We start from the raw sequence: 351,029 nt of genomic DNA, 5'->3' as shown, positions 1-351,029 counted from the left end.
TAACCTATTACTATTATGAGCGATTACCCAATGCTCATTTCCAATAAATTACACTCTTTTCGTAACTTCTCACCGCAAAAATACGATTTAAATTTGGATTATTCCCTATTTAACAAACAAAAAGGGTATCCGTTGTGCGGATACCCCTTCCATTATTTATCGGGCTATTGCCTCAATAAAGTTGTATTATTCCAGAATCACAACGCGGTTCAAGAAGTTCTTGCCAAACATGTTGGCAGTTCCACCGAAGCCTACCAGTTCAAGCTGATCCTTACTTACACCTTCTTTAATAAGTGCATCATAAACAGCCTGTGCACGAGCTTCAGACAACTTCTGGTTCCACTTGGCGCTACCGGTAGCTTTATCTGCATAACCTGCCACCTTATATTTCTTATCCGGATTAGCCTTCAGGATCTTAGCTGCCAACTGAATATTAACCATACCATAGTCGTCAATCTTAGATTTGCCAATCTGGAAGAAGATAGCGCGAGGTCCGGCTACTTCAACCTCCTTCACAACTTCTTTTGTTACAGGTTTCACGTTAGCCAACGCGTTCTTGGCATCAGCCAAGTCAGACTGAGCCTTAGCCAGTTCGCTTCTGTAACGATTCAGTTCTTCATTGATAGCATTCTGGTCTACCTGAGAACCACAAGATACGAATCTCTTGCCACCAAATGTATAAGTTACACCTGCAGTCAGAGAAACAGCGCCGTCGGTATGGGCAGAGCTAATATTACCGAACGGAGAAGGAGAAACCTCGCCTCTTGCTTCAATGTTGATATCTAAATACTTATTGATATTGAACTGTCCAGCCAAACCAACAGAACCGTTGATCAGTGCATTTACTTTATCCTGATTACCATAAGCTTTAGCAAAAGTCAAACCGGGACCAGCAAATACAGAAACTGTGAACAAACGGTCCGGATTGTAACCGCCAATAGCATTCGACAAGTTAAACATACCGTCCGCACGCAGAGTGAAGTAATGTTTATTCTTGCTCTTAATATAAGTATCGGCAGGTTGTCCGTAGTTAGAATACAAGGTAGTCCATGCGCCAGCCACCTGACCACGGATACCCCAAACCGGATTGAACAGTTTACCAACTGACACATTGATCAGCGGAGTTATGGCTTTACCAAAGCCATAATCAAAGTTGTCCGGGTTTACACAACCCTGAGCGCCAACACCTACACTCACAAAGATATTGTCCTTAAAGCTTTCGCTATAGAACGTCTCTTTAGTCTGAGCAGTAGCTGCAGTAGCACCGGCCAACAATAAAGATAATATTACTAATTTACTTTTCATTGTTTTTTGTTTTTAAATATTTCAACTCTTTTAGTTTCTTATTTGCTCCGACCATTCTGCTTACTTCAAATAAATCTTATATGTAAGCCCGCCGGTAAAATATTTCATTCTTTGCAATTCTACCTGCGCATGCAAATGGTTGAAAAGCAAATAGGTAGCACCAAACGCGAAGTCCTTTGCATCATATTCTGCGATTACTGTCAGATCAGGAGCAAAAGATGGAGCATAAGTGAGCCCTCCGGCTAATCCATTCAAGTGGTAATCCACTCTTCGGTTGTACAGATATGACAGATGTACACCTATCTTCTCCTTTCCAACCGGGATATGCTTGGTGGCTGCGACATAAAAACGGCAAAAATAGCCATTACCATCGGCAGAACCTACTTGCCCATCGCCTGACTCAGTATAAGGATCAGAAGTTCCCACTACAACAGCCGGCATGTGCTTCCACAATTGTCCTTCTTTCAAAACTCGCAAACGGGCAGAAAAGTATCTGTCCTGATTCGTAAACTTCTTCTTTCCAACTTTCCAGTCAATCCCTATAGTCTGCGACTGAAACAGCGTACATGTATAGGCTATTTCGAGCCAGGGAAAGATAGTCACGTTCAAAAAGTAATTATACGTATGGTAGTCCCATGTAGGAGGAGTTATCTCCTTATTTAGAAAATTTCCACCGATCATCACTGTCTTATCCCGTTGCATTTCTGCTGACGGAGCATGGAGCAAACCGGTAGTTCCGTACGTCAACTGAGCCGAAAGTGCCAAATGACAGCAAAGGAACAAGCCCATAAGAAGTATCTTTTTCATCATTACCTGCAATTTCTATACTTTCGGTTCAACTCGTACTTTTTAATTCTCAACAATTACTTTTACCTCTGATTAGTCGTTAGATCCACCACCGGCGTTCGGGTTGAAGCCGTGAGAGTCATGAGAATCGTGAGAATCGTGGCTGTAATAGTTAGGATAGATCATTACGCTGTTCTGGTAAGAAACGATACCCTCATAATATTTGCCAGAGATCAGGAATGTCAGCTTCTTAGAAATCAATTGTCCTTTAACTCTATAGCCAATAATACCATAACCGCTCAATACGCTGATCTTAGCATAACCAACCTTCTGTACGAAACCGGCATTCTTATTCAAAGCTTTAGCAGCATTTGCAAGGAAAGCAGCCTGAATATCAGTAGAAACAGCGCCTTCTGCTCTTGTTGCAGGAGCAGCCACTTCTTTTACATCACCTGTAAGTTCACAACCTTCATTGTAGAAGTAAGGAACCAAGATAGCGGCATCTTTAACAGAGTTTGCAAATTCAAACGGAGTAGTAACCAAGATCGATCCATCAGCCTGAGCCTCAGCAACAGTAGTTCCAGTAGTTACGTCACCGGTCAACTCTTTTGTAGTTTCCAGACCAGCCTTTTCCTCAGCTGTAGCTGTTGCACCATCCCACATATTCTTAACTGTTTCAGCAGAAGGTTTAGCTTCTTCAGCTGCTTTAGTTACCAATGCTCCGGCTTCAGATTCAGTAACATCAGTCTTAGGGTCAGTCGGAGAAACTACCGGAGGAATAGTTGCTGCTTCAACAGAAACCAAAGCAACGTCTACAGTAGCAACACTTGTCTGACCGTCACTAACCTGGTTCAGGTATACTTGTCTTGTTACAGAATAATAACCGGTTGCAGAAACTTCCAAGCTATATCCTTCTGCTTTATAAGTAACTTCTTTGTTGAATGTAGCTCCAACTGATTCGCCACCCAATGTAACTTTAGCAGTAGTCAAAACCTGACCTGTAGTTGCGTCAGTAATAGTACCGGCAATATAATACTTTGCAGGGGCTGGTTTTGTTGCTTCATCAACTTCTGCTTTCTCGTAGCAGCTTGTAAACAGTGTACCGCAAACTGCCAAAACGGCTAACGCTAACTTAGCGCCATTACCGAAAAATTTACTTTTCATTTTCATCTCAATAAAATTAAAAATTTAATAATTCTGATTTTACAAAATATGGATTAAAACTATTATCATTCATTACATTATCACTTGCCTGAGAGTTATACCCTTTACCATATATACGTTCATTACCCGCATTATATTGGAATCCGAAATTATTAGGCATTACTCTTGGGATATACCCCTTTCTCTTATATTTGTATGGAGGCAAAGCTATCTGAAACAAGAAGCCTCCATTCAGTCCTTTATTACCTGCATGTTGCACTTTCATTCCATAAAAGCCAATAGAGGCATAGCGAAAATGGCGAACCATATCAAAACGGACTCCATATTCTTCCTCCAAATATCGCTCTCCTTTTAAACTAAACTGTGTATTGTATTTCGGCCAATAGAAATTAGCTCCGATAGAACCGGTCAGAGTCCATTTGGTACCATGATAAAAGACCCAATCTTCAAAATACCCTCTTCCGGTATACCCGATACGCGCATCTACTGAAAAGCGCTCATCTTTAAAGAAGTGTTTTGCTTTTAAATCACCTCCCCAGCGAAACTTATTAAAAAATCCGACTGAGGCGGTCAGAAATGTGCGTTGAGGCAAACGCACTGTCTGTGACAAAGTCACAAATCCGGGACGGATCTGCTTATACCTTTGACCATAATCATTATAGATAGGGAAAATCACTTGTCCGGTCAGTTTCATTCCCTTCCACAAAGAAACTTCTATAGCAGGAGAGACATTAACCACAATTTCATAGACCTTAGACAAAATATAGTTTCTGAACAATAATTCCGGATATACCACTATATCTACTTTAAACAAAGAACTGTTTTGCTTCTTAATACGCCTTGCCTGCTTCCATCCTTCTCCTAAGTCATAACTCACATTCCAGTCAGCCCGACTGGCTTCAGCAACACTATCTCCCTTCATTGGTTGATAATAGAGAGATATCTGAGGTATATTATTGTCCAAAACTATTAACCTACATGGCTTATTTTCGGGTAAACCCATCTTTTGAATCAAATCAACAGCTTTACCTATTCCGACTCCTTCAAGACGATAGGCTGAATTCTGTATCACAAAAACCCGTTCCTCATTATCTTCTGTCCACCCTACATTCTCAAATCCCATTTTCACCAGTGCGTCAACAGTAGCCTCTCCTGTTTGACATACACCTTTTAAGGGGAGTAAACAGAATGATATGAGTAAAATTCTGAGCAAAGTAGCGTCAATTGTTATGTTTTTCCTCATGTAAGGGCTTTTGTGATTCATTTGTTTGCTTTAAAACTTATGTATCCTAAAAATTATAGATACAAAATATGGTGCAAAAATAGACACAATTTTAATAATACCAAAGAGTTTTACATGTTTTTTCGCAGAGTTGTATCAGTTTTTTTTCATTCAAAATCCTGCTTACTTAAAAATAGACCAGAAAAACCATTTATAATCTTAAATAATATCCATCATATATTTTAGAATCACTAATAGAGCAAGTTATATAAATAAAGAAATGATAAAATAAAATAGAAATATATATTAATACTAAATTTCCAATAGGATACCTCTATATTACAAATTTACTAAATCCGGGTAAAATCAAGTAGTAGCTAATCTAACCAAATGCACAATTATTAACAACTAAAACAAAAATGCATCGGCAAGACCAGTATACATATAATAATGTATTCATATATTAATATAAACCTACTATATAAAGCAGTTGAATTAACAATGTTAGCTACAAAAGCAGCCAATTATATTCTTAGATTTACGAAGTTAACCTTATGTATTTACGAAGTAAATATCTTGCGTTTACGAAGTTAACTTTAACACAGTGTTAAAGTTAACTTCGTAAACGCAAGATATTAGTATTTAATGTCACTGTTTGTCAACATCTTACGTTTCATTGGCTTTTTATCGTTACTCCGCAACATTCAGGCATAAGATTGAGGTTCACATTTTGCAACTACATACCCGAACCATTTATCACCCTCTCAAGTTATATCCGGAATCAGATCAATAGCTTTCTCTTTACTTTCATCTACTATCTTGGCATATATTTGAGTTGTTTGAATGTTAGTGTGCCCCAGGAGTTTGGACACGGTATAAAGATCAGCACCAAGAGTAATCATCATCGTGGCATGAGTATGGCGTGCCGAATGAAACGTGATATGTTTTTGAATGCCGGCTTTAGCAGCCCATCTTGGCAATATCTCATTAGTCCTTCCTAAACTGATCAGTCCTTTGAATACTTTCTCTGTATCCTGAGCCTTCCCACGGACTGGGAGTTGTTTTAAAGCTTCATTACTCAAAGGAAGCGAAAGGATTTCCTGAGTTTTCTGTTGTGTCATATGCAATTCTATTTTCCCTATCTTATTTTTTTTCAGATTTCCCCATGTAAGTGCCACTATATCACTATGTCTCAACCCACAAAAACAACTAAACAGAAAAGCCCTCTTCAAAGTCTTATTATGAAAATCTGTTTGCGATAATGTTTTAACTTCATCAATAGTTAAAAAGGCCCTTTCGGTTCTTTTACGTTTAGGCTTTTCTTCTTTTTTTATCTTATCCATCGGGTTTGAGATTATAATTTCATCAATTATGGCACTATTAAGGCAATAATGAAAAACTTTATAATAATATACCTGAGTATTGGCATTTATATGCTTTATACTTTTGCAATGCTTCTGAGTTGCAGTTTTCAAGTACTCAATAAAGCCGAGTATATACTTTTTATCTATCTGCCTAAGCTTAATACCTAATTTATCATAACGCTGGAGATGATATATCAAAGTATACATAGACACTTTTCTTGAAGTTTTTTCTATATCCCTGTCTGCCAAATACTTTATATAGTCTATCAGTGTTATATCCTTTTTCTCCTTTTGATGGTTAAAGCCATATATTCCATTCTGCAATTCTACAATTCTTTGAGCTTTCACCGCATTAGCAAGCTTCATAGTACTCTGATTTAAATCTTTGTCTTCCCGCGTATGCTCAGGTATTATATATAACTTTAAAAACTCATATTGTCTCTTTCCATCTATATATATATCTAAATATATAGACTCACAACCATTCGACAGACACTTGGTTCTAATTCTAACCGGTTCTTTAATCCTTACTTCTTTTTTCATATTATTTGTTTGCATGTTATTAGTTATAAATATAGACATTATTTCGTTACAAGTAACAAACAGGTAACAAAAGTCTCAGAAAAAAGATTTCTAAAGAAAAATGATTAAACGATATCTGCCTACGAAACTCAAATAAATCTCTGTTTTCTAATTACTTATCAATTTCACAAAGATTCTTTATGAGTCTTAATTAAAGTGCCAGCTCGGTAACATATATACTTCATGAAAGTAAAGATCAATCAAAATCATAATAAACCAGGCAAAAGCGACATTTACATAAAACACTATATATCAATGACAGACAATCAAACAGCAAGCAAAACCATATTATGCAAACCCATATATCGATTTCCCGAAAGAAAGCCATGTCGAATTATCGTTTTGAATAACAACGTTCCTCAGATTTCTCTTTATTATCAGCCATCTACAAAAGACAGTACCATAGATATTAGCAAACAAGACTGGGAAGTCAGCTATAATCTTGGAAATAGCTGGAACAAAGTAAAAAGGAATAAAAAAAAGAATAGCTCTTTGTATAAAGTAGATATCACAATATATCCGGAATTATCACTAAAAAATCTGGTAATAACGCAAATCTATCAAGTACTTTTCAATTTATCACCCGCCATAGAAGTCTCTTTATGGAGAGGGATGAAATTCACCGCTCAAATGGTGATTCCGGTATACAATGACGGATATGCCAGCAGATACGATAAAGTGCATCCGGGTTTCCTTGAACTATCACAAACGGTTCGTTTACCTTATAACTTATGGGCAACACTGTCTGTAGGTAATTTTAATAATAGCCGATATGGCATTGATTTCAATCTGATTCATCATTTCAACGATGAACGTTTCAGCGTAGAAGGACGTATAGGATATACCGGAACCGGATATTGGGAAGGTTTTACCATGCACTACGGCACAAAGATGCGTACAACATGGTCATTGGGAGGAAGTTTCTATTGGCCCCGCTATAATGTAGAACTAAATGCAAGAGTGGAACAATATCTACTGCAAGAAAAGGCGGTCAGAGTAGAAGCAATCCGGCATTTTCGTTATGCCTCTATCGGCTTTTATGCCATGAAAGCCAAGAATGTAAAAGCCAATGGAGGTTTCCGTTTCCAGATAGCCTTACCTCCTTACCGATATAAACGTAAAGGATATATCCCCCGGATCACACCCTCCAACAATATGGGAATGTCCTATAATGCAGGAAATGAACAATATTACTATAAAATTTATCGGCCGGCACCCGATGACAACATAATGAAGAATAATAGTTTTAATCCATATTTTGTAAAATCTGAGTTATTAAATTTTTAATTTTATTGAGATGAAAATGAAAAGTAAATTTTTCGGTAGTAGCGCTAAATTAGCGTTAACCCTGTTAGCAATGTGCGGTATGTTCGCAAGTTGCTACGAAAAAGATGAGATTGATGTACCTAAAGTGACCGAGCCTACAGCAACAACATATCAAGTTGCAGGTATTGTTGCAGATGCTGAAAGCAATGCTGTGATGGATGGTGTAACGGTAACCAATGTTACAAACTCAAAGTCAATGACCACCGCCGCAGACGGTAAGTATGCTTTGGAAGCCAAAGTAGGAGAAACCAACGTAGTGACTTTTGCAAAGAGCGGCTACAAAACAGTGACAAGCTCTGTATTTGTTACCAAACAGGAAAATGGTTCTATCGTTGCCTATACGATTGATGCCAGAATGGAAAAAGGCAAAGAAACAAAACCGACAATGGATGTAGAATATCAGATTGAAGGTTCCGTATTTGATGCAGAAAGCGGTGAAGCCGTAGCTATTAAAGCTGCAACCATTCCGGGGGTACTGACAGCAACCATCCAGAACGGTAACAAATTCACAATGTCTAACGTAAGTCTGGGTCAGCATACAATCTATATTACTGCTGACGGATACAAACCGACTACTGCCAATGTTGCCATCAGTGAAGTAACAGGTCCGGAAGGCGAAGGTATTTTCATTGCAAAAACTCCGGTAACCGTTTCTATGCAGAAAAACGAAGTAGAGATTGCTCCTAAATATTATCTGTCAGGAAACATCTATAATCAAGATGGTGGTATGGTAACCAAGGCTGAAGTTACACTAAACCTTTCAGGATATGAAACTGTCGCAACTGCTTCCAACGGTTTTTATAAGTTCGAAATTCCAGCCGACAAGATAAAAGGGCTGACTAAAGCAACTGTAACAATCCGTCACAATAGCTATAAAATTTATGTATATACCGCATTTATTGCACCGGAAGGTAATGGTCAGGTATCTAACACCGTAGTCAACGTTACACTGATTCTGAAACCTGACACAGAAAAACCTGCTGATGACGATAATGTATTTATCGGCGGTAATGTAGAAATTGAAATTCCAACAGAAAATGCTGTAGAAGCTGCTCCGGAAAAAGCAGAAGGTGAAAAAGTACCGAGCAAGTCTGCAGTAGAAGAATCAATCAACAAGGTATTGGAAGCTGCAGGATCGGATATCAAGATCACTCCGGCACAAGCAGAGCAAGTGGTTAACACCATGGAGAAATACATCGCTAACGGAACTTTGACAGAAATCGATAAAGTAGCAGTTCTTCCGATCGAAAAAGAAACTACTTTCAAACTGGAATCTAAAGTGATCGATACCAATAACGACAAAGAAGAAACAGTTACTGACGAAATTGTTCTTCCGGCCAACACAGTGGTTATCTTCACAAGCGGCGTAGCAAGTACTCTGAACATCAGCCGCACCGACGAAGGTAAGGAAGGTGCTTCTATCCGTGAATATGACGGTACTCCTACCGGTACTATCTTCGTTACTCCGATGGAAGTGAAGTTCACACCTGCAGTTGTTGTTGCTCAGGGAGAAACTCCTGAAGTTGCACTGGCTACTCTCTACTTCAACGAAAAGACCAGCACTTGGGAAGCCGAAGAAAACTACGCAACTTATCAGAATGGTGTATTTGTAGGCAATGTTCACCACTTCTCTAAGTTTAAATTCGGTTTCGAAGAAGCTGACAGCCAAGCTGATGCAGAAGCTGCATTAGACACTATGAATTTTGATAAGGCATGCTACACTGAAGGTGAAACAGCTAAAGTAAAAATGGAAATCAACTGGAAAGGTGGCATCAAGTGCGAAAACGGTGCTTCTGTAGAAGAAATCGTTAAGAAAGCTCATTCTTCTTTGACCTCAACCACCATCAAGATGGTTGCTGCTGCTTTGGAAGAAGCTATTAAAGATGACAACGCTAATGTTACTCCGGGAGCAGCCTTTACAGATAAAAAATTCACATACGAACTGGAAGTGCCTGCTTACACACAGTTGACCGGTTTCAAGGTAACAAGAAACGTTATCAAAACGACTTATACATTACCGTTTGCCGTTTACAACAAAGCGACTAAAGCTATTGAAAAGAAAACAGCTACAGTTACAATCAGCAAGGTTTCTTCAGTAGTAGTGGAAACTATAGAAGCAATCGGTCACGGACATGGTCACGGACACGGTGATGATCTGAATGCCGGTGGTGGTATCATCATCTCTGAATAATCGAGAAAATAAATGTAGTAATTGAAATCATTGAACCGAAAGCGTAGAGAATGTATACAATAAATTTAAAACGAATCTTCATCGTATCGCTATTTATAGCTATACCCTTTATGCTTTCGGCTCAATTGACCTACGGTACTACGGGATTACTGCATGCCCCTTCGGCAGAGATGCAAAAGGATAAAACAGTGATGCTGGGTGCTAACTTTATGAATAAGGAGATAACTCCTCCGACGTGGTATTATCATACGTACAATTACTACCTGAATGTAACCATTCTACCTTGGATGGAAGTGGCATATACTTGTACTTTGTTCAAGGCAGAAGCTCTTGGATTAAAGCCTTATGGTTACTCAGGGTTCACCAATCAGGACCGGTATTTTTCTCTCAGATTACGAGCATTGAAAGAGGGACAGTTCTGGAAATACATGCCCGCTGTGGTAATAGGAACCTCCGATCCTTTTACCTCGTCCGGTGACGGAGTTGTTGCCCCGACCGAAGGTAACGGATATTTCAGCCGTTTCTATGTCGCAGCCACCAAACATATCCGATTGGGATCAGAGACAATAGGAGTACACCTCTCCTACCTTTATAACAAACGGATAGAATACAAACTGAATGGGATCGCGGCAGGTATCAGCTACAATCCGTCTTTCCATCCGCAATTGAGATTGATTGCCGAATATGATTCGAAAGATTTTGCGTTAGGTGCCACCTATTTGCTTTTCAACCATCTACACGCACAAGTGGAATTACAAAAGATGAAGTACGTTACGGGAGGATTGACACTCCAGTTCCGCTTGTCCGGGAAAAATGGAATAAAAAAGCAAAAACGAAACAAAGAGTTAAAATAAAAAATGAAATAACATGAAAAGTAGAATAGCAATATTGTCTTTACTGTTGACAGGCGCAGCCATCTCCGCCTCAGCCCAGACCAAAGAGCATTATTATAGCGAGAAAGCTAAAGATAATATCTTTATCAGTGTGGGTGTGGGAGCACAGGGATGTGTAAACCCTGACAACTTTGATTATGGCTTCGGACATGCCATAACTCCGCTGATCCATGCATCAGTCGGTAAACTGTTCAACCCTATCTGGGGTATCCGCGGTCAGGTAGCCGGATGCTGGAGCACATTATACTCCGAATACGGCATGCCGGAAGGAGAATATAACAAAATGAAGAATAAAAAGTACTTCACTTTGCGTGCCGACGGATTGTTCAATTTGTCAAATGCCATCGGAGGCTACAACCCCGACCGTTTGTTCACCGTATCAGTGTTTGCCGGTCCGGGACTTACGTTTGCCAAGGCTTATGGCAACCAGGATAAACTGGATGCACTGATTAATGGTTCTGTTGGTCTGATGGGACAATTCAACATCAACAAATACCTGGACATTAATGTAGAGGCAAGAGGAGAAGTTTCCCCTTCCGTATTCGGACGCTATAGCTCAGCTCATACGGATGGCGCTGTTTCTCTGACAGCAGGTGTTACTTACACATTCGGAGGTAAGAGATTCGTATCTTGTGGTGCCCAGGTAGACCAAAGTGCTATTAACGAAGAGTTGAATCGTTACAGAAGTGAATTGTCAAAAGCTCAGTCTGACTTGGCTGATGCTAAGAACGCACTGGCTAACGTGAAACCTGTAACAAAAGAAGTTGTAAAAGAAGTTGAAGTAGCCGGTCCCCGTGCTGTTTTCTTCCAGATTGGCAAATCTAAAATCGATGACTACGGCATGGTTAACATCCAGTTGGCAGCTAAGATCCTGAAGGCTAATCCGGATAAGAAATACAAAGTGGCAGGCTATGCAGATGAAGCTACCGGTAGTGCAAAGTGGAACCAGAAACTATCTGAAGCACGTGCCCAAGCTGTATATGACGCTCTTATCAAAGAAGGCGTAAGCAAAGATCAACTGGAACTCATCGGTTTCGGTGGAACTGCCAACATGTTTGGCAAGAACTTCCTGAACCGTGTTGTAATTTTAGAATAATAGGGTTTCGATTTCCTAATAGAGCGGGAAACAAATTGCTCTATACTTTGAAAAGGTACGTCGCTGAGACGTACCTTTTTTCTTGCCTTGTCAAGTCATGACTCCCCGCTCCGGAATATTTTCTTCCAATGTAAACTAACAAAAAAGATGTGTCCATTATTCATGAACACATCTTCGCTTATCCTTTTCGTCTGACAGAGTCCTAATATACTAACTTCACATTGTCAATATAGAGCGAGTTTCCAGGCGATCCGATATATGCACCACCATGACTGGACGTAAACTGGAGTACCATATGTGTCGGTACATCGTCAGCTTCTCCCCATGCCACTTCATGGATTGGAACACTCTCCCCCTTACTGTTCACCGTAAAATACTCAGAAGCCTGAAGACGCATCATATGAGCCTTATATGCCGGATCATTAGTTATATCGCCATACATAATATTGTAAGTGGCACCATTTTTCCAATCAGTCGAATGATAATAATAGTTCACCATTGTCCCGATACGTTTGGCATATACATTCCCTTTGGCATCTTCCCAACGTTTCTGCAACAACAAAATAACAGCAGGGAAATCCTTGCCCGGCACGTCTGTTATCTTACTGAATCCCGTCGCCCGTATGCGGTTTTCACGATCGGACATTTTCACTTTATAGTCAAACTGGATAGCTGACGGACGTTCGGTAAACGGCACTCCCATCTGTAACATTTTATTAGGATTCTTAGTGCTTTTAATCGGTTCATGTACTGTCCCGAGAAACATAGATCCTGCCGCCAGAACTGTGATATCTACAATTCCGAGCACTTTCACACTCTCCATACGGGTATCCAGACGTGCACAAAAACCATCTCCTCTTGCTTCAGGAAACACCGAAGTATTGGTCTTCGTAATCCCTGACACACGTGCCATAACGTTAGAAGTAGCCCATGGAGACCCTCCTTTATTCGTATAAGGTTTCGCACCTACAATGGTTTCCGTAGGTCCAATGGCATATACTTTTTTGGTATTTCCGCCAATAATACCCGATTCTTTTATCTCACGTGTCACCCACTGATCCATATTCCCAAAAGAGAACATCTCCACCTTCTGCTGTGCCACAGCAGGAGCAGAACACAAAGTTACCAGACCTGCCACCCATAAGCGATATGTCTTCTGAATCATCTTTCCTCCTTTCTTTTATAAACTATAATCCCATTGCTTCAGTGCAAAATCCCAATGATCCTGCACCAGCTGAACAGTACGGTCATCATACTTATATTTGTTTTTCTTATATCCTTTTTTACCTCCCACATACTTTTCTATTGCACCACGTGCTTCGGAGAATCCGGGAATATCCAAAGCATGGTAAATATTCTCAGTCATTCCCATAGCGTCTGCCTCAAAATCCTCAAATTTCACTTCCATCAGGTTTCCCTTGGGAATGAACTGCTTATCAGCTTCATATTTATGGTACAATTTAGCATAAATGGAAAGAATATTGTCCTCCAACTCGGCGGGAGTAATATCCTGTAATTTCAATGGCTGAATCGTATTGGTAAAGAAACTCCGTGTAGATTCAAATACTGTATACGGATTGCGCATCAGATAAACAAACTTCGCATTGGGGAACATTTTTACCAGCTCCTTCACCCGTCCTGTATGAGGGGGATTCTTACTGAGAAACTGGGTACCTTGCGTATTCCATAAAGAAATCTTGATCAACTTGGTAAATGTCTCCTCAAAAACCTTCAGTTCAGCTTCGCTGATATCATCAAAAAGCAAATATTTATCAGCATATTCTTGCTGGTATTTGGGTAGGAACCAGAAATTATAGTAGGTATAAGGCATCATATTGGCAAGTGCGAACTCTTCTTCCTGCGGTAAATCGACGGCCAGTTCCATATTATCCGTCGGACGCTTATCCGGCATAAGCCAACTCATATTTTTCTTGAAGAACGGCTGGCCCCACATCATTAAATGTGGAAATACGGTTTGATAAGTCGTGTTATAGCCGAAATGTGTATCGCATGAAAAAACATTGTGCACAAAAGTAGTTCCACTACGCCAGTGACCAAGAATAAAAACCGGATCATGCTCCAATGGTTTATCTGCCAGTATCTTCTCATAACGCTTATCCTGAAGAGGAGCCAAAGTAGACAGTAAACGGCAAACAGCCTTTGTCAGACGATATTTACCTTTATAGGGCGCATCGACCTCCCTTCCTCCCGTAATAGCTTTAAATGTTTGCCAGTCTGCACCCACCAGAGTATTTATAGGAAGTTTATTAAATTCAAGTAATCCCATAATAATGTGTTAGTTGTTAATGTGTCAACAGGCCGTAACCAGCCCGTCGGCACATCGAATCATTATTTACTTTTCTATTCTGACTTCGAAACCTTGTTCACTCAACGATTTCACAGCCTTTTCAATCGCTTCATAATGCTCAGTCGTTATGCCCAGTTTTGGCAGGTTCAGAACCGGAAGATCATCAGAAGCATTCATGTCTTTCCTTTCAACCCGATCGATAATCATCCCCACAGCACTGGTATTATTGGTAATCGGATCAATCAGAATGAACGAGCCACACGATTTATTCTTCTGATACGGATCAAAGAACAACTCTTTGGCTGTAGTAAACACCACACGTGCTATTTCGTTCAAAGAAAGGAAAGGGACAGATGAATGTTCCATCGTATTGACATCCACTTTATACTTAATGCTATCAATACGGGTACGGCTAACGTTCGTTGTCTGTTTGATAAAGAACGATTTGTTGACATCCATCGGTTCTTCATCCATCCACACCAGCATCGCTTCAAAATTACGGTCTACAATAGGCAGGTTGTCCGGATGAACCAACATTTCTCCTCTCGATACATCTATTTCATCTTCAAGTGTCAGTGTAACCGACTGTGGAGGAAAAGCATACTCCTGTTCACCATCAAAAGTAACAATACTCTTAACATGAGATACCTTACCGGAAGGCAAAGCCATCACTTTATCCCCTTTACGTATGACACCGGATGCCACCTTACCGCAAAATCCGCGGAAGTCAAGATTCGGACGAAGTACATATTGTACGGGAAAGCGGAAATCATCAAAATTATTATCACTGTCGATATGCACCGTTTCCAGAAAATCGAGTAAGGAGAGTCCTTCGTACCACGGAGTTCTTTCCGACCTATCCACCACATTATCTCCATCGAGTGCCGAAAGAGGAATGCAGGTTACGTCAGGAATCCCCAGAGGAGCTACAAACTTTTTATACTCTGTTACTATTTCGTTGAAACGCTCTTCCGAAAAATCGACCAAGTCCATCTTATTGACTGCCAACACCACATGCTTGATTCCCAACAAAGAAACCAGGAAGGTATGACGTCTTGTCTGAGTGATCACTCCCATGCGGGCATCTACCAGAATAATAGCCAGATTGGCCGTAGAACCACCGGTTATCATATTACGGGTATACTGTTCGTGCCCCGGAGTGTCAGCAATGATAAATTTGCGGTTATTGGTAGAGAAGTAACGATAGGCCACATCAATCGTAATGCCTTGTTCGCGTTCGGCCTTCAGCCCATCCAGCAACAGAGCATAATCAATGTGTTCTCCTGCATTACCCAACCGTTTACTATCGCGTTCCAGCGCATCGAGCTGGTCTTCATACAATTTCTTGCTATCGAACAGCAGACGCCCGATCAATGTAGACTTTCCATCGTCTACCGAACCTGCCGTCAACAGACGCAGCAAATCTTTCTGTTCGTCTTTATCCAGAAATGCTTTTATATCTAATTTATCTGCCATAGTTGTAATATTTAAAAATATCCTTCGCGCTTCTTCTGTTCCATGCTACCTTCCTGGTCGAAATCAATAACGCGGGTTGTACGTTCGCTCTTGGTAGTAGTCATCATCTCTTCCACAATCTTCTCAATGGTGTCGGCTTCGCTCTCGACAGCACCTGTCAACGGCCAGCACCCCAACGTACGGAAACGTACCATTTTCATCTCAATCTGATCACGATATTTCTCCGGCAGACGCTCATCATCAGCCATAATCAGATTTCCGTCCATCTGCACCACAGGACGCTCCTTGGCATAATACAATGGTACAATCGGAATATTCTCCAAGCGAATGTATTGCCAGATATCCAGCTCGGTCCAGTTGCTCAACGGAAACACACGTATGCTTTCACCTTTATGTACGCGGGCATTGTAAATATCCCACAGTTCCGGACGCTGGTTTTTAGGATCCCATTGATGAAACTTATCACGAAAAGAGAATATGCGCTCTTTGGCACGTGATTTTTCTTCATCACGGCGGGCACCGCCAAATGCGGCATCAAATTTATATTTATCGAGTGCACGCAGCAAAGCTTGTGTTTTCATCAGGTCGGTATGTACCTTACTTCCATGTGTAAACGGTCCTACTCCCGCATGAAAAGCTTCCATATTGCTTTCCACAATCAGATTCCAACCATACTTTTTAGCATATTCATCACGGAACTGAATCATTTCCTTAAATTTCCATTTAGAATCGATGTGCATTAAAGGAAACGGCACCTTGCCCGGATAGAAAGCTTTCTCGGCGAGGCGTACCATGACCGAAGAATCCTTTCCGATGCTATACAGCATAACCGGATTCTCAAACTCCGCCGCCACTTCGCGGATAATGTGAATGGACTCGGCTTCGAGTTCCTTTAAGTGGCTTAATTTATATTCCTCTTTCATTGTTATGATTATTTCTTCATCTATATTCTATTCATGTCTGCTCACACGGGGCAATACAATGTCCAACAGACGCTTGACTGACTCTTCAAGTGAAAGTGTTGAAGTATCAAGTGACAAGGCCGGATGCTCCGGAGCCTCAAATGGAGCGGATATCCCGGTAAAGTTTTTTATTTCTCCTCTGCGGGCCTTGGCATACAACCCCTTCACATCGCGTTTCTCACATTCGGCAAGCGGAGTGCTGACAAATACTTCTAAAAAATCATCTTGCCCGATAATGCGGGCTGCCATCTCGCGGATATCATTATTAGGACTGATAAAAGCAGCAATCGTAATAATACCGGTATCAATAAAAAGTTTGGAAACCTCAGCTATACGACGAATATTTTCCACCCTGTCGGCTTCAGAAAAGCCTAAATTATTGTTTATCCCCGTACGGATGTTATCTCCGTCCAGGATACGGCACAACAATCCACGTTTATGCAATTCGCGTTCCAAAGCAATTGCAATCGTACTTTTGCCCGATCCGCTCAGACCGGTAAACCAAATCATCACGCCATGCTGCCTCAGGAGTCCTTCTTTATCCTGCCGGGTCAGCATCCGGTCGAATATTGGATATATGTTATTATTTTCTTCCATTATAATATGTTAGATGTTGTTTCAGTCATTAAAACGGCCAGATTAAAGGAATCAGGAAAATAGAAATCAGGAATGTTATAAGATTTAAAGGTAATCCGATACGGACAAAATCCATAAACTTATAGTTACCGATACCTTGTACGATCAGGTTAGTCTGATAACCAATCGGTGTAGAGAAACTGGCCGATGCAGCCATACAAATGACCACAAAGAACGGCATCGGATCGACTCCCAACTGGGTTGAAAGCGACAAAGCCAACGGAAAAGCCAACGCAGCGGCCGCATTGTTTGTAATCAGTTCCGTAAACAGATTGGTAATAATAAATAAAACTGCCAGCAATACATGGGGACCGTAATCATCGCTCATGCCGATTATGAACTCTGCCACCTTATCGGCCACTCCCGAATTCACCATTGCTTTACTGATGGCAAAAGCACAAGCGATCGTTATCAAAATATCCCACGAAATATATTTAGTGTACTTGCGTGCCGGGAAGATTTTAGTCCAGGCCATGATAATAGTAGTAACGGAAACAAAGAAAAACATATCCAGTTTCATGTCCGGAAACATTTCCTTCACTATTGGAAGTTCTCCGACAGTAGCACCTGCTATCATCAGAATCAACAGAATCAATGCAAACCAGCGTTTCCCTTTTCCCGGTACAGGTTCGTTATCATTGCCGTTGGCTAACAACACAAACACGGAAGATTCTCCCCAAGTAGGAATAAATGTATCATCTGCCATCACTACCAATGTATCACCTTCACGCAAAACAACCTCTTCCAGGTTATTGACGAACCTCTGTCCGTTGCGTTTCTTGATTTCTTTGACCTCAGCACCATAATGACGCTTGAAATTAAACTCACCCAACGTTTTATTAATACCCGGAAAACGGGCACCAAGCACAGCTTCCACCCGGTGGAGTTTATCTCCTTCTTCTATTTCCTCATCAGGTACGGCCGTATCGGGACGTGCATCAGGGAGCAACTTTTTAGAAAAAGCAAACAGATAAATGATGCCGGCAATTGCAATAAAGATCCCCACTTTACCCAATTCAAACATCGTAAATCCTTCATGTCCGGATTCCAGTATCATTCCGTGCACAACCAAGTTGGTAGACGTACCGATCAAAGTACAAATACCTCCCAATATAGTCACATACGAAAGAGGTATTAAGAATTTGGTAGCAGGTAAGTGGACGGTACGCGCCCATCGTTTAATGATTGGAGCAAAAATAACAACAACCGGGGTATTATTCAAAAAAGCCGAAATAAAGGCAACGGAAGGTAATAAACGCAATTGTGCCCTGAATACCGTCGTTCGCTTCTGAGGAAGCAACTTTTTAATGACCTGCCCCAACGCTCCCGACTGGCGGATACCCTCACTTACCAAAAAAAGCAGGGCTACGGTTATCATCCCTTTATTACTGAATCCCTCGAGCATCTCCTTCGGAGTCAAAATACCTGCACAGAGAAACAACACCACTACTGAAAAAAGTATCATGCCGGGACGCATCTTGTCCAGAATCAAAGCAATAACCATCCCCAATAAGGATAATAACACAAACGCAATTTCAAATGTCATAAACGCAAACAATTAATGGTTTATCTTCTCTTCTCAACAATAAACCAAGGATTCAGCAAATTTTCTTTATTATACTGCAAGGGAACATCTTTTTTATCCGCCTGATAAACCTCCATTCCCGCAGCACGTGCTATGGCATGTCCAGCAGCAGTATCCCACTCCATAGTAGGAGCAAAACGAGGATAAACATCCGCTTTACCTTCAGCAACCAAACATATTTTAATAGAACTGCCACTGGATATCAACTCCACATCGCCGTGTTTCTGCTTCAACGCTTCAATGTATGCCTCTGTCTCCGGAGTCAGATGTGAACGGGAAGCAACAACCACAAATTGATTTTGCCGACCGCCCTGCGGTAGCCGTACGGAAGCAGCAATCAATTTATCAAGTGTGGCATTATCCTCTAAAGCTGTAATATCCGATAATTTATAAGCACCGATCTCTTCACCGGCAAAATAGAGTTCTTTTTTCACCGGCAGATAAATAACTCCAATAATAGGAACCCCCGCTTTCACCAAAGCTATGTTCACTGTAAATTCACCGTTTCGCTTGATAAATTCTTTCGTACCATCCAAAGGATCGACAATCCACAACATTTCCCACTTACGACGGGTATCATAATCCAAATGTCTCCCCTCTTCGCTCAGAACAGGAAAAGGAGTTTCATTCAAAATAGTGGAAATTATTATATGTGCTTTCCGGTCAGCAATGGTCAAAGGAGAATTGTCAGCTTTCCGCTCTATTTCGAAGTCCGAAGCCGGATCGGTATAAATAGACAATATCTCCTCTCCTGCTTTCAGGGCTGCATCAACAGCAATAAATAAGTATTTATGTTCCATTTTATTACGCAATTAAAACCTTGTTTCCGACAAGGCGTAAAATCCCCAGGTAAATAGAGACACAAAAGTAAAAACTTTATCTCTTTAAAAAGTTTTTAAATAGCTAATTATAACTTCTTTTAGTAGAAACCGGCAAAACCCTAAAAAACCTTTCATATCAAAAAAACTATTCAGCTATACCTCCAATTTTTTATATGACACAGACAGTGCTAAAAAGAAGCTTCAAAGATAAAACATACGCTCCAAACAACTTCTCTGACGGAGCGTACAAATTAACATTGTTAATTCCTCTTTTGTATCATTTGCTTTCCATACACAAACATCAAACCTTTTGCATTAAAAAGACTTGATATTTACCCACAAAAGACTTGGTTTAACACAATGTTAAACCAAGTCTTTTCCAAGCTTAGAACAAGCACTGCCATATCACTGGTTATAAGCAAAATAGTACAATACAGCCTTCTTTATCTAAAGAATCTTTATCTTATAGTTTCGGAAAAGATAATTGCTATTTAAGCAAGTAGCAACTCTCCCATCTGAATATATGAAAATAACGAACGGTAATTATACAGCTTAAAAGATGATTTATATAAAGAGTTTGTAAGCCTCTTGCGAGTATTAGACTTTTTTAATAACTTCACGCCGTACTCCTCGAGGATTATGAAACCAACCTATTAAGATTTAAAATCAAAAAAGAAAACACCAATAACTGATTATCAAAACCTACCACAATGAAGAAAAGTATTATTCTGCTATTTATTAGCCTACTTTTATCTCCGCTATGCATTAAAGCGCATCAGCCAGAATTCTCCACCGCCGGATTTTTCCGACTGGCTGATTCCGGTCGGGAGGTCTATTCCATGAATCCTGCATGGCGCTTTTATAAAGGAAATTGCGTTGGCGCCGAAGCTGTTAATTTCAACGATCGATCATGGGAGGTAGTTTCCTTGCCCCATGGCATCGAATACTTGCCTACTGAAGCCAGCGGCTGTATTAATTACCAAGGTGAAGTATGGTATCGCAAACATTTTACACCGGATGCAACCTTGAAAGGCAAGAAATTATTTCTGCACTTTGAAGCCATCATGGGTAAAAGTAAAATATATGTAAACGGTAAACTACTATCCGAACACTTTGGAGGTTATCTACCTGCAGTTGTCGATGTAACAGATGCCCTGGAATTTGGCAAAGACAATCTGATTGCCGTATGGGCCGACAATAGCAATGACCCTAATTATCCCCCCGGAAAACAACAGGAAGTGCTGGACTTCACTTATTTCGGAGGAATATACCGGGACTGCTGGCTGGTGGCACATAATCAGATATTCATTACCGATCCGAATTATGAAAACGAAGAAGCAGGCGGAGGATTATTTGTCGCTTATGACAATGTATCGGACCTCTCGGCCGAAGTATTGCTCAAAATACAGATTCGGAACTCCGGAAAAAAAACTTTTAAAGGAGTCGTCGAATACGAGCTTCAACAACCGGACGGACAACAAATAGCTTTTCTGAATTCCGTCATTCGTGTCAAATCCGGTAAGGCAGTCAGTTCATCTGATAAGCTGACGGTAAAAAATCCAATGTTGTGGAGCCCGGAGACACCTACACTATACAATCTGATTGTCCGCGTTCGTGACGAACAGGGCAACGTAATAGACGGGTACCGCCGCCGAATCGGGATCCGCAGCATCGAATTCAAGGGAGAAGCCGGATTCTGGCTGAACGGAAGGCCTTATGAAACACCATTGATAGGAGCTAACCGCCATCAGGACTTCGCGATAGTGGGCAATGCAGTGCCAAACAGCATTCACTGGCGCGATGCCAAAAAGCTGAGAGATGCAGGGATGAAAGTAATTCGTAATGCACATTGCCCGCAAGACCCGGCTTTCATGGACGCTTGCGATGAACTTGGACTGTTTGTAATTGTCAATACACCGGGCTGGCAATTCTGGAACGATGCCTCTGTCTTTGCGCAACGGGTATACAGCGACATCCGGAATATGGTTCGACGGGACCGTAACCATCCCTGCGTATGGATGTGGGAACCAATCCTGAACGAAACCTGGTATCCGGCCGACTTTGCCCAGAATGCACATGATATAGTAAAAGCAGAGTATCCGTATCCATATTGTTACAGCGGATGTGATAGTGAAGCCAAAGGAAAAGAGCATTTCCAGATACTTTTCACCCATCCGCTCAATGGAGACGGAGGAGCCTACTCAACCAACCATATAAAGAAACAGATCACTTACTTCACACGTGAATGGGGTGATAATGTGGATGACTGGAATTCTCACAACTCTCCCAGCCGGGTGGCACGCAACTGGGGTGAACAAGCCATGCTTATACAAGCGCAACATTATGCTTGCCCACTTTACAAATACACCAGTTATGATGCTTTATACCGTACCCCCCGGCAACATATAGGAGGCTGTTTATGGCATTCGTTCGACCATCAACGCGGTTATCACCCCGATCCGTTCTACGGAGGTGTGATGGATGTATTCCGACAACCCAAGTATTCTTACTATATGTTTATGTCCCAACGATCTCCCCGGAAAGAGAAGCGTCTTTTCAAGACAGGTCCGATGGTTTATATCGCCCATGAAATGACCCCGTTCTCCGGTAAAGATGTCACAGTCTATTCTAACTGCGACGAAGTGAGACTTACTTATCTCAAAGGTGGAAAAACACAAACCTATGTCCGCACCCCGGAGAAAGAAGGGATGCCTTACCCCATCATTACTTTCAAAGACGCATACGACTTTATGCAAGACAAAGCATTGTCACGCCAGGGCAAACAGGCCGACGTATACTTATTGGCAGAAGGGCTGATAGACGGCAAAGTAATAGCTACGCATAAAGTTTATCCGGCACGACGACCGGAAAAACTACTCTTATGGATAGATAATGAAGGAGTAGATCTGAAGGCAGATGGTTCTGACTTTGTCACTGTTATAGCTGCCGTTGCCGACAAGAATGGTAATATCAAACGTTTGAATAACTATACCATCAAATTCCAGGTAGAAGGTGAAGGACGTATCTTAGGCGGCGCAAATAACTTGGCTAACCCGGCATCTGTTCGTTGGGGAACGGCTCCGGTACTGATTCAATCTACTTTAAAACCCGGCAAAATCAAAATCACGGCCAGTGTTTTATTCGAAGGGTCACAAATGCCAAGTAGTGCCGTATTAGAATTAGAAAGTAAACCGGAAACCTTCCCTCAAATTTACAGTCAGGAAGAATCTGCATTTATTCCGGCCTTTACCGGACAAGTAACAAACAGTCTAACTCTAAAGTCAGAAACACAACTGGAAAAAGAGAGATTGCAGAAAGCTAAGAATGCCGAGAAACTGAAAGAAGTAGAACAGCAACAGGAGGAGTTCGGCGAAAAGAAATAATCACATCACTATTTGAAAAAGGCAGTAACTTCACAGTTACTGCCTTTATCCGGGAGCAAACATCTGTTGCTCCCGAAATTACCAAAAAGAATTTCTTTATTAATAGATTCTATATAACAACCAAGCACCCTGGAAGTCTTTTCTATTAGGATATTTAGCCTTGAAAGCATCACGTGCCTGTGCAGCAGAAGCTCTATCGGCAAATGTATTTACAATCACACGATACATGGCTGTTTCAGCATTAAAAGCAATAGTTGCATTATAACCTTCTTTATCCAAAAAATCTTTCAGACCTTCTGCATTTGCTTTCAAACCAAAACTACCGCATACTACGCTATAATCTTTCAATCCATCGGCACCTGAAACCACTGTTACCTTTTCCTGACGAACGCCTGCAGCATTATCAACAGCTTTTTTAGTTTCTACCGGAGCAGTAACCACCGGAGTGACCTCTACGGGAGCTTCTACCTGCGGTTCAGCCAATTCCTGTTGTTTAGCTTTCTCGTATGCCTTTTTATAAGCACTTTCGCTGGATTTACATGAAGCAAATGCCAAGGCAACGCATACGCCCATCCCTAATACTACTAATTTTTTCATAATCTATACACATTTAGTTAATAATTTCGTATCCACTGTTTGAAGGGGACAAAATAATAGAATTTTTATCACCCCACAAAACAATCTTCCTAAAAAACACCTTTTCAGAAATCTCAGCAATCCTTTTTCTTATAAGAAATCGTACCGGTGGCCTGATAAGTGGGCATCACCAATACCTCGGCTATCTGTATATGCTCGGGGGCAGAAGCAGCATAATAAACGGTTTCAGCAATGTCATCTCCGGTCAGCGGACGAATGCCCTTATAAAAAGCATCGGCAGCATCTTTATCTCCACGATAACGGACGACCGTAAAATTAGTTTCCACCATTCCCGGTTTTATATTCGTAACCCGCAGGGGAGTATCTACCAAATCGATCCGCAGACCGTCCGAAAGTGCTTTGACGGCAGCCTTAGTAGCGCAATACACACTTCCACCGGGATAGGCTGCATCACCGGCTATCGAACCGATATTAATAATATGTCCGCGGCTACGCTCCACCATTCCGGGAACCACCATACGCGTGATAGCCAACAATGCCTTAATATTGGTATCAATCATAATATCCCATTCGTCCAAATTTCCTTCAAACTCTTTGTCCACTCCAATCACAAGACCGGCGTTATTCACCAACACATCGATATTTTTCCACTCTTCCGGTAAAGAGGCCAATGCTGCGGAAGCCGCTTTGCGGTCACGTACATCAAACGGCAACAAACAGACACGCACCCCATATTTAGTTTCCAGTTCCTTTTTCAGTTCTTCCAGCTTTGCCACATTACGGGCATTCAAGATCAAGTCCGAACCCTGTGAAGCAAACTTACGTGCACAGCCTTCACCAATACCGCTGCTTGCTCCTGTTATAAAAACGATTTTACCTTTCATTTCTCATATATTAATTTAGATTTCCCATATAATGAGACACAAAAGTACGCTTAAACCTCCGATGATATGCCCTACACCTTAGTTAAATAAGATTAAAGCATTACAGAAAAAAGGATTTACGTCTTACTATTGACCTATCTTTGTGCTATATAACATAACAGAGCCGAGAGGCTCATTCAATTATTGTACATGACATTTGAAAATTTGAATTTGATAGAGCCTATTTTAAAGGCTTTAAGACAAGAGGGTTACACCTCTCCCACCCCGATACAAGAACAGTCAATCCCCATTTTACTTCAAGGAAAAGATCTATTAGGTTGCGCTCAGACGGGCACCGGTAAAACGGCGGCTTTTTCTATCCCTATCTTGCAAAAATTGTATAAAACGGACCATCGCAAAGGGATCAAAGCATTAGTGCTGACACCAACCCGGGAACTTGCGATACAGATTGGTGAAAGTTTTGAAGCATATGGCCGTTACACTGGTCTGAAACATGCCGTTATTTTCGGCGGAGTAGGACAGAAACCACAGACCGACGCTTTACGGGGGGGGATACAGATATTGGTTGCAACTCCGGGCAGATTATTGGATTTGATATCACAAGGATTCGTTTCCTTGAATTCACTTGACTTTTTTGTTTTGGACGAAGCAGACCGAATGCTTGACATGGGATTTATCCACGATATCAAACGTATCCTGAAACTGCTTCCGACGAAAAGACAGACTCTGTTCTTCTCGGCTACCATGCCACCGGAAATAGAGACACTGGCAAACTCAATGTTGACAAAACCGGAAAAAGTGGAGGTAACCCCGGCTTCTTCGACTGTGGATATCATCTCTCAACAAGTTTATTTTGTCGAGAAAAAAGAAAAAAAAGACCTGCTGATTCACTTGCTGAAAGACGCCTCTATCGAGTCGGTACTTATTTTCACACGCACCAAATACGGAGCTGATAAACTGGCACGTATATTGAACAAAGCCGGCATCGGCGCAGAAGCGATTCACGGCAACAAAACCCAGAATGCCCGCCAACGGGCCTTGACCAACTTCAAGAATCACACCCTACGCGCCTTGATAGCAACCGATATCGCCGCACGAGGCATCGACGTAGATCAGCTATCGCACGTGATCAATTATGAGTTACCCAATGTACCGGAAACTTATGTGCATCGCATCGGACGGACAGGACGTGCCGGACATGAAGGTGTAGCCATCTCTTTCTGCGAATCAGAAGAACTTCCCTACCTGAAAGACATTCAAAAACTGATAGGGAAAAACATTCCTGTAGTGAAAGAACATCCGTTTGTCACTGCCGAAGGCGCCAAAGCTCAGGAAGAAAAACAAGAAGAGATTAAGGTCAAAGCAAAAGCCAACAAAGTATACCGTGGAAGTCGGGCGAACGGTGACTTCTGGAGACGGAAAAAACAAAAGCCTAACCAGCCTTCTTCTAATAAGCAAGAAAAAAGGAAATAATCCGTTGGAAATAGGGCAGATGTGATTCTCCTTCACATCAAAATATATAAATCAAGCCAATGGTGAATAGAACCCAAAAGCGCCATATACACAGCCCCATGGTATGAGAAAAATCTTGGAGATTTATAACTCCAAGAAAACACTCCATATAAAAGTATAAAGAAGGTGCGTCATAACTCTTTTCACCACGGAGTTGTGGTGAGTTTCGACACACACTCTTTATTGATTAAATATATCTCCCATACGAATATTCCCACAAAGAAGCGAATCTCCCGCTTTAGGGGCTTCAGATTTTAAACAGAGTATTATTTTCTAAAAAAATTAGGGCAAATAGAACAAGTTTTCAATAAAAATGTTAGCTTTGTAATATGATCATTTAAAAACAAAAGATTATGAAAGGACTTAATGTATTAGCAGCTTTTCTGGGTGGTGCAGCCGTAGGCGCAGCCCTGGGTATTTTATTTGCTCCTGAAAAAGGAGAAGATACTCGTCACAAAATCGCAGAGATTCTTCGCAAAAAAGGTATCAAGTTGAATCGTAACGAAATGGAAAATCTCGTTGACGAAATTGCAGCCGAAATCAAAGGTGAAGTAATTGACTAAATGAACAAGACCAAAACAGAGCTATCATGTTTACAGACGATAAAAGCATTGAAAATATCCAGCAACTGTTTGCTGAGTTCAAGAAGTTTCTTGTGCTCCAAAAAGAGTATACCAAACTGGAATTGACGGAAAAATTAACGATACTCCTATCCACGTTAATTATGATTTTAGTGCTTACTATCTTAGGTATGGTAGCCCTGTTTTATCTGCTTTTTGCCTTGGCTTACATTCTTGAACCATTAGTAGGTGGATTGATGGTAAGTTTCGGCATCATAGCAGGCATCAATATCATATTGATCGCCATCATTTATTTTTTTCGCAGGCAACTTATCATTTCACCAATGGTAAATTTCCTTGCAAACCTGTTTCTCAACGATCCCGATAAAAAATGAAGCAATGAACAACAGCACACCTACTCCCCAAAAAATTACGCTGGAAGACATTGCTCAGCGTAAACAAGAAATATTGCAGGATATCCGCAACCAGAAACAAGCTATGGCAGATACTACCCGCCGGATTTTCGCCCCCCTTGCACCTGCAGCTTCAGGTGGTAGCTCACTGATGCGTTCTTTCAATACCGGCATGGCTATTTTTGACGGCGTCATGCTGGGCATGAAAATGATCCGCAAAGTTCGCGGACTTTTCCGGAAAAGATATTAAAAAAACACCCGGACATACATCATTGTATATCCGGGCGTCTACTATTATCATGTGATATCAAGGAAGTCTTTACACGTACGTTTCCAATAATTTCACATTGCCACCTTGTGGAACAATCGTCACATCCTGAGTGGTGGCAGGAAGCAAAATCGTTTCTCCCGCACCAAGCGTCACCTCGTTGCCTTCATTATCGGTCATCAGACAAGAACCTTCTATACAAATGAAGATAACAAATGAATCCAGCTCTGAATAATCACAACTGATCTGCTCACTCATGTCATAAACCGACGTGGTAAAGTAAGGACAAGCCACCAACTCAACCGGTTCATCTTTCAGAGGTTCATATTTGGTACGATAGTCATCAAGCACTTCATAGTTGATTGCATCGAGTGCCTGGCTGGTATGCAACTCACGTGTTTTTCCATTCGCATCTTTACGATTGAAATCATAAATACGATAAGTAATATCCGAGGTCTGCTGGATTTCAGCGATGAATGCCCCCGCACCAATGCTATGGATACGTCCCGCAGGCAAAAAGAAAACATCGCCCGGATGGATTTCGTATTCCTGAAGCACATCTGTGATTGTATTATTGTACACGCGCTCTTTATATTCTTTCGGAGTAATCTGCTCAGAAAATCCCGAACGCAGTTTAGCCCCTTTATCGGCACCTACTACATACCACATCTCAGTTTTACCTTTTGAGTTGTGGCGCTTCTTAGCCAGTTCATCAGTTGGATGCACCTGTATAGACAGATCTTGCTTCGCATCGATAAACTTTATCAGCAAAGGAAACTCATTGCCAAAACGGGCATAGTTTGCTTCGCCTACCAGTTCCTCACGGTATTTTTTCACCATATCGGTCAGCGTAAGGCCTTTGTCCGGACCATTAGCTACGACAGACTCGTTATTTTCTACGCCGGAAATTTCCCAGCTTTCCCCCACTCCCTTCAAATCATCTTTCAGATGCTTGAACGGGATAATTTTGTCGCCCCCCCAAAGCGTCTGCTTCAGAATGGGTTCGAATTTTAACGGATACATTTTTGTTTTTCTTGTTATAAACTTAGATTAAAAACTCATGATTTTAACAATCAAGGGACAAACATACGAAAAATATCAAATAATACACAAAATCCTGCCTTTTAATTAAAAGTTACATGAAAATTTTATCTTCACATTACAATTTTGGATGCTTTTTCGGGAAACGCTAAACTTTCCTAAATCGCCGAACAGATTTACAAGGAATAATTTGGGAGAACGAAAGAATTTCCCTTTATTTGCAAGAAATTTTAATAATACCAGACATGATTAACACATTCCCAACTGAAGGAAATCTGTCAGGGCTCAGCCGGAAAGATTTTCAAAAGGATATAAACGATAAGAAAACCGATTTGTTTATCCTCAAAAACAAGAAAGGAATGGAAGTTGCCGTAACAAACTACGGATGCGCCATTCTATCTATCATGGTTCCGGACAAAGACGGAAAATATGCCAACGTCGTACTCAGCTACGGCACACTGGATGCACTGATGCACGGACCAGAACCTTTCCTAAGCACCACTATCGGACGTTATGGCAACCGTATCGCCAAAGGTAAATTTACCTTGTATGGTGAAGAGCACAATCTCACAATCAACAATGGCCCTAATTCACTTCATGGTGGCCCCACAGGATTTCATGCCAGAGTTTGGGATGCCGAACAGATAGAGGAAGGCATGATCCGGTTTAACTATACTTCGGCAGACGGAGAAGAGGACTTCCCCGGTAATCTGGAAGTGGAAATGATTTATCGCCTTGAAGAAGAAGAGAATGCAATTGTCATCGAATACCGTGCTACTACCGACAAAGCGACTGTCGTAAACCTGACCAACCACGGATTCTTTAATCTGGCAGGTACTGCCAATCCCACCCCAACAGTAGAAAACAACATCGTCACAATCAACGCAGATTTCTATACTCCGATAGATGAGGTATCCATTCCAACAGGAGAAATAGCCAAAGTAGAAGGCACTCCAATGGACTTCCGTACCCCGCACACCGTCGGTGAACGAATTAATGATAAATTCCAGCAATTGATACATGGTGCAGGTTATGACCATTGCTATGTACTAAACAAAATAGAAGCGGGTTCTCTGGACCTGGCAGCTACCTGCAAAGAGCCTAACAGCGGACGTACTATGGAAGTATACACCACAGAAGCAGGCGTACAACTATATACAGGTAACTGGCTGGGAGGTTTCGAAGGAACAAACGGAGCAACCTTCCCAGCACGAAGTGCAATCTGTTTCGAAGCGCAATGCTTCCCCGATACACCGAACAAAGCACATTTCCCGTCAGCTACGTTACTGCCGGGTGATGAATACCAGCAGGTAACTATCTATAAATTCGGAGTTGAAAAATAAATAAGGAAATAACTAACCTCATTTTTATAACTAACAACTTTTTAAAAACCATGACACAACAAAAAAAGAATTATGTGTTGCCTATTGCAATGATGTTTGCGCTTTTCGCAATGATTTCATTTGTAACAGGACTTACTAATCCGCTCGGACTTATTGTAAAAGAGCAATTCCAGGCTGCCAACTGGATGACGCAGCTGGGTAATGCAGCCAACTTCATAGCTTATGCCTTTATGGGACTGCCGGCAGGCATGATGCTCAAAAGAATCGGTTACAAAAAGACTGCCCTTACTGCCGTAGCCGTAGGATTTATCGGAGTAGGCATTCAAGTGCTATCGGGACAGATGGACTATCAGCCGGGCGAACTGACTGTATTCTGGGTTTATCTGACCGGTGCTTTTGTTTCAGGTTTCTCAATGTGTATGTTGAATGCGGTAGTAAACCCGCTGTTGAATACACTTGCAGGTGGTGGTAAAAAGGGTAATCAATTGATCCAGTTCGGTGGTTCTCTGAATTCTATTTCTGCTACGATCGTCCCGGTATTGGGTGGTTATCTGATCGGTACCATCAGCCAGGATACACGTATCAGTGATGCTAACCCTGCATTGTTCATCGCTATGGGTATCTTCGCTGTCGTATTCATCGTATTGGCCATCATGGACATTCCCGAGCCTCACAAAGAAAGTGCAAGCGATCATAAAGTAAAAGACACTCACAGCCCGCTTTCATTCCGCCACTTCGTTCTCGGAACAGTTGCTATCTTTGTATATGTAGGTGTGGAAGTAGGTATTCCTAACTTTATCAACCTGTTCCTGACCACTTCACCGGATGCGGCAGGTGCCAAAGGATTCGGTATGGATACAGCTATGGCAGGTTCAATCGTAGGCACCTATTGGTTCCTAATGATGATCGGCCGTCTGTGTGGAGGTGCTTTGGGAGCTAAGTTCTCAAGTAAAACTCAGTTGACAGTAGTTTCTTCACTGGCTCTGATCTTCTTGCTGATCGGTATGTTTGCCCCCAGTGCAACAACAGTAGCTATGCCTGTATTTAAAGGAGGTGCCAGCATCGGCTTCGGTATGGAAACAGTACCTGTAGGAATCATGTTCTTCGCACTTTGCGGACTCTGTACTTCTATCATGTGGGGTGGTATCTTCAATCTGGCAGTAGAAGGATTGGGTAAATACACAGCAATGGCTTCCGGTATCTTCATGGTAATGGTTTGCGGTGGTGGTATCCTCCCGCTGATCCAGGGCGCTGTAGCCGATGTAACCAGCAGTTATATTGCAAGCTACTGGGTAATCTTCGCAGCTGTAGCATACATGCTGTATTATGCACTTGTAGGTTGCAAGAATGTAAATAAGGATATTCCTGTTGAATAAAAAACATAAATAATAACTTTTAATACCAAAACGATCATGGATATAGAACACGTAAGAAGTCGCTTCATCAAACATTTTGATGGAACTACAGGATTTGTATATGCCTCTCCGGGCCGTATCAATCTTATTGGCGAACATACCGACTACAATGGCGGATTTGTTTTCCCGGGAGCTATCGATAAAGGAATGATTGCCGAAATCAAGCCAAATGGTACAGACAAAGTAAATGCTTATTCTATCGACCTGAAAGATTATGTTACTTTCGGATTGAACGAAGAAGATGCTCCGCGCGCCAGTTGGGCAAGATATATATTCGGCGTATGCCGTGAAATGATCAAACGTGGTGTTGATGTGAAAGGATTCAATACAGCTTTTTCCGGAGATGTGCCTCTGGGTGCAGGTATGTCCTCTTCAGCAGCTTTGGAAAGTACTTATGCTTTCGCACTGAATGATCTGTTCGGTGAGAATAAAATAGACAAGTTTGAATTAGCCAAAATAGGACAGGCTACAGAACACAACTATTGTGGTGTAAACTGTGGTATTATGGACCAGTTTGCTTCTGTATTCGGAAAAGAAGGCAGCCTGATCCGCTTGGACTGCCGTTCTCTGGAATACCAGTACTTCCCGTTCAAACCGGAAGGTTATCGTCTGGTATTGCTTGATTCGGTTGTAAAACATGAACTGGCTTCATCAGCATACAACAAACGCCGTCAGAGCTGTGAAGCTGCCGTAGCTGCTATCCAGAAAAAACATCCTCATGTAGAATTCCTGCGTGACTGTACAATGGATATGCTGGCAGAAGCAAAAGCTGATATCAGCGCAGAAGATTATATGCGTGCCGAATATGTAATCGAAGAAATCCAACGCGTACTCGATGTATGTGATGCTCTGGAAAAAGGAGATTACGAAACCGTAGGCAAGAAAATGTATGAAACTCACCATGGCATGAGCAAACTTTACGAGGTAAGCTGCGAAGAGCTTGACTTCTTGAACGACTGCGCTAAAGAATGTGGCGTAACCGGCTCACGTGTAATGGGTGGCGGTTTCGGTGGTTGCACCATTAACTTGGTAAAAGACGAATTATATGACAACTTCATCGAAAAAGCCAAAGAATCATTTAAAGCTAAATTCGGCAGAAGCCCGAAAGTGTATGATGTAGTTATCAGTGACGGTTCAAGAAAACTGGCATAAAGATTTAAAAACTAATATTCAGAAGGCAAGGCACATCCTAAACAGATGTGCCTTTCTTTTTGTTATGTAAAAAAGCTATCTTTTTATGGTAGATAAATCCCACTAAAAGGTTATCTTTGCGAAAAATCTGAAAAAACTAAATTAATCAATAGATATGAACGATAGTAAACTTATGAATCGTGCGGCTGATAATATCCGCATATTAGCTGCGTCGATGGTAGAAAAAGCCAATTCGGGACACCCGGGAGGCGCCATGGGCGGTGCTGATTTTGTGAACGTACTCTTCTCTGAGTTTTTGGTATACGATCCGCAAAACCCACGTTGGAAAGGTCGCGACCGCTTTTTCCTCGACCCGGGACACATGTCACCGATGCTTTATTCCGTATTGGCTTTCACCGGAAAATATACATTGGATGAATTAAAGCAATTCCGTCAGTGGGGCAGCCCTACTCCGGGACACCCTGAAGTGAATGTAGACCGTGGCGTTGAAAACACTTCCGGCCCGCTGGGACAGGGACACACTTATGCAGTAGGTGCAGCCATTGCGGCAAAATTCCTGAAAGCCCGCTTCGGCGAAATAATGAACCAGACTATCTACGCATACATATCTGACGGAGGTATCCAGGAAGAAATTTCCCAAGGTGCAGGCCGTATAGCCGGTACACTCGGACTGGACAACCTTATCATGTTCTACGATTCAAACGACGTACAGCTTTCTACCAACACAGAAGATGTGACAACCGAAAACGTAGCCATGAAATATGAAGCATGGGACTGGAAAGTAATCACAATCAACGGCAATGACCCGGACGAAATACGTAAAGCTTTGATTGAAGCCAAAGCTGAGAAGAGCCGTCCGACCCTGATCATCGGTAAAACCACCATGGGTAAAGGAGCACGCCGGGCAGATGGAACCAGTTATGAAGCCGATTGTGCAACACACGGTGCACCGTTAGGCGGTGATGCATATGTAAATACAATCAAGAATCTGGGTGGAAATCCGGAAGCTCCATTCACTATATTCCCCGAAGTGGCCGAACTGTACGCAAAACGCGCGGAAGAGCTGAAGAAAATTGTTGCCGGAAAATATGCAGCCAAAGCAGAATGGGCAAAGGCGAATCCCGAACTGGCCGCTAAATTGACAGAGTTCTTCTCAGGAAAAGCCCCGAAAGTAAATTGGGATGCCATAGAACAGAAAGCAGGCGGAGCAACCCGTGCCGGATCTGCAACCGTATTAGGTGCATTGGCCACTCAGGTAGAAAATATGATCGTGTCTTCGGCTGACTTGTCTAATTCAGACAAAACAGACGGTTTCCTGAAAAAGACCCATGCATTCAAAAAAGGCGACTTCAGCGGTGCCTTCCTGCAAGCAGGAGTTTCTGAGTTGAGTATGGCTTGCATCTGCATCGGTATGTCTCTGCACGGAGGTATTATTGCTGCATGCGGTACATTTTTTGTCTTCTCGGACTACATGAAACCGGCTCTTCGCATGGCTGCCCTGATGGAGCAACCGGTGAAGTTTATCTGGACTCACGATGCATTCCGTGTCGGAGAAGACGGACCTACTCACGAACCGGTAGAGCAAGAAGCACAAGTACGTCTGCTTGAAAAGCTGAAAAACCATAAAGGACACAACTCGATGTTGGTACTCCGTCCGGCAGATGTAGAAGAAACAACAATTGCGTGGAAGCTCGCCATGGAAAATATGTCGACTCCTACAGCACTGATCCTTTCACGCCAGAACATCGTTAACCTGCCCGCAGGAACCGATTATTCACAGGCTGCCAAAGGTGCTTACATCATTGCAGGTGCTGATGAAAATCCAGATGTAATCCTGGTAGCTTCGGGATCGGAAGTTTCCACACTGGTTGCCGGTGCCGAACTTCTGCGCAAAGAAGGTGTAAAAGTCCGCATCGTTTCTGCTCCGTCCGAAGGATTGTTCCGCAATCAAAGTAAAGAATATCAGGAATCGATACTCCCTGCAGGTGCCAAAGTATTTGGTCTGACAGCCGGACTACCGGTGAATCTTGAAGGTCTGGTAGGTTCCAACGGTAAAGTATTCGGTCTTGAGTCCTTCGGTTTCTCCGCACCATACAAAGTACTGGATGAAAAGCTTGGATTCACAGCAGAAAACGTATACAATCAGGTAAAATCAATGCTCTGATCAATCATTCAATGTGCTAATGTGCCAGTTCTTCCGAACTGGGGCATTAGCACATTCACTATATTAGCACATTAAAGAAAAATGAAGAAAATTGGAATTTGTTGCGACCATGCCGGTTTTGAATTAAAAGAATATGTAAGAGGTTGGCTGGAAGCAAAAGGCTGGGAATACAAAGACTTTGGAACATACTCGACAGACAGCTGTGACTATCCCGACTTTGCCCACCCGCTGGCTCTGGCTGTAGAAGCCGGTGAATGCTATCCGGGAATTGCCATTTGTGGCAGTGGAAACGGTATCAGTATGACACTTAACAAACATCAAGGTATACGTGCGGCACTTTGCTGGTCAGCAGAAATTGCACACATGGCACGCCTGCACAACGATGCAAACGTACTGGTCATGCCCGGCCGCTATATCAGTACCGAAGAAGCGGACATGATTATGACGGAGTTCTTCTCGACTGAATTTGAGGGCGGACGCCATCAAAAACGTATTGATAAGATCCCGGTAAAGTAAAACCATATGGTTTCATATCAGTAGAAGGCCAATTCTTATAATAATACGAGGGTGTGTCGAAACTCTTTTCAGCACGGAGTAACACAGAGTAGCACAGAGTCTTTTTTTGCTAATAATCAACAACTTAAAATCATCTCTGTGTTACTCTGTGTCCTCGATGGTGAGTTTCGACACACCCTCTTCTATTTACAGGCAATCCGGCATACTTCTCTATCAGTGCTTCTCCTTACGTTCAAACTCACCTTCTTCAATATAATATTTCCACGTACCTTTAGGTTGATTATTTGCATACTTCCCACGGAATTTCAGTTTACCATTTTCGTAATATTCACGGTAACGACCATGACGTTTTCCTTCTTTAATCTCCGCTTCGCTTTTCAAAGCACCTTCCGGATAAAACTCCCGTAATATATTTCCCGAAAAAAGAAGTTCATTGATTACTAAGTGATAAGAATACCTTAAATTAAGCACATTAAGATATAAAAAACATAATTCTGCAAAAGTCTGATATAATCAAAGAATTGTAAACGGTAGGAGCTACAAATACCTACAAACACATCAAAAGAATATCAGATTGACAAAGAGGTATACTATACTCAGATCTCTATTTTTTTCGGTTTTCCTATTTTTCACAATAGAGATGAACAGGTTAAAAGATAAAAAGCTATCTTTGTGACTCAATAATCCGGAAAATCAAAAGATATGGATCAACTGAAAACCATCAAAGAGCTTATCAACCAAGGAGATATAGAAAAGGCGCTTCAGGCACTTGAGGAATTTCTCCGGACTGAACCAGTCGGAAAAGATGAAGCTTACTATCTGATGGGAAATGCTTACCGCAAATTGGGAGACTGGCAAAAAGCTCTCAACAATTATCAATCCGCTATCGAACTCAATCCCGACAGCCCGGCTCTCCAAGCACGCAAGATGGTGATGGATATTTTAAATTTCTACAATAAAGATATGTATAATCAATAAACGTAATAAAGACAGATTATGGCAAAAATCAAAGGAGCAATCGTAGTCGACACGGAGCGTTGCAAGGGGTGCAACCTGTGTGTGGTAGCTTGTCCGCTCAACGTAATATCCCTCGCCAAAGAGGTGAATGTAAAAGGGTATAATTATGCCCAGCAGATTCTTGAAGATACCTGTAACGGATGCAGTTCATGCGCAACTGTATGCCCGGACGGATGTATCTCTGTTTATAAAGTTAAAGTAGAATAAAAGAAAAGAATATGGCAGAAGAAGTTGTATTAATGAAAGGAAACGAAGCCATCGCCCATGCGGCTATCCGCTGTGGTGCCGACGGATACTTCGGATATCCTATTACTCCGCAATCGGAGGTGTTGGAAACTCTTGCCGAACTGAGACCCTGGGAAACTACCGGTATGGTAGTTCTTCAGGCAGAAAGTGAAGTGGCAGCTATCAATATGGTTTATGGCGGTGCCGGCAGCGGCAAAATGGTGATGACTTCATCATCAAGCCCCGGTGTCAGCCTGAAACAGGAAGGTATCTCTTATCTGGCAGGTGCCGAACTTCCATGTCTGATCGTGAATGTGATGCGCGGTGGTCCCGGATTGGGTACCATCCAACCCAGCCAGGCAGACTATTTTCAAACAGTGAAAGGAGGAGGGCATGGCGACTATAAACTTATCGCACTGGCTCCGGCATCTGTTCAGGAAATGGCAGATTTTGTCGGACTCGCTTTCGAGCTTGCGTTTAAATATCGCAATCCGGCAATCATCCTTGCAGATGGTGTCATCGGGCAGATGATGGAAAAAGTCGTTCTTCCTCCCGCCAAAGCCCGTCGTACGGAAGCAGAAGTCATAGCGCAATGTCCTTGGGCTTCTACCGGAAAGACGAAAGACCGCAAGCCCAACATCATTACTTCACTGGAGTTGCGTCCGGAAGAGATGGAAAAGAACAACCTGCGCTTCCAGGCGAAGTACAGAGTAATTGAAGAAAACGAAGTACGTTTCGAAGAAATAGACTGCGAAGATGCAGAATATCTGATCATAGCTTTTGGCTCAATGGCACGTATCGGTCAGAAAGCCATGGAGCTGGCACGTGAAGAAGGCATTAAAGTCGGTATGCTTCGTCCCATCACTTTATGGCCGTTCCCGACAAAAGCAATTGCCGAGTATGCCAATAAGGTAAAAGGTATGCTGGTAACCGAGCTGAACGCCGGACAGATGGTAGAAGACGTCCGCTTAGCGGTAAACGGAAAAGTGAAAGTAGAACATTTCGGCCGCCTGGGAGGCATTGTTCCCGACCCGGACGAAATAGTAACTGCATTGAAAGAACAATTAATCAAATAACTACAGTACGATGAATCCCGATAAAATAAGAAACGTATTGAACATACTGTTTATGATATTGGCCCTGGCGGCTATTATCACCTACTTCGTAGCGAAGGATGACTTTAAGGTGTTTATCTACGTATGCGGCGCGGCAATCTTTGTCAAGCTGATGGAGTTTTTTATACGGTTCACCAACAGATAAGTTTCTGAGTTTTTGTGTTTTCAAGTCCGTGAGACTTCAAACCTCCGAACTTAAAACCATAAGTTCAGTGACTTAAAGATTAAAAAAAGAAGTTATGACGAAAGAAGAAATAATCAAGCCCGAGAATCTGGTTTATAAAAAACCGACTCTGATGAATGACAATGGCATGCACTATTGCCCAGGTTGCAGCCACGGCGTGGTACATAAACTGATTGCCGAAGTAATTGAGGAGATGGGATTGGAAGACAAAGCAGTCGGTATCTCACCTGTAGGTTGCGCTGTATTCATATATAATTACCTTGACATCGACTGGCAAGAGGCTGCCCATGGACGTGCACCCGCGCTTGCTACAGCCATCAAGCGCCTCTGGCCTGACCGCCTGGTATTTACTTACCAGGGAGACGGCGACCTTGCCTGCATCGGTACGGCAGAAACCATCCATGCACTGAATCGTGGTGAAAATATTACGATTGTCTTCATCAACAACGCCATCTACGGTATGACCGGAGGACAAATGGCTCCTACAACCCTGATGGGAATGAAAACGGCTACCTGCCCTTACGGACGTGATCCGGAACTCCACGGCTATCCGCTGAAGATTACTGAAATCGCTGCTCAACTGGAAGGTACAGCTTACGTAACCCGCCAATCGGTACAAACAGTTCCCGCCATCCGAAAAGCTAAAAAAGCGATTCGTAAAGCATTCGAGAACTCAATGAACGGAAAAGGTTCCAACTTGGTAGAAATCGTTTCAACCTGTAGTTCCGGATGGAAAATGACTCCGGAGAAAGCCAACAAATGGATGGAAGAACACATGTTCCCGTTCTATCCTTTGGGCGACCTGAAAGATAAATAATAATTTAATATTATTAAGATGAAAGAAGAAATAATTATAGCAGGATTCGGTGGACAGGGTGTACTGTCTATGGGAAAGATTTTAGCTTACTCCGGACTGATGGAAGGCAAAGAAGTGACCTGGATGCCGGCTTATGGTCCTGAACAACGTGGCGGCACAGCCAACGTTACAGTCATTGTAAGCGACGACAAAATATCCTCACCGATTTTGAGTAAATATGACACAGCCATCATTCTGAATCAGCCTTCACTTGAAAAATTCGAAAGCCGTGTGAAGCCGGGAGGTATCCTGATTTATGACGGATACGGAATCATTAACCCTCCTACCCGCAAAGACATCAAAGTATACCGCATCGACGCAATGGACGCGGCCAACGAGATGAACAATGCCAAGGCATTCAACATGATTGTACTGGGAGGATTACTGAAGCTTCGCCCCATCGTTACATTAGAGAATGTAGTGAAAGGCCTGAAGAAAACATTACCCGAACGTCACCATCACTTGATTCCGATGAATGAAGAAGCCATCAAAAAAGGTATGGAACTGATCAGAGAGGTTTAAGCCGACCGAGAATTGAGAATCGAAATTTAAAAATTATTAGCTATGCCACAGCCCGGGAAACCGGATAATTTTTAAAATTCAATTCTCAATTCTCATTTTAATAAGTATCTTTGCGGCTAATTATGAGACGAATCCTACTTACATATATACTCCTTGCCGTAGGTTTACTGACCGCACAGGCACAGTTCAATCCTACACAACAAGTCGATCCCCGTACCGGTAGAGATGCCAACGGTAACCAGATAGACCCGGCCATGCGGGTGCATGAGGACAGTACAGACGTTGAAATACAAGGACTTCCCCCAAAACTCTATATGTGGCATGTCAGCGAAAACCTGGGAACAATCCAGAAAATACCCGCTGATACGGCAACCCACATGTTTCAAAACACCAATTTAGTGGAAGGCCTGAGAGGGCATTATAATTATCTGGGTAACTTAGGTTCTCCCCGCCTGTCACGTCTCTTTTTCGAACGCCGTGACGCAGAACCGACCATTTTTATGGAGCCATTTTCCAGTTTTTTTGTCCGTCCTGACGAATTCAACTTTACTAACAGTAACGTGCCTTTCACCAATCTTAGCTATTATAAAGCCGGTAATAAAGTGAACGGAGAGGAGCGATTTAAGTCCTATTTCTCAGTAAATGTAAACAAACAACTGGCATTTGGTTTCAACTTCGATTATCTGTACGGACGGGGTTATTACAACAATCAAAACACTTCTTTCTTTAATGCCGCACTCTTCGGAAGTTATATAGGCGACCGCTACGAAGCGACATTGCTTTATAGCAACAACTATCTAAAGATGAATGAAAACGGCGGTATCACCGATGACCGTTATATCACCCGTCCGGAAGAAATGGCAGAGGGAAAAAAGGAATATGAATCACAGAACATTCCCACCCTGTTAAGCAAAAGTGCCAATCGTAACAAGGACTTTTACATATTCCTCACCCAACGTTACAAACTGGGATTCACTCGTGAAGTGGCCAAAGCCAAAGACGATACCACCAGTACGGAAAAGCCGGAATTTGTTCCGGTTACCAGCTTCATCCATACAATGAAAGTGGAACGTGCCCGCCACCAGTTCACTTCGGAGGACGAATTGTACAAAATCTACCCGGAAGCGTATATCCAGCCGGGCAATAAGCTGGTGAATGACTCTACCAGCTATATTGGAGTAAAAAATACATTGGGAATCGCTCTGCTTGAAGGTTTTAATAAATATGCCAAAGCCGGATTGACTGCCTTTATCTCACATAAGCTAAGCAATTACCGGCTAATGGACAGAGACTCCGTGAGTGTAGATAAATACAGTGAACACGAAGTTTTTGTCGGGGGTGAATTGGCCAAACGTCAGGGAAAAACGCTCCATTACCGTGCCATGGGCGAAGTAGGTATTCTGGATAAAGCGATTGGGCAGTTCCGTGTCAATGCCGATCTCGACCTGAACTTCCGCTTATGGAAAGATACGGTCAGCTTTATTGCCCGCGGATCAATCAGTAATACCCTTCCGGCATTTTATATGCGTCATTATCATTCTAAATACTTCTACTGGGATAATGACAATATGGACAAAGAGTTCCGCACACGCCTGGAAGGCGAGCTGAACATCGAGCATTGGCAGACCTACCTGAAAGCCGGAGTAGAAAATATTAAAAACTATACGTACTTCAATCAAAAGGCACTCCCTCAGCAGAATGACGGTAATATTCAGGTGCTTTCCGCCACTCTGTCGCAAAATTTCCGACTGGGTATTTTCCATCTGGACAATGAAGTGACCTGGCAAAAGTCGAGCAACACTACCGTATTGCCCTTACCGGAGCTTTCACTTTACCATAATTTCTACATTCAGACAACCTTGGCGAAAAAAGTGCTTCATGTGCAGTTGGGAGCCGATGTACGCTATTTTACCAAGTATTATGCCCCGGCATATACCCCGGCCATCCAGCAGTTTCATCTGCAACCGGAAGACGATCAGGTAAAGATTGGCGGTTACCCCATCATCAATGTATATGCCAACCTGCAACTGAAACGCACGCGTCTTTTCGCAATGATGTATCACGTCAATCAGGGAATGGGTAACTCGAATTACTTCCTGTCGCCCCACTATCCCATCAATCCGCGCCTATTTAAAATCGGTGTTTCCTGGAACTTCTACGATTAATCGCTACCATGAATCTATTGAAGCCTAAATATCTGAGATATGTAGTATTAGGACTGATATCAGCCCTCGTTGTCACATTCTGGCCTTGTAAAGAGAAGCCGCAAGGACATCCGCGCGACTACGCAGAGATCGAAGAAAGCGGCATCCTCCATGCCGCCACGGAATATAACTCCATCAGTTTTTATGTGGATGGAGATACCGTTTCGGGATTTCATTATGAACTGATAGAGGCATTTGCCCGTGACAAGGGCTTGCAAGTACAGGTCTCCCCGGTGATGAGCTTCAACCAACGGCTGGAAGGATTGGCCAATGGCACCTATGACGTAGTAGCTTATAGTATACCGACAACAAGTGAACTGAAAGACTCCCTGCTCCTCACCTCACCCATTATCTTGAGCAAACAAGTCCTGGTGCAACGCAAAGCCGAAGAAAACGACTCGCTTGCCATCAGAAGCCAACTCGACCTGGCCGGCAAAACCCTGAACGTCGTAAAAGGTTCTCCATCCATTCTTCGGATACACAACCTCAGCAATGAAATAGGTGATACAATCTACGTAAACGAAGTAGCAAAATATGGTTCCGAACAACTGATCGCAATGGTTGCGCATGGAGATATCGATTTTGCCGTATGCGACGAGAGTATAGCCCGGATGGCCGTAGATTCATTGCCTCAACTCGATATTAATACCGCCATCAGTTTCACCCAATTTTACTCGTGGGGAGTCAGTAAGCAGTCCCCTGCTCTGCTCGACAGCCTGAATACATGGCTGTCCGGCTTCCGAAAGAAAGGTGAATATCAGGCCATCTATCGTAAATACTACGGAAAGCAGTAACAACTCCCTCCCCTTCTTTCCAATTCATTTAAAGACTACGATTACCAGTTGCGCAACTGGTAGCATACGGAGTTGTGCAACCAGAGAATGTGAACTAAGAAACGGGCACAAAGAGTCTCTATTATGATAACTGTAAATCATTCGTCGCTTTCAGCAGAATTGAGTATATTTGCGGATGGATAAATAAAAAAGATATGAGCGATAAGATTATAAAATGGGGATTCATTGGTTGCGGAGAAGTAACCAAATACAAAAGCGGACCTGCCTTTCAGAAAGTAGAAGGTTCCAAAGTCATAGCAGTCATGAGTCGTGACGGCAATAAGGCCAAAGCTTATGCCAAAGAACGGAACATTCCGAAGTGGTATGACGATGCACAGGAGCTGATTGACGACCCGGATGTAAATGCCGTATACATAGCCACTCCTCCCTCTTCACACGCCACTTATGCCATCATGTCCATGAAAGCCGGAAAACCGGTATATATCGAAAAGCCAATGGCGCAAACTTACGAAGAATGCGCCCGTATCAACCGTATTTCTCAAGAGACAGGAGTGCCTTGCTTTGTAGCTTACTACCGACGTTATCTGCCTTACTTTATGAAAGTCAAGGAACTGGTAGACAAAGGAATTATCGGAAATGTGATTAACGTGCAGATCCGTTTCGCTCAACCCCCACGCGACCTGGATTACAACAGAGAGAACCTGCCTTGGCGTGTACAGGCAGACATTGCCGGAGGAGGATATTTTTATGACCTTGCCCCCCACCAGATCGATCTTCTACAGGAAATGTTCGGTTGTATTCTTGAAGCCAGCGGATATAAGAGTAACCGTGGGGGACTTTATCCAGCAGAAGATACATTGAGTGCTTGTTTCCAGTTCGACAACGGTCTGGTAGGAAGCGGTTCATGGTGCTTCGTTGCCCATGATTCGGCTCGCGAAGACCGCATTGAGATTATCGGTGATAATGGCATGATCTGTTTCTCCGTATTCACCTATGACCCGATTGCCCTTCACACCGAAAGAGGACGTGAAGAAATAGTTGTAGAAAACCCCGAACACGTGCAGCAACCTTTGATTCAAGCCGTGGTAGACCATCTTCTTGGAAAATCGACTTGTTCCTGTGACGGCGAAAGTGCCACAACGACCAATTGGGTCATGGATAAAATACTTGGAAAGATCTAAACAATAAACGTTTTGAACGATGAATGAATCATCCACGCTGAACGATCAACGGTGAACAATGGCTGATGAACAATAGAGATTGTTTTTTCCTTATGCCTTCGGCCTATTAAAGCATCATTCATCATTGATCGTTCAGCGTGGATAATTAGTTCATCGTTTTTTTATCTTTTCCATGTCACGTTTTCCTTCCTCTTCCGTCTTGCTTATGTAAATGGAACTAAAACAATTCAAAATAGCCGTTCTTCCACTCCGCGACAAATTACTTAATTATGCGCGGAAGTTGACCGATGACCATTCGGATGCTGAAGATGCCGTGCAAGAAGTAATGCTGAAACTATGGAACCTCCGCCTGAAACTGGACGAGTACCACAGCATTGAAGCACTTGCCATGACTATGACGCACCATACCTGTATGGACATCTGGCGGGGAAAACATACGGACAACTTATCGCTCGACAGCGTACAAGCTGCCAGTCCGTCTGCCACCCCCGAACGCTTACTGGAAGAGAAAGACGAATTCCGCCTGATGCGCGAAATAATCGGCACGCTACCACCTCTGCAACAAACCATCCTGAGGATGAAAGATGTTGAAGAGTATGAAAACGAGGAAATCGCCGAGATAACAGGATGCGGTGCCGAAGCCATCCGCAGCAACCTAAGCAGGGCACGGAAAAAAGTGAGAGACATTTACCTACAAACCATACAACAAAGAAAAAGGAGAAACGAAGCATGAATATAGAAGAATTATTAAACAAGTATTTTGAAGGGGAAACCAACTGTGAGGAAGAACATGAGCTCCGCCGTTTTTTCACTCAGGGCATCGTACCGGAACATCTGCAGATGTATGGCCCGATGTTTGCTTTCTTCAGCGAAGAGAACCGGCAAAGCAAGATTGCCGGCTCCGGAGTTCCGAAAACTTTCGTTCCTCTGCGCCGCCGTCTGCCATACATATTCAGCGGAATGGCTGCCGGAATGTTGATTGTGCTGGGTATCGCCGGCCTCAACCGACATTTCAGCACCTCTACCGGAAATTATGTAATCATCGACGGAAAATGCTATACCGACACCCGACTGGTGCGCGAACAGGCCATGGTAGCATTCCGTGATGTCAGTATCAGCGAAGAGGAAGTGTTTGCCACGCTATTCTCCGAATAAAAAAAGAAAACAATAAAAGAAATGATGTATGAATAAAGTCATTCGCACCACATGGATTGTCCTACTGCTCACCGTTGCCTCGGGCATGGTAAGAGCACAACAGGGACTGCAAATAGCTTCCGTATTCCAGAAATACGGCAAACAGAAAGGAGTGACTATGGTAGAGTTATCCAATGAAATGCTGGAAACCTATCAGATGACTCTCTATAAAAGCCTTGTTTTTAAAGACGTCGAAGAAGCTTTGCCCGATATTCTCAACTGCCTGGAAGCCGACAAGAGAAAGGCCAGGAAAGTAAAGGAAGTAGTAGCAGGCGGACAAATACAGTCCGGCTATTATCAGTTACCCCAACTAAAAGAAGATGTCAACCGGTTCATCCTCTTCAAAACCGGCAAGAAAGGCTCGGCTACCTTGATTTACATCGAAGGCGAGTTGGATGCAGATGATTTGGTAACCATGTTATTTATGAAGAAAAACTAAACATTATAAGAGTATGAAACACATTTATTTATTACTGTTTATGCTGATCCCGATGGCGGGAATGGCTCAAGAAAGCATTTCGCAAGACACGACTCTTTACGTAAACGGACGCAAAATCCTGATTAAAGAAAAAGAGGGGAAAATAAAGGTAAAACTTTACGAACAGTCTTCGCGCGGTGATACGATAGAGAACGATCAGATATTCGAAGGAATCTATACGGACGGACAAACAACCGAACGCCGCACAGCATTCACCATGCCTTTTGTCAAGAGAAAGAACTATTATCGGTTTGAACCGCATATTGCCGGGATCTATATGGGATACACACGGCTCTCTGACGGTATCAATTTCAACACTCCGAACGGATTGGACGTCAATGCAAATAAGTCTTGGGAAATTGGTTTTAACCTGTTTCAAGGTTCCCTGACGCTCTCACGTGATCGCCAATGGGGCATAACGACAGGCTTAGGCTGGGGATATCGCTCCTTCCGTCTGGGTGGCAACTACGCTTTCAGACAAACCGATGGAATCACAAACATTGTTCCAGGGATTCCAGATGAAGAAGTTTACAGCAAAAGCCGGTTACGCTATTTCTATTTCCGTATTCCGGTAACATTGGAATGGCAAAAAAAATTTAGCCACAGTAACGGACACGGTCCTTTATTCTTCTCAGCTGGACTTGAGGCAGAAATCCGCCACGGGGTTAAGTCAAAGGCGAAAGTAAACGGACATAAAGAAAATTTAAGCAATAACCTGAATGTTCATCCGATAGGTATCAACCTTTTGGCACAGGCAGGTTATGGCGATATCGGAGTTTATTTGCGCTATTCTACCTACAGCCTCTTCGAACACAAGAAAGGACCCGAACTTTATCCTTATTCTTTCGGCCTCTGCTGGTATTGGTAACAATAGCCCCCAGCGGTCAGCCGCCGCATCCCGGCAGATGAAAGTAACCTGTCAATCCGTAAAGAATAGGCCGATTTCTTAACTTGAAGGAACAATCTATCGTTCTAATTGTTTATATTTGCAAAAAACATATAACAATATCAACGATAGATTTTTTTATATCACATGACCAAAAAAGAACTAATGCGGAAAGCGATTGAGCTTTCCAAAGAAAATGTAGCAAACGGAGGAGGCCCTTTCGGAGCCGTTATCGCAAAAGATGGAGAAATAGTAGCCACAGGTGTTAACCGCGTAACAGCTTCGTGCGATCCCACCGCTCATGCAGAAGTAAGCGCTATCCGTGCTGCCGCCTCAAAACTGGGAACTTTTAACCTGAGCGGTTACGAGATTTACACCTCTTGCGAACCATGTCCCATGTGCCTGGGTGCTATCTATTGGGCACGATTAGACAAGATGTACTATGGCAATAACAAGACAGATGCCAAAAACATCGGGTTCGACGACTCGTTTATCTACGATGAATTGGAACTGAAACCTGAGGACAGGAAGTTGCCATCCGAGATATTACTTCACGACGAAGCAATCAAGGCTTTTGAGGAGTGGATGAAGAAAGAAGATAAGATAGAGTACTAATAAAACAAGAATCCCCGAAGAACACTGCATCGTCCTTCGGGGATTTCTATACACACAAAAGTTATAATTTAATTGCTTGGGAATCTGTTTAGAAACGCAGACCTAAAGTAAACAATACCTGGCTACGGGTATTTGTTACTTTGGTTGTTTCCGGTGTCAGTACCGTAGTTGCGTTGTTCTCCTCATACTTATTTACGAACGGATAGAAATCTTCTTTATATGCAGAGAATTTATAAGCCAAATCTGCATAGAACATAGATCCACGATATCCAATACCCAAAGTATAATTGCTCAAAGCTTTCGTATTTGCCCAATCAGTATCTGTCTGGATAGAATAAAAAGGCATATCTTTGAAAGCATCTCCATGGAAAATTGCCGAAGAGTAATTATAACCAGCACGCAAAGCAAACTGGGGAATCACTTTATATTCAAGGCCAAGACGGAGGGTATTTACACCTTTCATCATAGGTCTCGTACTATTTTCAAACGTAAACTCTGAACTTGAACCGGTCGGTCCTCGGAACTTCATCGTTGAATAATCCTGATATTCATATTCAGCACCTAATGCCAGACTGGTACCCACAGTATATCCTAAACTTACATTGTAAGTCCACGGAGTCTGAAGCCGGAATTCACGTACCATATCTCCATTTCCGGGTAACTTATCCCTCGTATCTATAGACCACTGATCTATCTTCCCTGTCTCAACATTCAGCACATCCGATTCCAAATAAGCACTGGTCTTATAATCCAGATTATAGAATGTAGGAGTATGGATAGCAAGACCGATACGGAACGGAGAATCTTCGAACGGACGAAGAATCGTACCTAATTTTACATCAAAGCCCGAACCTCTTACTTTATTCCAACTTCTTAAGTTGTAATTCTGTGGTGCATGTGCTCCTGTATATGCTTCAGAATAATAAGTGTACTTACTATAATCAACAGCATATGCTCCAATAGTCAATCCCAGATAAAACCGATCATTAAAATTGAAAGCAATATTAAAATCATACTGATCGATTCCTCCACGTTCCTGTGAGCTAAAGTTGGCAACACCATCATCATACATACCATAATAATTGCCCGGTGTTGTATACAGTGGTTTACCATTGACGTCATATCTTTGATTCCCATCTTTATCCACATACGGAGAATTAGGCTTGCCGGCTGCATTCATTTTATCAGTTGTAATATCACTAATCAACCAACCGTCATATCCCAATATGGAAAGCCATCCTATCTCCGGATCATCGTAAGGATGATCTCCCCATTTTGATATACCGCTTGCCTGTTCGGCCATCTGATAGGTCTGCGAACTGTTACCAAGTCCTCCTGTCATCTTCATATTCTTATAAAAAGACTTAGCCTTGTGATAGTTAAATCCAAAATTCACATAACGCAATGAAGTTGCATTACCTATTTTTGTAGCAAACACAAAACCCAGGTTATCAAAAGAGCCTTGGATTTTATCCGAGCTTAATTTATTCCCCAAATACTTACTTTCGGTCCCATACGAAGAGAAACCAAAAGAAGTCATAAAATCATTGCTACGATAAATACCGATACCCGCAGGGTTAGTTCCAATTGTAGAGATATCACCTCCCAAAGCCCCCATAGCACCGCCCATTCCTACAAAACGGGCTGTTCCATTCAGATCTTTTCCTGTTATCTTGGCAGCATCGTACACAGTTTGTGCACTTATTGGGGCTGCTGCTACCAGCAGCCCTAAAGTTGCTAAAGTTATTATTTTTTTCATCGTCAAATACCTTTTAAAGTTAATATCTCCATTATTATCTTCTACCTCTTGAAGAGCCGCCACCTCCACCGGAAGAACGGGAAGAACCACCGCCGCCACCAGTAGAATAACTACGTGAACTGCTACCGGATGGTGAAGAATAACTGCGTGTAGACGAGCTACTGCGAGAAGGAGTACTGTTGTACGAACGACGGGTGGTACCTTCATTAGAATAACTGCGTGAAGGAGTTGCCGAACTGCCACGGGTGTAAGTAGAACTACTTCTAGTACTTGCCCTTCTGCCTCCCTCAGAGTAAGAAGGAGAACCGGTAGTAGCACCACCGCGAGTACCCTCGTAAGAAGAACTACTGCGTGTACTACTTGGACGCGTATAAGTGCTTCGGCGTGAAGAAGAAGCATCTGTACGGGTAGTAGATCCCGGACGTTCTCCCACTACACGTGTACCAATCACACGTCTAGCAGAATTTTGTCCTCTGCTATAAGAGGAGGTTCCGGACGAACGAACAGCAGAACCGCTATTGGAACGAACCGCATCTGAACCATACCGACGAACAGTTGAAGGACTTCCATAGCTACTTCTTACAGCAGACGAACCACGGCGGGTATAAGTATCGTATCTTCCTGCCCAACTGCCTCCACCACCCCATCCGGGATGATAATGATGGTGATGTCCCCAGTAGCCGCCGCCATACCAGCCGCCCCAGTAACCACCCCAGTAGCCACCCCAATAACCGGGATAATAGCCTCCCCAGGCGTAATAAGGTGAAGACCAGCCCCATCCCCAGCCCCATCCGGGACCATAAGAATTATAACGCCAATCCCACCACAAGCGGTTGGTAAACGTTGGGAACGCATAAGCATAGAAGCCATCTGTATAAACGTTCCAATCCCAAGAGTTAGCTCCATAAACAATGTCCCAGTAAAGCGGACTGCTGATGCTCACCGCAAAACGAGGATTACGGAAACGAATGATACGTTCTGCATACTCGTAGTCATCCTGCGAGCCATTGAAACCATTCACCCATTCACCATCCGGATCAGAGACAGCTTTTTCTTTTACATATAATGTATCGTCCTCCATTGCGAACTCATTATCTTTAGCATCGTAACGGCGGTTATACTCATCCACATCACGCATATCGCGTTTGTTTCCTTTACGGTCCTGAACCACTACCGTAGTACCCGGAGCCGTATAAATATTCGTGGTGACTGTCCTTTTTTCCGGCACCTTCTTTACAGGAGTCTTTTCTGCTTCCTGTTTTTTCTCCTTAGAAGGCACGAAATAAAGGTCGTCATTATTGCTTTGTGCCATCACAGCCAGTGGAAGGCACAGGGCAAACAGCGATAATAAAACAATCTTTTTCATATTTCCGTGGTTTATTGGTTACTTTATCTTTTTATTCACGTTACAAAGATAAGCAAGGTATTCACGCTACCGGATAGATTTTCCCCAAACAATAATAGGGATTTCCCTATTTTGCCGTTCTTTAACTTAACAAATCTCAACCCGATAAAAACAATGTTTACTTTGTTTCTATCTCTTTAAATCGTACTTTTGCAAATAAAAAAAACACTTATGAAGTACTTTGAGTTCACTTTTGATACCCATCCTTGCACCGAAACGGTGAATGATGTACTGGCTGCCGTGTTGGGTGAGGCCGGATTTGAAAGTTTTGTCGAACGGGAAGGCGGACTGACTGCTTATATTCAACAATCACTCTACAATGAAGAGATACTGAAAACTGAACTGGCAAACTTCCCGATACCGGATACGGAAATTACTTATGTATTTACCGAAGCTGAAGATAAAAACTGGAACGAAGAGTGGGAAAAGAATTTCTTTCAGCCCATTGTGATCGGAAACCGTTGTGTGATTCATAGTACATTCCATCAAGACGTGCCCAAAGCGGAATATGACATCGTGATCAATCCGCAGATGGCTTTCGGGACGGGTCACCATGAAACAACCAGCCTGATTATCGGTGAACTGTTAGATAGTGAGCTAACCGGTAAGTCCTTGCTGGATATGGGATGCGGAACTTCAATCCTGGCCATCCTTGCACGGATGCGGGGAGCTCAACCTTGTACAGCCATCGATATTGACGAATGGTGTGTACGTAATTCGATAGAGAACATCGAACTGAACGGAGTGACAGATATTGCCGTTTCTCAGGGAGATGCTTCGGCTTTGGCAGGAAAAGGACCATTCGATGTAGTAATAGCCAATATCAACCGGAATATCTTACTGAATGACATGAAACAGTATGCAGCATGCATGCACCCGGGATCGGAGCTATATATGAGCGGATTTTATGTAGATGATATTCCGGTCATCCGACAGGAAGCGGAAAAGAACGGACTTACATTTGTGCACCATCAGGAAAAGAATCGGTGGGCAGCAGTAAAATTTGTACTTTAATTAAAGTTCCTTTGAACATTCATCCTGTGCTCAATCATCTAAAAGAGCAGGAAACATAACAATAAATGCAAATCCCACTAATTTCTTTGATGGGTACAAAATTAGAATATTTGTGGGATTTGCGTAGCTTACCTCCGAATAAGGTCTTTGTTACTCTTGAAAGATCCTTATTGGCTCTCAAATTCTTTTTTTACCTGTTTGCACCAGTCTTTTATTCGTTTATCAGTCATTTCCGACTGATTTTCAATATCAATAACCAGTCCACACCACTTTTCATCCCGCAAAGACCGTGAGCGTTCGAAACTATATCCGTCAATAGAGGTGAAACCAACAAGTGTGGCTCCGTCATTCTCAAATACTTCGGCAAGAATACCAATACCATCGGCAAAGTTTTCAGGATATTTCACTTGGTCGCCAAGTCCGAAGATGGCAACTTTCTTCCCTTTCAACTGAAGAGTACGGAGTTCGGGAAGTAGTTCGTCCCAATAAGTGGGCAACTCACCATCGAACCACGTGGAAGCTCCGACAATAAAGTTGTCATAAGCCTCAAAATCGTTTTGCCAGGCATTTTCGATAGCCACAGACTCGGCGGAAGCACCGAATTCCTTTTGTATCTTTTCAGCTACCCAAGAGGTTTTATCAGCTTTGGCAGCATAAAATATTCCTATCTTTTTCATGATTGCTTGCTTTTAATTAAAATTCCAGCAACTCTTTGGCTGCTTTATATATCTTTTCATCATTCGGCAGGATGGCACGCTCCAATATCGGATTGAAACCCACCGGAGTAAAGGTGGAGCCAATACGCTGTACCGGAGCATCCAGATAACGGAACATCTCTTCGGCAATCTGCGCGGCAATCTCAGCACCGAAACCGGAGAAGACTTTATCTTCATGTACAACCAATACTTTACCGGTTTTCCGCACAGAGGCAAAAATAGCCTCTTTATCCAATGGGATCAACGAACGGAGATCGATGACTTCGACACAGCCCAACCCCTCCTGAGCAAGACGTTCGGCTACGTTCAGGCAGAAATGAGTCGTATTCCCGTAAGTAACTACAGTCAGGTCGGTTCCTTCACGACGGATACGGGCTTTACCAAAAGGAACTTCAAACTCTTCGGGCACAACAGCAGCAGCCTCTACTGAGTTGTAAAGTGCTTTCGGCTCCAGATAAAGAGTGAAACCTTTGGAACGCATACTGGTACGGAGTAATCCGGCAGCATCGTCGGCAAACGACGGACAAACGATGCGGGCACCGGGTAAAGTCGTAAGAGCCCCTTCGAGATTCTGCGAATGATACAATCCACCGCCAATGTAACCACCGGAAGCCAGACGAAGTGTTATATTAGGAGTAAACTTACCGTTACTACGCCAATACTCGTGCGTACACTCCACGTACTGTTCTACGGCTGGCCAAAAATAGTCGGCAAACTCAGCTCCTTCGATAACAACATGTATTTTAGGGTCGAAGCGACACATACCGTTAGCGGTTCCCACAATATAGTCTTCAGCAATCGGGGCACTGAATACACGTGCATCACCAAACTCTTGCTGCATACCTTTGGTTACATTGAATACACCTCCTTTATCCTTATTGGCTACGTCCTGTCCCCAAATAAATGTATCGGGGTTACGACGGAACTCTTCTTTGAGAGTTTCGTTGATGGCATTCACCATAAAACTCTTCTCTCCTTCAACAGGTCCCGGAAGCCCGTCTCTATACTTTTGAGGGATATAAGGTTCGGGAAGTACAAAATCATAAATACTTTCCGGTTTCGGATCGGGAGCAGCCAAGGCCTTACGATTGGCTGCGGCAAGTTCCTTTTTAGCGGCAGCCTCTATTTGCTGGAGATCTTCCTCTGTCAGGCGTTTATAGCGCAATAGCATGCGGCGGAATTTCATCAACGGATCGGCCTCTTTCACATAAGCCAACTCGTTTTCGTCACGATAAAGCGTATGCTTATCCGAATTGGAGTGCGAACCGATACGGACACAATTAGCATGGACAATGACCGGAGTACGATTGGCAATAGCAAACTCACGAGCTTCGGTCATGGCATTCATCGAGTCGAACACATCTTTCCCATTGCAATGGATGATACGGAGATTCTTAAAACCGGAGAAATTATCGGCCACTTTACGGTTGGCTGTCTGATCCTTTTTGGGAACAGAAATGCCGTAACCGTTGTCCTGAAACACAAAGATCACCGGAAGACGTTCGTTACTGGCACCGTTGATGGCTTCATAGACAAAGCCTTCGGAAGTGGCGGACTCTCCGTGTGAAGTGATCGCTACACCTTTATGTCCATAATATACCATGGCGCGTCCCACGCCTGCCGCATGAAGATCATGTGTGCCGGTAGCAGAAGAGATATTCTCGATGTGCCATTCCGGTTTGGCAAAGTGATTGGACATATGACGTCCGGCACTGCCCGGATCGGTAGCTTTCGAAATTCCGTTCAAAATCAGTTCCTCCGGTGTCATTCCGGCAGAAAGAACCGTAAGCATATCCCGGTAGTAAGGGAAAAGATAGTCTTCACCAAGGGTAAAGACCTGCCCTATAGCGAGTTGGATACCGTCATGTCCGGCATAAGGAGCATGATAAGACCAGCCAAGGGATTGCAGCAGATAGGCGGGTGCTTTCTCATCGAGAGCGCGACCCAGGGTCATCAAATGATACCACTTGCGGAGGGTCTGTTCGTCAGTGGTTTTTATATCATATTTCTTCATTTTCAATCTTTTTAGTTAGTTTCACACAGCAGTCACTCTTTCCAGTTCTCCAGATAATCGGCAATGAAATGCAGGAAGTTACCTCCCAGCGAACCATCCACCACCCGATGATCGTAAGAGAGCGACAAGTACATCTTATGACGAATGGCAATCACATCGCCTTCGGGAGTCTCCACTACGGCCGGCTTTTTTTCGATAACTCCCACGCCAAGTATTGCTACCTGCGGCTGGTTAATGATCGGCGTACCGAACAACATCTTAAAAGTGCCGAAATTGGTAATTGTAAACGTACCTCCGTCAATATCATCGGGCATCAGCTTATTCACCCGGGCCTTTTTCGCCAACGAATCGATAGCTACGGCAAGTCCGTTAAGATTCAAGCGATCAGCGTCGTGAATCACAGGGACAATCAGGTTTCCGTCATCCTGAGAAACCGCAATGCCGACATTAATATGTTTCTTATACAGAATGTTATATCCATCCACAGACACATTCACTTGCGGATAGGCAGCCAATGCCTGCGCCGTAGCCTCAGCAATGGCAGGCATATAAGTCAGTTTCACCCCTTCACGACGGAAGAAGGCATCCTTATTCTTTTCACGCCAGCGAACCAACCGGGTGACATCGACTTCAACCACGTTGGTCACATGCGGAGAAACTTTCTTCGACATCACCATATGGTCGGCGATAATGCGACGAACACGATCCATCTCTTTCACCTCTACCGATGCGTCCGAAACAGAGGGGCTGAGGGACTGAGAAGCCACAGCTACAGGTTTCTTTGGCATTTCAGCAGCAACCGGAGTCGCAGGTGAAGAAGCAGGAGTGTTTACCTTAACCGCTGAAGACACCGCAACAGGGGTATCGGCAACCGAAGCACCTTTTTTCATTTCAATATAATGACGGATATCTTTTTTACTTAACCGTCCTTCATAACCTGTCCCGGGGATCGCATCCAGTTCTTCCTGGGGAATCTTTGCCTCCCGTGCCAGTTGGAGCACCGCCGGTGAGTACCAACGTTCTACTTTCGAGACAGTAGTTTCCGCTTTCACATTCGGAGCAGATGCGGCACTTGAAACTTCCGCCGCTTCGGAGACAGATGTACCTTCCGCGGAACCTTCAGTTTCCGATGTTTCTACGGAGTCTTCTCCATCCATATCTACAATAGCAACTACAGTGCCCACGGGCACAGTATCACCTTCTTTAAACAATATCTCCACCACCTTTCCGGAAACGGGAGAAGGGATCTCCGCACTCACCTTAGCGGTGTTTACTTCAAAAAGCACATCATCTTCATTGATCCTGTCACCCACTTGTACCGACCATGACAGAATGGTTCCTTCGGTAATACTTTCGCCCAGTTTGGGCATTTTTATTTCGAATCTTGCCATACATACAATTATTTATTCTTTCACTTGTTTAAGTAGAACAAGATTTTGAAAAAGAATGTTTTAAGTTAGTGTTTTTTTTAAGTAATAGCTTGAAAAAAGAAGATTAATAAGCATCTGAGAAAACTGTTTATAATTCAATCCGGAATCAAAGTACTCCCATTACCACCTTAATAGTACATACATTCAACGCATATATCGGGAGACCGGTAAGCTAAAAACTTTATATTTTGATTAACGAGGTCTGGTAAATCGCCTGTATGCCTCTTCATCAAGTGCATTGTATTTGTCCCTACGCAACTCTTTAATGACTGTTTGTTCTGCCTTGCTGAATCCCTCGGAGACCGATGTCTCTGCAAAATAACTGAAAATCCAATTCCGAAACCTATCTGTAGGCATAGCCGGATAAAAATACTCTTTCAGATTCGTCACCTCACTACGGACCGAACGTACAGAAGGATGTAATCTGATATTTTCCTCTGATGGGGCTACGGCAAGCAGTGTATTCAGCAGTTTCAAATCCGTATCATACAGCAATGTGCAATGATACATCGCGCGATTGCGATGTACACATTGCGCACTGCCCGAAACCTTTCGCCCACCGACATAAATACCCAACCGTTCATCACCTGTCGCTGCCACTCCGGCAGCACTCAGCATTATAATCGTTTTCTCCAGATAAGTCTCAAAACGTGCCAGGCGGGTAGTCTCAATAAATGTAAGATTGATATTACCCAGATCGTGATATACTGCGCCACCACCGGAAAAACGGCGGAATACAGGGATCTGTTTTTCACCTGCTACCGTTAAATTTACTTCCGCTTCCATCCGTTGATGCTTACCGATAATTATGGAAGGAGCACTTTGCCAAAGCATGAATACATCTTCCGTACCCTGTTTCAGCAAATACTCCTCAGCAGCCAAGTTAAAACCGGCATCCGTTGAAAAACTGTTGATGAAACGCATCAGGCAAACAGTGTTTCGTGATAAATCTCACCGGCTGTCGGGTGTGGGAAAACACTCTTTCTGAATTCATCGACCGTATAGCCCCGTTGAATAGCAATGCCCGCCACGACAATAATTTCCGAAGCCGGATTACCCAGCATGTGACAACCGATAATTCGATCATTATGATCGATAATCAGTTTGCAGAGTCCGTTACCTAATTCATTCTCGGCAACAAAACGTCCCGAATAAGCCATTGGGAGCTTCTGTACCCGATAGTAAATACCCTTAGCCATCAATTCTTCCTCTGTTTTACCAACGCCGGCAAGTTCAGGATTAGTATAAACCACACCGGGAACACAATTATAATTCATTGAATCATCTATACCCAAAATATGGTTAACAGCCACCTCTGCCTCACGGATAGCGGTATGTGCCAACAGTGAATAACCGGTAATATCACCACAAGCATATACACGTGGATGAGAGGTCAACATATGTTCATCCACTACTACACCGTTCCGGTGTAATTCGATATTCAGTTTATCCAATCCTACCTGAGTGATATTAGCTTTCCGACCTACACTTACCAATATCCGGTCGGCTTCAATAAACGAGTTCTTTCCATCCTTCTCCACTGTCACCCCTTTATCACTCACTTCTGTTACTTTTGTATTCAAATAGAAGTTTATACCTTTCTTTGTATAGTCTCCACGCAACATGGCACTGGTTTCTTTATCCATTGCCCCGAGAATTTCCGGCATCATCTCGATAACCCGTACCCTGACGCCCATACTGTTAAAGAATGAGGCAAATTCCATTCCGATTACTCCTCCACCGATAATGGCAAGTGAAGAGGGAAGAACGGTACTATCCAATGCTTCACGCGAAGTCCAGTAATCTATATCCGAAAGCCCCTTTATAGGAGGAATCACTGTATCCGATCCTGTACAAACCATCAGATAGGTCGCCTCATAAACATCTCCGTCACAATGGATGCGGAAACCATTTTCACCCTCACCTTCTATCACCGCTTCTTTATCTATAATGGTCACTCCGTAAGAGTTCACCGTCATTCTTACCCCACCCGTCAGTTTCTGTACCGTCTTATTTTTCCGGTTAATCATTTTTTCCATATCAAATGTGGGAGCACTATCTACAGAGACACCATATTTCGGGGCACTCTTGATGCTATCAAGTATCTTGGCAGAATAGAGTAATGCCTTCGTAGGAATACATCCCTCATTGAGACACACGCCACCCATTGCTTTTTTCTCAAACAAAACGGCACGTAATCCGTTTGCTCCTGCCCGCTCGGCAGCGGTATATCCAGCGGGTCCCCCGCCAATGATAGCTATATCATATTTCATAATCGTATAATTTTTAAGTTATTCCTACTATTAACAACAAAAAAGGATAGAGCTTAGTTTTAAGTTGATCCTGTATCTTTCATATGAAGAAAGAGAACAAAAGTAACAAGTCGCTTTTTTACCATAAACATAAGAAGGAAATATGTACTTTTGCAGCATCCATTAAAAATGGTCATAACATTATCATTAATAAAAAGAAGAAATGACACTGTTGATGTTAATCATAATCCTTTTAGTATTATTACTGGGGCTCTATGCTTACTTGGGCGGATTCTCCGAGATTAAAGTAAGTACCCAAAAGTCCGGTGGAGAAACTATTGTCTACCAAGAAGTAACAGGCGACTATAAACAGACTAAAGCAATAACCAACAAGATCTATTATTACTTGTTGCACAAACTTAAAATAGAAGCCAACAGAGGCATAGGTATCTTTTATGATAATCCGAAAGAAATAGCCAAGGATAAGCTACGTTCGGAAATCGGTTGCATCATTGAGTCTAAAGACACTAACCGTTTGTCTGTCAACGAATGCATGTACAAAACAAAAGTTCTACTGTCAGAAGACTATGCAACAGCTGAACTTCCACTCAAAAACGGGCTTTCCATATTTATTGGTTTTATCAAAGTATATCCTGCGCTGGATAAATATATATCAGAACAGGGTAAAAAGAAGGGTTCGGTCACCGAGATTTATGATATTCCAAATAGAAAAATTATTTATAGGCAAGCCCTGTTGAAATGCGATCAATAAGTAATGGCAGACCACAGAAAAATCTTTGGCAGACCACCAAAGAATAGGAATATCTCTTCTCAAAATAATTAGATAGAAGTAGTTTTACTAAATCTGCTATTCATATTTGCAGAGAGCTGAGATTTAAAGAGCTTGTAGAATGTCATCCGATTTATAGGCATACAAATGAAAACAATTATAAAATAACATTTTATCAAAGAATCCATTTTTAGTAATATGAAGAAATTACTCTGTCCCCAGTGCAAAATCGCTGGTATGTACGTAAAAAACAGCCAAGGAGAGCGGTTATTAGTATACATCACCCAAGATGGAACAGTAGTCCCCAAATATCCGGAAGCCTCAACTGAGGGATTCGACTTTACAGAAGTATATTGCTTGGGGTGTTCCTGGCATGGCTCACCCAAGCAATTAACAAAGATTTAAAAAAGCAACATTTACAGACAATGTCGCCACCTCCTTTCCGGGGAGATGGCGACCGACTGAAACACTTCACTTCTCATCTGAATAAGGCATATAAGGGCTACACATATCCGTATTGTAACAGAGATTTCGCATAACTTTTTCCGTATTAATTAGATGTTTCAATTGTCCCACTGCCTGAAATCAATCCAAACCATCTTCGACATTTTGAGATCCGTTTTAGCCGAATCGTGTCCATAGCGAATACCACAGTTATAATGCACATAAGTCTTTTGCAAATTGATAGCATCGGTAATGGCAACAGAAACAACTCCGGGTTGCGCATCAGCTTCCAGAGAATAAATACACTGCTGCCGATGGAGCTTCATACTATTGTTGATGTGAGCCAGATAATTCTGGCGAAGAGTCCAGCCCCCCCATGTTACATAATTGGGAGTCATTGCCTGCGCAGCATCAATCCACCGCAACCCCTCGCTCGTTTCGTAAACAAAGGCTTCTGCTCTATCATAAAACTCTCCGGGAATAAACTGCCAGAGTTTACTGTATAGCCCATTGCCATATTGTCCTTTACAAGAGTAATCCATCGACAATGTTTTATAAGATATTTCAGTAGACGATTCCTTGCCAAACGATACTTTGAAAGCCTTCCAAGGTTTTTCTTCCAGTTCAGCAGGTGATACGGATACAGATACTTTCCAAAAAGAATTCTCTGTATAATTGGTTCCATGATTCACCGTTTGCGGCTGATAACTGATTTCCCGGAAAATCCCCCCATCCGAATGGACAGTGATCTCACTGGAGGCTTCCCGCATCAGGTTCCAGATGTAAGCATAGACATTGGCTCCTTTGGGCGTTGTATAGTCTTTGATATTTGCAGTGAAACCATTTCCTGCATCGTTCGTTATACTCAATATACAATTGTTGTTCTTACTGTATATCTGGAAGTTATAGGCATCTATCGCCCAGGAGTTATCTATAATCACATCGGGTGCTGCCCCCTCTTTCATCTTATAAGGAACCGCCTGCATGGAATAGTTCATATCCCCCTGAGCATAACCGTAGATACGGTTATAAATTTCTATCCGCTTCAAAGCCTCCTTATCTGCCATTTGTGCATTATATGCAGGATCCGGATCGGTACCTTTGGGCAAAATATCCGCAGAACGGGTCAACAGTTGCTGGTTGAAAGAGGCCGCTCCCTTACCAATCATATTGTTTTTGGCATATGGATCGGCAGAAGGAAAGATTCGGTAATGCTGCACATTATCATAATTAATGGCATAATAACCCGGCTCCATATAAACTCCTATTAATGAAAGCATTTCGTTCTTTTGTTCCGGAGTATCCTGAGTGGCAATAACATAGAAATCTCTCTTATAGAACTTCAGCATGCGGAACAGAGAGACCGGATATTTACCGGAAACAACATCTTTGATGTTCAGGATAACCGTCACATAGATATCCGGATTCTTGATATCGGCATCGAGTTCTATCTCAGGATTTGTCATCTTATCATAGTCCACAATTGTCTTTTTCCCTATTTCCCAGGAAGTGGGAATGTTGTTGAACAAACGGGAAGTAATATCTTTCACTTCCGCATCATCAGTTCCCATGCGTACTAAGACTACATCTTTCTTATCGATCTCATTATCTTCATCAGGCACCGGAACATCATCGATAATATCCCTAACACATGCCCCTAAAAGAATGCTCGAGAACAGAAGTAGCATATATATCATTTTTGTTTTCATAATAATCTTTTTTTAATGGTTCGTTTTACCAGTTATTATAGTCAATCCACACCGTAGTTGTTTTATGCACATCTACTGTGGCATCATAAGCAGTGCCGGCACTACTTGGCAAAGGATGAATCACTGCGGCTCCCCAACTCGTGAACCAGGCTCCTCCGCGCTGTAACACCATTCCGTCAGTTATTTCAATGGCTACAACACCTGCCGACGCGCCGGTTGTACGAGCAGTAATAGCACACTCCTGATTGTAATTGAGCAAATTCTGGTTAAACTGCAAGTCATTGTTATAATCGCAAAAAACATTATCCGTACCCGGGGTTCCCGCCACATGGTTGTAGAGAATATCATACCATGCGGGCGAAATCATGGCAACCCCATCGATCATACCATCTGCTTTCATTGCTTTATTCCCCTTGAAAAGGATTTCAGGATACCATTTCCAGCAATAATCCATCTCAGCATCGGTAATCGTACGGGTCACTTCACGGGTCATTTCCGCCAGCTGATAGATGATAGACTTTCCCCAACGATACTCACCCTTTAAAACAGGACTTGCTCCCAAATCAAACCCTACACTCTTTTCATACGCATGTTCAATGGTACTCTCGGTTTGCGGCAGTCCTGGTGCAAAATCAACCAATTTGAGATCTAATTGAGACTGTTCGTCGTCACGGATATTAATCTTTGTATAAGCATTATTCCGTAATCCCCATATCAGTGCCCAGAGTTCATACATGGGTGGATTATTCAAAGATACCAATGAATTATCGAGCCTGTTGGAAAATCCGTTGCCACCCGAACTGTAAACAGCAAGCATATTATCTCCATTGGTTGGCGCATAAATGCGTAAATTATAAGCATCAATAGTCCATTCTCTGTCAACCATCCCATCATACCTTTTATCTTCCCTTGGAGCATAATTCCTTGTTTCAGCAGTATAAGGTAACAGCGTTTCATATCCAGTCATATGATACTTGTAATCACTGGTATAAACATAGAACCGGTTACTGATATAAATTTTCTTCATAGCATGCAAAGCCCGTTCGGTAACTTCAGGGGCAGAAGGATCATCCGTTGGGCCGGGAGAAGAAAGCATACTACGGGTATGGGGGTTAAGACCATTCGTGCCACAGAGTTTCTTCAAAGCGTCCGGATCATTTGTGTCATAATAAGCATAACGCTGCTCACGCGGGAAGCTAACTTTATAATACCCTTTATCTACATAAAGTCCGAAAAGTTTCAGCATCTGTTCCTTCAAATCTTCCTCCTTACCATCTTTGGCAATTAAAATCACTCCCTGACGATTGTGACGGATATCCTGTATCATTTCAAAATTATAAGTACCTGCTAAAAAGTCAGCGACATTGCCTACAATTGTCAGGTCGTTCAATGTATCTTTTGCCATAGATTCCAACGTTGCCAGCTTATCTGTACCGGGTAGATCATTAAAAGATATCATCTTGTCGTAGTGGTTCACGGTTTGCAGTCGAACTGCAACTTTCTTTGTTTCCGCACTCGTTCCATTGAGCCAGATTAAGTAGTTTCCCGGACGGGAAGCTACATCGACATCATCCATATTCGTAACGGTTGCAGCCGATAAATCCTCTGCACTGATCGGTTCGTCCGTATCGCAGGAGTAGAATGCAAGCAAAACAAATAGAAAAATGAATAAAGTTTTCATATCCATATGTGTTTAATAGTGAGACAATATGCCACATTTACCGGCTGAAATGTGACGGGTTCAATTACTTCGTCTATAAAAAGAGAACGTACAGCAAAAAGAATAGGTTCAAATCAACAGCAATTAAGGTTAATATACAGTCTATCAAAAAGAAGTAATCTATGCATGAAAGTACTGTAAATAGTACAATGTGGAAAGTTATTAGAACTTTCTAATTAGGTCATTTTAATTATTCCGGACAAGAAAAATATTCTATTTTAATAATGACAAGACATAAAACAGCATATAGAGTAATCAAAATCATCAGACAGAAGGGCACTCCATATTTAGTAAAGTTTTTTAGAATACAGACGCAGTATTTCTCGGTTAACGAAGTTTATCATCCCGGTAAGTAAACCAATACCTTCCCTCACGGGTTATACCACCAGTATTCACCCATTAACGATGTATCATGGATAAAAGTATTTTAATCAATAACGTTCAAATATTCGATGGCAGCCACGAGCAGACTATCCGGGGAAATGTACTGATAGAAAACAGCCGGATTAAAGCCATTTCAGAAAATCCGATCCCTACAGACGGAATTAGTAATCCCACTATCATAGACGGAAAGAGAAAATTCCTGATGCCCGGACTAATCGATGCACACTGGCATGCTTATATGTCATGCAATACAATGATGGATCTGCTGACTGCTGACACCGCTTATACACAATTCAAAGCCGGACAGGAAGCAGAGGCCACGCTACTACGCGGATTTACGACCATCAGGGATGCCGGTGGTCCGGTCTTCGGACTAAAACGGGCCATTGATGAAGGGATTCTTTCCGGACCACGTATCTATCCAAGTGGTTCCCTTATCTCTCAGACAGGAGGACATGGAGATTTCAGAGCGGTGTATGACGAACCGCGTCCATTCGATTGTTGCGGATTAACGCATACGGAAGAGATAGGTGCTGCCATTATTGCCGATGGAGTGGATGCCGTAACTGTTGCCGCACGCAACAATCTCCGCTTGGGAGCCAGCCAGATCAAGTTGATGACAGGCGGCGGAGTTGCTTCCCTATACGATCGGTTGGAAGACACACAGTTTTTTGAAGAAGAAATTCATGCTGCTGTCAAAGCGGCAGAAGATGCGGGAACCTATGTAATGGTGCATGTCTATGTGCCCAGAGCTATTCAACGAGCTATCCATGCGGGAGTAAAAAGTATTGAGCACGGACATCTGATTGATGAGACGACTATGGAACTGATTGCGGAGAAAGAGATATGGCTCAGTATGCAGCCTTTCACTTTGGGAGATAATCAGTTCCCTACGAAAGAACAGCAGGAGAAACATGCTTTAGTAGTTCAGGGTACAGACCAGACATATCAACTGGCAAAGAAATATAAGGTCAAGTTGGCATGGGGAACAGATTTACTATTCAATCCGGCCAATACGAAAAATCAGAATCAAGGTATCCTCAAATTACAGAAATGGTTCAGCAATTTTGAAATTCTTAAAATGGTGACACATGATAATGCGGAGTTACTGGCCTTATCCGGTGCAAGAAACCCCTATCCAGGAAAGTTAGGCAGTATAGAAGAAGGAGCCTGGGCCGATTTAATCCTGGTGGATGGAGATGTACTGAAAGACATTACACTACTGGGCGATCCGGAAAGAAATTTCGCAATGATTATGAAGGGAGGAACAATATACAAGAATAAAATTTAATCTCACGTAGAAAAGCCCGACTCCCCTCCAAATAAAATTCCGGTTAACGCAGAATCAGCGATAACCGGAATTATATCCATTTAAACGGAAAGAATTAAGAATCCGCATATTACACAGATCGTTTTTCTCCCGTTACTGTAATTGAGTAAATCCCGACATTTCCGGATTTATACTTTCGGATCGTGTCTTCATCCAGATGTTCATATAACACTTCATCAGGAATAAGAACCGTTTTAGTCCTCGCAATACGAATATCCACAAAGTCGGCCTTTTCTATCTCCTGCAAATAATCTTCCTTTTGAATAGCACTTGCGATGCACCCTGCATACATCGCCGCATTATCAGTAAACTTTTTGGGGAATGTTCCATTAAGTACAACATCGGATATACAGAAATGCCCGCCAGGCCTCAGCACACGATAAATCTCTTTGAAAATAATATTCTTTTCAGGAAGCAGATTAAGTACACAGTTGCTCACAACGACGTCTGCCGTATTATCCTGTAAAGGCATATTCTCTATATCACCTTCCAAGAACTCCACATTGGCATATCCCCGTTTAAGTGCGTTGTTACGTGCTTTTGTTATCATTTGAGGGGAAAAGTCAATACCAATGACCTTACCGCTTTCACCTACTTCCGCACGGGCAATAAAGCAATCATTCCCTGCTCCCGAACCTAAATCAACCACTGTATCACCTTCACTGATATTGGCATATTGTGTAGGTAATCCGCAGCCGACCCCTAAATCCGCACCAGGTTCATAACCTTTCAGATTTGTATAGTCCTCACTCATTATGGTAAATACTTTTTTTGAAGCAGCCAAAGGGTTTCTACCGCAACAGCAACCTTTCAGCTCTTCTGCATTCAGAGCGAGCTCACTATAACGTTGTTTCACTAACTCCTTTAAATCTTGATTATTTTTTATCTGATTCTTTTCCATCTTGTTCTTATTTTTAATCATACTATAATCTTCCGTATCCAATATTCTTCATTAAAGCCCTATTGCAAGAATATCTGTTCGTAAATACACGAACATCTTTCGTAAAAAAATCCCTTTATCCACAACATGATGTCCCGGTACAGGTGCAATCGTTTAAAAACTCTACGAATAACAACCGGGCAAACTCCCAGTTCTCACGGTTGATGCAATACCGAACTTTAGGTGCTTCTATTTCTCCCTGAATTAATCCTGCATCTTTCAGTTCTTTTAAATGCTGTGAGACGGTTGCCTTGGCAATAGGCAACTCTTCATGGATATCCCCGAAATAACAACTATCCTGTTTCGCTAAAAAACTAAGGATAGCAATCCTCGCCGGATGTCCCATAGCCTTGGCAAAACGGGCAAGCTGCTCCTGCTTTTCTGTGTACTGCTTTGTTTTCACTTTATCATTCTCCCATTGTTTATTGTTCGCAAAACTACGAACAGATTCTGAATTGACAAAACGAAGCAGGTTCTTTTTAGGAATGATTAAGAATATCTTATACCGGTCTCCAAAAGCCAACTATATCTATTTCAATGAAAGATAACAATACACGTAAAAAGAGCTCTGAAATAAAAACTTCCAGAGCCCCTACCTCTTAAATACCTGTTTGTTACTCAACCACCATGATGCGGTCATTTAATCCCACTTTCGTATTTTCTTCCACAAAAATCTCTTTCACCACCCCATCGGCCACCGAACGAATTTCATTCTCCATCTTCATGGCGACCAACACACATAGCGGATCGCCCTTCTTCACTTCGTCTCCTTTCTTCACATAAGTTTTCAGGATAACACCCGGCATAGGAGCCACAACCACCTGACGTCCTACGACATCTGCTCCGTTACGGGCATTATGAATCTTTTCCAACTCCCCTTTCAGTTCAATCTGATAAAGTTCCCCCTTATTCATAATGGTATAGGAGGAATGGGAAGTCGGAGATATCTGTACTCCGTGCGAATGATGATTGATGATGATGGAATAGATAGAATCACCTCCTACATTATAGTCCACATCATATACTTTTCCGTTGACCGCCACTTTCTTCACAGGCCCGTCTTCCAGTATCTCCACTTTATATTCACTGTCGGGCACATCCTGTATCTTGGCATAATAGGTTGCTAATATTGTTGTCATAATCATTCTGAGTTTAATAGTTATTGGCAGTCATCTGCAACTTGCCGTAATATTTCCAAAGCGAATCTCCTACTACCGGAAGCGTAGTGGCGCGTGAAGCAGCCTCTTTTTCTTCTTCATAGTGCTTCAGCGCAGCAGCAATCACCGCTACAGTCGGATCGGTATTCTGCCTGCGCTTCAGGTCTTCCTTGTCGAAACGGGTGTCGATGAAAGTAGTATCGTATTCTCCTTTCAGGAAAGCCGCATTCTTCAACACACGCTGGTGGAAAGGAATCGTAGTCTTGATACCTAAAATCTTGTATTCTCGCAGTGCACGGGCCATATTCGAAATGGCAGAATCACGGTTACGCCCCCAACAACAAAGTTTGGCAATCATCGGGTCGTAATGTAGAGAAACCTCAAAGCCGGCGTAGGCAGCACTGTCCAAACGAACATTACGCCCTTCGGGAGCCTCACGGACAGTAATCACCCCGGGTGAAGGCATAAAGTTATTCTCAGGATCTTCGGCATAGATGCGGCATTCGATGGCAGCACCCCGAAATTCGACATCTTCCTGCCGGTAAGGGAGGCGATTGCCGGCAGCCACCAGAATCATGTCTCGCACTAAATCCACTCCCGTACACTCTTCCGTCACCGGATGCTCTACCTGCAGACGGGTGTTCATCTCCAGAAAATAAAAGTTCTGGTCTTTGTCCATCATAAACTCCAGCGTTCCGGCACTGTAATAGTTGATTCGTTTGCAGGCTTCCACTGCCACCTTCAGCATTTTGGCTCGTGTTTCGGGCTTCACAAAAGGAGAAGGCGACTCTTCGATCACTTTCTGGTTACGACGTTGAATGGAACATTCACGTTCGTACAGATGAATCACATTGCCATATTTATCGCCCAGTATCTGCACCTCAATATGATGCGGATTCTCGATATATTTTTCAATATAAACGGCATCGTTGCCAAATGAAGTTCCGGCTTCGGATTGCGAAAGGCGAAGTGCGGTTTCCATCTCCTCTTCACTGCGTACCAGACGCATACCTTTCCCACCACCTCCGGCAAGTGCTTTCAGCATGATGGGATAGCCTACTTCGGCAGCCACCTTTTTGGCTTCGGCAATGCCTTTCACCGGATCTTCCGTGCCCGGTACGATCGGTAAACCAGCTTCACGCATAATCCGGCGGGCCTCAGTCTTAATACCCATTCGGGCAATAATATCGGCACTCGGACCAATAAAGATAACCCCTTCTTCCTCACAACGACGGGCGAAGTCCGCATTCTCAGACAGAAAGCCATATCCCGGATGAATGGCAGCTCCCGTCTTTTTAGCAATCTGCAGAATCTTCTCCGGCTTCAGATAAGAGGTATCTTCCGGCGAATCGGAGATACAATAAGCCTCTTCGGCATAACGTACATGCAAGGCACCACGGTCTACGCGGGTATAAATAGCCACCGTAGCAATATTCATCACCCGACAGGTACGGAAAATACGCATGGCAATCTCGCCACGGTTCGCAACTAATATCTTTTTTATCATACGATGTTCTCCTCTGCTTTAAAGTGGAAGGTTTGAATGTTTCTTCGGTGGATTGGACTGCCGCTTATTAGCGAGCATCTCAAAACTGCGTATCAGGCGCATACGTGTAATGGCAGGGTCGATAACCTCGTCTACATAGCCCAATTCGGCAGCCCGGTACGGATTGGCAAATTTACTGCGATAATCATCCTGTAGCTCTTTTCTTTTCGCCTCGGCATCTGCGGCTTTGTCAATCTCTTTGCGGAACAGAATATTCACCGCACCGTCCGGCCCCATTACGGCAATCTCGGCAGTAGGGTATGCCAGATTCACATCTCCCCTGATATGCTTGGAACTCATTACGTCATAAGCACCGCCATAAGCTTTACGGGTAATGACAGTCACTTTAGGTACAGTGGCTTCGCAATAAGCATAAAGCAGTTTAGCACCGTTACGGATAATGCCGCCATACTCCTGATCCACACCCGGAAGAAACCCCGGCACATCGACCAGCGTGAGCAACGGAATATTGAACGCATCGCAGAAACGCACAAAACGTGCCGCTTTGATAGAAGCATTGATATCAAGTGTTCCGGCCAATGCCAACGGCTGATTGGCCACCACTCCTATCGTTTTCCCGTTCAGGCGGATATAGCCGATAACGATGTTACGAGCAAATTCTTCCTGTAATTCAAAGAAGCTATTATCATCCGCCACGGCACGGATCATCTCTTTTATATCGTATGGCTGATTGGGGTTGGTAGGCACGAGTTCCGATAGTTCGGGCGTAAGCCGCGTCGGAGAATCGGTGGTAGCCACAAACGGAGGTTCCTCCATATTATTGCCGGGCAGATAAGAAATCAGTTCACGGATGTAATTGATACATTCAATATCATTTTCGGCAGAAAGATGCGCCACCCCCGACTTCATAGTATGGACATCTGCCCCTCCCAGATCTTCTTTGCTGACCTCCTCCTGCGTAACACTTTTTACCACATCGGGACCGGTAATAAACATATAACCGGAGTTTTTGACCATCAGGATAAAATCGGTCAATGCAGGCGAATAGACTGCCCCGCCCGCACACGGGCCCATGATGGCACTGATCTGCGGAATGACACCCGAGGCTAAAGAATTGCGTAGGAATATCTCCGCATAACCGGCCAACGAACGGACTCCTTCCTGAATGCGGGCTCCTCCGGAATCGTTCAGTCCGATGATGGGTGCCCCCATCTGCATAGCCATATCCATCACTTTACAAATCTTCTTGGCATACGTTTCGGACAGTGCACCGCCAAAAACGGTAAAGTCCTGGGCAAAAACATAGACAAGCCGTTTGCCGATCATTCCATATCCGGTCACAACCCCGTCACCGGAAATCTTCTGTTTCTCCATACCGAAATCGGTACAACGGTGGGTTACCAGTTTATCGAGTTCAATAAATGACCCTTTCTCCAGAAGCAGGTCGATGCGTTCACGTGCCGTCAGTTTTCCGACAGAATGCTGTTTCTCGATGCGGGCGTCTCCGCCACCTTTTTCAGCTTGCCTGTTCAGTTCTTCCAGGCGATTGATAAGCTCTTTCATAGGCTATTATTTTAAAGTATATGTAAAGTTAGCATGTAAAAAAGAGAATAGATGTAATCCAAATTACAATTGCTTGTTTATTTTCATCCTCTTTCCCGGAGAAAATGAAAAGTTTGGAATCCCGACTTTATTAGGATAACAATTATTTGCTTAAAAATGTTAGCGTGCATGTCCTATAACATTATTTTGAGTATGAGTCAACAAACTTCCCCTCTCAGACGTTTAATCTCGCAAATAGTTTATGTAAAAACCTAGACCAAAATGAAAATGAGAACAATCAAACTTTTTTTAGCAGCATGCTTCCTGCTTGTGTTTGCCACAGGCATACATGCACAAGAGCAGGGAACAAAAACTTATCTGCCCAAGTTTGCCATCAAAACCAACGCCCTCTACTGGGCTACCAGTACTCCGAACCTGGGATTTGAAGTGGCTTTGGCGAAAAAACTTACTCTTGACGTATCGGGCAACTACAACCCCTGGAAATTCTCCAAAAACAGACAAATCAAGCACTGGCTGGTACAACCCGAACTCCGTTACTGGCTTTGCGAACGTTTCAACGGTAGCTTTTTCGGCCTGCACGGCCATTACGCCGATGTCAACATGAGCAATCTCGACATCTTCGGATTGGGCAACTACCGCTATGACGGTAAGATATACGGTGCAGGTATCTCTTACGGTTACCACTGGATACTCAAGAATCGCTGGAGCATGGAAGCTACCATCGGTGCAGGATATGCCCGCCTGAACTACGATAAATATGCGTGTGGCAAATGTGGTGAAAAGCTGGGACATAACAACAAGAACTATTTCGGCCCGACGAAAATAGGACTCAGCATTATTTATACTATCAAGTAAATCCCCACACACATTCTCCGGAACCAATTATAAAAAACTAAATCAATAGTAACAATGAAAAGAAAAATCATATATTTCCTCTTGGCCCTCGCAGTTGTTATGCCGGCCAGTGCCCAGAAATTCTTTAAAGATGCCATCAGTCTATCCGATGTTTCGCTGTGGCAACAAGGCAATTCGCTTTATGTAGACATGCAGATCGATATGAAGAATCTAACGGTCAGTCCCGAACGTATGCTCACACTTACTCCGCTCCTGACAGACGGACAGCACAACGTAGCGCTGGAAGAGATCATCATTAACGGTAAACGCCGTCAGAAAGCTTACTTACGCGGATTAGCCATCAGCCGCGAACTGCCTGCCGGTATCGTGGTACCTTATAATAAAAGAGAAGTACTCAATTATACCCAAGTGATCCCTTATGAACCCTGGATGGCAAATGCCTCACTGAATCTGGTTGAAAACCTCTGCGGATGCGGCAATAACGAAGAGATGCTCGCACAGGAACTGATCACCAACGATGTCTCTACCGAAGCCAAACGCCTGAGCGCCATGGTACCGGTGGTTGCTTATATTCAGCCTACCGTAGAAGTTGTGAAAAACCGTAGCGAGCAGTATGAGGCCCACCTCGATTTCCCTGTAAGCAAAGCTGTTATCCAACCGGAATTCATGAATAACCACAAAGAGCTGATGAACATTCATGCTATGTTCGACAAGATTCAGAATGACAAGAACCTGACAGTAACAGGAATCAGTATCGAAGGATTTGCTTCACCGGAGGGTCCGTTGAAATTCAACGAACAACTGTCGCAGAAACGTGCCGAAGCTCTGAAGAATTATCTGACTACCAACGAAAAAGTTCCCGGCAAACTTTACAAAGTAACTTTTGGTGGTGAAAACTGGGACGGATTGGTACAAGCATTGGAAAAATCGTCAATGAAGGATAAAGATAAATTTATCGGTATCATCAAGAATACGACTGACGATGCACGCCGCAAACAGGAAATCATGCGCGTGGACGGAGGCGTACCCTACCGTACGATGTTGAAAGAGATTTATCCCGGACTCCGCAAAGTGAACTGCAAGATAGACTACACCGTAGCCAACTTCGATGTAGAGCAAGGACGGGTGGTGATAAAAGTCAACCCGAAATACCTGAGTCTGAATGAGATGTATCAGGTAGCCAACAGCTATCCAAAAGGAAGCAACGACTTCGTGAATGTATTCGACATCGCTGTACGTATGTATCCGAACGATGAAGTAGCCAACCTGAATGCCGCCGCCGTATCACTGACCAAGAAAGATCTGGAAAACGCAATCAAGTATATGGATAAAGCCAACCATCAAACAGCAGAATTCATCAACAACGTAGGTGTATACAACTTCCTCAATGGAGATGTACAACGTGCTGTCGCTGCCTTCAACCAAGCTGCCCAGATGGGTAACGAGGCCGCTAAAGCCAACCTGCAGCAGCTGCAACAGATCTTGAATATGAAGAAAAAATAAATCCCCGCCATTGGGGTGTAGCCATCCGATGAAAAGGGTGTAGCTATCCGGACCAAAGGGTGTAGCCTTTCCATGCGGAGGGCTACACCTTTTTATTTAACGTGAGTTCGATATAACTTAAAACATAGAAAACTACCTGTCTTTGAAAAAATTAACATCAACTGCAGACTTCTTTTTAAAGAAACAGTAAGCCGCAATGGCAGAGTGAATTAGCAATAAAGTTATTATCACCCCATGGAACATTTTCCACGTTCGGCATGCCCTCTAAAAGTTTCATGAATCAGTATGCGTTGATTACAACACACACGAAGTGGGGTGGAATCCACGAAACGGCTGCAAGATATACGGTTTTGGAAAAAATGTACCAGATGTTTGCAAACATATTCCTTGTAATAATGCCTAAAACAACGGAAACCTCCCGAGTGGAATAAGATAAGGATGACCATGATTTCATCATCATTCATACGATTAGGTTTATTCCGGTTCATAAGTACCGGAATAAACCTAATCATATATTTTTCTTGCTATAATGCAAATTTATGGAGGAAATCGCCAACCAAACAATATATTTATGTAACTTTAGCCTCTGAAAATATAGCAGTAATTGTTTTTAATGTTATAATTTAGCACTATAAATTTAATACTTTTATCGCCACGTTACTATTATTCAGAGAAATAATTTAATACTTATATCGAACTCACGTCAAACTTAGGATAATGAAAAACACTTTGCTTGTATTATTATATCTTACATTGAGTTTAAATAATGTTTTTTCAAAAGAGATTCAACTCAAAGGTCAAACCGTAGATAGCTTAACGCTTGCTCCTGTTACGATGACGCTTGTAAGCGTTATCGACAACAACAATAAGATGCTGTTTACCGGTATGGTTGAATCGGAAGATGCCTCTTTTGCATTCGATAAGATCAAAATAGACAAAGGCGGTTGTCAGGTTGTAATAAGCAATAACGGATATTTTACTAAAAATATTGTTCTTGATGAACAAGCGATTGAACGGGAAATTGATTTGGGCGTCATCCCTCTGAAAGCGATAGAGCTCAGCATGGAGATGGATCAAGTAACCGTATTGGGTAATTACAGAACCCGGGTATCTGTAGACAAAACTTCCTATATTATCGACAGCCTCAGGTTAAAGAATGTATATACATCTACTGATCTTATGCGTAAGATACCGGAAATTGCTGTAGATGAACTAAGCCGGAAAATAAGAATTATGGGTAAAGAGAATACCCTTGTATTGCTTAATGGCGTGAATACCGGAACTTCGGTAGATATGCGCTCAATCAACTTCAGGGATGTGGAAAAAGTAGAGGTGATTACTTCGCCGTCAAGTGGCACGGAAGTGGAGTATGACGGTATTATTAATATCATACTCAAACCTAAGGCTCAAAAAGGCATTTCGGTTGATGTTGAAGAAACGCTGAAATTAGATTTACGCTCTAACGACACTTATGTGGGAGTAACGTGGGGATCGGACAAAGTGAGACTAAAAATGTCTTATGATAACTATTACCGTGCCAATCCATTCGATATCCAACAACAACGTACCGACCAATTAACGGACGAACTATATGGAAAAATTGGATATTCGGCTAAACCTTTTGAAATGACACATGACATCGGTCTTAATCTCGACTACCAAATAACCCCACGTGACTTTTTCAATATCACCACCAGCACTAAGCAGGTTCGTACTCGTAAAGAGATTGATTATTCAGCCTTCAATATCATTGACGGGAAGCAGTACGATCTTTCGCCGTTTAACACTCGTTTTGCCAATAGGTACTGGATGGGTAACTATACGTTATATTATCGCCATTCGATGAAAAATAAGGCGAAGGATTACTTTTCTATTAATGCCAATTTCGGCTTTATGGATGCGATTGAAGATGTTGATACTAAATATCAGGATGGAACTCAGCCTTTTATGAATCGTGAATTGGGAAATAAATTTTCGACTATGTTACGAGTAGAGTACAATAACGTTTTAAGTGACGTTTTTCATCTCAACACAGGCGTGCAAGGCTATTTTCAGGATTTTAAAGGTTCGCTCAACAATGAGCCGAACGAAAATAACCTGAAGAACTATCGTTGTAACCTATTTGCCGATCTAAACGCCTCTGTTGGCAAGTTTCAATTTAGAGTCGGTGCAAAAGGCGAAGTAAATGTAAACGAGTTTAAGGACAAAGCTTATGGCTCCAGTTCACAGTTTACACTTATGCCAACGGCTGCTGCTATAATGAAAATAAATAATGAAAACACTCTGAAAGCTGAATTCAAATACCTTACAAACTATCCATCAGCATGGATGATGGCACCGTATGAAATAAAAGATGACGAAAAGACCATATCACGAGGCAACCCCAATCTCAAACTCCAACAATACAAAGTGTTTGAACTAACATACACTTATAGAACGGATGCCATAACCATCAACACTATACCATACTATCATAAAAGTAATAATCTGATAGTAAACCAAATTTTACACGACAATGAGCTAAACACAATAAGCACATTTACAAACGGAGGTAAGCTTGAGAGAGCGGGTCTGAGAATCAATGGTTCACTCAACTTCCTTGGTGGAGCGATTAGCATTGACCCTGAGCTTAGTGCGGCTTATGAGACTATGGGCTACAATGGCGTTAAGCGAAGTAATTTTCTGTATAAACTCGGCGGAACTGTCATGCTTGCTTTTCCAATGGGATTCGGTTGCGGCACTTACGGATCATATAATAGTAAGACTCTTACTACTACAGGATATATAGCTCCACTTCGTTCAATTAACGCCATCTTCATAATGAAGCATTTTGACAAATTGAATCTCAACGTTTTTGCAGGCTATCAATCCATAGTGGAATCAGCAGAGGTGGTGCATACTATTAGTGATACTTATTCACAAAGAGACTATTTTAAGCTTAATTCAAAAGGTTTCATGCTCCGGATCAATTACTATTTCACGGCAGGTAAATCAAAACGGATGGAGAAGGTAAACACTTATTTCGATAATGATCGTAAATGAGTAAATGTAAAAAGTTTAAGTTTTATTCTCAATATAATGCGATGGATTGTGGCACAGCCTGCCTGGCTATGATCTCGTATTATTATGGCCATAATCTGACACGCGATAAAATTGCCGAATTATGGAATGGCGTATCTATGCTATCGCGCAATCTTTAATATAGTCGCAAGTCGACAATCCAAGAACTCACAGAAATTCAATTACTCCTTGCATTCTTCATTCAAATAAAAATCACTTTGTAATTCTTCAAAAATCACACAAAACGAAACAATAGATCTGAGTATATATTTCACATAGCTGCCATTGCGGCTTACTGTTTCTTTGAAAAGAAGCCTGCCATTGATGTTAATATTATCAAGGACAGGCAGCTTGCCATGTTTTAGATTATATCGAACTCACGTTATTTACCGCTATACAGCAAAAAAATAATTATTTCATCCGTCAAAACAGGTTCCGGTTTTGTTATATCAATATCTTAACTTAAACATCAACTATTAAAAACAGACAATTATGACACTGATCCTTGCTATCGTTCCGGTATTGCTCTTGATTGTATTAATGGCATTTTTTAAAATGCCGGGTGACAAAAGTAGCGTCATCTCCCTCATAGTAACTATGCTGATAGCTCTTTTCGGATTCCATTATGCGGTAGACAACTTGGTATTTTCATTCGTATACGGTGCACTGAAAGCGGTTTCTCCTATCCTGATTATCATCCTGATGGCTATCTTCAGCTACAATGTATTGCTGAAAACAGAGAAGATGGAGATTATCAAACAACAATTCTCTTCCATCTCTACCGATAAAAGTATCCAAGTACTGCTCCTTACCTGGGGTTTCGGAGGGTTACTTGAAGCTATGGCAGGTTTTGGTACAGCTGTCGCCATCCCCGCCGCTATCCTGATCAGTCTTGGATTCAAACCCATTTTCTCAGCTACCGTCAGCCTGATTGCCAATAGTGTGGCTACGGCTTTCGGTGCCATAGGTACACCGGTACTGGTACTTGCCAAAGAAACCAATCTGGATGTACAGGTGCTGAGTACGAACGTCGTACTGCAACTTTCCGTATTAATGTTCCTGATACCGTTGGTACTGCTCTTCCTGACCGACCCGAAAATAAAATCATTACCCAAAAACCTATTTCTGGCACTGCTGGTAGGCGCTGTATCTTTAGGCAGCCAGTACGTTGCGGCCCGATATATGGGGGCCGAATCACCGGCTATCATCGGCAGCATCTTGTCTATCGTCGTTATCGTTATTTATGGCAAACTGACCTCTCCCAAAAAAGAGAAAGAACAGAAAAGCATGTTGAAAGGTAAAGATATCCTAAACGCTTGGAGCATTTATCTGCTGATTTTGTTACTGATCATACTGACCAGTCCGCTTTTCCCAGGACTCCGAAGTACGCTTGAAAATAACTGGGTGACACGCATCAGCCTCCCCATCAATGACTCCAGCGTGAACTATACCATCGCCTGGCTGACACATGCCGGAGTTCTGCTTTTCGTAGGCACGTTTGTAGGCGGTCTGATACAGGGAGCCAAAGTGAAAGAACTGTTTGTCGTTTTATGGAACACGGTGAAACAATTAAAGAAAACGTTCGTCACCGTTATCTGCCTGGTGGGGTTATCTACCATTATGGATACGGCAGGCATGATTTCCGTGATTGCCACTGCACTCGCCACAGCCACCGGAAGTCTCTACCCTCTCTTTGCTCCGGTTATCGGCTGTCTGGGTACCTTCATCACCGGAAGTGATACATCCTCAAATATCCTTTTCGGAAAGCTGCAAGCCAGCGTAGCAGGGCATATCAATGTCAGTCCGGACTGGTTATCGGCCGCCAATACGGTAGGTGCGACAGGAGGTAAAATCATCTCTCCTCAAAGTATCGCCATCGCTACATCGGCAGGAAACCAACAAGGAAAAGAAGGAGAAATCCTGAAAGCAGCCATCCCGTATGCATTGGTTTATGTAATCATTACGGGAATCATTGTGTATATATTCAGTTAACCGTTTCCTAACAACATCGCCAAAAGCCTCCGGAATTCCCTTTTCAGATTGGAATTCCGGAGGCTTTTAGCGTAAAAGTACGATCTTTGTTTGCGAAACGAAGTACCCTTTACTCCAATATCGGGAATTTCCGAATAAGATGTCATGTAAAGAAAGGCCTCAACAAAAGCAGACAAAAAAGATCACTATTCAAGAAATACATTGTACTTTAGCGCCGAAATAACAAAAGAAACACTATGAATTGTATGAATCACCCTACGGAAGCAGCCGTAGCCCAGTGTACAGATTGCGGAAAAGGATTATGTATCCAATGTGCAAGCCAATTTAAACCTATTTTATGCGATGCTTGCGCTCAAAAGCGTAAAAAAGCACCATCCGCCACTATGTAGTCCCCTTGATTGCTTACACTGTTTTATTTATAATCGGCTACAGACTGAATTTTATGGCCACCAAAAGTTTCCCCGACACCCAGATATTAAGCGGATATATTCTGATGTCCCTTCTTTCAGGCTATCAGCTTGTGAACGTAATCTTTCCTTTCCATTTGACATCCGGAAGCACGGGCACTTGGTTGATCTACTATGTCTTCAAGTTAGCTCTTTATGCCATAGCCGGCTTCTTTACTGCGCCGTTTACCATCACATGGAATATCTACAAACTGGTTCGTACAACACGGCTAAAAATTTGACAAAGATCAGCCTAACAATTAAGAATCAATATGATCCATCAAAAAGTTCACCTCACTGTATCATAATCAGTCACACAGACTATCATTGATATGCGATACAGAGAGGTGATTCTTCGGATTATTTCTTATTCTTCTCCTCTACCCTCTCCTGATGTGAGCCACCCCGTATTGAAACAGCGAACCGGATTTGGCGGTAATCTGTCCCGAAATCTATTTCGCATAAACAGGCATTACAATAAATACCGGAACATTAAAGAATAAAAAAGAATTAAGACAGGACATTAAAAACCGGAATAAGAAGGGAAATCTTAAACAACAGACTCACACAGAACACCATATTTTTGAATATATGGTATCTGTGTGAGTCTCTTTAACTTGTGATAAATCTTTATTTCAGATTCGGATTCGCATTCGTTTCTTTTTCAGGAATAGCATACAGATAATATATACTATTGGGTACAAATTTAGTTCCATCGGGGAAAGAAGTAAACCAATGTCCTTCCGGATGATACTTCTTGAAAGTGCCGTTCTGCTGCCAGCAATCGTACTCTTTAGCAGCTTCCACATCAGTCAGTGCCACACGTACCACAGGACGTTGCGTACGGAGAACGTCAGTGATACCAAACCCTTCGCCCCACAATTCGCGACGACGCTCCATCAGAATTTCGTCAATCACCTGTTCCTGTGTTTTTCCGGTAAGATCATAGTCAGTCAGTCCGCGGGCATTCCTTAAAGTGTTAAGCGGTTTTACCGCTTCGCCCAATTGACCTTTACGTGCCAAAGCTTCGGCAGCTATCAGATACATCTCGGCAGAACGCATAATGACAATATCTCCCGTCTGATCAGAGCGGATACGGAACTTGCGGTATCCCAGATAACCTTCACGCATCCACTGGAACAATTCCAGACGGATATCACCTTCGGTAAAAGTATCCTTGAAATGCGGATCGGCCATAAAACTATTATATGAATCGGGTTCCACCACATCCAGATAATAGAAGTTATAGCTGGCATCGGACTGGCTGACAGATTGCGGATGTCCCCAGATCCACTCGGTATTCGATATATCGTTGAAACCCATATAGTTTTTGGCGTCCGTCATCAAAGTATAGCCTTTGGCTGCTTCAAGCGCGGCTTTAGCAGCTTCGTCCCACTGTCCGGTGAGCAGATAAGTACGGGCCAGGAGTCCGTTTACCACATCAGTGTTAGGTTTATATTTCGACTTGTCGTTCGGACGTACATAGCCGTCAAGAAGCCCTTTGGCACGGTTAAGGTCATTAATGATCTGTGTATAAATCTCTTCAAGAGTCGCCTTCCCCTTGGGTTTGGTATTCGGATTGGTGGGTTCGGTATATAATGGCACACAAAGAGCATTCTTATCTTTCAGATAGGTGAACTGATAATGCTGTGCCAAATGAAGATAACAGAAAGCACGTACGGCGAGTGCCTGTCCCTGGGCATGCCGGAATTCCGGTGTATCATCATCCCCGGTAGCTTGGATAGAAATGGCCGTATTACAGTTATCAATAGTCTTATACATCAGATACCAGGCAAAAGTGGTACGTCCGTCGGAGGGCATCACCACGTCGTTGAACTGATAAGAAGAATTAAACCCGTACATGGGACGCGAAACTACGTCGTCAGCCATCATGTCGTCCTGGCACATCAAAGCACGATAGCCGATGTTGGCATAAGTGGTACCATATTCGAACAGATTGTACCACGCACCGTTAAAGATGCGTTCGGCATTCGAAGGCACGGGTACGAGACCGGAATCTACGGCATCTGTCGGCTTATTGTCTAAGAAGTCACTGCTGCAACTCCCCAGAAACAAAAGAAAGAAGAGAAGGAGAAAGGGAACCTTACCTTTAAGGATCTTATCTCCGGAGGCATTACTCACGGAAGTCTCTCTCCTACCCTCTTTCCGAAGAAAAAGAGAAGAGGAGATACGTCTGTTATTGTTAAATCGTATTGTTCTCATATCATCTATTATTTTATACTTTACTATATATGATTTATTCATGATTAAATCGAGCTGAAGCATACTATTGCAACAGTACCTTTTCTGAGGATTAAAACCTTAGAACGAAACATTGATTCCTCCTGAAATGGAACGCATAGCCGGATAACGGTAATATGTCAACCCACTGATATCCTGTTCGGGATCGAGTCCCTGATTCTTCGAAACGGTAAGCAGATTATCGGCCTGCACAAACAATTGCAGGCTGTTCAGGCTGATCTTCTTTATCATCGGTTGCGGGAAGTTATACGATAGTGTGATATTCTTCATCCGCAGGAACGAGTTATTAAACAGGTTACGCGTCGAATTTGCATTCCAACTGTTCGATACGGTTTTCAGTGCCGGTACATCAGTATATCGATTCTCCGGTGTCCAACGGTTCAGAATTTCTGTCGACCAGGCACGTCCAGTAGAACTTCCGTTATGCCATAGCATAGTTACGTCACGGTCCACGATATAATTTCCGATACTATAGGCAAAAATTGTCGATAGTTCAAAACCCTTATACGAGAAAGCGGTATTAAATCCCCCGTACACTTTGGGTAAGGATGATTTGCCGGTATAGTAATAATCCGCCTGGGCATAGTCATTGGTAGTCGTACGCCCGGTGATCTTGTTATTGGCATCCTTCACATTTTTGTACCACAACGGATCACCGTTTTCCGGATCAACTCCCGCCCATTTTTTCATGTAGAAATCATAAACAGAACGTCCCACAGCCAGTTTATGAACTCCGCTCACAGGCATATCTTTCAATGGAAGGTCAGTCACGACATTCTTATAATGTGTCAGGTTAAGCCCCAATCGCCACATAAAGTCCCGGGTATGGATTAAGGTACCTTTCAGATCAATTTCCACACCGGTATTCTTCAATTCGCCTACATTCTCGTCCACTGAATTATAACCGAGTGAAGGGGCCAACGGACGGGAATAGAGCAAATCTTTCGAACGCCGTTGGAAGAAATCGAACGAACCGGAGAATCGATTGTTGAACAATGAGAAGTCAATGCCGGCATTGAAATTCAGGTTGGTTTCCCACTTCAGTTTTGGTGTAGCCAGACGATCGGATACCAATGCATTCTCTCCGTTATTACTCACCACCGAATAAAGTCCGCTGCTGGCATAATACGTTCCCAAATTATCGTTACCCTGCGCACCATAACTAACCTTCAATGTTAGGGCAGAAAGCCAGTCGCTCGTAGCCACCATGAAGTCTTCACGATCGATACGCCAGGAAGCACCGACGGACCAGAAATTACCCCAACGGGTCTCTGGAGCAAAACGGGAAGATCCGTCCCGCCGATAAGAACCTGAAAAGAAATATTTGCTTTGATAGTCATATTGGGCATTTAAGAAGTACCCTACCAACGAGTAATTAACGCGGTATCCTGTCCCTCCGGTTACCAGCGAACCGACAGCCAGTTCGGGAAAATCAGGCAATGCCATATTCGAACGGGATGCCCGCAACACATCGTAACGGTAAGAATAAGCCTCTTGTCCGGCCAACAGGTTGAAATGATGCTCTCCGAGGGTTTTGTCATAAGTCAGGATATTATTCCAGGTCCACGAAAAAGTACGGTCGTTTTCACGACTCGATGAACCTCCGGTATTAACAGCCGGGCCTATTTTAGGGTTGGTATAGTCGAGTGAATTATAATTGATCAGGTCGAAGTTGAAGCTGGTTTTAAACTTCAATCCTTCGATAAAGGTAACTTCAAGGAAAGTACGTCCCGAAAATTCATCTTTCATACGCTCCGACTTATCATTGGGTAATGTAGCCGGAAGGTTCCAGTTAGCCATCGAACCGGACGGACGGTAAGAACCGAAATCGTATATCCGCTGTCCCTCGGAATCCAGTTTATAGGTTCCGTCTTCGTTCATCTGATAGATGGGATAGAACCCGTTCATCAGACGGCCGGCATTGATGACGTTACTTGTTTTCGTATCCGATGATACAGGATAATTCTGCAAAGAGTGGGCAAAGCTCATGTTCACTCCTCCCCGAAGCCATTTGGTCATCTGGCTTGTCACGTTCGAACGGAGATTAAAGCGTTCATAGCCGGACTCCAAGGCAATACCTTTATCATTCAGATATCCGGCAGAAAAGTAATATTGATTGGTTTTGCCCCCTCCTGAGACATTCAATCCCAATTCCGTGCGAAGTGCCTGCTGCTCCATGGCATCCTGCCAGTCGAAATTCCAGAGTGGAACGGCCCCGTCCACCAATTTTCCATCCGTGCCTACCGGCTGAGGGTATTTAGCGCCATAAGGATTGGGGCCACTCCCCATCAGTTTTCCTACCAAGTCTTTAGAAGCTTTGATAGCCGCTGTCTGAGGAGTATAATTCTTTGTATCCAGTGCATATTGGTTACGTAAAGCCTCCCAATAAAGTTCGAAGTACTGATCGGTGCCGATCCGGTCGTAATCGCGTACCGCGCGATTGGAGCCACCGAAACTGGCTTTCACATTCACCGTAGTCTTCGAATCGCTTTGTCCCTGCTTAGTGGTGATAATAATTACACCATTGGCACCACGCGAACCGTACAAAGCAGCCGAGGCCGCATCTTTCAGAACCGTCATCGATGCAATATCTTCGGGGTTGATAGAGTTCACACTGCCGTCATAAGGCACACCATCCACTACATAAAGAGGTGCACTGGACGCATTGATGGATCCGATACCACGGATACGTATGGTCGCATCGGTACCCGGCTGACCGCTTGCGGCACTTGCCTGCAGACCGGCTACGGTTCCTTCAAGGGCACGTGAGACACTCGAGGTTTGTAACTTTGCTATCTCGTCACCTTTAACGGTAGAGGCGGCACCGGTGAAACTATATTTCTTGGCAGTGGCATAGGCTACTACCATCACTTCTTCCAATTGTTTGCTGTCGGGCACCAGTTCGACATTGATCACTGAGCGTCCACCCACTTTATGTTCCACAGATTTCAGTCCGATAAAACTGAATACCAGCGTACCATCGGACGGTACATTAATGGAATACTTACCGTCGATACCCGTAATGGTACCGACACTGGTTCCTTTCACTAATACCGATACACCGGGCAACGGGTCTCCTTCGGACACAACAGTGCCCGAAACACGTATGTCATTCATTGTCCCGGCATGTAATGCTGCAACCGAAACCACAAAGAGCAACGTAAATAATAGACGTAAATTGGTCTTCATACCTTAAGTTTAGTTATGTTTAAATTAGAATCTTTTGTTTAACACACAATCCGGCAGATTGTTGTTAAAAGCTTTGAAATTGTTGTTTTATTCTTGAAGGTGTGTCAAAAGCCACCTACATTTTTTAATTAATTTTCACGGATCATTCCATGCTGCAAAAGTAGAGTATAGGGGTTGTTCCCGAAATCCCTTTTATAGGGGATTCTTGTACCGCATTTGTGGTAGAAGTGACACTTCTGTTTACAAACCGATGCTATTCCCTTGGTCATTCCGTAGATTCTTTGTAGCTTTGCCCCCGTCCGATAACAAGATATCCCCCATATAGCTTATGAAAAAAGAAAGGTATATATCGCATTCGTTCATCCGCTTCCGCCAGTGGAGCCGGAAAGCCTATGCCATATTCGCCACTTTGGGATTGTGTGTCACCATCGGACAATTGAGAAAGAATGTCACGGAATGTGCGTTGTGCAAGCAACAGACTCCACATACGGAAGGAATTGATCCGCAAGGTGAAACAGAAGATTCTGTCCCGGAAGAAGATTGGGAGAGTACCGTACTGTCTCCCACACCCTTACTCTTTCTTTTCATTCCATTTCAATCTTTGAAATATTCTTATTCAGGTGCCGCGCAGTCAACTGTTGCGACATCCGTTTTATACATTTCATATAAAGAGGTTGCCTCCCATCCAAATGGGACCGGCAACCTCTTTTTTAATTCCCCATCCTATGACCATTGAAGAAATCAAAAACCAAGTATTACAGGGAACGGCCATCAGCCGTGAGCAGGCCGAATGGCTGGCTCAATTTCCCCGAAAAGAAGAGTTGTACGATGCAGCGCACGAAATCACCCGTTTCTGCGCTTCACAGGAGTTCGACATGTGTTCCATCATCAATGCCCGTTCGGGACGCTGCCCCGAAAACTGCAAATGGTGTGCACAGTCATCCCACTACAAGACGAAGGCAGATGTATACGATCTGGTGAGTGCGGAAGAGTGTCTGCGTCAAGCCAAATACAACGAGGCGCAAGGAATCAATCGTTTTTCACTGGTGACCAGCGGTCGGAAACCTTCGCCTAAAAACATGAAGGAACTTTGTGTAGCCGCACGACGGATGCGACGTCACTCGTCAATCCGGCTATGCGCCTCACTGGGACTATTGGACGAAGAAGAATTACAGGCACTGTACAATGCCGGAGTCACCCGGTATCACTGTAACCTTGAGACTGCTCCTTCACATTTCGACTCACTCTGCACCACACATACACAGGAGCAGAAACTGAAGACCCTGCATGCCGCACGACGGGTAGGAATGGACCTTTGTTGCGGCGGTATCATCGGTATGGGCGAAACCGTGGAACAACGGATCGAGTTTGCCTTCACGCTCCGCGAGCTCGACATCCAATCCATCCCGATCAACTTGCTGCAACCCATACCGGGCACTCCGCTCGAACATCAGTCACCGCTCAGCGAAGAAGAGGTACTGACAACAGTCGCCCTTTTCCGTTTCATAAATCCTACAGCCTACCTGCGCTTTGCCGGGGGACGTTCGCAGTTAACGCCCGAAGCTGTCCGGAAATCGCTCTATATCGGCATTAACTCCGCCATTGTGGGAGATTTGCTGACTACTCTTGGCTCTAAAGTATCGGATGACAAAGAGATGATTCTCTCGGAAGGCTACCATTTTGCCGACTCACAGTTCGACCGCGAACACTTATGGCACCCGTATACTTCGACTTCCAATCCACTTCCGGTCTATAAAGTGAAACGGGCTGACGGTGTCACCATCACACTGGAAAGCGGGCAGACACTGATCGAAGGTATGTCATCGTGGTGGTGTGCAGTCCACGGATACAATCATCCGGCATTGAACCGGGCAGTACAAGAGCAACTCAGCAAGATGTCTCACGTCATGTTCGGCGGACTTACACACGATCCGGCTATCGAACTCGGCAAACTGTTGCTGCCACTGGTTCCACCTTCCATGCAAAAGATATTCTATGCCGATTCAGGTTCGGTAGCAGTTGAAGTAGCAATGAAAATGGCCGTACAGTATTGGTATGCAGCCGGGCAACCGGAAAAAAGTAATTTCGTCACCATCCGCAACGGTTACCACGGAGACACTTGGAATGCCATGTCGGTATGCGATCCGGTAACGGGAATGCATAGCATCTTCGGTTCGGCACTCCCTATCCGCCATTTCCTCCCCGCCCCTACTTCACGGTTTGGAGACGAATGGGATCCGGAAGACATCCGTCCGCTGGAACAACTGCTGGAAAAGCAGTCCGGAAAACTGGCAGCTTTCATTCTCGAGCCAATTGTACAAGGTGCGGGAGGCATGCGGTTCTATCATCCGGAATACCTGCGGCAAGCTGCAAGCCTCTGCCGACAGCATGGGGTATTGTTGATCTTTGACGAAATAGCGACCGGATTCGGGCGTACCGGAAAATTCTTCGCCTGGGAACATGCCGGAGTAGAGCCGGACATCATGTGCATCGGAAAAGCCCTGACAGGAGGATACATGACCCTGTCGGCAGTACTGACCACCAATGAAGTAGCAGACTGCATCTCCAACCATTTCCCGGGTGCCTTCATGCACGGGCCTACGTTTATGGGAAATCCTCTGGCATGTGCCGTGGCGTGTGCATCGATACGGCTGCTTCTGGAATCCGGCTGGCAAGAAAATGTAAAACGGATCGAAGCACAACTAAACCGTGAACTGGCTCCGGCGCGTAAGCTTCCTCAAGTGGCGGACGTACGGGTATTGGGTGCCATCGGAGTGATCGAAATGAAAGAACCGGTGGACATGGCACATCTGCAACGCCGTTTTGTAGAAGAAGGGATCTGGCTGCGTCCGTTTGGTAAACTGGTATATGTAATGCCCCCGTTTATCATTACATCCGAACAGTTGACGAAACTGACGGAAGGAATGATAAAATGTATAACCGACGGCTCCACCTGTCTCTAAACTGATCAGAAATGAATATAACTCACCACAGATTACACAGATTCTCACAGATTAATAATTTATTTTACTGCGAGTTAAATTAAAATATCTGTGTTAATCTGTGTAATCTGTGGTGAACTCAAAAACATTACAATCATGAACTATAATCAAGAAACGGAAGGCTATGAATCCGTCCGTTTCTTTGAGGAGTTGAAACTTCTCAAAGAACAGAATAATTTCCGTATCCTCCCTACCCTGATTCATCAAGGCAAAGAGGTCATCATTAACGGGCAACGGATGCTAAACCTATCGTCCAACGATTACTTGGGACTGGCCAATGATACTGTCTTACTAAATGCTTTCTGGCAGACAGTAAAACCGGAAGAAGTCAAATTCTCTTCCTCTTCCTCCCGTCTGCTTACCGGTAATTTTGCCGCATACGGTGAACTGGAAGATCTCTTGTCCTCACTTTTCGGAACAGAAGCAGCATTGGTATTCAACTGCGGATATCATGCCAATACAGGTATTCTGCCAGCCATATGCAACACAAAGACACTGATTCTCGCGGACAAACTGGTACATGCCAGCCTGATAGACGGTATCCGGTTATCGGAGGCCAAATATATCCGTTATCGGCACAATGAATACAGCCAGTTAGAAAAATTAGTTGAAACCCATCACAAACAATACGAACAGGTGATTATCGTTACCGAAAGCATCTTCAGTATGGATGGAGACGAAGCAGACCTGCCCCGGCTGATCAAGCTCAAACAAAAGTATCCGAACATACTGCTCTACGTGGACGAAGCCCATGCGGTAGGTGTCCGGGGAGCAGGCGGACTGGGATGTGCCGAAGCTTACGGATGCATAGCGGATATCGACTTTCTGGTAGGTACTTTCGGAAAAGCGCTGGCTTCTGCCGGAGCCTACGTAGTATGCAGACAAGTAATACGGGATTATCTGATTAATAAGATGCGTCCTTTCATCTTCACCACCGGCCTTCCGCCCGTCACCCTGCAATGGACTTCATTCGTACTCCGCCATTTGGCGGAATATCAAGAAAAGAGAGAACATCTGGCAGCCATCAGTAAGCGTTTGCGAGTTGCGCTCCGGGAGAAAGGTTATTCTTCCACTTCAGTCAGTCAGATCGTGCCTATGGTAGCAGGTGAAAGTGTAACCGCCATACAAATAGCGAAAGAGTTACAACGCAAAGGATTCTACGCATTACCTGTCCGTCCGCCTACAGTACCGGAAGGTACTTCCCGCATCCGCTTTTCACTGACCGCAGACGTGACAGACGAGGAAGTGGAAAAACTCATATCAACAGTAAATGATAATCGATGAACTGTAAACGATGAATGATAAACTGTGAACGATAAACAATAAAGCTATGATACTTAAAAGACTATATCAAACAAAATATTCTCAGAACTCTCCTCTCCCCGGGAGAGAGACCGGGAGTGAAGTCATTCTCTTCTTTACCGGATGGGGAATGGACGAAACTCCCTTCATACATTATCTCCCACAACATAGAGACTTGATTATCTGCTATGATTACCGTTCCCTTGACTTTGACAAGACGTTGCTCTCCACATATACCCAAATACAGGTTGTAGCCTGGTCAATGGGAGTATGGGCTGCTTCACAAGTGCTGCAAGGCAGTAACCTTCCCATAACGCAAAGCATTGCCATCAACGGTACTCCTTTCCCCATCGATGACGCAAGAGGAATCCCTCCCGTCATTTTTGAGGGCACACTCAACAACCTCAGCGAAGCAACGCTACAGAAGTTTCGCAGACGGATGTGCGGTTCGGGAAGTGACTTTAAGGCTTTCTGCGAGATAGCTCCCCAAAGAACGGTTGAGGAGTTGAAAGAGGAACTGACCGCCATCCGCAAGCAATGCAACGAACTGCCCCCATCCGCCTTTGTCTGGAATAAAGCGATCATCGGAGAATCAGACCATATCTTTCCGTCCCGGAATCAGGAACAGGCGTGGGAAGGACATTGCACTGAAATACAACGATATGAAGGAGCACATTATGACGATAAGATATTGAAAGAGAACCTCTCTCCCATTATTCCCTTTTCCAAACAACTGATCGCCCAACGCTTCTCGAAAGCAATCGATACCTATCCTCACGAAGCCCGCGTGCAACAGCAGATTGCCCGGAAAATGTGTACCCTGTTACAGCAGCACCTCCCCCGGCAATCTTTCCGCCGCATCGTAGAGTTCGGTTGTGGCACGGGTACTTACTCGCGTTTGTTGCTCCGTTCGTTTCGTCCGGAACGCTTACTGCTGAATGATCTCTGTGAAGAGATGCGCCACAGTTGCGAAGATATCCTGAACGAACAGGTTTCTTTCCTTCCCGGAGATGCCGAAGCACTTGCTTTTCCCCACGGAACAGAACTGATCACCTCATGTTCCGTCCTGCAATGGTTTGAGCATCCTGACGCTTTTTTCCGCAAATGCGAAAACATCTTGAATGCAAAGGGATACATCGCCTTCAGTACATTCGGGAAAGAAAACATGAAAGAGATCCGTCAACTGACCGGACAGGGACTCACCTACCGTTCGAGAGAAGAACTGACTGCTTCGCTCTCGGCACTATACGACATCGTGCATACGGAAGAAGAAGTCATCTCACTGAATTTCAGCAATCCGATGGAAGTACTTTATCACCTGAAACAAACCGGAGTGACGGGTACCTGTAACAGAGCCTGGACCCGGAGCAGACTGAGCCTCTTCTGTCAGGAATATGAGCGTCTGTTCAGCCCTGGTAAAGGCTCTGTTTCACTGACCTATCATCCCATTTATATCATTGCAAAGAAAAGATAATAACGACCTGCGGGTCTCAAACATAAGAAGTATGAAAAAGAATGTGTATTTTATCAGCGGCATCGATACAGATGCAGGAAAGAGTTATGCCACAGGTTATCTGGCACGGGAATTGAACCAGAAAGGTCAACGTACCATTACCCAAAAGTTTATCCAGACCGGAAATTCGGGTCATTCGGAAGATATCGACCTGCACCGCCGCATCATGGACATCGCCCTTACCGAAGACGACCGGGAGGGATTGACCATGCCCGAAATCTTTTCTTATCCCTGTTCTCCACATCTCGCCTCACGTATCGACGGACGGCCCATCGATTTCGACAAGATAGAACGTGCCACAGAAGAGTTGAGCCACCGTTACGACATCGTCCTGCTCGAAGGTGCCGGCGGACTGATGGTTCCACTCACCGAAGAGTTCCTGACCATCGACTATGTAGCGCAAAAGGGTTATCCGTTACTTTTTGTCACTTCGGGCAAGCTGGGCAGCATCAACCATACTCTCCTCAGCCTGGAAGCTATCAAAAGCCGGGGCATCGAACTGGATACGGTATTATACAACCTCTATCCCACAGTCGAAGACCGAACCATACAAGAGGATACACAGCAATTTATCCAACGGTATCTGCAGAAGCATTTCCCGGAAACTAAATTCAGGACAGTACCGGAATTATAAACGCCACGGTACACGATTGCAAAATCTCTTTCACCACAGATTAACGGATTACACAAACAGGCAATTCACGGATAAGCAACTCCGGCTGTTATATCTTTGTGTAATCTCTTAATCTGTGATGATAACAAGTATTTTAATTGCTGTTTACGGAAACTTTATACCGATGATAAATGTTTATTTCATGACATTAGTTTTTAGACACATCAGGTTAAATAGAAGTTTTCAGTATGAGTTTCAACATTGTAAAAAACGACAAGAAGCGTGTCATCATCGTAGGTGGTGGCTTCGGTGGTCTCAAGTTGGCCAACAAGCTAAAGAAATCTGGCTTTCAGGTTGTTTTAGTAGACAAGAACAATTATCATCAGTTTCCTCCCCTGATTTATCAGGTCGCATCCGCCGGACTTGAACCCAGCTCTATCTCCTTCCCTTTCCGGAAGATTTTTCAGAAGCGAAAAGACTTTTACTTCCGCATGGCAGAGGTACGGGCCATTTTCCCCGAGAAAAAGATGATCCAGACTTCCATCGGTAAAGCAGAATATGATTACCTGGTATTGGCAGCCGGCACTACTTCGAACTTCTTCGGCAACGAACATATCGAAGAAGAAGCCATGCCTATGAAAACCGTTTCGGAAGCCATGGGATTGAGAAATGCTCTGCTGGCAAACTTTGAACGGTCAATCACCTGCGCCACAGAACGTGAGCGACAGGAGTTGCTTAATGTTGTCGTAGTGGGCGGAGGAGCCACCGGAGTGGAGATAGCCGGAGTACTTTCGGAAATGAAAAAGTTCGTACTCCCCAATGATTATCCGGATATGCCCAGCAGCCTGATGCACGTTTATCTGATTGAAGCAGGAGACAGACTATTGGCCGGAATGTCCGAAGATTCATCGCGTCATGCCGAACAGTTCCTACGCGAAATGGGAGTCAACATCCTGCTGAACAAGCGGGTGACGGACTACAAAGATCATAAAGTGGTGTTGGAAGACGGGACAGAGATAGCCACACGCACCTTCATCTGGGTGAGTGGTGTGGCAGCTATCACCTTTGGCAATATCGGCGGAGAGTTACTGGGACGGGGAAGAAGAATCAAGGTAGACGAATTTAACCGTGTACAGGGAACTGAGCATATTTTCGCAATCGGCGACCAGTGTATCCAGACCACGGACAAGAACTATCCCAACGGACACCCTCAACTGGCACAAGTAGCCATCCAACAAGGAGAGCTGCTTGCCAAAAACCTGCAAAGACTGGAAAAAGGAAAACCGATGCAACCGTTCCATTACCGCAACCTGGGATCGATGGCAACCGTAGGACGCAACCGTGCCGTAGCAGAGTTCAGCAGTTTCAAAACCGCCGGATGGCTGGCCTGGGTGATGTGGCTGGTTGTTCACTTACGTTCCATCCTGGGAGTGCGAAACAAAGCAAACGTATTGCTCAACTGGGTATGGAATTACTTCACTTACGACCAGTCTCTGCGAATGATTGTTTATGCAAAGAAAGCAAAAGAGGTGCGTGACCGTGAAGAACTAGAAGCAAAAACGCATTGGGGTGAAGAGAACCATACACAGCAATAAAGGAATTATCGCTCCGCTCAGGAATCAGAGAAATTAAACCAACTGATTTTGCAATGACTTTTAATCCACTACAGAGTACACAGAGAGCACAGAGTTTTTAATCTCTGTATACTCCGTGTACTCTGTGGTGAATTGTATTCGTATCTATTCCGTCAGGTTACTCATATCGTAATGACCGTGCCGGTTTTCCCACTATGATCTTCACTGTCTGGCAGGCTACTGTCACAAACGAAATCAGCAGCATCAACACTACCGGAATTATAAAGAACCATGCTTTCAAGTCCGTGCGGAAAGCATAATGACTCAACCAGGCATTCATGCTGAACCAGGCGACGGGCAGCGCAATGACTACTGCTATCAGGATCAATTGGAAGAAGCCTTTACCCAGTTGATAGAACAGATTCCAACGGGTAGCCCCCAATACTTTCCGGATCCCCATCTCCTTGGTACGCGTCGAGCACGAAAACATTACCAGTACCCACAATCCCAGACAAGAGATGAAAATAGCCAGACCTGTAAAACAGCCGATCATGACACCGAACACCTCGTCCTGCCGATACTGATGATCGAAGAACTGGTCGAGGAAGAAGAAGTCGTAACTGGAATCTTCGAAATAGCGATGCCAGATCTCCTCAACCTGTGACACCAGCTCCTTCGGGTCGCCGGACTTCATCACAACAGAGATATACCGCTGCGGCAACCAGTCGATTTTATCTTTATGAATCAACATAATCGGCGTATAGTTTTTATTGAGTGCCTGCTGGTGATAATCCTTCACCACGCCGATGATCTGCATCGGAGCATCGGTACATTCCACCTCTATCTCTTCGCCGAGAGCCTCTTCGTTAGAAGCAAGTCCTAAGTTACGGACAGCAGACTCGTTGACCACCAACTTATTCACGTCGTCTCCATAATCCTCGGAGAACCCGCGTCCAGCCACAAGCTGAAGTCCGTAAGCATCGATGTAGTCCGGGTCACACACCAGCATTTCATAGAGCCGGTTTTGCTTCAAAGCGTCGCTTTTCCGGCGATTGGATAAGAAGGTAGCCACCTCTTCACCCGGAACCGCACCGGAAAAAGTGACTTTATCCACCAAAGGCAGACGGGCAATAGCTTTCTTCATGGCTTCGAGTTTGGTATTCATCCCTTCGGTCCGTCCGGGAAATTTCACCACCAGGGTCTGGTCCGTCTTCACTCCCAACGACTGACTACGCATGAAGTTCAACTGCGCAAACACAATCAATGTACCGCACAACAGAATCATGGAAGCTGTATACTGAACAACCACGAGCACTTTGCGAGTGCCTTCTCCCGACTTACTGTTGAGGAACTTTCCCTTCAGCAACGTAATCGGTTTACGATTCAGCAGTGCCAGCGCAGGATAGTAACCAGAAAGGAAAATACCGCCAACTAACACGAACAACAGTAACAGCCACCAATATCCGGTCAACCAGACAGAGAAGGTAACCGTACGGCTTACCAACTGATTGAAATATGGAAGAACCAGTTCAATCAGCCCCACAGCCAGCACAAAAGCAACCAAGTTCATCACCAAAGCCTCAAATAAGAACTGTGAAATAAGCTGTTTGCGGAAAGCTCCTATCACCCGGCGTACCCCTACTTCCTTGGCACGTTCCATCGAACGGGCTACGGTCAGGTTGATATAATTGATCCAGGCAATTGCCAGAATGGCTATGGCAGCAAAGATCAGGGCAATCATCGCCGTGTGGTTTCCCTTGATCTCGGCCTCGTATCCCACTTGGGGTTTGAGATGGATATCGGCCAATGGAGTCAGTGAAACGCCCCAAATTTTGTTCTTCAAAGCCTCGTCCGTCTTATATTTCTCCACCATTGCCGGAAACGCTTCTTCTATTTCTGCCTTCCTTTCGGGAGAATCGAGTAATACGTAAGTATAGACCTCGTGCTTATACCAATAATCATGCAAATACTGTCCGAGCGATTTATAGGAAATCAGAAAATTGTAATGGACATGTGAATTGGAAGGCATCTCTTTCATAACACCGGTCACTTCGCAAACCACCTTGTCATAAGGTCCCGTAAAGATAAGTATCTTACCGATGGGATCTTCATCCTGAAAATATTTACGGGCAATCCGTTCGGTGATGACCACCTGCCGGGGCATGGAGAGGCAAGTGACCTTATCTCCCTTCACCAACTCAAAGTCGAACAAACGGAAGAAGCCGGGATCGGCATAAGCAATCTGGTTTTCACGTAAAGTAAGTTCACCATACTTCACAATCTGTTCCGGCTGATACAAGGAGACCACCCGCGTATAGTCTTCAATTCCGGCCAGATTCTCTTTCATGGCCGAACCATAACCAAACGAACTGCTGGCCCAATAGTCGGTCTGTACTTCGCCTTCATAGAAAGTGCTTTCCACACGGAAAATGCGTTCGTACTTCTCGTGCATCTTGTCGAAACTGAACTCAAAAGTGACATAAGTCAATATCAGCAAGGCAGATGCCATGCCGACTGCCAATCCGAAAACATTGATGAAACTGAATCCCTTCCGTTTCATCAGGTTACGATAGGCACTATTCCAATAATTCCCTATCATACGCTCTCTGTATTAGTCCCGGAAGTTTCGACCAACGGACGGTTGATATTCTCGGCTACGATCTTCCCATCGAGCAGGCGGATAATCCGGTGGGCATAAGTCGCATCACGCTGCGAGTGAGTAACGATGATGATGGTAGTCCCCTGACGGTTCAGTTCCCGTAGTAGCTCCATCACTTCCACACCGTTTACCGAGTCGAGGTTTCCGGTCGGTTCATCGGCAAGCAACAATTTACAGTCCGTCACCACGGCACGGGCTATGGCGACGCGCTGTTGTTGTCCACCGGAAAGTTGTTGCGGAAAATGATTGGCACGGTGCAACAAGTTTACCTTCTCAAGTACCTGTTTCACCTTTTCTTTCCGTACGGCAGGTTTCATGCCCAGATATACCAGAGGAAGCTCCACATTCTCGTATACGGTCAGTTCGTCAATCAGGTTGAAACTCTGGAAAATAAATCCCAGATTTCCCTTACGCAGGGCCGTCAGTTGGTTCTCGTTCATCTTGTCCACCTGTTTGCCTTCGAAGAAGTAAGAACCGGAAGTGGGTGAATCGAGTGTACCCAGGATATTCAGCAGAGTAGACTTGCCACACCCGGAAGGACCCATGATAGCTACAAATTCTCCCCGCTCCACTTGCATGGTCACTTCATTCAACGCTTTGGTCTGCACCTCCTCGGTGGTGAAGAGCATAGACAGTTTTTCTGTTTTAATCATAATCGTTATATATTATATTAGTTATTCATATTTTAAAATGCGCATAGGTTTCTGGCGGATGGTACGCCATACCTGTTGGAACACAGTGAGAAAGGCTATCAGCATCAGCAGTACAAAAGTGGCTGCATATATCCACCAGGACAGCGAAATGTGGAAAGCGTACGTTTCCAGCCAAGCATTCATCAGCACTGCCGATACAGGAATACCGATTGCAGATGCCAATACGGTAAGCAACAACAGTTCTTTGGTCAGGACAAAGAACAGGCTGGTTTTATTTGCGCCGAGCACTTTGCGGATACCCACCTCCTTCAAACGTGACAAAGTGGAAAACAGTGTTACAATCCACAATCCAAGGCAAGCAACAAATACAGCAAGCAATGAGGCACTGGCAAATATCCAGCCAAAATTACGATCGGATTTGTATAGGAATTCATTAAAATCATTCAAAAAGAAATAAGAAAATAAAGAAGTCGGGAAGTATTCACGATACATCTGTTCAATTCCCGTCAAGACGCCGGCATCCCCCTTTCCTTTCAGACAGACAGAAATATAAGGCGTTGCAATAAAAGGAACACGCTCTTTCAAAAAGAAAATGATAGGCTTGTAAGCCACGGCAAGCGATTGCTGGTGGTAGTTCTCCACCACTCCTATTATCTCAAGCGGGTCACTAACCACTTCCATTTTAAGTTGTTGCCCCAACGCCGCTTCTGCCGATTCGTAGCCCAACAGCCTGACAGCTTCTTCGTTAAGCACCACCCGGTTAAGATCGCCACCATAATCTTCGGAAAAACTTCGTCCGCAAACCATACGGGGCATATAAGCAGACAAATAGTCGTAATCGACAGAAAACATCTGTATCAATTTTACTTGTGAGGGATCGCTTCCATACGGCCGATTGGTAAAATAGTTGGCAACTTCCACACCGGGAACAGCTCCCGAAACTGTCACGTGACTTACATCCGCCCGTTGCTTCAAACGTTTGGTGAAGCTCTCCATGCGCAGCGACAGTCCCTCAGTGAACGAAGGATATTTAATGACCAGAATGCGGGTATTCAGATCCGATTCGGCCTCACGCTGCATGTAACGGACCTGTTGAAACACAGTAAACGTGCCTGCAATCAGAACAAAAGAAGCCAGGAACTGAACAACAATCAACGCCTTTCTGATCCGGTTGCCTCTCTTTCCGTGCAACAGTTTACCGCGCATAATCTCCGACGGACGGATAGTGACCATCAGCCAGGAAGGATAAAGCCCTACAACCAACGTACCGATGATAACCACTCCGGCTACAATCCCCCAGAAAGCGGGTTGCATAAGTATGTCTGTCCCGAAGCTTTGCCCTGCCCAGCGATAGACAAGAGGCAAGAGGAGTTCCAACCAGCCGAAAGCTATCAACGTAGCCAGCAAGTTCATGAAACCGGACTCAAGAAGTCCCTGGATAATAATCTGACGGCGCGAAGCACCAAAAGCTTTACGGAGCCCGAACTCTCGTCCACGCTCCAAAAAGCGGGCTACGGTCAGGTTCAAGGCATTTGCCCAACCTATCAGCAGCAGAATGGCGGACATTACGAACAAAATAAGAACTGCCGTCCGGCTTCCTTTCACCTCTTTCTCGTATGCTTTTTGAGGAGTAAGGTGAATGTCTTTCAACGGGATCAGTTCTACAGCCCAGGTTTTATGTTTCAGTGCATCAGTCTTGTACTTGTCGGATATGCCACGGAAAGCCTGTTCAATTTCTCCCGGAGTCTTTCCGGGCATCAGGCGGACGTAAGTATATACACCGTGAATGTACCAGATGTCCTGCCGTTCCTTGGGAATCGTATTGTAGGAAAGCAGGAAATCGTAGCGCAGGTGCGAACGGACAGGCATATCGGCAATAATGCCCGTTACTTCAAAGTTTTGCTGTGATGAAGAGGTACTGAAGGTCAGTATCTTGCCTATCGGGTCTTCTTCACCAAAATAGTGGCTTGCAGCGCTTTCAGTCAGTACCACCGTATTAGGGCGTACCAGTTGCCCGGCCTTTTCTCCTTTAACTATGGGGAAGTTGAATATTTCGAAAAAGGCAGGCTCGGTATAGCAGTAATGTTCCTCGGCAAATCTCCTGTCGAAGTAATTCACTACCTGCTCGCGATCCTGAGCCGTAACACGGACGTACTTCTCAATTCCCGCTATTTCCCTGTTCATGGCAGGAGCATGCCCATAAGCCGTAGTCGCCCAATTATCCGTCAGCATCTCGCCTTCATACAGTCTGCTTTCAACACGATACACACGGTCGGTATCATGAAATGAATCATAACTTAACTCCGACCAGACATAAAGCATAATAAGAAGTGCCGCCGCAATGCAGACCGACAACCCTGTTATGTTTATCAGCGTCAGAGACTTTTTAACCCGCTGGCTTCGTATCACTTGCGAAATGTAGTTCATAGTATTCGGTTCTTATTTCAATATAAGTTTCTCGTTATCCCCAAACAATTCATATCCGGATACAATCACCCGGTCGCCCGGTTTCAATCCCTCGGTCACTTCATAATATTGCGGGTTCTGCCGTCCGATCCGGATGGGACGGCGCGTGGCAAATTTACCACTTTCGTCAACAACATACATCCAGCGGCCCCCGGTTATTTGAAAGAATCCGCCACGAGGAACAAGAATGGCCTGGGCAGGATCTCCCAACTGAAGATTGATGTGATAAGTTTGTCCGGCACGGATGTTCTCGGGACGTCCGGAAGTAAATTGAAGGTCGGTGCGGAACTGGCCCTCCTTTACCTCGGGATAGAGTTTGGTCACCTCGAGTTTATAGTTTCCTCCGTCACGGGTAAAATCAGCCGGAAGTCCGGGAACCACCCGTTCCACATAATGCTCATCGATCTGTGCCTGCACTTTCAAATCGGGTGTAATGATCTGTCCGATATGCTCGCCGGCAGCAATGGACTGGCCGATCTGAGCATCGAGGTTCCCCACCTGTCCGTCTATGGGAGCTTTTACTTTCAGGTTTTCCACCCGTTCACGTACCAAGGCAAGACTACGCTTCATATTACGGATGTTTTCATCGAGACTATGAACCTGACTCTCCCTGAAAATATTGTCCTGACGGATACGTTCGTCCACAACATCCAGTTGTGCCCGTGCCGCCTCATACTCTTCACGTGCCAGCCGGAAGTCTTCCTGTGCTATCAGTTGCTCTTTGATAAGACGGCTGTACTGGTCGTAACGACGCTTCTTCACAGCCAGTTCCTTACTCAGCCCGATGCGCTCCTGCTTCAGCCGCAGGCGCTCCTGTTCCATACTGATGCGGGTGTTGCGCAACTCGTTTTCCTGATAGGCGAGATCGGCTTCGCTCTGCATGATCCCGATGTTCAGGAGCGGATTGCTGAGACGGAGAATGACGTCGCCTGCTTTGACGATGGCCCCCTCTTCTTTCAGGCGCTCCTCGACACGGCCTCCCTCTACCGCATCCATATAGATGATGCGGTTGGGCATCACTTGTCCGATGACCCGGATGTAATCACTGAACTCTCCGCGGGTAACAGTAGCAATGGTCAGCCGGTCTTTTTCTACACTCATAGAAGAGGAAGTGTCCCTGAAAATAAAATAAAAGATAAGTCCCACCAGTGCCACGGCTCCGGCAATAGCATAATAATGTTTTCGCTTCATTCCGGGCTTCCGTTCGATCATTGTATCCATAGATAGTTATTGTTTTATGTATGATTCACGTTTGTTTATAAGGTTATACCGTCAGGTCGTAAAGGAACGATGTACCGGTCACATACCCCGTATATCACTTCTCACCGGGCAACGTACAAAAACTTCCCGTCCGATAATAAGTTTCCATCTTCCGGGTCATATCCACCTGTAAGCGCACCCGGGTCAACTCGGCCTTGGCAGAGATAAAGCGATTGCGGGCTTCCATCAGCTGGAATACGGAGATAAGCCCCTCTTCCCATTTTCGTTCGGATTCTTTCAGTACCAGTTCTTCGGCCCTAAACTGCTGCAATACCTGCCGGAATTCATCATATCCGGAACGGAGAGAAAGAACCGTTTCCTCCACCTCTGTATAGAGTTGTTGTTTTTGAAGTTCTTCCTCATTCCGGAGACGGAATATATTCAACTTGTGTTTGCGCAGGGTGGTCAGTCGTTCCAACCCGCTCAATAAAGGGATGGAAATGCCGACACCGATATACTTTCCTAAATTGTCGTTCAGCTGTTTGGTAGAAAAACCGTCGAGATAACGGGAGGCCATTGAGAAACGGGCAAAAACCGTCGGCGAGAACTTACCGCCCGCCATGGCATACTCTTTACGGGCAGCCCGCTGTCTGAGTTCCATCATCCGCATCGAAGGCATTGCTACCAGAGATTGCATATAGAGCTCATCTGTCTGGGGCAGCGAACAAGGCGGAAGAGATTCGTAGTTGATTGTATCCTGAAGTACCAACGTATCCCCGGCATGCAGGTTCAACAATTGTTTCAGTTGGAGCAATGCCAGGCGGCAACCGTTCTCACGCACCTGGTAACGGTAAATATCACCCTCGCGACGGGCTTTGACTTCCTGTAAGTCGGAAACCGACTTCAAACCCAGTTCTACAAAAGCTTCGGTTTGTTTGAGATAACGTTCGCTTAGCCGGCTCTGCTCAAAAGCCAGATCGAGCATCCGCTCTTCAAGCAGGAGTTTATAATAGGCATCCGTCACCCGGCAGGCAAGTTCGTTGCGCCGTTCCTTCAAAGCCCATTCACTCCGGCTGCGGTTCATCTTCTCAAAACGTACCCGGTTGATGCGGGTGAAACCTTCGAAAAGGGAAAGCGTCATGTCCAGCCCCACGGTTCCTTCATCAAACGTATTATTGGTGTATCCGTTGGTGCTCGGATCGATGGAATGTCCGAAGTTTCGTCCGGCTTCGGCCGATACACTGACGCGGGGAAGGAAACTCCCCATGGCAGAGATATAGTTCATCCGGTTTTCCTTGATATCTATCTCGCTATTCCGCAAAGACGGATTCTGTTTCCATGCGATACGAATACATTCGTCGAGCGATCTCTCTGTCTGTGCAGACAAAAGAGCGGAAAAAAGAAATAAGGTGCAAAGTGATATAAGATGTTTCATATAAACCATCTGGGCAAAGAGTGTGCCAAAAAGAATAAACAACTAAAATTCAACCACATAGACTTATCAATAAAAAGACACCGTCCAATATTTGGACGCTACTGCGTACAGATATTGGACGGTTGACGTCAACATTCCCCGGATTTGTCCCCACATCCCCTTCCCATATAAATTCTCAATTCGAAAACGTCTAATTATTGGACACTCTCTTGCAGGGAGTTACAAAAACAAATATCTTTACCACGAACTTAAAAACAGGAAGCGAATCAAAAGGAGATATCATGAACACGGGAACTATTCTGATTGTAGACGATAACAAAGGGGTGTTGGCTTCACTCGAACTTTTGCTTGAAAACTACTTCTGCAAGATACTGACGGCTTCGAACCCGAATCAGATCACTGCCCTGCTGACGACCCACCGCATCGATGTGGTCATCCTGGATATGAACTTCTCGGCAGGCATCAATAATGGCAACGAAGGGCTGTATTGGCTGGGACATATCCGGAAGATGGCTCCTACCCTGCCCGTAGTGATGCTGACTGCTTACGGAGACGTGGAACTTGCCGTAAAAGCACTCAAAAACGGAGCCGCCGACTTCCTCCTGAAACCATGGGATAATCAGACCCTGATCGATAAAGTGACGGAAGCCTACCGCAACAACAGGAAACCTTCGGAACGGCAGACAAAGGAAAACAAAAAAGAAGGGTTCGAAATGCTGGTTGGACATTCGCCTGCCATGCTGCAACTGATGAAAGTAGTATCTAAAGTGGCACGGACAGATGCCAACATCCTGATAACAGGAGAAAACGGAACCGGTAAAGAGATATTGGCACGGGAGATTCACCGCCTTTCACCTCGCGGTGCACGCCCGATGCTGAACGTAGACATGGGAGCGATCAGCGAATCACTGTTCGAGAGTGAACTGTTCGGGCACGAACGGGGGGCTTTCACCGATGCTTACGAAAGCCGCCGGGGAAAGTTTGAGGCCGCCGACGGAAGTTCACTGTTTATGGACGAAATAGGCAACCTGCCCCTGTCGCTCCAGGCCAAGTTGCTCACGGTACTCCAAAGCCGCAATGTGATGCGGTTGGGAAGCAACAAAGTGATCCCGGTAGATATCCGCCTGATTTCGGCAACAAACAAGGACATACCCGCAATGGTAAAAGAGGGGATGTTTCGTGAAGACTTGTTCTACCGCATCAACACCATCCACCTGGAACTGCCTCCCTTGCGTGAGCGGGGAGACGACATTTTGCTCTTTATCGACGGTTTCTTACGTAAATTCGCTTCCAAATATCAACGTCAGGAAATACGGATGCACGAACAGACTGTTGAAAAATTGCGCGGGTATCACTGGCCAGGCAATATCCGGGAGTTGCAGCATGCCATCGAGAAAGCGGTCATCTTGTGTGAGGGCAGCGTGATCCGCCCTAAAGATATCTTGGTGAAACAGACCTGGCAGCCACAGGCAGCAGTCACCGTACCCAATCTGGAAGAGGTGGAACGGCAAGCCATCGAAACTGCCATCCTGCAAAACAACGGTAACCTGACTGCCGCTGCCGAGCAACTGGGCGTGAGCCGGCAAACGTTGTATAACAAGCTCAAACGATTCAAACTCTGACCCCGATGATATTCAGCCGACGCATCTATTTCATTATACTGCTCCACATCGTACTGATACTCGCTACGGCAGGTGCCGGACTATGGCTGATCTTATCCGGCACCGGATACATCATCGGCAGTATATTATTGCTATGTTCTCTTTTTCAGATCGGTGCACTGACCCGGCGGCTAAATACATTCAACCGAAAAATCAAATTGTTCTTCGATGCAGTGCAGGATAAAGACAATATGCTCTACTTTCCGGAAGTGAATGTCAGCAAAGAACAGGAACAACTGAACCGTTCGCTCAACCGGCTCAATGACCTGCTTGCCCGTACCAAAGGCGAAAACCAGAAACAGGAGCACTTCTACCGGTCGTTACTTGAAGAAGTGCCCAGCGGCGTGCTTGCCTGGGATGCTTCGGGCCGAATCATCACTGCCAACAGTGCTGCCTTCTCTCTGCTGAAGTGCAACCGTCTTTACACCGAAATGCAACTGGCACAACTGCTGAATGCAACCGGCATTCGCGACAGCCTCAGCATATCCCGAAAAGAGATGATCCTGGAAGGTGAAACCATAACCATCTTATCCATCAAAGATATCGGTGACGAGCTGAGTGATAAGGAGAGTGAATCGTGGAGCAAACTGACACATGTGCTGACCCATGAAATCATGAACACGATTGCACCGATCATTTCACTCTCACAAACCTTATCCGCATATCCGGATATCAACGAAAAGTCAGCCCGCGGGCTACGGATTATCCAAACGCAAAGCGAACGGCTGATGGAATTCACGGAATCATTCCGGCATCTGTCCTACCTCCCTCACCCGGAAAAGAAACGTTTCTCACTGACCGATATGTTGCGCAACCTGGAAGAACTGTTGCAAAGTGATTTCCGCGAACGTGGCATTCACTTCGTGTTACAATCCACACCGGATTCGATAGAAACCGACGGCGACGCAAACCAGCTGTCACAAGTATTCCTCAACTTACTGAAGAATGCGATGCAGGCTCTCGAAGGACAGACGGAAGGCAGAATCATCCTCCGCCTGCAACAGGCAGACCGTCTGCTGATAGAAATAGAAGACAATGGTCCCGGCATCCCGGAAGAGATACGTGAGCAGATCTTCATTCCTTTCTTTACCACAAAAGCGGAAGGAAGCGGAATAGGACTCAGTCTCTGCAAGCAGATCATCCGACAACATGACGGACACTTATCGATCCGTAAGAGTCGTCCGGGACAAACAATTTTCAGTATCGACCTGCCTCAGGACTGAAACATTTTAGTAGGTGTAATGTTATAAATAGAGAGGAATCTCTACTCTCCTTTTTATTTATTATGAAAGAAAAATATTGGAAATATTCTTTGATTATCATCATCATCGGGCTGGGCATCATCTTGTTCCGGCAAATTACCCCTTTTCTCGGCGGATTATTGGGAGCACTCACCATCTATATCCTGGTCCGGAGACAAATGATGTATCTCGGTGCACGAATGAAACGAAGTTTCGCAGCCCTGCTGATTACAGGTGAAGCCATCCTATGCTTCCTGGTACCTATTTCTCTGATTGTATGGATGCTGGTCAACAAGTTGCAGGACATCAATCTGGACCCACAGGCCATTATTGCCCCTGTTGAAGAATTGGCAGGGATCATCAAAGCGAAAACAGGATATGATGTGCTGGGCAGTGACACACTTTCGTTCATCGTTTCTCTGCTCCCCAAAATAGGACAGGCAGTCATGGGAGGTATCAGCAGCTTTGCAATCAACCTGTTTGTTTTGGTCTTTGTACTTTATTTCATGCTGATAGGAGGAACCAAAATGGAGTCCTACATTGACGACATCCTACCTTTCAATGAGAAAAACACCCGGGAGGTAACACACAATATCAACATGATTGTCCGCTCCAATGCCATCGGCATTCCCTTACTTGCCGTTATTCAGGGAGGAGTCGCACTAATCGGCTACTTTATCTTCGGAGCACCGAATGCCTGGTTAGTGGGTGTTCTGACTTGTTTTGCTACAATCATCCCGATGGTGGGGACTGCTCTCGTCTGGTTTCCGGTGGCTGCCTACCTTGCACTGACCGGTGAATGGGCAAACGCCATCGGGCTGGCAGCTTACGGAGGAATTGTCGTTTCGCAATGTGACAACCTGATACGCTTTATCTTACAGAAGAAAATGGCAGACACCCATCCGCTTATTACAATCTTCGGTGTAGTCATCGGATTACCGTTGTTCGGATTCATGGGAGTCATCTTCGGACCGCTTATGTTATCGCTGTTCTTGTTATTTGTCGATATGTTCAAAAAGGAATATCTGGACAATAAGAAATAAGAAAGAAACAAATCACCTAATCTCTGAAAAATTATGTACTTTTGTGACGTAAACATCTTGTAAGATTCAATGGAAACATTCACATTCAATACGGCCGAACTGATACTGCTATCAGCCGCAGGCGTTCTTTTGATCGTTCAACTTATCTACTATCTCGGACTGTATAACCGGATACACACCCACAACCTTGCTGTTGGAAAAGATGAAGTACACTTCGGACGGGAACTTCCCCCGCTGTCTGTAGTCATCTGTGCACGCAACGAATCGGAAAACCTGCGCCGAAACCTGCCCGCTATCCTGAAACAGGATTATCCGAACTTTGAAGTAATCGTCATCAACGATGGTTCTACGGACGAAAGCGAAGATCTCCTGTCAGAGCTGGAAGAAGAATACCCGAACCTGTATCACAGTTTCACACCGGACAGCGCGCGGTACATCAGCCGGAAGAAACTGGCACTGACGCTGGGCATTAAAGCCAGTAAATATGACTGGCTGGTATTCACCGAGGCCGACTGCACTCCGGTCAGTGACAAGTGGCTTCGACGGATAGCACGCAATTTCACGCCGAGTACAGACATCGTACTGGGATATAGCGGTTACGAACGGGGAAAAGGATGGCTGCACAAACGGGTATCTTTCGACTCGCTTTTCACCTCGCTTCGTTATCTGGGTTTTGCCCTGGCGGGTAAACCGTACATGGGCATCGGGCGCAACCTGGCCTACCGCAAGGAATTGTTCTTCAAAGTCAAAGGATTTTCTACCCACTTGAACATGCAGCGGGGAGAAGATGACCTGTTTATCAACCAAATTGCCAATGAAAACAATACCCGGGTGGAAACCTCACCGGATTCAGTGATACGGATGCAACCTGTGGAACGCTATAAGGACTGGAAAGAAGAAAAGGTAAGCTATATGGCAACCGCACGCTTCTATAAAGGTTCACAACGCTGGTTACTGGGGTTGGAAACCGCCACAAGGCTATTGTTTTATGTCGCCTGCATGTCGGGAATCGTATTCGGTATCCTCTCTTTTCACTGGCTGGCTACGGGACTGGCTCTATTGTTATGGATCGTACGTTATTCGGCGCAAGCCTACGTCATCAACAAAACAGCCAATGAGATGGGAGACAACCGCTCTTACTACTTTACACTACCGGTTTTCGACATCATCCGTCCGCTACAATCCCTGAAGTTCAGACTCTACCGTCTCTATCGCAGAAAGGGTGATTTTATGCGAAGATAACTTGACTACTCGTACCGCATAGAACTGGCCGGATTGATCTTGGTAATCAAATAAGAGGGACCGACCAACATTAATACAGAAGCCAATAAGGTGCCGGCATTGATCAGAAGGAAAAGCCAGATGTTCATGGAAACCGGCACCATACTTACATAGTAAGTTTCGGGATCGAGTTTAAAAAGTCCCAACTGTGACTGCAAAACACAGAAAGTAATGCCAATTGCATTTCCCCACAACATCCCTTTCCCAATCAGAAAGACAGAGAACCACAGAAATACTTTACGGATAGTGAAATCATTGGCTCCCAAAGCCTTCAGGATGCCAATCATCTGTGTGCGTTCAAGGATGATAATCAATAATCCGGAAATCATCGTGAAGCCGGCTACCCCAATCATCAGGATAAGAATGACCCATACATTCAGGTCGAGCAGATCGAGCCAGGCAAATATCTGAGGATTCATTTGTTCGATGCTCTGTACGTAATAAGTCCCCCCGTAAACATCTTGCTTATTGTCCGTATCAACGGCTATACCATAGGTTATATCTTCCAGTTTGTCATAGTCACGTACCTGCAACTCTGCTCCGCTCACTTGTCCGGGGGCCCAGTTATTCAAACGGTTCACCAAATACAAGTCAGTCAGCAGAAAGAGATTATCATATTCAGAAAAGTTCGTTTGGTAAATACCTTTCACCGTCAATCGGCGGGCACGCACATCTTTCTGGATAAAATAGGCATATATTTTATCTCCCAGTTTCAGTTTCAGCCGGTCAGCTATCGCTTTCGATATGACCACCTGATTGGTGGAAGCCGTATCACTGAAAACCGGTATCTCTCCTTCTACCAGATGGTCGCGGAAAAAGGCAGAATCAAACTCCGGACCGACACCTTTGAGCACCATGCCCTGAAAAGCGTCATCTGTCTTTATCATCCCCGGTTTGGTGGAATATCGCTGCACATGTTTCACTTCCGGACGGGCGGAAAGAGCGATCATCATACTATCATCCACCACAACCGGATGAGTTTCGTAGGACCCTACCGCATCAAAATTACTGATCTGGATATGGGAGCCGAAGCCGATCACTTTATTACGTACCTCACTCTTAAAACCAATCACTACAGATACGGCAATGATCATCACCGCCAGGCCGATAGCAATGCCAATCATGGCAATCAGGACAGCAGGACGGGAAACTTGTTTCCCCCCGTCCGTATCACGATAAATCCGACGGGCAAGAAAATAGGAAAGCCTCACCTTGCCCTTCTCTTTGGAAAAGGGAACGGAGTTGCTTTGACTATGTGAATGAATGGATGACATCAGGTCTTATTCTGTTCTTCCCGGATAAGCCTCCAATGCTTTTTGCAGAACAAAGAGCGCACGGGTTAAATCTTCCTTTTTCAATACGTAAGCAATACGGACTTCATTCTTTCCGGAGCCCGGAGTAGTATAGAAACCGGAAGCCGGAGCCATAAACACTGTCTGTCCTTCATACTCAAACTCAGACAGACACCAGGCACAGAATTTATCCGAATCATCGACCGGTAACTTGGCTACTGTATAGAAAGCTCCCATCGGAATGGGGGAATAAACACCCGGTATACGGTTCAGACCGTCAATCAGACATTTACGGCGCTCAACGTATTCGTCATAAGTTTCGCGTGAGTACTCTTCGGGAGCATCCAGTGAGGCTTCGGCAGCAATCTGTCCGATCAGCGGAGGACTCAAACGTGCCTGACAGAACTTCATCACTGCATCACGCACTTCTTTATTCTTGGTTATCAAGGCACCGATGCGGATACCACATTCCGAATAACGCTTGGAAACAGAGTCAATCAGTACCACGTTATTCTCAATTCCTTCCAGATGGCAAGCCGAAATATAAGGGGAACCGGTATAGATAAACTCACGGTACACTTCATCGGAGAAAAGGAAAAGATCATACTTCTTCACCAAGTCACGGATCTGGTTCATCTCACGTCGGGTATACAGATAGCCGGTCGGATTATTCGGATTACAGATCAAGATACCCTTGGTACGTTCGTTGATCAACTCTTCAAATTTCTCTACTTTCGGAAGAGAGAACCCCTCCTCAATTGTCGTAGCAATGGTGCGTATTTTAGCTCCGGCCGAAATGGCAAAAGCCATATAGTTGGCGTAAGCAGGTTCGGGAACAATGATCTCGTCTCCCGGATTAAGGCACGACATGAATGAGAAAAGTACAGCTTCGGAACCTCCGGTAGTAATGATTATATCATCTGCTGTCAGGTTGATATTGAATTTCTCGTAATATCCTACTAATTTCTCGCGATAGCTACGATAACCGGCACTGGGACTATATTCAAGCACCTTGCGGTCGATGTTGCGTATCGCGTCAATCGCGGCCTGAGGAGTGGGCAGGTCCGGCTGTCCGATGTTCAGGTGAAATACATGGATTCCCCGCTGTTTGGCAGCATCTGCCAGGGGAGCCAGCTTTCTGATAGGAGATGCAGGCATCTCTGTTCCGCGAATCGATATGGTTGGCATAATCTTGAATTATAAATGATCAATTAATAAATATGAGCGGCAAATGTACACAATAAATCGGACACAAAGACATAAAAACTTTAAAAACCTTATCAAGGGTAAAAACGTTGTGGTAATATCAACGGAAAACGATACATTTGTATAACTACAAACCTAAAACGATAACATAATGACCATAAACCTGATCACATTTGCATCGATTCTGCATAAGCAAGCCACTGTACGTAGTTCGCACGAAGCGATTCTCAGTGAACTGGAAAAATATTTCACCGTAAATTTTATTGATTACCGGGACATCAGCCAGTTGCCAAAAGATGAATTCAGCATCATTTTCATTGCTACCGGAGGGGTAGAAAGACTGGTAATGCAATGCTTCGAATCGCTCCCCCGCCCTGCCATTATACTGGCCGACGGAATGCAAAACTCCCTGGCTGCGGCACTGGAAATTTCCTCTTGGTTACGTGGGCGGGGTATGAAAAGTGAAATCCTCCATGGAGACTTTATGAGTATCGTTCAACGAATCCAGGTACTTTATACCAATTTCAAGGCACAACGTTCATTAGTAGGGCTTCGCATCGGAGTGATCGGCACCCCTTCTTCATGGCTGATTGCAAGTAATGTGGATTATCTGCTCGCAAAGCGGCGTTGGGGAATTGAGTATCTGGACATTCCGTTGGAACGGATTTATGACGTATACGACCGTATTACAGACAACGAAGTCGGTGCTTCATGCGCCGCGGTTGCTTCGCAAGCTTTGGCATGCCGTGAAGGGACTCCCGAAGATATGATTAAGGCAATGCGCCTTTACCGGGCCGTCAAGCGAATCTGTAAAGAAGAAAAACTAAGCGCCGTCACCCTGAGTTGTTTCAAACTGATAGAGCGCACCGGTACTACCGGTTGCCTGGCTCTTGCCATGCTGAACGACGAAGGGATCATTGCCGGATGTGAAGGGGATCTGCAATCTGTATTTACATTACTCGCCGCCAAAGCACTGACCGGGAAAGTAGGTTTCATGGCAAATCCTTCAATGATTAACGCCCGGAGCAACGAAATAATACTGGCACATTGCACAATCGGAATGAAGCAAACCGAACGTTACATCATCCGCAGCCATTTTGAAACGGAAAGCGGTATCGGTATTCAGGGACTGCTGCCGACCGGAGATGTCACTATCGTGAAATGTGGTGGAGAATGTCTGGACGAATATTACCTTTCTACCGGAACTCTGACCGAAAACACCAATTACATCAATATGTGCCGTACACAAGTACGTATAAAAATGAATGCACCGGCTGATTATTTCCTGAAGAATCCACTCGGGAACCATCACATTTTGTTACAAGGTAATTATGAAGATGCACTGAACGAATTCTTACAGGCAAACTCCTGTAAACGTACGGAGTAAATGCACTCAGGGCTTAACGGAGGTAAAGTCAAAACTCACCACAGAGAATACAGAGTGACACGGAGAGAATTTCAGATCATTGGTTACCAACACAGATAATCTGTGTTACCCTGTATTCTCCGTAGTGGAAAGAGTATTGACACATTCCTCCCGTCAAGGCCTAATTTAAGACATGCAATGAAAGACACACGATATATGAAAAGAATCTTCCTATCAGTACTGTTTATCTGTACTTTCCTTTCTCATCTTACTGCACAAACAGGCAAAGAAAGCGAACTTATCAAGCAGAATTATATCCAATCGGTTATCGGACAGGACGAGAGCAAACAAGCTTTCTTACAACTATTATCTAAAATTCCTCCCGAAAAAGAGGTATCCGACCAGAACGTTATCGAACTTCAACAACTTTACCCTATCCGCCGGGAAGAGATACACCGACTGATCAGTACGATACGGGGAGACGGTTCATGGCCGGACATCAATTATGCCGATACCAAACGTTCGGGATGGGAACCGAAACAACACACAGAGCGGATACTGAAACTAACCAAATATTATGCCCGCGAAAAAGAGAATGCTTCCGCACAAGAGATTTCAGCCGTAACCAGCATTATTCACCAAGCCATGAATTACTGGTTCACCGAAAAACTGGTCTGCAAAAACTGGTGGTACAATCAAATAGGTATTCCCCGCACCTTGGGACCGGCTTTCCTCCTTTTCGAAGCAGAAATGACGGAAAAAGAAAAGCAAGAAGCCGTGCGGATGATGGAACAATCCCATTTTGGCATGACAGGACAGAACAAAGTATGGCTGGCAGGCAACGTACTGATCCGGGGCTTGCTCTTGAATGACTCCCAACTGGTAAAAGAGGCACGGGAAAACATTGGCTCGGAAATCGTACTGGGACAGAAAGAGGGTATTCAGCCGGACTGGAGCTTCCATCAGCATGGTCCCCAACAACAGTTCGGCAATTACGGACTTTCTTTCCTCTGCAACATGAGTTTTTATTCCGAACTGTTTGCCGACACCCCTCTTGCATTCAGCCAGGAGCAACAGGATATCCTTGTATCCCTTCTTCTGAAAGGGTATCAATGGATTGTATGGAAAGGCCATTGGGACGTAAACGGATTGAACCGGCAACTCTTCCACAGCGCCGATCTTCACAAATCATTCAACCTACTCTTCGCAGCCTGCTCACTGATGAAGGGAAGCAATAAACAGCAGACACAGGAAATAGAGGCATTTATAGCCCGCAACTTTCTACATCCGGACACAGAAAACGATTTCACAGGAAATAAGTTCTTCAAAGATTCCGACCTGACCATTCACCGTACCTCTGTCTGGATGGCATCTTTACGCATGGCATCCAGCCGGGTGATCGGTACGGAACTGGTAAATGAGGATAACCTGAAGGGATATTACATGGCAGACGGAGCTGTCTATACGTATATTCGGGGAGATGAATACCACAATATTTTCCCTTTCTGGAACTGGTGTCGGATACCCGGTATCACAACCTATGAAAGCAATGCTCCCATCCCGACAGATAACGGACCGAATTCACGCAACAAAACCAATTTCACAGGTGGAGCAACAAACGGAAAACAGGGAATCACCGCCATGCACTTGAACCGTAACGGGCTATCCGCGAACAAAGTATGGATATTCACCAATGAATTTATCCTGTGCCTGGGAAGCGATATCCATGCAGACAGCATTGCCACACTTATCACCTCCATCGATCAACGGTTCAAAAATGGTGAAATATGGACGGAAGGAAACCGCCGTTATTTCCACGACAACACCGGATATATCCTTCTGCAGGACGAACTTTGCCTGGCACTGGCAGAAAAGAAGAAAGGACAGTGGCACGACTTCATGGGAATGTACGCTCCCCGGATGTTGGAAGATGAAATTTTCTCTATTTACATCAAACATCCGTCAGGTGTCCCTGCCACTTACCGGTATTTGGTGCTCCCGGCTTCCACTCAGGAGAAGACGGCTGCATTCGATATTTCAAAAGTACAGGTATTGCAAAATGACGAAAAGGCACAGGTGGCATTTATCGACAAAATGTACTACGTCGCTGTTTGGCAGGCAACGACTCTCAAGCTGTATAACGGAAAAAAGATACTTATAAAAAAACCGGGAGCCTATCTGTATCGTGCAGACGGTACCCCGATTTCCCAAGCTATTTTTCCCAAAGGAGAGATCTAAGAATCTACCTTCCGGCTATCTCATATTTTCAGGCAATTCGTAATATCTCACCCAGTCGACCTCCATCTGTACGGGAAGCTCCGCGTCGTCTATCTCTCCGGCCCATCCTCCAAGTATCTGGTTGAGCAGCAGGAAGAACGGAACATCGAAAGGCCACTGCACAGAACCCTCCTCTTTGATGCGGGGATAACTGAAAGTGAGCGAATCATTGATGAACATATCAATCTTATCCGGTGTCCATTCCATCCCAAACACATTAAATTCATGCGGATTGTAGGATGCAGTGGTATAATAGTCCGGATCTGTTTTATGTCCTAACACTTTGATATATTCGGTATGCATGGTATGATAGACAAATGTATCTTTGTTCAATTGTTCCATTATATCGATCTCTCCACATTTGGGCCACGCACCATACGTTGTAGAATCGGTCGGTTTGAGCCAGATAGCAGGCCAGGAACCTTTAGCACTGCCCAGTTTGGCACACACTTCAAAGCGTCCGTACAAGAAATCTTTTTTACCCAAAGTCTCAACACAACCGGCCATGTAGCGGATCGTATCATTCGGATCGCTATTGGGCAAAGCACGCAAAATCAACTTACCGTCTTTTACGAATGTAACAAAGTTATTGTCCCGACAAAAGGGATGCCAAGGAGAGAACACCCACTTTTCCGGATCGGGTGTACCGTCTTTCTCGAACTCATCTTGCCAAGTGAGCTTCCAGTCTATATCACTTTCATAAAGCTTACGGACAGGAGTATCTTTGCAGGATGACAATGATATGCCGGCAAATGTCCAAAAGACAAACGGCAAGGTTAACAATAAGTTTTTGTGTTTCATGATATATTGGTTTAAAGTGAGACCTCCACCCATTTTCCACCATGCCATTCGGTCACTGTCTCAAACCCGGCCTTCCGTAAAGCCTCCAATGCTTCGGGACGTCCGCTGTTGATACGTTCGGGATAATGCGAATCACTGTTCACCTGTACACGGACACCCAACTCTTTCAACAACGGGAAATAGCGTTCGTTCGGGAAGAAGGTACCCAAGTGATGCAAAGCCTTGGTATTGATCTCTACGATATACCCTTTGGCCGCAACAGCAGAGAAATAATCGTGCATCAAGTTATCATACCAAGGTTCGTCCAACAGGCCGGGACGGTAACAGGCTGCATTGTGATGCATCTTGTCGGCATGTCCTAAGATATCAAACCCTCCCAATTCCACCATCCGCAACAGACGTTCGTAATACAGACGTACCACACGATCGAGATCACCACCGAAATGCTGATCGACAATATCCCTGAATACTTCCGCACACACATCGATATCAACCACTTCTTCCCGATCGTTATAGAGCAAATGTACCGAGCCGATACGATAATCGAGCGGCAATTCGCGGAAACGCGGCACAGCCGGATTGCTGTCTTCATTCAGGTAGTCTATCTCCAGGCCGATAGCCAGTTCAATCTCCGAAGCATACTTCTCCTTCATCCGGGCAAACTCAGTCAGATAGTCGTCCATACGATCCCACTCCATCGTCCAATGGGTAGGGAACGGTAGCGGAGCATGCGAAGAAATACCATAGGATGTAAATCCCTGGCTGATGGCAAAACGGATAAAATCCTCCATGCCGGCCCGACCGTCACAATAGAGGGTATGGCTATGATAATTGGTCAGATTCATGATTCTATTTCACTAAGTTCAAGCCAGCGCATGGTTTTCTCGTCTATCAAATCGTTTACCTCCGGCAGCCGCTTTGATTTATCGGTCAGTTCATCCACCGAAAGTGTACCGCTGCAAAGCAGTTCCTCTATCTGTGCTTTCTCGGCTTCCAGCCCGGCTATTTCTTTCTCCAGTTGTTCGAACTCCCGTTTCTCTTTGAAACTCATCTTACGCTTATCGTTCAGACGGACACGGGCTGTCTTTTCCTCCTGCGGTTTCTCAGCTTCCTTCTCCTTTTGGGACTTCGCTTCTTTCCAGTCCCGGTAATCGCTATAGTTACCGGGAAAGTCACGGATATCTCCCTGTCCATTGAATACCAGCAAGTGATCGACCACCTTATCCATAAAATAGCGGTCATGGGAAACGACAATCACGCATCCCTTGAAGTTCTGCAAATACTCTTCCAGCACATTCAGGGTAATGATGTCGAGATCGTTTGTCGGTTCATCAAGTACCAGAAAGTTCGGATTACGCATCAGCACGGTACAGAGATAAAGACGACGGCGCTCTCCACCGCTCAGCTTATAAACATAGCTGTGTTGAGTTTCGGGAGTAAACAGGAAATGTTGCAGGAACTGAGAGGCTGTCAGCTTCTTGCCGTTACCCAGCTCAATCACTTCGGCGATATCCTGCACGACGTCAATCACCTTCATTTGCTCGTCAAACCGCAATCCGTCCTGCGAGTAATATCCGAAACGTACGGTCTCTCCGATATCCAGCGTACCGCTATCGGGCTGCACCTGTCCCATCAATATCTTTATAAAAGTAGACTTACCCGTACCGTTGTTCCCAACAATCCCCATCTTTTCGTAACGGGCAAAGATGTAAGAGAAATCTTCCAATATCTTCAGGTCACCGAAACTCTTATAGAGATGATCGGCTTCAAATATCTTACTGCCAATGTAGGAAGCCTTCACCTCCAGTTTCACATTGTCGTTGTTAAACCGTTGTTTGGCTACTTTCTCCAGTTCGTAGAAAGCATCTTCACGATACCGGGCTTTATGTCCGCGGGCTTGCGGCATACGGCGCATCCAATCCAGCTCGGTACGATATAAATTATTGGCACGCTCTATCTCTACCGTCTTCGCCTCAATGCGTTCCTGGCGTTTCTCCAGATAATAGCTGTAATTCCCTTTATACTGATAAACCTGACGGTTGTCTATCTCAATGATTTCAGAACAGACCCGGTCGAGGAAGTAACGGTCATGCGTTACCATCAACAGACTAAGGTTCGTACGACGAAGGTACTCTTCCAGCCATTCGGTCATATCAAGATCGAGGTGGTTGGTGGGCTCATCCAGAATCAGCAAGTCCGGTTCGGTAATCAGGGCATTGGCTAAAGCCACCCGTTTGAGTTGGCCTCCGGAAAGATGTTTCACCTGTTGCTCAAAATTCCGTATCTTGAGTTGAGAAAGAATCTGTTTGGCTTTCTGTTCGTACTCCCAGGCTTTTTCATGGTCCATACGCACCAACAGGTCATCCAGTCCCGGATGTCCTTCGGTTTCCATACAGCGTTCGTATTCCTTAATAAGCTCCACCGTACTGTTGCCATGATGAAAACAGGCTTCCAATACAGTCAGTTCTTCGGGATATTGCGGATCCTGTTCCAGATAGTCTACACGAAGGTCACGGCGGAACACAATATTTCCGCTGTCATATCCTTCCTTACCGGAAAGTATATTCAGCAAGGTGGTTTTACCTGTACCGTTTTTAGCTATCAAGCCGATACGCTGGCCTTCGGCAATACCGAAGGAAATATTTTCGAAAAGTACCAGATCCCCAAAGGATTTGGTAAGGTTATCTACTTGCAAATAAGGGGTCATAATAATCGTATATGATAAAATGTGGTTAGTGTGCCAGTGCTTTCTTATATGCCTCTGCCACCTCGCATCTTTCTCCGGCTTTCACCCGGCTCCACAACAGTTTCATCGGATCAATCAGATGTTCCGCATCTTTATACCGAAGCACCGGTACTTCCCGGTTACCGTCAACCAGCGTCATCCATTCCATGCCTTCCACTTCATTAGCCAGAATCGTGCAGATGGCAATACCGAATGCCAGCCAGGGCTCTTTCTTTTTGGGCGAAAGGACACCGCTGTCAATCACCTCCTGTATCTTTTCGAGGTCTTCCTCCACACCCTGAAAGTCCTTCTTCAGCTGTGTCTTCACTGTATCTGTCACCCACTCATAAGCCTCGTTCACCTGATAGATTTCAGAAAGGCGAATGGGAATTACTTCTGCGGGATACTTCTGTCCGTCTTTACGAATTTCAAGGCTGGATATGATCTTTTCCGCCTCCTCCACACGCTCTCCTTTCGGTACGGTGAACGAACATTCAAAGGCCACATTGTCAATGCCTGTCACCCAAAGATGGCTGGTGTAATAGGTACCTTCTTCCTCAAACATCTCTTTACTATAGGCACACTCCAGTTGCCCCACCTTCACCAAGGAGGCCGAAGGATTTTCCTTGAGTTCTTGACGGATGGAGTCCTTTCCATAATTCATGCCACCTTGAGCAGCAGCATCCGCTTTATAGGCCGAGATACGGAAATTACCCGTCCAAAGTTCGGGATTATAAAAGAGGAAGGAGCCTTCGCCGTCTTCAAATTCGCTCCAATCTGACGGATATATCATTGAGAACCATGTTCCCGGAGAGATAAATTTCTTACCTTGTATCATATTGCTTACTGAATGTTGATAACCTCACAAAAGTAACAATCCCAACGCTGATATGCAAAAAATAGAATAAAAAAACAGCCGATTCTCACGAACCGGCTGTTCCAATCATCATCTATGAATGAAGACAGCTTTTAGCGTCCTCAATATTTTCTTAACTCCAGACGGGCATAGTCCGACCGGAGAATCAATTTGTTACTGTTCAGTTTCTCTACGGCAAAATCCTGTACCCGGGCATCCATGCCGAAAGTTTTCATCTGTTCCGCCGTAGCGTCAAGTATCTGTATATGCATAGAATCGTTCTCGTAGGTATATGTCCCATAGAACTCACCATACCCCAACTTCTTCAGATTGATAATGTCCATCTGGAAACTGAAATAAGTGTCCAGCGGAGTTTCCGCATTACCATCTTTATATTCTATACGCTGCATCTGCCACATCCCATCCAGATAGCGATGCCCGAACTTCTCTCCACAAGACGTAAAAGTCATCAGGGCGACGAACAATAATAGGATTCCTTTTTTCATTTCTTCTTACCAATTAAACCTGTTTTACGAATGGTGAGCATACCGCCCCAGCTCTCTCCCAACATATTACCTCCATCCACCGCACCGGCCAGTGTGAAGCTCCATCCCGGAATCTGTTCGGGTTTATAAGTCACCTCCAACAATCCGTTCTGGTTTCTCCTGATAGTCCGGTAAGGACTTCCGTAAGTTCCCCAATGCTTGGCTACACTTACCAGAATCCGGTAATCTATCTCCGGAGTCGGACTGCCGTTCAGCCCGATATGGAATCCTTTAACACGGTTACTTTCAAAAGCCAGATTTCCATCCTTATTATATATAGGCGAGGTAACCAGCGGATTGCCGATCCCCTGTCCCCAATGTTCCCAACCGGCATACTGCGAGTTATTGTAATAATTATCAGCCCCGGTAAATGAATGATCAATAGCCGGAGTAGCAAAATAATGGAAAGCGCCTGACTGGTGCTTCGTATACAAAAACTCTCCGACAACCGTCTTCACAAAAGGATTCTCCGGTAAGGTCACCTCCAATCCGGTCAGACAATCACGCCACATACCGTAAGTCAGCGTCATCCCCGAACGGTCTTCGAAAAAGTGCTCCCAATATGCTTTTACTTTCCAGGTCGGGAAATGATACCCCACAGCAGCACTGTAACTGCCTACATGGTTTCCCAGAATATTGATCTGGTCACTCTCCGATGCGCCACTGTCTCCATTACTCGGAAAGAAAATACGGAAAAAGTCCTTCCAACTGTCCGGTGTGCGCAACACCGTTCCGTCCGGATAATAGCAATCGCCTCCGAACTGGGCCGCCATTTCAATACCCAACTCCACCGAAACCGGTGATTTCTCCAGGTTCTCGACTTTCAGGAAAGCCGCTTTCGAGTGAAACAACGTCTCTTTCGTATATTTAGAACGTCCGTCCGTGAAACGCTCCTGAAACTTTTCATCCGTAAACATTCCATAAGCCACATGTCCCTTTATATGCAACCAATGTTTGGTCCATGGAAAAGGTATATATTCGGGAATTGAAATCCGAACCTGCGGGATGGGACGGGCATTGGTAGAAAAAGTCATGCTACCGGAACTCAACTGGTCATTTTTCATTTCGTTGCCACGCTCCTTACTGCCGACACTGATTTCCATCCCTCGATAACGCAAGTCTACATAGGCCTGTTGAATGAAGAACTTAGACGTGAAGCGACTCGCACCGACCATTTCCAATCCAAAAGCATAAGAGAACTTTTTATCCTTCTCCAAATCCCGAAAGATTCCTGCATCCAAGTAAGCATTGTTTTTACGAATAGACGACAGCCCATGCTTATTTGCCACGAGCCAGAAAGGCGTATTGTGTCCACCACTTACAGTTGCACTGGTTTCAATCTTATAGTTTAGGCCTTTGTCAAACTGCGCCTGCACAGTGGCAGGGGCTATCAGCATCAAGCAGCTGATAATGAAATAGTTTCTTCGTTTCATTCTAACGTGTGTTTGGAATATATCCAAATATTGAACGGCAAAAATACAACAAAGAGGCGAAACTCATCGATATATCAGAGTTTTATTAGGATTATTTAGCTACGAACCAGACAACGGGAATAGTGATTCACTTCCCTATCGGCTGTATTCTCCTGCGTACATCTTTCGATATTTCAAGGAACATATAGTTCAGTTTACCGGAATGGATACCCTTTTCATTCTCTTTATACTTCTTATTGGCATATTGCTTCGACTTCTCGAAAGTGAGCAGGGACATCTGATTCTGTGATTTGCCTACCATGGTGGAGTCTAACTGCTCGTCCGGGAAGAAGTCGTCCAAATCAACATCGCCTATCATGGTTGTTTCCAGGAAATTCATATCCTTATGCGAATTGTCGGTATAATATCCCACGAACATATGGCCGGGAGTACGCACCAGAATCGGTTCGATATTAATGGCACGGAGCAAAGAGGCAAACAAGACACTGCCATCCACACAGTTGATCTGTGACGACTCCAGTGCATCATCAAATGTACGCACACGCTGCGAATAGACCACATTGCTGGAAAGGCTGGTGTTCGACACCGAACTATAGCGGAATTTACGTTTCTGCAAAACGTTCCATAACGCATATACCTGCTTATCCACAGCTCCGGGAGCCGGATTCTGATAGCCCAGAAAGCGGTTGACGATACGGGTATTCAATGCTTCGCGCAGCAGCTGGTCGATCATCGGATTTTCTTCGTTGACATAAGCAGCAAAGAAAATACCCGTATCATGGAATTTCGTACCATTCGTCACATACCCCAGCAGGCACTCGTTGACACTGCGTACAGAGAAGGTACGCACTCGCTGTCCCAGATCTTCCCCATTCATCTCTACCGTAACGGCTACGCTGATGGGTTCTGCCTGGTTGTTATTCTTTAGCGCTTCATAGTTCCAGATGATATCGGGATAAATCGTATACTCGGTACGGGGCTTGTTGAGCACAAACTCCGACACGGAACGGGAAAAGAAAGGGGTTTCGGCTACGTCAATCCGCACACGGCTATAGGCGGAACGGGACTTTACCTTGATGGCAATGCATGATTTGGGATTGCCCAAGTATACGGAGTCACCCGGCTGAATGACCTGGGCATCAGTCGTTGCCACCGAAAGGATGGCCGAAGGAAAAATGTTCCCTCCCAGTTCATCGGTTATCTCAAAACCGGAAGTAGCAGAAGAGAACTTAAACACGGACACGCCTATTGCTATAAAGAACAAAGCGACAACCGTCCAAAGCACTTCACGTTTGCGTTGCCTGAAATCTATCTTAATCATTGTGGCATTTCAATTTATTGACATAACAAAGATACGACTTTTTTGTTGATAAAGTATCTCCGAACCTGCGGATTGTTGGTTTAAAACCAAGATGTCGTTAGTTTAAAACCAAGAGAACTTTGGTTTAAAAGGTAGGCACTGTCGGGTTTAAAACCAACCGCATCAGCCTATAGAGGCTCTCAGAGGGGATAAAATGTAATCAAATCGTAATACGTGTTTCACCCCCTCGTAACAAAAAGCCTCCATCTTTGCAAAAGAAAAAGGAATAAAGTTTAACTTTGTAGCATTACATTAACAAAGAATACAATGAACGATTACCGTATTTTAGTGGTCGACGACGAAGAAGACCTCTGTGAGATTCTGAAGTTCAATCTTGAGAACGAAGGGTATGAAGTAGATACAGCCAATTCTGCCGAAGAAGCTCTGAAAATGAATATCAGCAGTTATCACCTGCTGCTATTGGACGTGATGATGGGAGAAATCTCCGGATTCAAGATGGCCAATATCCTGAAGAAAGATAAAAAGACAGCTCAGGTTCCCATCATATTCATTACTGCCAAAGATACGGAAAACGATACCGTCACCGGATTCAATCTGGGGGCAGACGACTATATATCGAAACCTTTCTCACTGCGTGAGGTCATTGCCCGCGTGAAAGCCGTGTTACGTCGTACCGCCACTTCGGATATGGAAAAGGTACCGGAACAGCTCAGTTATCAGTCACTGGTAATCGATATCACTAAAAAGAAAGTAAGCATCGATGGTGAAGAAGTGCCGCTGACCAAAAAGGAATTCGAAATCCTCTTCCTGCTGCTACAGAACAAAGGACGTGTTTTCTCTCGCGAAGACATCCTGAGCCGTATCTGGAGCGACGAAGTCTACGTACTGGACCGCACCATCGACGTCAACATCACCCGACTGAGAAAAAAGATCGGCATTTATGGTAAACGTATCGTCACCCGGTTGGGATACGGTTATTGTTTCGAAACGGAATAGAAATGAATACGATTCACCACAGAGTACACGGAGGACACAGAGTTTTAATCTCTTGTTTATTAAGATGTTTAAGAGAAAGATATTCTCTGTGTCCTCTGTGTCCTCCGTGGTGAATTAAACTCAAAAACAAATGAATAAAGAATCATCTGTTCTTTTGTTCTTATGTCTAAAAAAAACTCCGTGTCCTCTGTGTTACTCTGTGGTGAATCCAACTTAAAAACCAAATTTGTATGAACCTACCTGTCACCCAAAAGCATTTTCTCTCTTTCAGCCGGAAGTTATTTCTTTCGGTCATCTCCCTGTTTCTGGTCTTCGCGGCTTGCTTCATGGCCTATCAGTATCAGCGGGAGAAAGAGTATAAAGTAGAGTTACTGAACATACAATTGCAGGACTGCAACAACCTGCTGTACGAAAAGCTATACGACCACCCTCAGGATATGACTCCAATAATCACCGATTACCTACGTCATAACGTACTGAAAGACTTACGCATCACCGTAGTCAATCTTGAAGGAAAAGTTCTTTTCGATAGCCAGGAGCAGAACACGGGACAGTTAGGCAACCACATCGGACGCGAAGAGATACAGAAAGCCCTGCATAACGGCATCGGTTTCGATGTTCGCCGTACCTCCGAAACCACCGGAGTCCCCTATTTCTACTCCGCTACCTTATATAAAGATTATATCATCCGCTCGGCTCTGCCCTACAGCGTCAGCCTGATCAATAACCTGAAGGCAGACCCACACTACATCTGGTTCACCGCTATCGTCACTCTGTTGCTAATGGTCATCTTCTATAAGTTCACCAACAAACTGGGTACTTCCATCAATCAACTCCGGGAGTTCGCCATGCGCGCCGACCGTAACGAGCCTATCGAAATGGCGATGCAGTCCGCCTTCCCCCACAACGAACTGGGAGAGATCTCGCAACATATCATCCAGATATACAAACGCCTCCACGAAACGAAGGAAGCACTCTACATAGAAAGAGAGAAGCTGATCACACACCTCCAGATTTCGCACGAGGGACTGGGGGTATTCAGCAAAGACAAGAAAGAGATTCTGGTAAACAACCTGTTTACACAATACAGCAACCTGATATCGGACTCAAACCTTGAAACGGCAGAAGAGGTATTCAACATCAGCGAACTGAAAGAGATAACGGACTTCATCAACAAAGCTCCCAAACGCCCCGTCGGCAAAGAAGAGAAACGGATGTCCATCACGATCAACAAGAACGGAAAGACCTTCATTGTGGAGTGCATCATCTTCCAGGATATGAGTTTTGAAATCAGTATCAACGATGTCACTCAGGAAGAGGAGCAAATCCGTCTGAAACGGCAACTGACACAAAACATTGCCCACGAGCTGAAGACCCCGGTCAGCAGCATCCAGGGTTATCTGGAAACCATCGTCAACAACGAAAATATCCCAAGAGAAAAGATCAACGTCTTCCTTGAACGCTGCTATGCACAAAGCAACCGCCTGAGCCGGTTGCTGCGCGACATCTCCGTGCTGACCCGCATGGACGAAGCCGCCAACATGATCGACATGGAAAAGGTGGACATCAGCGTACTGGTGACCAACATCGTGAACGAAGTGTCATTGGAGCTGGAAGAGAAGCATATCACGGTTGTCAACTCACTGAAAAAGGAGATTCAGATGCGGGGCAACTACTCATTGCTCTACTCCATCTTCCGCAACCTGATGGACAATGCCATCGCTTATGCCGGAAACAATATCCACATCCACATCAATTGTTTCCGCGAAGACGAGAACTTCTACTACTTCAGCTTTGCCGACACAGGCATAGGCGTATCGCCCGAACATCTGAACCGTCTTTTCGAACGCTTCTACCGGGTGGACAAAGGACGCTCACGCAAGTTGGGAGGTACAGGGCTTGGCCTGGCCATTGTCAAGAATGCGGTCATCATCCACGGTGGAAGCATTTCGGCCAAAAACAGCCAAGGCGGCGGACTGGAGTTTGTATTTACTTTGGCTAAAGAAAAGTAAATCCTGTCACCACACTCTGTCTTTAAACCATTTAGTGTCCAGATTCTCCAATCCGGAGTTTCCGGACAAGTTGTCTATAGCTACCTGCACAGCCTCTTTTTCGGTGGAATGGCGTCCGGACAGAGAATCACTGCTTATCCAGAAAGCCTTGAGGAAGCGGAGCCGTTCGGTCACCTCCTTCTTCCGGGCTTTTCCCGTAAACGGGGCAAGCGGATAGGCACGCACCCAATCTTTGTTCCGGTTATCCATCACCAAGCCTTCCAATTGCTCTACCGTATACTTCCCGACAAGCGCATCGGTGTATTTCCGAAGTCTGCTATATACCCCGGCCGAATCCGTAATGGCCTTGGATGCCGCAAAAACCTTTTCGTAACGTTCGCGCCCCAGCGTATTGTATACCGACCAGAACCATGCCGTATCCAGCACACCCATAGAAATCTCCAAGGCCGAAAGGGTGGTGTAAGGCGTAAATCTCGACTCTTCCATATCCCGATGGTACTCCCTGGTATAAGCATAGAAGAAGTCGGCCGCAGCGGTCAGCCCTTCCCAACCGATAGCCTCTTCCGTCATCCTGAGCCAACGGGGGGAATATACAGCCATCTCGACCATGCGCTTCGGAGTAATGCCGGCACGTTCGGCAAGCATCTTCAACCATTCCGGTGTGTCCGTAGGCAGAGGGGCACAATGAAGCATCAGGTTGCAGAACATGCCGATACGGCTTTCGCTGGTATCATAGTACCACTTGTCCAGTCGTATGAACTTCTCCTTCCCCATCAGGCTCAGCAGGCGGATCATCACTTCGGCACCGAACACCCCGTCCAGTTTCTGGGCCAGCGAAGTAACATCGGTACGGGCTTTCCCCCGTTCCAGTTCGATGTCCAGAATGCGTACGGTCACCTTTTCCAGCACTTTCTTAAATCCGCTGAAATCATAATCCCGGCAGTCGGTATATATCCGTCCGTCCTTTCCCTTTTTCTGATAAAAAAAGCCCGCGGCCTCCTCTATCAGCGTAGGCGAAAGCGGGCGATCCATCAGTTCGGTGATCAAGGCATCTTCGGACAGAAGTCCCATCTGGTAGGCCCTGCCGAAATCGACGGCACGAATGGGAAACTCAACCGGATAAGGCTCTACCTTATAAGAAAGGAAATTACACAAGCGGTACAACTCGTAGCGGATCTTGAAATCGGTTATAAACTCATTATCCGTCAGTAAACGTTTCGGATGTTTCAGCCAGCAATCTATCCAATAGCAATGAACCAGTACGACACGATAATCGTGGGAGGAACCATACCATTCGCGGACGCTGTACAGAAAGGTGATATTCCTGGGAGTAAGCATCGGAAGCAAATGAAGCAGGACGTAGTGTGAATACTTCAGATACACCTCCTGGTCGCGGTAATCCCACTCCAATGCCCAGAGAATCTCACTCAGTGCATAGGGATGTTCAAGGCGCTCCAATGCCTGTTCGTATGGCGCCAGAGGGATTTCTCCGTATAATTTATCAAGTAACGTACCGAAACCTTTGCGCCAGACACAAGTCCGCGAATGTGACGCCATAAGGCACATTTCCAACAGAAGTGAGTAATCACGCACTTCTTCTTCATAAAACCGTATCCATACATCGGCAAACGGATAGCACCCTATCGCTGTTGGTGAATCCGAATCATGCTTCGCACTTTCAAACTGTTCTTTGAACAAATGCACCTCCCCCCAGGGATCGCTATAGGTCAATTCACCATGAATTACGATCTGATATTGCAGTTTGTCAAAAAGATCAAATACTTCTCCTGACTGTATTCCTTTAAAGATTGCCTCTGTAGTTGGTTGTCCTTTTTTATTCTTCATGTCTGACTTGTTTGTTGTGTGTATAACGTTTTCATCACTGAGTACAAATATAGAATAAAAATACTATCTTTGTCCCATATCAAAACAAAAGATTATGATAAGCAATGTAAAATACCTTTCATTTATACTGTTATTGGTGCTTACTGCCTGTAAAAGCGGCCCCGCGGCCAGCCAGGAGCAGAACGGAAAGCAAGATACGGTTAAAGTTTTCAATTTACCCGACATACCCGTAGTGCTGAACACGGTGTCGCAACGGGCAGATTATATGGTAAAGCACTATTGGGATCGCTTTGACTTTACAGACACCACCTACGTCAGTCAGATCGACGTTGCCGAACAGGCTTGGGTGGATTATTGCGATTTGTTGGAACATGTGCCCTTGTCCGATGCGCAAACTGCCATAAAAGAGACGATCGGCCGGGCCGGGAAAAACAAAAAGATGCTGGACTTCTTTGCGGAACTGGCCGATAAATACCTCTACGACCCTAACTCGCCTATGCGTAACGAGGAGCTTTACATCCCCGTGCTGGAAGTTCTGACAGCCTCTCCCATGCTGAATGAAACGGAAAAGATACGTCCGCAGGCGCGGCTGGAACTGGCACAAAAGAACCGGTTGGGCACAAAAGCCCTCAACTTCACCTATACACTGGATTCGGGTGCAAAGGGTACGCTTTATCAGTTCCCGGCGGAATACACGTTACTGTTTATCAACAATCCCGGCTGCCACGCCTGCTCTGAGATGATAGAAGGGCTAAAGAGTTCTCCGGTCATCAACGGGTTCATAGCCGACAAGAAGCTGAAGGTGCTGTCTCTCTATCCGGATGAAGAACTGGATGAATGGAAAAAGCACCGGAGCGATTTCGCGAAAGAATGGACCAACGGATACGATAAGGAGCTGGTCATCAAAAACAAAAACCTGTATGACCTGAGGGCTATTCCCACCCTCTACTTACTGGATAAGAACAAAACCGTATTGTTGAAAGACGCCACCCTGCAAAAGGTAGAGCAATATCTGGCAGAGCGCGGTTAAGAAAAACATACCGGAACGGAGCATTTGCCCCAAAGATGCGGAGAAGGTCGGATTATCATTTTGACAGAATGATAATCCGGCCTCTCTATTTTCCATTCTTTCGGCCCGACGCACGATACGCCTCTCAAAAACGTCTCCAATTCGATTTACCGGTTATCTCTTTGCCCGTAATTTCCCACTTTTGTTTACCGAAAGAAAGAGACCGGAAAGTGTTCCGTCCATAAAGCAGGTTTTAACCTTGAAACCATCTCTTTCCGACACTTCCGGAACGATCATATCGGGTGAGCAACCGGAGCAAAATCCGGAGCTATAAGCCCCGGTTTTCATAACAACATATGTAATGGAGCATAACATATAGAGATATTTGAAAAAGAAGTAAGCATTTTCGGAAAATGCTTACTTCTTTCGGGGCAAATGTAACCGTCTTTTGGAGTGAATGCATACTGCTTTTCCGCAAAACCCCGACTCTAATCCACCCAAAGCCCGGCTTTCGGAACAGAAAAGGCCGGCTTTCCCCTTGTTTTCCCTCCGGTTCATCCGTTTTAAAGAAAGAGTGTGTCAGTCAAAAGGCTGATTAACCATCATTCTGCCATCATAACCCTCCGGAATCAAGATAAATGGCATCGCCTATCTAAGTCATTCCAATGTGCTGCCTGACACTATCCGGACGACCTGTCCGATGTTGCTCCGTCCGTTCCGCAATGCATAACGAATAATCACAAATTATTATGCTATTTCTAATATTCTTTTTATCTTTGCAGTGCATTGGTTTGTATTCTCCGTGTACCGGGGATGCAATTAAAAGGGAATCAGGTGCAAATCCTGAACAGTCCCGCTGCTGTAAGTTTCACATCAAATTGTTGTAAGCAACCACCACTTGCCACTGGGAAACGTTTTCCTGGGAAGGCGCTTATCAACAGAAACGAGTCAGAAGACCTGCCTGTGCATCTATTTCATTGCTTTCGAGGAAAAAGCGTTGAGTCTAATGAGCCGGAATTATTCCATCCGTCATTTCATTCATCACTCTGATTCAGAGAAAGTAAGTTATGATAATAAACTCTGCCAAGTTTATTTAGTATGTCCGGCCGAAGTGACTTCGTCCGGACATTTTAACAGTAAAAAAACGAAGATGAATATATTTAGATTGCCTAAGCTACTACACGTCTGTGTTGCTTTCTGTTGCTGCCAGGGGCTTACCGTTTCACTTTTCGCCCAACAGCAGAAAGCAGATACCGCCCGTACTTATTCAATCCCCGAAGTAACCGTTGCCGAAGCTTACCACACCCGCGAAGTAAGAGCGATGGCTCCCACCCAAGTGTTCTCTAAAGAAGAACTCAAAAGCCTCAACGTATTGCAAGTATCGGATGCCGTGAAGCACTTTGCCGGAGTTACGGTGAAAGACTACGGCGGCATTGGCGGACTGAAAACCGTTTCATTGCGAAGCCTCGGAGCCGAGCATACCGCCGTGGGATATGACGGAATAACGATCAGCGACTGCCAGACGGGGCAGATCGACATCGGACGCTTCTCACTGGACAATGTAGACCGCCTCTCGCTCAGCAACGGACAGAGTGATAATATCTTTCAGCCCGCAAGGTTTTTCGCTTCCGCCGGGATACTGAACATACAGACGCTGACACCGCAATTCAAAGACAACCGGCGTACCAACCTGAGCGCCTCGTTCAAAACGGGTTCGTGGGGACTGGTCAATCCGTCTCTCCTGATCGAACAGAAACTGAGCCGGAAATGGGTGCTCTCCGCCAACGGCGAGTGGATGTCGGCTGACGGGCACTACCCTTTCACATTGCATTATGGCGAAAACAATGACCTGAGCTCGCGCGAGAAACGGAAAAACACGGAAGTGAAAAACCTCCGTGCCGAAGCGGGATTATTCGGCAACTTTTCGGATACGGAACAATGGCGGCTGAAAGCCTACTATTATCAGTCGTCCCGCGGACTGCCCAATGCCACCACTTATTATTACGACTACTCTTCACAGCACCTCTGGGACAAGAATGTCTTCGTGCAAAGCCAATATAAGAAGGAGTTCAACCGCCAATGGGTTTTCCAGACTTCGGCTAAGTGGAACTGGAGCTATCAACGTTACCTCGATCCTGATTATAAAGGTTCGGAAGGCAAAACGGAAAACAGTTATTATCAACAAGAGTATTACCTCTCGGCTTCGGCTCTCTACCGGATGCTCAGCAACCTCTCATTTTCACTCTCGACGGATGGGAGCATCAACCGGCTGAACGCGAACCTGAAAGATTTCGCATATCCTACCCGCTATTCGTGGTTGACGGCCTTTGCCGGAAAATACGTCAACGACTGGTTGACCGCTTCGGCCTCGGTACTGGCAACGGTCATCAACGAGGAGGTGCGCCAAGGCAGCGCCGCAGCCAACCGACGGAAACTCTCTCCGTACGTCAGCGCGTCGTTCAAGCCCTTTGCCGGCGAAGAGTTCCGCATCCGCCTGTTCTATAAAGACATCTTCCGGTTGCCCAGCTTCAACGACCTGTACTACGGACAGGTGGGCAACACGAACCTGAAACCGGAAAGCACGACGCAATACAACTTAGGACTGACATACAGCCGGTCGATCAATGAACTGATCCCCTATGTATCCGTCACGGCAGATGCTTACTATAATAAGGTGAAAGATAAAATCATAGCCATACCCACCAAGAACCTCTTTATATGGAGCATGGTGAACCTCGGCAAAGTGGACATCAAAGGAATCGACGTTGCCGGAAACATCAGTCTGCAACCCTGGGAGAAACTACGGGTGAACCTTTCGGGGAACTACACTTACCAGCACGCATTGGATATGACCGAACCGGGAGGAAAAACCTACAAGCAACAAATCGCTTATACACCCCGCGTATCCGGATCGGGACAAGCCGGTATCGAGACTCCGTGGGTGAACCTCTCCTACTCGTTCCTCTTTTCGGGCAAGCGCTATATGCTGGGGCAGAACCTCCGCGAAAACCGGCTGGACAGTTACAGCGACCATAGTGTATCCGTCAGCCGCGATCAGCGCATCCGTAATGTAAACACATCCCTGACAGTGGAAGTGCTGAACCTACTGGACAAGAATTACGAGATAGTAAAAAACTTCCCCATGCCGGGACGCTCAGTGAGAGTGACGATGAAAGTAAGATACTAAAGATACTTCAGACATTGAATCAGTAATTATCAAAAGAAACAGCAATATGAAAATGAACCCATTTAATAACAGCAGAAGCAATTCTTCTCCTCGTTTCCGGAGAGGAGTTGGAGGCGGGAGCTTCCTTTTCCTCCTCTTCCTGCTTCTCTTCGCCTCGTGTGACGACCTGGAAGATACGGATACTCCTTCGGGCGGTGGCGACGGTATGCCTGTCGAAACCGGAACAGCCGAACTCTACATTCTCAGCGAAGGGCTCTTCAACCTGAACAACAGTTCGCTCGCTTTGTATTCCTTCAAGAACAATCAGCTGAATACCGACTACTTCCGCAGCATCAACCGACGCGGCCTGGGAGATACCGCCAACGATATGGCCATCTATGGCAGCAAACTCTATATCGTAGTCAATGTATCGAGCCAGATAGAAGTAGTCGACTTGCAAAGCGGAAAGTCTGTCAAACAGATACCGATGTTATCGGAGAACGGCAGTTCGCGGCAACCCCGTAACATCGCCTTCGAGGGAGGAAAAGCATACGTATGCTCCTTTGACGGAACCGTTGCGCGGATAGATACCGCTTCCCTCTCTATCGATGCACTGACCCGGGCAGGCAGGAATCCCGACGGCATTTGTGTGCAGAACGGGAAGTTGTATGTCTCCAACTCCGGAGGCCTGGACTGGGAAGGCATCGGGGTAGACCGTACGGTCTCTGTGATCGACATCCCTTCTTTTACCGAAATCAAGAAGATAGAAGTAGGTCCTAATCCGGGAAAGATACAGGCCGGACCGGACGGAAACATCTATGTAGCCACGCACGGCGAGAATATCGAAGCGGGGGACTATCACTTCGTGCAAATAGACGGTCATACCGATCAAGTGGTACGGACCTTCGACGAAAAGGTGTTGAGTTTCACCATCCACGACAACATGGCCTATTTATACAATTATGATTACCGGACTCAGGACTCGCAAATAAAAGTGTTCAACCTGAAAACCGGAAAGACGGAACGGGAAAACTTCATCACGGACGGCACCACGATACGTACTCCTTACAGCATCAGTGTCAACCCTTACAGCGGAAACATCTACATCACCGACGCTTACGACTACAAGGTGAAAGGTGATGTGCTCTGCTTCAGCCCGCAGGGACAACTTATATTTAAGCTGCCCAATGTGGGAATCAACTCCAATACCGTCCTGTTCCGGAACAAAGCCTCGCAAGGCAATCCCGACGAAAATCCCGCAGACCCGGAAGCAGGTGCCTTCGCCAATAAAGTATTGGAGTATAATCCGGCGCCATCACAATATATGAATACCTCTTATACAGCTTACGAAGAGGGATTCACCGACGTTCAGGTATTGGCACGCGCCACCGAACTGCTGCAGGACCGCACCACCTGCCTCTTCACTCTCGGAGGATTCGGGGGCAACATTACCGTGGGATTCGACCACACCATCCCCAACGTCCCCGGTGAATATGACTTCAAGATATACGGCAACGCCTATTATGATATGTATGGCACGCTGCTGGATAAACCCGGAGGAAACTCCGAACCGGGAATCGTACTCGTATCCAAAGACACGAATGGCAACGGACAGCCGGATGATGAGTGGTACGAATTGGCTGGAAGCGAATATAACTCGCCTGCCACCATCCGCAACTACGAAATTACTTACTACCGTCCCACTCCGGCAGACGGGGATGTGAAGTGGAAAGACAATCAAGGCAAAGAGGGATATATCTACCGGAACACGTATCACACCCAGGGTTCTTATTATCCGGCATGGATGCCGGACCAAATCACATTCCGGGGAAGTCGCCTGGCGGACAACTCCATCAACGAGCCGCGTCCGGGCATGCCCGAGCACTGGGTAGGCTACTGTTATGCCTGGGGATATGCCGACAACCATCCGAACAATACGGAGTATTCTCAATTCAAGATAGACTGGGCGGTAGATAAAGACGGCAAGCCGGTTCATCTGGACGGTATCGACTTCGTGAAGATTTATACAGCCGTCAACCAGAACTGCGGCTGGCTGGGTGAAGCCTCTACGGAGATACAGGCGGTGGAAGATTTACACTACAAGAAATAAAACCAAGTGGAAAAGAGATAAGAAATGAACATTTACCAATTACTTAATTTAATGACTCAAAAAATGAAAATGAAAAAGTATCTATTGCTATTTGTGACAGCATTAGCGTTAGGATTTGCTTCTTGCTCGGATGACGAAACCATCCCTAATCTGACGGGTATCGCCATCGAAAGTGAAGGCGGAGTGACCGAAGTTATCCAAGGTGGAACACTCGCACTGACCGCCAACTATACAAGCAACGTGAACCCCGAAGTAAGATGGGAAGTCAACGGAGAGGTGAAGTCAACTGATAAGGAGTTCAGCTTTACTGAAGCCGAACCGGGAAAATACTATGTAACTCTGGTGGTATCTACGGAAGTAGGAGAGAAAAGAGTAAACCTTCCGGTCACCGTATACGGCAAATACAAATATGGAACCTTTGTTCTGAATGAAGGCAACTTCGGCAATCCTCCCAGCTCTCTCATCTTCATTTCTCCGGAAAATGAAATGACGGAAGAAGCATACTTCGAAGCAAACGGTACACACTTGGGAGTTGTATCACAAGACCTGTTCATTGCAAACAATAAGATGTATATCATTTCTCAGAATGGCGGCGAAGACGGTATGCTTGTAATTGCCAATGCCGAAACATTGAAAAAAGAGAAAGGATTCAGCAAGGATCAACTGGCCGACCTCAATTGGCCTACCCACGTAGCCGCTCTGGATGATTCACACGTATACATCCGCGACAATAACGGCGTGCACTTGTTCGATCCGACAACAACCTCCCTGAGTTTAATAGAGGGAACAGACGGAGCGATAAAAAACAGAATGGCGGTAACAGCCCAGAAAGTATTTGCAGGAGCCAACAACAGTCTGCTGGTGATTAAAGATAACAAAGTGATAAAAACCATCGCTTTGGAAGGCACACCGACAGGAGTTGTAAAAGCTTCGGACGGTAATGTATGGGTTTCTGTCAACAGCACTCCGGCAAAGATTATGAAGGTATCATCTAAGGACTACTCAATCTTGAAAACGAATGAATTAGGAAGTTTCCAGGTATCAGCCGGCTGGGGAGCTACTCCGGCAATCAGCGCCAAAGGTGACAGCATTTATTTTGGTAACAACAGCACTACTATCTATCTCCATGATTTCGCGAAGAATCAGACCAAAGAGCTGGCTAAAATCGGTGATTACATACAAAATGCCACAATGACTTACAATAACCTTGCAGTAAATCCGAAAAACAGTGATGTATACGTCACTACAATCAAAGGTTACGGTAACGATTACCTGACCAACAGCATCGGCGTATTTAACTTCACAAGCGGTACTACTAAATTGGTGCAGGATTACAAAAATGCGACTCGCTTCCCCGCGGGAGTATTCTTCACTTACGACTTTGAATAAAAGTAAAAAGGTGTAGTCCCCGGCATACCAGGATATAACCATATTAAAAAGGGGATGTGTCATCATTCACCACAGAGTAACACAGAGTTCCATAGAGCGAACTTAATCTATTGATTTATCTGTGTAGTCTGTGGTGAATACAAATTTCGACACACCCCCTTTTTATTTTTTAATACTGCACCGGTGGTGTACTCCAGCTACCGGACAGCGTCAGGTTATCGGTTCCAAGCAAAGGAAGATTCACCGGAACGGTAACCGTTATATTGCCAATCAATAATTTAACGGTTCCATTCAACACAGGACCGAGTAAGGGGATTCCTCCCAATATACCATCCAGGTTAGCAATATTCTTCAACTGTACAGAGAGTGTCAGCGAATGGTTTCCGTCGTTCTGTTGTGCATACGATTTCAGCCCCAGGCTGACAAACGAATAGTTCGAACGATACCTGTAATTCGTATTGACTGTTGCCTGTATCGGATCTGTGATATTCACAAATACTCCATTCAGCAACAACGGACCGTCAATCACATCGTCCACCAACAATCCGGAGATCAGTCCGGGTTTGGCAACATGAATCTCCCGTACGTCATAAAGACCATGAAAACCTCTGATCAGAATATCCTTCTCACTATTCGTCGTACCGGGTGTAGGTGTAAATCCATACCGGAAACGATGATTACCCGTATAGAAATCCTTCACATTCAGGTCTAAGTCCACAGTCTTAGGGAAATTGTTTATGGTCACTAAAGCATAAGCAGCATCACTGCCCCTCCAGGGATTCAGTAAATCGCCCAATGCTCCCAATGCACCATTCTGCGTAGCATTACCGGAGAGAGTCAGCCCTATCTGATTGACCAACCCTTGCAAAAGTTGTGCATACAGTACATCCACGACCGGTTCGACCAATGCCGCCACCACCAGATTGACTGCGGCATCGAGTCCGCCAACAACATTATAGACAGCATTACCAACCACTCCCAAGTCCATTGCCGTTTTCAGTAACCCTGGCAAAACGCCTTGTACCGTCGTCCGGATTATATTCCTATATCCTATTTGCGTCACAATATTGTTGGTCAGAGAATTCAAAGCGGTTTGTGCATCCACAAACACTCTTCGCAAATTCAGCATACTGATAATGCGCTGCAACAGTACATAAGGTTGGGCAGAGGTATCCGAGAAAGATACATTGGCCAGATAAAATTCCGAAGTGTCGGTAAACTCCGCACCGGGTAACACGATCCGGGCATTCGCACGTGTTGTCTGGTAATTCGTCAACACATCCGCATAGTTGGTTCCACCGCCCGAAACGGGAATCGGGAACTGTGTTTTCTCTACATTGGCCAGAAATACAGCTGTATATTGTCCTTTCGGAAGCGTATCTTTCAAGGCCGCCATCGGCCAGGAAGGAGCAGCATCCGTAGTCTTCAGCACCACCTTTTCTTTCACAAACTCACCTGTCGACTTATAAATGACGTAACGCAGGTGGCGAACCCGTGAATCAGTCCCTGTGACGGGTGTACGGGTATCTCCTCCTCCGTATCCGGCTGAGAAGGTTACTTCAAAATATCCGTCGGGCAAGTCCGAAGGCTTACCTTCCGGAGGAAGTTGCCCGGGAGCTTCACCGGGCACTTCGACCAGCTCTTTCTCACATCCCGTCAGGAAGAGAGAAAGAAAAAGGCTTATCATTATTATCACTTTCGTTTTCATCTCCGGTTCTTTTTGCTTTCAGTTTCTATTGAAGGCCATCCCAGGCATTGTCATCCAAGTTGATGTTTCCTGCCAAAGTGAAACCTATATTGATATTCGCATAACTTCCGGTCACTTTCACCCAATGATTAGGAGTAAAGATAATCCGGTTTCCCGAAACCACACCGGGAGTATCTGGCAGTTTCACCGTATAACGTTCGGTGAAGATTCCATAAGACACATCCAGATAAAACAAGGTCTTTCTACTATCCGGAATAGCCAGTAGAAACTGGTTGAAACTGACTTTCCCCGAGACCGGTGCCTGAGTAGCCAACGTCTTCGTACCGCTGTCACCGGCTGTTTGCCATGTCAGTGCCGTCCCATCCGTTGCACGGGTAGCCGTCACAAGTTGCTCGGCTATCAATGTCATAGAGTTGACATATGCGGGAATATTGGTCACTTCGAGCGTTAAACCACTAACCAGCCTTTTCAGTGTACCTGTCACATAATTGATTTGCGAAGGTTTAAAAACAGGGCCAACCAACGTTGTACCCTGGTAACCGTTTCCGAAACACGAAAAGAACTCCGGAACTACCGTCGGATTGACCGGTTGCAAATACAAATTAGCCAACGTAGCCGGATTACCAGTCGAACCGATATTAAACCGCTTCATTGCACCTCCGCCACTGGCAAAATCATAATCACTCCGATTATATCCGATCACCAATAACTGATAGGTAGAGGCTGCTGAAAGATTAAGCATCGTGACTACTGCCGGAAACGAATTGACATCCAATTGTCGGGCTGCGCTATATTCCGGAACGAAATTAGCTGCATCGTTTGGCAATGCTTCATCCGTTTTCCGAAACGGCAGAATCAGTATCCTGTTGACAGAGAGAGCTGCATCTCCCGGCGCACGACTCATGACCCCGTCCCGCTTTATTTCAAAACGGACCGGAACCCCTTCTTCCAAGGGGAGTTCGGCAACATCATCTGTTGAGCAGCTGCCCAACAAGAGCGTTGCCAGAAATCCCGTCAGAAGGATAGTTATATAGCCTGCCTTTCTCATAGCCATACCATGATTCTGTTTTTGAGTTACTTTTACTGAATTACCAGGTTATGTATCAATTCCCATGCCGGACTGATAGTGATCACAATATTCTGATCGGTCAGCAAATCTACCGGAGCATCATCGTCACCTGGGTTACCCGGTGTTCCGCCATCCACACTACCCGTAGCACCTTTCACACCTAATGCATAAAAATGATTTGCCATCAGATTAAACTGTGTTGCTCCCGAACTATTAGTGTCGCTCACGGTCCACTCTTTTATAGCGGTACCACTCGCATCATAAAGTCCTAAAGTCATGCTCACGCCACTAACCGGCATATAGAACGAACCTCCCAATTGTGAATTAGGCACTTTCACCACTCCCTGTCCGGACAAATCGTTGCCCACATACACGCCGTTGGAAACAGCCTGGCCGGAAAGATCCATATCTATTATATTATAAGGAGTAGCGGCAGTATTGATACCTACACCATTAGTCAGATTCACCTGCTGATTGGAGTTGCTGACTTTCAGACGCAAATACTTCACAGTGGTTCCGTTAAGCACTTGAGGAACATTCTTGAAGTATCCCAGTACACCGGCCACCTTACGGGTCATCTCAATGCTGACACGAGTTCCGCCCTGAGCCATTACTTCCGCATCGGCCGAACCAGCAAAGATTTCCGATTCATCGCCCGAATTCACGATAGTAGCAAGCATATCCGTATAATTGGTATTACCGGAAGTCGGCGTAGTCACAGAGAAGCGGTCACTTGCGTCACGCCCTACAGCCAAAAACTTATATACCCCTGCAGGAAGCTTGTCAGCATCGGGAACGGCAAAACGTTTAAAAGTAGTACCATCGGTCCAGCCGGTGATATCATAGGTCTTTTGATGCAGATAAGTCGAACCGTTCTGCATAAAAGCATAAACACTGACACGAGTGACATGCTGTGTAGCCTCCTGGCTATACACCGGCATTCGGGTCCCAATCCCATCTGTCAGACCATTAACCGCGGACAGTTCAAATGTAATCCCACTATTTTCAGGATTCACTTCAGACGAAGGATCATCTTCGTTGGAACAAGCAGCAAATACAAAGAGGCTTGCTGCCACCAGAAACATTAATTTTTTCATAATAGCAAAGTTTAGTTTAAATAAATAGATAAGGAAAAAGAGATCAGTAGATATCCAGGCGATGTATCGTGAGCCATTCCCCACGGATAAACATCTTGATTTCCCAGATTCCTTCTGATGTATTGTAGTCTATAGAGACAGCAGTTATTTCATTGCGCCGCATGTCCACTTCCATTTCGGGCAATTTCAAATAAGGAGATTCAGAAGCTCTCGTATCGGTGGCATAGAAAGTTAAAGCTAACTTTGAATGTCCATCTACCGAAGAGGGTGCAAGCAATGTCTCCAACATATTGGTAAATGGCACACTTTTGTCAACCTGCGTGCTTCCGCTATAATTAAGATCGGCATCCACCGACTGATAAACGTGGTTTACATGTTGTTCTATCCGACTTATTTCAGCCGGGAAATTGGAACAGAGTAACAACAGCTTTCCCTTGGTACGTTCCAATGTCAATTCTTCTGTCTGATATTCGGGAGAGAAATGCAAGACACGGGTTGCCACATAAATATCCGTATGCTCCTTCCCGTCCTGATGCAAAATGCCGGCGGGGTAATCAGTAGTCAGGTTCCCCCAAACAGCCAATTTATAATCACCATCGGGTATTCCGGCGAAAGAAATAGTATACTCCTTATCTTCACCATTGATTTGAACAATCTCCGACTCTCTTTTCAATGCTCCGGTAGAAGCATCGTACAGAGCATAATAAATAGTTCCCGTATAGGTGCGGAAAGGCTGGTTCTCGTCTACGCTGCCCAGCTGCGGAAACTGCGATATATTCAAATAGTTCTTGTCCTTAACAGATACCCGAACCGAGTAAGGCTGTTCTACCGGACATTCGTCTCCGCAAGAGGAAGCAAGTACTATGCCAACTACCATGCAGAAGATCTGTATTACTCTTCCATTCATAATCTCTAAAGTTTAAATATAAAACAATTCGTTCATTCACTCAGAAATCAGTATCCCAAATCAAGATACTCCCATATGGTAGTTTTGCAGGCGGAGCACTGTTGCCCCGCATTTGTCCAATATTAACAGAAAGATTATATATTTGTTTTGCCATGAATCATTATTATCTGTTAAAATTATGACCGGTATACAATTGTTTAAACGATTCATAAACAGGCAATCGGAGGAAACAAAATATCTCCTTCAAATGTTGTAGAATCAAACAATTTTTAAAAGAAAAATGATTATGGCTGAAAATTATAAACTGATAGACAATGAAGAAAAACATCAATATGAATTCCATATTGAAAGTTATACTCCCCGAATAGAATACATCAAATCCTCGAATGGTGAAATCTACCTCACGCACACCGAAGTCCCTGCCGCTTTAGGGGGTCACGGAATAGGTTCTCAGCTCGCAGAAAAAGTCCTTACTGACATTGAACGGCAAGGTCTGCGCTTGGTTCCTCTTTGTCCGTTCGTTGCGGGATACATACATAAGCATCCGGAATGGAAACGCATTGTACTTCGTGGTGTTCACATTCAATAATATAAAAACAGTTATGGGAAAACAAATAGAATACAGCAATGGCGAACTGACCATTGTATGGCAACCGGAACTCTGCCGGCATACCGGAATCTGCGTAAAGACACTGCCTAACGTATATCACCCGAAAGAACGTCCGTGGATAAAGATGGAAAATGCTACTACCGAAGAACTGATTGCTCAAATCAAGAAGTGTCCATCGGGGGCTCTAAGTTATAAACTAAAGAAATAAAAGAATCTCCGGGAGCCTTGTTTAAAAGATGTTCCCGGAGATTCTTTTGTTTTTATCCGTAGTCACAGATGATTTACAAAACTTAATTAGCTTTTCTAATCACTCCGAATTCGCATTTATCACTCCCTAAAAGACCTGTTCCATCCACTCCCTCCGCCATGCCAATGAAGCCGGTATTGATATCCGAACAATAAAACGAAACGGTGGCTTCTCCTTTCTCATCCGTCACAACCATAGGCGACCAAAACAATGTATTGCGGGCATCCGGTACAGGCAACTGCATGTCCACTTCATCCGGTTGATAGAATTCGCGAAGCGCATAATACCCTTTCGTACGCCAAAGATTATTCATGCGGAGCAGTTCTTTTTCAGAATATATGGGACCGTGATATGTCACAGTCTGCCGGTCTATAACACTGAAGGCATTGCCTCCCAAATGCTTGAACTTCACAATTTCATACTGTTTTCCTTCCACCGGTTTAGTCCTTTTATCAGACGGTTCACCACAAGGTTTCCACCAGGGATGGGCATCATATCCGGGTTTATAATTTTGCAGATAGCCACATCCGCAAACATAAACATTTTCCATGCTCATCTGTGTCATGCTGTCTAACCGCCCCATAAACTTATCTCTAAATGGTCTGCGTGCCTTACGGCTGACTACGACTTCATCCAGCAGGATTATACTGTCACTGCTTACAACCGGCATATCAACGAACTCTTCTTTCACCGCCTGTGTCCGGACTGTAACCGAATGACCGGGATATTTCTTTCTTCTCACACTGTCAATCACCGGAAAGTAATCTACGATCTCCAGTTCAGGCTTAAACTCTTTCGACAACATTGGTTTCAGATAAATATATCCACCGCGAAGCTCTTTCATCCGATCCGTATCAATCGTGAAGTATCCTACCGAGTCTGTCCACAAGAACGCAGAATTACTTTCAGCACCCGTAACCTGAACAAGTTGCTTATCCCCCTGTTTTTCTCGGCTCTTTTTCCTGCCTCCTGTAACCTGAACTCCTGATATATCATCGCTTAAAAACGCTTCTCCCTGATAAACCGGGCCATTAAACTCCCAGATATATCGTCTCCACCCCTGTGTCAATAGCAACAGATCCATTGCCTGCACACGGTCTTTGTTCTTTTCATCAAAATAATAAGACGGACGATGAACTACACCGCGTATCTGCGACGACAGATAGCAATGGGTCAGAATATTCACAGGATCAACCGGATTACTATATGCTTTATCAAAAACGCTAATTCCCAGATTGACTTTTACAGGCCGGTTCTTATCATCCGTTACCTTAATATGTAAGGCCGCTTTTTCACGAAGAGCGTAGCTTTCCTTCTCCGGTACGATACGAATATGCAGTTTCTTTTCGGGATGTACATACACCAGCCTCTCGGCAACCGGCTTCATTGCATTGTCAAAGAGGGTAAACTCGACTATCCCCTGATAAGGAAACTCGGCCAGAGGCATCTTTATCTTCAAACGGTCTTTAAGCATTCCCTTTGCAACACAACACACTATCCCCCGCATCTGACCCACCAAACAGACTTCCTGATCAGGCAAATCTTGTGTTTGAGAGATGATAAACTCCAATTGTTCCTGATCCTGTTTCAATAATCGCAGTGCTACTCCTTGTTTATACACTTCAGGCAAAAGGTAACTATGTCCATCCTTCAGCTCTATCCGGTATTCTTTATCGGCAAACGGAGTAAAAAGTAACTTTCCCATTCCGTCATGGCTGCTTTTGAATGGCATAAGAGGAAGTCTGCCTTCACACAGCACCCCTTCCACATCGACCGGATACCCTTTCGTGTCAGTAACTTTGAACGCCAGGCAAAACGGCAAACCCGAAACCAGATTTCCGCCTTCGGGGAAGAGTTCGAATCTTAAATCACCTGTCTCCTCTCCCTCTTTTGCCGGAGTATTATAGCTGATATTCTTTAATACTTTGATTTTACGTACCGGAGATATTCCGACCGTATCTTTATAATAGGAATGACGGGTATAGGCTTCCAACCGATAACTCCCTTCCGGCAGTTTCGTATCCACATATATGTGACCGTCTGCAATACCGTTTTCTGTGGGATACTTCTCTTGCCAGACTACACTGTCTTTATCACTCAACATTTGCAGATAAAGTGTCTTGCTCCGGGTTGACAAACCGAATGATTTCGCATCAAGCTGATATGCTTTAAACCAAAGATCTTCTCCCGTTTCATAAATCTCCTTACTGGTCTGTAAATACACCAGTTCAGAAGGATAACCCGAAAAGCGTTGGCTAACAGATGTAAATAAGGAATCGATACGATTCTGAGCAGCAACTCTCATACTGTAGCCAATGACAAGCACCAGCAATAAGATACGATTTATCATTTTGTTTACTTCATTGAAAATCAATCATTTTTTCCAAACGAAGACCCCACCTGCCAGGTCATCACAAAATCCGGATGCAGCAAATATCGGATATGGAATTTCATCCGGCGTTCCGTACGATATTCCTCGGCAAAAAATTCTCCGCGTTCACATACCTGAAACGGTACTATACGGAGATGCTCCCGGAAATCGACCTCATCCGCATCCATACACTTAAACATCACTTCTTTGGCGGACCAATGTAAAAGCAGCGACCAGGTATCGTCTCCCTGATAAACGGACGTCGTTTCATCCTCACGCATATATTTATGTGCAACCTTGTGTACCCGTTGTCCATATTGCTCAATGTCAATACCGACTTCGGATACGGCGCTTAAGATAACCGCTACATATCCGCGGGTATGGGAAATACTAATAAAAAAAGAGGAATCCGCCAAACGGGGTTTACCACTGGGAGCATATTCTATTGACTTTTCTTCCCCCAGCAACCGATAAAGCAATACACGCACAGAAAGCCACTCCAACCGGCGGTGGGGTGAAGAGAAACGCTTTAGCTGCTGTTCGTATTTCTCAGGACCAGGGAGCAAAGCCAAAAGTTCTTCGAGAGATTCATCTGTTTTCCAGATACCCCAACGATAACAGTCCGCCTTATGTTCCGACAACAATGCCATAATGAAATCAGGAAGCAACTTCCGTTGTGGAAGGCTCGTTTATGGTAAACTTCACTTTCAGGATGCGGCGGCTGTCCATCGCCAGAACTTCAAATTCATAATGATGATAAAGTACTTTCTCATGCAGCGCGGGAAACTCCCCTTTGATCTCAAGCAACAGTCCGGCCAGCGTATCGGCATCACCGTCCACCTTCTCAAAATCGTCCTCATTTACCTTAGTAATTTTGTAGAAGTCTGTCAGCTGGGTCTTTGCTTCAAAAACCCAGGTATGATCGTTGATCACTGTATAGGTACGCTCTTCATCATCATACTCATCATGGATTTCTCCAACAATTTCTTCTATAATGTCTTCCATTGTCACTATCCCCGATGTACCTCCGAATTCATCAACGACAATGGCAATATGAATTTTATTTGCCTGGAAGTCACGCAGAAGATCGTCAATCATTTTAGTCTCAGGCACAAAATAGGCGGGACGAATCAATGATTGCCAACGAAAATTATCCCCCTTATTCAGATGGGGCAGCAAGTCCTTGATATAAAGCACTCCTTTGATATTATCGCGTGTACCGGAATAAATAGGAATGCGGGAGTAGGCATTATCAATTATGCACTGAAGCACGTCTTTAAACGAAGTACGTATATCAAGATCCACTACATCCAAACGGGAAGTCATAACCTCTTTGGCCGTCTCCCCGCCAAAACGGATAATTCCTTCAAGAATATTGTTTTCTTCCGAAAGTTCGGTTTTATCTGTCAGTTCGAGGGCATGGGAAAGTTCATCAACAGATATATTATGATTTTTCTTGGCGAAGTGTTTATTTAAAAAAGCGGTAGAATGTACCAGTACGGCAGATATCGGTGCAAATACCTTGCGCAGGACGTAGATGACCGGAGCGGAAAAGCGGCAGAAAGCCAACGTCTTTTGTGCCGAATAGATCTTAGGCATTATCTCTCCGAAAAGCAACAACAGAAAAGTGAGGATGACTGTCAGTATCAAAAACTCTGCGAGAACCGAATGAAAAACAAAAACATTCATAAAAAAGAAGTTACAGAGCATGATGATGGTCACATTCACAAAATTGTTTGTGATAAGAATGGTTGCCAACAAACGTTCGGAATCTGCAAGCAGATTGCTGATCTTTCCATCAGAAGGGTGATTACCCTCCTCTATATCATTCAGATCAGAAGGTGAGAGTGAGAAGAAAGCAATTTCGGATGCCGAAGCAAAGCCCGAAGCGAGCAGGAGCAAACCGGCCAGTACGATGGCTATTATTGCTGATAATGATGGTGTGTGTACGGATATTCCGTTAAAAATTTCTGCCAACTGGCATAAATAAGCGTCTGGGTCCAAAATATTGGTTTTAAGTTAATAATAAGCAGCCGCGAGTTAAACTCTGGCTACAAGTTGTTAGTCAAGAGTTATGAACTACAAGTTAAGGCAACAGCCGGATGACAACTATCATCCTTAACTTGTAGTCCGCAACCATTAAAACGGCAGATCGTCTGCCGGATTATCTTGTGAAGATGCCGATTGCTGCGGTTGTTGCGGTTGAGGCCGTACGGGAGCAGCAGCCTGCTGCTGTGACGGAGCATACGATCCGGCACCGGCACCTTTCGGAGTCAGCATTTCCATATTATCTACAAATATCTCGGTAACATAGCGTTTTGCCCCACTCTGGTCATCATAAGAACGAGTTCTTATCTTACCTTCCACATAGAGTTTATCACCTTTATGTACATATTTCTCGGCAGTTTCTGCCAGTCCTCTCCAAAGTACAAGATTGTGCCATTCAGTCCGCTCAGGCACTTGTGTACCATTAGACAAAGTATATGCACGGTCGGTTGTAGCCAAAGGAAAACTGGCCACAGCAATACCCGTATCCAAATATCTCACTTCAGGGTCTTTACCGACATTTCCTATCAATATCACTTTATTTACTGACATATTCTCAGAGTTTTATGTTTCTAAATACCGATTTTTGTTGCCAAAATTAAGTAGAATAACAATAGAATGCAAGAATTGTTACAACTTTTATAAAGCTCTATAAGTTTTATTGCGCACTTTCCTTAAAATCGTTTGCAGTTCAAAGAGCTTTGCCGGGTTCTTCTCTGCAAGATTCTCTTGTTCATAGACTTTAGTCATATCATACAATTGAGGGATACTCGAATTACCGGTTTCGATTTTCGGTCCCCACGTAATCATTTTCGGTCCGTCGTTGGGTTCAATGTATTTCCAGTCCTTGGTACGTACCGACAACGTATGGTTAGAAGCCTGTTCAATCACCCAGGGACGGTCAGTAGAATCTGTTCCGATCCAGTTGCCCAAGCGGTTGAAGCTATCTGGAGCAGCCCCTTTAGGCAGACGCGCATTTACGAGAGAAGCCAGAGAAGCCAACCAGTCGATTTGTGAAACCAATACATCCGACACCTGCGGCTGTCCGATTTGTTTAGGCCAGCGAACAATTGCCGGTATCCGGGTTCCTCCTTCGAAAGCGCTATATTTATTACCACGAAGCGGGCCAGCAGGACTATGACCGTTTAGCAGCTCTTCGGCACGATCCTGATACCCATCGTCCACAACAGGACCATTGTCACTGGAAAGAATAATCAACGTATTCTCAGAAAGACCGAGTTTGTCAAGTGTTTCCAGGATTTGTCCGACACTCCAGTCAAACTGAACAATGGCGTCCCCCCGGAGTCCCATAGGATTCTTACCACGGAAACGTTCGTGAGGGAAACGGGGAACATGTACATCATTGGTAGCAAAATACATAAAGAAAGGCTCATCTTTATGATCACGAATAAAATCGATAGCATGGCTGGTGATGGAGTCAGCTATGTTTTCATCTTTCCACAGAGCTTTACCTCCCCCTTTCATATAGCCAATACGGCCAATACCATTGACGATAGCCATATCGTGACCATGACTGTGCTTCTGGTTATACAACAATTCGGGATGATCTTTTCCCAGAGGTTCACCTTCGAAAGGTTTCCGGTAACTAACCTCGATAGGGGCACTCGGATCGTAATTCGCAACCTTTCCGTTCTCGATAAAGACACAAGGTACACGGTCGGCAGTAGCAGCCATGATATAAGAATAATCAAATCCCAGATCGCCCAATGCAGCCGGAAGAGGGGCATTCCAATCCTGTTCGCCGGCTTTGTCTCCCAATCCCAGATGCCATTTTCCAATGGCAGCGGTAGCATATCCGGCATTCTTAAACATATCCGCCATGGTATAATCTTCCGGACGAATAATCATTCCGGCATTTCCCGCGGCAACATCAGTACCGGGACGACGCCAGGCATATTCGCCTGTGAGCATAGAGTAACGTGAGGGAGTACTGGTAGCGGCTGTAGCATGTGCATTGGTGAAGCGGATACCTTCGGAAGCCAAGCGGTTCACATTGGGGGTCTGTACATTTTTGGCACCATAGCATTCAAGGTCGCCATAGCCCAAATCGTCGGCATAAATAAACACAACATTGGGCAATTGCCGTTCGTTTACCTTTTGTTTGCTCTTGCCTCCTTTTTGTCCGTTTGCAGCCATTATACAGGCTACCGGAGAAAGACAGGCCAATAATAAATAGGATCGTCTCATAATTTTAGATATTTAATTAGTTTAACACAGTGATAATTTTCAATTAGTTAATGTATTTCTCGATAAAGGCATGTACCAACCTCGACACCGCATACTGCTCCAATTCATCGGCTTTTATTTTCTGATAAGAAGTAAAAGACTGACTGTTCTCCGGAAGATCAACCATATAGAAATTGGCATAAATCACCCGGTGTGAAAGTACATGTTTCACATCCCTGCAAACCAAACGGACTATAGGGGTCTCTCCCTCCGCAAACATGGCTCTGAATTCAGGCAGCGCCGGAAATTCCTCTTCCGAGACAGCTTCGGGAGTTTCAATCAGAGGAAACTCAAACAGATTTTTCCAGATGTCATTGCCCGTTCTTTTATTAATCAAAGTATACGCACCCATACGTACATATATATAATTGAAGTAGCGATTGGTCGTTTTCGTTTTGTGCTGTTTTACCGGAAGTTGTGCCACCATTCCCCCGGCTAATGCCGAGCAGCCGCTTGCCAACGGACAAAACATGCAGTTAGGAGACTGAGGCGAACATTGGATAGCTCCAAAATCCATGATAGCCTGATTATAAAGGGCAGGATTCTTTTTATCCAGCAGTTCATCGGCTACGGCAGCAAAGAGCTTTTTCCCTTCAGTAGAATCTATCGGAGTATCGATGCCCAGATAGCGGGAAAGTACCCGGTACACATTCCCATCGACTACCGCATAAGGCATGTTATAGGCAAAAGAACAGATGGCAGCGGCAGTATAGTCACCTACCCCCTTCAAAGCCCTCACTTTCGGATAGGTTTTAGGAAACACCCCGTTCATACTTTTAGCGGCTGCATGCAAATTGCGTGCACGGGAGTAATAGCCCAGCCCCTGCCAATACTTCATCACTTCGTCTTCATCCGCTTGGGCCAATGTGGCAACATCCGGAAACCGTTTCATAAACCGCATGAAATAGTCATACCCCTGCACGACACGGGTCTGTTGCAGAATGATCTCCGAAATCCATATCACATAAGGATCCGCGGACTCCCTCCATGGAAGTTCCCTTTTATATTCCTGATACCACTTTTCTATTGTATTGCTGAAGTTAGGATTCATATATTTAGCCAGATTCTACTTTTTGTTAACTTTATCCTTGCACAAAAGTAGTTCTTTTCATCTAATTACGAACTAAGAAAGCTTAATGAAGCGACTTTTTTAGAAAATTGTTCGGGATATATTTTTTTGGGAGACTAAAAAGCTATATATTTGCAGTCCAAAAAATTAGAAAGAACATAGTAATAATATTTTTTTTAAGGAAAAATGACTAAAGCAGATATTGTAAACGAAATTGCAAAGAACACCGGTGTTGACAAAGTAACAGTACTTACAACAGTTGAGGCATTTATGGATGCAGTGAAAGATTCTTTGTCTAAGGACGAGAATGTTTACCTCCGTGGATTTGGTAGCTTCGTCGTAAAGAAAAGAGCTCAAAAAACCGCTCGTAATATTTCTAAGAATACGACCATCATCATTCCGGAACACAACATTCCGGCGTTCAAACCAGCTAAGACATTCACCCTTTCGGTAAAGAAATAATAAACAAGAGTATTAACCCATAAAATTTTGAAGCTATGCCAAGCGGAAAGAAGAAAAAAAGACATAAAATGTCTACGCACAAGCGTAAAAAAAGACTAAGAAAGAACAGACATAAAAGCAAAAAGTAATTTTTAGTCTGAATCTGGACAGAAATAAAGAACAAACTTGTGAAGCAAATGTCTTTCGAGTTTGTTCTTTGTTTAAATGCCCGACTGAATGAACAAACGCATAAAGTTATTCGTTCATTTTTTTATAAAATTAAATAATTAGGAAACAGACGTGACAAGCGAATTAGTAGTAGACGTACAGCCCAAAGAAGTCTCCATCGCCTTACTTGAGGACAAGAGTTTGGTGGAACTTCAAAGCGAAGGAAGAAATATCTCCTTTTCGGTGGGCAATATGTATTTGGGCCGCGTCAAGAAATTGATGCCCGGACTGAATGCTTGCTTCGTGGATGTCGGTTACGAGAAAGATGCTTTCCTTCATTATTTAGACCTGGGTCCTCAATTTAACTCACTCGAAAAGTACGTAAAGCAGACTTTAAGCGACAAAAAAAAGCTTAATCCCATTTCGAAAGCAACCCTGCTTCCCGACCTGGACAAGGATGGCACAGTAGCCAATACATTAAAGGTAGGACAAGAAGTAGTGGTGCAAATTGTAAAAGAGCCTATCTCAACCAAGGGACCGCGCCTGACTTCCGAAATCTCGTTTGCAGGAAGATATCTGGTGCTGATTCCTTTCAACGACAAGGTCTCTGTCTCTCAAAAAATTAAATCGAGCGAAGAACGTGCACGCCTGAAACAACTGCTGATGAGCATCAAGCCGAAAAACTTCGGAGTGATTGTACGCACAGTGGCAGAAGGCAAACGTGTTGCCGAACTCGATGGAGAGCTTAAAGTATTGCTGAAGCACTGGGAAGAAAGTATCACCAAAGTACAAAAGGCCACAAAGTTTCCGACACTTATCTACGAGGAAACAAGCCGTGCCGTAGCTTTGCTGCGTGATCTCTTCAATCCTTCTTTCGAGAACATCCATGTGAACAACGAAGCGGTGTTCAACGAAATCAAGGATTATGTGACGCTGATTGCTCCCGAACGGGCAGGCATCGTCAAGTTGTATAAAGGTCAACTTCCCATTTATGACAATTTCGGTATCACCAAACAGATTAAATCGTCTTTTGGTAAAACAGTATCCTACAAGAGTGGTGCCTACTTGATTATTGAGCACACTGAGGCGCTTCACGTAGTAGACGTGAACAGCGGAAACCGCACCAAGAATGCCAACGGGCAGGAAGGTAACGCACTCGAAGTAAACCTGGGGGCTGCCGACGAACTGGCACGCCAACTGAGGCTAAGGGATATGGGTGGTATCATTGTGGTAGATTTCATTGACATGAATGAAGCCGAAAACCGTCAGAAGCTTTACGAACGTATGTGTGCCAACATGCAAAAAGACAGGGCGCGTCACAACATTCTGCCCTTAAGCAAATTCGGACTGATGCAAATTACGCGTCAACGGGTTCGCCCGGCCATGGACGTGAACACTACAGAAACCTGTCCGACTTGCTTTGGTAAAGGCACCATCAAATCGTCCATCCTCTTTACGGACACACTGGAGAGTAAAATTGATTATCTGGTCAATAAACTGAAGATAAAGAAATTCTCGCTACACATCCACCCGTATGTGGCTGCTTATTTGAATCAGGGACTTATGTCGCTGAAACGCAAATGGCAGATGAAATACGGATTTGGTATTAAAATTATTCCGAGTCAGAAACTCGCTTTTCTTGAATACGTATTCTACGATTCACATGGAGAAGAGATCGATATGAAGGAAGAATTTGAGATTAAATAAAAAGAAAGGCGGCTTGAGAAAAAGTCGCCTTTCTTTTTATTTCCCACCATCGACTAATTCAGAACTGGTGCAGATGAAAGAATTTCTTCATGAATAACAGATATAATATACTCAACAGCAATATGCTTCCTGCCAAATATACATATCCGTACTCCCGCAATACCAGGTATCCCGCCCCAACTACAGCTTGTACCAACATATAAGTCAGTGAGACCGCGACATGAGGTATCTTCAGCTCATTAGCCATTATCTGATACAAATGCTTCCGGTGGGGCAGACCAATATTTTCATGCAACATCAATCGATGGACAATAGTCAGCACACTGTCTGCTCCATACACTGCCAGAAGCACAATCCAACTAAAATCTTTCGTATTGATTATCAGCCTACCGATTAAAAACAGAATAATAAAAGCAATACTGACCGACCCTACATCACCGGCAAAGCATTTTGCCCTCTTACGGAAATTAAAGAAATTAAAGACCAGCACCGCACACAGCATGGTATAAATCAAACCCGGTTCAACGAACGAAACAACCCAATGATTGATAAACGCCAAAGCTCCAAGTACAACCAGCGAATATCCCCCCGTGATTCCATTAATTCCATCCATAAAATTATAGGCATTGATAATCCCTGTACATACGATCAAAGCCACAACTACAGTCCACCAGGGAAGAGCAAACAACTCCCACTGATAGAACATCAAGCCCATCGCCGTAAAATGAAAAACAAGACGAAGTCCTTGTGACATGGAGCGGATATCATCTACAAAACTGATCACCGTCACCAGAGTGAGAGCCAACATAAACCAAGGATACTCAAACTGATTTGTCAGAAAATAAGCCAATGCACCAAAGTAGAAAATAATTCCTCCACCTCTCAGCGTGATCCGGGTATGCGAACTCCGTTCGTTCGGTTTGTCGATAATATTATATTTATCGGCAATATGGAAATAAAAAAGTTCTACTAAGAATAGCAGAACTAAGATTAGCAGATAATACATAAGTTATTCGTTCTTTTTAATGAAATAAAACAAGAATTGAAGTCCTAAAAAGGCAAAAAAAATCCCTATTAGGATTCCTATAATCCAAAGAAAAATTTCCATTTAAAGCACCTCCTTATTCTATCCGAAAATTTTTCAGAACATTCATAGGCTTCCATCTAAGCTCCCGCATTGCCTTGTCATTACTAAAAGTCAAAGAGTGCGTGATCTTACGAAGTTTTAAACTGTTTATTGGAGCCTTTTCCCCGAGACAATCACCAAAAACGGCTATACTTTTAGCAAACCAATAAGGAATAGACAAAGGTAACTTCTTATTCAATTGTTTGCATATCACCATCTCCAGTTCACGAAAACTCGGCTGGTAACTGTCACAAACATTATATATCCCTCCCTTTTCAATCAATAGAGGAACAAGGTTAGCTATATCCTGAACCATCAGAACACTTTTCCGGGCCTTTCCTCCGGCAATACTCAAATACTTACCACTCTTAATCCCATGGATCATTGCTCCTAAATTTCCCGGAGGGTTAGGACCGGCAATTAAAGAAGGACGAAGTATACTCAATTTCACATTATACATGGCACACCATCCTTCCAAATATTTCTCCGCCTCAATCTTACTCAGAGCATAAGGAGTTGTTCCATTCAAAGGATATTCTTCCGTGATATTCTCACCCGAATCACAACCATAAACAGCAACAGTACTAATAAAAATGAATGACTTCGGAATGCCACTTTGTTCCAAAGCAGTACACAAATTCTTAGTACCTTGAAAGTTCACATCAAAAAAAAGTCGTTTCTCTGCTTCTGTCTTAGACAAAGAGTGTGCTTTTCCTGCAACATGCAATATAACATCATATTTTCCGGTCAACTTAGGAATCTCTGCTGCTAAATTCACTATATAATCATCCTGAGAAGTTAGTCCTATAGTTTCTACTGAATACTTTTTCTTCAATAATGGAAGTACATTATGCCCCAAAAAGCCAGAAGCACCTGTAAAAAGAAGATTCATTCTATCTATCATTGCTTTCTAATATATTGTTGCTTCACTGTTATATTTATTATACTTCTTTCTTTATCAAAGAACCAGCCCCATTTGTTTAAATAATAAATGGCAGCTTTTACATGTATCCACAATAAACGTAAACTTTTATGAGATCCTTTCTCAAAATGATGAGTTATAGTTATTTGAGGATAATACATCGTTTTGTATTTCCGATAAATACGCCTATTCAAATCTGTATCTTCTCCATACATAAAAATACCTTCATCAAACACGCCAATTTCTTCTATCACAGACTTCCGAAGAAACATAAAACAGCCTGATAAATAAGGAATATTCATTTCTCTATCATAATCCGCAAACTTCATTTCAAAATTATAGTCAATTCTGTTTTTGATGCTTTTAATAGGAAGAAACATACGAACTATCCAATCTTTTGGCGTAGGAAGAAGTTTACATAAATATTGCAATTCCCCATTAGGATAAATAATCTTAGGCATTACATTTCCCACATCCGGCTTACTCTCCATGTAATCATATAACTTCTCCAAAGTCCCTTCCTCAAATGATATATCCGGGTTTAGTATTAAATGATATTTTCCCATCTTTTCAGGATCTCTCAATATAACATTGTGTCCGGCTCCAAAGCCATTATTCGAATTCATAAAAATATACTCTACCCGAGGATCATGAGAAATATCCTTTAAATAATTTGTGGGAGAGTTATCAATAATATATAACCGTACTTCTATCTTTGTATTCAAAAAGCTATTGATAGCTTTCAATAAAATAGAATCAGGATTCTTATATGTAACAATAGTAGCTGTAATCTTATCTAGCATATCAATAAAACACTAAGAATTGAGTGAGTGAATATAAAGTTCCAAATATTTATCAGTCATTGAATTAACTGTCAGATTTTTTATATAATAATCATAAATACGATTTGCTAATTCTTCTCTATTTCGGGTAGCAACATGAATAGCAGACACTAATGAATCGATGTTATCTAATTTATAAAAAAGAACTTCCCGTTCAGTCATAATCGATTTAAAAATTGAAATATCAGATAAAATAGATGGAACTCCATATCCAGCAGCTTCAATTAGGGCCAACGGAAAACCCTCAGAGCGAGAACACATCACAAACAAATCAAACAAAGATTGATAAGATGTTGCATCTTCACGATACCCTACCCAATAGCAGCGTTCTGAAACAGATAGTTCTTTCGCCAATATTTTAATGTTTTCAAGTTCACTGCCATCTCCAACCACAACAAATGCATAATTCGGTAACAAAACTAACGCACGTATCATCTGCTCGATCCCTTTCCGTTTTATTATTCGAGATACAGTTCCCACAATAATATACTTTTGCTTCAGTTTCCTTATTTCTTCCAAATCCTTTTCATTAGAGACAGCACTAGGAATTATATCTCTTCCATTATGAATTATATGTAAATGTTCTTTGGAAACTTTAGATAACTGTTGATATGTATCTTCATTCAAAACTACCAATTCATTAAAAGCCCTCAGTGCAAACTTCCATAAAAAAGAACCAATTAGAGAATGGACAAGAGGATAGTCTATTTTTAATGCTCGATATGAAATCGGATTATGCAAAGTCGATATGAAACGAGTTCGATGTTTTTTCCTGGAAAATAACGTATGAAGCCTAATATATAAATCTGGACGAAACATGTGACTATGTATAATATCCCAATTAGAAAAATCAAATCTTTTCATATTTGTAATTCTCTCTATAGAACAAGGCATATCCAATTCAACAATATCATCAAAATAAAAAACTTGGCAAACATGTCCCTTACGAACTAATCCGGTACATAAATCTTTTGCTACAATATTGGGTCCCGTATTCGATAAATTCGGGAGAAACATGGCTATTTTCATTAAAAATAAAATTGATATGGTGATATTTTATCAGGACTAATATTCAACGACAACATGGTATATGTCACAACTATAAGTATTGAAACAAAAAACCATTTCGTTCTTTTAGAAAGTAGTATGGTCAGATAAGAGACTAAAACCGGTTCAACGCAAAGTAACACTCCAGACATACGCCCGCCTATAATAGCAAAATCATTAAAAAGCATCAACCAGCAGACTCCAAGTATATAAGCATACAATAAAGGGGAAAAATAGGGACTAATATTTTTCATTTTATCATGGAAATATAAAAGTATTATACCAACTATTAAGCTTTTAATAGCATTTATATTAGTGAAAATACCTAAAGCGGCAGCATACTCACTATCCCCATAAGCTATATATGCACCAAGACGCGCATCAACACCTACAGCCAATAATTTTATAAATTGTCCTAATGGACAAATAAGACCCACTGCAAAGCATATAAACAAAGTCCGTTTTAATGTTTTCAACGATGGTTGATACTTATACACAAGCCCAACAAGCGCCCAAACAATCACAGAAAAATGTATGGAAAGAGCTAACAACCAAAATAACCAAAAAGACTTATACTTTCGATTAAATAAAAAGCGAATGCTATACAAACAAATTGCACTTGCCAAACCTCCTCTTATCTGTATCATCTCTTTAAGAACATACAGATGAACAAAATAGTAGAGCACACAAATTAAAAAAAATGGCGAATATTTTTTAAAGGAGTTCAGGTTAAATGCGACAGACGTACCTGCTACTACTACGAACATCAATATAGGGCTTTTACTAAAAATGGAAAGAAAAAGACAAATTAAATTAAAGCCAATATCAGCAGAACCTTCTCCGGAACCATTTGCAATATTTTTATAAAAATCAAAATAGGAATTCCAATCCGCATTATTATATCTCAATCCTGCAAATAATGTCAAAAGCAGCCATACACCTGATAATAACAAGCTCCTCTGTTTACGCTTTACAGATTGTGATTCGACCAATGACAAAAAAGCCAAAAAAGTAAATATAGCATAATATGGCAGCATCCAGCTAATATTTTCTATAAATCTTATTATACATTTTGTAAACAAAAGGAACTTTTGCTATCAGCAAGTAAACATAGCGTTTCAATCGAGATGTATTACTCATCCAACTTCCTGCATAATGATGTATAGAATATGTATTGGATGTTATCTTAAGCTTCCCGGTTTCTAACGATTTAGGCGAAAAGAAATCAATTGGATATACTATAAAATCATGGATATTTTGCAATTCACCATTCAGGACTAATCCTTCTGAAACCAATTCTTCTGTCATATAACTGACTACAGTTTTTTCATTTAACAACCCATTTTGATTAATGAAATGACGTTCATGATAACTATTCATCAATTTTTTCATCAAAGAGCATCCTTTTTTCGCTCCCAAAATAAGCCCCGGAGCAACCCTATCCTTTGATTCAAAACCTGAAAAAGAATGATGTTTTAAAAAAGGATTCAATGATTTCAATATTTCTACATCTGTGTCAAGGTAAATTCCTCCATTATGATATAATATATAGAACCGAGCATAATCGCTAACAAATGCCCATTTTCCCTTATCAGCTGCTTCCTTTGTATATGGAATAGAGTTTACTGGAAAATTAGATTCATTCCATTCTATTATTTCATAATCCGGAAGATATTTATTCCATGATTCTAAACATTTAATAGCAAGTGGTGGCAAAGGTTTACCACCAAACCAACAATAATGAATTGTTTTAGGTATCATAAAGAAATGAAAAAGACTATTTTCTTATAAATCGAACAATAACAATAAATACGTATTGAAAAAAATAAGGAATAAAAGAAATTAACCAATACAAAAAAATTTCTATTCTTTTTCTTGGCATTTTAAATATTTGACCTATGCTTACAGGATATGACATAAACTGGCGAACAGCAATACGCGAAGAGTTATTTTTATATCTCATGTAGAACTTTGAAAACATGTTCATATTTTCTCCGGAAACATTTAAACAACTCACCTCATAAGCATATCTAAAACTTTCACGCATCGTTACGCATAACAATGAAGGATAAGACTTGTCAAAAGTATATTGATTAAGTAAATTCTTTTTTAACAAATCAATTTCAATATATTGCGAAGTTATTCTTTGTTTTTTCTCTTCTGTATAAGAACGAAAATCGGTAATAGAACTCTCTGTTTTATAATAATAATATGTAATTTCAGGTATTAAAATGCATTTTCGTGTCACTAACATTAGTTGAAAGAAAAACCAAGCATCCTCATTCAAATGATTAGAAACACATTTAATCTTATTTTCTCTCAAAAAATCTAATTCATATAGTTTATTCCATGTAGCTATTGATACAAAATGTCCCTTCAATATATGCTCCACTAAACAATACTTTCCTCGAAGCTGTCTATTTTCACCTATAGAATTGATTATTTTATTTGTAGAAAACGTTATTTCTGAATAAGCACCCATCACCCAGTCTAAATCCGTATTACGTATTTTATCATATAATAGCGCAATACAATTCGGAATAATCTCATCATCACTATCCATAAAATATAGATATTTTCCCTTTGCCTCTTTTATGGCAGTATTTTTAGTGGCTCCAGTACCTCTGTTTTCTCCATGATCTATTATACGCACATATTTTCCACGAGGATGCTTTGTTACAATCCGTCGAACGATATTCATACTTTCATCATGCCCTTTATCATCTATTACCAGATACTCAATACTCTCAAAAGTCTGATTTAGTGCTGATAACAAAGCCCTCTCAATATACTTTTCAACATTGTAAACAGGCATAGCCAATGTTACTTTACATGGAAAATTCATTCGCCAATCAATCTAATTATTCTATTTTTTATTCTATAGCCTAAATCTGATGTGAAACAAGAAATAGGATTAATCTCTATATCTTCTTTTAATGTATAATTCTGTCTATCACACTGCTTGATATATTGCAATATCACAAAAAAGATATTATATTTATCAAGCACCATTCGTTTTGCTTCTTTTAATATCGGTTTAACTCGATTATACCGATCATTCATTATTGCCTCTTTTATTGCCTTAACAGCATATTCAAGATTATCAAAAGATAGTTCCTCTAAACTACTATCTGGAAAGTATGTTTTTATATTAGGGCATCCAATATAAAAAGGAAAACAATTACTTAAATAACAGTCCGCAATTTTTTCTGTCCAATAATCTGGATAATTTGAATTTTCTATTATTAAAGCATATTTATATTTTGAATAAATCTCATATTTATCTTTTATTGGGATAAAGCCAGTTCCATAAATATCCACTAAATCGGAAAGAAGCTCTTTCAGCTTATATATAAAATCAAGTCTTCTTTGATGTCCTTTTGTAGTTACTTTATTCGATGTAACAACAGCTAATTTATTAATACTATTATTTCCCGTTTCCAGACAGAAATAATTATAATCCAAATAGTTATTTTCATCCCAGACCCAAGGGTTACGACTTAACATTTGAGCTCCTACAAACCACGGAGACGCTGGTATTGATTTTAATGTTTTTTTCTTTTTCAACAATGACTGTTGACAAGTAAGTACACATCCAAACTGTTTTAGATATTTGGAAGGATACCTAAAAACTGACTCTGGTTCACCCGTTACCAGCACTACATTTTCAGAAGGACATTTAGCAAGTTCTGGCCTTTCCACTCCATGGAGCACAAAGAAGAAGTCACAATCCCGTTCGTTTGTATTTATTAAAAACTCACAATTACCCAATATGGTACTTTTATCTGGTAATTGACGAAGTAAAGGAGGCATATCATGTAAACATGATATTTTCACTTTTATCTTTCTATCGTTCATTGTTCTATTTTACTTAGGACATACATAGCTGTTGCCTTTTCACTCATTACATTCTCATACCACCGTAAAGATTCTTCCGACTTTTTCATTAATAGAGATTCATCTTGTAACAAGTCATTAACTATTTTTCTTATTCCATTCCAATTATCTAATTGAATGATAGGTGAATTATTATACAAATAAGAATCTGAAAGTTTTTCTGAAATAACAATGCAACCTTGTTTAAGAGCTTCATAATGTCTGAAACATTCTGTAGAGTGAAATCCTTTGGGACATAAAACTATTTTAGATTGTGATAACATCCAAAGGTATTCTGATATAGGAAATCCTCCCTTAAATCCTTTTGTAAAACGAATCTTGGAGTTTCTAAAACAATCATCCTTATTCGTAAAATAACTTGTCGGCAGTTTCAGTAATCCTTTTTTATATAGCCAATAAAAAAGATACTTATTAGTAATCCACCCTCTCGCATTAGTTATATTACGATAAAAATTTACGCGATTCAAATTAAAATTTCCTGAAAAGAAGACATTATAGCATCGGTCTTTAATTGGTATATATTCAAGTGAAACATCGTTATTTACATACTCTAAAGGAAATGGGTATATATTATCATAATCTTTTCTGATATATGGTTTAAAAATGCATTTATATCTCTGCTTCAAATGCAAAGGCAACTCTCCCGTTTCATCACTCAAAAAAAGAAGAATATCTTTTCCCGTATTGGGTAAATCAAAACTATTGGGAGGCAAAGTGGGATTTTGGGTTGAATAAATATAAAAGTTGTAACTATTAAAGTTGGTACATTTCAAACGCAATTCTTTAAAAAAGTTAATTAAGAATTGGCATTCATTCAAATCTTCAAAATTCGAGTCTGAATTACGCTCATAATAAATATTATCTACTTCTCTTATATCTAAAAAATACCGCATATCATAGTTTTTTTTTAAAATTTAATCCAAGAATCAGGTATGCTCTGAGGATTTAAAAAACAATCAGAAGCTACTACTATTTTATTTTTATTAGTAGCTAACCATGCTCCCCACCAATAGAAAGAACTATTTGAAACAATATGATGTTTACACAAACTGATTAAGTACATATCATTTAAAGCTGAATAATTTCCTTCTTTCGGACTAATCATTATAAAATTAGACTTTTGTCCCAAGTTATTTTTCACCCATTCCTGATCTTCAGAAAATATAAAAAAAGTAGGGTTATCCACCTTCGATTCAATATAATTAATCGCCTTCTGATAAAAGTCCAAATCTGTAACTTTTGTGTTTTGATGAGAATTTAGTTCTTGATATCTTCTTACCCCAATTGCCACAGGAGTTATACTTTTTTTTATAATTTCAGCTTCACTCAATGTTTGCAAATCATTAACCTGACAAAATTGAAAATCTTTCTTTATAATAGAAGCATAGTCTTTAAAATAAGCTTCATTTTGCCAATACCCATCCAAGTATACAGATAGAATATGTTTTTTTAGTAATCCATCGACAAAATCATAAGAAGTGTTTTCGGAAATATATTTCATAAAGGGTATTACAGAAAAATGGATTTTTCTACCAAGAGATTTTACTTTCTCTCCTAAATAGTAATCATATTTCTGAAAACAATTTGCTTTCCGATAAGAGATACAAAAAGAATCAAGTAAAAAATTTCGTTTAAAAAGATCATTTTTATATCCACTCTGAGTATCAAGTATTAAATCAGCATCAATTCTTAAAGCTAAAGCTCTTGCTGTGGCATAAATAAACATTTGATTACCTAACCCACCAATAATTCTTGCTACAACTTGCATATACTATTATTTATAGACACATAACTATTTTTTAGAACTCCAATAGCACACAGTAGCTTTCTTACTATTCTCTTAAAAAAAATAGAGATATTAAAATCATGATTTATCCCCAGCATTCTTGCGTACTGCAAATAATCTTTTTTAAACGGATGATCTACAACTGTATACTTCCACGGTTTATCAGGGCCCGTGTAATGTACAACTGCAGGATCTGAGATGGCAGAATTATATTCTTCAGTATATATTTTAGGAAAATCTTGTCCTTCAACATATTGCTTACATAGAAAAATTGTTGTCAGATTATATTTTAAATCCAAACGCTTCCACAATCTCCCGTACAGTATTCCATTCAAAGCATCTTGATCCCAAGATTTTATTCTCTCAGGAAAACGTTTCATATAATCTATTGCTTTCTCTGCAACACTATTTTTACGCCAAAAAGATAAATTTATCAACATAAAACCAGAGTTAAAATACCCTAATGTAACATCATAATTATGTCGTATACAATTTGCTTTTATTGTCTCATCTACTGCAGCCACTGCGTAATTTTCAATATCCATTTTCCATAATTCTTCTAAGGATTTACGAACAACAATATCTCCATCAATATAAAGAACCTTTGAACAATTACAAGGTAATACTTGAGTGGAGAAAAGTCTCAAATAAGCAGCTAAAGAGACATAATCAGTCTCCTTTCTCACAAATCCTGACAACATTGCTTCATTCACTTGATACAAATAAAAATTAGAATGATATTTATTTACTACTTCTCTTAAATAAGCCACATTACCATCATTTAATTGCATAGTTATCACATAAATATTATGATGTTCAAAATCGTTATTTATAAAAAACGAAGTTAACATAACACTGGTGTGCTGAACATAATTATCATCTAAACAACAAAGGATATTCATCTTACTATTTTTTACTTATTATATTTGTAATAGAGCGTAATTCTGGAATATTAAATAGGATCGAAATCAATACATAAAAGACAATTCCACTTAAAATCCCAATAACTAATTGTAACAATGAAGAAGAAAACAATGATGCCACCAAGTAAACCCCTCCTCCCATTAATAAAGCAGCTACAAATGTTGGCAAAATTGAAGTAGCTTGAGTAGTATAACCTACTGAAATAACACGCCTAACAAAATAAATTACTATTATAATATCTATAATACTATATAAAACCAATCCCCAACACATAATTTTTAATCCCCATGGCATGGTAGAAAACAAAATAATAAAAGCAACTGTTTTTTTTATTATTTCTGATTTCAAAGACAAGTCACTTCTTCCTTTTACATTTAATATTTGCCAATTAATATTCATCACAGGGTACCACATATAAGACAGACACAAAATTGACAGTAAAGGAGCTGCACTTTTCCATGTTTCGGTCAAAATAAGATTAATAAAAGGCGTAGATAATACCGAAAGTCCTATCATCAAAGGAAAAATAATATATGACATCATTCGTAAATACTGGAGAAAAGCTATACGTAATTTGTCACTATCATCCTGGATTTCACACATTAAAGGATAAATGGGGCGACTAGAAATATCTGTAATATTTATAGCTGGAAAAGTGGAAAAGGTTTGCGCGCGATTAAAAAGTCCAACCTCAGCAGATGTGAACTTTCTTCCTATAACCATTGTATACAAATTTGTATATATAACATGTAATAATCCTCCTATAAGCAATTTTGATCCAAACGAAAAAAGAATTTTAAACGAAGAAAAAGAAAAGCTCCAAGAAGGATGCCAACGTACAAAAAAAAATAAAAATACTGTATTGAAAGTTGCATTCATGAAAGATTGGACTGCTAATGCCCACACGCCATAACCTTTTATAGCCATAAATATTCCTATTGCTCCACTTATTACTACAGATGTAAGAGAGACTCGGGCTAAAAGTTTAAAATTAAGAGATATACTAATTTTAGTCCGTTGAATGATAGAAATATTAGAAATAATTAGCCCCAACCCAATGAATCTAAGCAACTTTACTAATAATGGTTCATGATAAAATAAGGCTATAAAAGGAGCTAAAAGATATAATAACCCATATACTATTATTGAAATGACAGAACTAAAATAGAATACTGTATTAAAATCAATATCTGTTCTATCATTCTTCTGAATCAATGCATTTGAAAAACCTGAGTCTATGAATATCTGTGCTATAGCAAGAAAAATTCCAAGCATAGCTATCAATCCATATTCGGAAGGAGCAACTAAGCGAGCAATAATAATACTTAATACAAACTGTATACCTTGCACAGAGAAACGCTCTACAGCACTCCATACAACACCTTTTATAGCTTGATGTTTTAAAGATTCAACCACGAATAATTTTATTGGATATTAGAAACTACTGCAAATATTATTTAATCTCAAACGTCTTTAATGCGAAACAAATTTTCGCATTAAAATTAAGGAACAAGAATAATCTTGCTCGCAAATAATCCCCAAAAGTACATGTTAGATAAATAAGAATAAATTAAATATACTCCAAATATATAAGGAGTTAACCGGACAATAAACCGATACAATATGTTATTTTTAAAGAAATAATGCTTTGCTCATAGAAATAACAAAATGGAAGAGAAAAACGTATATCCATTATAAGCAGGAGAACTTCGATAAGAGATATTCATACAAGAAATAACAGATCAACAAAATGAAGCAGAATACTAAATAATATTTTCCATATTTAATCTTCCATTGTGCAAATGGATTAAACAGTCGTATGTATGCAGCAATATAAAATAGAAATATAAACTATGATATATTAACAGGAGAAGAATAAATATCTCCATAAGAAAATCCAAAATTCAAACTTACATTTATAATAAACAGAACCAATAGTAACAACTGATTTTTTTAGTTAGAGATAATGCTAATTTTGATAAAAACGGGCTTAAAAATAATAGGGCTGTATACTGTATGACAAACCAATAAGTATTGTTTCTTATTATTAACATAGACAGGACAAAGCCTTTTATATCAAGAATTAATAATTCCTACACAAGTGAGAATGACATAAATTCCAATTGAATAAAAAAGCTTTTGAAACCATATCTTCACCACTTTATGCAATTTAAATTCAGACTTTACTAAAAAATAACCGCTTATTAAAACGTAACAATTAACTCCAACAGCAGTAAGATAAATGATATATTCAATAATTATCCAGTTAGTAATAGATTGAAGTAAATTCATTTAACAAATTAAAAAATCTCGGAAGTTAATACATGCATAATACCATGTATTATAAAATGCCAAGATACAATAAAAAACATAGCCGGCACTCTTAGCATCTCAAAATTAGATTCCCTCTTCATATCATTCAAAACTTTTTCAAACAATACTAGCGAAATATTCAATTGTTTTCTTCAGTCCTTCTTCAAGCTTTATTCGCGGTTCCCACCCTGCCAGCTTTTCTTTTGCCAGACCTATATCCGGTTTGCGCTGTTTAGGATCATCACTTGGCAACGGACAAAAAACAATTTTAGATTTTGAATTAGTTAAATCTATTACTTTTTGAGCTAATTCAAGCATCGTAAATTCACCTGGATTACCTGTATTGACCGGACCGATAAAACTATCATCCGTAGCCATCATCCGGGTCATTGCTTCAATCAAATCATCCACATATTGAAAACTACGGGTCTGACTACCATTACCGTAAATTGTTATATCCTGATTCCTTAAAGCCTGAACAATAAAGTTAGACACCACACGCCCGTCATTCGGGTTCATTCGAGGACCATAGGTATTAAAAATACGAATAATCTTTATACGTACCCCATTCTGACGATGATAATCCATGAATAAGGTTTCCGAAGCACGTTTACCTTCATCATAGCAAGAGCGGATACCGATAGGATTCACATTTCCCCAATAAGCCTCAACCTGAGGATGAATGGAAGGATCGCCATAAACTTCACTTGTAGAAGCTTGAAGAATCTTAGCCCTCGTACGTTTAGCCAATCCTAACATATTCATGGCACCATAAATAGAAGTCTTCATGGTCTTAATCGGGTTATATTGATAGTGGGGAGGAGAAGCCGGACAAGCCAAATTATAAATTTCATCCACTTCCGCATAATAAGGAGTAGTCACGTCATGGCGGACTAACTCAAAATTATGATTATCCAGAAGATGACGAATATTGTCTTTACTCCCTGTAAAATAATTATCTAAACAGATAACATCATTACCCTCATTGAGCAAACGCTCACAAAGATGGGAACCTATGAATCCGGCACCACCCGTTACTAAAATTCGTTTCATCAAAGTTTTTTATTTTTGTCCGATACGAGAATATGTAAAACCTAACTCTTTCAACTCTTCACCATCATAAATGTTACGACCATCCACTACAACAAAATTCTTCATCGCTTTACGGATGATTGCCCAACTTGGCATGCGGAACTGTTTCCACTCCGTCATCAAGGCAATGGCATCAGCATCTATCACAGCCTCATACATGTCTTTGCAATAAATTACCTGCTTGCCGATACGGCGTTCCGTTTCTTCCATTGCAACCGGATCAAAAACTTTCACGATAGCACCAGCCTGCAACAGTTTTTCAATAACAACTAACGCTGGGGCCTCACGCATATCATCAGTTTCAGGCTTAAACGACAATCCCCACATAGCAACAGTTTTGTCCTGCAGGTTTCCTCCAAAAGCATTCAGCAATTTATCAAAGACAATGCTTTTTTGCTTTTCATTCACTGCCTCAACCGCTTCAATCACCTGCATATGGTAACCATTCTGAATACCAGTATGAACCAATGCTTTTACGTCTTTCGGAAAGCAAGATCCCCCATAGCCGCATCCGGCATAGAGGAAACGACTTCCAATACGGGAATCCGCCCCCATGCCCTTGCGAACATTGTCAACATTAGCGCCAACACGTTCACAAAGGTTAGCTATATCATTCATGAAACTGATACGTGTGGCAAGCATAGCATTGGCAGCATATTTTGTCATTTCAGCAGAAGCAACATCCATCATCAGGATAGGATAACCGTTCAAGGTAAACGGACGGTAAAGTCTCTCCATTATTTTTTTTGCCTTTGCACTTTCAACACCGACTACTACCCGATCGGGCGCCATAAAATCTTTAATGGCAGCTCCTTCTTTCAAAAATTCGGGATTGGATGCCACGTCAAATTCGATGTTCACACCCCGCCTGTCAAGCTCCTCCTGAATAACCCCACGAACTTTCTTTGCCGTACCTACAGGAACAGTACTCTTTGTAACCAAAACAACATGTTTTGTTATATTGCGCCCTACTGTACGGGCCACTTCCAAAACATACTTCAAATCGGCACTGCCATCTTCATCCGGCGGAGTACCTACCGCACTGAAAATAATTTCCACTTCATCCAGGCAAGTAGTTAAATCGGTGGTAAAATGGAGCCGTCCGGCTTTGACATTGCGCTCCACCAATTCATCCAACCCCGGTTCATAGATAGGCATAACACCATCCTGAAGTTTCTGGATTTTTTTTTCATCTACATCCACGCAAGTAACATTGATACCCATTTCGGAAAAGCAAGTTCCTGATACAAGCCCAACATAGCCTGTACCTACTATTGCAATATTCATAAGCTATAATAAATAATGATTATTCGGTTATTTTAAAAAGTTTGCGAAGGCTGTATTGTAATGCTTCATTCACCAAATAAACAGCTTCACATTTCATATTGGTTGCACCTTCATCTGAAACAACAGCCGTATACATAGGATAAGAATTACCTTTACTCTGATTGTTCTGCCAATGAAAAGCACGAATATTTAACGGATTATCCCACAGTTCCTCCGGTACATTCTGCAACTTTAGACGCGAAACAGGATAAATATGATCCAATTCCCATCCAAAGAGGCTATTGCGATTATTAAAATCAGCATAGGCAATCCAAGCTCCACAGGCATCTTTACGAATGCGAGCAGGATTATACTCTTCCACAATCTGAGCAGACTGCCAAGCTATGTCTTTTAACTCATTTAAAAACATATTAATTGTCAATGTCCGCCTTAGAGCATATCTTGTTTATCATAATAATCAAATAACCAGGCGGCATCTTTTAAGGCTGAATGACAAGAATCCTTCTCTGACAAAATGACTTCCTCCATTGGTATTTTCCAATCAATACCTAAATCAGGATCGTTCCAAGCAATAGCGCCTTCACACTGAGGAGCATAAAAATTATCGCATTTATATTGAAAAACCACTTCTTCACTTAAAACAGAAAAGCCATGAGCAAAGCCACGGGGAATAAAAAACTGACGATGATTATCCTCTGTCAATTCAACCGAAATATGTTTTCCAAATGTGGGAGAGCCTTTGCGGATATCGACAGCTACATCAAGAACAGCGCCTTTCACAACCCGGACCAACTTACTTTGTGCAAAAGGTGGTTTCTGAAAATGCAGACCACGAATCACTCCATAACTTGACTGAGACTCATTATCCTGAACAAACATCGTTTTACAAACTTTCTCTATAAACACATTTTGATTAAAAGATTCAAAGAAATAACCGCGTTCATCACGAAACAAACGAGGTTCAATAATCACAACACCCTTTATATCAGTTTCTATTATATTCATTATTGGTCTGCAGCTAATTCATCAATTACTTTCAAAAGGTACTGCCCATATTGGTTTTTCAACATAGGCTGAGCCAATTTCTTCATTTTATCAGAATTAATCCACCCCTGACGAAGTGCAATGCCTTCCAGACATGCTATTTTCAACCCTTGGCGCTTTTCAATCACTTCAATAAAGGTACTTGCTTCACTCAGAGAGTCGTGCGTACCTGTATCCAGCCAAGCAAAACCACGTCCTAAAATCTGCACTTTCAATTGTTCTTTTTTCAGAAAATACTGATTCACAGTTGTAATTTCCAACTCACCACGGGCAGAAGGTTTTATGTTCTTAGCAACTTCCACAACCTTATTAGGATAAAAATAAAGTCCAACAACGGCATAATTGCTTTTAGGCACTTTCGGCTTTTCTTCAATGGAAAGACAATTACCTCTTTTATCAAACTCCGCAACACCATAACGTTCCGGATCATTCACCCAATAACCAAACACCGTTGCCTCTTGCTTTTCATCAGCAATCCGGACCGCTTCTTTTAACATAGCCGAAAAGCCATTGCCATGAAAAATATTATCACCCAAAATCAGGCATACTGAATCATCACCGATAAATTTCTCACCAATAATAAAAGCTTGTGCTAAACCATCAGGAGAAGGTTGCTCGGCGTACTCAAAACGTACTCCAAAGTCAGAACCGTCACCCAGCAAACGTTGAAAGCCGGGTAAATCGTATGGAGTGGAGATAATCAATATTTCACGAATCCCTGCCAACATGAGTACAGAGATAGGATAATAGATCATCGGTTTATCAAATATCGGAAGCAACTGCTTACTGACCCCTTTGGTGATCGGATATAAGCGAGTGCCCGAACCACCGGCCAAGACAATACCTTTCATCAATATACTTATTAAAATTAAATTACTATACCGAAATCATTCCACCTCACTCCAAGGATACGGATTCTCTTGCACATCCTTCAGGCGTTCCATCACCTCACGCTCCTCTTCCGACAACTCCCTGTCTTGCCATGTATCGATGATAGCCTGAGCTTCCCGGGCCAACTCCTCGTCGAAAACCTCTCCGTAACAATAAACTAACAGTTGGACTTTCAACAGGGAGGCAGGCAGATGCTCCAATACATCCCAGCAACGATCCAGAATATGCTGAATACGTTCCTCCTTGTCACCGTTATTATAGAGAGTCGCATTATATCCCATCAGGAGCGACAGGCACAACCGGGCCTCTTCTTCATGACTATTGCCACGCTTGTCGTACAAGGCATTAGCCTGAGAAAAAACATCACGATTCAGACGGGTGAATTGATCACTGTAGATCGGCCGACCGTCCATGCCTAAGTAGCAAAGTTCATGGGCAGAAGCATAAAGGGCGGAGATTTCGGATTCTAAATAGTTCATATCTTTTTATGTTATTTTTCGATGACAGGTTCGACCAATGAAGGATGGACAAAAGTGGTGGCGACAGCCATGACTCCTTCAATGGTGACTACGACACGACGGTCATTGCGGACACGGACAAACTCGCCCTCCACCCCCTCGAAAAGCCCCCCGGTGATACGCACACGGGTACCCTTGCGGATGTTCAACTCGGAAGGTTCGAAATAAAGCAGGGATTCATCATAATTCGCAGAGACCGCCATGAAATTACGCATTTGAGAATCAGGAACGATGATGGGACGATGGTATTCACGGTCCATAATGTAACGGATAGGAAGCGTGGTGCCCTTGCTCTCTTTGATGGCATCGATACAACTACGCGAGGAACGGACAAAAACCAGATTATGAACCGCAGGAACAAGCTTACGAACCCGACGCTCGTTTTTAATGGTATATTCGTAGTGCATGGGGATGAAATTCTCGATCCTCTCCGAATTGAGGTACTCCTGCAAAGCCAGTTCACGCCCGTAAGTGATACGCAAGGCATACCAGTGCAAAGCGGAAGAAGACAGGAGGGATTGAGAACGCTCCATCGAAGATTCGATAGATGCGGATGTTGTCATGTCGTTCACGTCAGGATGTTCTTTGGGGACACCGGAGTAGCGAAGCATACCTCCCGGTCAAGTTATGTAATGCGGATTTTAATGAAAAATTCAGTGCATCCATGTTATTTAATGACCCTCCACTATCACAGAAGGAGAGGCAGAAAATAGTTATTTATTATAATAGCCTTTAAACGAGGGTATTGAAAACAAAAAGTGTTTCAATAGACGTTCGTTTAAAAACACATGATTTTTGTATATAAATCAGAAGAGAACAGAAAACAAAATCAGACAGATAATAAACTGTTTTTTGTTAATTCATAAATACCTGTGGTTTAAGATATTGGGATAACAATCAAAAGAGAAAAATCATTTTTTTTATTAAACATTTTGTAGTTCTAAAAATACCCCCTATCTTTGCGTTCAATTAAACGAACGTCTATTGAAACACTCACTTTTTCAATTAATATCATACTATATAACAAATAGTTATCTAATCAGAAGCGTTCATTTTCTCTTTAATTCCATCTTTACTTGCCTACCGATAGATTCCTTTCTACCTTTGCAACAAATTAACAACATTTAATCATTAACAAAATAAAAGAAATTATGGACAAAGAAAAAGGATTATTTCAGATTGTGGACAAAAGTGTAAAAAAACGCTATTAGCAAATCACAACAATCTAATACAGAAATAGTTAAAGAAACAAGAGGCAGAAAGAAAGGAATACCGATACGTGGAATAATTTCGCATAAAGGAGAACTTATCAAAGCGTTGATAGAATCCTACATAGAAGATGCGAACATACAAAATATCAATACATGTCAGGCTTCACTCGCACGCTACATCAATGAAAAAAGACTAATCGGAAATATTAAAAACGGAGTATTTAAACCATTATCCATCAGTTCAATATTAGTCTATATCAGCAGCATTTGGGAAGAAGTGGAAAAGAATAGACAGCACAAACCCGCCATCCACAAAAATACGCACAATGAATTATGATAATCCGCCTTACATGAAACGTCCCCTATCTTCGTGGCGATAACATTTTATCAACTTAAAAAATATACGTATGAAACGGAAAAAAAGACCGGCATCACAAAGTGAAGCCATGAAACTGAGATGGAAGAGACGGATTGTCTTTGAGAAAGGATATACCGAACAATGTGCCGAATGGATGGCGGAGCGCCTGGAAGCGTTGACCGACCACCTGCAATACGGGCACGCAGCCATCGCTTATCAGAAGCAGAACGGAGACTTCAGGTTGGTGAAAGCGACACTGATCTACTATGAAGCGGAATTCCACAAGAAGTATGATCCCACACAAATTGAAGGCGCAGTAGTCTACTGGAATGTGGACGAACAGCGATGGACGACATTCCAGGTGGAGAACTTCATGGAATGGAGACCGATCGTATAGGGTGGGCACCACAGATTACACGGAATTTTCACAGATGAATGATTTCTATTTTGAGGAATCAAGTGAAAACGTCTTTGGGAATCCGGGGTAATTTGTGGTGAATGTATTAATGTATTATTGAAAGTACAAACAACTAATCTAAAAAAAACAAATATGGCAACAATATATGACGGGATCAACTATTTCCCGGTGGGCGTAAACTTCATGGAAGAGAACGCAATGGAAGTGATAGAAGCTAAATACGGAATAAAGGGCCCGGCAATCGTACTGAAACTGCTGTGTAAAATATACAAGGAGGGATACTTCATCCGTTGGGATGAAGAGCAGTGCCTGATCTTTGCCAACAAGGCAGGAAGGGAGGTACAGGTCGCTGAGGTGCAGGGGATCATTGAGATCCTCTTTATCAAAGGGATAATGGACAAAAACAGTTATCTGGAAAACGGAATACTGACTTCGGAAAGTATACAAAAGGTATGGATGGAGGCGACAAAGCGGAGAAAGAGAGAGTTGTCGGAACTCCCCTACCTGATGGTGAAACCGGAAAAGGAAAACGATAAACCGGAAAAGGAAAGCGGCAAACCGGACAATGCATCCACACAACAGGAAATTGAACGACCCAAGCCGCTTAAAGAAGGAAAAGTAGCTGTCAGCACAGGAGATGTAGCCGTTAGCCCGGGAAATGTAGTACACGATGTAGCCGTTAACGCAAAAAATGCATGCAATTTCGGACAAAGTAAAGTAAAGAAAAGTAGAGCAAAGGAAAATAAAGAATTACCCCCCTCAGCTCCCCCCGAGGGGAAGGAGGAAGAAAGGATGGAGGATTCTGCTTCTCTCCCGATACCGGGATACGCTTTCAATACGATGACGCACAATTATCCGGGACTGACGGATACGCTCCAAAGATTGGGGATCAACGAGGTAAGCGAGGTAAATGCCATTCTCAGGCTGTCGGACTATGGAAGAAAGGAAACGACGGTGTGGCGGCTGATTGCCAACACTTGCTGGAGTGACATAGGGGCAAAAGGAAGGTATCTGATAGCGGCACTGAACAAGGCGAAAAGAAGATAGCAGGGAGTATGAGTCCCCGATTTGTAGTTGACAAAAAAGCAAGTATATCGGTTTTAGTCTACAGAGATCTTCAGTGAGCCTAAGAAGTAAAGATCAAACTTAACAAGCTGAAATACAAACCATTAAAAGTTCAAAACATCTGTCAGTAAAAGCTTTGTTTTAACACAAAGTTAAAGTTTATTCTTTGGATGCAAATAACAAGTGTTTTAAATGCAAAAGACTTGTTATTTGCACACAAGAATAAAAATGGCTGAGAAGGGGAGTTAACAATGTTAATTGTTACGATATTATTCTCACCTAAGGATATACCCTTGTTGCAAAAACATTTTCCACACCTCCAACAAATACCTACAATTAGGTATTTTTTATCTTGCCCAACATTTTCTGTAAGATTAAGAACTTAAATTAAGTTGCATTATAATATATTTGCGGCAAATACATTAGATAATTTATGACCTAACCTAAACATTATGAAGTATTTTGTATCACTCTTTCTCAGTCTATTTTTTTTAGTTTTTATGTCCTGTGGCAATGAAGACAATGCTTGGGATAATAATATCCCTATTATTACTCTTAATGAACAATCTGATTCCTCAGGACTATTAAAGAGCCAAATAACTGACATCATTAATTACTCCAAAATCAATTTTGATGAAAACTTTAATAATACAGAACTTTATAAGAACTTGATTTTAAGCCCTAAATGGGAAAATGTTTCTATGGTTCTTCAGAAACAAGACACACTCCATTTATGTGTTCCTCTGCTAGCACAGGATAATCCTGAACACAATTCCTATTATTTGTTTATTTCAAATATCAAATCAGCAAATATCATAAGATTTACCATCATTGGGCTACCGGAAAATTTTTGGGATATTATAAATGCTCCTATTACCAGAGCCGGTATTATAGATGCCGGGTGGATTCCCGAAGTTACAATTCTTGGAGATTTATGTCGACAAATGAGTCATATCTGTTCAGATCCATATGATGAAGCTTTTCTTGAGTTCCTACACAGCAAATGGCTTAAAGAACATGGCAATGAAAGTTCCTCAGATAGTTCTTCATCTGGTGGCGATTATAGTCGGCTGACTGAAGCAGAAAAGCGCTTCCTTATGCGACATCCACAAGTAATTAAAAAATTTCATGATAACGCAAGAAAAGCTAGTGAAGCAGCTAAAAAATTTCCAGGACAGCACAATGGAGAGGGCGATGCGGTAAGACATGTTTATTGGAGTGCTCTCAACACGCTTTCAGAAAATGCAAATCTGGCAAAAGAGTTCGGTGATGCACATGAACAAAATCCGGGACAAGATATTGCAGAGAAGAATATGGATCTATTTAATAACTCCATTGGTTATCAACTGGGAGATCTAGCAAAACAAAATAAATGGTCAGAAGAACGTTTATTTAAGGAAATAATAAAATATAAAAATGATGGAAAATTACAAACAAAATTACATCCATAAGTCATATCTGTTTTTAGCAATCTTATTTTCTTTGCTTAGTTGCCAAAAAGAGGTGGTATCAAAGGTAACTTTCGAAAGAAAGCTATCAGGAATAAAACCAGAAACCGAATTTAGACTCGATTCTCTGAGAAATGATAAATGGCAAAAATGCTATATTATTCCACCGTATCAACAGTACAATTCTACATTAAATAGGATAAAGTTGAGAAAGCATGATTTAAATAAAATAAAGGAAAATGCAATCTCTGATGGAATAAATACATTTGTGTTTATAAATAACGATGGATCAATATCAATAGAAACAGTTTCAAGATCTATCATTGATATTCAAGACACATTGTTAGACTCCATATTCCTTTTTTATCCCACAACAATAATGAAAATGGATAGTAAAAGAAAAATTATAGACATAAAATAATTATGTACTCAACGGAGCCACATAAATCGAGCCTTTTCATTTACATGTATCATAACCCTCTATTTAAAAACCCAACATTGCAGCGGGAGGAATATTCAATACCCGACAAAGCAAACGGGCTATTTTCAAAGTAGGTTCTAAACGTCCTGCAATATAATCATTCACCCGTGAAGGACTTATTCCAATCTCAATGGCAAGTTGCTTTTGGCTCATTCCTTTTTCTTCAAGATAAAGTTCTATTAATTCTGCAACAGTTGGTTTTTCTATCGGATAATGTTCTTTTTCGTATGCAATAACTATGTCGGACATAACAGAGAGTTCCACTGTATTCTTATCATTCGCAGGGATATTATCATCAACCAATGGTAGAAGTTCTTCCACTCTCGCCAAAGCAAATTCATATTTTAGGCATAAGTGATACTGGATGTAAATCGTGACAACCAGACGTTTTGCGCCTAAAATCATCGCATTTTTTGCGACATTACACTATTTTGCTTGGTAATACGACAATAAATGATTAATTTCGTTGCAAATATTGCGGCGTTATTCATGGCTTAATGACGCATCAACCATATTCTAAGTATGTATATACACGAAAGAGACAATTGGACAGTATTCCATTGGAACGCTTCTGAACTGACAGTACTTCTTGAAGAAGTGAATCGTAAACAGGGCTTGTTGTACGGCAGACTTGCCTCGCTTGGCTTTGATAGCAAGTTAAAAGCGATGGCAGAGAACTTGACGTATGATGTTGTTTATTCGTCAGAAATTGAAGGCATACGCCTAAATGTAGACGAAGTACGCTCATCCATAGCTCGAAAATTGGGTATTGAAAACATAAAACAGACAGTACCGTCACACTATGTAGACTCTGTTGTGGCGGTTATGCTTGATGCAGTGAATCATTACAACCAGACATTGACAAAAGAGAAAATTTGTGCATGGCAAGCAGCATTCTTCCCAACCGGTTTCAGCGAGGGCTCACAGATTGAAGTTGGTAGGTATCGTACAAACGAGGAACATATAATTTCCGGGATGTTCGGTCGCGAGAAAATCCATTATATTGCCCCTGCACCGGAACGTGTGGATGAGGAAATGGCACAGTTCATTGATTGGTTTAACAGTCAGGAAAATGTAAATTCAGTTATTCGGTCGGCTATTGCACATTTCTGGTTTGTTAGTATTCATCCATTTGAAGATGGTAACGGACGATTGGCACGCATACTTTCTGATATGCTGTTGGCCCGTGCCGACAAGAGCGAGTTCCGATTTTACAACATTTCCTCGCAGATAAATAAGGATAAGAACCACTATTACGATATTTTGGAAAAGGCTCAACATGGCGATGGTGACATCACTGAGTGGATATGTTGGTATGCCAATACGCTGTCTGCTGCACTTGATGAAGCGGAAAATATCGTCAGCACTATTTTGAACAAAAGTTTCTTTTGGCAAAAGACTTCGTTCATTCCACTAAGCCAAAGGCAGACCGATATACTGAACCTGTTCCTTGACGGTTATGAGGCTAAAATAACTTCCAAGACTTGGGCAACATTGGCTAAATGTTCCAAAGACACAGCCATACGAGATATTCAAGACCTTGTAGAAAAAGACATTCTTCGAGAGGATATTCCCGGTGCTAAACGTCCGAGCTATTCTATTATATATGATCCGGAAGACATTACTGCCTTTTTTTCTGAAATCAGTGTTGAAGAGAAAAACGGTAATAAATACATTAAAGCTCTCTATAAGGGTAAGATACATGTACGCGAAAGAATTTTGCCACTGGACGCAAAACGGTTTGAAAATGGCAACCTCCCATTAGAGAATCTGCTTGCCAAATATTGCTCATATTTAAGAATGAACTGAGTGATTAGACACATTCATAATCCTTAATGATAGAAATTTCTCAGAAATTCAGCTTTTCATCATTACTCTATCTCCGATTTCCTATCTTCATCAGCACCAGCCCAATAACAATCCAGACCATCTCCCGCACCCGTGTAATCAGAGCGGCAAATACCCCATATGCTCCGGACAAAGACAAGCCGGCTACCGCCAGGGCAAAGCCTCCTTCCCTACCCCCTAATTGCATGGGAAGAAAGAAAAGCAGATTAGCCAACAAGGAAGAGAAAGCGACGATCAGGATGCAACCGACAAAACTGACATCCGTAGTCAATACATTCAGAATCAACCAGACTTCGAGACACCCCACTATGCGAGCGGTATACTCTAAACCCAATGCCGAATAAAAGGTACTTTTTCGCTGTTGATGAAGCAATGCTATCTGACTGTCTATGGTTTCCAGTTTTTCTTTATGGAGTTCCGCAAAGCGGACTGCACGATTCTTCAAAAAAGGGATATGACTACCCAGACGTACGCATGCCACAGCCATACCGTTCCGGTAGCCTTTGATAAAAAGAGTGACAAGTAAAAGGCAGAAGAGTGTGATCAACCCCAAGACAATGCCCATCCCCCAACCGACCGGATAAAAAAAGACATAAATCAACACCGAGCTGAGCCAGAAACAGAAATGCGAAAAGATATGCATCATCACATACAGGATGACCGAAGATGTGGCACGCTCCACTCCGACATAGGGAGTCAGCTCCATAATCCGGTAAGGCTCCCCTCCCATCAGTCCCACGGGAGTGACATAATTCAACGCAAAACCGGAAACCGTGAATTTATAGAGCCGGGCGAACGACAATGAATTCACCGGACCACTGCTACGAAGGATGATATACCACGAAAGGGTATTAATCAGATAGATGAAAAGCCAAAGGACCAGAACCAGCGGCAGATAAAATCCGGCACGCCGCAGGTTGTCCAGCAGTTCATCATAAGACACATCGAAAGTGAACAGCATGATGATGACGGCCAGGATGCCAAAGGCCAAAAACAAATTACGAAATTTACTCTTCAAAACAATATACAATTTAACGCATCAAAGATAACGTTAATAATTTATACAATGATATAAGAATAGCCCGTTTAACAAAACACTTTCTTGTACAAGCTGTTTTTAATGAGAATTTAAACCTAAACAAATTAACTATGGATTGGATTATTCATCAACTTAGGGTTCACCCCGAGCTTGCCATCTTTTTGACCCTTTTCGTAGGGTTTTGGATTGGCAAAATAAAAATCGGAAAGTTCAGCCTGGGTGTCGTTACAAGCGTATTGCTGGTAGGTGTCCTTGTGGGGCAATTGAACATTACGGTCGACGGCCCCATTAAATCTGTTTTCTTTTTACTCTTTTTATTCGCTATCGGCTATAAAGTCGGTCCGCAGTTTTTCCGGGGACTGAAAAAGGACGGACTCCCCCAAATGGGATTTGCTGCCATCATGTGTGTATTCTGTCTGATTATTCCCTGGATATTGGCTAAAATTATGGGTTACAATGTAGGGGAAGCAGCCGGATTACTGGCCGGTTCACAGACGATATCGGCTGTCATAGGCGTGGCAGGAGATACGATCAATGAACTAAACATATCTCCTGAAACAAAAGAGGCTTATAATAATATTATCCCGGTATCATATGCCGTAACCTACATCTTCGGTACGGCGGGTTCGGCATGGGTATTGGGCTCTCTCGGTCCCAAGTTATTGGGCGGACTCGATAAAGTAAAAGCCGCCTGTAAAGAATTGGAGGCTAAAATGGGGAATAGCGAAGCGGATCAACCCGGCTTTATGCCCGCTGCACGTCCGGTGACTTTTCGGGCTTATAAAGTAGATAATGAGTGGTTTGGTGACGGAAAACGGGTATCAGATCTTGAAAGCTATTTCCAGGAGAATGACAAGCACCTGTTTGTCGAACGTGTCAGACAAGCCGGAGTTATCGTAAAAGAAATCACCCCGACCCTGATTCTCAGGAAAGGGGATGAGGTGGTATTGAGCGGTCGCCGTGAATATGTTATCGGCGAGGAAGATTGGATCGGCCCCGAGGTACTGGATCCTCAGTTATTGGACTTTCCGGCTGAAGTATTGCCCGTCATGGTAACCCGGAAAACCTTTGCCGGAGAAAAAATAAGTTCAATACGTTCACAGAAATTCATGCACGGTGTCAGTATACGCCGTATCAAAAGGGCGGGTATCGATATACCGGTACTGCCTCAAACCATTGTGGATGCAGGTGATATTGTCGAATTGGTAGGGACCAAACACGAAGTGGATGAAGCTGCCCAAAAAATGGGGTACGCCGACCGTCCAACCAACCAGACAGATATGATTTTCGTTGGTCTGGGTATTCTGATCGGAGGACTGATAGGTGCCCTGAGTATCCACATGGGTGGTGTCCCCATCAGTCTCAGCACCAGTGGAGGCGCATTGATCGGAGGATTGTTCTTTGGCTGGCTACGCAGCAAACATCCGACTTTCGGACGTATTCCCGAACCTGCTCTCTGGATACTGGACAACGTAGGTCTGAACATGTTTATTGCTGTCGTGGGCATCGCTGCAGGTCCCAGCTTCGTACAGGGATTCAAAGAAGTGGGGCTAAGCCTGTTCATTGTAGGCGCACTGGCTACTTCCATTCCTCTGATAGTAGGCATACTTATGGGAAAGTATCTCTTCAAATTCCACCCGGCACTGATATTGGGATGCACAGCAGGTGCACGTACTACTACCGCCGCATTAGGTGCCATCCAGGAAGCTGTTGAAAGCGAGACTCCCGCTTTGGGATATACAGTGACGTATGCTGTGGGAAATACTCTCCTGATTATCTGGGGAGTCGTAATTGTGTTACTCATGTAAAATAGATTTTGATATTAACTAAACATAACCCTGACATAATAATGAAAAGTAATGAAAACAACGGAGCAGTAACTAAAAGTTTTGCTAAAAAGATGGAGAGTATCAGTCCCTTCGAACTGAAAAACAGACTAATTGAAATGGCTGATGAGAGCATCAAAAAGATAGCTCATACCATGCTGAATGCCGGACGTGGAAACCCGAACTGGATTGCCACCACTCCACGTGAAGCTTTCTTCCTTTTAGGTAAATTCGGACTGGAAGAATGTCGGCACGTGATGTACTTGCCGGAAGGAATTGCCGGTATCCCGCAAAAAGACGGGATTGCCGCCCGCTTTGAGACTTTTCTCAAAACCAATCATAGCCAGCCGGGTGCGGAACTATTAAAAGGAACCTATCAATACATGTTACTGGAACATGCCGCCGACCCAGACACCCTTGTCCACGAATGGGCAGAAGGGGTAATAGGTGACCAATATCCGGTACCGGACCGCATCCTCCAGTTTACCGAGATGATTGTACAAGACTATCTGGCACAGGAAATGTGCGACAGTCGTCCGCCAAAGGGCAAATACGATTTGTTCGCCACCGAAGGCGGTACGGCAGCCATGTGCTACGTTTTCGACTCTCTGCAAGAAAACTTCCTGCTCAATAAAGGAGATGGAATCGCCTTGATGGTACCTGTCTTCACCCCCTATATTGAAATCCCTCAATTGAGACGCTATGAATTTAACGTTACGGAAATATCTGCGGACCAGATGACAGCAGACGGGCTGCACACCTGGCAATACAAAGACGAAGATATAGACCGCCTGAAAAACCCGCAGATCAAAGCACTCTTCATTACCAATCCCAGTAACCCACCCAGTTATACACTGAGTCCTGAAACTGCCGCACGGATTGTAGATATCGTGAAGAAAGACAATCCGAACCTGATGATTATCACAGACGATGTATACGGTACATTCAGTCCGCATTTCCGCTCGCTGATGGCCGAACTGCCGCAAAATACTTTGTGCGTCTATTCCTTCTCCAAATATTTCGGGGCTACCGGATGGCGCGATGCCGTAATCGCTCTGCACGAAGAGAATATTTTTGACCGGATGATAGCCCACTTACCGGAAGAACAAAAGGCAATCCTCAATAAGCGTTACTCCAGTCTGACCCTTGCCCCCGAAAGATTAAAATTCATCGACCGCATGGTAGCCGACAGCCGGCAAGTGGCGCTCAATCATACAGCCGGATTGTCTCTGCCGCAACAGACGCAGATGAGCCTCTTCGCTTCTTTCGCCATACTGGATAAAGAGAACCGGTATAAAAACAAGATGCAGGAGATCATCCGGAGACGCCTGAAAGCTCTGTGGGATAATACCGGATTCTCACTGGTGGACGATCCGCTGCGTGTAGGATATTATAGTGAGATAGATATGCTGGTGTGGGCTAAGATATTCTACGGAGAAGAGTTTGTAGACTACCTCAAGAAAACGTACAGCCCATTGGATGTTGTTTTCCGCCTCGCCAACGAAACCTCATTGGTATTGCTGAATGGTGGCGGTTTTGCCGGACCGGAATGGAGCGTACGTGTATCACTTGCCAACCTGAATGAAAAGGATTATGTCAAAATAGGCCAGGGAATCAAACGGATACTGGATGAATATGCCCAGAGATGGCAGGAATCACGGAAATAAGATCCTGAATCTTGTCAGTCCGTCAGCGTATGTACGCAATGAAAACGTACAGCCATGACGGCTTAAAACTTCACGGATAAAGACCAGGCCGATACCTTGTCCGTTGGGTTTGGTAGAAAAGAAGGGACTGAAGAGCTTTGCTTCAGTCTCTTTTGTTATGCCGGGCCCATTGTCCACCACTTCGATAGCAGCAGGTGATGAGGTGCGGATGGTAATCTGACCGTCTTTCCCGATACTTTCAGCCGCATTTTTAATAATATTCACCAATACCTGCTCAAACAGGGAGGCGTCCAGTTTCACATCGTCCAATGATTCATCACATATCAGTTGTAACCGGATATTCCGGTCATTGCACATCCCCTCCATAAAGCGTTTGCAACTGAATGCAAGGTCATTCAGGTTGATCGGAGTAAGACGGGGATCGGGAATCTTCACCACGTCGGCAAAACGGGTAATGAAACGGCTCATAGAAAAACAACGTTCCGTACAGACACGCATCACATCACAAATATCTTCCATACCATCCGACTCTGACAATGCCTGTTCGACTGTATCCAGTGTAGAAGTAATCCCTGCCGTCGTATTATTCACTTCGTGCGCAATCATACGGATCACTTTCTCGTATGCCTTTTTCTCTGCTTTCATCACTTCGTCTGTCAATCCTTCCATCAGATAAAAAGGATGCTGGAAGCCGCGGTCCACAAACGAAGAATGAGTACATTTATAGATATTTGAATCATTCAGTCGCACGGTGCTGGTTTCTCCCTTCGGAATGGCAGCCAGTTCTATGGCAAGCGGCGAATCGATCTCAGACAGTTTCCTGCCTTCGGCTTCTTCCGGACGGACTCCCATCATCTTCATCGCCATCGGGTTTAGTTGGGATACCTCTTCATCCAGTGTCATAATGACAACACCCATAGGTGAAGCGTTAATCATCAGATCAAGAAAATGATTCTGTTCACGCAACCGGAGACGCTCGTTTTTCAGTTGATCCATCATACGGTTGAACACATTCACTACCCGATCGGCTTCCTGTTGACCTACGTGGCTCAGGCGGCTGCTGAAATCCTGTTCTCTCAAAAGTTCCATACCACTGCCAATCGTATTCATTGGTTTCACTATCTTCCGGTAAAACAAAATCAGATATAAAACGAGGAACAGCATCAACCCTTCTGCGATATAGAGATATTTCGCCACAATGGTTTCGGATACATAGAACAGAAAGCCCATGATGGAAAACAACAGAAAGATAAGTATGAAGAAAAATCCTTTTACCGGCATGTGATTGATGATTAACGATTAAAAAGTAATGATAAGCAACGAGTCACTTATCACTGATATCATATTTCTCCAAACGACGGTACAATGCCGCACGGCTGATACCTAACGCTGTAGCCACCTGGCTCAGGTTCCCTTTATAACGCTCCAATGCCTGAAGAATTGTCTGTCTTTCGATTTCATCGAGTGTCATTCCTGCAAACGAAGAGGCAGTTGACGTACTTTCATCATGTCGCTGGTACTGACTCTCGAAATCGGTTGCATCCAACACTTCCTTGCCACTGACCAGAATCGTACGCTCCACCAGATTTTTCAACTCACGGATATTGCCCGGAAAAGGCAAACGACTCAGGAAGTTCAATGCATCCGACGAAAACTCCGTACGGGGTAGGTTGTTGATCTCAGCCTGACGATCGGCAAAGTGTCTGGCGAGTAACGGTATATCCTCTCTGCGCTCTCTCAACGCAGGAAGTTTTATGGTTATCAGGTTAATGCGATAGAACAGATCTTCACGGAAAGTGTGTTCGCTTACCATCTTGGCCAAGTCGGCATTGGTAGCCGAAACAACCCGTATATCCGTCTTACGCGGACGGCTGTCACCCAGTACTTCAAAAGTCTGGTCCTGCAATACCCGCAACAGTTTCACCTGGCATGAGGGATCGAGATCGCCGATTTCATCCAGAAAAATAGTTCCTTTATTCGCCATCTCAAAACGCCCCATACGATCGGAAGTGGCATCTGTGAAGGCTCCTTTTTTATGACCGAACATCTCACTTTCAAACAGACTCTGGGATATTCCTCCAAGATTGACTTTCACAAAAGGCTGACGGGCACGCTGACTGTTGATGTGGATAGCCTCGGCTATCAGTTCTTTACCGGTTCCGCTCTCACCGGTGACCAATACCGAAGCATTGGTTCGTGCAATACGAGCCACCGTATTCAACACTTCTGTCAATCCGCGGCTCTTGCCAATAATATGGCTCCGGTTCAATGAACCGCTTTGCTCCTGAAGTGTATCCTTCGGAGTTGCAGTAAGCTCCAAAGCAGTCTCTATGCGTTGCAGCAATGCGGCATTATTCCAGGGTTTGGTGATAAAATCGAATGCACCGGCCTGCATTCCCTGTACGGCAAGTTGGATACTACCCCATGCAGTCATCAGAATTACAGGAACATCCGGACGAAAGATCTTGACCTGCTTAAGAAGGGTCAATCCCTCTTCTCCGGAAGTGGAAAGTGTAAAATTCATATCCATCAAAATCAGAGAAGGAGCTTCCGAACGGACTACTTCCATCGCCTCACGCGGACCGGGTACAGTTACCACTTGGTAACCGGCACGTTTCAGCATGAAACTCAACGAGGAACGAACTCCACTATCATCATCTATAATTAAAAGCATAAGTGTTATTTTTTTGATTTGCAAAACTACTCTTTTTGGGGTTAAAACCAAACTAATTCTTCACAACATCATCAAAATCGGCTTCCAGTGGTGTATTATTCTGGAAGTCCCACAGCGTCAGACTGCGGAGCTGGTAAAAATAATACCAGTACCAGTAGAGTTCATTGATATGTTTCTGCCGGGCATCATCTTTCGAATTCTGGGCATCATTCAGGTCGAGTGTATTGATTTTACCTATCAGGAAAGTCTCAATACTGGTTTTATAACGCTGCTGTGCAATCTTATCCGCTTCATTGGCAATAGAAAGTTGCTGTGCCTGATTATTAAAATTCTCTACAAGCAGGAAGATGTCCTGATCAAAGTCAATTTGTTCTTTACGTATTTTGGATAAGGTAACTTCCCGGTTACTCTTGGCTACACGCACTTTTCCACGACGCTTTCCCCAATCAAGAATTGGAATCTTCACACCGACCTCTACCACCTGGTTATCGAGTAATTTTTGATAAGAAGCAGAGAAATCCTTATTCAGTCCGGTATATCCCACGTTTGCGAAAAGATCGATACTACGAAGATTGCCACGTGCGGTAGCCACTTCGTAATCAGCTTCCAACTGCCGGCGACGTATGTTATGAGCGAAAGAATTGCGCTCCAATGCTTTATTCAGCACTTTGTTGTATTCCATTTTAAGATCGGGTGCTGATTCCGGTATTACCGGCTCCAATACCTGATCATCTCCTATTGCCAGGAAAGAGCGCAGCCGGAACATATTTGCATTCAGATTACTCTGTGCATCGGTAACGGCAGCCCGGGCTTTCAATGCAGCCAGTTTCAATTGTAAAAGCTCATTTTCGGAAATTTGCCCCATCTTTCGTTTCGCTCCGGCCACCTCGTACAAGCGATCTGCATTTATCTGATTCTGGCGGGCGGTTCCCAGAGTTTCTTTAGCCAGCAGAAGATTAAAGAAGTAAGTGATCGCGTTCATGGTTACAGTCTCTGTAGCAGTGATAAAGGCTGCTTTTGCCTCTTCATAACGAACCGGCTCAATGCGGCGATTCCATTTCAGATCATTCACTCCAAAGATAGGTTGAGTCAATTGTAAAGCGATAGGCACGGACATAAACTGCCGGTTTCCACCACTCCCCAGCTGTTTCACAAAGTCGAGTGAAGAAGACAGGGCTATCTTACCACCCGTAAACCAGATATTCTGATCAATGGAAAGCGTACCGTTCAGCCCTAACTTATTACTGCGGACAAAGGAGTAAGAGCCGTCTTCATTCTGATAACTGTTATATTGTTTTCCATAGCTTGGCAAAGTTCCGCTGAAATTTACTTCCGGCAACAAATCGGCACGGAACGTACGGTATTCCCAATAAGCTGTCTTCAACTCATTGAGAGCAACGGCTGCATCTACAGACTGTGTACGCGCCAATGCAATGGCTTCATTCAAGGTAATCTCCCGTGTTTCCTGTGCACTCAATGCCAACGAACAGAAGGCAAAAGCAGAGAGTAGAAAAGATCGTTTCATATAGAATTTGTTTATTTACCGGCAGAAAAGCAAACCCTGTGCCAAATATTGAGTGTTGCAGCGATCACTCTAGCTCGCTATATAACATAAACATTCATTTGAAAGAGTTCAGTGTATGATAATCCTCACTCCACTTCCCTCCTGGTCACTCTTCTCCTGTTCGTCATCCACCACTCCTTTTGTTCATCCTTCACCGTTTATCGTTCACCGTCTAAAATCAATCCTCCTTCTTCTGTCCGAAAATGAACAGTTTGTCCGCAGACGGACGCCCCCGGTGTACTTATTCACAAGTATCCGGCAAACGAACTGTGAAACGGGTTCCCTTTCCTTCCTTCGAAGTAACCGTGATGACTCCATTCAAACGTCCGATGATGGTTTGACAAATACTCAGTCCCAACCCGGCTCCCTGGGTAAAACTGTCGACTTTATAGAAACGTTCGAAGATATGCCTCAACCCATCCTCCGAAATACCTTTTCCGGTATCTTCTACAAAAATAGAAGTATATCCCGGCTCTTCCTCCGTATAACCGAATGTGATCGCCCCTTGTGTTGTAAACTTGGCAGCATTGTTTATCAGGTTATTCACCACTTGTTGCAAGCGGACATTATCCGTCACCAGATATTTTTTACTATTCTCCGGCAACTTCAATACCAACCGAACTCCGGAAGGCATGTTCAACTGTTGTGAATCGTATACATTCTTCATCAATAACGGAAGATTGTGCCCGGCAAACTGGAAATCCATCGTACCGGACTCTATACGGGACAAATCGAGAATATCATTAATAAGTGCCAGTAACAGACCACAGTTTTTATTGATTGTCTCAATAAACAACTTTACCTCCTCTTCGGTAAATCCACTGGTATCACTCAACAAATCGGAGAAGCCCACGATGGCATTCAGCGGGGTACGTATTTCGTGACTCATATTAGCAAGGAATGCCGATTTAAGCTTATCTGCCTGAAGTGCTTTATCACGGGCTGCGGTCAATTGCTCTTCGGTAGTCTTATAGCGCTGTATACTCTGACATACGCCCAGAATGCTGTAAGGTGTGTCTGTCGTAAGTCCTGCAAGCACCGAAGTACGATATTCCCACCATTCGTATCTGCCGTCACCGCTAAGCTGGCGGAAACTCATACGGGTACTCTGGCTCAGGCCTGCCAATGCACGGTTAAAGAGTTCGAACGCCAACTCCTGATCGTCCGGATGAACCATCCGATCCATCTCATTCCGTGAAATGGTAGTCTTGTTCTCTGCAAATCCGAAGCGTACCAGAAAGCCCGCAGGAAAAGTAAATAAACCGGTACGGATATTATACTGCCAGGGATAGATGGAGCTTTCGTCCACCGCCATACTAAAGAAACGTTTTTGCATCTCTTCATCCGATATATTACGGGCCGAAAGGGCCATTCCGGTGATTTTACCATGTGCCCGGATAGGAACGATCTCACCCGAAACAGGGAAATAGCTGCCACTATGGACTTCCTGCATAAACGAATTTTCGGGAATGACCACACTGCCCTCTTCAGTTACCACCCGCTCGAGCATGGAACGGAGAATCTCTTTACCATTATTGTAAATCTTGAAGATACTGCCTGCCGGTAATCCTTCATAAGGACGCGCGGCTTCATCCTTAGGCAAATGCAGCATTTTCAGTAAAGAACGATTCGTAAAATGAATACGGAGATCGGTATCGTACGTGATCACACCGTCACGGATAGAATGGAATACATTATCGAATTCATCACGTTGGGCAACCAACCGGTTTTGTATCAGTAAACGGGTCTGGGCATGGATGCGCCGACGGGATTCGCGACGGTTGATGCGATACAGCCACACTATCAAAAACACCAGTAAAGCTAATATCGAGCTATACAGTAAGATATAGAGCAAACGATATTTCTCTCCGTATGGTTCGTTGATAATGGTTCCTCCAATAGCCTGCACCTGCTTGGGATTTACCTTGAAAAACACCAACTGCTTGAAATCATACATAAAATTCAAGGGAGATTCAATAATACCCACTTCCGAAGGAGTCTTCCCACGTAACACATCGGAAGCTGTCCGCCCCACCTCACGTGCAGAAGTATATGAATCGGCATCATAAGCCCCGAAGGCGCCATTAGTCAATGCAAGATTTTCACACGAAAAGAAAGGAGCTTTTGAATTACGTCCGATGAATGACATAAAAGGCGACCATTTAGGGGCAATAATCAGTGTCCTGTGCGTATTGCGCGGATAACATGTGGAAGCTATGATTTTGTTGGTTGTATCCGTTTGCGAATTATAGAAAGTTACCGTATATTCCGGATGCTCTTTCACAAAGCCATTCCATTCGTTCATAAAATCGTCTCTTCCTTTAGAACTCAGAAGGCTGTTGTCAGAGATACAAACTACTTCCGTCCGACTCGGGAAAAGGCGGTTCGCCTGCCTCAACAGCTCCCCGAAATCCGGATTTGCCGTATATCCACACACATTGGGTAACGAATCGATCAGACTGCCTTCCGGATATTTTATATTAAAAAAGATAACAGGCAACTGTAAAGGCAATGAATCCCCGCAAGTCAACAAAGTATGAAAAGCCTCGTCACTGACAGTAACAATCAAATCCGTTCCCCGTTCGCGGGCTCGTTCGCAGAAACGCCGCATAATAAGTTTCTCTGACTGATAAGTCCAGAAATTGGCATCCAGAAATTCTGTTGTCACATTCACTTTCAGTCCAGATTCGCTGAATCCTTCTTTCAATCCCCTGGCCAAATCGCCATGCCAAGGTGTTTCGGAAGCATACGACTGAATGAAAAGAACATTATAAATACGTTCCGCAGCAGTGGATATTTCTGTGAGAAATAAAAAGATAGATATAAGAAATATAGTATACGATGGTCTGTTCATAGTAAAAAAGCTGCGTTGTATCAGGATTATGGACGCAAATATACGTTATAATCTTGAAAACAACGCAGATAGATTACGATTTATTGCAATAAGCTTTTATTCCTCACGCAGTGCTTCTGCCGGCTGAATTTTCATGGACTGACGGGCCGGGAACCAAATGCCGGCCAATATCATCAATGCCATCAACAGCAGAGTAATACATTCGCACAACACAAAACGCCCGACAGTGAACGTGGAGAATTGCCACGAAGGTGTCAGTTCGCTTTTGGCAATATAATAGTCAATGCCCAGTGCCAACGGAGTGGCCAGAAGCAGCATGAACCAGCCTTCACTGAGCAAACGGAAAAAGACACTTTTCTTGCTGCCGCCTACCGCCATCATCAAAGCCATCTCTCCTTTACGCTGCTGCGTCCGGAACCAGAAAGTGCCCAACAATCCCAAGAAGATATTAAGCAGCAAAAAGCCCATCCCCACCAAATAGTTTCGTAAAGTATTCATATCGTCTAACTGGAAAGTACGACGAATATTTTGGAATGAATTTACTTTCGATAAAAAGACATTCCCCACTCTGTATTGGGATGGTGCGTCTTTCATTAACCGTTCGGCGAATCCGGCAGGTTCACCATCACTGGTACGCAGACAGATTTCATTGCCATATGCCAATTGATCCTCCCGCAATAATATTACTACCGACCGGCTATAGCAAGCGGCCGAAAAATCATCGTAACGAATCACTTCAAGTGCGGCAGACAACTTTGTACCCCGAGCTGTATCCTGATCCAAACAAAATTCTTTGCCAATATAATCTTTTAAGTCTATATGATAACGGGATTCAAAAAGATTACGCGATGCCATAAAAGTACCCTCTTTCAGCAAAGCTCCCAATTGTTCCGGTGTTTCTCCGTTAGCTCCCCGATAACGGAATACACGGAAAAAGTCAGGGGTTACCCACCGCCGGATATTATACTTTCTTTCCATAGTATCCAGACGTACTTCCATACCACTGTTACTGCCATTGTAAGGAAAAGAATTTTGTGACATACTGACTGCCTCTACTCCGGGACGACGACGCAAACGATCTAATAACTCACGTATATCGGCATTATTTTCCTCTTCCGTACGGCCGGCTATATAATCGGGGCTTTTTTCCGTGAGATAATTAAATTCAACCCTGTAAGTATTCTCTATATCAAAACCACGAGGCTCAAAATAAGTATAAAGAGTGACAAACATATAGTCGACCACATACCAAAGCACAATACTTACTAACAGTAACTCCACGAACAACCACGCATTCGAACGCCGTTCATTAACTATTTGTTTTAATAATTTCTTATTCATCGTTCATGTAGTGTTTAAGTGAGTTTTCCGCTAAGAGCATTTATGATTGACATCCGGGATGCCCGCCAAGCCGGCCACCCGCTGCTGAGCAAGTTTAGCAGCAGACAAAAGAGCAGAGCATAAATAAACGTAGAGAGTTTGAAAAGCATCTTCCACTCAATGACCGGAGCCGTATTGAGATACATCAGCCGTGAATCGGCAAAAAGTGTACCGCCCCACACATAGGAGATCAGCAAACAGAACAATAATCCTACAACACCCGCCATTAAAGTCAACACTAAATTCTCGGCAACAATCTGTCCCATCACCCCTCCGCGGGTAGCACCGAACGAACGGCGCACGCCAATCTCCGCCACACGCTGTCGCAGGCGGCTGTGAGTCATCGAACTCAGGTTAATGGCAGGAACCAACAACAAAATAAGGAAAATGATCACTTGTTGGCGAAAATAACCCGCCATATCCGGTTGCTCATTTGCCCACTTATGCTGTGACATGGTCAACTGGTCATCCGGCTGCCCCCGGTAAAAAACAAAATAATCTCCCAATCCGGCATTATACGCCAAACGACGTCGTTCACACTCTGCCCGAATCGCATCAAAATCAGAAGAACTACGAGCCAGAATCACAACCCGCATTGCTCCCATGATACCATCGCTCCATACATTATCCCCTCCTGTGATATTAGTTGAAAGATATGGGACCCATATCTGTGCATAAGCCGTCGAAGCCATTGAAGAGACATCTTTCACGACTCCGCTTAACCGGTAAGGGGCATCGTTCACAAAAATCTCTTTCCCGGCCACATTTGTAGCAGTACCGAAAAGAAGGCGGGCCACACTTTCTGTTATAACAGCCACGGGCAAACCCGATTTAGCTTCAGCATCCGAATAGGGTTTGCCGTCGACAAACGAAAAGTCGAATATACGCCAGAAAGCTCCGTCTGTCTCAAGTGCATCAACTCCTGTACGCACTCCCCGCGACAAAGAAACCTGCATCGTCCCGGGAATACTATATATACTGACTTCTTCGGGAGTTTTTAATCCTTCGAAACATCCCTTCGCCGTTTTTATTCCCATTGGACCGTTACTTGATCCGTCGTCACTCCAGGTTTTGTTGCCTACACTCATCTGTTTGACGTGTAACAAGCGGTTCCGGTTACTTTCAGGAGCAAAAGGAACCGTCTTTATCTGCTGTTGCATCACCACTACCATAATCAGGCAAATGGTCAGTGCAGTGCCCAGCACACTTATCGTAGTCAACAATGGTTGTTGCTTCAGTTGCGACAGGGCCTGCTTGAAATATTGTTTAATCATTGTGTTCTTTTTATTCTCCTACTTTCAATCCGCGTGTATTAACCCCTCCGACTCCACCTTTAGAAATATCGGCTTTACGGGCTTTACCTTTCAGGGTCATGCTTCCTACACCGTCGGCACGAGCTGTCAGTTCATCACAATCCACCCGGATATTGACACTGCCTACACCATCCAACCGTACTTTGAGAGTTTCACAAACCAAATCACTAATTTCAGCACCGCCTACTCCCGAAAGAGTTATCTTCAATTGATCCAACCGAAGTGCGGTCCGGCAATTGAAGCTGCCTACTCCCTGCAATTTTACACTCTTCAGATCAGGAGCGGCAATATACAGTTTAACATTTTTGGAATTGCTGTTATTCTCTTTATATCCAATCACCAAAGTCTCTTTTTCCACTTTCGTTGTAGTTTCGGATACATATCTCTGCGGGCCCTCTATCCGAACAGAACAACGATCGGACTGTGCAAAAATGATATCTCCGACTGCATCCAGACGGATAGAAGAAAAATCGGGAACTTTACGGTTATCAACAATGATTCCCTTACTTCCGGTAGTTTTACCACATTGGCAATCATCACTGCATTGAGCCTGTATCATATTGAAAGTTGCCCCCATTGTGAGAGCTAAAGCCACTAACATTACTCTTATTTTCATCGTTTCCTAATTTTGAGATGAATGACTGTATTATGATTATTATTGTACTTGCCGTCCGTCAAAGAACCGAATGGTGCGTGAAGTCTGTTTGGCCTGCTCCTCGTTATGGGTCACCATCACAATGGTACGTCCGTCTTCTTTATTTAACCGGTGAAGCAACTCCATTACCTCAGCCCCCATCTTGGAGTCCAGATTTCCGGTAGGTTCATCAGCAAGAATAATCTCCGGATTGCCGATAATGGCACGGGCAATGGCCACACGCTGACACTGACCACCGGAAAGTTGAGTGGGGAAATGCCGCATACGGTGAGTCAAACCGACTTTCTCAAGCACCTCCTGAGCCAGTTTCCGACGTTCGGAAGAGCCCATACGGCGATACAGTAACGGAAGCTCCACATTATCCAGTACATTCAGGGAATTAATCAGGTGAAACGACTGGAATACGAACCCAAGTGTCTTATTACGGAAAGCTGCCAGTTCCTTATCTTTCATGCCTTCAGTGTGTGTACCGTTTATCTCTATGGTTCCGGTAGTAGGTGCATCAAGCAACCCCATAATATTCAGCAAAGTCGATTTACCACAACCGGAAGGTCCCATTATGCTCAGGAACTCACCACGGTCTACTGTCAGGTTCACATTTTCAAGAGCCACTGTTTCGATTTCGTTCGTACGGTAGATTTTCGAGAGAGAAGTCAATGTAATCATAAACTTATGGTTTTAAATTATTTCTTTTTATTAAGATCATGTTCAAATGACATGCCAAAGAATTAATATACTTATAAACAATCACTTAATATTTGGGCAGAGTGTCCGATAATGAACACTCTGCCCACAAATGAACTCTCTTTCTTATCAAAAATGAACGTTTATTCCTCGTGTAATGCTTCTGAATTATTGCACTTGCCGTCCGTCAAAGAACCGAATGGTGCGTGAAGTCTGTTTGGCCTGCTCCTCGTTATGGGTTACCATCACAATGGTACGTCCGTCTTCTTTATTTAACCGATGAAGCAACTCCATTACCTCAGCCCCCATCTTGGAATCCAGGTTACCGGTAGGCTCATCAGCAAGGATAATCTCCGGATTACCGATAATGGCACGGGCAATGGCCACACGCTGGCACTGACCACCGGAAAGCTGTGTGGGAAAATGCCGCATACGGTGAGTCAAACCGACTTTCTCAAGCACCTCCTGAGCCAGTTTCCGACGTTCGGAAGAGCCTATACGACGATATAATAAGGGAAGCTCTACATTGTCCAATACATTAAGAGAATTGATCAGATGGAATGACTGGAACACAAAACCAAGCGTTTTATTACGGAAGGCAGCCAGTTCTTTATCCTTCATCCCTTCCGTGTGCGTGCCGTTTATTTCGATTGTTCCGGTTGTAGGCGCATCCAGCAACCCCATAATATTCAATAGAGTCGATTTGCCACAACCGGAAGGTCCCATTATGCTAAGAAATTCACCGCGATCCACTTTCAGGTTCACATTCTCGAGAGCTACTGTCTCAATCTCGTTTGTACGATAGATTTTTGAGAGGGAAGTTAATGTAATCATAACTTTAATTTATTTAGATGATTCGTTTTGTTCCATTTTGGCTTATATGAACAAGACATGTCAAATGGTATGCCAAAAGAATAACATCCTCATAAATTGCACATTAAACTAACAGAAGGATGTCCGATAATGAACATACTGCCCGTTAACGAACTGCCTGATTTACTTATCCTCCGGAACAATCTCATTTAAGCAAGCCAATGCATTGAGTGTACGCGGATAACCAATGTAGGGCAACAATTGAGTAATGACAGTCAGCAACACAGATTTATCATTGCCAACATTTATATTGCCTTGAATATGACCTTTGACCTGCGCCTCGCAGCCCCCAAGTGACACAAGGATGGCAAAAGTTAACATTTCACGCGTTTTTACATCCAGAACCGGACGCGTTTGATAATCACCGAAACAGTTGGCGGAAAGATATTCCTGAAAATGCAATTGTCCTTGGGGTGCGGTTTCATACATTTTGTCTATTCGTTCGCCAAAAATGGATTTCTGCAAAGCAAGTCCCTTCTCCATACGGTTTTCGGAAGTTATCACCGCCTGTGGCTCCAAAGGCAACTTCACTCCTTTTGACGACAAGAATCCATTGGCTATAGAAATCAATTCCGCAACCTTTGCCATACCCACATAAGGAACGGCATGATAAAGCACTTCTTTTATTTCAAGCGGGGTAACTCCGTTGACAAAAGCGGCCTGGAGTGTTTTTTGATACTCTCCCGCAGTGCTCATGGCAATGGTGGAAGCCATTGTAACCAAAATCCGCATACGAGTATCCAAATCACCATATTGCTGTGTTTCGCCAAAAGCAAAATTAGTGAATATTTCCTCCAGTTCGGGATCGGTCTGTGCAAGATTGTTTCCGAGATTGATAAACCTCGTCGTGCCATTGCGGGAAACACTCGTTGCAGCTATCCCTTGGGGGGAAGTTGCCTCAGCGTATGCCTGGTCATCTACAGGTTCCAACCAAGTATTTTGGTTGGTTTCAGGATTACATTCGATGGCCAGATGAGAAAACCAACTGTCAGGGGCAGCTCCATGCCAATGCACTACATCCGGAGCTATCTCCACTACATCTCCGGGCAGTAACAGACGGGCATTTTTCCCTTTTTCCTGATAATACCCTCTTCCTCCGACAGCTATCAGGATTTGTCCGCCCGTATGGCTGTGCCAATTGTTACGGCATCCGGGTTCGAAAGTCACATTGCTGACAGGGCAATTCAATTCATCATTCTGCGTCAAGCGTGCCAGATAGGACTGCCCTATAAAAAACTTCGCATATTGCACGTTTGCATCTCCTATGGGAAACACACTCGGATTTTGGAGAACTTCTTCTTTTTTCATATTCTGTGCATTTAAAGAATTTGTGGTATAGCACAGCAACGTTATCATTGCCGATGCCCATATAAAATGTTTCATTTTCATAAGATTATAAATTATATGATGCAAATTTAGGCACCTTTCCGTTCTCATCGTATACCCGGATTACGGATGTAATTACCTCAATTACGGATATTCTTACCCCTATTCCGGTTTTATTCCTCCAACCCATACTACATATGATGAAAATCCCTACATTTGTCACAGATAAATAACAATATGCCCTATGGAAGAAGTAATTAAGCTCAATTCGGTAGACCAGTATAACCAGATGTACGGTCTCGAAACATTGCACCCTTTGGTGACAGTAGTCGACTTGTCGAAAGCCACGTTGTTCCCCACACACTTCACCCTCAACTACGGACTGTACGCTTTGTTTCTGAAACAAACAAAGTGCGGCGATCTACGCTACGGACGGCAGATGTATGACTATCAGGAAGGCACAGTAACAAGTTTTGCCCCCGGACAAGTAGTAGAGGTAAAGGTGACTGACGGGATACGTCCGAAGTCACACGGTATATTATTTCATCCCGACCTGATACGCGGCACATCTCTGGGACAGGAAATCAAACAGTATTCATTCTTTTCATACGCTTCAAATGAAGCCCTTCATCTTTCGGACGAAGAGAAAAAGATCTTTCAGGATTGCCTGGATAAAGTCCAATTGGAATTATCACGTCCGATAGACAAGCACAGCAAACGCCTGATTTCAAGAAATATCGAATTATTATTGGACTATTGCATGCGTTTCTATGAACGGCAGTTCGTCACACGTTCAAAAGTGAACAAGGACGTACTGGTGAAGTTCGAAGAACTATTGGATCTCTACTTCCAAAGTGAGCAGTCGCAAACCGAAGGATTACCCACAGTGAAATATTTTGCAGATAAGGTAAACTTGTCTTCCAACTATTTCGGCGACCTGGTTAAAAAGGAAACGGGTAAGACTGCTCAGGAATACATCCAGGGTAAAATAATAAATGTAGCCAAAGAAAAGATATTGGCTTCAGAAAAAACAGTCAGTGAGATTGCATATGAACTGGGATTCCAATACCCACAACATTTCACACGCATATTTAAAAAGAATGTTGGCTGTACCCCGACAGAATACAGGATAATTCAAGTATGATGGCCTCTTCCGGTAAAGAAACATTAGATATCAAAACGGTGCATCAATGCAACCGCTGCCTGGGATGCAAGACGCTGCATCCACAGGCAAGCATTATCCGTCTGGACCATACGAATGTGGAACAGCACAGCATTAAATTCGATTTTTACACAATACTGTTGATGGAGAACGACATAGAGGACTGCTGTTGTTGCGGACGCAAAGCTTATGACTATTCCAATGCGACAATGGTTTTCCTCCCTCCGGAACAAACCTTCGACATGCACAAAAACAGAGTACTCCCACAGCAGGGATGGTTACTGGCTTTCCATCCCGATCTGCTTTATGGTACCACACTTGAAAAAAACATTCAAGAATATACTTTCTTTTTCTACCGGAAAGAAGAGGCTTTACATCTGTCCCAACGCGAAAAGGATAAGATTATAGAATGCCTACGGGAAATGGACGAGGAATTACATCACCCGATAGACCGCCATAGCCAAACACTGATTTCACGATACATCGAACTATTGTTGGATTATTGTACCCGGTTCTACGAACGGCAGTTTATCACCAGGGAGAACAAGAATAAAGTGCTGCTCGACAAAACGGACCGTTTATTGGATGATTATATTTATTCCGGTAAGCTAAAGTGGGAAGGTCCGCCTACCTCCGCATATTGTGCTGAAAATTTAAAGCTCTCCGTTGCCTATTTTGAAGATTTACTCACGTTTGAAACCGGTAAAACCTTACTGGAGTTCTTCCAGTTAAAAAGAATGGAAACCGCAAAGAGAATGCTACTTGATAAAGAGAATACAATCAAAGCAATAGCCGGTCAACTGGGATTTTCTAACACGCAGTTATTCTGCCTGTTTTTCAAGAAAATTACGGGAGTAACGCCCAACGAATACAGATATTCGCAGAACTGATATTTAAAAAAGTTATATACCGTCCAAAGTTTTTTGAAAATCATGGAGATGTGTCAAAACTCACCACAGAGAACACAGAGGAACACAGAGGAAAATTTAAGTCACTGGTGATCAATATAAATAATCTGTGTTACTTCATGTCTCCTCTGTGGTAGAGGTATTTGTCGACCAATCCGGTTACTCGTCCCGCAAAGCATCCGCAGGATTCATCCGTGCTGCTTTTGAAACCGGAATATAAGTTGCCACAAACGAAACAGCCAGAATCAGAACATACGAAATAACCGATACAATAAGAAAGTGCAACACCGGACGATTCTGTATATAATCCGGGATCGGATTATCCGGCGGGAAAGCAAAGCCATTCAGATATACTATTTGAAGTTGTACCAATGCTCCTACTACAAATGCGATAGTCACCATCCACCAGGCTTCAAAAAGAAACTGCCGGATCAACCGGTGACGGTTAGACCCCATTGCCATATAGAGCCCTATTTCCTCCCGGCGGGCATTGCAACGCAGCCAAAAGGTACCCCCCATCCCCAAAAAGACACACAACAGAAAAAATAAAGCGAGAATGGTCTGCAACCGGATAGTCCCCGTAGTTCCCATATAATACTCAAAATTTTTACTTTCCGTCCTGAAATCCGTAAGCGATGCCAGATAATAGTTCCCGACCTGCATTCGGGGACGCATTTCACGTTTAAATGTCTCAGTGAAAACAGGTGAAGCGAGTCCATCACGCACCCGGAAACAAATCCGCACTCTGCCCGGAAGATGTTTCAATTCAGAAGTAGTCTTGAATATCAGAGGACTGGGTTGGTTATTACTTCTTATCTGTACGGGGTCGATTATAGCGGTCAACGGAAACTTACGGGTCGTATCTCCCCAATGCACCCATTTATTTTGCGGATATTTCTCGCCGAACAACTTCTCTGCGAGATCAGGAGTCAGGTAGATCCCCTGTTCTCCTTCCGCAAGTACCGGAGGAATTTGCCCTGTCCGTGCATCGTGTATACGAAAAACTCCAAAATAGTCGGTTCCGGAAAGGAAGGTCATCTGCTGTGAATATGCAAGGATCGTATCATTGAAAACCTGTCCTCCGTTCCAGCCCCCGCTTTGCGGATAAGAATTAAAAAGGCTGACAGTCACATTAGAAACACCCGGATAGCGACGTACCTGATCTACGATGCGCATAAAGTCAATACGTTTCAGCGAATCGGAAGCCATCTCCGGTTTATATTTGGTATGGTTAGTTGAATATTCACCTATACTGAGCAGGTAAGTATCGGTAAGATCATAATGATCGGGCAATGCCTTATCGGATAATAATACGTACACAGGGTCGACTACTCCCCATAAAAAATAAGTCACAACCACCAGTTCTCCCAGAATCCATCCATTGGCAGCACGCTGGTTCCACAACTGGCGGAGTATCATCATCAGGTTCATATCTTTTATCTTTTTTCGTTAAGCGAATATACAATATCTTTCTTCAAAGCATGCAAAGCCGGAATCAGAGCTGACAATACATTCAGCACCAAGCTGACCATGAAGGTAATACCTATCACCACCGGATTCAGCAACATACCGGGAGTCAAGAAGCTATCGACTCCCTCAGGCATCACATCTGCCGAGAAAGACAACAGATCCGGAAGCCAGTTCCGGCCACAATAGACAATCAGATACGAAAGTAACAAACCGAACAGACCTCCGATGCCAGTAAGAAACAGATTTTCCAAAAATATCTGCAACAGAAGCGAAGTTTTGGAAGCACCGAAAGCCTTGCGTATGCCCAATTCGGAAAGCTGGCGCTTCATACGTGAAGCAATCATTCCTGCCAGATTCAGTGCCGGAACAAATAGTAAAGCTAACAGGATAGTGCCATACACTCGTAACAGCTCTCCCCAGTCGGGTGCCGAAGAAGAATATTCATAAAAAATACTTTTCCAGTAAGATACCGGTTGCCCATGTAAATCGGCACTGTATTTTTTCTGAGAATAATTATATTTGCGGAACACGTCACGTACCTCTGAAATTACCTTATCTTTAGCATCGACAGAAGGAGCCAACATATAGACATTCAGATCACCTACCAACTCATAGCCACCCTTATTATCCTTTATAATATCGGCATCAACCGTCAGTGGTAACCAAATATCCGCATACGTAGCAGGGGTAATGAAGGAAACATCTTTTACAACTCCACATACTCTATATTCATCGGAATCAAGAACAAAAGTACGACCTACCGGTGGAGTCTCTCCAAAAAGCTGGCGAGCCATTGTACGCGAAATGACAGCTTTTCGTAATCCGGAATCAAAATCGGCCTGACTAAACGGCCTACCGTCTACAAAGGCAAATTGAAACACCTTCCAGAACCCGGCATCTACCAGCTTCACCTGCACCTCTTTCAAATCTCCGTCACCCGGCAGTTCAAGTAATGATGTACTGCGCCCATCCATAGATGCCCCTACAGCCTCGGTACTCTTCAGCGGATAATAAAAACGCTTCACTGCCTGAAAGGATACGTGCGAACTAAACCAATTCTCCTGGTTTTTCTGCTCTACAACAGTCATTCCTTTACTGACCAGGATACGGTTCCGGTTCTCTTCGGGATAGACCGGAGCCATCTTGATGTAACAGATGATCACCAGGCTCATGGTCATGGCAATCCCCAGTCCTGTACCGAGTATGTACACACTGCTGAATAAAGGATTTTGTTTCAGGAGTTGCCAGGCCTGTTTGAAGTATAATACCATCATAGCAATTTATTTTATTTATTGGTTATTCGTCCCGCAAAGCATCCACCGGATTGATGCGGCTGAGTTTGTGTGCCGGCATCCAGATTCCGATAGAAACAACAATCAACAGCAAAAGGTATACAATCAGGGAAACAGCCGCAAAATGCAGACCGAAATGGTTAATCCAATAAACAGGCATTGCCTCTTCCGAACCGGTACAGGTAGTATAGAGACCATCCTTCAACGCATATTGCAAATAGAGCAAGCAGCCTATCAACGTCCCCAATGTGGTCAGCACCCAACCTTCGTATAAAAGCAGGCGGGTGATATGTGAAGGATTACCGCCGAAAGAAAGCATGATGCCTACCTCTTCACGGCGCGAACGGGTCTGCATCCAGAAAGTTCCGGCCACTCCCAAACAAAGGTTCACTAAAAAGAATATACCTAAAGCCAGGTTCAGGCGATACTGGTTAGTGATACCTTCAGAAAACTCATGTTGATCCTGAATGCTGCTGAAGGGCCGTACAGACTTCACATAATAGTTGCCTACTGTCAGTCCTTTATCCATCCACTCACGGAAGTGATGCAGAAAAGCCTTCTCCGACAGATTGTCGTCTATACGAAAAGCGATTAACGAAAGATAATAGTACATATAATCAGGAAACTCTTCAAACACGCATAACTCTATGGGCATGGGTTGCATATAACTCCGGTAACGAAGAGGAGCGATCACTCCTCCCACCCGATAGTCTTCATCATCTCCATTTTCCCCCAAACGACGTCCGTAAAGCGGTTTTCCATCCTTCAGCCGATACGCTACGTCCGCAGTCAATACCGATTCGGTCCAACGGAAGTCACGGTTATCCAATTGTTCGGCCGTCATACCTTCGGCTCCCTCCATCCCCATGGTCCGGAAATAATCGGTGTGGGGCACGAAAGTAAGACGGAGAGTGCGGACCGGAATAGTATCGAACATCGTATTACCGTTACTCGTGGAATTCGATGAAGGATATTGGCCATTCAAGATGAAAGTAGTATACTTTACTCCTTCATAATGTTTCAGCTTGTCGAGCAACCGCTCAAAATTGGCTTTACGTGCCAATGTATCATTCTCTTCGGCATGAAATTGCTCCGATTCGGCAGGGAACGATGCCAACTGAAGCAAGAAAAGATGATCGGGACGATAGCCCTCCGGCAGATTCCGATCGTGTGTCAACACTACCAACGGATCGACAATCACCCACGTGACGATCGATACCAATATCAATTCGGCCAACAGCCATCCGTTTTTCCGGCGACGGGCCCAGAGGTTCTTTATTATAAGTCGTATCATGATTTATTTCTTAGTGTTAAGTGAGTCAATAATATCGTTGTGCAACGAGCGCCATGTGGGCCACCAGGCAGAGAGCAGGTTCAGTATCAAACAAAAAGCAAACGTTACGCAAAACATTAAAGGACTGAACAGCATTTGCGGATTGATAGCCACATCGACTCCGTCGGACACAACTGTCGGATATTTGTCGAACAGGCTAAATACCCAATTACGCCCTAACACAAGCAGCCCCCATGAAACAATAAGTCCCATCAGCCCGCCGATGCAAGTAAGAAGCAGATTTTCCCATAACACTTGATTCAATAATTGTTTCCGGTTGGCTCCGAACGCTTTTCGTATCCCCATTTCCGCCAGACGATCGTCCATGCGACTGGATATCATGCCACTCAAATTAATAGCAGGCACTAACAACAAAGCCAAAAGAGCTCCTCCATACAGTTTAATGACCGACATCCAATCAATCTCGTTCGTATTGCCCTCTCTGAACCAAGTCTGCCAATACGGATCCGGTTGATGAAAAATATCAACTGTATATTCTTTCTGGGAAATATTGTATTTATGCACCATTTCATTGACCTCCGCATACAGTTTCGGCATATCTTCTTTCTGGCGAACCTTAAAATAAACGATATAGGTACCGACTTTATGACTGCCATCATTGTTACTGTCATATCCTGGCAAGCAAGAATAGGGCATATAGATTTGCCCGTAAGATGCCGGCAACAGATAACTGCCCTCACGTACCACTCCGACGACTTTAGACTCTTTGAAATCCAGTTTAAACGTTTGCCCAACCACATCGGTCCTGCCAAAAATGCGGCGGGCCATCCGGTCAGAAAGTACTACATTACGGATCCCACTGGCTAAATCCGCCTCCGAAAAAGGCCTCCCGCCCAAAAATTCAAACTCAAATAACCGAAAAAAATTAGGATCGGTATACTTTACCAAAGCCGGTATCTGCTCACCTCCCCCGGCCGGTTGTATATAAGCCCCCTCCCGGTTCAGAAAGTGTTCGTTTACAGCGGTAACCAGCTCCGCTGATTTCAGTGGGTAGAACCACTCTTTCAGCATTTCATAAGAACAGAGATATGAATTTCCGCCTCCTTTCACATGCATGGCACTCACCCCTTTCATCCGCATCGTCACCGAACGGTTCACTTCCGGATAAATAGGAGCTATTTTAATATAATACACAATGGCAATAATCATCGTCATGGCAATGGCAAGCCCCGTACCCAGTACATACAGACTGCTGAACAACTTGTTCTGACGGATCAACATCCACGATTGTTTTAAATAAAGTTTTATCATAGTATGTAATTTTAATAGTTATTCATCACGCAAAGCATCTACCGGATTGATGCGGCTAATCTTCCGGGCAGGTATCCAAATGCCGACTGAAACGACAATCAGCAACAAGATGTACACCATCAGGGAAGTTGCCAGAAAGTGCCAACCGAAATGATTGATCCAATAAGCAGGCGAAGCCACTTCGGGTGACCATGATCCCCAATTTGTGGAGTATAGTCCTTCTTTCAAGGCATATTGCAAATAAACAAGGCATCCCAACAGCGTTCCGATTGTTGTCAGTACCCATCCTTCACCCAGCAGCATGCGAACAATGTTTTGCGGCCGGGCTCCGAATGAAAGCATAATGCCGACTTCCTCCCGCCGTGTACGGGTTTGCAGCCAGAACGTTCCGGCCACCCCCAGACAGAGATTGATCAGAAAGAACAAGCCCAAAGTTATATTTTTACGGTATGTATCGGTAGTACCGGCACTGAACTCCGACTGTTTACGCAAATCGGTATACGACTGCACCGAATTCACATATATATTTCCGGCTTTCAACTCCTTCCCCGTCCAAGGGATGAAGTGATGCAAAAACACCTCTTCGGAAAGACGATCCCCGATTCGGAAAACAATCTGGGGCAAATCCGAATAATACCGTTCGGGCATAACCGACAGGGGATTCAGACGAACCGGCTGAGGTTGCATATAGCTTCGATAGCGAAAAGGTTTTATCACACCCGCCACCCGATATTCGGCAGTGCTGTCGTTGTTCCATGTCGTCCGCCCGGTGAGAGGACTCTCCGGATGCAAAAAGAACTCCGACGTATTGGCTGTCAGCACATATTCATCTTTATCAAAGATACGTTCGTCCAGCTCTTCGGCCGTCATCCCCTCAGCACCTTCAAATCCCATGGTCCGGAAAAAGTCCGAACGGTTCAGGAAAGAGATTTGCCATGCCGGCATATAGGTAGAATCTCCCTTAAACGTCTGGGGAGAAGTGGTACTGCTACCGGAATAAGGCATTATACGATTGAAAAAGAACGTAGCAGACTCCACACCTTCATAATTCTTCACCTGTTGAAAAATGCGGCCCAGGTTTTCCCTGCGGGACAGGCTGTCGTCTTCTTCGGGACGAAACTTCCCGGATTTCTCCGGCAAAGTGGCCAGTTCAAGAACAAACAAATGATCGGAACGAAAGCCCTCAGGTAACGTACGGTCATGGGTAAGCACGACCAAAGGGTCCGCTATTTTCCAAGAGACAATACAAACCAATACAATCTCGGCCAATAGCCATAGGTTGCGACTGCGGCGCGCCCACAAGTTTTTCAGTATTAATTGATTCATGGCTATTTATATCTTTTCGTTGATGGAATATATGATGTTTTTACGCAGTGAATACCATGCCGGACAAAAAGCCGAAAGCAGGTTGAGCAATACACACGTACCGAACGCAAGGACAAACACAAGCGGACTGAACAACATATCCGGACTTAGATTAACCTCCACTCCTTCGGGGATGGGTACCGGCCACGAATTGAACAAACCGAAAATCCAATTACGCCCCAACACCAGACCTCCCCATGACAACAGCAGACCGATAAGACCGCCTACACAGGTGAGCGCCAGATTCTCCCAAAGCACCTGTCCTAACAATACCGAACGATTGGCTCCGAAGGCTTTGCGTATCCCCATCTCAGAAAGACGTTGTTCCATCCGGCTGGAAATCATCCCGCCCAGGTTGATGGCCGGAACAAACAGGAAAGCAAGCAACAGCCAACCATGTATTTTGAATACGTTCGCCCAGTCAATCTCCGAATACCCCATTTGTTTAAGAGGATACTGCCAATAAGGAAGAGGCTGATTGTTCAAGTCTATTTCCAGATCGGGCTGAGAGTGGTTGAATTTATGAACCAACTCCTGTATTTCAGCACGTAGCTTCGGGGCATCATCCGCCCCAGGCAGTTTGATAAACACCTGATAAGGACCTACCATATTGGCCATTTTATCCCCCCGATCATAACCGGTTATACAAGTATAGGGCATATACACGTCGGCATAAGAGTCGCTGAGCATATAACTGCCGCTACGCACCACACCCACTACCCGATAGTCTTCAAAATTCAGCGAGAACGTACGTCCCACCGCTTCTGTGTCACCCAATATCCGGCGGGCACCACTCTCCGAGAGCACTACATTGTGGATTCCGCTTTCAAAATCGGCCTGTGAGAAAGCCTGTCCGCCCAGGAATTCAAACGGGAACACCCGGAAGAATGCAGGATCGGTCTGTTTCACCATTACGGGAATTACATTCCCACCGTCTTCGGGCTGTACATAATTTCCCAATAACATACGTCCCAAAACGGCCGTCACTTCTTCCGCGTTTTTCAACGGATAGATCCATTCTTTCAGCATATGATAAGAACAGGAGGACTTGGTCATAGAATGTTGCTCGGTGTTTTTTACGGCTACCGACGTCAATACCATCGTCTGAGACCGGTTCGTTTCGGGATAGATAGGAGCGATCTTTACATAATACACAATGACAATAATCATTGTCATGGCAATGGCCAGCCCTGTGCCCAGCACATAGAGACTGCTGAACAGTTTATTCTGGCGGATCAACGCCCACGATTGTTTGAAATAGAGTTTTATCATGTCTGTTCGGTACTAAATTTATTATTCATAATGCAGCGCTTCCGCCGGCTGCAACTTCATGGCCCGACGGGCAGGCAACCACGTGCCCAACGCAATGATCAGCCCCATCAGCAACAATACCCCACCAAAACCGACAGCAAAACGCCACCAGGAGAAAGGAAGATTGTACAAATCGGGAATTTCCATGTGTATCATATTGAACATAACAAACAGCACCAGCGGAGTTACGGTGGTCAGCAATAACCACCCCTCGGCAGTGAAGAACCATCCTACCCGCCTACGTGTACTGCCCAGTGCCATCCGCAGACCGGTTTCACTACGCCGTTGCTCGATGCGTAGCCAAAAAGTTCCCGTAATGCCGAAAAGCACGTTCAGCAAGATGAAAACGGACAACAGAAGGTTAATACTGATTTTCCGCCATTCATACCGCAATCGTTCACTGCGTTGTTGCTTCATATCCTTCATGCTGGCAACGTAGAGATTATTCTCCGTCAACTGGCTCTTCATCCGGTTTAGGAAAGTCCCCATCTGTTCCGGAGTCAGATCTTCTTTCATCCGCACGGTTATCTCCATATTAGCTACCCCGGAAGCATTCACCTGACGTTCCAGTTCTTTCGGTCTCATAGTAAAGAAAAGTTCGGGCTCCGGCTTCACAAACTCGGTCATACGAACCGGGACGGTCACTGCCGCAATGCGTATCTCCCGCATACTACTGCCGGGATAACATACTTTCTGTCCTACTGCCGACTCCTCACCGAAGAAATCTTTTTCCAGATCCGGAGTAATAAAATATTCCAACTGTTTTTTGTTCAATAATTCACTCAGAAGCTGCCCCTCACGGCTCCGGATACGAAATACATCATAAAATTCGGGAGAAACGGTATATTGGTGATAGGATTGCTCTTTGAACTTACCGCTATCGGCCGTACAAGGCATGATCTGTGTCCATGAATTACCTCCGGAATAGGGTGAGGAATAGAAAGCAACACAAGCATTATCCACTTCCGGGGCACGACGCAGGCGTTCAAGGATCCGGGCCAATGCTTCGCCTTCGGTAGGAGCCTGAGTAGTGTCGCTGACATACTCGGCGGCATCTTCGGGATAAACATCAAACGAAAGCCGCCAGCAATTCGTGATATCATAGCCCAACGGACGGGAATAGGAATAGAACTGTACCACAAACATATCTACCAGATACCACAGCGCAACGAATACGACCAGAAGTTCCATCCATATCCAACCGTTAGAGCGGCGTTGGTTCCATATTATCTTAAATATTTGCTTTATCATAACGGGTCTTTGTTTTTAAAATTATTCCATATCATGCAACGCCTCTGTAATAGGCATCCGTGAGGCCCGCCAAGCGGGGATCGCGGCACTCAGCAAATTCAGTAACAGCGTGAAAAAGAAAGCCGCAACAAAAGTGAAGGGCTGTATCAGCATATCGTGCGTCAGAGCAATAGTTCCCGAAAAGAAAAATGACTTGCAAAGAGATAACAGGGCGTATGACAACACCAATCCGATCAGCCCACCTATGCAGGAGATCAACAGGTTCTCGGTCATCACTTGCTCTACCAACGAAAACGAACGAGCACCGAACGCTTTACGAACCCCAATCTCACTGCGACGTTTGCGAAACTGTGTCAGCGTTATACCTATTATATTCAAGGCAGGCAGGAGCAAAAGGAAAAGAACCGTCGCACCGGTAGTTTTGAACCATTCGCCCACTGTACCCCGGTCGAAACCATTTGTACCCAGCACAGCCTGCCACTGGGTATAGGGAGAATACATATAGTCAAGTTTTGTGTTGGTAAGCGAAGCATTGAAAGCCGCCTGCAACTTCAGCATCTCTCTGCGGATCGGTTCGAAGTCGGATGAAGAACGTGCCAGGATGCAGGAGGTAAACTCCCCCGTAGTTCCTTCGCAATAGTTAACATTTTCCTTTAATAAGGAGGAGTTGACCGTATAGGGCACCCATACATCTCCATAGGCGTTTTCGGCAGCTTGACTCACCTCTTTCACCACACCGCATATCTGATAATCGGCATAATTCATGCGTAAAGTCTGCCCTGTTGCTTCAACCGTACCAAATAACTTACGTGCCAGTTTATCAGAAATAACCGCTTGCCGTATACCCGATTCCCAATCGGCATGTGTAAAGGGGACACCGGAAAGAAAGGTGAAATCGAATACTTTCCAGAAGCCGTCATCGGTAAACTTAATCGTATATTTATCATAAAACTGCTGTCCGCGTATATTGACCGGAAGTTGTCTGTCGGTAAAAGCAGTCACTGCCTCGGGCGTCTGCAAAGGATAAAGACATTCGCGTACTACCTTGTGACTCATACCCCCATTATTGATGGGATTCCCGTCACTCCCGCATGCTTGCAGACTGTTGACAAAAAGGATGCGGTATCGGTTAGACTCCGGCGCATACGCAGAGAAATTTACTTGATAGACGAGGTAAATAAGCATCACTGCTGCCACCGACAAAGCAGTACCCGCTACAGAGATTCCATTTACGAAACGGTTCTCTTTCAGCAAATTATAAGATTGTTTGAGATAAATTGTTATCATAGTTTCACATCTTAAAAGGCACACAATCCACCTTTTAAACCAAAATTCCGTTGGCTTAAAACCAACAAGCCTTTGGTTTAAACCCTAAGGTGCCTTGATTTAAAAAGTTTTTTCGGCGGATTATTTCACTTTGAGTTTGTTCTTATTTTTGTAGTTGGTCATGTCGCTGACCACCACCTTGTCTCCCGGATTGAGTCCGCTCACCACTTCTACAAACTCAAAGTTCGAATCGCCCAGCTGAACTTTCCGTTTTACGATTTCATCGTCCGAAGTCATCACGAACAGATCGTATTCGCCGCGGCCTACATAATAAGAGGCATTGGCTATACGCAACACATCTTCTTTCACGGCATTCATCACATATACATCAGTCTTGAGTCCCGAACGCAACCGCTTGTTATTATCTTCTTTCAGTTGCACGGAGAAAGAGATAACTCCGTTCTTTGAAAGCGGAGTGACACTGCTTACGGTCCCCTCGAGTTTCTCACTGCCCACTTTCACAATAGCCTTTCCGCCCGCTGCCACACGGTCGCCATAAGTATCGGCAATCTCGCCATCCACTTTGAAATGGCTCAGATCCGAAATGATAGCCACCTGCCCTCCTTGAGGAATCTGCGCACCGATCTGGTTGTTGATATAAGTAAGGATGGCTTTGCGCGGCGAACGTATCTGTGCATCGTCCAACGTACGCTTCATTTCGGCAAGTCCCTTACGGAACATGTTGAGGTCGAGTTCAAGCACTTTCAGGTCGGCGGCTGCTACCTGTTTCTCGTTGGCATATTGTTGTTTGAGTTGTTCCAATTCGAGGCGGGACGTATTGTAGCTCAATTCGGCCTGGCGTACCTTATCGGTCGTACCGGCTCCAAGACTGTCGAGGTATTGTTCGTTGCGAAGCTCCACCTTCATCCGCGCCAGTTTCATTTCCGACACTTTGATCTGCATGGCCATATCGCTCAATTTGGTCTGGCTGTTCACCTGCGCCTGATCGAGCTTATAACGTTTCATTTGCTCTTCATCCAGTAGTTTTTTATAGTCGGTTTCCGTACTTTGTAAGTCGAGTTTCAGGATGGGAGTACCTACATCTACACTGTCACCACCCTTTCTATATACTTCCACGATGCGGGTGTTGATCGGTGAATTGATGATCTCTTCAAAAGCCGGAACCACTTTGCCCGAAGCACTGACACTGACCTCGATCGTCCCCTTGTCAACGGTAGACAACACGAGATCCTTCTTCTGTACTCCCGTACGCAACAACGAAATTAGTAAGCTAATGCCTACTATCCCGATAATACCGATAGCTGAAAAACGAATAATCTTTTTATTACGCTCTTTATTGCGCACCTCTTTTGGAATTTCTCTGTCCATATATAGTCAATTATAGATTTACAAATATTCTTTGTATTTCTATGATCAAACCTTATGCCAAAAAAGGAAAGCACTGTGTTTCAGCAGGAAGAAGAGAAACAGGGTGTCCGATAATGAACACCCTGTACAGTTTCGTAACAAAGCGTAACTGTGTTCTCTGCGGTGAAAAACACACGTTTGGGTGTAGCCATCCGGCAGAAAGGGTGTAGCCCTAATAGCAAAAGGGTGTAGCCATGCATAAAGTATGGCTACACCCTTTTGCTATTAATACATTTCTTAATATACCGCAGCGGCAAAGTCTACCTCAGCCTCAACCTGTCTCCCACTTCGGGAACATAATCCCCGTCCTTACGGTTCATCTTATACAGGTTCTTCAACCGGATGGCATATTTCTGAGAAATAGTATGCATGGAGTCTCCGTCTTTGACGATATAAACCGTATAAGGTTTCGATGCTCTCTTTTTCTTCTCTTTCAGATAAATGATATCACCATCCATCAAGGTATAATCACGTTGCAAGTCGTTATACTTCACCAACTTTTTCCAACGGATATCGAACTCTTTACCCAATGACTTAAACGTATCTCCGTCGCGGGCTACAATATAAGCGATACCGTTTGCTATGTAGACCTGATGCGGATTGAGTACCGTCGGTTCACTCTTTGACGAACTCCATCCTCCCTTACGGTCATATTTATAAAGGTCGTAGTCTTCAATAATCGTAATCAGACGGTTGGCATACGAAGGATCGGTAGCATATCCCGCCTTTTTCAACCCACGGGCCCAGCCTTTATAATCCGTTATCTTCAGTTTAAACAAGAAAGCATAGCGGGCACCGCGTTTCAGAAATGCCGAATGGTCCTCGTACGAATCACGGGGATTGCGATAAGCACGGAAGCATTCGTTACGGGCATCGTCGTCATGGCGTACGGTACGTCCATTCCAGCTACTACCGCATTTGATGCCGAAGTGGTTATTACTTTTACGCGCCAGCGTGCTCATACCGGCACCACTTTCAAGCAGCCCCTGCGCCAATGTGATACTGGCGGGTATCTTGTGCTCCTTCATTTGCTCTACAGCCAGGGCACTATACTTATTTATATAATCTACGTAACGGGAATTCCTGCGCTGCGCCTGAGCACCGACAGAAAAAGCAAGAACTGTAACTACGGCAATCAGCCTGAGAAGTTTGCTATTCATCTATTAATTTGTGTATGTTAGGTTATGCGGCACAAAAATCATAAAAATAATTGGGATTATCAATCTCTTTTCTAACTTTGTAACATGATTTGTAGAACTATAAACCACCTACCCACATGAAAGACCTGACTATTACCTCTGTAATTAAAGTATATGAATATGACGAACTCAATGACGCAGACCGTGCCTTATTGGATGATGCCATCGAGGCAACCCGGCGTAGCTATGCACCTTACTCGCACTTCTCGGTAGGAGCGGCAGCACTGCTGGCCAACGGAGTGATAGTGACAGGCACCAATCAGGAAAACGCAGCCTACCCGTCCGGACTTTGCGCCGAACGAACTACGTTGTTCTATGCCAATTCGCAGTATCCGGACCAGGCAGTGAAGACTCTTGCCATCGCCGCACGTACGGAAAAAGACTTTATCGACACTCCGATTCCTCCTTGCGGCGCCTGTCGCCAGGTGATTCTGGAAACGGAAAAAAGATATAAACAACCCATACGTATATTGCTTTACGGCAAAAAGTGTATTTACGAAATACAGAGTGTGGGACATTTATTACCCCTGTCATTTGACGCATCAGCCATGGAGGATTGATTATGATAAGAACTTACCAGACAAAGCTGAAAGGTATGCTTGCATTGACCACAAGCTATCATACCGAAAAGAACTTGCAGAAAGAAAAGAGTTTGTATAAATTCATATGGGTACGTCAAGGAAGCATTACCCTGGAGATAGACCACCAGGAAGTGACACTGGCCGAAAACGAAGTGATCTCCCTCTCCAATCTCCAGCATCTGGAGTTCCTGTCCATCGATGGAGAGTATCTGACGGTGCTGTTCAACAGCAACTTCTATTGTATTTACGGCAACGACCATGAAGTGTCGTGCAGTGGATTTCTGTTCAACGGTTCTTCGCACGTGGTGAGATTTATGCTCAACGAATCGGAACGGCGGTCGATGGAAGATGTAGTGGGTTTGCTGGACCGCGAATTCACCGTATCGGACAATCTACAGGAAGAGATGCTCCGCATCCTGCTTAAACGTTTCATCATCCAGAGTACACGCATCGCCCGGCAAAGACTGAATATCACCCAGGAAAAGGAGTACAGCTTCGAGATTATCCGCCAATACTATAATCTGGTAGACGAACACTTCCGGACTAAAAAGCAAGTGCAGGATTATGCCGACATGCTGCATAAATCACCCAAAACACTCTCGAACATCTTTTCTTCCTGTAAACTGCCTTCGCCCCTGCGCGTCATCCATGAACGGGTGGAAGCAGAAGCCAAACGACTCCTTTTATACAGTAACAAAAGTTCGAAAGAGATTGCTGATATTCTGGGATTTGAGGACCAGTCCTCTTTCAGCCGTTTCTTCAAAAACATGACCGGAGAAAGCCCTGTGCAATACCGAAATTCGGTAGAAGGGAAGAATTGACAATTCATCCGGCGATATTGCTATTTCCCGCCGATGGGAAAAACCGGATCTTTGCATCAGAAAGTTAAACCCATAAAAAGAAATAGCATGAAAGAGAAATTTATCACTCTGCTCACAGTAGCATCCGGTCTGAAAGGTTTCGGACTGAAATTTATCCGCGTAGCCATCCTCGTTGTTTTTGTTTGGATCGGCGGACTGAAGTATTTTCATTACGAGGCCGACGGCATTGTACCATTTGTAGCCAACAGTCCGTTTATGAGTTTCTTCTACGCCAAAGATGCCCCCGAATATAAGGAACACAAAAATCCGGAAGGTGCTTATGTTCCGGCCAACCGCGAATGGCACGAAGCGAACAGAACCTACACGTTCTCTTATGGACTGGGAGCTTTGATTATGTCCATCGGTATCCTGGTATTCTTAGGCATCTTCTTCCCCAAAGTGGCACTTATCGGCGACACACTGGCCATCATCATGACACTCGGTACACTCTCCTTCCTGGTGACCACTCCCGAAGTCTGGGTTCCGAACTTGGGAAGCGGAGAATATGGCTTCCCGCTCCTATCCGGTGCCGGACGTCTGGTAATTAAAGATATCGTAATTCTGGCAAGTGCCGTTACCCTGCTTTCCGATTCATCGCAGCGTGTACTGAACTCCCTCAAAAAAGCCGACTGGGAAAAACGGAACAAATAAGGGTTACGGAATGTTATAAACTGACATTAAAGATACATCCTTCTAAAGTATAAGAATTATGAAACAATATGATGCCATTATTATCGGTTTCGGCAAGGGCGGCAAGACGCTGACCGCCGAATTAGCCAAACGCGGCTGGAAAGTCGCACTGATTGAACGCTCTGCCATGATGTATGGAGGTACTTGCCCCAATATAGCCTGTGTGCCTACCAAACGCCTTATCCACGAAGCTGAAAAGGTGAGTTGGCTCTACCCAACCAGTTACGAAAAGCAGGCCGAAGCTTATAAAGCCGCCATCGCACGGAAAAACGAAATGACAGCAGCTTCAAGGGCTAATATGTTCGACAAACTGAGCAGTCTCCCCAATGTGACCATTTACACCGGAATGGCATCGTTCGTTTCAAAAGATGTGGTGAAAGTAACCCTTCCCAACGAAGTGATCGAACTTCAGGGAAAAAAGATTTTCATCAATACCGGATCAACCAGCATTATACCGGCAATAGACGGGCTGAAAGACAGCAAACGGGTATATACCAGCACATCATTGATGGAACTGGATGTATTGCCCCGACATCTGATTATCGTGGGCGGAGGTTATATCGGACTGGAGTTTGCTTCCATGTATGCAAGCTTCGGAAGCAAAGTGACCGTGCTCGAAGGAGGTGACAAATTTATTGCCCGCGAAGACCGCGATATAGCAAACGCTGTAAAAGAGGCACTCGAAAAGAAAGGAATAGAAATCCGCCTCAACGCCCGTGCACAATCCATCCGCGATACAACGGACGGTGTAATCCTGACTTATACGGATACCGCCGGCGGTACATCTTCTGACATAGAAGGTGATGCCATCCTGGTAGCTACGGGACGCAAGCCAATGATTGAGGGACTGAATCTTCAGGCAGCCGGAGTAGAAGTGGATAGCCACGGGGCTATTGTTGTAAACGGTTATCTACACACCACCTCCCCAAACATTTGGGCAATGGGTGATGTAAAAGGCGGGCTGCAGTTTACTTATATTTCATTGGACGATTACCGGATTATCCGGGACGACCTTTTCGGAAATAAAGAACGTACGGCCGACGACCGCAACCCGGTGGCATACTCGGTATTTATAGATCCGCCGCTTTCACATGTCGGGCTGACCGAAGAAGAAGCCATCAGACGGGGATATTCCTTCAAAGTATCACGTCTCCCGGCCTCAGCACTACCACGTGCACGTACTTTACAACAGACTGACGGTATACTGAAAGCCATCATCGACAGCCATTCGGGACGCATCATGGGCTGCACGCTGTTCTGTGCCGAATCTTCCGAAGTCATTAACATAGTAAACATGGCAATGAAGACCGGACAACATTATACTTTCCTTCGCGATTTCATCTTTACACATCCAAGTATGGGCGAAGGATTGAATGAATTGTTTTCAATAGATTAGTTTAACGAGAAGAGGGGAGAAGTTTCAGATTTCTCCCCTCTCTTTTTGTAATTGCCGGAATATCTTCTATCTTTGCAGTCTAATTTCATATGTATACCCATGAGAATATCTAAGTAAGACAACACTTTCCGGTAAACATCACTTTTCACATATGCTTCTTTTCATGTATTGTTAAGCATCACGAATCCGTGTTGTTTAACCCCTATTGTGTTTGTCTCTCCCCTACCCGCTATCATCAACAGCAAGTATTTACTTTCAAACCAATAGACAAGTATGTGTATCCAAGTACAACAAATCACCTATATCCATCCCGATAAAGAAATTCTTTTTCAAAATCTCAGTTTCTCTGTCAGCAAAGGACAGCAACTGGCTCTGATCGGCAATAATGGTTGTGGCAAGTCAACATTGCTGCAAATCATATCCGGACAACTGCAACCATGTTCGGGAACCGTACTCCGTCCATTCGCTCTTTATTATGTACCCCAACACTTCGGACAATATGATAAAATGAGCATTGCCGAAGCCCTCGGGATAGACGGAAAACGAAAAGCCCTCCATGCCATTCTGGATGGAGATACTTCCATCGTCAACTTCAATATCCTCAATGACGACTGGAACATCGAAGAAAAAACCACAGCAGCTCTCAATGGATGGGGGCTCAGAACAATGTCTCTTGACCAGCCCATGCATACACTGAGTGGCGGAGAAAAGACACGCGTATTCCTGGCAGGCATCGAACTGCAGGAAACTTCCGTGATATTGATGGATGAACCTACCAATCACCTCGACAGCCAAGGACGCAACAAACTGTATGAATGGGTGAAGAAATGCCGTTCTACGCTGATTGCAGTCAGCCACGACCGCACTCTGCTCAATCTGCTTCCCGAAACCTGCGAACTGAGCCGTAGCGCACTTGTGTTTTACGGAGGGAACTATGAATTCTACAAACAGCAGAAAGAGCTTCTGCTAAGTGCTTTGCAACAACAACTGAATGAAAAGGAGAAAGAACTCCGGCAAGTACGGAAGCTTGCACGTGAGGTTGCCGAGCGGAAAGACAAGCAGAATGTACGGAGCGAAAAAGCGGTTCCTCAAAAAGGCATTTCCCGTATGGCCATCAATACCCTGAAAGACCGGGCAGAAAAAAGTACCACCAAACTGGCGGACATCCACCGGGACAAATCGGAAAAACTTGTCGCCGAACGAAGTCAGATACGCAACAGGTTGGGCGAAGTGTCACTGCTTAAAACCGATTTCAATGCTTCTGCCTTACATCCGGGAAAAATATTACTGACTGCCCGTGATATAAACTTCACTTATGAAGATTCGTTTTTATGGAAGGTTCCCCTAAGTTTCCAACTGAAAAGCGGCGACCGGATACGTATCGAAGGAGACAACGGGAGTGGTAAAACCACCCTATTGAAACTGGTCACCGGAGAACTATTGCCTGCTTCGGGTAGACTGGAGCGCACCGGGTTCAGTTACGTCTATCTCAATCAGGAGTATTCCATCATTTCCGACGGGCTGACAGTGCTCCAGCAAGCAGAGTCATTCAACCTCCGGAACCTGCCGGAACACGAAATAAAGATCATATTGAATCGCTTTCTCTTCCCGGTGGCAAGTTGGGACAAACCTTGCAAACAGCTTAGTGGAGGTGAAAAAATGCGGCTCGCTTTCTGTTGCCTGATGATCAGCAATAACACTCCTGACCTCTTTATCCTGGATGAACCCACCAATAATCTGGACATACACAGCATCGAAATCATCACCGCCACCATCCGGAATTATACGGGTAGTGTACTGCTGGTATCACATGATGAATATTTTATAAAGGAGACCAGTATGAAAGAGAGTATCTTTTTATAATTTTGCACCGGTTAAAAAAGAATTATCCAAAATGATGCATACAAAAAACAACCGGTGGTTCATCTTCTACCAAGATCAGTTATTACTGGAAAAGAAAAACAACGCTTTCTCCATCCCTTCAGGAGAAAGCGCCCCCATCGCCATACCGGAAGGAATAACCGTACACACCCTAACTACGCCCGATGGCATATCCGGCAAAAGTTTCTACATAGATTCTCCGATCACAGAAACACCGGAATATGCACAAATGGGGTTGCGCGCTTCTTATGATTACCTGCCGCTCGAACACTATCAAGCAGCAGGTAAAGCTCACGAAATCCTGTACTGGGACCGTAGCAACCGCTTTTGCCCCACATGTGGAACTCCACTGGTACAGAAAGAGCCTATTATGAAAAAGTGTCCGGATTGCGGTAAAGAAGTCTATCCCGCCATTTCAACGGCAATTCTGGTATTGGTACGCAAAGAGGATTCTTTGTTACTGGTACATGCCCGCAACTTTAAAGGTACATTCAATAGCTTGGTGGCCGGCTTCCTTGAAACCGGAGAAACCTTGGAGGAATGTGTGGAAAGGGAAGTTAAAGAAGAAACCGGACTGGATGTGAAGAACATTCAGTATTTTGGAAATCAGCCCTGGCCCTATCCGAGCGGACTCATGGTAGGTTTTATTGCCGATTATGCCGGGGGCAGCATTCGCTTGCAGGATGACGAACTCAGTTCCGGGAATTTCTATACAAAAAATAATCTGCCGGAACTTCCGCGGAAGCTAAGTCTGGCACGTAAGATGATTGACTGGTGGATAGCACAACAGTGAAAAAAGACAAGCTACGAAAGGTACACCCACCACAAACGAACAACCAGGAACGGATAGAAAAGAAATCCGTTCTCAGCATCATAAACCTGTGTACCTATTCGTAGCCTGTGTTTTACAGTTAAAATTCTATTCAAAAATAGTCAGTTCTTCCAGCCCTAACTTCTCTTCCCAGTCACTGATGGTCATCTGGCAAAGATCAGCCGGTTTCATATCGGCAGGGACAGCATTCTGGGCCAAATAGACAGCAGGAGTGCACGACAAAGCACAACCAACCTGATCGGGTTCTACAAACGTATATTTATAACCAATATAAATACGGTCGTAAATCACATCCTGATCCTGTCCGCAAAGTACAATGCTGTTGGTGGCTTTCCGGAGTATCCCTTCCAAAAAACCAATTGCTTCGCCTTCCGTTGTCGAATCATCCCCGTAAGTTCCGGCGTCTTTCACAAACAGGCAGGCTCCTTTACTACGGTTTTTCAAAATAGCCAGTCCGATCACAGACCACACCCATGTGGGACCGCATGCTACAACCTTTCGGCTTCCTCCCGGCACATAAGCTCCGGGGAGTATGGGAAAACGACGCTCTTTGGCACGGCCGAACAAACGTTCGGTTGCCTCCAGCAACGGACGGATATTATAAACAGGAACGTCTACCCCTTCAGGCTGTGCCTGCATATAGATAGGCATCTCCTTTCTTTTGGCAATGTCATCGTGCATTGCCAGGTCAAATCCCCAGATAGCTCCATTTTGTCCACAAAATGAAGAAGCCTTCATCAAATTGACTTGTCCGAGATATGCGTCGTTTTTCTCACAGCGGTCCTTTGCTACAATCTTTTCAGTTATTGCATCAAGGTCTTTCACGTCGACTGTACCGACTGACAATTTCATTGTCGAAATATATCCTTCACCACTTGCAACTCCGGGATTCAAATATCCCATGCAAAATTCTTTACTTGGCCCTATAGCCTGACTAATCACATTAGAGGCATCATAACGGATGCCGGACACAAGATCTTTCATACGTTTTTAAGTTTAGATGTTGCAGTAAGAACAATATATTGCCAAGAATGATTAGCCTCTGCTCCATAAAGAAAGCAAAAGAAGACGAAGAAGACAAAATACTAAAAAATGTGAAGCTATCAATTTGGTAAGTTCAAACAGATATTCCATCAATCTGCCTATCATTCAAAGAGTTCGTTTCAAGCAATTATCAAGTTTAAATCAACTGTTTATCTTATAGATAGCATACTAACAGAATGTTTGTTTTAATGATGTGTTAAAGTTAATCATTTGGAACCAAACAATTAATTACGTAAACCAATAGTTAATGATTAATCAAAAGAAAATTAATATCTTGGGAAAAGAAAAACTAGGAACCCGGAGGGTGTATCGAAACTCACCACAGAGGATACAGAGTAACACTGAACAAATACCAAGTAACTGATTATCAACATTATTATTCTATAATAATCTGTATAATCTGTGGTGAAAAGAGTTTTGACACAGCTCCATCAAAACAAAATGTATTATGAAAGAACAAAATTTTATCCGATTTATGGATAGCATTATCAGCGAACAAAAAGCAGGTAATTTTCTCGGAACTGCCCATATTTATCAAGCCAGCCTGAATGCATTCGGAGCTTTCACAGGCAGCAAGAACATCCTGTTTCGTCAGATGACACCTGCATTACTAAAACGATTTGAACATTATCTCCGCCTGAGAGGAAATAGCTGGAATACCGTCTCCACCTATATGCGAGCCTTACGCGCTGTCTACAACCGGGCAGTGGACCGCCAACTGGCCCCCTACTCTCCCCGCTTGTTCAAACCTGTATATACTGGAACCCAAGCCGATGTGAAAAGATCTCTCAAAGCAGAAGAAATGGGGCTTTTACTGCAAATGAACCACACTGCACAGCATCCAGAAGCCATTTGCCGTGCCCACAAGATGTTTGTACTTATGTTCTTATTACGCGGACTTCCCTTTGTCGACTTGGCCTATCTGCAAAAGAGAGACTTAAAAGGAAATATCCTCACTTACCACCGGCACAAAACAGGACGCCAACTTACAGTAACCGTTCCTTCCGAAGCTATGGAGATTATTCTGGAATATATAGATACCGACCCTGACTCACCTTACTTGTTTCCTATTCTGAGCAAAAAGCAAAAAAGCCATATCAATTATCAAGAATACCAATATGCTTTACGTGCATTTAACTATCAGTTGATACAATTGGCGCATCTATTGGGAATTTCGAAAAACCTGAGTTCATACACCGCACGACACACCTGGGCTACCTTAGCTTACCATCTTGAAATTCACCCGGGCATCATCAGTGAAGCCATGGGACATTCGTCAATCAAAGTGACAGAAACCTACTTGAAACCATTCAACATTAAGAAATTAGATGAAACAAATGCTCATATTATATCATTTGCAAAAGAAGCATATACAGGACTAATACTTTGATTATCTGAACCATTACTTTATAGGTAACTCCTCTATAAGTGCGCTACAAACATAAATCATTTTTCACAATAAAACAAATAAAATACGATTATTTATTAAAATAAGTCATTGAATCATCCCTTATAAAAGAAAAAGACGACTATAGTCTTTGGTGTACATTACATTAGTATCATGAATGCGCACAATTCGCTCATCCCGTTTTTAATCCCCAACGAGATGATCCATCTCCTATATGCTTTATACTACATATAACCGGAATTTAATGTTAAAAACTCCTCTCAAAGACGCTTCTTATCGAAAAGCGGACTTCGATCCCGTTACCTATAAAGTAACGGTAGATAGAGGTATTACACAGATAGAGGAAAAGCCGCAATAGGCAAGAGAATACATTGATTTACTTACATAACATTTTTATTAACACTAAAAAAACAGAGGTATGAGAAAATGGACTTATCTCGTAGCTGCACTCTTAGTGGGAGGAGCAACTACAACGTTTACCGGATGTATCGATAATGATGAACCGGCAAGCATCACAGAACTTCGCGGAGCGAAAGCAGAATTGATTAAAGCAAAAGCAGCTGTACAAACTGCTGAAGCGGCTTACAAAGAGGCACAAATTGCTATCGTCAATGCCAAAGCCGCTTACCTGGAAGAAAAAGTAGCCCAGGAAAAGCTTAAAACAGAAGTTCAAGCAGCCAAAACAGAAGCGATGAAAGCCTATTGGCAACAAAAAGCCGAGAAAAGCGCAGAGTTATTCAAAGCTAAAATGCTTGAGCTACAAATTCAGACTGCACAAGCACAGGCCGCTTATGAAAAGGCAATGATCGATATAGAAGTGGCTTTACTTGGTTACAAAGATAATGCCTATGCTACCAAGTTGAACGAACTGCTATACACGCAAAGTTTTGCATATACTCCTAAAAAGATCACCTACAATGAAGAATTGGGGAAAATCAGTGTAGAAGATGGAGAAGAGACTACCGTAAAAGGCCTGATCGAACTCTCCGGTACATTAAGCGATGCCCAGGAAGAACTGGCTGACCTGATGAGACAGAAATCTTTATTAGAATTCAGCTATGATCCGGAAGCATTGATTGCCGGCGTTACCAACCAGATTGCCATTCAGAAAGGTGAAGTAAAAGGTATCGAAGAAAACCTGGCACAGCTGAAGGTTGTCGCAGAAATTCCATTGGATCAGTTTGAAGCCAAATACAAAGAACTTAATGATAAGAAAACGGATCTTGACAATAAAATCAATGCTATCGACTTATCAAAAGTAAGTGACGCCGATTATCAGGCAGCCGTACAACAGGTAGCTGAAGTGCAGAAAGCAAAAGAAGCAAAAGGTGAATTCACTTTCGATATTCCTGCTGCCATCCAGGATGGATTTGCCAGAATGATTCTGGAAAAACAAACTTTGGACAACAATGACCTTGCCTGTTCCTTTAGGCCAGCAATAAAGATAGATCCCGCAACCGGAAAATACTATTTTCCTAATGGGTTCCGCTTCTCTAAAACCATGCAGGAGAAAAGAAACATATTAGAAGCTATCACTACTTTATTAACCGACAAAGTAAAGACCAGCGAAGAACAGGCACAGGCAAAACTGGCACAGGCACAAGCTAAAGTTGACTATGATGCGTTCCAAGCAGAGCTGACCAAAGTAGAGGGTACATGGGCAAAAGCATCTGAAGCTTTTTATAAGGCAGTAGATGCAGGCAAGTATCTCAGTCAGGAGGGACACGACGCACGCAGCTTGATCATCGCAGATTATCAGACTTACCAGAAAGATTATGAAAGTGCCGCCGGAGATGCAGCTAAAGAAAAAGCTGCTTTAGACAAATTTATTGCTCAATACAAAACTTATCTTACCGCCAGAACCGCTTTGGACGGACTAAAGCTGAAAGAAGAAACAGACATTACTAAAGATGCAGCCAAACTGGACGCATGGAAGGCACTTATCACTGAGAACAACGGAACAACAAGTTATGATGCCGTATTCGGTGTGGAGGATTTGTTTAAAGCTGAAGGTGGCCTCGCTGCCGATTTCGTCAAAGCAGCCAAAGCCGCCGGCTACAGTAACGAACGCCAAACTACAGCAGTTTACGCAGAATGGTTGGCGGCTTACAATAAAGCATTAGCCGAACACACCGGAGAAGGAGAGTTTACATTCGATCCTGACGGAATCTCCCTAACCCAGAACGGGCTGGCAGACAAAACATTTGAAGCAAAGAAGAAGTACGATGCTTTAACAGATGAAATCAACAATGTATCTGTATGGGCCGACCTGAACTCAAAATTAATGGCTATGGGTACCGACAATGATAAAGCAATCGCCGCAACAGATACAAAACTGGCAACAGCACAAATTACCCTGAACCAGATTACAGAGAAGTACGATGCGGAGAAAGCAAGTCTGGAAGTGCAGAAAGCCGGTTTGAATTGCATCTTAGGTACAATGAAAAAGGCTTTGCCTCAGACTGGTGATAATAACCAGCCATTGTCCACTTATGAGGATGCAATTAAATACCTGAAGGACGAAATAGCCAAAATCGAAGGTGCACCTTCTGAAGTTGACAACGAAAGTGGCAACATCACTGTAAAGAGCGGTACTCTGGCAGAGGCAAAAGCTGAACTGAATATGTACGATGCTTTGCTGAAAGCACTACAGGACGGTAGCTACGAACAAGAACAAGCAACAGCCATCAAACTTAAAGAAGCTCAAATCGATGCCAAAACTTTTGAAATCGAAGCATTGACGGTATTATTCAACAAGGCAAAAGAGATGAAAGATCAGCTTATCAAAACACTGACCGGAGACACTTCAGCCGAATAAATAAAAACTAAAGGAAAAAAGTATGATTAAAAAACTATGCATAATCCTTCTGACTGCATGTACTGTTGCGCCACTTATGGCGCAACAACGCAGCAGCAGTGACGATGCGTCGTTTGCCCCGGAAAAAGGTAACTGGCAGATATCCGTCGCATTAGGCAATTCACAGCAATTCGCCGATGGTATGGAATACTTGTTACCGAAATACTGGAACGGGACCGGAAACGCGCCGGGCATTGGCTTGGGCGATGATACAGGCAACAAGTCTGAAGATCCGGGCATGTATCTGAATCTGGGAAGTTGGAATAATAATAGCTTGGTCAACATCATCGGTTTGCAGGGAAAATATTTCCTGACCGATCGTTGGGACGTTAATCTGATGTTCAGCATGAACATTGGAGTCACCCCGAAAAAGGATTTCATTGAAGGCGACAATAGTGTGTCCGATATGCAAATCCCCGCTTCCAAATATGTAGAAGGACGGGTGAAAAACAACTGGATGGTAAACATTGGTTCAAACTATTATTTCAATACGAAAAACGAACGTATCAATCTTTATGTGGGTGGCCTTATAGGCTGGCAAATGGGACGAATCGAAACGATGTCTCCCAACACGGGTGAAACTGTAAGCGACGGTGATGCAATAACTGACGATGACGATTTGAATGACGCAGAAACACTGCCTTTACAAGTATATATCCCTTCGACCAAAACCGGACAAATATTCGGATTACGTGCGGCAGCGGTAGCCGGCATCGAATACAGCCTGGGTAAAGGACTGGTTTTCGGATTTGAACTGCAACCGGTAGCCTATCGCTACGACATGATTCAGATTTGTCCGAAAGGGGTAGCCACTTACAAAGTGGGACATCATAACATAAACTTGTTTGCACAACCCAATTTGAAATTAGGATTTAGATTTTAAATAAGTCCAGATATTACGAAAAAGTCACCCCGTCCTACCTTCGGGTATGTATGGGGTGATTTTTTACTTAACGAACATCACAACCAAGATGAAAAGAATAACAGCAGGAGGAATCATACTGGGAACCATCTTTCTGGCAGCATGCAACCATGCCCAACAGAACGGTAGCTATTATGTCAGTGGCATGGTAACCAACCCTCAAATGGAAGGCAGAACAATCTATTTGCAGGATGCTATCCACAGCACAACCCGATATGACAGTACACAAGTGATTGACTGTCGGTTTGCATTTGAGGGAAAAATCAATTCTCCCCAAGTCAGGGAACTATTTATTCAGGAAAATGACAGTGACCGCTTTCCTGTTACTCTCCCTATCGTTGTCGAAGCGGGAAAAATCAGCACGCAAATAGGAGACGTAGTCCAAGTGGAAGGGACCGCACTCAACACAGAGATGATGCAATTTCTTCTTGCCATCGATCAGTTCAGGGAACACGACTTCTCCGGAAAAAGTGTCCATGAAATAAAAGAAAGCTTTACCGGGCTATTGATGGAACAGATTATAAAACATGCCAGCAGTCCCATCGGAAAGTATATCTATGCGGCATACGGAAACAAGTTAAGCACAGGGCAAAGGGCTATCGCAAAAAAAAATCTGGGCATTAACTAAAAACCATACATCCGGGAAATACAGACGTGAGTTTCACCTAGTTCTCCGTCTGCCCGGATCTTTTAGTGTTGTGAGGGTGTGTCGAAACTCACCACAGAGGACACAGAGTAACATAGAGCAATTTTTAAGTTATTGATTATCAACATTCTTATTCTGTGATAATCTGTGTAATCTGTGGTAAAAAGAGTTTTGACACAGCCCCTTTAAAAGAATAATCCCAAAAGAAATGCCCCATCCAATTCAGGACAGGGCATTTCGATAATACTATAATACTATGGACACATTTATATTACCCAAAGTATCTGTTAAAAGAGTGCTTAAAGAAGTTCCTTAAATACCCAACGATTTCTTCACAGCTTCCACTTTTTCAGTAGCCTCTGCATCGGCAGTGGCAAAGCAGTTGCGGCATCCCATCTGGCCTTTCACTTCGATGTAGAATTTGATCTTCGGTTCCGTTCCTGACGGACGAACAGACACTTTACCACCATCTGCGGTGAAATATTGCAGCACATTCGATGGTTCCGGCATATCGATGTCACTTACATGACCTTCTGCATCTGTCTGCTTCAGAGTTTTATAGTCTTTTGACAGAATCACTTTCGAGCCACCCAACTCTTTCGGAGGATTAGCACGGAAGTTTTCCATCATGGCTTTAATCTCTTCGGCACCGCTCTTACCCGGTTTCACTACGTTTACAGTAAATTCTTTAGAGAATCCATATTCAACGTAAATGTCCATCAGCAACTGATACAGAGTCTTTCCATTGTCTTTAGCCCAAGCAGCCACTTCGGCAATCAGGCAGCAAGCAGAAACAGCATCTTTGTCACGAACAAAGTCTTCGGCCAGAAAACCGTAGCTCTCTTCACCACCACCGATGTATTTCTTCTTACCCTCACGTAAACGAATTTCACGGGCGATCCATTTAAAGCCGGTATAACAGTCGAGCATCTCAATTTGATTTTTGTCAGCAATCTTCTTAATCAGTTCGGTAGTAACAATGGTCTTCACACAGAATTCATTACCGGTCATCTTACCCAGTTTATTGTATTGAGTGATGATATAATACAGATACATCAGGCAAGTCTGGTTACCGTTGATCAATACCCATTCACCCTTATCGTCCTTGCAAGCAATACCTACACGGTCGGCATCCGGATCGGAAGCCATTACAAGGTCGGCATCGATTTCTTTAGCCAGATTGAGAGCCATTGTCAGGGCTTCCGCATTCTCCGGATTCGGAGAAACAACCGTCGGAAAGTTACCATCCTTAATCATCTGCTCGGGAACAGTGTATACATTTTCAAATCCCCACATCTTCAGTGCACGGGGAATCAGCATCATACCCGTACCATGAATCGGAGTGTAGACAATCTTCATATCTTTATGACGAGCAATAGCTTCAGGATCGATAGAAACGGTTTTCACCATATCCAGATATATTTTATCGACATCTTCCCCGATAATCTGAATCAGCTCCGGATTACCCTGGAACTTAATGTCGGCAGCAGAAGCAATCTTGTTCACTTCGTCGATAATACCTTTATCGTGCGGAGCCAGTACCTGTGCACCATCATCCCAGTAAGCTTTATAACCGTTATATTCTTTCGGGTTGTGTGAAGCAGTCAGAATGATACCGCTCTGGCAACCAAGGTGACGGATGGCAAAAGACATCTCCGGAGTAGGACGCATCTCCTCGAACAGATATACTTTAATGCCATTGGCAGAGAAAATATCCGCAGAAATCTTAGCGAACAGAGAACTATTGTTACGGCAATCGTATCCTACCACAACAGAAATCTGTTTCAGATTCTTAAAGTTTGCGTTCAGATAGTTAGAAAGTCCCTGAGTTGCGGCTCCAACAGTATAAATATTCATACGGTTGGTACCTACTCCCATGATACCACGGAGTCCGCCCGTACCAAATTCAAGGTCTTTGTAAAAGGCTTCAATCAATTCTGTCTTATCTTCGTTCTCCAGCATGCGTTTCACTTCAGCCTGAGTTTCGGCATCATACGCCGGGGTCAGCCACTTCTCGGCTTTCTCAGTCACCTGTTTGATTAGTTCTTCATTCCCCATGGTTATATCTATTTTTAGAGATTAATAATTATTCTATTCAAAATACAAATGTAAAAGAATAAGTTTGAAATTCCTATCTTTTAGCGAGAAAACTCTCCGGAAGCGTTTATTCAGTCACTTTATAACGTTCGCCGGTTTGCTTCACATATTCCTCAAGGAATTCTTTTGAATAGCCCGGACGTACCACACCGGCGGGTTGGCCGATAGCGTTGCGCTCGAACTTACCGTCCTTCATCTTGCGGATGACACCGTCATTATACTTCACAATGATAAATTCTCCCAGACGTTTCCAGGTGTCGAAAGTGCTTTGCGCCGTCATGTTGGTATAATTGGTCAGAAGCGCCACAGCTGCTTCCGGATTTTTCTCGTACAGCTTAACGGCAGCAGACTCAATCCCCTCCTGCGCCTCGTTGAAGGTGGTTTCAAGTTCATTCTGTGTGGAACGTACATCACCGATCATCAAATCGTAACGGGGATATACCATATTAGCCACCCAGTTGAAAATCCAGAAAGCAGAATTCCAGGAGAAAGTGATGTAATCGGCACCATCCACACGGGTATAGCATACCGGAACTTTGGTAGTACAGCAATATACGGGAGTGAAAACAGTCATGTTCGCATCATCCGTACCGAACCAGAGTACACCGCCTACTGCATCAGGCAGATTGGCACGCATCTGGGCCACAAAAACGAACCCACTCTGTTGTGTAGAAATAGGACGTTCGTTGAAGTATTCCTGATCGCCCACTTTAAAAGTCAGCGGAGAGAGGCGATAAGGTGTTTTATAAGGTCCGGCACCAAAGTCATTGCTGATATCAAGAGCAGTTCCTTCATAATGGTCACGCATGGCATTCTTTACGTCCTGAACTGAAAGTTTGCGTTTCGGTTTCACGAACAAAGGCATCGGTTCGTTGGTCTTTCCCTGGATATAAGGCAGATAAGCCTCACCCTGATCGGTAAACATATTGAAATAGCTCCATACACGGGCCTCGCAAAAACGGCGGGCACCGAAATCAAGCGGCGCATAAGCATCGGCAAAACTGAAATCTTTATTCACTCCGTTGAAATATCCTTTTTCACGGGCAAAGGAAATGACATCGTTGGAGTACATACAGTTTGCCTTGTCATTCATATCAAACTGATGGATACGAGACTGGTTGGCATGTGCCGAGATGCAGTCATCGGGCACACGAACAGCTACCCAGACGGCTCCCCGTATGCCGGGCCCTTTCCCTATCATTTCCATAATCCATATTTCATTAGGATCGGCAATGGTAAATGACTCACCACTGCTATAATATCCATATTCCTGAACCAGCTCAGTCATCACCTTAATGGCTTCACGGGCAGTGCGCGAACGTTGCAGTCCTACGTAAATCAAACTTCCGTAATCGATAATGCCCAGTGTATCTACCAATTCAGGACGGCCGCCAAAGGTAGTTTCACCAATGGTTACCTGAAACTCGTTCATATTGCCGATCACATTATAAGTCTGACGCGCCTGCTCAATCTGTCCCAGATATTTTCCGGTATCCCATTCATGGATATCCATCATCGTACCCTTGGGATAGGTAGCTGCGGGATAATGATATAACTCGCCAAAGAGTCCGTACGAGTCAGCCGAATAGGAAACAATGGTCGAACCGTCGGTAGAAGCATTCTTACCGACAATTAAGTTAGTACAGGCGAAGGTTTCCGCCACTGCCGCAGTCAAGAGAGCGGCAAAGAGAAAGATTCTTTTCATATAATAAATTATTAATATAATATCTTATTCTGTTTTACCCGGATAATCTCCGGTTATTTGGTTTTGAAAGCTACCAGACGAAGGTTTCACGAACCGTTGTCTCGTTCCCGCAATCGTCCGTAGCGGTCATCTCTACCATATGGCGTCCACCTTTCTTTACATATTCAGGATCGAGTTTACACTCCCAATACGATTTTGTCAGGTTAGGACGTCCGAACAGAGCGAATTTTCCATCAATCGTGCCACGATAAGACCGGATGCCGGTTTCTTTGTCCTTCAGCCGATAAACAATTTTCCCATTACGTCCCCAGACATTTTTGCCCACCGGAATAATTTCGGGAGGCACTGTATCTACTCCTACCGTATAAGTGCCCAATTCACGGATACGGGTTTTCATAAATCCACCCTCGTAAGTTCCTCCGGCACTATACATACCACCTTTGGGAGTAACACGAGCCACGTAATATTTCGTTGTATCGGCAACCGGCTGATGACGAAGCCCGATACGCAACTCACAGCCACCGTGCAACGGCACTTTCTCATCATTGAGCTGATAGGTGTAAGCAATTGCCCCGCTGTCGGAACGTACTTCATAATTGAGAGCCACATTGTCGTATAACATCCCCCGAGGGACGGTAAGGGTCAAACCGGGTTCTTGCAAAAAGTTCGTTTTGTCCCAGGCAAAGAAGTACTTCTCCCGATGTTCAGACGGCTTTATCGGCTGTTTTTTTCCACGCACCGTAAAGTGATAGCGGGAAGTGTTGCCAAAAGCGTCTTTCAATTCATATTCGAACTTGTAATCCCGTTCTTCATTGATGGTCACTAATCCACGGTTATCATTCGAAGCCCGGAGCATACGCAGCGTATTGCCCGGATCAATAAATGATTTCATATATTGCCCGTAGGTCCAGGAGTTTATCATCCGGTTCTCATCCGGAGCAAAGCGATCGACCACACTGCGAAACACTTCCGTTCCATCTACCTTGAGCACAACGGTATGCACACCGTAACGGTTGTGAACACCGTCCATGTAATCATAAGCCTTGATACCCGATCCGATCACTCCCCATGCCTCGATGGGACGCGTCCCATTGGGTTGGAAGGTTTGCCGCTCCGAACTGCCTTGCACGATTCCGGTTCCCGGCTGTGGAAACAACATAACGCCCTCAGCCCGGGGAGCAGTGGTATCTTTTATTTTTGATTTGAAAAAAGGCATCGGATCGACAGATTCACCGGTAGCGGTTTCCAGCAAGTCCAGATGCAGGTGCGGTCCGAATGAATACCCCGTATTACCGCTCCAGGCTATCTGTTGTCCCGCCTTTACCGGATATTCCCCCGGTTCGGGAACAATCTCTACTTCCCAATCTTCTTTTTCGTATTGAAGCTTCTTCACTCTTCGGGCAATGTCCGGCATAAATCCGCTCAAGTGCCGGTTAATAGTTGTATAACCGTTATTATATACCACATCGAGTACATGTCCCGAACCATTGGTGACACGAATACGTGAGATGTATCCGTCGGCCAGCGCGCGCACCGGTTTACCGACAACTCCCTGAGTCTTAAAGTCAAGACCGCCATGAAAATGATTGGCACGAATTTCTCCGAAATTACCGCTCAGAGTCAGTGTAAAGTCAAATGGAGGAACAAAAGCAGCCTGCTTCACATCTTGAGAATGTCCCTGAATGCTGCAGGCAAGCATCAGAGCAACTATATACTGTTTCATGTAGTTTGCTTAAAAATGGAATCTTTGCAAAAATACATTATTCCTGCCATATCAGAAAACAGAAAGATGGATTTTATTCCTGCCTGCCACGGCTCTTTATACCCCGCCTTCCTCTCATACAAAAAATACGTTTCGATCTTCCATCTTCCACCTTTTAGAATGCATATCGTTGATTATAAGATGTATAGATTGGTGGAAGATGCGGTTTTTATGCCATTTATCTTCCACCCCCATCTTCCATCTTCCACCCGCTGTTTTAGGGAGCATTTTAGTAGTAACTATTTGGGAAACAAATGGATATATCCAATTTCTTATCCGTTTATCTCTCTAAAAGCATTTCATTTCCCTTACTTTCTTTAGTGCAAATGGTCGGATCCTTATCTCAGCCCGGGCATGCGGACTCATCGGCCCGGGTATGCGGGCTCATCAGCCCGGGCATGTGGGCTCATCAGCCCGGGTATGCGGGCTGGGATAAAGAGTTGTATGACATTGGTTAATCTACTACACTTCTCCGGTAATAGCCGGCCGGATTCTTTCTTAAAAAAGAAACAACGAAGCACTGCTTCCGCATCGCTGTGTGCGAATGGAAGGTTTTGTGGGGGGGGAACAAGGGAGGAAGGCGGTTGTTAAATGAAAGAGCCGTACCTGCACCTCTACTATCATTCTGCTGTAAAACATCCGTATAAGGATAACAACATAAGCAGAATTTTCTTACATTGTGCCATGTTTAACCCTTAATAGAGTAACGTTATGATTATCGGAGTACCTAAGGAGATTAAGAACAACGAGAACCGGGTGGGCATGACGCCCTCGGGAGTTGCCGAATTAGTGAAACGCGGACATACTGTATACATACAGCACACCGCAGGAGAGAACAGTGGTTTTCCGGACGAGGCATATATAGCCGCAGGAGCGCAGATCCTGCCCACTATGGAAGAGACGTATGCCGCAGCCCAGATGATAGTGAAAGTGAAAGAACCTATCGCACCGGAATACAAGCTGATCCGCAAGGGACAGTTGCTGTTCACTTACTTCCATTTTGCCTCCGATAAAGAACTGACTCTTGCCATGATAGAAAACGGCTCGATTTGCCTTGCTTACGAAACGGTAGAAAAAGCTGACCATTCTTTACCCTTATTGATTCCTATGAGTGAGGTAGCCGGACGCATGGCTATACAGGAAGGCGCCCGTTTCCTGGAAAAGCCGCAAGGTGGAAAAGGTATTCTGCTGGGAGGTGTACCGGGTGTGAAGCCTGCCAAAGTATTAATTCTCGGCGGAGGCATCGTAGGCAGCAATGCAGCCCAGATGGCAGCCGGACTGGGAGCAGATGTCACAATTGCAGATATCAACCTGGCCCGTCTTCGTTATTTGAGTGAAACACTGCCCAAAAATGTAAAAACCTTATATGCTTCGGAACTGAGGCTGAAGAAAGAGTTGCCGGACGTAGACCTTGTAATAGGCTCGGTCTTGATTCCGGGAGACAAGGCTCCGCACCTGATCACCCGCAGTATGCTGAAGATGCTGCAACCGGGTACAGTATTAGTGGATGTAGCTATCGACCAGGGAGGATGTTTCGAAACTTCGCACCCCACTACCCATAGTGAACCGACGTATGTGGTCGATGGAATCGTACATTATGCCGTAGCCAATATTCCGGGAGCAGTGCCTTACACTTCTACATTGGCACTGACCAATGCCACTCTGCCTTATGTAACAGCACTGGCAGGAAAGGGGTGGAAACAAGCATGCAAAGAAGATCCGGCACTGGCTTTGGGATTAAATGTGGTAGAAGGGAAAGTGGTATATAAAGCAATAGCTGAGGTATTCGGGCTTAAATACGAGCAATTGAATTTAGAATAACAAGTAATACCACGGAGTAACACAGTTTCACGGAGCAGAATCATAAAAAGAAGAACTCCGTAAGATTCTGTGTTACCCTGTGGTGGAATGATCCGTTTATAACAAAAAAGAAGATACCTTGTCCGAAGCTCTGCGGTATCCCTCCAACAATTCTTTCATTACCTCGTCCACACTTTGCCTGCGGCGGAACAGAGCAGCCACCTGCCCTATCTCAAGCTCTCCTTCTTCCAGATCACCTTCGAAGATGCCTTTCTTGGCGCGTCCTCTGCCCAAAAGTTCACGGAGTTCTTCGGCAGAAGCTCCCCGCGCCTCAGCCACTTCCACCTTATCACGGAACGAATTGGTCACAAGACGGGTAGGCGCCAGTTTCTTCAGCAATAATTTGGTATCACCTTCGTTCAACCGCAAACAATATTCCTTGAAAATATCACTTGCCGAACTTTCATCCGTCAGAGCAAAACGAGTACCTATCTGAACTCCTTCGGCCCCTAACGCCATCGTGGCGAAGATGGCCTCACCGGTACCAATCCCTCCGGCCGCAATCAAAGGTAAAGTAGTGGCTTCACGTACCGCAGGAATCAGACAAAGCGTTGTTGTCTCCTCCCGCCCATTATGCCCGCCGGCTTCAAAACCCTCAGCTACCACGGCATCGACTCCCGCCTCTTCGCATTTCATGGCAAACTTAGAAGAAGAAACGACATGTGCCACCGTGATGTCACGCTCTTTCAGCCAGCCGGTCCATGTCTTCGGGTTTCCGGCAGAGGTAAATACGATTTTAACCCCTTCTTCCACAATGATATTCATGATCTCCTCTATCTGGGGATACATCAAAGGAATATTTACCCCAAAAGGTCTGTCTGTGGCTGCACGGCATTTACGAATATGTTCACGCAAAATATCGGGATACATCGAGCCGGAGCCTATCAACCCCAAACCACCCGCATTACTGACAGCCGAAGCAAGCCTCCAGCCACTACACCACACCATACCGCCCTGAATAATGGGATACTGAATACCGAAAAGAGAAGAAATTCTGTTCATAGTCATATCGTTTTTGAAAAAAGAAGGCAAGAATCCCCCTATTTATCTTTTAACAAATTCAATGTATAATCGGTTCAGGAAGCAGCACCGTTGTAGAATCACCATACGCTTTCAGAACTTCCAGTGTACGCGCCCTCCGTTCACGTCCTTTTTTGTCCCAGAAATCTTTTGTGAAAATAGTCATCAGGTCAAGACCTCCGATAGTGCCTCCACTCACAGTTACTCCACTTTTGCCAAGCTTCATGGCAGAGGTATGCACCATGCTCTGCGTAGTCACCATCCTGCCATTGGCACGTTCGCCAAACAAATTATGCCGCAACCCACTGGAACGGATTTCCTCGTATGAACTGCGGATACCTTTATCGTATACATTCTTAGCCCAGTTGGAAGGAACGGTCTCATAAAACTCGACAAACGGATCTCCTCGCCACGTATCGGCATCCACCTGTATCTTTTTTTGGTAAATAGGGTCCCAGTTATATTTGGTATTGGCCGTATAAGGCCGGAGAGTCAACACAATTTTCTTTCTATCAAGTACTTGTGGAAGCGTCTCGTCCAATTTCAGACCGGGCTTCTCCTTCGACATTTTGGGAGCACCCGGCAAGCTGTTGAAATCAATCTGTTTCACAGCATCCATATTCAGCTTGATATCCTCTTGGCCGTTCAGGATGCGTTGCAGATTCAATGAATCCTTCGCAGTCCATTGGGCACGGGCTATCAGGACCATCGGACATAACCATATAAACAATATCAAACGCTTCATTCTTCTACACTTATTTAATAAGATGAAAGTACCTGCTTCGCATGTTCCTGTCTTTGAATTCCTTTACGTGGCTGTTCATCGGGCATAAAGGATCACTGCCGCCCCTGAAGACAGCGCCAGAAAGTCGATACGTTTCATCTGATTTAGTTTTTTACCACCAACGGTATCCACTCCCGCAAAGGGGCTCGTCAAAGCATGCGTCAATGGTCCATGCCGTACGAGGATACTGCCTGTTTTCCCACCAGCGGCGATACCGGGCAGCAGCATCAAGTAACTCTTCATCGGTCAGGAAATAGATGCCCTCGTAGTTCTCGGCATTGGCTCTCACCATTTTGCAGCCAAACGACGCATAATGCCCTAACCGAATGGTTTCTACGATCCACAACATGCACTCGCCCAACCGGACCTTACCGCTATAGTAAGCAGATACCGGCGGAAGCGGAAAAGAAGCAACCTGAGTCAGGTCTTCTGCATAATTCAGCAATGCCGGAATATCCTTCTCCGTAAATTTAGGCACTTCTACAAAGCCCTTCGGGCTCTTGGTATTATAGTTCCCCGCTTTGAGTTGCCTTACGAAAAGGTCTACATCCGGGTTATTGTAATCTAATGTCTCTTCGCTGCAACTTACACAAGTAAGCAATGATAAAACAACCGTGAGCAGCATAAAAAATGTTTTTTTCATAACGTCCGTACTAAATGGTTAATAGGTCATGCGCAGACCGCAAATCAGGTTAAAATTCGTAGGCCGTGCCGAACGTACTGTTTCCAGCTTGGAGTCTGTCTTGAAATGGTGCGACACTCCCGGTTCGGCAAATAAAGCCAGTTTATCATTAATTTTATAGTTCACTCCCACTCCTGCGGTAAGGGCCAGTTGCACAGGCTCCTGTTTGAAGCTGTTATCGGGTGCTCCCGCTATGCACTTATCCGCAACTCCACCTACAGAAGCATATATATCCAACTTCGGCATTTCCGCAAGTGTCACGTTCAGTTTTACGGGAATTCCCAGATAATGCAAGTTCTGTCCGGCACGCAAACTGGAATATAATAAACCGGTTTCTACGGCTAAATGTTTATTTATTTTTTTCTCTACCGTCAGACCGACCATAACAGGCATCTTATATTTACCATCTCCGGCAGGCAATGCGGTACCGACTGCCGCCTTTACAGCCCATGTCCGGGCTTTAGCGGTCATAGCCGTATAATCGGAAGACGGGGATTCATCAGCAGAATTTACTAAGGTCTGTCCATCTCCGCCGGCCTGCCAGTAGTTTTTATCCGGATGACTATTTTGTCCTCTGCGAGTAGTCGTTGCAGAGAAGCTGAATGACATGGAAACCGTAACCGAAACCGAATCATCATCTTCGTCCTGATATTGGGCCAGAGTACCGAAACGCTTAGGCGTCGGTTTACTCAAAACAGGCTCGGAATGTACGGGAGTGAAATCCTGTTTCACCACGTCACCATCCAGGTGAGTCGCATTTCCACTGACAACCGCTACCTGGGTAAAGGCTTCTTCTATCTCCTCTTTCGGAGAGAAGAACCAAAAAGCAGCCGATGAAGCAGCCAGCACCAGCAGTACGGAAGCGGCTGCCGCTACACGGAAGAAAAACACCTTCCGACGATGGCAACGCACCATCACCTCAGAATTCAGTTCTTCCCAGAAACCATCCCGCACAGTCATCTCGGCGTTGCCCAGACGGGAACGGAACAGATCGGTTATTTCATCATTTTCTCTCTTCATGATTTCTATATTCTTTAATCCTTTTTGCCAATAAAAACTTTGCACGGTACAACTGCGAAGTGGATGAATGCTCCTTAATACCCAACATATCGGCTATCTCTTTGTGAGACTTTTCCTCAAACACGTAAAGGTTAAAAACCGTCCGGCAGCCATCGGGCAAGTCTGCGACAAACTTCATCAACTGTTCTTCGGATATCGGTCCTGCCTCCCCTCCTTCCGGAAGATCGGGAATATCAGGAAGCTGATCCTCGTGTATCACCAACTGACTGATCCGTTTTTGCCTTCGCAGGTAATCCAGTGCCTGAGTCACCATCACCCGGGTCACCCATGTTCCGAGCGAAGACTCACCACGAAACGAAAAGTTGGTGAATATTTTGATGAAACCGTCATGCAGTACATCGTGCGCCGCTTCCATATCGCCCGTATAGCGGAAACATACCGCCAGCAATTGCCTCGAGTATAGGGTGTAAAGTTCCTTACGGGCCGAATCCTTTCCTGCCCGACAGCCCTTTATCAGTTCTATCTCGTTTTCCAATGTCAATTGTCTTTTTAAAATCGAACGTATGTCTGCGTCGTTTGTCTATTAGACGCAAGGATGCAACGAATGCTGCAAACAATAGTGCAAAAAGAAGTTAAAGAAACAATAAACGATGAATAAGCCTTTGCATCAATGCGTAGCCTGTTCATCGTTTATCACTTAAGAACGTTTATCGCCGACCGTTCAAAATGTCAGCATGCCTTGAAACTCATATCGAGTCCCTTTACCGAATGGGTAAGGGCACCTACCGAAATAAAGTCTACACCACACTCGGCATAGTCACGGAGTGTATCGAACGTGATACCACCGGACGATTCGGTCTCATATTTTCCGCCGATCATCTCGACAGCTTTCTTTGTATTTTCGGGAGTGAAGTTATCGAGCATGATGCGGTCTACCCCACCGATATTCAACACCTGCTGAAGTTCGTCGAAATTGCGCACTTCGATTTCAATCTTGAGGTCTTTTCCTTTTTCCTTGCAATATTCTTTAGCACGGTTGATGGCCTTATCAATGCCACCGGCAAAGTCCACGTGATTATCTTTCAGAAGAATCATATCGAAAAGTCCGATACGGTGGTTGACACCCCCGCCAATCTTTACCGCTGCTTTCTCAAGCATACGGAGTCCCGGAGTAGTCTTACGGGTATCCAACACACGTGTTTTGGTGCCTTCCAGCTGCTTCACGTATTTGCGTGTCATAGTGGCAATGCCGCTCATACGCTGCATCACGTTCAGCATCAGACGTTCTGTCTGAAGCAGAGACTGAATTTTACCTTCCACAACCATTGCCACATCACCCGGCTTCACTTCGGCACCGTCGTTGATAAACACCTCAACCTTCATAGTCGGGTCGAAACGGTGAAATATTTCTTTGGCAATTTCGATACCAGCCAATACACCGGCTTCTTTAATCAAAAGTTTCGATTTTCCCATTGCAGTGGCGGGAATACAGGAAAGTGTTGTGTGGTCGCCATCGCCTATGTCTTCGGCAAAGGCCAGATCAATCAGTCTGTCTATTAACTCATTCATTGGTTTTATCTATTCTTATTTGATTTATAAAATATTTGTTCTGTACCCTGCGGAAGAAGCAGTTCACCCGGAAATTGCCGTTAGCAGTGGTCAGGGTACCGATAATAAAACTCGACTCCTCTCGCTTACCTTCGTGATTTACATTAAAACCACTCACCTTGTTGCTATTAAAGAAAGAAGCAAGTGTTGCTTCAGCAGTCTGTTTGTCGACGCTTGTCGAGCGATTCTGAATTACCAGATCCACCTTCTCTCCCAAATACCTGTTCAGCTCTTGGGAGTTTCCTTTCTTAAACGCCACGACCACGCCCACCGGTATGTCCTGTGCGAAGAGCGAAGTTACAGCGAATACGAGTCCGGCCATCCATAAAAGTACCCGTTTTTTCATAATCACAAGTATTATCGATACGCAAAGGTAAGTATTTAATGCTAAAAACAACATTTTTTTCTTATTTTTGTGCAATAAACAAGAGTTTGCACTTGAATGAAAACAACCCTTATCGTCGTAGGACGGACTGTAGAGCAGCATTATATCACTGCAATTAACGATTACATAGAGCGTACTAAACACTTCATTTCTTTCGATATGGAGGTGATTCCCGAACTGAAAAACACGAAAAGCCTCACCCCGGAACAACAAAAGGAGAAGGAAGGCGAACTGATAGGCAAAGCCCTCCAGCCGGGAGACGTGGTAGTGTTGCTGGACGAGCACGGAAAAGAGATGCGTTCGGTGGAATTTGCACGCTGGATGGAGAAGAAGCTGGTAAACGTCAACAAACGCCTGGTATTCATCATAGGAGGACCTTACGGATTTTCACAAAAGGTATATGATGCGGCACACGAAAAGATATCCATGTCGAAAATGACTTTTTCGCACCAGATGATCCGTCTGATCTTTGTAGAACAGATGTATAGGGCCATGACCATACTGAACGGCGGGCCCTATCACCATGAATAGGGTTATCCCCTATTCATGATTCATCAACCGCCGGGCAGCCATCTCTTCATATTTCGTTCCGGGGCGACCATAATTGGCATACGGATAAATCGAAATACCGCCGCGGGGTGTAAAGATACCGGTCACTTCAATGTATTTGGGGTCCATCAGACGGATCAGGTCTTTCATTATGATATTCACGCAATCTTCATGAAAAGCACCGTGATTGCGGAAGCTAAACAGATATAGCTTAAGGCTCTTGCTCTCCACCATCTTCACATCGGGCAGGTAACTGATACGTATTTCGGCAAAATCCGGTTGTCCCGTTATGGGGCACAAGCTGGTAAACTCCGGACAATTGAAACGTACCCAATAATCGTTCTCAGGATGCTTGTTATCGAAGGATTCCAATACTTCGGGAGCATAATCCTGCTTATATTCGGTCTTTCTTCCCAGTAAAGAAAGCTGGTCTTTCAGTTCAGTCATAATCTATTAATCATTTAACGGTTTCTTTTACTTAAATACTCCTCCAGCCCCTGTTTCCGCAATTTGCATGCCGGGCAGTGTCCGCACCCGTCGGCAGGAATCCCGTTGTAACAGGTCAGCGTCTCGTTCCGTACAAGATCGAATACGCCGAGTTCGTCCGCCAATGCCCAGGTTTCGGCTTTATCAATCCACATCAACGGTGTATGGATAACAAACTGTTCGTCCATCGCCAGATTCAGAGTGACATTCAACGACTTGATAAACGAGTCGCGGCAATCGGGATAACCACTATAATCGGTCTGCGAAACTCCGGTAACCAAGTGGAAAGCTCCCTGTTCACGGGCAAAGACAGCAGCAATACTCAGAAAAAACAGGTTACGTCCCGGAACAAAGGTGTTCGGGAACGAATCTTCCGGCTTGTCTTCGTCCATCGAGATGCTGGTATCCGTCAACGAATTGCTTCCAAGGCTCCCGATAAAAGAGGTGTCCATCACATGAAACTCCACTCCTGCCCTTTCGGCTATTCCCCGGGCCAGTTCTACCTCGTGTGCATGTTTCTGTCCGTACAGGAAACTAAGCGCATATACTTTGCTGAAATGTTTCTTCGCCCAGAAGAGACACGTTGTAGAGTCCTGTCCGCCACTGAACAGAACTACTGCTGAATCATTTTTCATCATTTATTTTCTTGAAAAAAGTGTTTTTAAGTTCTCCTTATTATATATCCTTTACCTTAAGTACATTATAGGAGATGTCGGTATCATAAACATCGCTCCCGTCAATTCTCTTAACGGCTTTCACGACACGGATGGTGATCGGAAGGATAATCACTTCGTAAAGGGACTTCAGCACAATCTGAGTGCCCATCATCACCAACAGCTCGGGCCAGGCAATCAGTCCGCCGAATGCGATGGGAAAGAAGATCAGTGAATCGGCCGTTTCTCCCACTACCGTAGACCAGATGGCACGGGCAGAAAAATTACGTCCGCCACTGGCCACTTTCATTTTACTCATGACATAGGCATTGAGAAACGAACCGACCAGAAAGGCCAACAAACTGGCTACAACAATGCGGGGAGCCATGCCGAACACAAAATCAAAATGCTGTTCGCCTTCCCAGAAAGGTGCTGCGGGCAACGCCACGGCAATCAGCCCGAGGCCTACCACAAAGAAGTTCATGGCAAATCCGCTCCAAATAATCAGACGGGCCTTTTTAAATCCCCATACTTCGGCTATACAGTCATTGATAATATAGGATATGGGAAACACCAGCAATCCGGCAGTAACAGTGATACTGCCAACCTGAATTACTTTGGTTTCGAGAAGGTTTGCTGCAATCAGGCAGACGTTGAACAGAATGCCGAGCAACATGAAGGGTATAGATACTTTTTCTTTCATAATTCCTGTTTTTTACGTGGTGTTCTAGAATACACGACCGCTATTCACGGCATCATACGTTTACGGGCAGCAAAGGTAGCAATTCTTTTTTAATCGACAAAATAACAATATATGTAACGGGGCATTACATATATTGTTATCGCGATAACATATAATGTAATGCCCCGTCCGGGTACAACATAACAAACACTTAACACACTATTCTTTTTACTCTTGTCACAGAGTTGCAAAAGCCCATTCATACTTCCGGAAAATCCGGCATCGATCTTAATAAGCGCTCTTACGAGAAGTCTTTCAAATCCTGCTGTAATCTTTTGCGGATCAGGAACAGACGGCTCTTGATAGTCCCTACCGGCAAATCCATCTTCTCAGCTATCTCACGATACTTGAATCCGGCAACAAACATCAGGAAAGGCTTCTTCAACTCTTCGGGAACGGCATTAATCACCTTATAGAGTTCCTTCAGATCGTAAATTGTTTCAAAGCGGTTGCCGTCCTCACCTTCCGTCATGGTTTGCGCATAGAGATTATAGGTGGAATCGGTCATATCCACTTCACGTAACGACTTACGGTAATTATTGATAAAGATATTGCGCATGATGGTATACATCCATCCCTTGAAATTCTGGGTATGCACAAATTTCTCTTTGTTGTCCAATGCCTTCAACAGACAATCCTGTACCAGATCATTGGCCGACTCCCGGTCAGCAGTCAGTTTATAGGCAAAATGTTCCAGTTCGGGCTGCATAGCCACTATCTTATGGGTAATATTCATCTTTTCCATTGCTCTTCTTTCTTTCTGATTATCGAATATGCAAAGATTCGCATTTTAAACGGTCTGTCCTATAGCAATTCTTCCGCATAATTTGGCGATTTTTCCCTCGGCCCTTCAACCATTTCCCATTTAAGTTGTTCAATAGGGCAATTCACCTAAAACTTAACTTATAATGAAAACATTTTTTAGATCTGTAGCTATGCTACTCGGATTGGGACTCTTGCCTGTAGCGGCACATGCCCAGAAAAAAGTAATCATCGAAGATGAAGAACCGAACTCCGTGATGTTTGTATCGACCGACAAAGCCGGAGACGAGATTATCCGGATCATGAACGAGACGCGTCTTCCGCGTTTCCAGGAACCGAAGGCTCCACGCTTCGTACTGACCGACCGGCAAGGAAAGTTCGCACTGGGTATCGGCGGATATGTACGGGCAACCGCCGAATATGACTTCGGGGGAATTGTGAAAGATGTAGACTTCTATCCGGCGCTGATTCCTAATAAAGGCTCTGCCGACCGTGCACGCAATCAGTTCCAGATGGATATCAGCACTTCGACTCTTTTCCTGAAACTGGTGGGACATACCAAACGTCTGGGTGACTTCGTGGTTTATACTGCTGCAAACTTCCGTGGAGACGGAAAGACTTTCGAGTTGCAGAATGCTTATGCTACCTTCCTCGGCTTTACTCTGGGATACAGCTATGGTAACTTTATGGACCTTGCCGCGCTGCCTCCTACCATCGACTTTGCAGGCCCTAACGGCTCGGCTTTCTATCGAACTACTCAATTGAGCTATATGTGTGACAAGCTGAAGAACTGGAAATTCGGCGTCGGTGTCGAAATGCCATCGGTAGACGGTACCACGAATCAGTATCTCACCATCAACACCCAGCGTATGCCCGACTTCACTGCCTCAGCACAGTATAACTGGAATGCCAACAGCCACCTGAAGTTAGCTGCCATCGTTCGCAGCATGACTTATTCAAGTTCCGTAGACAATAAGGCGCACTCAAAAGCCGGATACGGACTTCAAGCTTCAACTTCCTTCAACGTGACTCCGAAATGGCAAGTATACGGACAGGTGAATTACGGAAGGGGTATCGGACAATATCTGAACGACTTGAGCAACCTGAATGTGGATATTGTTCCTAACCCGGAAAAAGAAGGGCGCATGCAGACGCTCCCCATGTTGGGATGGTTCGCCGGATTGCAATACAACATCAGCAAAGATGTATTTGTATCGGGCACTTACAGTTTGTCACGCCTCTACTCGGAACACACGTATCCAAGCGATGTACCCGATATGTACCGGAAGGGCCAATATCTGGTGGCTAACCTGTTCTGGAACGTAACCAGCAACTTACAGGTAGGCGCCGAATATCTGAGAGGATGGCGTACGGACTTCAGTAGCAATACCCGTCATGCCAACCGCATGAACGCATTGGTACAATATTCGTTCTAACTTTTTATAAATCTCTCTGAACTCTAACGTAAAAAAAGTCCAAGGACGAACCCAGCCCCGTCTCTGTTATTACCCTACGGAGATGGGGCTAAAAATAAAATTTCACCACACAGGGATTATCATCTTCTACTCTTTTACTTAATGCCCGATATTCTCCCTCGGGAAGTATACTCTTATAATTTTCCAACTCCTCGGTCGGAACGATGCAAAGCATAAAGTCCTCAGTCACCACCTCCGGGCTGATCCGGATTCCCTCCCGTGTCTTCTCAAAATAAAAAACAACTCCATCCTTTTTGCGATAAAGAAGATTTGTAAGTTTCCTTTGGGGATAGGATGACATACTGAATAATTGCGCATAGTAGTATTTATCCGTCTGATATTGCTTGGTGAAATTAAAGGCTATCTTACCCGTTTTACGGTATTCCCTCAGCCGTTCTTCCTCTTCCTTACGTGTATCCGGCCCTGAATTAAAATGATACTGCTCTATATTTATATTCTGCTCTCCCATATCCCAGCGATAAGCTACACGAAGGCTATCCCGTGTGATTTCGTAAACTTCTTCATAAAACGTAGGAGAAAAGTAGGCTTTACCCTGATAAGAATAGAATACATCCCAACAAGCCCAGTTCAGACAGAAGTGATCAGACCAGAACTCATTGATCAACTTCGCCGAATCGGCCTCCAACCGCATGACGCAAGCCCCGTCATCTTTGTTCAGTGCCGACCACGTCAACAGGTCACCGCCCGGAGTCAATCCTATCTTCTGGAAGTTTATCTTCTCCGGCAGTATCTTTTTATCTATAAACGAACCGTCCAGCCGATAGGTATACATCGAACCGAAAGGAGACAACATATACACCAGTTTTCGTTGGTCATTAATGACTGCATCATAAATCTGTGAATATTCACCGGGACCTTGCCCTACTCTCCCGATAGAACGGAGATAGTTCCCTTTTTTATCAAAAGCCATCAACGTGATATGCCTGAAAGTAGGATAATCCTGAGTCAATATATAAGTAGTATCTCCGGAAACAAGCACTCTCAAAATTGTGGCCAGCAGGCAACTGTCCGAGGTTTCCAACGGAATCACTTCAACTTTAGAAAACAGTTCGGAAACGGAAACAGGAGTTTCTTTCAGCTCCACTTTCAGAATATCGGGCTCTTTCACGGGATTAGTCCGGCTGCAAGAAATGCATGCAAAGCTCAATGCAGCAAAGAAAAGAAAAAATGTGTCTCTCATATCTTTCAGGATTAGAACACAAAGATAATCTTAATATAGGAGGGTTAAATGAAAAAGGACCGGATTATTTGAGTAATCCGATCCTTCTTGAGAGTTATATTAATAAAGATTAGTAGAAGCCTTGTATCAGAACTTATAGTCGAGACCGATACCGAATACTTTATTGGTACGAGTAAAGACATCCTTTCCGGAGATTCCTGTACCTCCATAATTAGGAGTCTCTTTGGTATATTTATCGTAATCAGTCCAAAAATAAGCAACGTTCAGTTTCAGGTTCTTCGCAATGTCGAATCCGGCACCAAAACCGTATGAATAAGAACTAACTGCAAAACTCATATCGCTCTGGTAATTATCACCTACACCATATTTGGTACGTTGCATACCGGCACTTACCTGGGCCCATTTACAAACATCCCATTCGATACCACCCAAATATTCGTTAGTACCTTGTTTGATGAAATGCTGTTTACCCATAGTCTGGCCGGTCACAGGATCTTTAGCATCGGCCATACGTGCACTGGTATCAAAGAAATGATGATAACCAACTGAAGCACGAAGTACCGGAAGAATTTCATAAGAAACACCTACTGTCAACAAAGCCGGAATATCGTGCGGAGTATTTACTCCATTCGCAAACAGCCCTGTATTATCTATACGAGTCTTGTTCTCTACATTCAGTTTGGTGTTGAACTCATATTTTACACCAATGTTCCACTTATTCATCTTAAAGTCCAAGCCCAAAATAGGAGTTACCCCCCAACCTGTCTGGTCGCAGTCCAACTCTTTATCAGCCGTCAATTCTGCAACACCGGTCGCTTTCTTTGCGATAGCATCATATTTTGCATAATTAACCATATCATTCGCTGCCAGATAAGCATCTGCAGCTGTTCTGGCTTGCTTGGCATAATCGCTGAAATATTTGTTCACATTTACCATTTCCCCTCCACCGATATTAGCTTCAATATTACGAATATGTCCTTCATATCCATTGCTTACGTAATTCATACGTACACCGGCAAATGCAGACAAGTAATCGGTGATTTTATAAGATGCTCCCAGTTGAAGACCAAAAATCATCTGCTTACCACGCATATAGCTGTCAACCGAGTATTTATTGGTACCTTCAAAGATATTAATCGGCAGAATGCCTCCGTCTACCATTTCTTTACCGGCAGCTACCATCATTCCGGGCACTACAGATACCAATGACTCGAATGAACCCAATCCCTCATTAAAGGTAGCCTTACCACCACCACCGGTTACTGCAAAATTCCCGGAGAATGCCCACTTATCCTTCTTATATACTGCAAATACACTGGGGATGAACGGAGCCGAAGCTTCACCTTTATATACTTTTGTAGCGTTTCCGCCAAAGCCTGCAAACGGAGCGAAAGTAGAAGTGATGGTTCTTGTCTGGAAAGCACTCTGTCCGTTGAGAGACAGATGAAAACCATCTTCCATGAAGGCGACACCTGCCGGATTGGAATATACTGCGTCAATTTGTGTAGAAGCATCACGAGCCAACATTCTCAAAAACAATACGTGCTGATTGGTATTTGTCAGGAGACCTCCCGCAAAAGTTGAAGTTGAAACGATTAGCAACCCGATGCTAATCAAGAATAATTTTCTCATCTAAATCTTTTTTAAGTTATTTCGGGCGCAAAGGTACAATAATATTGCACATGACGAATATTTCTGTGCATCTAATTACGTTTTCACCAACAAATTAATTGGAAACACAAACTGTTTCGATTGAAACAAATAGGAAAACATCGCAAGAAAAGACACCCCGAAAGCCAAACATTACTCCATTGCTAAACGTTTTTATATCATATAGAATATAAATAAGAAAACTATGGCATATACAATCGCATTTTTTGGTACCAAACCCTACGATGAAGCTTCTTTCAACGAAAAAAACAAAGAATTCGGATTCGAACTCCGATTTTTCAAAGGTCACTTGAACCGGCACAACGTGCTGCTGACCCAGGGAGTGGATGCTGTCTGCATTTTCGTGAACGACACAGCTGATGCTGAAGTAATAAAAACAATGGCCGCCAACGGGGTAAAATTACTCGCTCTTCGCTGTGCCGGATATAATAATGTAGACTTAAAAGCCGCTGCCGAAAACGGAGTAACCGTTGTCCGCGTCCCGGCCTATTCACCGTATGCCGTAGCCGAATATACGGTTGCCCTGATGCTTTCACTCAACCGGAAGATTCCGAGAGCTTCGTGGCGTACACGGGATGGGAACTTCTCTCTGCATGGACTGTTAGGTTTCGATATGCACGGAAAAACAGCAGGTATCATCGGTACGGGAAAGATTGCAAAAATACTGATACACATCCTCAAAGGATTCGGCATGAACATATTGGCCTATGACCTATATCCGGATTATAACTTTGCACGGGAGAACCAGATAGTATATACGACGCTCGATGAATTATACCACAGCTCGGATATCATATCATTGCACTGCCCGCTCACTGAACAGACAAAGTATCTGATCAATGACTACTCGATCAGCAAAATGAAAGACGGAGTAATGATCATCAATACCGGACGGGGACAGCTGATTCATACCAATGCGCTGATCGAAGGATTAAAAAATAAAAAGATCGGTTCGGCCGGACTGGATGTTTATGAAGAAGAAAGCGAATACTTCTACGAAGATAAATCGGACCGTATCATCGACGACGATGTGCTGGCACGTTTGCTGTCATTCAATAACGTGATCGTAACTTCTCATCAAGCATTCTTTACCCGCGAGGCTCTGGCTAATATTGCAGCAACGACTTTGGAGAACATACGGGACTTCAAGAACCGGAAACCTTTAGTGAATGAAGTGAAACTGGGCAATGCTTAGAAAAGAGCAACACGAAAAAGTGATGTGTAACAAACAATAATGCCTGCCACTTCTTTCTCAAGAAACGGCAGGCTTAATCCAAGGGGGGGAACCCGGATGAAATACATAATATCCGGGATTACTATTTAGCATTCTCTATTTATGTGCCTTCGGTTCACCCTTTTTTCATCAGTATTCCACAATGCTCTCTAACAAAGGCTCTCCCTTCAGAGGAGCATAAATAGTTACTTTAGCAAAACCATACTTGGGCTCGCGAGTTACTGTTTTAGTCATACAGATGAAGCGGTAGTTATAGCCGCTTACCAGTTGTTTGGCAACCAGAAGTGGAGTATAATCCACCCCTTTCAAAGTCATGCAGGTCTGAAACAATTCTTTATCCTGATCCGTCAATGGTTCAAATTCTCCCCAGCCTCCTATTATTATATCCGCTTTCTCGGAAGTAACTACTGTATAAGGGAATACGTCTTCGTAAAGAACTCCCGTGACATCACGATAATAGGCAAACTGAATCTCTACCTGTCCCGGCTGCAAAAACTGGAAGGTAAAAGACTGTACAGACATTCCACCCAAGGTATCGGCATCTTCTGACAATTCCTCCACAAGGGCAACTCCACCAGTCAGGCGTACTAAAGCGTAACGATAACCAGTACCTGCATGTGAGGTACGTTTGATGGTGATTGTATCACCTACTTTGAATGCTTTCCTAATCATAACAATACGTGTTTTTTAAAAGATTAACTCTGTGAAATTTTCTAATAGCCTGATGCAGTGACCGGCCTTGCTGAGAATAATCTGCCGGGAGAAAACTCCCGGCAGATTTTGGGTACAGTACATCACCTAAACCAGATTCGTTGATGTGGTTCAAAGGTAAAGGGAAAGATTTACAGATCAAAATACTTGAAGTGGGTTATTCTCTCATTTTTTCACTCTTAGTCTCTCATTTTTTCACTTTCACTCAGTAATTTCCTTATTACTAACACGTTGTACTCCTACCTGAAAATCGGTAGGAGTCACCCCAAATTTACCGGAAAAGAGACGATAAAAAGATTGGGTAGACATTCCACACTCCTGGGCTATCGTGTCTACTGTATAATCGGGGTAATCTTTCAGCATCTTGGCAGCATACTCCAAACGAAGATTATTAATGTATTTTGAAAAACTCATTCCGGCATATTGCTTAAAAAGCGGCGCAAACTTATTCTTGGGAATGTAGATTGTCTTGATTAACTCCTCTCTCGAAAAGTCCGGCTGAAGATATAACTGCCGGTTAATGATTTCACGCTCCAGTTTGTCGAACAGCATTTTATCGTGTACCGCATTGTTATCTTCCGTCTCGGGTTCCGGATCGACAGGAACATCCGACTTTCCGGGCTCTTCTGCCTGCAATGCATTTCCATCTATATACGTCCGTACTTCCCGCTCTTTCTGTAACTGTTCTTTCAATAGATGGTTCTCCTCTTTTTTCCGGTAGAGTTCTTCTTTGTGAACCAGCAAATCCTCGATGGTTCCTACCATTGCCTTATTCTTACGGCGTATGGTACGGTTATGTCGGATGGTTCTCCATAAAAGTACCCCTAACAGAAAAACAATACAGACCACAAATATCAGCAAGGCATTCCTCATCCGCATATCAGCGGCTTGCTGCTGAATAAACATATCCTTTTCATTCGTTTCATAAACCGCTGCCAGTTCCAATGCAGCACTTTTCTGCTCTCTGGCCTTAATGCTATCACGCAACACAGCCAGCTGTTCAAAATATCTTGCAGCAGTCCGGTAATCACCTTTATCCCGATAGGCACGCCCGAGGGACTTCTTAATGGTGACCATATAATAATTTACCGTATCTTTCCGCATGACATATACCTTTTCACGAGCGGAATTCATACGGATCACCTGATCATACATCTTCCGATCGAACAGATAAGGCATAATCAGGTAGTCATCGCGATCGTATTCCTTACTTACTGACAAAAATAGCCGGTAATAGCGGTCAGCCTCTTCCGACCGCCCCAACCGGAAAAGAACCACAGCGTAATGGGCGTACATCGCCTTTTTCTCCTTTCCACTCAATCCCTCCATCGGTATCTCACTGCCGGTCTCTTCCGTCACGATCCTTTCTAATGCAGCCAGTGTTTTCAGGGCCTCTTCACTACGCCTGTCCGACTCCTGGAATATCAGCAAAGTATTATAATTATAGCGCAGGTTATCGTACTTATATGGGTAATCTGTTTTTTCCATCATCGCTACCGCCTGCTCCATAAATTCATATCCCTTATCCTTATTACCCTGATAATAGAGCATCTTCCCCATATTAAACAGAGCAACGGACTGCATCGCTTTATCATCACACAGCTCAGCCCTCTTCAAAAGCAAGTCCACATACTGTGCCTTTTTATTCTCATTGTGCAAACAGTCGTAACACGAAATCATACGGTGCACCTGTTCCATATAGTTTTTATCACTATTGAGCACCGAGTCACTTTCCAAAGCACGCTTATAGAATTTCAACGCCCAGTAGTATTGCCCTACATTGAAATACAAATCGCCTTCCACCACATCCAAGCGGAACGGAGGAAGCGACTTCTGTTTCCTCAGCTGCTCCATGATCTGCTGCGCTTTTTCAAAGTCGGAGAATGTATACTTATATACGTTGTCATCTGTAATCAAACTGTCCGGTAAAGAAAACGTTCCGGCGCAAACAGACACCGGAGATATAAAACAATGAAACAGTACTAACAGAATAACATACAATAACTTTCTCATATCTTCTTACTATTGGCAGATTTTAGAAGCACAAAAATAAGATAATAATATTTTCAACAAAATTTTCTCCGGCTCATATTTACCGAACGCATTCAAATCTCTTCTGTTTGCCGGATTTCAGGAGCCTGATTGTTTCACTTCTGGAACCGCCTCCTTCCCCTTGTTCCTAATAAAAAAGTGAACGCTTCAAACCATTTATACTTCCCAATTGTTTGGCTTATAGAATACATTTTAAAAGAAAGGATACATTATGAAAAAGGTAGTTCACCGCTCGGATACCCGCGGACGATCTTTATATGACTGGCTTGACAGCCACCACAGTTTCAGCTTTGATGAATATTATAATCCCGAACGCATCCACTTCGGCGCTTTACGGGTGCTGAATGACGATCGTGTCGCACCGGGAGAAGGTTTTCAGACCCACCCACATAAAAATATGGAAATCATCTCCATCCCCCTGAAGGGATTTCTGGCACACGGAGACAGTAAGAAGAACAGCCGTACCATCACTGTTGGCGATATTCAGGTGATGAGTGCCGGAACAGGCATCTATCATAGTGAAATGAACGGCAGCAAGTCGGAACCTGTGGAGTTTCTACAAATATGGATCATGCCCAAAGAGCGAAACACCCACCCACTCTATCAGGATTACGACATCCGGGGGTTGCTGAAGAAAAACGAACTGGCCCTGATTCTGTCACCGGATGGCAGTACACCAGCCAAACTGCTACAGGACACCTGGTTCTCGATGGGTGAAGCAGAAGCCGGAAAAACGCTTGAATACAAGACACATGGAACGGATACGGGAGTCTACGTTTTCCTCATCGAAGGAGAAATAAAAATAGACGATATCATCCTGACCCGCCGCGACGGATTGGGAATCTCTGAAACCAAAAGCTTTGAGATAGAAACCCTGAAAGACTCCAAGATATTACTGATAGAAGTACCGATGTAAATTTAAAGTAATTGCTTATGTCAACCGATCATACGTCCACACATCCTGATTCCCCTCTTCACGGAAGAGGGGCCGGGAGTGAGACTATCAACCTCGCTGCCATCCGGCAGGAGTACACCAAAGGCGGGCTGAAGGAAGGAGATCTTCCCGACAACCCGCTTTCTCTTTTCAACCGATGGCTGCACGAAGCTATCGATGCACAAGTAGAAGAACCTACAGCCATGCTGGTAGGGACCGTATCCCCCGAAGGGCGACCATCGACCCGTACCGTATTGCTGAAAGATTTACATGACGGAAAATTTATCTTTTATACCAATTATGAAAGCCGTAAAGGCAGTCATCTGGCAAAGAATCCGTATATTTCCCTCTCTTTCGTCTGGCACGCGCTGGAAAGACAGGTACACATTGAAGGTATTTCCTCAAAAGTCCCTGCCGGTGAATCCGATGCCTACTTCCACCAACGCCCCTACAAAAGTCGCATCGGAGCACGCATCTCTCCTCAAAGCCGTCCGTTGAAGAGCCGGATGCAATTGATTCGCAGTTTCGTTGCAGAAGCTGCCCGATGGGTAGGCAGAGAAGTGGAACGTCCGGTACACTGGGGAGGCTATGCCGTCACCCCTGAACGAATCGAGTTCTGGCAGGGTAGAGCCAACCGACTGCACGACCGCTTTCTCTACACCCTCCAAGCGGACGGAAGCTGGCAGAAAGAGAGGCTTGCCCCTTGATATTTCCGGTTATTGTGCTTGCGCAACCAACAAATAATACGTAATATTGCATTCATAAAATACATCCGCTTATGATTCTGGATTATATATACCACAGCGGGTTTGCCATCGAAGCAGAAGGTGTAACCCTTATCATTGATTATTACAAGGACTCTTCGGAAACGGAACGAAATAAAGGTATCGTACACGACCGTCTGCTCCAACGACCCGGCAAGCTGTATGTACTTGCCTCACATTTTCATCCCGACCATTTTAACCGGGAAATACTAACCTGGAAAGAGCAACGTCCCGACATCATCTATATCTTCTCAAAAGATATCCTGAAGCATCATCGGGCACAAAGTGAAGATGCGATCTATATTAATAAAGGTGAGGAGTACGAAGATGATACACTGCGCATTCAGGCTTTCGGTTCTACGGACGTAGGCATCTCCTTCCTGATTCATCTGCAAGGGAAAAACATCTTCCATGCCGGTGACCTCAACAATTGGCATTGGAGCGAAGAGTCTACCGAACAAGAGATACGCAAAGCCGAAGGCGACTTTCTGGCAGAAGTGAAATTTCTCCGGGAATCTGCTCCGGCCGTCGATCTGGTAATGTTCCCCGTCGACCGCCGAATGGGAAAAGATTATATGAAAGGCGCCCAACAATTCATCGAACGAATAAAAACTACTATATTTGTACCCATGCACTTCAGCGAAGACTGTGAAGGAGGTAATGCTTTCCGGTCTATAGCCGAAGCCGGTGGATGCCGTTTTATTACCATCACTCACCGGGGCGAAAGCTTTGAGATATAACTAAATAAAACATACGATTATGAACAAACTGACACAATTTTTTCTCGTGTTATTTATGATTTGCCTGCCTGCAACCCTTTGGGCAGACAATGACAAAGATGATGATGACAGCAGATACCTTGCGGGCGCTGTGCCCGAAGTTGACGGACGGGTAGTTTTCAGCCGCGAATTCAGCATTCCCGGTATGTCACAAGACGAAATCTATGAACGGATGCTCAAGTGGCTTGACGGACGCATGGCCCAGAACAAAAACAATAGCCGCGTGGTATATAAAGACCAAGGTGTCATTGCCGCAACCGGCGAAGAATGGCTGGTATTCAGCTCTACCGCTCTTTCTTTGGACCGTACTTGGCTGACCTATCAAATCACCGTCAACTGCCAGCCGCAGAAGTGCACAATGGAAATAGAAAAAATCCGCTACACTTATCGTGAAAAAGAAAAATATACAGCCGAAGAATGGATCACCGATAAATTTGCTCTGAATAAAACCAAAACCAAACTGGTACGTGGTCTTGCCAAATGGCGCAGGAAGACGGTAGACTTTGCCGATAACCTTTTTGAAGAGGCAGCAAAAGCACTGAGCCAAAAACCTCAGGAAGCCGCAGCAGCAGAAGCCGCTCCGAAAAAGCCGGCAGTAGTGACCGCTCCGAAAGTTGTGGTAATCGGTGGTGAAAAAGAAACTGAAAAGGTAGAAAAAGCAGCTACGGTTACCCCCGCAATCCCTGTTACCCCTCCAAGCACAATGCCTGGCTATAAAGAGGTAGCTCCCGATCAAGTTCCTGCCAACGCCATCCAGATGGGTGCAGGCCGACTGGTGATCGCTATCGGCTCCGATCCTTTCAACATGACCATGATGACAGCTAACGCCGGAGGATCCATAGGAAAAATTTCCGGAAGCCCTGTTGTATTCAGCATCCTCTCGCCCGACCAGCCTTACGAGCAATTGGAGAAAGCAGAGACATATAGCATACGTTTCTATCCTACAGGACAAAGCGAGCCGTCTGTCATACTGGAATGTCAGAAGCTTCCTGCCCCGACACCAATGGAAGGACAGCCCAGAACTTATGCAGGTAAAATAACAAAAGCATTTATGAAATAAATCAGCCACCACAGATTACACGGATAAACACAGATTGAATTTTAATTAGATTATTAATATAGACAATCTGCCCTAATCAGTATAATCTGTGGTGCAACTTTATAAGTTCTATTTTAACCTAAAACAAAATAAACTTAGCAACAATGGAAATAAAAAGTAGATTTGACCACTTCAACATCAATGTGACTGATTTGGAACGCAGCATTGCTTTCTACGAAAAAGCACTGGGACTGAAAGAACACCACCGGAAAGAAGCCGCCGACGGTTCCTTTATCCTGGTATATCTCACAGATAGCACCACCGGATTCTTATTGGAACTCACTTGGCTGAGAGACCATACCGAAGCATATGAATTGGGAGAGAACGAAAGCCATCTCTGCTTCCGTGTAACGGGAGATTATGATGCCATACGCCAATATCACAAAGAAATGAACTGCGTATGCTTTGAGAATACTGCCATGGGACTGTATTTTATCAACGATCCGGATGATTACTGGATCGAAATATTGCCGGAGCGGTTCTAAAACGATAAACGACGCATGTTTCTAAACAATGAACGATAAACAGGCTGCACATTAATATTGCAAACAGTTTATCGTTCATCGTTATTTACCGTTTGTGTCTATTCGCCCTCTTTCTCCGAATTTCAGCTTTCATCTTGGCTGCTCCGGAACCATGGGTTCCCTTTATATAAGTTGTTTTTTTCGCTTTTGTTTTCACTTTATTTTCATCTTTTTTCAGGCCTTCTTTCTTTCCTTTAAAGACAATCCCACCCATAATTGCATCTTCTAAACTCATAATCTTTCCTTTCTTATTCTATATTTTCCGTGGACAAAGATACTCTTTTTCTGTGAATTCCCTATCTTTGCCCGCTGTAACAACTAAAAACCAATCAATGGATACATTCCTGCTCCCGGCAGAAAAAGACCCGATGGGTGCCGCCATAGCCGATTATTATCACAATCACAAGGCAGACAGACTGCGTGTATTTTCTTCTCAGTTCGATGAAGACGAAATACCCGTCAAACAACTTTTCCGCGAAGCCGGACAGATGCCCCTGCTCGAACGCACAGCTCTTCAGATGGCTACCGGAAGAATACTCGACGTAGGCGCCGGAAGTGGCTGCCACGCCCTTGCTCTTCAGAAAGCCGGCAAAGAAGTTTCTGCCATCGACATCTCTCCTCTGGCCGTCGAAGTAATGAAACAACGGGGAGTAAAAGATGCCCGCCAGATTAATCTGTTCGACGAACACTTTGCCGATACTTTTGATACCATACTGATGTTGATGAACGGTTCCGGTATCATCGGACGCTTGGAGAATATGCCTGTCTTCTTCCGTAAGATGAAACAAATACTCCGCCCGAATGGTTGCATCCTGATGGATTCAAGTGACCTCCGCTATCTGTTCGAAGATGAAGACGGAAGTTTCCTGATCGACCTGGCCGGAGATTATTATGGAGAAATCGACTTCCGCATGCAGTACAAAGACATTCAAGGTGATTCTTTCGACTGGCTGTATATCGACTTCCAGACCCTCAGTGCCTATGCTGCCGACAATGGCTTCAAGGCCGAAATGATAAAAGAGGGCAAACACTATGACTACCTGGCCAAACTGACTGTTGTCCCGTGACCGGGCAGGCATGAAAACTCCCGATAACCGGTCCTCCTAAAAGACTAAAACGGAAACAATAACGGCAACACGAACACCATCACCACGCCCATAATGATCTGCAACGGAAGGCCAACTTTTACATAATCCATAAATGTATAGCGTCCTGCCGGCATCACCAGTGCATTAGGCGGCGTGGAGAAAGGTGAGGCAAAACACATACTCGCCGCCACCGTCACGGCAAACAGAAACGGATAGGGACTCAGTCCCAACTGTACGGCAGAGTGAAGCGCAATAGGAGCAAGCAGCACCGCAGTAGCCGTATTGCTGATAAACATCGTCATCAGCGAAGTAGTGAAATAGATGCCTGCCAACAAAGCAAAAGGCCCGTAAGTACCCAGACCGTTCACCAATGATTGCGACACCACTTCCGAAGCCCCGGTTTTCTCCAATGCCAATGACATGGGCAACATTCCCGCTATCAATACAATACTCTCCCAGTTGATTGTTTTATAAGCTTCTTCCACATTGCGGAAACATCCGGTCAGCACCATCAGCAGAGCTGCGACAATTACTGCCGTCACAGGGGCCACCGGAATAAAGTCGAACATCATGGTTATAATCATCCCCAACATGATCAGTGCCGCTACCGGTGCTTTATGGTTCAAGGTCACTTTAGCTGCTTCAGCCAATGGTTGCCCCAGAACGACCCATTGCGACTGGTCTTCACCAAGCCTGGCAATGTTTGCCCAACTTCCCTGTACCAGCAAGACATCTCCCGAATGCATTTTTTCATCCTTCAGGTTTTTCAACAAGTAGTCACGCTTGCGCTGAATTCCCAATATATTAATGCTGTAATTCTCCCTGAATCCGGAAGCTTTTACCGGTTTGTTTATCAAATTGGCAGTAGGCAGCAACAAGATTTCGGCAATGCCTATCTCCTGAAAATCGAAACCTTCATCCGTATTATGCAAATTACCTTCCGTCTTATGTGTATCCAATAAAGCCAGACGATTCTCACCGACAAAACGTTTCACGTTCTCAAACTCCCCTAATACATAAAGAATATCTTCTGCTTCAATCAGGGTTCCCGCTTCTGCCATCTCCTGCTTTTTTGTCTTAAAAAAGTGTCGGGATGAAACCGATCGGCGACGCACTTCCAGAATTGTCACATGATACCTCTGCGGAATCCCTAACTCCTGTATTGTTTTACCGACAATTCCTGAAGATTCTTCGACCTCCACCCTATACAGGTTCTGCGATAACTGATATTCCCCCGCCAATTCCTGAAGCGACTTATTCTTATGCTTTCCCCGCGTTTCTTTATCTGTTTTCTTCGTCAGGAATATCTTGCTCAGCGGGATCAGCACAATCAGACCGACAGTAACACATACCAGTCCCACGGGAGTGAAGGTAAAGAAAGAGAGCCGTTCATATCCGGCTTCAATCAAAGCATTCTGTATCACAAGGTTAGGCGGAGTACCAATCAACGTCATCATACCACCCATACTGCTGGCAAAAGCAAGAGGCATCAGCAGACGGCTTACATTGATATTGGCACTCATGGCCATGCTGACCACAATAGGCAGCATCAACGCCACCGTTCCCGTATTGCTGACAAAAGCGCCGATAGCCGCTGTCACCAATATGATCAGTACAAAGAGTTTCAACTCGCTTGTTCCCGCAAACTTCAGGATACGGCTACTGATCATCTTTGCCAGCCCCGTTTGGAAAATAGCTCCGCCCACCACAAACAGACCGATCATCATGATAACAACAGAATTGGAAAAGCCCGAAAGCGCTTCCTCCGGAGTAAGGATATCGAAAAGTATTAATAATACCAGCGCACACAATGCCACTAAGTCAGACCGTACCTTTCCACTCATGAAAAAGGCAGCCGACAGTACGAGAATAATAATCGTTATAGCCATAAAATAAAAAGATGGGGTGATTCCATGCTAAAAACAAAAAATCACCCCTGCTTGTTCAACTTATTTCTTCAGCATTTCATCAATTTGATTTACCAGTGAAGTAAATTCCTCCTCGTTATACAAACGAGTCAGCTTCACAATCTTACCTTCCCGGTCTATCAGTACATTGCGGGTGATACCCGATTCACGCAATGCATATTTTGCAAATATATCCGCTCCCGGATCCAATCCCAACGGATAAGTCACCCCTACTGACTTACCAAATGCAATCACTTTGTCAAGAGGTTCGTCACGATCAATACCGATCAAGGCAAACTCCGGATTGCTTTGATGTTTCAGCCAGATATCTTTCTCTATAAAAGGCATCTCTTTACGACATACTCCGCACCAACTGGCCGTGAATTGCAACATCACCACTTTGCCACGAAGTGCAGAAAGCTCTATCTGCTTTCCATCTGTCAGAGTAATAGTAAAATCGGGGGCCATCTCTCCTACTCTCACAATATATCCTGTGCTGTCTGCCGCAACACTATCCGTTTTCACCACTACACTATCCGCAACAACGGTTGCTTTATCCGCTTTTCCCTGTCCGGAACATGCTGCCATACCCCAAAGAAGCAATGACAGACCACATACATAAAAAAAGTTCTTCTTCATACTTTTCTATAATTAATTGATTTGCAAAAGTAAACAAAGAATCCGATTTATCAAACACTATTTTTATGAAGCATTTTTTGCCAAAGTATTTGCAAGTTTAAAAGTTTTTCCTACCTTTGCACCCGCAAAACAGAAATGACGCCTCTTTAGCTCAGTTGGCCAGAGCACGTGATTTGTAATCTCGGGGTCGTTGGTTCGAATCCGACAAGAGGCTCAATAAAAGAGAAAGGATCAGCAATTGCTGATCCTTTCTCTTTTATTGAATTAATTTCTTTCCGGAACTTACCTCCGAGCTACTACTCCTTCTTCTTTCTCACGTAATAAGGTACAAAAACAAAAAGAAGGATTTTCCCCACTTTCTTTAAAAACGTATCTAACGAATGATGCTCCAAAATGTCAGAAATATAATTTTAAAATATTCCTTCACCGAACGATTACATATATATTTCATATTATACCGTATTTTATCGGGCATAATCTGTTTTATATATGCCTTGTCGGGATCCGAAGCCTTTCCAAGAATCGTATTTTCATCCACATATTCAATAGAAGCATAATCCGTAATTCCGGGACGTACGCTCAATACCTTTTTCTGGTCATCAGTATACAAATCCACATACTTACGAACCTCAGGCCGTGGTCCCACAAGACTCATATCACCTTTCAGTACATTGAACAACTGGGGTAATTCATCTAATTTATACTTCCGGATAAAATACCCGGTACGGGTTATTCTGGGATCTCTCCCCCCTACCGTTATCAATCCCTTCTTATCAGCCCCCACACGCATTGAACGGAATTTATAGACATAAAAGTCCCGCCCGTATTGTCCCACACGAAGTTGTTTATAGAAACCGCCTCCTTTACTTTCAAGGCAGATGGCTATATAAAGAAAGAGAAAAACGGGAGAAAGCAGAAGAATTCCCAAAAGGGAAAAAACAATATCAAAAAAACGAATCAAGAAGCTTATCTGTTTAGTGTTTGTAAATATACTATCTGTTTTCTGCGATTACGGTCGTATAGGCCGCCTTTACAGTATCAATAATGAAATTCAATTTTTCACTATCCAGTTGAGGATATATCGGCAATGATATCTCACCCTTAAAATTCTGATAAGCCTGTGGATAATCATTCATATCATATCCCATCGATTTGAAGAACGACAACATCGGCATCGGTATAAAATGTACATTCACAGCCACTTCACGTTTAGCGATCTCGTCAATCATCCGGTCACGTTGCTCTTCTGTAAAGTCTTTCACACGCAAAGCATAAATATGATAAGAGCTTTCCTTTTCTCCATCTACAGAAGGCGGAACGATGGCCCAGTCACAAGTCGAAAAAGCATCATTGTAAGTATTGAACACCCTCTTCCGCTCCTTCAGTAACTCCGGATATTCCCGTATTTGCGCCAGTCCGATGGCAGCATTCACATCGGCCATATTGATTTTCATTCCGAAACCGACAATATCATAACGCCATCCCCCGGCTTTCGATTTCGAAAAAGCATCCTTAGTCTGGCAGTTCAGGCTCATCATCCGGAGTTCTTTATACAGCTCTGCATTATCGAACGGCTTGGGCAAGTTCAAACAAATGGCTCCGCCTTCGGCAGTAGTCACGTTCTTCACGGCATGGAGTGAAAAGATAGCCACATCAGTTTCGCAACCGGTACGCTGCCGGTTACTGTAACGTGCCCCCAAAGAATGTGCAGCATCATTCATCACCAAGATACGTCCTAATTTTTCTTGCACGGGAGATTCCGCACGGAACAATTTTATCATTTCAGATTCCTGTACCAGTGCCATGATCTTTTCATAATCGCAAGGAAAACCGGCAATGTCTACCGGGATAATTGCCTTTGTTTTAGCAGTAATAGCTTTACGAACAGCCTCTACCGAGATATTAAAATCCATTCCGGAATCCACCATCACCGGTTTAGCCCCGGCATGAAGCACGGCCAATGCCGTTGCGCTATAAGTATAAGCAGGAACAATTACTTCATCTCCCTCCTTCACTCCCAGCCAACGCAACATCATAATAGCTCCTGATGTCCAGGAATTGACACAAAGTACTTCCTTTGCTCCCGAGAAAGATTTTATTTCTTCCTCCAAAGCCTTCACTTTCGGACCGGATGTGATCCAACCGGAACGTAACGAATCAACGACTTCGTTGATGACCGCCTCGTCAATATAAGGTGGTGAAAATGGTATTTTCATGAGTTATATATTTTATAAGAAAAGTAAAATTAACGAACTGTTTTGTAGATTATATCAAGAACTGATTTAGGCATTAATTTAGCCATAGCATACAGCAAAGCATAACAGTCTTCTTTCCATCCAAACCCCAACATTCTATTGACGCGACGACGTAAGGTATAAATAGATTTGGCATGTTTCCACCCCCGCCTTCTTTCGAAAAAGTTTAAATCTAATCTAAATTTGAATAAGTATTCGGGTACATTGGCAAATTTACATCCACTTTTAAAACCCTTAGCCCACATCATAGTATCTTCTCCAAAGTAAGTGTCTTCCGGATATAAACCAGCTTTCTCAAAATATGAACGCCGAAACATCACAGTAGGATGAATCATACAATCCCGCTTTTTAAATAGTTCCAAACATTCCTCATGGGTTGTCGGCATTTTTTTTCGGAAGTATTCTTTTCCCTCATTATCAATTTCTATTGCCCAAGTACCAAGACAATCAACATCTGAATGTGAGTCCATAAATGCGATCTGCTTTGCAAAACGTTCCGGCATGGAAATATCATCAGCATCCATACGAGCAATATAGGTACAATCCTCCTTTTTCAAGACAACATCTAACAACTCATTTAATGAATAAGCCAACCCCAGATTCTTTTCTCTCGTATTTATACAGATTTGTTCTGTTAACAAATTAGTTACATAGGAAGCTACACCATTTTCTATAGGACCATCACAAATAATATATAAATAAAAAGAAGTATATGTCTGATTAAGCAAACTTTCTATCGCTTCTTGAACTTTCAATAAAGTGTCTTTCGCATACAAAGACATGATAACATATAACATGAATATAATTATATAATATCTTTTTTAAATCTGTTAAACTTAAGATCATAAATTGAATACACTACAATCATAAAAGATGGAATGATACCAACGATACAAGACAATATAGCATTAAGTATATCCCTCTTCCTAAAGGAAGTCTTTGAAATATTCTTTTGAGCAAAAGCGATAGCTGTACTATATTTTTTCTCTTTTAAATAATTATATATAATTTCTTTCCATTGTGCCTGATAAATATCAGCCTGCTCTTGAGTCCCCAATATTTCGATATCAGTGGCAAACGTTTGTAACAACTTCCTCTTCACCTCCAACAAAACATCAGTACGAGGTGTATTTCTTATTCCATCAGCACAAATCACTACATCTACATAAGGAAGAATTTCTATTTGATAGAATCTAAATAGACGAATCAAAAACTCCCAATCCTGATGCCGCTTAAAAGAAATATCAAACAACCCCACCTTATTTAATACCTCCCTTTTAATTATTAAAGTAGAACCAGCAGCATAATCAATTTGTGCTGACAACAACTCATAACATGAATTAAAGCAGCCCACGTTTCGACTTACTTTATATATCTTATTTTTATATTTCTTTACGTAATTACAACAAGTACCACCACAATCTGCACTTGAATTTTGTAGAAAATGTATGGCTTCCTTTATTCGATCTTTTAAGAAATAATCATCATCATCAAGAAAAGCAATATACTCTCCTACAGAGTTTTGAATACCTGTATTACGAGCGGCAGAGCCATTCTGATTTGTTTTATGTTTTATATATTTAACTCTATAATCGTTAGCATACCTTTCCATATATTGGATTGTTTCCAATCGATATTTATCACCATCAGAATTGTCATCTACAACCACCACCTCTATATTAGTATAGCTTTGACCGAGTACACTGTCTATAGCTCGTCCCAACATATTGGGACGTTTATAAGTTGGAATAATGACACTAACTAATCCAGAAATCATATTAATCTTACAGCCGTCCATCAACAATTGCTCTGTCTAAGAAGCATTTGACATCAAAAACAACAGAAATATCATTGCCAAGTGCTTTTATATCAATTGTTTTAAACTCATTATGTCCAACCGCCAATATTATAGCATCGTATTTTTTTTCATTAACATTATCAATCATACGAATACCATACTCTTCATACACTTTTTCTGCATTTGCCCAAGGATCATAAACGGAAATATTCTTAGTATACTCTAACAAAGTTGAATATATATCAACAACTTTTGTGTTGCGTATATCAGGGCAATTCTCTTTGAAAGTAATACCAAGTAGTAATATATTAGAATCTTTCACCAATACTCCCTTTTTATTCATCAACTTGATTACTTGATTAGCAACATAATCGCCCATACCATCATTTAATCGCCGGGCTGAAGACATTATTCTTGGTAAAACCCCATACACTTGCGCTTTTTGTATCAAATAATATGGATCAACGCTAATACAATGTCCACCAACTAATCCTGGTCTCAATTTTATAAAATTCCATTTTGACGAAGCAGCCTCAATCACATCATTGGTATCAATATCCATTGCATTAAATATTTTCGCTAATTCATTCATAAATGCAATATTAACATCACGTTGAGAGTTCTCTATGATTTTAGATGCTTCAGCAACTCTGATAGAAGGAGCTTTGTGTGTTCCATTTATCAAAACAGAATTATATACTTTATCTACTATGTCAGCAATTTCTGGAGTAGATCCGGATGTCACCTTCTTTATTTTTTCAACAGTATGTTCTTTGTCACCTGGATTTATTCTTTCTGGTGAATAGCCAGCAAAAAAATCGAGATTAAATTTTAATCCAGATACACGTTCTACAACAGGTAAACATTCTTCTTCAGTAACCCCCGGATACACAGTCGATTCATAAACAACTATGTCGCCCTTTGAAATTACTTTTCCCACAGTTTCACTAGCTGATATCAACGGTGTTAAATCAGGGCGATTATTTCTATCGACCGGTGTTGGTACAGCTATTACATAAAAATTACAATCACGTATATCTTCCAAGTTAGAAGTGCATTTAAAACCACTATCTAAAGCTGATTGTAACAAAACATCAGCAACTTCTAAAGTAGTATCATGCCCCCCCATTAAAGATTCTACTCGTTTCTGATTCATATCAAAACCTATTGTTTGATATTTTGTTGAAAATAAGCGAGCCAAAGGCAGACCTACATATCCAAGGCCAATAACAGCAATCTTCATAATATGATATTTATTTAAATAAGTTGAAATTCATAGAATAAGGAACCAAATCATACAAATGTCCATTAAAACAAATGGTACGGACAAGGTATAATAACAGCACTAAATGAAGGCTGAAATACATACCAATACGCATATGGACATTCTTTATAGATGATATAACGGCTGGAACCAATATGATATACACAAAGAAGAAATAACTATTCATTCGGAGAGTCATTTGAATAAGCACTCCATTAGATTGAAGTAACACTACTAATAATGACAAAAAACAAAAAAGATTCATATTCTCCATTATAAGCTTACTTTTAAAAGAATTAAGCTTATTCCAAAAGATGATAAATAAGATTGAAATGCCCGCAAAAATATAAGTGAATGAGCTTATATGAGTTTCTCGATCTCTTGTCAAATACACAATATATGGAGTATAGGAAATAAGTTTATCTATAGCCAAGCTACCCGCAATAGTCAACAAAAACGCAAGTAATTTGCCTTTTATAGATATAGTCTTATTTAATATATAATATAAAGGAATAAAAACTAAAATCGATTCATGAAAGAAGAATCCTCCCAACAAAAGAGAAACGATATACTTAAATATATTTTTTTGTTCAATATACTTTAATGCAACAATAAAAACAGCGATTGCTAAGTATTGCCTCATCCCATTAAAGGTTGCAATATAAAACGGAGAAATACAATAATAAATAAAAACTGAAATCCAAACACTGTAATTATATCGTTTAATAACATTATATACCAGTATTTGCATGACAACAGCCATTATAAAAAACATGAATTGATAGCTAGCCCCGATATATCGCAAAAAATATAGAATCAAGTTAAATCCTAATTCTCGACTTCCATACCCCTCTTCAAGATTATATATTTTCACATAATTAATATAATCGACTCCTACATAATACCTAAACCCAGAGAAAATGGAAAAAAGAATAAATACACAAATTAGAAAAAAGCAATTTTTAGTAACACTTCCTAAAGAGCAAAAGACCAGTAAGAAAAAATATATAAAAAAATAAGGAAACATCGACCTTTACCGCAAACCTTTTATATAGTAATAAAACAAAAAAAGAGAAACTATACCTGACAAAATAAATGTAGCGCACAAACCATAAACAATTGCTATAACACCCCAATATTGATAAAATATAAGTGAGAAAATAATATATAAAAAGCAAAAAGCATAAGTATTATATCCATTCCACTTTGCTTTTCCAACAGCGAGTAATATATTTCCTAATGGATTCCGAAAAATATATGTAACAAATGTTGCAACCATAAACATCTTATACATATATACACAATCATTATATTGTGCCCCAAATAGATTCTCTACCACAAAATCCCCATATATAATCAATAATAAAAAGACTATAAATGAAATAGGAATTACCACTTTCAGATAGTTATAATAATATCGCTTTAAACAATTACTATCCATATAGTTCCTAGATAAATAGCTAAAATCAGAGATCATCAAAATTCCAGGTAGAGTTAAAAGATTAAAAGGTATTATAGTGGCAACCCTAAAACTTGCTATACTGTGTTCCGGTTCATTCAATATACCTAAAAGCAAAGGAGCAATAGAGAAAATAATCTGGTTAGCAATTGCACTAACACTTGTATGTATTCCATATCCCCAATATTCTTTTTTAGAAATCTCAATCGGGTTACTAAATTGTATATAAGAGATTTTTTTCCTAAACAAAAAGAAAGTCAATAACGGTGCTAATATAAGAGCAGTAATATAGCCATAGTTCTTAAAAAACAAAGTCAAGCAAACCGTCAGTAATAATAATATAACAGAATTGTACACGTTTATTTTAGAATAGGTTCTATTTAAATTTACAATTCGGAAATAACTACGCATTGTTTCTAAAATATAAAAGCTATACAATCCTAGACACATATAAACAATTAAAAGCCACTCATTCTTCATACCCTCAGGTAGAAAAAAAGAATAAACAACTATAATAGCAACAACAATTGAAGTATAGTTTATCCCAACCCTTTGAGTATAATAATAATACTGTTTTTTTTTCAAGAATGAATTCACAATTGAACCAAATCTTAACAACGAATAATTCCCTCCAAATCCTGCAATAACGATTGCTATGGCATATATAGACAATACGTAAGATAATATTCCGTAGTCTTCTTTAGTAAGTAATTGCACAACAATAATAGAAAGTAGTGCGGCACTTATCTTTACCAAAGCTGTAGAGAAAAAGACAGAAAAACCTCCTCTCTTGATAAAACCTGAAATAAAATCTGAATTAATTCTTTTCATTCAAAAAATCCAATTTATAAAAGGGGCTCTCGGAACAATATAACTGATCAGAATAAAGATTCTGTGCCATTTTTATATACTTAGAATTTATATTTGACATTGCATAATACATCTCTGCATACCAAGCTCTTTGTAAATCACTAGATTGGATGTAATTCAACAGAGATTTATTATTTTCAACAAAGTCAATAGCTCGTTCTAATTTATCCCCTATTTCATTATAGTTTAAAATACTTGTAGTTAGTATCTCTGTTTCCCTATTTTTTTTGTAGAGATTCAGCAATCGAGCAAAATCAACAATGTTGACTAACTGATAATCTATATGCCTATTTAAAACAGATAAATCCCTGGAAATAAAACCATTATTAAAAAAGACAGTAGGAAATACAAGTTTAAAAATTATAGGATGAACAATTTTTTCATATACGCAATCAATCAAAAAAGAATTATGTTGTTCTTTCAAAAATAAATTCAAGCAATAATTATCCATTGCCTGCAATTTATTCATCATTTTTCCTTTATTAGTTAATTCCAAAAGTTGATTTATGGAAATAAGACCTTTGTTTATCCAATAGTCTAAATCAAAGTTAAGAAGATGTTCTTTCCTATAGAATTTTAGTAATAGAAGTGTATTCAAAGAATCAATATGAGTATTCAAGGTTAAAGTATTCCTCCAACTCTTACCTGCCACTTTTGATCTAATATGTGAAAAGGGGGTTTTTCCACCATACTCACTTGAATCATGGCAAAACCAAATACCTTCTTTCCATTCAAAAAAATATTTAAATTGTTCATTTGCTATGATTCTGATATTTTTATCTGTATCAAATCCATCTTCACAAGCATACAACAGCGTTCTCAATGCAGAATTTGTCGAACGAAATTGTATATCATAATCTCCTGTAAAGCTACGATGCAATAGTTTTCCATTACCCCAAGTTATACGTCTATCAATGGCTTCTATTATTCTTAATTTATAATCAGAAAGAGATTCTTTTTGAGATTTCTCTATCTCACATAATGCATAAAACATACTTTCCCCACTCATCTCAAAACACCAATCGGAACCTAAACTTCTTGTAATTAGAAACTTTCCATCTAAAGTAAAAATCTGTTTAAATTCTTCGGGAAAACAGATATCACCTATAAGTGACAAACACATTCTTTTCATTTCAGCTGAGTATAAATAGTGTCCCTCAATTCATTTTGTCGTTCCTCAGTAATTATTTCACCTCTAGTAATTAAATCAATAAATTTCTCATTAGGAGCATAAAGAATTTTACGCTGCTCGCATTTATCAATATATTCACTAATAGTGGAAACAACTCTTGCAGGATTTCCTGCTACAACAGAATTAGAAGCTATGTCTTTAGTGACAACACTTCCTGAGCCTATTATCACATCATCACCTACTACAACTCCTGGTAAAATAATACTATTAGCTCCTAAAAAAACACGATTCCCTATTTTAGTCCTTTGTACTCGATACTTACCTGTATGCCAAAGAGTACTAGCATCATGTGCCAATATAATAGATCCTGGTGCAGAAATAAAATCATCACCTATTTCCACTAGTTCTGGAAATAATGTATCAATTAAAGAGTTACTGTAAAAACGTTGGCCATGCTTAAATCTCACTCTAGGAGGATAAATTAAATGATAGACCTTCTTAAAAACTTTCTTTATTATCATATCTTTTCATGTACAAATCCAGCCAATCGTGAATTACATTATTCCATCTAAACTTGTCTATTATTATATCTGAATTCTTACAAGTGAGCTTTTTATAAGGAACAAATTTGTTCAAAACATCATGTAATTCATTTGATATTAATTCCAAACAATCTATTTTCCTATAAAAAATGCCCCACTGATCTAAACAATCATAAGGTAACCACGAACCTGTTATAACTATATTCTGCGCACTTAAATGTTCTAACATCGATCCAGAAAGCATATCTGTAGGTTGTAGCTGAATAAAAATATCAGATGCAACTCTTAAATGTGCAATATCTTCATCAGACAAAAATTGTTCAATTACATTATAATGAAACTTCGAATTAAGAACTGTTTTTTTTATTATACCAATATATTCGGCATCTTTGGGATAGGTTACAGGTAAAAGAAATTCTACCTTATCATGAAAGGGAGACAGCAAAGGAGATCGTTCTATATTCTCTATAATATCAATATGATGTTGTAACCTACTAGCATTATATCCAATAGTTATTACTATTTTGTCTGCACATAATCCTATTTTAGATTTACTAATTCTTGCATTTGCACCACTCCTTAAAATCGAAATCAAACTTTCTAAAGGTTCCAACCCAAAACGACATAAAACGATCTTGGAAAGAAAAGAACTCTTTTGATAACAAGCTTTAAATTCTTCTATAACTTTATCCGATGCAATAGTTATATGATCTGCTCTATTAAATAGCACAGTCATATTTTTTTTCCTATCTTCCGATGCACGTAAAAAATCACTTCCCCATATTGAAACAATTAACTTTCCACGGATATATTTCGAAAAGAACCTAATATCTCGTACTATTATATTCTCAACATAATGAATATGAACTACATCATAAAAATCAAGTCTTTTAATATATTTACGAAACAATATATGTTGATAAAGAACTTTTAAGAAACGATTTTTTTGAAAAAAAGACGGTACTATTAAAGCATAAATATTATTATAAAATTTATCAGAAGGAAAAAAGAGATCTGAACTATCTTGAGAAAGAATATCAATTTCTAAATCTGAATTAAGATAAACTTTTTTTAGAGTCTTCACATAATTGTATATAAACTGATGACTTCGATTTCCAATTATTAGAACCTTCATGCCTATAATAATTGACTATTTATTAATAATTGAGAAATACTCATTCCAATTACCTACATCAATCCAAGATTTTTCACTAACAGGAAAAACCCCTATTCTTCTATTTTCTTTTCTTAGTTTATCTATTAGAGAAGTTATATGATAAAATTGTCCTTCTGGAATCTCATCCAATAAGTTGGGTTCAAGAATATACAGTCCCGTATTTATCTTAAAAGTCAAGTCAGGCTTTTCTACGATTGAATCTAACAGACCATTTTCCTTAGTATAAAGAACGCCATAAGCTATTGGATAATTTTTAAGAGCCGCAACAACAGTCAATTCATTTTTATTTTCTTTGTGATACTTCAGTATCTGACTGTAATCTTCATTAATTATAATATCACAATTGGACACAAAAAAGGTAGTGTGTATTTTATCTCTCATTAATGTTAAGCTACCAGCAGTTCCCAAGGGCACATTCTCTTGAAAATAGTTTATTCGATATGACGAATCTTTGAGAGTAGAAAAATAATGTTTGATAACATCTGCTTTATAATTTACAGAAACATAAAAGTTATTACTTCCACATTTAACAAAACGATCCATAATATCCTCCATAAAAGTTTTCTCTCCAATAGGGATTAATGGCTTAGGAATAATATTTGTTAACGGTTTTAAACGTGTTCCCTGCCCACCTGCCATAATAACTATTGGAAGATCAAACTGATCTATTGGAGCATTATCTTCATTGGGGAAAAGCTCACTCCACATTAAAACTTTAACAAGCCTCCTCTCGGTATTCAGAATTGGAATAAACTCCATTCTATAAGACATCATTAAAGTTCTGATTTCATCAAGGCTTAAAGTGTCGTCAGCAGTAATAATTCTATCTCGTAAAATATTCTTAATAGGCGTATCCAAGGATTTATTACCAATTATAGCGCGTTGAATATCTCCAATACTAACCAAACCGAAATATTCTCCTTCTGAAAACACTAATAAAAGCTTCCTGTTACATTTATCCATTTGCTCCAATGTATGCAATATGGAAACATTTATATCCACAATCAACTGTTGGTAATCCATTTCTTTAGTATCTATTAATACCGTCTCCTATATACTCTTAAGCTCCCTCCATTACTTGTACACATACTATTTGCTTCTATTACTCTATCAATGTAACATAATGCATCAATCTGACAATCATCTTTTATTTCAAGTCCTTGAAATACAAAAGAATTTGCACCAAATAAACATCCATTCCCAATTTTTACATTACCACTAATTCTGGCTCCCGGATTAAAGAAACAATCAGAACCAACAACGACATCATGCCCAATAGTCACATTGTAATTAATCAGATTTGAATTTCCAATAAGAGCATTGGAAGAAATAACAGCATTAGCGGCCAAATAATTACCCTTACCTAATATAGCTGAAGGAGAAACATAAGAAGATGGATGAATGACATTATCAAGTACACTGTTAAATCCACCAAAAAGATCAACAAACCGTAAGCGTAAAGTTCTGTTGGTAAATCCTATAATATAATGAGAAACCTCAATTGTAGATAATCTATCTAATAAAGACGAGTCTCTAATATAAGTTTGTAAAATAGGAGGTTCTTCATCTGATATAACGTTATAAACAGCAAAATATTTATCCTTAAAAAACTGATCTACAGTTTCTCGGATTTCCAAGGCAGTACTACTACCACCAACAATAAAAAGAGTAGGTTTCATCACTAAATAGTACCGTTATCAACAAATATATTTTGTCCTGTTATAGAGCAAGCTTTCTTTGATAATAGAAAAGCGACAGTTTCTGCCACAGAACGTACATCAGTAGCCTGTTTTAAAGAAGTCCTTTTGTAAATACGATCTTTCTGTTCTTCTGTTAAAGAAGAGCTCATCGCCGTTTCCATAAAACCAGGTACCACCACATTAGAACGAATACCTAACTGTCCCCATTCTCTAGCAGTATCTTTGGAAAATGCTTCTAATGCCCCTTTACTAGAAGCATACATAGATAACCCTTTATACCCTGTATGAACACTTATAGAAGATATATGTATTATACTTCCTTGAATATGATGTAATAACATATTACGAATTGCATATTTAGTCAACAGCATCGGAGAGAATACATTCACGTTATACATTACCCTTAACTTATCTATTTGTAAGTTGGTAATAATATCATCATAAGCCACAGCTGCATTATTTACATAACCATCTAATGGGACTGAGTTAGTAAGAAACTCTTTAAAAATGATCTTGTGAATATTGGTCGTATCTGAGAGATCAACACTTTTAAAAAAGAGTTTACTTTCATATTTTTCTTCAAGTATTCGGAATTCATTCGAATAACTACGAGAAACTCCATAAACAACATGTCCTTCCTCCAACAAAACTCTACAAATCTCAAGGCCCACCCCACGAGAACAACCTGTAACTAATATATTCATGTTCGTTTTAATTTTCCTGTTCTTGTTAATGCTATATTCTCCACAAATTTTATTTTACGTGGAATTTTAAACTCTTGTAACTTATCAGCCAACCAGTGACGAATATCCAATTCAGACAAACTACATCCCTCCTCAATCTTTATTTCAGCGCAAAGAATATTACCTAAAACAGAATTTGGTTTGCCATAAACAAAAGCCTGTTGAACACCATCAAATTGCATCATGACGCTCTCAACCTCTCCAGGATTTATTTTATACCCACCAACATTTATCAGTTCATTCTTACGACTTTTAAAACGAAATAATCCTTTATCAGAGTCAATCCATTCTATTAAATCACCAGAATGATAATAATCTCCTACACATGAAAAGCTATCAGATTTACCCAAAAGAGAATTATGAATTAATAATTCTTCATCCTCAACTTTAATCTTATCCTTCAATTCGACTGGAATCTGAAATAAATCTCCTTTTGCTGCAAACAAAGAACCAGCTTCAGTTGAAGCATATATATTATTTATTCGAGCATTCGGAAATATCAAAAGCATTGATTCATAAAGTTTAGTATTAGATTTCTCCCCTCCTAAAGTCACTCTACACACTTCAGGATAAGATTTCTCTACTGGTAACAATAAACGATAAAAGGTGGGAGTAGCAGAAATATGAGTTACATGGTATTCCGAAAGCAATTCATATACTTCAACTCGGTTTTTATTAAAAACATTTATTAAAGCATTTTTATTTGCAAAAGCCTGAAAAAAGACTTGCAAACCAGCCATGTGAGTCGGGTTAAAAGCAAAAGCCCATATTTGAGAATGATATTTAAAAGAAACTCTTGTCGAACGAGTCAACGTCCCAATAGTATGTACTACTTTTTTGGGCTGCCCTGTGGTACCAGATGTGAATATAGTTATTTCTGATTTTGAGGTTAAAACCCTATTTATCAGATCATCTATATCTGCTTTATCATCAAAAAGAATATTCCTAGGCTTATTTATATCTGTATTTTCTATTCCTTCTAATTCATTCATTTTAGTATCTGAGTCTAAAAGAATTAGAGGCTGATCGGAAATCAAAGATAAGATCATATTCAAAAAGAAATCATATAAATTATTCGTCTGCATCAGTGGAATGTATGACTTTGCTTCATTTATCCGTTGCAACAGATCTTCATAAGTATATGATTTATGTTGATCTACTAAAAACAGTCCCATATTAACGTAACTTCTCAATTATTTCACCAACAGTATTTACTAACCCATCCTCGAAAATATCAATATCAAATTCATCCTCTATTCGAACGGTAAGTTCTGCCAAATCAAATGAAGTAAATCCAATATCATCTCTTAAAGTATCACTTAAGTTAATAACACTCAATTCTGACAATTTTTTAGCTTTCCTTATCTCATTGATAATAATTAAAATCTTCTCTTCCATATTTTTTATAATCTTACACTACTTGGTATATTCACAATTCTTTCTTCCAACCACACAGTATTCTCCAAACCATCCGTCTCGCATCCCCGAAACATCTCAAGCCTATTCATCAATTCCCAAACAGGGCGGGTCATTACACCATGGTCATTCGTATATTCAAGGAAAGACTGTTGGGCCCGACGGTCTTTCAGAAGTACAGCGTTCAACCAATAGTTAGAACGGCTGTTCGCAGGCTCAACAACAAACTCAACATCAGGAATACGAGAGAAAAACTCACGATACCGTTCCGCTGTCTCACGTTTATTGACAACATACCTGTCAAGATTCTCCATTTGGGCACAACCCAATGCGGCATTGATATTAGGCATACGGTAATTGTAACCGATATGGTCATGAACAAATGCCCAACGGTGCGGAACTTTGGCCTGGGTCGTCAAATGTTTGGCAAACTTGCCCAGCTCTTCGTCCTGGAAAAGCAACATACCCCCACCACCGGTGGTGATCGTTTTATTACCATTAAAACTGATGGCTCCCACTCTTCCGAAAGTACCCGTATGACGGCCTTTATAGAAACTGCCGATACTTTCGGCCGCATCCTCGACAAGTTCTATATGATATTCGTTGCACACTGCCGACAATTCGTCAATCTTCATAGGATGCCCGAACGTATGCATAGGAACACAAACTTTGATACGGCGTCCCGTCTTCTTATTATAACACTGTCCATTCCTTACTTCCGCATGCGTAGACAACCACCTTTTCACAGCAAGAGGAGAAAGACCCAAAGTATCTCTATCCACATCAAGAAATACAGGATGTGCGCCAATATAACTGATGGCGTTACAGGTAGCAATAAAAGTAAGAGCCTGAGTTAAAACTTCATCATCACGCTCAACACCGACAAGAAGCATACCCATGTGCAATGCATTAGTACCACTCACACAGACAACAGCTCTTTTTGAGCCGGTATAGGAAGCAACCTGCTCCTCAAAGCGATCGACAAACTTGCCCACACTCGAGACAAAAGTAGTATCAATGCATTCTGCAAGGTATTTTTTTTCGTTACCGATAAATAAAGGAGCGTGCAACGGAACAAATTCATCCGTACCAAACAAGCTATGGATGAAAGTAGTTATATTATTATACATACTTGTAAACATTACATTTTCTGATCCAGATTCTTTCCTTTCTCCACGTGTTCAAAATTGGGAAGAAATCTTTTAAGTGCAGTCACGATATCAGACTTATGGCAATCCGGAAGGGCAAAGAGGGACTCCAACTCATCAAAGAAGGAATCCAATTCAGACAAAGGACGTTTACTGACATCCTCAATCACACCCAAAGAAGAAAAACGTTCCAGGTTCAACCGCTCACCGGGCACATAGAACTCTTCGTAGCCTTTCTCACCCGTGGTATCACTTTCAAAATAAACAACAGGATATATCTTGCTGTCATCCGGCATTTCGGCAGCATATCTTCTGGCTTCTTCATCTGTAGCACACTCTTTCTTTTCATAGCCCAGAGTACGGAGGAAACGGTCACAGATAGAAGAAAAAGTGATCATCTTTTCCTCACCTAACTTTGGAAAGAAAATCTCTCCGTTATTCCCAAGAATACAGGCAAGCATACAGATCTGACCGCTTTCCTCAGGTGAAACGAAATAGCGTTTCACGTCATTGGGGGCAGCCAAAGGCTGTTTCTTCATGATACGGTCAATAAAACCGGCCAATAAAGAGCCGTTAGAAAAGGCAACATTGGCAAAGCGGGCAGTAGTGACCTTAAATTTAGAGGAGTAGGCCATTATCATATCTTCCATGATACGTTTACTGGCACCCATTATATTCACAGGATTGGCAGCCTTATCCGTAGAAACACAAAAGAAATGACGGGGAGGAAATTCCGATAACAGATCAAGCAGTTTCTTGGCTTTGATTACATTATTCTCAATCAAGGCCTGTACAGAATATTCGTCTTTCTCACTCCGTACATGCTTGTGTGCCGAAAAATTGGCTACAATATCAAAACCCTGCTCCTTACGGAACATCCGCTCGAAGATGGGATCTGCAAAGTTCAAGGTATAAGTACGATACTCTTCCGGAATATGCAGCCCATAAGTGGAACGCAAATCACGGGTAAGTTCGGCCAATCCATTCTCGTTTAAATCGATCACAACAAGTTTAGAAGGCTTAAAAGGAAGAATGGCTTTTATATAGGAAGAACCGATAGAACCGGCACCGCCAATTACCAATAAACTCTTACCTTCAACCTCCTGGCGAAGACGATCACTGTTTGCTGCAATATCGGGAGCAAACATGCTGGAACGACGAAAAGTGATATTATCGCCAATAAAATTATCTACATTAAGCATATTTTATATTATTCATCAAAAATGCATATAATCAGTCTTCTATCTCGCTACATGGATAGCTATTCTCTTCCATTGTCTGCAATGTTTCCATCACTTCCAATTCTTCTTCTGAGAGCGCCCTGCTTTTCCAGCCATCCATTATTTGATGTGCTTCTTGTGCCAAATCTTCCTCGAATACCTCGCCATAGCAATATGTCAGCAATTGACATTTTAATAGAGAAGCGGGAAGATGATCTAACACAGCAAAAGAGCGATCTAAAATGCTTTGTATCTTAGATTCTTTGTCGCCATCATTGTAAATGGTAGCATTATAACCCATTAACAGGGATAGACAAATCGCTGCTTCTTCCTCAAAAATGGCACCTTTCATAGAGAAAAGGGCTTCGGACAAGCGAAAAACTTCGGTGTTCAGTTGACGGAAATGATCGGTATAGATGGGAGAGCCATCCGTACCAAGATAAAGCAACTCACGGGCAATGTGTTGCAGATTTTGGACTTGATTCATATAATTTTGAAATTACGAATTACGCTGAAAGAATACGAAGGTAACTTTTAGGTACTTTGACGCTGGCAGACAGAACCCCATGAATGCGGATCACCACATAGGTGCGATTGGCAAGGCTGGATAACTCACCTTCGATACCACAAAACTCTCCTTTGACAACCTGTACTTTTGTACCCACGGTAAGAGGAAGGTCGTCAAAAGTTACATTTTCCGGAGCTAAATCCATCACAAACTTAAAGTCCTCCATCTGCTTGTTGGGGACGATGAGCAAAGTATGGGTATAAAGATCCTTCATATAAAATAAAGGAACGTGATCATCCTTCGTGATGGACCAGGCACGCTCTTTGGTAGTCCGGACAAAAATAAGATTCTTGATAACAGGAACTTCTACCCTACGACGACGATATTTCAGTTGGCGAATGACAAATTGTGTAGGAAGAAAGTATTCTATTCCAAGCTTTTCTAAAGCATTACGAATAGCAAACTCCTGATCCTTCTTTGTCCGAGCGGCAAACCAATACTCCTGTTGTTCAGACATTTATTGTTGGAAATTAAAACTCGATAGGTTACTTTCGGGTGCGCTACGCGGTTTGGACGAGACATCTTTTCTCATTCAAACCGTAAGTATTTCCGAAAATATTTATAGTGGTAAAACGGACGAAATTGTTTCAAAAAACGTTCGTTTATAAACACAAAGGTAAGGCACATTTTTATAACAACAAAATATTTTTATAAATAAATTGCTTTTTTCTCTTTTTTACTAAAACACACTGCTGATAATGAAGGAGTTATGAATAAAAAATAGTGTTTTTATCTATATTTTTTTTCATAAGAACGGGATTTTTCAAAAAGGTCAAAAAAAGGTGTTTCAAATGACGAACGTTTTTTGAAACAATTCCCCCTATTTTTTCTATAAATTCTACATAACGTATATGTTTGTAGCCCAATAATAGGTATCCCACCCTCCTATCACTTACACACAAGATTTTCTCCTCTTACGCGCACGTAAGCACATCTGCTTTTCAAAAAGATACAATATATTTGCCGGAATTATATAAATTATTCAAGTTTCGGAAGTGTAAACCCTCGTTTATAGTTGACAAAAAAGCAAGTACCCCGGCTTTCGCCCGAAAAGTCCATCCGTGAGGCAGAGAAGCGAATTTCAGACTTAACCATCTGAAAAACAACATCTTTAAAAAGTAAGATTTCTGTTCTCAAAAGCTTTGTTTTAACATAGAGTTAAAGCTTGTTCTTTGGATGCGAATAACAAATTCTTTAAATGCAAAAGACTTGTTATTTGCGCATAAGAATAAGACAGCCTAAAAAAAGCGTTAACAATGTTAATTGAAGAAAGGTATAAGGATGAAGATACCGGTTCAGACGGCATAAATTCACTTCTAAGACTTGGGTGCACTCGGAGCAAATGCGATGAATGTATAACGGAAAGAGATTCACCACAGGGTTTCACAGAGTAAAAATGATAAAGAATAAAACTCAGTGAGACTCTGTGAAACCCTGTGGTAAATCATTCTCCTTTTGCCTTCATCAGTTTTCCGGCTTTGAGATCAATATAATAAAGCATTCCCCGGGCTATCTCCATACGCCCGATTTCCTTGTCTGGAAATTCGGCTAACAGCCCCAACAAATCGCCCGTCTCGGGGTCATAGCGCTGTATCTTCCCACTCTTTTGTACTGACATCAGGAGCTCTCCGCCATAGGACAGCAGTCCCAAAGGCTGTATGGCGTCGTACTTAAATACGGCATCGGAAGTGATATGTGTCTCTTCGCCAAACACAATTTCCATTTTTGAGGGAGTAAACACTTGCAGGCTTTTGTTGTACCAGTCGGTGAGGTACATGCGCCCGTTATGCTCCGCCATGCCATGAATGCGGGGCTGATAGTCATATCCGATCCCTTCGGGTACCTTTACCTTTCCGATCCAGGGGACACGAAACGCAGGCTCGGTAACAGCTTCATAAATCCAATAACCGCGAATGGTATTTTTATCACGCACCATCAGCCTATCGCCGCATTCGCGAAGACCGTAACAATGAGTCATGCTGTAAATATCGTCACCCCACTTTCCGTCCGAACGCCCGATGGCATTGACGAACTGAAGGGTACGGCGGTCGAAAACGTTAATACGGGAGTTGTACATGCCCACAAAAATATAACGGTCCGAAACAGCCATATCTCCTATCTCAGCGTTAAATGTCTCTTTAGTATCTTTCCGCATCCACGAATCGATGCGTCCGATCAGCTCGCCTGTCGTCAAGTTCAACAAAAGAACAGAACGGTCGGCGGCATTATTGTTGGCAACAAATAATGTATCCCCTTTGACCCGTACGGACCGGGGAGTAAAATTGGCCGGAAGCACTCCGGGAATAATCACTTCGCCGGCATCGGTAAACGTGGTATAAACCGGTTCTTCGGGAGAGGTATTGCCTTTATCAGCCGGTTCTTCGTCCTTGGAACAGGATACACAACAGGCAGCAGACAGCAATAATAACAGATATAAAAATTTTAAATTCATGTTTACTTATTTTTTTGAATTTCATTCACTACAGGGTTTCACAGAGTCTCACAGAGTTTTGTACTCTATATTTTCACTCCGTGAGACTCTGTGATCCTCTGTCGTGAGCTTTTTTAGTCCAACTCGGATATTTCAACAAACATTACTTTTCCCTGTATCAGGCGCGGAGCGTTCGCGTTCCGACCTGAAAGATAGAACATATCGTTATGGAAAAAGAGGCGTCCCGGAGTACCGAATCCCATTCCTCCGGCAAAAGAAGAGTAAGCGTCCTTCTCCTCTCCGGTGAGGAGATTTACTCTTACGATACGGTTATTGGCACAGACAACGTACATTTCATCCTGAAAGAATCCCATACTCAACGGCTTGCTTTGCATACGGTAGGAACGGACAAAGCGGACCGGCTCTCCTTTCGTGGTGACGGTGGAGGGATCGATTACGAGGATACGCGAACTTTCATAGTCCGATACGTAAATAAGTTCCTTGTAACGTGCCACGGTCTCGAGGTTAAATCCATTGTTGGAAGTTGTGCTGTCGGTGTTCTGGGCAAACACGGGGACCTTGAAACGATTTTCCGGTGTACAGTCCGAAAGCTGTACCACCTTGATTTTTTGTTTATCACGAATAAACAGTTTGTCACCGGCTACTTCGGCAGACTCGCATTGCAACAACGAGCTCGACTGCCAACCTGTACGCCCGATAGTGGTTACATACGTATAATCGTTCCGGCGAAACATGTCGATCCGGGAAGAGCGGTTCACCACAAAAATATAATCGCTGTTGACGGCTACATCCATCACTTGATTATCGAACTTTTCAGCTTTTCCGTCATACGTCCAACCTGTCAACGAGTAAAGCAATTCGCCGGTGGAGGCACGAACAATCCGGACACCATCCGATCCGTCGGCACAGTTGGCTATAAAAAGGGTATCACCCAAACGGCGCATTCCCACAGGATTATAGTTCTGTGTACCTACACCGATAGCTGCCGCATCCAGCTCTTTCTCAAAAGTCAGTGTAAGGATGGAATCGGTAGTGAAACCGAACCCCGGCATATTGTTTTTATCACATGCGGCAAAAGTGAGCAGCAAAGTCGCCACTACCATAAAAATGCTGTATCTTTTCATCATAACTCTATGTCGGGATTATCGGCATCGTTGATACCGGGGTTATAATCATTGTAACTCTTGAATGGATTGATGACATAAGGCAACATCCGGTGTTTCATCATGTAACGGTATACTTTCGGCACAATCTCGTCGGGCATTGATCCATAACACAAGCTGCTGGAATGGCCGTAACCCAGACAGTGTCCCAATTCGTGAATCCAGACATGAAGCACCCAATTGCAATCTATCGCTACCCGGTTCTGGTAAAAGAAGCCCGAAAGATATTCCTCACGCAATCCCAGTGCGTTTCCTCCGCCAAGTCCGGCGATCCCGGGCCCGGTGACTACTCCGAACACCAGACTTTGCTTATTCAGAATGGATTTCAACAATCCCTCACGGTCAATCTCCTTCCCTGCATCGTTATGGATGCTGCCTTTATAATTCATCAATGAATCACGAAAAATTCCGGAACTGAACATAACGGCCATATTTACCGCTGAAGTGGCATAATAACGGGCTGCATTGGGCGTCATCACTCCCCAGTTACCACTACCGTATTTTCCCATCTGAATGCGGGTCTTCATCTTGATGGTTTTCAACATATCGAATACAGAATCGTTGCATGTAAGCAACAGTTCGTACTGATCGGGAGAAAGCAAAGCCAGATTGTTGACACGGACAGGCTTGCCGCTTTTGGAGGGATAGACTGCCTCGCCCATCTTCAGCGGAGAATCCAACCGGATGTTGTAAAAGCCCGGAACTTCTTCAAACTGCATCAGATGGATGGTATCACGCAAATGGGGCATCGTAAGCCATACGGAGACTTCTTTGAAATCGTGGGCCATACCATTGAACAGGCGGAGCTTTCCGTCTGTCATCGATACATTAAGCGGTTGGTTCACATAGAAGGCACGATCGGCCGAAACAATGTCATCAACGCTCTCACCATCTTCAAACATCTGTTCTCCCTGATTGAGAAACTCCTCTGCCGAAATTTTAGTCAAGGCAGGCGGTGTGCCAAAGGCATTGAGAATGTCGACGGTATCATCATCCTGGCAAGCAAACAGAGAGAGTGCCAGAAGCGAAATACCTAAAACTTTCTTTTTGTTCATAGTGTAGGGTTTATTTGTTTTTTGAGGGCGCAAAGATAATACAAAAAGGGAAAATGCAAATAAAGGTGTCCAAATACTGTCCGCCAATCGACAGAGAAACCGCATCTCAAATAAAAACAGGCAAATCTTATCCGATCCCAAACGATTCTTTGTAAATTTGCACATACTTATTTATTAGACAAAACATTATGAAAAAACTCTTTTTATGGGCACTGTCAGCCTTGTTAACCTTTCCGGCAGCTGCTCAGGACTTCGTCCCCGAAGCTTCGTTTTACGGCGAAAACTACTGGACTCCCGACACACTGGGTAATCACCGTGCCGTTGTTTCAATGAATACTCCCGCCACCGTAGCGGAAGCTTATATCCCCTGGCGCAGACGCGACGCCAATCCCGAACAGAAAGGGATTATTGTGATAAATGCTTCTACCGGCAAAGTAGTGGACAATGTACTTCCGGTGGAAATCAACCGTGAGTACGGACGTATCCGGTTCGATGCCAGTACAGGTACAGGGAATTACTATGTATACTATCTGCCCTACCATACATCGGGAGGTCCATACCCCAAAGTGAACTATCCGAAGCAACCTGACAGAGCCGACGCACAATGGAAAGCAATCTGCAGTTCCACTCCGGGAACAAAGGTGACCCGGGCCAAACTGGTCAGATTCGAGTCGTTAGGCAGTTTCAACAGCTTCTATCCGATGGAAATCATTGCCACAGCAAAAGAGAAACAGGCATTGGCAGAAGCCAATAGCAATAAACCGTTCCTGCTGCTGCCCGAAGACCGTAAGTTCCCTATCCGTATGTTCGACGATCTCTCGTACCGTCAGGTAACCCAAGGAGCCACCGGCGAATTTTTCGGTGAAGCAGACTTAAACGAATATTATGTATTGCAACTCGGACTATGGGCTTTCAAGAATCCGGTGAACGGGGTCAAAGTAACCTTCACCGACCTGAAAGGTAAAGACGGGATGATTCCGGCATCGGCTATCACTTGTTTCAATACGGAAGGGACCGACTGGATAGGGCGCCCGATGCATCCGGAAGTAAACGTGGGCAAGGGGCGTGTACAGCCGCTTTGGATAGGCATTCAGATGCCGGAACATGCCGGCAGAGGCATTTATAGCGGTAAAGCCATTGTCAGCGATTCATCGGGAGCCTCTCAGGAGGTAAAGATCACGATCAACCTGTCCGACAATGTGCTGGTAGACAAAGGAGACAGTGATTTGTGGCGTTTGTCGCGCCTGCGCTGGCTGAATTCACAATATGCCGTAAACGACCAACTGGTGAAGCCGTTCATTCCGATGACGGTGACAGACAACACAATCAGCGTATTGGGACGAAGCGTCACTGCCGGCGAACTGGGGTTACCGGCTTCCATCCGGAGTTATTTCACCGAAGAGATGACCTCCGTTGGCAAAGAAGCCAAAGACATCCTGGCAAAACCGATGGAGCTCGTCATCCGCCGGAATGGAAAGCAACTGCCCGTCACCATCACTTCACCGTTGAAATTCGGCAAGAAGGATGACGGGATTGTTAGTTGGACAGCTGCCGGGAAGGCCGGATCACTCGATGTGACGGTACATGCCAGCATGGAGTTCGACGGTTTCATGAGTTATCAGATTAAAGTAAAAGCAACCGAAAACACATCGGTAGATGACATAGCTCTGATGACTTCCATGCCGGCAGCGACTGCCAAATATCGTTTGGGAATGGGATATGAAGGTTCTCTGCGTCCTAAAAGCGACCGATGGAAATGGAATGTGGAACGCAATCAGGAAGGTTTCTGGTTCGGCGACGTAAACGGTGGAATGCAATGCCTGTTCCGTGCGGAAAACTACCGCCGCCCGCTGAACACCAATTTCTACAAAATGCAACCGCTGAACATGCCGCCATCCTGGTTCAACGACGGCAAAGGAGGTATCAGCTACCGGGAACAAGGGAAACAAGTGGATATCGAAACCTACAGCGGAAAGCGGACCATGACCAAAGGAGAAGAGCTGAACTTCGACTTCCTGGTGCTGGTGACACCTTTCAAACCGATAGACACCATGAAGCAGTGGACCGATCGCTACTATCACGGTTACCAGCCTGCCGAAAAACTGAAAGAGGGTGATGCGCATGCTTATCAGGCGGTAGACGTAGTAGCCGAAACCGGAGCGAACGTCATCAACCTGCATCACGGCAATGCAGTCAACCCGCATATCAACTATCCGTTCTTCCGTCCGGCCTTCATGAAGCAGTACGTTGACGAATCGCATGCCAAAGGTTACAAAGTGAAAATCTACTACACCGTAAGGGAGCTGAACAATCACGCACCGGAGCTTTTTGCCCTGAAAAGTCTCGGACACGAGATCTTCTCTCCGGGCAAAGGAGGAGGATATGCATGGTTACAAGAGCATCTGGACGGTGACTACATCGCCGCATGGTTTGTAGATGCCTACAAAGATGCAGCCATCGTGAATACCGGCATTTCACGCTGGCATAATTTTTACGTGGAAGGGCTGAACTGGCTGACAAAGAATGTAGGTATCGACGGTGTATATATCGACGACCTGGCTTTCGACCGCAACACCATGAAACGTATCCGCCGGGTACTGGAAAACAATCGTCCCGACCCGCGCATCGACGTTCATTCCGCCAACCAGTTCAATCCGGCGGACGGGTACATCAACAGCATCTTCCTGTACATGGAACACATGCCTTACCTGGACCGTCTTTGGTTCGGCGAATACTTCAAATACGAAAAATCACCGGAATACTGGCTGACAGATGTTTCGGGTATCCCCTTCGGCATGATGAGCGAAATGTTACAAGACGGTGGCAATCCTTACCGGGGTATGCTATACGGCATGACAGCACGCGAACCGATGGAGTCCGTCCCTTCACAACTCTGGAAGGTATGGGATGCTTTCGGTATCAAGGACAGCCGGATGATGGGGTATTGGGTATCATACAATCCGGTGAAAACAGGACGCAGCGATATTCTGGGCACTTCGTTTGTCAAAGACGGCAAAGTGATGATAGCCATTGCCAGCTGGGCAAAGAAAGACAGTGAGGTGAAACTACAAATTGACTGGGAGAAACTGGGGATAGACCCCGACAAGGCAAAACTGACGGCACCTGCTATCAAAGGTTTCCAGGAAGGATTCACACTGTCAGCCAAAGATAAAATCAAAATACCGAAAGACAAAGGCTATATCTTTATTCTGGAGTAAAGATAGATAAAACCAATGAAGGTGTGTCGAGAATGTCTCCATGCGGAATTGACATTTTCGACACACCTTCATTTAAAATATGATTGACACCTTCAGCAAAGCTCACAAAGCATATCCGAATTTACATTTTCACTTTTTGAGTATCCTCTTTAAATAGTCGACATCCAACAATAAATTCACAGTCTCAAACTTTCCTTTATAGAATACAGCCCAGTTATTGAAAACGCAGGGCAATTCCTTTGCTTTTTGTAACGTATCCACTTGAATGAAAGATACGGGAACGTCATTCATTTCGCAATACTGTTTTATTATTTCAATGTTTTGACAGATATAGGGACATTGCATATCATAGTAAATCGTCAGTTCGTTGCTTTCAATCTCCTGCTTCTTTACATTTTGCGCAAACCGGGGTATTGTTCCGTCAAAAGAAAGCGCAAGCAATTCATATCCGTTATCAGTAGTATCAACAACTTCAAAACCGAACTTCTTCGCAAATGATTGGTCAGAAAGCCAGGATTTTTGTTTTTTTGCTCCCAGCATACAAATACCGGATTTACCCTTTGCTTTGGCATCAGCCAAACAATACTCCATCAATGACTTTGCATACCCTTTTCCTTTGTAACTACCTAAAACCCATAAGCAATATACGTAATAATAGTTATCACCGGTTATGGGGACCCAAGCTGTTTCAAGGGGAGCATATTCGATAAAAACCGTAGCCTTTGCATTCAATTTTCTAAAGACGTGACCTTCATTCAGCCGGTCAGAAAGCCATCGCCGCTTTGCTTCAATACCCTGATGTGGCTTTTTACTGCGGATAATACAACATAAATGCTCACCGGCAAGGTTTTCTGTTGTCAAATTTACAAAATCAGTATCCATACGCACCCTCACTTTAAATTTAGATATTATCAACCAACTAACCGGGATAGTGCCACTTTATGACTATTATTAATAAATCACAAAGCACCAATGTAGTGAATTTAAATGAAGAAACTTCACTGAGGGCTTCCTTCATAAAAAATAATTTTATCACTGTCTTGGTTCTGCATAAACAATATAGCGTGCCGAATCGTCTTCGTCAAGTAATAAAACCGCATTGGCGTTATCTGTAACCCATATAGCGCACGGATAGGCATTCGGATATACCTTTTGCTCGGAAAACAGTTCCTTATATAATCGAAAGATCTTTTGCTTATCCTTTTTATCTTCGTAAGTAGGTTGCGAATAGAATGAACAGAAGTAGTTATAAAGCACATCATAACTTTGGCTCAGATATTTATCGCTTGTAACATTAAAGTATGCAACTTCCACTGATGGGACACCAGCATTAAACCGATAAGTAGTCATCAAATCAGGGTTACTGCCGATAACATCGGCATAAGAAGTCCACGCCTGTGAAGTATTAGTCACATCCTTCCAATTAAATCCCAGAAAATCTTTATCATTAATGATAGTAACCGAAAGTATGTCTTGGTAAAGCACCTTATTATCCTTCCATGCTGTAAGGCAAGTTTCATAATCTCCGGGAAATATAAAGCAGTGCCCCCACTCCATAACCAAATGGCTCTTAACTACTCCTTCTCCACTTTCACGTTCATACAACCGATAGCTGCCTTTCTGTCCATTCACTGTCCAGACTATTGAATCGCATACCTCTGACAGTAATCCCATCGTTATAGATTGCGAACCATCATTTGTTAGATAAAAATCCATACGGTCAAAAACATTTTTCCTATTCCCTTTTTTAAGTGCAAGGTGAGGCATCGGCGCTTTGGTCACTTCCACTTTTATCGTGGCAGTCTCTCCTGTTTCATGATCGGTAACGATAATATCGGTTTCTCCATCACGCTTACCTGTAATTTTGATATCAGAGGCTTCCGTATTTCCACCCCATGTATAAACAGCATCAGCCACTTCACCATCAGTTATATCCAATGTCGTGTTTTCATGGGCCGTCAGCTTTACAGATTCACTACCGCCCAATATGATTTTGCATGAATTTACAGTCAACTCCAAATGGTAGGCAGATTCCGTTTCTTCATTGTTGCAACCAATAAGATTAATTGTGCACAAGAACAACAGTAGTAGTTTTGATAACTTTTTCGTTTTCATTTTTTTTATGGTCTTTTTTACCTTTCATGAAAGTACTTGCAAATATAAGAAAAATGCAATACACTCTACTATGTACTGCATTTTTATATATCTTACGACATATTATACGGAAATATGGAATCCTCATCTGTCGGATATGCTCAAATGGCTTGTATATGGATTTGGAGGATTGTGTCCTATTATCAATTCTGCAACTTGCTCCCTAATATTTTTTGCTGCAATAGTGTGGAAAGAATGAATTTATTGGTCCCCAGATTGGAATCCAACAAAGAAAAATCCCTTGAAAGCACTTGACTTTCAAGGGATTTAAAGTAATGTTCGAGGTTCCTGGCGGATTCGAACCGCCGTACACGGTTTTGCAGACCGCTGACTAAGCCACTCATCCAAGGAACCTTGTTTCTCGTTTGCGGTTGCAAAGGTAGTACAAATTTTGAAACTACCAAACTATCCGCAGCAATTTTTCTTTGTATTTTTTTTCTTAGACGAACACTCTTTCCGCTTCTTCTCCATCATATCCTTTAATTCACAGCCACTTGCACAACTTGCACAAGGGTTATCATTTTCTTTCACACGACGGAAAAAAACATAAATACCATAGAGGATACGGGCTACACACAATATAATCAGTAACCCGACAACCCATTCTTGCCAATTCATAAAAACAATCCTCCTATCTGATAAACGGCAAATGAAACAATCCATGCCAATGCTGTGGTATATCCTGCCGTAAAGATAGCCCACTTCCAACTACCGGACTCTTGCTTGATGGCCACCAACGTGGCAATGCACGGGAAGTAGATCAGCACAAACAGCATATAGCTGAATGCTGCAAGCGGAGTGATCGGAATCCGTTCAGCCAGACTGACCGCATCGGCATCGGCATCATTTGTATAAAGTACACCGAGCGTACTTACTACCAACTCCTTGGCACCCACACCGGAAAGAAGACCGATACTCAGCTTCCAATCGAATCCTAACGGCTCAAGTACAGGCTCTACTGCCTGACCTATCTGCCCGATATAAGAGTTTTCCTGCTGTTCCGCCTGGGTAGGATAAGCATTATGATCCGGATAATAGCCCAAAAACCAAATGATAATGGAAGCAATCATAATGATACCTCCCATCTTTTTGAGGTATTGCGCGCCTTTTTCCCATGTATGCCGGAAGATAGACTTCATAGTCGGCATGCGGTAAGGTGGAAGTTCCATCACGAACGGAGTATCATCTCCCTTCACCAGAAAACGGCTGAACAAACGAGCCATAATAACCGCCAATGCGATTCCGATAACATAAATTCCCAATAAAACCAAACTGCCATTATTAGGAAAGAAAGCACCCACCAATACCAGGTAGATAGGCAGACGGGCACTGCACGACATCAACGGATTGACAAGCATGGTGATCAGACGGCTCTTCCGGTTCTCAATGGTACGTGAAGCCATTATTGCAGGCACATTACACCCGAAACCCATTATCAAAGGAATAAACGACTTACCGTGCAAGCCCATCTTATGCATGATTTTATCCATAATAAATGCGGCACGGGCCATATAACCCGAATCTTCCATCAAGGAAATGCAGAAATACAATATCAGGATGTTGGGCAGAAATACAATCACTCCTCCGACTCCACCAATGATACCATCAATCATCATATCCTTCAGCGGGCCCTCGGACATGTTATCCCGAATCAGGTTACCCATCACCTCGACAAGCCACTCGATACCCATCATCGGGTACTCCCCAATTACAAACGTACCCTCGAACATCAGATACATAAAAAGGAAGAAAATGGGATATCCCCAAATGCGATGGGTCACAATGGAGTCGAGCACCTTCGTTGTCTGTTCCTGCTCCAGATGATTGTCGGTGAAAGTTTCTTTCAACGCTCCACTGATAAAACCATATTTAGCATCTGTCAAAGCAGATTCGCTATCTTCGTTCATTGTCTCCTGTATACGCCGGGCCGCTTTATCCCGTTTCTTTTCCACCTCTGCAGCATTAGGTAAAGTATGAATGAAGCGTTCTATTTCAGGATCATTCTCCAGCAATTTGATAGCCAGATAACGGGTAGAATATTTATGGCGGATAAATTCGTTCTTTGAGATTTCTTCTTTCACCGCATCGATAGCCTTCTCCAAATCGGGGCCATGATTGATATGAATATGGCGGAATACTTTGCCCACCGGTTCTTTACCATGGGTATAGTCGGCAGGATGTTCGCCGTGATCCTTAAAGTTAGGCAGGGTCTGATGCCAATCCATGATTTCCTTAGCCACTTCCGGATGGATATGCCCTTTTTTATCAATAAAGTCGGCACCTTCGTAGAGATTGATAACTACATGGAAAAGACGGTCTACTCCGATATTTTTCTTGCAAACAGTAGGTACCATCGGAACACCGAACAAATTGCCCAACAGGCGGTGATCAAGGGTATTACCGCTGGCTTCCAGTTCATCATACATATTGAGGGCTACTACCATGCGTACATTCATATCGATAAGCTGGGTAGTAAGATAGAGATTACGCTCCAGGTTGGAAGAATCGACCACATTAATGATCACATCCGGCGTTTCATCAATGATGTGGCGGCGGACATAAATTTCTTCGGGAGTATAAGCTGACAGAGAGTAAGTACCGGGCAAGTCGACTATCTTGAAGTGATAACCCTGGAAATCAAAATATCCTTCTTTGGCATCTACGGTCACACCGCTATAATTGCCTACATGTTCGTGGGCTCCTGAAGCCAGATTGAAAAGAGAAGTCTTACCACAGTTCGGATTACCGACCAGCGCCACATTTATCGTACGCCGTTTTCCAAGGGCAACCCGCTTCAGATCTTCCTCTTTTACGTCAATATCTTCAGTCAATCCCTGATGATAAGCAGATTCCTGTGTTTGTAACTTAGCCTCCTGCTCGCTGATGATCTCGATCATATCAGCCTCCTGTCGCCGCAGAGAGATTTCATAACCCATTATTTTGTATTTGATCGGGTCTTTCAGTGGAGCATTAAGCAATACTTCTACGGTTTTTCCCTTGATAAAACCCATCTCCACAATCCGTTTACGGAAGCCGCCGTGTCCCAGCACTTTGACTATGACTCCCTTCTCACCTGTTTTTAATTCGGACAATCGCATAGTGTGTGTACCTCTAATTTTGGCGCAAAGATAATTCATAACTTTGTGGCATGCAAATTATTTAGATTGTTTTTAAATAAGGAAGAATTCTTATCCATATTGACAAAACTATTATCTTTGCAATATGATACAACATAGAATAGCACAATACATCGAAAAAGAGAAGCTCTTTTATCTGAATGACAAGGTATTGGTAGCACTAAGCGGCGGAGCCGATTCTGTGGCTTTGCTACGATTGTTGCTATCAATGGGGTACACCTGTGAAGCTACTCACTGCAATTTCCATCTGCGGGATAAAGAATCGGACAGAGATGAAGCATTTGTACGCCGGTTGTGCCATGAAGCGGAAGTGCCTTTACATACCGTACATTTTGATACAATTCAATATGCCGCCGACAAACACATTTCTATCGAGATGGCTGCCCGTGAATTACGCTACGAGTGGTTCGAAACGCTTAGGAAACAACGTGGAGCAGCTGTTATCGCAGTAGCTCACCATAAAGATGACAGCGTAGAGACCGTATTACTGAATCTGATCCGGGGTACCGGAATTAACGGACTGCTCGGAATCCGTCCAAGGAACGGAAACATCGTACGCCCTTTGCTTTGCCTGAGCCGCGATGAAATAATCACATATCTGCAACGCATGAATCAGGATTACGTAACGGACAGTACCAATCTTTTGGATGATTATACCCGGAATAAAATTCGTTTGAACCTGTTACCTCTGATGCAGGAAATCAATCCATCGGTTAAAGAGAGCATTATCCGCACGACTAACTACCTGAATGACACGGCAACTCTATACAATAAAGGTATAGAAGAGGCACGGACACGCGTGCTCACCTCCGAAGGTATCCGGATAGAGGCTTTACTGCAAGAACCGGTACCGGGAGCCATCCTCTTCGAACTGTTGCATCCGCTCGGTTTCAACGCCGCCCAAATAGAAAGTATACAGCAATCACTCGACGGACAGCCGGGAAAAGTCTTCATCGGTAAAGGGTGGAAAGTCATAAAAGACCGGGAATTGCTGCTAATTGAAGAAGATATAAAGGAGGAAGAAGCCAAACCACCTTTCCGTTTGGTTACGGAAGTATATGATTATACTCCTGAATTTATAATTCCCAAAGATAAAAAAACAGCTTGCTTTGATGCAGACAAGATGGATGCAGCATGGTGTATAAGAAAATGGAAACAAGGTGATGTGTTTATTCCTTTTGGAATGATCGGCAAAAAGCGTGTAAGCGACTATTTGACGGACCGGAAGTTCTCCCTGAGTGACAAGAAGAAACAATGGGTGTTGTGTTGTGGAGAACGAATTGCCTGGTTGATAGGAGAACGAACGGACAATCGGTTTAAAGTAAGTGACAACACCAAGCGAATAATGATAATCAGACTAATATCGGAACATTCGGATTTAGGCGAGAACATAGAATAAATGTTTAACAAACAACCATTTAACAAAAACAGAGCTTCACGGGCTCTTTCTAAGAAGATAAGAAGAAAATAAATTGTATTTTTATATAACTAAACTTTTGAAGTATATGATTAACCTAACCTACAAACTCCCGATAGGGATACAAACATTTGAAAAAATCCATAGAGAAAAGTACCTTTACATGGATGAAAGGAAGATTTATTCGAAAGCGACTATCGGACAGATAGAAACGGGATGGATAATAGAATAATAACTAACTAAAAATGATTCATTATGAAAGGGAAAAAGAATCTTTTAATTCTGTTCTCCTGTGTGCTTGTGATCATCATCGCAGGATTATTCGCTTGCACACGTAGCGCTAAAGAAATTATTCCGTCTTCGGAATACGCTCCTTACGTCAATGCCTATACGGGCGGTGTCATTTCTCAATCTTCTCCCATACGGATTGAGTTGACGCAGGACCAGCCGATGGTGGACTTAAACAATGAACTAAAGGATAATCCGTTCCGCTTCACTCCTTCGATAAAAGGGAAGGCCTATTGGGTCAGTAATAATACTATCGAGTTTCTTCCGGAAGAGGGACAACTGAAACCGGGAGAATTGTATCAGGGAACATTCCAGCTGGGAAATTTCGTTGAAGTGGATAGCAAATTGAAATCATTCGACTTCTCCTTCCGGGTACAGGAAAGCAATTTCACATTACATACGGCTCCGCTTGAAATAACCGCCTCTTCACCCGATAAAGTAACTGTGAAAGGAGAGATCCGTTTCAGCGATAAAACGACTAAGGAACAGGTAGAAAAAATGCTTTCTGCCAGTGGCGGACTGTCTTCTCCGACAGTCACCGTAGAGTCCACCTCCAATCCGTCAGCCTATAGCTTCGTCATCGGCAATATCCAAAGAAATAAACAAGACTACGAACTTGAAATCACAGCAGACGGAAAGTCCGCCGGAATTGACCGGAAGCAAAGTGAAACAATCACTATTCCTGCCAAAGACAGTTTCCGCTTCCTTTCTGCCGAACGTATCGACCAACCGGAAAACGGAATACAAATCGTCTTCTCAGACCCGGTTTCGGATGCTCAGGATTTAAAAGGACTGATCGAAATACCGGAGATTTCTTCGTATATCTTTCAGGTAACGGATAACCGTGTGAATGTTTATTTTGAAGCCAGTCAGCTCAGCAAGCTTACACTGAAAATACACGAAAGCATAAAAAACGGCCAAGGAAAAGCACTGGGAAACTCACACTCTATCTCTTTCGGCGAACTGAGTCTGAAACCTCAGGTAGAAATAGCCTCTGCAGGTGCCATCATTCCCGACTCAAAAAACCTTGTCATTCCGTTCCGGGCCGTCAACCTGTATGCAGTAGATTTGCGGGTTATCCGCATCTTCGAAAACAATGTACTGATGTTTATGCAAAACAATTCGCTTTCTTCGGCCAATGAATTAAGAAGGTCCGGAAGACTGGTATACAAAAAAACATTGTTTTTAGGCAAAGATTCATCAAAAGACCTTCATAAATGGGAAAACTATTCTATTGACCTGGCAGGTCTGATCCATCAGGAACCGGGTGCTATTTATCGTGTCATCCTTTCGTTCAAACAGGAGTATTCGGCCTACCCTTGTGGTGGTGAAAGCCCGAGAATGCAATTTTCCGAGGAAACCGAATCTTTAACCAAAGTCACATCCGGCACTCTTCCGGAAGAAGATGAAGCAGTCTGGGACAAACCCGAAACATATTATTATTTCAGCGGAAATGAAAATGCCGACTGGAGTCAGTACCGATGGGATGAACGGGACAACCCTTGTCACCCGTCTTATTACATGACATCTGACCGGATAGCCACCTGTAATGTGCTGGCTTCCAACATCGGCATGATTGTGAAACGCAATTCAATGAATAAAATTTGGATAGCAGTAAACAACATCCTGGATACCAAACCGGTGGAAAAAGCCCAAGTCACTGTTTACAATTTCCAGTTACAGCCTGTAGGCAAAGCAGTGACGGATTCGGAAGGTTTCGCCACAATTGAAACGAAAGGGGTGCCTTTCATCGTAGTAGCGGAATCAGACAAGCAAAAAGCCTACGTAAAAGTAGCAGACGGAGAAGAACAGTCCACCAGCCGCTTTGATGTGGGCGGCAAGGATATCCAAAAAGGCTTGAAAGGATTTGTGTACGGTGAAAGAGGAGTATGGCGTCCGGGAGACACTCTGCATATCTCGTTTATTCTGGAAGATCGTACCAAACGTATTCCGGACAAACATCCTGTAGCATTGGAACTCTATAATCCAAGGGGGCAATTTTATAGCAAACTTATTTCAACCAACGGACTGAATGGATTCTATACATTCAAGATCCCGACGCAGGCAGAAGACCCAACCGGACTATGGAATGCGTACATAAAGGTGGGAGGTACTGCCTTTCACAAAGCGCTTCGGGTAGAAACCATCAAGCCGAACCGACTGAAAATAAACCTGAAATTGCCGGGAGAAATCCTGAAAGCTTCAGATAAAGAAGTACAGGCACACCTTTCGTCAGCATGGCTGACAGGAGCCACTGCATCACGCCTGAAGGCAAAGGTAGAAATGTCTTTATCGAAAGTCAACACCCAATTCAAGAATTATGGAACTTACATTTTCAATAATCCGGCTACGGAATTCACCTCGGTAAAAACCGATGTATTCAGTGGTACACTGGACGAAAGTGGCAATGCCGGATTCATGCTGAAACTTCCTGCCTCGGAAAATGCCCCGGGCATGCTTCAAGCCAACATCACGACTCAGGTATTCGAGCCGGGTGGAGATGCCAGTATCCAAACTCAGTCTGTCCCCTACTCTCCTTTCCCGTCATACGTAGGTATCAACCTGAACCAACCGCAGGGCAGATATATCGAAACAGATAAAGATCATGTGTTTGATGTCATTACAGTCAGTCCCGACGGAAAACCGGTGAACCGTTCCGGGCTGGAATACAAAATATACCGCATCAGTTGGAGTTGGTGGTGGGAAAACGATAACGAATCATTCGAAACATACATCAACAGCAGCTCCATCAGCCCCGTAGCTACAGGACGACTCAACACAGTAGGCGGAAAGGGACAATTCAGCTTCAGAGTGAATTATCCGGATTGGGGACGGTATCTGGTTTACGTAAAAGACCGTGAAAGCGGACATGCTACGGGAGGTACCATCTATGTGGACTGGCCTGACTGGCGGGGACGTTCCAATAAGAGTGACCCGAGTGGTATCAAGATGTTATCTTTCTCCATCGACAAGGACTCTTATGAACCGGGAGAAACCGTAACAGCCATATTGCCGGCTTCCGCAGGAGGAAGAGCACTGGTAACACTTGAAAATGGTTCATCCGTAATTCAACGGGAGTGGATTGAAGTATCGGGGAAGGAGGACACCAAATATCAGTTTAAGGTGACTCCCGAAATGGCTCCGAATGTTTATCTTCATATCAGCCTGCTGCAACCCCATGCGCAAACGGTAAACGACCTCCCTATCCGCATGTACGGTATAATGCCGGTATTCGTAACTGATAAGCAAACGGTTCTTGAGCCGCAAATCAAGATGCCGGAAGTGCTTCGTCCCGAACAGGCATTCAACCTGACCGTAAGCGAAAAGCACGGTAAACCGATGACTTATACGCTCGCTATTGTAGATGACGGGCTGCTTGATTTAACCAACTTCAAGACACCGGATCCCTGGAACAGTTTCTATGCCCGTGAGGCACTGGGAATCCGTACTTGGGATATGTATGACGATGTACTGGGAGCCACAGCGGGAAGCTATGGATCGATGTTCAGCACAGGCGGTGATGAAACCCTGAAGCCATCGGACCAGAAAGCAAACCGCTTCAAGCCGGTAGTGAAATTCATCGGTCCTTTCAGTATTGCCAAAGGAAAAAGCCGCACTCACCAGATCACTTTACCGATGTATGTAGGTTCCGTACGTGCCATGGTAGTGGCCGGTCAGGACGGAGCATACGGAAATGCAGAAAAAACTGCTCCTGTACGCACTCCGTTAATGATTCTTTCGACACTGCCACGTGTACTGAGTACCGGTGAAGAGATTGAAGTTCCTGTTAACGTATTCGCATTGGAAAACAGTGTGAAGAATGTAAACGTATCCATACAGGCTTCCGGTGCCGGAGTACAAGTGAACGGCAGCAAGCAGCAGACGCTTACTTTCAACCAAACCGGTGACCGGCTTATCTTCTTTAAATTAAAGACAGGTACGAAAACCGGGAAAGCTACCATCCATCTGGCTGCTAACGGTAACGGACAAAGTACCAAAGAAACAATCGAGATAGAGGTACGTAATCCAAATCCGGCAGTCACTTTGCGTGAAAGTAAATGGGTGGAAGCCGGAAAGAGTGAAGAGCTCCATTACCAGTTAAGTAACGGTTCGGAAGGAAACAGTATACAGTTGGAGGTCTCACGCATCCCGTCTGTCGACATAAGCCGCCGTTTCGATTTCCTATACAATTATCAGCACAACTGTACAGAGCAACTGACTTCAAAAGCCCTTCCGCTGCTATTCGTCAGCCAGTTCAAAACAGTAGACAACGAGGAATCGGAAAAGATAAAAACCAATGTACAGGAAGCCATCCGTCAACTATACGGGCGTCAACTTCCCAACGGAGGTTTCGTCTATTGGCCGGGAGATGCCTCGGCAAACGAATGGATCACCTCTTATGCAGGTATGTTCCTGGTATTGGCACAAGAAAAGGGTTATGCAGTGAACAGCAATGTATTGAACAAATGGAAACGCTTCCAAAAGGCAGCATCCCAGAATTGGCAACCCGTCACACAAGAGCAAAACTGGTGGTATTGGCAGGCAGACCTCCAGCAGGCTTTCCGCCTTTACACACTGGCTATGGCGGGATCGCCTGAACATGGAGCCATGAACCGGATGAAAGAATTGCCGGCACTCTCGCAACAAGCCAAATGGCGTTTGGCAGCCACCTATGCACTCAACGGCAAAGAGAAAGCAGCCGGTGAACTGATATTCAGTGCTAAGACAACCGTAGAACCTTATTCATCAAATAACTATGTATACGGTTCATCCGATCGTGACGAAGCAATGATACTTGAAACCTTATTGCTGATGAACCGCCAGCGTGAGGCCATGGAACAAGCCAAAATCGTTTCACACAACCTGGCACAAGAGACATGGTTCAGCACACAGTCTACTGCCTTTTCATTGATGGCAATGGGACGTTTGGCAGAAAAACTGTCCGGTACGCTGGACTTTAACTGGACGTTGAATGGCAAACAGCAACCGGCTGTAAAATCAGCCAAAGCCATATACGAGGCATCACTCCCCACTTCACCACATGAAGGAAAAGTAATCCTGAAAAATAACGGGAAAGGGTCTCTAAACGCAGATCTGATCACACGTACCCAATTACTGAACGACACATTGCCGCCGATGGCCAATAATCTACGCCTGAACGTAAGGTATTTAGACAATAACGGCTCGCCGATAGATACACGTTCTCTGAATCAGGGTACGGACTTTATGGCAGTGGTAACTGTAGCCAACATCAGTGGTACGACGGATTATACGAATCTGGCACTGACACATATCATTCCTGCCGGCTGGGAGATCTTTAATGAACGAATGGCAGGACAGATTACAACCTCTGCTCCTTATAGCTATCAGGATATTCGCGATGACCGGATACTGACCTACTTTAACTTACAGCAGGGACAAGCCAAAACATTTACCGTCCGCTTACAGGCGACCTATGCCGGTGATTTTGTTATGCCGGCTATCCAGTGTGAAGCGATGTATGATGCTAATGCACAGGCAAGGACACAGGCCGGAAGGACGCAAGTCATCAGGTAAAACTATCAAATAAAACCTGATGAACCGTATTCTTAAACCAGACAATCTTCCCCCCTCCCCACAAGGGAGGGGGTGGAAGAAATATTTCAAAAGTTGGTGGAAGATTTCTCTCTTCCTCCTACTTCTCCTATACTTATTTTGTCTTCCCCGGCAATTATTCACCTCTCCCTATTCTACTGTCTTGGTCGACCGTAATGGGGAACTTCTCGGTGCCCGTATCGCTACGGATGGACAATGGCGTTTCCCTCCGCGCGACAACACACCGGAAAAAGTAGCTACCTGTCTGGTTGAATTTGAAGACCGTCAATTCTACCGCCATTGGGGAGTCAACCCCTTGGCAATAGGCAGAGCCGCCCTGCAAAATCTCAGACACAAGCGAATCGTCAGCGGGGGAAGCACTCTTACGATGCAAACGATTCGGCTGGCACGGAACAAGCCGCGTACATTCAAGGAAAAACTGATCGAGATGATAGGAGCCACCCGGCTGGAGTTCCGTTATTCCAAGAAGAAGATATTGTCACTTTATGTTTCGCATGCCCCCTTCGGAGGTAATGTAGTGGGACTGGATGCTGCTGCATGGCGCTATTTCGGACACTCGGCAGAAGAACTGTCCTGGGCGGAATCGGCTATGCTTGCCGTACTTCCCAACTCTCCCGCCATGATCCACCTTTCGAAAAGCCGGCAAGCATTACTTGACAAACGAAACCGACTGCTGACACACCTGCACCAAAAAGGTATTCTCGATACTTCCACTTATGAACTGGCTATCAGTGAGCCACTTCCCCAGGAACCTTTGCCTCTTCCACAGATAGCCCCCCATCTGACAGACCATTTCTATCAGACCCGAAATGGAAAATATTCCGTATCGACCATCGACAAGGGTATACAAACTCAGATAGAAAGTCTGGTAGAACGGTGGAACAGCGAATTCAAGCGAAGTGATATCCGAAATATGGCCATCCTCGTAATTGACATTCGTACCAATCAGGTCATTGCTTATTGCGGCAATGTACACTTCGACAAGAAAAAGAGCGGTAACCAGGTAGATGTAATCCGGTCACCACGCAGCACAGGAAGCATTCTCAAGCCTTTTCTTTATTATGCAATGCTACAGGAAGGAGAGATTCTTCCCAATACTCTGTTACCGGACGTTCCGGTCAACATTAATGGCTTCACTCCACAAAACTTCAACCAGCAATTCGAAGGTGCCGTACCGGCTTCGGAAGCCATCGCACGTTCGCTCAACATTCCTTCGGTCACAATGTTACAACGGTATGGAGTACCCAAGTTCCACAATTTTCTGAAGCAGATAGGGCTGACCACCTTAAACCGTCCCTCAGGACACTACGGACTTTCTTTGATTCTGGGAGGAGCGGAAGCTACCCTTTGGGATGTCACTTCGGCCTATGCCAATATGGGACGCAGCCTCAACGGACTGGTACAGGCCCCTTGTACCTTATTATTATCGGACTCCCTCTCCGCCCACCGATCCCCGGCCATCATTCAACATCCGCCATTCCAACCCGGAGCAGTCTGGCAGACATTTGACGCCATCAAAGAAGTAAACCGCCCCGAAGAGATAGACTGGCGTACCATTCCTTCCATGCAAACCATTGCCTGGAAAACGGGTACCAGTTATGGTTTCCGGGATGCCTGGGCAGTGGGGGTAACTCCAAAATATGCCGTAGGTGTATGGGTCGGAAATGCTACGGGTGAAGGCAAGCCCGGACTGGTAGGGGCCCGTACAGCGGGGCCTGTCCTGTTCGATGTATTCAATCTGCTCCCCTCCTCTCCTTGGTTCGAGCGCCCACAAGGTAAACTGGTTGAAGCAGAGATCTGTCGGCAATCCGGACATTTGAAAGGACGGTTTTGTGAAGAAACAGATACCCTGCTAATTCTTCCGGAAGGCCTCAGAACGGAAGCCTGCCCCTATCACCACCCGGTCACCTTATCAGCAGATGAACGGTTCCGTATCTATGAAAACTGTGCTGACAGTGAACCGGTTGTCCGCCGAAACTGGTTTACCCTTCCACCCGTATGGGAGTGGTATTATAAACAGCATCATCCTGAGTATCATCCTCTCCCCCCCTTCAAACCCGGATGCGGAGAAGACCGTTTCCAGCCGATGCAGTTTATCTATCCTCCGATGGGAGCGCGGATCCATCTGCCTAAACAGATGGATGGTAACCAAGGACAGCTGACCGTCGAATTGGTCCACAGCCATCCCAACACAACTGTCTACTGGCATCTGGACGAAACCTACCTGATGCAGACACAGGACTTCCATAAATTCTCTCTACGCCCTGCTCCGGGAAAGCACTCGCTGACAGCAGTAGACGACGAAGGAAATACAATTTCAACAACGTTCTTTGTGGAATAGTCCCCAAAATGGTAACTTTGCGCCATGAAACAGATTTTGAAAGAAAATGGTGGATTACCGGCTTCGATACTCTGGACACTCGCCATTGTTGCAGGCATATCGGTAGCCAACCTTTACTATAACCAGCCCTTACTGAACATGATTCGCCATGAACTGGGCGTTTCGGAGTTTAAAACCAATCTGATCGCCATGGTGACACAGATCGGTTATGCGCTCGGATTATTGTTTATCGTTCCTTTAGGTGACTTATACCAGCGGAAACGTATCATTCTTACCAGTTTCTCCGTATTGATTCTCTCGTTGCTCGTCATCGCAATGGCTCCCAACATCCATATCATTCTTTGTGCTTCGCTTCTCACAGGTATCTGTTCGGTGATGCCACAAATATTTATCCCGATAGCCTCTCAGTTCTCGCGTCCGGAAAACAAGGGACGGAACGTAGGGATCGTAGTTTCGGGATTACTGACCGGCATCTTGGCTTCACGAGTGGTCAGCGGATTTATAGGAGAACTGTTTGGCTGGCGCGAAATGTATTATATCGCCGCAGGTATGATGCTGTTATGTGGCATTGTGGTCATGCGGGTATTGCCGGACATACGCCCTAACTTTCAGGGAAGGTATAGCGACTTAATGAAGTCTTTGTATTCATTATTGAAGCAATATCCCGAACTTCGCATTTTCTCTGTCCGTGCAGCACTTGCTTTCGGTTCATTTCTGGCTATGTGGTCGTGTCTGGCATTTAAGATGGGAGGTACCCCGTTCTATGCCGACAGCCATGTCATCGGTATGTTAGGGTTGTGTGGCATTGCCGGTGCTTTGTCAGCTTCCCTCGTAGGAAAGTATGTACGGAGAGTCGGGGTCAGACGATTCAATTTCATCGGATGCGGACTGATTTTATTGGCTTGGTTCCTGCTGTTTGCAGGGGAAAACTCTTATTGGGGTATAGTTGCCGGCATCATTATCATCGATATAGGTATGCAATGTATCCAATTAAGCAACCAGACCCGCATCTTCGAACTCTGTCCGAGTGCTTCTAACCGCATTAATACGATTTTTATGACCACTTACTTCATAGGTGCCTCTACGGGGACGTTTCTGGCAGGAACATTCTGGCAGGCATTCGGTTGGCATGGAGTCGTTGGTACGGGAATAGCATTGACCATCGGTTCACTGCTGATTACTTTTTTCTCAAAACGATAATCCGAAGTCACCTAATAATTGTTATATAGACATGAAGTACGGAGTAAACAGACAAGTATTATTAATCACAGCCGGTATCGTTTGGATAATAGCGGGGGCCAATCTCCTGCGTATAGGTATTGTGACCTGGCTCAATGACTCACGGCACTGGCACTTCAAGGTAGGCGAAGCTACGGTTGTCTTCCTATTGTTTTTTATTCTCGTCTTCCGAAAGCTCTACTATAAACATACCCGCCGGATCGAACAAAAGAAAAAGGAAAAGAATTGCCCCTTCTCTTTTTTTGACGCAAAGGGCTGGATTGTCATGTGCTTCATGATAGCGATGGGAATTACCATTCGTTCGCTACATCTGTTACCCGACACGTTCATCTCGGTTTTCTACACCGGACTCTCACTGGCACTTATGTTCACAGGGATATTATTTATCCGCTATTGGTGGTGCAGAAGACAGGATATCTTGCAAAATTAAGAGTTATGAAAACGAACCTGAATAAAGAAATGAATGAAGAGTTTATCCGTTTCCAAAGAAACGAAAAAACCGAAAGCATCGTATACGAACGGCTGGCCTCTATTGAAAAAGACGAATCGAACCGCAGAGTATTACGCCTGATTTCAGCAGAAGAAAAGGCACATTATACCACACTGAAGAAGTATACAGGAACCGATGTAGCACCCGACCGAATGCGTATAGCCAAATACTACTGGTTAGCCCGGGTCCTGGGTATTACATTTGCAATTAAGCTGATGGAATCAAGCGAAGAGAACGCACATCATGATTATGTCAAATATACCGATTTTCCGGATCTCCAGCAGTTGGCCAAAGAAGAGGAAATCCACGAACAGAAACTAATCGGACTGATCAACGAAGAGCGGCTTGAATATATGGGATCGGTAGTACTCGGCCTAAATGATGCCTTGGTAGAGTTTACCGGAGCACTGGCCGGTTTCACTTTGGCATTAAGCGACTCCAGACTGATTGCCCTGACCGGAAGCATCACCGGAATAGCGGCAGCTTTATCAATGGCTTCGTCCGAATACCTCTCGACCAAATCGGAAGGCGGAGAAAACAAACACCCGGTAAAAGCAGCTATCTATACGGGAATCGCCTATATCATCACGGTGGCGGCACTGGTTGCTCCGTTCATACTGATTGAAAACGTACTGATAGCTTTAGGGGTAATGTTGGCCATGGCTTTAATGATCATCGCATTGTTCAATTACTACTATTCCGTGGCACGCGGAGAGAGCTTCCGCAAAAGATTTACCGAAATGGCAGTACTCAGTTTCAGTGTAGCCGGTATCAGCTTCCTGATAGGTTACGCACTGAAAACATTTACAGGAATAGATGCTTGAAAATAAAAAAGGAAAAGAAGAATCATGAAAAAAATCCCCTCGCCCCTTGTCTCGTTGATCCCCTTGATCGTACTGGTTGCCCTGCTATTTGCCACCATACGCACATTTGGCAGCGATGCACTCAGCGGAGGCAGCCAGGTGTCCCTCCTGACCACAACAGCTGTTTGTGTACTGATCGGCATGGGATTCTACAAGATAGGATGGAAAGACTTTGAACTGGCTATTACGAACAATATTACCGGTGTATCTTCCGCACTGATTATCCTCTTAATTATTGGCGCCCTGAGTGGTGCGTGGATGATCAGTGGCGTAGTTCCGACACTGATTTATTACGGCATACAAATCATTCATCCCAGTTTTTTCCTGACCTCTACCTGCATTATTTGCGCATTGGTATCGGTTATGACCGGAAGTTCCTGGACCACGATTGCCACCATCGGGATCGCCCTGATGGGAATCGGGAAAGCACAAGGTTTTGAAGAAGGATGGATCGCCGGAGCTATTATTTCGGGAGTTTACTTCGGAGATAAAATCTCACCGTTATCGGATACTACGATATTAGCCGCCTCGGTTACCGACACCCCCCTGTTCAAGCACATCCGCTATATGCTGATAACCACTGTGCCATCATTAATCATCACCTTGATAATCTTCACTGTAGCCGGGCTGTCACACAATGCCGGAAATACAGAACATATAGCAGAGTTCTCGGCAGCACTGGCAGGAAAATTCCACATTACGCCATGGTTGCTGATTGTACCGATAGGAACAGGCATACTGATTGCCCGTCGGGTACCTTCCATTATCACCTTGTTCTTGTCGGCAGCATTGGCAGGAGTATTTGCGGTATTCTTCCAACCCGATCTGTTGCAAGAAATATCCGGTGCTCAGAATTCCGAAGGTATTCAGTCCATCTTTAAAGGATTGATGATGACCCTTTATGGAGGAACCAGCTTACAGACAAGCAACGAAGCGCTCACCGAACTTGTGGCCACCCGCGGCATGGCGGGTATGATGAATACGGTATGGCTTATCATCTGTGCCATGTGCTTCGGAGGAGCCATGACTGCCAGCGGAATGTTGGGAAGTATCACTTCCGTATTTGTCCGCTTCATGAAAAATACGGTTAGCATGGTGGCTTCTACGGTCTGTTCGGGTATCTTCCTGAACCTCGCCACAGCCGACCAATATATCAGCATTATCCTGACCGGAAACATGTTCCGGGATATATATGAAAAGAAAGGTTATGAAAGCTGTCTGCTCAGCCGGACTACGGAAGATTCTGTTACAGTAACTTCCGTCTTGATACCATGGAATACCTGCGGAATGACACAGGCCACGATATTAAGTGTTCCGACACTGGTTTATCTTCCTTATTGCTTCTTCAACATTATCAGTCCGTTAATGAGCATTACGATTGCCGCTATCGGATATAAAATTGTGAGACGCAAGTGAACAATCTGAAAAGGGAGTTGTTCTTGGAATAAACGAACAACAGTTTTAAACCTAAACAAAAAAAAGTTATGAAAAAGTTTATTGCATTAGTAGCATTGGTATTAGTAAGTGCATCGACCATGATGTATGCACAAGAGTCTAACAGGGAGGTGCGTCGGGCAGACCGCAAGGCACAAAGAGACGCCGAAAGAGCCAGACTGAAAGCCGAAGAACAGGCTGCCGACCAAGTAGCGTATCAACAAGCCGTACAAGCTATCAAAGACAAACAGTTTGTACTGGAAGCCGACCAAGTGATTTTCAAACGTGGCCAGACCGCTTTCGTGTCGTCAAACACTAACTTTGTGATGCTGAATGGACAGAGAGCAACTGTGCAGGTGGCATTCAACACTCCGTACCCCGGCCCTAACGGAATAGGTGGTGTAACTGTGGATGGAACTACTTCGGACGTAAAAGTGACTACCGATAAAAGAGGAAACGTAAACTGTAACTTCAGCGTACAGGGTATCGGTATCTCGGCTCAGGTATTTATCACATTGACCAACGGTGGAAATAACGCTACTGTAACCATTAACCCGAACTTCAACTCCAATACATTAACTCTGAGCGGTAACCTCGTTCCGCTGAGTCAGTCGGATGTATTTAAAGGCCGTTCATGGTAATAAAAGTAACGAGTGGCTCTCTACTCGTAACTAATTCACATAACTCCGTTGCAAATCGCACAAAAAGTGTACATTTGCAACGGAGTTTTTTTATGGATAGATTATGAGAGAATATATCATCGCAGATAACCAGGACATCACGAAAGCAGGAATGATGTTTTTGTTAAGCAAGCAGAAAGAAGTAAGCCTGTTGCTGGAAGCCGACAATAAAATAGAGTTGGTTCAGCTATTACGCATTCATCCGCAAGCGGTGGTTATTTTAGATTATACATTGTTCGATTTTTCCGGTGCGGATGAACTGATTATCCTTCAGGAACGATTCAAAGAGTCGGACTGGCTCTTGTTCTCTGACGAATTGAGTATCGGATTCCTGAGGCAGGTCTTGTTCAGCAGCCATGCGTTCGGAGTAGTATTGAAAGATAACTCCAAAGAAGAAATTATGTCGGCTCTGCAATGCGCATCACGCAAAGAACGCTTTATCTGCAATCACGTAAGCAATCTGCTGTTATCGGGAAGCGGAAATACAAACACTGCTTCATCCGTGCATACTTTCGTGCCGCAGGAAGACCGTCTGCTTACACCGACAGAAAAAATAATCCTGAAAGAAATAGCTTTGGGAAAAACGACCAAAGAGATAGCCGCAGAGAAGAATCTGAGCTTCCATACCATCAACAGTCACCGAAAGAATATATTCCGTAAACTGGGAGTGAACAATGTGCACGAGGCCATCAAATATGCCATGCGGGCAGGCATTGTTGACTTGGCGGAATATTATATTTGAAAAAACGAAAGAAAGATTTTCGGGCGAGGCATCATCCTATTTCACCACTCCCGAAACAAATTCTGGATTCGGCATCATAAATCACCCCGAACTGTCCCGGAGCAATTCCCTGTAATTTCTCGGAAGAGATAATCCGGTAACCGTCTGCATCCCGTATCAAACGGCCCTTGATAAACTCCGGTGTATGCCGGATCTTAAACGTAACGTCCTCCTCGCCTGTCGAATCTTTCCACGGATTACTTGTGATAAAGTTGAAGTCTTTCATCCTGAATTCGTATCCGTACTGTTTATCAGCATCGTACCCATGTGAGACGTAAATAATGTTATCCTGAATATCCTTTTTCACAACGAACCAGGGGCCTCCCCCCAATCCCAACCCCTTTCGCTGGCCAATGGTATGAAACCAATAGCCGCGATGGGTTCCAATCTTTTTACCTGTTTCGAGTTCGATCACCGCCCCTTCTTTTTCACCCAGAAAGCGACGGACGAAATCGTTATAATTTATCTTGCCTAAAAAACAAATCCCCTGGCTGTCTTTCCGGCGGGCACTGGGCAACCCGGCCTTCAAAGCTATCTCGCGAACTTCATGCTTCATCAGCCCTCCTATCGGAAACAGTAATTTTGAAACTTGCAGATAATCAATCTGAGCCAGAAAATCGGTCTGGTCTTTTATAGGATCTTTAGCTGTACCCAACCAAGTTTTCTCCCCCAGTTGCAAAGTCGTAGCATAATGTCCGGTTGCCGTAAGATCGAAATCTTTTCCGACCTGCTGTTCAAAACATCCAAACTTGATCAGTTTATTGCACATCACATCCGGATTCGGTGTCTGTCCCTTCCGTATCTTCTCGATGGCATAAGCAGCCACATTATCCCAATATTCCCGATGCAGGTCCACAACTTCCAGTTCCAAACCGTAACGCCGGGCTATGGCAGTAGATAACTCGATATCCTCTTCGGCAGAACAATCCATGTATTCCGCTCCGTCCATCCCTATTTTTATGTAAAAAAGTGTAGGTTTATATCCCTGCTCACAAAGCAAGTGTACCACAACCGAACTGTCTACTCCTCCTGATAATAATGCTGCTATATCCATTTTTTAAATTTTCTCTAATGCCTGACGCAAGTCATCAATAATATCTTCAATATGTTCCGTACCTATCGAAAGTCTTACCGTTCCGGGCTTAATTCCCTGCTCTGCCAACTCCTGTGCATTCAGTTGCGAGTGTGTGGTAGTGGCCGGATGAATCACTAACGACTTCACATCGGCCACATTGGCCAGCAAAGAGAATATCTGCAGACTATCGATAAATTTCTGCGCTTCCTCCGTTCCTCCTTTTACCTCAAAAGTGAAGATAGAACCTGCTCCATCAGGGAAATAACGCTGATAGATAGCATGATCCGGATGATCGGGCAGCGATGGATGATTAACAGCTGCTACCTTCGGATGGTTCACCAGAAAATCAATAACCTTCAAAGCATTGGCTACATGTCGTTCTACACGCAAAGACAAAGTCTCTAATCCCTGCAACAGAATAAAAGCATTGAACGGACTGATGGCAGCCCCCGTATCGCGCAACAGTACGGCACGTATACGGACAATATAGGCAGCTGCCCCGGCAGCATCTACAAACCGTACACCATGATAGCTTGCATCAGGTTCGGTCAGTTGAGGGAATTTACCGGAAGCGACCCAATCAAATTTACCGGAATCGACAATAACCCCTCCCAACGAACTGCCGTGTCCACCAATGAATTTAGTGGCAGAATGTATTACGATATCTGCTCCATGCTCAATGGGACGGATAAGGTAAGGCGTACCGAAAGTATTATCCACAATCAGCGGAATCCGATATTTATGGGCAATGGCGGCTACGGCATCCATATCGATAATATTGGAATTGGGGTTTCCCAGAGTTTCGATAAATATCGCCTTTGTATTTTCACGAATAGCCCGTTCGAAATTGAAAAGGTCGGACGGATCTACAAAAGTGGTTGTTACTCCATAAGTAGGCAGAGTATGTGCCAGCAAGTTGTATGTGCCCCCATAAATGGTCTTGGCAGCTACAATATGGTCACCGGAACGAGTGATATTCTCGATAGCATATGTCACGGCTGCGGCTCCGGAAGCAACGGCAAGACCGCCTACTCCACCCTCGAGAACCGCTATACGCTCTTCCAATACTCCCTGAGTGGAATTGGTAAGACGTCCATAAATATTCCCCGGGTCCTGCAATCCGAAACGTGCGGCAGCGTGGGCCGAATCCCGGAATACATAGGAAGTTGTCTGATAAATAGGTACGGCACGTGCATCGGTTGCCGGATCGGGAGTCTCTTGTCCAACATGAAGTTGTAAAGTCTCAAAATGTAATTTCTTCGTTTCCATTTGCTATCTATATTTAGAGTTTATTGTCAGTGTCCAATTTTTATATGTTGCAAAGATAGAAGAATCCGACCGGGGAAGAAATCGCACATTGAAGGCATTTTTATACCATAATCGTGGTAGATAAAGAGGTTATTAACTACATTTGCAGGCGAATAAAACATTATTGATATGAATAAACTTTTATACTGTTTCCTTTTATCATTTTCTGTCATGGCTGTTTCGGCATGTACCGATGATAAGGAAGAGCAGAATCTTCCCCCGGTTCCCGATTTCAACCAAATGACCCTGAAGGAAAATTTGCACAGTGACGGAGGCGATGTATACCGCACGGATACTTACGTATTCAATAACAATAAATTAACGACCCACACCACTGTACAGGAGTTCTACGGACAGAGCCTGACACACGAAGTGACTCTTTCCTACTCCGGCAACGAAGTGACGTTGACGGATGAAAACGGGAATACGGGTACCTATACTTTAGGAGATACGGGATATGCCACCGAATGCACTTATAAATTGTCCAGCCAGATCAGAAAGTATAAATTCACATATTCCAGCGAATATCTTACTCGGATCGACGAAGAAATAGACGGTACACCTTATTCTTCTGTGGAATTGGCATACGATAACGGAAATTTAAGCCATATCATAGCCAATGGCCAGCAAACCAATTATCAGGTAGGAAATACGAAGAACCTGTATCAGCTTCCCTGCCTACAGGTTTGTGATATTTACCCCCTGTCCCTCCACACCGACGCTATTTATGCCAGACTGTTGGGCACCCAGTCAAAGTATCTGATTATCGGAAACACTCCGGAAGGAAACGAGGAGGAATATACAAAATACACTTATGAACTGGATAAAGACGGCAAACCAACCGGAATCATAGCAAAGACTACCTCTACGGGTACTGTGATCGATATAAACGGTAATGCATACAATGAAACGAAAACAGATACGAGAACCATCAATATCAATATTGAATAAGAAGAACGGCTTTGCCTCTGCCCTCACGAAGTAGTGAAGTAATGCCCCATCCAAACCTACCCAGGCTTCATATACAGAGGGAAAAAAGTGACACTTATAATCCCAGAATACTCTTTGTCACCTGTTCCCTACTTCTTGGCAAAGAACTTACTGAAGAAGAGGATTTGATAATCAATGGAATTATTCCAGTATTTCCCGTTATGTTCACCGGGACGGGTAATAAAATCATGATTGATCTTGCGCCCCAACAACCGGTTATGAAAGTCTTTGTTTACATTCAGAAAAAAATCATCTTCACCACAATCAATAATCAAAGCGAGATCGCCATTCTGAATTTTATCGAGTTGATTGACTACCGTATGTTCATCCCACACCTTTTTATTGGAAGCCATTTCACCCAACTGTTTGTTCATACTCCAATTCTGCGGAAAAGGGCGGATATCGACACCTCCACTGGTGCTTCCTGCCGCTCCAAACACATCTTTATGACGGATGCCGAGCCACATAGCCCCATGTCCTCCCATACTGAGTCCGGCGATGGCACGCCCCTTACGGTCGGCAATCGTTTTATAATTCCGGTCAATATAACTCACTAACTCCGAAGAAACAAATGTTTCATACCGGTACGCCGGATTCTTGGGGCTATCCCAGTACCAACTGTCTTTCCCGTCGGGACATACAAAAATAATCCCTTTTTCATCTGCGATTTCCGGTAAGTTCGGTTTTATCTGAATCCAAGTCTTGGCATGGCCGCCATAACCATGCAACAAATAGAGCACAGGACACTCCACCGCCTGTTTTCCAGAAGCAACATCAGGAGTCACTACCACTACTTGAACCTCCTTATTCATAGAGGGGCTCTTCACCATCAGCGTATCCACTTTTGCAGCGCTAAGAGGTAAAGCGAGTAAGAGCAGACAAGCCAAAATAAAGTTTCTTCTTTTCATTTTTAATCTATGTTTTTTAGCGTTTACCTTTGTTAATCCCCCACTTCGGGAACAACAGGATTGAATTCCGCAACCGGTTTCTCAAAAGCTTTTCCACAGTGGCTGCAAATATATTCCCAATGATTATCTCCCGGCGGAACACCTGCCAGCATAGAAGCGATGGCAGCGCTGATGGCTTTCATCCGGTGCTCCTTTTTAAGAACAAACCTGATTTGATCCGAACCGCAGAAAGGACAAAACTTCTGTTCTTCAGGAATCATCTGATTCTGCTGTAACAATCGCACGGCCGCTTCGTAATCACAATCGGCCACCAAAACATCTACTCCGGAGATGTCACGGACATAACCTCGCAACAATGTCGACATATTTTCATTATGTAACAGAGAGTCGATGCCTTCGTTAGCAAGTGCTCCCTGAATGATATGAGCTTGAACGGCATCATTACAAGTAATCAGCTTTATGGTTTTCATAATTTATATTTAAAACTTCCCCACAAAAATAGCAGATAAAAACGAGAGGCAAAACCTTTTTTATATAACTTTGCACAGAATTCACAAAGTATATCGAAACCAGGCCAATGAAAAAAACTGTTTTCTTCCTGTTTCTTTTGGGCTTGCTCACGGCAGCCGGTGCGCAACCAACGCACAAAATCAAGGGGACTGTAATTGACAAAGCCAGCCGCCAACCACTGGAATTTATCAATGTACTAATCTTGGGGCTGGGACGTGGAGCGGTGACAGATGCTGAAGGGCACTTCAACATCCAGGAAGTCCCCCCCGGTATTTATCGCCTTCAGGCATCTGCGGTAGGATATAAAACGGTACTTACCCCCGAATATATTGTCTCCACTAAAGATCTTACCATCCAAATCGAAACGGAAGAGAACCTGACCGAACTGGAAGGAGTCACAGTCACCGCCTCCCCTTTCCGGCGTGATCTGGAAAGTCCTGTCGGACTACGTATCATCGGCCTGCAGGAAATCGAGAAAAGTCCGGGGGCCAACCGGGATATTTCACGCATCGTACAGTCATATCCGGGGGTTGCTTTCTCTCCGGCAGGATACAGGAACGACCTGATTGTCCGGGGTGGTTCTCCATCCGAAAACCGATTCTATCTGGACGGAGTGGAAATACCTAACATTAATCATTTCAGTACACAAGGGGCATCGGGTGGTCCCGTAGGAATCATCAATGCCGACTTGATCCGTGAAGTGAATTTCTATACCGGAGCCTTTCCTGCCGACAAAGGCAATTCACTCAGCTCGGTGCTTGACTTCAAATTGCGTGACGGCGACATGGAACGCAATTCACTCAAGGCGACACTGGGTGCCTCGGAGGTATCTTTAGCATCTAACGGACATCTTGGTAAAAAGACTTCCTATCTGGTTTCAGTACGGCAGTCTTACCTCCAATTCCTGTTCGATATGCTGGGCCTACCATTTCTGCCTACATTTACAGATGCGCAATTCAAATTGAAAACCCGTTTCAATACGACTAACGAACTGACTGTACTGGGGCTTGGCGGCATCGACAACATGAAACTGAACACGAAACTCGACGGAGAAAAAGCCGAATATATCCTCAGCTATTTACCTAAAATTCAGCAGGAAACCTTCACACTGGGAGCGGTATACCGTCATTATGCCGGAGCCCATGTACAATCTGTTGTTATAAGCCACAGTTATCTGAATAACCGCAACACCAAATATCTGAACAACGACGAAAGTAGTGCAGAAAACCTGTCATTGAAATTACGCTCGGTGGAACAGGAGACCAAGTTCCGGATAGAAAATGCCTCGACGTTCGGAAACTGGAAAGTAAATTTGGGAGCTAACCTGGACTATTCTCAATATACCAATACCACTTTCCAACGGGTTTATATCGATGGAGGCAAGACCTTCGATTATCATACCTATTTGGGATTTTGGCGCTGGGGATTATTCGGAACCATTAGTTATGCTACACCCGACGAACGGTTTACCACCTCACTCGGAGTACGGACTGATGCCAACAACTTCTCTTCCGGCATGAAGGGAATGTCCGATCAGTTGTCTCCCCGCCTGTCACTCTCCTACCGGCTGACGGATGGAGTCTACTTGAGCGGGAATGCAGGACTGTATTATCAGTTGCCTCCTTATACCGGATTGGGATTCAAGGATAACAATGGCAAACTGGTCAACAAATACCTCCGTTACATGAGAGTCAGTCAGGAAAGCATAGGGCTGAGTTGGCGTCCACGCAATACCTTCGAGTTATCTATTGAAGGTTTCTATAAAAAATATGATAAAATACCATTCTCTATTGTCGACGGGATACCTCTGGCCTGTAAAGGAAACGATTACGGAGTGATCGGGAATGAAGCATTAAGTTCTACCTCACAAGGAAGGGCATATGGAGCAGAAATACTGATGAAATGGCTAATAGCCAAAAAGCTGAATCTGTCCTCTTCGTTCACGTTATTCAAAAGTGAATACCGCAACAACAAAGAATCCGAATACATAGCTTCCGCCTGGGACAACCGATACATATTCAATATGAGTGGAACCTATAACTTTCCTCACAACTGGAGTCTGGGAATGAAGGTCAGTTGCATCGGCGGAGCACCCTACACACCTTACGATATTGACAAATCCTCTCTGGTGACGGCATGGAATGCCCAAGGACGGCCCTATTATGATTACGGCCAATATAATACGGGACGCTTGCCGGCCTTTGGGCAACTGGATGTCCGCGTTGACAAAACATTCTATTTGAAACGCTGTATGCTCGGTTTTTACATTGACCTGCAAAATGTGACAAACAGCAAGTTCCGCCAGCCAGACATATTGATGAGTACTGGAGTCATCGAAAATCCGTCGGCTCCGATAGCCGAACAACGCTATAAGATGAAATACATCTCTCAAAAAAGCGGAACTTTAATGCCTACATTAGGAATCACATTTGAATATTAAACACATAGACAACTATATTATTAATTACAAAAACTTACTAAAATGAAAAAGAGAATTGTTTTTATCGCAGCACTGTTATGTGGAATGTGCTTCACGACTGCCTCGGCACAATTTAAAATCGGCGGTAAAAAAATCAATGTAGGCAAAGTGGTACAGGCAGGAAGTGACGCAGCTAAAGTAATCACGCTGTCGGATGCCGACATTGCAGCTATGAGCAAAGAATATATGCAATGGATGGATACCCACAATCCGCTGACAGCTGCTGACAGTGAGTATGGCAAACGACTGGAGAAGCTGACCGGACACATCAAAGAAGTGGACGGACTGAAAGTAAATTTCGGTGTATACGAGGTTGTGGATGTGAACGCTTTTGCGTGTGGTGACGGCAGTGTACGCATTTGTGCCGGTCTGATGGACATTATGACAGACGATGAAGTAATGGCTGTAGTAGGACACGAAATCGGACACGTGATTCATACAGACTCAAAAGATGCAATGAAGAATGCTTATCTCCGTTCGGCCGTAAAAAATGCCGCAGGAGCTGCCAGCTCGACTGTAGCTAAACTGTCAGATTCTGAACTGGGTGCCATGGCGGAAGCATTGGCCGGTGCGCAATACTCTCAGAAACAGGAAACAGAAGCGGACGACTATGGTTTTGAATTTAGCATCAAACATAATATCGATCCATACGCAATGTACAATGCATTGAACAAATTATTGGAATTATCGGCCGAAGCCCCGAAAGAATCCAAATTCCAGAAAATGTTCTCTTCACATCCGGATACAGCCAAACGCGTAGCCCGCGCTAAAGAAAAAGCTGACGAATACACCAAGAATAAATAAACCCGGATACAACATTTTCTGATCCTATATAAGGCCGGCCCCGACATCCGGAGGGTCGGCCTCAACTTTTTTTGAAAAAATTCATTAATAATTTCGATAGATTTTGCATGAGTCCGTACTTTAGTGTAATTTGCGGTCATGAAACTATTCACATCTATATGGAATTCTTAATCATTATTCTTTTACTCGTACTGAATGGTATTTTTGCCATGTACGAGATCGCCTTAGTATCTTCAAGTAAAGCACGCCTTGAAACCCTGGTAAGCAAAGGAAATAAATCTGCACGGGGAGTACTGAAACAATTGGAAGAACCCGAAAAATTTCTTTCTACCATCCAGATTGGTATTACGCTGATCGGTATCATATCGGGTGCTTATGGTGGAGTGGCCATTGCCGACGATGTAGTTCCCCTTTTCGCTATGATTCCGGGAGCCGAACCTTATGCAAAAGACCTCGCTATGATTACCACAGTAGTCATCATTACTTATTTGTCGCTGATCATCGGAGAGCTGGTTCCCAAATCCATTGCTCTTAGTAATCCGGAACGCTATGCAACCCTGTTAAGCCCCGTCATGATTCTGCTGACTAAAATTTCTTATCCTTTCGTATGGTTACTCAGCATCTCTACCCGCCTGCTTAATAAGCTGATTGGGCTGAAAAGTGAAGAGCGGCTGATGACCCAAGAAGAATTGAAAATGATTCTGCATCAAAGTTCGGAACAGGGAGTCATCGACAAAGAAGAAACCGAAATGTTGCGCGATGTATTCCGGTTTTCGGATAAACGTGCCAACGAACTGATGACCCATCGTCGCGACCTGATCGTTCTGCATACGACAGACAGCAAAGAAAAAGTCCTTCAGACCATCGAAGATAAACACTTCAGCAAATACCTGCTGATCGATGATAATACAGAAGAGATAGCAGGTGTCGTTTCTGTAAAAGATATTATCTTAATGGTAGGCACCAAACAGGAGTTTGATCTGAAAGAAATCACCCGTCCGGCACTATTTATACCGGAAAGTTTGTACGCAAAAAAAGTTTTAGAGCTATTTAAGAAGAACAAAAATAAGTTCGGAGTTGTTGTTAACGAGTATGGCAGCACGGAGGGCATTATTACCCTGCACGACCTGACCGAAAGTATCTTTGGAGACATTCTGGAAGAGGACGATACTGAAGAAGAGGAAATCGTTCGCAGACAGGACGGCTCTTTGTTGGTAGAAGCTTCGATGAACATCGGGGACTTTATGGAAGAGATGGGAATTCTCTCTTATGATGACATCGAGTCGGAAGACTTTACCACATTGGGCGGACTGGCGATGTTCCTGATAGGACGCATTCCAAAAGCCGGAGATATATTCATTTATAAAAACCTGCAGTTCGAAGTAGTGGACATGGACCGCGGGAGGGTCGATAAGCTGCTTGTCATAAAGAAAGAAGAAGAAGAGTAGGAATAGCACTCACTTTTTATATTAATTTAAAGCACTTAACAATGAAAAAAGTAATTATGTTGGCAGCCGTTGTTGCTGCATTGGTATCCTGCCAATCAAAAGGAACAAAAGCTGAAGAAGCAGCCGCAGACAGTTTGGCAGTGGTTATGGAACCCACTATGGAAGAAACTCAGGTTTATGAAGGTGTACTTCCCGCTGCTGACGGTCCGGGTATCCGTTACGTGTTAACCTTGAACACACTGGCGAATGCGGCCGATACAACGTATACACTGGACGTCACTTATCTGGATGCCGAAGGCAAAGGTAAAGACAAAACCTTCACTTCTAAAGGAAAACCGGTGACAGTGGAGAAAACCGTAAAGAATAAAAAGAAAACGGCTCTTAAACTGAATCCGAGTGACGGAAGCGAACCTGTTTATTTCGTAATCGCCAATGATACCACCCTTACCCTGGCTGACGACAGCCTGGAAGTATCTGCCAGCGACCTGAATTACAACATCATTCGTGTAAAATAACACAGAAGTAGTTTAAACCCAAAACAAAAGCCACGCTATGTAATGTTAGCGTGGCTTTTCTCTTTAATTATAGAAGTTACTATTTAGCCAGCTTCTCAAAATACGGCAAGCGCTCCAGCGGAACATCTATTGTTATTGTTTTCGGACCTTTAAATACCTTCCCTCGATCATCTCTCCATTTACCTTTGGGCAGCATCACCGTACGGCTTGTCCCGGAAGTCAGCATCGGAGCAACCAGGTATTTGTCACCCAACATAAACTGGTCTTTACAATCGATAAATCCTTGATGGGGATACTGGTATTCCATGTGCCGAACAATAGGTTCACCCGTTTCGGAAGCATGCTTTGCCAATCCCAGAATATAATCTCCCATTTGTTGATGCAAATGGGCATACTTAGCACAAATCGCTACATTTTCTTTACTCAGGATGCGCCAGGGAGCCACGGAGAATTGCATCATCGGCATCAGGGCGTGTACCTGACAGGAGCGTACAATCAACTCTTCATCAAACTTCTTCACATTCAGAAAAGCACCAAACTGGCCTCCGCCTACCATGTCCGGACAAGTATAATAATGTCCCAATAATCCCGCAGCAGTCATATCGGGAATTAGCAACTGAGTCGCACGCCAGGAATAATCCTTATCGCCCAGCCTCTGTACCAATGCCTGACCACCCAACTTCCAGGCAGCACGCAATTCATTGTAGGGAAAGCTCAAACCTATCTCGGCCCATTTCTCCATAAAAGTATTCACATCGGCCTCTTTATCATGAAAAGCATATTCTCCTGTCATATAAGCAACGTCTCCACCATCAAATTTAAATCCGTCGATACCATATTTCTCCTGATTGGCTTTTAACTGTTGCTTCAGATGATTCATAGCCTCCGGATTCGTGGTGTCATAACAGGCACTGTAACCATTCCACCAATGGATGATGGCTGTACGTCCATTCTTATCTTTCAATAAATATCCCTTTGCTTCCAGTTCACGGAATTCAGGACTGTCCGGCGATACATAAGGAGCAACCCATAGCATTACTTTGAATCCCATCTTGTGCAGTTCGTCGGTCATTCCTTTCGGGTCAGGAAATCTTTCGGATTTGAAGTCAAAGTTACCATAATATCTCTGCCAGTTATCATCTACCATGAATACGCCTTGGGGAAATCCGTTTTCTACGGCTTTATGGGCATAATTCATAATGTCCTCCTGATTCTGATCATACATCAGTTCAATCCATGTATTATACTGTGGAAGAGAAAAGAAAGCAGGTTCCGGTATCTGTCCCGAAGGTGGAAAGTGTTTCGCCGAGGCTGCCAGTAAAGCTTCTTTCAGTGTATTCCCCGCTTTCACCGGTTCTATCTTTTCCGAATCCGAATAGATAATCAATTGTCCGTCTTTCACCTCAAAACAGAAAGGTTTCTCGGCCCATATATATCGGCCTTCGGAAGAAAGCATGAACGGAACTACCTGATTGTTCATATTATTACGTGACATATCCTGCATCCGCAAATGATCACCAAACGGCATCTGGTTACCTAAAGCTACGAATCCTCCCCACCATCTTTCATTTTTCAAGGGTTCGATCACTGTTTTCATTTTTTCCTGTGCCACTGCGCCGAGCAGTAGTCCGAATGTTACGAGTAATAGTAAAGTCGCTTTTCGTTTCATGATAGTTAGATTAATATTAAAAAAATTCTCAAGTGGCAAAAATAGATAAAAAGGTAGAATTAATGGTTTACCGACAAAGAATTATTTTTCCGGTTTATCTCTGCACGGATAGGCCCCAAATCAATTCTTTCATAGCCAGTACTCAAAAAAAGAATGTTATTCCATTCTTTTATTCTATTTTTTCCTATCTTTATCAGACAGTTACAAACATAATCTTAAAAAAGATGGAACAAACATTTAAAGCAAGAAATCCCAAGATAGGGCTTTGGTTGTTCGCTATAGGTATAGTAGCTTGCATTGTTATCAGTTTCATAACAATTCAGGCAATATGGATAGGCGCTGCATGCTTAGGTCCGAGTGCGACAATCTACTTTTCGCAAGCAACCTGTAGATACATCGTCAAAGAAAACGGAATGCTGCAAATTGTGAACGGCTTCCATCAAAAACGCTCTTTCAATCATATCACCAGTATCACATATACTCCCCATGCCTTGGGTATACAGAAAATAAAAATCATACATGCCACCGGATTTGTCATGGTAGACCCGGAGTCACCTCAGGAACTGATAAAAGCCTTGCAAGAGGTAAATCCCGGCATGACAGTAAGGAACTTTACCTGAAACAAGGTATAGCAGAAAATAAGAATAACCGTTTAACCAAGCTATAATAAGATGAAAACAACAAAAAAATGGACGGGATACTTATTCCTATGCCTGTTTTGTCTTCATGTATCTGCACAAAACAAAGACAGCCTTATCCAAAGGTTGAGCCAATACGCCTGTCTGATAGAAGATTTCTCAAAACATATTCCACAGGAGAAAGTTTACCTGCAATTCGATAATACCAGCTATTATCAAGGTGATGATATCTGGTTTAAATGTTTTCTGGTCACCTCCGATCTATACCCGGCCACAAACCTGAGTAAAACTTTATATGTCGAGTTATTGAATCCCGGAGGTGAAATAATCGACAAACGGATATTAAAAATAGAGAACGGTCAATGTCACGGAGATTTCACTTTAAACCAAATACCTTTTTATTCGGGCTTTTACGAGGTTCGTGCCTATACGAAATACATGCTTAACTTTGGGGAAGATATTATTTTTTCAAGACTTCTGCCGGTCTTCGACAAGCCCCAAACAGAAGGAAACTTCGCTGAAAAAGAGATGCGGAAATATTCAACAGGAAACTACCCGATGAAGCGCCCCAAACCGACAAAAGGCAAAAAAGTAAATTTAAAGTTCTTCCCCGAAAGTGGAAACCTGATTCAGGGAATAGAATCACAAATCGCTTTCGAAGCGACAGATGCCTATGGCAACCCCATAACATTGAGTGGTACTGTTATCAACGACGAAAAACAGGAAACAGCCCATTTCACCGCAATCCATGACGGACGGGGAGTTTTCAATTACACACCTACAGGTGATAAACAAAAAGCAGTCGTTGAATTCAATGGTAAAAAACACCAGTTTAATATGCCGGAAGCCCTGCCAGCAGGGTATGCGCTACATGTTGATAATCTATCATACACAGACAGTGTGGAAATTGCTTTGCAAAAGAATCCCAATACTCCCGCCACTCTATTGGGATTAGCAGTTATCAGCGGAGGAAAGCTTCACAAGTTTTGTCTGATCGACGTTGAAGGAAATGAAATCATTCGCTTCAAAATAGATAAAAGCAGATTAACACCCGGAGTCTCCCGTATCGCGTTATTCAATGGTGGCGGAGAAGTCCTGTCCGACCGTTTGATATTCATTCACCCTCAAAAACGATTATCTATAAAAGCACGGACAGACAAAGAAGCATACAATCCCTATGAATTAGTAAATCTGGAATTTACCTTAACCGGAGTTGAAATGCAACCGGTACAAAACACATTTGCTTTATCCGTAAGAGATGGCATGAATGAAGTGGAATCAGGACGCAATATACTAACCGACCTCCTATTAATGTCCGAGATAAAAGGGTATCTTCGCAATCCCGGCTATTATTTTGAAGCGGAAGACGACACACACCGCATGGCAATCGATCTGTTATTGAGGATACAGGGTTGGCACCGCTACTCTTGGAAGCAAATGACCGGAATTGAATCTCTCAACCTCAAATATGGTCCCGAAAGAGGTATCGAAACACGGGGACAGGTTGTTTCTTTCGTCCGGCAGCTTCCAAAACCCAACGTAGAAGTATCCTGCTTTTTGAAAAAACGGGGAGAAAATGAAGAAAACAGCAGCTTCATAGAAGCTATTATTACCGATAGTTTAGGACGTTTTTCACTGATATCGGATATCTATGGGAAATGGGACTTGATATTGGCAGTGACAGTCAACAGAAAAAAGAAAGATTATCGTATTCTATTAGACAGATTGTTCAGCCCTTCCCCCGCAAAATATCATTATGCCGATATGCAGGTGAACATCGCCAATACGAAAAAAGAAGAAGATACTATTCCGGATAAAGAAACAAATGTCTTGACAGAAGACGACATCGAAACCTTCTTTGCCGCCTATACAGATTCACTGGCTAAAGCAGGCAACCACGAAAAGAACTATCGCTTGAAAGAGGTGACCATCAAAGCTAAAAAAAGAAGTAAAGAAAAAGAGATTTACGACAGTCGTTCAAAATCAATAGCTTATTATGACGTCCATTCTGAACTGGACGACATAAAGGACAGCGGAAAATTCATCGGTGACGACATACACGAACTGATGCTGAATATGAATAAGAATTTCAGCCCTGTCCCACAAAGGAATTATCTATATTACAAAAGTAAAATGCCGCTCTTCGTTATCAATTATGAATGTACCCGACATACTGAGATGGACTATAATAAATACAAATATATAAGGCTTGAAGCCATCAAATCGATTTATATTACTGAAAACCTTTCTACTATTTGCCGGTATGCAGACCCACGGCTTTCGCCGTTCGATGTATCCGACTTATATGGTTGCGCCGTATTGATTGAAACCTATCCGGAAGGCAAAATACCGACAGAGGCAGGCAAAGGTGTCAGAAAAACATGGCTTGACGGATATAGTCCAGTCAAAGAGTTCTATCAGCCGAATTACTCTGTACTTCCTCCCGTTCCCGATTATCGCCGTACTCTTTACTGGAATCCCTCAGTTAGTACGGACAAGGACGGTAAAGCCCACATCCGCTTCTACAATAATAGCAGATGCCGGAAACTAAACATAAATGCAGAAACCATCACGACGGATGGGCTAATCGGAATATACGAGAATTGATTTTCTTATATACACTGAAATCTGTCTTGTATAAGATGGAAAAATTAAATTTATTCTTTGGTCCATCTCTGTATGCAGGATAATGGAGAGCAGGGGTTTCAGACTTTAAGTTTATATGCAGGACATAAATGAAGGGGTTGCAAAAAAAGATTTTCGCAACCCCTTCATTTATGATACAGTGATGTTATTTTTATTTCTTTGCCAGAAATTTCTTAGTCAACCATCTTCTGACCGGTTCATCATAGAACTTCAGGCAGAGATAAGCCAGTAAGATGTTTCCGAAGAATACAACCAATGCCATCGGCCACGCCTGTGAAAAGCTGAGTTCTTTACTCCATACCCACGCATAAAACAGATACATGAAAGGGTAGTGTACTATATACAACGGATAAGATATGTTTCCTAAGAATTCACAGATTTTAGATGACTTTTTATCTGTTGTTTTCCCCGAAGCACCCAGATAGACAAGTAACGGAAAAATAATGATGGCACATACAGAATCATAAATACCATTCATCCACGGAAATTCACTACCACCGATATAAGGCATGGAAAGCAAAACAATAATTGCCAGACTGCATATCCAAAATGCGCCTCTAACCTGAAGCGGTTTAAAAACACGCGTCATCAACAATCCGATAGAGAATGAAAACAATAAACGCAGGAAACCTCCGATCAGATTATAATCTGCCATTGACCATCCCACACCCAAGTGGCCATAACCGGAAAAATTGAATATGGCAAATGAAGCCAGTCCGATTCCGGCCAATACAACGAGCACCGTGAGAGCCTTCGTAGACAACTTGCGAATAAACAATGCATATAGTATGTTTCCGATATACTCAAAAAACAAAGACCAACTGGGACCATTCAAAGGGTACATCTCACCGTTTCCACGGACTTCAGGACCTGCCCCCGGCGCAACAGGAATCAAAAATATCCCCATAAGCATAGCCAGCATTACCATCGAAATGGAAACCTGTGAACCATCCCACTTCTCACAACCCTGTATGCAAAACGTAATGCTACCCAAAACAGCTCCCAGAACCACCATCGGATGCAAACGAATTAATCTGCGTTTGAAAAAGTCTTTTGTTTTCATTGTTTTCCAACGGTCATCATAAGCATAGCCGATAACAAACCCCGATAAGATAAAGAAGAAATCGACAGCCAGATACCCGTGATTAAATCGCTGGTCTATGGGACTTGTTGCAAAACCTTCGAATATATGGTACCATATTACCATGAGAGCAGCGACCCCTCTCAATCCGTCAAGAAGTTCATAATGAGGTTTTGTGTCTAAAAATGCAGTAGTAGTTCCTTTTTGCATGATAATTTACAAATTTGTTTTTTTGTTAACGGTTACATAATAATGCGGCAAAGTTACGCAACTTGAAAAACATAAAATTTGTTCTATGGCAAAATATTATCGTATAAAAATTATTTTTGGGCCCTGAGACGACTAAGTGTAGAAAGCTTGATCCCCAGATATGATGCGATATATCCCAAATTAGCCCGCTGGCACACTTGAGGAAACTGCTGCTTAAACTCTTCGTACCGTTCTTTGGCCGGCAATGCAAGCCGTTCCTTATGTGAACGCTGCAAACGTCTATATTCATTTTGATGGATAATCCGTCCCCAGTTAGCCAGTTCGATATTGGTTTGAAAAAGCCTGTTCAAGTCAGCCAGTGATATTTTGTATGCAACAACGTCTTCAAGTGTTTCTACAAATTCTTCACTCAACTTATTATAATATAATTCATCCATGCTAAAGACAATTCCCCCTTCACAAGAAAAAGAAGTAGTTATTTCTTCTCCGTTCACAAGCCAGAAAGAACGGGTCATCCCTTTTTCTATAAAATAAGCGAACTTGCAAAATGTATTTTCCTTTATCAACAAATGTTTTTTGGGAAAACGGCATAAGGTCACACTCTCTTTCAACACTTGTATTGTATCGTCAGAAAGCAGGCACACAGAATTTATCTTATCTATAACATTCGTCATAAAGCTTCGGATAATTGAAGATCTATAAAAGTTATTCAGACTAAGCCTTAAAATAGAAACACATAACTTTACAATCTGGACGTAAAGTCGGTGTTTATTCCGTAGAACATTGATTATCAATATTTTCTTATGGAGAGACAGGGTACTGAATCCATCTACTTAGTCGCCTTAATTCAACTCTTTATCAATACATCAATGCCTTAGGAGGTACAATTTAGATTTCAAAAAAGACGTTTATCTATCGTTCTTTGGCTGTTCGCTGTCTGTCTAAAACTTCATTTCAAAGATACAAACCTTTTCTGAATTATGCAAATGGCTAAATATAAATGTTTCAGCTTAGGTGTAAGGTGCAAGCTATATAAATATATACTTGCACCTTACATCCAAATCTTATCTATTTTTTTTTAACATATGCAAGTTTTATTAAAAAAATATTTGTACATACAAAAGTACTTTCATAAAACTTAAAAAAATGGATGAAGTTATAAAATTAGGCTATTTAGCAGGTGCAACAAGATTTAGAAGAATAAGCGACAAGTTGTACATAGATGGAAACAAACTATACAGTGATGAAAAAGTACTGTTTAAAGCAATCTGTTTTTCAGCATATTATGCATTATCTGTATCCAAAAAGCCATTGACTGTTTTAGATTTAGCTAATATTATTGCTTTTCTCACATAACAGTTAAAAACATAATAAGAGAAATGGAAAATGAGAATTTAGTTCAAATCAAGCAAAATATTAAGAACAAAAGGTCTAAAATAATTCATTTATCAGAAAAGGGAATTTTAGAACTTTCAAAGATAGCTACACTGTCCTTGACTGTGATGTCGGTCGGTTCGTTCACCCATTTCAATTACTTTGAATTGCAAATCCGTCCAAGTACCTCTTTTATCTGTCTGCACGAAATCGGCAATCGCCTTTTCATATTTACTCTGCTCTCCACAACTTGTTAGCAGCAATAGAGCCGCTGCCGTCACTAATAAATTTCTATTCATCTCATATTCGTTTTATTTTCAATCATTTGCAAAAGTAGTTAAAAACCGTAAGAGTATTGCTATTTCCGCTTCCTTTTCTTCTCGTCATCCTGCTGCATCCGCTTGTTCAACCTTTCCCGTATCTTATCCAGAAAGTTTCGTCCAGCGGACGCTGGCTTTCCACATTGAGTATCTTGTGAAAATAAGATCAGCCGTCCCAGCAACATCGGTTTTTGATACTTGAAAAAAGAGATTTCTTCGGTTTCATCACTGAAAGGCATTGATTCTACAAGCACTTTCATTTCACTCAATTTTTCTTTCAGGAAGACAATAATAGTCTTACAATCTAATGATATGCTTTCCGTTCAGGTCAATGCCGGATACCCGTTTGTCCACTTCCTGCATCATTTCTTCATACGTTTCTTGCATACAAATTCTATTTCTGGTTTTGGGTGCAAAGATACAGGTATTGTCAGGATAGTCTATCACAGATAGTTGGCATATTATCATATAAATTAATCATCGGAAAAATTATACCGAAAGTTATTGCTTTGATTTTCTCAAATTGCCGGGCGTATCACCCAAATACTGTTTACAAAAACTGTTGAAATGCTGCGGGGATGAAAATTTATGAACCTGCAGCGTAACATCACTTAACGCCATGCCACTGTATTCACTTCCACGGGGAACGAACATCACCTCTCCCGCACACAGGATTTCATCGTGGAAGAATGTACTGGTAATCCGTGCATGCCCTTTCATGCAGAATATCAAGTAAATGATATTCGTATCGTCGCTATGCACCGTTGTCCCGGCAGGAAAGCTTTTCACATCAAAATGGCAATCTATTGGATTTTCATCACAAAACGCCGGCTTATGATTTTTTCGTATCATAATTTATTACGCTATTTTTCTTTGGGAAATACTTTTTCTCCTACGGTAACAGTTCTGAAGCTATGTAGTAATAGCTTTGTCCTTCCATCGTTATTTTTTCTTCTCCGTATTTCTTAGCCATATTTTCTTTCCTCTCTTTAAAATATTGAATAAGTTCGTCCAACTCTTTGTCGGTTAACTGTTTTTTCTTTTTGAGATCCTTCACCGTTATGTCATCAAGCACAGGGCTGTTAGCCGGAACTCCAAATATCTGACTGTGTGCATAAGAAAGAGAATATCGCCTGATTTCCTTTCGCTTATTTTTGCAGATCCGGCAGTTGCGCAGTTCTGACATATAAAAGCGATAAAGGTGGCGGCGTATTTTTCCGGTAGATACATACACCGTATCTACTTTGCTTTCGGGATTTGCGGGTGATGCGCCGAGAGTTTCCACCTTATCGGGGCGTACCCTTTCCCTTAAATAGCGGCACAACTGTTTAACTTTACCTTTCTTTGGCTTATTCATGTCCTTCACATCCACTTCTATTGCACAGAGTGTTTCCAAGCGTTCTATTGTCTGTTTCAGTTCCGGGTCGGAGAGTAGCAGGTAATAGCGCATCAAACTGTCCGGAACGGTAATTCTTCCTGTTTTCCTATACCATACCGGAGCAACATCACCAAATATTTTTTTAAACTCCTTATCCGGTTTTACCCCTTGAGGCAGATGATAGGTTGCAATCAGAAGACTGTCTAAACGGTCTTTACCATTGCCAACCGTGGCAAATGCACGGTCTATGCTTTCAGAGAGCAGTTGGTGATCCGCTTTTATCTGCGTTACGATGGAATCCACCGCTCCGGCAAACAATTCCATTGGCAGGGTTTCACCTTTCTCCGGAAACAGGAAACCGCCTTGTGTCATGCTGGCATAGGGATAGTCGAGCATGAGAAAATTCGGGCCTGCTTCCCGCAACAGGTTGCTGCGGCAAAACTGGTCGGCATACAGAATCATATTCCGCTTGTTTTTAGTGCGGTACTCGGCGTAATGTTCAATCATGTTTGAAAGTTGAAGCACATAGTTATTGTACTTATCGTCGTTCGAGGCGTACAGTTGCCAACCGAGCAGGCGGCAGTTCTTTTCATTCAGGGTTTTCACAATGGAAGAGGGAGCATTCTCTTGCTGTTCTCCCGTTTCACCGACTGATATAATCAGATTAACCGCTTCAGGTGTATTGCCGATAAGTTCCAATGCACTTCTCATTGCCTTCCATGCAGGCAAAGGAGTACTTTCTGTGTCAGCTACATGTGATGCCATTTTTACCAATCGGTCTATAAGTATCTCGTAGTCAGCAGTCAGGGGAATTGTCTCCATGCCCCGGCGAGTAGCTACCGCCGCTCCGAATTGATAGGAGAACGATTCACCGGAACCGGCAAAAAACGGTCCCAGATTCTGTATGGCATTCAACAGCATCGGGTATTGTTCCGGTAGCCGGGAAGACTGTTCCATTGCGAACAGGATATTTATTCGCTTCAATTCTTGCTTGATTTGATTTCCACGGGTATAAGAGATTCTCTTTCCGTTGATGTTGAACACGTGGTTGTCCTTCTTGTCAATAACCGGTTCTAATGTTCCGCTGACGAACGAGCAGGTGGAATCGGTATGGTAAGGATATATCATAGGAGCATATTTCAGCGTCTTTTGCAAAGCCGGCACTCTGGAAAACGCCGTTCCTGTGAACACCTGATGTCCGATTTCTTGCAGCATGACGGCGGGAATCCATCCGATAACCTGCTCACCGATTTTATCGGCAGAGAGAGAAGGAGTTTTCGATACCAATACACTGCGTCTGTCAACAGAATACTTGAGCGCGTATATAATAGCGTGGATACCCACCACGCCGGTTTGATTCTGTAGTTCCGGATCGCCGAACACTTTCAATGAATCGGCGGTTGTAAAATAAGTTGCGGATTGCATGATTGCCGTGGTGTCGGTAATCGCAGTCAACAATTTGTCATGCAGTCCCGACTGTACATCGGTAATGGAAGAAGGTGAAAGTATCAGTCGGGAGCGGTGCATCCAGCCCACATATTCCGCCTTTTTGCGTTGGGTCATACGGTTGTGCTTGATATTTGTGGGGTTATATTTAATCAACCGCAAATAATCTCCTTTGGTCTTGATAACTAAGAACGTATCCAGTAATCCTACCTCGGCAGACTTTACCCTGCCTCCCGGATTGACATAGGCGGCATTCTCCACCCTGTCCGAATAGACAATCCACGGTTTGCGGTGGGCAGCGCTTCTGGGTGCCTTTATCCCCTCTATGGAATAATTTTCAGAATATTCACGAGGGAGCTTCCTCAGTTGAGTGAAGCGGTGTACGGGAGCACAAGCCGATAAAACGACGATAGAAATCAATAGGACAAATAACTTTCTCATTTCATTTCTTTTTTTCGATTTGCATAACCGTTATTTGGGTGATATATCCGCTCTCTTCATCCTCCGTCTCTACGATGACATTCTGGATAATCGTTTCTTTTCTGCCGATATGGTGCAGTCCTTGGCAATAAGAATAAAAGTCGTTATATTTATTGTTGTTGATAATAACCAGCGTGTTCGGGTTATTATTAAAATACTTGTCCACTACATAGTTGTAGTTTACATTAAAGGGTTTACCGTCTGCAATGTTCTGCAACTTCTCTTTGATGTCTAAACCGATGAGCACCATTACATCGGTAGAATCATTCTCCGAATAGTAGGGCAGAATGTTTATCCGGTGTCTGATGGGATACCGGGTATTCTCCGTATTAAGCAATACTTCGTACTCTCCGGGTTCGGTATAAGCATAAAGAGCCGTTTTTTCACGGGAATCAATCATCCCCGTCTCTCCGAACTCCCAGCGCCATTGTTCGTCGTGTCCTTCGCCACGGAAGATGATATTTTCTCCCTGAATAGCTTCCTTGGGAGCTATGATATGAACCAGATGCAGGTCTTCCGTATTGGTCTTCTCTTTTACCCTCACATCAAAGTAGCGTTCCAGATTTCCGTTGACGGTCAGTCGTATTTTGTACACCCCTTTTTGCTTGAACCGATGGTGTCCGCTGCGTTGTGTGGATGTCTCGTTGTTTCCGAACTCCCAGTACCAGATTCTCGCTCCCGACGTGGAATCGGAAAAAAATATTTCTTCCCCCACGACAGGGTCAGACGGAGTTACAGTAGCCTGAATCGGCTGCTTCTGCGAGCAAGCTCTCATTACCAGCAGAAAAACCATAATAAGTATGATAACGGAGATAAAGATATAGAGAACCTTCGTATTTAGGAATTTATTCATCATGGCTTGCCTCCTTTATTTTTAAGTTCGCCTTCTTTCTTCTGGAGTCCGACTTCGCACTCCTCCAGATTCTTCTTGAACTTTATTATGTTATCCTGCTTGCTCCATAGTTCTTTCTTGTCGGCAAACCACATTTCATATACCGAAGCGAGATGCCAGAACATCTTATTGCGCTTGTCAAAACTGTTTCTTTCCCATTGTTTGGCAAGGTCGTTTATCAGGAACTTGATATCATTTTCCTCATAAGAGGCATTGACGCCCGGCTCAAACTGTTCAATACGCGAAAATAAGGTATCTGCGCTCACAATCTGTATAGATTGTATATTTTGAAATTCCTTTTGCCGCTCCATCTTTTTAATGACCATTATTTTATTGGAGAAGATGTGGCGTGTCCCTGCATACTTGAAAAGAATAAATCCACAGGCTCCTGTGATAACAATAAACAGGGTAAGCACATATACAAATCCGATAAAGCGTTCACGCTCGCTAACGGTTTTGCCGCTTTTATTTTTGGGGGTTATGCTCATATCTTTCCTATTTTACTTTTCTACACTAATGTTTCCCAATGTCAGCTTTCGGGTAGCCTGTTTATTGTCCTGAATGCACCGCATCAGGTCTTTTCTCACAAGGCTTTCTTCAATAACCGCTTTACGTATGGCTTCTTTGGTGTCCAGAAACACGTTGATTTGCGAAGCCAGTTTTTTGTACAGAAGTACATCCTTACTATCCATTATTTGCAGTTCCTCGATAAGTTCCATCTTGCGTGTACTGATAACTTTTTGGAGCACCACCTGATTCAGCCGGTCGTTACTGCCCATCAGCACCAGGTAGTTATACAGCGAATCCACCTTATCCACCAGGGCAATCTGTCTGGCGTAAATCTTATCGTATTCTTGCGTTTTGGATTCCATCAGTTTATATTCGCTTCCATTCGTATGGATAAAGCCTGTGAGCAGTGCCATGCTCAAAGCCGTACTGATTAACAGTCCGCCGGCAAACTCCAAATATCCACGGATGATTTTCTCACTGTTCTTTGCTTTCATAATTCTTATAAATAAGTGTTTATCCCGAGGTAACACGGACTGGCGTCACCCGTCGGTTTTAAATAAGTCTTGCGTTCGTCAGGACTAACGCTGACCGTCACATCGAACTCCTGCCACGCACCAAGAAAAATATCCGCCAGCATTTCAAGAGCTTTGCGGGAGCGGTTGCCGGGCAGGAACCTTTCGACTTCCCGAGTTGGCAGGTCGCCTATGTGTATATGCAAATCAGCCTCAGCACTATTAAGCACCCCCACATTCACACTGTTTGCTCCCAGTCTCATGTTCCCCAGCCGGTTCGGTTTTTGTGCCCTTATTGTCCGTTGCACCATTTTGGGGCGTACCTTTACCGGAGCTTCCAGAATCTGCGACAGTGCGTCGCTTACCTCTTCCAGTCTGCCCCGGATCGAATGGATATGCGGCATGAACTTGATGAATAGCAACGCCCCCTGTCCGGACAAAATATGAATGACCGGCCAGCAAGCGGCAAAGAGCTTCGCATAATCAGAATATTTGTTCTTTTTATCGTACCGCAATTCGAGCAATTGTGCCTGTATCCCTTCTCTGTCCACTTCGCTCTCCAGCAGGCTGAAAAAGCGGCGGATAAAGAACTCTTCGTTACGATGTTGTTGCATCTCTTCCAGAATAAGTCCCAAATCTTTCACCTTGCCGGGAAAGAGCGCCTCATGGAACAATCCCTCCGGCAGCGAATCATAAATTCCCCGGCGGTTGGTCTTTAGTTCTATGTACGCACCCTCCGCCATGCCCGCATGATTCCTGTGCTTCACCGACCGGATATCTTTTGAAACATTGCTCAGGTTATTACCGTCACGCACCATCATAATCTGAGCGGTGTCGAACCCGGCTTCCGACAGCAAGGCTCCGTATAGCTCTGCCTTGAAGTCGGTGTCCATTGTATTGGGCGGAAGAAGCCCCTTTATCTCTTTGGGTAAGCAATGTTCCATATCAATCCATTATGCTCCATGTTTTGTTTTGTCCCGTAGTATTGTTTCCCGTTGTGCGTTCCGATACCACAATATTCTCCTTATGCTGACCGATATATTCCAGCGTACTGAGCCGTTGCCACAATTCGGTAAGTGTGTACATAAACGAATAGGCACGAACCATCGAAGCCCGGATATCCGTATGTTCGTACAGCATCTCCAACGTATCGGCGAGTTGCTCGTCGAACGAACCGGGCGTTACGTCGCTCCACTCGTAGAAATATTTCTGCGTTTCCTCCTTTTGCGTCCCTGATAGGTAGCTGAAACTTACATACATGATATGCGCCAGACTCGATACGGAATCCAGTACATCAATAGGAGCATTGTACAGCCCTTTATTGGTATAAGTGAATTGCAGGGTGGCGAGGTAGCGGAGCATCTCCCGACATATCAGAGAGATGTGCACACCCAGTTCGCCGCGATTATCCCTATTATGTATTTTGGCTATGATAATTTTGCTGTAATTCTCCAGTGAGCGGAACATATTTCCGAACTTGGCATGATACTCTTGCAGTTCAGGGTGGCTTTTCATCGTCGTACAGGGCGGGATAAAGTCGGCATCTACCATGAATCGTTCGGCATCCTTGCGGATACGTCCGATGGTCAGGTAATGGGAACCCAGTTCACTGATATTGATTTCTCCTTTGGGCATCACAAACAACCGATAGGAGGGCAAGGCGTTCGGATGGCGGGGTGGAACTTCCTCCGGATTGGGGTCACCCGAGCCTACCCGGTGGAACGGATCCACGGAGAGGATAATGTCCCATTGCGTGATATTCTTACGGGTATCCGATTCTACAGAATAGTTCTTCACTAATTCGCTTCCCGTTTCGGTGGCATCAAATTGGATGCGGATACCCGAAGCGGTGACCGCATCGCAGTATTTCAGCCGCACTTCGATGTGTCCGGTCACGTGCTGGCTGATACGGATGCCGTTTTCGCCATCCCTGTTTTGCCGTGCGGGCAACAGCCCGTAGTTATAACTGTTGGTTCGTACTTCTATGCTGTCGCGAATGCTGTCCAGAAAGTAATCGTCATGTTGGTTGAAGATGGCGGCTGACAGCGGCATACAGTCCGACCAGTTTACTAAATTTTTCTTTGCCATATAGTATGTAGTTTTATTTTTATATTCTTAGTTCTCATTATGTTCCATTACCCGTTTAGCAACAATTACATCACGGCTGCGGATGCGGTTATCCTTTACGGTAAGGTTGAAGTCTATGTAATGCCGGGGAGATAGCAAGGTGGGCTTCCGGTAGAAAATCCATCCTCCCTCTTTTGCGGCATAGTCGTCTATCGGGGCTTGTGGAGACTTCAGATTATAGTCGTCAATCATCCGGTGAAACCATGTGCCGAATTGCATTTCGTCGGGTGCTTTCACACTGAGCTTGACCGGTTCCCGGTCGCTTTCTTGTTTGTATAGCTCTATTTGCAGGACTTGCAGGCTGCCCGGGTCAAAATATCCGTCCTGCTCGGTATCGTCTGTATATCTCCATACTTCATACACGGGAATCGGAATGGCGATAAAGATACGGTAGGTGCGGATAAATACCGAGACAATGACGAATGGAAGCAGGCAGGTGGATGCCCACAGACCGTATTTCAGTTCATTGCAGAGATTGAATACAAGGGTGAAGAACAGCATAGATACTACCAGTATAAAACCGGTGAGAATGATTTCGTGGCGGTACTTGTAGTCGTCCTTATACACCCATGCTATCATTCGTATGTTATAACTGCCCAGAAGGAGATACAACATGGCAAGGAAGATGTAGCCGTAGGGCATGAAACCGTAGTCAAGAAATCCCAGCAAAGCAGGGAGCGTCAGGATGACGATTGCACCGACGGTATAACCTACCAGCCGCTTGTTGCCCAGCAAGGCGTTCTTCTTGGCTATGAAAATGCCTAAGCCTACCAGCAACAATCCCAGCATCGGGTAGAGCAGGTAGGTTAAGGCAAGGGTTTGGAAGAATGAGTTCATATTTCTACTCTTGTTTTAAGTTAATCTGAGATATAAATACTTGTTCTAATGGATTATATGACTTCTGTACTTTCATGCTATCAGGTTATTTGATATATTTTACCTCCGCTGTGTTACTATCACAAAGAAAACAGTCGGTCAATACAGTGTCGTCGGGAAGTACGATATATTCCACATTTTCAGGAGCAAACAACTTAAATACAAATTGTTTTTTCCAGATGCCGATTAAGGCCAAATCGTTATCATTCGGTATTTCTATTTCATGCTTCTGACAATACCATGACACTCTGTCATAATAATATACTATTCTGTGTTTTATTTTAGATAATCTCTGCTTAAACTCATCCGTACCATATATATAACCCATATAAGCATCTGTAACAAGTATGGTATTAGGATATATCGGTTTAGGGAATCCTTCTGCCTTCCGGCGTAAAAAGTCTTTCTCCCTGTAAGGATCGAAAGTGTCCCCTTGAGGTAACGGACGATTTTTATCCATATAGAGGACATAAAATGACCACCAGCCGGAATCATACGCACCAAGGACAGGAATGACAATTCCACTGTAAGGATGTGCAAAACCTAAGTTTCCGTTAGAATACCCCGGAATTACTTTTGAAAAGGGAATGGTACAACGTGGAAAAAACAAATGGCGGGGAAAAGTCACAGTACCCTTCATTCTGTCTAGTACAAAACGACGGGAAGGAGCAAGTAATCCGTTTAAAAGCAGAAAAAAAGAGGCTACTATTCCTCCACTTATGGGAGGTGAATAAAGATCACTAGATGGATCATTTATTTCTCGATAAATGACGATTATTCCTACGCATGAAAGAATCCCCCCGATGACTATCAAAGTACTCCGGATTAAGGAACTCGGATTGAAGACAAAAAATTTATCATCAGCTCTTTCTACATTCATGCTATCGGCAAGCTCAGCCGTTAATACAGTTGGAAAGGGATATATAATATGCTCCATCATTCTGCTTTTCCCCATCCATATCTTTGTTGCGATTAATACACCTACCAAAATCAGTCCTATCGACATCAAAAATATCATTCCGGATACGAAGAGTATTAATAGCTTACCCCATACATACTCAAAAATCCATAGCTCCTCATAAGACCAATTTGTAAAGCGCCACATTCCATAACAACAAACCCCAAATACCGGAAATCCGCATAACAATACAATGATTCCGGCTATAATTCTGATTGTAGAGGGGCGGTTTCTATCTGTTTCCATTTCCATAACTGTTTCTTTCTTTAAAAATTCCACACATCTTTACTGTCTGGAGATATAAACACTTGTTCTAATATAGTCTTTGCTTCGTGATAAAGAAGCCTTCTTGAATCTAAAGGTATATTCATCTCTTCCATATAGGGATTTCTTTCTCAATTTCAGCATTTTCCTGCTTTTCCTTATTCCTATATTTCTCAAATTCCGGCATGTCTGGCAACTCCTCTTCCTCCATGTATACCTGTATGAAGCGTGCAAAGCGCTTAGCGGCATCTATGCCGCCAGCAATGCCTAAGGGGATTCCGCCCAATGAACGGCGTGGATTGGCGATTACTATTTCTTCTTCACCCTTGCCGCTGAGAGTCTTCGCATGATAATTGCCAAAAAGTGTGACCACAGCTTGGTCATAAGGTATTGTCTCTTTTTTCTGAAATATAAATCGGGCAGGTATAGTTATGGTTTTAGAAACGCGATCAAAAACGATCCGCCGCCAAGGTTTAAGAATTTGACTGATTGCCGCCCACAACATAACGACATCAATTTCAAGGAATAATAACGCATTTACAAAACCTTCGGTCGAAAGTTTTGAAGGAGTGGCATCTGCAAAATAGACTAGGCCTAAAAAGATAATAAAAAGAAACAAAAATAGAAAAATCCTCGCCAATACGTAATCATTATCAATGACAATCTGTTTATCATCAATCCTGTTAAATTTATATTTTTCACCAGTTGAGGATTTCCAACAATCCGGCAAAGCTATCGATTTTAATTTTCCGTCATTTTTTAGGGGTATTTTGGGATGCAGGCTCCAAACAGTTTTTATTATTATGTACCCCGCTAAGCAATATCCACCGTTAATGGTTATCAATCCAAGTATAATATTAGTGAAGGTAACTTTATCATTATACAGATTTAGTAATACGATTGATAGAACTAACAAAGAGAAAGAAAATGTTGATCCATATATCACTAACCAGCACCTCCTTATACGCCACTTTTCCTTTTTCTTCTCAGCTTCTCTCCGCTCAACATCAGCAATGATTTCACGACGCCATTGCTTACTACTCTTTTTTTTCTGTTCCATCATTCTTCCCATTTTTCCAATTCTGCTTTTATTGATTTCCGCTCATCAAATAATCTATTGCCCTCTATGGGCGGATCGGTGTTAGCATGCTGAATAACTAAGCCTACTTGTTGCCGTACTTGAGTGAAGTCAAAAGTGTTTTTGTAAGAAAAATAAAAAGAAGCACATTTTTCTTCCCCATACATGTTCTTAGGAGTATGTACACTTTTCCCGTCTATAGAAGTATGAGTGGTTCTTACCATCACTTTGATGTTCCCACCCGTAAAATATTTCTTGTAATTAGCTTTATATTCTTTCTTGATATTAAACCTGGCAACTACTAATCCTTTTTCTGCATTCACTTCTACATTGTCTTCATAATCTTCCAAATAGTATCTCAAGTTCATGCGAATCCCTTGTTGATTGATATGTATGATATCAATATCGGCTTTTCCCTGAATCAATGGCATGTTTAGCAGATGAAAAATTACAGTGATATAATCCAAAGAAGAGGATTCAAAAACCACTTGATTTCCTCCCGCCCGCGGCTTTTTATATTCATAATATAATCTTAAACGGGCACTCATAATTCCCTGCCCAAATGTTATTAATTGGTTGAGTGCCCATTGTTGACGAAAAAGATATTGTTGCCTTATCGATGCTACTTTTTTACTTTTTTCTATACTCAATTGTAATAGTTGTACTCCGGAATTAGCCTTGATTTTAAGATCTTTTCCATAAGCACAGTTCTCCAACAGCAATTGGAGCTCCGTTCGACTTATCCATTCTGCCAATACAGCAGAGACAAAAGAGACAACAACTAAGGCTATTATTACTCCGCCAGTAAATCCTGCTAAAGGAAGTAGTGTCGAGCCGAGGCCTGATAGCCCCGAGAGAATCAACAAGGATGCCGCACCGGTTTGCTCCGTTTTAAAAAGTGATGCTGCATCTACAAAAGCAGAAAGAGCAAATAATGATCCTGTAATAACTCCTAAGATTCTTATATTCAGCGTTATTATTCTCTTCGAGATTGTATTTTCTAATATTTTTGTTTGCTCAACATACTTCATACCAAGGTAAACAATCTGAGTGGAGTAAGCAAAAATATCCACAACATCTTTACCCGTCTTTTTCTCTTTCTGCATAGCAATAGTCAGACAGATTATGCTCAAGCCTGTCATCCCTCTGGCGAACTGCGGGCTATTGGTAAACTTTTCAATCCCTTTCTTCCATTTGGCATCCCCTGCATTCAATATACTTTTTTCCCAGCGTGACAAAGCTGTATCTACCGTAACATGCAGCTCATCGAGTTGTTTCCACGAAGCGGGTCTTGCAGATAAAGGTTGTTTATTAACATCAGTCACTCTGCTAAAATCGATAGTGTAGGCTCTACCTCTACCTTCTATGGTACTTGTCAACAAATGGGAATAATCAATTCTACGTTTCATGTAATCCGGGATCTCACATTCGGGAAATTTTACCGAATGAGTGCCTTTTCCCGTGGTAAACTTGAACAGCTTGACAACAAGCTCTTCCTGACGCTTGGCGTCTTTTATTTTCTTTATCCAATTTCCAAGATTACTCACTACAGTGTCAAAAGCATCACCTGCAGATACTGCCAGTGCGCTTGTTTTGGCTATGTCATCAAGGTTCCATTCCGTTTGTAGTAGTTTGCCGGTATTTTCGGTTCCCGTGATAACTTTATCAATGAATTTATCTATGTCCGGTCCGTCAGGAGATTGTGTATCCATTTTGCTCAAAGGACCGTCCATAAAGCCATCCACGGTTTTAGGTTCTGTCAATACTCCGTCAATATGATTGCATAAATAAGATTTTCCCAATAGCTGCACACGGGTATCCTTCGCCAGATAATCTTCTATCACCAGTTGATAAGCATTATCACATACTATAGTGTATAATGCGCAACGAATCTTGTTTATTTTTCTCCGTATTACTTTCCGTTGGCTCACCTGAAGCACCGCTTTAAGCAGATCCTCATTCAAATGGCTGCTATACTTATAAAATATGCTTGTTTTGGTATCCCACATACGGTATACCAGTGTTCCCAAGTCGATGAGAGCAGCAAGCTCCGATTTATTGTAAGCGTCCTTAAAGTCTCCTGTTCTCATCTTTTCAATCAGAGTTTGAAGTTCCTTGTATTTATATGCACTGTCCGTGCAAAGAATATCGGCAACCCCCAGAGGATCGAGAACCGAAATGTAAAAGTCACCGGGGTTCTTTCCTTTTTCTACCTGTGCCTGTGCCTGCTTGCGTCTTTCGTTTTGACGGGCGGCAAATGCATCTTGCCGGGAAGCATAGTTGCTTTCTGTGTAGTCCCCCATATACAGTGAATGCTGCCAGCTCTTACCCGCCTCGTCTACGGAGAAACTGTCCTCTTCAGCGTAGGTGCCCTCAAAACATTTCGCGCAGTCCACAACCTGCATGCGTTTATTGCGTTTGCTCTCATCTGTCAGGATACTTTGGGCATATTCTTTACTCCACCTGATAGGAGAGAATGTAATCCATATTTTCTTGTCAGCTGCTTTTTTTAAGGGTATGTATGACCTTACCTGTTCCCGTTGGGGATTTTGCCAGGAAACGTTGGGGGCTTCGGCATCCGACCACACCAAATTGATCAGGTCACCTTCCTCAGACACCTCATATTCCCTATAAATGCCCTGCCCACTCTTCTTTTCAATGTATGCGTAAACGTACCCTTCACGCAGAGGGTTGCGGATATAGGAATATCCTTGCTGTTTCAAATCAGGCAACCCTTTCACAGAGTCATATTCCTGCACTGTCTTCAGGGGGGCTATGCTGTAGCTGCTCGTTTCCCGGCTATAGGGTATGTGGCGCAACAGATACAAGCGCACACAGTCCGGCACATGCAGTTTGTTTCCTTCCGCTTCTTTTCCTTTTCCGGATGCTTTTAAAGTAAATGTTGCGATAATATGATTATTTTCCGTTTCCATATCTGCTCTCTTTTAAATTTCAACTGTCCATTCTGCCGTTACACAACCGTCCTTTACCGTCCCTTGTAGTTCCATATCTTGCGGCTGCTTCCCGCAACCTGGGTCTACATATTCAGGAGAAACGGTAAAAGTGACGGTTTCGCCATCATCAAATCCTACGGTGTCGGCGACTACCGTTATTTTATGCTTTATGCATCTCTCGTACATACGCACCTCTTCCTTTTCCCAACGCACATTGTATATAGCTGGTTCCTCCTGAGATGCTTTTTTGCGCAAGTCATTTTGGTTGTCGGCAGCCTGTTTTAGTTTCTTCGAGTTTCCGGACACAGCCGCTCCTATCTTATCGATTAAGCGAATCTGGGGAAAGGGTATCCTCTGAATGTGCATCGTCATGGGCTCTATCTGCATAGCACTACCTATCGTTACTCCCGGCACGCCCATGGGGATAGTGCCTCCGTGGGCGGTCATGCAGTCTTTCACCACAATGGGCACTCCGTTTATCATCACTCCCGGATATCCTTGTGCAACAGTATCCGGTGGTCCGCAACATACACATATATCTCCCATCACTGACACAGGCTGCCCGTTAATTAATACTCCCGGGCACCCCGGACCCGTAACCAGTCCTCCTACATGAGGGGTAACTCCGGTTATCATGGGACAGATATGATTGAGTCCCACTGTGACAATCTCCTTATCCATGTGTTTATATGTCTTTTTAAGTTACTACATTACTTCTATTTTATTGGCAGCCCCCTGTATCGTAGTCTTCTTGCCGGATACTTGCGTCTGTGCACCGCTCAGGGTGGTGTTTGCTTTGCCCTCCACCGTCATATTCTGTCCCGTAATGCCGGCATCCGACAGGGCTTCTACATTTAAACTGCCCTTGGCAGACACAGAGGCATCTCCATCTGTCTGTTGAGTTAGGTTGCCCTTGGCTGCAAGATTTATATCGGCTTCGGCAGTTACATCTACATTCTGTTTAGCTGCAATCTGAACATTTTCTTCAGCATTGATGCTGACGTTCTTTGCTGTCAAAGACAGGGTTTCCGGTGCGGTGATTTCAATATTCTTTCCTTTAGTGTCTAAATGGAGTATACAACCGTTACCATCCTTAATCGTAATGCCCCAGTCTCCACCCTCATCATCATTGAACTCCAGCGTATGCCCACTGCGTGTCCGCATACTCTTTACACTGTTATCCGTTGCTGCTCCCTCTGAATTAGCCTTATAGAAAAGGCTGCCTGTCACATAGGGACGGTCGGGATTGCCTTGTTCGAAGCCTACCATCACCAAATCACCCGGCTCGGGAATAAACACAAAACCACGGTTCTTGGCTACTTGCTCGCTCTTGCCTGCATCCGGGCTTTGCACCCGCATCCAGTAGCTCTCGCCGCCGTCTATCTCCTGCCACATGAACCGCACCTTGACACGTCCCTGATTTTTAGGGTCGTCATTGCTCACCACTCTTGCCATTTCCGGATAGGCTACCGGCATCACGGCATCTCCCCACGGCATGATGGGCGTACCGCCCGGTACACCACAGAAAGTATTACTATACAGTCCTTTATCGTCTACTGTATGTGTAATCTCCGTGATACGATAGCGTCCCAAATCGGGAATTTTAACTCCCGGAAAACTTTCGGGCACACGGGTGACGACCAATTCTCCCAGACGGAAACCGCAATTACGGCTTGTAGCTTGGATTTGGGACAATTGGGAATAGTTGCGGTGAAACTTTGCATCCCCGTAGTGCTCCAAATCCATTGCACTATATGCGGGTCTTATCGAGGGGAGTCTCGCTTCGGTGGGGAAGATAGGTTCACTGCATTTCTCAGCCGAACGGGAACCAAGGGTAGCGCCTTTAGGCGTTCCGCTAAAGTCGTAATAGAACTTATCATTGACAGGGTCGAACTCATAGGTACTATGGTTTAGCGAACGGATGGTGGCATTGATGTTGATACCCGTCAGGTCTACATCATACCCTGCACGGATTTCCGTATCTATTTCCGGATCTCCTATCTGTAGCGTTTCCCCGTTGTAATAGAACCACTCGCCGTAGGAGCGCAGCAGACGGGAAAGAAACCCGTAGCTTGTCTCTTTATAGCGGGCGACATAGGGGATGATGTCCGTATGTTTGGGATTGTTGGTCACATTCATTTTCACCCCGCTCTTGTCAAGTATGTCGCTGACTATCGTATTCAGGTTTTGTTCTATATAACAGTCCATAGAGGGGTCTCTGTCAAGCAGGATGGTAGGACTTCCCCCTTCCAGAATGACAAATCCCTGATTACCGTCGAAGCCTTCCACATGAATATCAGAAATCAGTCCGTGAAATTCCGTTTTCTCTCCACTCTCATGGTGGGTCATGATGATGGATACCTTCTCACCCAGTTGCTTGAATATCACATCGGGACCGATAGCCCAGACACTTGGCTTGTCCGGACGATAGTTTACTTTGATTTTGAAACGGTGGTGTGTACTGACCGACTGAAAAAGTTCCATTGTTACATAATCACAGACTTTTCCTGCTACTTTTATCTCCACGCTTACAGCGTCCAAGTTTGTCGATGCCATAGTTAATATATTTTATGGGTGAATACTATGAGTTAATAAAAACACGGTAGTTATAGGTTTCCGGAGACAACCGCCTGAGCTCACTGTCCAAATCAACGACGAATTCGTCCCGGTCTAATCCTTGCATCCCCTCCGATAGCCGTAGATACACGTCCAGCGTCCTTATGAAACCTTCGCTTTCTTTTTTACCGGCTGCATACCCCAGCTTTACCTCCACAGAGCGGATGCTGTCGCCATACCTTGCCATGCAGAAATTGCGTATATCCTCTTTCGTGTATATACTGCCGTGTGACAACAGCATGAATCGGTACATATCCATCCGGCGCTTTACGGATGGGGAGGGCTCTCCTCCATGGGCGGAAGTGACAAACCGCAGTGTATCTTTGTCTATATCGGGATTAGCACAGTCATTTAATGGCTCTCCCGCATAGATGTCATTGGCAAATTCGCCATTAGTAAGAGTATAATCCACAGTTAACCGGGTATCCTTGTCATAACGTTGGTCTATGACTACATACGACAACATTTCCTGTCCTCCGACTCCGTCTTTATTTTTATCTCCCAATTGGCTTACCCGTTCTTCTATCTGCTCGATTACCTCTTTCATTCCGTCTTTGTCTGTCGAAGAGAAGGCCATGCTTTCGTCATATAGCAGGTCTGTCAGGCGGTTCAGAAAATCTTTGGCATCCATCGCATTGAAGCGTTCGCAACCGCCCCTTCTGACCGAATAACAGCCGGCCCTACCTTCATCCTGTGTGCCGGAAATTTCCCTAAGCCGGTCTCCGTGGTTATCGGTAATCGAATCCACAAACAGGAAATATTCAAATTCCGTCTTTTCCAAAGGGAGAATGGCCGAGACGGAATCTACCTTTCTGGTAATCTTTGCCGGATATTTGTTTACTACGATAAAAGTGTTCATCTGCACCTTTATCTGTTCCAGTATTTCTTTTGAAAAAGCGGTGGGAAATTCTATATCTATCCAAACAGTATCCGCATCACATTCAGCAATGAAATCACTTGGCAGCAGGAAAGAGATTTCTTCGGGCACTCTGCTACGTGACAAATCTCTGACTTTTAATCCGTGAGCTTTCAATGTCAGGTAATGGGAAGCATATTTGCTGGTTATTTCTTCCGTAATCAACCTGCCAAGATCGTATTTCTCACTGACCGAACGTGTGGGGGCGTACTCGATTCCCCCTTTAATTTCTACAGGAATACCGGCAATCGTGCAATGGCAGTACGGCAGTAATTTCAGATAACTGCTTTTATCTGCTACAAGCGGTATATCTATATATAACGGCAAGTCGTTGAGGGTAGTTACATTGTTGCCTATTTTCATCCCGATACTGATTTTCCGACCCATTACCGGCACATCGGAACGAAAGCGGGCAGTGGCGTCACGTTCTCCTTCGGGAGTGATGGTGCAAAATTCATCCGCCGTCACGAGATACTTCAGTTCGGCATTGATTATGCGGGTTTCATGCAGCGGAGTAAAGAAGAGATTTTTCATCTTATACTTCTTCACTATCTCCGTGCTTTTATAAGAAAACAGGTCTGTGGGAGATACAGTAGCTTGCGGTGTATATGGTCGTGCCGCAGCAATGGCATGGGCGGGTTTGGCAACCAATGCCGTGTGTGGAGTAAGGGCGGAAGCGACTTTCTCCAACAATCGGCTTTCAATGGCGTGCATATCACCGGACAGCTTGAAAATTTCGCCCGACAAGGCTTCAATCAGCAGTCGGATAAGGGGGTCTATGCCATCTATATTTCGTATGTCATATAGGGTTGCCGCCTGTTTGAACATCCGGGCTTTAATGCTTTCTTTTGTGAATAGATTTGCCATACGTTTTAATTTTATATTTCAACTGCCTGATTATTCGTTTGATAAAGGTCCCATGTATAATTTGTACCCGAAACCGCAGGGAGCACCGGTGGAATTCAATGTGGCGAGTACTGTAATATCTACCCGCTTACGTATCATCCGGTTATCCAGAACTTCCTCCCTGACTACTTCTTGTAGGTTTACCGAGAGGGTGATGTCGGAAATGCGTTTCTCATAAGTAGAAATCGCCTGCATCACGTATCCGGTAAACAGTTCTTTCCATTGTTCGGTAGAAACAATGCGCTCAAAGTCCAACTCCCAGATCCGACAACCGTATTTGGGGTCGAAACGGTGCTCACCCGGACAGGTGGTCAGCAACAGTTCGATGTGCTGGTCGATGGATTCCAGTTCGGAACATCTTTCCAGTTGCCGGATATCTCCTTCGAAGAGCTTTTCCAAACGTACCGGTAGTTTATAGTATTTCTGTTTCATCTTCCAAAGAATTTACTTTGTCGTGGTGCGGCTATTCTACCGCCCCACATACTGCTATGTCCTGTGTCATACCGGCGCTCGATGCCGAATGAATTTCTTTTGTACAAGTTGTGCGACCATAGGTAGGGATTCCTCCGGTCTGCCAGTATATCCTCCAGCTTAGCCAGAAGCAATCTCCTGTCGGAAAGATTGCTTTCCAGAACATAGGTCATATAAGTTCCGGTGTAGGGGTGGTATTGTGAAATAAATAATTCACACCCGCCGCCTTGCATCGAGACTTCGCATCTCTCCAGCATGGTATCATAACTGATATATACTCCCGTCAGCCCGCAAGCCGGTGCGGGGGAAGCATGGGGAACTGCCGTCCCGATGTATCCGAGCTTCTCGACTTCGCCGCCTTGCCAAAGACCCGTTTTGAGTAGTCCTGCCATTTCATGTAGTGAGTATATAGCCATAGTATTATCGTTTTAGTTCAAATTCATCACCTCCCATCCGGACAGACGGAAAAGTCATCACAATGGTCTTTACCGATGTGTCTCCCTGCGATACATTGCGATAATGCACGCAACTTGCATCACTGAATTTTATCTCGAACAGTGCGCCTTCGTCCATCGCATCGCTGTTGCGGTAGAATCGGACTACTCCGTTCTCTTTTCTGTTCGATTGCATTATCCAGTTCTCCACCTCCGCATTTACCGGCTCCGAGAACACGACGTATGCTTCCATATATTCTTTCGAGGAATTATCCGGCTCATAGGCAATATCAAACTCGGACAAGATGTGCGACTCTCCGCAAAGCGTCATCTCGCATACCATATCCGGATTGCGTCTGTCCGCAAACACTTCTTTTCCTTTAAACAGCCTGTCGAAAAATCCCATAGCTATTATTTGTTGTTAAAAAATAAATCGTTGTCCGTTGTAATCTCTTTGGCTTCAATCACAATGATAGTCACCACACCTTTTTTAACCCGCGAATCGTAGTTCATACGATAGTTCTTTACCGATGCGCCCGAAAATTGCAGTTTGGCAAAGGTCGTTTCGTGTTCATCCAGTGTAACAATCGCCCCATCTTCTTTACGGAAGGTGTCAAAGAGCCATCCCAGCAGGGTAGCGTCGGCAAATCCGTCAATGACGATCCGTATTTCTCCGCCGCATAAGCCGGAAGTGATTTCACCTTTACGCCCCACATTACGGCTCAATCCGTAATCAAAGTGTTTCAGCGGATACTTTCCCCAGTATTCGGACTGGGGAAGGTCGATATTCTCTTTATGTAAGTATAAATAGGTTTGCATCCAACGAATATTTTTATTTATCTGATGGCCATCTGAGTTTTTTTGTTTTCTTTACTATATTTCCTTGCTCATCATATTCTGAGATTTCAAGTGTTATGGTACCATTGTAGTCGGAATTGTAGATATGCTTAACTTTTTTGTTCCCTTTATAATAGATACTGTCGGTTGAGTAGCCTGTACTTCTTGTAGTATGATTGACGTTTACTTTCAGTCCGTTTTCTTCATACTCTGTTTCTTTATTGACTAAAGTCATATCATTGTCAAACTCTTCCTTAATTCTCTTTTTTCCATCAATGTATTCCTTCATCACTCTATTAAGTACACCGTTTAAGGTAATCCGAGTGATTAAGGTATCATTAACAGTTTGTTTCAATGAACACTCGATATTTTGTTTGTAATCGGAAGAAGGGACAAGATTAACAGCTTCTTTATAATCTGTATCATTAAATTTATAGGTTTCTTCTATTTGCCCGGTATTTAAATCATGATGGATTTTCTTCGTATTATTTCCATTATTATCATAGTAGTAGTATTCCTCATATCTTGAGTCAGAAGAGGGTCCATCTCCTAATATTATAATACTTTTTTTATACTTAGGTTTATTCTTATCATAATAGGTAGAAAAAGTATAACTAAATGTGTCTTTATTATTTTCCAATACAAGTTCTTCTATGGTATTTTCAGTGTATCTCATTGTTTTTAGCAATGATTCCGACAAGGGTTCCTCTACAGTATAGCAAGAAGAATCATTATCATAACTATATATCTTTATAAAATTATTTACATCTGCCAAAATCCCTTTATCTTTATTGCCTCCAAAATAGAGATAGTCATATTCAGTACCCTGTGCAGTTAGAATCCTGTTGTTTTCATTATAAATATTAATATATTTAATAATATTAACAGAATTATATTCTTCCTGCTGTTTACTATTTTTGCAGCTCAATAAAAGTAATATACTACCTAAAAAAAATAAATTTCTTATATTCATTATTTTAGAATTTAACTCCTAGATTACCTAATTTTTTTTGCATCTCTATATAATGTGAATTCAGTATTTTGTGACATTCATTCATCTTTTCCTCTACAGATTTGTCTCCACTTTCAAATTTTTTTTGTAATTCTCGATATTTTATTAGTGTTTTTTTGTAATCGCTATAATTTATACATGCTAATCTCCATTGCATCAAGTCCGTCTCATACATCCATGTGCCTAAACTTATGACAGTCATATAGGGACTTAATTTTGTTTTTCCGGCTGCAAACAGTAAAATGTCTCCGGCAGCTGACCAATATTCACCATTACCTACCTCATCTATAATAGAAATAAGCGACAATCCATCTCCAATTTTGCCTATATGTTTATTATCCATTAGCATATTCGCTGCATCAAGGGGAGCTCCGATTTGGTCATTTATTTGACTACCTAATGATAGTATCCCATTTCTTGCGTCATTTCCCTTTAGTGCTCCTTTGGATTTTATTATGGGAAGAGGTATTTCACAATAACTTTTAATAGCATCCGCCCGATGAATAAATTTTAGCATCTCCTCCACGATACCATAAAATGCATAATAGGCATCGTAATCCAATTTCAACAGTTCATCTTTTGACAAGACATGGAGCGTATGCAATGTTTTGGTCTCAATGATTGCATCTTTCCTTTGAAAATATGGAAAAGGTATTTGCTGATATTTGGGAATCGCCCATAATTGTTCCGGATTAGTGCGGATAAAATATAGGGTTTCTGTTGTCCAATATACATACCCGATGCCTTCTACCAATCCCGTATAGATCGTATTACCGGCATTTACCATCGCCTCAAAATCAGACAATTTCTTTATTTCTATTTTCTTACCCATCTTATTGCAGATTATTTAACCCAATGATTGTCAAAGCTAATTCCGTTTATTAACATCTCATCAGGTGATATTACCAGTTGACTTTCTAACCCTCCTTCGTTGGCTATACTTCGATTGAATCGTATACAATATGCGTTAATAAAATTAATTTTCAAGGGAGGATTTGTTGTCTTTGATTTAAAAATCACAGACCCATTTTTGGGAATGGATGTCATTCCCCATCTGTAAATGTTTTCAGGAAGCGTTTGTGACAATGTAATGGACATGATACCACCACGTACTTCATCTTGCGGTTGCCCTTTATGGTCGACAGATTGAGCGAAATTTATATCGAAATGGCTCATTTCATATTCCTGACCATCAAGGATAAACCATGCTGTTAAGTCGCTGTCTACTTGTAGAAAACTAAATAATTCCATACCGTTTATTTTTAATAGTCAAAAACTCATTCGTTAATAGTCCAACGATTTTCAAACGTTGTCTCACCTACCTTTATTTTTCGTACTTGGAGAATAATTTTAGTATGTATATAGGCTTTTCCTTTTTGCGTATATTCAATATTCAATCCAGTACAGGCTGCCTGCTCAAATAAAATCTTTTCCAAAGGTTCATCACTGTCATCGCATATTACAATTGCACCGTCTTCATATTTTTTAGAGTTCAGTATCCAGTGGAGCATATCATCTTGCGGTAAACCGGCATAAGTCAGGTACAAGGTTCCACCTCGTACATCAGTTTGCGGTTTGCCATCCGTGTTCGTTCCCTGATTAAAACTGAAATGGCAATTTTCAAGTTCATAACTGTCTTTGTACAATCCCGAAATACTGGAATCGCCCAAAGCACCTATCCTCAAAAAACTTTTATGTCCAAACATAGTATCTTCATTTTACCATTTCACATTCCAATCAATATCTCCATTATCCGCCACATCAACAACAACCGTATTACCTGCCGCCAATGTCCCTGCAACAATCATCTTTGAGATAGGACGGCGGATATAGTTACGTATCGTACCTGCCACTTGCCGAGCTCCGTATTTTGGAGTGAAGCCACGGGTAGCGAGCAGGTTCTTTGCCTTCTCCGTAATCTCAATGTCAATATGTTGCTTCTCAAGCAATGCTATAACTCCCTTTAACTGTATCTCAAAGATACGAACCAGCATTGTTTCGTTAATAGGAGAGAAAGGCACGATTTCCGACAAACGGGCAAGAAACTCCGGACGGAAATAACTGCCCATGACTTCCATCAGGTCAGTGGTAGAAGGATTCTTGCCCTCATTAATCTGCTTGCTAAGCCATTCGCTACCTACATTGGATGTAAACAGTACGATAGAATTGGAAAAATCACCCTCTTTGCCCAAACGGTCGTGTAGCTTGCCTTCGTCCATGATTTGCAGGAAGATGTCATAAACGGAAGAATGGGCCTTCTCTATCTCATCGAAAAGCACCACCGCGTAAGGCTGACGGCGTATCCGGTTCACGAGTACGCCACCTTCTTCGTAGCCCACGTATCCCGGAGGCGCTCCCAATAGCAGGGCTGCCGAATGTTCTTCCTTAAATTCTGACATATCAAAACGAATCATCGCCTTTTCGTCATTGAAAAGTGCTTCTGCCAATGCTTTTGCCAATTCAGTCTTACCGGTTCCGGTAGGTCCCAGCAGGAAGAATGAGCCAATCGGTTGTCCCGGTTTGTTCATTCCACTTCGTGATTCGACAATGGCATCTGTCAATACCTTCAGCGCATTATCCTGTCCCACCACTCTACGACGCAGAATATCTTCCATGTTGAGTAACTTTTCTTTCTCTCCGGATTCTATCTTGCCGATAGGGATACCTGTAGAAGAAGAAATAACGGCTGCCACTTCATGGGAAGTGATTTTCCCGATTTTCTCTTTGGTCAATTCACGCAATCGGTCAAGTACACCTAAAATATAATCCATCCATTCACCGTAGTCTGATGACTCCGATTCATTCTGTCCATCGGAGAGCATTCCCAGAAGGATAGGGCTTAACCGGTTCTTCATGGTGAAATTGACTAACCGCAACTTCTCCGTGCGCTCCGCTTCGGGCTGGTCTTCCGCCGCTTCAATCGCGGCAAGCTGCTCTGCCAGTCCCTTTATATCTTTTTCCCCGCTCTGGTTAATCATCTTAACCGCAGAGAGGGTACGGTCTATCAAATCAATAGCGGCATCCGGCAAACGGCGTTCCTTGACATAACGCTTGGCGAGTGCCACGCATTCCGGCAACGAATCTACATCTACCCCCACACCGTGGTAGCTTTCATATCTTTCCAAAGCTGCCTGTATCATATTTACGGTGGATGCAAGGTCAGGTTCCGATACTTGCAATACTTCAAAACGCCGGTTAAGGGCATGGTCCGGTTCAATTAGTTTACGGTATTCGTCCACCGTAGTGACTCCGATTACCGTTATATTTCCTTTGGCAAGCTCCGGCTTCAGGATGCTTGCCGCTCCGCTGTTGCCCGACTTGGGGTCGATCAGCGTATGTATTTCATCAATGAAGAGAATCGCATTGCCGTGAGCCGACAATTCTTTGATGATTCCTTTCAGCCGTTCTTCTATCTCGCCTTTGTAGGTAGCACCCGCAATCAGTGTTCCTGTGTCAAGCTCATAAATAGTCATGTCCTTTAGATATTGGGGAACTGTACCCTCAATGATGCTGCATGCCAAACCGTCTACCAAGGCAGTCTTACCCACACCGGCATCGCCGATGATGAGCACGTTGGGCTTACCCATCCGCCCCAGAATTTCCATCATCATGCGTGTCTCACGGTCACGGCACACGATAGGATATACTTTCTTGTCTGCCGCAAGAGCAGTCTTATCCGTACAGTACTTATCTAAATTGCCCGCCCCGGCTGTCCATAGGGGGGCTTCACTCCCCGGAAGGTCAGTCTGCGTACTTACGGATTTTTTCATATTACCCATTCCGCTCGTGAAGAGGTCATGTATCTCACGCTCCCGAATAGGGAACGAGCGCAACTCGTCCGTACTGAAACCTGCTTCGGGTGTAGCAATGGCTGCCAGCAGGCAAAGTGGATTGATTTCCAGCAGTCCCCACTTGATTCGTACATTATCGGCTTGCTCAAACAGTTCGTTAACTTTCGGATCGGGCATTATCTCGCCTGCGCCGGCAGCCTTGGGGTACTCCTCTATTCTTACCTCCGCCCATTCGCGCAAGTAATCGGCGTCCTTACCCAACGATTCGACAAACGAACGCAGACCTACCTCTTTGTGCATCAAGGCAAACAAAAGGTGTGCCGGAGCATAGCTGGCATTGCCATACTCACGGGCGACACCTTTTGATATTCGGATTACGCTCTGAACTGTTTCATTGATGTTCAAAAAATCCATATTTTATTCTTATTACGCCTGTTCGTAATTTGTATTCCAGTTTGTACCATCATCACCTTTCGTGCCGTCCAACTTGATAACAAAGCTCTTGGCAGGGAAGAACGGAGTCATGTGAATATCCAGATAAATACGGTCCTTCTGCTTTTGGTCTTGCTCGAAACGGATTATCTTGAATTTTTCGATAAGGCGGCCGGCTCCCTGTACACTATCAAGATACTGTACAATCTGCCCTCTCAGGTCACGTTCGGTTTTAGAGCTCCAGTTCTCGAACGAACGGCGGTTCAGGAAATCAAACAACACCTTGGTAATATAGTCGAATACACGTACCACAGAATAAGTTTGCAATCCCAGATTGTCACCGTTGAACAATGTCTTTGCGGAGAACGCCATCACTTTACCATATTCATTAACCATCGGAATTAAACCCATTTTCTCCAGTTGTGAGATTTCGCTTTTCTTCAACGGGAATACCACCGCATCTATTTCATTAATGCCGCCATACTTCTTACCGGCAGTTACCTGAGACATCAGAGTGGTGTAAACTTTACCCATCAAAGCAATAGACGGAGAAACATGGAGGTCTTCCTCTTCACCGATTTCCCGGTATCCGGCACGTCCCACCAGCCAGTTGCAGGTCATGCAGGTATTGCTTTTGAAGGCCTCCCCACTTGCCATATTGGAGGAAGAGAACAGTTCCACCACATCTTCCGGCTTATCAAGGTCGGCAAAGTCTGTATAGAGCATCACTTTATTTTCATAAGCGATTTTCGCCCATTTTTCAAGCACCTTATTCGAACCAAGATAGCCCGGAATGGCTAACAGTGAGTAATTTTGACGTAAATCCAACTTGTCATAGTTCTGTTTCAGTTCGCGGGCAACGAAATCAATGAAGCGGGGATTGTCGAGGTCGGTCAGTTGTTCTTTGGAAGCATTGACTATCGTCACGTTGTTCACTTTGTCCGCTTCCGTATTCTTATAGAACAACATCACTCCACGGTATGCCTGTTCCATATTCCTCACACTCTGCACTGCCACCAATTGGCTTTTGGCAAGATGCGATGCGGCAGCTTCCGATTTAGCTTTAGAAGTGGCAATCATTTCCGTCACTGCCGATGATGAGTTCAGCAGGTCGATCCACATATCTATCTTATTCTTCAGCACTTCCCGTTCTTCTTGCTTCTGTTCATCGGTTAAGAATATCTTTTTGCGTGCCTTACGCTCGGGGTTCAGGTTCTGAACACCATCTACTGTTGATTCCAGAAAATTGAAACCGCCGAATCTGGACAACACATCCAGTGCCGAAGCCAGAGAGGATTCCCCGTTTTTCTCTTTATAGGAAACTTGAACGGTTTCTTGCGCCTGAACTTCAGACTTATTTTTATTATCTTCCATAGTTCTTATTGTCTTTTATTCGGTCTTTAATTCGTTACTCAATGCCTCCAGTGCGCTGATAAACGCCTTTTTGGATTCCGGATTCTCCAACACCCGTTGTAGAACTTTATTAGAGCGCAATTGTGTCACCATCCCCTCGTAGAATGTTTTCTCCGTATCCAACTTATGGAGGAATGGACTATTCTGTGTCATATTCTTCACACTGAAGTCCGCCACTGAGCTAAATCTAAAGTTTTCTTTTACCGGTTGCCCTTCTTCATTTTCAAATTCAACATCAATGTTGGGTAAGAAGTGCGCAAACACCTCTTCGATAGTGCTTAAGCCTTTGACCGCTTCAGGAGTTACAGGTTCGTCAGCAGTTAACTGTTCAACTATGAGGGAGCGATTCTCCGGAATGTTTGCGATGGCTTCGGAAGTATCAACTTTCACTTCATTACCACCAATTCCATATTCAAGTATTGCCATTTGTCTTTTTTGTTTTTAAGCTACAGAAGCCATCCACATATTAAAAAAAACAGCAGATGGCTTCTGTTACCTACATGAATACTAAATGATTACTTCGGCCAATTCTGTTCAAATTGTGCGCCACCAATCTTGATTACCTGAGCCGATACGACAAAAGTGATAGTCATCGGCTGTGAGCCGACAATGTCGATGTTTTCGGTAAATTCGGTAATGTATCCGTTTTCCCAGGTAAGTTCCTTCATCTTGGCTTCTTCATCTCCTTTTTTGAAGACGATGCTGCCGGAATGAGGTTTAAACTGATTGGTCATGTTCTCCAGAATCGAAGTATCATCAGTCGATTCCACATGCAGACGAATTTGTCCGCCATAAATGTTTGAAGATGGGCGTCCTTTGGAATCCACATCTCTCTTGAGACTGTACGTGCAATCCAGCACATCAAACTCTTTTCCTGCAAAGCTTAAGGTTGCTCTAAATGCCATGTTTTAGGAGTTTAAATGTTAATAATTTGTTTAATACAGACTACAAGAAAACTACGATTTCATTTCATTATAAAAGTGCATGGCTTCTATATAGTCCTCAGCATGCAAATATATAACAAAAACAATATACGAAAAATAGTTTGCTTAAAAAACGAAATATATTTTCTAATAATTATATATTCATAAACAAATAATGAAATCTATTATTGAGAGAAATTATAATTAAAGAAGTATAACTGATTGATAAAAAGACGCATATACACCTATTTAGAATCTTATTGAAAACATGAAGGCGATTATTGAGATTGCATTATATGAAAAGAATAATGGCAATACCTTCGTCTTTACGTATGGATATTGCCATTAAGTATATTGCTAAATTAGGAAGGCCGTAAAATTTCAGAATTTCCTTAAGCACCTGCCCATATAGTCTCCTGCGATTATTCCGAAAGCAATGTTTTCAGGTCATTTTTATTGATACCCATATACTTACATATTTTGGATTCACTTATACCATCCGATATCATTTGCCGGATTGCCTTTTTATCTCTGTCATACATCTCCAACCTATCAAAAATAATATCAGCTAAAAAGTCGATTCCTTCTGAAAAAGCATTTTCTCCTTCCTTAGTCTTATAGTCTATCGTGCAGATTTTAGCACACTCTCTATGTAATATCAGATAATAAATTCCTCCTATTAGGATTGACGCAATACTTTTAATATTGATTTTCGCAGACGCAAAAAGATTTTCGTAAAATGTTATTAAGCTTAAGTTCATAACATCCCGTGTTTCCGCAGATCTCTTTGTGGTACTATTAATAGTCGTCATTTCGTAAAGCAGCAGCTTTTGCATCACACTGTTCTCTGACAGATTCCTGAACAATATTTTGAACGTTTCTGCAAAAAACTTTTTAGGTCCCAACGTATTAAGCGTGGAAATATCAATAGTATTATTGATCCAGAAGTCGTATTGTTTGGCCAGTCTATCATAAAGATTATCCATCGAACCGTATCTTCTATAAAATACATTAGCCTCTAAGTCAGCAGCTTTCATTAAGGCACTCAAATTGACGTTTCCAAAACCAAGTTCACCTACAAGCTTTTCAAATTCAGATATCACCTCCTTATCCAATTGCTCATTGGTTCTCCTTATGCGAGTTTTTTTATCCCCCTGTCCCATCATTATTATATAGTACTTATTAAATAATAAAAAATTTAATCACCAAAAGTCGGGAGGTATTTTTTGTTCCCTCCAATAACATTTCATCCCTAAAGAATCGGTTGGGTAGTTCAAAGAAGGCTTATGTTTGTTTATCCAACAGTTTGATTCTCCCCCACATGTTTGTTTTGTATAAACAAGAGATATGTTGCAAATATAGGTATTTTACGTCTTACAAGCAACAAACAAGTAATTCAAATATTAGCAAGTAGTTGTTTTAGCAATTTAATTATAGACTATTTAATTTGCTTATTTTATTTTTGTCATTATCTTTGCAAACAAATTTATAACGTATAAATACTAAAATGAAAGAGAACATATCTGGGTTCAAAATTGACTATTCGATATGTAAGAATAGCCCCGGTGGCAGTATTATGGAGAAAGTTTCCAATTTCCAAAAAGAACTCCAACTACACGAAGAGAACTCGCTACACATCTACGTCAAATCCCCGATGGTTTCCGGTTGCGGCAGGGAGGTCGAGGTTGTTGATAGAAAAACTAATAAAGTAAAGAAAATGCTGATGTTCGGTTCCAATAGTTATTTGGATGCTACCGGCATGCCGTCAGTAGTAGAAAAAGCGGTTCATGTAACAACTGACTATGGAATAGGAAGTGGCGGGGTTCCACTATTGAGTGGAACGACAATATTCCAAAATGAATTGGAAAAAGAGATAGCCAAGCTGACCGGTTTTGATGACACTATATTATTCTCTTCCGGCTTCACTGCCAATATAGGTGTGATAGTAGGATTGATACGCCCTAACAACTTGCTGGTATATGACAGACTCAACCATGCCAGTTTAATTGACGGAGCTCTTATGTCTGGCGCCAAAATGGTAAGATATAAGCATAATGACCCTAAAGCACTCGAAAAAATATTAAAAGAAAATGTCGGGCAATACAAAGATGGCATGATGGTGGTAACCGACGGAGTATTTAGTATGGATGGAGATATTGCCGATATTCCGGCTATCCTAGAGATTGTGAAGAAATATAATGCATTGCTTTTAATAGATGATGCCCATGCCACGGGAGTAATTGGGAAAGACGGAGCCGGAACGCTAAGCTATTACGGCATAAAAGAGCGCGAAAATATAATCGTTACAGGAACGCTCAGTAAAGCAATAGGGGCGATAGGAGGCTTTATAACTGCCAAACAAAACATTATTGATTACCTGAGAGTTTATGCTCGTAGTAACATGTATTCCACCTCTTTACCCCAGAGTATATGTGCGGCATCCCTTGAAGTAATCAAAGAGATGCGTAATACGGATATTCAGAATGCACTGAAACAGAATGCTGAATATGTAAGAAACGGATTGAAAGCAATTGGCTTTAATACTTTGAACTCGATCACACCTATTATTCCTGTTATTGTAGGAAACGAATACATATTGACCCGGATAACAAAGGAACTTTATGACAGGGATATATTTACCAATGCCATATTTCCTCCGGTTGTACCTCCTAATATGTGCCGAATTAGAATTGGCGTGATGTCGTCACATACGCTTGAAGACTGTGACAGGCTGATAAACGCCTTCCATGAAATAGGCAAAAAATATGAACTTATCTGAGAAGAACGGCATGTTTCCATGCAAATATACAGCGGCTGTATCTTCATATTGATACAACTGCTGTTAAGTTCTTCTTCAAATTTGGTGGTAAATTCTTTATTTCTTTATTTTCAAGTTGATAATTATCCTTTTTGCTTGCTTTAATAAGAAAAAACAGACACCGGCTGAATAAGATAACTCAAGTTTCGGAAGTGAGTTTGCGCCGTCTGAACCGGTATCTTCATCCTTATCCCTTTCTTCAATTAACATTGTTAACGCCTTTTACAGGTTGTCAGGTTCTTATGCGCAAATAATAAGGCTTTTGCATTTAAAGAACTTGTTATTCACATCCAAAGATCAAACTTTAACTCTGTGTTAAAACAAAGCTTTTGAGGATAGAAATCTTACTTTTTAAAGATATTGATTTTCAGATGGTTTATTTTTAAATTTGCTTCTTCACCTCATGGATGGACTCTTCGGGGGAAAGCCGGGATACTTGCTTTTTTGTCAACTATAAACGAGGGCTTACACTTCCGAAAACGGAATTAGATTCCATGAGTAAAAGAAAACTTACCACCTAATTTGAAGAAGAACCTGCTGTTATCAAACACTTATTTTTGATATAATTTAAGAGAAATAAGAACTCTTAAACTGGCGAACTACCGTTTTTATATGAAGGACTAACAGGGAGATTCATGTAGTTTCCTGGATTTGTGCAGTGAAGCCTGTTACAAGTTACAAGAACTTCGGGAGCGATGGAGGTATAAAAGAATGCATAATACTCGATATTACAAAGAGAAATATGAACAGTTGAGTAAGGTATCCCATAAGCAAATGTTGCAAATCACGGTTTTACAAACCCATATATCTAAGTGTGAAGCTATCATGGCTGAGTTGAAGAAAATCAGCGAAGGAGTTTACAGACAAAGGAACAAGATAGCATACGTAGTCTCCTTTACGATAACAGACAAAGGCCTTTATATAAAAAATATAGACTTTGTATTGCATCTGGTACTGCCTGATTTTAAATGGAAAGCAACAATCGCTGAATGCCGTATCTGTTACAAAAGTATATTCACTGAGAAAACATATTTTATCTTGATTCCCTTCTTGCAGTATTTGATTACCGTAACCGAGGTTTAGGAAGTGAAATGATTTATTACATAGAAGACATTGCAGAAAAACTTGGAGCAGAAATCATTCAGGAAGACGTAAAACAATCGGAAAATGAAGAGTATGAATTACGTTTAAAATTCTATCGAAATTTAGGATATGAAATTACGGGCACACCTGGTATTAATAAAATAAGAGAACAACTGAATAAGGATAAGCGTAGATAGAGAGAATGTCTATCCTCAAACCTGTATATACTCCGAATATCCTACAAAACTCTGTATCATCGACTTTCGTCCGACCATTTTTCAGATGGGGCATTTCAAAAGGAATCCCCATGCCTTTCAAGAAATCCTCCCAAATTTTAGCATCACGTTTGACAGACCCGAAATGTCGCCCGCACATCGTCCAACAGGAAATTGAGTTAGCATGCTTTCAAGGAATTGCCCGCCATTCTTTACGTATTGACATCCCACAACTCCGGCACTACATCCAAGTTGGAGCTGAATTGTACGATTTCGCCATTGACAGTCAAACGGATCATGATTCCCGACTTGCCTTCTTTGTTTACTTGATCCTTCCGAATGTAGAAAAGAATCTTGAATGCACTCTTGCTCATAATACCTCCTTTTTCTGCCTTTTTGCCGAGGGTAAAAACTTTTAGTGGCAAAGAAATGATTAATAATTGAGTTACGAGCAGACATATTAAAGACAACAGACAACAAATCAGAGACTACCCTAAAAATCGTCACTAAAATCAACCGTCAATTTTCAGTAACGATTTAGTAACGGTACTCTGTCTAAACAGGGCTTTTCTGTGTATTTCGGATGTCCGAGAAGAGAAATAAAAAATCCCGTAAAACCTTGATTTTACGGGATTTGTCATACTTTGACCCCTTTTTGTCTTTGGGGTTCTGCGGAGAGACAGGGATTCGAACCCCGGGTACCTCGCAGTACAACGGTTTTCAAGACCGCCGCAATCGACCACTCTGCCACCTCTCCAAAACTACTTTTCAATAGTGCTTTTCTCTTAAAGCGCTGCAAAGGTACGAATCATTTTCAAATCTGCAAATTTTTCCGCAAAAAATATTTGGAAAGAGTACTTCAACAGAGAGGAACACAACCTCCCTATAAGTAGGTATTTTTATGCTATTCAACATAAAATAGGAACCTTTTATATCCCTAAACCGAAAAAAGATCGTAAATTTGCACGCTCTAAAGGATAACTAACCACTAACTGATTAATTTTATGGAATTGAATAAGACCTTTAAAGATGGACTTTGGAGCAAGGAAATCAACGTCAGAGATTTCGTCAGTAACAACATTACTCCTTACGAAGGGGATGCTTCTTTCCTGCAAGGACCTACTGAACGCACTAAGGCTGTCTGGAACAACTGTCTCAAAGCTCTCGAAGAAGAGAGAAACAACAATGGAATTCGCGCACTTGATTACACTACAGTATCTACTATAACCTCCCACCCTGCCGGCTATATCGATAAAGAGAACGAACTGATCGTCGGATTACAAACCGATCAGGTACTGAAACGTGCCATCAAACCGTTCGGCGGAATTAATGTAGTAATGAAGGCTTGCCGTGAAAACGGAGTAGAGGTGGATGATAGAGTAAAGGATATCTTCACTCATTACCGCAAGACACACAACGACGGAGTATTCGATGTATACACTGATGAAATCCGTTCATTCCGTTCTTTGGGATTCCTGACCGGGCTTCCTGATAATTATGCACGCGGACGTATCATCGGTGACTATCGCCGCCTTGCCCTTTATGGTCTCGACCGTCTGATCGAAGCCAAGAAAGAGGACCTCCATAATCTTACAGGTCCGATGACAGAAGCCCGCATTCGTCTCCGCGAAGAGGTGGCCGAACAGATCAAGGCACTGAAAGAAATCAAGGTGTTGGGTGAATACTACGGTCTGGATCTCAGCCGCCCGGCATATACCGCACAAGAAGCCGTACAATGGGTGTACATGGCTTATCTGGCTGCTGTAAAAGAGCAGGATGGTGCTGCTATGTCATTGGGTAACGTGTCTTCATTCCTCGATATCTATCTGGAATATGAACTGAGCCAGGGAACTATTACGGAAACATTCGCTCAGGAGTTGATCGACCAGTTTGTTATCAAACTCCGTATGGTACGTCACTTGCGTATGCAGTCGTACAACGATATTTTTGCAGGTGACCCGACATGGGTAACCGAATCCATCGGAGGACGTTTCAACGACGGGCGTACAAAGGTCACTAAAACATCTTTCCGTTTCTTACAGACACTCTACAACTTAGGTCCGTCACCGGAACCTAACATGACTGTACTATGGAGTCCTGAACTGCCGGAAGGTTTCAAGGCATTCTGTGCACAAGTATCCATTGATACTTCATCCGTACAGTACGAAAACGATGACCTGATGCGTGAGGTCCGCCAATCGGACGATTACGGTATCGCTTGTTGTGTTTCTTACCAAGAAATCGGAAAGCAAATTCAGTTCTTCGGCGCCCGTGCCAACCTTGCAAAAGCATTATTGCTGGCAATCAACGGAGGACGTTGCGAAAACACAGGCACTGTCATGGTAAAAGACATCCCTGTATTGACAGGCGAAACGCTGAAGTTCGAAGAAGTAATGGCCAACTATAAAAAGGTATTGGTACAGATTGCCCGTGTATATAACGAGGCTATGAACATCATCCACTATATGCACGATAAGTATTATTACGAAAAGGCTCAGATGGCTTTTGTAGATACTGATCCGCGCATTAACCTTGCTTATGGTGTAGCCGGACTTTCAATCGCTATCGATTCACTGTCTGCCATCAAATATGCGCATGTGAAAGCGCGCCGCAATGACATCGGCCTGACTGAAGGATTCGATATCGAAGGCGCTTTTCCCTGCTTCGGTAACGATGATGACCGTGTAGACCACTTGGGTGTAGACCTGGTATACTTCTTCAGCGAAGAACTGAAGAAACTCCCGGTATACAAGAATGCCCGTCCTACCCTCTCGTTGCTGACCATCACTTCGAACGTGATGTATGGCAAGAAAACAGGTGCCACTCCCGACGGACGTGCCAAAGGCATCGCCTTTGCACCGGGTGCCAACCCCATGCACGGACGTGACAAGAATGGTGCGATTGCTTCGCTCAGTTCAGTAGCTAAGTTGCGCTACCGTGATTCACAGGATGGCATCAGTAACACATTCTCTATCGTTCCGAAATCATTAGGCGCAACTCAAGAGGATCGTATCGACAACCTGGTGACCATGATGGACGGATATTTCACCAAAGGCGCACACCACCTGAACGTGAACGTACTGAACCGTGAAATGCTACAGGATGCAATGGAACATCCCGAAAAGTATCCACAACTGACTATCCGCGTTTCAGGATATGCCGTCAACTTCGTGAAGCTGAGCCGCGAACACCAGCTGGAAGTTATCAGCCGAAGTTTCCACGAAAGAATGTAATTGAATGATAAACGTACACTCATACGAGTCAATGGGAACATTCGACGGGCCGGGTCTCCGGCTCGTCGTTTTCCTTCAGGGGTGTAACTTCCGGTGCCTGTATTGTGCCAATCCGGACACAATCGAAGCCAAAGGAGGTACGCCAACCCATCCGGATGAAATTGTCCGCATGGCTGTCAGCCAAAAAGCTTTTTTCGGTAAGAAAGGAGGAATAACTTTCTCCGGTGGAGAACCCACTTTTCAGGCGAAAGCTCTTATCCCACTTTTTAAAAGACTGAAGGAAGCTGGAATCCACATCTGCCTCGACACCAACGGCGGACTGTGGAACAATGATGTTGAAGAACTCTTGGGGTTGACTGATTTGGTTTTATTGGATATCAAAGAGTTCAATCCGGAACACCACCAGTCTCTGACCGGAAGAAGTAACGAACAAACACTGAAAACCGCCGCCTGGCTCGAAGCCAATCAAAAGCCATTCTGGCTGCGCTATGTATTAGTGCCCGGTTACAGCGACTTCGAAGACGATATCCGGCAGTTGGGAGAACATCTTGGAACGTACCGGATGATTCAGCGTGTAGAGATATTGCCTTATCATACTTTAGGAGTTCATAAATACGAAGCGATGGACAAAGAATATCTCTTGAAAGGAGTGAAAGAAAACACTCCGGAGCAAATAGAAAAGGCCGAAAAATTATTCAGGCAATACTTCCGGACAGTACAAGTAAATTAGCTTATCATTAAGAAGGGGATGAGAGTGTATCAAGAGTCTTTTCAACACAGAAGACACAGCCCCATCCCCTTTATTTTTTTATCACTCCAGAGAGCCACCGCCATTCTAATGAAGTGCCACCGGCATTCCGATTAAATGCCACCGCCACTCTGTTCAAACGCCACCGCCACTCCGGCTTACATCTGCCTTACTTTAATAAGTGAACCGCAATCCTGCCTGCAAATTAAAATTACAAGGTGTTTCTTTTCGGATAGTCTGTATTTTCGAACCATCGTCAAAGAAATACGAAACTCCCGGTTCCACATAAAATCCCACATGCTCCGTTGCATTGAACTGAGCTCCTACTGCACCTGCTACAGAAAATTGCAAAGGTTTCACATTCACCTTATCGCCCGCCAGTTTTCCATATACGCATTTCTCAACCATTCCACCGGCAGATACATAAAGCGTAAAGTATTTCTTTTCCAGGAAATTCCAGTTTCCGCGTACCGGGATACCGATATAATGCAGTTTCTGAGTCTGCATCTTGTTATCTCCCTGTCGCTTGACATCGGAAGACAACAACGTATAAGTCAATCCGGTTTCTACGGAGAAACCTTTCGGAAGGGATTTACGTACGGACAATCCGAAACTTACCGGCTGATGATGTTCATAATCCATCACAGTAGTCGTACTGGACTTCAGATAAGGAACTCCCCCTTCAAAGACAACTTCCTGATCTGCGGGAATATTCACGGCCCCATTCATAATTGTCATCAGGTCTACCCTGTTGCTCATTGGACGGGGTGCAAAACTTTCCGAACCATTCGTCGGAAGTCCTCCCCCATTGCCTACCCCTACTCCCATCGACCATTTTCCATTCCGCTTTGCAGAAGAACTCTCAATAGGCAACTGGTATTTGTCTTTACCGGATGGCCTCCGGGCCTCTTTCCTTTTTTCTATTTGTGACGCAGTACTCTCTTTTTTCTCCGTTACAGCAGTTGCTTCAGACTGTGATTCGGCAGGCTTCTCCGCCACCACAGCCTCCGGATGTTTCTCTGCCCCCGGAAAGGCTTCCGGAGTGATCTTTGGATCATTCCCTTTCGCCAAATATCCAGAAGCGGAACTCACGTCTGTCCCTCCCGCCGGCTTCATTGGCTCGGACACGGCGACCTGTACATCCGGTAAAGCCGGTTCCGGCAATATATCCGGATTGACAGCCAATGAAGGAGCCGTCGCATAGCGAATTTCATCTGCGACCGGACTATTCAGGAAATACAAACTTACAGCAGTCGTCACCACCAACACTACGGCAGCCGCGGCAACGGCCCATCGGCGGTACGGATATATTCGTCTTTCGGTTACGGGCATCAGCTCCTTTTCCAGTCGTTCCCAACCGGAAGCAGGTATCGGCTCGGAATAATCCTCGAGCTTCTCTTTGAATGCCTTTATCCATTTTTCGTTTTCTTTCATCATTCTATTCTATTTTAGAAATCCCGGGTTCACTTGGTGTCCGAAGACATACGTCAACCGTTGATCATCAACCATTCCTTTACTTTCTTGGCTAATACACTCTTTGCCCGAAAAAGTTGTGAAGCCGAAGATTTTTCATTAATCCCCAACATCTGTGCGATTTCCTTGTGCGACTTATCTTCAAAGGTGTATAAGTTGAATACGGTACGATATCCGGCGGGGAGTTCGCTAATAAATTGCATCAGCACTTTCTGAGGAATCGCTTCGACAGCCGAAGCATCGGGTTCGTCATAAGTTTCGGGAACTTCATCCAGTGCCATGGTTTGGTTCATCACATCGTTCTTTCTTAAGAACTGTAAAGCCGTATTCACCATTACACGCTCCATCCATGCTCTAAGAGAGCCTTCACCCCGCCAGGTAAACTTGTCGAAGGAGTCGAAAATTTTCAGGAAACCGTCGTGTACCAAGTCCTGTGCCATGTCTCTGTCTCCGGCATAACGAAGACAGACACCAAGCATGCGTCCTGCGTACTGCTCATAAAGTTCTTTGCGGGCACGATTATCTCCCTGCCTGCAACGTTCCGACAGCTCTAATTCATTCATTCTCCTAAACACGTGTTTACCTTATAAATGCAGCAAAGATAGAAATACTGCACTGAGAGAACAACTCTTTTATCACTTTTGTTTCTTTAACATTTTACGATGCAATATTTCACGGCTCCCCGCATTTCTTCAATACAGCGAAGAATAAATCTCAATGAATAAATAGGATACTAAAACCAACAGGAACTTATGAGAAGATTTAAATTAGTTACTTTTACCCTCATTCTGGCACTAATGCCCATCCTGCAGTCTTGTCTGGACAATGAAGACAATGATTATTGGGTCACTTGTCCTCCGGGTGGAATACTGGCCATCGGTACAATGAAAATTCCCAATGCGGACACCCCGAGGGATTTTTTTATTGCCCTGGACAATGGAAATAACGTATTCCCCGCAGATACGGCCGATATTCGCAACTGGAAATACACCGTCGCAGAAGGACAGAGGGTTTTTGTGGGTTACGTGAAGATGGAAGGAGAAGAAAAACCCGGATATGAAAACGGTAAGATATTCACGATAGAAGATATACTGACAAAGGATATCATCCCGCTGACGGAAGCAACGGCGGACAGCATTGGAGACGACCGCATCAACGTCACGGCGCATGCACTTACAAAGGATTATCTCACCATCGAATACCAGTATCTGGGCAGTATGGACGAGAATAAAAAGCACATGCTGAATCTGGTACAAAACGAAATTACAGGTCCTGTTGAAGACGACGGATATATCTGTCTGGAATTCAGGCATAACGCCTTTGACGACTCTCCCAGTAAACTGGGTTCAAGCCTCGTCTCCTTCAAACTGGCCAATATAGCCGATCTGTTGCCGACAGCAAAAGGAATAAAGCTCCGTGTAAACACGATTTATGACAACATACAGTATATCACAATAGATATCAATGAAGATAAGAACTTAAAAATAAAATCATTTCATTCTCAATAAAACAACAGAAGACACCTGCACAAATTTGACAAAACTAAGAATAATTCTGATATATAAAAGAAATAAAGCGGCGATGTTTGTGAAAATATCGCCGCTGTTTTTTTTATACCAGGCACTGAACAGCCTGTAAAGTAAGCATCTCTTTGGGGACTGCTGCCTGGATCTCTTCTTTCAATACTTGCAGCAGGCTGGTACGGATAAAGTCTTTTCGTGTAACCAGGACAATCTGGCGAGTGGGCCTTGGGATGGCAAACGGACGGACCAGTTCCTTCTGTTCTTCGCTCAGTTGCATCACTGCCAGCTCCGGAATAAATGTAATGCCCTTACCGCTCTCCACCATATGCATAAAAGTCTCCATACTGCCCAAGCGATAGGCCATTTGGCTGACCTTTACCGCTTCCATCTGGCAGAAACGGACCAACTGATCGCGAAAACAATGTCCTTCATCAAGAAGCCAAAGCCGCTCTCCGGTCACGTCGGACGTACGAATCACATCGTGTTTGAACAATGGTTCCTTTTTCGAAACGTAACCGAAGAACTGCTCATAAAACAAAGTCTCCTCTGTTAATGCAGCATCATCCAGCAGACTGGCAATGATAGCGGCATCTGCTTCACCGGTCAGCAAAGCCTTGCGGATATCCGGTGTTTTCATTTCCATAACCCGTATATCAAGATCGGAGTATTTCTCCATCAGTTGCGGAAAAAAACGGGGCAAAAGATAAGGTGCAATCGTAGGCAATACGGCCAGCCGGAACGTACCGGACAAAGAATGCTGTTCCTCATTGATAATCTCCTTGACGCAGGTAGTTTCCGAAAGGATTTTGCGTGCCTGTTCCAGCACCTTCTTACCGATGG

298 protein-coding genes, 3 tRNA genes, 7 pseudogenes and 1 riboswitch (1 of these 309 only partly in view) are annotated in these 351,029 nt (G+C 43.3%); of the genes and pseudogenes, 117 read left to right on the top strand and 191 right to left on the bottom strand.

The window, feature by feature from the left end:
• Window positions 1-186: 186 nt before the first annotated feature.
• The 5 genes from JZY04_RS01740 to JZY04_RS01720 form a co-directional block, all read right to left on the bottom strand.
• On the bottom strand, window positions 187-1,305 hold the full coding sequence (locus JZY04_RS01740) for an OmpA family protein (RefSeq protein ID WP_005819319.1): 1,119 nt from the start codon (window positions 1,303-1,305) through the stop codon (window positions 187-189).
• A 60-nt stretch (window positions 1,306-1,365) separates the two neighbouring features.
• The gene (locus JZY04_RS01735) at window positions 1,366-2,115 is read right to left on the bottom strand and encodes a YjbH domain-containing protein (protein WP_032530687.1); all 750 of its coding nucleotides are present in this window, start codon (window positions 2,113-2,115) and stop codon (window positions 1,366-1,368) included.
• A gap of 69 nt (window positions 2,116-2,184) precedes the next feature.
• On the bottom strand, window positions 2,185-3,261 hold the full coding sequence (locus JZY04_RS01730) for a DUF3869 domain-containing protein (protein WP_122142373.1): 1,077 nt from the start codon (window positions 3,259-3,261) through the stop codon (window positions 2,185-2,187).
• A 10-nt stretch (window positions 3,262-3,271) separates the two neighbouring features.
• The gene (locus JZY04_RS01725; RefSeq protein WP_122142374.1) at window positions 3,272-4,519 is read right to left on the bottom strand and encodes a hypothetical protein; all 1,248 of its coding nucleotides are present in this window, start codon (window positions 4,517-4,519) and stop codon (window positions 3,272-3,274) included.
• A gap of 722 nt (window positions 4,520-5,241) precedes the next feature.
• Window positions 5,242-6,384, bottom strand: coding sequence for a site-specific integrase (locus JZY04_RS01720; protein ID WP_005809037.1), 1,143 nt, complete (start codon window positions 6,382-6,384; stop codon window positions 5,242-5,244).
• 381 nt (window positions 6,385-6,765) lie between these two features.
• Here JZY04_RS01720 and JZY04_RS01715 point away from each other — a divergent pair, with 381 nt between their 5' ends.
• Genes JZY04_RS01715 through JZY04_RS01700 form a run of 4 tightly spaced genes read left to right on the top strand, consistent with a single transcriptional unit; the run spans window position 6,766 to window position 11,929 of the window.
• Window positions 6,766-7,710 carry a hypothetical protein gene (locus JZY04_RS01715; protein ID WP_122142459.1) on the top strand — a complete coding sequence of 315 codons (945 nt, stop codon included), beginning with the start codon at window positions 6,766-6,768 and terminating at the stop codon, window positions 7,708-7,710.
• A gap of 10 nt (window positions 7,711-7,720) precedes the next feature.
• A complete protein-coding gene (locus JZY04_RS01710; RefSeq protein WP_181996347.1) occupies window positions 7,721-9,940 on the top strand; it encodes a carboxypeptidase-like regulatory domain-containing protein in 2,220 nt (739 codons plus the stop codon).
• A gap of 50 nt (window positions 9,941-9,990) precedes the next feature.
• A complete protein-coding gene (locus JZY04_RS01705; RefSeq protein WP_005776460.1) occupies window positions 9,991-10,794 on the top strand; it encodes a YjbH domain-containing protein in 804 nt (267 codons plus the stop codon).
• Window positions 10,795-10,807: 13 nt separating this feature from the next.
• Window positions 10,808-11,929: an OmpA family protein gene (locus tag JZY04_RS01700; protein WP_005776459.1), complete on the top strand. Its 1,122-nt coding sequence runs from the start codon at window positions 10,808-10,810 to the stop codon at window positions 11,927-11,929.
• Between the two features lie 202 nt (window positions 11,930-12,131).
• Here the strand turns inward: JZY04_RS01700 and JZY04_RS01695 are convergent, their stop codons facing one another.
• The 7 genes from JZY04_RS01695 to cysQ all read right to left on the bottom strand — a co-directional run bounded on the left by JZY04_RS01695 (window position 12,132) and on the right by cysQ (window position 19,696).
• On the bottom strand, window positions 12,132-13,094 hold the full coding sequence (locus JZY04_RS01695; protein WP_005776458.1) for a PCMD domain-containing protein: 963 nt from the start codon (window positions 13,092-13,094) through the stop codon (window positions 12,132-12,134).
• Between the two features lie 15 nt (window positions 13,095-13,109).
• A complete protein-coding gene (locus JZY04_RS01690; RefSeq protein WP_005776457.1) occupies window positions 13,110-14,216 on the bottom strand; it encodes a sulfotransferase in 1,107 nt (368 codons plus the stop codon).
• Between the two features lie 66 nt (window positions 14,217-14,282).
• On the bottom strand, window positions 14,283-15,713 hold the full coding sequence (gene cysN / locus JZY04_RS01685; RefSeq protein WP_005776456.1) for a sulfate adenylyltransferase subunit CysN: 1,431 nt from the start codon (window positions 15,711-15,713) through the stop codon (window positions 14,283-14,285).
• Window positions 15,714-15,724: 11 nt separating this feature from the next.
• On the bottom strand, window positions 15,725-16,636 hold the full coding sequence (gene cysD, locus JZY04_RS01680) for a sulfate adenylyltransferase subunit CysD (protein ID WP_005776455.1): 912 nt from the start codon (window positions 16,634-16,636) through the stop codon (window positions 15,725-15,727).
• Between the two features lie 27 nt (window positions 16,637-16,663).
• Window positions 16,664-17,272: an adenylyl-sulfate kinase gene (gene cysC / locus JZY04_RS01675; protein WP_005776453.1), complete on the bottom strand. Its 609-nt coding sequence runs from the start codon at window positions 17,270-17,272 to the stop codon at window positions 16,664-16,666.
• Window positions 17,273-17,300: 28 nt separating this feature from the next.
• Window positions 17,301-18,857 (bottom strand): SLC13 family permease, encoded by a 1,557-nt coding sequence (locus tag JZY04_RS01670; protein WP_005776452.1) that lies wholly within the window; start codon window positions 18,855-18,857, stop codon window positions 17,301-17,303.
• 20 nt (window positions 18,858-18,877) lie between these two features.
• The gene (cysQ, locus tag JZY04_RS01665; RefSeq protein ID WP_122142375.1) at window positions 18,878-19,696 is read right to left on the bottom strand and encodes a 3'(2'),5'-bisphosphate nucleotidase CysQ; all 819 of its coding nucleotides are present in this window, start codon (window positions 19,694-19,696) and stop codon (window positions 18,878-18,880) included.
• 731 nt (window positions 19,697-20,427) lie between these two features.
• Here cysQ and JZY04_RS01660 point away from each other — a divergent pair.
• Window positions 20,428-23,100, top strand: coding sequence for a glycoside hydrolase family 2 TIM barrel-domain containing protein (locus JZY04_RS01660; protein WP_122142376.1), 2,673 nt, complete (start codon window positions 20,428-20,430; stop codon window positions 23,098-23,100).
• Window positions 23,101-23,199: 99 nt separating this feature from the next.
• Here JZY04_RS01660 and JZY04_RS01655 read toward each other — a convergent pair whose 3' ends face one another.
• Window positions 23,200-23,697: an SPOR domain-containing protein gene (locus JZY04_RS01655; RefSeq protein WP_005809050.1), complete on the bottom strand. Its 498-nt coding sequence runs from the start codon at window positions 23,695-23,697 to the stop codon at window positions 23,200-23,202.
• 113 nt (window positions 23,698-23,810) lie between these two features.
• On the bottom strand, window positions 23,811-24,581 hold the full coding sequence (locus JZY04_RS01650) for an SDR family NAD(P)-dependent oxidoreductase (RefSeq protein ID WP_005776447.1): 771 nt from the start codon (window positions 24,579-24,581) through the stop codon (window positions 23,811-23,813).
• Window positions 24,582-24,770: 189 nt separating this feature from the next.
• On the opposite strand from JZY04_RS01650, the gene JZY04_RS01645 reads away from it, so the two are divergent.
• The 4 genes from JZY04_RS01645 to JZY04_RS01630 all read left to right on the top strand — a co-directional run bounded on the left by JZY04_RS01645 (window position 24,771) and on the right by JZY04_RS01630 (window position 27,316).
• Window positions 24,771-26,054, top strand: coding sequence for a DEAD/DEAH box helicase (locus tag JZY04_RS01645; protein WP_044300496.1), 1,284 nt, complete (start codon window positions 24,771-24,773; stop codon window positions 26,052-26,054).
• Window positions 26,055-26,446: 392 nt separating this feature from the next.
• On the top strand, window positions 26,447-26,656 hold the full coding sequence (locus JZY04_RS01640; protein WP_005776445.1) for a YtxH domain-containing protein: 210 nt from the start codon (window positions 26,447-26,449) through the stop codon (window positions 26,654-26,656).
• A gap of 26 nt (window positions 26,657-26,682) precedes the next feature.
• Window positions 26,683-27,048, top strand: a complete 366-nt coding sequence (locus JZY04_RS01635; protein ID WP_005776444.1) for a phage holin family protein — start codon at window positions 26,683-26,685, stop codon at window positions 27,046-27,048.
• 4 nt (window positions 27,049-27,052) lie between these two features.
• Window positions 27,053-27,316, top strand: a complete 264-nt coding sequence (locus JZY04_RS01630; protein ID WP_005809055.1) for a hypothetical protein — start codon at window positions 27,053-27,055, stop codon at window positions 27,314-27,316.
• A gap of 69 nt (window positions 27,317-27,385) precedes the next feature.
• Here the strand turns inward: JZY04_RS01630 and JZY04_RS01625 are convergent, their stop codons facing one another.
• Window positions 27,386-28,357: a type I phosphomannose isomerase catalytic subunit gene (locus tag JZY04_RS01625; protein WP_005776441.1), complete on the bottom strand. Its 972-nt coding sequence runs from the start codon at window positions 28,355-28,357 to the stop codon at window positions 27,386-27,388.
• Between the two features lie 263 nt (window positions 28,358-28,620).
• On the opposite strand from JZY04_RS01625, the gene JZY04_RS01620 reads away from it, so the two are divergent.
• From JZY04_RS01620 to rpiB, 5 genes are all read left to right on the top strand, one after another.
• The gene (locus JZY04_RS01620; RefSeq protein ID WP_122142377.1) at window positions 28,621-29,718 is read left to right on the top strand and encodes an aldose epimerase family protein; all 1,098 of its coding nucleotides are present in this window, start codon (window positions 28,621-28,623) and stop codon (window positions 29,716-29,718) included.
• Between the two features lie 50 nt (window positions 29,719-29,768).
• Window positions 29,769-31,094 (top strand): MFS transporter, encoded by a 1,326-nt coding sequence (locus tag JZY04_RS01615; protein WP_005809061.1) that lies wholly within the window; start codon window positions 29,769-29,771, stop codon window positions 31,092-31,094.
• Between the two features lie 36 nt (window positions 31,095-31,130).
• Window positions 31,131-32,285 carry a galactokinase gene (gene galK / locus JZY04_RS01610; RefSeq protein WP_005776437.1) on the top strand — a complete coding sequence of 385 codons (1,155 nt, stop codon included), beginning with the start codon at window positions 31,131-31,133 and terminating at the stop codon, window positions 32,283-32,285.
• A 154-nt stretch (window positions 32,286-32,439) separates the two neighbouring features.
• Entirely contained in the window at window positions 32,440-34,449 is a 2,010-nt protein-coding gene (locus tag JZY04_RS01605) for a transketolase (protein ID WP_220577398.1), read from the top strand.
• A gap of 81 nt (window positions 34,450-34,530) precedes the next feature.
• On the top strand, window positions 34,531-34,965 hold the full coding sequence (rpiB, locus tag JZY04_RS01600) for a ribose 5-phosphate isomerase B (RefSeq protein ID WP_005776435.1): 435 nt from the start codon (window positions 34,531-34,533) through the stop codon (window positions 34,963-34,965).
• 213 nt (window positions 34,966-35,178) lie between these two features.
• On the opposite strand, the pseudogene JZY04_RS01595 reads toward rpiB, so the two are convergent.
• Window positions 35,179-35,388 (bottom strand): annotated as a pseudogene (locus tag JZY04_RS01595) (DUF3352 domain-containing protein); the annotation flags it as partial.
• 279 nt (window positions 35,389-35,667) lie between these two features.
• Here JZY04_RS01595 and JZY04_RS01590 point away from each other — a divergent pair.
• The 14 genes from JZY04_RS01590 (at window position 35,668) to JZY04_RS01525 (ending at window position 46,236) form a co-directional block, all read left to right on the top strand.
• Window positions 35,668-35,943 carry a tetratricopeptide repeat protein gene (locus JZY04_RS01590; RefSeq protein ID WP_122142379.1) on the top strand — a complete coding sequence of 92 codons (276 nt, stop codon included), beginning with the start codon at window positions 35,668-35,670 and terminating at the stop codon, window positions 35,941-35,943.
• Window positions 35,944-35,961: 18 nt separating this feature from the next.
• On the top strand, window positions 35,962-36,189 hold the full coding sequence (locus JZY04_RS01585) for a ferredoxin family protein (protein ID WP_005776432.1): 228 nt from the start codon (window positions 35,962-35,964) through the stop codon (window positions 36,187-36,189).
• Between the two features lie 11 nt (window positions 36,190-36,200).
• Window positions 36,201-37,283, top strand: a complete 1,083-nt coding sequence (locus JZY04_RS01580; protein ID WP_122142380.1) for a 3-methyl-2-oxobutanoate dehydrogenase subunit VorB — start codon at window positions 36,201-36,203, stop codon at window positions 37,281-37,283.
• A gap of 10 nt (window positions 37,284-37,293) precedes the next feature.
• Complete coding sequence (locus tag JZY04_RS01575) at window positions 37,294-37,467, top strand: hypothetical protein (protein ID WP_005776430.1); 174 nt, start codon at window positions 37,294-37,296, stop codon at window positions 37,465-37,467.
• 94 nt (window positions 37,468-37,561) lie between these two features.
• Entirely contained in the window at window positions 37,562-38,323 is a 762-nt protein-coding gene (locus JZY04_RS01570; RefSeq protein WP_005776427.1) for a thiamine pyrophosphate-dependent enzyme, read from the top strand.
• Window positions 38,324-38,341: 18 nt separating this feature from the next.
• Window positions 38,342-38,884 carry a 2-oxoacid:acceptor oxidoreductase family protein gene (locus tag JZY04_RS01565; protein ID WP_005776426.1) on the top strand — a complete coding sequence of 181 codons (543 nt, stop codon included), beginning with the start codon at window positions 38,342-38,344 and terminating at the stop codon, window positions 38,882-38,884.
• Between the two features lie 122 nt (window positions 38,885-39,006).
• A complete protein-coding gene (locus JZY04_RS01560; RefSeq protein ID WP_122142381.1) occupies window positions 39,007-41,049 on the top strand; it encodes a putative porin in 2,043 nt (680 codons plus the stop codon).
• 8 nt (window positions 41,050-41,057) lie between these two features.
• Window positions 41,058-41,882, top strand: coding sequence for a transporter substrate-binding domain-containing protein (locus tag JZY04_RS01555; RefSeq protein WP_122142382.1), 825 nt, complete (start codon window positions 41,058-41,060; stop codon window positions 41,880-41,882).
• Between the two features lie 194 nt (window positions 41,883-42,076).
• Entirely contained in the window at window positions 42,077-43,063 is a 987-nt protein-coding gene (locus tag JZY04_RS01550) for a Gfo/Idh/MocA family protein (protein WP_032531880.1), read from the top strand.
• 211 nt (window positions 43,064-43,274) lie between these two features.
• On the top strand, window positions 43,275-43,796 hold the full coding sequence (locus tag JZY04_RS01545; protein WP_122142383.1) for an RNA polymerase sigma factor: 522 nt from the start codon (window positions 43,275-43,277) through the stop codon (window positions 43,794-43,796).
• A complete protein-coding gene (locus JZY04_RS01540) occupies window positions 43,793-44,218 on the top strand; it encodes a hypothetical protein (protein ID WP_181996349.1) in 426 nt (141 codons plus the stop codon). The genes JZY04_RS01545 and JZY04_RS01540 overlap by 4 nt, the downstream gene beginning before the upstream one ends.
• A gap of 28 nt (window positions 44,219-44,246) precedes the next feature.
• Entirely contained in the window at window positions 44,247-44,696 is a 450-nt protein-coding gene (locus JZY04_RS01535) for a DUF6108 family protein (RefSeq protein ID WP_005809082.1), read from the top strand.
• 13 nt (window positions 44,697-44,709) lie between these two features.
• Window positions 44,710-45,603, top strand: coding sequence for a hypothetical protein (locus JZY04_RS01530; protein WP_122142385.1), 894 nt, complete (start codon window positions 44,710-44,712; stop codon window positions 45,601-45,603).
• Between the two features lie 165 nt (window positions 45,604-45,768).
• Entirely contained in the window at window positions 45,769-46,236 is a 468-nt protein-coding gene (locus tag JZY04_RS01525; protein WP_122142386.1) for a nucleoside deaminase, read from the top strand.
• An 88-nt stretch (window positions 46,237-46,324) separates the two neighbouring features.
• Here JZY04_RS01525 and JZY04_RS01520 read toward each other — a convergent pair whose 3' ends face one another.
• Together JZY04_RS01520 and JZY04_RS01515 are read right to left on the bottom strand one after the other, a co-directional pair.
• Window positions 46,325-47,995 (bottom strand): OmpP1/FadL family transporter, encoded by a 1,671-nt coding sequence (locus JZY04_RS01520; RefSeq protein WP_122142387.1) that lies wholly within the window; start codon window positions 47,993-47,995, stop codon window positions 46,325-46,327.
• 34 nt (window positions 47,996-48,029) lie between these two features.
• On the bottom strand, window positions 48,030-49,361 hold the full coding sequence (locus tag JZY04_RS01515) for a hypothetical protein (protein ID WP_122142388.1): 1,332 nt from the start codon (window positions 49,359-49,361) through the stop codon (window positions 48,030-48,032).
• Window positions 49,362-49,571: 210 nt separating this feature from the next.
• Between JZY04_RS01515 and prmA the strand changes: the two genes are divergently transcribed.
• The gene (gene prmA / locus JZY04_RS01510) at window positions 49,572-50,414 is read left to right on the top strand and encodes a 50S ribosomal protein L11 methyltransferase (protein ID WP_122142389.1); all 843 of its coding nucleotides are present in this window, start codon (window positions 49,572-49,574) and stop codon (window positions 50,412-50,414) included.
• A 167-nt stretch (window positions 50,415-50,581) separates the two neighbouring features.
• Here prmA and JZY04_RS01505 read toward each other — a convergent pair whose 3' ends face one another.
• The 6 genes and pseudogenes from JZY04_RS01505 to lpdA form a co-directional block, all read right to left on the bottom strand.
• Window positions 50,582-51,091, bottom strand: a complete 510-nt coding sequence (locus tag JZY04_RS01505) for a flavodoxin (RefSeq protein WP_005776411.1) — start codon at window positions 51,089-51,091, stop codon at window positions 50,582-50,584.
• Window positions 51,092-51,107: 16 nt separating this feature from the next.
• Window positions 51,108-53,144: a thiamine pyrophosphate-dependent enzyme gene (locus JZY04_RS01500; RefSeq protein WP_122142390.1), complete on the bottom strand. Its 2,037-nt coding sequence runs from the start codon at window positions 53,142-53,144 to the stop codon at window positions 51,108-51,110.
• A gap of 32 nt (window positions 53,145-53,176) precedes the next feature.
• A pseudogene (locus JZY04_RS01495) lies at window positions 53,177-54,169 on the bottom strand (dihydrolipoamide acetyltransferase family protein); the annotation flags it as partial.
• 198 nt (window positions 54,170-54,367) lie between these two features.
• A pseudogene (locus JZY04_RS21430) lies at window positions 54,368-54,514 on the bottom strand (biotin/lipoyl-containing protein); the annotation flags it as partial.
• Between the two features lie 252 nt (window positions 54,515-54,766).
• Window positions 54,767-55,498 carry a lipoate--protein ligase family protein gene (locus JZY04_RS01490; protein WP_122142392.1) on the bottom strand — a complete coding sequence of 244 codons (732 nt, stop codon included), beginning with the start codon at window positions 55,496-55,498 and terminating at the stop codon, window positions 54,767-54,769.
• A complete protein-coding gene (lpdA, locus tag JZY04_RS01485; protein ID WP_122142393.1) occupies window positions 55,498-56,847 on the bottom strand; it encodes a dihydrolipoyl dehydrogenase in 1,350 nt (449 codons plus the stop codon). Before lpdA ends, JZY04_RS01490 begins: the two co-directional genes overlap by 1 nt.
• 214 nt (window positions 56,848-57,061) lie before the next feature.
• Here lpdA and JZY04_RS01480 point away from each other — a divergent pair, with 214 nt between their 5' ends.
• Both JZY04_RS01480 and JZY04_RS01475 read left to right on the top strand, forming a co-directional pair.
• A complete protein-coding gene (locus JZY04_RS01480; protein WP_250707011.1) occupies window positions 57,062-57,598 on the top strand; it encodes a hypothetical protein in 537 nt (178 codons plus the stop codon).
• A 216-nt stretch (window positions 57,599-57,814) separates the two neighbouring features.
• Window positions 57,815-58,021 carry a hypothetical protein gene (locus JZY04_RS01475; RefSeq protein ID WP_022013044.1) on the top strand — a complete coding sequence of 69 codons (207 nt, stop codon included), beginning with the start codon at window positions 57,815-57,817 and terminating at the stop codon, window positions 58,019-58,021.
• Between the two features lie 158 nt (window positions 58,022-58,179).
• Here JZY04_RS01475 and JZY04_RS01470 read toward each other — a convergent pair whose 3' ends face one another.
• The gene (locus JZY04_RS01470; protein ID WP_250704255.1) at window positions 58,180-59,769 is read right to left on the bottom strand and encodes a hypothetical protein; all 1,590 of its coding nucleotides are present in this window, start codon (window positions 59,767-59,769) and stop codon (window positions 58,180-58,182) included.
• Window positions 59,770-59,794: 25 nt separating this feature from the next.
• A complete protein-coding gene (locus tag JZY04_RS01465) occupies window positions 59,795-61,450 on the bottom strand; it encodes a hypothetical protein (protein WP_044301681.1) in 1,656 nt (551 codons plus the stop codon).
• Between the two features lie 451 nt (window positions 61,451-61,901).
• Here JZY04_RS01465 and JZY04_RS01460 point away from each other — a divergent pair, with 451 nt between their 5' ends.
• Entirely contained in the window at window positions 61,902-63,164 is a 1,263-nt protein-coding gene (locus tag JZY04_RS01460; RefSeq protein WP_122142396.1) for an amidohydrolase family protein, read from the top strand.
• A 109-nt stretch (window positions 63,165-63,273) separates the two neighbouring features.
• Here JZY04_RS01460 and arsM read toward each other — a convergent pair whose 3' ends face one another.
• The 5 genes from arsM to JZY04_RS01435 form a co-directional block, all read right to left on the bottom strand.
• Entirely contained in the window at window positions 63,274-64,104 is an 831-nt protein-coding gene (gene arsM / locus JZY04_RS01455) for an arsenite methyltransferase (RefSeq protein ID WP_181996351.1), read from the bottom strand.
• A 115-nt stretch (window positions 64,105-64,219) separates the two neighbouring features.
• Window positions 64,220-64,546: a helix-turn-helix transcriptional regulator gene (locus JZY04_RS01450; RefSeq protein ID WP_005776397.1), complete on the bottom strand. Its 327-nt coding sequence runs from the start codon at window positions 64,544-64,546 to the stop codon at window positions 64,220-64,222.
• 211 nt (window positions 64,547-64,757) lie between these two features.
• The gene (locus tag JZY04_RS01445) at window positions 64,758-65,282 is read right to left on the bottom strand and encodes a biotin/lipoyl-containing protein (RefSeq protein WP_005809115.1); all 525 of its coding nucleotides are present in this window, start codon (window positions 65,280-65,282) and stop codon (window positions 64,758-64,760) included.
• 13 nt (window positions 65,283-65,295) lie between these two features.
• The gene (gene accC / locus JZY04_RS01440; protein ID WP_005786450.1) at window positions 65,296-66,807 is read right to left on the bottom strand and encodes an acetyl-CoA carboxylase biotin carboxylase subunit; all 1,512 of its coding nucleotides are present in this window, start codon (window positions 66,805-66,807) and stop codon (window positions 65,296-65,298) included.
• An 18-nt stretch (window positions 66,808-66,825) separates the two neighbouring features.
• Window positions 66,826-68,370, bottom strand: coding sequence for an acyl-CoA carboxylase subunit beta (locus JZY04_RS01435; protein ID WP_005776394.1), 1,545 nt, complete (start codon window positions 68,368-68,370; stop codon window positions 66,826-66,828).
• A 267-nt stretch (window positions 68,371-68,637) separates the two neighbouring features.
• On the opposite strand from JZY04_RS01435, the gene JZY04_RS01430 reads away from it, so the two are divergent.
• Together JZY04_RS01430 and JZY04_RS01425 are read left to right on the top strand one after the other, a co-directional pair.
• Window positions 68,638-69,225, top strand: coding sequence for a DUF3575 domain-containing protein (locus JZY04_RS01430; RefSeq protein WP_032531925.1), 588 nt, complete (start codon window positions 68,638-68,640; stop codon window positions 69,223-69,225).
• A gap of 54 nt (window positions 69,226-69,279) precedes the next feature.
• On the top strand, window positions 69,280-70,728 hold the full coding sequence (locus JZY04_RS01425) for a DUF3868 domain-containing protein (protein ID WP_122142397.1): 1,449 nt from the start codon (window positions 69,280-69,282) through the stop codon (window positions 70,726-70,728).
• Window positions 70,729-70,958: 230 nt separating this feature from the next.
• Here the strand turns inward: JZY04_RS01425 and JZY04_RS01420 are convergent.
• Window positions 70,959-71,297, bottom strand: a pseudogene (locus JZY04_RS01420) (transposase); the annotation flags it as partial.
• A 265-nt stretch (window positions 71,298-71,562) separates the two neighbouring features.
• Between JZY04_RS01420 and JZY04_RS01415 the strand changes: the two are divergent.
• From JZY04_RS01415 to JZY04_RS01395, 5 genes and pseudogenes are all read left to right on the top strand, one after another.
• Complete coding sequence (locus tag JZY04_RS01415; protein ID WP_181996353.1) at window positions 71,563-73,770, top strand: TonB-dependent siderophore receptor; 2,208 nt, start codon at window positions 71,563-71,565, stop codon at window positions 73,768-73,770.
• Complete coding sequence (locus tag JZY04_RS01410; RefSeq protein WP_080714348.1) at window positions 73,767-73,928, top strand: cysteine peptidase family C39 domain-containing protein; 162 nt, start codon at window positions 73,767-73,769, stop codon at window positions 73,926-73,928. Before JZY04_RS01415 ends, JZY04_RS01410 begins: the two co-directional genes overlap by 4 nt.
• A gap of 138 nt (window positions 73,929-74,066) precedes the next feature.
• Window positions 74,067-74,153 (top strand): annotated as a pseudogene (locus tag JZY04_RS21425) (IS982 family transposase); the annotation flags it as partial.
• A gap of 127 nt (window positions 74,154-74,280) precedes the next feature.
• Window positions 74,281-75,780, top strand: coding sequence for an L-lactate permease (locus JZY04_RS01405; protein ID WP_122142399.1), 1,500 nt, complete (start codon window positions 74,281-74,283; stop codon window positions 75,778-75,780).
• A gap of 442 nt (window positions 75,781-76,222) precedes the next feature.
• Window positions 76,223-76,468: a permease of the drug/metabolite transporter gene (locus JZY04_RS01395; protein WP_250707013.1), complete on the top strand. Its 246-nt coding sequence runs from the start codon at window positions 76,223-76,225 to the stop codon at window positions 76,466-76,468.
• 388 nt (window positions 76,469-76,856) lie between these two features.
• On the opposite strand, the gene JZY04_RS01390 is transcribed toward JZY04_RS01395, so the two are convergent.
• Both JZY04_RS01390 and JZY04_RS01385 read right to left on the bottom strand, forming a co-directional pair.
• Window positions 76,857-78,449, bottom strand: a complete 1,593-nt coding sequence (locus JZY04_RS01390; RefSeq protein WP_181996357.1) for a RagB/SusD family nutrient uptake outer membrane protein — start codon at window positions 78,447-78,449, stop codon at window positions 76,857-76,859.
• Between the two features lie 99 nt (window positions 78,450-78,548).
• Window positions 78,549-81,677 carry a TonB-dependent receptor gene (locus JZY04_RS01385; protein WP_122142403.1) on the bottom strand — a complete coding sequence of 1,043 codons (3,129 nt, stop codon included), beginning with the start codon at window positions 81,675-81,677 and terminating at the stop codon, window positions 78,549-78,551.
• A 328-nt stretch (window positions 81,678-82,005) separates the two neighbouring features.
• Between JZY04_RS01385 and JZY04_RS01380 the strand changes: the two genes are divergently transcribed.
• The 6 genes from JZY04_RS01380 (at window position 82,006) to JZY04_RS01355 (ending at window position 89,702) form a co-directional block, all read left to right on the top strand.
• A complete protein-coding gene (locus JZY04_RS01380; RefSeq protein WP_122142404.1) occupies window positions 82,006-82,413 on the top strand; it encodes a hypothetical protein in 408 nt (135 codons plus the stop codon).
• The gene (gene bioA / locus JZY04_RS01375) at window positions 82,403-84,640 is read left to right on the top strand and encodes an adenosylmethionine--8-amino-7-oxononanoate transaminase (protein WP_122142405.1); all 2,238 of its coding nucleotides are present in this window, start codon (window positions 82,403-82,405) and stop codon (window positions 84,638-84,640) included. Before JZY04_RS01380 ends, bioA begins: the two co-directional genes overlap by 11 nt.
• Before the next feature lie 135 nt (window positions 84,641-84,775).
• Window positions 84,776-85,963: an 8-amino-7-oxononanoate synthase gene (locus tag JZY04_RS01370; protein WP_122142406.1), complete on the top strand. Its 1,188-nt coding sequence runs from the start codon at window positions 84,776-84,778 to the stop codon at window positions 85,961-85,963.
• 46 nt (window positions 85,964-86,009) lie between these two features.
• The gene (bioC, locus tag JZY04_RS01365) at window positions 86,010-87,455 is read left to right on the top strand and encodes a malonyl-ACP O-methyltransferase BioC (RefSeq protein WP_122142407.1); all 1,446 of its coding nucleotides are present in this window, start codon (window positions 86,010-86,012) and stop codon (window positions 87,453-87,455) included.
• 31 nt (window positions 87,456-87,486) lie between these two features.
• On the top strand, window positions 87,487-88,128 hold the full coding sequence (bioD, locus tag JZY04_RS01360) for a dethiobiotin synthase (RefSeq protein ID WP_122142408.1): 642 nt from the start codon (window positions 87,487-87,489) through the stop codon (window positions 88,126-88,128).
• A gap of 227 nt (window positions 88,129-88,355) precedes the next feature.
• Entirely contained in the window at window positions 88,356-89,702 is a 1,347-nt protein-coding gene (locus JZY04_RS01355) for an NAD(P)/FAD-dependent oxidoreductase (protein ID WP_122142409.1), read from the top strand.
• A 157-nt stretch (window positions 89,703-89,859) separates the two neighbouring features.
• Here JZY04_RS01355 and JZY04_RS01350 read toward each other — a convergent pair whose 3' ends face one another.
• The 5 genes from JZY04_RS01350 to JZY04_RS01330 form a co-directional block, all read right to left on the bottom strand.
• Window positions 89,860-92,280 (bottom strand): ABC transporter permease, encoded by a 2,421-nt coding sequence (locus tag JZY04_RS01350; protein ID WP_122142410.1) that lies wholly within the window; start codon window positions 92,278-92,280, stop codon window positions 89,860-89,862.
• Window positions 92,277-92,993: an ABC transporter ATP-binding protein gene (locus tag JZY04_RS01345; RefSeq protein WP_005776380.1), complete on the bottom strand. Its 717-nt coding sequence runs from the start codon at window positions 92,991-92,993 to the stop codon at window positions 92,277-92,279. The genes JZY04_RS01350 and JZY04_RS01345 overlap by 4 nt, the downstream gene beginning before the upstream one ends.
• Window positions 92,994-93,014: 21 nt before the next feature.
• Window positions 93,015-95,420: an ABC transporter permease gene (locus JZY04_RS01340; protein ID WP_122142411.1), complete on the bottom strand. Its 2,406-nt coding sequence runs from the start codon at window positions 95,418-95,420 to the stop codon at window positions 93,015-93,017.
• A gap of 12 nt (window positions 95,421-95,432) precedes the next feature.
• On the bottom strand, window positions 95,433-96,680 hold the full coding sequence (locus tag JZY04_RS01335; protein WP_220577397.1) for an efflux RND transporter periplasmic adaptor subunit: 1,248 nt from the start codon (window positions 96,678-96,680) through the stop codon (window positions 95,433-95,435).
• Between the two features lie 94 nt (window positions 96,681-96,774).
• Window positions 96,775-98,094 (bottom strand): TolC family protein, encoded by a 1,320-nt coding sequence (locus JZY04_RS01330; protein WP_122142462.1) that lies wholly within the window; start codon window positions 98,092-98,094, stop codon window positions 96,775-96,777.
• 281 nt (window positions 98,095-98,375) lie between these two features.
• On the opposite strand from JZY04_RS01330, the gene JZY04_RS01325 reads away from it, so the two are divergent.
• The 4 genes from JZY04_RS01325 (at window position 98,376) to JZY04_RS01310 (ending at window position 103,281) form a co-directional block, all read left to right on the top strand.
• Window positions 98,376-99,716, top strand: coding sequence for a sigma-54 dependent transcriptional regulator (locus tag JZY04_RS01325; RefSeq protein ID WP_122142463.1), 1,341 nt, complete (start codon window positions 98,376-98,378; stop codon window positions 99,714-99,716).
• A 5-nt stretch (window positions 99,717-99,721) separates the two neighbouring features.
• The gene (locus JZY04_RS01320) at window positions 99,722-100,978 is read left to right on the top strand and encodes a PAS domain-containing sensor histidine kinase (RefSeq protein ID WP_005809155.1); all 1,257 of its coding nucleotides are present in this window, start codon (window positions 99,722-99,724) and stop codon (window positions 100,976-100,978) included.
• 62 nt (window positions 100,979-101,040) lie between these two features.
• Entirely contained in the window at window positions 101,041-102,039 is a 999-nt protein-coding gene (locus tag JZY04_RS01315) for an AI-2E family transporter (RefSeq protein WP_122142412.1), read from the top strand.
• Between the two features lie 69 nt (window positions 102,040-102,108).
• Window positions 102,109-103,281, top strand: coding sequence for a glycosyltransferase (locus JZY04_RS01310; RefSeq protein WP_122142413.1), 1,173 nt, complete (start codon window positions 102,109-102,111; stop codon window positions 103,279-103,281).
• Between the two features lie 5 nt (window positions 103,282-103,286).
• On the opposite strand, the gene JZY04_RS01305 is transcribed toward JZY04_RS01310, so the two are convergent.
• Window positions 103,287-104,531, bottom strand: a complete 1,245-nt coding sequence (locus JZY04_RS01305) for an ABC transporter permease (RefSeq protein ID WP_005776372.1) — start codon at window positions 104,529-104,531, stop codon at window positions 103,287-103,289.
• Window positions 104,532-104,600: 69 nt separating this feature from the next.
• Entirely contained in the window at window positions 104,601-105,800 is a 1,200-nt protein-coding gene (locus JZY04_RS01300; RefSeq protein ID WP_005776370.1) for a pyridoxal phosphate-dependent aminotransferase, read from the bottom strand.
• 169 nt (window positions 105,801-105,969) lie between these two features.
• Between JZY04_RS01300 and JZY04_RS01295 the strand changes: the two genes are divergently transcribed.
• Together JZY04_RS01295 and JZY04_RS01290 are read left to right on the top strand one after the other, a co-directional pair.
• A complete protein-coding gene (locus JZY04_RS01295; protein ID WP_005809286.1) occupies window positions 105,970-107,205 on the top strand; it encodes a fucose isomerase in 1,236 nt (411 codons plus the stop codon).
• Window positions 107,206-107,400: 195 nt separating this feature from the next.
• Entirely contained in the window at window positions 107,401-109,422 is a 2,022-nt protein-coding gene (locus tag JZY04_RS01290) for a polysaccharide lyase 8 family protein (RefSeq protein WP_122142414.1), read from the top strand.
• Window positions 109,423-109,437: 15 nt separating this feature from the next.
• Here JZY04_RS01290 and JZY04_RS01285 read toward each other — a convergent pair whose 3' ends face one another.
• The 7 genes from JZY04_RS01285 to JZY04_RS01255 all read right to left on the bottom strand — a co-directional run bounded on the left by JZY04_RS01285 (window position 109,438) and on the right by JZY04_RS01255 (window position 117,142).
• Window positions 109,438-110,262 carry a glycoside hydrolase family 16 protein gene (locus JZY04_RS01285; protein WP_181996359.1) on the bottom strand — a complete coding sequence of 275 codons (825 nt, stop codon included), beginning with the start codon at window positions 110,260-110,262 and terminating at the stop codon, window positions 109,438-109,440.
• An 11-nt stretch (window positions 110,263-110,273) separates the two neighbouring features.
• Window positions 110,274-111,107, bottom strand: a complete 834-nt coding sequence (locus tag JZY04_RS01280) for a histidinol-phosphatase (protein ID WP_122142416.1) — start codon at window positions 111,105-111,107, stop codon at window positions 110,274-110,276.
• Window positions 111,104-112,969, bottom strand: a complete 1,866-nt coding sequence (locus tag JZY04_RS01275) for an ABC-F family ATP-binding cassette domain-containing protein (protein ID WP_122142417.1) — start codon at window positions 112,967-112,969, stop codon at window positions 111,104-111,106. Before JZY04_RS01275 ends, JZY04_RS01280 begins: the two co-directional genes overlap by 4 nt.
• A gap of 25 nt (window positions 112,970-112,994) precedes the next feature.
• Window positions 112,995-113,825, bottom strand: coding sequence for a DUF3805 domain-containing protein (locus JZY04_RS01270; protein WP_005776363.1), 831 nt, complete (start codon window positions 113,823-113,825; stop codon window positions 112,995-112,997).
• A gap of 140 nt (window positions 113,826-113,965) precedes the next feature.
• On the bottom strand, window positions 113,966-114,349 hold the full coding sequence (locus tag JZY04_RS01265; RefSeq protein WP_122142418.1) for a lipocalin-like domain-containing protein: 384 nt from the start codon (window positions 114,347-114,349) through the stop codon (window positions 113,966-113,968).
• Window positions 114,346-115,821, bottom strand: a complete 1,476-nt coding sequence (locus tag JZY04_RS01260) for a capsule assembly Wzi family protein (RefSeq protein ID WP_005809301.1) — start codon at window positions 115,819-115,821, stop codon at window positions 114,346-114,348. Before JZY04_RS01260 ends, JZY04_RS01265 begins: the two co-directional genes overlap by 4 nt.
• Before the next feature lie 127 nt (window positions 115,822-115,948).
• A complete protein-coding gene (locus JZY04_RS01255) occupies window positions 115,949-117,142 on the bottom strand; it encodes a hypothetical protein (RefSeq protein ID WP_005809303.1) in 1,194 nt (397 codons plus the stop codon).
• A 306-nt stretch (window positions 117,143-117,448) separates the two neighbouring features.
• On the opposite strand from JZY04_RS01255, the gene JZY04_RS01250 reads away from it, so the two are divergent.
• Together JZY04_RS01250 and JZY04_RS01245 are read left to right on the top strand one after the other, a co-directional pair.
• Window positions 117,449-118,138 (top strand): response regulator transcription factor, encoded by a 690-nt coding sequence (locus JZY04_RS01250; protein WP_005776359.1) that lies wholly within the window; start codon window positions 117,449-117,451, stop codon window positions 118,136-118,138.
• Window positions 118,139-118,368: 230 nt separating this feature from the next.
• On the top strand, window positions 118,369-120,150 hold the full coding sequence (locus JZY04_RS01245) for a cell wall metabolism sensor histidine kinase WalK (protein WP_005776358.1): 1,782 nt from the start codon (window positions 118,369-118,371) through the stop codon (window positions 120,148-120,150).
• 6 nt (window positions 120,151-120,156) lie between these two features.
• Here the strand turns inward: JZY04_RS01245 and JZY04_RS01240 are convergent, their stop codons facing one another.
• A complete protein-coding gene (locus tag JZY04_RS01240; protein WP_122142419.1) occupies window positions 120,157-121,995 on the bottom strand; it encodes a DUF5724 domain-containing protein in 1,839 nt (612 codons plus the stop codon).
• Window positions 121,996-122,089: 94 nt separating this feature from the next.
• Here JZY04_RS01240 and JZY04_RS01235 point away from each other — a divergent pair, with 94 nt between their 5' ends.
• The 4 genes from JZY04_RS01235 to JZY04_RS01220 all read left to right on the top strand — a co-directional run bounded on the left by JZY04_RS01235 (window position 122,090) and on the right by JZY04_RS01220 (window position 129,669).
• On the top strand, window positions 122,090-123,025 hold the full coding sequence (locus JZY04_RS01235) for a DUF5106 domain-containing protein (RefSeq protein ID WP_122142420.1): 936 nt from the start codon (window positions 122,090-122,092) through the stop codon (window positions 123,023-123,025).
• 749 nt (window positions 123,026-123,774) lie between these two features.
• Window positions 123,775-123,984: riboswitch (cobalamin riboswitch) on the top strand.
• 170 nt (window positions 123,985-124,154) lie between these two features.
• Window positions 124,155-126,191 (top strand): TonB-dependent siderophore receptor, encoded by a 2,037-nt coding sequence (locus JZY04_RS01230; protein ID WP_122142464.1) that lies wholly within the window; start codon window positions 124,155-124,157, stop codon window positions 126,189-126,191.
• 46 nt (window positions 126,192-126,237) lie between these two features.
• On the top strand, window positions 126,238-128,280 hold the full coding sequence (locus JZY04_RS01225) for a DUF5074 domain-containing protein (RefSeq protein WP_122142423.1): 2,043 nt from the start codon (window positions 126,238-126,240) through the stop codon (window positions 128,278-128,280).
• Window positions 128,281-128,349: 69 nt separating this feature from the next.
• Window positions 128,350-129,669 (top strand): DUF5074 domain-containing protein, encoded by a 1,320-nt coding sequence (locus tag JZY04_RS01220; RefSeq protein ID WP_250707019.1) that lies wholly within the window; start codon window positions 128,350-128,352, stop codon window positions 129,667-129,669.
• A gap of 169 nt (window positions 129,670-129,838) precedes the next feature.
• Here the strand turns inward: JZY04_RS01220 and JZY04_RS01215 are convergent, their stop codons facing one another.
• Genes JZY04_RS01215 through JZY04_RS01200 form a run of 4 tightly spaced genes read right to left on the bottom strand, consistent with a single transcriptional unit; the run spans window position 129,839 to window position 134,450 of the window.
• Window positions 129,839-131,377 carry a FimB/Mfa2 family fimbrial subunit gene (locus JZY04_RS01215; protein WP_122142425.1) on the bottom strand — a complete coding sequence of 513 codons (1,539 nt, stop codon included), beginning with the start codon at window positions 131,375-131,377 and terminating at the stop codon, window positions 129,839-129,841.
• Between the two features lie 25 nt (window positions 131,378-131,402).
• On the bottom strand, window positions 131,403-132,431 hold the full coding sequence (locus tag JZY04_RS01210; RefSeq protein WP_122142426.1) for a hypothetical protein: 1,029 nt from the start codon (window positions 132,429-132,431) through the stop codon (window positions 131,403-131,405).
• Between the two features lie 26 nt (window positions 132,432-132,457).
• A complete protein-coding gene (locus tag JZY04_RS01205) occupies window positions 132,458-133,543 on the bottom strand; it encodes a FimB/Mfa2 family fimbrial subunit (RefSeq protein WP_181996361.1) in 1,086 nt (361 codons plus the stop codon).
• Window positions 133,544-133,586: 43 nt separating this feature from the next.
• Window positions 133,587-134,450 carry a FimB/Mfa2 family fimbrial subunit gene (locus tag JZY04_RS01200; protein ID WP_122142428.1) on the bottom strand — a complete coding sequence of 288 codons (864 nt, stop codon included), beginning with the start codon at window positions 134,448-134,450 and terminating at the stop codon, window positions 133,587-133,589.
• A 286-nt stretch (window positions 134,451-134,736) separates the two neighbouring features.
• Here JZY04_RS01200 and JZY04_RS01195 point away from each other — a divergent pair, with 286 nt between their 5' ends.
• Both JZY04_RS01195 and JZY04_RS01190 read left to right on the top strand, forming a co-directional pair.
• The gene (locus JZY04_RS01195; RefSeq protein WP_032531839.1) at window positions 134,737-135,039 is read left to right on the top strand and encodes a GNAT family N-acetyltransferase; all 303 of its coding nucleotides are present in this window, start codon (window positions 134,737-134,739) and stop codon (window positions 135,037-135,039) included.
• Between the two features lie 13 nt (window positions 135,040-135,052).
• Complete coding sequence (locus JZY04_RS01190) at window positions 135,053-135,268, top strand: (4Fe-4S)-binding protein (RefSeq protein ID WP_122142429.1); 216 nt, start codon at window positions 135,053-135,055, stop codon at window positions 135,266-135,268.
• An 82-nt stretch (window positions 135,269-135,350) separates the two neighbouring features.
• Here the strand turns inward: JZY04_RS01190 and JZY04_RS01185 are convergent, their stop codons facing one another.
• The 6 genes from JZY04_RS01185 to mutY form a co-directional block, all read right to left on the bottom strand.
• Window positions 135,351-137,657: a hypothetical protein gene (locus JZY04_RS01185; protein WP_181996363.1), complete on the bottom strand. Its 2,307-nt coding sequence runs from the start codon at window positions 137,655-137,657 to the stop codon at window positions 135,351-135,353.
• Window positions 137,658-137,677: 20 nt separating this feature from the next.
• Window positions 137,678-138,328 (bottom strand): 4'-phosphopantetheinyl transferase superfamily protein, encoded by a 651-nt coding sequence (locus JZY04_RS01180; protein WP_122142466.1) that lies wholly within the window; start codon window positions 138,326-138,328, stop codon window positions 137,678-137,680.
• Window positions 138,329-138,335: 7 nt separating this feature from the next.
• Window positions 138,336-139,682, bottom strand: a complete 1,347-nt coding sequence (locus JZY04_RS01175; RefSeq protein WP_032541353.1) for a gliding motility-associated protein GldE — start codon at window positions 139,680-139,682, stop codon at window positions 138,336-138,338.
• Between the two features lie 135 nt (window positions 139,683-139,817).
• Window positions 139,818-140,276: a single-stranded DNA-binding protein gene (locus JZY04_RS01170; protein ID WP_005776338.1), complete on the bottom strand. Its 459-nt coding sequence runs from the start codon at window positions 140,274-140,276 to the stop codon at window positions 139,818-139,820.
• 87 nt (window positions 140,277-140,363) lie between these two features.
• Window positions 140,364-141,932, bottom strand: a complete 1,569-nt coding sequence (locus tag JZY04_RS01165; protein WP_022013012.1) for an arylsulfatase — start codon at window positions 141,930-141,932, stop codon at window positions 140,364-140,366.
• Between the two features lie 43 nt (window positions 141,933-141,975).
• Window positions 141,976-143,022 carry an A/G-specific adenine glycosylase gene (gene mutY, locus JZY04_RS01160; RefSeq protein WP_044301670.1) on the bottom strand — a complete coding sequence of 349 codons (1,047 nt, stop codon included), beginning with the start codon at window positions 143,020-143,022 and terminating at the stop codon, window positions 141,976-141,978.
• A gap of 204 nt (window positions 143,023-143,226) precedes the next feature.
• Here mutY and JZY04_RS01155 point away from each other — a divergent pair, with 204 nt between their 5' ends.
• Both JZY04_RS01155 and JZY04_RS01150 read left to right on the top strand, forming a co-directional pair.
• On the top strand, window positions 143,227-143,502 hold the full coding sequence (locus JZY04_RS01155) for an HU family DNA-binding protein (RefSeq protein WP_005776335.1): 276 nt from the start codon (window positions 143,227-143,229) through the stop codon (window positions 143,500-143,502).
• Between the two features lie 279 nt (window positions 143,503-143,781).
• Window positions 143,782-145,356, top strand: a complete 1,575-nt coding sequence (locus tag JZY04_RS01150; protein WP_032531836.1) for an Rne/Rng family ribonuclease — start codon at window positions 143,782-143,784, stop codon at window positions 145,354-145,356.
• 58 nt (window positions 145,357-145,414) lie between these two features.
• Here the strand turns inward: JZY04_RS01150 and JZY04_RS01145 are convergent, their stop codons facing one another.
• The 19 genes from JZY04_RS01145 to upfY all read right to left on the bottom strand — a co-directional run bounded on the left by JZY04_RS01145 (window position 145,415) and on the right by upfY (window position 163,578).
• Window positions 145,415-146,362, bottom strand: coding sequence for a glycosyltransferase family 4 protein (locus JZY04_RS01145; RefSeq protein WP_122142430.1), 948 nt, complete (start codon window positions 146,360-146,362; stop codon window positions 145,415-145,417).
• A gap of 115 nt (window positions 146,363-146,477) precedes the next feature.
• Complete coding sequence (locus JZY04_RS01140; RefSeq protein WP_122142467.1) at window positions 146,478-147,374, bottom strand: NAD(P)-dependent oxidoreductase; 897 nt, start codon at window positions 147,372-147,374, stop codon at window positions 146,478-146,480.
• An 8-nt stretch (window positions 147,375-147,382) separates the two neighbouring features.
• Window positions 147,383-148,207: a glycosyltransferase family 2 protein gene (locus JZY04_RS01135; protein ID WP_122142431.1), complete on the bottom strand. Its 825-nt coding sequence runs from the start codon at window positions 148,205-148,207 to the stop codon at window positions 147,383-147,385.
• A 12-nt stretch (window positions 148,208-148,219) separates the two neighbouring features.
• On the bottom strand, window positions 148,220-149,275 hold the full coding sequence (locus JZY04_RS01130) for a glycosyltransferase family 4 protein (RefSeq protein WP_234072636.1): 1,056 nt from the start codon (window positions 149,273-149,275) through the stop codon (window positions 148,220-148,222).
• Window positions 149,275-150,330, bottom strand: a complete 1,056-nt coding sequence (locus JZY04_RS01125) for an EpsG family protein (protein ID WP_022011503.1) — start codon at window positions 150,328-150,330, stop codon at window positions 149,275-149,277. The genes JZY04_RS01130 and JZY04_RS01125 overlap by 1 nt, the downstream gene beginning before the upstream one ends.
• 4 nt (window positions 150,331-150,334) lie before the next feature.
• Complete coding sequence (locus tag JZY04_RS01120) at window positions 150,335-151,054, bottom strand: glycosyltransferase family 32 protein (RefSeq protein WP_122142432.1); 720 nt, start codon at window positions 151,052-151,054, stop codon at window positions 150,335-150,337.
• A gap of 16 nt (window positions 151,055-151,070) precedes the next feature.
• Window positions 151,071-152,138 (bottom strand): glycosyltransferase family 2 protein, encoded by a 1,068-nt coding sequence (locus tag JZY04_RS01115; RefSeq protein WP_250707021.1) that lies wholly within the window; start codon window positions 152,136-152,138, stop codon window positions 151,071-151,073.
• Window positions 152,135-153,151 (bottom strand): glycosyltransferase family 10 domain-containing protein, encoded by a 1,017-nt coding sequence (locus JZY04_RS01110; protein WP_032536603.1) that lies wholly within the window; start codon window positions 153,149-153,151, stop codon window positions 152,135-152,137. The genes JZY04_RS01115 and JZY04_RS01110 overlap by 4 nt, the downstream gene beginning before the upstream one ends.
• Window positions 153,148-154,083, bottom strand: coding sequence for a hypothetical protein (locus JZY04_RS01105; protein WP_220575459.1), 936 nt, complete (start codon window positions 154,081-154,083; stop codon window positions 153,148-153,150). The genes JZY04_RS01110 and JZY04_RS01105 overlap by 4 nt, the downstream gene beginning before the upstream one ends.
• A gap of 14 nt (window positions 154,084-154,097) precedes the next feature.
• Window positions 154,098-154,958, bottom strand: a complete 861-nt coding sequence (locus JZY04_RS01100; RefSeq protein WP_022011498.1) for an alpha-1,2-fucosyltransferase — start codon at window positions 154,956-154,958, stop codon at window positions 154,098-154,100.
• Window positions 154,946-155,878, bottom strand: coding sequence for a glycosyltransferase family 8 protein (locus JZY04_RS01095; RefSeq protein WP_122142434.1), 933 nt, complete (start codon window positions 155,876-155,878; stop codon window positions 154,946-154,948). Before JZY04_RS01095 ends, JZY04_RS01100 begins: the two co-directional genes overlap by 13 nt.
• A 4-nt stretch (window positions 155,879-155,882) precedes the next feature.
• The gene (locus tag JZY04_RS21420; protein ID WP_022011496.1) at window positions 155,883-157,316 is read right to left on the bottom strand and encodes a lipopolysaccharide biosynthesis protein; all 1,434 of its coding nucleotides are present in this window, start codon (window positions 157,314-157,316) and stop codon (window positions 155,883-155,885) included.
• Between the two features lie 1,014 nt (window positions 157,317-158,330).
• Entirely contained in the window at window positions 158,331-159,266 is a 936-nt protein-coding gene (locus JZY04_RS01085; RefSeq protein ID WP_022011493.1) for a UDP-glucuronic acid decarboxylase family protein, read from the bottom strand.
• A gap of 9 nt (window positions 159,267-159,275) precedes the next feature.
• A complete protein-coding gene (locus tag JZY04_RS01080; RefSeq protein WP_022011492.1) occupies window positions 159,276-160,592 on the bottom strand; it encodes a UDP-glucose/GDP-mannose dehydrogenase family protein in 1,317 nt (438 codons plus the stop codon).
• Between the two features lie 19 nt (window positions 160,593-160,611).
• Entirely contained in the window at window positions 160,612-161,001 is a 390-nt protein-coding gene (locus JZY04_RS01075; protein WP_008659260.1) for a hypothetical protein, read from the bottom strand.
• A 20-nt stretch (window positions 161,002-161,021) separates the two neighbouring features.
• Window positions 161,022-161,597 carry a dTDP-4-dehydrorhamnose 3,5-epimerase gene (gene rfbC, locus JZY04_RS01070; protein WP_022011491.1) on the bottom strand — a complete coding sequence of 192 codons (576 nt, stop codon included), beginning with the start codon at window positions 161,595-161,597 and terminating at the stop codon, window positions 161,022-161,024.
• A complete protein-coding gene (gene rfbA, locus JZY04_RS01065; RefSeq protein WP_122142435.1) occupies window positions 161,597-162,487 on the bottom strand; it encodes a glucose-1-phosphate thymidylyltransferase RfbA in 891 nt (296 codons plus the stop codon). Before rfbA ends, rfbC begins: the two co-directional genes overlap by 1 nt.
• 36 nt (window positions 162,488-162,523) lie before the next feature.
• A complete protein-coding gene (locus JZY04_RS01060; RefSeq protein ID WP_122142436.1) occupies window positions 162,524-163,006 on the bottom strand; it encodes a UpxZ family transcription anti-terminator antagonist in 483 nt (160 codons plus the stop codon).
• An 11-nt stretch (window positions 163,007-163,017) separates the two neighbouring features.
• A complete protein-coding gene (gene upfY, locus JZY04_RS01055) occupies window positions 163,018-163,578 on the bottom strand; it encodes a capsular polysaccharide transcription antiterminator UpfY (protein ID WP_122142469.1) in 561 nt (186 codons plus the stop codon).
• Between the two features lie 1,085 nt (window positions 163,579-164,663).
• On the opposite strand from upfY, the gene JZY04_RS01050 reads away from it, so the two are divergent.
• The 4 genes from JZY04_RS01050 (at window position 164,664) to JZY04_RS01030 (ending at window position 167,966) form a co-directional block, all read left to right on the top strand.
• On the top strand, window positions 164,664-165,011 hold the full coding sequence (locus tag JZY04_RS01050) for an SH3 beta-barrel fold-containing protein (RefSeq protein WP_032543254.1): 348 nt from the start codon (window positions 164,664-164,666) through the stop codon (window positions 165,009-165,011).
• 153 nt (window positions 165,012-165,164) lie between these two features.
• Complete coding sequence (locus tag JZY04_RS01045; protein WP_122142437.1) at window positions 165,165-166,079, top strand: DUF4373 domain-containing protein; 915 nt, start codon at window positions 165,165-165,167, stop codon at window positions 166,077-166,079.
• Window positions 166,080-166,549: 470 nt separating this feature from the next.
• Window positions 166,550-167,548: a hypothetical protein gene (locus tag JZY04_RS21175; RefSeq protein WP_250707025.1), complete on the top strand. Its 999-nt coding sequence runs from the start codon at window positions 166,550-166,552 to the stop codon at window positions 167,546-167,548.
• Window positions 167,514-167,966: a hypothetical protein gene (locus tag JZY04_RS01030; protein ID WP_122142438.1), complete on the top strand. Its 453-nt coding sequence runs from the start codon at window positions 167,514-167,516 to the stop codon at window positions 167,964-167,966. The genes JZY04_RS21175 and JZY04_RS01030 overlap by 35 nt, the downstream gene beginning before the upstream one ends.
• A 63-nt stretch (window positions 167,967-168,029) precedes the next feature.
• Here JZY04_RS01030 and JZY04_RS01025 read toward each other — a convergent pair whose 3' ends face one another.
• On the bottom strand, window positions 168,030-168,431 hold the full coding sequence (locus JZY04_RS01025) for a type II toxin-antitoxin system HigA family antitoxin (protein WP_122142439.1): 402 nt from the start codon (window positions 168,429-168,431) through the stop codon (window positions 168,030-168,032).
• A gap of 117 nt (window positions 168,432-168,548) precedes the next feature.
• Between JZY04_RS01025 and JZY04_RS01020 the strand changes: the two genes are divergently transcribed.
• Window positions 168,549-169,835 carry a Fic family protein gene (locus JZY04_RS01020; RefSeq protein WP_122142440.1) on the top strand — a complete coding sequence of 429 codons (1,287 nt, stop codon included), beginning with the start codon at window positions 168,549-168,551 and terminating at the stop codon, window positions 169,833-169,835.
• Between the two features lie 67 nt (window positions 169,836-169,902).
• Here JZY04_RS01020 and JZY04_RS01015 read toward each other — a convergent pair whose 3' ends face one another.
• Window positions 169,903-170,892: a lysylphosphatidylglycerol synthase transmembrane domain-containing protein gene (locus JZY04_RS01015; protein ID WP_122142470.1), complete on the bottom strand. Its 990-nt coding sequence runs from the start codon at window positions 170,890-170,892 to the stop codon at window positions 169,903-169,905.
• 131 nt (window positions 170,893-171,023) lie between these two features.
• Between JZY04_RS01015 and aspT the strand changes: the two genes are divergently transcribed.
• Entirely contained in the window at window positions 171,024-172,721 is a 1,698-nt protein-coding gene (gene aspT / locus JZY04_RS01010) for an aspartate-alanine antiporter (RefSeq protein WP_122142441.1), read from the top strand.
• A gap of 41 nt (window positions 172,722-172,762) precedes the next feature.
• Window positions 172,763-174,406 (top strand): aspartate 4-decarboxylase, encoded by a 1,644-nt coding sequence (aspD, locus tag JZY04_RS01005; protein ID WP_005809417.1) that lies wholly within the window; start codon window positions 172,763-172,765, stop codon window positions 174,404-174,406.
• On the opposite strand, the gene JZY04_RS01000 is transcribed toward aspD, so the two are convergent.
• From JZY04_RS01000 to JZY04_RS00955, 10 genes are all read right to left on the bottom strand, one after another.
• Window positions 174,395-175,687 carry a PAS domain-containing sensor histidine kinase gene (locus tag JZY04_RS01000; protein ID WP_005776288.1) on the bottom strand — a complete coding sequence of 431 codons (1,293 nt, stop codon included), beginning with the start codon at window positions 175,685-175,687 and terminating at the stop codon, window positions 174,395-174,397. The two genes, aspD and JZY04_RS01000, sit on opposite strands and share 12 nt — an antisense overlap.
• Window positions 175,688-175,730: 43 nt before the next feature.
• A complete protein-coding gene (locus tag JZY04_RS00995) occupies window positions 175,731-177,080 on the bottom strand; it encodes a sigma-54 dependent transcriptional regulator (protein WP_122142442.1) in 1,350 nt (449 codons plus the stop codon).
• A gap of 52 nt (window positions 177,081-177,132) precedes the next feature.
• Window positions 177,133-178,605, bottom strand: a complete 1,473-nt coding sequence (locus JZY04_RS00990; RefSeq protein ID WP_005809422.1) for a TolC family protein — start codon at window positions 178,603-178,605, stop codon at window positions 177,133-177,135.
• Window positions 178,606-178,885: 280 nt separating this feature from the next.
• Window positions 178,886-181,498: an ATP-binding protein gene (locus JZY04_RS00985; protein WP_122142443.1), complete on the bottom strand. Its 2,613-nt coding sequence runs from the start codon at window positions 181,496-181,498 to the stop codon at window positions 178,886-178,888.
• 96 nt (window positions 181,499-181,594) lie between these two features.
• Window positions 181,595-182,839, bottom strand: a complete 1,245-nt coding sequence (locus tag JZY04_RS00980; protein WP_032536875.1) for an FtsX-like permease family protein — start codon at window positions 182,837-182,839, stop codon at window positions 181,595-181,597.
• Between the two features lie 14 nt (window positions 182,840-182,853).
• The gene (locus tag JZY04_RS00975; protein ID WP_122142444.1) at window positions 182,854-184,152 is read right to left on the bottom strand and encodes an ABC transporter permease; all 1,299 of its coding nucleotides are present in this window, start codon (window positions 184,150-184,152) and stop codon (window positions 182,854-182,856) included.
• 10 nt (window positions 184,153-184,162) lie between these two features.
• The gene (locus JZY04_RS00970; protein WP_181996364.1) at window positions 184,163-184,807 is read right to left on the bottom strand and encodes a GIN domain-containing protein; all 645 of its coding nucleotides are present in this window, start codon (window positions 184,805-184,807) and stop codon (window positions 184,163-184,165) included.
• A gap of 39 nt (window positions 184,808-184,846) precedes the next feature.
• Complete coding sequence (locus JZY04_RS00965; RefSeq protein WP_005776280.1) at window positions 184,847-185,512, bottom strand: ABC transporter ATP-binding protein; 666 nt, start codon at window positions 185,510-185,512, stop codon at window positions 184,847-184,849.
• 186 nt (window positions 185,513-185,698) lie between these two features.
• Complete coding sequence (locus JZY04_RS00960) at window positions 185,699-186,364, bottom strand: ABC transporter ATP-binding protein (RefSeq protein WP_005819156.1); 666 nt, start codon at window positions 186,362-186,364, stop codon at window positions 185,699-185,701.
• A 162-nt stretch (window positions 186,365-186,526) separates the two neighbouring features.
• Complete coding sequence (locus JZY04_RS00955) at window positions 186,527-187,792, bottom strand: carboxymuconolactone decarboxylase family protein (RefSeq protein WP_005819154.1); 1,266 nt, start codon at window positions 187,790-187,792, stop codon at window positions 186,527-186,529.
• Window positions 187,793-187,973: 181 nt separating this feature from the next.
• On the opposite strand from JZY04_RS00955, the gene JZY04_RS00950 reads away from it, so the two are divergent.
• Window positions 187,974-188,873: an AraC family transcriptional regulator gene (locus JZY04_RS00950; protein ID WP_005809437.1), complete on the top strand. Its 900-nt coding sequence runs from the start codon at window positions 187,974-187,976 to the stop codon at window positions 188,871-188,873.
• Window positions 188,870-189,781, top strand: a complete 912-nt coding sequence (locus JZY04_RS00945; protein ID WP_122130560.1) for an AraC family transcriptional regulator — start codon at window positions 188,870-188,872, stop codon at window positions 189,779-189,781. The genes JZY04_RS00950 and JZY04_RS00945 overlap by 4 nt, the downstream gene beginning before the upstream one ends.
• A 177-nt stretch (window positions 189,782-189,958) precedes the next feature.
• Here JZY04_RS00945 and JZY04_RS00940 read toward each other — a convergent pair whose 3' ends face one another.
• The 10 genes from JZY04_RS00940 to JZY04_RS00895 form a co-directional block, all read right to left on the bottom strand.
• Window positions 189,959-191,230: an ABC transporter permease gene (locus JZY04_RS00940; protein ID WP_181996366.1), complete on the bottom strand. Its 1,272-nt coding sequence runs from the start codon at window positions 191,228-191,230 to the stop codon at window positions 189,959-189,961.
• Between the two features lie 5 nt (window positions 191,231-191,235).
• On the bottom strand, window positions 191,236-192,543 hold the full coding sequence (locus tag JZY04_RS00935) for an ABC transporter permease (protein ID WP_122142446.1): 1,308 nt from the start codon (window positions 192,541-192,543) through the stop codon (window positions 191,236-191,238).
• Window positions 192,544-192,565: 22 nt separating this feature from the next.
• Window positions 192,566-193,855 (bottom strand): ABC transporter permease, encoded by a 1,290-nt coding sequence (locus JZY04_RS00930; RefSeq protein ID WP_122142447.1) that lies wholly within the window; start codon window positions 193,853-193,855, stop codon window positions 192,566-192,568.
• Between the two features lie 3 nt (window positions 193,856-193,858).
• On the bottom strand, window positions 193,859-195,166 hold the full coding sequence (locus JZY04_RS00925; protein WP_122142448.1) for an ABC transporter permease: 1,308 nt from the start codon (window positions 195,164-195,166) through the stop codon (window positions 193,859-193,861).
• Between the two features lie 18 nt (window positions 195,167-195,184).
• A complete protein-coding gene (locus JZY04_RS00920) occupies window positions 195,185-196,492 on the bottom strand; it encodes an ABC transporter permease (protein ID WP_122142449.1) in 1,308 nt (435 codons plus the stop codon).
• Window positions 196,493-196,498: 6 nt separating this feature from the next.
• Entirely contained in the window at window positions 196,499-197,803 is a 1,305-nt protein-coding gene (locus JZY04_RS00915) for an ABC transporter permease (protein WP_122142450.1), read from the bottom strand.
• A gap of 21 nt (window positions 197,804-197,824) precedes the next feature.
• A complete protein-coding gene (locus JZY04_RS00910; protein WP_122142451.1) occupies window positions 197,825-199,093 on the bottom strand; it encodes an ABC transporter permease in 1,269 nt (422 codons plus the stop codon).
• A gap of 21 nt (window positions 199,094-199,114) precedes the next feature.
• A complete protein-coding gene (locus JZY04_RS00905) occupies window positions 199,115-200,380 on the bottom strand; it encodes an ABC transporter permease (protein WP_122142452.1) in 1,266 nt (421 codons plus the stop codon).
• Window positions 200,381-200,500: 120 nt separating this feature from the next.
• Window positions 200,501-201,748 carry an efflux RND transporter periplasmic adaptor subunit gene (locus JZY04_RS00900; RefSeq protein ID WP_005776262.1) on the bottom strand — a complete coding sequence of 416 codons (1,248 nt, stop codon included), beginning with the start codon at window positions 201,746-201,748 and terminating at the stop codon, window positions 200,501-200,503.
• A 299-nt stretch (window positions 201,749-202,047) separates the two neighbouring features.
• Window positions 202,048-202,947, bottom strand: coding sequence for a glucosaminidase domain-containing protein (locus JZY04_RS00895; RefSeq protein ID WP_005776261.1), 900 nt, complete (start codon window positions 202,945-202,947; stop codon window positions 202,048-202,050).
• 116 nt (window positions 202,948-203,063) lie between these two features.
• Between JZY04_RS00895 and cdd the strand changes: the two genes are divergently transcribed.
• The 6 genes from cdd (at window position 203,064) to nudC (ending at window position 209,187) form a co-directional block, all read left to right on the top strand.
• On the top strand, window positions 203,064-203,546 hold the full coding sequence (gene cdd / locus JZY04_RS00890) for a cytidine deaminase (RefSeq protein ID WP_005809459.1): 483 nt from the start codon (window positions 203,064-203,066) through the stop codon (window positions 203,544-203,546).
• Window positions 203,547-203,548: 2 nt separating this feature from the next.
• Window positions 203,549-204,388, top strand: a complete 840-nt coding sequence (locus JZY04_RS00885; RefSeq protein WP_005776259.1) for an AraC family transcriptional regulator — start codon at window positions 203,549-203,551, stop codon at window positions 204,386-204,388.
• A gap of 87 nt (window positions 204,389-204,475) precedes the next feature.
• Window positions 204,476-205,078: a DUF417 family protein gene (locus JZY04_RS00880; protein WP_005809464.1), complete on the top strand. Its 603-nt coding sequence runs from the start codon at window positions 204,476-204,478 to the stop codon at window positions 205,076-205,078.
• Window positions 205,079-205,136: 58 nt separating this feature from the next.
• The gene (locus JZY04_RS00875) at window positions 205,137-206,513 is read left to right on the top strand and encodes an FAD-dependent oxidoreductase (protein WP_122142453.1); all 1,377 of its coding nucleotides are present in this window, start codon (window positions 205,137-205,139) and stop codon (window positions 206,511-206,513) included.
• A gap of 273 nt (window positions 206,514-206,786) precedes the next feature.
• Window positions 206,787-208,376, top strand: coding sequence for an ABC-F family ATP-binding cassette domain-containing protein (locus JZY04_RS00870; RefSeq protein WP_122142454.1), 1,590 nt, complete (start codon window positions 206,787-206,789; stop codon window positions 208,374-208,376).
• Between the two features lie 31 nt (window positions 208,377-208,407).
• Entirely contained in the window at window positions 208,408-209,187 is a 780-nt protein-coding gene (gene nudC, locus JZY04_RS00865; RefSeq protein WP_122142455.1) for an NAD(+) diphosphatase, read from the top strand.
• 126 nt (window positions 209,188-209,313) lie between these two features.
• Here nudC and JZY04_RS00860 read toward each other — a convergent pair whose 3' ends face one another.
• Window positions 209,314-210,210, bottom strand: a complete 897-nt coding sequence (locus JZY04_RS00860; protein WP_005809470.1) for a histidine decarboxylase, pyruvoyl type — start codon at window positions 210,208-210,210, stop codon at window positions 209,314-209,316.
• 508 nt (window positions 210,211-210,718) lie between these two features.
• Here JZY04_RS00860 and JZY04_RS00855 point away from each other — a divergent pair.
• The 4 genes from JZY04_RS00855 to JZY04_RS00840 all read left to right on the top strand — a co-directional run bounded on the left by JZY04_RS00855 (window position 210,719) and on the right by JZY04_RS00840 (window position 216,085).
• Window positions 210,719-211,660: a site-specific integrase gene (locus JZY04_RS00855; RefSeq protein WP_122142456.1), complete on the top strand. Its 942-nt coding sequence runs from the start codon at window positions 210,719-210,721 to the stop codon at window positions 211,658-211,660.
• A gap of 436 nt (window positions 211,661-212,096) precedes the next feature.
• Window positions 212,097-214,496 carry a hypothetical protein gene (locus tag JZY04_RS00850; RefSeq protein WP_220575438.1) on the top strand — a complete coding sequence of 800 codons (2,400 nt, stop codon included), beginning with the start codon at window positions 212,097-212,099 and terminating at the stop codon, window positions 214,494-214,496.
• A gap of 22 nt (window positions 214,497-214,518) precedes the next feature.
• Complete coding sequence (locus JZY04_RS00845) at window positions 214,519-215,418, top strand: BT1926 family outer membrane beta-barrel protein (RefSeq protein WP_122143556.1); 900 nt, start codon at window positions 214,519-214,521, stop codon at window positions 215,416-215,418.
• 88 nt (window positions 215,419-215,506) lie between these two features.
• Window positions 215,507-216,085 (top strand): DUF4369 domain-containing protein, encoded by a 579-nt coding sequence (locus tag JZY04_RS00840; RefSeq protein ID WP_181996529.1) that lies wholly within the window; start codon window positions 215,507-215,509, stop codon window positions 216,083-216,085.
• Between the two features lie 330 nt (window positions 216,086-216,415).
• Here JZY04_RS00840 and JZY04_RS00835 read toward each other — a convergent pair whose 3' ends face one another.
• From JZY04_RS00835 to JZY04_RS00825, 3 genes are all read right to left on the bottom strand, one after another.
• Window positions 216,416-218,161, bottom strand: coding sequence for a phospho-sugar mutase (locus tag JZY04_RS00835; protein ID WP_022012117.1), 1,746 nt, complete (start codon window positions 218,159-218,161; stop codon window positions 216,416-216,418).
• Between the two features lie 106 nt (window positions 218,162-218,267).
• Entirely contained in the window at window positions 218,268-219,905 is a 1,638-nt protein-coding gene (locus tag JZY04_RS00830) for a C69 family dipeptidase (RefSeq protein WP_032530190.1), read from the bottom strand.
• A gap of 70 nt (window positions 219,906-219,975) precedes the next feature.
• Window positions 219,976-221,628, bottom strand: coding sequence for a M23 family metallopeptidase (locus tag JZY04_RS00825; RefSeq protein ID WP_122143558.1), 1,653 nt, complete (start codon window positions 221,626-221,628; stop codon window positions 219,976-219,978).
• 750 nt (window positions 221,629-222,378) lie between these two features.
• On the opposite strand from JZY04_RS00825, the gene ald reads away from it, so the two are divergent.
• Window positions 222,379-223,488: an alanine dehydrogenase gene (gene ald / locus JZY04_RS00820; protein WP_122143560.1), complete on the top strand. Its 1,110-nt coding sequence runs from the start codon at window positions 222,379-222,381 to the stop codon at window positions 223,486-223,488.
• A gap of 96 nt (window positions 223,489-223,584) precedes the next feature.
• Here ald and JZY04_RS00815 read toward each other — a convergent pair whose 3' ends face one another.
• From JZY04_RS00815 to JZY04_RS00785, 7 genes are all read right to left on the bottom strand, one after another.
• Entirely contained in the window at window positions 223,585-224,529 is a 945-nt protein-coding gene (locus JZY04_RS00815; protein WP_032530194.1) for a nitronate monooxygenase family protein, read from the bottom strand.
• Window positions 224,530-224,587: 58 nt separating this feature from the next.
• Window positions 224,588-225,292, bottom strand: a complete 705-nt coding sequence (locus JZY04_RS00810) for a DUF4858 domain-containing protein (protein ID WP_005776237.1) — start codon at window positions 225,290-225,292, stop codon at window positions 224,588-224,590.
• A gap of 151 nt (window positions 225,293-225,443) precedes the next feature.
• Window positions 225,444-225,956, bottom strand: coding sequence for a DUF4943 family protein (locus JZY04_RS00805; protein ID WP_005819122.1), 513 nt, complete (start codon window positions 225,954-225,956; stop codon window positions 225,444-225,446).
• A gap of 36 nt (window positions 225,957-225,992) precedes the next feature.
• The gene (locus JZY04_RS00800; RefSeq protein ID WP_032535981.1) at window positions 225,993-227,033 is read right to left on the bottom strand and encodes an outer membrane beta-barrel protein; all 1,041 of its coding nucleotides are present in this window, start codon (window positions 227,031-227,033) and stop codon (window positions 225,993-225,995) included.
• Window positions 227,017-227,568: an RNA polymerase sigma factor gene (locus JZY04_RS00795; RefSeq protein WP_122143561.1), complete on the bottom strand. Its 552-nt coding sequence runs from the start codon at window positions 227,566-227,568 to the stop codon at window positions 227,017-227,019. The genes JZY04_RS00800 and JZY04_RS00795 overlap by 17 nt, the downstream gene beginning before the upstream one ends.
• 194 nt (window positions 227,569-227,762) lie before the next feature.
• Complete coding sequence (nadC, locus tag JZY04_RS00790) at window positions 227,763-228,602, bottom strand: carboxylating nicotinate-nucleotide diphosphorylase (protein WP_032535980.1); 840 nt, start codon at window positions 228,600-228,602, stop codon at window positions 227,763-227,765.
• Window positions 228,595-228,987: a DUF4783 domain-containing protein gene (locus tag JZY04_RS00785; protein ID WP_032535984.1), complete on the bottom strand. Its 393-nt coding sequence runs from the start codon at window positions 228,985-228,987 to the stop codon at window positions 228,595-228,597. The genes nadC and JZY04_RS00785 overlap by 8 nt, the downstream gene beginning before the upstream one ends.
• 96 nt (window positions 228,988-229,083) lie before the next feature.
• Between JZY04_RS00785 and rlmH the strand changes: the two genes are divergently transcribed.
• Window positions 229,084-229,557 (top strand): 23S rRNA (pseudouridine(1915)-N(3))-methyltransferase RlmH, encoded by a 474-nt coding sequence (rlmH, locus tag JZY04_RS00780; RefSeq protein WP_005776229.1) that lies wholly within the window; start codon window positions 229,084-229,086, stop codon window positions 229,555-229,557.
• Window positions 229,558-229,566: 9 nt separating this feature from the next.
• Here the strand turns inward: rlmH and queF are convergent, their stop codons facing one another.
• The 4 genes from queF to JZY04_RS00760 form a co-directional block, all read right to left on the bottom strand.
• Window positions 229,567-230,022 carry a preQ(1) synthase gene (gene queF / locus JZY04_RS00775; RefSeq protein WP_005776228.1) on the bottom strand — a complete coding sequence of 152 codons (456 nt, stop codon included), beginning with the start codon at window positions 230,020-230,022 and terminating at the stop codon, window positions 229,567-229,569.
• Between the two features lie 14 nt (window positions 230,023-230,036).
• On the bottom strand, window positions 230,037-230,696 hold the full coding sequence (gene queC, locus JZY04_RS00770; protein WP_005809507.1) for a 7-cyano-7-deazaguanine synthase QueC: 660 nt from the start codon (window positions 230,694-230,696) through the stop codon (window positions 230,037-230,039).
• A gap of 40 nt (window positions 230,697-230,736) precedes the next feature.
• Window positions 230,737-231,417, bottom strand: a complete 681-nt coding sequence (locus JZY04_RS00765; RefSeq protein WP_005776226.1) for a queuosine precursor transporter — start codon at window positions 231,415-231,417, stop codon at window positions 230,737-230,739.
• A 280-nt stretch (window positions 231,418-231,697) separates the two neighbouring features.
• Window positions 231,698-232,201 (bottom strand): RNA polymerase sigma factor, encoded by a 504-nt coding sequence (locus tag JZY04_RS00760; RefSeq protein ID WP_005809512.1) that lies wholly within the window; start codon window positions 232,199-232,201, stop codon window positions 231,698-231,700.
• Window positions 232,202-232,364: 163 nt separating this feature from the next.
• Between JZY04_RS00760 and JZY04_RS00755 the strand changes: the two genes are divergently transcribed.
• The gene (locus JZY04_RS00755) at window positions 232,365-233,654 is read left to right on the top strand and encodes a DcaP family trimeric outer membrane transporter (protein WP_005776129.1); all 1,290 of its coding nucleotides are present in this window, start codon (window positions 232,365-232,367) and stop codon (window positions 233,652-233,654) included.
• 88 nt (window positions 233,655-233,742) lie between these two features.
• Here JZY04_RS00755 and JZY04_RS00750 read toward each other — a convergent pair whose 3' ends face one another.
• Complete coding sequence (locus JZY04_RS00750; RefSeq protein WP_032535978.1) at window positions 233,743-234,894, bottom strand: 6-bladed beta-propeller; 1,152 nt, start codon at window positions 234,892-234,894, stop codon at window positions 233,743-233,745.
• A 126-nt stretch (window positions 234,895-235,020) separates the two neighbouring features.
• On the bottom strand, window positions 235,021-236,526 hold the full coding sequence (locus tag JZY04_RS00745) for an OmpP1/FadL family transporter (RefSeq protein WP_022011298.1): 1,506 nt from the start codon (window positions 236,524-236,526) through the stop codon (window positions 235,021-235,023).
• A 223-nt stretch (window positions 236,527-236,749) separates the two neighbouring features.
• Between JZY04_RS00745 and JZY04_RS00740 the strand changes: the two genes are divergently transcribed.
• On the top strand, window positions 236,750-237,760 hold the full coding sequence (locus JZY04_RS00740) for a 2-hydroxyacid dehydrogenase (protein WP_005776126.1): 1,011 nt from the start codon (window positions 236,750-236,752) through the stop codon (window positions 237,758-237,760).
• Window positions 237,761-237,928: 168 nt separating this feature from the next.
• Here the strand turns inward: JZY04_RS00740 and JZY04_RS00735 are convergent, their stop codons facing one another.
• Both JZY04_RS00735 and JZY04_RS00730 read right to left on the bottom strand, forming a co-directional pair.
• Window positions 237,929-238,471: a protease inhibitor I42 family protein gene (locus tag JZY04_RS00735; RefSeq protein WP_032530181.1), complete on the bottom strand. Its 543-nt coding sequence runs from the start codon at window positions 238,469-238,471 to the stop codon at window positions 237,929-237,931.
• A gap of 240 nt (window positions 238,472-238,711) precedes the next feature.
• On the bottom strand, window positions 238,712-240,523 hold the full coding sequence (locus tag JZY04_RS00730; RefSeq protein ID WP_122143562.1) for a helix-turn-helix domain-containing protein: 1,812 nt from the start codon (window positions 240,521-240,523) through the stop codon (window positions 238,712-238,714).
• Window positions 240,524-240,773: 250 nt separating this feature from the next.
• Here JZY04_RS00730 and JZY04_RS00725 point away from each other — a divergent pair, with 250 nt between their 5' ends.
• The 5 genes from JZY04_RS00725 (at window position 240,774) to JZY04_RS00705 (ending at window position 244,623) form a co-directional block, all read left to right on the top strand.
• Entirely contained in the window at window positions 240,774-241,478 is a 705-nt protein-coding gene (locus JZY04_RS00725) for a pirin family protein (protein ID WP_122143563.1), read from the top strand.
• 17 nt (window positions 241,479-241,495) lie between these two features.
• Entirely contained in the window at window positions 241,496-242,203 is a 708-nt protein-coding gene (gene pdxH / locus JZY04_RS00720; RefSeq protein ID WP_122143564.1) for a pyridoxamine 5'-phosphate oxidase, read from the top strand.
• Between the two features lie 71 nt (window positions 242,204-242,274).
• Window positions 242,275-243,000: an MBL fold metallo-hydrolase gene (locus JZY04_RS00715; protein WP_122143565.1), complete on the top strand. Its 726-nt coding sequence runs from the start codon at window positions 242,275-242,277 to the stop codon at window positions 242,998-243,000.
• Between the two features lie 19 nt (window positions 243,001-243,019).
• A complete protein-coding gene (locus JZY04_RS00710) occupies window positions 243,020-244,099 on the top strand; it encodes a DUF4468 domain-containing protein (protein ID WP_005776117.1) in 1,080 nt (359 codons plus the stop codon).
• Window positions 244,100-244,242: 143 nt separating this feature from the next.
• Window positions 244,243-244,623, top strand: coding sequence for a VOC family protein (locus JZY04_RS00705; RefSeq protein ID WP_005776116.1), 381 nt, complete (start codon window positions 244,243-244,245; stop codon window positions 244,621-244,623).
• Between the two features lie 85 nt (window positions 244,624-244,708).
• Here the strand turns inward: JZY04_RS00705 and JZY04_RS00700 are convergent, their stop codons facing one another.
• Window positions 244,709-244,897, bottom strand: coding sequence for a hypothetical protein (locus JZY04_RS00700; RefSeq protein ID WP_032533011.1), 189 nt, complete (start codon window positions 244,895-244,897; stop codon window positions 244,709-244,711).
• A 97-nt stretch (window positions 244,898-244,994) separates the two neighbouring features.
• Between JZY04_RS00700 and JZY04_RS00695 the strand changes: the two genes are divergently transcribed.
• Window positions 244,995-245,729 (top strand): bifunctional 2-polyprenyl-6-hydroxyphenol methylase/3-demethylubiquinol 3-O-methyltransferase UbiG, encoded by a 735-nt coding sequence (locus tag JZY04_RS00695; protein WP_032535974.1) that lies wholly within the window; start codon window positions 244,995-244,997, stop codon window positions 245,727-245,729.
• Between the two features lie 44 nt (window positions 245,730-245,773).
• Here the strand turns inward: JZY04_RS00695 and JZY04_RS00690 are convergent, their stop codons facing one another.
• Together JZY04_RS00690 and JZY04_RS00685 are read right to left on the bottom strand one after the other, a co-directional pair.
• Window positions 245,774-247,639, bottom strand: coding sequence for an SLC13 family permease (locus JZY04_RS00690; protein WP_122143566.1), 1,866 nt, complete (start codon window positions 247,637-247,639; stop codon window positions 245,774-245,776).
• A 60-nt stretch (window positions 247,640-247,699) separates the two neighbouring features.
• Window positions 247,700-248,296, bottom strand: a complete 597-nt coding sequence (locus tag JZY04_RS00685) for a TlpA disulfide reductase family protein (protein WP_005776111.1) — start codon at window positions 248,294-248,296, stop codon at window positions 247,700-247,702.
• Between the two features lie 140 nt (window positions 248,297-248,436).
• Between JZY04_RS00685 and JZY04_RS00680 the strand changes: the two genes are divergently transcribed.
• Window positions 248,437-248,510, top strand: a tRNA-Thr gene (locus tag JZY04_RS00680).
• A 159-nt stretch (window positions 248,511-248,669) separates the two neighbouring features.
• Here JZY04_RS00680 and JZY04_RS00675 read toward each other — a convergent pair.
• The 19 genes from JZY04_RS00675 to upaY are packed head-to-tail and all read right to left on the bottom strand — an operon-like array spanning window position 248,670 to window position 266,045.
• Window positions 248,670-249,257: a sugar transferase gene (locus tag JZY04_RS00675; RefSeq protein ID WP_122143567.1), complete on the bottom strand. Its 588-nt coding sequence runs from the start codon at window positions 249,255-249,257 to the stop codon at window positions 248,670-248,672.
• A 31-nt stretch (window positions 249,258-249,288) separates the two neighbouring features.
• Window positions 249,289-250,512, bottom strand: a complete 1,224-nt coding sequence (locus JZY04_RS00670; RefSeq protein ID WP_032530178.1) for a DegT/DnrJ/EryC1/StrS aminotransferase family protein — start codon at window positions 250,510-250,512, stop codon at window positions 249,289-249,291.
• Window positions 250,513-250,541: 29 nt separating this feature from the next.
• Window positions 250,542-251,348: a glycosyltransferase gene (locus JZY04_RS00665; RefSeq protein ID WP_032539823.1), complete on the bottom strand. Its 807-nt coding sequence runs from the start codon at window positions 251,346-251,348 to the stop codon at window positions 250,542-250,544.
• A gap of 8 nt (window positions 251,349-251,356) precedes the next feature.
• On the bottom strand, window positions 251,357-252,349 hold the full coding sequence (locus tag JZY04_RS00660) for a glycosyltransferase family 2 protein (RefSeq protein ID WP_241159078.1): 993 nt from the start codon (window positions 252,347-252,349) through the stop codon (window positions 251,357-251,359).
• Window positions 252,336-253,592, bottom strand: a complete 1,257-nt coding sequence (locus tag JZY04_RS00655) for a nucleotide sugar dehydrogenase (protein ID WP_032543284.1) — start codon at window positions 253,590-253,592, stop codon at window positions 252,336-252,338. Before JZY04_RS00655 ends, JZY04_RS00660 begins: the two co-directional genes overlap by 14 nt.
• A gap of 10 nt (window positions 253,593-253,602) precedes the next feature.
• Entirely contained in the window at window positions 253,603-254,640 is a 1,038-nt protein-coding gene (locus tag JZY04_RS00650) for an EpsG family protein (protein ID WP_220575437.1), read from the bottom strand.
• 6 nt (window positions 254,641-254,646) lie between these two features.
• Entirely contained in the window at window positions 254,647-255,903 is a 1,257-nt protein-coding gene (locus tag JZY04_RS00645; RefSeq protein ID WP_022011137.1) for a lipopolysaccharide biosynthesis protein, read from the bottom strand.
• Window positions 255,890-257,074: a hypothetical protein gene (locus tag JZY04_RS00640; RefSeq protein ID WP_005776102.1), complete on the bottom strand. Its 1,185-nt coding sequence runs from the start codon at window positions 257,072-257,074 to the stop codon at window positions 255,890-255,892. The genes JZY04_RS00645 and JZY04_RS00640 overlap by 14 nt, the downstream gene beginning before the upstream one ends.
• A complete protein-coding gene (locus JZY04_RS00635; RefSeq protein ID WP_005776101.1) occupies window positions 257,071-257,595 on the bottom strand; it encodes a DapH/DapD/GlmU-related protein in 525 nt (174 codons plus the stop codon). Before JZY04_RS00635 ends, JZY04_RS00640 begins: the two co-directional genes overlap by 4 nt.
• A complete protein-coding gene (locus JZY04_RS00630) occupies window positions 257,573-258,751 on the bottom strand; it encodes a glycosyltransferase (protein WP_122143569.1) in 1,179 nt (392 codons plus the stop codon). Before JZY04_RS00630 ends, JZY04_RS00635 begins: the two co-directional genes overlap by 23 nt.
• Before the next feature lie 15 nt (window positions 258,752-258,766).
• Window positions 258,767-259,816, bottom strand: coding sequence for a nucleotidyltransferase family protein (locus tag JZY04_RS00625; RefSeq protein WP_022011134.1), 1,050 nt, complete (start codon window positions 259,814-259,816; stop codon window positions 258,767-258,769).
• A 14-nt stretch (window positions 259,817-259,830) separates the two neighbouring features.
• Window positions 259,831-260,472: an acetyltransferase gene (locus JZY04_RS00620; RefSeq protein ID WP_122143570.1), complete on the bottom strand. Its 642-nt coding sequence runs from the start codon at window positions 260,470-260,472 to the stop codon at window positions 259,831-259,833.
• A gap of 2 nt (window positions 260,473-260,474) precedes the next feature.
• Entirely contained in the window at window positions 260,475-261,197 is a 723-nt protein-coding gene (locus JZY04_RS00615) for an SDR family oxidoreductase (protein ID WP_005776096.1), read from the bottom strand.
• The gene (locus JZY04_RS00610) at window positions 261,194-262,411 is read right to left on the bottom strand and encodes a fatty acid--CoA ligase family protein (protein ID WP_122143571.1); all 1,218 of its coding nucleotides are present in this window, start codon (window positions 262,409-262,411) and stop codon (window positions 261,194-261,196) included. The genes JZY04_RS00615 and JZY04_RS00610 overlap by 4 nt, the downstream gene beginning before the upstream one ends.
• Window position 262,412: 1 nt before the next feature.
• Complete coding sequence (locus JZY04_RS00605) at window positions 262,413-262,634, bottom strand: phosphopantetheine-binding protein (protein WP_122143572.1); 222 nt, start codon at window positions 262,632-262,634, stop codon at window positions 262,413-262,415.
• A 5-nt stretch (window positions 262,635-262,639) separates the two neighbouring features.
• Entirely contained in the window at window positions 262,640-263,782 is a 1,143-nt protein-coding gene (locus JZY04_RS00600) for a LegC family aminotransferase (protein ID WP_122143577.1), read from the bottom strand.
• Window positions 263,783-263,793: 11 nt separating this feature from the next.
• Window positions 263,794-265,002, bottom strand: coding sequence for a UDP-N-acetylglucosamine 4,6-dehydratase (locus tag JZY04_RS00595; RefSeq protein ID WP_032540995.1), 1,209 nt, complete (start codon window positions 265,000-265,002; stop codon window positions 263,794-263,796).
• Window positions 265,003-265,033: 31 nt separating this feature from the next.
• Window positions 265,034-265,507, bottom strand: a complete 474-nt coding sequence (locus tag JZY04_RS00590; protein WP_122143573.1) for a UpxZ family transcription anti-terminator antagonist — start codon at window positions 265,505-265,507, stop codon at window positions 265,034-265,036.
• Window positions 265,508-265,526: 19 nt separating this feature from the next.
• Window positions 265,527-266,045: a capsular polysaccharide transcription antiterminator UpaY gene (gene upaY, locus JZY04_RS00585; RefSeq protein WP_005776089.1), complete on the bottom strand. Its 519-nt coding sequence runs from the start codon at window positions 266,043-266,045 to the stop codon at window positions 265,527-265,529.
• Between the two features lie 715 nt (window positions 266,046-266,760).
• Here upaY and JZY04_RS21170 point away from each other — a divergent pair.
• Window positions 266,761-266,982: pseudogene (locus JZY04_RS21170) on the top strand (hypothetical protein).
• A 50-nt stretch (window positions 266,983-267,032) separates the two neighbouring features.
• Here the strand turns inward: JZY04_RS21170 and JZY04_RS00580 are convergent.
• From JZY04_RS00580 to JZY04_RS00570, 3 genes are all read right to left on the bottom strand, one after another.
• Window positions 267,033-268,040 carry a hypothetical protein gene (locus JZY04_RS00580; protein ID WP_122143574.1) on the bottom strand — a complete coding sequence of 336 codons (1,008 nt, stop codon included), beginning with the start codon at window positions 268,038-268,040 and terminating at the stop codon, window positions 267,033-267,035.
• A 113-nt stretch (window positions 268,041-268,153) separates the two neighbouring features.
• Window positions 268,154-269,167: a hypothetical protein gene (locus tag JZY04_RS00575; RefSeq protein ID WP_122143575.1), complete on the bottom strand. Its 1,014-nt coding sequence runs from the start codon at window positions 269,165-269,167 to the stop codon at window positions 268,154-268,156.
• Window positions 269,164-270,258, bottom strand: coding sequence for a hypothetical protein (locus JZY04_RS00570; protein WP_005809599.1), 1,095 nt, complete (start codon window positions 270,256-270,258; stop codon window positions 269,164-269,166). Before JZY04_RS00570 ends, JZY04_RS00575 begins: the two co-directional genes overlap by 4 nt.
• A 188-nt stretch (window positions 270,259-270,446) precedes the next feature.
• On the opposite strand from JZY04_RS00570, the gene JZY04_RS00565 reads away from it, so the two are divergent.
• Window positions 270,447-273,476: a glycoside hydrolase domain-containing protein gene (locus JZY04_RS00565; RefSeq protein ID WP_122143576.1), complete on the top strand. Its 3,030-nt coding sequence runs from the start codon at window positions 270,447-270,449 to the stop codon at window positions 273,474-273,476.
• A gap of 129 nt (window positions 273,477-273,605) precedes the next feature.
• Here JZY04_RS00565 and JZY04_RS00560 read toward each other — a convergent pair whose 3' ends face one another.
• From JZY04_RS00560 to feoB, 5 genes are all read right to left on the bottom strand, one after another.
• Window positions 273,606-274,358 carry a GNAT family N-acetyltransferase gene (locus tag JZY04_RS00560; protein ID WP_005809603.1) on the bottom strand — a complete coding sequence of 251 codons (753 nt, stop codon included), beginning with the start codon at window positions 274,356-274,358 and terminating at the stop codon, window positions 273,606-273,608.
• A 150-nt stretch (window positions 274,359-274,508) separates the two neighbouring features.
• A complete protein-coding gene (locus JZY04_RS00555) occupies window positions 274,509-275,591 on the bottom strand; it encodes a pilus assembly protein N-terminal domain-containing protein (protein WP_032541325.1) in 1,083 nt (360 codons plus the stop codon).
• A gap of 321 nt (window positions 275,592-275,912) precedes the next feature.
• A tRNA-Cys gene (locus tag JZY04_RS00550) sits at window positions 275,913-275,984 on the bottom strand.
• Between the two features lie 51 nt (window positions 275,985-276,035).
• Entirely contained in the window at window positions 276,036-276,248 is a 213-nt protein-coding gene (locus tag JZY04_RS00545; RefSeq protein ID WP_122143063.1) for a hypothetical protein, read from the bottom strand.
• Window positions 276,245-278,728: a ferrous iron transport protein B gene (gene feoB, locus JZY04_RS00540; protein WP_122143072.1), complete on the bottom strand. Its 2,484-nt coding sequence runs from the start codon at window positions 278,726-278,728 to the stop codon at window positions 276,245-276,247. The genes JZY04_RS00545 and feoB overlap by 4 nt, the downstream gene beginning before the upstream one ends.
• A gap of 124 nt (window positions 278,729-278,852) precedes the next feature.
• Here feoB and tilS point away from each other — a divergent pair, with 124 nt between their 5' ends.
• The 10 genes from tilS (at window position 278,853) to JZY04_RS00490 (ending at window position 293,856) form a co-directional block, all read left to right on the top strand.
• Window positions 278,853-280,166 carry a tRNA lysidine(34) synthetase TilS gene (gene tilS, locus JZY04_RS00535; RefSeq protein WP_122143062.1) on the top strand — a complete coding sequence of 438 codons (1,314 nt, stop codon included), beginning with the start codon at window positions 278,853-278,855 and terminating at the stop codon, window positions 280,164-280,166.
• Window positions 280,167-280,272: 106 nt separating this feature from the next.
• The gene (locus JZY04_RS00530; protein WP_181996458.1) at window positions 280,273-280,416 is read left to right on the top strand and encodes a hypothetical protein; all 144 of its coding nucleotides are present in this window, start codon (window positions 280,273-280,275) and stop codon (window positions 280,414-280,416) included.
• A 23-nt stretch (window positions 280,417-280,439) separates the two neighbouring features.
• The gene (locus JZY04_RS00525) at window positions 280,440-286,028 is read left to right on the top strand and encodes an alpha-2-macroglobulin (RefSeq protein ID WP_122143061.1); all 5,589 of its coding nucleotides are present in this window, start codon (window positions 280,440-280,442) and stop codon (window positions 286,026-286,028) included.
• A gap of 19 nt (window positions 286,029-286,047) precedes the next feature.
• The gene (gene pbpC, locus JZY04_RS00520) at window positions 286,048-288,408 is read left to right on the top strand and encodes a penicillin-binding protein 1C (protein ID WP_122143060.1); all 2,361 of its coding nucleotides are present in this window, start codon (window positions 286,048-286,050) and stop codon (window positions 288,406-288,408) included.
• Window positions 288,409-288,432: 24 nt separating this feature from the next.
• Window positions 288,433-289,608 (top strand): MFS transporter, encoded by a 1,176-nt coding sequence (locus JZY04_RS00515; RefSeq protein WP_122143059.1) that lies wholly within the window; start codon window positions 288,433-288,435, stop codon window positions 289,606-289,608.
• A gap of 31 nt (window positions 289,609-289,639) precedes the next feature.
• The gene (locus JZY04_RS00510; RefSeq protein ID WP_005818972.1) at window positions 289,640-290,077 is read left to right on the top strand and encodes a hypothetical protein; all 438 of its coding nucleotides are present in this window, start codon (window positions 289,640-289,642) and stop codon (window positions 290,075-290,077) included.
• Between the two features lie 5 nt (window positions 290,078-290,082).
• On the top strand, window positions 290,083-290,961 hold the full coding sequence (locus JZY04_RS00505; RefSeq protein WP_122143058.1) for a VIT1/CCC1 transporter family protein: 879 nt from the start codon (window positions 290,083-290,085) through the stop codon (window positions 290,959-290,961).
• Window positions 290,962-290,985: 24 nt separating this feature from the next.
• Window positions 290,986-292,416 (top strand): Na+/H+ antiporter NhaC family protein, encoded by a 1,431-nt coding sequence (locus JZY04_RS00500; protein WP_220577396.1) that lies wholly within the window; start codon window positions 290,986-290,988, stop codon window positions 292,414-292,416.
• Between the two features lie 68 nt (window positions 292,417-292,484).
• The gene (locus JZY04_RS00495; protein ID WP_005776068.1) at window positions 292,485-293,075 is read left to right on the top strand and encodes a DUF4251 domain-containing protein; all 591 of its coding nucleotides are present in this window, start codon (window positions 292,485-292,487) and stop codon (window positions 293,073-293,075) included.
• Between the two features lie 103 nt (window positions 293,076-293,178).
• Window positions 293,179-293,856: a response regulator transcription factor gene (locus JZY04_RS00490; protein ID WP_005809625.1), complete on the top strand. Its 678-nt coding sequence runs from the start codon at window positions 293,179-293,181 to the stop codon at window positions 293,854-293,856.
• A gap of 31 nt (window positions 293,857-293,887) precedes the next feature.
• Here JZY04_RS00490 and mnmA read toward each other — a convergent pair whose 3' ends face one another.
• Window positions 293,888-294,949, bottom strand: a complete 1,062-nt coding sequence (mnmA, locus tag JZY04_RS00485; RefSeq protein WP_122143057.1) for a tRNA 2-thiouridine(34) synthase MnmA — start codon at window positions 294,947-294,949, stop codon at window positions 293,888-293,890.
• A gap of 3 nt (window positions 294,950-294,952) precedes the next feature.
• On the bottom strand, window positions 294,953-296,239 hold the full coding sequence (locus JZY04_RS00480) for an O-acetylhomoserine aminocarboxypropyltransferase/cysteine synthase family protein (RefSeq protein WP_122143056.1): 1,287 nt from the start codon (window positions 296,237-296,239) through the stop codon (window positions 294,953-294,955).
• A 168-nt stretch (window positions 296,240-296,407) separates the two neighbouring features.
• Between JZY04_RS00480 and JZY04_RS00475 the strand changes: the two genes are divergently transcribed.
• Window positions 296,408-297,229 carry a DUF4595 domain-containing protein gene (locus JZY04_RS00475; RefSeq protein ID WP_122143055.1) on the top strand — a complete coding sequence of 274 codons (822 nt, stop codon included), beginning with the start codon at window positions 296,408-296,410 and terminating at the stop codon, window positions 297,227-297,229.
• 128 nt (window positions 297,230-297,357) lie between these two features.
• Here JZY04_RS00475 and JZY04_RS00470 read toward each other — a convergent pair whose 3' ends face one another.
• On the bottom strand, window positions 297,358-298,176 hold the full coding sequence (locus JZY04_RS00470) for an alpha/beta hydrolase family protein (RefSeq protein ID WP_005818959.1): 819 nt from the start codon (window positions 298,174-298,176) through the stop codon (window positions 297,358-297,360).
• Between the two features lie 32 nt (window positions 298,177-298,208).
• Complete coding sequence (locus JZY04_RS00465; protein WP_005809635.1) at window positions 298,209-298,646, bottom strand: putative signal transducing protein; 438 nt, start codon at window positions 298,644-298,646, stop codon at window positions 298,209-298,211.
• A 107-nt stretch (window positions 298,647-298,753) separates the two neighbouring features.
• On the opposite strand from JZY04_RS00465, the gene JZY04_RS00460 reads away from it, so the two are divergent.
• The 4 genes from JZY04_RS00460 to JZY04_RS00445 all read left to right on the top strand — a co-directional run bounded on the left by JZY04_RS00460 (window position 298,754) and on the right by JZY04_RS00445 (window position 303,932).
• Window positions 298,754-301,126: a TonB-dependent receptor gene (locus JZY04_RS00460; protein ID WP_122143054.1), complete on the top strand. Its 2,373-nt coding sequence runs from the start codon at window positions 298,754-298,756 to the stop codon at window positions 301,124-301,126.
• Window positions 301,127-301,168: 42 nt separating this feature from the next.
• Window positions 301,169-301,969 carry a M48 family metallopeptidase gene (locus JZY04_RS00455; RefSeq protein WP_122143053.1) on the top strand — a complete coding sequence of 267 codons (801 nt, stop codon included), beginning with the start codon at window positions 301,169-301,171 and terminating at the stop codon, window positions 301,967-301,969.
• Window positions 301,970-302,127: 158 nt separating this feature from the next.
• Complete coding sequence (locus tag JZY04_RS00450; RefSeq protein ID WP_122143071.1) at window positions 302,128-303,417, top strand: hemolysin family protein; 1,290 nt, start codon at window positions 302,128-302,130, stop codon at window positions 303,415-303,417.
• Window positions 303,418-303,458: 41 nt separating this feature from the next.
• Window positions 303,459-303,932, top strand: coding sequence for a copper resistance protein NlpE N-terminal domain-containing protein (locus tag JZY04_RS00445; RefSeq protein WP_005776056.1), 474 nt, complete (start codon window positions 303,459-303,461; stop codon window positions 303,930-303,932).
• Between the two features lie 79 nt (window positions 303,933-304,011).
• Here JZY04_RS00445 and JZY04_RS00440 read toward each other — a convergent pair whose 3' ends face one another.
• Window positions 304,012-305,601 (bottom strand): glycoside hydrolase family 31 protein, encoded by a 1,590-nt coding sequence (locus JZY04_RS00440; RefSeq protein WP_122143052.1) that lies wholly within the window; start codon window positions 305,599-305,601, stop codon window positions 304,012-304,014.
• 224 nt (window positions 305,602-305,825) lie between these two features.
• Here JZY04_RS00440 and JZY04_RS00435 point away from each other — a divergent pair, with 224 nt between their 5' ends.
• Both JZY04_RS00435 and JZY04_RS00430 read left to right on the top strand, forming a co-directional pair.
• Window positions 305,826-306,221, top strand: a complete 396-nt coding sequence (locus JZY04_RS00435; protein ID WP_122143070.1) for a PH domain-containing protein — start codon at window positions 305,826-305,828, stop codon at window positions 306,219-306,221.
• Window positions 306,222-306,272: 51 nt separating this feature from the next.
• Window positions 306,273-308,846 carry a hypothetical protein gene (locus tag JZY04_RS00430; protein ID WP_122143051.1) on the top strand — a complete coding sequence of 858 codons (2,574 nt, stop codon included), beginning with the start codon at window positions 306,273-306,275 and terminating at the stop codon, window positions 308,844-308,846.
• A 190-nt stretch (window positions 308,847-309,036) separates the two neighbouring features.
• Here JZY04_RS00430 and JZY04_RS00425 read toward each other — a convergent pair whose 3' ends face one another.
• Both JZY04_RS00425 and JZY04_RS00420 read right to left on the bottom strand, forming a co-directional pair.
• Window positions 309,037-310,176 carry an acyltransferase gene (locus tag JZY04_RS00425; protein ID WP_122143050.1) on the bottom strand — a complete coding sequence of 380 codons (1,140 nt, stop codon included), beginning with the start codon at window positions 310,174-310,176 and terminating at the stop codon, window positions 309,037-309,039.
• 110 nt (window positions 310,177-310,286) lie between these two features.
• Window positions 310,287-310,850: a Crp/Fnr family transcriptional regulator gene (locus JZY04_RS00420; RefSeq protein ID WP_032543595.1), complete on the bottom strand. Its 564-nt coding sequence runs from the start codon at window positions 310,848-310,850 to the stop codon at window positions 310,287-310,289.
• 472 nt (window positions 310,851-311,322) lie between these two features.
• Here JZY04_RS00420 and JZY04_RS00415 point away from each other — a divergent pair, with 472 nt between their 5' ends.
• On the top strand, window positions 311,323-311,532 hold the full coding sequence (locus JZY04_RS00415) for a hypothetical protein (protein WP_032540977.1): 210 nt from the start codon (window positions 311,323-311,325) through the stop codon (window positions 311,530-311,532).
• Between the two features lie 116 nt (window positions 311,533-311,648).
• On the opposite strand, the gene JZY04_RS00410 is transcribed toward JZY04_RS00415, so the two are convergent.
• From JZY04_RS00410 to JZY04_RS00270, 29 genes are all read right to left on the bottom strand, one after another.
• Window positions 311,649-311,849: a hypothetical protein gene (locus JZY04_RS00410; protein ID WP_050550876.1), complete on the bottom strand. Its 201-nt coding sequence runs from the start codon at window positions 311,847-311,849 to the stop codon at window positions 311,649-311,651.
• Window positions 311,850-311,908: 59 nt separating this feature from the next.
• The gene (locus tag JZY04_RS00405) at window positions 311,909-312,130 is read right to left on the bottom strand and encodes a hypothetical protein (protein ID WP_122143049.1); all 222 of its coding nucleotides are present in this window, start codon (window positions 312,128-312,130) and stop codon (window positions 311,909-311,911) included.
• A 241-nt stretch (window positions 312,131-312,371) separates the two neighbouring features.
• Window positions 312,372-312,722, bottom strand: coding sequence for a hypothetical protein (locus tag JZY04_RS00400; RefSeq protein ID WP_250707032.1), 351 nt, complete (start codon window positions 312,720-312,722; stop codon window positions 312,372-312,374).
• Between the two features lie 40 nt (window positions 312,723-312,762).
• Entirely contained in the window at window positions 312,763-315,135 is a 2,373-nt protein-coding gene (tssR, locus tag JZY04_RS00395; RefSeq protein ID WP_122143048.1) for a type VI secretion system protein TssR domain-containing protein, read from the bottom strand.
• 1 nt (window position 315,136) lies between these two features.
• On the bottom strand, window positions 315,137-316,030 hold the full coding sequence (locus JZY04_RS00390; protein ID WP_080715636.1) for a PKD domain-containing protein: 894 nt from the start codon (window positions 316,028-316,030) through the stop codon (window positions 315,137-315,139).
• Window positions 316,027-316,554 carry a type VI secretion system transmembrane protein TssO gene (locus JZY04_RS00385; RefSeq protein WP_122143047.1) on the bottom strand — a complete coding sequence of 176 codons (528 nt, stop codon included), beginning with the start codon at window positions 316,552-316,554 and terminating at the stop codon, window positions 316,027-316,029. The genes JZY04_RS00390 and JZY04_RS00385 overlap by 4 nt, the downstream gene beginning before the upstream one ends.
• A gap of 12 nt (window positions 316,555-316,566) precedes the next feature.
• Window positions 316,567-317,070, bottom strand: a complete 504-nt coding sequence (tssO, locus tag JZY04_RS00380; RefSeq protein ID WP_005787050.1) for a type VI secretion system TssO — start codon at window positions 317,068-317,070, stop codon at window positions 316,567-316,569.
• 5 nt (window positions 317,071-317,075) lie between these two features.
• Window positions 317,076-318,032 (bottom strand): type VI secretion system baseplate subunit TssG, encoded by a 957-nt coding sequence (locus JZY04_RS00375; RefSeq protein ID WP_122143046.1) that lies wholly within the window; start codon window positions 318,030-318,032, stop codon window positions 317,076-317,078.
• A gap of 1 nt (window position 318,033) precedes the next feature.
• Entirely contained in the window at window positions 318,034-319,176 is a 1,143-nt protein-coding gene (locus JZY04_RS00370) for a hypothetical protein (protein WP_010992794.1), read from the bottom strand.
• A gap of 27 nt (window positions 319,177-319,203) precedes the next feature.
• Window positions 319,204-320,052 (bottom strand): TssN family type VI secretion system protein, encoded by an 849-nt coding sequence (locus JZY04_RS00365; protein ID WP_122143045.1) that lies wholly within the window; start codon window positions 320,050-320,052, stop codon window positions 319,204-319,206.
• An 85-nt stretch (window positions 320,053-320,137) separates the two neighbouring features.
• Window positions 320,138-321,295, bottom strand: a complete 1,158-nt coding sequence (locus JZY04_RS00360) for a hypothetical protein (RefSeq protein WP_250707034.1) — start codon at window positions 321,293-321,295, stop codon at window positions 320,138-320,140.
• Window positions 321,296-321,416: 121 nt separating this feature from the next.
• Window positions 321,417-322,376 carry a hypothetical protein gene (locus JZY04_RS00355; RefSeq protein ID WP_122143043.1) on the bottom strand — a complete coding sequence of 320 codons (960 nt, stop codon included), beginning with the start codon at window positions 322,374-322,376 and terminating at the stop codon, window positions 321,417-321,419.
• A complete protein-coding gene (locus JZY04_RS00350; protein ID WP_122143042.1) occupies window positions 322,373-325,324 on the bottom strand; it encodes a toxin VasX in 2,952 nt (983 codons plus the stop codon). Before JZY04_RS00350 ends, JZY04_RS00355 begins: the two co-directional genes overlap by 4 nt.
• Before the next feature lie 12 nt (window positions 325,325-325,336).
• Complete coding sequence (locus tag JZY04_RS00345) at window positions 325,337-326,026, bottom strand: PAAR domain-containing protein (RefSeq protein WP_122143041.1); 690 nt, start codon at window positions 326,024-326,026, stop codon at window positions 325,337-325,339.
• A gap of 24 nt (window positions 326,027-326,050) precedes the next feature.
• Window positions 326,051-327,901 carry a type VI secretion system Vgr family protein gene (locus JZY04_RS00340; protein ID WP_122143040.1) on the bottom strand — a complete coding sequence of 617 codons (1,851 nt, stop codon included), beginning with the start codon at window positions 327,899-327,901 and terminating at the stop codon, window positions 326,051-326,053.
• Between the two features lie 25 nt (window positions 327,902-327,926).
• On the bottom strand, window positions 327,927-329,744 hold the full coding sequence (locus JZY04_RS00335; protein ID WP_122143039.1) for a type VI secretion system baseplate subunit TssF: 1,818 nt from the start codon (window positions 329,742-329,744) through the stop codon (window positions 327,927-327,929).
• A gap of 30 nt (window positions 329,745-329,774) precedes the next feature.
• A complete protein-coding gene (locus JZY04_RS00330; protein WP_005787083.1) occupies window positions 329,775-330,215 on the bottom strand; it encodes a GPW/gp25 family protein in 441 nt (146 codons plus the stop codon).
• Window positions 330,212-330,670 (bottom strand): DUF5456 family protein, encoded by a 459-nt coding sequence (locus JZY04_RS00325; protein WP_010992802.1) that lies wholly within the window; start codon window positions 330,668-330,670, stop codon window positions 330,212-330,214. Before JZY04_RS00325 ends, JZY04_RS00330 begins: the two co-directional genes overlap by 4 nt.
• Window positions 330,671-330,674: 4 nt before the next feature.
• On the bottom strand, window positions 330,675-331,094 hold the full coding sequence (gene tssD / locus JZY04_RS00320; protein WP_122143038.1) for a type VI secretion system tube protein TssD: 420 nt from the start codon (window positions 331,092-331,094) through the stop codon (window positions 330,675-330,677).
• A 5-nt stretch (window positions 331,095-331,099) separates the two neighbouring features.
• A complete protein-coding gene (gene tssD, locus JZY04_RS00315) occupies window positions 331,100-331,507 on the bottom strand; it encodes a type VI secretion system tube protein TssD (protein WP_122143037.1) in 408 nt (135 codons plus the stop codon).
• A gap of 13 nt (window positions 331,508-331,520) precedes the next feature.
• Window positions 331,521-332,498, bottom strand: coding sequence for a hypothetical protein (locus JZY04_RS00310; protein ID WP_122143036.1), 978 nt, complete (start codon window positions 332,496-332,498; stop codon window positions 331,521-331,523).
• A 4-nt stretch (window positions 332,499-332,502) separates the two neighbouring features.
• Window positions 332,503-333,369, bottom strand: coding sequence for a hypothetical protein (locus JZY04_RS00305; RefSeq protein ID WP_122143035.1), 867 nt, complete (start codon window positions 333,367-333,369; stop codon window positions 332,503-332,505).
• 11 nt (window positions 333,370-333,380) lie between these two features.
• Window positions 333,381-333,788 carry a type VI secretion system tube protein TssD gene (tssD, locus tag JZY04_RS00300; RefSeq protein WP_005787094.1) on the bottom strand — a complete coding sequence of 136 codons (408 nt, stop codon included), beginning with the start codon at window positions 333,786-333,788 and terminating at the stop codon, window positions 333,381-333,383.
• Between the two features lie 26 nt (window positions 333,789-333,814).
• Entirely contained in the window at window positions 333,815-334,243 is a 429-nt protein-coding gene (gene tssD / locus JZY04_RS00295) for a type VI secretion system tube protein TssD (RefSeq protein WP_122143034.1), read from the bottom strand.
• A 12-nt stretch (window positions 334,244-334,255) separates the two neighbouring features.
• Window positions 334,256-336,742, bottom strand: coding sequence for an ATP-dependent Clp protease ATP-binding subunit (locus tag JZY04_RS00290; RefSeq protein WP_122143033.1), 2,487 nt, complete (start codon window positions 336,740-336,742; stop codon window positions 334,256-334,258).
• A gap of 12 nt (window positions 336,743-336,754) precedes the next feature.
• Window positions 336,755-338,134, bottom strand: coding sequence for a DUF5458 family protein (locus JZY04_RS00285; RefSeq protein WP_122143032.1), 1,380 nt, complete (start codon window positions 338,132-338,134; stop codon window positions 336,755-336,757).
• A gap of 15 nt (window positions 338,135-338,149) precedes the next feature.
• A complete protein-coding gene (locus tag JZY04_RS00280) occupies window positions 338,150-338,599 on the bottom strand; it encodes a hypothetical protein (RefSeq protein WP_005787103.1) in 450 nt (149 codons plus the stop codon).
• A gap of 89 nt (window positions 338,600-338,688) precedes the next feature.
• Window positions 338,689-339,078: a type VI secretion system tube protein TssD gene (gene tssD, locus JZY04_RS00275; RefSeq protein WP_005787106.1), complete on the bottom strand. Its 390-nt coding sequence runs from the start codon at window positions 339,076-339,078 to the stop codon at window positions 338,689-338,691.
• A 440-nt stretch (window positions 339,079-339,518) separates the two neighbouring features.
• Window positions 339,519-340,259, bottom strand: a complete 741-nt coding sequence (locus JZY04_RS00270; RefSeq protein WP_181996461.1) for a TetR/AcrR family transcriptional regulator — start codon at window positions 340,257-340,259, stop codon at window positions 339,519-339,521.
• A gap of 344 nt (window positions 340,260-340,603) precedes the next feature.
• Here JZY04_RS00270 and JZY04_RS00265 point away from each other — a divergent pair, with 344 nt between their 5' ends.
• Window positions 340,604-341,875 (top strand): pyridoxal phosphate-dependent aminotransferase family protein, encoded by a 1,272-nt coding sequence (locus JZY04_RS00265; RefSeq protein ID WP_122143030.1) that lies wholly within the window; start codon window positions 340,604-340,606, stop codon window positions 341,873-341,875.
• A 96-nt stretch (window positions 341,876-341,971) separates the two neighbouring features.
• On the opposite strand, the gene JZY04_RS00260 is transcribed toward JZY04_RS00265, so the two are convergent.
• Complete coding sequence (locus tag JZY04_RS00260) at window positions 341,972-342,124, bottom strand: hypothetical protein (protein WP_122143029.1); 153 nt, start codon at window positions 342,122-342,124, stop codon at window positions 341,972-341,974.
• Between the two features lie 501 nt (window positions 342,125-342,625).
• On the opposite strand from JZY04_RS00260, the gene JZY04_RS00255 reads away from it, so the two are divergent.
• Together JZY04_RS00255 and JZY04_RS00250 are read left to right on the top strand one after the other, a co-directional pair.
• Window positions 342,626-342,997 (top strand): hypothetical protein, encoded by a 372-nt coding sequence (locus JZY04_RS00255; protein ID WP_122143028.1) that lies wholly within the window; start codon window positions 342,626-342,628, stop codon window positions 342,995-342,997.
• Between the two features lie 8 nt (window positions 342,998-343,005).
• Entirely contained in the window at window positions 343,006-343,194 is a 189-nt protein-coding gene (locus tag JZY04_RS00250) for a hypothetical protein (protein WP_122143027.1), read from the top strand.
• 200 nt (window positions 343,195-343,394) lie between these two features.
• Here the strand turns inward: JZY04_RS00250 and JZY04_RS00245 are convergent.
• Window positions 343,395-343,586: pseudogene (locus tag JZY04_RS00245) on the bottom strand (Arm DNA-binding domain-containing protein); the annotation flags it as partial.
• Between the two features lie 298 nt (window positions 343,587-343,884).
• Window positions 343,885-343,969, bottom strand: a tRNA-Ser gene (locus JZY04_RS00240).
• Between the two features lie 247 nt (window positions 343,970-344,216).
• Here JZY04_RS00240 and pflB point away from each other — a divergent pair.
• Complete coding sequence (gene pflB / locus JZY04_RS00235) at window positions 344,217-346,445, top strand: formate C-acetyltransferase (RefSeq protein ID WP_005776049.1); 2,229 nt, start codon at window positions 344,217-344,219, stop codon at window positions 346,443-346,445.
• A 4-nt stretch (window positions 346,446-346,449) separates the two neighbouring features.
• Entirely contained in the window at window positions 346,450-347,175 is a 726-nt protein-coding gene (gene pflA / locus JZY04_RS00230; protein WP_022011845.1) for a pyruvate formate-lyase-activating protein, read from the top strand.
• 192 nt (window positions 347,176-347,367) lie between these two features.
• On the opposite strand, the gene JZY04_RS00225 is transcribed toward pflA, so the two are convergent.
• The gene (locus JZY04_RS00225; RefSeq protein ID WP_032540727.1) at window positions 347,368-348,627 is read right to left on the bottom strand and encodes an outer membrane beta-barrel protein; all 1,260 of its coding nucleotides are present in this window, start codon (window positions 348,625-348,627) and stop codon (window positions 347,368-347,370) included.
• Between the two features lie 53 nt (window positions 348,628-348,680).
• The gene (locus JZY04_RS00220) at window positions 348,681-349,229 is read right to left on the bottom strand and encodes an RNA polymerase sigma factor (protein ID WP_122143026.1); all 549 of its coding nucleotides are present in this window, start codon (window positions 349,227-349,229) and stop codon (window positions 348,681-348,683) included.
• Window positions 349,230-349,418: 189 nt separating this feature from the next.
• On the opposite strand from JZY04_RS00220, the gene JZY04_RS00215 reads away from it, so the two are divergent.
• Window positions 349,419-350,174, top strand: a complete 756-nt coding sequence (locus JZY04_RS00215; protein WP_122143025.1) for a NigD-like protein — start codon at window positions 349,419-349,421, stop codon at window positions 350,172-350,174.
• 103 nt (window positions 350,175-350,277) lie between these two features.
• Here the strand turns inward: JZY04_RS00215 and JZY04_RS00210 are convergent, their stop codons facing one another.
• A protein-coding gene (locus JZY04_RS00210; protein WP_122143069.1) for a hydrogen peroxide-inducible genes activator crosses the window boundary here: on the bottom strand, window positions 350,278-351,029 show its 3' portion. The gene runs 175 nt beyond the window's last position; the window shows 752 of its 927 coding nt (coding positions 176-927); its start codon lies beyond the right edge, outside the window; the stop codon is at window positions 350,278-350,280.

Origin of the sequence: Bacteroides sp. 11BF, assembly GCF_019633765.1 — a bacterium.
Lineage (GTDB): Bacteria > Bacteroidota > Bacteroidia > Bacteroidales > Bacteroidaceae > Bacteroides > Bacteroides hominis.
This window is presented reverse-complemented; position numbering and strand designations above follow the sequence as displayed.

Bases quoted from the DNA above. Each gene is read 5' to 3' on its own strand.
- JZY04_RS01740 (WP_005819319.1), bottom strand. From the start codon at position 1,305: ATGAAAAGTAAATTAGTAATATTATCTTTATTGTTGGCCGGTGCTACT.
- JZY04_RS01735 (WP_032530687.1), bottom strand. From the start codon at position 2,115: ATGATGAAAAAGATACTTCTTATGGGCTTGTTCCTTTGCTGTCATTTG.
- JZY04_RS01730 (WP_122142373.1), bottom strand. From the start codon at position 3,261: ATGAAAATGAAAAGTAAATTTTTCGGTAATGGCGCTAAGTTAGCGTTA.
- JZY04_RS01725 (WP_122142374.1), bottom strand. From the start codon at position 4,519: ATGAATCACAAAAGCCCTTACATGAGGAAAAACATAACAATTGACGCT.
- JZY04_RS01720 (WP_005809037.1), bottom strand. From the start codon at position 6,384: ATGAAAAAAGAAGTAAGGATTAAAGAACCGGTTAGAATTAGAACCAAG.
- JZY04_RS01710 (WP_181996347.1), top strand. From the start codon at position 7,721: ATGAAAATGAAAAGTAAATTTTTCGGTAGTAGCGCTAAATTAGCGTTA.
- JZY04_RS01705 (WP_005776460.1), top strand. From the start codon at position 9,991: ATGTATACAATAAATTTAAAACGAATCTTCATCGTATCGCTATTTATA.
- JZY04_RS01700 (WP_005776459.1), top strand. From the start codon at position 10,808: ATGAAAAGTAGAATAGCAATATTGTCTTTACTGTTGACAGGCGCAGCC.
- JZY04_RS01695 (WP_005776458.1), bottom strand. From the start codon at position 13,094: ATGATTCAGAAGACATATCGCTTATGGGTGGCAGGTCTGGTAACTTTG.
- JZY04_RS01690 (WP_005776457.1), bottom strand. From the start codon at position 14,216: ATGGGATTACTTGAATTTAATAAACTTCCTATAAATACTCTGGTGGGT.
- cysN (WP_005776456.1), bottom strand. From the start codon at position 15,713: ATGGCAGATAAATTAGATATAAAAGCATTTCTGGATAAAGACGAACAG.
- cysD (WP_005776455.1), bottom strand. From the start codon at position 16,636: ATGAAAGAGGAATATAAATTAAGCCACTTAAAGGAACTCGAAGCCGAG.
- cysC (WP_005776453.1), bottom strand. From the start codon at position 17,272: ATGGAAGAAAATAATAACATATATCCAATATTCGACCGGATGCTGACC.
- JZY04_RS01670 (WP_005776452.1), bottom strand. From the start codon at position 18,857: ATGACATTTGAAATTGCGTTTGTGTTATTATCCTTATTGGGGATGGTT.
- cysQ (WP_122142375.1), bottom strand. From the start codon at position 19,696: ATGGAACATAAATACTTATTTATTGCTGTTGATGCAGCCCTGAAAGCA.
- JZY04_RS01660 (WP_122142376.1), top strand. From the start codon at position 20,428: ATGAAGAAAAGTATTATTCTGCTATTTATTAGCCTACTTTTATCTCCG.
- JZY04_RS01655 (WP_005809050.1), bottom strand. From the start codon at position 23,697: ATGAAAAAATTAGTAGTATTAGGGATGGGCGTATGCGTTGCCTTGGCA.
- JZY04_RS01650 (WP_005776447.1), bottom strand. From the start codon at position 24,581: ATGAAAGGTAAAATCGTTTTTATAACAGGAGCAAGCAGCGGTATTGGT.
- JZY04_RS01645 (WP_044300496.1), top strand. From the start codon at position 24,771: ATGACATTTGAAAATTTGAATTTGATAGAGCCTATTTTAAAGGCTTTA.
- JZY04_RS01640 (WP_005776445.1), top strand. From the start codon at position 26,447: ATGAAAGGACTTAATGTATTAGCAGCTTTTCTGGGTGGTGCAGCCGTA.
- JZY04_RS01635 (WP_005776444.1), top strand. From the start codon at position 26,683: ATGTTTACAGACGATAAAAGCATTGAAAATATCCAGCAACTGTTTGCT.
- JZY04_RS01630 (WP_005809055.1), top strand. From the start codon at position 27,053: ATGAACAACAGCACACCTACTCCCCAAAAAATTACGCTGGAAGACATT.
- JZY04_RS01625 (WP_005776441.1), bottom strand. From the start codon at position 28,357: ATGTATCCGTTAAAATTCGAACCCATTCTGAAGCAGACGCTTTGGGGG.
- JZY04_RS01620 (WP_122142377.1), top strand. From the start codon at position 28,621: ATGATTAACACATTCCCAACTGAAGGAAATCTGTCAGGGCTCAGCCGG.
- JZY04_RS01615 (WP_005809061.1), top strand. From the start codon at position 29,769: ATGACACAACAAAAAAAGAATTATGTGTTGCCTATTGCAATGATGTTT.
- galK (WP_005776437.1), top strand. From the start codon at position 31,131: ATGGATATAGAACACGTAAGAAGTCGCTTCATCAAACATTTTGATGGA.
- JZY04_RS01605 (WP_220577398.1), top strand. From the start codon at position 32,440: ATGAACGATAGTAAACTTATGAATCGTGCGGCTGATAATATCCGCATA.
- rpiB (WP_005776435.1), top strand. From the start codon at position 34,531: ATGAAGAAAATTGGAATTTGTTGCGACCATGCCGGTTTTGAATTAAAA.
- JZY04_RS01590 (WP_122142379.1), top strand. From the start codon at position 35,668: ATGGATCAACTGAAAACCATCAAAGAGCTTATCAACCAAGGAGATATA.
- JZY04_RS01585 (WP_005776432.1), top strand. From the start codon at position 35,962: ATGGCAAAAATCAAAGGAGCAATCGTAGTCGACACGGAGCGTTGCAAG.
- JZY04_RS01580 (WP_122142380.1), top strand. From the start codon at position 36,201: ATGGCAGAAGAAGTTGTATTAATGAAAGGAAACGAAGCCATCGCCCAT.
- JZY04_RS01575 (WP_005776430.1), top strand. From the start codon at position 37,294: ATGAATCCCGATAAAATAAGAAACGTATTGAACATACTGTTTATGATA.
- JZY04_RS01570 (WP_005776427.1), top strand. From the start codon at position 37,562: ATGACGAAAGAAGAAATAATCAAGCCCGAGAATCTGGTTTATAAAAAA.
- JZY04_RS01565 (WP_005776426.1), top strand. From the start codon at position 38,342: ATGAAAGAAGAAATAATTATAGCAGGATTCGGTGGACAGGGTGTACTG.
- JZY04_RS01560 (WP_122142381.1), top strand. From the start codon at position 39,007: ATGAGACGAATCCTACTTACATATATACTCCTTGCCGTAGGTTTACTG.
- JZY04_RS01555 (WP_122142382.1), top strand. From the start codon at position 41,058: ATGAATCTATTGAAGCCTAAATATCTGAGATATGTAGTATTAGGACTG.
- JZY04_RS01550 (WP_032531880.1), top strand. From the start codon at position 42,077: ATGAGCGATAAGATTATAAAATGGGGATTCATTGGTTGCGGAGAAGTA.
- JZY04_RS01545 (WP_122142383.1), top strand. From the start codon at position 43,275: ATGGAACTAAAACAATTCAAAATAGCCGTTCTTCCACTCCGCGACAAA.
- JZY04_RS01540 (WP_181996349.1), top strand. From the start codon at position 43,793: ATGAATATAGAAGAATTATTAAACAAGTATTTTGAAGGGGAAACCAAC.
- JZY04_RS01535 (WP_005809082.1), top strand. From the start codon at position 44,247: ATGAATAAAGTCATTCGCACCACATGGATTGTCCTACTGCTCACCGTT.
- JZY04_RS01530 (WP_122142385.1), top strand. From the start codon at position 44,710: ATGAAACACATTTATTTATTACTGTTTATGCTGATCCCGATGGCGGGA.
- JZY04_RS01525 (WP_122142386.1), top strand. From the start codon at position 45,769: ATGACCAAAAAAGAACTAATGCGGAAAGCGATTGAGCTTTCCAAAGAA.
- JZY04_RS01520 (WP_122142387.1), bottom strand. From the start codon at position 47,995: ATGAAAAAAATAATAACTTTAGCAACTTTAGGGCTGCTGGTAGCAGCA.
- JZY04_RS01515 (WP_122142388.1), bottom strand. From the start codon at position 49,361: ATGAAAAAGATTGTTTTATTATCGCTGTTTGCCCTGTGCCTTCCACTG.
- prmA (WP_122142389.1), top strand. From the start codon at position 49,572: ATGAAGTACTTTGAGTTCACTTTTGATACCCATCCTTGCACCGAAACG.
- JZY04_RS01505 (WP_005776411.1), bottom strand. From the start codon at position 51,091: ATGAAAAAGATAGGAATATTTTATGCTGCCAAAGCTGATAAAACCTCT.
- JZY04_RS01500 (WP_122142390.1), bottom strand. From the start codon at position 53,144: ATGAAGAAATATGATATAAAAACCACTGACGAACAGACCCTCCGCAAG.
- JZY04_RS01490 (WP_122142392.1), bottom strand. From the start codon at position 55,498: ATGCGTTTCATCAACAGTTTTTCAACGGATGCCGGTTTTAACTTGGCT.
- lpdA (WP_122142393.1), bottom strand. From the start codon at position 56,847: ATGAAATATGATATAGCTATCATTGGCGGGGGACCCGCTGGATATACC.
- JZY04_RS01480 (WP_250707011.1), top strand. From the start codon at position 57,062: ATGTTAATCATAATCCTTTTAGTATTATTACTGGGGCTCTATGCTTAC.
- JZY04_RS01475 (WP_022013044.1), top strand. From the start codon at position 57,815: ATGAAGAAATTACTCTGTCCCCAGTGCAAAATCGCTGGTATGTACGTA.
- JZY04_RS01470 (WP_250704255.1), bottom strand. From the start codon at position 59,769: ATGAAAACAAAAATGATATATATGCTACTTCTGTTCTCGAGCATTCTT.
- JZY04_RS01465 (WP_044301681.1), bottom strand. From the start codon at position 61,450: ATGAAAACTTTATTCATTTTTCTATTTGTTTTGCTTGCATTCTACTCC.
- JZY04_RS01460 (WP_122142396.1), top strand. From the start codon at position 61,902: ATGGATAAAAGTATTTTAATCAATAACGTTCAAATATTCGATGGCAGC.
- arsM (WP_181996351.1), bottom strand. From the start codon at position 64,104: ATGGAAAAGAATCAGATAAAAAATAATCAAGATTTAAAGGAGTTAGTG.
- JZY04_RS01445 (WP_005809115.1), bottom strand. From the start codon at position 65,282: ATGACAACAATATTAGCAACCTATTATGCCAAGATACAGGATGTGCCC.
- accC (WP_005786450.1), bottom strand. From the start codon at position 66,807: ATGATAAAAAAGATATTAGTTGCGAACCGTGGCGAGATTGCCATGCGT.
- JZY04_RS01435 (WP_005776394.1), bottom strand. From the start codon at position 68,370: ATGAAAGAGCTTATCAATCGCCTGGAAGAACTGAACAGGCAAGCTGAA.
- JZY04_RS01430 (WP_032531925.1), top strand. From the start codon at position 68,638: ATGAGAACAATCAAACTTTTTTTAGCAGCATGCTTCCTGCTTGTGTTT.
- JZY04_RS01425 (WP_122142397.1), top strand. From the start codon at position 69,280: ATGAAAAGAAAAATCATATATTTCCTCTTGGCCCTCGCAGTTGTTATG.
- JZY04_RS01415 (WP_181996353.1), top strand. From the start codon at position 71,563: ATGACGCTTGTAAGCGTTATCGACAACAACAATAAGATGCTGTTTACC.
- JZY04_RS01410 (WP_080714348.1), top strand. From the start codon at position 73,767: ATGAGTAAATGTAAAAAGTTTAAGTTTTATTCTCAATATAATGCGATG.
- JZY04_RS01405 (WP_122142399.1), top strand. From the start codon at position 74,281: ATGACACTGATCCTTGCTATCGTTCCGGTATTGCTCTTGATTGTATTA.
- JZY04_RS01395 (WP_250707013.1), top strand. From the start codon at position 76,223: ATGGCCACCAAAAGTTTCCCCGACACCCAGATATTAAGCGGATATATT.
- JZY04_RS01390 (WP_181996357.1), bottom strand. From the start codon at position 78,449: ATGAGAACAATACGATTTAACAATAACAGACGTATCTCCTCTTCTCTT.
- JZY04_RS01385 (WP_122142403.1), bottom strand. From the start codon at position 81,677: ATGAAGACCAATTTACGTCTATTATTTACGTTGCTCTTTGTGGTTTCG.
- JZY04_RS01380 (WP_122142404.1), top strand. From the start codon at position 82,006: ATGAAAAAAGAAAGGTATATATCGCATTCGTTCATCCGCTTCCGCCAG.
- bioA (WP_122142405.1), top strand. From the start codon at position 82,403: ATGACCATTGAAGAAATCAAAAACCAAGTATTACAGGGAACGGCCATC.
- JZY04_RS01370 (WP_122142406.1), top strand. From the start codon at position 84,776: ATGAACTATAATCAAGAAACGGAAGGCTATGAATCCGTCCGTTTCTTT.
- bioC (WP_122142407.1), top strand. From the start codon at position 86,010: ATGATACTTAAAAGACTATATCAAACAAAATATTCTCAGAACTCTCCT.
- bioD (WP_122142408.1), top strand. From the start codon at position 87,487: ATGAAAAAGAATGTGTATTTTATCAGCGGCATCGATACAGATGCAGGA.
- JZY04_RS01355 (WP_122142409.1), top strand. From the start codon at position 88,356: ATGAGTTTCAACATTGTAAAAAACGACAAGAAGCGTGTCATCATCGTA.
- JZY04_RS01350 (WP_122142410.1), bottom strand. From the start codon at position 92,280: ATGATAGGGAATTATTGGAATAGTGCCTATCGTAACCTGATGAAACGG.
- JZY04_RS01345 (WP_005776380.1), bottom strand. From the start codon at position 92,993: ATGATTAAAACAGAAAAACTGTCTATGCTCTTCACCACCGAGGAGGTG.
- JZY04_RS01340 (WP_122142411.1), bottom strand. From the start codon at position 95,420: ATGAACTACATTTCGCAAGTGATACGAAGCCAGCGGGTTAAAAAGTCT.
- JZY04_RS01335 (WP_220577397.1), bottom strand. From the start codon at position 96,680: ATGGATACAATGATCGAACGGAAGCCCGGAATGAAGCGAAAACATTAT.
- JZY04_RS01330 (WP_122142462.1), bottom strand. From the start codon at position 98,094: ATGAAACATCTTATATCACTTTGCACCTTATTTCTTTTTTCCGCTCTT.
- JZY04_RS01325 (WP_122142463.1), top strand. From the start codon at position 98,376: ATGAACACGGGAACTATTCTGATTGTAGACGATAACAAAGGGGTGTTG.
- JZY04_RS01320 (WP_005809155.1), top strand. From the start codon at position 99,722: ATGATATTCAGCCGACGCATCTATTTCATTATACTGCTCCACATCGTA.
- JZY04_RS01315 (WP_122142412.1), top strand. From the start codon at position 101,041: ATGAAAGAAAAATATTGGAAATATTCTTTGATTATCATCATCATCGGG.
- JZY04_RS01310 (WP_122142413.1), top strand. From the start codon at position 102,109: ATGGAAACATTCACATTCAATACGGCCGAACTGATACTGCTATCAGCC.
- JZY04_RS01300 (WP_005776370.1), bottom strand. From the start codon at position 105,800: ATGCCAACCATATCGATTCGCGGAACAGAGATGCCTGCATCTCCTATC.
- JZY04_RS01295 (WP_005809286.1), top strand. From the start codon at position 105,970: ATGACCATAAACCTGATCACATTTGCATCGATTCTGCATAAGCAAGCC.
- JZY04_RS01290 (WP_122142414.1), top strand. From the start codon at position 107,401: ATGAAAAGAATCTTCCTATCAGTACTGTTTATCTGTACTTTCCTTTCT.
- JZY04_RS01285 (WP_181996359.1), bottom strand. From the start codon at position 110,262: ATGAAACACAAAAACTTATTGTTAACCTTGCCGTTTGTCTTTTGGACA.
- JZY04_RS01280 (WP_122142416.1), bottom strand. From the start codon at position 111,107: ATGAATCTGACCAATTATCATAGCCATACCCTCTATTGTGACGGTCGG.
- JZY04_RS01275 (WP_122142417.1), bottom strand. From the start codon at position 112,969: ATGACCCCTTATTTGCAAGTAGATAACCTTACCAAATCCTTTGGGGAT.
- JZY04_RS01270 (WP_005776363.1), bottom strand. From the start codon at position 113,825: ATGATACAAGGTAAGAAATTTATCTCTCCGGGAACATGGTTCTCAATG.
- JZY04_RS01265 (WP_122142418.1), bottom strand. From the start codon at position 114,349: ATGAAAAAAGGAATCCTATTATTGTTCGTCGCCCTGATGACTTTTACG.
- JZY04_RS01260 (WP_005809301.1), bottom strand. From the start codon at position 115,821: ATGAAACGAAGAAACTATTTCATTATCAGCTGCTTGATGCTGATAGCC.
- JZY04_RS01255 (WP_005809303.1), bottom strand. From the start codon at position 117,142: ATGATTAAGATAGATTTCAGGCAACGCAAACGTGAAGTGCTTTGGACG.
- JZY04_RS01250 (WP_005776359.1), top strand. From the start codon at position 117,449: ATGAACGATTACCGTATTTTAGTGGTCGACGACGAAGAAGACCTCTGT.
- JZY04_RS01245 (WP_005776358.1), top strand. From the start codon at position 118,369: ATGAACCTACCTGTCACCCAAAAGCATTTTCTCTCTTTCAGCCGGAAG.
- JZY04_RS01240 (WP_122142419.1), bottom strand. From the start codon at position 121,995: ATGAAGAATAAAAAAGGACAACCAACTACAGAGGCAATCTTTAAAGGA.
- JZY04_RS01235 (WP_122142420.1), top strand. From the start codon at position 122,090: ATGATAAGCAATGTAAAATACCTTTCATTTATACTGTTATTGGTGCTT.
- JZY04_RS01230 (WP_122142464.1), top strand. From the start codon at position 124,155: ATGAATATATTTAGATTGCCTAAGCTACTACACGTCTGTGTTGCTTTC.
- JZY04_RS01225 (WP_122142423.1), top strand. From the start codon at position 126,238: ATGAAAATGAACCCATTTAATAACAGCAGAAGCAATTCTTCTCCTCGT.
- JZY04_RS01220 (WP_250707019.1), top strand. From the start codon at position 128,350: ATGAAAAAGTATCTATTGCTATTTGTGACAGCATTAGCGTTAGGATTT.
- JZY04_RS01215 (WP_122142425.1), bottom strand. From the start codon at position 131,377: ATGAAAACGAAAGTGATAATAATGATAAGCCTTTTTCTTTCTCTCTTC.
- JZY04_RS01210 (WP_122142426.1), bottom strand. From the start codon at position 132,431: ATGGCTATGAGAAAGGCAGGCTATATAACTATCCTTCTGACGGGATTT.
- JZY04_RS01205 (WP_181996361.1), bottom strand. From the start codon at position 133,543: ATGAAAAAATTAATGTTTCTGGTGGCAGCAAGCCTCTTTGTATTTGCT.
- JZY04_RS01200 (WP_122142428.1), bottom strand. From the start codon at position 134,450: ATGAATGGAAGAGTAATACAGATCTTCTGCATGGTAGTTGGCATAGTA.
- JZY04_RS01195 (WP_032531839.1), top strand. From the start codon at position 134,737: ATGGCTGAAAATTATAAACTGATAGACAATGAAGAAAAACATCAATAT.
- JZY04_RS01190 (WP_122142429.1), top strand. From the start codon at position 135,053: ATGGGAAAACAAATAGAATACAGCAATGGCGAACTGACCATTGTATGG.
- JZY04_RS01185 (WP_181996363.1), bottom strand. From the start codon at position 137,657: ATGATAAATCGTATCTTATTGCTGGTGCTTGTCATTGGCTACAGTATG.
- JZY04_RS01180 (WP_122142466.1), bottom strand. From the start codon at position 138,328: ATGGCATTGTTGTCGGAACATAAGGCGGACTGTTATCGTTGGGGTATC.
- JZY04_RS01170 (WP_005776338.1), bottom strand. From the start codon at position 140,276: ATGTCAGTAAATAAAGTGATATTGATAGGAAATGTCGGTAAAGACCCT.
- JZY04_RS01165 (WP_022013012.1), bottom strand. From the start codon at position 141,932: ATGAGACGATCCTATTTATTATTGGCCTGTCTTTCTCCGGTAGCCTGT.
- mutY (WP_044301670.1), bottom strand. From the start codon at position 143,022: ATGAATCCTAACTTCAGCAATACAATAGAAAAGTGGTATCAGGAATAT.
- JZY04_RS01155 (WP_005776335.1), top strand. From the start codon at position 143,227: ATGACTAAAGCAGATATTGTAAACGAAATTGCAAAGAACACCGGTGTT.
- JZY04_RS01145 (WP_122142430.1), bottom strand. From the start codon at position 146,362: ATGTATTATCTGCTAATCTTAGTTCTGCTATTCTTAGTAGAACTTTTT.
- JZY04_RS01140 (WP_122142467.1), bottom strand. From the start codon at position 147,374: ATGAATCTTCTTTTTACAGGTGCTTCTGGCTTTTTGGGGCATAATGTA.
- JZY04_RS01135 (WP_122142431.1), bottom strand. From the start codon at position 148,207: ATGCTAGATAAGATTACAGCTACTATTGTTACATATAAGAATCCTGAT.
- JZY04_RS01130 (WP_234072636.1), bottom strand. From the start codon at position 149,275: ATGAAAATAGCCATGTTTCTCCCGAATTTATCGAATACGGGACCCAAT.
- JZY04_RS01125 (WP_022011503.1), bottom strand. From the start codon at position 150,330: ATGCTGCCATATTATGCTATATTTACTTTTTTGGCTTTTTTGTCATTG.
- JZY04_RS01120 (WP_122142432.1), bottom strand. From the start codon at position 151,054: ATGATACCTAAAACAATTCATTATTGTTGGTTTGGTGGTAAACCTTTG.
- JZY04_RS01115 (WP_250707021.1), bottom strand. From the start codon at position 152,138: ATGAATTTTCCATGTAAAGTAACATTGGCTATGCCTGTTTACAATGTT.
- JZY04_RS01110 (WP_032536603.1), bottom strand. From the start codon at position 153,151: ATGAACGATAGAAAGATAAAAGTGAAAATATCATGTTTACATGATATG.
- JZY04_RS01105 (WP_220575459.1), bottom strand. From the start codon at position 154,083: ATGCGGTATTTTTTAGATATAAGAGAAGTAGATAATATTTATTATGAG.
- JZY04_RS01100 (WP_022011498.1), bottom strand. From the start codon at position 154,958: ATGCAAGTTGTAGCAAGAATTATTGGTGGGTTAGGTAATCAAATGTTT.
- JZY04_RS01095 (WP_122142434.1), bottom strand. From the start codon at position 155,878: ATGAATATCCTTTGTTGTTTAGATGATAATTATGTTCAGCACACCAGT.
- JZY04_RS01085 (WP_022011493.1), bottom strand. From the start codon at position 159,266: ATGAAACGAATTTTAGTAACGGGTGGTGCCGGATTCATAGGTTCCCAT.
- JZY04_RS01080 (WP_022011492.1), bottom strand. From the start codon at position 160,592: ATGAATATTGCAATAGTAGGTACAGGCTATGTTGGGCTTGTATCAGGA.
- JZY04_RS01075 (WP_008659260.1), bottom strand. From the start codon at position 161,001: ATGTTTTTAAATGAGTTAAAAGACATAGCTTGGCAGTCTGCTCAGATT.
- rfbC (WP_022011491.1), bottom strand. From the start codon at position 161,597: ATGAATATAATAGAAACTGATATAAAGGGTGTTGTGATTATTGAACCT.
- rfbA (WP_122142435.1), bottom strand. From the start codon at position 162,487: ATGAAAGGTATTGTCTTGGCCGGTGGTTCGGGCACTCGCTTATATCCG.
- JZY04_RS01060 (WP_122142436.1), bottom strand. From the start codon at position 163,006: ATGAACTATTTAGAATCCGAAATCTCCGCCCTTTATGCTTCTGCCCAT.
- upfY (WP_122142469.1), bottom strand. From the start codon at position 163,578: ATGGAGCGTTCTCAATCCCTCCTGTCTTCTTCCGCTTTGCACTGGTAT.
- JZY04_RS01050 (WP_032543254.1), top strand. From the start codon at position 164,664: ATGAAACGGAAAAAAAGACCGGCATCACAAAGTGAAGCCATGAAACTG.
- JZY04_RS01045 (WP_122142437.1), top strand. From the start codon at position 165,165: ATGGCAACAATATATGACGGGATCAACTATTTCCCGGTGGGCGTAAAC.
- JZY04_RS21175 (WP_250707025.1), top strand. From the start codon at position 166,550: ATGAAGTATTTTGTATCACTCTTTCTCAGTCTATTTTTTTTAGTTTTT.
- JZY04_RS01030 (WP_122142438.1), top strand. From the start codon at position 167,514: ATGATGGAAAATTACAAACAAAATTACATCCATAAGTCATATCTGTTT.
- JZY04_RS01025 (WP_122142439.1), bottom strand. From the start codon at position 168,431: ATGATTTTAGGCGCAAAACGTCTGGTTGTCACGATTTACATCCAGTAT.
- JZY04_RS01020 (WP_122142440.1), top strand. From the start codon at position 168,549: ATGTATATACACGAAAGAGACAATTGGACAGTATTCCATTGGAACGCT.
- aspT (WP_122142441.1), top strand. From the start codon at position 171,024: ATGGATTGGATTATTCATCAACTTAGGGTTCACCCCGAGCTTGCCATC.
- aspD (WP_005809417.1), top strand. From the start codon at position 172,763: ATGAAAAGTAATGAAAACAACGGAGCAGTAACTAAAAGTTTTGCTAAA.
- JZY04_RS01000 (WP_005776288.1), bottom strand. From the start codon at position 175,687: ATGCCGGTAAAAGGATTTTTCTTCATACTTATCTTTCTGTTGTTTTCC.
- JZY04_RS00995 (WP_122142442.1), bottom strand. From the start codon at position 177,080: ATGCTTTTAATTATAGATGATGATAGTGGAGTTCGTTCCTCGTTGAGT.
- JZY04_RS00990 (WP_005809422.1), bottom strand. From the start codon at position 178,605: ATGAAACGATCTTTTCTACTCTCTGCTTTTGCCTTCTGTTCGTTGGCA.
- JZY04_RS00985 (WP_122142443.1), bottom strand. From the start codon at position 181,498: ATGAACAGACCATCGTATACTATATTTCTTATATCTATCTTTTTATTT.
- JZY04_RS00980 (WP_032536875.1), bottom strand. From the start codon at position 182,839: ATGAATAAGAAATTATTAAAACAAATAGTTAATGAACGGCGTTCGAAT.
- JZY04_RS00975 (WP_122142444.1), bottom strand. From the start codon at position 184,152: ATGATTAAACAATATTTCAAGCAGGCCCTGTCGCAACTGAAGCAACAA.
- JZY04_RS00970 (WP_181996364.1), bottom strand. From the start codon at position 184,807: ATGAAAATAAGAGTAATGTTAGTGGCTTTAGCTCTCACAATGGGGGCA.
- JZY04_RS00965 (WP_005776280.1), bottom strand. From the start codon at position 185,512: ATGATTACATTGACTTCTCTCTCGAAAATCTACCGTACGAACGAAATC.
- JZY04_RS00960 (WP_005819156.1), bottom strand. From the start codon at position 186,364: ATGATTACATTAACTTCCCTCTCAAAAATCTATCGTACAAACGAGATT.
- JZY04_RS00955 (WP_005819154.1), bottom strand. From the start codon at position 187,792: ATGAAAATGAAACATTTTATATGGGCATCGGCAATGATAACGTTGCTG.
- JZY04_RS00950 (WP_005809437.1), top strand. From the start codon at position 187,974: ATGGAAGAAGTAATTAAGCTCAATTCGGTAGACCAGTATAACCAGATG.
- JZY04_RS00945 (WP_122130560.1), top strand. From the start codon at position 188,870: ATGATGGCCTCTTCCGGTAAAGAAACATTAGATATCAAAACGGTGCAT.
- JZY04_RS00940 (WP_181996366.1), bottom strand. From the start codon at position 191,230: ATGAACCTGATGATGATACTCCGCCAGTTGTGGAACCAGCGTGCTGCC.
- JZY04_RS00935 (WP_122142446.1), bottom strand. From the start codon at position 192,543: ATGATGGTATTATACTTCAAACAGGCCTGGCAACTCCTGAAACAAAAT.
- JZY04_RS00930 (WP_122142447.1), bottom strand. From the start codon at position 193,855: ATGATACGACTTATAATAAAGAACCTCTGGGCCCGTCGCCGGAAAAAC.
- JZY04_RS00925 (WP_122142448.1), bottom strand. From the start codon at position 195,166: ATGATAAAACTTTATTTAAAACAATCGTGGATGTTGATCCGTCAGAAC.
- JZY04_RS00920 (WP_122142449.1), bottom strand. From the start codon at position 196,492: ATGAATCAATTAATACTGAAAAACTTGTGGGCGCGCCGCAGTCGCAAC.
- JZY04_RS00915 (WP_122142450.1), bottom strand. From the start codon at position 197,803: ATGATAAAACTCTATTTCAAACAATCGTGGGCGTTGATCCGCCAGAAT.
- JZY04_RS00910 (WP_122142451.1), bottom strand. From the start codon at position 199,093: ATGATAAAGCAAATATTTAAGATAATATGGAACCAACGCCGCTCTAAC.
- JZY04_RS00905 (WP_122142452.1), bottom strand. From the start codon at position 200,380: ATGATAACAATTTATCTCAAACAATCTTATAATTTGCTGAAAGAGAAC.
- JZY04_RS00900 (WP_005776262.1), bottom strand. From the start codon at position 201,748: ATGGACAGAGAAATTCCAAAAGAGGTGCGCAATAAAGAGCGTAATAAA.
- JZY04_RS00895 (WP_005776261.1), bottom strand. From the start codon at position 202,947: ATGAATAGCAAACTTCTCAGGCTGATTGCCGTAGTTACAGTTCTTGCT.
- cdd (WP_005809459.1), top strand. From the start codon at position 203,064: ATGAAAGACCTGACTATTACCTCTGTAATTAAAGTATATGAATATGAC.
- JZY04_RS00885 (WP_005776259.1), top strand. From the start codon at position 203,549: ATGATAAGAACTTACCAGACAAAGCTGAAAGGTATGCTTGCATTGACC.
- JZY04_RS00880 (WP_005809464.1), top strand. From the start codon at position 204,476: ATGAAAGAGAAATTTATCACTCTGCTCACAGTAGCATCCGGTCTGAAA.
- JZY04_RS00875 (WP_122142453.1), top strand. From the start codon at position 205,137: ATGAAACAATATGATGCCATTATTATCGGTTTCGGCAAGGGCGGCAAG.
- JZY04_RS00870 (WP_122142454.1), top strand. From the start codon at position 206,787: ATGTGTATCCAAGTACAACAAATCACCTATATCCATCCCGATAAAGAA.
- nudC (WP_122142455.1), top strand. From the start codon at position 208,408: ATGATGCATACAAAAAACAACCGGTGGTTCATCTTCTACCAAGATCAG.
- JZY04_RS00860 (WP_005809470.1), bottom strand. From the start codon at position 210,210: ATGAAAGATCTTGTGTCCGGCATCCGTTATGATGCCTCTAATGTGATT.
- JZY04_RS00855 (WP_122142456.1), top strand. From the start codon at position 210,719: ATGAAAGAACAAAATTTTATCCGATTTATGGATAGCATTATCAGCGAA.
- JZY04_RS00850 (WP_220575438.1), top strand. From the start codon at position 212,097: ATGAGAAAATGGACTTATCTCGTAGCTGCACTCTTAGTGGGAGGAGCA.
- JZY04_RS00845 (WP_122143556.1), top strand. From the start codon at position 214,519: ATGATTAAAAAACTATGCATAATCCTTCTGACTGCATGTACTGTTGCG.
- JZY04_RS00840 (WP_181996529.1), top strand. From the start codon at position 215,507: ATGAAAAGAATAACAGCAGGAGGAATCATACTGGGAACCATCTTTCTG.
- JZY04_RS00835 (WP_022012117.1), bottom strand. From the start codon at position 218,161: ATGGGGAATGAAGAACTAATCAAACAGGTGACTGAGAAAGCCGAGAAG.
- JZY04_RS00830 (WP_032530190.1), bottom strand. From the start codon at position 219,905: ATGAAAAGAATCTTTCTCTTTGCCGCTCTCTTGACTGCGGCAGTGGCG.
- JZY04_RS00825 (WP_122143558.1), bottom strand. From the start codon at position 221,628: ATGAAACAGTATATAGTTGCTCTGATGCTTGCCTGCAGCATTCAGGGA.
- ald (WP_122143560.1), top strand. From the start codon at position 222,379: ATGATTATCGGAGTACCTAAGGAGATTAAGAACAACGAGAACCGGGTG.
- JZY04_RS00815 (WP_032530194.1), bottom strand. From the start codon at position 224,529: ATGAACAGAATTTCTTCTCTTTTCGGTATTCAGTATCCCATTATTCAG.
- JZY04_RS00810 (WP_005776237.1), bottom strand. From the start codon at position 225,292: ATGAAGCGTTTGATATTGTTTATATGGTTATGTCCGATGGTCCTGATA.
- JZY04_RS00805 (WP_005819122.1), bottom strand. From the start codon at position 225,956: ATGCTGCTCACGGTTGTTTTATCATTGCTTACTTGTGTAAGTTGCAGC.
- JZY04_RS00800 (WP_032535981.1), bottom strand. From the start codon at position 227,033: ATGAAGAGAGAAAATGATGAAATAACCGATCTGTTCCGTTCCCGTCTG.
- nadC (WP_032535980.1), bottom strand. From the start codon at position 228,602: ATGAATGAGTTAATAGACAGACTGATTGATCTGGCCTTTGCCGAAGAC.
- JZY04_RS00785 (WP_032535984.1), bottom strand. From the start codon at position 228,987: ATGAAAAAACGGGTACTTTTATGGATGGCCGGACTCGTATTCGCTGTA.
- rlmH (WP_005776229.1), top strand. From the start codon at position 229,084: ATGAAAACAACCCTTATCGTCGTAGGACGGACTGTAGAGCAGCATTAT.
- queF (WP_005776228.1), bottom strand. From the start codon at position 230,022: ATGACTGAACTGAAAGACCAGCTTTCTTTACTGGGAAGAAAGACCGAA.
- queC (WP_005809507.1), bottom strand. From the start codon at position 230,696: ATGAAAAATGATTCAGCAGTAGTTCTGTTCAGTGGCGGACAGGACTCT.
- JZY04_RS00765 (WP_005776226.1), bottom strand. From the start codon at position 231,417: ATGAAAGAAAAAGTATCTATACCCTTCATGTTGCTCGGCATTCTGTTC.
- JZY04_RS00760 (WP_005809512.1), bottom strand. From the start codon at position 232,201: ATGGAAAAGATGAATATTACCCATAAGATAGTGGCTATGCAGCCCGAA.
- JZY04_RS00755 (WP_005776129.1), top strand. From the start codon at position 232,365: ATGAAAACATTTTTTAGATCTGTAGCTATGCTACTCGGATTGGGACTC.
- JZY04_RS00750 (WP_032535978.1), bottom strand. From the start codon at position 234,894: ATGAGAGACACATTTTTTCTTTTCTTTGCTGCATTGAGCTTTGCATGC.
- JZY04_RS00745 (WP_022011298.1), bottom strand. From the start codon at position 236,526: ATGAGAAAATTATTCTTGATTAGCATCGGGTTGCTAATCGTTTCAACT.
- JZY04_RS00740 (WP_005776126.1), top strand. From the start codon at position 236,750: ATGGCATATACAATCGCATTTTTTGGTACCAAACCCTACGATGAAGCT.
- JZY04_RS00735 (WP_032530181.1), bottom strand. From the start codon at position 238,471: ATGATTAGGAAAGCATTCAAAGTAGGTGATACAATCACCATCAAACGT.
- JZY04_RS00730 (WP_122143562.1), bottom strand. From the start codon at position 240,523: ATGAGAAAGTTATTGTATGTTATTCTGTTAGTACTGTTTCATTGTTTT.
- JZY04_RS00725 (WP_122143563.1), top strand. From the start codon at position 240,774: ATGAAAAAGGTAGTTCACCGCTCGGATACCCGCGGACGATCTTTATAT.
- pdxH (WP_122143564.1), top strand. From the start codon at position 241,496: ATGTCAACCGATCATACGTCCACACATCCTGATTCCCCTCTTCACGGA.
- JZY04_RS00715 (WP_122143565.1), top strand. From the start codon at position 242,275: ATGATTCTGGATTATATATACCACAGCGGGTTTGCCATCGAAGCAGAA.
- JZY04_RS00710 (WP_005776117.1), top strand. From the start codon at position 243,020: ATGAACAAACTGACACAATTTTTTCTCGTGTTATTTATGATTTGCCTG.
- JZY04_RS00705 (WP_005776116.1), top strand. From the start codon at position 244,243: ATGGAAATAAAAAGTAGATTTGACCACTTCAACATCAATGTGACTGAT.
- JZY04_RS00700 (WP_032533011.1), bottom strand. From the start codon at position 244,897: ATGAGTTTAGAAGATGCAATTATGGGTGGGATTGTCTTTAAAGGAAAG.
- JZY04_RS00695 (WP_032535974.1), top strand. From the start codon at position 244,995: ATGGATACATTCCTGCTCCCGGCAGAAAAAGACCCGATGGGTGCCGCC.
- JZY04_RS00690 (WP_122143566.1), bottom strand. From the start codon at position 247,639: ATGGCTATAACGATTATTATTCTCGTACTGTCGGCTGCCTTTTTCATG.
- JZY04_RS00685 (WP_005776111.1), bottom strand. From the start codon at position 248,296: ATGAAGAAGAACTTTTTTTATGTATGTGGTCTGTCATTGCTTCTTTGG.
- JZY04_RS00670 (WP_032530178.1), bottom strand. From the start codon at position 250,512: ATGAAAATACCATTTTCACCACCTTATATTGACGAGGCGGTCATCAAC.
- JZY04_RS00665 (WP_032539823.1), bottom strand. From the start codon at position 251,348: ATGTTATATGTTATCATGTCTTTGTATGCGAAAGACACTTTATTGAAA.
- JZY04_RS00660 (WP_241159078.1), bottom strand. From the start codon at position 252,349: ATGGACGGCTGTAAGATTAATATGATTTCTGGATTAGTTAGTGTCATT.
- JZY04_RS00655 (WP_032543284.1), bottom strand. From the start codon at position 253,592: ATGAAGATTGCTGTTATTGGCCTTGGATATGTAGGTCTGCCTTTGGCT.
- JZY04_RS00650 (WP_220575437.1), bottom strand. From the start codon at position 254,640: ATGTTTCCTTATTTTTTTATATATTTTTTCTTACTGGTCTTTTGCTCT.
- JZY04_RS00645 (WP_022011137.1), bottom strand. From the start codon at position 255,903: ATGAAAAGAATTAATTCAGATTTTATTTCAGGTTTTATCAAGAGAGGA.
- JZY04_RS00640 (WP_005776102.1), bottom strand. From the start codon at position 257,074: ATGAAAAGAATGTGTTTGTCACTTATAGGTGATATCTGTTTTCCCGAA.
- JZY04_RS00635 (WP_005776101.1), bottom strand. From the start codon at position 257,595: ATGATAATAAAGAAAGTTTTTAAGAAGGTCTATCATTTAATTTATCCT.
- JZY04_RS00630 (WP_122143569.1), bottom strand. From the start codon at position 258,751: ATGAAGGTTCTAATAATTGGAAATCGAAGTCATCAGTTTATATACAAT.
- JZY04_RS00625 (WP_022011134.1), bottom strand. From the start codon at position 259,816: ATGGATTACCAACAGTTGATTGTGGATATAAATGTTTCCATATTGCAT.
- JZY04_RS00620 (WP_122143570.1), bottom strand. From the start codon at position 260,472: ATGAAACCTACTCTTTTTATTGTTGGTGGTAGTAGTACTGCCTTGGAA.
- JZY04_RS00615 (WP_005776096.1), bottom strand. From the start codon at position 261,197: ATGAATATATTAGTTACAGGTTGTTCTCGTGGGGTGGGCCTTGAGATT.
- JZY04_RS00610 (WP_122143571.1), bottom strand. From the start codon at position 262,411: ATGGGACTGTTTTTAGTAGATCAACATAAATCATATACTTATGAAGAT.
- JZY04_RS00605 (WP_122143572.1), bottom strand. From the start codon at position 262,634: ATGGAAGAGAAGATTTTAATTATTATCAATGAGATAAGGAAAGCTAAA.
- JZY04_RS00600 (WP_122143577.1), bottom strand. From the start codon at position 263,782: ATGTATAATAATATAACTACTTTCATCCATAGCTTGTTTGGTACGGAT.
- JZY04_RS00595 (WP_032540995.1), bottom strand. From the start codon at position 265,002: ATGCTTAATGTAGATAATTTTATTGGCGATAATATCACTTTTCGTCGT.
- JZY04_RS00590 (WP_122143573.1), bottom strand. From the start codon at position 265,507: ATGAATCAAGTCCAAAATCTGCAACACATTGCCCGTGAGTTGCTTTAT.
- upaY (WP_005776089.1), bottom strand. From the start codon at position 266,045: ATGTCTGAACAACAGGAGTATTGGTTTGCCGCTCGGACAAAGAAGGAT.
- JZY04_RS00580 (WP_122143574.1), bottom strand. From the start codon at position 268,040: ATGAATTTAAAATTTTTATATCTGTTATTATTGCTGTCTGCTGCCTGT.
- JZY04_RS00575 (WP_122143575.1), bottom strand. From the start codon at position 269,167: ATGATGAAAAGATACAGCATTTTTATGGTAGTGGCGACTTTGCTGCTC.
- JZY04_RS00570 (WP_005809599.1), bottom strand. From the start codon at position 270,258: ATGAACAAAAAGAAAGTTTTAGGTATTTCGCTTCTGGCACTCTCTCTG.
- JZY04_RS00565 (WP_122143576.1), top strand. From the start codon at position 270,447: ATGAAAAAACTCTTTTTATGGGCACTGTCAGCCTTGTTAACCTTTCCG.
- JZY04_RS00560 (WP_005809603.1), bottom strand. From the start codon at position 274,358: ATGGATACTGATTTTGTAAATTTGACAACAGAAAACCTTGCCGGTGAG.
- JZY04_RS00555 (WP_032541325.1), bottom strand. From the start codon at position 275,591: ATGAAAACGAAAAAGTTATCAAAACTACTACTGTTGTTCTTGTGCACA.
- JZY04_RS00545 (WP_122143063.1), bottom strand. From the start codon at position 276,248: ATGAATTGGCAAGAATGGGTTGTCGGGTTACTGATTATATTGTGTGTA.
- feoB (WP_122143072.1), bottom strand. From the start codon at position 278,728: ATGCGATTGTCCGAATTAAAAACAGGTGAGAAGGGAGTCATAGTCAAA.
- tilS (WP_122143062.1), top strand. From the start codon at position 278,853: ATGATACAACATAGAATAGCACAATACATCGAAAAAGAGAAGCTCTTT.
- JZY04_RS00530 (WP_181996458.1), top strand. From the start codon at position 280,273: ATGATTAACCTAACCTACAAACTCCCGATAGGGATACAAACATTTGAA.
- JZY04_RS00525 (WP_122143061.1), top strand. From the start codon at position 280,440: ATGAAAGGGAAAAAGAATCTTTTAATTCTGTTCTCCTGTGTGCTTGTG.
- pbpC (WP_122143060.1), top strand. From the start codon at position 286,048: ATGAACCGTATTCTTAAACCAGACAATCTTCCCCCCTCCCCACAAGGG.
- JZY04_RS00515 (WP_122143059.1), top strand. From the start codon at position 288,433: ATGAAACAGATTTTGAAAGAAAATGGTGGATTACCGGCTTCGATACTC.
- JZY04_RS00510 (WP_005818972.1), top strand. From the start codon at position 289,640: ATGAAGTACGGAGTAAACAGACAAGTATTATTAATCACAGCCGGTATC.
- JZY04_RS00505 (WP_122143058.1), top strand. From the start codon at position 290,083: ATGAAAACGAACCTGAATAAAGAAATGAATGAAGAGTTTATCCGTTTC.
- JZY04_RS00500 (WP_220577396.1), top strand. From the start codon at position 290,986: ATGAAAAAAATCCCCTCGCCCCTTGTCTCGTTGATCCCCTTGATCGTA.
- JZY04_RS00495 (WP_005776068.1), top strand. From the start codon at position 292,485: ATGAAAAAGTTTATTGCATTAGTAGCATTGGTATTAGTAAGTGCATCG.
- JZY04_RS00490 (WP_005809625.1), top strand. From the start codon at position 293,179: ATGAGAGAATATATCATCGCAGATAACCAGGACATCACGAAAGCAGGA.
- mnmA (WP_122143057.1), bottom strand. From the start codon at position 294,949: ATGGATATAGCAGCATTATTATCAGGAGGAGTAGACAGTTCGGTTGTG.
- JZY04_RS00480 (WP_122143056.1), bottom strand. From the start codon at position 296,239: ATGGAAACGAAGAAATTACATTTTGAGACTTTACAACTTCATGTTGGA.
- JZY04_RS00475 (WP_122143055.1), top strand. From the start codon at position 296,408: ATGAATAAACTTTTATACTGTTTCCTTTTATCATTTTCTGTCATGGCT.
- JZY04_RS00470 (WP_005818959.1), bottom strand. From the start codon at position 298,176: ATGAAAAGAAGAAACTTTATTTTGGCTTGTCTGCTCTTACTCGCTTTA.
- JZY04_RS00465 (WP_005809635.1), bottom strand. From the start codon at position 298,646: ATGAAAACCATAAAGCTGATTACTTGTAATGATGCCGTTCAAGCTCAT.
- JZY04_RS00460 (WP_122143054.1), top strand. From the start codon at position 298,754: ATGAAAAAAACTGTTTTCTTCCTGTTTCTTTTGGGCTTGCTCACGGCA.
- JZY04_RS00455 (WP_122143053.1), top strand. From the start codon at position 301,169: ATGAAAAAGAGAATTGTTTTTATCGCAGCACTGTTATGTGGAATGTGC.
- JZY04_RS00450 (WP_122143071.1), top strand. From the start codon at position 302,128: ATGGAATTCTTAATCATTATTCTTTTACTCGTACTGAATGGTATTTTT.
- JZY04_RS00445 (WP_005776056.1), top strand. From the start codon at position 303,459: ATGAAAAAAGTAATTATGTTGGCAGCCGTTGTTGCTGCATTGGTATCC.
- JZY04_RS00440 (WP_122143052.1), bottom strand. From the start codon at position 305,601: ATGAAACGAAAAGCGACTTTACTATTACTCGTAACATTCGGACTACTG.
- JZY04_RS00435 (WP_122143070.1), top strand. From the start codon at position 305,826: ATGGAACAAACATTTAAAGCAAGAAATCCCAAGATAGGGCTTTGGTTG.
- JZY04_RS00430 (WP_122143051.1), top strand. From the start codon at position 306,273: ATGAAAACAACAAAAAAATGGACGGGATACTTATTCCTATGCCTGTTT.
- JZY04_RS00425 (WP_122143050.1), bottom strand. From the start codon at position 310,176: ATGCAAAAAGGAACTACTACTGCATTTTTAGACACAAAACCTCATTAT.
- JZY04_RS00420 (WP_032543595.1), bottom strand. From the start codon at position 310,850: ATGACGAATGTTATAGATAAGATAAATTCTGTGTGCCTGCTTTCTGAC.
- JZY04_RS00415 (WP_032540977.1), top strand. From the start codon at position 311,323: ATGGATGAAGTTATAAAATTAGGCTATTTAGCAGGTGCAACAAGATTT.
- JZY04_RS00410 (WP_050550876.1), bottom strand. From the start codon at position 311,849: ATGAATAGAAATTTATTAGTGACGGCAGCGGCTCTATTGCTGCTAACA.
- JZY04_RS00405 (WP_122143049.1), bottom strand. From the start codon at position 312,130: ATGAAAGTGCTTGTAGAATCAATGCCTTTCAGTGATGAAACCGAAGAA.
- JZY04_RS00400 (WP_250707032.1), bottom strand. From the start codon at position 312,722: ATGATACGAAAAAATCATAAGCCGGCGTTTTGTGATGAAAATCCAATA.
- tssR (WP_122143048.1), bottom strand. From the start codon at position 315,135: ATGAGAAAGTTATTTGTCCTATTGATTTCTATCGTCGTTTTATCGGCT.
- JZY04_RS00390 (WP_080715636.1), bottom strand. From the start codon at position 316,030: ATGATGAATAAATTCCTAAATACGAAGGTTCTCTATATCTTTATCTCC.
- JZY04_RS00385 (WP_122143047.1), bottom strand. From the start codon at position 316,554: ATGAGCATAACCCCCAAAAATAAAAGCGGCAAAACCGTTAGCGAGCGT.
- tssO (WP_005787050.1), bottom strand. From the start codon at position 317,070: ATGAAAGCAAAGAACAGTGAGAAAATCATCCGTGGATATTTGGAGTTT.
- JZY04_RS00375 (WP_122143046.1), bottom strand. From the start codon at position 318,032: ATGGAACATTGCTTACCCAAAGAGATAAAGGGGCTTCTTCCGCCCAAT.
- JZY04_RS00370 (WP_010992794.1), bottom strand. From the start codon at position 319,176: ATGGCAAAGAAAAATTTAGTAAACTGGTCGGACTGTATGCCGCTGTCA.
- JZY04_RS00365 (WP_122143045.1), bottom strand. From the start codon at position 320,052: ATGAACTCATTCTTCCAAACCCTTGCCTTAACCTACCTGCTCTACCCG.
- JZY04_RS00360 (WP_250707034.1), bottom strand. From the start codon at position 321,295: ATGGAAACAGATAGAAACCGCCCCTCTACAATCAGAATTATAGCCGGA.
- JZY04_RS00355 (WP_122143043.1), bottom strand. From the start codon at position 322,376: ATGATGGAACAGAAAAAAAAGAGTAGTAAGCAATGGCGTCGTGAAATC.
- JZY04_RS00350 (WP_122143042.1), bottom strand. From the start codon at position 325,324: ATGGAAACGGAAAATAATCATATTATCGCAACATTTACTTTAAAAGCA.
- JZY04_RS00345 (WP_122143041.1), bottom strand. From the start codon at position 326,026: ATGGATAAGGAGATTGTCACAGTGGGACTCAATCATATCTGTCCCATG.
- JZY04_RS00340 (WP_122143040.1), bottom strand. From the start codon at position 327,901: ATGGCATCGACAAACTTGGACGCTGTAAGCGTGGAGATAAAAGTAGCA.
- JZY04_RS00335 (WP_122143039.1), bottom strand. From the start codon at position 329,744: ATGGCAAATCTATTCACAAAAGAAAGCATTAAAGCCCGGATGTTCAAA.
- JZY04_RS00330 (WP_005787083.1), bottom strand. From the start codon at position 330,215: ATGAAACAGAAATACTATAAACTACCGGTACGTTTGGAAAAGCTCTTC.
- JZY04_RS00325 (WP_010992802.1), bottom strand. From the start codon at position 330,670: ATGGCTATATACTCACTACATGAAATGGCAGGACTACTCAAAACGGGT.
- tssD (WP_122143038.1), bottom strand. From the start codon at position 331,094: ATGGGATTTTTCGACAGGCTGTTTAAAGGAAAAGAAGTGTTTGCGGAC.
- tssD (WP_122143037.1), bottom strand. From the start codon at position 331,507: ATGCAAACCTATTTATACTTACATAAAGAGAATATCGACCTTCCCCAG.
- JZY04_RS00310 (WP_122143036.1), bottom strand. From the start codon at position 332,498: ATGAATATAAGAAATTTATTTTTTTTAGGTAGTATATTACTTTTATTG.
- JZY04_RS00305 (WP_122143035.1), bottom strand. From the start codon at position 333,369: ATGGGTAAGAAAATAGAAATAAAGAAATTGTCTGATTTTGAGGCGATG.
- tssD (WP_005787094.1), bottom strand. From the start codon at position 333,788: ATGGAATTATTTAGTTTTCTACAAGTAGACAGCGACTTAACAGCATGG.
- tssD (WP_122143034.1), bottom strand. From the start codon at position 334,243: ATGTTTGGACATAAAAGTTTTTTGAGGATAGGTGCTTTGGGCGATTCC.
- JZY04_RS00290 (WP_122143033.1), bottom strand. From the start codon at position 336,742: ATGGATTTTTTGAACATCAATGAAACAGTTCAGAGCGTAATCCGAATA.
- JZY04_RS00285 (WP_122143032.1), bottom strand. From the start codon at position 338,134: ATGGAAGATAATAAAAATAAGTCTGAAGTTCAGGCGCAAGAAACCGTT.
- JZY04_RS00280 (WP_005787103.1), bottom strand. From the start codon at position 338,599: ATGGCAATACTTGAATATGGAATTGGTGGTAATGAAGTGAAAGTTGAT.
- tssD (WP_005787106.1), bottom strand. From the start codon at position 339,078: ATGGCATTTAGAGCAACCTTAAGCTTTGCAGGAAAAGAGTTTGATGTG.
- JZY04_RS00270 (WP_181996461.1), bottom strand. From the start codon at position 340,259: ATGGGACAGGGGGATAAAAAAACTCGCATAAGGAGAACCAATGAGCAA.
- JZY04_RS00265 (WP_122143030.1), top strand. From the start codon at position 340,604: ATGAAAGAGAACATATCTGGGTTCAAAATTGACTATTCGATATGTAAG.
- JZY04_RS00260 (WP_122143029.1), bottom strand. From the start codon at position 342,124: ATGTTAATTGAAGAAAGGGATAAGGATGAAGATACCGGTTCAGACGGC.
- JZY04_RS00255 (WP_122143028.1), top strand. From the start codon at position 342,626: ATGCATAATACTCGATATTACAAAGAGAAATATGAACAGTTGAGTAAG.
- JZY04_RS00250 (WP_122143027.1), top strand. From the start codon at position 343,006: ATGATTTATTACATAGAAGACATTGCAGAAAAACTTGGAGCAGAAATC.
- pflB (WP_005776049.1), top strand. From the start codon at position 344,217: ATGGAATTGAATAAGACCTTTAAAGATGGACTTTGGAGCAAGGAAATC.
- pflA (WP_022011845.1), top strand. From the start codon at position 346,450: ATGATAAACGTACACTCATACGAGTCAATGGGAACATTCGACGGGCCG.
- JZY04_RS00225 (WP_032540727.1), bottom strand. From the start codon at position 348,627: ATGAAAGAAAACGAAAAATGGATAAAGGCATTCAAAGAGAAGCTCGAG.
- JZY04_RS00220 (WP_122143026.1), bottom strand. From the start codon at position 349,229: ATGAATGAATTAGAGCTGTCGGAACGTTGCAGGCAGGGAGATAATCGT.
- JZY04_RS00215 (WP_122143025.1), top strand. From the start codon at position 349,419: ATGAGAAGATTTAAATTAGTTACTTTTACCCTCATTCTGGCACTAATG.